Annotated in this window: 435 protein-coding genes, 6 tRNA genes, 1 other RNA gene, 4 pseudogenes, 4 riboswitches and 8 other annotated features (1 of these 458 only partly in view); of the genes and pseudogenes, 101 read left to right on the top strand and 345 right to left on the bottom strand. The window is 37.4% G+C overall.

Features of this window, described 5'->3' with window-relative positions:
* Together ACOZBY_RS07290 and ACOZBY_RS07285 are read left to right on the top strand one after the other, a co-directional pair.
* Nucleotides 1-669: the end of a TrkH family potassium uptake protein gene (locus ACOZBY_RS07290; RefSeq protein WP_036164226.1), read on the top strand. 669 nt of this gene lie to the left of the window's left edge; only the last 669 of its 1,338 coding nucleotides appear in the window; its start codon lies off the left edge, out of view; it ends in the stop codon at nucleotides 667-669.
* 26 nt (nucleotides 670-695) lie between these two features.
* Nucleotides 696-1,352, top strand: coding sequence for a potassium channel family protein (locus tag ACOZBY_RS07285; protein WP_012295261.1), 657 nt, complete (start codon nucleotides 696-698; stop codon nucleotides 1,350-1,352).
* Between the two features lie 48 nt (nucleotides 1,353-1,400).
* Here the strand turns inward: ACOZBY_RS07285 and ACOZBY_RS07280 are convergent, their stop codons facing one another.
* The 4 genes from ACOZBY_RS07280 to deoC form a co-directional block, all read right to left on the bottom strand.
* Nucleotides 1,401-1,970: a manganese catalase family protein gene (locus ACOZBY_RS07280; RefSeq protein WP_031417041.1), complete on the bottom strand. Its 570-nt coding sequence runs from the start codon at nucleotides 1,968-1,970 to the stop codon at nucleotides 1,401-1,403.
* A 24-nt stretch (nucleotides 1,971-1,994) separates the two neighbouring features.
* Nucleotides 1,995-2,258, bottom strand: a complete 264-nt coding sequence (locus ACOZBY_RS07275) for a spore coat protein CotJB (protein ID WP_144787431.1) — start codon at nucleotides 2,256-2,258, stop codon at nucleotides 1,995-1,997.
* Nucleotides 2,255-2,479 carry a spore coat associated protein CotJA gene (locus tag ACOZBY_RS07270; RefSeq protein ID WP_200990544.1) on the bottom strand — a complete coding sequence of 75 codons (225 nt, stop codon included), beginning with the start codon at nucleotides 2,477-2,479 and terminating at the stop codon, nucleotides 2,255-2,257. Before ACOZBY_RS07270 ends, ACOZBY_RS07275 begins: the two co-directional genes overlap by 4 nt.
* Before the next feature lie 126 nt (nucleotides 2,480-2,605).
* Nucleotides 2,606-3,277: a deoxyribose-phosphate aldolase gene (gene deoC / locus ACOZBY_RS07265; RefSeq protein WP_012295263.1), complete on the bottom strand. Its 672-nt coding sequence runs from the start codon at nucleotides 3,275-3,277 to the stop codon at nucleotides 2,606-2,608.
* Between the two features lie 382 nt (nucleotides 3,278-3,659).
* Here deoC and mtaB point away from each other — a divergent pair, with 382 nt between their 5' ends.
* Nucleotides 3,660-5,009 (top strand): tRNA (N(6)-L-threonylcarbamoyladenosine(37)-C(2))-methylthiotransferase MtaB, encoded by a 1,350-nt coding sequence (mtaB, locus tag ACOZBY_RS07260; RefSeq protein ID WP_031417045.1) that lies wholly within the window; start codon nucleotides 3,660-3,662, stop codon nucleotides 5,007-5,009.
* 81 nt (nucleotides 5,010-5,090) lie between these two features.
* On the opposite strand, the gene ACOZBY_RS07255 is transcribed toward mtaB, so the two are convergent.
* The 13 genes from ACOZBY_RS07255 to ACOZBY_RS07195 all read right to left on the bottom strand — a co-directional run bounded on the left by ACOZBY_RS07255 (nucleotide 5,091) and on the right by ACOZBY_RS07195 (nucleotide 20,304).
* The gene (locus ACOZBY_RS07255) at nucleotides 5,091-5,858 is read right to left on the bottom strand and encodes a CsxC family protein (RefSeq protein ID WP_012295322.1); all 768 of its coding nucleotides are present in this window, start codon (nucleotides 5,856-5,858) and stop codon (nucleotides 5,091-5,093) included.
* A gap of 121 nt (nucleotides 5,859-5,979) precedes the next feature.
* Nucleotides 5,980-7,371, bottom strand: coding sequence for a BC_2427 family protein (locus tag ACOZBY_RS07250; RefSeq protein WP_422761891.1), 1,392 nt, complete (start codon nucleotides 7,369-7,371; stop codon nucleotides 5,980-5,982).
* 265 nt (nucleotides 7,372-7,636) lie between these two features.
* Nucleotides 7,637-8,437 (bottom strand): CsxC family protein, encoded by an 801-nt coding sequence (locus tag ACOZBY_RS07245; RefSeq protein WP_012295324.1) that lies wholly within the window; start codon nucleotides 8,435-8,437, stop codon nucleotides 7,637-7,639.
* Nucleotides 8,438-8,689: 252 nt separating this feature from the next.
* Nucleotides 8,690-9,427 (bottom strand): 16S rRNA (uracil(1498)-N(3))-methyltransferase, encoded by a 738-nt coding sequence (locus ACOZBY_RS07240; protein WP_012295325.1) that lies wholly within the window; start codon nucleotides 9,425-9,427, stop codon nucleotides 8,690-8,692.
* Nucleotides 9,428-9,507: 80 nt separating this feature from the next.
* Nucleotides 9,508-10,449, bottom strand: a complete 942-nt coding sequence (prmA, locus tag ACOZBY_RS07235; RefSeq protein ID WP_031417048.1) for a 50S ribosomal protein L11 methyltransferase — start codon at nucleotides 10,447-10,449, stop codon at nucleotides 9,508-9,510.
* Nucleotides 10,450-10,470: 21 nt separating this feature from the next.
* Entirely contained in the window at nucleotides 10,471-11,589 is a 1,119-nt protein-coding gene (dnaJ, locus tag ACOZBY_RS07230; RefSeq protein ID WP_012295326.1) for a molecular chaperone DnaJ, read from the bottom strand.
* Nucleotides 11,590-11,824: 235 nt separating this feature from the next.
* Complete coding sequence (gene dnaK, locus ACOZBY_RS07225; RefSeq protein ID WP_012295327.1) at nucleotides 11,825-13,660, bottom strand: molecular chaperone DnaK; 1,836 nt, start codon at nucleotides 13,658-13,660, stop codon at nucleotides 11,825-11,827.
* 75 nt (nucleotides 13,661-13,735) lie between these two features.
* Nucleotides 13,736-14,308 carry a nucleotide exchange factor GrpE gene (gene grpE, locus ACOZBY_RS07220; RefSeq protein ID WP_031417049.1) on the bottom strand — a complete coding sequence of 191 codons (573 nt, stop codon included), beginning with the start codon at nucleotides 14,306-14,308 and terminating at the stop codon, nucleotides 13,736-13,738.
* A 17-nt stretch (nucleotides 14,309-14,325) separates the two neighbouring features.
* Nucleotides 14,326-15,354: a heat-inducible transcriptional repressor HrcA gene (hrcA, locus tag ACOZBY_RS07215; protein WP_031417050.1), complete on the bottom strand. Its 1,029-nt coding sequence runs from the start codon at nucleotides 15,352-15,354 to the stop codon at nucleotides 14,326-14,328.
* An 89-nt stretch (nucleotides 15,355-15,443) separates the two neighbouring features.
* A complete protein-coding gene (hemW, locus tag ACOZBY_RS07210) occupies nucleotides 15,444-16,589 on the bottom strand; it encodes a radical SAM family heme chaperone HemW (protein ID WP_012295330.1) in 1,146 nt (381 codons plus the stop codon).
* 300 nt (nucleotides 16,590-16,889) lie between these two features.
* Nucleotides 16,890-18,086, bottom strand: a complete 1,197-nt coding sequence (gene chrA, locus ACOZBY_RS07205; RefSeq protein WP_422761886.1) for a chromate efflux transporter — start codon at nucleotides 18,084-18,086, stop codon at nucleotides 16,890-16,892.
* A gap of 52 nt (nucleotides 18,087-18,138) precedes the next feature.
* The gene (locus tag ACOZBY_RS07200) at nucleotides 18,139-18,999 is read right to left on the bottom strand and encodes a DUF4179 domain-containing protein (RefSeq protein ID WP_231112962.1); all 861 of its coding nucleotides are present in this window, start codon (nucleotides 18,997-18,999) and stop codon (nucleotides 18,139-18,141) included.
* Nucleotides 19,000-19,101: 102 nt separating this feature from the next.
* Nucleotides 19,102-20,304, bottom strand: coding sequence for a DHH family phosphoesterase (locus tag ACOZBY_RS07195; RefSeq protein WP_012295333.1), 1,203 nt, complete (start codon nucleotides 20,302-20,304; stop codon nucleotides 19,102-19,104).
* A 127-nt stretch (nucleotides 20,305-20,431) separates the two neighbouring features.
* Between ACOZBY_RS07195 and ACOZBY_RS07190 the strand changes: the two genes are divergently transcribed.
* The 3 genes from ACOZBY_RS07190 to ACOZBY_RS07180 all read left to right on the top strand — a co-directional run bounded on the left by ACOZBY_RS07190 (nucleotide 20,432) and on the right by ACOZBY_RS07180 (nucleotide 24,815).
* Entirely contained in the window at nucleotides 20,432-21,139 is a 708-nt protein-coding gene (locus ACOZBY_RS07190; protein WP_036217169.1) for a polysaccharide deacetylase family protein, read from the top strand.
* A 351-nt stretch (nucleotides 21,140-21,490) separates the two neighbouring features.
* Nucleotides 21,491-23,134 (top strand): pyridoxal phosphate-dependent decarboxylase family protein, encoded by a 1,644-nt coding sequence (locus ACOZBY_RS07185; RefSeq protein WP_422762177.1) that lies wholly within the window; start codon nucleotides 21,491-21,493, stop codon nucleotides 23,132-23,134.
* Nucleotides 23,118-24,815, top strand: a complete 1,698-nt coding sequence (locus tag ACOZBY_RS07180) for a methyl-accepting chemotaxis protein (protein ID WP_422761883.1) — start codon at nucleotides 23,118-23,120, stop codon at nucleotides 24,813-24,815. The genes ACOZBY_RS07185 and ACOZBY_RS07180 overlap by 17 nt, the downstream gene beginning before the upstream one ends.
* Before the next feature lie 80 nt (nucleotides 24,816-24,895).
* On the opposite strand, the gene ACOZBY_RS07175 is transcribed toward ACOZBY_RS07180, so the two are convergent.
* From ACOZBY_RS07175 to ACOZBY_RS07160, 4 genes are all read right to left on the bottom strand, one after another.
* Nucleotides 24,896-25,324 (bottom strand): GatB/YqeY domain-containing protein, encoded by a 429-nt coding sequence (locus tag ACOZBY_RS07175; RefSeq protein ID WP_031417061.1) that lies wholly within the window; start codon nucleotides 25,322-25,324, stop codon nucleotides 24,896-24,898.
* A gap of 414 nt (nucleotides 25,325-25,738) precedes the next feature.
* Nucleotides 25,739-26,728: a zinc-dependent alcohol dehydrogenase family protein gene (locus ACOZBY_RS07170; protein ID WP_031417062.1), complete on the bottom strand. Its 990-nt coding sequence runs from the start codon at nucleotides 26,726-26,728 to the stop codon at nucleotides 25,739-25,741.
* A 198-nt stretch (nucleotides 26,729-26,926) separates the two neighbouring features.
* Nucleotides 26,927-27,610: a VOC family protein gene (locus tag ACOZBY_RS07165; protein WP_289449602.1), complete on the bottom strand. Its 684-nt coding sequence runs from the start codon at nucleotides 27,608-27,610 to the stop codon at nucleotides 26,927-26,929.
* A gap of 295 nt (nucleotides 27,611-27,905) precedes the next feature.
* On the bottom strand, nucleotides 27,906-28,670 hold the full coding sequence (locus ACOZBY_RS07160) for an SMI1/KNR4 family protein (RefSeq protein ID WP_012295340.1): 765 nt from the start codon (nucleotides 28,668-28,670) through the stop codon (nucleotides 27,906-27,908).
* Between the two features lie 220 nt (nucleotides 28,671-28,890).
* Here ACOZBY_RS07160 and ACOZBY_RS07155 point away from each other — a divergent pair, with 220 nt between their 5' ends.
* From ACOZBY_RS07155 to ACOZBY_RS07140, 4 genes are all read left to right on the top strand, one after another.
* Entirely contained in the window at nucleotides 28,891-29,445 is a 555-nt protein-coding gene (locus ACOZBY_RS07155) for a GNAT family N-acetyltransferase (RefSeq protein ID WP_031417065.1), read from the top strand.
* 3 nt (nucleotides 29,446-29,448) lie between these two features.
* Nucleotides 29,449-29,901 carry a GNAT family N-acetyltransferase gene (locus tag ACOZBY_RS07150; RefSeq protein WP_036164254.1) on the top strand — a complete coding sequence of 151 codons (453 nt, stop codon included), beginning with the start codon at nucleotides 29,449-29,451 and terminating at the stop codon, nucleotides 29,899-29,901.
* Nucleotides 29,902-30,130: 229 nt separating this feature from the next.
* A complete protein-coding gene (locus ACOZBY_RS07145; RefSeq protein ID WP_255250367.1) occupies nucleotides 30,131-30,265 on the top strand; it encodes a hypothetical protein in 135 nt (44 codons plus the stop codon).
* A gap of 598 nt (nucleotides 30,266-30,863) precedes the next feature.
* The gene (locus ACOZBY_RS07140; RefSeq protein ID WP_012295344.1) at nucleotides 30,864-31,049 is read left to right on the top strand and encodes a hypothetical protein; all 186 of its coding nucleotides are present in this window, start codon (nucleotides 30,864-30,866) and stop codon (nucleotides 31,047-31,049) included.
* A 423-nt stretch (nucleotides 31,050-31,472) separates the two neighbouring features.
* On the opposite strand, the gene ACOZBY_RS07135 is transcribed toward ACOZBY_RS07140, so the two are convergent.
* Nucleotides 31,473-31,661: a hypothetical protein gene (locus tag ACOZBY_RS07135; protein ID WP_012295345.1), complete on the bottom strand. Its 189-nt coding sequence runs from the start codon at nucleotides 31,659-31,661 to the stop codon at nucleotides 31,473-31,475.
* A 694-nt stretch (nucleotides 31,662-32,355) separates the two neighbouring features.
* Here ACOZBY_RS07135 and ACOZBY_RS07130 point away from each other — a divergent pair.
* A complete protein-coding gene (locus ACOZBY_RS07130) occupies nucleotides 32,356-33,393 on the top strand; it encodes an Ig-like domain-containing protein (RefSeq protein ID WP_422761879.1) in 1,038 nt (345 codons plus the stop codon).
* A gap of 793 nt (nucleotides 33,394-34,186) precedes the next feature.
* Here ACOZBY_RS07130 and ACOZBY_RS07125 read toward each other — a convergent pair.
* Nucleotides 34,187-34,597, bottom strand: a complete 411-nt coding sequence (locus ACOZBY_RS07125) for a hypothetical protein (protein ID WP_422761877.1) — start codon at nucleotides 34,595-34,597, stop codon at nucleotides 34,187-34,189.
* Between the two features lie 536 nt (nucleotides 34,598-35,133).
* On the opposite strand from ACOZBY_RS07125, the gene ACOZBY_RS07120 reads away from it, so the two are divergent.
* Entirely contained in the window at nucleotides 35,134-35,463 is a 330-nt protein-coding gene (locus ACOZBY_RS07120) for a hypothetical protein (protein WP_031417072.1), read from the top strand.
* A 568-nt stretch (nucleotides 35,464-36,031) separates the two neighbouring features.
* Here the strand turns inward: ACOZBY_RS07120 and ACOZBY_RS07115 are convergent.
* Together ACOZBY_RS07115 and ACOZBY_RS07110 are read right to left on the bottom strand one after the other, a co-directional pair.
* The gene (locus ACOZBY_RS07115) at nucleotides 36,032-36,343 is read right to left on the bottom strand and encodes a DUF2834 domain-containing protein (protein ID WP_031417073.1); all 312 of its coding nucleotides are present in this window, start codon (nucleotides 36,341-36,343) and stop codon (nucleotides 36,032-36,034) included.
* A gap of 270 nt (nucleotides 36,344-36,613) precedes the next feature.
* On the bottom strand, nucleotides 36,614-36,796 hold the full coding sequence (locus tag ACOZBY_RS07110) for a helix-turn-helix domain-containing protein (protein WP_324611252.1): 183 nt from the start codon (nucleotides 36,794-36,796) through the stop codon (nucleotides 36,614-36,616).
* A gap of 102 nt (nucleotides 36,797-36,898) precedes the next feature.
* On the opposite strand from ACOZBY_RS07110, the gene ACOZBY_RS07105 reads away from it, so the two are divergent.
* Together ACOZBY_RS07105 and ACOZBY_RS07100 are read left to right on the top strand one after the other, a co-directional pair.
* Nucleotides 36,899-37,063 carry a hypothetical protein gene (locus tag ACOZBY_RS07105; RefSeq protein WP_012295353.1) on the top strand — a complete coding sequence of 55 codons (165 nt, stop codon included), beginning with the start codon at nucleotides 36,899-36,901 and terminating at the stop codon, nucleotides 37,061-37,063.
* Between the two features lie 45 nt (nucleotides 37,064-37,108).
* Nucleotides 37,109-37,786, top strand: a complete 678-nt coding sequence (locus ACOZBY_RS07100) for a hypothetical protein (protein WP_197149905.1) — start codon at nucleotides 37,109-37,111, stop codon at nucleotides 37,784-37,786.
* Between the two features lie 539 nt (nucleotides 37,787-38,325).
* Here ACOZBY_RS07100 and ACOZBY_RS07095 read toward each other — a convergent pair.
* A complete protein-coding gene (locus ACOZBY_RS07095; RefSeq protein WP_031416922.1) occupies nucleotides 38,326-38,859 on the bottom strand; it encodes a hypothetical protein in 534 nt (177 codons plus the stop codon).
* A 594-nt stretch (nucleotides 38,860-39,453) separates the two neighbouring features.
* Between ACOZBY_RS07095 and ACOZBY_RS07090 the strand changes: the two genes are divergently transcribed.
* Nucleotides 39,454-40,059, top strand: a complete 606-nt coding sequence (locus ACOZBY_RS07090; protein WP_422761874.1) for a hypothetical protein — start codon at nucleotides 39,454-39,456, stop codon at nucleotides 40,057-40,059.
* A 50-nt stretch (nucleotides 40,060-40,109) separates the two neighbouring features.
* On the opposite strand, the gene ACOZBY_RS07085 is transcribed toward ACOZBY_RS07090, so the two are convergent.
* Complete coding sequence (locus tag ACOZBY_RS07085) at nucleotides 40,110-40,385, bottom strand: hypothetical protein (protein WP_422761872.1); 276 nt, start codon at nucleotides 40,383-40,385, stop codon at nucleotides 40,110-40,112.
* Between the two features lie 242 nt (nucleotides 40,386-40,627).
* Between ACOZBY_RS07085 and ACOZBY_RS07080 the strand changes: the two genes are divergently transcribed.
* Together ACOZBY_RS07080 and ACOZBY_RS07075 are read left to right on the top strand one after the other, a co-directional pair.
* A complete protein-coding gene (locus ACOZBY_RS07080) occupies nucleotides 40,628-40,897 on the top strand; it encodes a hypothetical protein (protein ID WP_422761870.1) in 270 nt (89 codons plus the stop codon).
* A complete protein-coding gene (locus tag ACOZBY_RS07075) occupies nucleotides 40,815-41,129 on the top strand; it encodes a tyrosine-type recombinase/integrase (RefSeq protein WP_422761868.1) in 315 nt (104 codons plus the stop codon). The genes ACOZBY_RS07080 and ACOZBY_RS07075 overlap by 83 nt, the downstream gene beginning before the upstream one ends.
* Before the next feature lie 83 nt (nucleotides 41,130-41,212).
* Here the strand turns inward: ACOZBY_RS07075 and lepA are convergent, their stop codons facing one another.
* The 4 genes from lepA to gpr all read right to left on the bottom strand — a co-directional run bounded on the left by lepA (nucleotide 41,213) and on the right by gpr (nucleotide 47,541).
* Nucleotides 41,213-43,039, bottom strand: a complete 1,827-nt coding sequence (gene lepA, locus ACOZBY_RS07070; RefSeq protein ID WP_031419709.1) for a translation elongation factor 4 — start codon at nucleotides 43,037-43,039, stop codon at nucleotides 41,213-41,215.
* A gap of 258 nt (nucleotides 43,040-43,297) precedes the next feature.
* On the bottom strand, nucleotides 43,298-45,181 hold the full coding sequence (locus tag ACOZBY_RS07065) for an acyltransferase family protein (RefSeq protein WP_031419710.1): 1,884 nt from the start codon (nucleotides 45,179-45,181) through the stop codon (nucleotides 43,298-43,300).
* A gap of 414 nt (nucleotides 45,182-45,595) precedes the next feature.
* A complete protein-coding gene (gene spoIIP / locus ACOZBY_RS07060) occupies nucleotides 45,596-46,438 on the bottom strand; it encodes a stage II sporulation protein P (RefSeq protein ID WP_012295363.1) in 843 nt (280 codons plus the stop codon).
* A gap of 86 nt (nucleotides 46,439-46,524) precedes the next feature.
* Nucleotides 46,525-47,541 (bottom strand): GPR endopeptidase, encoded by a 1,017-nt coding sequence (gene gpr, locus ACOZBY_RS07055; protein ID WP_012295364.1) that lies wholly within the window; start codon nucleotides 47,539-47,541, stop codon nucleotides 46,525-46,527.
* Between the two features lie 163 nt (nucleotides 47,542-47,704).
* On the opposite strand from gpr, the gene rpsT reads away from it, so the two are divergent.
* Nucleotides 47,705-47,953 (top strand): 30S ribosomal protein S20, encoded by a 249-nt coding sequence (gene rpsT / locus ACOZBY_RS07050; RefSeq protein ID WP_012295365.1) that lies wholly within the window; start codon nucleotides 47,705-47,707, stop codon nucleotides 47,951-47,953.
* Between the two features lie 203 nt (nucleotides 47,954-48,156).
* On the opposite strand, the pseudogene ACOZBY_RS07045 reads toward rpsT, so the two are convergent.
* Both ACOZBY_RS07045 and holA read right to left on the bottom strand, forming a co-directional pair.
* A pseudogene (locus ACOZBY_RS07045) lies at nucleotides 48,157-48,594 on the bottom strand (transposase); the annotation flags it as partial.
* 308 nt (nucleotides 48,595-48,902) lie between these two features.
* Nucleotides 48,903-49,913: a DNA polymerase III subunit delta gene (gene holA, locus ACOZBY_RS07040; protein WP_031419221.1), complete on the bottom strand. Its 1,011-nt coding sequence runs from the start codon at nucleotides 49,911-49,913 to the stop codon at nucleotides 48,903-48,905.
* Nucleotides 49,914-50,188: 275 nt separating this feature from the next.
* On the opposite strand from holA, the gene ACOZBY_RS07035 reads away from it, so the two are divergent.
* Nucleotides 50,189-50,326 (top strand): YqzM family protein, encoded by a 138-nt coding sequence (locus ACOZBY_RS07035; RefSeq protein ID WP_004226902.1) that lies wholly within the window; start codon nucleotides 50,189-50,191, stop codon nucleotides 50,324-50,326.
* A gap of 32 nt (nucleotides 50,327-50,358) precedes the next feature.
* Here ACOZBY_RS07035 and ACOZBY_RS07030 read toward each other — a convergent pair whose 3' ends face one another.
* The 12 genes from ACOZBY_RS07030 to ACOZBY_RS06975 all read right to left on the bottom strand — a co-directional run bounded on the left by ACOZBY_RS07030 (nucleotide 50,359) and on the right by ACOZBY_RS06975 (nucleotide 59,996).
* Nucleotides 50,359-52,515, bottom strand: a complete 2,157-nt coding sequence (locus ACOZBY_RS07030) for a DNA internalization-related competence protein ComEC/Rec2 (protein ID WP_422761864.1) — start codon at nucleotides 52,513-52,515, stop codon at nucleotides 50,359-50,361.
* A 134-nt stretch (nucleotides 52,516-52,649) separates the two neighbouring features.
* Entirely contained in the window at nucleotides 52,650-53,219 is a 570-nt protein-coding gene (locus tag ACOZBY_RS07025) for a ComE operon protein 2 (RefSeq protein WP_012295370.1), read from the bottom strand.
* Between the two features lie 107 nt (nucleotides 53,220-53,326).
* Nucleotides 53,327-53,962 carry a helix-hairpin-helix domain-containing protein gene (locus tag ACOZBY_RS07020; RefSeq protein ID WP_422761862.1) on the bottom strand — a complete coding sequence of 212 codons (636 nt, stop codon included), beginning with the start codon at nucleotides 53,960-53,962 and terminating at the stop codon, nucleotides 53,327-53,329.
* Between the two features lie 195 nt (nucleotides 53,963-54,157).
* A complete protein-coding gene (locus tag ACOZBY_RS07015; RefSeq protein WP_031419225.1) occupies nucleotides 54,158-54,898 on the bottom strand; it encodes a class I SAM-dependent DNA methyltransferase in 741 nt (246 codons plus the stop codon).
* Nucleotides 54,899-55,243: a ribosome silencing factor gene (rsfS, locus tag ACOZBY_RS07010; RefSeq protein WP_008180916.1), complete on the bottom strand. Its 345-nt coding sequence runs from the start codon at nucleotides 55,241-55,243 to the stop codon at nucleotides 54,899-54,901. It abuts the gene before it with no gap.
* A complete protein-coding gene (gene yqeK / locus ACOZBY_RS07005) occupies nucleotides 55,240-55,812 on the bottom strand; it encodes a bis(5'-nucleosyl)-tetraphosphatase (symmetrical) YqeK (RefSeq protein WP_031419226.1) in 573 nt (190 codons plus the stop codon). Before yqeK ends, rsfS begins: the two co-directional genes overlap by 4 nt.
* Nucleotides 55,781-56,371 carry a nicotinate-nucleotide adenylyltransferase gene (locus tag ACOZBY_RS07000; protein ID WP_012295375.1) on the bottom strand — a complete coding sequence of 197 codons (591 nt, stop codon included), beginning with the start codon at nucleotides 56,369-56,371 and terminating at the stop codon, nucleotides 55,781-55,783. The genes yqeK and ACOZBY_RS07000 overlap by 32 nt, the downstream gene beginning before the upstream one ends.
* A 9-nt stretch (nucleotides 56,372-56,380) precedes the next feature.
* On the bottom strand, nucleotides 56,381-56,683 hold the full coding sequence (gene yhbY, locus ACOZBY_RS06995) for a ribosome assembly RNA-binding protein YhbY (RefSeq protein ID WP_008180921.1): 303 nt from the start codon (nucleotides 56,681-56,683) through the stop codon (nucleotides 56,381-56,383).
* A 5-nt stretch (nucleotides 56,684-56,688) separates the two neighbouring features.
* A complete protein-coding gene (aroE, locus tag ACOZBY_RS06990; RefSeq protein WP_012295376.1) occupies nucleotides 56,689-57,519 on the bottom strand; it encodes a shikimate dehydrogenase in 831 nt (276 codons plus the stop codon).
* A 36-nt stretch (nucleotides 57,520-57,555) separates the two neighbouring features.
* Entirely contained in the window at nucleotides 57,556-58,659 is a 1,104-nt protein-coding gene (gene yqeH / locus ACOZBY_RS06985) for a ribosome biogenesis GTPase YqeH (RefSeq protein WP_012295377.1), read from the bottom strand.
* Nucleotides 58,656-59,177, bottom strand: a complete 522-nt coding sequence (locus ACOZBY_RS06980; protein WP_008180927.1) for a YqeG family HAD IIIA-type phosphatase — start codon at nucleotides 59,175-59,177, stop codon at nucleotides 58,656-58,658. Before ACOZBY_RS06980 ends, yqeH begins: the two co-directional genes overlap by 4 nt.
* Nucleotides 59,178-59,213: 36 nt before the next feature.
* Entirely contained in the window at nucleotides 59,214-59,996 is a 783-nt protein-coding gene (locus ACOZBY_RS06975) for a phosphatidylserine decarboxylase (RefSeq protein ID WP_031419229.1), read from the bottom strand.
* 135 nt (nucleotides 59,997-60,131) lie between these two features.
* Between ACOZBY_RS06975 and pssA the strand changes: the two genes are divergently transcribed.
* Both pssA and sigK read left to right on the top strand, forming a co-directional pair.
* Nucleotides 60,132-60,632 carry a CDP-diacylglycerol--serine O-phosphatidyltransferase gene (pssA, locus tag ACOZBY_RS06970; protein ID WP_051563351.1) on the top strand — a complete coding sequence of 167 codons (501 nt, stop codon included), beginning with the start codon at nucleotides 60,132-60,134 and terminating at the stop codon, nucleotides 60,630-60,632.
* Between the two features lie 86 nt (nucleotides 60,633-60,718).
* On the top strand, nucleotides 60,719-61,426 hold the full coding sequence (gene sigK / locus ACOZBY_RS06965; protein WP_008180932.1) for an RNA polymerase sporulation sigma factor SigK: 708 nt from the start codon (nucleotides 60,719-60,721) through the stop codon (nucleotides 61,424-61,426).
* A 328-nt stretch (nucleotides 61,427-61,754) separates the two neighbouring features.
* On the opposite strand, the gene mtnN is transcribed toward sigK, so the two are convergent.
* The 16 genes from mtnN to ACOZBY_RS06885 form a co-directional block, all read right to left on the bottom strand.
* Nucleotides 61,755-62,447 (bottom strand): 5'-methylthioadenosine/S-adenosylhomocysteine nucleosidase, encoded by a 693-nt coding sequence (mtnN, locus tag ACOZBY_RS06960; RefSeq protein ID WP_012295382.1) that lies wholly within the window; start codon nucleotides 62,445-62,447, stop codon nucleotides 61,755-61,757.
* A gap of 59 nt (nucleotides 62,448-62,506) precedes the next feature.
* Complete coding sequence (locus ACOZBY_RS06955) at nucleotides 62,507-63,166, bottom strand: YrrS family protein (RefSeq protein WP_197149847.1); 660 nt, start codon at nucleotides 63,164-63,166, stop codon at nucleotides 62,507-62,509.
* Nucleotides 63,167-63,320: 154 nt separating this feature from the next.
* Entirely contained in the window at nucleotides 63,321-63,809 is a 489-nt protein-coding gene (greA, locus tag ACOZBY_RS06950) for a transcription elongation factor GreA (RefSeq protein ID WP_031419233.1), read from the bottom strand.
* Nucleotides 63,810-63,984: 175 nt separating this feature from the next.
* Nucleotides 63,985-64,623 (bottom strand): uridine kinase, encoded by a 639-nt coding sequence (udk, locus tag ACOZBY_RS06945; protein WP_008180943.1) that lies wholly within the window; start codon nucleotides 64,621-64,623, stop codon nucleotides 63,985-63,987.
* On the bottom strand, nucleotides 64,623-65,903 hold the full coding sequence (locus ACOZBY_RS06940; protein WP_012295386.1) for a peptidase U32 family protein: 1,281 nt from the start codon (nucleotides 65,901-65,903) through the stop codon (nucleotides 64,623-64,625). The genes udk and ACOZBY_RS06940 overlap by 1 nt, the downstream gene beginning before the upstream one ends.
* A gap of 15 nt (nucleotides 65,904-65,918) precedes the next feature.
* Nucleotides 65,919-66,851, bottom strand: a complete 933-nt coding sequence (locus ACOZBY_RS06935) for a peptidase U32 family protein (RefSeq protein WP_036162215.1) — start codon at nucleotides 66,849-66,851, stop codon at nucleotides 65,919-65,921.
* 5 nt (nucleotides 66,852-66,856) lie between these two features.
* Nucleotides 66,857-67,489, bottom strand: a complete 633-nt coding sequence (locus ACOZBY_RS06930) for an O-methyltransferase (protein ID WP_031419237.1) — start codon at nucleotides 67,487-67,489, stop codon at nucleotides 66,857-66,859.
* A gap of 284 nt (nucleotides 67,490-67,773) precedes the next feature.
* On the bottom strand, nucleotides 67,774-68,901 hold the full coding sequence (gene mltG / locus ACOZBY_RS06925; protein ID WP_031419239.1) for an endolytic transglycosylase MltG: 1,128 nt from the start codon (nucleotides 68,899-68,901) through the stop codon (nucleotides 67,774-67,776).
* Nucleotides 68,902-69,202: 301 nt separating this feature from the next.
* Entirely contained in the window at nucleotides 69,203-69,730 is a 528-nt protein-coding gene (locus ACOZBY_RS06920; protein ID WP_031419240.1) for a DUF1292 domain-containing protein, read from the bottom strand.
* Between the two features lie 162 nt (nucleotides 69,731-69,892).
* A complete protein-coding gene (locus ACOZBY_RS06915) occupies nucleotides 69,893-70,201 on the bottom strand; it encodes a DUF1292 domain-containing protein (protein ID WP_012295391.1) in 309 nt (102 codons plus the stop codon).
* Between the two features lie 18 nt (nucleotides 70,202-70,219).
* A complete protein-coding gene (gene ruvX / locus ACOZBY_RS06910; RefSeq protein ID WP_031419242.1) occupies nucleotides 70,220-70,636 on the bottom strand; it encodes a Holliday junction resolvase RuvX in 417 nt (138 codons plus the stop codon).
* A 2-nt stretch (nucleotides 70,637-70,638) separates the two neighbouring features.
* On the bottom strand, nucleotides 70,639-70,905 hold the full coding sequence (locus tag ACOZBY_RS06905; protein WP_004226839.1) for an IreB family regulatory phosphoprotein: 267 nt from the start codon (nucleotides 70,903-70,905) through the stop codon (nucleotides 70,639-70,641).
* Between the two features lie 88 nt (nucleotides 70,906-70,993).
* On the bottom strand, nucleotides 70,994-73,654 hold the full coding sequence (gene alaS, locus ACOZBY_RS06900) for an alanine--tRNA ligase (protein ID WP_031419244.1): 2,661 nt from the start codon (nucleotides 73,652-73,654) through the stop codon (nucleotides 70,994-70,996).
* Nucleotides 73,655-73,800: 146 nt separating this feature from the next.
* Nucleotides 73,801-74,016: a binding site (T-box leader), on the bottom strand.
* Between the two features lie 68 nt (nucleotides 74,017-74,084).
* Nucleotides 74,085-75,050 (bottom strand): magnesium/cobalt transporter CorA, encoded by a 966-nt coding sequence (gene corA, locus ACOZBY_RS06895; protein WP_012295396.1) that lies wholly within the window; start codon nucleotides 75,048-75,050, stop codon nucleotides 74,085-74,087.
* Between the two features lie 244 nt (nucleotides 75,051-75,294).
* Nucleotides 75,295-75,459: riboswitch (M-box (ykoK) riboswitch) on the bottom strand.
* Nucleotides 75,460-75,516: 57 nt separating this feature from the next.
* The gene (hpaB, locus tag ACOZBY_RS06890) at nucleotides 75,517-76,950 is read right to left on the bottom strand and encodes a 4-hydroxyphenylacetate 3-monooxygenase, oxygenase component (protein WP_197225081.1); all 1,434 of its coding nucleotides are present in this window, start codon (nucleotides 76,948-76,950) and stop codon (nucleotides 75,517-75,519) included.
* Between the two features lie 122 nt (nucleotides 76,951-77,072).
* Nucleotides 77,073-79,505: an ATP-dependent RecD-like DNA helicase gene (locus ACOZBY_RS06885; protein ID WP_200990556.1), complete on the bottom strand. Its 2,433-nt coding sequence runs from the start codon at nucleotides 79,503-79,505 to the stop codon at nucleotides 77,073-77,075.
* 189 nt (nucleotides 79,506-79,694) lie between these two features.
* Here ACOZBY_RS06885 and hisA point away from each other — a divergent pair, with 189 nt between their 5' ends.
* The 3 genes from hisA (at nucleotide 79,695) to ACOZBY_RS06870 (ending at nucleotide 81,750) form a co-directional block, all read left to right on the top strand.
* Entirely contained in the window at nucleotides 79,695-80,474 is a 780-nt protein-coding gene (gene hisA, locus ACOZBY_RS06880; protein WP_012295399.1) for a phosphoribosylformimino-5-aminoimidazole carboxamide ribotide isomerase, read from the top strand.
* Nucleotides 80,458-80,745: a hypothetical protein gene (locus tag ACOZBY_RS06875; RefSeq protein WP_012295400.1), complete on the top strand. Its 288-nt coding sequence runs from the start codon at nucleotides 80,458-80,460 to the stop codon at nucleotides 80,743-80,745. The genes hisA and ACOZBY_RS06875 overlap by 17 nt, the downstream gene beginning before the upstream one ends.
* 267 nt (nucleotides 80,746-81,012) lie before the next feature.
* Nucleotides 81,013-81,750, top strand: a complete 738-nt coding sequence (locus ACOZBY_RS06870; RefSeq protein ID WP_012295401.1) for a GTP pyrophosphokinase — start codon at nucleotides 81,013-81,015, stop codon at nucleotides 81,748-81,750.
* Nucleotides 81,751-81,846: 96 nt separating this feature from the next.
* Here the strand turns inward: ACOZBY_RS06870 and ACOZBY_RS06865 are convergent, their stop codons facing one another.
* The 5 genes from ACOZBY_RS06865 to cymR all read right to left on the bottom strand — a co-directional run bounded on the left by ACOZBY_RS06865 (nucleotide 81,847) and on the right by cymR (nucleotide 87,132).
* Entirely contained in the window at nucleotides 81,847-83,289 is a 1,443-nt protein-coding gene (locus ACOZBY_RS06865; protein ID WP_031419250.1) for an MDR family MFS transporter, read from the bottom strand.
* Between the two features lie 193 nt (nucleotides 83,290-83,482).
* Complete coding sequence (locus ACOZBY_RS06860; protein WP_012295403.1) at nucleotides 83,483-84,142, bottom strand: tetratricopeptide repeat protein; 660 nt, start codon at nucleotides 84,140-84,142, stop codon at nucleotides 83,483-83,485.
* Nucleotides 84,143-84,216: 74 nt separating this feature from the next.
* Nucleotides 84,217-85,341: a tRNA 2-thiouridine(34) synthase MnmA gene (gene mnmA / locus ACOZBY_RS06855; RefSeq protein WP_422761852.1), complete on the bottom strand. Its 1,125-nt coding sequence runs from the start codon at nucleotides 85,339-85,341 to the stop codon at nucleotides 84,217-84,219.
* 75 nt (nucleotides 85,342-85,416) lie between these two features.
* Complete coding sequence (locus ACOZBY_RS06850; RefSeq protein WP_036217236.1) at nucleotides 85,417-86,565, bottom strand: cysteine desulfurase family protein; 1,149 nt, start codon at nucleotides 86,563-86,565, stop codon at nucleotides 85,417-85,419.
* Between the two features lie 147 nt (nucleotides 86,566-86,712).
* Nucleotides 86,713-87,132, bottom strand: a complete 420-nt coding sequence (gene cymR, locus ACOZBY_RS06845) for a cysteine metabolism transcriptional regulator CymR (protein WP_008181126.1) — start codon at nucleotides 87,130-87,132, stop codon at nucleotides 86,713-86,715.
* 205 nt (nucleotides 87,133-87,337) lie between these two features.
* Here cymR and ACOZBY_RS06840 point away from each other — a divergent pair, with 205 nt between their 5' ends.
* Entirely contained in the window at nucleotides 87,338-88,627 is a 1,290-nt protein-coding gene (locus ACOZBY_RS06840) for a replication-associated recombination protein A (RefSeq protein ID WP_031419254.1), read from the top strand.
* Nucleotides 88,628-88,829: 202 nt separating this feature from the next.
* On the opposite strand, the gene ACOZBY_RS06835 is transcribed toward ACOZBY_RS06840, so the two are convergent.
* The 16 genes from ACOZBY_RS06835 to hisS all read right to left on the bottom strand — a co-directional run bounded on the left by ACOZBY_RS06835 (nucleotide 88,830) and on the right by hisS (nucleotide 103,283).
* Complete coding sequence (locus ACOZBY_RS06835; RefSeq protein WP_012295406.1) at nucleotides 88,830-89,348, bottom strand: hypothetical protein; 519 nt, start codon at nucleotides 89,346-89,348, stop codon at nucleotides 88,830-88,832.
* Nucleotides 89,349-89,560: 212 nt separating this feature from the next.
* A complete protein-coding gene (locus ACOZBY_RS06830) occupies nucleotides 89,561-89,947 on the bottom strand; it encodes a hypothetical protein (RefSeq protein WP_031419255.1) in 387 nt (128 codons plus the stop codon).
* Between the two features lie 127 nt (nucleotides 89,948-90,074).
* On the bottom strand, nucleotides 90,075-90,836 hold the full coding sequence (locus tag ACOZBY_RS06825) for a tRNA threonylcarbamoyladenosine dehydratase (protein WP_031419256.1): 762 nt from the start codon (nucleotides 90,834-90,836) through the stop codon (nucleotides 90,075-90,077).
* Between the two features lie 137 nt (nucleotides 90,837-90,973).
* The gene (locus ACOZBY_RS06820) at nucleotides 90,974-92,005 is read right to left on the bottom strand and encodes an N-acetylglucosamine kinase (protein ID WP_227256820.1); all 1,032 of its coding nucleotides are present in this window, start codon (nucleotides 92,003-92,005) and stop codon (nucleotides 90,974-90,976) included.
* Between the two features lie 18 nt (nucleotides 92,006-92,023).
* Nucleotides 92,024-93,106, bottom strand: a complete 1,083-nt coding sequence (locus ACOZBY_RS06815) for a DUF871 domain-containing protein (protein WP_031419258.1) — start codon at nucleotides 93,104-93,106, stop codon at nucleotides 92,024-92,026.
* A gap of 24 nt (nucleotides 93,107-93,130) precedes the next feature.
* Nucleotides 93,131-94,459, bottom strand: coding sequence for a PTS sugar transporter subunit IIC (locus ACOZBY_RS06810; protein WP_012295411.1), 1,329 nt, complete (start codon nucleotides 94,457-94,459; stop codon nucleotides 93,131-93,133).
* 46 nt (nucleotides 94,460-94,505) lie between these two features.
* Nucleotides 94,506-94,826, bottom strand: a complete 321-nt coding sequence (locus ACOZBY_RS06805) for a PTS lactose/cellobiose transporter subunit IIA (RefSeq protein ID WP_197149840.1) — start codon at nucleotides 94,824-94,826, stop codon at nucleotides 94,506-94,508.
* A gap of 16 nt (nucleotides 94,827-94,842) precedes the next feature.
* Nucleotides 94,843-95,154 (bottom strand): PTS sugar transporter subunit IIB, encoded by a 312-nt coding sequence (locus ACOZBY_RS06800; protein WP_031419261.1) that lies wholly within the window; start codon nucleotides 95,152-95,154, stop codon nucleotides 94,843-94,845.
* A gap of 227 nt (nucleotides 95,155-95,381) precedes the next feature.
* Nucleotides 95,382-96,557, bottom strand: coding sequence for a GNAT family N-acetyltransferase (locus tag ACOZBY_RS06795; RefSeq protein WP_012295414.1), 1,176 nt, complete (start codon nucleotides 96,555-96,557; stop codon nucleotides 95,382-95,384).
* A gap of 108 nt (nucleotides 96,558-96,665) precedes the next feature.
* Entirely contained in the window at nucleotides 96,666-96,935 is a 270-nt protein-coding gene (locus tag ACOZBY_RS06790; protein WP_012295415.1) for an HPr family phosphocarrier protein, read from the bottom strand.
* A gap of 17 nt (nucleotides 96,936-96,952) precedes the next feature.
* Entirely contained in the window at nucleotides 96,953-97,672 is a 720-nt protein-coding gene (locus ACOZBY_RS06785; protein ID WP_031419266.1) for a sugar isomerase domain-containing protein, read from the bottom strand.
* Between the two features lie 4 nt (nucleotides 97,673-97,676).
* The gene (locus ACOZBY_RS06780) at nucleotides 97,677-98,399 is read right to left on the bottom strand and encodes a GntR family transcriptional regulator (protein WP_031419268.1); all 723 of its coding nucleotides are present in this window, start codon (nucleotides 98,397-98,399) and stop codon (nucleotides 97,677-97,679) included.
* 26 nt (nucleotides 98,400-98,425) lie between these two features.
* Nucleotides 98,426-99,586: an N-acetylglucosamine-6-phosphate deacetylase gene (nagA, locus tag ACOZBY_RS06775; protein WP_031419270.1), complete on the bottom strand. Its 1,161-nt coding sequence runs from the start codon at nucleotides 99,584-99,586 to the stop codon at nucleotides 98,426-98,428.
* A 259-nt stretch (nucleotides 99,587-99,845) separates the two neighbouring features.
* Nucleotides 99,846-100,045, bottom strand: a non-coding RNA gene (gene ssrS / locus ACOZBY_RS06770) — 6S RNA.
* 138 nt (nucleotides 100,046-100,183) lie between these two features.
* Nucleotides 100,184-101,953 (bottom strand): aspartate--tRNA ligase, encoded by a 1,770-nt coding sequence (gene aspS / locus ACOZBY_RS06765; RefSeq protein ID WP_012295418.1) that lies wholly within the window; start codon nucleotides 101,951-101,953, stop codon nucleotides 100,184-100,186.
* A gap of 61 nt (nucleotides 101,954-102,014) precedes the next feature.
* Complete coding sequence (gene hisS, locus ACOZBY_RS06760; protein ID WP_012295419.1) at nucleotides 102,015-103,283, bottom strand: histidine--tRNA ligase; 1,269 nt, start codon at nucleotides 103,281-103,283, stop codon at nucleotides 102,015-102,017.
* A 213-nt stretch (nucleotides 103,284-103,496) separates the two neighbouring features.
* Nucleotides 103,497-103,739 (bottom strand) — a binding site (T-box leader).
* Nucleotides 103,740-103,903: 164 nt separating this feature from the next.
* Between hisS and ACOZBY_RS06755 the strand changes: the two genes are divergently transcribed.
* A complete protein-coding gene (locus tag ACOZBY_RS06755; protein WP_198694876.1) occupies nucleotides 103,904-105,484 on the top strand; it encodes an SH3 domain-containing protein in 1,581 nt (526 codons plus the stop codon).
* A gap of 45 nt (nucleotides 105,485-105,529) precedes the next feature.
* On the opposite strand, the gene ACOZBY_RS06750 is transcribed toward ACOZBY_RS06755, so the two are convergent.
* The 8 genes from ACOZBY_RS06750 to ACOZBY_RS06715 form a co-directional block, all read right to left on the bottom strand.
* The gene (locus ACOZBY_RS06750) at nucleotides 105,530-106,936 is read right to left on the bottom strand and encodes a YfcC family protein (RefSeq protein WP_012295421.1); all 1,407 of its coding nucleotides are present in this window, start codon (nucleotides 106,934-106,936) and stop codon (nucleotides 105,530-105,532) included.
* A gap of 143 nt (nucleotides 106,937-107,079) precedes the next feature.
* A complete protein-coding gene (locus ACOZBY_RS06745; protein WP_257216245.1) occupies nucleotides 107,080-108,387 on the bottom strand; it encodes a MarR family transcriptional regulator in 1,308 nt (435 codons plus the stop codon).
* A 105-nt stretch (nucleotides 108,388-108,492) separates the two neighbouring features.
* Nucleotides 108,493-108,708 (bottom strand): DUF2642 domain-containing protein, encoded by a 216-nt coding sequence (locus ACOZBY_RS06740; protein ID WP_036162229.1) that lies wholly within the window; start codon nucleotides 108,706-108,708, stop codon nucleotides 108,493-108,495.
* Between the two features lie 71 nt (nucleotides 108,709-108,779).
* The gene (gene dtd / locus ACOZBY_RS06735) at nucleotides 108,780-109,220 is read right to left on the bottom strand and encodes a D-aminoacyl-tRNA deacylase (RefSeq protein WP_012295424.1); all 441 of its coding nucleotides are present in this window, start codon (nucleotides 109,218-109,220) and stop codon (nucleotides 108,780-108,782) included.
* A 27-nt stretch (nucleotides 109,221-109,247) separates the two neighbouring features.
* Nucleotides 109,248-111,443: a RelA/SpoT family protein gene (locus ACOZBY_RS06730; protein WP_012295425.1), complete on the bottom strand. Its 2,196-nt coding sequence runs from the start codon at nucleotides 111,441-111,443 to the stop codon at nucleotides 109,248-109,250.
* 205 nt (nucleotides 111,444-111,648) lie between these two features.
* Nucleotides 111,649-112,563 (bottom strand): pseudouridine-5'-phosphate glycosidase, encoded by a 915-nt coding sequence (locus tag ACOZBY_RS06725; protein ID WP_012295426.1) that lies wholly within the window; start codon nucleotides 112,561-112,563, stop codon nucleotides 111,649-111,651.
* 1 nt (nucleotide 112,564) lies between these two features.
* Nucleotides 112,565-113,659, bottom strand: a complete 1,095-nt coding sequence (locus tag ACOZBY_RS06720) for a carbohydrate kinase (protein WP_012295427.1) — start codon at nucleotides 113,657-113,659, stop codon at nucleotides 112,565-112,567.
* A gap of 98 nt (nucleotides 113,660-113,757) precedes the next feature.
* The gene (locus ACOZBY_RS06715) at nucleotides 113,758-115,017 is read right to left on the bottom strand and encodes an MFS transporter (protein WP_031419276.1); all 1,260 of its coding nucleotides are present in this window, start codon (nucleotides 115,015-115,017) and stop codon (nucleotides 113,758-113,760) included.
* 194 nt (nucleotides 115,018-115,211) lie between these two features.
* Here ACOZBY_RS06715 and ACOZBY_RS06710 point away from each other — a divergent pair, with 194 nt between their 5' ends.
* Nucleotides 115,212-115,670, top strand: a complete 459-nt coding sequence (locus tag ACOZBY_RS06710) for a MarR family winged helix-turn-helix transcriptional regulator (RefSeq protein WP_031419277.1) — start codon at nucleotides 115,212-115,214, stop codon at nucleotides 115,668-115,670.
* Between the two features lie 36 nt (nucleotides 115,671-115,706).
* Here the strand turns inward: ACOZBY_RS06710 and ACOZBY_RS06705 are convergent, their stop codons facing one another.
* The 8 genes from ACOZBY_RS06705 to ACOZBY_RS06670 form a co-directional block, all read right to left on the bottom strand.
* A complete protein-coding gene (locus ACOZBY_RS06705) occupies nucleotides 115,707-116,219 on the bottom strand; it encodes an adenine phosphoribosyltransferase (RefSeq protein WP_012295430.1) in 513 nt (170 codons plus the stop codon).
* A gap of 30 nt (nucleotides 116,220-116,249) precedes the next feature.
* On the bottom strand, nucleotides 116,250-118,571 hold the full coding sequence (recJ, locus tag ACOZBY_RS06700) for a single-stranded-DNA-specific exonuclease RecJ (protein WP_422761843.1): 2,322 nt from the start codon (nucleotides 118,569-118,571) through the stop codon (nucleotides 116,250-116,252).
* A 186-nt stretch (nucleotides 118,572-118,757) separates the two neighbouring features.
* Nucleotides 118,758-119,552 (bottom strand): tryptophan synthase subunit alpha, encoded by a 795-nt coding sequence (trpA, locus tag ACOZBY_RS06695; protein WP_036162232.1) that lies wholly within the window; start codon nucleotides 119,550-119,552, stop codon nucleotides 118,758-118,760.
* Nucleotides 119,549-120,760, bottom strand: a complete 1,212-nt coding sequence (trpB, locus tag ACOZBY_RS06690; protein WP_031419280.1) for a tryptophan synthase subunit beta — start codon at nucleotides 120,758-120,760, stop codon at nucleotides 119,549-119,551. Before trpB ends, trpA begins: the two co-directional genes overlap by 4 nt.
* The gene (locus tag ACOZBY_RS06685; RefSeq protein ID WP_031419281.1) at nucleotides 120,760-121,374 is read right to left on the bottom strand and encodes a phosphoribosylanthranilate isomerase; all 615 of its coding nucleotides are present in this window, start codon (nucleotides 121,372-121,374) and stop codon (nucleotides 120,760-120,762) included. The genes trpB and ACOZBY_RS06685 overlap by 1 nt, the downstream gene beginning before the upstream one ends.
* The gene (trpC, locus tag ACOZBY_RS06680; protein ID WP_036217248.1) at nucleotides 121,371-122,162 is read right to left on the bottom strand and encodes an indole-3-glycerol phosphate synthase TrpC; all 792 of its coding nucleotides are present in this window, start codon (nucleotides 122,160-122,162) and stop codon (nucleotides 121,371-121,373) included. The genes ACOZBY_RS06685 and trpC overlap by 4 nt, the downstream gene beginning before the upstream one ends.
* Nucleotides 122,159-123,190: an anthranilate phosphoribosyltransferase gene (gene trpD, locus ACOZBY_RS06675; protein ID WP_422761841.1), complete on the bottom strand. Its 1,032-nt coding sequence runs from the start codon at nucleotides 123,188-123,190 to the stop codon at nucleotides 122,159-122,161. The genes trpC and trpD overlap by 4 nt, the downstream gene beginning before the upstream one ends.
* The gene (locus ACOZBY_RS06670; protein WP_036164355.1) at nucleotides 123,187-124,557 is read right to left on the bottom strand and encodes a chorismate-binding protein; all 1,371 of its coding nucleotides are present in this window, start codon (nucleotides 124,555-124,557) and stop codon (nucleotides 123,187-123,189) included. The genes trpD and ACOZBY_RS06670 overlap by 4 nt, the downstream gene beginning before the upstream one ends.
* A 114-nt stretch (nucleotides 124,558-124,671) precedes the next feature.
* Nucleotides 124,672-124,936: a binding site (T-box leader), on the bottom strand.
* A 319-nt stretch (nucleotides 124,937-125,255) separates the two neighbouring features.
* On the opposite strand from ACOZBY_RS06670, the gene ACOZBY_RS06665 reads away from it, so the two are divergent.
* The gene (locus ACOZBY_RS06665) at nucleotides 125,256-126,944 is read left to right on the top strand and encodes a methyl-accepting chemotaxis protein (RefSeq protein ID WP_031419284.1); all 1,689 of its coding nucleotides are present in this window, start codon (nucleotides 125,256-125,258) and stop codon (nucleotides 126,942-126,944) included.
* Nucleotides 126,945-127,042: 98 nt separating this feature from the next.
* On the opposite strand, the gene secDF is transcribed toward ACOZBY_RS06665, so the two are convergent.
* Entirely contained in the window at nucleotides 127,043-129,310 is a 2,268-nt protein-coding gene (gene secDF, locus ACOZBY_RS06660) for a protein translocase subunit SecDF (protein WP_422761839.1), read from the bottom strand.
* A gap of 346 nt (nucleotides 129,311-129,656) precedes the next feature.
* Complete coding sequence (locus ACOZBY_RS06655) at nucleotides 129,657-129,965, bottom strand: post-transcriptional regulator (RefSeq protein ID WP_031419286.1); 309 nt, start codon at nucleotides 129,963-129,965, stop codon at nucleotides 129,657-129,659.
* A gap of 93 nt (nucleotides 129,966-130,058) precedes the next feature.
* Here ACOZBY_RS06655 and ACOZBY_RS06650 point away from each other — a divergent pair, with 93 nt between their 5' ends.
* Complete coding sequence (locus ACOZBY_RS06650) at nucleotides 130,059-131,576, top strand: putative polysaccharide biosynthesis protein (protein WP_031419287.1); 1,518 nt, start codon at nucleotides 130,059-130,061, stop codon at nucleotides 131,574-131,576.
* On the opposite strand, the gene ACOZBY_RS06645 is transcribed toward ACOZBY_RS06650, so the two are convergent.
* Nucleotides 131,573-132,208 carry a DUF421 domain-containing protein gene (locus ACOZBY_RS06645; protein ID WP_031419288.1) on the bottom strand — a complete coding sequence of 212 codons (636 nt, stop codon included), beginning with the start codon at nucleotides 132,206-132,208 and terminating at the stop codon, nucleotides 131,573-131,575. The genes ACOZBY_RS06650 and ACOZBY_RS06645 overlap by 4 nt on opposite strands.
* A 157-nt stretch (nucleotides 132,209-132,365) precedes the next feature.
* On the opposite strand from ACOZBY_RS06645, the gene ACOZBY_RS06640 reads away from it, so the two are divergent.
* On the top strand, nucleotides 132,366-133,205 hold the full coding sequence (locus tag ACOZBY_RS06640) for a polysaccharide deacetylase family protein (protein WP_422761837.1): 840 nt from the start codon (nucleotides 132,366-132,368) through the stop codon (nucleotides 133,203-133,205).
* An 89-nt stretch (nucleotides 133,206-133,294) separates the two neighbouring features.
* On the opposite strand, the gene yajC is transcribed toward ACOZBY_RS06640, so the two are convergent.
* The 7 genes from yajC to ACOZBY_RS06605 all read right to left on the bottom strand — a co-directional run bounded on the left by yajC (nucleotide 133,295) and on the right by ACOZBY_RS06605 (nucleotide 139,690).
* The gene (gene yajC / locus ACOZBY_RS06635) at nucleotides 133,295-133,558 is read right to left on the bottom strand and encodes a preprotein translocase subunit YajC (protein WP_012295447.1); all 264 of its coding nucleotides are present in this window, start codon (nucleotides 133,556-133,558) and stop codon (nucleotides 133,295-133,297) included.
* Between the two features lie 263 nt (nucleotides 133,559-133,821).
* A complete protein-coding gene (gene tgt / locus ACOZBY_RS06630; protein ID WP_012295448.1) occupies nucleotides 133,822-134,967 on the bottom strand; it encodes a tRNA guanosine(34) transglycosylase Tgt in 1,146 nt (381 codons plus the stop codon).
* 56 nt (nucleotides 134,968-135,023) lie between these two features.
* The gene (queA, locus tag ACOZBY_RS06625; protein ID WP_031419290.1) at nucleotides 135,024-136,064 is read right to left on the bottom strand and encodes a tRNA preQ1(34) S-adenosylmethionine ribosyltransferase-isomerase QueA; all 1,041 of its coding nucleotides are present in this window, start codon (nucleotides 136,062-136,064) and stop codon (nucleotides 135,024-135,026) included.
* 17 nt (nucleotides 136,065-136,081) lie between these two features.
* The gene (gene ruvB, locus ACOZBY_RS06620; protein WP_031419291.1) at nucleotides 136,082-137,086 is read right to left on the bottom strand and encodes a Holliday junction branch migration DNA helicase RuvB; all 1,005 of its coding nucleotides are present in this window, start codon (nucleotides 137,084-137,086) and stop codon (nucleotides 136,082-136,084) included.
* 17 nt (nucleotides 137,087-137,103) lie between these two features.
* Nucleotides 137,104-137,724 carry a Holliday junction branch migration protein RuvA gene (gene ruvA / locus ACOZBY_RS06615; protein WP_012295451.1) on the bottom strand — a complete coding sequence of 207 codons (621 nt, stop codon included), beginning with the start codon at nucleotides 137,722-137,724 and terminating at the stop codon, nucleotides 137,104-137,106.
* A 111-nt stretch (nucleotides 137,725-137,835) separates the two neighbouring features.
* A complete protein-coding gene (locus ACOZBY_RS06610) occupies nucleotides 137,836-138,669 on the bottom strand; it encodes a phosphotransferase (RefSeq protein WP_080695223.1) in 834 nt (277 codons plus the stop codon).
* 34 nt (nucleotides 138,670-138,703) lie between these two features.
* Nucleotides 138,704-139,690 carry a LysM peptidoglycan-binding domain-containing protein gene (locus ACOZBY_RS06605; protein ID WP_422761833.1) on the bottom strand — a complete coding sequence of 329 codons (987 nt, stop codon included), beginning with the start codon at nucleotides 139,688-139,690 and terminating at the stop codon, nucleotides 138,704-138,706.
* Between the two features lie 141 nt (nucleotides 139,691-139,831).
* Between ACOZBY_RS06605 and ACOZBY_RS06600 the strand changes: the two genes are divergently transcribed.
* Nucleotides 139,832-140,365, top strand: a complete 534-nt coding sequence (locus ACOZBY_RS06600) for a transcription repressor NadR (RefSeq protein WP_012295454.1) — start codon at nucleotides 139,832-139,834, stop codon at nucleotides 140,363-140,365.
* Between the two features lie 77 nt (nucleotides 140,366-140,442).
* Here the strand turns inward: ACOZBY_RS06600 and ACOZBY_RS06595 are convergent, their stop codons facing one another.
* The 39 genes from ACOZBY_RS06595 to ACOZBY_RS06405 all read right to left on the bottom strand — a co-directional run bounded on the left by ACOZBY_RS06595 (nucleotide 140,443) and on the right by ACOZBY_RS06405 (nucleotide 182,368).
* Complete coding sequence (locus tag ACOZBY_RS06595) at nucleotides 140,443-140,835, bottom strand: thiol-disulfide oxidoreductase DCC family protein (RefSeq protein ID WP_012295455.1); 393 nt, start codon at nucleotides 140,833-140,835, stop codon at nucleotides 140,443-140,445.
* A gap of 21 nt (nucleotides 140,836-140,856) precedes the next feature.
* Entirely contained in the window at nucleotides 140,857-141,735 is an 879-nt protein-coding gene (pheA, locus tag ACOZBY_RS06590; RefSeq protein ID WP_099805926.1) for a prephenate dehydratase, read from the bottom strand.
* Nucleotides 141,736-141,916: 181 nt separating this feature from the next.
* A complete protein-coding gene (locus ACOZBY_RS06585) occupies nucleotides 141,917-142,372 on the bottom strand; it encodes an ACT domain-containing protein (protein ID WP_004226679.1) in 456 nt (151 codons plus the stop codon).
* A gap of 24 nt (nucleotides 142,373-142,396) precedes the next feature.
* Nucleotides 142,397-143,686: a GTPase ObgE gene (gene obgE, locus ACOZBY_RS06580; protein ID WP_036162247.1), complete on the bottom strand. Its 1,290-nt coding sequence runs from the start codon at nucleotides 143,684-143,686 to the stop codon at nucleotides 142,397-142,399.
* A gap of 5 nt (nucleotides 143,687-143,691) precedes the next feature.
* On the bottom strand, nucleotides 143,692-144,219 hold the full coding sequence (locus tag ACOZBY_RS06575) for a Spo0B domain-containing protein (protein ID WP_031419294.1): 528 nt from the start codon (nucleotides 144,217-144,219) through the stop codon (nucleotides 143,692-143,694).
* Between the two features lie 342 nt (nucleotides 144,220-144,561).
* The gene (gene rpmA / locus ACOZBY_RS06570; protein ID WP_004226673.1) at nucleotides 144,562-144,861 is read right to left on the bottom strand and encodes a 50S ribosomal protein L27; all 300 of its coding nucleotides are present in this window, start codon (nucleotides 144,859-144,861) and stop codon (nucleotides 144,562-144,564) included.
* On the bottom strand, nucleotides 144,858-145,214 hold the full coding sequence (locus ACOZBY_RS06565) for a ribosomal-processing cysteine protease Prp (protein ID WP_031419295.1): 357 nt from the start codon (nucleotides 145,212-145,214) through the stop codon (nucleotides 144,858-144,860). The genes rpmA and ACOZBY_RS06565 overlap by 4 nt, the downstream gene beginning before the upstream one ends.
* A gap of 16 nt (nucleotides 145,215-145,230) precedes the next feature.
* Complete coding sequence (rplU, locus tag ACOZBY_RS06560; protein WP_012295462.1) at nucleotides 145,231-145,539, bottom strand: 50S ribosomal protein L21; 309 nt, start codon at nucleotides 145,537-145,539, stop codon at nucleotides 145,231-145,233.
* A 14-nt stretch (nucleotides 145,540-145,553) separates the two neighbouring features.
* Nucleotides 145,554-145,635, bottom strand: a sequence feature (ribosomal protein L21 leader region).
* Nucleotides 145,636-145,680: 45 nt separating this feature from the next.
* A complete protein-coding gene (locus ACOZBY_RS06555; RefSeq protein WP_031419296.1) occupies nucleotides 145,681-146,292 on the bottom strand; it encodes a stage IV sporulation protein FB in 612 nt (203 codons plus the stop codon).
* Entirely contained in the window at nucleotides 146,282-146,836 is a 555-nt protein-coding gene (locus ACOZBY_RS06550; RefSeq protein WP_422761828.1) for a peptidoglycan DD-metalloendopeptidase family protein, read from the bottom strand. Before ACOZBY_RS06550 ends, ACOZBY_RS06555 begins: the two co-directional genes overlap by 11 nt.
* Before the next feature lie 88 nt (nucleotides 146,837-146,924).
* Nucleotides 146,925-147,722 carry a septum site-determining protein MinD gene (gene minD, locus ACOZBY_RS06545; RefSeq protein ID WP_012295465.1) on the bottom strand — a complete coding sequence of 266 codons (798 nt, stop codon included), beginning with the start codon at nucleotides 147,720-147,722 and terminating at the stop codon, nucleotides 146,925-146,927.
* Nucleotide 147,723: 1 nt separating this feature from the next.
* Nucleotides 147,724-148,392, bottom strand: a complete 669-nt coding sequence (gene minC, locus ACOZBY_RS06540; protein WP_012295466.1) for a septum site-determining protein MinC — start codon at nucleotides 148,390-148,392, stop codon at nucleotides 147,724-147,726.
* Between the two features lie 27 nt (nucleotides 148,393-148,419).
* Nucleotides 148,420-148,944 carry a rod shape-determining protein MreD gene (mreD, locus tag ACOZBY_RS06535; RefSeq protein ID WP_004226656.1) on the bottom strand — a complete coding sequence of 175 codons (525 nt, stop codon included), beginning with the start codon at nucleotides 148,942-148,944 and terminating at the stop codon, nucleotides 148,420-148,422.
* Nucleotides 148,944-149,858 carry a rod shape-determining protein MreC gene (mreC, locus tag ACOZBY_RS06530; protein ID WP_031419298.1) on the bottom strand — a complete coding sequence of 305 codons (915 nt, stop codon included), beginning with the start codon at nucleotides 149,856-149,858 and terminating at the stop codon, nucleotides 148,944-148,946. Before mreC ends, mreD begins: the two co-directional genes overlap by 1 nt.
* 13 nt (nucleotides 149,859-149,871) lie before the next feature.
* The gene (locus ACOZBY_RS06525) at nucleotides 149,872-150,891 is read right to left on the bottom strand and encodes a rod shape-determining protein (RefSeq protein ID WP_012295469.1); all 1,020 of its coding nucleotides are present in this window, start codon (nucleotides 150,889-150,891) and stop codon (nucleotides 149,872-149,874) included.
* A gap of 591 nt (nucleotides 150,892-151,482) precedes the next feature.
* Entirely contained in the window at nucleotides 151,483-152,154 is a 672-nt protein-coding gene (gene radC, locus ACOZBY_RS06520; protein WP_012295470.1) for a RadC family protein, read from the bottom strand.
* 33 nt (nucleotides 152,155-152,187) lie between these two features.
* Entirely contained in the window at nucleotides 152,188-152,781 is a 594-nt protein-coding gene (locus tag ACOZBY_RS06515) for a Maf family protein (protein WP_012295471.1), read from the bottom strand.
* A 97-nt stretch (nucleotides 152,782-152,878) separates the two neighbouring features.
* On the bottom strand, nucleotides 152,879-153,523 hold the full coding sequence (locus tag ACOZBY_RS06510; RefSeq protein WP_422761825.1) for a hypothetical protein: 645 nt from the start codon (nucleotides 153,521-153,523) through the stop codon (nucleotides 152,879-152,881).
* 179 nt (nucleotides 153,524-153,702) lie between these two features.
* Complete coding sequence (locus ACOZBY_RS06505) at nucleotides 153,703-154,953, bottom strand: bifunctional folylpolyglutamate synthase/dihydrofolate synthase (RefSeq protein WP_422761823.1); 1,251 nt, start codon at nucleotides 154,951-154,953, stop codon at nucleotides 153,703-153,705.
* On the bottom strand, nucleotides 154,950-156,230 hold the full coding sequence (locus tag ACOZBY_RS06500) for a bifunctional folylpolyglutamate synthase/dihydrofolate synthase (RefSeq protein WP_080717373.1): 1,281 nt from the start codon (nucleotides 156,228-156,230) through the stop codon (nucleotides 154,950-154,952). The genes ACOZBY_RS06505 and ACOZBY_RS06500 overlap by 4 nt, the downstream gene beginning before the upstream one ends.
* 137 nt (nucleotides 156,231-156,367) lie before the next feature.
* Nucleotides 156,368-156,766: a hypothetical protein gene (locus tag ACOZBY_RS06495; protein ID WP_031419303.1), complete on the bottom strand. Its 399-nt coding sequence runs from the start codon at nucleotides 156,764-156,766 to the stop codon at nucleotides 156,368-156,370.
* Between the two features lie 251 nt (nucleotides 156,767-157,017).
* The gene (locus tag ACOZBY_RS06490; protein ID WP_012295476.1) at nucleotides 157,018-159,663 is read right to left on the bottom strand and encodes a valine--tRNA ligase; all 2,646 of its coding nucleotides are present in this window, start codon (nucleotides 159,661-159,663) and stop codon (nucleotides 157,018-157,020) included.
* 72 nt (nucleotides 159,664-159,735) lie between these two features.
* Nucleotides 159,736-159,993, bottom strand: a binding site (T-box leader).
* A gap of 273 nt (nucleotides 159,994-160,266) precedes the next feature.
* On the bottom strand, nucleotides 160,267-160,947 hold the full coding sequence (locus ACOZBY_RS06485) for a valyl-tRNA synthetase (protein ID WP_289449641.1): 681 nt from the start codon (nucleotides 160,945-160,947) through the stop codon (nucleotides 160,267-160,269).
* A gap of 174 nt (nucleotides 160,948-161,121) precedes the next feature.
* Nucleotides 161,122-161,568: a CoxG family protein gene (locus ACOZBY_RS06480; protein WP_012295478.1), complete on the bottom strand. Its 447-nt coding sequence runs from the start codon at nucleotides 161,566-161,568 to the stop codon at nucleotides 161,122-161,124.
* Between the two features lie 241 nt (nucleotides 161,569-161,809).
* Nucleotides 161,810-163,102: a glutamate-1-semialdehyde 2,1-aminomutase gene (gene hemL / locus ACOZBY_RS06475; protein WP_031419306.1), complete on the bottom strand. Its 1,293-nt coding sequence runs from the start codon at nucleotides 163,100-163,102 to the stop codon at nucleotides 161,810-161,812.
* A complete protein-coding gene (gene hemB / locus ACOZBY_RS06470; RefSeq protein ID WP_012295480.1) occupies nucleotides 163,103-164,083 on the bottom strand; it encodes a porphobilinogen synthase in 981 nt (326 codons plus the stop codon).
* Entirely contained in the window at nucleotides 164,080-164,841 is a 762-nt protein-coding gene (locus ACOZBY_RS06465; protein ID WP_012295481.1) for a uroporphyrinogen-III synthase, read from the bottom strand. The genes hemB and ACOZBY_RS06465 overlap by 4 nt, the downstream gene beginning before the upstream one ends.
* Entirely contained in the window at nucleotides 164,831-165,763 is a 933-nt protein-coding gene (hemC, locus tag ACOZBY_RS06460) for a hydroxymethylbilane synthase (RefSeq protein ID WP_012295482.1), read from the bottom strand. The genes ACOZBY_RS06465 and hemC overlap by 11 nt, the downstream gene beginning before the upstream one ends.
* 18 nt (nucleotides 165,764-165,781) lie before the next feature.
* Nucleotides 165,782-166,609 carry a cytochrome C assembly family protein gene (locus ACOZBY_RS06455; RefSeq protein ID WP_031419310.1) on the bottom strand — a complete coding sequence of 276 codons (828 nt, stop codon included), beginning with the start codon at nucleotides 166,607-166,609 and terminating at the stop codon, nucleotides 165,782-165,784.
* A 173-nt stretch (nucleotides 166,610-166,782) separates the two neighbouring features.
* Nucleotides 166,783-168,147: a glutamyl-tRNA reductase gene (gene hemA, locus ACOZBY_RS06450; protein WP_012295484.1), complete on the bottom strand. Its 1,365-nt coding sequence runs from the start codon at nucleotides 168,145-168,147 to the stop codon at nucleotides 166,783-166,785.
* Nucleotides 168,148-168,343: 196 nt separating this feature from the next.
* Nucleotides 168,344-171,265, bottom strand: coding sequence for an S-layer homology domain-containing protein (locus tag ACOZBY_RS06445; RefSeq protein ID WP_012295485.1), 2,922 nt, complete (start codon nucleotides 171,263-171,265; stop codon nucleotides 168,344-168,346).
* A gap of 18 nt (nucleotides 171,266-171,283) precedes the next feature.
* Nucleotides 171,284-172,732: an S-layer homology domain-containing protein gene (locus tag ACOZBY_RS06440; protein WP_422761818.1), complete on the bottom strand. Its 1,449-nt coding sequence runs from the start codon at nucleotides 172,730-172,732 to the stop codon at nucleotides 171,284-171,286.
* A gap of 205 nt (nucleotides 172,733-172,937) precedes the next feature.
* A complete protein-coding gene (locus ACOZBY_RS06435) occupies nucleotides 172,938-174,596 on the bottom strand; it encodes a hypothetical protein (RefSeq protein WP_036217267.1) in 1,659 nt (552 codons plus the stop codon).
* Nucleotides 174,597-174,741: 145 nt separating this feature from the next.
* Nucleotides 174,742-174,915 carry a YjfB family protein gene (locus tag ACOZBY_RS06430; protein WP_012295488.1) on the bottom strand — a complete coding sequence of 58 codons (174 nt, stop codon included), beginning with the start codon at nucleotides 174,913-174,915 and terminating at the stop codon, nucleotides 174,742-174,744.
* 135 nt (nucleotides 174,916-175,050) lie between these two features.
* Complete coding sequence (gene yihA, locus ACOZBY_RS06425) at nucleotides 175,051-175,632, bottom strand: ribosome biogenesis GTP-binding protein YihA/YsxC (RefSeq protein WP_031419314.1); 582 nt, start codon at nucleotides 175,630-175,632, stop codon at nucleotides 175,051-175,053.
* A gap of 4 nt (nucleotides 175,633-175,636) precedes the next feature.
* Complete coding sequence (lon, locus tag ACOZBY_RS06420; RefSeq protein WP_031419316.1) at nucleotides 175,637-177,961, bottom strand: endopeptidase La; 2,325 nt, start codon at nucleotides 177,959-177,961, stop codon at nucleotides 175,637-175,639.
* 229 nt (nucleotides 177,962-178,190) lie between these two features.
* Nucleotides 178,191-179,462: an ATP-dependent protease ATP-binding subunit ClpX gene (gene clpX / locus ACOZBY_RS06415; protein WP_008180649.1), complete on the bottom strand. Its 1,272-nt coding sequence runs from the start codon at nucleotides 179,460-179,462 to the stop codon at nucleotides 178,191-178,193.
* A gap of 513 nt (nucleotides 179,463-179,975) precedes the next feature.
* Nucleotides 179,976-181,265 carry a trigger factor gene (gene tig / locus ACOZBY_RS06410; RefSeq protein ID WP_012295491.1) on the bottom strand — a complete coding sequence of 430 codons (1,290 nt, stop codon included), beginning with the start codon at nucleotides 181,263-181,265 and terminating at the stop codon, nucleotides 179,976-179,978.
* Nucleotides 181,266-181,384: 119 nt separating this feature from the next.
* Nucleotides 181,385-182,368, bottom strand: a complete 984-nt coding sequence (locus ACOZBY_RS06405; protein WP_031419319.1) for a DUF3196 family protein — start codon at nucleotides 182,366-182,368, stop codon at nucleotides 181,385-181,387.
* Between the two features lie 213 nt (nucleotides 182,369-182,581).
* Here ACOZBY_RS06405 and ACOZBY_RS06400 point away from each other — a divergent pair, with 213 nt between their 5' ends.
* The 7 genes from ACOZBY_RS06400 (at nucleotide 182,582) to ACOZBY_RS06370 (ending at nucleotide 189,848) form a co-directional block, all read left to right on the top strand.
* The gene (locus ACOZBY_RS06400) at nucleotides 182,582-183,046 is read left to right on the top strand and encodes a hypothetical protein (RefSeq protein WP_012295493.1); all 465 of its coding nucleotides are present in this window, start codon (nucleotides 182,582-182,584) and stop codon (nucleotides 183,044-183,046) included.
* Nucleotides 183,047-183,283: 237 nt separating this feature from the next.
* Entirely contained in the window at nucleotides 183,284-184,126 is an 843-nt protein-coding gene (locus ACOZBY_RS06395) for a DUF2785 domain-containing protein (RefSeq protein WP_036164365.1), read from the top strand.
* A gap of 818 nt (nucleotides 184,127-184,944) precedes the next feature.
* Nucleotides 184,945-185,850: a cytochrome aa3 quinol oxidase subunit II gene (gene qoxA, locus ACOZBY_RS06390; RefSeq protein ID WP_012295495.1), complete on the top strand. Its 906-nt coding sequence runs from the start codon at nucleotides 184,945-184,947 to the stop codon at nucleotides 185,848-185,850.
* Between the two features lie 59 nt (nucleotides 185,851-185,909).
* Entirely contained in the window at nucleotides 185,910-187,853 is a 1,944-nt protein-coding gene (gene qoxB, locus ACOZBY_RS06385) for a cytochrome aa3 quinol oxidase subunit I (RefSeq protein ID WP_031419321.1), read from the top strand.
* 1 nt (nucleotide 187,854) lies between these two features.
* Complete coding sequence (qoxC, locus tag ACOZBY_RS06380; RefSeq protein ID WP_012295498.1) at nucleotides 187,855-188,454, top strand: cytochrome aa3 quinol oxidase subunit III; 600 nt, start codon at nucleotides 187,855-187,857, stop codon at nucleotides 188,452-188,454.
* Nucleotides 188,454-188,735, top strand: coding sequence for a cytochrome aa3 quinol oxidase subunit IV (gene qoxD, locus ACOZBY_RS06375; RefSeq protein WP_012295499.1), 282 nt, complete (start codon nucleotides 188,454-188,456; stop codon nucleotides 188,733-188,735). The genes qoxC and qoxD overlap by 1 nt, the downstream gene beginning before the upstream one ends.
* 255 nt (nucleotides 188,736-188,990) lie before the next feature.
* Nucleotides 188,991-189,848, top strand: coding sequence for a DUF6612 family protein (locus ACOZBY_RS06370; protein WP_031419322.1), 858 nt, complete (start codon nucleotides 188,991-188,993; stop codon nucleotides 189,846-189,848).
* A gap of 82 nt (nucleotides 189,849-189,930) precedes the next feature.
* Here ACOZBY_RS06370 and ACOZBY_RS06365 read toward each other — a convergent pair whose 3' ends face one another.
* From ACOZBY_RS06365 to ACOZBY_RS06335, 7 genes are all read right to left on the bottom strand, one after another.
* Nucleotides 189,931-190,350: a universal stress protein gene (locus tag ACOZBY_RS06365; protein ID WP_012295501.1), complete on the bottom strand. Its 420-nt coding sequence runs from the start codon at nucleotides 190,348-190,350 to the stop codon at nucleotides 189,931-189,933.
* Between the two features lie 50 nt (nucleotides 190,351-190,400).
* Nucleotides 190,401-191,468 (bottom strand): PQQ-dependent sugar dehydrogenase, encoded by a 1,068-nt coding sequence (locus ACOZBY_RS06360; RefSeq protein ID WP_036162264.1) that lies wholly within the window; start codon nucleotides 191,466-191,468, stop codon nucleotides 190,401-190,403.
* A gap of 63 nt (nucleotides 191,469-191,531) precedes the next feature.
* Nucleotides 191,532-191,696, bottom strand: coding sequence for a hypothetical protein (locus tag ACOZBY_RS06355; protein WP_012295503.1), 165 nt, complete (start codon nucleotides 191,694-191,696; stop codon nucleotides 191,532-191,534).
* Between the two features lie 152 nt (nucleotides 191,697-191,848).
* Complete coding sequence (locus ACOZBY_RS06350) at nucleotides 191,849-192,265, bottom strand: YugN family protein (RefSeq protein ID WP_031419325.1); 417 nt, start codon at nucleotides 192,263-192,265, stop codon at nucleotides 191,849-191,851.
* Between the two features lie 225 nt (nucleotides 192,266-192,490).
* Complete coding sequence (locus ACOZBY_RS06345) at nucleotides 192,491-193,681, bottom strand: Ger(x)C family spore germination protein (protein ID WP_012295505.1); 1,191 nt, start codon at nucleotides 193,679-193,681, stop codon at nucleotides 192,491-192,493.
* Nucleotides 193,678-194,775 (bottom strand): spore germination protein, encoded by a 1,098-nt coding sequence (locus tag ACOZBY_RS06340; protein ID WP_198694863.1) that lies wholly within the window; start codon nucleotides 194,773-194,775, stop codon nucleotides 193,678-193,680. The genes ACOZBY_RS06345 and ACOZBY_RS06340 overlap by 4 nt, the downstream gene beginning before the upstream one ends.
* On the bottom strand, nucleotides 194,753-196,423 hold the full coding sequence (locus ACOZBY_RS06335; RefSeq protein ID WP_420029649.1) for a spore germination protein: 1,671 nt from the start codon (nucleotides 196,421-196,423) through the stop codon (nucleotides 194,753-194,755). Before ACOZBY_RS06335 ends, ACOZBY_RS06340 begins: the two co-directional genes overlap by 23 nt.
* Before the next feature lie 314 nt (nucleotides 196,424-196,737).
* Here ACOZBY_RS06335 and ACOZBY_RS06330 point away from each other — a divergent pair, with 314 nt between their 5' ends.
* The 4 genes from ACOZBY_RS06330 (at nucleotide 196,738) to ACOZBY_RS06315 (ending at nucleotide 201,282) form a co-directional block, all read left to right on the top strand.
* The gene (locus tag ACOZBY_RS06330; protein ID WP_012295508.1) at nucleotides 196,738-197,745 is read left to right on the top strand and encodes a nucleoid-associated protein; all 1,008 of its coding nucleotides are present in this window, start codon (nucleotides 196,738-196,740) and stop codon (nucleotides 197,743-197,745) included.
* Nucleotides 197,746-198,027: 282 nt separating this feature from the next.
* On the top strand, nucleotides 198,028-199,149 hold the full coding sequence (locus tag ACOZBY_RS06325; protein WP_012295509.1) for a hypothetical protein: 1,122 nt from the start codon (nucleotides 198,028-198,030) through the stop codon (nucleotides 199,147-199,149).
* Between the two features lie 169 nt (nucleotides 199,150-199,318).
* Nucleotides 199,319-200,815 carry a serine hydrolase domain-containing protein gene (locus ACOZBY_RS06320; protein WP_031419330.1) on the top strand — a complete coding sequence of 499 codons (1,497 nt, stop codon included), beginning with the start codon at nucleotides 199,319-199,321 and terminating at the stop codon, nucleotides 200,813-200,815.
* Between the two features lie 275 nt (nucleotides 200,816-201,090).
* On the top strand, nucleotides 201,091-201,282 hold the full coding sequence (locus ACOZBY_RS06315; RefSeq protein WP_031419331.1) for a hypothetical protein: 192 nt from the start codon (nucleotides 201,091-201,093) through the stop codon (nucleotides 201,280-201,282).
* A 45-nt stretch (nucleotides 201,283-201,327) separates the two neighbouring features.
* On the opposite strand, the gene ACOZBY_RS06310 is transcribed toward ACOZBY_RS06315, so the two are convergent.
* Nucleotides 201,328-201,645: a hypothetical protein gene (locus tag ACOZBY_RS06310; protein ID WP_012295511.1), complete on the bottom strand. Its 318-nt coding sequence runs from the start codon at nucleotides 201,643-201,645 to the stop codon at nucleotides 201,328-201,330.
* A 68-nt stretch (nucleotides 201,646-201,713) separates the two neighbouring features.
* The gene (locus tag ACOZBY_RS06305) at nucleotides 201,714-202,142 is read right to left on the bottom strand and encodes an NUDIX hydrolase (protein ID WP_197225100.1); all 429 of its coding nucleotides are present in this window, start codon (nucleotides 202,140-202,142) and stop codon (nucleotides 201,714-201,716) included.
* A 190-nt stretch (nucleotides 202,143-202,332) separates the two neighbouring features.
* On the opposite strand from ACOZBY_RS06305, the gene ACOZBY_RS06300 reads away from it, so the two are divergent.
* On the top strand, nucleotides 202,333-202,797 hold the full coding sequence (locus tag ACOZBY_RS06300; protein WP_012295513.1) for a DinB family protein: 465 nt from the start codon (nucleotides 202,333-202,335) through the stop codon (nucleotides 202,795-202,797).
* Nucleotides 202,798-202,953: 156 nt separating this feature from the next.
* Here the strand turns inward: ACOZBY_RS06300 and ACOZBY_RS06295 are convergent, their stop codons facing one another.
* The 19 genes from ACOZBY_RS06295 to ACOZBY_RS06205 form a co-directional block, all read right to left on the bottom strand.
* Nucleotides 202,954-203,469 carry a DinB family protein gene (locus tag ACOZBY_RS06295; protein WP_422761809.1) on the bottom strand — a complete coding sequence of 172 codons (516 nt, stop codon included), beginning with the start codon at nucleotides 203,467-203,469 and terminating at the stop codon, nucleotides 202,954-202,956.
* A 320-nt stretch (nucleotides 203,470-203,789) separates the two neighbouring features.
* Nucleotides 203,790-205,742 (bottom strand): LTA synthase family protein, encoded by a 1,953-nt coding sequence (locus ACOZBY_RS06290; protein ID WP_031419336.1) that lies wholly within the window; start codon nucleotides 205,740-205,742, stop codon nucleotides 203,790-203,792.
* 336 nt (nucleotides 205,743-206,078) lie between these two features.
* Nucleotides 206,079-206,822, bottom strand: a complete 744-nt coding sequence (locus ACOZBY_RS06285; RefSeq protein WP_281487003.1) for a LytR/AlgR family response regulator transcription factor — start codon at nucleotides 206,820-206,822, stop codon at nucleotides 206,079-206,081.
* 9 nt (nucleotides 206,823-206,831) lie between these two features.
* Entirely contained in the window at nucleotides 206,832-208,133 is a 1,302-nt protein-coding gene (locus ACOZBY_RS06280) for a sensor histidine kinase (RefSeq protein WP_036162271.1), read from the bottom strand.
* 109 nt (nucleotides 208,134-208,242) lie between these two features.
* Nucleotides 208,243-208,374, bottom strand: coding sequence for a cyclic lactone autoinducer peptide (locus ACOZBY_RS06275; RefSeq protein ID WP_012295518.1), 132 nt, complete (start codon nucleotides 208,372-208,374; stop codon nucleotides 208,243-208,245).
* Nucleotides 208,375-208,389: 15 nt separating this feature from the next.
* Nucleotides 208,390-208,980: an accessory gene regulator AgrB gene (locus ACOZBY_RS06270; RefSeq protein ID WP_012295519.1), complete on the bottom strand. Its 591-nt coding sequence runs from the start codon at nucleotides 208,978-208,980 to the stop codon at nucleotides 208,390-208,392.
* 157 nt (nucleotides 208,981-209,137) lie between these two features.
* Nucleotides 209,138-209,980, bottom strand: coding sequence for an ABC transporter permease (locus ACOZBY_RS06265; protein ID WP_422761806.1), 843 nt, complete (start codon nucleotides 209,978-209,980; stop codon nucleotides 209,138-209,140).
* 19 nt (nucleotides 209,981-209,999) lie between these two features.
* Nucleotides 210,000-210,731 carry a SagB/ThcOx family dehydrogenase gene (locus ACOZBY_RS06260; protein ID WP_227256817.1) on the bottom strand — a complete coding sequence of 244 codons (732 nt, stop codon included), beginning with the start codon at nucleotides 210,729-210,731 and terminating at the stop codon, nucleotides 210,000-210,002.
* Between the two features lie 24 nt (nucleotides 210,732-210,755).
* Nucleotides 210,756-211,589, bottom strand: coding sequence for a thiopeptide-type bacteriocin biosynthesis protein (locus ACOZBY_RS06255; protein ID WP_207889337.1), 834 nt, complete (start codon nucleotides 211,587-211,589; stop codon nucleotides 210,756-210,758).
* Nucleotides 211,590-211,600: 11 nt separating this feature from the next.
* Nucleotides 211,601-212,767, bottom strand: coding sequence for a hypothetical protein (locus ACOZBY_RS06250; protein ID WP_200990578.1), 1,167 nt, complete (start codon nucleotides 212,765-212,767; stop codon nucleotides 211,601-211,603).
* Nucleotides 212,768-212,787: 20 nt separating this feature from the next.
* Nucleotides 212,788-214,461, bottom strand: coding sequence for a YcaO-like family protein (locus ACOZBY_RS06245; protein ID WP_012295524.1), 1,674 nt, complete (start codon nucleotides 214,459-214,461; stop codon nucleotides 212,788-212,790).
* A complete protein-coding gene (locus ACOZBY_RS06240; protein ID WP_207890090.1) occupies nucleotides 214,461-215,885 on the bottom strand; it encodes a hypothetical protein in 1,425 nt (474 codons plus the stop codon). The genes ACOZBY_RS06245 and ACOZBY_RS06240 overlap by 1 nt, the downstream gene beginning before the upstream one ends.
* A 5-nt stretch (nucleotides 215,886-215,890) precedes the next feature.
* A complete protein-coding gene (locus ACOZBY_RS06235) occupies nucleotides 215,891-216,631 on the bottom strand; it encodes an ABC transporter permease (RefSeq protein ID WP_012295526.1) in 741 nt (246 codons plus the stop codon).
* A 12-nt stretch (nucleotides 216,632-216,643) separates the two neighbouring features.
* Complete coding sequence (locus ACOZBY_RS06230) at nucleotides 216,644-217,369, bottom strand: ABC transporter ATP-binding protein (protein ID WP_012295527.1); 726 nt, start codon at nucleotides 217,367-217,369, stop codon at nucleotides 216,644-216,646.
* Between the two features lie 11 nt (nucleotides 217,370-217,380).
* Nucleotides 217,381-219,858 carry a lanthionine biosynthesis protein gene (locus ACOZBY_RS06225; RefSeq protein WP_422761802.1) on the bottom strand — a complete coding sequence of 826 codons (2,478 nt, stop codon included), beginning with the start codon at nucleotides 219,856-219,858 and terminating at the stop codon, nucleotides 217,381-217,383.
* Entirely contained in the window at nucleotides 219,827-220,639 is an 813-nt protein-coding gene (locus ACOZBY_RS06220; RefSeq protein WP_422761800.1) for a hypothetical protein, read from the bottom strand. The genes ACOZBY_RS06225 and ACOZBY_RS06220 overlap by 32 nt, the downstream gene beginning before the upstream one ends.
* A gap of 348 nt (nucleotides 220,640-220,987) precedes the next feature.
* Complete coding sequence (locus ACOZBY_RS06215; RefSeq protein ID WP_012295530.1) at nucleotides 220,988-221,161, bottom strand: thiazolylpeptide-type bacteriocin; 174 nt, start codon at nucleotides 221,159-221,161, stop codon at nucleotides 220,988-220,990.
* A 77-nt stretch (nucleotides 221,162-221,238) separates the two neighbouring features.
* Entirely contained in the window at nucleotides 221,239-221,412 is a 174-nt protein-coding gene (locus tag ACOZBY_RS06210; RefSeq protein WP_012295531.1) for a thiazolylpeptide-type bacteriocin, read from the bottom strand.
* 72 nt (nucleotides 221,413-221,484) lie between these two features.
* Nucleotides 221,485-221,643, bottom strand: coding sequence for a thiazolylpeptide-type bacteriocin (locus ACOZBY_RS06205; protein ID WP_080695225.1), 159 nt, complete (start codon nucleotides 221,641-221,643; stop codon nucleotides 221,485-221,487).
* Nucleotides 221,644-222,836: 1,193 nt separating this feature from the next.
* Between ACOZBY_RS06205 and ACOZBY_RS06200 the strand changes: the two genes are divergently transcribed.
* Both ACOZBY_RS06200 and ACOZBY_RS06195 read left to right on the top strand, forming a co-directional pair.
* A complete protein-coding gene (locus ACOZBY_RS06200) occupies nucleotides 222,837-223,316 on the top strand; it encodes a hypothetical protein (RefSeq protein WP_422761797.1) in 480 nt (159 codons plus the stop codon).
* 17 nt (nucleotides 223,317-223,333) lie between these two features.
* Complete coding sequence (locus ACOZBY_RS06195; RefSeq protein ID WP_422761795.1) at nucleotides 223,334-224,404, top strand: hypothetical protein; 1,071 nt, start codon at nucleotides 223,334-223,336, stop codon at nucleotides 224,402-224,404.
* Between the two features lie 90 nt (nucleotides 224,405-224,494).
* Here the strand turns inward: ACOZBY_RS06195 and ACOZBY_RS06190 are convergent, their stop codons facing one another.
* From ACOZBY_RS06190 to ACOZBY_RS06175, 4 genes are all read right to left on the bottom strand, one after another.
* Nucleotides 224,495-225,088 carry a hypothetical protein gene (locus ACOZBY_RS06190; protein WP_422761794.1) on the bottom strand — a complete coding sequence of 198 codons (594 nt, stop codon included), beginning with the start codon at nucleotides 225,086-225,088 and terminating at the stop codon, nucleotides 224,495-224,497.
* Nucleotides 225,089-225,122: 34 nt separating this feature from the next.
* Nucleotides 225,123-225,737, bottom strand: a complete 615-nt coding sequence (locus ACOZBY_RS06185; RefSeq protein ID WP_031419351.1) for a hypothetical protein — start codon at nucleotides 225,735-225,737, stop codon at nucleotides 225,123-225,125.
* Between the two features lie 314 nt (nucleotides 225,738-226,051).
* Nucleotides 226,052-226,738, bottom strand: a complete 687-nt coding sequence (locus ACOZBY_RS06180; protein ID WP_012295540.1) for a DUF421 domain-containing protein — start codon at nucleotides 226,736-226,738, stop codon at nucleotides 226,052-226,054.
* A gap of 307 nt (nucleotides 226,739-227,045) precedes the next feature.
* On the bottom strand, nucleotides 227,046-227,444 hold the full coding sequence (locus tag ACOZBY_RS06175) for a hypothetical protein (RefSeq protein WP_281486996.1): 399 nt from the start codon (nucleotides 227,442-227,444) through the stop codon (nucleotides 227,046-227,048).
* Nucleotides 227,445-228,638: 1,194 nt separating this feature from the next.
* Between ACOZBY_RS06175 and ACOZBY_RS06170 the strand changes: the two genes are divergently transcribed.
* Nucleotides 228,639-229,100: a hypothetical protein gene (locus tag ACOZBY_RS06170; protein ID WP_422761793.1), complete on the top strand. Its 462-nt coding sequence runs from the start codon at nucleotides 228,639-228,641 to the stop codon at nucleotides 229,098-229,100.
* A gap of 38 nt (nucleotides 229,101-229,138) precedes the next feature.
* On the opposite strand, the gene ACOZBY_RS06165 is transcribed toward ACOZBY_RS06170, so the two are convergent.
* Both ACOZBY_RS06165 and ACOZBY_RS06160 read right to left on the bottom strand, forming a co-directional pair.
* A complete protein-coding gene (locus tag ACOZBY_RS06165) occupies nucleotides 229,139-229,609 on the bottom strand; it encodes a hypothetical protein (RefSeq protein ID WP_422761791.1) in 471 nt (156 codons plus the stop codon).
* Nucleotides 229,610-229,988: 379 nt separating this feature from the next.
* Nucleotides 229,989-230,291, bottom strand: a complete 303-nt coding sequence (locus ACOZBY_RS06160) for a hypothetical protein (RefSeq protein WP_422761789.1) — start codon at nucleotides 230,289-230,291, stop codon at nucleotides 229,989-229,991.
* Nucleotides 230,292-230,301: 10 nt separating this feature from the next.
* Here ACOZBY_RS06160 and ACOZBY_RS06155 point away from each other — a divergent pair, with 10 nt between their 5' ends.
* Nucleotides 230,302-230,511 (top strand): tyrosine-type recombinase/integrase, encoded by a 210-nt coding sequence (locus tag ACOZBY_RS06155; RefSeq protein ID WP_422761788.1) that lies wholly within the window; start codon nucleotides 230,302-230,304, stop codon nucleotides 230,509-230,511.
* Nucleotides 230,512-230,681: 170 nt separating this feature from the next.
* Here ACOZBY_RS06155 and ACOZBY_RS06150 read toward each other — a convergent pair.
* Nucleotides 230,682-230,755, bottom strand: a tRNA-Arg gene (locus ACOZBY_RS06150).
* 223 nt (nucleotides 230,756-230,978) lie between these two features.
* Here ACOZBY_RS06150 and ACOZBY_RS06145 point away from each other — a divergent pair.
* Together ACOZBY_RS06145 and ACOZBY_RS06140 are read left to right on the top strand one after the other, a co-directional pair.
* Nucleotides 230,979-231,725 carry an SDR family NAD(P)-dependent oxidoreductase gene (locus ACOZBY_RS06145; protein WP_036164420.1) on the top strand — a complete coding sequence of 249 codons (747 nt, stop codon included), beginning with the start codon at nucleotides 230,979-230,981 and terminating at the stop codon, nucleotides 231,723-231,725.
* Nucleotides 231,726-231,799: 74 nt separating this feature from the next.
* Nucleotides 231,800-232,468: a hypothetical protein gene (locus ACOZBY_RS06140; protein ID WP_227256901.1), complete on the top strand. Its 669-nt coding sequence runs from the start codon at nucleotides 231,800-231,802 to the stop codon at nucleotides 232,466-232,468.
* A 24-nt stretch (nucleotides 232,469-232,492) separates the two neighbouring features.
* On the opposite strand, the gene ACOZBY_RS06135 is transcribed toward ACOZBY_RS06140, so the two are convergent.
* The 13 genes from ACOZBY_RS06135 to ACOZBY_RS06075 form a co-directional block, all read right to left on the bottom strand.
* Complete coding sequence (locus ACOZBY_RS06135; protein WP_422761785.1) at nucleotides 232,493-233,155, bottom strand: YqjF family protein; 663 nt, start codon at nucleotides 233,153-233,155, stop codon at nucleotides 232,493-232,495.
* 59 nt (nucleotides 233,156-233,214) lie between these two features.
* Complete coding sequence (locus ACOZBY_RS06130; protein ID WP_080695228.1) at nucleotides 233,215-233,379, bottom strand: DUF2639 domain-containing protein; 165 nt, start codon at nucleotides 233,377-233,379, stop codon at nucleotides 233,215-233,217.
* Between the two features lie 109 nt (nucleotides 233,380-233,488).
* Nucleotides 233,489-234,949 (bottom strand): protein adenylyltransferase SelO, encoded by a 1,461-nt coding sequence (locus tag ACOZBY_RS06125; RefSeq protein ID WP_198695926.1) that lies wholly within the window; start codon nucleotides 234,947-234,949, stop codon nucleotides 233,489-233,491.
* A gap of 124 nt (nucleotides 234,950-235,073) precedes the next feature.
* Nucleotides 235,074-235,577 carry a metallophosphoesterase gene (locus ACOZBY_RS06120; protein WP_012295555.1) on the bottom strand — a complete coding sequence of 168 codons (504 nt, stop codon included), beginning with the start codon at nucleotides 235,575-235,577 and terminating at the stop codon, nucleotides 235,074-235,076.
* Between the two features lie 12 nt (nucleotides 235,578-235,589).
* Nucleotides 235,590-236,183 carry an XTP/dITP diphosphatase gene (locus tag ACOZBY_RS06115; RefSeq protein WP_012295556.1) on the bottom strand — a complete coding sequence of 198 codons (594 nt, stop codon included), beginning with the start codon at nucleotides 236,181-236,183 and terminating at the stop codon, nucleotides 235,590-235,592.
* Between the two features lies 1 nt (nucleotide 236,184).
* Entirely contained in the window at nucleotides 236,185-236,931 is a 747-nt protein-coding gene (gene rph / locus ACOZBY_RS06110) for a ribonuclease PH (protein ID WP_031419371.1), read from the bottom strand.
* Nucleotides 236,932-237,062: 131 nt separating this feature from the next.
* Nucleotides 237,063-237,860, bottom strand: coding sequence for a glutamate racemase (gene racE / locus ACOZBY_RS06105; protein ID WP_012295558.1), 798 nt, complete (start codon nucleotides 237,858-237,860; stop codon nucleotides 237,063-237,065).
* A gap of 10 nt (nucleotides 237,861-237,870) precedes the next feature.
* Nucleotides 237,871-238,323, bottom strand: coding sequence for a MarR family winged helix-turn-helix transcriptional regulator (locus ACOZBY_RS06100; protein WP_025114538.1), 453 nt, complete (start codon nucleotides 238,321-238,323; stop codon nucleotides 237,871-237,873).
* Nucleotides 238,324-238,397: 74 nt separating this feature from the next.
* On the bottom strand, nucleotides 238,398-238,619 hold the full coding sequence (locus ACOZBY_RS06095) for a helix-turn-helix domain-containing protein (RefSeq protein ID WP_004226437.1): 222 nt from the start codon (nucleotides 238,617-238,619) through the stop codon (nucleotides 238,398-238,400).
* Between the two features lie 187 nt (nucleotides 238,620-238,806).
* Nucleotides 238,807-239,271, bottom strand: coding sequence for an acyl-CoA thioesterase (locus ACOZBY_RS06090; protein ID WP_031419375.1), 465 nt, complete (start codon nucleotides 239,269-239,271; stop codon nucleotides 238,807-238,809).
* A gap of 252 nt (nucleotides 239,272-239,523) precedes the next feature.
* On the bottom strand, nucleotides 239,524-240,303 hold the full coding sequence (sdhB, locus tag ACOZBY_RS06085) for a succinate dehydrogenase iron-sulfur subunit (RefSeq protein WP_012295561.1): 780 nt from the start codon (nucleotides 240,301-240,303) through the stop codon (nucleotides 239,524-239,526).
* A gap of 5 nt (nucleotides 240,304-240,308) precedes the next feature.
* Nucleotides 240,309-242,063 carry a succinate dehydrogenase flavoprotein subunit gene (sdhA, locus tag ACOZBY_RS06080; RefSeq protein ID WP_012295562.1) on the bottom strand — a complete coding sequence of 585 codons (1,755 nt, stop codon included), beginning with the start codon at nucleotides 242,061-242,063 and terminating at the stop codon, nucleotides 240,309-240,311.
* 67 nt (nucleotides 242,064-242,130) lie between these two features.
* Nucleotides 242,131-242,739, bottom strand: a complete 609-nt coding sequence (locus ACOZBY_RS06075) for a succinate dehydrogenase cytochrome b558 subunit (protein WP_031419376.1) — start codon at nucleotides 242,737-242,739, stop codon at nucleotides 242,131-242,133.
* A gap of 272 nt (nucleotides 242,740-243,011) precedes the next feature.
* Here ACOZBY_RS06075 and ACOZBY_RS06070 point away from each other — a divergent pair, with 272 nt between their 5' ends.
* Nucleotides 243,012-243,446: a YslB family protein gene (locus ACOZBY_RS06070; RefSeq protein ID WP_012295564.1), complete on the top strand. Its 435-nt coding sequence runs from the start codon at nucleotides 243,012-243,014 to the stop codon at nucleotides 243,444-243,446.
* Nucleotides 243,447-243,536: 90 nt separating this feature from the next.
* On the opposite strand, the gene ACOZBY_RS06065 is transcribed toward ACOZBY_RS06070, so the two are convergent.
* From ACOZBY_RS06065 to zapA, 14 genes are all read right to left on the bottom strand, one after another.
* Entirely contained in the window at nucleotides 243,537-244,763 is a 1,227-nt protein-coding gene (locus ACOZBY_RS06065) for an aspartate kinase (RefSeq protein WP_197149672.1), read from the bottom strand.
* A 131-nt stretch (nucleotides 244,764-244,894) separates the two neighbouring features.
* Nucleotides 244,895-245,073, bottom strand: a riboswitch (Lysine riboswitch).
* A 95-nt stretch (nucleotides 245,074-245,168) separates the two neighbouring features.
* Nucleotides 245,169-246,959 (bottom strand): excinuclease ABC subunit UvrC, encoded by a 1,791-nt coding sequence (gene uvrC, locus ACOZBY_RS06060; protein ID WP_012295566.1) that lies wholly within the window; start codon nucleotides 246,957-246,959, stop codon nucleotides 245,169-245,171.
* Nucleotides 246,960-247,077: 118 nt separating this feature from the next.
* On the bottom strand, nucleotides 247,078-247,389 hold the full coding sequence (trxA, locus tag ACOZBY_RS06055) for a thioredoxin (protein ID WP_008179170.1): 312 nt from the start codon (nucleotides 247,387-247,389) through the stop codon (nucleotides 247,078-247,080).
* Nucleotides 247,390-247,508: 119 nt separating this feature from the next.
* A complete protein-coding gene (locus ACOZBY_RS06050; RefSeq protein WP_036217373.1) occupies nucleotides 247,509-248,825 on the bottom strand; it encodes an amino acid permease in 1,317 nt (438 codons plus the stop codon).
* 95 nt (nucleotides 248,826-248,920) lie between these two features.
* Nucleotides 248,921-249,153, bottom strand: a binding site (T-box leader).
* 150 nt (nucleotides 249,154-249,303) lie between these two features.
* Entirely contained in the window at nucleotides 249,304-250,281 is a 978-nt protein-coding gene (locus ACOZBY_RS06045) for an electron transfer flavoprotein subunit alpha/FixB family protein (protein WP_031419381.1), read from the bottom strand.
* A gap of 37 nt (nucleotides 250,282-250,318) precedes the next feature.
* The gene (locus ACOZBY_RS06040; RefSeq protein WP_012295569.1) at nucleotides 250,319-251,092 is read right to left on the bottom strand and encodes an electron transfer flavoprotein subunit beta/FixA family protein; all 774 of its coding nucleotides are present in this window, start codon (nucleotides 251,090-251,092) and stop codon (nucleotides 250,319-250,321) included.
* A 116-nt stretch (nucleotides 251,093-251,208) separates the two neighbouring features.
* Nucleotides 251,209-251,982 (bottom strand): enoyl-CoA hydratase, encoded by a 774-nt coding sequence (locus ACOZBY_RS06035; protein ID WP_036162289.1) that lies wholly within the window; start codon nucleotides 251,980-251,982, stop codon nucleotides 251,209-251,211.
* Between the two features lie 14 nt (nucleotides 251,983-251,996).
* Complete coding sequence (locus ACOZBY_RS06030) at nucleotides 251,997-252,578, bottom strand: TetR/AcrR family transcriptional regulator (protein WP_025114529.1); 582 nt, start codon at nucleotides 252,576-252,578, stop codon at nucleotides 251,997-251,999.
* A gap of 148 nt (nucleotides 252,579-252,726) precedes the next feature.
* On the bottom strand, nucleotides 252,727-254,421 hold the full coding sequence (locus ACOZBY_RS06025; protein WP_031419385.1) for an AMP-binding protein: 1,695 nt from the start codon (nucleotides 254,419-254,421) through the stop codon (nucleotides 252,727-252,729).
* A 428-nt stretch (nucleotides 254,422-254,849) separates the two neighbouring features.
* Entirely contained in the window at nucleotides 254,850-255,263 is a 414-nt protein-coding gene (locus tag ACOZBY_RS06020) for a DUF350 domain-containing protein (protein WP_008179180.1), read from the bottom strand.
* A 22-nt stretch (nucleotides 255,264-255,285) separates the two neighbouring features.
* Nucleotides 255,286-257,652 (bottom strand): endonuclease MutS2, encoded by a 2,367-nt coding sequence (locus ACOZBY_RS06015; protein ID WP_422761777.1) that lies wholly within the window; start codon nucleotides 257,650-257,652, stop codon nucleotides 255,286-255,288.
* 18 nt (nucleotides 257,653-257,670) lie between these two features.
* A complete protein-coding gene (gene polX / locus ACOZBY_RS06010; RefSeq protein ID WP_031419386.1) occupies nucleotides 257,671-259,380 on the bottom strand; it encodes a DNA polymerase/3'-5' exonuclease PolX in 1,710 nt (569 codons plus the stop codon).
* Nucleotides 259,381-259,439: 59 nt separating this feature from the next.
* A complete protein-coding gene (locus ACOZBY_RS06005; protein WP_012295574.1) occupies nucleotides 259,440-259,979 on the bottom strand; it encodes a CvpA family protein in 540 nt (179 codons plus the stop codon).
* A gap of 5 nt (nucleotides 259,980-259,984) precedes the next feature.
* A complete protein-coding gene (gene zapA / locus ACOZBY_RS06000) occupies nucleotides 259,985-260,245 on the bottom strand; it encodes a cell division protein ZapA (RefSeq protein WP_012295575.1) in 261 nt (86 codons plus the stop codon).
* Between the two features lie 135 nt (nucleotides 260,246-260,380).
* Between zapA and rnhC the strand changes: the two genes are divergently transcribed.
* From rnhC to ACOZBY_RS05985, 3 genes and pseudogenes are all read left to right on the top strand, one after another.
* The gene (gene rnhC, locus ACOZBY_RS05995; RefSeq protein ID WP_031419388.1) at nucleotides 260,381-261,307 is read left to right on the top strand and encodes a ribonuclease HIII; all 927 of its coding nucleotides are present in this window, start codon (nucleotides 260,381-260,383) and stop codon (nucleotides 261,305-261,307) included.
* 273 nt (nucleotides 261,308-261,580) lie between these two features.
* Nucleotides 261,581-261,712: a hypothetical protein gene (locus ACOZBY_RS05990; RefSeq protein ID WP_422761774.1), complete on the top strand. Its 132-nt coding sequence runs from the start codon at nucleotides 261,581-261,583 to the stop codon at nucleotides 261,710-261,712.
* Nucleotides 261,713-262,354, top strand: a pseudogene (locus ACOZBY_RS05985) (transposase); the annotation flags it as partial. It abuts the gene before it with no gap.
* Between the two features lie 159 nt (nucleotides 262,355-262,513).
* On the opposite strand, the gene pheT reads toward ACOZBY_RS05985, so the two are convergent.
* The 3 genes from pheT to ACOZBY_RS05970 form a co-directional block, all read right to left on the bottom strand.
* Nucleotides 262,514-264,931: a phenylalanine--tRNA ligase subunit beta gene (pheT, locus tag ACOZBY_RS05980; RefSeq protein WP_036217381.1), complete on the bottom strand. Its 2,418-nt coding sequence runs from the start codon at nucleotides 264,929-264,931 to the stop codon at nucleotides 262,514-262,516.
* Between the two features lie 12 nt (nucleotides 264,932-264,943).
* Nucleotides 264,944-265,981: a phenylalanine--tRNA ligase subunit alpha gene (pheS, locus tag ACOZBY_RS05975; protein WP_422761772.1), complete on the bottom strand. Its 1,038-nt coding sequence runs from the start codon at nucleotides 265,979-265,981 to the stop codon at nucleotides 264,944-264,946.
* 392 nt (nucleotides 265,982-266,373) lie between these two features.
* The gene (locus ACOZBY_RS05970) at nucleotides 266,374-267,138 is read right to left on the bottom strand and encodes a TrmH family RNA methyltransferase (RefSeq protein WP_031416406.1); all 765 of its coding nucleotides are present in this window, start codon (nucleotides 267,136-267,138) and stop codon (nucleotides 266,374-266,376) included.
* Nucleotides 267,139-267,331: 193 nt separating this feature from the next.
* On the opposite strand from ACOZBY_RS05970, the gene ACOZBY_RS05965 reads away from it, so the two are divergent.
* The gene (locus ACOZBY_RS05965; RefSeq protein ID WP_031416407.1) at nucleotides 267,332-267,727 is read left to right on the top strand and encodes a (deoxy)nucleoside triphosphate pyrophosphohydrolase; all 396 of its coding nucleotides are present in this window, start codon (nucleotides 267,332-267,334) and stop codon (nucleotides 267,725-267,727) included.
* A 7-nt stretch (nucleotides 267,728-267,734) separates the two neighbouring features.
* Here ACOZBY_RS05965 and ACOZBY_RS05960 read toward each other — a convergent pair whose 3' ends face one another.
* From ACOZBY_RS05960 to ACOZBY_RS05950, 3 genes are all read right to left on the bottom strand, one after another.
* A complete protein-coding gene (locus tag ACOZBY_RS05960; RefSeq protein WP_422761770.1) occupies nucleotides 267,735-268,712 on the bottom strand; it encodes a sensor domain-containing diguanylate cyclase in 978 nt (325 codons plus the stop codon).
* Nucleotides 268,696-269,529, bottom strand: a complete 834-nt coding sequence (locus ACOZBY_RS05955; protein ID WP_012295583.1) for an alpha/beta fold hydrolase — start codon at nucleotides 269,527-269,529, stop codon at nucleotides 268,696-268,698. The genes ACOZBY_RS05960 and ACOZBY_RS05955 overlap by 17 nt, the downstream gene beginning before the upstream one ends.
* Before the next feature lie 148 nt (nucleotides 269,530-269,677).
* On the bottom strand, nucleotides 269,678-271,027 hold the full coding sequence (locus tag ACOZBY_RS05950) for an FAD-binding oxidoreductase (RefSeq protein WP_036164443.1): 1,350 nt from the start codon (nucleotides 271,025-271,027) through the stop codon (nucleotides 269,678-269,680).
* A gap of 165 nt (nucleotides 271,028-271,192) precedes the next feature.
* Between ACOZBY_RS05950 and ACOZBY_RS05945 the strand changes: the two genes are divergently transcribed.
* The 3 genes from ACOZBY_RS05945 to ACOZBY_RS05935 all read left to right on the top strand — a co-directional run bounded on the left by ACOZBY_RS05945 (nucleotide 271,193) and on the right by ACOZBY_RS05935 (nucleotide 273,094).
* On the top strand, nucleotides 271,193-272,602 hold the full coding sequence (locus tag ACOZBY_RS05945) for a LysM peptidoglycan-binding domain-containing protein (protein ID WP_012295585.1): 1,410 nt from the start codon (nucleotides 271,193-271,195) through the stop codon (nucleotides 272,600-272,602).
* Nucleotides 272,603-272,722: 120 nt separating this feature from the next.
* Nucleotides 272,723-272,890, top strand: coding sequence for a YfhD family protein (locus ACOZBY_RS05940; RefSeq protein ID WP_139015345.1), 168 nt, complete (start codon nucleotides 272,723-272,725; stop codon nucleotides 272,888-272,890).
* Nucleotides 272,891-272,902: 12 nt separating this feature from the next.
* A complete protein-coding gene (locus ACOZBY_RS05935) occupies nucleotides 272,903-273,094 on the top strand; it encodes an H-type small acid-soluble spore protein (RefSeq protein WP_012295586.1) in 192 nt (63 codons plus the stop codon).
* A gap of 45 nt (nucleotides 273,095-273,139) precedes the next feature.
* Here ACOZBY_RS05935 and ACOZBY_RS05930 read toward each other — a convergent pair whose 3' ends face one another.
* Both ACOZBY_RS05930 and ACOZBY_RS05925 read right to left on the bottom strand, forming a co-directional pair.
* Nucleotides 273,140-275,290 (bottom strand): bifunctional diguanylate cyclase/phosphodiesterase, encoded by a 2,151-nt coding sequence (locus ACOZBY_RS05930; protein WP_227256899.1) that lies wholly within the window; start codon nucleotides 275,288-275,290, stop codon nucleotides 273,140-273,142.
* 187 nt (nucleotides 275,291-275,477) lie between these two features.
* On the bottom strand, nucleotides 275,478-276,020 hold the full coding sequence (locus ACOZBY_RS05925) for an RNA polymerase sigma factor (protein ID WP_036217389.1): 543 nt from the start codon (nucleotides 276,018-276,020) through the stop codon (nucleotides 275,478-275,480).
* A gap of 236 nt (nucleotides 276,021-276,256) precedes the next feature.
* Here ACOZBY_RS05925 and sspI point away from each other — a divergent pair, with 236 nt between their 5' ends.
* The gene (sspI, locus tag ACOZBY_RS05920; protein WP_008179231.1) at nucleotides 276,257-276,466 is read left to right on the top strand and encodes a small acid-soluble spore protein SspI; all 210 of its coding nucleotides are present in this window, start codon (nucleotides 276,257-276,259) and stop codon (nucleotides 276,464-276,466) included.
* A gap of 78 nt (nucleotides 276,467-276,544) precedes the next feature.
* On the top strand, nucleotides 276,545-277,924 hold the full coding sequence (locus ACOZBY_RS05915) for an FAD-binding oxidoreductase (protein WP_422761765.1): 1,380 nt from the start codon (nucleotides 276,545-276,547) through the stop codon (nucleotides 277,922-277,924).
* Between the two features lie 41 nt (nucleotides 277,925-277,965).
* Here the strand turns inward: ACOZBY_RS05915 and ACOZBY_RS05910 are convergent, their stop codons facing one another.
* The 12 genes from ACOZBY_RS05910 to ACOZBY_RS05855 all read right to left on the bottom strand — a co-directional run bounded on the left by ACOZBY_RS05910 (nucleotide 277,966) and on the right by ACOZBY_RS05855 (nucleotide 289,532).
* Nucleotides 277,966-278,478, bottom strand: coding sequence for a GNAT family N-acetyltransferase (locus ACOZBY_RS05910; RefSeq protein ID WP_422761763.1), 513 nt, complete (start codon nucleotides 278,476-278,478; stop codon nucleotides 277,966-277,968).
* Nucleotides 278,479-278,495: 17 nt separating this feature from the next.
* Complete coding sequence (locus ACOZBY_RS05905; RefSeq protein ID WP_036217391.1) at nucleotides 278,496-279,203, bottom strand: amino acid ABC transporter permease; 708 nt, start codon at nucleotides 279,201-279,203, stop codon at nucleotides 278,496-278,498.
* Between the two features lie 11 nt (nucleotides 279,204-279,214).
* Entirely contained in the window at nucleotides 279,215-279,919 is a 705-nt protein-coding gene (locus tag ACOZBY_RS05900; protein ID WP_031416417.1) for an amino acid ABC transporter permease, read from the bottom strand.
* 24 nt (nucleotides 279,920-279,943) lie between these two features.
* A complete protein-coding gene (locus ACOZBY_RS05895; protein ID WP_422761761.1) occupies nucleotides 279,944-280,762 on the bottom strand; it encodes a transporter substrate-binding domain-containing protein in 819 nt (272 codons plus the stop codon).
* A gap of 19 nt (nucleotides 280,763-280,781) precedes the next feature.
* Nucleotides 280,782-281,060, bottom strand: a complete 279-nt coding sequence (locus tag ACOZBY_RS05890) for a glutaredoxin family protein (protein WP_012295594.1) — start codon at nucleotides 281,058-281,060, stop codon at nucleotides 280,782-280,784.
* A 12-nt stretch (nucleotides 281,061-281,072) separates the two neighbouring features.
* A complete protein-coding gene (locus ACOZBY_RS05885) occupies nucleotides 281,073-282,086 on the bottom strand; it encodes an LLM class flavin-dependent oxidoreductase (RefSeq protein ID WP_012295595.1) in 1,014 nt (337 codons plus the stop codon).
* Between the two features lie 46 nt (nucleotides 282,087-282,132).
* A complete protein-coding gene (locus ACOZBY_RS05880) occupies nucleotides 282,133-283,461 on the bottom strand; it encodes an LLM class flavin-dependent oxidoreductase (protein ID WP_012295596.1) in 1,329 nt (442 codons plus the stop codon).
* Nucleotides 283,462-283,646: 185 nt separating this feature from the next.
* Entirely contained in the window at nucleotides 283,647-284,543 is an 897-nt protein-coding gene (locus tag ACOZBY_RS05875; protein WP_099805824.1) for a LysR family transcriptional regulator, read from the bottom strand.
* A 307-nt stretch (nucleotides 284,544-284,850) separates the two neighbouring features.
* The gene (argF, locus tag ACOZBY_RS05870) at nucleotides 284,851-285,816 is read right to left on the bottom strand and encodes an ornithine carbamoyltransferase (RefSeq protein ID WP_422761757.1); all 966 of its coding nucleotides are present in this window, start codon (nucleotides 285,814-285,816) and stop codon (nucleotides 284,851-284,853) included.
* A gap of 295 nt (nucleotides 285,817-286,111) precedes the next feature.
* Complete coding sequence (locus tag ACOZBY_RS05865) at nucleotides 286,112-287,632, bottom strand: thiol-activated cytolysin family protein (protein ID WP_012295599.1); 1,521 nt, start codon at nucleotides 287,630-287,632, stop codon at nucleotides 286,112-286,114.
* A gap of 228 nt (nucleotides 287,633-287,860) precedes the next feature.
* A complete protein-coding gene (locus tag ACOZBY_RS05860) occupies nucleotides 287,861-288,949 on the bottom strand; it encodes a M42 family metallopeptidase (RefSeq protein ID WP_008179256.1) in 1,089 nt (362 codons plus the stop codon).
* A gap of 97 nt (nucleotides 288,950-289,046) precedes the next feature.
* Nucleotides 289,047-289,532 (bottom strand): dUTP diphosphatase, encoded by a 486-nt coding sequence (locus ACOZBY_RS05855; protein WP_031416425.1) that lies wholly within the window; start codon nucleotides 289,530-289,532, stop codon nucleotides 289,047-289,049.
* A 105-nt stretch (nucleotides 289,533-289,637) separates the two neighbouring features.
* Between ACOZBY_RS05855 and ACOZBY_RS05850 the strand changes: the two genes are divergently transcribed.
* Entirely contained in the window at nucleotides 289,638-290,030 is a 393-nt protein-coding gene (locus tag ACOZBY_RS05850; protein ID WP_008179260.1) for a hypothetical protein, read from the top strand.
* A gap of 29 nt (nucleotides 290,031-290,059) precedes the next feature.
* Here the strand turns inward: ACOZBY_RS05850 and ACOZBY_RS05845 are convergent, their stop codons facing one another.
* From ACOZBY_RS05845 to citZ, 23 genes are all read right to left on the bottom strand, one after another.
* The gene (locus tag ACOZBY_RS05845) at nucleotides 290,060-290,323 is read right to left on the bottom strand and encodes a DUF1294 domain-containing protein (protein ID WP_012295601.1); all 264 of its coding nucleotides are present in this window, start codon (nucleotides 290,321-290,323) and stop codon (nucleotides 290,060-290,062) included.
* A 134-nt stretch (nucleotides 290,324-290,457) separates the two neighbouring features.
* Complete coding sequence (gene rplT, locus ACOZBY_RS05840) at nucleotides 290,458-290,817, bottom strand: 50S ribosomal protein L20 (RefSeq protein WP_004226314.1); 360 nt, start codon at nucleotides 290,815-290,817, stop codon at nucleotides 290,458-290,460.
* Between the two features lie 55 nt (nucleotides 290,818-290,872).
* On the bottom strand, nucleotides 290,873-291,073 hold the full coding sequence (rpmI, locus tag ACOZBY_RS05835; protein ID WP_004226312.1) for a 50S ribosomal protein L35: 201 nt from the start codon (nucleotides 291,071-291,073) through the stop codon (nucleotides 290,873-290,875).
* A 31-nt stretch (nucleotides 291,074-291,104) separates the two neighbouring features.
* Entirely contained in the window at nucleotides 291,105-291,608 is a 504-nt protein-coding gene (gene infC / locus ACOZBY_RS05830) for a translation initiation factor IF-3 (protein ID WP_012295602.1), read from the bottom strand.
* A gap of 413 nt (nucleotides 291,609-292,021) precedes the next feature.
* The gene (gene thrS, locus ACOZBY_RS05825; RefSeq protein ID WP_036164459.1) at nucleotides 292,022-293,953 is read right to left on the bottom strand and encodes a threonine--tRNA ligase; all 1,932 of its coding nucleotides are present in this window, start codon (nucleotides 293,951-293,953) and stop codon (nucleotides 292,022-292,024) included.
* A gap of 425 nt (nucleotides 293,954-294,378) precedes the next feature.
* Nucleotides 294,379-295,308, bottom strand: coding sequence for a primosomal protein DnaI (gene dnaI, locus ACOZBY_RS05820; RefSeq protein ID WP_257216206.1), 930 nt, complete (start codon nucleotides 295,306-295,308; stop codon nucleotides 294,379-294,381).
* Between the two features lie 27 nt (nucleotides 295,309-295,335).
* Entirely contained in the window at nucleotides 295,336-296,700 is a 1,365-nt protein-coding gene (locus tag ACOZBY_RS05815; protein WP_036162294.1) for a replication initiation and membrane attachment family protein, read from the bottom strand.
* A gap of 16 nt (nucleotides 296,701-296,716) precedes the next feature.
* Nucleotides 296,717-297,187 (bottom strand): transcriptional regulator NrdR, encoded by a 471-nt coding sequence (gene nrdR / locus ACOZBY_RS05810; RefSeq protein WP_008176873.1) that lies wholly within the window; start codon nucleotides 297,185-297,187, stop codon nucleotides 296,717-296,719.
* A gap of 185 nt (nucleotides 297,188-297,372) precedes the next feature.
* Nucleotides 297,373-298,395: a glyceraldehyde-3-phosphate dehydrogenase gene (locus ACOZBY_RS05805; RefSeq protein ID WP_008176871.1), complete on the bottom strand. Its 1,023-nt coding sequence runs from the start codon at nucleotides 298,393-298,395 to the stop codon at nucleotides 297,373-297,375.
* A 204-nt stretch (nucleotides 298,396-298,599) separates the two neighbouring features.
* Nucleotides 298,600-299,193 carry a dephospho-CoA kinase gene (coaE, locus tag ACOZBY_RS05800; protein ID WP_031418638.1) on the bottom strand — a complete coding sequence of 198 codons (594 nt, stop codon included), beginning with the start codon at nucleotides 299,191-299,193 and terminating at the stop codon, nucleotides 298,600-298,602.
* Between the two features lie 13 nt (nucleotides 299,194-299,206).
* Nucleotides 299,207-300,079: a bifunctional DNA-formamidopyrimidine glycosylase/DNA-(apurinic or apyrimidinic site) lyase gene (gene mutM, locus ACOZBY_RS05795; RefSeq protein WP_012295608.1), complete on the bottom strand. Its 873-nt coding sequence runs from the start codon at nucleotides 300,077-300,079 to the stop codon at nucleotides 299,207-299,209.
* Nucleotides 300,080-300,091: 12 nt separating this feature from the next.
* A complete protein-coding gene (gene polA, locus ACOZBY_RS05790) occupies nucleotides 300,092-302,719 on the bottom strand; it encodes a DNA polymerase I (RefSeq protein ID WP_422761752.1) in 2,628 nt (875 codons plus the stop codon).
* A gap of 379 nt (nucleotides 302,720-303,098) precedes the next feature.
* Entirely contained in the window at nucleotides 303,099-303,515 is a 417-nt protein-coding gene (locus ACOZBY_RS05785; protein WP_031418637.1) for a hypothetical protein, read from the bottom strand.
* Nucleotides 303,516-303,699: 184 nt separating this feature from the next.
* Nucleotides 303,700-304,710 carry a protease modulator HflC gene (hflC, locus tag ACOZBY_RS05780; RefSeq protein ID WP_422761750.1) on the bottom strand — a complete coding sequence of 337 codons (1,011 nt, stop codon included), beginning with the start codon at nucleotides 304,708-304,710 and terminating at the stop codon, nucleotides 303,700-303,702.
* A complete protein-coding gene (gene hflK / locus ACOZBY_RS05775) occupies nucleotides 304,710-305,672 on the bottom strand; it encodes an FtsH protease activity modulator HflK (RefSeq protein WP_031418636.1) in 963 nt (320 codons plus the stop codon). The genes hflC and hflK overlap by 1 nt, the downstream gene beginning before the upstream one ends.
* A gap of 99 nt (nucleotides 305,673-305,771) precedes the next feature.
* Complete coding sequence (locus ACOZBY_RS05770; protein WP_036217401.1) at nucleotides 305,772-306,485, bottom strand: LrgB family protein; 714 nt, start codon at nucleotides 306,483-306,485, stop codon at nucleotides 305,772-305,774.
* A complete protein-coding gene (locus tag ACOZBY_RS05765; RefSeq protein ID WP_036162295.1) occupies nucleotides 306,482-306,850 on the bottom strand; it encodes a CidA/LrgA family holin-like protein in 369 nt (122 codons plus the stop codon). The genes ACOZBY_RS05770 and ACOZBY_RS05765 overlap by 4 nt, the downstream gene beginning before the upstream one ends.
* A gap of 376 nt (nucleotides 306,851-307,226) precedes the next feature.
* Entirely contained in the window at nucleotides 307,227-308,759 is a 1,533-nt protein-coding gene (pnpS, locus tag ACOZBY_RS05760; protein WP_031418633.1) for a two-component system histidine kinase PnpS, read from the bottom strand.
* Nucleotides 308,756-309,472, bottom strand: a complete 717-nt coding sequence (locus tag ACOZBY_RS05755) for a response regulator transcription factor (RefSeq protein ID WP_012295616.1) — start codon at nucleotides 309,470-309,472, stop codon at nucleotides 308,756-308,758. The genes pnpS and ACOZBY_RS05755 overlap by 4 nt, the downstream gene beginning before the upstream one ends.
* 53 nt (nucleotides 309,473-309,525) lie before the next feature.
* Nucleotides 309,526-309,966: a MaoC/PaaZ C-terminal domain-containing protein gene (locus ACOZBY_RS05750; RefSeq protein WP_008176852.1), complete on the bottom strand. Its 441-nt coding sequence runs from the start codon at nucleotides 309,964-309,966 to the stop codon at nucleotides 309,526-309,528.
* Nucleotides 309,967-310,250: 284 nt separating this feature from the next.
* Nucleotides 310,251-311,189 (bottom strand): malate dehydrogenase, encoded by a 939-nt coding sequence (mdh, locus tag ACOZBY_RS05745; RefSeq protein WP_281486941.1) that lies wholly within the window; start codon nucleotides 311,187-311,189, stop codon nucleotides 310,251-310,253.
* A 183-nt stretch (nucleotides 311,190-311,372) separates the two neighbouring features.
* Entirely contained in the window at nucleotides 311,373-312,635 is a 1,263-nt protein-coding gene (icd, locus tag ACOZBY_RS05740; protein WP_031418629.1) for an NADP-dependent isocitrate dehydrogenase, read from the bottom strand.
* Between the two features lie 79 nt (nucleotides 312,636-312,714).
* Nucleotides 312,715-313,830, bottom strand: coding sequence for a citrate synthase (citZ, locus tag ACOZBY_RS05735; protein ID WP_025114482.1), 1,116 nt, complete (start codon nucleotides 313,828-313,830; stop codon nucleotides 312,715-312,717).
* A gap of 238 nt (nucleotides 313,831-314,068) precedes the next feature.
* Here citZ and ACOZBY_RS05730 point away from each other — a divergent pair, with 238 nt between their 5' ends.
* Nucleotides 314,069-315,034 carry an AI-2E family transporter gene (locus tag ACOZBY_RS05730; protein ID WP_036162296.1) on the top strand — a complete coding sequence of 322 codons (966 nt, stop codon included), beginning with the start codon at nucleotides 314,069-314,071 and terminating at the stop codon, nucleotides 315,032-315,034.
* Here the strand turns inward: ACOZBY_RS05730 and ACOZBY_RS05725 are convergent.
* From ACOZBY_RS05725 to ACOZBY_RS05690, 8 genes are all read right to left on the bottom strand, one after another.
* Nucleotides 315,018-315,407 (bottom strand): FxsA family protein, encoded by a 390-nt coding sequence (locus ACOZBY_RS05725; RefSeq protein ID WP_281486940.1) that lies wholly within the window; start codon nucleotides 315,405-315,407, stop codon nucleotides 315,018-315,020. The genes ACOZBY_RS05730 and ACOZBY_RS05725 overlap by 17 nt on opposite strands.
* Nucleotides 315,408-315,633: 226 nt before the next feature.
* Nucleotides 315,634-317,394 carry a pyruvate kinase gene (gene pyk, locus ACOZBY_RS05720; RefSeq protein WP_031418626.1) on the bottom strand — a complete coding sequence of 587 codons (1,761 nt, stop codon included), beginning with the start codon at nucleotides 317,392-317,394 and terminating at the stop codon, nucleotides 315,634-315,636.
* A gap of 26 nt (nucleotides 317,395-317,420) precedes the next feature.
* On the bottom strand, nucleotides 317,421-318,380 hold the full coding sequence (pfkA, locus tag ACOZBY_RS05715) for a 6-phosphofructokinase (protein ID WP_031418625.1): 960 nt from the start codon (nucleotides 318,378-318,380) through the stop codon (nucleotides 317,421-317,423).
* A gap of 311 nt (nucleotides 318,381-318,691) precedes the next feature.
* On the bottom strand, nucleotides 318,692-319,648 hold the full coding sequence (locus ACOZBY_RS05710) for an acetyl-CoA carboxylase carboxyltransferase subunit alpha (RefSeq protein ID WP_012295624.1): 957 nt from the start codon (nucleotides 319,646-319,648) through the stop codon (nucleotides 318,692-318,694).
* Nucleotides 319,641-320,498, bottom strand: coding sequence for an acetyl-CoA carboxylase, carboxyltransferase subunit beta (gene accD, locus ACOZBY_RS05705; protein ID WP_012295625.1), 858 nt, complete (start codon nucleotides 320,496-320,498; stop codon nucleotides 319,641-319,643). The genes ACOZBY_RS05710 and accD overlap by 8 nt, the downstream gene beginning before the upstream one ends.
* 24 nt (nucleotides 320,499-320,522) lie before the next feature.
* Entirely contained in the window at nucleotides 320,523-321,164 is a 642-nt protein-coding gene (locus ACOZBY_RS05700; RefSeq protein WP_012295626.1) for a FadR/GntR family transcriptional regulator, read from the bottom strand.
* Nucleotides 321,165-321,296: 132 nt separating this feature from the next.
* Nucleotides 321,297-324,380 (bottom strand): DNA polymerase III subunit alpha, encoded by a 3,084-nt coding sequence (gene dnaE / locus ACOZBY_RS05695; RefSeq protein WP_281486939.1) that lies wholly within the window; start codon nucleotides 324,378-324,380, stop codon nucleotides 321,297-321,299.
* A gap of 21 nt (nucleotides 324,381-324,401) precedes the next feature.
* Nucleotides 324,402-325,346 carry a DHH family phosphoesterase gene (locus ACOZBY_RS05690; RefSeq protein WP_031418623.1) on the bottom strand — a complete coding sequence of 315 codons (945 nt, stop codon included), beginning with the start codon at nucleotides 325,344-325,346 and terminating at the stop codon, nucleotides 324,402-324,404.
* Nucleotides 325,347-325,436: 90 nt separating this feature from the next.
* Between ACOZBY_RS05690 and ACOZBY_RS05685 the strand changes: the two genes are divergently transcribed.
* Nucleotides 325,437-325,742 (top strand): YtpI family protein, encoded by a 306-nt coding sequence (locus ACOZBY_RS05685; protein WP_031418622.1) that lies wholly within the window; start codon nucleotides 325,437-325,439, stop codon nucleotides 325,740-325,742.
* 52 nt (nucleotides 325,743-325,794) lie between these two features.
* Here the strand turns inward: ACOZBY_RS05685 and ACOZBY_RS05680 are convergent, their stop codons facing one another.
* A complete protein-coding gene (locus ACOZBY_RS05680; protein WP_031418621.1) occupies nucleotides 325,795-327,102 on the bottom strand; it encodes a DRTGG domain-containing protein in 1,308 nt (435 codons plus the stop codon).
* A 152-nt stretch (nucleotides 327,103-327,254) separates the two neighbouring features.
* On the bottom strand, nucleotides 327,255-327,938 hold the full coding sequence (locus ACOZBY_RS05675) for a metal-dependent hydrolase (protein ID WP_281486938.1): 684 nt from the start codon (nucleotides 327,936-327,938) through the stop codon (nucleotides 327,255-327,257).
* A 231-nt stretch (nucleotides 327,939-328,169) separates the two neighbouring features.
* Between ACOZBY_RS05675 and ACOZBY_RS05670 the strand changes: the two genes are divergently transcribed.
* Nucleotides 328,170-329,258: a M24 family metallopeptidase gene (locus ACOZBY_RS05670; protein WP_012295632.1), complete on the top strand. Its 1,089-nt coding sequence runs from the start codon at nucleotides 328,170-328,172 to the stop codon at nucleotides 329,256-329,258.
* 173 nt (nucleotides 329,259-329,431) lie between these two features.
* Here ACOZBY_RS05670 and ald read toward each other — a convergent pair whose 3' ends face one another.
* On the bottom strand, nucleotides 329,432-330,547 hold the full coding sequence (gene ald / locus ACOZBY_RS05665; RefSeq protein ID WP_031418618.1) for an alanine dehydrogenase: 1,116 nt from the start codon (nucleotides 330,545-330,547) through the stop codon (nucleotides 329,432-329,434).
* Nucleotides 330,548-330,947: 400 nt separating this feature from the next.
* Here ald and ACOZBY_RS05660 point away from each other — a divergent pair, with 400 nt between their 5' ends.
* Complete coding sequence (locus tag ACOZBY_RS05660; RefSeq protein ID WP_008176818.1) at nucleotides 330,948-331,397, top strand: universal stress protein; 450 nt, start codon at nucleotides 330,948-330,950, stop codon at nucleotides 331,395-331,397.
* 58 nt (nucleotides 331,398-331,455) lie between these two features.
* Here the strand turns inward: ACOZBY_RS05660 and ACOZBY_RS05655 are convergent, their stop codons facing one another.
* From ACOZBY_RS05655 to mbcS, 5 genes are all read right to left on the bottom strand, one after another.
* The gene (locus ACOZBY_RS05655) at nucleotides 331,456-332,385 is read right to left on the bottom strand and encodes a class I SAM-dependent methyltransferase (protein WP_012295634.1); all 930 of its coding nucleotides are present in this window, start codon (nucleotides 332,383-332,385) and stop codon (nucleotides 331,456-331,458) included.
* An 89-nt stretch (nucleotides 332,386-332,474) separates the two neighbouring features.
* Complete coding sequence (gene tpx, locus ACOZBY_RS05650) at nucleotides 332,475-332,978, bottom strand: thiol peroxidase (RefSeq protein ID WP_012295635.1); 504 nt, start codon at nucleotides 332,976-332,978, stop codon at nucleotides 332,475-332,477.
* Nucleotides 332,979-333,115: 137 nt separating this feature from the next.
* The gene (locus tag ACOZBY_RS05645; protein ID WP_012295636.1) at nucleotides 333,116-333,742 is read right to left on the bottom strand and encodes an RDD family protein; all 627 of its coding nucleotides are present in this window, start codon (nucleotides 333,740-333,742) and stop codon (nucleotides 333,116-333,118) included.
* Nucleotides 333,743-333,754: 12 nt separating this feature from the next.
* On the bottom strand, nucleotides 333,755-334,768 hold the full coding sequence (gene sppA, locus ACOZBY_RS05640) for a signal peptide peptidase SppA (RefSeq protein ID WP_012295637.1): 1,014 nt from the start codon (nucleotides 334,766-334,768) through the stop codon (nucleotides 333,755-333,757).
* 183 nt (nucleotides 334,769-334,951) lie between these two features.
* A complete protein-coding gene (mbcS, locus tag ACOZBY_RS05635) occupies nucleotides 334,952-336,535 on the bottom strand; it encodes an acyl-CoA synthetase MbcS (RefSeq protein ID WP_036164489.1) in 1,584 nt (527 codons plus the stop codon).
* A gap of 187 nt (nucleotides 336,536-336,722) precedes the next feature.
* A riboswitch (TPP riboswitch) is annotated at nucleotides 336,723-336,821 on the top strand.
* Nucleotides 336,822-336,906: 85 nt separating this feature from the next.
* On the opposite strand from mbcS, the gene thiM reads away from it, so the two are divergent.
* Genes thiM through thiE form a run of 3 tightly spaced genes read left to right on the top strand, consistent with a single transcriptional unit; the run spans nucleotide 336,907 to nucleotide 339,117 of the window.
* Nucleotides 336,907-337,674 (top strand): hydroxyethylthiazole kinase, encoded by a 768-nt coding sequence (gene thiM, locus ACOZBY_RS05630; protein WP_031418614.1) that lies wholly within the window; start codon nucleotides 336,907-336,909, stop codon nucleotides 337,672-337,674.
* Nucleotides 337,662-338,486 carry a bifunctional hydroxymethylpyrimidine kinase/phosphomethylpyrimidine kinase gene (gene thiD, locus ACOZBY_RS05625; RefSeq protein WP_031418613.1) on the top strand — a complete coding sequence of 275 codons (825 nt, stop codon included), beginning with the start codon at nucleotides 337,662-337,664 and terminating at the stop codon, nucleotides 338,484-338,486. The genes thiM and thiD overlap by 13 nt, the downstream gene beginning before the upstream one ends.
* Nucleotides 338,476-339,117, top strand: a complete 642-nt coding sequence (gene thiE, locus ACOZBY_RS05620) for a thiamine phosphate synthase (RefSeq protein ID WP_036164492.1) — start codon at nucleotides 338,476-338,478, stop codon at nucleotides 339,115-339,117. The genes thiD and thiE overlap by 11 nt, the downstream gene beginning before the upstream one ends.
* Before the next feature lie 70 nt (nucleotides 339,118-339,187).
* Here thiE and ACOZBY_RS05615 read toward each other — a convergent pair whose 3' ends face one another.
* The 5 genes from ACOZBY_RS05615 to ezrA form a co-directional block, all read right to left on the bottom strand.
* On the bottom strand, nucleotides 339,188-339,406 hold the full coding sequence (locus ACOZBY_RS05615) for an alpha/beta-type small acid-soluble spore protein (protein ID WP_012295642.1): 219 nt from the start codon (nucleotides 339,404-339,406) through the stop codon (nucleotides 339,188-339,190).
* Between the two features lie 152 nt (nucleotides 339,407-339,558).
* Entirely contained in the window at nucleotides 339,559-340,773 is a 1,215-nt protein-coding gene (gene thiI / locus ACOZBY_RS05610) for a tRNA uracil 4-sulfurtransferase ThiI (protein ID WP_281486937.1), read from the bottom strand.
* A complete protein-coding gene (locus ACOZBY_RS05605; RefSeq protein WP_012295644.1) occupies nucleotides 340,773-341,927 on the bottom strand; it encodes a cysteine desulfurase family protein in 1,155 nt (384 codons plus the stop codon). The genes thiI and ACOZBY_RS05605 overlap by 1 nt, the downstream gene beginning before the upstream one ends.
* Before the next feature lie 116 nt (nucleotides 341,928-342,043).
* Complete coding sequence (locus ACOZBY_RS05600) at nucleotides 342,044-342,511, bottom strand: GNAT family N-acetyltransferase (protein ID WP_012295645.1); 468 nt, start codon at nucleotides 342,509-342,511, stop codon at nucleotides 342,044-342,046.
* An 83-nt stretch (nucleotides 342,512-342,594) separates the two neighbouring features.
* Nucleotides 342,595-344,298: a septation ring formation regulator EzrA gene (gene ezrA / locus ACOZBY_RS05595; protein ID WP_012295646.1), complete on the bottom strand. Its 1,704-nt coding sequence runs from the start codon at nucleotides 344,296-344,298 to the stop codon at nucleotides 342,595-342,597.
* Between the two features lie 162 nt (nucleotides 344,299-344,460).
* Here ezrA and hisJ point away from each other — a divergent pair, with 162 nt between their 5' ends.
* Both hisJ and ACOZBY_RS05585 read left to right on the top strand, forming a co-directional pair.
* On the top strand, nucleotides 344,461-345,255 hold the full coding sequence (gene hisJ / locus ACOZBY_RS05590) for a histidinol-phosphatase HisJ (RefSeq protein WP_012295647.1): 795 nt from the start codon (nucleotides 344,461-344,463) through the stop codon (nucleotides 345,253-345,255).
* A 24-nt stretch (nucleotides 345,256-345,279) separates the two neighbouring features.
* Nucleotides 345,280-345,759, top strand: a complete 480-nt coding sequence (locus ACOZBY_RS05585) for a GAF domain-containing protein (protein WP_012295648.1) — start codon at nucleotides 345,280-345,282, stop codon at nucleotides 345,757-345,759.
* A gap of 82 nt (nucleotides 345,760-345,841) precedes the next feature.
* On the opposite strand, the gene ACOZBY_RS05580 is transcribed toward ACOZBY_RS05585, so the two are convergent.
* Nucleotides 345,842-347,722, bottom strand: coding sequence for a sensor domain-containing diguanylate cyclase (locus ACOZBY_RS05580; protein WP_031418603.1), 1,881 nt, complete (start codon nucleotides 347,720-347,722; stop codon nucleotides 345,842-345,844).
* A 468-nt stretch (nucleotides 347,723-348,190) separates the two neighbouring features.
* On the opposite strand from ACOZBY_RS05580, the gene rpsD reads away from it, so the two are divergent.
* Nucleotides 348,191-348,793 (top strand): 30S ribosomal protein S4, encoded by a 603-nt coding sequence (gene rpsD, locus ACOZBY_RS05575; RefSeq protein ID WP_008176787.1) that lies wholly within the window; start codon nucleotides 348,191-348,193, stop codon nucleotides 348,791-348,793.
* A gap of 384 nt (nucleotides 348,794-349,177) precedes the next feature.
* On the opposite strand, the gene ACOZBY_RS05570 is transcribed toward rpsD, so the two are convergent.
* The 5 genes from ACOZBY_RS05570 to ACOZBY_RS05550 all read right to left on the bottom strand — a co-directional run bounded on the left by ACOZBY_RS05570 (nucleotide 349,178) and on the right by ACOZBY_RS05550 (nucleotide 355,051).
* A complete protein-coding gene (locus ACOZBY_RS05570) occupies nucleotides 349,178-349,606 on the bottom strand; it encodes a hypothetical protein (protein ID WP_031418602.1) in 429 nt (142 codons plus the stop codon).
* A 1,078-nt stretch (nucleotides 349,607-350,684) separates the two neighbouring features.
* Nucleotides 350,685-352,367, bottom strand: coding sequence for a methyl-accepting chemotaxis protein (locus ACOZBY_RS05565; RefSeq protein ID WP_422761734.1), 1,683 nt, complete (start codon nucleotides 352,365-352,367; stop codon nucleotides 350,685-350,687).
* A gap of 38 nt (nucleotides 352,368-352,405) precedes the next feature.
* Nucleotides 352,406-353,578 carry an ATP-grasp domain-containing protein gene (locus ACOZBY_RS05560; RefSeq protein ID WP_036162311.1) on the bottom strand — a complete coding sequence of 391 codons (1,173 nt, stop codon included), beginning with the start codon at nucleotides 353,576-353,578 and terminating at the stop codon, nucleotides 352,406-352,408.
* Between the two features lie 463 nt (nucleotides 353,579-354,041).
* The gene (locus tag ACOZBY_RS05555) at nucleotides 354,042-354,221 is read right to left on the bottom strand and encodes a hypothetical protein (RefSeq protein ID WP_036162313.1); all 180 of its coding nucleotides are present in this window, start codon (nucleotides 354,219-354,221) and stop codon (nucleotides 354,042-354,044) included.
* 107 nt (nucleotides 354,222-354,328) lie between these two features.
* Nucleotides 354,329-355,051 carry an SDR family oxidoreductase gene (locus ACOZBY_RS05550; RefSeq protein WP_012295674.1) on the bottom strand — a complete coding sequence of 241 codons (723 nt, stop codon included), beginning with the start codon at nucleotides 355,049-355,051 and terminating at the stop codon, nucleotides 354,329-354,331.
* A gap of 125 nt (nucleotides 355,052-355,176) precedes the next feature.
* On the opposite strand from ACOZBY_RS05550, the gene ACOZBY_RS05545 reads away from it, so the two are divergent.
* Nucleotides 355,177-355,533: a winged helix-turn-helix transcriptional regulator gene (locus ACOZBY_RS05545; protein WP_012295675.1), complete on the top strand. Its 357-nt coding sequence runs from the start codon at nucleotides 355,177-355,179 to the stop codon at nucleotides 355,531-355,533.
* A gap of 506 nt (nucleotides 355,534-356,039) precedes the next feature.
* Here the strand turns inward: ACOZBY_RS05545 and ACOZBY_RS05540 are convergent.
* Nucleotides 356,040-356,302 (bottom strand): annotated as a pseudogene (locus tag ACOZBY_RS05540) (ATP-binding cassette domain-containing protein); the annotation flags it as partial.
* A 747-nt stretch (nucleotides 356,303-357,049) separates the two neighbouring features.
* On the opposite strand from ACOZBY_RS05540, the gene ACOZBY_RS05535 reads away from it, so the two are divergent.
* Both ACOZBY_RS05535 and ACOZBY_RS05530 read left to right on the top strand, forming a co-directional pair.
* Entirely contained in the window at nucleotides 357,050-358,258 is a 1,209-nt protein-coding gene (locus ACOZBY_RS05535) for an iron-containing alcohol dehydrogenase (RefSeq protein ID WP_422761730.1), read from the top strand.
* Between the two features lie 140 nt (nucleotides 358,259-358,398).
* Nucleotides 358,399-359,202 (top strand): cobalamin-binding protein, encoded by an 804-nt coding sequence (locus ACOZBY_RS05530; RefSeq protein WP_422761728.1) that lies wholly within the window; start codon nucleotides 358,399-358,401, stop codon nucleotides 359,200-359,202.
* Between the two features lie 52 nt (nucleotides 359,203-359,254).
* On the opposite strand, the gene tyrS is transcribed toward ACOZBY_RS05530, so the two are convergent.
* Nucleotides 359,255-360,523 carry a tyrosine--tRNA ligase gene (gene tyrS, locus ACOZBY_RS05525; protein WP_036162315.1) on the bottom strand — a complete coding sequence of 423 codons (1,269 nt, stop codon included), beginning with the start codon at nucleotides 360,521-360,523 and terminating at the stop codon, nucleotides 359,255-359,257.
* Between the two features lie 85 nt (nucleotides 360,524-360,608).
* Nucleotides 360,609-360,817: a binding site (T-box leader), on the bottom strand.
* Nucleotides 360,818-360,919: 102 nt separating this feature from the next.
* Here tyrS and ACOZBY_RS05520 point away from each other — a divergent pair.
* Together ACOZBY_RS05520 and ACOZBY_RS05515 are read left to right on the top strand one after the other, a co-directional pair.
* Nucleotides 360,920-363,976, top strand: a complete 3,057-nt coding sequence (locus ACOZBY_RS05520; RefSeq protein ID WP_012295681.1) for a transglycosylase domain-containing protein — start codon at nucleotides 360,920-360,922, stop codon at nucleotides 363,974-363,976.
* Between the two features lie 112 nt (nucleotides 363,977-364,088).
* Nucleotides 364,089-364,970 carry an NAD-dependent epimerase/dehydratase family protein gene (locus tag ACOZBY_RS05515; protein ID WP_422761726.1) on the top strand — a complete coding sequence of 294 codons (882 nt, stop codon included), beginning with the start codon at nucleotides 364,089-364,091 and terminating at the stop codon, nucleotides 364,968-364,970.
* Nucleotides 364,971-365,019: 49 nt separating this feature from the next.
* Here ACOZBY_RS05515 and ACOZBY_RS05510 read toward each other — a convergent pair whose 3' ends face one another.
* The 5 genes from ACOZBY_RS05510 to acsA form a co-directional block, all read right to left on the bottom strand.
* Nucleotides 365,020-366,150, bottom strand: a complete 1,131-nt coding sequence (locus ACOZBY_RS05510) for an acetylornithine transaminase (RefSeq protein WP_012295683.1) — start codon at nucleotides 366,148-366,150, stop codon at nucleotides 365,020-365,022.
* Between the two features lie 73 nt (nucleotides 366,151-366,223).
* Entirely contained in the window at nucleotides 366,224-367,009 is a 786-nt protein-coding gene (argB, locus tag ACOZBY_RS05505) for an acetylglutamate kinase (protein WP_031418595.1), read from the bottom strand.
* A complete protein-coding gene (argJ, locus tag ACOZBY_RS05500) occupies nucleotides 366,972-368,204 on the bottom strand; it encodes a bifunctional ornithine acetyltransferase/N-acetylglutamate synthase (RefSeq protein ID WP_422761723.1) in 1,233 nt (410 codons plus the stop codon). The genes argB and argJ overlap by 38 nt, the downstream gene beginning before the upstream one ends.
* Before the next feature lie 44 nt (nucleotides 368,205-368,248).
* Nucleotides 368,249-369,283: an N-acetyl-gamma-glutamyl-phosphate reductase gene (gene argC / locus ACOZBY_RS05495; protein WP_422761722.1), complete on the bottom strand. Its 1,035-nt coding sequence runs from the start codon at nucleotides 369,281-369,283 to the stop codon at nucleotides 368,249-368,251.
* 234 nt (nucleotides 369,284-369,517) lie between these two features.
* Nucleotides 369,518-371,245 (bottom strand): acetate--CoA ligase, encoded by a 1,728-nt coding sequence (acsA, locus tag ACOZBY_RS05490; RefSeq protein WP_418936743.1) that lies wholly within the window; start codon nucleotides 371,243-371,245, stop codon nucleotides 369,518-369,520.
* Nucleotides 371,246-371,575: 330 nt separating this feature from the next.
* On the opposite strand from acsA, the gene ACOZBY_RS05485 reads away from it, so the two are divergent.
* Genes ACOZBY_RS05485 through ACOZBY_RS05475 form a run of 3 tightly spaced genes read left to right on the top strand, consistent with a single transcriptional unit; the run spans nucleotide 371,576 to nucleotide 374,040 of the window.
* On the top strand, nucleotides 371,576-372,208 hold the full coding sequence (locus tag ACOZBY_RS05485) for a GNAT family N-acetyltransferase (RefSeq protein WP_031418591.1): 633 nt from the start codon (nucleotides 371,576-371,578) through the stop codon (nucleotides 372,206-372,208).
* A gap of 24 nt (nucleotides 372,209-372,232) precedes the next feature.
* Nucleotides 372,233-372,880, top strand: coding sequence for an acetoin utilization AcuB family protein (locus tag ACOZBY_RS05480; protein ID WP_012295689.1), 648 nt, complete (start codon nucleotides 372,233-372,235; stop codon nucleotides 372,878-372,880).
* Nucleotides 372,880-374,040 (top strand): acetoin utilization protein AcuC, encoded by a 1,161-nt coding sequence (locus tag ACOZBY_RS05475; RefSeq protein WP_012295690.1) that lies wholly within the window; start codon nucleotides 372,880-372,882, stop codon nucleotides 374,038-374,040. Before ACOZBY_RS05480 ends, ACOZBY_RS05475 begins: the two co-directional genes overlap by 1 nt.
* 146 nt (nucleotides 374,041-374,186) lie before the next feature.
* On the opposite strand, the gene ccpA is transcribed toward ACOZBY_RS05475, so the two are convergent.
* Entirely contained in the window at nucleotides 374,187-375,191 is a 1,005-nt protein-coding gene (gene ccpA / locus ACOZBY_RS05470; protein WP_012295691.1) for a catabolite control protein A, read from the bottom strand.
* A gap of 174 nt (nucleotides 375,192-375,365) precedes the next feature.
* Complete coding sequence (locus ACOZBY_RS05465; protein WP_031418590.1) at nucleotides 375,366-376,451, bottom strand: bifunctional 3-deoxy-7-phosphoheptulonate synthase/chorismate mutase; 1,086 nt, start codon at nucleotides 376,449-376,451, stop codon at nucleotides 375,366-375,368.
* Nucleotides 376,452-376,625: 174 nt separating this feature from the next.
* On the opposite strand from ACOZBY_RS05465, the gene ACOZBY_RS05460 reads away from it, so the two are divergent.
* Nucleotides 376,626-378,779, top strand: a complete 2,154-nt coding sequence (locus ACOZBY_RS05460; RefSeq protein ID WP_012295693.1) for a cell division FtsA domain-containing protein — start codon at nucleotides 376,626-376,628, stop codon at nucleotides 378,777-378,779.
* Nucleotides 378,780-378,831: 52 nt separating this feature from the next.
* On the opposite strand, the gene ACOZBY_RS05455 is transcribed toward ACOZBY_RS05460, so the two are convergent.
* From ACOZBY_RS05455 to ACOZBY_RS05415, 9 genes are all read right to left on the bottom strand, one after another.
* Entirely contained in the window at nucleotides 378,832-379,323 is a 492-nt protein-coding gene (locus ACOZBY_RS05455) for a YtxH domain-containing protein (RefSeq protein WP_012295694.1), read from the bottom strand.
* Between the two features lie 137 nt (nucleotides 379,324-379,460).
* On the bottom strand, nucleotides 379,461-379,958 hold the full coding sequence (locus ACOZBY_RS05450; protein ID WP_031418589.1) for a DUF948 domain-containing protein: 498 nt from the start codon (nucleotides 379,956-379,958) through the stop codon (nucleotides 379,461-379,463).
* Nucleotides 379,959-380,066: 108 nt separating this feature from the next.
* Nucleotides 380,067-381,380, bottom strand: a complete 1,314-nt coding sequence (gene murC / locus ACOZBY_RS05445) for a UDP-N-acetylmuramate--L-alanine ligase (RefSeq protein WP_031418588.1) — start codon at nucleotides 381,378-381,380, stop codon at nucleotides 380,067-380,069.
* A gap of 229 nt (nucleotides 381,381-381,609) precedes the next feature.
* Entirely contained in the window at nucleotides 381,610-384,738 is a 3,129-nt protein-coding gene (locus ACOZBY_RS05440; protein WP_422761717.1) for a DNA translocase FtsK, read from the bottom strand.
* A 263-nt stretch (nucleotides 384,739-385,001) separates the two neighbouring features.
* Nucleotides 385,002-385,616 carry a YtpR family tRNA-binding protein gene (gene ytpR, locus ACOZBY_RS05435; protein WP_012295698.1) on the bottom strand — a complete coding sequence of 205 codons (615 nt, stop codon included), beginning with the start codon at nucleotides 385,614-385,616 and terminating at the stop codon, nucleotides 385,002-385,004.
* Complete coding sequence (locus ACOZBY_RS05430; protein WP_012295699.1) at nucleotides 385,613-386,437, bottom strand: DUF1444 domain-containing protein; 825 nt, start codon at nucleotides 386,435-386,437, stop codon at nucleotides 385,613-385,615. Before ACOZBY_RS05430 ends, ytpR begins: the two co-directional genes overlap by 4 nt.
* Nucleotides 386,438-386,509: 72 nt before the next feature.
* Nucleotides 386,510-387,028, bottom strand: coding sequence for a hypothetical protein (locus ACOZBY_RS05425; RefSeq protein WP_036164672.1), 519 nt, complete (start codon nucleotides 387,026-387,028; stop codon nucleotides 386,510-386,512).
* Nucleotides 387,029-387,128: 100 nt separating this feature from the next.
* Nucleotides 387,129-387,650, bottom strand: coding sequence for a DUF84 family protein (locus ACOZBY_RS05420; RefSeq protein WP_012295702.1), 522 nt, complete (start codon nucleotides 387,648-387,650; stop codon nucleotides 387,129-387,131).
* Nucleotides 387,651-387,709: 59 nt separating this feature from the next.
* Complete coding sequence (locus ACOZBY_RS05415; RefSeq protein WP_012295703.1) at nucleotides 387,710-388,786, bottom strand: M42 family metallopeptidase; 1,077 nt, start codon at nucleotides 388,784-388,786, stop codon at nucleotides 387,710-387,712.
* Between the two features lie 164 nt (nucleotides 388,787-388,950).
* On the opposite strand from ACOZBY_RS05415, the gene ACOZBY_RS05410 reads away from it, so the two are divergent.
* Nucleotides 388,951-389,265, top strand: a complete 315-nt coding sequence (locus tag ACOZBY_RS05410) for a hypothetical protein (RefSeq protein ID WP_008176726.1) — start codon at nucleotides 388,951-388,953, stop codon at nucleotides 389,263-389,265.
* Nucleotides 389,266-389,322: 57 nt separating this feature from the next.
* Here the strand turns inward: ACOZBY_RS05410 and ACOZBY_RS05405 are convergent, their stop codons facing one another.
* From ACOZBY_RS05405 to pepV, 7 genes are all read right to left on the bottom strand, one after another.
* The gene (locus tag ACOZBY_RS05405; protein WP_012295704.1) at nucleotides 389,323-390,549 is read right to left on the bottom strand and encodes a hypothetical protein; all 1,227 of its coding nucleotides are present in this window, start codon (nucleotides 390,547-390,549) and stop codon (nucleotides 389,323-389,325) included.
* Nucleotides 390,550-390,666: 117 nt separating this feature from the next.
* On the bottom strand, nucleotides 390,667-391,530 hold the full coding sequence (locus ACOZBY_RS05400; RefSeq protein WP_031418585.1) for a YtnP family quorum-quenching lactonase: 864 nt from the start codon (nucleotides 391,528-391,530) through the stop codon (nucleotides 390,667-390,669).
* 11 nt (nucleotides 391,531-391,541) lie between these two features.
* A complete protein-coding gene (trmB, locus tag ACOZBY_RS05395) occupies nucleotides 391,542-392,192 on the bottom strand; it encodes a tRNA (guanosine(46)-N7)-methyltransferase TrmB (RefSeq protein WP_012295706.1) in 651 nt (216 codons plus the stop codon).
* A gap of 96 nt (nucleotides 392,193-392,288) precedes the next feature.
* Nucleotides 392,289-393,227 (bottom strand): diacylglycerol/lipid kinase family protein, encoded by a 939-nt coding sequence (locus ACOZBY_RS05390; RefSeq protein WP_422761713.1) that lies wholly within the window; start codon nucleotides 393,225-393,227, stop codon nucleotides 392,289-392,291.
* Nucleotides 393,228-393,229: 2 nt separating this feature from the next.
* Nucleotides 393,230-394,231, bottom strand: a complete 1,002-nt coding sequence (locus ACOZBY_RS05385) for a nuclease-related domain-containing protein (protein ID WP_012295708.1) — start codon at nucleotides 394,229-394,231, stop codon at nucleotides 393,230-393,232.
* 230 nt (nucleotides 394,232-394,461) lie between these two features.
* Nucleotides 394,462-395,316 carry a D-amino-acid transaminase gene (gene dat, locus ACOZBY_RS05380; RefSeq protein WP_012295709.1) on the bottom strand — a complete coding sequence of 285 codons (855 nt, stop codon included), beginning with the start codon at nucleotides 395,314-395,316 and terminating at the stop codon, nucleotides 394,462-394,464.
* 27 nt (nucleotides 395,317-395,343) lie between these two features.
* The gene (pepV, locus tag ACOZBY_RS05375) at nucleotides 395,344-396,750 is read right to left on the bottom strand and encodes a dipeptidase PepV (protein WP_422761710.1); all 1,407 of its coding nucleotides are present in this window, start codon (nucleotides 396,748-396,750) and stop codon (nucleotides 395,344-395,346) included.
* A gap of 356 nt (nucleotides 396,751-397,106) precedes the next feature.
* Here pepV and ACOZBY_RS05370 point away from each other — a divergent pair, with 356 nt between their 5' ends.
* Together ACOZBY_RS05370 and ACOZBY_RS05365 are read left to right on the top strand one after the other, a co-directional pair.
* Nucleotides 397,107-397,328 carry a DeoR family transcriptional regulator gene (locus ACOZBY_RS05370; RefSeq protein WP_004226074.1) on the top strand — a complete coding sequence of 74 codons (222 nt, stop codon included), beginning with the start codon at nucleotides 397,107-397,109 and terminating at the stop codon, nucleotides 397,326-397,328.
* Nucleotides 397,329-397,640: 312 nt separating this feature from the next.
* Nucleotides 397,641-398,810 (top strand): MDR family MFS transporter, encoded by a 1,170-nt coding sequence (locus ACOZBY_RS05365; RefSeq protein ID WP_422761707.1) that lies wholly within the window; start codon nucleotides 397,641-397,643, stop codon nucleotides 398,808-398,810.
* Nucleotides 398,811-398,868: 58 nt separating this feature from the next.
* On the opposite strand, the gene ACOZBY_RS05360 is transcribed toward ACOZBY_RS05365, so the two are convergent.
* From ACOZBY_RS05360 to asnB, 4 genes are all read right to left on the bottom strand, one after another.
* Nucleotides 398,869-400,386, bottom strand: coding sequence for a GGDEF domain-containing protein (locus ACOZBY_RS05360; RefSeq protein ID WP_422761705.1), 1,518 nt, complete (start codon nucleotides 400,384-400,386; stop codon nucleotides 398,869-398,871).
* A 164-nt stretch (nucleotides 400,387-400,550) separates the two neighbouring features.
* Complete coding sequence (locus ACOZBY_RS05355) at nucleotides 400,551-401,264, bottom strand: pseudouridine synthase (RefSeq protein WP_422761703.1); 714 nt, start codon at nucleotides 401,262-401,264, stop codon at nucleotides 400,551-400,553.
* Nucleotides 401,265-401,274: 10 nt separating this feature from the next.
* Entirely contained in the window at nucleotides 401,275-402,888 is a 1,614-nt protein-coding gene (locus ACOZBY_RS05350) for a putative polysaccharide biosynthesis protein (RefSeq protein ID WP_422762172.1), read from the bottom strand.
* A gap of 269 nt (nucleotides 402,889-403,157) precedes the next feature.
* Entirely contained in the window at nucleotides 403,158-405,005 is a 1,848-nt protein-coding gene (asnB, locus tag ACOZBY_RS05345; protein WP_012295715.1) for an asparagine synthase (glutamine-hydrolyzing), read from the bottom strand.
* A gap of 286 nt (nucleotides 405,006-405,291) precedes the next feature.
* Here asnB and ACOZBY_RS05340 point away from each other — a divergent pair, with 286 nt between their 5' ends.
* Nucleotides 405,292-406,545, top strand: coding sequence for an NAD(P)/FAD-dependent oxidoreductase (locus ACOZBY_RS05340; protein ID WP_012295716.1), 1,254 nt, complete (start codon nucleotides 405,292-405,294; stop codon nucleotides 406,543-406,545).
* 40 nt (nucleotides 406,546-406,585) lie between these two features.
* Here the strand turns inward: ACOZBY_RS05340 and ACOZBY_RS05335 are convergent, their stop codons facing one another.
* The 3 genes from ACOZBY_RS05335 to ACOZBY_RS05325 all read right to left on the bottom strand — a co-directional run bounded on the left by ACOZBY_RS05335 (nucleotide 406,586) and on the right by ACOZBY_RS05325 (nucleotide 410,483).
* Nucleotides 406,586-407,278, bottom strand: a complete 693-nt coding sequence (locus ACOZBY_RS05335; RefSeq protein WP_012295717.1) for an AIM24 family protein — start codon at nucleotides 407,276-407,278, stop codon at nucleotides 406,586-406,588.
* A 268-nt stretch (nucleotides 407,279-407,546) separates the two neighbouring features.
* The gene (locus tag ACOZBY_RS05330) at nucleotides 407,547-408,815 is read right to left on the bottom strand and encodes an L-lactate MFS transporter (protein ID WP_422761700.1); all 1,269 of its coding nucleotides are present in this window, start codon (nucleotides 408,813-408,815) and stop codon (nucleotides 407,547-407,549) included.
* Nucleotides 408,816-409,577: 762 nt separating this feature from the next.
* The gene (locus ACOZBY_RS05325) at nucleotides 409,578-410,483 is read right to left on the bottom strand and encodes a DMT family transporter (protein WP_036162327.1); all 906 of its coding nucleotides are present in this window, start codon (nucleotides 410,481-410,483) and stop codon (nucleotides 409,578-409,580) included.
* A gap of 45 nt (nucleotides 410,484-410,528) precedes the next feature.
* Here ACOZBY_RS05325 and ACOZBY_RS05320 point away from each other — a divergent pair, with 45 nt between their 5' ends.
* From ACOZBY_RS05320 to ACOZBY_RS05310, 3 genes are all read left to right on the top strand, one after another.
* A complete protein-coding gene (locus ACOZBY_RS05320) occupies nucleotides 410,529-410,831 on the top strand; it encodes a helix-turn-helix domain-containing protein (protein ID WP_422762170.1) in 303 nt (100 codons plus the stop codon).
* 4 nt (nucleotides 410,832-410,835) lie between these two features.
* The gene (locus ACOZBY_RS05315; protein WP_422761697.1) at nucleotides 410,836-412,092 is read left to right on the top strand and encodes a permease; all 1,257 of its coding nucleotides are present in this window, start codon (nucleotides 410,836-410,838) and stop codon (nucleotides 412,090-412,092) included.
* Between the two features lie 654 nt (nucleotides 412,093-412,746).
* Complete coding sequence (locus ACOZBY_RS05310; protein WP_031416438.1) at nucleotides 412,747-413,928, top strand: NupC/NupG family nucleoside CNT transporter; 1,182 nt, start codon at nucleotides 412,747-412,749, stop codon at nucleotides 413,926-413,928.
* A 144-nt stretch (nucleotides 413,929-414,072) separates the two neighbouring features.
* Here the strand turns inward: ACOZBY_RS05310 and leuS are convergent, their stop codons facing one another.
* The 4 genes from leuS to ACOZBY_RS05290 form a co-directional block, all read right to left on the bottom strand.
* Nucleotides 414,073-416,490 (bottom strand): leucine--tRNA ligase, encoded by a 2,418-nt coding sequence (gene leuS, locus ACOZBY_RS05305; RefSeq protein ID WP_012295731.1) that lies wholly within the window; start codon nucleotides 416,488-416,490, stop codon nucleotides 414,073-414,075.
* 85 nt (nucleotides 416,491-416,575) lie between these two features.
* Nucleotides 416,576-416,786, bottom strand: a binding site (T-box leader).
* 65 nt (nucleotides 416,787-416,851) lie between these two features.
* Nucleotides 416,852-418,594: a SulP family inorganic anion transporter gene (locus ACOZBY_RS05300; RefSeq protein ID WP_422761694.1), complete on the bottom strand. Its 1,743-nt coding sequence runs from the start codon at nucleotides 418,592-418,594 to the stop codon at nucleotides 416,852-416,854.
* Between the two features lie 57 nt (nucleotides 418,595-418,651).
* Nucleotides 418,652-418,999, bottom strand: a complete 348-nt coding sequence (locus ACOZBY_RS05295; protein ID WP_012295733.1) for an ArsR/SmtB family transcription factor — start codon at nucleotides 418,997-418,999, stop codon at nucleotides 418,652-418,654.
* 146 nt (nucleotides 419,000-419,145) lie between these two features.
* The gene (locus ACOZBY_RS05290; RefSeq protein WP_036162335.1) at nucleotides 419,146-420,324 is read right to left on the bottom strand and encodes an MDR family MFS transporter; all 1,179 of its coding nucleotides are present in this window, start codon (nucleotides 420,322-420,324) and stop codon (nucleotides 419,146-419,148) included.
* Nucleotides 420,325-420,550: 226 nt separating this feature from the next.
* Here ACOZBY_RS05290 and ACOZBY_RS05285 point away from each other — a divergent pair, with 226 nt between their 5' ends.
* Nucleotides 420,551-421,507: a TIGR01212 family radical SAM protein gene (locus ACOZBY_RS05285; RefSeq protein WP_031416441.1), complete on the top strand. Its 957-nt coding sequence runs from the start codon at nucleotides 420,551-420,553 to the stop codon at nucleotides 421,505-421,507.
* On the top strand, nucleotides 421,504-422,082 hold the full coding sequence (locus ACOZBY_RS05280; RefSeq protein ID WP_012295735.1) for a tRNA (mnm(5)s(2)U34)-methyltransferase: 579 nt from the start codon (nucleotides 421,504-421,506) through the stop codon (nucleotides 422,080-422,082). Before ACOZBY_RS05285 ends, ACOZBY_RS05280 begins: the two co-directional genes overlap by 4 nt.
* A 59-nt stretch (nucleotides 422,083-422,141) precedes the next feature.
* On the opposite strand, the gene ACOZBY_RS05275 is transcribed toward ACOZBY_RS05280, so the two are convergent.
* Nucleotides 422,142-423,650, bottom strand: coding sequence for an alanine/glycine:cation symporter family protein (locus ACOZBY_RS05275; protein ID WP_036162337.1), 1,509 nt, complete (start codon nucleotides 423,648-423,650; stop codon nucleotides 422,142-422,144).
* Nucleotides 423,651-423,776: 126 nt separating this feature from the next.
* Nucleotides 423,777-424,583, bottom strand: coding sequence for an alpha/beta hydrolase (locus tag ACOZBY_RS05270; RefSeq protein WP_012295737.1), 807 nt, complete (start codon nucleotides 424,581-424,583; stop codon nucleotides 423,777-423,779).
* 134 nt (nucleotides 424,584-424,717) lie between these two features.
* On the opposite strand from ACOZBY_RS05270, the gene ACOZBY_RS05265 reads away from it, so the two are divergent.
* Nucleotides 424,718-425,230 (top strand): gamma carbonic anhydrase family protein, encoded by a 513-nt coding sequence (locus ACOZBY_RS05265; RefSeq protein ID WP_012295738.1) that lies wholly within the window; start codon nucleotides 424,718-424,720, stop codon nucleotides 425,228-425,230.
* Nucleotides 425,231-425,405: 175 nt separating this feature from the next.
* On the opposite strand, the gene metK is transcribed toward ACOZBY_RS05265, so the two are convergent.
* On the bottom strand, nucleotides 425,406-426,602 hold the full coding sequence (gene metK, locus ACOZBY_RS05260; protein WP_012295739.1) for a methionine adenosyltransferase: 1,197 nt from the start codon (nucleotides 426,600-426,602) through the stop codon (nucleotides 425,406-425,408).
* Nucleotides 426,603-426,886: 284 nt separating this feature from the next.
* A riboswitch (SAM riboswitch) is annotated at nucleotides 426,887-427,005 on the bottom strand.
* Nucleotides 427,006-427,396: 391 nt separating this feature from the next.
* Here metK and pckA point away from each other — a divergent pair.
* Both pckA and ACOZBY_RS05250 read left to right on the top strand, forming a co-directional pair.
* Nucleotides 427,397-428,983 carry a phosphoenolpyruvate carboxykinase (ATP) gene (gene pckA, locus ACOZBY_RS05255; protein WP_012295740.1) on the top strand — a complete coding sequence of 529 codons (1,587 nt, stop codon included), beginning with the start codon at nucleotides 427,397-427,399 and terminating at the stop codon, nucleotides 428,981-428,983.
* 84 nt (nucleotides 428,984-429,067) lie between these two features.
* Complete coding sequence (locus ACOZBY_RS05250) at nucleotides 429,068-430,024, top strand: alpha/beta hydrolase (protein WP_012295741.1); 957 nt, start codon at nucleotides 429,068-429,070, stop codon at nucleotides 430,022-430,024.
* An 80-nt stretch (nucleotides 430,025-430,104) separates the two neighbouring features.
* On the opposite strand, the gene ACOZBY_RS05245 is transcribed toward ACOZBY_RS05250, so the two are convergent.
* The 10 genes from ACOZBY_RS05245 to ACOZBY_RS05200 form a co-directional block, all read right to left on the bottom strand.
* Nucleotides 430,105-430,881 (bottom strand): alpha/beta hydrolase family protein, encoded by a 777-nt coding sequence (locus tag ACOZBY_RS05245; protein WP_012295742.1) that lies wholly within the window; start codon nucleotides 430,879-430,881, stop codon nucleotides 430,105-430,107.
* Nucleotides 430,871-431,332, bottom strand: coding sequence for an NUDIX domain-containing protein (locus ACOZBY_RS05240; RefSeq protein WP_031416444.1), 462 nt, complete (start codon nucleotides 431,330-431,332; stop codon nucleotides 430,871-430,873). The genes ACOZBY_RS05245 and ACOZBY_RS05240 overlap by 11 nt, the downstream gene beginning before the upstream one ends.
* 241 nt (nucleotides 431,333-431,573) lie before the next feature.
* Nucleotides 431,574-432,497 carry an aminopeptidase gene (locus tag ACOZBY_RS05235; protein WP_012295744.1) on the bottom strand — a complete coding sequence of 308 codons (924 nt, stop codon included), beginning with the start codon at nucleotides 432,495-432,497 and terminating at the stop codon, nucleotides 431,574-431,576.
* 11 nt (nucleotides 432,498-432,508) lie between these two features.
* The gene (locus ACOZBY_RS05230) at nucleotides 432,509-433,270 is read right to left on the bottom strand and encodes an IclR family transcriptional regulator (protein WP_031416445.1); all 762 of its coding nucleotides are present in this window, start codon (nucleotides 433,268-433,270) and stop codon (nucleotides 432,509-432,511) included.
* Nucleotides 433,271-433,404: 134 nt separating this feature from the next.
* Nucleotides 433,405-434,673: a M20 family metallopeptidase gene (locus ACOZBY_RS05225; protein ID WP_012295746.1), complete on the bottom strand. Its 1,269-nt coding sequence runs from the start codon at nucleotides 434,671-434,673 to the stop codon at nucleotides 433,405-433,407.
* The gene (locus ACOZBY_RS05220) at nucleotides 434,666-435,619 is read right to left on the bottom strand and encodes a DUF1177 domain-containing protein (RefSeq protein ID WP_036162340.1); all 954 of its coding nucleotides are present in this window, start codon (nucleotides 435,617-435,619) and stop codon (nucleotides 434,666-434,668) included. The genes ACOZBY_RS05225 and ACOZBY_RS05220 overlap by 8 nt, the downstream gene beginning before the upstream one ends.
* A gap of 61 nt (nucleotides 435,620-435,680) precedes the next feature.
* Nucleotides 435,681-436,688, bottom strand: coding sequence for an ABC transporter ATP-binding protein (locus tag ACOZBY_RS05215; RefSeq protein ID WP_031416447.1), 1,008 nt, complete (start codon nucleotides 436,686-436,688; stop codon nucleotides 435,681-435,683).
* Complete coding sequence (locus ACOZBY_RS05210; RefSeq protein WP_422761686.1) at nucleotides 436,672-437,694, bottom strand: ABC transporter ATP-binding protein; 1,023 nt, start codon at nucleotides 437,692-437,694, stop codon at nucleotides 436,672-436,674. The genes ACOZBY_RS05215 and ACOZBY_RS05210 overlap by 17 nt, the downstream gene beginning before the upstream one ends.
* A 17-nt stretch (nucleotides 437,695-437,711) precedes the next feature.
* Complete coding sequence (locus ACOZBY_RS05205) at nucleotides 437,712-438,578, bottom strand: ABC transporter permease (RefSeq protein ID WP_036164701.1); 867 nt, start codon at nucleotides 438,576-438,578, stop codon at nucleotides 437,712-437,714.
* Nucleotides 438,579-438,580: 2 nt separating this feature from the next.
* Nucleotides 438,581-439,543, bottom strand: coding sequence for an ABC transporter permease (locus ACOZBY_RS05200; protein WP_099805801.1), 963 nt, complete (start codon nucleotides 439,541-439,543; stop codon nucleotides 438,581-438,583).
* Between the two features lie 218 nt (nucleotides 439,544-439,761).
* On the opposite strand from ACOZBY_RS05200, the gene ACOZBY_RS05195 reads away from it, so the two are divergent.
* The 4 genes from ACOZBY_RS05195 to ACOZBY_RS05180 all read left to right on the top strand — a co-directional run bounded on the left by ACOZBY_RS05195 (nucleotide 439,762) and on the right by ACOZBY_RS05180 (nucleotide 444,313).
* The gene (locus tag ACOZBY_RS05195) at nucleotides 439,762-441,363 is read left to right on the top strand and encodes an ABC transporter substrate-binding protein (RefSeq protein WP_036164704.1); all 1,602 of its coding nucleotides are present in this window, start codon (nucleotides 439,762-439,764) and stop codon (nucleotides 441,361-441,363) included.
* Nucleotides 441,364-441,426: 63 nt separating this feature from the next.
* The gene (locus ACOZBY_RS05190; RefSeq protein WP_031416451.1) at nucleotides 441,427-442,497 is read left to right on the top strand and encodes an amidohydrolase family protein; all 1,071 of its coding nucleotides are present in this window, start codon (nucleotides 441,427-441,429) and stop codon (nucleotides 442,495-442,497) included.
* Entirely contained in the window at nucleotides 442,494-443,669 is a 1,176-nt protein-coding gene (locus tag ACOZBY_RS05185) for an amidohydrolase (RefSeq protein WP_422761684.1), read from the top strand. The genes ACOZBY_RS05190 and ACOZBY_RS05185 overlap by 4 nt, the downstream gene beginning before the upstream one ends.
* Entirely contained in the window at nucleotides 443,642-444,313 is a 672-nt protein-coding gene (locus tag ACOZBY_RS05180; protein ID WP_422761682.1) for an AroM family protein, read from the top strand. The genes ACOZBY_RS05185 and ACOZBY_RS05180 overlap by 28 nt, the downstream gene beginning before the upstream one ends.
* Nucleotides 444,314-444,393: 80 nt before the next feature.
* On the opposite strand, the gene ACOZBY_RS05175 is transcribed toward ACOZBY_RS05180, so the two are convergent.
* Complete coding sequence (locus ACOZBY_RS05175) at nucleotides 444,394-444,711, bottom strand: hypothetical protein (protein WP_012295756.1); 318 nt, start codon at nucleotides 444,709-444,711, stop codon at nucleotides 444,394-444,396.
* Between the two features lie 134 nt (nucleotides 444,712-444,845).
* Here ACOZBY_RS05175 and ytzI point away from each other — a divergent pair, with 134 nt between their 5' ends.
* The 4 genes from ytzI to ACOZBY_RS05155 all read left to right on the top strand — a co-directional run bounded on the left by ytzI (nucleotide 444,846) and on the right by ACOZBY_RS05155 (nucleotide 446,572).
* Nucleotides 444,846-444,995, top strand: coding sequence for a YtzI protein (gene ytzI, locus ACOZBY_RS05170; protein ID WP_012295757.1), 150 nt, complete (start codon nucleotides 444,846-444,848; stop codon nucleotides 444,993-444,995).
* A 51-nt stretch (nucleotides 444,996-445,046) separates the two neighbouring features.
* Entirely contained in the window at nucleotides 445,047-445,208 is a 162-nt protein-coding gene (locus ACOZBY_RS05165; RefSeq protein ID WP_171821096.1) for a hypothetical protein, read from the top strand.
* The gene (yidD, locus tag ACOZBY_RS05160; RefSeq protein WP_008180348.1) at nucleotides 445,205-445,438 is read left to right on the top strand and encodes a membrane protein insertion efficiency factor YidD; all 234 of its coding nucleotides are present in this window, start codon (nucleotides 445,205-445,207) and stop codon (nucleotides 445,436-445,438) included. The genes ACOZBY_RS05165 and yidD overlap by 4 nt, the downstream gene beginning before the upstream one ends.
* A gap of 108 nt (nucleotides 445,439-445,546) precedes the next feature.
* Nucleotides 445,547-446,572: a metal ABC transporter solute-binding protein, Zn/Mn family gene (locus ACOZBY_RS05155; protein ID WP_031416453.1), complete on the top strand. Its 1,026-nt coding sequence runs from the start codon at nucleotides 445,547-445,549 to the stop codon at nucleotides 446,570-446,572.
* On the opposite strand, the gene ACOZBY_RS05150 is transcribed toward ACOZBY_RS05155, so the two are convergent.
* From ACOZBY_RS05150 to ACOZBY_RS05125, 6 genes are all read right to left on the bottom strand, one after another.
* Nucleotides 446,517-447,740 carry a transglutaminase domain-containing protein gene (locus tag ACOZBY_RS05150; RefSeq protein WP_051563301.1) on the bottom strand — a complete coding sequence of 408 codons (1,224 nt, stop codon included), beginning with the start codon at nucleotides 447,738-447,740 and terminating at the stop codon, nucleotides 446,517-446,519. The genes ACOZBY_RS05155 and ACOZBY_RS05150 overlap by 56 nt on opposite strands.
* Nucleotides 447,741-447,881: 141 nt before the next feature.
* The gene (locus ACOZBY_RS05145) at nucleotides 447,882-449,306 is read right to left on the bottom strand and encodes an o-succinylbenzoate--CoA ligase (protein ID WP_099805796.1); all 1,425 of its coding nucleotides are present in this window, start codon (nucleotides 449,304-449,306) and stop codon (nucleotides 447,882-447,884) included.
* A 161-nt stretch (nucleotides 449,307-449,467) separates the two neighbouring features.
* The gene (gene menB, locus ACOZBY_RS05140) at nucleotides 449,468-450,286 is read right to left on the bottom strand and encodes a 1,4-dihydroxy-2-naphthoyl-CoA synthase (RefSeq protein WP_008180343.1); all 819 of its coding nucleotides are present in this window, start codon (nucleotides 450,284-450,286) and stop codon (nucleotides 449,468-449,470) included.
* A gap of 63 nt (nucleotides 450,287-450,349) precedes the next feature.
* A complete protein-coding gene (gene menH, locus ACOZBY_RS05135; RefSeq protein ID WP_012295763.1) occupies nucleotides 450,350-451,159 on the bottom strand; it encodes a 2-succinyl-6-hydroxy-2,4-cyclohexadiene-1-carboxylate synthase in 810 nt (269 codons plus the stop codon).
* Entirely contained in the window at nucleotides 451,156-452,871 is a 1,716-nt protein-coding gene (gene menD, locus ACOZBY_RS05130; protein ID WP_012295764.1) for a 2-succinyl-5-enolpyruvyl-6-hydroxy-3-cyclohexene-1-carboxylic-acid synthase, read from the bottom strand. Before menD ends, menH begins: the two co-directional genes overlap by 4 nt.
* Nucleotides 452,864-454,249 carry an isochorismate synthase gene (locus ACOZBY_RS05125; protein ID WP_031416459.1) on the bottom strand — a complete coding sequence of 462 codons (1,386 nt, stop codon included), beginning with the start codon at nucleotides 454,247-454,249 and terminating at the stop codon, nucleotides 452,864-452,866. The genes menD and ACOZBY_RS05125 overlap by 8 nt, the downstream gene beginning before the upstream one ends.
* Before the next feature lie 248 nt (nucleotides 454,250-454,497).
* On the opposite strand from ACOZBY_RS05125, the gene ACOZBY_RS05120 reads away from it, so the two are divergent.
* Entirely contained in the window at nucleotides 454,498-455,415 is a 918-nt protein-coding gene (locus ACOZBY_RS05120) for a 1,4-dihydroxy-2-naphthoate polyprenyltransferase (RefSeq protein ID WP_012295768.1), read from the top strand.
* 14 nt (nucleotides 455,416-455,429) lie between these two features.
* On the opposite strand, the gene ACOZBY_RS05115 is transcribed toward ACOZBY_RS05120, so the two are convergent.
* The 3 genes from ACOZBY_RS05115 to ACOZBY_RS05105 all read right to left on the bottom strand — a co-directional run bounded on the left by ACOZBY_RS05115 (nucleotide 455,430) and on the right by ACOZBY_RS05105 (nucleotide 457,704).
* Nucleotides 455,430-456,359 (bottom strand): dipeptidase, encoded by a 930-nt coding sequence (locus tag ACOZBY_RS05115; RefSeq protein WP_031416461.1) that lies wholly within the window; start codon nucleotides 456,357-456,359, stop codon nucleotides 455,430-455,432.
* 45 nt (nucleotides 456,360-456,404) lie between these two features.
* Nucleotides 456,405-456,857, bottom strand: coding sequence for a TraR/DksA C4-type zinc finger protein (locus ACOZBY_RS05110; RefSeq protein ID WP_012295770.1), 453 nt, complete (start codon nucleotides 456,855-456,857; stop codon nucleotides 456,405-456,407).
* Between the two features lie 85 nt (nucleotides 456,858-456,942).
* The gene (locus ACOZBY_RS05105) at nucleotides 456,943-457,704 is read right to left on the bottom strand and encodes a MerR family transcriptional regulator (protein WP_099805795.1); all 762 of its coding nucleotides are present in this window, start codon (nucleotides 457,702-457,704) and stop codon (nucleotides 456,943-456,945) included.
* A gap of 179 nt (nucleotides 457,705-457,883) precedes the next feature.
* On the opposite strand from ACOZBY_RS05105, the gene ACOZBY_RS05100 reads away from it, so the two are divergent.
* Entirely contained in the window at nucleotides 457,884-459,197 is a 1,314-nt protein-coding gene (locus tag ACOZBY_RS05100; protein ID WP_422761675.1) for a trypsin-like peptidase domain-containing protein, read from the top strand.
* A 64-nt stretch (nucleotides 459,198-459,261) separates the two neighbouring features.
* Here the strand turns inward: ACOZBY_RS05100 and ACOZBY_RS05095 are convergent, their stop codons facing one another.
* The 7 genes and pseudogenes from ACOZBY_RS05095 to ACOZBY_RS05065 form a co-directional block, all read right to left on the bottom strand.
* A complete protein-coding gene (locus tag ACOZBY_RS05095; RefSeq protein WP_012295773.1) occupies nucleotides 459,262-460,470 on the bottom strand; it encodes a diaminopropionate ammonia-lyase in 1,209 nt (402 codons plus the stop codon).
* Nucleotides 460,471-460,599: 129 nt separating this feature from the next.
* Nucleotides 460,600-460,868 (bottom strand): annotated as a pseudogene (locus ACOZBY_RS05090) (iron siderophore-binding protein); the annotation flags it as partial.
* 53 nt (nucleotides 460,869-460,921) lie between these two features.
* A tRNA-Glu gene (locus tag ACOZBY_RS05085) sits at nucleotides 460,922-460,993 on the bottom strand.
* A 2-nt stretch (nucleotides 460,994-460,995) separates the two neighbouring features.
* Nucleotides 460,996-461,086 (bottom strand) — tRNA-Ser (locus tag ACOZBY_RS05080).
* A gap of 8 nt (nucleotides 461,087-461,094) precedes the next feature.
* A tRNA-Asn gene (locus ACOZBY_RS05075) sits at nucleotides 461,095-461,171 on the bottom strand.
* 4 nt (nucleotides 461,172-461,175) lie between these two features.
* Nucleotides 461,176-461,252 (bottom strand) — tRNA-Ile (locus ACOZBY_RS05070).
* Nucleotide 461,253: 1 nt separating this feature from the next.
* Nucleotides 461,254-461,327, bottom strand: a tRNA-Gly gene (locus ACOZBY_RS05065).
* Nucleotides 461,328-461,373 lie beyond the last annotated feature (46 nt).

Below are 461,373 nucleotides of genomic sequence, written 5' to 3'. Positions count from 1 at the left end.
GTTCATACAAAAATTGTTTTAGCGTCTACAATTATTTTAACGGTAAGCGCTACAATTTTGATATTTTTGTTTGAATTTGGAAATGATAAAACACTTGGTCCTTTAACTGAATGGGGCAAAGTATTGGGTTCTTTTTACCAAGCTGTTACACCAAGAACAGCAGGTTCCAATACACTGGCTATCGGTGACTTAACACATTCTACATTATTTTTAATAATTCTCTTAATGTTTATTGGAGCTGGATCTGGTTCCACTGCAGGTGGTATAAAAATAACAACTTTCGCAGTATTAGTTGCTACAATGTGGTCACAAATCCGTGGAAAAGAAGATGTTGTTTTATTTAAACGTAGAATTGTCACTGAGACTATCTTAAAGGCTTTGACTGTCACAATGTGTGGCGTACTTATCGTTGTTGTGGTGACAATCATTCTTAGCATTACTGAACAACGTCATAGTTTCATGATGTATTTATTTGAAGCAACCTCTGCATTTGGTACTGTCGGTCTTTCGATGGGGTTGACACCTGAGTTATCCCCTACTGGTAGAATTCTCATTATTTTAACGATGTTTGCTGGAAGACTAGGTCCATTAACCATTGCTTTCGCTATTACAAAACGACGAAAAACAGAAGCCTTTCGACATCCTAAAGGTAATATTATGATTGGATAACAAAATTAGAGGAGTGTGCTATAGCTATGGCTATTAAACAATATGCAGTTATTGGCCTAGGAAGATTCGGAACAAGCGTTGCCCGCAGGCTCCACGAAGCTGGACAGGAAATTTTAGGAATTGATATTAACGAAGAAAGAGTGGAGGATGCAGAACCCTATGTTACCCACGCTGTAGTAGCTGATACAACTGAAGAAAAAGCTTTAACCTCTATTGGTATAGGAAATTTTGATTGCGTTATAGTGGCTATAGGTAACGATATGCAGTCAAGTATTTTAACGGTATCTCTATTAAAAGAACTAGGGATAAAAAAAATTATTGCTAAGGCCCTTGGTAAAAGACATGGGCAGGTTTTGGATAAAGTAGGTGCTGATTGGATTATTTATCCCGAGCGAGATATGGGAGAGCGCGTGGCAAATCAGCTATTGTCTCCGAATATGCTGAATTATATCGAATTGTCTAAGGAATATAGTATAGAAGAAATTATGATCCCTTCAAAAATGGCTGGGCAAAATCTGCGAGATTTAGATTTGCGTGCGAAATATAACGTTAGTGTTATTGCCATTGTTCGAGTAGGAGACATCATTATTTCCCCTTCCCCTGAGCAAAACTTAGAACAGGAAGATATTTTAGTGATGATTGGTCATCGAAAAGATCTCGCTTTTTTTTCAAACATACAATAACAAAAAAAGGCTGTTTCAAGACCCCTTGATACAGCCAGCCACTTTTTCTTAGAAAATCTTCTGTTGATCCCTATCATCTTTTAAAATTTCTACTGCCTCTCTAAAACGTTGAGAATGGACAATTTCACGTTCACGTAAAAACTTCAAACTGTCATTTAAATCGGTATCATCAGATAAATCAATAATCCATTGATAGGTGGCACGTGCCTTTTCCTCAGCCGCAATATCTTCATATAAATCTGCTATTGGGTCCCCTTTTGCTTGAATATAAGTTGCTGTAAATGGCACACCAGAAGCATTTTGATAGAATAAAGCTCTGTCATGATTTACATAATGGTCCCCTAATCCCGCTTCTTTTAGCATTTCTGGCGTAGCATCTTTTGTAAGCTTGTAAATCATCGTAGCAATCATTTCTAAATGGGAAAACTCTTCAGTCGCTATATCTGTTAATAATCCAACCACTTTATCAGGAATCGTATAGCGTTGATTCATATAACGAAGGGCTGCTGCTAATTCCCCGTCAGCTCCTCCATATTGCTCAATTAAAAACTTAGCAAGCATAGGGTTACAAGTACTAACCTTTACCGGGTATTGAAGTTTTTTTTCATAATACCACAAGAATAAATTCCTCCTAATGATTTGTTATACTTGCCACGGCCATGGGGTATCAACCCAATTAAAAGGATAATCTGAATAACTTCGTCCAAAATTCATTAATGGACCAAACTTTTGTTCAAAATTTACTTTGAGCTTCATACTTTTTTCGGTGTTTTCATTAAATTGTTGAATAGCAGTATAGTCATGTGGATGTGTGTCTAAATAGAGATTTAACTCAACGATGACGAAATCAATTGCCTGTATTTCTTCAAGTAAGGTATAAAATTCGGGCGGCATCTTTTTAGTCATGCTTTCTCCCTCCTTTTCATCAGAAATGGATAGGGGCTAAATAATTGTGGCCATAGTGTTCCCGCCCTAAGTGCCTCTCTAGGGGTTTGGAATTGGGGGAGTCCAGGTGGTTGAAAGCCCATATATAATTGTGGTGGCGTAGCATAATACTTTACTTCGATGGGCTTGCAGGGATCAAAGGGACTAATATAGGGCTTCCAATACTTATACTGCGTAAACATGACATCCTCCTTTCTATATTCAAAATCATCAGTGGAGTATATGTGATGGTAGTAGGCATTATTCTACATGCAAAAAAGCCACTAGCTTCTTACAGAGCTAGTAGCTTAATATCCATAAAGAAATTATTAATAATTAGAATCTGCTATTAAACCATTCATGATGGCTACGCCAGAGCTTGCACCAATACGAGTTGCTCCTGCTTCCACCATGCTTTTCATATCCTCTAAGCTACGAACACCGCCTGAGGCTTTAACACCAAGTTCAGGACCTACTGTTTTACGCATTAGGGCAATATCTGCTGCCGTTGCGCCACCAGTTGAAAAACCAGTAGATGTTTTTACATAATCAGCACCAGCTGCCACAGCAAGCTCACATGCTTTTACTTTTTCTTCATCTGTTAATAAACATGATTCAATGATGACTTTTACAAGTGCGCTGCCTTTAGCTGCTTGTACAACTGCAGCGATGTCAGCTTGTACAAGGTCATAATTTTTATCTTTCAATGCGCCAATATTAATGACCATATCTACCTCATTTGCACCGTTCGCAATTGCATCTTTTACTTCAAATGCTTTCACAGCTGGTGTATTGGCACCAAGAGGGAATCCAATTACCGTACAAACTAACACGTCTGATCCTTGTAATAATTCACTACTGTGTTTCACCCAAGTCGGATTTACACATACAGAGGCAAAATTAAATTGCTTCGCTTCTGCACATAGTTTTTCAATTTGTTCTTTTGTTGCCTCAGCCTTTAATAATGTATGATCGATCATACGCGCAAAATTTTGTTCCATTTTTTAACGCTCCTTCTTCAATCAAGATGTACGTACCTCTTCGAATCATACCATTTTTTCACGTTGTCGTCTAATTTCTTTCTATTTAAAAGAATGTTGGTGTTGTCCTTATGAATGTAGCTTTTAATTATTAGCTATAATGAGGGTCCGTTCAAGTAATAGTATCCTTGAACAACTTTTACATAAGTATAGTTTACCCCCTAGTGAAACAATTAGTCCTGTAAAAAAAGAGGACAAAAACAAGCATAAAAAAATCTTTAAAGTATTGATTTTAAAAGGTTTATGTTATCATAAATCACGTATCTAAAATAAGTACACTACAAAATAATTTAAAATGAGAAGAAACACAAGGTAATGTGAAGTTGAAAGGATGATATAAATTATGAGTAACGAGCGATCAAAAATCGTGAGTTTCCATACTCTAGGTTGTAAAGTGAACCACTACGAAACAGAAGCCATTTGGCAACTATTTAAAGATGAAGGCTATGATCGCACTGAATTTGATCAGCAGGCGGATGTTTATGTCATTAATACATGTACAGTTACTAACACTGGGGATAAGAAGTCACGTCAGGTGATTCGTCGAGCAATCCGCCAAAACCCAGATGCAGTTATATGTGTAACAGGCTGCTATGCACAAACTTCGCCAGCAGAAATTATGGCTATTCCTGGAGTCGATATTGTTGTTGGTACGCAGGACCGTACAAAATTACTTGGTTATATTGACCAATATCGTGCTGAGCGTCAGCCAATAAATGCTGTACGTAATATTATGAAAAATCGTGTGTATGAGGAGTTAGATGTACCTGCATTTACAGACCGCACTCGTGCTTCCTTAAAAATACAAGAGGGTTGTAATAACTTCTGTACGTTTTGTATTATTCCGTGGGCACGTGGCTTAATGCGTTCTCGCGATCCACAAGAAGTATTACATCAAGCACAGCAATTAGTAGATGCAGGCTATCTTGAAATAGTCCTGACAGGTATTCATACTGGTGGCTATGGACAAGATTTAAAAGATTATAACCTTGCCCAATTATTACGGGATTTAGAAGCCAATGTTACAGGATTAAAGCGTCTCCGTATTTCGTCCATTGAAGCTAGCCAATTGACTGATGAAGTCATTGACGTATTACGTGAATCTAAAATTGTCGTAAATCACTTACACATTCCTATTCAATCTGGATCGGATACTGTGTTAAAACGTATGCGTCGTAAATATACTATGGAATTTTTCGGCGAACGTTTAACAAAATTACATGAGGCTTTACCTGATTTAGCTGTCACGTCTGATGTAATTGTCGGTTTCCCTGGTGAGACTGAAGAAGAATTTATGGATACGTACAACTTTATTCGTGATCATAAATTCTCCGAATTACATGTTTTCCCATTTTCTCCACGTACAGGAACTCCTGCTGCACGTATGGAAGATCAAATTGATGAAGACATTAAAAATGAGCGTGTACACCGACTCATCTCACTAAATGATCAGCTAGCTAAAGAGTATGCTTCTCGCTTTGAAGATCAGGTGTTAGAAGTTATTCCCGAAGAATTTGTTCATGATGGTAGTGAAGAGGAAGGCCTTTTAACGGGCTATACAGATAATTACTTAAAAGTAGTGTTTGAGGGTCCTGAAAGTCTCATCGGACAGCTTGTAAAGGTGAAAATTACACAAGCAGGCTACCCACATTCACAAGGACAATTTGTACGTGTTTTAGAGACAGTTAAATAATGAACAATAAATGGGTTGCCTGGAATATGGGCAACCCCTTTTATTGGTTTATTTGTCTTTATCATTTTTAACTAGCAATGATCAAGGGCTAGTAGGAGGTGTGAGTCCGAATAGTACTGGTGTTATAACACTACTTCCTACGCCTAAACGGATTTGTTGAACTTGCAATACTTTCACAGTTAATTCTAATACAATTTTTTCACGCAATGTGCTAAACGTACATTCTGGCGCAGCCATAATTGGTGAAAAATCAAGCTCAAAGAAGTTCGCTGCTACTAATTCCCCAAATGGTTGTTCATTGTATTTCACAAGATTTTGGAAGAAAGCCTTATCTAGACGAGCATCCATTTGAGTAGCTTCATTCAGGAAATTCGCTTCTGCAAACTCAGAAATTCCTAAAATGGGTGTTGAGCCTCCAATTATTTGTGGGAAAGTAAGATCTGTAAAACCAGAAAATGGAACGTCAGCAATTCTATCTCGAAGTGCTCCATTACAAGCTGATGAAGCATATTCGATATTTTTACGAATATGTCCTGCTACAAATAATTTAGCTCTTGTTACTCTAAAGAAGTCTGTACCATCAATACGCGCAAAGCTAACTGGTACTAGCTTCACTTGATTTAGGAATACATTTTTTTTCACTCTTTTGATTTCAGTTGCTGCCGGAGTAAGTGTAATATCTGACTCTACAACGATTTGCAATGTTGGTTCTGCCAGCACAACTGGAACTTTTATAGTGGGTGCCAAAACCGGTGTAGTAATGACTGGTGTAATTTCATTTGTTAATGGTATTTGCTCCGTTGATGCCACAGGACAAGGTAGATTTTGATTTTCAAATTGTTCACTCAAAAAATTTCCTCTTTTCATTTTTAGTATTAGAGAGCTCTCCTATCGCTAGAATATGTAGCAATTAAATCTATACATAGACGTATATATTAGAAAACGAACTTTTATACTGAATGAAATTCATTTATTGTCCAGAGTACAGACTGTCATATAGAACCCGAATTTTTTGTACTTGTATCATATGAATCGTTAAATCTAATACTATATTTTGACATAATTGATTGGCATAAGTTGTTGAGGCATTTTGTGTATCAAAAGCTGTATATTCAATACTCTGCTGTATATAGCCTTCTATCAATAATTTTCCATTTTTTGCTGTACATGTTCCATTTCCAAATGATTGGGATAAACGAATAGGTATAAATCTACAATTGGTGAGTACTACTTCATTCGAGATCTCTTTCACCCCTACAATCCCTTTTTCAAATGCCATAATCTCTTCTAGACATATTTCAATTTTATATTCCCCAACTATAACAGGTACTCGAATATGTATTAAATCAGATTCGTATGAGGTGGCTTCCCCTTTTTTAATTGATGGTGAATGATGTAAGGGAGTGACCACTGATTGAAAGGATTGATGCTGCCCATTATTTTTATCATTCTTATCAGTTTGCATGATTGAAATCAATTGATTGATGTCTGAACGAACTAAACGACATTCAGGATGTTCAGGGTAATCTGTTGTCGTTTGGAAAAGCTTTGTTTCAAGCTGTGGAGTTAAGGGATCTTTTACGTTTAGAAATTCAAATGTAGTATTTTGAACATGTTCGCCATAAATAGGAGCATGGAGAAAATCATGAATTTCTACATACGTAGAAAACAAGCATTTTTGGGTGATGGAGTATATCTCCCCATCCAACGATTTAGAAGTAGGATTGTTTTTCTCCGAATTCCCTGTCCCCTCAAAATGCCATTTATGTTCAACTGTGGATTCAACATCTGAGTGAATTGCTAAATCTTGTTTTTCCACTTGGGATTCATCACGGTCAGAAGGAAATTCATCAATGTCCTCAACCATCGTTTCTGTAGGTTCGGATACAATCTCTGTTACAATCGATTCCTCCACAGTCCCCTCTTTCATGTCTGGGGAGGGTTCGATTTCTCCCTCAATGGTTGAAATGGATAGGTCTTCATTGGCATCTGATAGGTCTGTTAAAGCTATTTCCTTATCAAGGTGCTGTTCACTATTTTGAAATTCCTCTTTAGGTATTGCTAAGTCTAGATCGGATAGTACATGGTCCTCCAAAGAATTCTCATTGCTACAAAGCTGGAGCTTGTTATCTACCTCAACAAACGTTTCTACGGAACTAGGTATGTCCTGATTGGAGGCTACAGGATCTGGTGATTCCTCTCCAAGCCTAATCTCATCTTTTATATCCCTAAGCAGCGTATTGCTTTCTTCTTGATTAGCTGGAGATTCATCATCTATTGTTTGATACGCCCAATCAGAGTATTTATTTAGCTTAGTGGATACTTCTCTCATTTCTCTAAAGTTAATCCATGGAGTATTCATTTATTCACTCCTAAACAATATTAAGTACATTTACAACACAATGAACAACGTTATTAATGTAAAGATTACCATTCTCATTACAATTTATAGTATGCTTGATTTTCCCTTTTGTCACAGTATCCTCGGGGTCATATGTTTATGGCTTTATTCCTTTTTTAGATGTAAAAAGGCAGTTAAAAGTTCGAGTACATCCGAACTTTCAACTGCCAGCTAAAATAATGAATTTTTATTAGTGCCCTGTTATGACTCTATTCAATATTTGAGATTAACAAAATTCTGAAGGAGGCGTAGGATTAACTATTGGTGAAGCTGGTGGTGTAAGTCCTGGAAGAACAGGCGTTACTACGCTACTTCCAGCTCCCAAACGAATTTGTTGAACTTGTAATACTTTCACAGTTAATTCTAATACGATTTTTTCACGTAATGTGCTGAAAGTACCTTCTGGCGCTGCCATAATTGGTGAAAAATCAAGCTCAAAGAAGTTCGCTGCTACTAATTCCCCAAATGGTTGTTCATTGTATTTCACAAGATTTTGGAAGAAAGCCTTATCTAGACGAGCATCCATTTGAGTAGCTTCATTCAGGAAGTTCGCTTCCGCAAACTCGGAAATTCCTAAAATGGGTGTTGAGCCTCCAATCGTTTGTGGGAAAGTAAGATCTGTAAATCCTGAAAACGGAACATCTGCAATTCTATCTCGAAGTGCCCCATTACATGCTGCTGCAGCATATTCGATATTTTTACGAATATGTCCTGCTACAAATAATTTAGCTCTTGTTACTCTAAAGAAGTCTGTGCCAGCAATTCGTGCAAAGCTAACTGGTACTAGCTTCACTTGATTTAGAAAGACATGTTTTTTGACTCTTTTGATTTCAGTTGCTGCCGGAGTAAGTGTAATATCTGACTCTACAACGATTTGTAAAGTTGGCTCTGCCAGTACAACTGGAATTTTAATAGTTGGCGCTGTTACTGGAGTAGCAACCAGTGGCGTAAAATCATTCGTCAATGGAATTTGTTCTGTTGATGTTACTGGACAAGGTTGAATCTGACTATCAAATTGTTCACTCAAAAAAATTACCTCTTTTCAATTTATAGTTTTAGTGAGCTCTCCTATCGCTAGAATATGTAGCAATAAAAACTATATATGGACATTGAACTTGTTCTCTTACATATTTTATTTGGAATTTTTGAGCCTAAATTTTTTTATGAATTTGATTCCACTCCTTTTACCGTAGTGGGAAACCCATAAAAAAACCACCTAAATTAATATTAGGTGGCCTTCTTATTGCTCCTCATGAAAGAATTTATTTATGACTCAGTATTATTCAAATTCATATGAGATGGCAGACAACGCATACAGTGGTGCTGTTTCTGCTCGTAAAATTCTTGGTCCTAAAGACATGGTTTGAGCACCTGCTTGTAACAAGGCCTCTGCCTCTTTACGAGAAATGCCACCCTCTGGACCAAATATAATAAGGATTGATGTTAATTTTTTCTCATGCACAAGTTTAAGCTTGTCCGCAAATCTGGTGCGTTTCTCAGCCTTTGCATCCTCTTCGTCTGCAATAAAAACGGCATCAAATTGGTCTATATCTTGTAACAATTGTTTAAATGTAACAGGTTCATACACCGCTGGAATATGTGTACGATGGGCTTGTTCAGCCGCCTCTTTTGCAATTTTTTGCAATCTTTCTTGCTTTTTAGCCCCTTTTTTCTTGTCCCATTTCACAATTGAGCGTTCGGCTTCGAATGGCAGTAAGGCAAACATACCAAGCTCTGTCGCTTTTTGTGTAATCAGCTCTAGCTTATCACCCTTTGGTAAGCCACAAGCTACTGTTATTTGAATAGGTAGCTCAGAAGAAGGGATTGTTTCGCCCGTAGCGTCAATCGCTACCTCATCACCTTCAAAGCCTGTAATCTTACAAATATGAGCAATATTTTGTGCAACAACAATGATCTGATCGCCTTGTTTCATGCGCATCACACGTTCAATATGCCGTGCATCTTCTCCGCTAATACGTGCATTCTCTATGGCTGTTTCAATAAAATAACGTTGCATGCTCCACAGTCCTTTCTAGCAAGAAATAAAGCACCAAATCACCAGCACATGGCTTACGATTTGGCGCTTCCTCCGTCAAGTTATAGTGGACGACGGGCAATGATCGCTACCCAATCTTCCATTAATAATACTTCTTCAATCATAAAGCCTGAAGCCTCAAGAGCTACTTTAACATCATCGCGTTTGGCACCGATAATGCCTGAAGTGACATATAATCCACCTGGTTTCACAATGGTAAATGCATCGTCAGTGAAGGACATAATAATTTCTGCCAAAATATTTGCGACAACCACATCTGCTGGTTCTTTAACAGTGTCTAATAAATTTCCATGGAAAACAGCTACTTTGTCTTCTACTTTATTTAAGGCAACATTTTCTTGTGCTGAGCGAACTGCTACCTCATCTAAATCAAGGGCATGCACATTTTTAGCCCCAAGTAATGCCGCTCCAATAGACAATACGCCGGACCCTGTTCCAATATCAACAACTGTATCCCCTTCTTTAATGACCTTTTCAAGTCCTTGTAGACACATGACTGTAGTTGGGTGTGTTCCTGTACCAAATGCCATCCCTGGATCTAATTCTATAATTAATTCATCTGTAGAAACAGGCGTATATTGCTCCCATGTAGGGACAATGGTAAAGCGTTCAGAAATTTTAACTGGATGGTAGTATTGCTTCCATGCAGTTGCCCAATCCTCTTCGTTGACCTCAACAATGGATACTACATTTTCACCGATATCAATGTTAAAGTTCGTTAGATTCGTAATAGCTGCTTTAATCTCCTCGACCGTTTCATTTAAGAAACTAGACTCTGATAAATAAGCTTTAACAATGACGCCATCCTTCGGGAAATCCTCTTCATTTAGTGCATAAATTTCACCATATTGATCTTCACGGGGCTTCGCAAACTCTGCAGAATCTTCAATAACAACACCACTTGCTCCTGCTTCATGCAAAATATTCGAAATTGCTTCTACCGCTTCATTTTTTGTATGAATGGATAATTCTGACCACTTCACGTAGCTCTTCAGCTCCTCTAATTATTCACCTTGGAATTTTTTCTTAATTTTATCGAATAGTGAACTTCCTTGCTCTTCAGGGATATCGCCACTAATTTCTGCAAATTCTCGTAATAATTGCTTTTGTTTTTCCGTTAACTTCTCTGGTGTCATCACCTTCACGGTAACATACTGGTTGCCCATGCCATAGCCATGAACATTTTTTACACCTTTGTCTTTTAATCGGAATTGAGCTCCTGACTGTGTTCCGGCTGGAATGCGTAGTTTTACTTTACCGTGAACAGTTGGTACTTCAATTTCATCTCCAAGTGCAGCTTGCGGGAATGTCAATTTCAACTCGAAATAAATATCATCCCCATCACGTTCGAAATCATTATGACCTTGAACACGGAACATAATATATAAATCCCCTGCTGGTCCACCGTTTATACCTGGCTCACCTTGACCAGATACACGAATTTGTTGACCATCATCGACACCAGCTGGAATTGACACTTTAATTTTTTTGCGTTTTTGAACTTTTCCTTCTCCACGACAAGTTGAACATTTTTCTTTAATGATCTTCCCTGTACCATGACAAGTTGTACAAGAACGACGGTTCATCATACGACCAAATGGTGTATCCACTGCTTGGTTGATTTGGCCAGCGCCATTACATGTCGAACATGTTTCAGGTTGCGTACCAGGCTTTGCTCCTGAGCCATGACAAGTCTCGCAAGTTTCATCTTTAGGAATTTCAATTTCTGTTTCTTTCCCAAAAATAGCTTCTTCAAATTTAATATTCATGCGATATTGCAGGTCGTCACCTTTGCGTGGCGCATTTGGGTCCTGACGACGTCCACCTCCGCCAAAGAATGAACTGAAAATATCCTCGAAGCCGCCAAAGCCGCCGCCTCCAAAGCCACCACCAAAGCCAGCATTTGGGTCCTCATGACCAAATTGGTCGTAGCGTGCTTTTTTCTGATCATCACTTAATACTTCATATGCTTCAGCGATTTCTTTGAATTTTTCATCTGCACCCGGCTCTTTATTAAGGTCAGGGTGATATTGCTTTGATAATTTACGGTATGCTTTTTTGATTTCATCTTTTGTTGCCGATTTTGTTAGGCCAAGCACCTCGTAATAATCGCGTTTCTCCATGATTCACACTCCGCTCTGTTTGCATAAAATCTATTGTAACATGCAGTCGATAAAACTGCCTTATTTTTTCGAGTAATCGCTCTATAAATTTGAGGTTTTTACTACTTCCTAGCAGTGTTAACGTATGCAAGTATTCCTTAATTGGTACCTTTACTAGTTCCATAACCTTACTTCATGACAAAAGCCAAAGCCGCAAGCGGTCTTTGGCTTTTTCACTTTACTGTGCTTTTAATTCTTATTTATCGTCTTTTACTTCTTCGAAATCAGCGTCTACAACACCATCATCTTTTTTACCAGCACCAGCGTCTGCTTCTCCGCCTTGTGCTGCTTGAGCAGCTGCTGCCGCTTGTTCATAAACTTTCATAACTAATGGCTGTAAAACACCTTCTAATTTTTCTTTAGCTGCTTTAATGCCTTCTAATTCGCCAGCTTCAAGTGCCTTTTTCAATTCATCACGAGCATCTTCTACAGATTTTTTCTCATCTTCTGTAATTTGTTCACCTAGGTCAGTAATTGTTTTATCCACTTGGAATACTAATTGGTCAGCTTCGTTGCGAAGATCTGCCTCTTCTTTACGTTTAGCATCTGCATCAGCATTAGCCTCTGCGTCTTTTACCATACGTTCAATTTCTGCCTCTGATAAACCTGAATCAGATTGAATTACAATTGTTTGTTCTTTGTTTGTACCTAGGTCTTTCGCTTTTACCGATACGATACCATTTTTATCAATATCGAAAGTTACTTCGATTTGAGGTACACCACGTGGTGCTGGTGGAATATCAGCTAATTGGAAGCGACCTAATGTTTTGTTGTCTGCCGCCATTGAGCGTTCACCTTGTAGTACGTGAATATCTACTGCTGGTTGGTTGTCTGCCGCTGTAGAGAATACTTGTGATTTAGAAGTTGGGATTGTCGTGTTACGGTCAATTAATTTTGTGAACACGCCACCCATTGTTTCAATACCAAGTGAAAGTGGTGTTACGTCAAGTAATACAACGTCTTTCACATCACCTGTTAATACGCCACCTTGTACTGCAGCACCCATTGCTACAACCTCGTCTGGGTTTACACCACGGTGAGGTTCTTTGTTAGTTTCTTTACGTACTGCTTCTTGTACTGCAGGAATACGAGTAGAACCACCAACTAAAATAACTTGATCAATTTCAGAAGTTGAAAGACCTGCATCAGATAATGCTTGTCGTACTGGACCAACTGTACGATTTACTAATGGTAATGTAATTTCATCAAATTTTGCACGAGTTAAAGAGATTTCTAAGTGTAAAGGACCTGCTTCACCAGCAGTAATGAACGGTAAAGAGATTTGAGTGGATGTTACACCAGATAAATCTTTTTTCGCTTTTTCAGCAGCATCTTTTAAACGTTGCATCGCCATTTTATCTTTTGATAAATCAATGCCATTTTCTTTTTTGAATTCTGCTACTAGATATTCGATAATCGCGTCATCGAAATCATCCCCACCTAGTTTGTTATCACCAGCTGTTGCTAATACTTCAAAGACACCATCACCTAACTCAAGGATCGATACGTCAAACGTACCACCACCAAGGTCAAATACTAACACTTTTTGATCTTGATCTTGTTTATCTAAGCCATAAGCTAGCGCTGCAGCCGTTGGTTCATTGATGATACGCTCTACTTCTAGACCAGCGATTTTACCAGCATCTTTTGTTGCTTGGCGCTGTGCATCGTTAAAGTAAGCAGGAACTGTAATTACTGCTTTCGTCACTTTTTCACCTAGGTAATCTTCTGCATAACCCTTTAAATATTGAAGAATCATAGCTGATACTTCTTGTGGAGTGTAATCTTTGTCTTCCACCGTCACTTTTTCAGCTGTACCCATTTTTGATTTAATAGAAATGATTGTGTTTGGGTTTGTTACTGATTGACGTTTTGCTACTTCACCAACTTGACGTTCGCCATTTTTAAATGCAACAACAGATGGTGTAGTACGATTACCTTCTGGATTTGGAATTACTTTTGGTTCGCCACCTTCAAGTACAGAAACGCAAGAGTTTGTTGTTCCTAAGTCAATACCAATAATTTTGCTCATTAAAATTTCCTCCTATTAATTCGACGCACGGGATGCGTTTTTTCACTAATTTTAATTGACTAAATAGTGCTAAGACTATTCGTTCACAGATACCATTGTTGGGCGTAACACACGATCTTTTAAGATATATCCTTTTTGTAGCTCGCGTAAGACTACACCCGTTTCTTTTTCACTATCCTGTTCCTGCATAACAGCTTGGTGGATATTTGGATCAAATTGCTCGCCTTCTGCTTTTATCACTTGCAGGCCTTCTTTTTCTGTAGCTTCTAGCAATGAGCGATACACCATTTCAATTCCTTTAATAATAGATGCAGTTTCTTCAGAAGTTGTCTCCACCTGTAATGCACGCTCAAAATTATCAAGGACTGGCAATAAATCAGATAATAAGCTTTGCGCTCGGTACTTTTCAGCAGCCTCACGATCTAGTTGTTGACGACGACGCATATTATCGAAATCTGCACGTAGGCGTAAATGTCGGTTTTCCTCGTCATCTAGCTTTGCTTGTAATTCAGCAAGTTTCGCCTCATATTGCTCTTCCACTGATAATTCAATTTCCTCTTGAACCTCTGAACGTTCTACTTCCTCTGTTGCCGTTTCTGCTTGTACATCCTCTTGTACTAAATCTTTGTTTTCAGTTGTTTCCGTCACTTGAATCCTCCTCATTATCATTCACTACGATTCTTCGTAAATGCTTGTGTTAAGTCCAAGCGTATTACGTCTAATAATGCCACCACACGCTTATAATCCATGCGTGTTGGACCAATAATAGCAATGGCCCCCTGTTGATCATCACCAATAGAATAAGTAGTGGTAATGACACTGCAATTTTCCATTTCTAGCTGTTTATTTTCTGAGCCTATTCGAATATGAATTCCTGATTCATTTGGATGGAATAGTGACTGCACTTGGCTGGTCGTTTCCATTAAGTCCAATATCATACGGACTTTATTTAAATCATGAAACTCAGGTTGGTTAAACATATTCGTTTTACCACCATAGAAAATTTTACTTTCTGAATTATGCATTGTCGCTGTTACGAGTGCGTGGATAAAATCATCCGCTGATTGTACATGTTGCTGTAATACTGCCAACACTTCAGCTTCAAGGCTTTTATGGAGCTCTTCTAATGACACACCTATTAAGCGATCATTCAAGATATTGACCATTTTTTCTAAATCCGAAGCGGTAAAATCAGGTGGTAAATTAAATAAGCGATTTTCAACATGTCCATTATTCGTCACGATAATCGCTACTGCTGTATCACTAGACAGTGGTACAATCGAAAATCTTTTGACACGATGTCTTTGAACATCAGGCCCTAATAGTATGGAAGTATAAGATGTCAGCTCTGATAGAATATTGGCTGACTTTCGGATAATATGCTCTACTTCTACAAGTCGATCATTGAAAATCGATTGGATCTGTTGAATGTCTCTCGAATTAATACCTTGAGGACTCAACAAATGATCTACATAAAATCTGTAACCCTTTTCCGAAGGCACTCGACCAGAGGAAGTGTGTGTTTTTTCTAAATAGCCTAATTCCTCTAAATCCGCCATTTCATTTCGAATTGTGGCTGGACTAAATGTAATCCCTTGTTTTTTGGAGATTTGGCGAGAACCTACCGGCTGTGCAGATAAAATAAAGTCATCTATAATTACTTGCAAAATCTGTAACTGCCGATTTGTTAGCATGATTATCACCTCTGTTAGCACTCAACCAAGAGGAGTGCTAATACTATTATTAAATTATCAAATCCCACAATTTATGTCAACGATATCGCTCATTCTTCTAGCAAAAATTGTTGAAATACTTCATTCCCCACAAAACGTCCTTTTCTTGTGAGTCGAACACCTATATCATCATGTTCTAAAAGTCCTTTTGATACTAGCTCTTTCAGAACAGAATCATAATGAGCTACGATTGGTGTTTTCAACTTTTCTTCATATATTCTGTGCTTAACTCCATCTGTTTTACGCAGTCCTAAAAACATTTGTTCTTCTCTTTTTTCAGCCTGCGATACCTCATGCTCATGGACAATTGGAAGCTCCCCCGCCAAAACAGTTTCCATATATTTTTTTAATGGTCCATGATTGGAGTAGCGTACACCTGCTAGATATCCATGAGCACCAGCACCAAAGCCAGCATATTCGTCATTATCCCAGTAAATCTTGTTATGTTCTGAATGATAACCAGGCTTCGCAAAATTACTAATTTCGTATTGTTGGAGACCATGCAATTCCATTTGCTGCATTAAAACATCGTACATATCTGCTTCTAAATCTTCTGTTGGTAAAAGGAGCTTTCCTTTTGCGTACTGATTATAAAAAATCGTTTTTGGCTCCACAATAAGGGAATACGCAGAAAAATGAGGCAAATCAAGGACCAATGCTTTTTCTAATGAGTCCTTCCATTGGGCCATCGTTTGTCCTGGCAATCCATACATTAAATCAATACTAATATTTTGGAAGCCGATTTTTTTAGCTAAAGCTGTTGTTTTATACACATGCTCATTACTATGTGTGCGTCCGATTTTTTGTAACAGTTCTTGATTGAAGGATTGCACGCCCATGCTTAGTCGGTTGACACCGCCATCAAACAAAACTTGCAATTTCTCCGCAGACAATTCATCTGGATTAGCCTCTGATGTAAATTCTGTCACACTATTCATTGGAATATACGTATGAATTAATGTTAGAAGTTTGTCCAATTGCTGTGGTGATAATGCTGTGGGTGTTCCCCCACCTAAGAAAATTGTTTCGATATGACGAAAGCCTTCGGGATTTTTTTGCGTTGCAAGCGCCATTTCCTTTCCAAGAGCTTCTATATATTCATCCACTGGTTGATTTTTAAAGTAAAATTTATTGAAATCACAATAATTACAGATTTGATGACAGAAAGGAATATGAATGTAAACACCTCGTGCCATAGCTATCCCTTCTTTCTCGTTAAGTCTTTTCCATTTCTACATTATAACGAATCAATAGAAGGAACGCTATGAAACCATCTAGTGGGTTTACACAAATATTTTCCCCCATTATTTTTTTACAAACTAAAAACTAGTAGCCAAAGATATTCCTCTAGCCTACTAGTGAACAAATGATTCTATGATGTTATAAAAATACCTACAGTAACAAGTGCTGCTTTAATGGAGAAATGCGAAAAAGAAGCAAAAAAATTAGCTAATTTCCTACGTAAAGCATGAATCGAGCACTAGAAAAAATGTAATTCATGAATAACAAACGATTCCGACTACTATGCCTAAAAGCACCAATAAATAAGGTTGCATTTTCCATCGAATTAAACCCCATAAAAAGACCGCGACAAAGATAATATCTAAACCGTTTTGAATAGTCTGTGTCACAATCGGATGGATAAAGGCGGCGGTCAAAATACCAACAACTGCCGCATTGGCTCCTGCCATTGCCCCCTTCAGTCGGGTATGGCGACTTAAGCTGAACCAAAAAGGGAGGGCGCCTATTACTAACAAAAATGCCGGCAGAAAAATTGCCAAAGTGGCTATCATTGCTCCTGGTACACCTGCAATAGCCATGCCGATATAAGCTGCAAATGTAAATAAAGGCCCTGGAACTGCCTGTGTCATACCGTAGCCTGCTAAAAAGTCTGCTGTACTCATTTGTCCACTTTGAACAAACTGTGTCTCTAATAAAGGTAAGACCACATGGCCCCCACCAAATACCAATGCACCTGCTAGATAAAACTTCTCAAACATTGTTATCCATTCATCATTCCATAAAGCACTTATCATCGGTAAGCCAAAGAGCAGTATTAAAAAAAAGCTTAATAAAACAATACCCGTGGATTTAGAAATAGGTACTTGAATCACTAAAGGGGCATCTTCATTACTTTTTTTTATTTGTTGAAAACCGATACAAGCAGCTAGTACTATCGCTGCTATTTGTGCCAACGGATGGATCCATACTAGCACGATGATGAGCGCCATTATAGCCATTAACCAATGTAATTTTGTTGACAGTAATTTTTTGCTCATATCAAATATTGCATTTGCCACAATCGCAACAGCCACTAACTTCAAGCCATGAATCCAATCCATTTTTATTTCTGTATACATGGAAAAATAGGCAAATACCATCAATAACAACACAGAAGGTAGCGTAAAGCCCAAAAAGGAGAGTACACTTCCTAATAAACCACCCCTTAATAAGCCAATTCCCATACCTACCTGACTAGATGCAGGTCCTGGTAAAAATTGACTCAATATGACAAGCTGGCTATAATCCTGGGCTGATAGCCATTTACGCTTTTGCACATATTCTTGTTGAAAATAACCTAAATGAGCTGTTGGTCCCCCAAACGAGGTACAGCCTAATTTTAATGAAACATAAAAAATCTCCCATAGCGTTCGCAAACTCTCCACTACTTTCCATAGCTTTTTATCCATCATACATGGAAAATAGATTTTTTCAGATTAAGAGTTTGTAAATTTTCATTCATTGCTAATCTTTTTTTATTTTAATGGTGGTATCAAGTTTACTGCCATCCTTATCGACAGGGGTTAACGTATAATTTTTCTCAGATAAGTATAGTCCATCCACACGGCTTCCCCATTTTGTTCCTTCTTTATTTAAAGGATAGGGTGTTTCAAAAGTCCATGATTGCCCTCCTTTAGATTGAATTTTAAAGTGTAAAGCATCGTTGACAATACTCTTCTCCGTAGAAAAATAAATTGTAGTTGAGATAGGTGTGGAAACAACACGATCAATCATTAATTCCTGCTGATCAATATGTTTTACTTTTTTTTCGATTGAAAAAATGTGTCGATCTTCTTGTAATTGCTCTTGTGATGCCTCTACTTGAAATTCCCACGGCTTTTCAATGCGTGTTTCTACATTCCAATCTTTATAACGAATGTCCAATTCCACATGTTCATCTGTCGGGAAATCATCCATTTTGATGCTATTGTAGATGGTATAAACATTTGCAGATTTGGCAATAGACTGCCCTCCATTACGAACCATATAATCCTTACCATTCACAAGTATTTGAGGAAAGAAAAACACCTGATGATCTGGCTTAAACTCTTTGGTTGGTTTGAAGGTTGCATTCAGTAAAATTTGATTGTCATCCATGATTACTTCATTTAATGTTAAACGCCCTAAACTATTGTTAGCTGTTTCCCCTACCTCTGTTTTATAAGCTTCAAAATCCACCCCCCTATCCCGCAGCCAATACAGCAAAGAGGAACTACTAACTACTAAGACTAATAAGAATACAACAACAATTCTCCACTTTTTGCGTCCTCGATTTTCCTTATTTAAATCTACAACTCGAAAGATATCATCGGACAACAAGTACACCTCTTTTTTTTAAATAGTTATGTTTTATTGTAGTTAGTAAAGAGTCATTATATAACCTGAATAGAAAGCATAGTTGGACAAATTCAATATGTATAAAAGGAATCATTCAATCCCTTTTTTTAGTTGACGCACCTTATTTACTTCTTCCATTAAATAGTCCACGAATAGATCATCTCTTACTAGCCAAGCCTGGTAAAATCGCTTTACATACCATTCGGCATCCTCAAAGCTCCTATAGGTTTGCTCAAGTCGATTTTTATTTATTTCAATGATCCAATTCATTTCATTATTTGAATAAAGAAGAAAGAATTCATCATGGCGATTTTTATAGAGGGTTCCAAAGGTGGCGCCCTTAAGGTTATAGCGATTTCTTTTTGCGTCCTCAGGAATTGGCTCTAGGTGGAATGTTTCTAACACAAATTGCTTATATGCCTCCACTGTTAATGAGCACCCTGCTGCTTTTTGATGCCCTCCTCCACCAAACAAGGTTGCGATGGAAGCCACATTAATATGATCATGTATCGTACGGAAGGAAACTCTTTTACTTCCCATATTAATCATTGCAATATAATCAAGATGTATATTTTCTTTTCCTAATTCATTGCCAAGCTCAGAATGATAGGATTCTGCATAAACCACTCCACCATAGAAGTCACCTAAATTAGTTTGTATAAGCTCACGTTTTTTTCGGCGAATATAACGTTCTATTTTCTCCTCTTCCATGCTTAAAATTTTCTTTTCGAATTCATCAAAGTCGAAATGAGACTGACTTTTTAAACGATCCAGCATTTTTTCTTCGAATTCCTCTATAGACACTAAAAAAAAGAGTGCATTCAATCGTTGAGCCTGATAATTTCCATTCTTTTCCCATTCCCATGTATCATATTGTCTCACTAACTCAACAAACTCTGTAAGAACATCTGTTTTTTCTAACAGTCCATGCATGACAAGATATTGATAAAATAATGATGTGGCAGACGTTAAAAGACCATGCTCATCTTCCATTATAACCTTACCCCACTCGTACTGATTGAGGTGGAGGGCTGTTTGATGATGGTCTAAAAGCTGCACGTTCCCAGTAGCCTGAAAGTAATCATCAATTCTTTTTTCGTTCCCCTCATTCGGAGAAAGATCTGTAATAAATAAAAAAGTTTTTGACTGTTCATGGTCCAAAAAGAACTCAATCTCGCGGTCAAGTGCCGTAACAGAGTTATACCGTATTTTCACCTGATCGCTAAACGCTAGCTTAGCTAGAATCCCACAACCTACACCATCTAAATCGTTATGTGATAGTAATTTATACATATCTTCACCTCCGATATAGTATGGTTACTTTTTTGTTATTCAAACAAAAAATGTCATTGAAAAAGAATACGTGATGACATACATTTACTTCAGATACACAAATTCATATTAGAAGGAGATATTTTTCATGGAACGTAAGCTCGTCTATTGTGGAATTGTCACTTTAATAATACTCACTTTAGCATTTTCCTCCTATAAACTAATGAACGCCCGCAATTATCAATTATTTGGAAACCTAACCTCTCATGTTGAAACAAACAACAAAGTTGTTGCGTTGACTTTTGATGATGGACCCACAAAAAATTCGGATGCTATTTTATCGTTACTAGACGAGTATCAAGTGAAAGCAACTTTTTTTCTAATCGGAAAGGATATAGAGGATCAGCCTGAGGAGGCAAGAAAAATTGCTGAGGCAGGTCATCAAATTGGTAATCATACGTATTCACACAAACGTATGGTATTGAAAAGTCCTTCCTTTATCAAACATGAAATCGAAAAAACCGATGATTTAATTGCTGATATTGGCTATACGAAATCAATCGTAGTAAGACCTCCATACGGCAAAAAACTAATTGGACTTCCCTATTACTTAAATAAACACCAGCGAGAGACGATTACATGGAACTTAGAACCTGATACGTTTTTCACTCAGGCTGATGAAAAAGTGAGGTATGTAAAGGAAAACATCCAACCGGGTTCCATTATTTTAATGCATCCTATGTATGATGCTACAGATAATGAATTACAGGCCATAAAGGAGATTTTACAGACATTGAAGGATGAGGGTTATACATTTGTAACAATTGATGAACTTTTAACCATCAAAAACGATTAATAAAAAAACACTAAGGAATCTGTGCCTACTATAGGACAGATTCCTTAGTCAATATTAGCCATGAAGCAGCAATATTATGGACATCTACTATAATATTAACATTATAGCATTTTATATTATTTACTCTCCTACCATTCCACCTTCACAAATTTTACACAGCCTATATTCCCTTATTACAAAGTTAAACAACAAAATTCCTCAATGTTGGATTTTTCAGAAATGTTAATATATATTTTTTCAGTAAAATATAATCACCATCTCTGCTAAAATATGCTATTATACTTTTAGTATAAGGACCTATTTTCACTTAATTGAAAATAGAGGAAATATGAACTACGAAGGATGATGATGATGCAAAATATCCAACAATTATTCCAGAGCGAAGATGGAAATGTTCAACAAAGAGAGAATTTTTTATCCTTATTAGAGAAAATTGTTTCTTCATTAGATAAGTTAAAGGATCCAAATAAAACTACACTAGGTCCAATGAAAGACCGCTCTGCTAATTTTTATCAAGAGCTGATGCAGGATCATCAAGTGCCAACTACTGGTGTTGGGCTCGATCAAGTGGTAGAAGAATTAACACAATTAATGCAAGGGCATCCTTATCATACGCGTAACTTTGTCACTAATGTTTTACCTATGGCCAGCATTCCTGGCGTATTAGGTCAGTTTACAAATGCCCTTCTGAATGGCAATAACTTATGGGACGTTTATGGACCGGCTGCCGCTGAATGCGAAGTAAAAGTAGTGGCCATGATGTCTAAATTAGTAGGCTATGATTACACGAAAAGCTTTGGCTATACTACATGGGGCGGTCAAGGGGCTGTTTTCAGCGGATTACGTCTAGCTATTGCAAAGCAATTCCCACACGCTAAAGAAGATGGTATTCCTAATAATTTATATTGCTTTGCTTCAGAAAACGCACATTATAGTCTTTTAAAATCTATTGAAGCAGTAGGTATTGGTAGTAAACATTTAGTACGCGTAAAAGCAGGCAAAGATCACGCAATGGATGTGGAAGACTTACGCGCACGTATGACTCAGGTCATTGAAAAAGGCGGTATTCCTGTCTATGTCGTAGCAACAACAGGTGCAACAGATCAATTTGGCATTGATGATGTAAAGGCGGTAAAAGAAGTCACAACTAGCCTTGAGCAAAAGTACAATCTACAACCAGTACATATTCACGCGGACTCAGCTTTAGGTGGTTTTTATGCATTCTTCAATGATTATGATTTCAAGAAAAACCCGCTACAATTTGAAGAGGATGTTTTACAAGGTCTGTCACAGATCCATGAACGTATGCAGCATCTAGCAATTGCCGATAGCCTATGCTTTGATTTCCAAAAGCTTGGACAAACACCTTATTTAACAAGCTTATTCTTAATTAAAGACGGTAAAAGCTTACAGCTATTAGATATAGAGGACTTTGATACACCATATGTTGGTAATCGTGGCTACGGCTCCTATCATACAGGTTACACGTTAGAATGTTCTCGCATGGGTAGCTCTATTGCCATTTTGGCTGCTTTGCAGGCATTTGGGAAGGAAGGCTATCAACAAATACTAGCCAATTATGTACGCGTGAATTTAGCATTCCGTTCACAGTTAGCTGCAAAAATACCAAGCCTACAGGTTGTCAATGAAATGAATATTGGGCCAGTCACTGCCTTCCGTTTATACCCAGATGGTTTGAGCTGGCAAGCAGAACAAGCTGGTCACTATTCACAAGATCAAATTGAACGTATTAATGCTATCAATGCTTCTTTATTTGAGATTATCGGAGAAGGTCGAGACGAAGTATTTTTTGGTGATACAACTCGAGTTTGCACAGTACGTACAAATGATACAACACAACATGTCCCAGTGGCTGCGGCAAAGTTCTTCTCCATTTCACCCTATACAGAAATTGAGCATATCCCTAATATGATTCAGTTCTTACAGAAAAAGCTTCAAGTATTGGAGGCGTCTCAAATTGCGTATCGTCAATAAATTTAAGAGTTCTTTACTCTATAAATATATTGCTAGCTTTACTATTCCGATAGCAATTATTTCATTAATATTTAGTATTGTATTGTTTGCTGTTTCGTATCGTATTATCGACAATTTTGTTATTAAACAATTTGAATCGACATTAGAAATAACATCGAGCACTATATTTGAAGATATCGAGGAAAATGATGTAAAGGCTGCGGATAATGGTAGTCCTGATAAATATAAAAAATTATTAGATCAATTGAACGCAACAGTTAAAAAATACGATATTGAAAATGCCTATGTGCTTTCTAATGCAAATGGTAAAGAGCATATCGTCGCTTTAAGTGATACTGACAATCATCAACAAGATTATGAATTTAGTGAAGAAATGCGTGAAGCTATAAACACAGGAACGATCCAAACTAGTGATATTTATAAAGATGAGTATGGTATCCATAAATCCATATTTATTCCATTTAAAGATACAGATATTATTTTTGGTTTAGATATGGACGCATCCTTCATTTCTAAACTTCAAGCAGAAACACTTTGGATTTGTATTATTATGACGGTTATTTTTGTGATTTTAGGTATCATTGTTGCTTACTTTATTAGCGTAGGCATTACGAAGCCAATCAAAAAAATGACGCAATATGTAGGACAAGTTGCACAGGGAGAATTAGCGGTTGAACCTCTTAAAATAAAGGGTTCCAATGAAATTGCTCAACTTTCATCAGGCATTGAAAATATGACAGAGGATTTACGCATTTTGATTCAGCAAATTGCTCAAAATGCTGAGCAAGTGGCAGCCATGTCTGAGGAATTAACGGCAAGCTCTGAACAAACAAGTGCATCCATACAGCAAATTACTTCTTCTATGCAAGAAGTTGCAGCCGGTTCAGAAAAACAAACCCATTCAATTGAGGAAGTCGAGAGTCATATTACATCTATCTCGGGCAAAATGTCTGAAGTTGTGACAAGCGTTACGGATGTGACGGAAAAGGCATTTGATGCGTCAGCGATTTCAGAAAAAGGCAATACGACCATTAAAGATGCCACTGAAAAAATGGCCGTTACCTCTCAAGCTATTCAAGAATCCGCAACAGTTGTGGAGCGCTTAAGCACATACACAAATGAGATTGGAGATATTGTAACATTAATTACACAGATTACGGATCAAACCAATTTACTTGCTTTAAATGCTTCGATTGAGGCAGCTCGTGCAGGCGAACATGGGAAGGGCTTTGCAGTTGTTGCAGAGGAAGTACGTAAACTAGCAGATCAATCATTAGATGCAACAAATAGTATTCGTACACGCATTGAAACGATTAAAGAGGAATCTGCGCAAGCCGTGAAATCAATGGCGATTAGCAGTAGCAATCTCGCGGAAAGCTCCACAACCTTCAATGCCTCAGGCGAAGCATTTGCTGATATTTACGCCCACATCACAGACCTGACGAAGGAAATGGATCATGTGAATAATATTATGTCCAATATCAACGAAGGAGTTAGCAGTATTGCTGTTTCTGTTGAACAAGTGGGAGTCGTAGCTGTCCAATCATCAGGCAATATTCAAAATGTGGCAGCTGCTTCCGAGGAGCAATCTGCAAGTATTGAAGAAATTACTGCATCCTCAAATAACCTAGCTGAAATGGCACAGGAACTTCGCCATATCATCCAGAAATTTAAATTATAAATAAACAAAACCGCTGTGCTCAAAAAGGCATAGCGGTTTTTTTAGAGGACAAAAAAATCTCCTACCAAGATGGTAGAAGATTAAGCAATAATACTTTTTACAACTTTTGAAATCACTGCACCCTCAGCTTGACCAGAAAGTAATGGTTTAGCAATTTTCATAGCTTCTCCCATATTCATTCCTTTTTCAACACCAGCGGCTACTAATTTTTCAGCAATCTCTTCTTCCGATAGTTGCTTTGGTAAGAAAGATTTCAAAAGTACTAATTTAGCTTCCTCTTTCTCGATTAAATCTGCTCGCTCAGCTTTTTGAGCACCCTCTAAAGCCTGATTTGTTTGTTTGACCTCTCGATTTACAATGGCCATTTCTTCATCTGCAGTTAAAGGCTCTCCTTTTTCTTTTTCAGCCAAATCTAAAGCTGATTTTAATAGAGATAATACACCCTTTGCTAAAATATCTTTTTCTTTCATTGCCGTTTTTAATTGTTCAAATACCTCAGTTTTTAACAATGTTCTCACTCCTTTAAACCTTTATAGTCCACAAAATTATACCATAAAACCAGCCTGAACACTTTAATCAAATAACTTTACTTACTAATGGAGCATTCCTTTTAATTTCCCTAATAAGATTTGCAGATTCGTACAATAAAGACAAAAAGAGCATGGACTTTGCATCTGCTTCTCTCAACCGATTTATAACCTCTTTCAGTTTGTTCCCCTTTTCTAAATACAGCACTTCTGGTTATTAACTTTATATGACGGAACAAAAAGTGTTTCTTCAAAAAACAATTCTTGATTCATTCATTTTTAAATAGGATATTTTTGTATCGAGCCATTTCCTTGCATAATAAATCCTCACCAATAAAAAACACACTAACAAAATTAGCTTAACATGCTGCTGTTTGTTAATGTGTTCTTCTTTTATTAAGTTGTTAAAAAAACCTTTCCTTTATTAATATGGGCAGATTCAACAGCATCTATGGCCTTGTGAATGTCCAATAATGGAAAGCAGGTATTTACGCTCATCATTGCTAATACCCCATTATGTACGAGGTTTATCAGCCGTTGCATGAATTGTTGCCATTTCTCTGGGGTCGACTGATGTTGCCAGTGGCGTAAATGAAACATCCTAGCCTGAACCTTTGCTTCATTCACAATGGTTGCCCAATTTACCTGTACTCCTGATAAAAGACCAATGGCTAAAAAATTCCCACCAGGTTTCACACAAAATGCAAGTTGATTGCCAGCGTCTCCTCCTATGGAATCGATGGCAGCATCCGCACCTTTTCCATTCGTTAATGCCATCACGGTCTCATAAAGTGGCATATGAGACGTATCAATGACATAGTTGGCGCCAAGTTGCTGTAAGGCATTTGTATGCAGACCATTTCTTGTAACCGCAATTAATTGGAAACCTAATACTTTCGCGAATTGCGCATAAAGATGTCCAATAGCAGAGCCACAAGCGTTCACTAATAAAACATCACTTGATCGTAATTTTAAAACCTCTGTACAAGTTACAAGTGCTGTAAGGGGATTAATATACATTTGTGCCGCAGTAAAATTATCCATCTCAGTAGGAATAGCTACAGCAAACGCAGCTTGTGTTTTCACCATTTCTTGCCAAGTTCCCTCTCCACGTAAAGGCAGCACTCGCTGACCAAGAAGCTTGGGTGTAACAAGCGGTCCGACAGCCTCTACTATTCCAACACCCTCATAGCCAGGAACAGTTGGTAAAGTGATTCGATGAGCATATTTTCCCCATATTGGTATTAGATCAGAAGGATTGATCGGCCTTGCTAGCATACGCACAAGAATTTCCTGTTGAGTAGGAAGTGTAATGGTTTTATTTTCAACTCGTATTACCTCTTTAGGATTTCCATAGTCATATATTTTAAGAGATTTTACTTTCACTATTACTAGCTCCTTTATGGATTATCTATTAAACAGCGTCATTCCAGTGGCTCGTTCGTCACATTCTTTTCCTGCTGACAATGATTTAACTGAAAATCCGAGTGCACCATCACATCACTGATCACATACAAATAATAACCCGCCCTAGCTATCAGAATGAACATACAATTTATACATATTTAATCAAAATTCAAGGTACTATAATTTGACGACAGTTAGATGACCTATTTCATCCATTATTAATTGGAGAGTGTCATTTATTTCTATACATATGGGGCTGACCTGCGCAATCTTATCTGAAAAATACCACAGACGAGCACTAGGTCCTACTAAAATATTGGCTCCATCTTCATAGTTGCCTAGAAAATTCAGGGAATCTTGTTGAATATTTTTGTTATTAATAGACTTTATACCATATTCATTTAACTCTCCTGCTACTGCTAAAATATCATCTGTTGTTAAATTAATTTCACCAATATGTAACACTTGATCGATTGAAAAAGTCGTTGTATTGAGCTTTGGATTCACTTCCTGTCTAGAAATAAACTCCACTATATTGCCCTCAGGATCATAAAAATAACATGAATAGGCTTTTAAAAATTGAAAATAAACTTCATCCTGACCTTCCGAAAAAAGTAGGCCGACTCGTTCATTCGCCCAATCCTTTGCTTGTTGAAATAAATTACTTGGAATGTTTAAAGCAAAATGATATTGTTTTTGTATTTGAGAAGAGACCTTCTCGAAAGTCATCTCACTCTCCCCAACAGCTATTGTAAAATAATCCTCTGTACCTTTGACCAATGCAAATCCCATTTGCTCACAATAAAATTGCTGCATTTTTTGTACATCATGAACAACTAGTTTAACCCTCGAAATTTTCATAAAATCCACCCCTTGCGTTTTAGTTAACCCTACTATACTAGTCAGACAAGGCGTTTACTTCGTACAAAAGAATGAAGTTTTATCTAGATAACTTACAAACCACTTCTGCCAGTAGGCTGAGAAAAAAACAAAAACTCTACATTCTCCTGCGAATCATTTCGTATCTGGTGTGGCTGATTCGCTGAAATTTCAATCCCTTCCTGTTTCGATTAATTCAGCTATTGCTTTATTTACTTTCATCGTTACTCATCCTTTCAGGTATATCATAAGAAATTTAATGAATTTGCTGAATTTCTCATGTTAAAAATTCTGCTAAGCTTATTTTCTTTTTTTGATAATCTGCGCTAATCGCTTGTAGTTCTTTTTCTAATTGAAGCACCCCCGCTTCCACACCCCTATAAATTAATATCGGCGTCTGTTCTAAAGACTTTCTGGCTATTGAATAATCACAGGACATTATTTTTTTAAGTAGTAATAAAGTTTTAAGCTTATCCTTCCCATTGCCGGTAATATACACTTCATAGTAATTGTAAGAATGCTCCTCCAGCTGCTCCTCCTCTAAATGCGATGGTACTAGAACACTCTGAAGAAACGCTACGAGATGATCATAGGCCATTTCAAAATCCCACCTTCCTGCACCATGATAGGCGGTAAAAATAGCCGTATCTCCTCTCGATAAATCTATACAATATGGATCTCCCTCATCCGTAGCAATGACTAAATAATGTTGGGGCCAATCTGAAATGACTTCTTCTGTGACAGGATTATAATTGTACCCATCCTGTCCTCGCACTAAATCCGTAGCCCCAAAAATTTGTAGGTTTAAATAGTCACCTGTATTCCATGTAATTCCTTCCACCACATAATGTTTCAAAAAGTAAATATATTCTTCAGGTAATTGCCAATGGCTCTCCAACAATCGACTACTCTCATCTTCTATTGGATCGTGAAAAACCATTGGGTATACAGCGTAAAATGAAGGATCTTGTTTTTGAATCTCTGCAATAAAACTACGCATGTTCTCTATTACTTCATCTATGTCCCTAAGTACTTCTTTCATTTGTAGTTCCCTCCTTACTGCTTTGCATTTTATCATACCCTATCATTACCCAATGCAGGAGAACATGTTATAATTTTAAAGTGCACAGCCATAATTATTTCATAAATTCGTCTGTAATCTTAAAACTTTTATCCAAGCCGTAACTACATTTAGTGGCTATAACTTGCCACTGATTGATAAGACTAGATTTTGATTAAAACATAAAAAGGGGAATTCTTTTTTGAGAAAAATATTCATCAGACGCCCTGAGCAAACAGATACTCCTGCGTTACACCAATTCTTTTTACATGTTATTCAGGATACTTTTGCTAAAGAAGGACTTGCAGAGCTGGTGGACGATCAACAACATGAATGGGCGACGAAAAAACAATACTTAGCTGCTGACTTTGACAGTCAGGGCCAAAAAAGGTTTTTCTGGCTGGCTGAGGATGCAGATACAAAAGAAATTGTGGGCACCATCGAGTATGGGGAGTCCAATGAATTCATTCAAAAAATGATAAAGGAAGACCTGTCGAATTGTCCCGAAATTGGGACTGTTTATGTTCATCCAAGCTACCAAGGTCGTGGGATTGGAACGATGCTAGTAAACAAAATGCTAACAACGTTAGAAATGAAAAACGTCCCTAGCTTTTGTTTAGACAGTGGCTATAAACAAGCACAACTGGTTTGGCAGAAAAAATTTGGACAGCCAAACTATGTTCTTGAACATTTTTGGGGAACAAATAATCACCATATGATTTGGAAACGCAATTTACCATTTCAACTAAAGGAGTAAAAGATGTCCTTACAAATTACACAACAATTAGATGCAAAAAATAAATCTTATGTTAATCACATGCTTTATGAATATAATGTAGAACACTTTCCAAAAGACCTACAAGGGCGCTATAAGGAAATTAATTTATTCCTAACAGACCAAGACAATCAAATTTTTGGTGGTATATTAGGGGAAGTTTGCTGGAACTGGTTAGAAATACACACGTTAATGGTCGATGAAAAATTTCGTGGTCAAGGATATGGTTCTAAACTGTTAGCAGCCATTGAGCAAATTGCATTACAGAATAAATGCGATTTCATTAAGGTTGACACCTTAAGCTTTCAAGCATTAACTTTTTATGAAAATCATGATTATGAAATTTTTGGGACCCTCGATCAAGTAGGAAGAGACTTTAAGCATTATTATTTAAAAAAGACTTTACAATATGATATGGATGATGCAAGCCGTGATTAAATCTTTGATGATGAGTGAAGCTCTAAATCATTGCCTTCCATCTATGTGAGCAGTCCTAAATATTTGTTATACATCTAGATGAATGTTAGTATTGTTTATACAGATTTAGTTTTAAATAGTGAGATAGTTAAAAATATGTAAGATTTTAATAGCTTCAACAGTAACGTTGAGGCTTTTCTCTTTCGCAATTTGTAAGTGCCTATACTTATTATGTTTGGAGGGAAATGAAATGTTAAAATTCATTGATGATTTAGCCGGTGCGATTTTCGATGTATTTATGCTATTTTGTTATTTCTTGGCAGGCGTAATAATTGTAGGGGTCCCTATCTTTTTATTGGCTAAATTTTTCCTATTGTTTCAATAAATATTTCACGCGAAAAAAATGCTAAAAGGAATCACCCATTTTATGGTGATTCCTTTTTTGTTTTGTTATAGAGCAAGCCATCCACCAGATCTATATGAAGTTCATATTACTAGAATTATTAAACTTCTACACATACACAAAAACAACAAAATAAACTAAAACTACAGGAATTGCGTAAGAGGAAATACCTATTAAACTCCATTTCCCTTCATCAAGAGACCAAAGAAAAATAAATAAAGTAATCATAGTAATCCCAAAAGCGCTCATGATAATATTTAATAATCCAATATTCCCCATCCCCTTTGTTCTACTTTTCATTAAACCTAGTATATTCCTCATACAGTTAGGCCATGCTAACTGCCTCCATCATATTTTATTTACAAATAATTTCTATTTTTATAACCAAAAGTATTTATCCTTCACGACAAACTGCCTATCAAGATACAGCCTTTAATGATACTCACTATGTTCGAAGTAAGTTTTTAAGTGTGTAACAAATAATTGCTAAATATGTTTTAAAAAGCTGTTGAAAAAATTTGAAATAAACGAGGGATATTTAATTGGAATACGTTAAATAATATTTGGAGGAGGTGACAAAATGAAAAGAGATAAAAAAGATACAGAATTCGCAACAGATGAGCCAACAAAACAAACATTTTCTACTGGTGCAGAACCAGGCAACATGAAAGAATCTACTAGGGGTAAAGGATATACTGAGCCCCCTCACCCGGATAAAGAAGACCTTATTATTAATGAGAAAAAAGGAAAGTCCACTTCATTATAATCTAAGACTATTTAACGTTTTACCTATTCAGACCGCTCATTCAAAGTGGTCTTTTTTCACATTCGTATAGAGCTTTACTAATCAGATAAAGGAACCTATTCATTAATGCTAAAGATTAATGACGGCAACAACTGATACACTTTTGAAAACAAAGAATAAGGCATAGCAAGCTGCCGCAACAGAATCGCTATGCCCATTTTACTGATAAAATGCTTAAAAATGTTACAAACACCTTTGACATATTCCCATATGATATAAAAGAATGGCTAAAATTTTTTAGTGATATACGTTCCTAACAGATATAAAAGCACTTAATTAATATGAGTGCTTTTAATTTATTCATGGATATTTTTATTTATTAAATGGTGGGAATATATAAACAGAAAGCCCCCCCATATCGGAGCGGCCTTTCTTATGTATCCTCTAAAATAATAGAGATATCGATAAAAGAACTGAAAATGTAAAGCCGATACTCCATAACGAACCTAGTATTTTTTGATTTTTAATATCTCTATCTTTTTTTAGTTTTTCCATTAACTGAACTAAATTGATAAACCATAGTAAAGAAAATAACAACGGTAAAAAATAATAATAGAAAAATAAATCAGCCATTTCAAATCTCCCCTTACAAATCCTGCTCTGTTAGTTTAATAACCTGATAACACTCTACCTTGGTTACCCTGAAAGTAAAAACCACATAGCTCATAAAATCAACCAAATTACTGCTATACCTATTAATAAACGTTTCCTACTCCCCCTATCAAGTCATTCTTCTTCTAATCTGTTTTGTTTAGTTTTATTATACCTCTTTTTACATTCATATGGATATTATTGACTATTTAGCATTCCCATCAATATTCTAAATTTCTTGGTGAACTACTCATAGATTGTATCCTCCATGTCAAAAAAGATGTGAAAGCAAGGAATGAGGCAGCATAAGAAATTAATGCAAAATACAGATCGTAGGATGAATATTCAACAGAAAGCTTTATTACTAGACTATATGCACCTTCAAATTCACCTCTTAATTTTAAATGCAAATCTATTAATCCCATTATTGATTTCATCTAAAATCGCGTGTTCACACACATGCAAAGGGGCTATTTTTAATACAAATGAATGGCGATATGAAAGAGCCGAATTTGGGAAGTTTAAAATTCAAAAATTAGTCACTCAAACAAATGGCTTTTTTATTATCAAAAATAAACGATTTTTATTATGGTAAATAAGTCTTTTATTGTTTAAAGTTGTTTTCGTAGGTTTTTTTTAGAAAATCCTATATATAATTATAAAGGAGGATACATAAGTGAGTAAGTTATTGAAAAAAGGTTTTATTTATCTAGCATTTATGTTAGTAGCACTGGTTAGTATAAGTATTGAGAATGCATATGCAGCAGAAGTTGTAGATTATGAAGAAGGGGTAACTAATTTAAATAATACACCTGAAAATAGTGCGGTAATCGGAGATCAGTTACTTAAACCTGAAAAAGGATGGAAGCGATATGATGATTCAAACCCATTAATAAATTATACAAACATGTATCGATTTGCGCACGATGATTTGTACAAAAAAAGTCGAGTACAAGGTTATGATAAAGATATGAGTTTAACCTTCTATTTTGTGGGAACTAAATTTATGTTATTAGATTACATTGCTTATAATAGGGCGGATTTCACAGTGACTATTGACGGTGTTTCTGAAGCAGCTTCGGCAAAAGGTTATGGTATAAAAAGTCAGTCTATATACTATAAAAAAGTAGATTTACCTTATGGTAAACACAAAGTAGAGATAAACATAACAAATAATGTAAACAACGATACTTTTGCTCTAGATGCTATTGATGTGGATGGATTTTTAATATCAGAAAATGATGTTCCGAATATTGATTCCATAGCTTTAGACAAAAATAATCTAGAATTACTTGAAGGTAGCCAAGATAAGCTAATAGCAACAACTACATCTGATACTGCAAAAGTAATCTGGTCATCAAGTGATGAATCAATTGCTACAGTAGATCAGGATGGTAATGTCACGGCCCTTCACGAAGGTGAAGCAATAATTACTGCCAAAATTGAAGGTACTGATATTGCAGCCACAAGTACAGTAATTGTTAAGAAACCAAACAATGAATTTTCAAATGCTATTTTAAGCATTACATTAGTAAACGGTATAACAAAAGAATATGATGTTACAAATACCGTTTTAAACAACTACTTAAATTGGTTTGATAGTGCAAAAGGAACTTCAACATTTAAATTTTCTAAATCAATATCTCCTTATAAAAAAGTAACAGAATATATTGTACATGATAAAATTGCTTCATTTGAAATAAGAGAATATTAAACAAAAAATGACCAGGTACTCACTATCAATTGAGCGCCTGGTCTTTATTTTGGTAACTGATTAATAATTTTTCTACCTAGCTATATGATCTTTTGCCAAAAGCATTTTTGAATTGTAATAATCTTGCCTGATGGCATTTAATAACTTATCAAGGATTGGTAAATAAACTTTACTTATTTTCAAATTTTCAATTACTGAGAAATTACGTCGCATTGATTGAACTGCCATTTCTAGAATTCATTGTAAGCGTGACTTAGAATCATTTGAGATTTCTTCACAAACTTGTCTTTTTAAAACCTAATTAATTATTACTACTTATATGCTTATTTATTTTTTCTTCTATCAATGATAATCCATTTTAAGATTACAATTATTAGTATTAAAAGTGGCATTCCCTGGACGATAAGAAATCCTGTCCAAAAATCATTCATAGTACTGGTCGGTGAAGCTGTTGCCATTCCACCTATAAAGAAAGCCAATGGGGTTGCGATTACATTCAATCCCAAACTAATCATAACAAATGTTAATTTTTTACTTTTAATATTAGGTAATCCAGCCACCAAAATAAAAATATTGCAACTACCAAAATCAAAACACCATAAACAGTCAAAACCTCTACCTCCTAACTAAACCCATTCCACTTTCCCGGAAAGATGAAGATATACTTATCTTCTATTATTTAAAAAACCCATATCGTTGTTCAACTAAACTACCCCATTAGTTGCATAGCAACCATCTTTTCGAAAACAGCCAATATTAAAAAGCCACACCTTGTTAGATGTGACTTATAGTTTTATTTAACTGTAATTCCAGCTTCAGATAGGTAACTATCAAAATTAAAGCCTATTTCATTTAAAAGTATATTCACGATTTTCCCAATGGAATACTGTTCACTAGTAATCGTCATATCTTTTCTATCCGGAAACGGAATGTAGCTTCTCCCTCCATCTACAGAAGCTGTGAAGAATGGTTCGATCATGTCTCCATTGTAGTTTAAGAAGAAAATTTGTTTTGTTGCTTTTTTATCAGAGTAATTAGTCACCCACGATTCGTAAAACTCTTCGTTAAAGCTTTCCTCACGTCTATCTGCTGTAATGGAAATACTGATGTCATTTAAGTAAATATATTTACCGAACTCATCATCATAGAGCCAATTCTGCGGTCTAGAGTTTACTATTATTGATTTGAATTCTTCAAAGCTCATAATCCAATACCTCATTTCCGAATAATATATCCTATATTATAGTTTAAAAGGGATAGATTGTCATAAAAAAAGACTATCAATTTAGTAGTCTCAATTGTTTGTTTCCGACATACACGTACTAGCAAACGTGTATTAATTAGATTTTAAGTCATTTATTTTATGTGCTCACTCACGTTCAGCAGCCTCAATAATTTCTTCTAATTGAGCTCCATGGCTTTCTGAAGTTAATTTTACTTTTGTTAAATCCCCCTCCACCCAACGTTTCAATTTTTTTACTACGTTCTAAATTAAATTCGATGTCTGCAATTTCATCCTCTAATTTTTGATAGTTTTCTAACCACTCATAATGCATAGTCAGCACCTACCTTTTTTACTGAAATTTTATTTATTTCTCTTATTTACATGGCAGATATGAATTTACCACCATTAACAACCTAATAATTTACATAGAAATATTTTCTAATTATTGAAATTAAATGTCAATTATGTTAAAACTAAAACTACTAGGGGATATTACTAGAATGGAGGAAAAAATAATGTTAAAAAAGATTAAAAGTAATATTGGTATTAGTTTACTAACAGCTTTACTTCTTGCTTTATTCATCTATCCATCAGGTAACGCTTCGGCTGCAGAACTTACAATTCACAACCCTATTCCAACTATAGATCAATTTGCTTCTAACCCAAGTTCTTATTATGTCACAGTTAATAAAACGTTTAGTTCATTTCCGCCAGGAACTATTTATCATAGTGAGATGAGAGGTAGTTTCCTATATGGAGGAGACTTAAGTTTATTTAATTATGCTAAAGAGGGCGAATTTAATGTCTATTATGCTGTATACAAAGGTTATATTTACGCTAAATAATTTAGCTTAATAAAATCCTAATCCCCTAGTGTTTTTAACTGAGAAACTTTTCGCATTATCATCTTAAATTAAATTTCCAATCCACTAATGCCACTATTGCACTTACCACAGATTTTACATGTTCACTATGGTTAGAACGCCCTCTCTTTGGTGGGAAACCCCACCAATTTGATATAAAATCAATTGTTTAAAACCCCTATAAAGGCTGTCATACCAATATTACTTCGTATCATCCATCTTCAGTACACCCATGAATGCCTCTTGAAGTATGGCAGTATTAAAATACGTTTTTTTATATCTTTTCATATCCGACAAACCTTTATTTTTCAAGGGTTTGTCGGTTTCTTTATACCATATTATATTTTTCTTTATCTCCTAATGTGTCACGTTTACTCTCTGAACACGGTGGCATGGAGGTGGCAAAAAACATCAAGACCACCCATCACGGAGTGGTCTTTTATGGTTTATTCAACTAAAGCCTTCGTTTGCCATCCATGTAACGCAAAATCAACACTACACCACATAATATGTAAGATTTTTACGTTCTTTCATTGAAGTTTAACAACACTTATTTCTTTATGTATGGATGTCTGAAAAACAAAAATAACGGTAATGCCAATGATAAACCAACTGTAAACAAAGTTAATAGACATATCCACTTTTCTTTAATGTTATACTTTCTTGACTCATTGAACATAAAGATTATAAAAACAAAGCATGAAATAAAAAAGTCAACAGCGAAGAAGGTCGATATTGAGTTTATAAATAATAAATCTATTAATAACCCTAAATCAAATCCGTTTTCGTTCAAAAATTTCACTAAAAAATAATACGGAAATACTGTGCCAATAATCGCAAATAACAGGTACACTTTTCTCATTTAAAATAAACTCTCCTCTCTATGATTTTTACAAATATTATACCTCATAAAAAATTATTTTGAACAAATATTTCCATTTATCCTTCAAGCCATTTCCCTAAATTACTTGGTCTACTGCTTATCGATTATGGGAGGCTATCACGTTCCTTTAACCAGTATAGAAAGGTACTGGACGTTCTTTATATGGGGTTTCTTCTATATAAGACGATTTATTTAACTTTCTATTAGAAAGCTCTACATCCATTCTATACGCCCCTACAAATACGGCTTTTAATGTACTGTACTAGTAACTGTCAGAACGCCTCGATAAACAGCTTTTGTGCTGATTTCCAATGAGGTAGCTATAGTACTCGCTTTCAAGTGGCATACACCTGTGTGTTCTAAGCTGTGTGATGCAAGTTTAAATACGATAGCTCGTTCTGATTCTGTTAAGTTGTAATAGTGACTAGCCATGTGGTCTTCGACACTCTTATTGATCAACTAGTAAATGTTTTCAACATTAATGATATGTACGAATTATTTAAGATTATGGATGACGAAAAAGAGGAAATCTAAATGAATAAATTAGAGCAAACAACCAAGGATTTGTTAGGAGCCGGTTATTCGATAGAAGAAATTAAAACAGCTTTTGAGGAACTCATTGAACAGGCAAACAAACCAACTCTGATTACAGGACAGATAACTAAAAAAGGTTGTCTGTTTTTTTGTATGTACTTTTAGTACATAATTTCCTAAAATGGAAATATAGAGAGGGGTTATTTACTAATGAAACAACTAGTATTTAGTACAGTGTTAGTTTTAAGTTTAGGTTTAGCTGCATGTGGTGAAGAAAAACAAGATAGTGAAATAGTAGGAGCCTATAGTCGTGAAATTACATCAGAAGAAAAAGAATATATTCAATTAGTAATGAATGACGATTTCGATACTTTAATTACTAAAACAGAAGAAAAAGCAAACGAAGTACAACAAGACTATAACAATCTTGCATTAGCATATGAAAAATTCAATGGTATAGATGAAGACCTACCGAGTGTATTCACAACAGCGACTCAACTAAAATACGTTTACGTAGTTGAGAGACTTGAGGAGATAAAATATATACCAGATGAGATTAAAGAAAAAGTTAATGAATTAAAAATTGTAGCAAAGGATAAAGAGGAAGAGTGGAGTGAGAAAATAGAAGAAAATAAAGCAATACGCAAAGCAGAATATGAAAAAAGTGTAGCTGAGTCTAATCTTAAATCTAAAATTAATGAGAGAACTATGTATCCTAAAGCAGTTTATATTGGAATGACAAAAGAAGAAGTTTTGGCAGAAGGATGGGGCAGACCAATAGATATTAACAAAACAACTACTACATATGGTGTAAGTGAGCAATGGATTTATTATGATTATAAATATTTGTATTTTGAAGATGGAATTTTAACTACTATTCAAGAGTAATATATAGGAGGCTAGGACAAAAGGTTTAGTCAATGAAAATTGTTTGAAGGGCAAGCGATTATTACAGCTATAATAGAAAACACAGATTTTCAAGAAGCTATATCTCCTTATAAAAAGTAACAGAATATATTGTAAATGATAAAATTGCCTTTAGGTTTTTTTATATCTTTTCATATCCGACAAACCTTTATTTTTCAATGGTTTGTCGGTTTCTTTATACCATATTATATTTTTCTTTATCTCCTAATGTGTCACGTTTACTCTCTGAACACGGTGGCATGGAGGTGGCAAAAAACATCAAGACCACCCATCACGGAGTGGTCTTTTATTAATATAAATTACGCCTTTAACCTTGCTAGTAACAATCAAGTATATAAGGAGGTAACGATTATTAGCTATTTTTCCTAAAAAAAGAGAAATCGAATACAATCGATTTCCCCTTTTCTTATCAAGAATGCTTTTTATAAATTGCTCAATAGCAATCAACATAGAAATTATTTGTATTCACTTTCAACGAAGTTGCAACCATATCGGTGAAATTATTCAATATATCCAGAAAACGTATTTGGTCCAGTAAATTCAATGTAATAGTTAGAAGACTTATCCAATGTCAAATTAATAGTAGTATCTTTACCTAATGCTAGTTCGTATGATTCTACCGTGTTATCGAAAACAAGGTCCTTACGTTTTACTTTAAATTTCAATGAATATTGATGATCATTATTTCTTACATAAATTTTAACTGAACTTTTCCCAGTTAATAAATAATCTGTGTATAAAGTAGAACTGTTAGAGCTTCCGTTAAAAGAATATCTACCCTTTTTAGAAAGATTCCAAGTAGAAGTTGGCTTTGAAGTACCATAAGGTACAATTTGATTTGGTTCACCTACGCCTGGTCCTATATCATTTACACCTACATTTTCTTGTGTTTCATAGACTACTTCATTCTTAAATTCATTAGAATCTAGTGCCTGCGATTCTAATTCAGCAGCGCTTGCATTAACGCTAAACCCGCTACCTACAACAGCCGTAGCTAAAGCTAGTGAAGATAATTTAGTGAAAATTTTACTCATAAAATCGCTCCTTATTATTGTAAATATTAGAAATTGTATTTCCCAATTATTATCATAACATACTAAATCAGAATATGGATAATTATTTACATTTTAACCTAAAATTACCTAATCTAAATAACCTAACTACAAATAAAGTCCTACAAATGAAACACTTAAAATATACGTTAGGTATTGTTCAGAAACTCTAAAACGGTTAATTATTCCTGCCGCTCCATGTATTCAAAATGAGTCAATCTCCTTTTTGTTCTTGAAAATTCAGGTCAGTTAAATTTCAACCACTGACAATCTGTCCATAGTTGGAATACGATGACTTAGTTATATAGATGCCGTCAATATGACGGTACCTGCAATTTACAAGTACCTACATATTGTGTTCAGGTATCCCCTTTTCCGTGGGTACTGAATAAATTACCATTCAAGCCAGTTCTCTAACGATGGTTCACCTTGCACTATTGATTGTGGGAGGCTATCACGCTCATTAGCCGTTATTATTTCGATTACCATGTTTAGGTTTAATATCAGTAAATGTGGTTTAGCCTTTGTTCCCCTTCCATTTACTACATAGGATAAAGACAAAAAGGAGATAATCCTATGAATTACTGTGGATGTAATAATGAATCATCGACATTTAAATGCAATAGGCTCGGAACATTTACAGCTAATGATGTAAACTGTATAAACCCTCCCATTCCTGCTGATAGCTCAATAATTCCTTTTTCCTCTGGAATCTCACTATCTAGAATTACCGATAAATTTGGGAATAGAGAGGTAAGCTTGTTAGGGTTCGGGACCGCAACTCTCTTAATGTTGATGAAAAATAATACAATTGATTTAACTAACCTTTTCAATGAAGCCTTCCCAGTTCCATGTGATGGTAAAATCACAGCGATTTCAGCGTCATTTTTTCCATTTGATGAGTTTATTTTTGAAGGCTCTATTACGATTCGAGCGCAAATTTTCCTTGCACCTAAAGGTAGTAATATTTTTACTGGCACAAGTGCTAGCGTTGATTTAGCTCCACCTATAACAGATCCTTTTCCATTTGGACAAATAGCTTTTGCTTCAGCTAATATCCCACCGGTACCAGTAACTGTAGATGACCGTTTATTAATGGTATTTTATATTTCGTCGGCAACAGATACTTTTGGAATTGCTGATATTCTTGGCAAAGCAAGTGCAGCAATTAATATTGTTTAAACACAAATCCCCTTTCCTCTAACCAATAACAGAAAGGTACAGGACGTTCTTTAGATGGAGTTTCTTCTATAGATAACCATTTTACTTAATCGCTCTACAGCCCTACTATAAGCTCGCACAAATTCCGCTCTTAATGTACTTGCTACTGTTAAAGTACCCTCTTTAATATCCATAGCAATTTTAAATAGCACGTTTTTAGCTTTTACAAATTCCTTTGCACTTTGAACATGAGTACCTAATACAACCTTGTGCAATTCATCTATTAAATTATCTGCTAATGGTAGTGAGTTCAGGAAATCAAATAGCGTTCTCTGATACTCATTCATGTACTCTTTTTTCTTTTCAGCTTGCAAAGCTAATTCATTGCTAAGACTCTAATAATTAAAAATGCCCGCTGTTTGATTAGCGAGCACTAGTAGTAATGAGATTTATGACATCTAAAATTGCTTATGTTGAAGGCGTAATTTCCAGTTGATTTCTATATTTATAATTTCATATAGGATTTCATTGTGGAGTTCGAGTCGGGGAAATATGTGGACTTGAATGGAAGTATATAAACTTCGATGAAATGACAGTAGCAATTGAACAGCAATTCATTAATAAAAAGATTACAGATGAAAATGGAATTGAATACTTTAAATGGGTTGTTGCTACTCCAAAATCTAAAACTGGATATCGTACTATTCCAGTTGGCAGAATTTTAATGGAGATATTAAAGAAAGCCAAAAAGAAACAAATTGAAAATCGATTAAAGTATGGAGAATTTTATCTTCAAGACCCTGATCATGATTTTGTTTGTAAAAAGAAAACGGAGAACATTACACCCCTGCTGTTATAAAGTATCAAACAAGAGCTTTAATCAGAAAAAGTTAGGTATCGATTTCAATGATCATTCTTTACGACATACCCATGCAACGATGTTAATTGAAAGTGGACAACCAATAAAAACTGTTCAAAAAAGATTAGGACACAGCAGATCAGCAATTACTGAGGTCTGCTATGTCCATTTAACACAGAAGATGGCAAGAGATGCTGCCGATATATTTGATTCCATCGCTGAGGATTTATAAATTACTGGCAATTCGGTGGCAATCTCCACCCAACTGATACAAAATTTTTTGATTAAACCCCTATAAACGCTGTTACATCAACCTTACTTCGTATCATCCATCTTCAGTACAGCCATGAATGCCTCTTGAGGGACCTCGACTGACCCTACTTGTTTCATACGTTTTTTACCTTCTTTTTGTTTATCAAGAAGCTTTCGTTTACGTGAGATATCCCCACCGTAACATTTTGCTAACACGTTTTTACGGATAGCTTTAATAGTTGAACGTGCCACAATTTTTTGTCCAACTGCTGCTTGAATTGGAACTTCAAATTGTTGACGTGGGATTAATTCTTTTAATTTTTCAACGATAATTTTACCACGATCATAGGCAAAGTCACGGTGTACGATAAAGCTTAGTGCATCGACTTGCTCACCATTTAGTAAAATATCCATTTTCACTAATTTTGATTGCTGGTAACCGATTAATTCATAGTCAAATGATGCATAGCCTTTTGTATTTGATTTCAAATAATCAAAGAAATCATATACGATTTCGGATAAAGGCATTTCATAAATAATACTTACACGAGTAGTATCAATATAATCCATTGTCATGAAATTACCACGCTTCATTTGACAAAGCTCCATGACCGCTCCTACATAATCATTTGGTACCATAATTGTAGCTTTTACATATGGCTCCTCTACTCGATCAATTTTTTGTGGATCTGGCATAAAGGAAGGATTATCTACTTTGATGGAAGAACCATCTGTCATATGAACTTCGTAAATTACCGAAGGCGCTGTTGTAATTAGGTCAATATTGAATTCACGCTCAATTCGCTCCTGTATAATCTCCATATGTAGTAATCCTAAGAATCCACAACGGAAACCAAAACCAAGTGCTTGAGATGTCTCAGGCTCATACTGGAGAGCCGAGTCATTTAACTCTAATTTTTCTAAAGCCTCACGTAAATCATTGTATTTGGCTGTATCAATTGGATATAAACCACAGTAAACCATTGGGTTTAAGCGGCGGTAACCTGCTAGCGGCTCAGTAGCAGGACGATTTGCAAAGGTTACTGTATCCCCTACGCGTGTGTCCCCTACATTTTTAATAGATGCTGTTAAATAGCCTACATCCCCAACTGTTAATTCAGTTTGTGGCACAACTTTTGGTGTATGTACCCCAACTTCTATCACTTCGAATTCCGCTCCTGTTGCCATCATGCGAATTTTATCTCCAGGCTTTACAGTCCCGTTGATAACACGAATGGAGATGATAACGCCTTTATAGGCATCATAAATTGAGTCAAAGATTAAGGCTTGTAGAGGTGCATCTGGATCACCAGTTGGTGCTGGTACCTTTTCAACGATTTGCTCTAAAATATCCTCAATCCCAATTCCTGCTTTAGCAGAAGCTAATACTGCTTCAGATGCATCTAACCCGATTACATCCTCAACCTCTTGACGTACGCGTTCAGGATCTGCTGCTGGTAAATCAATTTTATTAATAACGGGTAAAATTTCTAGATCATTATCAAGAGCTAAATAAACATTTGCAAGTGTTTGCGCTTCAATACCTTGTGCAGCATCCACAACTAAAATGGCGCCCTCACAAGCAGCTAAACTACGGGAAACCTCATATGTGAAATCGACATGTCCTGGTGTGTCGATTAAATGAAATGTATATACTTCACCGTTTTTCGCTTCGTACTTTAATTGAACTGCATTTAATTTAATCGTAATGCCTCGCTCACGCTCTAAATCCATTGAGTCGAGGAGCTGTGCTTTCATTTCACGGGATGTTAATGATTTTGTTTGCTCTAAAATACGGTCAGCAAGCGTTGATTTCCCGTGGTCAATATGTGCAATAATAGAGAAATTTCGTATATTCTCTTGTCGTTTTAAACGTGCTTCTCGGTTCATCTTTTCCACTCCTAATTAAACTATAATGAATTATACTATGAACGCTATGCAAAGTACAACAGCAACTAGACTAGAAAGCCTATAATATCAATACTTTCAATGTTTACGCCTGTTATTAAATTTCATAGTTTTAAGTATATAAATACAGTAGGATTGGACGCCTCATAAAGTATGGATGAAAAAATTTATTTTATTCTACAAAATAAAAAAAGTCAGTTACACAGACCGAAGCTGTATGTACCGACTTTTTTCATTAGTTTAATTGTTGATAGATTGCTGAATAAGATTTGTTAAAACTTCTACACCTTTTTTCTCTAAATGAACACCGTCTGGAGCGAAGTATTCTGGATGATTAAGCGCTTCCGCATGCCAGTCAATTAGTGTAATATTTTCATGTTCCTCTGCCTTTTCAAGTAAAGCTGCATTCACTTTCCCTTCCCATGGACGAGGCACACGTGTATTCACTAAATAAATATCAGCATTGGCAAATGCAGCGAGAAGTGTATCTATTTGGTCATTGGTAAAATAGCCATTTGTCCCCAATTGGATAATTATCGCATTATTAGTTTGGTTAAAACTCGCATAATTTGGTGCTAGTTTAACAGCTTGTGAAACTTGACGACCTATCTTTCCATCAATTGTGATGTTTGGAAAAACCTTATGTAAGCTCGTTGCTATATCGATCATAACGGAATCACCAATTGCTAGTATGTTTTGATAAGTATCATCTTTCTCGGGCACAGCATTTGTTTCGTTTTCTTCTGGCTTTGGTGTTTCTATATTTGGCACTTCAACTACTTCTTCCTTACTAGGCGAAGGATTGTCAGTCGTCTTGTCTGGTTGCTTTATTTGATTAGCAGTAGGTTCATCACCATTAATTTTAACGGCAGTTGGATATGAATCCTTAGAAGTTTGCTGGCCTTCTCCCACGACCCCTGTAATCCCTGTGAAAAATACAAGAAGGAAAAGTGGAACGATGACAGTAGATACTTTTCTTAAAAATGTCAGGCTTTCCCATTTCTTTTTATTGAATACGAAATAGTTCCGATAATATGCCCAGAACCCATCTTTTCGGATTGGCATCTCAATGAAGCGATAGGAACATTCTGCAATTATCACAATCAGTATTATCTGAAGCACTATTCGCCAATAGGAGGGGTTTCCAATCTCATGTATAGGTGTGCCTAATACCATGACTGGGTAATGCCAAAGATAAATTCCGTAGGATCGTGAGCCAATCCAACATAGAGGTTTCCACGCAAGTATTCTTCCTAAGATACTAACGGGATGACAAATACAAGCAATTAATACGGCTGCATTCAAGCAAAACAGGAACATTCCGCCTCTATAAAGGAATGTTTGAAATTCATCCACATACATAATGCAGACAAGAAAAATAGTAAACGTAATAAAGCTAATAGCATTTAATTTGTTCATATGGCTTGTTGATAATTTTTGTGATGATAGTCTTTTCATTGGCCAAACAAGCGCTAACCAGCAGCCAATTAATAATTCAAAACAGCGCGTGTCCGTTCCATAGTAAACCCGACTTGGATCGGCACCTGGCTGGTAAAGTATCGCCATTAATAAGGCCGAGCAAATTGCCCCAATAAAAACAACCTTTGCTAATTTACTTTGCTTTTTTACAACATACAGCCCTATCATTAAAAGCAATGGCCAAATCACATAGAATTGTTCTTCAATGGCTAATGACCATAAATTTTTTATGGGTGATGGAGAACCGAAACTATCAAAATAAGAGAGTTTATGAAAGATGAACCACCAATTACTTGAATAGAAAATAGAAGACAGCGCATCTCCACGTAATGTATGAAGGAGCTCTTTATGAAAGAGCATTGCCCAAACAAATGATGTAATAATCATAACGTAGGCAGCCGGTAGTAACCGTCTAAATCGTCCAATCCAAAATTTCTTTAGACTGACTGTTAATTGGTTGCCCTTTAAAGGTAAAATGGTAGAGGTGATTAAATAGCCTGATAGTACAAAAAAGATATCAACTCCTAAAAAGCCACCTCTAGCCCAACTGAAGTTAAAATGATAAGCAATAACTGCTAATACGGCTAATGCTCGAATCCCGTCTAGTCCAGGAATGTAACGATGATTTAATGACTTGCCTGACATACTATTCCTTCCTTCAATAATCTATAAAACCTATTGTCAAGTAATAAGAAACCTTGATTGAAAACCATCCCCTCTCAAATGATTAGTTTGTTCACTTATATGTTTGACGTTTGAGAAACGATAAAAGTTTTAGAGAAATAGGGAGTGTCATTACTTTTCTAGTCTCTTATAAAATTCATTCTCTACATATGTATTTTCAAAAAGGCATTACCATAAATGGAAGATACTACAAAAGCTATTTTACCCTGTTACCATATGCCTTCATTCATTATAAAATCGTGAGCCAACTTGAAAATTATAAGGCAAGAATGGAGCAATGGAAAGCCCAATAATTAGATTTTTTTCTGGAAATTTTTATTATTAGAGAATATCAAAAAGTGAGCCAATATGAGACTCACTTTTTGAATAATATGTTTATTTTTTTGAATCATTAACAAATGCCTTTGATATGGCTTTCCCGATTACCGCAATCGTTCTATTTACCTCATCTTCTGTATTGCCAATCCCACCGATTTCAATAATCATCATTTGCTTTGCTAAATCTTGATTATATCTTCCATCGACACCATCTCCACTTTTGGAAATAACACCTTTTGATATTTTCGGAACGATGGCATTCAATGTCGATGATAAACTTTCTGCATAGGCTGTGTTCCAGCGATAATTAGGATGCTCTGCCCCAACAACGATAGCAATTTTCGCATAGTTTTCCCCATTATATGAGATCGTTGTAAGATCATGTTTTAAGGAATCACGATGTAAATCTAGTATTAAATCATAATTATTGGTTTCTAAATGTTTACTAAGAAAAGGTCTTATTACATCATAGGATTGATGATAGCCCTTTCCCTGTGCTTGTAATTCCTTCATCGTATCTACATCAAGAACATCAGTCTTTAAACCATTTACATTAAAATGATTCACAATCTTATCCTTCAAACTCATAATGTTAACCGTTTCATGAGAAGTCGCTACCTTACCACTCACAGCTTTCACCATCGGTTCATATGCTTCATGGGTATGCGTAAATAATACTAACACCTTAAACGGATCTAAATCTGGTTCGGGCTCTTTCGTTTGTTCAAGTACATTCTGTTCTTCTAAATTAGTAGCGGCAAACACGACTTGTTTATCTTCAGGTTGTTTAATCGGAGTCGATGCTTGCTTGTTGAACGGAAGTTGCCCAGCAATGACAGGTAATACGAAAAAAAACAATAATATACCAAATGACCATTGTAGTTTTTTTAGCAAAGTCACACCCTCCTCCCCATATCGTATGGAGGGGGGGTGTCATTTAGAACGTAAAAATTTTTCTCGATTTATGCATATAGCTAGCTTATTTTTTATAAATCGCTTGCCCAGTTCATCAGCATTGAAGCAACTAAATTGGCGTAGCGATCTATCCAGTAGTCCGCTTCTTTAGGCGTTACCATCAATTGTCTATGTGAGGCTGCAAAGGTTTCTTCAAACAATTGTTGACGCTCTTCTCTTGTCCATGTCGCCCATTCACCGAAAATTGGTTCAACTAAGGACATGTCAAGCTCCTTGTCTATATTTGGCTGCCATGAGGATAAGGATAGCTTCGATGAAGGATTACTACGTTCAGCTACACGAGCCGCTATTGATCGCAGCATGACTTCTACCGCATCAGCAATTAATACAGGCGCATCTACCACTGTCGGTATACCAATGGCTGTTACAGGGATACCAAGCATTTCGTAGGAAATTTCTTGCCTTTGATTCCCTACACCTGACCCTGGATGTATGCCTGTATTCGTTAATTGAATGGTTTTACAAAGTCGATTACTAGCTCTTGTAGCAAGGGCATCCACGACAATGACTAATTTTGGCTTGAGTCGCTCTGCAATAGCAGCTACAAACTCTCCTGTTTCATAGCCCGTTTGTCCAGTAACGCCTGGGGCATACATAACAAACTTATCATCAATGACATCTAAACTATGCAAATGATCAATCAGATACGGACCAATCGCATCAGGTGTAATAGTACGATTGCCCAACCCAATTATTAAAATTTTGTCGTTCTCTTGCCAGGAGAGCGATTCATGCAATTTTTTAAAATTCACAAGCAATTCTTGCTCCAGCTGTTCAAATCCGTCCTGATCTTCTAATGTCAGTGTCGGAACAGAAAGTGTAATATATTGGCCTTCTTTTTTGCCAATTTGTTTCTCACCTTCTCTATCTACTAGCACATCCGTAATTTTCACGCGACCGGCTGTTCGATCTTCAATTTGAACGCCACTCGATTGTTTAAGCTTTTCTTTTTGCTCTTTCGTCTGATGGACAACTACCTCTTCAGATTCATCGATTAAATCTGTTCGATACCAGTTTAAATTTTGCATACAAATCACCTCAAGCAGTAGTTTGTTCAAACTGTCAAGTAAATATTCTTTGCATTTATCTATTGCAATTTAGCCTAGCGTTTGTTAAAATGATTTTTGTTGTATTAACACAAGAAATCAATGAGAAGATATCATCTCGTACCTAATTTAGGAGGTGAAATATATGCCAAACATTAAATCTGCGATTAAACGCGTAAAAGTTAACGAAAAAGCAAACATTGCTAATTCTCAAGCGAAATCTGCTATGCGTACTACAGTGAAAAAAGCTGAAAACGCTGTTGCTGAAAATGCTGAAAACAAACAAGAACTTTTACAAGCAGCTTTCAAATCTTTAGATAAAGCAGCTTCAAAAGGACTTATCCACAAAAACGCGGCGGCTCGTAAAAAGTCTCGCCTTGCTAAAAAAGCGTAATTGTTTAAAGGATCAGATGCTCTATTAAGAGTAGCTGATCTTTTTAATTTTTATAGAAATACAAAAGCTGTCGAGAAGTTCATTCTCGATGGCTTTTGTCATTTTTCTTTCTCTTTCATATTCATTATTTGGTATATCATTGCTGTATTCAACATCCTCTTCGAGCATAGATGCTCTTTTAAGCTGTCTGCCATGTCCAAGTAGCTAGTTTCTTTAACATGCGTGGAATCGATAAATAAATGGTCTGCATGGAGGAGTCCTTGATGCATAATCTCTTTTAAAATACGATAGCATATCTGCTCAAATATATCGGTGTCTTGAAAGCGACGGACATAATTTTTACTGAAGGTAGAGAAATGCGGGACTTCTGTATGGAAGCCAAATCCTAAAAACCAACGATACGCCATATTCGTTTCAATTTCTTTGATGGTTTGACGCATGGACCGAATACCAAAAACGTACTGAATAAACGTCATTTTAAAGAGAACAACAGGATCAATACTAGGACGCCCATTAGGTGAATAGAGATGTTCGACTAAAGGATAGATAAATGAAAAATCAATAGCAGTCTCTAGTTTTCGCACTAAATGATTGTTGGGAACTAATTGATCACGTTCATTGGTTTGATTCTTCGTCATCATCGTTTATCACCTCAAAAATTTACTTTTCAACACCCTATATAGAAAAAGTAAGTACTTTATGTAGAAGTTGATGGGAACGAAGGGCGGCGACTCCTGCGGGAAAAGCGGGAAAAGCGGGAAAGTCGAGATCCTGGACTGAGCGAGGCGAGGGAAGCAGCTCGACCCCGCCCGCGGAAAGCGTCCGCCCGTAATGAAAATCAACGACTTTACTTTATTTCATTGTAAAAGAAAAAAGACTGTAGGCAAATCTCTCAAATTTTTTGAGTTTGTCTACAGTCTGAGCTGTCCTATAACGGACAGCTTTTGTGTTAAAGTTGACGAAGTAAAAAAAGCTCCAAATATCGTTCTCGATTGCCACCTGTGGATTTCAACTGTAAATCCACCTCTGCTAGTTGATATAATGCTCTCAATAAGCTTTCTTCTGATGGACGATTACGTTGCTCAGTCATTAATTTGACACGATACGGATGAATTTTTAAGTTTTTGGCGATTTGCTGCGGATGGTACCCTTTCTTCAACAAATAAAAAACATTCGACATCGTACGAACATTGGATGCAAGTAGTCCAACAAGCATAATAGGCTCTTGCTTTTGTCGCAATAAATCATGATAAATCGACAAAGCGCTGACCGAATCATTGGCCAAATAGGCGTTGAGCATTTTAAAGGCATCCTGCTCCAATGTTTTTGCCACTAAATCCTCCACTAGCGATACCGTAATTTCTCCACCTTCACCAAGATAAAGGGTAAGCTTGTCTATTTCCATTTGTAATTGAAGCATGTTCGCCCCAACCATCGTCACAAGAAGTTCGATAGCATCCTGTGTGATGCTATTGCCCTGTCCCTTAACAATACTTTGGATCCAAACGGCTAAATCCTGCTCTTTAGGTGTTGCTGCTTCGATAAGTAATGCATGCTCTTTCATCATTTTTGTCACTTTTTTACGCTCATCTAGCTTTTCATAAGGAGCAATAAAAACGGTTACGGAAAAATCAGAAGGATTGGACAACCATGCCTCAAGTCGCTTCACATCATGGTCGATCTTTTCTTTTCCTTTCTCAGCTGCCTTTAAAAACGAAGCATTTTTGGCAATAATAAGCTTTTGTTCAGAGAAAAAGGGAATGGTATCTGCTTCATCCATAACAGCGTCCACAGGCACTTCATCTAAATCAAATGTGTTCATTTCCAGCTCTTCTTCTGGCCCCATTGCTTCTTTTATACGCTTAATGGTTTCATCTATAAAATAGCTTTCTTCACCAACAAGTAGATATACTGGTGCTAGCTCACCTTTTTTTATTGTTTTCCAAACCGTTGAAATCATAATTTTCCCTCCATCTAGCAATACTATAAGTATACATGATTTTGTCTGGATTGAGCAGGCTCCAACCTCGATAGATGCCATGCTTATATGGCATTCATTTGGTAGGTCAATCCAAGATTTAATTTCTGTCGAGCAATATCCAAGCCATTTTAGTTGTCCTGTAGTGAGTTTGACCGAAATGTGTCGATTCCTTGCCAGACGGGGAATTCTCCTTTTGGATATAGCTTTTATGTACATGTTGTCTTATAATAAATAACAGAATTGGAGGGATAACAATGAATCCATTTGAAGGAAAAAACATACAATGTCGACGTAACGATGCAATCGATTCAGGTGTTGGTTTCGGTGTATCATTTGGCGTTTTCACACTAATGTTTATTATCGCGACAATAGTAGAGTTCGTATCACAGTAATCAGACTAAAATACGAAGGAAAAAGACCTTGCTCATTGGACAAGGTCTTTTTCTTTTGCTTTAACTGTCAAACGATTGCCCTGAATACGTATTTCGATCGTGCCATCCACCCCTGTTGTCCAAGTAGCTAAATTCCGATTGGCAAATCGCTCAACTACCTCTTCATGTGGATGACCATAACGATTTTGAAGCCCAGCACTAAAAACGGTGAATTGGGGTCGTACGAGCTCTACAAATGATTCGATACTAGATGTTTTACTGCCATGATGACCAGCCTTCAGAAGGGTTAGATTAGCTATTAGAGGTCCATAATACATCATTAGCTGTTGTTCGCCATATTTCTCTAAATCACCTGTAAATAGCGCTTTAAATGCCTTCTGTTGCATGTATAAAACAAGCGAGTCATCATTGCCTTCATAATGGGTATCCTGCGGCCATAAATAATAAAAGCTTGACTCACCCTTCTGCCATATAGTGCCCTTCATCTTTTCTTTTATAGGGACGTTATGTTTTTGGGCTTCCCTTAGTAAGTCCCTCATAATAGGCTGTTTCAACGATCCAGGTGTCACGTGAATTTCTTTCATCCCAATCTCCTGTAAAATTTCCTCAGCGCCTTCTACATGATCCGCGTCCGCATGCGTAACAATAAAAATATCGATGGTTCGTATTCCCTTCCCTTTTAGAAACGGAACCACAATTTGTTTCCCCACCTCATAGTCTTTATTTGCCTTCTTCCATTGCTCTTGTTCAAAGCGCAACAGTCCACCCGCATCAATGACGTATACAGCCTCCCTAAATGGCAATTCAATCACAGTGCAATCACCCTGTCCTACATTTAAAAACGTTATCTTTGTGTCGCTATAAAGCATTGGGGAAAGATGAATACAGATGGCCGGGAAGAGTAAAACCAAAATCGCATTCTTAAATCGTTTTGTTTCTAAGAAATAGAAACACGTGAGAACGCTTAGCATTGCTAAACAACAAAGCCAAACGGATGGTTTACCTGGGGACCATAATTGAAATGGTAGAGCTTGTATTAGATATATTACATTCGTTAGCCCATTTCGCAGAGGCTCGTAGCCTGCAAATAACAGGTTGGCTAATGGTAAGGAAATATAGGTTAGAGCTAAGGCCACAATATTAAAAGGTAAAATAACGAATGAAAACAAAGGAACGAAGATAATATTGACAAAAAACGAGGAAATGGAAAGTTCATAGAAATGATGAAGTAATAAAGGATAGACAAGTAGCTGACAGACGAATGTGACGAAAAAAGAACGGGATAACCAGTTGCTCGTCTGTGTAAAAATATAACTAGAATAAACAAGACTAGCCGCTGCTAAATAAGACAGTTGGAAACCAATTTGAAAGATTACTCCCGGTTCAAGTAAAACAAAGCCTGCAAAGCTAATAGCAAGTGCATCATCGATTGACAGCGTCCATTTCAAATAACGAAGCAACATCATTAATTCCACTACTGAAACGGCTCGCCATACAGATGGTGCCCCCCCTGCAATGACTCCGTAGATAGGGAGTAAGATGACCAAGGCAATAGTAGCCATCTCTTTGCGAATACCTATGCGTAGTAGACCTTCAATAAATAACCACGACACCAGTGCTACATGTAGACCAGAGATCGCAAATAAATGAGTGATCCCTAGCTTTTGATAGGCTCGTTGTAGCTCATTATCCATTTGATCCTGCTCTCCAATGAGAAGGGCTTGAGCCTCCGCTACTAATGGGTGGGGAAATGTCATTTCTATATGCTGTTTCATTTGTTGTCTTAGCTTAGCGAGAAATATGATGGGGGAATTGCGCTTCTCTATAAAGGTCCAACTAGTGATTTCAACAATACCGGTTGCTCCCTTACTCGTTAAATAATTGGACATGGAAAAGGCGTAATCATGGGCTGATGGAGAAGGGCTCACAAGCTCACCTTTCGCAAGATACGTCATTCCTGCCATAGATGTATGTTCATAATTAATTTTTTCTTGTTCAGAGGAAAATGTATACACTACATATAACTTTTGACCGTTTGTAGTTGTAGCAAAACCACGGAGCTTTTGACCGCTTATTTTATAATCGTTTGACCAAGTTAAAGGGAAAGAGGATGGTAGTGGGGAAGGTTGAACCAGTTGAATTGTAGCAAAAAATATATACGATAATAAGCCAATCGTTAATACTATCATTGCTAAGAACCGTGACTCACCCTTTACGATGAGCCACAGAGCTAAAAGAAGTACTAATAGGAGTAGCCAAGCCGACTTGTGAGCTGCTAAGGAAGCGACAAGTACAGCAAGCGCTAGAAAAATCCATTTTTGCCTTAAAGCTTTATACCGAATAGTGCACTCACCTTCTGTTCATACGGAAGCAATTTTTCGGATGGCAGTCCGTTCTCGCGAAGCTCATGAAGCATCTCTGTATATAAGGCTAGCTTTTCATCTCGTAGAAAATCGATTTTTCGTTCATCAAATGGTACATGAACGACTGTCACGCCTGCTTTTTCAAATAATTCCTGAGCATATGGATTATTTTTATAGTCAGTTGCATAATAAACTCGCTCAATGCCTGCTTGAATAATAGATTTGGTACAAGGGAGACATGGGAAGTGTGTCACGTATAAATCAGCACCTTTTGTTGGTGTACCGTATTTAGCACACTGTAGTAAAGCATTCATTTCAGCATGCACTGTACGGACACAATGGTTGTCCACCACATAGCAGCCATTTTCGATACAATGCTCATCACCAGTAATAGACCCATTATAGCCCCCTGCTATGATCCTCTTATCACGAACAACAGTTGCTCCTACTGCTAGTCTTGTACAAGTACTACGCAATGCGAGTAAATGGCTTTGTGCCATAAAAAATTGATCCCAAGTAATTCGCTCCATATGACTACCTCCAAAATTTTGCCTTACAAGTTTTCGATCTTGTTGCTTTTCTACTATAGTGTAGCTCTTTTGGAAAAGCGGCGTCAATATCTCATAAGCTATTAGCTTTACTTAACGGTAATAGAATCCTTTATTTTTTCAAATGTTTTATCACCTATACCATTAATATTTCTTACATCATCAATGGTTTGAAAGCGTCCTTTTTCCTCCCGATAACTAAGAATACTATGAGCTTTTGAAGGGCCGATTCCTGGTAATGTTGCAAGAGTCTCCGCATCAGCGGTATTGACATTAATCTTCTGACTCTTATTCTGGCTTTCCAAAGGTAACATAAGTAGATTACTAGATATATCTTCAAGCTGTTCTCCCTTGATGGGAATATAAATCACCATTTCATCCTGAACTTTTTGCGCATGATTAACAAGTTGCGTATCCGCATTCTCAATATAACCACCTGCAAGCTGAATAGCATCGAAAATACGCTTGTCTGGTTGAAGCTCATAAACGCCCGGATACATAACAGCACCCTTTATATCAACAAATACCTGCTGTTGAACCGCTTCCTCAGCAGTAGATTCCATGGGAATCGTTTCTTCAATAGGTTGGATGGTTTCGATGAGCTCTTCTTGGGGTCGTGAAGAGTCAGAACTCGATAAAGAGAAGTAAAAAAATAGTCCACTGATTATTAGTAGGCCGGGGATTAGCATACTCTTTTTGTACTTTTGCCATAAAGATTGCAACATAGTACCATCCTTTCAATGCAAAAGGTCATCATATGGAGGTACATTCATCATACACTAACATCCATAGATTGCAAACCTGAAAGCGGGAACGAAAAGCTCCCAAGTAATCGGTTAATTTGACTGCACTATTTATCCACCATTCCGCGGCCTCAAAAAAATCCACACTGCCAATCAGCAGTGTGGTGCTTGCCATATTTATTTTACCGCACGGATAAAAATGCGTTCACTTTCATATTCTGGTGCTTCGTTTGTAAAATCTGCTGTTACTACCACATCACTAAAGCCGATAGCGCGAAGCCAATTCATATATTGTTCGATAGGATACGTACGTTGAATATGCTCCTCATCAAACCGTTCATATAAATCACTCTTTGTATCACGCACATAAAAGGTCATTTGATGAATAATGGAATGCTCGAATTCTCCTGGCTCTGTATGCCATACATAACTAATATCACCATTGTCATACGTAAATGGACCATCCAAAAAGATTTCCGTCATTTTAAATAGTGAATGGACATCAAAAAAAAGTTGGCCTCCATCACGTAATGCATGATAAATCCGTTCTAATGTTGTAAAGACTGCTTGCTCCTCTACAACATAATTCAGAGAATCTATGGCAATTGTGACCACATCTACTGCCTCAAAGCCATCTAGTTCGTCCATGGACATACAATAAAACGGAGCCTCGTATCCTGCACCAGTAAAACGTTCAGTCGCAATGGAAAGCATTTCTTCTGATAAATCAACACCGCTGACTTTGTAGCCAGCCTGTGCAAATAACAAGCTAAGTACACCTGTGCCACACCCAATATCTAATAGTTTTTTGTATTGGTTGCTAGGTGCATGCTGTACAATCCAATCTACATAAAGATTGTAAGGAATATCCGTTTGTAACTCATCATAGACATGTGCGAAGCGTTCGTAACTACTCACTTAGGCCTCTGGCATGTCTAATTGTGGTGCATCGCCCCATAGACGCTCTAAATTATAATAAGCACGCTCATCTTTATGGAATACGTGTGCTACTACATCTCCTAAGTCTACTAGAACCCAACGAGCACCATCAAAACCTTCGACACGGCGAATTTCATAGCCATCTTTTTCAGCTACATCCTGCAATTCGCGTGCAATGGCTTGCACCTGACGATCTGAGTTACCATGTGCAATGATAAAGTAATCTGCTAAAAGGGAAATTCCTTGCATATTTAAAACGACAATATCCTCACCATGTTTGTCGTCAATCGCTTTGTAAGCTGCTTGTAATAAAGTTGAAGTCATCCTTCACTATCCTCTCTGTTCATCATATCGTTATAACATTCTATTGATAACGGATAAATAGGCTGCTTTGTGTCGATTAAAAATGCCAATGTATGACGGACACATGCACTCATGGCCTTATCCAAATTTTTTTGCGCTTTTTTGCGCAGACGTTCCACACCATCAAATTGACGATTCGGTTCAATCATATCTGCGACAAAAATGATTTTTTCTAAACGACTCATATTAGGTCGCCCTGTTGTATGAAAACGAATAGCATTCAATAGCTCATCATCTTTGATCCCGAATTCACTTTCTGCAATATATGCACCGACTGGGCCATGAAGTAGTTCACTGCCCCAGCCAATGAGTCGTGCATCTAACTTTTCCGTTCTGACGATGTTCTCCATCCACTCTATATCTGCATATTTTGCTATATCATGAAGGATTGCAGCTATTTCAGCCTTTTTCTCATCCTCGCCGTACTTTCGTGCTAGATTGATGGCCGTTTCCATAACACCGATTGTATGAATATAACGTTTTTCCGGCATTCTGGGCTTAATCGCCGCTAAATACTGTTCGCGTTCCATAAAGACCTTCCTCTCGTATGAACGTCTCTACCGCTTCTGGTAGTAAAAGTGTCACCGTTCCTCCAGTCGCCAGGCGTTCACGAATCAGTGTGGACGATAAATCGATTTGAGGCACCTCCACCATGCATATAGGGTACTCTGTAATGGCTGCTGTTCCTGGACGTTTCACACCAACAAATTGGACAAGTTCTACTAGGTCATCTATACAATGCCATGTATGTAGCGAATCAATCATATCGCCACCGATGATAAAGTAAAATTTGACAGTAGGTTCCTTCCTACATAATGCAGAAAGTGTCTCATAGGAATAGGATACGCCACCCTTGTCTACCTCATACGACTCCACTGAAAAATAAGGAAACGGGCGAATGGCACGCTTCACCATTTCAAGTCGTTCCACATTACTAGCATCAAATCGTGCATGCTTATGTGGTGGTATGGCATTCGGCATAAAGCGTATTTCATCGAGTTGCAATGCATGAAATACCTCATTCGCCATTAATAAATGCCCCATATGAGGAGGATTAAACGTGCCTCCAAGTAAACCGACCCTTTTCATCGTCTCACCTTATTTCGTTGCTTTTGGTAATACAATCTTTTTTTGATTGCGTGATTCTTTATATAAAACAACTGTCAGGCCGATTAATTGGACAAGCTCTGCATGTGCACCTTTTGCAAGTGCCTCTGCCACTTCATGTTTGTCCTCCTCACAATTATCTAAAATACGGACTTTAATTAGTTCACGTACTTCTAATGCCTCACGAATTTGTTTAGTCATTTCATCATTTACGCCACCTTTTCCCACTTGGAATATTGGTGATAAATGGTGTGCTTCAGCACGTAAAAAACGTTTTTGTTTACCTGTTAACATAAAAATTAGTTTCCTCCTAATTGCGCATTTAGCTGCACAATCATTGAATTTGTATTTGGATAGTCGCCTAACCAGTGCTCAAAAGCAATGGCTCCTTGATGCACAAACATCCCTAAGCCTGTCACAATTGTTGCCCCTTTTTCTTCAGCCGCTTGTAAAAAAGGCGTCATTAATGGATTATACACAATATCCGCAACAATTGCTCCTTTGGCAAGACGATTTAAGGAAAATGGCATTGAAAAATTGCCTGTAGCAAGGCCTGCCGAAGTCATTTGCACTATAATGCTGAAATGAGCTAATGTTTCTTCCGCTTCCTTTAATGAAATTGCACGGCCAATCCCCATTTCATCCACAATTGCTTGGGCATTGGCTACGGTACGATTGGTCATGGTCAAATCACTGTAGCCTTGCTGCTGCATGGCAAAGGCTATACCTCGGGCAGCGCCACCTGCGCCAACAAGTAACACAGGCTTGTCTTTATGAGACGAACCTACTGCTTCTTCTAGTGAACGCACAAAGCCAACACCATCTGTATTATAGCCTATCAGCTTTCCTTCTGTAGTTCGTACTACTGTGTTCACTGCTCCCATTTTTTGCGCCAACTCATCTAGCTCATCTAAATAGGGAATGATTGCTGTTTTATGAGGAATTGTTACATTCCAGCCACTTGCCCCTAAAGTTTTTAAGCCAGCAACTGCTGCTCCCAATTGCTCAGAAGACACATGTAGCGGAATATATGTTGCCTCTACGGACATTTCCTCAAACCAAGCATTGTGCATGGCTGGTGATTTTGAATGTTCAATTGGATCACCAATAACTGCAAACCACTTCTTCATTTCCTAGTCCCTCTTCTCTTCTCCATCCTTCACCCTCTATATAAGTGATGGACGTATCGAAACTTGTACACCTTTAGGCGCGTATGCTGCTACTACGACATTGGCATGCTGTACAGTAATCCAGCCTAGTCCAGAAAATACAACATCAGTTTTAGCTTCTTTAATGGAGAACTCATGACGAACTAAAGGCGGAAGTTGGTCAATAAACTCCGCAGTTGGCGGTGCCAAAAGGTCTCCCTTATGTTCTGTATACAGCGTATCTGCCTTCTCAAGCTTAGTTCGGTGAATTGGTAAGTCATTTGCCACATGGATTGTAAAGGCAGAACGGTCCCCTTGAATAAAATCAAATCTTGCCAATGCCCCAATAAACAAGGTTTGTCCCGCATTTTGTTGGTAGACCTTCGGCTTGATTTCTTTTTTTGGCATAATATATTTTAATTCACTTGAATCAATATGATGGGCCATTTGGTGATGATTAATAATACCAGGCGTATCAAATAATGCACTTCCATCATCCAAAGGAATTTCAATCATATCTAAAGTAGTACCTGGGAAATGGGATGTAGTAATAACTTCACCTTCCCCTGTTGCCTGCTTAATAATGCGGTTGATGAATGTGGATTTTCCGACATTGGTACAGCCCACCACATAGACATTTTGTCCTTGGCGATATTCATCAATGGCTTCCATTGCTTCAGCCATTCCCTTACCTTTATGTGCACTTACTAACAACACATCAACAGGCTGAAGTCCCAACGCTTTTGCTTCACGTTTTAACCAATTAATAACTTTTTTCGGTTTCACCGATTTCGGTAATAAATCAGCTTTATTAGCTATCAACAGCACAGGATTCTTCCCTACAAAACGGTGTAGGCCAGGTAGCCAGCTTCCATTAAAATCAAAAATATCAACAATTTTCACGATTAAGCCTTGCTGTGTACCAAGGCCATTTAAAATACGTAAAAAGTCGTCATCTGTTAATGACACTGGTTGAATTTCATTGTAATTTTTCAAACGGAAGCAACGTTGGCAAATGACCACATCCTTTTCTAGTGATGATGGGGGTGCATACCCAACTGCTGTTTTATCTTCTGTTTGAATTGTTGTACCACAGCCAATACAATTTGGCATTTCAATCATTCTTGTTCCTCCCAAGTTATAATTCCTTTTCGTTTCAAATCATTAAACACTCGACGTTCAATGAATCGATTCAATTTTGTTACTAACCCATCAGATTGTGCGACAGGTTTGACTAGCACGGTATGCAAGCCTAAGCGATTCGCACCCATTACATCTGTAAGGAGCTGATCCCCTACCATTACTACTTCATTAGGGCGTAAGCCTAATTGAATAAGGGCATTATAAAAAGCATTTCGCAATGGTTTTTTTGCCTTATGAATGTATGGAATACCTAAAGGCTCTGCGAAACGTTTAACACGTGCCTCCTTGTTATTCGACGCAATAATAACACGAATACCGGATTCCTTCATGATGCGCAGCCAAATGATTAGTTCTTCTGTTGCATCCTCACGATCCCATTCCACAAGGGTATTATCTAGATCGGTAATGATCCCTCTTATCCCTAATTCTTGAAGTTTTTCAGGTGTAATTTCGAAAATATTCGTCACAAATTCGTTTGGTAATAAAAAATTATACAAAATAGCGACCCCTAATCTTAACGTATTATTCGACCATTATAGCATATTTGCAAAGGCTTCACCCATTCGAATTGGGTTGCCCTGTACAACATTTTCCGTAAACTCAATCGCATCCTTTTCAAACAGCATTACCACTGTCGAACCAAAGGAGAAATAGCCAACTTCCTGCCCTTTATACCAGTTTATTGTCCTGTTTGTGAGCACTATTGAATTTACGAAGGTCGCCCCCACTTTTATAAACGCCACTTGCTGATTATGGGCTGTTTTCAACTCTGTTACTAAACGGTAATTGTGGGAAATTGGCTTTTTACCGTATGTAAGGCCTATTTGATTCACAGGATAAGATTTCTGACCAAGCGTATACTGTCTTAGTACTTCTCCATCAATTGGACTGTGAATACGATGATAATCAGCAGGGCTTAAATAAAAAACAATAAAATGGCCGTCTGCATAGTTGGCAGCTCGCTCCGAATTACCAAGTAAATCTTCTAGTGCATAGGGCTTACCCTTTACAAGAAATGTCATATCCCATTCAATTCTTCCAAAGGATTCTACCTTGGCATCTACAGGACTTACATACACCATCGGATTTTTTTCAATCGGGCGTGCATCTTGTAAAAGCTCTCTTGTAAAAAAATCGTGTAAACTTGCAAATTGTTGTTGTTTTTTTGAAACTTCTTCAAGGTTTATATCGTATAACTTCATGTAGCTTGGAATTATACGTTTACTCCACTTGGCTTTCGCAATAGCTTGCAAAAGGTGAGAGGACTGCTTACCATTCGTTAGTTCTATCAAGCGTTGATATAGTTTTTCTTTCATCAGTAAAACCCCTATCCATTAATTTAGACTGTCAATTTTTTCGCATTCGAAGTATAATGGTACAATATCTTAAGTGCAAAGGAGTGATCCCCCTTGTTTTTTTATCACAAGTTGGTGGATACCACGGTTAAGAAAATGAAATCGCACGCAGCTAACTTCATTACAATTAGTAATATGTCCTTTGGAGGCGCGGCTATTATGGCCACTTTACATGAATACTATAGCTATAGTGTCTTGTTTATCTTTATTGCAGCTCTTCTTGATCGCTATGATGGTAAGGTAGCTAGAGCACTCGGACAAGTGTCTGAGTTAGGTAAACAATTAGATTCTATGAGTGATATTATATCATTTGGCGTGGCGCCTGCATTATTAATGTACGAAGTTGTTCTAGTTGATTTTGGTTTTGCCGGCATGATGATGGCCGTCCTGTTTATCGTTTGTGGTGCGATGCGATTAGCCCGCTTTAATATTAGTGAAGCAAATGGCTATTTCACAGGTTTACCTATTACAGCTGCTGGTACGTTCTTAACTTTAACGTATTTTGTAGCCACTACGTTCCATCCGGCCTTTTATCTTTTCCTTTTCCCAATTTTAGCTTTACTCATGATTAGTACATTTACGTTAAAAAAAGTGTAACAGCACAATTGCTGTTGCACTTTTTTCATTTCCCACAGCTTTGAAACATATACTGTCGAAAAATGGGGAAAGGATGAAATCATTCAATGAGCGGAATTTTTACATCAATGTTGCAGTTATGGCTTGAGATCCCAGCGTTACTTGGCTACTTAAAGGGGCAAACATTCCATAAACCCTTTTCAAAAGAAGAGGAAGCTGCTTGTATTGAACGATTTTTAGGTGGCGATGAGCAAGCACGCCTGGACCTAATAGAACGCAATATGAGGCTCGTCGCGCACGTCGTAAAAAAATTCCATCCAAAACATGAACAACTTGATGATTATATTTCCATTGGGACAATCGGGCTAATGAAGGCGGTAGAAAGCTATACCCCGGACAAAAAAACAAGACTTGCCACATATGCAGCTCGATGTATTGAAAATGAAATTTTAATGCATCTACGCACACAGAAAAAAGTGCAGAAAGACGTTTCCTTATTTGAGCCGATCGGAACAGATAAAGATGGCAATGCGCTTCAAATTCGAGATTTACTCCAATGTGATGAAGAAAGTGCAACCGAGAAAATCGAACATAAAGAACATGTGGCACAGCTATATCATTATTTGCATATGCTTGATGAACGCGAACTAGAAATTGTGACGCTTCGCTATGGATTAAATCAACAAGATGCCCTTACGCAAAAGGAAATTGCAGCTCGGCTAAATATTTCTCGAAGCTATGTATCTCGGATTGAAAAACGGGCACTCATTAAACTCTATCAATTATACAAACGAGACCAAAAGTCAATTGAGTAATATATTGTAAAATGTTCACTAGAAAAATTCAATGCATGTTTGCCGGAGAATGTGCCGATTCTATGGCATAAAAAAGTTCCTTTGCGACATAGCTAATGTCGCAAAGGAACTTTTTAAACTCTATGAATGTGCTGATTCTGAAAGTTCTGCCGTAATCAATGTACCTATTAAAGTAGTGATAATCACTACACCTACTGTTAATACGAGCATCATGAATGCCTCCCATTCTATTATGAAGAGATTTATTACAGCTAGTGTAGCATTTATACCATTCATTCACTGTGATTTTTCTCACATAAGCAATAACACATTTTGACCGTTTTGTGTATTAAAGTGAGGCAATTGCTTTTAAGACAACTTGTGTCGAATGTTTTGCAGCAACTGGTAAAAACTCATCAAAGCTAATATTCGACTCTTTTCCTGCTATATCTGATAAAGCACGAATTACTACAAAAGGTGTGGCAAATTGATAACAAACTTGTGCAACCGCAGCCGCTTCCATTTCTACCGCCTTCATTTGAGGGAAATGATGACGAACAGCTTCTACACGCTCAGGATCATTCATAAATGCATCCCCAGAGCAAATTAAACCAATCCCATATTGATGCTCTCCAACTGCCTTAACAGCTTCCTCAGCTACTTTCATTAATCGTTCATCTGATTTATAAGCTGCTGGCATACCAGCCATTTGTCCAATTTCATAACCAAAAATTGTGACATCCACATCATGGTGACGAACTTCATCGGAAATGACTACAGCTCCCACCTCAAGGGCTTCATCATAACCACCAGCAGAGCCTGTATTAATAACAACATCCGGCTTAAACTCATGCAAAAGAATGGTAGTGGACATAGCTGCATTGACTTTACCAATACCACTTTTTAATAACACAACTTCCTTGCCTTCATAGGTTCCTGTTGTATATTCACTGCCTGCTATTGTTGTACGTTGTGCATTGTTTAAAGATGCTCGTAGTAATTCTACTTCCTCTTCCATTGCCCCAATTACTGCAATTTTCATGTAATGTTACTTCCCTTCTTTATCAACTCTATTAAAAATAATCAAAAGTGTGATTTTCGTCAATAGGCGCCTTCTAAAGTATTCAGCTGCTCAAGCTTTACAGGTAACCATCCTTCATTGTCCACCCATTCCATACTTACACGGTACATCTGTGATTTATCTTTTGTTGACACTGTGGCTATTGAAGAATTAGGACCACCATTATTTTGCATACGCCAAATAATCATATTGTCTTGGTCGATACCCGTTACACCAGAAACAGTTGCTACCTTTTCAGACCAGTCTACTGATGAAGAATCGTAGGAAGACACATGTTGGCCTGTTTGAGTAGTAGCTGTTGGCTGCCAATTTTTATTTGTTATAACTTTCTCTACGTTTGGATTATCTGAAGTGGATTCTTCTGGTGTACCTTGATCCTGCTGCATTTCTTCAGGCTCTGATACATCCTCTTCCTCTGAAGCTTTATCTTCCTCTACAGCCAAATCCTTTTCATCCTCTTTCACAGGCTCTTTATCTACTTCTTTGTTGTCGTCTTTTTCCTCTTGAGCTGGTTCATCTTTCACTGTTTGTTCTGCATCATCTTGCCATTTAAACACATAAGTTGCTGTGATAATAATTAGTACAACCACTACACCAATTAAAACATTCAATAGTTTATCTAGCTTTTTATTACGAGATGGCTGCAAATGACGACTACTACGAGTTTGTCGTTCACTCATATTTCCTCCCCCTCTCTAGCAAATATTCTATCAAGTTCGGCAGTACTTGCAAAATAATTATACTCATTAATTTACTTCGTGGCACTTCAGCTCGAAAAATAAAAGCAGCTAGCCTCTCTAAATTAGAAAGACCAACTGCTTGTCCACTTACATTTTATTTAATTGAAACAATCTTAACTTTCATTTCACCACCAGGAGTTTGAACGGCTACTTCTTCGCCTTCAGCACGGCCAAGTAAGCCCTTGGCAATTGGTGATTCGTTGGAAATACGGAATTCCATTGGATCTGCTTCAGCCGAACCTACAATTGTATAAGATTCTTCTTCAGTTGATGGTTTCCCATTAATAATTTCTACAAATGTAACCGTTTTCCCAAGTGATACAACGCTGTTATCAGTTTCATCCTCAGAAATAATCACTGCATTACGGATCATTGATTTTAAAGTTGAAATACGCCCTTCTAAAAAGGCTTGTTCTTCTTTTGCTGAATCGTATTCAGCGTTCTCAGAAAGATCACCAAAATCACGAGCTATTTTTATACGTTCCACGATTTCTTTACGTGTTTCTGTTTCTAATTTCACTAATTCTTCTTCTAATTTACGTTTTCCCTCAGCTGTCATAGGGTACTGTTTTTCATTTGCCAAAGTCCTTCACTCCTTGTTTCTTCAATATAAAAACATAAAACTCGATTAAATGCTTGCAAGGTGCATTTAATCGAATTTTATTATTTTTAAACGTTTTTCAAATACGCTTTGACCTAATAGTATGCATGCCTTTTTAAAATATGCATGTAAATATTGTCAATACCACTCTATCTTATTACAATACGTTGTCGGTTTCAAGAATAGTTTTAATTTTCGTTACCATTAAATCGATGGCAACCTCATTATCCCCACCTTCAGGAATAATGATATCAGCATAACGTTTTGTAGGTTCAATGAATAAATTATGCATTGGTCGAACCGCTGATAAGTACTGATCAATGACTGAATCTGTAGTACGTCCACGTTCTTTAATATCACGCATGATACGACGAATGATTCGTAAATCAGAATCGGTATCTACAAATAATTTAATATCCATTAAATCACGTAAATCAGCATCCTCTAGCACGAGAATCCCTTCTAGAATAATAACATCTACCGGTTCAACATGGATTACTTCTGCTGCTCTAGTATGCTGCACGTAATCATAAACCGGTTTTTCGATTGGTTGACGTACTAAAAGTTTTTTTATGTGCTGTATTAATAAATCATTATCGAATGCTAACGGATGATCATAGTTTGTTCCTAATCGCTCTTCAAATGTTAAATGACTTTGATCTTTATAATAAAAGTCTTGTTCAATCACAACAACTGAATGCTCTCGGAAAACATCATAGATGGCGCGCGTCACACTCGTTTTTCCTGAGCATGAGCCACCTGCTATACCGATAACAACAGGACGCTTCACTTCCATTAGTTATTCTCCTTTCGCATCATGTTATGCGGCATTAATGGTGTGTCACATTTAAATTTAACAATTTGTAATGGATGACGTGCTGCATCTAGGCTATTGCCATCTTCATCCCAAATTTCTCCCATTGTCAGACGGAAATTCTCAATTTCTGGGCCAAAGAACTCTACTTCGTCACCAGGTTTAAAATAATTTCGTTGCTGCATAGTGACCATTTTTGTTTCTGGATCATGTTCTAAAATTAAACCAGCAAATTCAAATGTAGTTTTTCGGCCATGTATACCAAACATTTGCTCCTCTGAGCCAGGTGCATCATGGAAGAATGCTTCAGCCGTATCACGGTTTGCACATTTATCTAGCTCCTCTAGCCATTCACGTTTAATTTTAAAATTATCTGGATCTGCGCAATAAGCATCGATAACTTTGCGGTATACGGATACAACTGTTGCTACATAGTGAATCGATTTCATACGACCTTCCACTTTTAAAGAATCAATACCGAGCTCGATCATATGTGGAATCGCTTCAATTAACTTCAAATCTTTTGGGCTCATAGCAAAAGGTGCATGAGTATCATCAAACAGTGCTTTTTCTTCCCCATCTTCTAATTCATATAAATCGTAATCCCAACGACAAGATTGGCAACAACCACCACGGTTAGAGTCACGAGCAGTCATATGGTTAGATAATACGCAACGGCCCGAATAAGCAATACACATAGCGCCATGAACAAAGGCCTCGATTTCAATATCGACTTTTTCCTTCATCAATTTCATTTCTTCTCCGCCTACTTCACGTGCTAACACAACACGATGTAAGCCTTCTTCCTTCCAGTACTGCACTGCCTTCCAGTTGGACAATGACTGCTGTGTAGAAAGGTGAATTTCAAGCTTAGGAGCCGCTGTGCGGCATGTTTCAATAATTAGTGGATCTGCTACGATGATACCTGTAACACCTGCCGACTCAATATCTTTTAAATATCGCTCCAAGCCTTCCATATTTTCATTATGTGCAAATATATTTGTTGTTACATAAATTTTCGCACCATATCGATTAGCAAACTCTACACCCTCACGCATTTCTTCAATAGAGAAATTATCTGCATTGGAACGTAGACCAAACTCTTGTCCACCAATAAATACAGCATCTGCACCGTAATGCACAGCTACTTTTAATTTTTCTAAGCTACCCGCTGGGGCAAGTAGCTCTGGTTTTTTTGTAATGACACGTTTACCGTCGACAATGTCACGGATTTTGTCATTTTGTTCTAACGCTAATGCCATGTTATTGCCCCCCTCTTAGTAAACCGTTTCCTTGAAGATAAAGCCTGTATCTAATGGTCTAATGGCTGGTTGAATATCTTCAATTTTTGCTAATAATTCATCTTTTATGTCATCATATGCTTCTTCGGATTCGTCAAAATATGCATCGATGGCCTTGCGATAGGCCTCCGTCACAGTTACGACATACTCTGGGGTTTGTAGCACACCCTCAATTTTTAGGGCATCGATGCCGCCTTCGAATAATTCGCCAAGCTCATCAATAACACACATGTCATTAGGACTAAAAATATGCGTACCGTTTACATCTTCATAAATTGGATATTTATTATTGCGCTCATCATCATGTAGGAACATGTTTCGATTATCTTTACGATTTTCAATTTCCATCACTTTATCTTGATATAAGAAATAATGGCCAAGTAGCGGGCGTTTTGATTGGAACATACATGTCATACCATGTACTTGTACTTCAATTTCTAATTCCGCACTTTCTTTAATTTCTAATACCTCATCAAGAGAAAGCTCACGTGCTAACACTGCACGAGTCGCACCGCGTTTTCCCCAGTAATTAGCCGTAAACCAGTTTGTTGCAGTCGTCTCCGGATTCCAATGCAATGGAATCGTTACGCCTTGCTCACGACGAATAATTAATACTGCTGGGTCGCCATAAATTAAACGATCCACACCAATACGTTGCATGTCTTTTAAATAGTCGGCAAGTGCCTCCAGCTTTTCATTATGGAAAAGGGCATTCACTGCAACATAAACTTTTTTACCAGCTGCGTGAATGAGCTTCGTTGCCTCTTCCACTTCATCTACTGAGAATTCTCCTGCTAGACGTAGACCAAATTGTTGTTCACCAATAACAAAAGCATCTGCTCCAGCTTCTAAAAGTGCTTTAATATGTTCTAATGATTGTGGTGTCACAAGCAATTCTGGTTTTTTCATAGTAGTCACCTCTTCAAACATAGTAATAAACCGTCACCTACTGGTAAAAAAGCACTGGTATAATCCGGGTGCTGCATTATCCATTCTGTGAAGTTTTTTAAATTGCGGATCATTGTACGTTTACGACGTGGAACATCCTTCAAATCTAAATCTGACAAGCCATGCATATACATATTGTCGATATACAAGACTCCACCTGATTTCACGAGGGGAGCGTACTTTTCAAAGAAGCGCTGATATTGTCCCTTTGCGGCATCGATAAATACTGCATCAAACTCTGTGTCAATGGCCTTATCGTCTACCTCTAAAGCGTCGCCTTCAATGACCCTAATTCGATTAGATACGGTTGACCGTTCAATATAGGCCTTTGCTTTTGTCACACGCTCTATATCGCGTTCAATCGTAACGATCTGGACATTTGGCAAAGCTTCTGCCATCCGAATAGCAGAATATCCAATTGCCGTGCCAATTTCTAAAATTTTTTGCGGATTTTGAATGCGCAACAATTGATTTAATGCATCAATACCTGCAAGCTGCATAATCGGTACATGATTCTCCTCCGCATATGCTTCCATTTCTAAAAGCAATTCATTACGTGGCTGTATAAATGATTGTATATATGCATCTGATAATTCCATTGTTCCACCCTCAATTAAATGGCAACGTGCATGTAGACGTTGTCCGTACTTCATCATTTATCAACAAAAAGAAAAAGACCAAACGTGATGTCTTGGTACTTTGCCATACAAAAATGAGCAATTGTTTTTTACATGCTCAAAACAATTGCCACCACGTATATTTGTCCCGAATAACGGATTGATCAAAAATCACACTTTATAATAGCATGAAAATAGAAGGAAAGCTATTTTTCTTTCCTTCTACTTTCTATGTTTGTTCTATGCAATTTTCTCTTCACATACGTCTATTCTTCTTTTTGTAAATATTTCGCTATTTTCTGTAAATGTTCATCATATGTTTTCGAGAAGTGGTTGACACCCTCTTTATCTGCTAAGAAATAGAAATAATCTGTTTGACTAGGGTTCAATGTCGCCTCAATAGAAGTCTTTCCAGCACCTGCAATTGGGCCTGGTGGTAAACCTTTATTTTTGTAAGTATTATAGGCATTATCTACTTCTAAGTCTTCATACAGCACACGATCTTTATGATCGCCAAGTGCATATAAAACAGTTGGGTCTGTTTGTAGTGGCATCCCTTCATCAATACGATTATAGAAGACACTTGCTATTGTTTCTCGATCTGTTTGAGCCGTAGCTTCTTCTTCTAATAATGAGGCAAATGTTAACAGCTGGTGAACGGACATTTGTTTTTCCACTAAAACATCACTATAATTTTTCACCACTTTGTTCATAGCCGCGATCATCTCTTCAACAATTGCTTCTAGAGATGGCTTTTCCTCATAGTACGAGTAAGTAGCTGGATATAAATAGCCTTCTAAATCATAGCGAATATTTTCAGCTAACACTGCATCTGTTACTAGTTCAGGATAGTTAGCCATCATTTGTTGAACAAATGTGTCACTCGTTACTAAATCCATAAATTCTTTTTGTGAATATGGCGTTTTCTTTTCAATCACTTTCCCAATTTGCTCAATGGTTAAGCCTTCGGGGATCGTCATCGTAAAGACAGGTTTTCGGTATACCTTCCCTGTTTTTAAGCTTTCGATGAGTTCATCAAATGTCATTGCTTGCGTTAAATCGTAATTACCTGCTTGGAATTGAGATTCGTTTTTAAATTTTGCATAGTATTTAAAAACACGCGCATCTTTAATAACACCTTTTTTCTCTAATAATGTTGAAATTGAACTCAAGCTAGAGCCGATTGGTACTTCTACTGCAATTGTTTTTGTCGCATCAGGATCCAATGGTTTTAAAGCACCTTTAACATAATTGTACCCAAATAAACCGACAATCCCTATTACGAGGACAAAAACAATTGCCACAATAGCAACGATTTTTCTCACGATTTTTACCTCTGATTTTTTTTCCTGCATTTTTGAAAACATTTCTTGTTTTTTAGTACCGTTATTCACGGGTTCCCCCCCTATCACTATCCAATATCATACTAGAAATCAACTATCACGACAAACAGAAATCGACAATTCAGGAGAATTTGCATATATAAAAAATCAACCAGCTATTTTTGCTGGCTGATTGGCTCGCTAAAAATTTTTACGCTTCAGTATCTTCCTATCGTTTGTTTCTAATTCGCTAGTATCTTATAGGCTTTTGGATCGCATAAATATAAACATTTTGCAATAATAACAGACTGTAATAGTTCCTTCTCTATCTAAAACAAAAAAACTCCGAGTGGCCCCTAACCACTCAGAGTTCTTACAGTTCGTTTAATATATCTTCAACGTACACCCATTCCTCATCTGTTTCAATGGGTAATAATTCTTCGATAGAACCGTCATTGCCAGCCAGGTATTGAGATGCGAAAATTTCACGTTCATCCATTGGTTCATCTGTCGCAGGCACATATAATACATACGATTTACCAAATTGCTCAGATGTAAAAGTATGAATAACCTCACAAACTTGATCCGTTCCATCTTCATTTATCACGGTAATAAGCTGTGGTTCTTCTTCAAATTCATCTAGGAGTGTTAATACCACCTCATTAATCATTTCCCATTCTGCATCCGTTTTGACAGGCTGGAGATTTGTCATCTCGCCATTGTTATCGTCATAATCGAAAGTCATGGCTGAAAGATCGCCTGGAATTTCTTCACCATTAGCATCTAGCATGGAGAATAGCACATAGGATTTATCCGCTGCATCAAATGTAAAGACTACATGACAATGTTGTTCCTTCCCATTTTCATCGATCATCATAAATTCTTGCGTTTCCTCATTCATTCGAATTGCTCCTTCTGACAGTTTTTTGTTATTTACCAAAAAGTTCCTTTAACCACTGTATAATCATTTTTCTAGAAATTTGTTGCCTCTATAAATACTTTCAATAAAAAAGGAACAAGGACTGCAAGCTGCGATCCTTGTTCCAAGCTTTAAGAAAGAAGATTAGTCTTCGTATTCATCTTCTAAAGCGTTTAATACGTCTTCTACCATATCCCATTCTGCTTCAGTTTCGATAGGTGTTAGTTCCCCATCTTCACCGTTATCAGATGGTACGAATGAAGAAACGAAAATTTCAACTGAGCCATCTTCATCTTCTTCTGCGCCTACCATTGAGTAAAATACGTATGATTTTCCAAACTCTGGAGATTCATGTACGTGAATCACTTCACAAAGCTGTTCATTTCCGTTTTCATCAATCACTGTAATGTGTTGAACGTGTAATTCTTCTTCATGGTTATGCTCGTTTGCCATGTATAGTCACCTCATCAATTAATTTTTGCTATCCAAATAGCCTTGTAAAATCATCACAGCTGCCATTTTATCAATGACTTGCTTGCGCTTTTTGCGACTCACATCTGCTTCGATTAGCATACGTTCTGCTGCCATCGTTGTTAAACGTTCATCCCATAATGTAACCGGTAGTGAGAACGTTTCTTCCAATAACTTTTTATAGTTTTCAGAAGCCTCTCCACGCGGTCCAACCGTATTATTCATGTTTTTCGGAAATCCTACAACAAATTGTGTTATTGCATATTCCTTTACTAGCTCAGCGATACGGTCAATGCCGAACTCGCCGTTAGCCTCATCAATTTTTACGGTTTCAATACCTTGGGCAGTCCAACCGAGTGCATCACTGACAGCCACTCCAACGGTTTTCGACCCAACGTCTAATCCCATAATTCTCATTTCTAGTCCTCGTTATTCTTTTTGATATAAAATTTAACAAGCTCTTCTAGAATTTCGTCACGCTCAAGCTTGCGAATTAAATTACGAGCATCCTGATGGCGAGGAATATACGCCGGATCACCAGAAAGTAAGTAACCAACAATCTGATTGATAGGGTTATATCCCTTTTCCTCTAACGAAGAATGAACTTTCAACATTACCTGCTTGACTTCCTGTTCCATTGATTCTTCTGGAAAATTAAATTTCATCGTTTGATCAAATGAACTCATGACCAGCACCTCGCTTTCAGAAATAAGGAGATGTGCGAACAAGCTCATCTCCAATTTCTCTTTATTATAACATGTTTTGGTGAATTAATTAAATGGATTTAACATAATCATACACAGAAAGTAGTGCTTCATCAAGTTTTGAAGCATCCTTTGCTCCTGCCATTGCCATATCTGGGCGACCGCCACCTTTACCACCACAAGCTTCTGCCACCATTTTCACGATATTTCCAGCATGGTAATTGCCACCAACTAATTCTTTTGATACCCCTGCACATAGCATCACTTTATCACCATCCACGGCTCCTAGGACGATGACAGCCTTTGGCATTTTTGCCTTTAAATCATCCATCATCTGACGCAGTTGGTTATTGTCTTTTGCTTCTACTTTTGTAGAAAGAACTGTGACATCTCCAATTGTTTGTGCTGCATCTACAATTGCCCCAGCTTGAGCATTGGCAATTTTTTGAGATAATGCTTCATTGTCACGTTGTAATTCTTTGTAGTCACCCTGTAATGCTTGTACTTTTGTTACGATATCTTTAGGATTTGCTTTTAACAATGCTGCTGCATCATTTAAAAGTGCTTCTTCTTCTTTTACGACTTCATAAGCCACTTTACCTGTAACAGCTTCAATACGACGAGTACCCGCACCAATTCCGCCTTCTGAAACAATTTTAAAGAAACCTATTTCAGAAGAGCGTTTTACATGGATACCACCACATAGCTCGATGGAATAGTCTCCGATTGAAACAACACGGACAACGTCGCCATATTTTTCGCCGAATAATGCCATAGCACCCTTTGCTTTCGCTTGATCGATGGCCATTTCTTCAATAACGACCTCTATATCATCCCACACTTTTTCATTTACAATACGTTCAATTTGCTGTAATTCCTCTTTAGTCACTTGACCAAAGTGAGAGAAGTCAAAGCGTAAACGATCAGGACCTACATATGATCCTGCTTGGTTGACATGATCACCTAATACATCTTTTAACGCACGCTGCATAATATGTGTCGCTGTATGGTTTTTAATAATTAGATTGCGATCATCACGATGAACGATTGCTTGGACAGCATCTTCCACATGCATTTCACCAGATTCAACAATTACTGTGTGGAGCGGTTGACCATTTGGTGCTTTTTGAACATCCTTTACCACAGCAGTGAAGCTATCATTAGAAATGATACCGCTATCGGCAATTTGACCACCCATTTCAGCATAGAATGGTGTTTTAGCTAAAATAACTAAAGCTTCTTGGCCTTCAGATGCTACTTTTTCTACTTGACCATTCACAATCATTGCAGCAATTTCAGTATTGGCTACTAATGTATCAAAGCCAACAAATTCGCTGGCAACTGTTAAGTTTGCTAATACTTCATTTTGTACTTGCATAGAGTCAACATCTTGACGAGCCGCACGCGCACGTTCACGTTGTTCCTCCATTGCTGTTTCGAAGCCTTCATGATCGACTTTCATTCCTACTTCTTCTGCATATTCTTCCGTTAACTCGATTGGGAAACCGTAAGTATCATATAAACGGAAAGCATCTGCTCCTGGGATAAAATCATGACCAGCGGCTTTTTGTGATTCTGCCACTTCATTAAAGATTGCAAGACCACCATCTAATGTTTCATGGAAACGAATTTCTTCATTCTTAATCACGCGTTGGATAAATTCACATTTTTCCGTTACCTCTGGATAGAAGTCTTCCATAATTTTACCCACTGTTGGGACCAGTTCAAACATAAATGGTTTCTCAATGCCAATTTGTTTTGCATAACGTACAGCACGACGAAGTAAGCGACGTAATACATAGCCACGCCCTTCGTTTGAAGGAAGTGCGCCGTCACCAATAGCAAACGCTACAGTACGAATGTGGTCTGCAATAACTTTAAATGGCGTATTAATATCTTCTTCTGAGCCAAAAATTTCATTTAAATCCACTTCACTTGGTCGTTTGTATTTACGGTTGGCAAATTCCTCAATTTTTTCAATGATAGGCATAAATAAATCCGTATCAAAATTTGTTGGTACATTTTGAACAACTGAGACAATACGCTCCAGCCCCATACCAGTATCAATATTTTGCTTTGGTAGTGGTGTATACGTCCCATCAGGATTATGGTTGAATTGAGAGAACACTAGGTTCCAAATTTCTAAATAACGCTCATTTTCCCCACCTGGGTACATTTCTGGGTCATTTTCGTCTGAGCCGTATTCTACGCCCCGGTCATAGAAAATCTCTGAGTTTGGACCAGATGGACCTTCACCAATATCCCAAAAGTTCCCTTCTAAACGAATTAAACGTTCTTCAGGAATACCAATTTCTTGATGCCAAACATCATATGCTTCCTGATCTTCAGGATGGATTGTGATTGATAGTAATTCAGGATCAAAGCCCATCCACTTTTTATCCGTTAAAAATTCCCAAGCATAGTGAATAGCTTCTTTTTTAAAGTAATCACCAATAGAGAAGTTCCCTAACATTTCAAAAAAAGTATGGTGACGCGCTGTTTTCCCTACGTTTTCAATATCGTTGGTACGAATTGATTTTTGTGCATTTGTAATTCGAGGGTTGTCAGGAATAACACGACCGTCAAAATACGGTTTAAGTGTAGCAACACCTGAATTAATCCAAAGTAGGGATGGATCATTGATTGGCACTAGAGGTGCAGAAGGTTCATGGTGATGCCCCTTTTCTTTAAAAAATTCCAAATACATTTGACGAATATCTACTGCTTTCATTGGATAAATTCCTCCTAGTTTATATTGTAAAATCACGATATGAATCAAACCTTGATGACCCATCTATTCCCTGCCAGCAACATTTGGCATCAACCACTATAAATGGGTTTCTTTTACTAAATGAAAATAAAAAAGCCCTCATCCCAAAAAGGGACGAGGACTTATCAGCTGTCTCGCGGTACCACCCTAGTTGTAAGTAAAAGCTCTTACTTACCTCTTTAGCACTTGTAACGTCAGTGAACGGCAGGGATTAACTGCACTCCGGAGTAGCTTTCGGCATTTGCACTGTGAGGATTTTTCCAGCCTAGAAATCCCTTTCTACTACACGTGCAATTACGTACTTTTTCCATCATCGTGTTTACTTTTTCTAACGAAAATTATAAGAAAAATATATTCACCTGTCAATTAGCACTCGTATGACTAATTATAACTAGGCAATCATTTTTCTGAAGTATGCCCACATTCCCCATGTAAATAACACTAAAAAGGCACTTAGTGCAATTGTTGTAATAGGTGAATCCTGATAAGGTAAAGGTACATTCATGCCAAAGAAGCTAGTAATAACAGTTAACGGTAGCATAATTGTGGAAATAACGGTTAACAGGTTCAGCTTTTCAATAGACTTGCCGCTAATAATGGAGTAATACGTATCTAGCGTGCTGTTGACTAAATCTCTATACGTTTCAGTGGAGTCGACAATCCGTTCAAGATGATCATTTAAATCCTTATAGAAGGGGATATTTTCCTCTTGTACATCAAATTTCCATTGACCATTAATGGTAGAAAAAATTCTTCGCTGTGGCATGATGGCCTGACGAATTAAAATAATTGTTCGTTTTAATGAAAGGAATTCCTCTGTTACTACTTTCGGTTGATAATCATAAACCTCTTGTTCTAGCTCATCAATCCGTGCTCGAATTCGTTCTAATACAGGGAAATACTCATCTGTTATTCCATCAATGATGGTATGCAATAAAAAGTCAGTGCCTTTTTCCAAATATTTAGGACTATTTAAACAAACTTTTTCTATCTGGCCTAGCCATTGTAATTTTTGTTTATGGACTGTAACAATATAATTTGGTCCCATAAAAATATTCAACTCGACCGTTGAAATTTCATTGTTACTTTTTTCATTATAGATAGGTGCATGGAAAACGAAAAATTTATAATCCCCATAACTATCCATTTTTGGGCGTGAGCCTTCATGTAAGCAATCTTCCACTGCTAGTGGATGAAAGCCAAATACATCTGCTATATTATTTAATTCATTATGACTATACGCATATAAATCTACCCATAGTAAATCCTCGCTATGAATGGGAAGTCGTAAATCATTCATATTGAAATCGTGTTGAACTGTTTTGCTATTGTGATTGAAATAGTGAATTTTAATCATGATACTTCACCTCGTGTTTTATTATAAAAAGTAACAAAAGGTCATCTTTTCAAACCTTCTGTCTGTGCCGGCGATAAGAAACGACGGCTGTCTCCATAAATGCTGACTACCTACCCCATGCTTACTCGGTTCAGGACTACTATCCATTTCTCATCACCTTCCTTTCATAACAAAAACACGCCTTCTACGAATGAAGGCGTGTTGAATACACATATCAAAAAATAGCAAAAAAACTTTGCCTATTTGTTACCTTCAAACGTTGAGTTTTAGCACTATGCGGCATAGGAAATTGCCCAGCTACGTTAAAAAACACCTTATTTCGATGATTTCTGTTGACCCATTGGCGTCTCTCGACATTTTTGGGTAGTAGCGTATCTCCACATAGGAGCCTCACCTAACGAAGGGAGTCTTATTTTTTTGTTCCTGTAAATAATAACGGATAGTTTCATAACTGTCAAACTTTCTATCAATCATTTTTCAAAAAGTCTTCTACTCTTTTCACTAAATGATCGCGTTTATACGATTGATAGAGTAGGCTTGACAGACGAACAGGATCTCCAAAGAAAAATCGTTCATATAGTGTTTGCCTTGTGCCGAAATTACTCATCGTTAAATCCCAAGCTAAACGGAACTTTTTAACTCGTTCTTCCCCTTTGTCTTGAAATGATTGCAGATAATGATCAAGATCCCCATCATCTGTGGCAAAAGCTTTTTCACTCGGTATGGACATTAATCCACTTGCTCCCAATAGCTGGATGATATCTGTAAAGGTAGGATATACTTTCGGGAAAATATGAATAGCAACCTGTAATGTCGATAGGTCTGGTCGTATAAAGCCGAAGGAATCCCTTTGTGCCTCAATTTCTGATTTTAATTGCAGTGCTTTCATCGTTTCTAATGCTACGATGACATCTACCACTTTTTGATGGACATGTTGGTAATCCCCAATATTTATGGTATCTACAATCGTTTGTACAATCCCTAGGATAAATTCTGTTTTAGCAATTTGACGTGATAGCACATGATGCAAAGTATACGATTGGAAGCCACTAACATTCATAAATTGATTGGCTACTTCAACATTTTCGTAATAAAATACCCGCTCCCACGGAACCACTACATCATCAAAAACAACAATCGCATCCATTTCTTCAAAACGTGCACTTAAAGGATGATCAAACCTAGAATCTCCTCCGACAAAAGATTGCCGACATAAAAACTTTAAGCCCTTTGTGTTACTCGGTATAGAAAAGCCAAAACCTTTTCCTTCATCAAAGCCATTTGTGGATAGAACAAGAAGTTCATCCGTTATTCCTCCCTGAGTGGCTAGTAACCTAGCTCCTTTAATGACTAAGCCTTCGCCCGTTTTTGCAACAATTTTGGCAGCTATTGTTACTTCTTCATCCTCATAGTAATAACGTTTACGGTTTACTTGTGGCTCTATAAACGTATGTGTCATGGAAATATCATTCTCACGGGCATATTCATAAAACTTCTGCAAATGGTCTGGAAAACAATTTGGCTTATCTTTCAAAAAGTTCGATGCTGATGCCAAAGCCATCAATGTCGTATTCATGTAGTCAGGACTTCTTCCCATCAAACCGTTTGTTTGTAAAGCCCATTCTCTTGCGGCCATACGTCTTTTTACGAGATCCTCGGGACTCAATACTTGAAGGAAAGACATGCCGACTCTCTGTTTGCTAGTTGGCGATTCATATGTCATTTTTTCAAGGTATGATTCTTGATGCTGTAAATCAAAAAGCTTTGCCTGACTTTGCATGATTCCCTTAAATGCAGGATGTTCTGACACCTTGCCCGTCACCACTTCCCCATCAATTGAAATATACGTGTTTAAAGCATCGATACGTTCAATATACTGCTGTCCTGTCATTATTGGCATGTTGTCACTCCTAAACATTTCCTATGTTTTTGTACTTATGTAGTATATGAAATGTCCAAATATTAGGTGACGACAGCACAGTAGAAAAACCCGATTAGCGAGAATCTAATCGGGTACAATCTTTACATCTCCAAAAAATCATAGGGGGAGACATCATCCATCCCAATCATTGGATGAATATAAGGAGCTGTTTCAACTGTTAATTTATGGTCCTCGATAGCTATTTCTTGCACAGCCTCTTGTTTTACTGGAACTGCCTCAACCTCAACCATTACTTCGTCGACATCCATTGGATTTAATCGAGCACGCAACGAAGTAAAACGCTGTAAATCATCTGTCCGCTGCAAGCCATCTGCTAGAACGGCTGGTTCCCCACATAAAATTAAAAAGTTTTTCGCTCTTGTAATACCTGTGTATAAAAGATTCCGCCGCAGCATTTTCGAATACCCTTTGACAACAGGCATAATGACGGTTTGAAACTCTGAACCTTGAGATTTATGAATGGAGCAGCAATAAGCAAGTGTCAATTGATTGAGGTCACTGCGTTGATAGGTCACTTCAATGCCATCAAAGGATACAATTAGTAAATCTTGTTTTTCTACTGTCTCCTTTGCCTTAATAATACTAATGACCTCTCCCATATCCCCATTAAAAACATTACTTTCAGGCTGATTGACTAGCTGCAGAACTTTATCCTTTATCCGATACGTTACGTCCCCAAAGACAAGTTCCTTTCGTGTCCCTGTATCATTAGGATTAATAAGCTCTTGAATCATCTTATTTAAATTATCAATGCCAGCGGGACCTTTATACATCGGTGCTAACACCTGAATATTACGAATTTCTTGCCCTTTAGCAACGGCACTTTTTACTACCTGTGTCACAACATTTCCAATCTGATCGACGGAAGATTTAATAAACGAGCGATCAGTAGTTTTCGATGTTAAATCTTGCGGGATGGTTCCTTTTTTTATTTGATGGGCTAATTCAATAATGGTAGAACCCTCTGCTTGTCGGTAAACATCTGTCAATTCCACCGTTGGGAGTTGCTTGGATGCTAATAAATCCTTTAATACCTGTCCTGGTCCTACAGGCGGTAATTGGTCCTGGTCCCCTACAAAGACAACCTGTACATCCTCATGTAAAGCTTTTAATAACTGATGAGCAAGCCAAGTATCCACCATGGACATTTCATCTACAATAATAAGCTTACCTGTTACCTCCCGTTCAGTCTCTTCTTCTTTTTCTTGACCTGTAAAGCCGAGTAAACGATGAATGGTCATAGCTGGTAGTTCAGTCGATTCAGCTAAGCGCTTGGCAGCTCGCCCAGTGGGTGCACAAAGGATAATGGGAAAAGGCTCCTCTTTTTGAGCATATTCTTTTGGATTCAATGATAAACCATGAAGCTTCGCATACACTTCAACAACCCCACGTACAACAGTCGTTTTACCCGTACCAGGTCCACCTGTTAAAATCATTACAGCTGAATTTAAAGCCTGTTCAATAGCATTTGCTTGTGTTTCAGCATATGTCACCTGGAGTAGTTCCTCAGTTTCACCAATCGCTTTACGAATCTCATCTTTGCTAAAATGTTCAGTCTTGCTATTTCGTTCAACAAGCGTCAATATTTTGGAGGCAATTCCTACCTCAGAAAAATAAAGTGAAGGCAAATATAACCTTGTTTCTTCTCCGCAAACTTTTCCATCTTCCCGTAGCTCAATACATGCTTTTGAGATGTCTTCAAACGGAATTTCCTGACGTTGACTTTGTTCAAGCATTTCCTTTACAAGTGGTAGTACATGCTCCGCGTCTAAATATACATGCCCGTCAGATAATGCAGCCGTATTTAAAATATGTAAAATCGCTGCTTTGACACGATCAGGATGTTTACCGGTAATCCCTAGCTTTGCACCAAGCTCATCTGCTCGAAAGAACCCAACACCTTCCACATCTTCTATCAAGCGATATGGATTTTCTGTTAGTAATTCAACAGCCTCCGTTCGATAGGTTTGATAGATCTTCATTCCCAGCTGTGGACCAAAGCCCCATTCATTCAACTGTATCATTACCCGTTCTAAACCAAGGTTTTGCTCAATCGTCCGATGAATCACTTCTTTTTTTTCAGATGATAAACGTGGAACAGCATCCAGTGCACTCGGATCTTCTAAAATAAGGCGTAATGCATTAGCACCCAGTTTTTCAACAATGGTTTCAGCTGTTTTTCTCCCAATTCCCACAAATAGGTCACTGGATAAATAATGAATAATTCCTTGTTCAGTAGCGGGTACCTCTTTTGTAAATGTCTCGATTTGAAATTGTGCCCCATATTTAGGATGCTGTTTTAATATACCTGTAAAGCGGTATTGCTCATCCATTTGTAACGGTGGAAAATAGCCAACAACAATAATTTCTTTATCTTCATATTGTAAGTTTGTCTCTTGAATTTTCACTCGAATAATGGAATACATATTTTGAGTGTTATGAAAAATAGAGACGATCGGACGTCCGAGAATAAAAAATTTATTGAGTTCAAATAAATCGAGATGATCTGTCATGTTCGGTCCGCCCTTTCTAATTGTTTTCAATCTTTTTATTTTACCATAGACATCTCAAAATATCGTTGATAAAAATATTTCCCATTCATTATTTTTACATTATTTCGACAAATGATAATTCTCTGCTTTTATCCATATTTCCATGCTATGATAAATAAGAATTAATGGCACGGAAGGATCGTGAAGTTCTTGGAATTTAGACCCTGCATCGATTTACATGAAGGCAAAGTAAAACAAATTGTTGGAAGTACTTTAGGTTATACCAATCAAACAGTCGTTGAGAATTTTATTTCTAGTTATGATTCTAGCTACTATGCACAAATGTTTGCACAGGATCACTTAACAGGTGGACACGTCATCATGCTTGGTCAGGGAAATGAAGATGCTGCTCTAGCTGCTTTAGCTGCATTTCCACAAGGGTTACAAGTTGGTGGTGGCATTACTGCTGCAAATGCCCAAAAATATATTGATGCTGGTGCCTCACACGTGATTGTCACTTCCTATATCTTCCATGATGGAAGGCTGGATTTAGAACGTTTACAACATTTAAACAAATTAATCGGTAAAGAGCATCTTGTCATTGATCTCAGCTGCAAAATGCGAGATGGTAAGTGGTATGTCGTAACTGATAAATGGACAAGATTTAGTCACTTCGAAGTCAATGCTGAAACTATTCAAGCTATCGAGAATTATTGTGATGAACTGTTAATTCACGCAGTCGATGTGGAAGGAAAAAAAGGGGGGATGCAGGAAAGATTAGTACGAGATCTTGCTGCCTGGACCTCGATTCCAACCACTTATGCAGGTGGCATTCGTTCAATAAAAGACTTAGAAAAATTTAACCAATTAGCCAATGGAAAGCTTCATATCACAATTGGGAGTGCCCTCTCTCTTTTTGGAGGAGAGCTACCCTATACAGATGTAGTGAAATATTGTAAAAGGGCGGGATCATGTGAATCTCATTTATAAAGATTATATTTTTCCATTTCAAGAAACAAATTTAGAGCGTATCATTGATGGCAAATATTTCAAAGTAAATAAAAAGGATCATTCTCTTGCTATCCATGTTCAACTAGATAATGAACAAATGCTGCTTGAGTTTTCAAAATCATTAAAGGCAACTTGTGGTCTCCTACGCGATCAAGAAACAGAGCCTTATATAGGGACATATATTGATCTACAAATATTTGTGGATGAGTTTAATAAACGGTATAACTTAAATGCTGAAATTATTAGTTAACACAAAGGGAGAGTTTTCTCCCCTTTGTTTGTAACACCTCACCTTTCCTTCACCTTTATCAATTCATTTTAGCCTTTTTGAAACCTTTTACCTCTTATGTAAGTTATATATGAGGTAGAAATGTTTTATCCTTATGAAAAACTATCTAACATTTAAACCTCACCAATAATTGGCTGCTATTTTATTGAGATGAATGACAATTCTACATAGAATAAGAAGTAGAACATAAAAAAGTGGACACATCATAGAGGAAAGGATTATTAAAATATGAAAACCGAACTCGAAGTAAGCTCTTTAAAATCATTTCAAACTGAGTTAACACGCTTCTTTTTAGCCTATAAATTTGCTTTACAGGAAGTGGAAACGAAAATTAATATTTTGCAAGAAGAATTTAAGCTTATTCATGAATATAATCCCATCGAACATATCTCCACACGAGTAAAATCACCGAAAAGTATTTTAACAAAGATGTTAAAAAAGGAACTTCCTCCAACGATGGAAGACGTACGCGAAAACATTCGTGATATTGCAGGTGCTCGTATTACTTGTTCATTTGTCGAAGATATTTATAAAGTCAGTGCCATGTTGCAGGCACAGCACGACATTGAGGTTGTAGAGGTGAAGGATTATATTGCTAGTCCTAAAGACAATGGCTATCAAAGCTTACACCTTATTATAAAAATCCCTATTTTCATGTCAGACCATATGGAGAAGGTATATACAGAAATACAAATCAGGACCATTGCGATGGACTTCTGGGCCAGTTTGGAACATAAAATTTATTATAAATATAATAAAGAAGTACCAGAGCATATTCGTATTGAATTAAAAGAAGCCGCACTACAAGCTGCAGAGCTAGATCGAAAAATGGAGCGGTTAAATAAGGAGATCAATATATTAAAGGAAAATGAGGCCGAGCCCACTTTATTAGATAGTACGCCTATATCGCAGCTAGCTAAATATTTTGCGCAACTTCCCAACCTTAATAATATTAATAATAATTAAACACATTCAGATTTTATTGAACAAAAAAATCCACCTATCTTCTAGCATAGACTACAAACGTGTCTGCCTGAAAGTGAAGTGGATTTTCGTTCATTTTTAAGCCTTGTCTTTTAATTTCGTCACAATAAAGAAAGATAAAATAAGAGCACAAATGGCAAAAACTAAGGTTGTTATATATACATAGCTTACACCATTAGCAATGGTTCCCTTTAAAAAGCTTATTTCTTCTAAACTAAAGCCACCTTTTGCAAATTCACCATTTAGCTGAATTTCCCCTTTACCTAATGAGGCCATTTTCTCATTTGTCGCAAGGTTAAAGATCATCCCAAATAGGGCTGCACCAACCGCTTGACTAAATGTATTGGTGAAGGAATTGAGGCCAATTGAAATACCCAGTTGCTTAGGATGAGCGACCTTTTGAATAGAAATCATTAACATCGGCATGATAAAGCCCATACCAAGCCCGATTAATGAAGAGCCAAGATATACACTTATATCACTAGAGCCTGAAGATAATCTAGCAAGCATAATGGTTCCTATAACTAATAAAATCGTCCCCATTTGGATAATTCGTTTATTTGTTAAACGTCCGATTAAATAGCCTGCTGCAATAGAATTCATCGTCCAAAAAATAGACATGGGTGTTAGAAGAAGACCAGCTTGTGTGGCATTTTTACCAAGAACACTTTGCGCATATATCGGAATATAGACTGTCACACCAATAACGATCGACATAGTACTTAACGTTAGTGAATTAATCACCATAAGGCGACCATTTTTAAACAATGTTAACGGAATAATCGGCTCCTCTGCACGTAGCTCCACCCATACAAACACGCCTAAAAATATAGCTGCAACAGCATACATGATGAGCGATTGATTCGATAACCACGCTTGTGTTTTACTATTTTCGATAATTACATATAATAACGAAACCATTCCGATCGTAAATAGGCCAGCACCTAAATAATCAATTTTCCGCTTCACTGCCTCTAGCTGTTCTTTATAGTGTTTAACAATTAGATAAATAGAAGCTAACCCAAATGGTACATTAATGAAAAATATAAAGTGCCATGATACTTGGTCAACAATAAAACCTCCAAATAGTGGACCAACCACGCCTGATACGCCCCATACCATGCTTAAATAGCTTTGTCCTTTAGCACGTGCCTTTTCAGTCGTAAATAGCTCACCAACCATTGTTAATGTAATTGGTAAAATTGAGCCTGCACCTATCCCTTGGATTGCACGAAAGACAATTAATTGTTCCATTGATTGTGCTAACCCACATAACATGGAACCCATTAAAAATATAATGATTCCCGTAATAATCATCCGTTTGCGCCCAAATAAATCAGCTAGCTTACCAAAAATAATCGCAGCGATAGCAGATGCTAATAAGTAAGCGGAATAAATCCAGCTTATTAAGTCTACGCCTAATAAATCTGCCGTTATACTTGGAATAGCTGTACTAACAATCGTCCCTTCAATTGCCGCAAGCGCTGTTACAAGTAATAGTGCTATAAATACTTTATTCATCGTGTCATCCATTCCTTTCCTGCATGACATACACTAACAAATTTAACCTTAAAATAAAAGAGGATGGGATACATTTTACAAAAAATATTGAGTAATCATAAGAATTTGATCCACATTCTTTCTATCAACACCCCACTATAAACTACATAAAAAAGCAGCAAGTTCATCCAATCACACTTGCTGCTTTTATCTATTAGTTAAATCGCTGAGCAATCATATCATAAATATAACGTGCTTGATCGTATTCCGGCTGTAAGGTAAAGGCCTGTTTTAAATGATACATGGCATCTTCTGTTTGCTCTGTAGACACTGCATACAATACCCCTAAATTATAGTGAGCATCTGCATTATTCCAGTCCTGTTCAATTAAAAGATCCAGTTCCTTCTTTCCTTGCTCAAACATTTCTAGTGCGCATAGCACGATTGCATAGGCTAAACGTATCTGTGTGTCTTCGGGAGCAATTTCCACGGCTCTTTGTAAATAAGGCAATGCTAATTTTGAATTTTCCATACGCTCAAAGCATTTCCCCATCATATAATACACATCTGCGCCTTCAATATGATGCTTAAGTGCTTGTTCATAAAGTTTTACAGCCTCTGCATAGCGTTCTGCATTATAATAGAGGTTTGCTAAGCCATAATAAGCTGTAGCCGCTGTCTCATCCACGGTAATAGCCTTTTGGAAAAAACGCTCTGCACGTTCTGTATCCTCTAAGACTGCTAATAAATTGCCAAAGTTTACATAACCAATAGCATTTTCAGGTTCCGCTTCTATCGCCTTTGTAAATAGTTGTGCAGCCTCTTCATAACGTTTATCTTGAAACGCTTGAATGCCCTGTTCATTATAATTCATTATTTGTCCACCTCTATGTAGCGAAAGACTGCTTCCATGAAGCCACATGGCAATAAAAGCAGTCTTAGCGCAAGTTATCCAACATATGTTAGTTTTTCATTACTTTTAAAGACTTCATCAATTGTTCCGCCGCCAATACATTCTTCTCCATCATAAAGAACCACCGCTTGTCCTGGAGTGATAGCACGAACAGGCTCTGCAAATGTAATATGAGTACGGCCATCTGCTAATAGTTCAACTTCTACTGGTGTATCAGTTTGACGATAGCGGAATTTCGCTGTACAAGAAAATTTCCCAGGCAATTTTTTTGTCGAAGTATAGTTCATTTTTACAGCAGATAATGAAGTAGAATATAGATGCTCATTGTCAAAACCCTGTCCAACAAGAAGAACATTACGCTCTAAATCTTTCCCTAACACAAACCAAGGTTCACCGTCTCCACCAATACCAAGACCATGTCGTTGCCCAAGTGTATAATACATTAAACCGTCATGTTTTCCCATGACAACGCCATCCATCGTCTCCATATTACCAGGTTGGGCTGGTAAAAATTGACTTAAAAATTCTTTAAAATTACGTTCTCCTATGAAACAAATCCCCGTTGAATCTTTTTTCTTCGCTGTTGCCAATCCTGCTTCTTCAGCAATTTTACGCACTTCTTTTTTCTCAATATCGCCAATTGGGAACATTACATGGGCCAATTGCTCCTGTGATAGTTGATTTAAAAAGTATGTTTGATCTTTATTATTATCCACACCACGTAACATTTTTACTTCTCCGTCACCACTACGATCGATACGTGCATAGTGACCTGTCGCTAAATAATCAGCGCCCAGGCTCATCGCATGCTCTAAAAATGCTTTAAATTTAATTTCTTTGTTGCACATGACATCTGGATTTGGTGTACGTCCTGCTTTATATTCTTCTAAAAAATATGTGAAAACTTTATCCCAGTACTGTTTCTCAAAATTTACAGCATAATAGGGAATGCCGATTTGATTACATACTTTTATGACATCATCATAATCTTCTGTTGCTGTACAAACACCATTTTCGTCAGTATCATCCCAGTTTTTCATAAAGATCCCGATTACTTCGTAACCTTGTTGTTTTAACAAGTACGCAGCCACCGACGAATCTACCCCACCAGACATGCCGACAACAACGCGAATTTGAGAGGGGTCACGTGCTTCTTTCATTGTGGTCACCTTTTCTTTTATCTATTTACAGTTAATGCTTCATCAATTGTAGAAACCTAACATGTTCTTCACAAATTATCTTTTTGCTAGTCTTTTCACTATTTGTGCTGTTTTTTCAGCTGCGTCACGTATATCTTTTTCTGTTAAATCCTGACCAAAGCTAAATCGTATAGAGTTTCGTAATTCCTCTGTACCTTGTCCAAACATGGCTACTAACACATGTGATGGATCAATCGACCCAGCGGTACATGCAGAACCACTAGATACACAGATTCCTGCCATATCAAGATTTACTAAAAATGATTCTACTTCCATGCCCTCAAAGCTAATATTTAAAACATGTGGCAATGACTGCTCTTCATCACCATTAATATGGAACGCTAAATTTTCCTGTGAAAATACATCAAGCATAATTTGCTTAAAGTGATTGTATAGTGAACGCTTTTCTTCACGCAACTGATTTGCAACTTGCACAGCTGTCGCAAAGCCAATAATTGCTGGTATATTTTCAGTTCCTGCACGACGTTTTTTCTCTTGTGCACCACCTAAGGCATAATTAGCTAAAGGTGTTCCAGCCTTTTGGAAAAGGAACCCAATTCCTTTAGGCCCATTAATTTTATGAGCTGATACACTCAATAAATCTACCTTTAATTGACCCACATCAATTTGTTCTAAACCATATGCCTGAACTGCATCTGTATGGAAAGTAGCTTGATGCCCTTGCAGTAGCTCACCAATTTCAGCAATAGGCTGAATCGTACCGACTTCATTATTCCCATACATAATTGTTACTAAAATCGTATCATCACGAAGTGCTTTTTGGACGTCCTCAACAGCTACACGTCCTGTCTTATCCACAGGTAAATAAGTCACATCAAAGCCGTCTCGTTCAAGTTTTTCACATGTATGTAACACTGCATGATGCTCTACTTGTGTTGTAATGATGTGCTTTCCCTCTTTAGCTCGTGCATAGACAGTGCCCAGAATTGCCGTATTATCCGCTTCAGTACCACCACTTGTAAAGATTATTTCTCCCGCCTGAGCACCGATAGATTTGGCTAATATGTCGCGAGCATCATCAAGAAATTTGCGCGCTTCTCGACCTGCCCCATGGATACTGGATGCGTTGCCAAATACCTGTTGCATGGCAGTCGTCATCGCTTCTATAACTTGGCCATTCATCGGTGATGTGGCCGCATGATCGAGATAGATATATGAATTCATGTTGAAAACTCCTTTTTAATAAAAAACGCTGGAACCCTCATTTATCATAAGTTTATGAAAAACATTCCGTGTGCACAAACAGTTTCACCATTTATGTTTCAACTCAACTATGATACGTATGGGAAGCAGCGCTTTAGCTTAAACATTTTAAATATAGAACATATAGCCTTCCGCTACATTTTCTTCTGTGTATTGTGCTAAATCTTCAATTGTTGTTGTATCTAACACATTTTTTACTGCGTCACGAATGCGCAACCATAACTCTCGTTGTGGTGCTTCCTCGTTTTCAATGCCCTCTACTGGTTGAATTGGCCCCTCTAGTACACTAATAACATGGGCTGCAGAAATTTCGCTCGGTGGATTTGCTAGCATATAACCACCATAAGCGCCACGTACACTTTTTACTAAGCCTGAATTACGAAGCGGTGACACTAATTGCTCTAAATACGCCTCTGAAAGCTCCTTTTCGGCAGCAATTTTACGTAAAGGAATAGGACCCTCTCCGTAATGCTTTGCTAATTCAATCATAATCGTAAGCCCATAACGGCCCTTTGTTGAAATTTTCATTTTATCACCCTCAATTAGTCTAGTCAAAATTACTACCAACAGTATATCATAATCTCCTCTTGATGAACTCGGAAATACACCTAGAAGGATATGATATACTAAATAATGCGATTCAACATTATTCAGTGATCCACTATCCGCACTGTATTTTAGTGCAAATAAATGGATGAATGTAAAATGACACCGACTGAAAGGGGGATTTATATTGCACAATGAACCACTTGCTTTTCGAATGCGCCCTTTAACACTTGATGAAATTGTAGGTCATCAGGACTTTATTGGTCCAAACACAGCTCTATATAAAATGATTCAAAATGAACATGTCCCTTCCATGTTGCTTTACGGAGAACCTGGCATAGGCAAAACCTCGATTGCAAATGCAATTGCTGGAAGCTCTCAGCTCCCTTTCTTCGCACTTAACGCGACACGAGCTGGTAAAAAAGATGTGGAAGATATTGTCCAGGAAGCTAGAATCTCAGGGAAAGTTCTACTTTTTTTAGATGAAATTCATCGCTTCAATAAATTACAACAAGACACTTTGCTACCGCATGTTGAAAACGGCTCGATTGTGTTAATCGGTGCAACAACAGAAAATCCTTACCACGATGTCAATCCAGCTATTCGTTCTCGCTGTGGTGAGATATATCAACTAAAACGATTAACCAAGGAAAATCTAATGGAGCTTGTAGAAAAAGCACTTGCAGATGAAAAGCGGGGCTTAGGTAAATATCATTTTATCTTAACAGATTCACAAATTGAGCGTATTGCAGAAGCAGCTAATGGAGATGCACGAAAGGCATTGACTTTGCTAGAATCTATTTATTATGCAAGTGATGAAGTGGAAGGGCAAACGATTGCAGCCGATCATATTATTGATCACCTGATTAGCCGAATTGGTGTTTATGGTGATAAAAAGGGCTCCCATTTTTATAATCTACTTTCTGCCTTGCAGAAGTCTGTCCGTGGCAGTGATACCAATGCTGCACTATATTATTTAGCACATTTATTAGAAACTGGTGATTTAGTGGCTGTCAGCAGACGATTGCTTGTCATGGCGTATGAAGATATTGGCCTTGCTAATCCTGAGGTAGGTCCTCATATGCTAGCCGCAGTTCAGGCAGCAGAACGTCTTGGATTACCAGAGGCACGTATCCCACTTGCAAGTGCCGTTATTGAGATGTGTTTAGCATCAAAATCTAATTCAGCTATTCTGGCAATCGATGAAGCGATAAAGGCGATTCATGATGGCAAAACGGGGGGTATCCCTCATCATTTGCGTGATGCCCATTATGCAGGGGCAAAAGATTTAGGTCATGTTGGGTATCAGTATCCTCATAACACACCCATCGGAACATTCGGTGGCTGGGTAGACCAACAATACTTACCCGATGAGCTTGTTGGCACCGAGTTTTATAAACCTGTTGTTGCAGGTGAGGAAAAACGCATGGCTAGTATCTACGAAAAGCTTAAATCTTTTCATCAAAATAAAAAATAGTTTTCCAGAGCAAAGTCCTTCCTTCTATCTTTAGAAGCGACTTTGCTTTTTTAAATACAAAAAAAAGAACCCACGAAACTTGAATGGGCAAATACATCCATTTTTCAACACGTACCGTTGTTGAAAACTAGAAATAATTACAAAAGTTCACGTAGATTCTTATCTATAGTCTATTTTCAGAAAATAGACTTTCTTTAATTGTCTAGATATTCAATTCATGATCAACAAATAATTTAAACTGTTGTAGACATTTCTTTACATCACCCTTTTGTACGAGCACTTCATTACGCAAAGTAGTCACTTTTTCTTTATCCTCTACTACTTCAGCCATGAGGGTAAAAATATCTGTCAATAATTGCTCATTTTCCTCTTGATCGATGCTAGGCAAAGAAGAGGCCGCAATATGTAATAACTTCTCCACTTTATTAGGCGTCTTTTGTAAAGCATTAGATGAATAGAACGTTGAAGCAGCTAAAAAATAGCATAGCTTGGCACTACAGTCGATAAACAAATGCCAATACGTATTTGCACTAGGGATTTCCCCTGACCGATTATCGATATATTCCTTATAAAAAGTTGTCACTTGTGTATATAAAGGATTCAATTCTCGCATCGCTTTCGGATAATTATCAGATGTGTCTAAGTAATCAAATACAATGGCATTCATTTTCTCTTGAAGCTTGACAATATCTAAATGATCTCGAATAATTTGAATTTCCATTTTCCCACTCTCCCATTTGTCATTTGTTGATTTCGCACTTCATGGCTATTTTTGATTAGCTCAAAGCATCCCAAACAAACTGATCGATTATCTATTGGAATTATTCAAATTATAGCAATAAACCAATTAGAGTAGTGGGGACATGAAAAAAATAAGACAATTTCGTGAATTAATAGCATTTTATGCACATAAGAAGAACTATTTTGGTAAAATTATACCCTTTGTACATATTCATCAAATAGCGCTTGTTCCATTGTTCGATCAACAATTTCCACAATACTTCCCTGGACATATTTTTTAATACGTTTATTCGGGATATAAAAATAAGCATTGTTTTTAATTAACCATTCACTCAATGTTAGGTCACTACCTGCTTGTTCATTCGTTAATATTTTCTTATGCCGTAAAATATCGGCCATTTTATAAAATCCATCTGACAATTCATAGGCAGATACATCAAAATTAAAAATGGGGCTTACAACCTGTCCGATATCATAAATATGTATCGTTTGCTTCTCTTCATCTATAGCCAACTCGACAGTGCTTATTTCATCGAATAGATTTAAACCTCTATACTCCATTTGATAAATTTTTTCCATCTGTATATGCCTCCTTTTTATAACGATCTTATTGTAACATAGAAAAAGTAGCCCCTTTAAAAATAATAAAGGCGGCTACTTCTACGAAAATGATTCATTATGCTGTTTTTTGAAATCTTATAGGGTATTAACCTTGTACGCGTGTGATTTTCACATCTTTTAAGATCGTATTAACAACCCAACTTGCTGCAATTAAACCTGCAACTGATGGCACGAAGGCATTGGAAGAAGGTGGCATCTTCGCTTTACGAATTGCAGCATCCGGCTTCCCTACATGTTCAACCACATCTGGACGTACGACAATCGGACTTTCATCCGAAAATACAACTGTCACACCCTTATGGATTCCTTCTTTACGTAACTTTGTGCGTATAATTTTTGCTAGTGGGTCTGTATGTGTTTTTGAAATATCTGCAATTTGGAAGCGAGTAGGGTCCATCTTATTCGCAGCACCCATACTAGAAATAATAGGAATATTACGCTTTAAGCATTCTTTCATAATATGAATTTTATACATGACTGTATCACTTGCATCGATTACATAATCAATGCCTTGTGCGAAAAATTTTTCATACGTTTCTTCCGTATAAAACATATGCATATCAATGACTTCACATTCGGGATTAATATCTGCAATGCGCTCTTTCATAATAGCTGATTTAGATTGTCCAACTGTAGATAGATACGCTACTAATTGTCTATTCACATTGGTAATATCTACATTATCCTTATCGACTAATATAATTCGGCCGATACCACTTCGTGCACATGCTTCAGCAGCAAATGATCCAACGCCACCTACACCAAGAATAGCAACCGTTGTATTTTTTAATTTTTCGAGACCCTCTGTTCCTATAGCGAGCTCGTTACGTGAAAATTGATGTAACATCCTGACACTCTCCATCTATGAAATTTTATTAGTAAACCTAGTTATATACTAAGATAAAATCAAAACCTATATTACATTTTATCATGTTATACATCAAGTGAAAATTAGAAAGAAAAAAATAGAGCAATTGAATCGATTCAATTGCTCTGTACTTCATTATACATATTTTTTTGAAAGGTCTCTATAAAAGAATTACTATACTGGACATTTATTTGTTGAAGGGCGGCAATGACAGCTCCTCCTATTGGGGGTAATGCAGGGGTCTTAAAGCGGAACGGTAATGTCTGCTCCATTGCCATTGCTTGAAGCCTTGGAACAAAGTAATTTTCATTCGTAAATACGCCTCCACATAGGACGACAGGCACTTCTTCTTGCCCCCACGCCATCCGTAAATAGCATGCTTTAATTGCCTTAAAATAGTTTTGACAGGCTTCCTCAATGATTCTCTTGGCTACTAGATCACCATCATCAGCCGCTGCAACAATATAGGCACTCAATGGCGCGATGACTGTGCGCGGATGCTCCTCTCCATAAACACAGGCAATTAATTGTGGTACATCATCTACTGAGAAATGCTTCATTACAGCTTCTGTCAATATAGTACGAGGAGCCCTGCCATCATAGCTTTGTAGAACAGCCTTTAGTAATTGGACACCTAAATCATAGCCACTTCCTTCATCATCAAACAGATATCCCCAACCGCCTACTCGGTGATAATGCTGCTGCTTATCATATCCCATTGTGATAGCGCCTGTCCCCGCGATTTGAACAATTCCTGCCTTTCCCAGTGTACCCGCATAAAGAGCGATTAACGCATCATTGTCTACCTTAATGGTCGCGGAGTCACACACATATTGCCGTAATATAGATTCCACCATGCTCTCAGCTTGAAGCTCCATGACACCCGCCATACCCGCAAAGCAGCTCGTCACCTCTGCTACTATTTGAGGATTTTGTTGCTGTAAACTTTGCATGATTGAATGAATGGTTGCCTCGAAATATGGTTGGTCCATAGCTGTGGGGTTACTGCGAGTTGTGTCTATTTGGGCAAAGCATTGACCTTTTTCATCACAAATAATCGCTGTCGTTTTGGTGCCTCCACCATCAATGGCTAAAACATACATATCACCATTTCCTTTCGCATAAAGAAAAAGAGATTGATAGCTCAATCCCTTCCTCTCTTATTTTCATTTCGTAAAACCAAATGACGACCATGGTTGAATGTGCGCTAGTAAAAATTGTTCTTCTTCGACAACACTTGCGACAACATTACTTGACCCAGCATTTGGAATTTCCTTTAGTACGATTTGTAGCTCACCTTTATATCGAACATCCAAATTATTATCGATTGTGACATCACCCATCTTTAATGGTCGTGTATTATGCACAGGAAAGTCACCATTTTTGTATTTCACGCGAGATTGTGTGCTGCGAATCACATACTCAGATACATCGCCTCGATTAAAATGCTGTTCCTTATAAAGAATTGTTTCCTCTAATATACTCGTATCTGCTGACTGAACAAGCTTTAATTCAAGCTTCTGGCGGTTTAATTGTCCTAAAGCTCGTATTTCTTCCTCCGATGCATACATATTGCCAATGATGCAATCATCAATTAACCCTGTATGCCATAAATCTTTTGCCTGCACCGTAATGGGAAGGTGACGGTGCTCCTCTAATGTTGGTAAACCTTGTTCTGTTACTTCCCATGGTCCAAACTTACCATGCTGAGAGGAAATCATGGCAGCTGTCCGAATATTATTTGCTTTAAACTGTTGAGAGGTTTGTAAAAAATGCTGACGAGATAAACCTGTAAATTGTCTCGGATAAAAATTATGACAGCCGATAATATTTTCTTTATTCGGGCGGTACGATAAAATATTGTCTACATATTTCGTACCATTACTTATATTTAATTCAATTTTTAGATTACTGGCATCAAGTGACATGAATGCTTCTTCCTGACCTGAGAAACCCATGTCTAAACGCAAAGCAGCTAAATGATAATGCTCTTTCAAATACCCTATATCTTTATAGCTTAAATTTAGCTCTTGAAAAACGGCTGGCGCTATATCTGCAGAAATGTCAAAGCCCAATTGCTGTGCAAATTGATTTATTTGTTGTAATTTCTGTCGTTCTTCTTCCTGCCTTAATGACATCAAACATGTAAAAATACGATCGAAACCATTGTCATGAGCAAGCTGAACATAACGCTTCATTTCGTCTAGTGTACTATGCTGTGGATATAGCGAAATACCTAATCTCTTCACTTCAAACCCTCCGTTAGTAAACGCTTATACTTCTACCTTTTGGCCTTCCGTTTGGGCTACAGGTGATTGTTCACCCTGTGCCGCTGAAGCAGCTTTTTGTTCGTTTTGCTTTGCCATGCGATTTGCCATAGAAAGGAATGGCAAGTAAATGCATATAGCTACTACAATTAAAACGATACTTAATACGGCTCCACGCCAAGATTGTGTTACTAGGAAACCATTAATAATCGGTGGTGTCGTCCATGGAACCGCAATGGTTGCCGCAGGCACAAACCCCCATTTTGTTGCGAAGAATGCAATCGTCACATTGACCATTGGTGTCAAAATAAATGGTACAAATAAGATTGGATTTAATACAATTGGTAAACCAAATAATAATGGTTCATTAATATTAAATAATCCAGGAGCAGCTGATAGCTTTCCTACTGTATTATATTGTTTGTTTTTACGAGCAATAATGAAGATGGCAATAATTAAGGCAATCGTTGTGCCTGATCCACCCATATTAATAAATGCATCGAAGAACGGTTTATTAATAATATACGGTGCTACCTTACCAGCAGAAATAGCTGCAACGTTGGCATCAATTGCTTGTAGGTTAATGGATTGCATAAATGGCTCGATAATATTCGCGCCATGTATACCAAATGACCATAAAAACGTAGGAATGAAAGCTAAAATAAGACCAGCTACCCATGTATTTGTTAAGCCCATAAAAGGCTCTTGAATTGACGAATAAAACGATCCAATAATATCTGGTACATCAAAGCCAGCCGAAATAATTGTCCGAACTAATGCAAATAATCCGATCGTAATAATTGCAGGCAGTAATGCAGCAAAAGATTTGGATACAGCCGATGGTACACCTGCAGGCATTTTAATCAGTAGTTTAGGGTTACCCGATAATCGTGAGAACAGCTCTGCGGAAATTAGAGCCGTTATAAGGGCAACAAATATTCCTCCCGTACCTGTCGTTAATCCTGTTAAACCACCTTCCCCAAACGTTCCAAACGTCATATAACTGGCAAGACCGATAACCCCTCCGGATAGTGCATCCTTGTCATAGCTTTTTGTCAAATGGTAGGCAACAGAGAAGGCTAATAATAGTGAGATGATTCCAAATGTTGCGCCCCAGACATTACCTCCAAACTGTGTCCATGTCTCATGTTTCCAAATGGCATCGAGTGCATTTTGATAAAATTTGATAGGCAAATTGTTAATAAGTACAGCCAGTGATCCTACAATCGTCAAAGGCATGATCGTAATAAATCCATCACGAATGGCAACTAAATGACGCTGATTCCCAACCTTAGCAGCAACCGGTACAAATTTTTCTTCTAAAAAACGGAACATTCTCATACACTCCCTTTGCTTTTTATTGTGACATCAAAATTTGATGTTACTCCCCTTTGATTCGTTCATATAATTCAATCATTTCCTGTGCTAAATCCCGAAATGTAATAGCGTTCATTAAATGATCCTGCGCATGAATTAATAACATCGATACTTCGACTTTTTCTCCCCTTGCCTCTTGTGATAATAAACCTGTTTGAGAATGGTGCGCCTCAATCAATGCCTCATTCGCTAATTTAATCTTTTCCTTTGCTTCGTCTATCTGTCCCTTTTTTGCCAGTTGTAGAGCTTCCATGCATTCACTTTTTGTATGACCACTATGAACAATAAGCCCCATAATGGATTCCATTAATGCTTTTTCTTCCATCCCCTTCGAGTCTCCTTTAACCTATTAATTGTAATGCTTGCTGCAAGACTTTTTCTCCATTCATCATGCCGTAATCTGCCATATTAATGACATCGATTGGGAAATCCATGCCCTTGAATTTTGTTTCATACGAGCCCTTTAAATAGCGTACTTGAGGACCTAATAACAGCACATCAGCTTTTTTAGTCGCCAGTACTTTTTCAACTTCCCCTTCTGCAATTGCATAAATATCTGCCTCAATATTTTGCTCTTGTGCAGCTTTTTGCATCTTTGATACTAATAAACTAGTACTCATACCGGCTACACACACTAACATAATATTTTTCATTCGTAACACTCCTTTTTTCATTTTCCAATCGTGTAATCGCTTACTTAATTTGAGAATAGCACCTATTGGTATATACCACAATATGTTTTTTACAGTAATTTTCTACTTTTAGAACTATTTACAAAATTGGGCTATTGTTCTTGTATAGAAAAATAAACGATTCTACTTATCTGGTATAGTCCACAAAAGAATTCAAAAAAATTTTAATATTCCTGACTATTCATTCCTTAAAAATATTCATAAAATGCTGGTTTTTCGGTAGATAATGCCCACTGCCAATGCTGAATAATCTTCTTATCTATAGGTTGATTTGCATACATAACAGCTTCTTTTACTGACAGATAGCCCACCATCATTGCTGAAAAAAGATTAATTGGTAATGTTAACATATGCATGTCAATGATCGAATTTGTCTTAATTATTGAGACATGACCACTTTTATTTATTTCATAGATTTGTTCATTCCACTGACAAAACTTATCTTCAATACGGACATACAACGTTTCATGAATATCCTTCCAAGGATATTGCTGCATAAATGCATAAACATCGACTACTCTGACCATTACATCCTGTTTAACTTCCTTTTTAAATTGTGGCTCTTCGAAATAAAAGCCAAATGGCATATGGTTGGAAGTAACCCCTTTAATACTACTAACACTCGCTGCATGAGATGTTATGTAACGCCACATTGCTTGCTCTGCTGAATAATTTGCTACAATAAAATCCTGAATTTCAAACGTATTATGCTGAATCGTATATCGGATATATCCCTCTACATAATCCTCGTTTAAATAGGCAGCAAAATGACTATCTGGGCTCCTTCTTTCAATTCTTTTCCACCATGCATCATCTCGGATCATACCACCATTTTGAGAGATAGCCATTGCCTGTTGAAAATCCTTGATCCTCTCGAAAAGCTCGGAGTCTGGCCATTCAAAGCTCATCCGTTTAATGACATCTAATTGCCTTCCCAATGAAGGAAACATTGATTGTGGTATTGTGTAATATAACTTCTCGAAGAACAGCTCCCATCCGAAATGACGGTAGAAGGATACAGAGAAAGGGGCTAATACAGAAATGGTCTGCCCATTCTCACGCATATTTCGTAGGGCTTCTATCATCAGTCTTTTTATAATTCCCTGCTGACGATACTCCGGATATGTAGCGACAAACCCTATGCCCCCCATTTTGTAGCTGATACCGTGCACGGTCATATTAAGTGGTAGGATTAATAGCTGCCCCACCACCTTTTTGGCATCATAGGCACCTAGTGTTGTACTATGCTCGATCCAATAATGAAAATCCTCTCTACGTGGCCCTATATATTTATTTGGAAAACAATAATCCCGTAATTGATGAATCTGCTCATAATCATTCGGTGAAATGATACGAATGTCCAAAAAACCACCCCTTTAAAAACTGAATATTCTTATAATTCAATAGCTACAATCTGTTAAATGAGATTCATCTGCAGTGGCTTGAAAAGAAACCACTGCTTGCTTGAATCCTTAAAGCTCTTCTCCTATTTCCTTCGACACCATAATGTCTGTTATTGTTTGAAATAATTTTTCAACGTCTGAACCATCTGCTGAAATTTCCACTACACTTCCTGGTTTAACCCCAAGTGACATGACGCCCATAATAGACTTTAAATTTACTGCCTTCTCTTGAAAAGTTAAGGTAATGTCACTTTCGAATGGTGTAACCGCAGTGACAAGTAATGCAGCGGGCCTTGCATGTATTCCTTCTGGTGTCGTAATTTTATACATTTTCTTCATTCACAACGCCTCCATTTTCATGTGAAATCTATCCGATCTTGATAATTGGCAATCATTATCTCATTATGTGACCAATCGGAGTCTACATTATTGCTAACAAAAATGGGCAGCTCGGTTGAAGTCTTTGCAATTTCTTCAATAACTTCGCTGAATAAAGCATTCAATAGCAGCGAACCGATAACTGTCGATGCAGGTGCATATTGCATGTTTTGTGCATGTAGAACACCATCGCCAATAGGTATATGAGTATTAATAACGTGATCTACCACTTCTTCCAGTCGTAGCCCACTGTGATGACGTGTAGCCTGCTCTCTATATTCAAGTGATTGGAGAGAGAGGACTAATACGTTAGCATTTTTGGCTAATAGAGCAGCATCAATCGGTGCTGAATTTCTTCCAGAAGTTGAAATCACAATGCAAATATCATTTTCACGAAAGTCAAATTGCTTTTTATGTTGTTCAATAATTGCTGGGTCCTTTTCATTAATTGAAGAGGCTATGGCACCTGCATGTAATGCTAGAGGCTCAATAAAAATCGGACGAACAGGTACTAAACCTCCCGCACGGTAAAAGGCCTCCTGTGCTAATAGCTGTGAATGACCACAACCAAATAATTGGATAATCCCACCTTTTTGAAGGCGTTGCACAATAATTTGTGCTGCTTCTTTTATACAAGCAGACTCCTTCTCCTTCACAACGTGGATCAGCTTTTCAATTTCAGTAAAATATGCATCCATATAATCACCTTTTAATTTCACTTATAAATTTGTAGCGATCAGCACGATACGTACTACGTACAAGCTCAAACGGTCGACCGTCAGATAAATAACTCGTACGTTTAATAATTAAAACAGGTGCTGTTTGATTAATCTGCAAAAACTTACCATCCTCTTTAGACACAATAGCTGCTTCCATTTGTTGAACGGCATTACCAATTTTTTGATGGAACTTCGCCTCAATTAATGCATAGAGAGAGCCCATTATTTGCTTCTCATCTAACTCCGGATATACTTTCACAGGTATATATGTTTTTTCAATCGCCATTGGTTGTGAATCGGCATTTCTTATTCGTACGACATAAAATACTTCTTCTCCTGGCTCCATCATTAAATCCCTTGCGATATCCACTGGTGGTATGATTTTTTCAAATCGTAACACTTTACTACTTGGTTCCATCCCTCTTGCTCGCATATCCTCAGTAAAACTTGTTAAGCCTTTTAACGGCTGCTCCAATTTTGGATTGGCAACATAGGTACCTCTTCCTTTTTCACGATATAACAAACCGCTATTCACTAGATTAGTAATGGACTGACGAACAGTCATTCTACTAACATCAAATTGTGCAGAAAGCTCTCGTTCTGAAGGTATTGTCTCACCAATTTTGTACTCTTCTAAATAAATTCGTTGTTTAATAATCTCTTCTATTTGTATATAGATAGGTATATGAGAATTTTTCTCTAACAATTCTTGCACCATCCTTATCGCCTCATTTATGATTTCTCAAATACAACTTTACCTCGACAAATAGTTTTTTGCACATTTAATTTTCGATCAAGCAATACAAAATCTGCATCAAAACCTTCTTTAATTCGTCCTTTTTTGGACAACCCTAACTGCTCAGCAGCATTCGTAGAGGACATGGCAACTATTTCTTGAAGTGAACAATTTGTAACAGCCTTCATATTTTTTACTGCCTGCTCCATCGTTAAAATACTCCCAGCCAATGCTCCGTTTGCTAAATGAGCACCTTTTTCGCTCACGAACACGGTTTGCCCGCCTAAATCATATTCGCCATATATTAACCCTTTCGCACGCATTGCATCTGTAATAAGTATAATGCCCTTTGCACCCTTCATACGATATGCTAACATCACTGATTGAGGATGACTATGCACAAAATCGACAATAAGTTCAACCTTAATTTTGTCGTCTAGTAATGCTCCTCCCACAACACCAGGGTCACGATGGTGAAAGGGTCGCATTTGATTATATAAATGAGTGACCTGATTTACACCCAAAGCTACTGCCTTTTGGACTTCCTCTATTGAAGCATCAGAGTGACCAATTGATGGAATGACATGAAAGTTCATTAGTGCTTCAAGAAATGTAAAGCCGCCCTCTATTTCTGGTGCCATCGTGATTTGTCTTATTTGATAGTTACTAATGTTTTGCCAATGAGCAAATTGCTCAATCGTAGGACTAATCATGTAAGCTACTGGCTGAGCACCAGCACGTATTTTCGAAACAAATGGACCCTCCACATGTATGCCCAATAAATTGGCTTCCCCTACATTACGATGGAATTTTGCTACATTCATTAAAGCGCTTTCAATTTTACCAATGGATTGTGTCATCGTTGTGGCAAGAAAACTTGTAACACCTTCTTGCACTAAAGAACGAGCTATGGCATGTAAGGACTGTTGAGTAGCATCCATCGTATCATGACCAGCTGAACCATGAATATGCATATCAATAAAACCTGGGAGCAGAAGCCAATCCTTAGCTGTACCATCTATATATTGAGCGGCTTCCATTTTAAAGTTGCGGCCAATTTGGGCAATTTCACCATCCTGAATATAGATATCACCCTCAAATGGTCTTCCCTCAGGATTAATCATTGTGACATGGGAGATTAATAGCGTATCCTTCAAAATTTCACCTCCAGCTAAATATTAAAAGCTCTGAGAAATTTTCAACATCCTCTTCAAGGTATAGTTGTCTATACCAATTATATGCCGATTTACCAAAAATATAAAGCTGTTTTTTCTATTTTCTAAATTTTTCATACATTATATTTAATTCTTTGAAATCACTCTGAAAAAAACTAATACGCCTGCATGGTAGGTATATATTCATTTTCACATAAAAAAGGAGCTTTTTTATCAGCCCCTTTTCAACCCTATGTATAGGACGAATCCCAATTGTGCCGTAATGCCAAGAAACATTCGTTTTGAACCCGCAATTTGCAGGGGGGTGCCCGCTTTGCAGCTTTAAACGTCCCGCTCCGCTAGGGGCATGTTTGCGACTACAAAATGAAGGCTCCCGATTCGTTAGTGTTCGGTCAAAACTTTGAAGTAGAATTAGCAGTTAGACAAACACATCAGGATTCGTATTACAGTTATCATAGCATTACTTTTCTGATAATTCAAACGATTACATCTAATAATCTATGATTTCTTGAAAAACGCAAAAAATACCTAGATTCCCAACATTTTTTGCTAGGAAATCCAGGTATTTCGTATTATTAATTATTTTCTAAATGGTTTAATCGCCAAACTCAACTCGCTTAGTTGCTCAGGAGATACTTCGCTTGGTGCCTCTGTCATTAAGCAGCTTGCACTTGCTGTTTTTGGGAATGCAATTGTATCACGTAAATTGTGACGGCCTGCTAAAAGCATCACAAAGCGATCAAGACCAAATGCAAGTCCAGCATGTGGTGGCACGCCATATTCAAATGCTTCTAATAAGAAACCAAATTGAGCTTGAGCTTCTTCTTCTGAGAAACCAAGTAATTCAAACATTTTTTCTTGTAGGTCACGTTCGTAAATACGTAGTGAACCACCACCAAGCTCATAGCCGTTTAATACGATATCATATGCCTGTGCACGAACAGCTGATGGATCTGTATCCATTAACGGAATATCCTCGTCAAACGGACGTGTAAATGGATGGTGAGCCGCATAATAACGACCGTCCTCCTCAGAGTATTCAAATAATGGCCAGTCTGTAATCCATAGGAATGCAAATTGTGATTCATCGATTAAATCTAAGTCTTGACCTAATTTCGTACGAAGTGCCCCTAAAGAAGCTGCTACAACAGATGCTTTATCCGCAACGAATACTAGAATATCGCCAACTTCCGCACCCATTCGTTCGATTAATGCTGCCGCTAACGCCTCATCGAAGAATTTTGCGATTGGACCATTTAAGCCTTCCTCTGTTACCTTTAACCAAGCAAGACCTTTTGCGCCGTAAATACCTACGAACTTAGTTAGTTCATCCATATCTTTACGGGAATATTTGTCAGCTGCACCTTTAATATTGATACTTTTTACTTGTTTTCCTTGTGCCACTGTATCAGCAAACACCTTGAAACCACAGCCTTCAAAAACATCATTTAAAGCCACTAATTCTAATCCAAAACGTACATCTGGTTTATCAGAACCATAGCGATCCATGGCTTCTTGGTACTTCATGCGTTGGAATGGTGCAGGGATATCAATCCCTTTCACTTCTTTCATCACTGCTTGGATTAATCGCTCGTTCATTTCTAAAACTTCCTCTTGTGTTAAGAAGCTTGTTTCAATGTCCACCTGTGTAAACTCAGGTTGACGGTCAGCACGTAAGTCCTCATCTCGGAAGCAACGTGCAATTTGGAAATACTTCTCAAAGCCAGCAACCATTAATAATTGTTTAAATAGCTGTGGAGATTGCGGTAACGCATAAAATTCGCCTTCATGGACACGGGATGGCACTAAATAGTCACGAGCACCCTCTGGCGTTGATTTTGTTAAAATTGGAGTTTCGACCTCTAGGAAACCTTCGTTTTGCAAGAAGTTACGGATTGTACGTGTAACATCAGAACGCATTTTGAAAGTATCAAACATAACTGGACGACGAAGGTCAAGATAACGGTATTTTAAACGTAAATCTTCTGATACGTCTGTACGATCTTCAATTTGGAATGGTGTAGTTTTTGCTGTATTAATGACGACTAATCGCGTGGCTTCCACTTCGATTTTACCATTTGGGACATTCGGGTTGATTTGGTCCTCTGTACGTAGGATAACTGTCCCTTCTATTTCAATTACATACTCACTACGCACTTTATCCGCTAATGCATGCGCTTCTGCAACGTCTGGACTAAAGACAACTTGTGTAATACCTGTACGGTCACGTAAATCAATGAAAATTAATCCACCAAGGTCACGACGACGCTGTACCCATCCTTTTAATACGACTTTTTCGCCTTGTAACGTTTCTGAAAGCTCGTTACTAGCATGTGTTCTAGTAGCCATTGTTAAATTCCTCCAAAATAATTTCGATTATGTAGCATTCAACGAGAAATGCCATCTTTGTTTAGGATTGTTGTGATAAATAATTGACTAACTCTGAAAATGCAACCTTGTGCTGCTCACCAGATTCCATATGTTTCACAGCAGCCGCTTGCTCTTCAAGCTCTGTTTCACCAAGGACAATTGTATACTTTGCCCCTAGACGGTCAGCTGATTTCATTTGGGCTTTCATTTTACGATCTAAATAATCCATCTCTGTTGCAAGGCCCTTTGCACGGAAAGTACTAGTTAACTCTACCGCCTTTTGCTTTGCATCCTCACCCATGGCAATAATATAAACGTCTAATCCAGAAGCCGTATCTAATTCAACACCTTCTGCTTCAAGTGCTAATAACAAACGTTCAATACTTAAAGCGAAACCAATACCAGGTACATCTGGACCGCCTATTTCTTGTACCAGACCATTGTATCGTCCACCACCACAAAGTGTTGTAATAGCTCCAAAGCCAGATGCCGTTGACATAATTTCGAATGTCGTATGGTTGTAATAATCCAGTCCTCTTACAAGATTTGGATCAACCACATACGTAATGCCGAGAGTATCTAAATATGATTTCACTTGAGCAAAATAAGCAGCCGATTCCTCTGTAAGGAACTCTGTTAATGCAGGAGCTGTTTTCATTAATGGGTGCTCACGATCCACCTTACAATCTAAAATTCGCAATGGGTTTTTTTGTAAACGATTTTGGCAATCTGAGCAAAACTCATGAATATGTGGCTCAAAATGCTGTAATAAAGCTGTACGGTGCGTATCACGTGTTTCTTTATCACCCAGTGAATTGATCACTAATTTTAAATCCTTTAAGCCAGCTGATTCATAGACATCCATTGCAAGAGCAATGACTTCTGCATCAATTGCAGGATCTGCTGAACCAATTGCCTCTACACCAAATTGAACAAATTGGCGATAGCGACCAGCTTGTTGACGCTCATAGCGGAACATAGGTCCTAAATATGACAGCTTAACAGGTTGATCGGGAGCACCAAACATTTTATGTTCAACATATGCACGTACAACACCAGCTGTATTTTCAGGACGTAGTGTTAATGAACGACCTCCACGATCCTCAAATGTATACATTTCTTTTTGGACAACATCCGTTGTTTCCCCTACACCACGTGCAAATAAATCAGTCTGCTCGAAAATCGGTGTACGTATTTCGTTGTAGCGATAAACACGACAAATATCACGAATAATTGCTTCAACCTTCTGCCACTTTTCAGATTGGCCTGGCAAAATATCTTGTGTCCCTCTTGGCACTTTAAAACTCATGTAATTCCCTCCTATATTGATTGCCTATGATTTAGCCATTTTCTCGCCAAGTTTAGACGAGATTACGCCACATTTAAGACATTTTTATCGAGACTAAGCTGGTTTACCTCATGCAGAGCGAGTAGCGGACATTCTCATACTGAGCACAAACCGGTTCATAAAAAGCATTCCATGTTTTTGGACAACACAAAAAGCTCCCGTCACCTTGCCTATGCAAGGGACGAGAGCTGTATAAGCTTCCGCGGTTCCACCCTAGTTGACACAAAATTTTACATGTGTCCTCCTCGTAATCGGATAACGGCCGATTCCGTTTTTTCCTACTAGGCACTGCCTTTCAGAAAAAAGCCTCTCAAGTGTTATTCACGTCATACATTTTTGTAGGAAAGATTGCAGCCTAAGTCTTTCCCTCTCTGTTCCAATAGAGGTACACGCTACTTGCTTGGTCATAAGCGATTAATCATTTTTCGATTACCCTTTATGTTAGTCACTAGCTAACCTAATGTCAACTATTTTTGTATTTTTCATCAGACAGTAACGAAAATATTAAATTCCATTACCTTTTTACCACGAATTATTATACAAAAGCATGGTAAAATAGCACAAGGAATAGGAGGAATCTGATGAGGACAAAAATTTTACATAGTATTATCATCTTCGTACTAATAGTAACAATTGCGATTCCAAATAAGAACTTTATTCAAAATGCTTCCGCTGATACTAGTGATTTAAAAGTAGCAGGTACGATTCTTCATTTACGTGAGGGTCCTGGATTGTCTTATCCAATTATTACAACTTTAGAAGAAGGTGATCCTTTAACTTCAATTGATCGTGAAGGTGATTGGATACAAGTAAAAGCAGGTAGCTATGAAGGCTGGGTAGCATCCTGGCTAACTGCCTCTACAAGCACTCAAAAAACCATTGATAAAACTGTTATTTCACAGGTTGACCGTTTAAATATTCGCACTGATCCAGATATTTCTTCAGCTGTTCTTGGACAGCTTTCTACGGGTAACCAAGCTAACCTTATAGAGGAAAATAATGAATGGGCAAAAATTGATTGGAATGGACAATCCGGTTGGGTCTCTAAGGATTATGTGACGATTAACGACAGGCCTAAAAAAGAAACCAAGCCAAAAGAGGATTCTGTAGAGGTTTCTACAACAACTACTCCTGTTAATAAAGATACAACCTTTACTATTTTGGTGGATGCACTGAATGTTCGTAAAAAACCTGACTTGAATGCCAAAAAAATTGGCACAGTTACTAAAGGACAGGCTTATAAAGTCCTTGCGCATGAGCACAATTGGGTACAAATTCAGTACAATGATAAAAAAGCTGGATGGGTCTATAGTTTTTACGGTACTTTTTCAAATAAAGTAAAGAGTACATCTAAATCGTCCTCTTCAAAAGATTTAGAATCCGTTACCATTATTTATAATGGGACAAACTTGCGAACTGATGCGTCAACTGCAGCTGAAGTTATCGAACGAGTAGATGCTGGTAAAACCTATCCAATCGTCGGCGTAAAAAATGATTTTTACGAAATTCAATTAGACAAAGAAACAGCGTTTGTTGCGAATTGGGTTGTCACAACGAGCTCCAATAAAACTTCCATCCCACAAAAGGATCCACAAGAACCTCGTAAAAAAGGAACATTAAATGGATTAACCATTGTTGTAGATGCTGGACATGGGGGCAATGACCATGGGACAACAGGTCAACGAGGAACAGAAGAAAAAGGAATTACTTTGAAAACAGCCACTCTCCTTGCTTCTAAGCTAAGTGCAGCAGGTGCCAATGTTGTTATGACAAGAGAGTCGGACGAATATGTGGCATTACGAAAGCGAGTCTCGATTGCCCATCAGTATGAGGCAGACGCCTTTATTAGTCTTCATTATGATGCAACAGATGATAGTTCTATTAACGGCTTCACGTCTTATTATATGAATAGTAATCAAAAAGGGCTTGCAGAGGCAATACACGATGGACTTTCGAGTAAAATTGATTTGAGAGATCGTGGAACCCAACAAGGCAACTACTTAGTGCTACGTGAAAATCGACAAAAGGCCGTGCTTATTGAATTAGGTTACTTAAGTAATGCTAGTGAAGAGCGTTCCATCACCACGGCTAAATTCCGTGAGCAGGCTACTCTTGGAATATATCAAGGCATCTTAAATTACTTTAATGCGAATGAAGAATAATACAAAAAGCTGTGGAATGATCTTTTCCACAGCTTTTTTCATATTTTAAGAAATACCTAATGCTACTGCAGCTATTAATGCTAAACATGCAATTATTGCCCAGCCAAGTATCATCTTCCAAATGAATTTAATCCACTTTTCATATGGAATACCTGCTACAGCTAAATAGGCCATTAACGCAGATGAAGTAGGAATAATTGAGTTTGTTAATGAATCTCCATACTGGAAAGCTAAGACTGCAACTTGTCGTTCTAATCCTAATAAATCAGTAATCGGAATCATGATTGGCATAGTGGCTGCCGCCTGTCCACTACCAGATGAAATAAATAAATTCAAAAGGGCCTGAATAAACAACATACCGATTGCACTAATAGCATGCGGTAAATGCCCGATTGTCTCGGATGCTGCATAAACAATCGTATCAATGATTTTCCCTTGCTCTAAAACGACTGTAATAGCACGTGCAAAGCCTACAATAAGAGCACCAAACGTTACTGCCTTTGCCCCATCAATAAAGGAGTCGAAAATAGTGCCAGGCTTTAAACCGCCAATTAGTCCTGCAATTAAGCCCATAATTAAAAATGAAGCCGTTAATTGTGTTAAAAACCAATCCCAATTAAACACACCATAAATATTAAATCCAATGCCACATGCCATGACAATAAATACTAGCTTATGTTTCCCTGTTAATGAAGGAATGTCGATTTTAGACACATTAGACTTTGCCTGTTGTTCAATCTCATAAATCACACTTGCTTGAGGATTCTTTTTTACCTTAAAAGCATAGCGAGATACATAGAAAATAGCAAAACTTAATACAAAAATATAGACAACTGCACGGAAACCAATCCCCGAGAATAAAGGAACGTCTGCTAATGACTGCGCAACACCAACCGTAAAGGGATTAAGCATTCCACCAAAAAATCCACTGGCTGCTCCTAGTGTAATCATGGCAGTTCCTGTTACCGCATCAAAGCCCATAGCACGAGCAATTGCTACGCCAATCGGTACGAAAATAATCGTTTCTTCTGCCATCCCCATTGTAAAACCACCAACAGAGAATAGAATCATAGATAATGGAATTAATAGCTTCTCTCTACCCTCTAATGCTTTTACACCTTTATAAACACCAGCCTCGATAGCACCTGTCGAACGAATAATACCAAATACACCACTAACTAAGAAAATATAGAAGATAATTTGGGCACCTTTTTCAAGTCCCATCGGTATAGCTGTAAACATTTCAAAAATAGAGACTGGATTACTGTCAATATGATGATAGCTCCCATCCACCACAAGCATACGTCCTTCTGGATCTTCTACTCGGTCAAACTCACCTGCTGGAATAATATAGCTTGCAATACCTGCTAGAAAAATAATAGCAAAAATAATCGTATATGTATGAGGTACTTTCAGCCAACTCTTCTTTTTTACACGCTGTTCATTTTCCAAAATATCACCAACCTATTGATAGACTTTGACATTAGCAAACTCTGTCAAAAATCCCCCCTCACCCATTTGTCGCTATATGTCGTTAATTGAAAATAAATATACATTAGTTCAAATTTATTGTAAAGTGTTAATTTTCTATTATTTCAGATTTCCCATTTTGTCGTTGCCTTATAGAGCTTTCTTGGACGCCCTTTATGATAAGGGTGCTCCTCCCCTGCAAATGTAAAATAGTTCTGTTCCATTAAACGATTAATTATCCGTTCAGCAGATCTACGTGACAGATTCATATAGTCTGCTAATTCAGCAGCGGAAAATGGGCGATTATTTGTTACCAACATGAATTGCTTCATAACATTAATATTTTTAGCACTCATTTTCACTTTTTCTGCAATCTCTAAAATATTTTTATTATTAGTACTTAAAGCTACGTTATTATTATTTTCAAATAATGGTCCATGTAATCGATTATGTTCATCCACCAAGCACATTACTGTAGAGGTCTCGCTATATTTGGTTGTAAAAAACAAAGCCTGGGATGAATGCGCTTCTGCCTCATGCAGCGAATAACCATAGCCCACTCCCACTCTGAAAAAAGTGGCAAATTGCTCTTCAAGCTGTTCCTTTAGGGAGCATAAATACGAAGGTTCAAGTTTTTCAATTACCCCTCTAGTTGAAATAATTAAATAAGGCTCGTGCTGTGCTGGCATTACCTTTGCCTGTAACCGATCGCTTAATGTTTCTAAAGTACTTAGAAATACAGGATGCAGGTGAGATAAATTTTCTTGGCTATGAATAGAGACAACAGCAATTTGCGAGGACGCCAATAATTGATGATGATACGCGTCTAGGGCTCTTGTAATGGCTGCTGTAAACGTTTGTTTACTTTCAACCATATACTTCGCAGGTATTCCTAATTGCTGTAGCTCTATAAAAACAGCGTGAAGGCTAGTAAGAGCTAATCTAGTCTTTCCAGCTTCATATAACTCCTTATGATAATGGACATAATCAGCCATACTCAAATCTGCTATTTTTTCCGGTTTTTCATGGACCCATGCATAATCTTTTACATACACACCTGTAGATGCAATACCTGCCTGCTTCATCACTTGATAAAAGCTATCCTTTTTAGGCAAATCTATCGACAATTCGCTCAGTTCTATTCGTTCATGATGGTGTAGAGATAATAACGAAAGGGCTAATGACAATTCATCAAAAGGGAGATATGTCGCCTGTATAGAATACGCCTTTATTTTTTCATAGCAGTAGTAATAGGGAATAGAGCCAGCAAATAATACCATATCCGATTGCGATGCCGCTGTGTCCATCAAGTCCACACACTGTTCAGGGTGCGTGTATGGAAAATGAATAAATTGTACTTGAGGAAATGCTGTAAAATGCTCCTTTATATTATTCCAAAAAAACAAAGAACCTAAAATCGCTATTGTTTGCATAATTTTCAACCTCTCTAATAAATCGAATTTTCTAATAATTAAACTCATTCATTATAACGTAAATAAATAAAAAAGAACCTTCCATCAACGAAGGTTCACACATACTCATTTTGTTGTTGTTTCCAATGTAACCCATACAATTTCCTCCAACTGTATGAAGAAAGGTGTACGACTAATCTCTAAAATAATATGGTCAGGTAATATGGATAATAAAATACCTGTTTGAATATTTTTTTCTGTTTGCACTACAATAGCCTGACCAATCATCATTTTAAGAGTTTCGTATAAATATGGATTGGATATACTTCCTGTCTGCGCCATGTACTTGACACTCCCTCCTATAAAACTAACCATACTCTTTAGTATATGAAGGAATTATAGGAAATGTACCATTATTTTGACTCTAGAAGTATTGTCACTGGACCATCATTAATGAGAGCAACATCCATCATTGCACCAAAAATGCCTGTCTCCACATGTAAACCGTGTTCACGTAATGCTTGGTTAAAAGCTTCCCACAGCGGTTCTGCTACTTCTGGTCTTGCAGCACTTGTGAAACTTGGACGATTTCCCTTTTTTGCATCCCCATATAACGTAAATTGCGAGACGGATAAAATAGCGCCACCCTGCTCTAAAATAGAATGATTCATTTTTCCATCAGCATCTTCCCAAAGGCGTAAATTGGCTACTTTTTTTGCTAAGTAAGCGACATCTTCCTGAGTATCTTCATGTGTAATACCAACTAGAAGAACGTAGCCACTATCAATGGCTCCTGTGACAGTTCCGTCAACTGTAACAGAAGCTGCTTTACTACGCTGTAATACTACCTTCATTTCAATAACCCCAATTCTAACTGTTGCTTAATTGATAACTCGTTGTACCGAATAAATATCAGGTGTTTGTTTAATTCGCTCTACTACCTTATGCAAATGCGAAATATTTGAAATAGAGATTGTTAAATGAATCGTGGCCATTTTATCACGATCAGCCCGGCCACTTACCGCTAAAATATTAGTTTTAGTTTCACTAACAATTTGCATAATCTCATTTAGAATACCAGGTCGATCAAAAGCAGAAACCTCAATATCTACTGGGTATTCCTTTTTCTCAGGGATAACACCATGCTCCCACTCGACCTCTATTAAACGCTCCTGCTCATCCTCAATTTGAATATTAGGACAGTCGGCACGATGCACTGATACGCCACGACCTTTTGTAATAAAGCCAACAATATCATCTCCTGGAACAGGCGTACAGCAGCGTGAAAGTCGAATGAGCATATTATCAATACCCTTAACAATGACACCTGATTCCGTACGTTTTTGGGGAATCGGATTTTTCATTTTTTGTTCGATTTTTTCTAAGGCTTCTTCCTGTTCACGCTCTTTTCGGCGTTTTTCAGCTAAACGATTAACAACCTGTTGTGCCGTTATGCCGCTTACACCAACAGCAGCATATAAGTCCTCTTCATTTGTATAATTAAACTTATCACATACTCGTTTGAGATTTTCTGCAGACATTGTTTCCTTTAAATCGAAATCCTGCGAACGGATTTCTTTTTCAATCATCTCTTTACCTTTGACAATGTTCTCCTCACGCAAGTGTCGTTTAAAAAATTGCTTAATTTTATTTTTTGCCTGTGAGGATTGTGCTATCTTCAGCCAATCTCTGCTTGGCCCAAAGGATTGTTTAGATGTAAGTATTTCAATGATGTCTCCCGTTTTCAGCGGTGTATCAAGCGGTACCATTTTGCCATTAATTTTTGCTCCTATTGTACGATTCCCAACCTCAGAATGGACACGATAGGCGAAATCGATTGGCACTGAACCAGCAGGTAATTCAATGACGTCACCTTCAGGTGTAAAGACATAAACCATATCAGAAAACAGATCAAATTTTAAGGATTCCATGAACTCTTCAGCGTTGGAAGACTCATTTTGAAATTCTAATATTTCACGGAACCATGTTAATTTTTGATCAACATTTTGTTTTTGATGGTCAGCCTTTTTCCCCTCTTTATACGCCCAGTGTGCCGCAATCCCGTACTCAGCAATCTTATGCATTTCCTTCGTACGAATCTGTACCTCTAACGGATCCCCATATGGACCAATAACGGTTGTGTGTAATGATTGATATAGGTTTTGTTTTGGCATAGCAATATAATCTTTAAAACGACCTGGCATTGGCTTCCACAGCGTATGCACAATCCCTAATACGGCATAGCAATCTTTAATACTATCGACCAATACACGAATGGCTAATAAATCATAAATTTCATTAAATTGTTTTTTTTGTAGCACCATTTTTCGATAAATACTGTAAATATGCTTTGGACGTCCATATACATCTGCATCAATTTCAACTTCATTCAGCTGTGATTTCATCTCAGCCATGACATTGTCCAAATATGCTTCACGCTCATCTCGCTTTTTCTTCATCAAACTGACAATACGATAATATTGCTGTGGGTTTAAATAGCGAAGAGCTGTATCTTCAAGCTCCCATTTAACAGTCGATATTCCAAGACGATGTGCAAGCGGTGCAAAAATTTCTAATGTTTCTTTCGAAATACGTCTTTGCTTTTCGGCAGGCAAATGCTTTAGCGTACGCATATTGTGAAGACGGTCTGCTAGCTTTATTAAAATGACACGGATGTCCTGCGCCATGGCTACAAACATTTTTCGATGATTTTCTGCTTGCTGCGCCTCTTTTGATAAATATTTAATTTTCCCTAATTTTGTAACTCCGTCCACAAGTACCGCTACTTCTTCGCCAAATTCCCGTACCAAATCATCCCGCGTAAAATCTGTATCTTCGACAACATCATGTAAAAAACCTGCCGCTACAGTTTCTGGGTCCATTTGTAATTCAGCTAGAATACCCGCTACTTGTACTGGGTGAATAATATACGGTTCACCAGAGCTACGGAATTGCTCAATATGGGCATCCCTTGCTAATTCATATGCTTTTTTCACGAATGCGACATTTTCATCATTCATGTAGGATTTGACTAACTCAAAAACGTCCTCAGGAGTCAAAATTTGCTCTTTCGCCATAACATGTCCACCTTGCTCGTCAAATTTTTCAGATTAGATATAAACTTAATTGTATAAAATTTTGTAGCCCATTGTAAAGAGACTGTGTCATTTAGTTTAGTTAATCTCGTGAACAGTATTAAAAATGGAAAATATATTCTCCTTTTTAATGAAAAAGACCCTTTGCGACATGATGTCACAAAGAGTCTTTGTTTCGACAAGGGAATTAGTGTAATTGATTGAAAGCTACAGCAATTTTTGCGCCCACTACTGCATTGTTTTTCACTAATGCAATATTCGCATCAAGGCTTTTACCTTCTGTTAATTCTTTTACTTTACCTAGTAGGAATGGTGTCACGTTTTTACCTTGAATACCATTCTCTTCAGCTTCAACTAAAGCTTTTTCAATTATATTCGTAATAAATCCATGCTCTAAAGCTTCTGCTTCAGGGATTGGGTTAGCAATAACTGCTCCTCCTTTTAAACCTAATTGCCATTTTGCACTTAGCATTTCGGCAATTTCTTCTGGTGTATCAAGCTGGAAGTTTACATCAAAACCACTTTGACGTGTGTAGAATGCTGGTAATTCATCTGTACCATAGCCAACTACAGGTACACCTTTTGTTTCGAGGTATTCTAATGTAAGGCCGATATCTAAAATAGATTTTGCACCAGCACAAATGACAGCAACATTTGTTTGAGCTAATTCTTCTAAGTCAGCAGAGACATCCATTGTCGTTTCAGCCCCACGGTGAACACCGCCAATACCACCTGTGACAAAGATCTCAATGCCTGCTAGCTCTGCACAGATCATTGTAGCTGCAACTGTTGTCGCTCCAAGTTTTTTTGTCGCAAGTAGGTAGCCAAGGTCACGACGTGAAGCTTTAGCAACACCTTGTGCGTTCCCAAACATTTCAAGCTCTTCATCTGATAAACCAATTTTAATTTTCCCATCAATTAACGCAATTGTTGCAGGTACGGCACCATTATCACGAATAATTTGCTCAACTTCACGGGCAGTTTGTACGTTTTGTGGGTATGGCATACCGTGTGAAATAATTGTTGATTCTAAAGCTACGATTGGTAAACCCTTTGCTTGTCCTGCTTTTACTTCTTCTGATAATACGATGAATTCTTTCATATTATAATTCCTCCATTTCACTTTTTAACAAATCTACAGATAATTCAGGTCTCACTGTATACGGAGATGCTAAGGTATTTTTTGCATTAGTTAACCCTGCATCAAGACATGTCGCAAAATCTTGTCCAGTCAGCCAGCCATGAATAACTGCACTGACAAAGGCATCACCCGCGCCTGTCACATCTTCAATCTTTTCAATTACTTTGGCAGCAAAATGACTAGGCGCAATTGTTGTCGAAGCAGCATATACGCCCTTACTGCCAGCCGTGATAATTACATGCTCAGCACCTAATTGTAGAAGCTGTTGTAATGCTTTTTCATAATGACTCACGTTTTCAATTGTATGTCCTACAATTGTTTCTGCTTCATCCGTGTTACAGATAAACCATGTTACGCCTTGTAATGTTTCAGGTAGTCGATTCATTTTAGGCGAGGATACTGGCACAATGACCAGTGGTATTTCGCGAGCAATAGCTACTTGCTGGATATAAGCCACTGTTTCTTTCGGACAATTTAAGTCCAAAATAAAGCAGCCAGCGTTCACAAGCATCGTTTCATGCTTTTTTAACAAGTTAGGCAATAATAAGTCATATACTTCCATATTGGCTACAGCTAGTGCTAGCTCGCCTTGCTCATCCATAATGGCCGTATAGGAACCCGTTGAAGCTTCTGGTATCTGCTCCACATAACGTAGATTCATAAAGGATTCTGAAGCATCTTGGATCACTTGCCAATCCGCATCCTTACCAGCTGTTGTGAGCAACGTCACTTGATGATTTAATCGGCCTAAGTTTTCAGCAATGTTTCGACCGACACCACCTACACTAAAGGAAGAACTAGCAGGGTTAGATGTTCCAAATTGAACATTGCCCTTCACGTGGAATTTTCGGTCTAAGTTAGCTCCACCGATACAAATAATTTCATTTGCCTCGGGTAAAATATAAGCTCGACCTACTATTTTTCCTTCCTTCGTTAAACTAGACACTAAATTAGCAAGCACGGGACGAGATAAATTCATGGCATCCGCCATCTCTTGCTGAGACATAAACGGATTTTGGCGAATTAAAGCAAGCACCGCCTGTTCTCTTTCATTCATAGCATCACCTTTTATTATATTTGTTTATATTATAAACTTTTGTTTGGTTTTTGTCAAAAAAAAGTTGAACCCATCGTAAGGAGGTTCAACTTTCATGATTAGTTCGTTTGTGCTTGCTGAGACGTTTGCTTTTTAACCATGATAACGAATAAGCCAGCTAATGTACAAAACATCCCTGCAAGAAAAAAAGCCCATGTATAAGAATTGAAAAATTTATAAATCAAACCGCCACCATAAGCAGCGACTGCTGCTCCAGCTTGATGAGAGGCGAATATCCATCCATAAATAATACTACTCTTCTGCACACCAAAAATTTGTCGTGTAATACTAATGGTTGGCGGCACTGTAGCAATCCAATCCAGGCCATAAAATATAGTAAAAATAGTCAATAAAACAAAGGAGCCCTGTGCCAAAGCATATGGAAGTAACAGTAAAGAAGCTCCCCTTAACAAGTAATACCAAAATAATAACCAACGATTATCGAAACGATCTGATAGCCAGCCAGATGCAGTGGTACCTAGTAAATTAAACACTCCCATAAAAGAAAGGAGGGACGCAGCGGTTACTAATGGAATACCAAAGCTAATACAATAAGAGACAAAATGAGTACCAATTAATCCACTTGTTGAAAGACCACAAATGAAAAAACTCCCTGCTAGCAGCCAAAAGGTTTTGACCTTAACCGCTTCTAATAAGCCATTGAAGGCAATACTAATTGGATTTTTCTTTAGTTGCACATGCTGTTTATCAAATATCTCCTCTTGTCCATAGGGTGTTAATCCTAAATCCTGAGGTTTATTTTTTATAAAAATAGCAATCATGATTAGCATCACTATACTCAGAAGAAGAATGAAGCCGATTGCCCACCTCCAGGAATAGTGATCAATGATAATCGCAAGTACAGGCAATAAAATAAGTTGGCCTGTGGCAGTACTAGCGGTCAAAATTCCTACTGCTAACCCTCTTCTTTTAACAAACCAATGATTAGCAACATAAGGGCTAAGCACCGTTAAAAAGAGACTTGCGCCCAGACCAATAATGCCACCCCAAATTATGATTAATTGCCATGATTGATTCATGAAAAATGTTAAAATCATGCCTAACACTAATGTAGACATGGCACTTATCATCATCTTTTTTAAACCAATAACGTCAAGTAAAGCTGCCATGAATGGGCCAGAGATACCATATAAAAATAAACTAACGGCAAATGCTAGAGCAATCGTCGATCGATCCCATTGAAATTCCTTTTCTAAAGAATCAATAAACACGCCAGATGATGACATCGTAATCCCAGCAACGATAATCGAGAAAAACGTGACTACTAAAATAAACCAACTGTAATGAATCCGCTTCATCATTCCACCTACTCTTCTTGTCAAAGTCACTCTAAAAAGCATGTATATACATGTTTTAGAGTATATTCGTTCATTTATATGTATATACATGTATGATGATAGTAACCATTCCATTAGATAGCTGTCAATACGTATTTTTTAGCTCTTAGGTGTATACTTAAAATTAGTAGAATTCCCTCAAAGGAGTACTGACCATGAAAAACCAACAGAATACTATCGATTACACACAAATATGTGTTTGTGCAAACCTTCGAAAAAAAACAAGGGTCGTGACACAGTTATATGATAAATTACTGCAGCCTACCGGTTTAAAAGTGACTCAATATTCTATGCTGGCACACATCGACCTTCAACAAGCCGTTTCCATTAGTCGTTTAGGTGAAATTTTATTGCTCGACCAAACGACCGTGACACGGAATATCAATCTATTAAAGCAATATGGCTACGTCGAGTTAAAGCGCGATCCACAGGACGCACGCACTAAAAATATTATGCTCACTGAAAAAGGGTTAGAAAAGCTGCATGAGGCTGCACCCATTTGGCAAACGATTCAAGATAAAATCATTGATGATATTGGCGTAGAAAAATATGCTGATTTCTTCGATACTTTGCGAACAATGCAGAAGATCATTCAGTCCTATGAGGAACAATAAAAAAAGCGCCGTTGTTGTGGCGCTTTTTTAACATTTTTAATATTGAATAAGGGTTTTAATATTTAAGTCGCCAAGCTTTTCGCGACCATTTAATTCTAAAAGTTCAATTAAGAAGGCACAACCTACTACCTGACCACCTAATTGTTCCACTAGACGAACAGTGGCTTCTACTGTACCGCCAGTTGCTAGTAAATCATCACAGATTAATACTTTTTGACCAGGCTTAATCGCATCATTATGCATCGTTAATGTATCTTTTCCATATTCAAGACCATAGTCTGCACTAATAACTTTGCGTGGTAACTTACCTGGTTTACGCACAGGGGCAAAGCCGATTTCAAGGGCATAGGCAACTGGGCATCCAATAATAAAACCACGTGCTTCAGGACCCACTACAATTTCTGCGCCTAATTCTTTTGCATATTCTACAATTTGATCTGTTGCATATTTGTATGCTGGTCCATGATCCATAATTGTAGTAATATCTCTGAATGTAATACCCTCTTTCGGCCAGTTTTCAACCGTTGTAACGTATTGCTTTAAATCCATTTTATTGCTCCTCCTACGAAACGTATTCGTCTAGTCATGTATTCGTTCATCAAACCATTGTTTTAATTCTATATAAGGAGCATAGACGAGCATTTGCTCCATTTCAATCTGTTCTGAACGTTGTTTGTACGACGGTGCCTCGGTCAATGCTTGTTTTGGAGCATCCTCGTTGACAGTCGTCAGTCCACTCTCCATTTTAACAAAATCAAGCTCAAAAAACACCTGTGTCATAAATTTTAATGTTTCTAATGGCCAGCCAGTATGCTTAGCTATGTCTGCTATATGCATATCAAGTGGAAATGCTGGTCGATTTTTCAGGAATTTATAATACCATGCAAATTGCTCACGGGTAGGTAAAACATTAAAGTATTGTGAATCTGGCATATAAAAGTGTGCATAGATGCGTGAAGGGGCCGTCTTCTGTAAAACCTCTTCTAGCCTTTGAATAGTTTCAGGCAAATCTAACAGGACAATATATTCACTTTGTCCGATGTTTGAAAGAGTAGGATCAGCTACTATTATAGGAACATCAATTAACGATTGATAATAGGTCATTGTTGCTGGACGAAAGGCAATAAATGTCGCCTCTTCCTTTGGCACTGTATTGAGCCAGCGAGCCGTTTGACGAATACCACGAATATCAAAAAGCTGCCATTCAGTGGTTTGAACATCTTCAATCATAAATTGAGCTTTTTTACGCCCCTGCCACTCGTTTATTTGCAAATCACCAATAAAGGACACTTTTATGCCATAGGTTAATTCATCGTGTAAGTGGCCCTTATGGAAACCGACACTATCTAATTTGTCACAGCCATTCGTTAATTCCATTTTTATATGGTTCTCAGCCGCTCCAATTTTTCGCATGGAGGATATTTCAACATCCTCAAGCACATAAACGGGCTTCGGAAAATCGGTGCCATACGGGCCAAGTGATGCTATTTCCTCAATAGCATCTGCAGAAATTTCATCTAGGCTTAGAGGAATATCAATGTGAACCACAGGAGTTAAATGCTCTTCTGTTAAACATGCTCTTGCCTGTGTATCCAAGCGTGACCGTAGTTCATCCACATGCTCAATTGATAAAGTCATACCTGCTGCCATCGGATGCCCTCCAAAGTGAGGTAAAATATCACGATTTTTGGCCAATTCATTATATAAATGGAAGCCATCAATGCTTCGTGCAGAGCCTTTTGCTGTACCTTTATCAGGGTCAAGTGAAAGGACAATCGTTGGACGATAGTATTGTTCAACAAGACGTGAAGCAACAATTCCTACAACCCCTGCATTCCAGCCTTCTCCTGCTACAACAAGGACTAAAGAATCGCTAATTTTCTTCTCTGATTCAATTAGAGCAATGGCTTCCTCGGTAATATTTTTAACAATATCCTTACGCTCGGTATTGGAGGCATTTAGCTGTTTGGCCAATGCTGTTGCCTTTACACTATCCTCAGCCATTAATAATTCGACTCCAGGCGATGCTTCACCAAGTCGACCCACTGCATTTAAGCGAGGACCAAAATAAAAGCCTATCGTTTCTTCACTAATTTTTGCTTGTTCTGTGCTCGCAATATCACACATGGCTTGTACCCACGGACTAAGAGAACGACGCATTTCTTCTATGCCTCGTTTAACGAGATAACGATTTTCATCCACTAATGGTACTAAATCAGCCACCGTTCCAATTGCAACATATTCTATTAAATGAGTTGGTAGTTCTCCGTATAGAGCATGTGCAAGCTTAAAAGCTACACCTACACCGGCAAGCTCTCCAAAAGGATAATGTCCTTCAGGTAAACGTGGGTGTAAAATAATATCAGCCGGTGGCAGTTCCTCCCCTGGTTCATGGTGATCAGTCACAATAACATCCAGACCAAGTTCCTTTGCTACACGAATAGGTTCAATCCCTGAAATCCCATTATCCACTGTGATAATTAACTGCACACCCTCTTCATAGGCTTCCCGAAAAAGAGCCTCGTGTGGCCCATAGCCATGAATAAAGCGGTTCGGTATTTTAAACGATACATTAGCACCAAGATCCAGTAGGACATTTAACATAACAGTCGTACTTGTCACACCATCCGCATCATAGTCGCCATAGACTAAAATTTTCTCTCCATTATCTAGAGCCTGCTCAATTCGTGCCACTGCTTCTGCCATACCGTGCATAAGAAATGGGTCATGAACATTCGCTTCTGTCATATTTAATAAGCTTTCTGCATCAGCAGTTGTTTCACAGCCTCGCGCTGCTAAAATTTTTGCTGCAATCGCAGAAAGTTGTAAGTCATTTTGTAATGCTTGTACAAGTTCTACGTCTGGGCGTTCCACTTGCCATCTTTTTTTCGATAGAATCATCTTCTCACTTCCTTACGAAAGTTATTATACCGAAATTCTAGACGATACGCACTATCCGTTAGATTGATAGTTTTATCCATCGGTTTAAGAAGGCTATCCGACTGGTTTTGCTCGCTATCTTTCACTTTCTCACTGCTATTCGCCACTCTCCTCTCGCTATCCGTCACACAGCAAAAAAAGCCCACTCTAGTAAAGAGTAGACTTTTCATAAACGTTTTTTGAAGCAGCTATTAATGCTTCTACTGTTGCCATCTTGCCTTCATGTAAGGCCGTCACAATGGCACTCCCAACGATGACCCCATCCCCCAACATTCCCATACTTTTCACTTGCTCGGGTGTTGAAATGCCAAATCCCGCTAGTACTGGGATTGGACTTGCCTGACGTAAGTGGGCAAAATGTTGTTCTAAATTAGTAGCAAAATTAGAGCGTTCCCCTGTAATTCCATTTACAGTCACTGCATAAACAAATCCTTGGCTTGCAGCAGCAATTCGAGCAATACGCTCAGGAGGACTTGTTAATGATACAAGCTGGACCACATCAATGCTATAGGGATTTAAGGCCTCTCGTAAAATTCCGCTTTCCTCTAATGGCACATCTGGCACGATAATTCCTTTGACTCCTCCAGCAATACAAGCTTGAGCAAAGGCCTCCAAGCCATATGCTATTACTGGATTAAAATACGTCATTATAACTAAAGGGACTGTTATTTCCTCTCTAAATGAAGCAAGAGTTTGTAATACTTTCCTCAACGTTACACCTGCTGCCAATGCACGTTCTCCAGCCCGCTCAATTGTTGGACCATCTGCAACAGGGTCTGTAAAGGGAATACCTACTTCAACAGCTGTTACGCCAAGCTGCTGTAGTTTTAAAATCGTTGGCTTGATAGTTTCTAGCCCTCCATCGCCTGCCATAATATACGGGATAAAAGCCTTATGTCCTTCAATCTTTGTCTGGGCAATCGCCTGTTGTAAAGTCGTCATTTCATATCCCCTCCTAGTGCTGCACGAACTGTGTGTACATCTTTATCCCCTCGGCCAGATAAGCACACCACAATAATGCTGTCACTCTGCATTGTTTTGGCAAGCTTTGCAGTATAAGCAATTGCATGGGAGCTTTCAAGCGCGGGAAGTATGCCCTCTGTTCTACTTAATAATTGTAATCCTTCTAACGCTTCAGCATCTGTAATGGCGTTAAATTGAGCTCGACCAATATCGTGTAAATAACAATGTTCTGGCCCTTTTCCCGGATAGTCTAACCCCGCTGAAATAGAGTGCGCTTCTTGAACAAAGCCATTTGCATCTTGTAGTAAATACATGTAAGCGCCATGTAATACCCCTAATTGTCCACCTGCAATAGCCGCTGCATGCCGCCCAGTTTCAAGACCACTCCCTGCTGCCTCTACACCATATAAGGCAACCGATTCGTCGTCAACGAATGGATGAAACATACCAATTGCATTACTGCCACCACCAATACAAGCGACAACTGCATCTGGTAAACGACCTTCCTTTTGCAAAATTTGCGTTCTTGTCTCAACCCCGATAATCCGCTGAAAATCACGAACAATTTTTGGAAATGGATGTGGGCCTAAGGCAGAGCCTAAAATATAATGCGTATCCTCCACATTTGTCACCCAATAGCGCAAAGCAGCATTTACAGCGTCCTTTAAAGTTTTTGACCCACTTTCTACCGACTGAACCTTCGTGCCAAGTAGTTCCATACGGAAAACATTTAACTGCTGCCGTTTAATATCTTCTGCACCCATAAAAACAACACATTCAAGATTTAATAAGGCGCATGCGGTAGCCGTTGCTACACCATGTTGCCCAGCTCCTGTCTCTGCAACAATCTTCTTTTTTCCCATTCGTTTGGCAAGAAGTGCCTGGCCAATCGCGTTATTAATTTTATGAGCACCTGTATGATTTAAGTCTTCACGCTTTAGATAGATTTTAGCTCCACCAAGCTTCTTTGTAAGATTTTCTGCGAAATAAAGCGGGGTTTCACGTCCCACATAGTCCTGCAAATAGTAGGATAGCTCTTCTGTAAACGAGGAATCTTCTAAAGCTTCCTCGTAGGCATTCTCTAATTCTAGCAAGGCAGTCATTAATGTTTCAGGTACGAACCGCCCTCCAAATTGACCGAACCGCCCTGCCTTTGTTGGTACACTATTAGCTATCGAAATGGTCATTATTTATCCCCCCTCTTTACTACTTGTAAAAATGTCCTTATTTTTTTATGATCCTTAATGCCATCTGTTTCTACACCACTTGATACATCCACCATGTATGGGTCTACAGCTGTGATGGCTTCTTCAACATTATCCGCCTTCAGTCCACCAGCTAGTATTAATCTTTCTCGTGGAATGCCCACCTCATCGAGTAGAGTCCAGTCAAAAGTTTGACCACTTCCACCCTTAAAAGTAGTTCCAGGAGCATCGAATAAATAATAGTCCACCTGAAAATTAGCAGCAGCTTGCACATCCTCTTTTGTCCTGATAGACAATGCTTTAATAGCTGGATAACCTTGTTCTAAAATAAATGTTGCTGTTTCCTCTCCGTGGTATTGCACGTAATCTAAAGGCACTCGCTCAACCGCTTCCTGTAATTCAGCAGCAGTTGGATTGACAAAGACACCAATTTTCAAAACACCTTGTGGTACTTGCTTTGCTAATAGCCGTGCCTGTTCAATGGATACACGACGTTTACTTGGTGCAAAAACAAAGCCCACAGCATCTGCACCAGCTTGAATTGCTGTTTGGATATGTTCTAATTCTTGTAAACCACAAATTTTAACTTTTGTCATACTGAAGTCTCCTCGGTTTGAACTTGTAAACGCCTGAGTGCTAGCCCTGCATCTCCGCTCCGCATTAATGCTTCTCCAACAAGAACGCCACTAGCGCCCATAGCCGCCACTTGTTTCGCATCGTCCTGGGACCAAATGCCACTTTCGCTAATTAAAATGTGTCCCTCATCAAACGGAAAAACTTTTGCAATCTCCTTTGTGCGCTGCAAATTGACCTTAAAAGTACGTAAATCTCGATTATTAACGCCGATCAATTTCGCATCTACTGCAAGTGCACGTTCTAGCTCCTCTCTATCATGCACTTCCACTAAAACCTCTAAGCCTAAGCTCGTTGCATAGCTATATAAATCATCTAAAGCTTCATCCGTTAATGCTGCCACGATCAATAAAATAATAGATGCACCTGCTGCCTTAGCAAATCGAATTTGCACTCGATCCACCATAAAATCTTTACAAAGAAGTGGCGTATCCACAGCACGAGCAACTGCGGCTAAATCTTCAAAGGAGCCTTTAAAAAATTCCTTGTCCGTTAATACAGAAATAGCTGCTGCTCCTGCCTGGGCATAAACTTGTGCTTGTGCAACTGGGTCTGCCCCGCCAGCAATTAACCCTTTGGAAGGCGAAGCACGTTTCATTTCAGCAATCACCTGCAATGTGTTTGCTTGCCGTAATGATTGAAATAACGAAGGGCGTTGCTTTTCTGAAAAATTTGCTAAAGGATCGGGCTGCTCTAATAATGCTCCTACCTCTATCCTCTTTTGCTGAAGTATTTTTTGAAGAATATTCATTGTCCGACCTCCACTTCTTTTAATTGCTCACTATAAGCTACAACCGTTTCCAATTTTTGTAGTGCTCGCCCACTACCAATACTGTCTTTCGCCATAGCCACTCCTTCTTTAATCGTTTCTGCCTGACCATGAGCGAATAATCCGATGCCGGCATTTATCAATACCGTATCTAAGTAGGCACTTTGCTCCCCAGCCAGTAAATTTTTCATAATCACCGCATTTTCATCAGCATTGCCACCTCGAATGGCCTCTAATGGTGCCGAGCGAAGACCGACATCCTCTGCGGTTAATGAGAATGGAATCAAATCCCCTTTATCTAGTAAAACCAATGTATTTTGCCCTGCTAAGGAAGCCTCGTCGAGCCCTTGAGGACCTGATACTACAATGGCACGTTCACGTCCTAGCATTTGTAGAACAGAAGCATATTCCATGACAAATTGGGGCCGATTAATGCCTGTGAATTGTGTTGAAAGGGCTACAGGATTTGTTAAAGGACCAACTAGATTGAAGATGGTTGGTCTACCAATTGAACGTCGCACTTCCCCAATCCTCCTTAGTTTGGGATGAACATTCGGTGCATACAAAAAAGAAACTCCTTCCTTTTCCAATAGCTCTACAGTTTGTGGAATTGTCATCTCTGTATGAATGCCTAATGCCTCTAAAACGTCCGAACTGCCAGAGGAGGACGAAATTTTACGATTTCCATGCTTGGCAATTTTAACACCAGCTCCAGCTAGTACGAATGCAGAGGCAGTGCTGATATTAAATGTATGAAGGCCATCTCCACCAGTTCCACAATTATCCATATAACGTCCTTCTTTTACTGGGACATTACTGGCAAATGACCGCATAATTGTTGCTAAGGCCGCTACCTCATGAGCAGTCTCCCCCTTTATAGATAGGGCTGTTAAAAAGCTTGCGATTTCATCTTTAGGTGTGTCATCCTGAAATAGCCATTGCGCCACCTCTAGCATTTCTTCATACATCAAATGCTGCCCTTGTAACACTTTCCGCTGTAAATGTTTCATTTATTTTGCCCTCCATTATTCGCCAATAACTGTAAATATGCACGTTCTTCCTCTTCCAACTGTTGTAAAACTTTTAATACGTCCGTATATTTTGTCACCGCAATAGTGGATTGCATATGCATCATTGTTTGTTTCACCACAATGGATTGCCCTGTTAAAGCAAAATCCAAATGCCCATTAAAACCGATGAAACCGAGAGCTCCACCAAATATACCCGCAGTATGATGCCATTTTTCCAAATAATAGGTTGCCTGTTCTTTAGGTATCCCTGTAGTTGAATATGGTGGTAGCATTGCTGCTAATACATCAAGGGCATGTAGCATCGGCAAAAGTCGACCCTCTATCCTTGAAGTCATGTGTATAGCTTGCTTCGATCTCTCAATGTGCATAGCATCGATTACTTGAACAGAATCCCGAAAACAAACAGACTGTAACTCTTGCTGCACTGCACTCACAAGGACGGCATGTGATTTTCTAATTTTTAGATGGTTGTATAGTTTACGCTCATTAATTAGGTCATCGCTTTTCGTTTTCCCCCGTGGGTATGTGCCCTCTGTTGGAGTTGCAATCACTCGGTCTCCTTTCACTCGTATTAGACTTTCAGGAGAAGTTCCTAAAACCATATAATCTTCAAACTCTACATAATACATATAGGCAGCTGACTTTTTTTTACGAAGCTGTCTATATAACGAAAAAGCATCTCCCTGAAAGTTTGCAACATGGCGCTTCGGTAATATAACTCTTGTTATTTCCCCATTCAAATTACGTTGAATATTTTGTAGAGCTATTGAAAATTGATCCTGTGTAGAAGTATCAAGTGATTGATACATGTAAGTTGCTTCTTCACTTACATGCCCTTCTAATATCTGTTGTGCTAATTTCTCCAAATCAGGCTCTTGTTTTTCCACATCTATATTTGTATGAATCAATGTCACCTCATCAGTTACATGATCAAAAATAATAATTGTTTCATAGACATGAAAATGAGCTTCTGGGAGATCCTTTCCATCTGTTCGTAGCATCGATGTTGGTCCATGACCTATATAACCAATGGCCCCTCCAGAGAACGGAAAATCAGTTGTATTGGAAATACGGGGCATGAGTCTTTTCAATAGGGCAAAGAGCTCTCCTTTATGGACAGAGGTTTTTCCAGTTTGATAGGAATACTCCTGAATTTCTTGCCCCATCCCCTTATACGTTTTTCTTGGATTAGCACCAATAAAAGAAAACCTTCCCGCTCCCTCATGTTGGGCTGAACTTTCAAGCAAAAATTTATGCTTACCCTGTAAACGTCTAAAAATTAAAATCGGTGTTAAAGAATCGCCGTTGATGGTTTTCATTTTTGTTCTTGAACTCGTTGTTTGCATAGCTTTTAATCTCCTTTTCCAAAGATTCCTTTTGCTAATGTCTAGACGAATGAAGAAAAATGTACTGTTGAATGAAAATAAAAAAATCCCCTGCAAAAAGGATTATTCCTAATTGCAGAGGACGATCATGACCGCGTTGCCACCTCATATTAGAGCATATTGCTCTCACTTTAATGCCTGCTCCTGTACGGTCCATTGCTAATCATATTGATTGCAAGGCCTCTATACGTTCAAGCATTCCCTATAACGTGGGGATTCACGTTCGCTTTTTAAAAGCGACTCTCATAAGTCCATTCACATAAGCTACAAATCAGTTCTCACCAGCCACTGACTCTCTATATTGCACACCTATGCTACTACTCTTATTCAACAATTTCTCAGCTATTCTCATCTACACTCAGCTCATCTGTTCTTAGGTTGACCACGCTCCCGTAGCCTTCTACCTTGACCGAACAAAAAGTTAGCCTTAATTTTATGCTAAATAAATATAATTGTCAATCAATTTTGAAGAATCAAGTGGATAACATGGATTTCAGAAGCCTTTTACATAGGTATATAAACCTTTTTAAATTCCATAAAAAGTAAATAATACTTCTCCTGTTGAAAATTTTCTGAGTATTGACCTTGTAAAAATATCAAGCTATAGTAATTTCAGAACATTTATTTTTTCCATATAACAAAAGAAGGTAGGAACGTCTATGTCCGTTCGTAAAAAACTAAATCTGGGCTTCATTTCATTAACATGTTTACTCTTCATTTCTAGTATTGTGAGCTTTCTGCAATTCAAAGCTACGCAAAATGATCTAGAAGAAGTACTGCAGCACCGTATTGTACAAATGCAATTAACAGTGAAAATTCAGCAAGAACTCGCATCACAAGGTTTATTTTTACGTTCCTATATTTTAAATCCAAAGGATGAAACCGCTAAAGCAAACTTAGCGCGCTATGAAAAGCGTTTACCAGAATCGGTGAATGAGCTTTCTACCCTTGTTCGTTCAGACTACACAAAAAATATTATGCAGCAAATCACAGCATTACAAAAAGATTTACTTACTCATTCCGAAAAGGCAGTCCAAGCCTTCAATAATGGAAATGTCGATTTAGCCCTCTCTTACATAAATAATGATGTGACAAAAGATAATAAAGAACTCTTCCAATTAACGAAGGAAATGTTAGATTATCATAATGAGCAGCTACAAAAGGTTGATGCTGAAGTTAATCAAACGGTTGCAAGAGCAATTATTATTTCCATCACGCTTCTATTGGCTAGTGCCGTTATTGGCGTTTACTTTATGTATTTTGTTAAAAAATCGATTGTTCAGCCATTGCATCTTGCAATTGGAGCGGCTGATACTTTAGCACAAGGAGATTTATCGATTGATGAGCTTACTCACCAATCAAATGATGAAATTGGTACACTAGCCGTGGCAGTCAATACTTTAAAGCAAAATCTAACTGGATTAATGTCAAATATTCAAGATAGCGCCTCCCACCTATCAGCTGTCTCTGAAGAGCTGTCTGCTAGCACAGAGGAAGTGACGGCAACTTCTGATGATATTGCCCAACGTATTCAAGAAAATTCAACACATATCGTTTCATCTGCAAGTGCTTCACAGCAAAGTGCTGTGGCAATGGATGAAACAGCATCCGGTGTTCAACGCATTGCAGAGGCGACACAAAGCCTTCATGCCAATGCAGAAAGTATGACCCAGCTCGCGCGAACAGGAGGAACAACCATTTCCACAGCGAAAGAGCAGATGTCTATCATTTCTGTGGCTACCTCTGAAATTGCTACATTGACAGATAAACTAAGTAAACAATCAGAAGAAATCGGACAAATTACAGCCGTCATCACGGCCATTTCAGAGCAAACAAATTTGCTGGCCTTAAATGCGGCAATTGAAGCGGCAAGAGCTGGGGAGCACGGTAAGGGCTTTGCGGTAGTAGCGGATGAAGTACGTAAACTTGCTGAGGAATCTAATCAGTCTGCCAATCAAATCGTTGCCATTACAAAAGAAATTCTGACAGATACACGCAATGTTGCAGCCGCTGTCGATAATGGTCTAGCTTCTGTAAAAGACGGCGTAAACAAAATTCATGAGGCAGGAGATGCTTTCTACTCCATCACATCAGCAGTGACAGCATTTACGGAGCAAATTGAGGAAATCTCTGCCACATCTGAAGAAATTTCCGCCAGTGCTGAGCAGGTTGCTGCCTCTGTCACGGAAATAGCAAGCGTTTCAAATCAATCAGCCAGCAATTCACAAATAATTGCAGAGTCTGTTGATGAACAAGTTGCGACTATGCAGCAAGTGAATGCGGTCGCTGAAGAATTAAGTCAACATGCTCAGCAGCTACAGACATTGCTTCAGCAATTTAAATTATAACCTATAAAAATCTGCTGCTTTTTAGAAAGCCAGCAGATTTTTTTGCATCATAAAAGCAGGGTATAGAAAACAATTCGTTTTCTATACCCTGCCCATAATTATACAACAGGTTCGTCTGTACCCCATTGTTTTTTCTCTTTTTTGTGTAGCTGCCCATCTGATTTTTTCATTTCACGAATTTTTAATGAATACCAGATTTGAGCTGCGATACAGATGGAAGAATACATACCTGTAATTAGACCAATCAATAACGCAATTGAGAAGTTTTGAATAGATGGTGCGCCAAAAATTAATAAAGCTATAACAACAATAATAACTGTTAAGACGGTATTAACAGAACGTCCCATTGTTTGACGGAGCGACTTATTCACAATATCCGCCAATAATTCACGGTCATTAATGGTATCATATCGATCTAAGTTTTCACGCATACGGTCAAAGGTAACAATCGTATCATTGATGGAGTAACCAACAATGGTTAAAACTGCCGCAATAAAAGTAATATCCACCTCTAAGCGCATAAAGCTAAAGACAGCAACGATTAAGAATACATCGTGTAATAATGACACAATTGCTCCAATACCCATACGCCATTCAAAGCGAATTGCTACATAAATGATAATCCCAAGTGCTGCAAGTGACAATGCTTTAATGGCATTTTTCACAAGCTCCTTACCAACTGTTGGCGATACCGTACTTACAGTAGGCTTATGACCATATTTATCGGTTGTTTCCTTTTGGAATTTTAAAATATCTGCTTGTGATAAATCAGATTTATAACGAACAATTGCAGATGTGCTCTTTTCTCCTGAAAGGACAATATCCTCCGAAGGGAAACCGATACTATCAACGAATTTTGCCACTTCTTCTTGTGTTAACGTTTGTTCTGCTTCAATTTGAATACGTGTACCACTAGAGAAATCGATACCAAGGTTTAGTCGGAAAATACCTATAACCACTAAACCAGCCACTAAAATGGCTAAAGAGAATGTATAAAATTTCTTACGATTGTGAACAAAATCGAAACGATCAAATTTCGTTGTTAAATCTAATGTACCAATGTTTTCATCCAAGCTATGTTGTTTTGATTTAGCAATACCATACCATGCTGGATTATTGAAATAGCCACTGTTAACAAGGAACCCTAATAGAACACGGGAACCCCAAACTGCTGTTAAGAAGCTCAATAGAATACTTATAATTAATGTAGTTGCGAAACCTTTTACAGAGCTTGTCCCGAAGTAAAATAGAATGCCCGCTGCTAATAGCGTTGTCAACTGTGCATCCACAATAGCCGATAAAGATTGTTTAGAACCAATTTGGAATGCCTGCTTAGCAGAATACCCTACTCGAAGCTCTTCACGTATACGTTCTGCCGCTAAAATGTTAGCGTCTACAGCCATCCCTATACCAAGTACAATGGCGGCAATACCTGGAAGCGTTAATACCGCATTAATCCAATCAAATACAACCAATACTAAGAATGTGAATACAACAAGTGTAATGATGGAAATAACCCCTGGTAGACGATAGTAAAATAACATAAATAAGAAAATAATTACTACGCCGACAATACCTGCAAAAATGGTACTTTTCAGTGCCTCATCACCAAACTGAGCACCAACAGAAGTTGAGTAAATTTCATCAAGCTTAACAGGTAGTGCCCCTGCATTTAAAATTCCTGATAAATTTTTTGTTTCATCAACAGAGAAACTACCACTTATCATAACGTCTGTAGTATTTAATGTTTGGCTAACTGTTGCTGCTGATGCATAGCGTGGCTTCGCTTTTTGTGACTCCGCTTTATAAGAGTCTACACCCTCTTCAAAGTCTAACCATACAACTAATAAATTTTGTCCTGCAGGTTTCGCAGCAATTTTACTTGTTACATCAGCAAATTTTCCCGCATCTTTTAATTTTAATGATACGATTGGGCGATTTTGTTGGTCAAAGGAAGCACTAGCCCCATTTTCTTTTAAATCATTCCCATCTAATAATAAATTATCATCCACATCACGGAATGTTAAATTTGCAGAAGTAGATAGTAGCTTACGTGCCGATTCCTGATCTTCAACACCAGCTAATTGCACACGAATACGGTTTTCTCCCTCTACCTGAATGCTTGGCTCACTAACACCAATGGCATTGACACGGTTACCAAGGGCTGTTGCCGTAGCTGCAACAACTTCCGGTGTGATTTTTTGTCCTGCCTTTAATTCATTTACCTCATAAAGCACCTCAAACCCGCCCTGTAAGTCAAGACCAAGCTTAATGTCCTTTAAGACGCCGTTTACAGTCGTACCAATTCCAGCTGCCAGAAGCACTAGAATTAATAGGAATGCAACTATACGACTTTTTAGTTTCATCGAAAATCCTCCTCGAAATGGTGTAAGGGTTGTCCTTACACGCCAAACAAGTAACTAGCAATACCTTTTGAAACGATTAATCCTCCTTTTCCTTAGAATCATGTTACCTGTGTTTCAAAAAGGTTGCCTCACTTAGTTCATTCGTTCATAACGCGCAAGTTTATCTTTGTATTATTAGGTACTAACCTTCCTAATGCAAGTACAATCGCATAGAAGATTTATGTAAGTAAACAGTTATTCAAAATAAAAAAAGCGCAACACACTTATTATGAAACAGGTTGCGCTTGGTGTCAATTCAACACATGTAGGTTTCTTTGAATTATTACAAGATTTGACACATCGTAATTTACGTTTTGACTGGACCAAGCAGTAATTGTAATTCTTCTGTATTCAATTCTTCAAACCAATTGTCACTTTGTAAAAACTCTACTTGATTGAATGAGACAATATCAGATGGTGATACCGAGAATATGGTAGCAATCACCTCATATAAGCGAAGTTGTTCTACTTTCTTTTTACGCCATTTTTTTTCAACACAGTACCGCCAAAGCTCTTCAGCCGTTATAGCATCATATCGAAAATACTTGAACTCTGCTATCTTACTATCAATGGCAGGACGAATTTTTTCAAACAGTTGCTCATATTGCATACTCATTTTGAATCATCTCCAATCAAAGTCGTAACGTAAGACATGCTTGCATACAAATAGTGTAAATGAATTTTTGCGGCTTGAGAAGGGACGGATGGCATGAGTTCTTTTGTACGAGGTACATTATTTTTAATGTTTGTCATTTTCTTATCTAAACTTTTTGGCTTCTTTTATAGAATGCAATTTATGCGAATTGCTGGTGAGGAGGCAGTCGGTATTTATATGACCGTCTATCCAGCATTTATTTTCTTCATCTCACTCATTCAACTTGGACTACCTATTGCTGTAGCTAAAATTGTGGCAGAATTACTAGCTAAAAATAAACGCGAAAGCATATTTGGCGTCATGCGTACTGCGATTCTTTGGTCGTTTATTGGTATGATCGTTTTTATGCCCCTTGTTGCACTCACTATACCATATATTTCTACAACGCTCTTACATAATGAACATACAACTTTCACTTTATGGATTGCTCTCTTTGCCGTACCAGTATCAGTAGGATCTGGTTTATTACGTGCTTATTTACAAGGTATCGCTAAAATTACACCTACCGCATGGTCACAAATGATTGAACAAGTTGTTCGGATTAGCTTTATTACACTAATGCTTCCATACGTGGCTAATTATAATAATGCCGCTGTGACAGCTGCTGCCGCCATGGGTATTACGCTTGCTGCAGAGGTAGTAGCATTCCTTTATTTATGGCTGCATTATATAGTTTCAAAAAAGAAATTAATTGCGCGCAAAACAAAAATCGAAGGTTATCCTTCATCGCCCATGCTACGTATAGCTCTGCCTTCCGCAGGCAGCAAGCTTTTTGGTTCTTTCACTTGGTTTTTAGAACCAATTATCTTTCTAAAAGCTTTAACAGTAGCAGGCTTAACAGCATCAGCAGCTACCATTCTATACGGTGTCATCTCAGGTGTTTTGGTGCCACTACTACTATTTCCTGCTTTTGTGTCAACCGCTTTATCGATTGTCCTTATTCCGGCTGTTAGTGATGCCGTTGCTAGACAGCACATCCCTTTGTTACAGGAACGAATTTCGGTTTCCCTAAGATTATCTTCTTTAGTGGGCTGTTTTGCCGCTACATATTTCTTTGTACATGGTGATGAATTGGCTATGAAGCTTTTCCATTTAGAAGAAAATCGTGGTTACGTAAAAATTTTAGCACCCATTTTTTATTTTTATTATATTCAAAGCCCTCTGCACTCCATCCTTCAGGCGATTGGCGAAGCTCGGGCAGCGATGATGAACTCCATCTATGGGGGCCTAGGGAAATTATTTGTTATGTTTGTACTTGCCTCTCAGCCCGGTATTCAAGAAAAAGGAGCTGTGGTAGCTATTGGTTTTGGCGTATTGATGACCTCTTTCTTGCATATAGCAACTGTTAGACAACGGAAAAATTTACGAGCAGGCTTTAGAATGTTTGTCGTACCTTATAGTTGCTTTATTGTCGTTTGTATCGCCCAGTACTTCCTAATGCCCTTACTATCACTACCATTTATTTTAAATAGCTTTGTCACATTATTTTTACTATTTACGAGTTTATTATTTACAAATCAATTACGTATAACAGATTTCCGCTATATCCGTAAATTAGCAAAGAAAGTTTAGTTTTCCTTTAATTGAATATACAGTCGCTCGTCTTCCCAAATACAAAAAAATACTTTTTCACTATCTGTAATATTATTTTTAGCTAATTCACTCTTTAACCATTCCACGTCTTTATGCATGGTTAATAAATGTCTCTCTTGAATCTCTCCATCAATAATCAAAGGATAAACGAATGCTTTTTCATCTTTTTTGTAAACGGAAAGGTTTCCCGAAGGTTCTAAATAGGCAAATGCAACATCGGTGACAGAGGCGATACCATTTTCTCGTAATTGCTGACATAAATCATCTAAATTATAACGGTGTTTACGCATTACACTCTCTAAAATCACACCGTCTTTCACTAGTAACGCTGGATCACCATCAACTAAGTCGCGTATACCTTTGAACTTCAACGATAAATAAGCACTTAATATTTGTATAAAGAGCAAAATAATAATGGGTAAAATGGCATTAAAAAGAGGATTCTTATAATCATCTAACGCAAAAGCAGCCACTTCTGCAATTAATACAAAAACCACTAAATCAATGACAGATAGCTCACCCAATTCTCGTTTACCCATTAAACGAAAGACAATGATGATAAACACATATAAAAAACAGGTTCTAAAAATGATGTGGAAATATTCTTCCATCAATAACACCCCCATAATATCAAGGTGACCTTATTTTTGTTTTTTATACAGAAGAATGATTGGATATTGCTAAAAATACAAGGAATAGTCCGTAGTTGTTCGTACAAAATATAAAGAACGAAACAGTTAAGACTATAAACAGCAAAAAGGTGAGAAAATGATAAGGAAAATAATTGCTTTCGTTGTTGTTTATATTGTTCTGTTTACTCATCCATTTCTTACTTATGGATACCAAGAACAGAATATACCCGTTCTTATGTACCACCATTTAGCGGAAAATATAAACAATAATACAGTTATTTCACCCAATAATTTTGAGAAACAAATGAGGTCCCTTAAGGAAGAAGGTTATCATGCGATTTCTGTCAAAGAATTACACGATTACTTGACTAACCAAAGCAAATTACCCGCGAAGCCTATATTAATTACTTTCGATGATGGCTATCTCAGCAATTACGAAATGGCGTATCCGATTTTGAAAAAATATGACATACATGCTGAAATTTTTGTTATTGCAAGCCGAATAGTCGATACAAGTAAAGATTTTGCCTATCCACATGAAATTGCCAAGATGAACTGGGATCAATTAAAAGAAATGCAAGATTATATAACGATTCAAAGCCATACTTGGGACTCCCATTATAAATTACCTTCAAAATTCGGCAGACTGAATGGGGCTATTTACGGTCCAAGCTATTTGAATGGACAATTAGAGAGCCAGCAGCAGTACGAGGCTAGAGTCAGAAATGATTTTATTCACTCCCGAAAAATAATTAAAGAAAAATTAGGCTACGAGCCCATCGCCATTAGCTATCCATACGGTATTCAATCTGCTGCCACCATTAAAATTGCACAGGAGGCTGGTTTTAAGATGGGCTTTGTTATTCAGAATAAAAATGTTAAAAAGGGCGATGGATTATTCACATTAAGTAGAATTATTGTAAATGGCAATGATTCAGGTCCCGACTTAATTCATAAAATAAATACAATGAAATAGTGACAGGAGGAATATACCCCTCCCTTGCGCTTCAGCGCACAAGAAAAGGCTTACAATATAGCTATTGTAAGCCTTTTTCTTTATAATGTTTAAATGTCTTTCTCAACTCGTCCGATTGCTTGACGGTCAAATTTTACACGTACATTATCAGCGATTTTTAATGTTACTGCTGTGTCCTCAATTGCATCAATGACACCATGCAGGCCACCGATTGTAATGACTTTATCTCCACGTTGCAAACTACCTTGCATATTTTGTGTTTCCTGCTGTCTTTTTTTAGCTGGACGGATTAAGATAAACCACATAGCAACGAACATTAATAATATCGGTGCTAAGCCTAATAATTGATCCATATTACTTCTTGCCCCCTTTCCAAATCTCACTTTTTTAGTATAGACTATTCCACCATTAAAAAGCGATGGACAAGCCCAAAAATTTTCTCATTTACTAATATTTTTTCTATGATTGACAATATTTTGCTAGAAATATTCACTTTTTACAAAGTTTTGAATGATTTTGCCATACTATGGCAAGTAATGTAGGACATTAGAGGTTTTCTAATGTCCCTTTTTATGAAAAAACTCGTTCACTTTATTATCCTTAGAAAAGTAATTAATTAAAAGTTTTTCGCATTTGGTCCATTAAAGCCATATTTCTCGAAAAATTCTTCTCGGAAATCACCTAAGCGATCTTGACGAATTGCCTCACGCACTTGTTCCATTAGCTTTAACAGGAAGTGTAAGTTATGATAAGACGTTAAACGAATACCGAACGTTTCTTCTGTGCGAATCAGGTGACGAATATAAGCACGTGAATAGTTTTTACATGTATAGCAATCACAGTTCGGATCAATCGGCCCAAAGTCACGAGCATATTTTGCATTCTTTACGACTAAACGACCTTCTGATGTCATCAGTGTACCATTACGAGCAATACGTGTTGGTAGAACACAGTCGAACATATCAACACCACGAATAGCTCCATCGATTAATGAATCTGGTGAACCCACTCCCATTAAATATCGAGGTTTATTTGCTGGCATTAACGGTGTTGTGAACTCAAGAACACGGTTCATGATATCTTTTGGTTCACCAACAGATAGTCCTCCTATCGCGTAGCCTGGGAAATCTAACTCCACTAATGCTTCTGCAGAACGACGGCGTAGATCCTCATACTCACCACCTTGAATAATTCCGAATAACCCTTGTTCTTCTGGACGACTATGGGCTTCTTTGCAGCGTTTTGCCCAACGTGTTGTACGGTCTACCGATTGCAACATATATTCATGTGTTGCAGGATACGGTGGACATTCGTCGAAAGCCATCATGATATCCGAGCCTAAGTCATTTTGAATTTCCATCGCTTTTTCTGGACTTAGGAATAATTTATCCCCATTAAGATGGTTACGGAAATGTACGCCTTCCTCTTCAATTTTGCGGAACTGGCTTAGGGAGAATACTTGGAAACCACCTGAATCTGTTAAAATGGGTCTATCCCAATTCATAAATTTATGCAGTCCGCCTGCTTCCTTAACGATATCATTGCCTGGACGAAGCCATAAATGATACGTGTTGGATAAGATAATACCAGCATTCATTTCTTTTAATTCCTCTGGTGACATTGTTTTAACTGTTGCTTGTGTTCCAACAGGCATAAATGCTGGTGTTTCAAAAGAGCCGTGTGGTGTATGCACAATGCCAAGACGTGCTCCTGTTTGTTTACATGTATGAAGTAATTCATAGCGAATAGCTGGTTGTGTCATAAAAATAAAAATCCTCTCTGATCTGAAGTAAAAACAGTACTCCGATTTTTTCTTTTTTATTCTTTTGGTCGAATAAACATAGCATCACCAAAACTAAAGAAGCGATATTTTTCTTCTACAGCTTGCTGATAAGCACTTAAAATAGTTTCACGAGTGGCTAGCGTACTCACTAGCATAACAAGGGTTGACTTTGGTAAATGGAAGTTTGTAATTAAACCATCTACCACGGTAAAAGTATAGCCTGGATAGATGAAAATAGACGTCCAACCTTGCTCTGCTCGTACCTCACCATCATATTTAGAGCCAATTGTCTCCAATGTACGTGTAGAGGTAGTCCCAACAGCTATTATCTTCCCGCCATTACGCTTTACACGATTAATCGTGTCTGCTGCTTCTTCTGTCACACTATAAAATTCTGCGTGCATTTCATGGTTTTCAATAGAATCTACACTAACTGGACGGAATGTTCCAAGTCCTACATGAAGTGTAATAAAGACAACCTCTACCCCTTTTGCCTTTACTTGTTCTAATAATTCTTCTGTAAAATGGAGCCCGGCCGTTGGAGCAGCAGCTGACCCACGCTCTTTCGCATAGACCGTTTGATAGCGATCTTTGTCTTCTAATTTTTCTCGTATATAAGGCGGTAATGGCATTTCACCAAGCTGCTCTAGTATTTCAAAAAAGATTCCATCATAATGAAATTCAAATGTTCGTCCACCATGGTCAAGCTCACCTGTACAAGTAGCTGTTAACAATCCATCTCCAAATGTAATAACTGTCCCTACTTTTACACGTTTTGCTGGTTTTACAAGTGTTTCCCACTCATCTGTACCTGGCAATTGCTTTAATAATAGTACCTCTATATGGGCACCTGTCTCCTCTTTTACACCCATTAAGCGAGCAGGTAAGACTCTTGTATCGTTTAACACAAGGCAGTCTCCAGTACGTAACTCCTCTAAGACATGAGCAAAATGGTGATGCTCTACTTCATTTGAGCCAGGTGTTACGACCATTAATCGACTAGCTGTCCGATCTACTAAAGGTGTTTGAGCAATAAGCTCCTCTGGTAATTCAAAATCAAAATCTTCTACACGCATGAAAAAAACTTCCTTCTTTATGTTTGTTGGGGATACTCATATCCAAAATGTTCGTAGGCTAAATGTGTCGCTACTCTTCCTCGTGGTGTACGTTGAATAAGCCCAATTTGCATGAGATAGGGTTCATATACATCTTCTATAGTCACCCGTTCCTCACCAATCGATGCTGCAAGCGTATCTAAGCCCACAGGACCTCCTCGAAAGCGCTCAATCATGTTAGTGACAAGTTTATGATCAATGTGATCAAGCCCTCTTGGATCGACTTGTAACAGCTCTAGCGCTTGCTTTGCAAGGCCCTCCGTTATCATACCATCTCCAAGCACTTGTGCATAATCTCGTACTCGTTTCAATAAGCGATTGGCAATTCGAGGTGTACCACGAGAGCGTTTCGCCATTTCCATTGCTGCTATTTGCTCAATTTCTACCTCAAATAAATGAGCACTGCGAGCAACTATTTCAGCAAGGGAAATATCATCATAGTACTCTAAGCGTAATAAAACACCAAAGCGATCTCTTAGAGGTGCTGATAAGGCACCAGCTCTGGTTGTAGCACCTACAAGGGTAAAGGGAGGTAAATCAAGGCGTACAGAACGTGCTTCAGGACCTTTTCCCACAACAATATCTAAACAGAAGTCCTCCATTGCTGGATATAACACTTCTTCAATGGCACGAGGTAATCGATGAATCTCATCAATAAATAAAACATCACCAGGCTCTAGTGAACTTAAAATCGCTGCTAAATCTCCTGGACGTTCAATTGCAGGACCACTTGTCATGCGTACATTGACACTCATCTCATTTGCAATAACAACAGCTAATGTTGTTTTACCAAGCCCTGGTGGCCCATATAACAGCACATGATCTAAACTTTCCTGCCGAAGTTTTGCTGCCTCAATGAAAATTTGTAAATTTTCCTTTACTTTATGTTGCCCTATGTATTGGGCTAACCTTTGCGGGCGTAAAGATAATTCAAATTGTTCATCATAGCCACTTGCCTCACTAGCCATCATACGTTCAGACATGCCTCTTCCCTCCTTCCTTATTTTAATTTTAATAATAGTTGTAACGCTTGTTTCATATAGGCATCTGTCGTTTCCAGCTTGTCGTTATCCTCAAGCAGTGGGCGAATTTTTTCGAGCTCCTTTTCAGAGTAACCAAGTGCCGCTAAAGCAAGTATTGCTTCTTCTAATTCGTGTTTATAAGGATGAACGCCAAACAATGGCAGCTCATCTTCTGTACTCGGCAGTTCGATTGTCTCTAATAAAGAGCCTAGCTTGCCTTTTAAATCTAATATCATCTGACGAGCAGTTTTTTTACCTACTCCTGGGAACTTCACTAAAAACGTTTCATCTTCCCGTTCAATCGCACTTATAACCTGCTGTGGGTTGCCAGTCGCTAAGATAGCCAGCGCTCCCTTAGGACCTATTCCAGATACTAAAATTAACTTTCGAAAAAGCTCGCGCTGATCTAGATTTGGGAAACCATAAAGCACTTGTGCATCCTCTCGTACATGCAAATGAACATAAATTTGTTGCTCCATGGCTGATGTTCGAAATGCAAACGGATTGGGCGTATTCAATTGCCAGCCAATACCCTTTTGTTCTAGCACAATATATTCTGGTGTAATACGAGTAATTAGTCCTTTTAAATAATCATACATCTATATTCCCTCACAATCATCGTCTTCGATTATAGCATATAGCGAACGAATGCTCGACAGAAAGTCCTGTTCAAAACGCTGTTCAAGACAAAAATGACCGCCAAATGACGGTCATTTCTTCACAAATCTATCAATATCGTACCACAGTTTTGGCCAATAGGTGAGGGCTCGTTTAGTAAATGGTACTAAATAATCTAAAAATACTAGTTGCTGATCAAGGGGTAAATCCACAGCGAAAAGCCATTCCCTTAATAGTTCATTCGGATATTTTAAACGATGAAGCTTTCTTTTATCAAGCCGTTTCAGTTCTGGTAACTCCGCAAAGACTTTGGCTAAATCATAATCAACTGCAGGTAGCACCCGATGCAACCATAAAATATACTCGTCATCCGCTTCTCCAAGATGTGCCAAATCAAAATCAATTAAACGCAATTGTCCATCCGTGCACCATAAAAAATTATGATGCACGACATCCCCGTGCAATAGTGTAATTTCTTTTTCGGCTACATCTTCCAGCGCAATTAACTGCAGCGATTTATCACTATAATGCAATATTTGATCGATCTCTTCTTTTGTTAAGAAAGCCCGAAACTCATTTCTTCTGCTTTTAAAACGCATATGACGCATTTGCCATTTTAAAAGTTGTGAATAGGTATGCAAGCCAGGCAAGCGTTGCCAAGCAACTTTTTTATATGTGTCATGTAAAGCTATTAGTAGTTGAAGAGATTCCCTGCGATCCTTTTTATGAGCAAAATTGGCACCATGGCTACCTTCTTGCCATTCTTGCACAATTAGCTGCTCATCGTCACTTTGGACTAATGGTAGGATAAGATTAGGTTCAATTCGACCTAGCTGGCGATGAATTGTTCTTACCTTCTCTGCAATTTCTAGTTGTTTTGCTCGTTTGACAAAGTAAGTATTCGATCGATACCTATATTTCCAAATATTTGATTTTACCTCTTCGACAATATACGCTTTTTCACCATCGATAAGGCGTCATCCCGCCTGGGAAATAATGCGGTGACATCCAAGGTCCTACTGATGACGGGCATGGCGGTGGACAATGCGTTGGGCATGGTGGTGGTGGACAATGACACGGATCCATTTGCCATGCAGGCATTGGCATCTGCATTGGTTGTGATTGACAGCCACATGATTGTGCTTCACAGCCACATGATTTGCCCATGTTCATGTCAGGCATCATATTAAATTGTGGCTGCATTTGTTGATTAGGCGTGTGGAAAAATGGTGATGTAGACTCTAAGAAGTCTTCCATCTCGCCCATTTTATTTTCTGGCATCTCAAAGGACATCGGCTGCTGCGGCATCATATACTGCTCGGCCTGTGGCTGCATTGGCATTGGCCACCACATTTGATGATAAATTGGTTGATGGCAGCTTGAGCAATGTGGTACTGGATGTGGCATGATATGCATTGGTGGTGCTGGTTGTGGTACTGGATGTGGCATTGGCTTCGCTACTGGTGGTGGTGGTGGCGGTGGCGGCGCTGGCTGTATTTGTACTGGTGGTGGTGTTGTGACTGTTTGCTCTACTTGTGGCATGACTACCTGTTGGTGCCAATTCATTTCTACAGGCTGTGGAACCCACATCGGTTGTTGTGGCATCTGCATTGGCATTGGCATTGGTATAGGTATTGGAATCATTTGTGGCTCAGGCATTGGCATTGGAGCAGGTGGTACAATTGGTGGTGGCGGTGGCATTGGTCTCTGTACCTCTTTTTTCGGAACTTCCTTAGGTGTCTCCTTATGCATTTGTGATTCCTTTTTTGGCATTGCTTTATGTGGCTCTTTGTTTATTTTTTCAGGCAAAATAATTTCCATGCCCGGGACAATATAATCTGGGTTGGCAAGATGGACATTGAGCCGCTTCAAATCTTCAAACGAAATGCCGTACTCTTTCGCAATCTTCCACAATGTGTCTCCCTTTTGAACAATATGAATACGCAATTTTTTCCTCCCTTCCTCTCTACGTATCATATGTTCAATGTTTCATTTGGATACAAAAATTTCAACAAGTTAGAAATGCTTCATGGTACACTAACCTATAGGGAATACTGTTTCCATTATTACGGGCAGAGGTGATCTCTTATGAAAAAAATGTTAGGCGAGGAACGCCGACTGCAACTATTAGCGCAATTAAAAAAAAGTAAAACACCTATAACAGGGACAGACTTAGCTAAATTCGCCAATGTTTCTAGGCAAGTTATCGTCAATGATATGACTTTATTAAAGGCAAGAAACGAACCCATTATCGCTACGAGTCAGGGTTATCTTTATATGCATCAGGAACAATTACAGCAAACTGTTGAACGCACATTTCCATGCATACACACATCTGAACAAACAGAGGACGAGCTAATGACGATTGTAGATTGTGGTGGCACAGTCAAAAATGTTATGGTTGAACATCCTATTTATGGTGAGTTAACTGCCTCAATCATGGTGTCAAACCGTCATGAGGTAACACAATTTATCGAACGGGTTAATGCCACTCAGGCTAATTACTTATCTGCACTAACGGGTGGCATTCATCTTCATGTCATTACAGCCCCCTCTGTTGAAGTATTAACGTTAATTGAACAAGCCTTACAAAAAAAGGGCTATTTGGTAACAGACCAATAAAATAAAAAAGCACAGTATTTGCTCATACTGTGCTTCAATGTGTGTTTCGAGTATTCCTCTCCCTTTACCCCAACCTATTAGGAAAGAAATCGTTGTCTTTGTGAAGGTGTAGGTAATAGACATTCCTTTTTTGTACCAAATAAACGATAGCGGTGCTTAGCAAACCTTCTATACAACGCATTGCGAATAATTGGAGGCACTAGGATGAAAAGATAATAACAAAGCCAAATCTTCTCCAAATTTCTGCATATTTTTAAGGCTGCTGTCGATTCAACATATGCTTTCCCATTTTCAATGAGGATTACACTATCTATATTCTCAGATATTTTGAACTGTCGGAGCAATGTTTGCCCGACATCACTTTGTAACGAAGCAAATTGAAAATAGCCTGCTTGATCATGTTTGATAATAAATTGAACGCTGCTATCACAAAAGTTACAAATACCATCAAATAAAATAATCCCACGCATTCTATTTCCCCCTTATAGCTATTATGCTTCGTCAGACGTAAGATACGTAAAGTATGTACCGAGTGACTTTACTTTGCAACCTAGTGCAGCTAGTTCTTCCATTGCACCGCGCATCATCGGTACTTTTTCATCCGCTAACACATCTATCATGAAGAAATAATCCCCTAGTCCTGTTTTCAATGGACGCGATTCAATTTTACTTAAATTCAGTTGACGCCATGCAAAGACAGATAGCACTTGATGCAATGCCCCTGAACGGTCAGTCGGCAATGTAATCATTAAAGTTGTTTTCGCTTGCCCATTTGAAAGTTCTTGTGGCAATCGTTGGTTTTGCTTAGACAGAACAAAGAAACGAGTATGGTTAAAATGGAAATCATGGATATTGGACTCTACTATTTCAAGGCCATATTTTTCTGCGGCAGCTGCATTTCCAACCGCTGCTATACATTGTTCTGGGTTTTCAGATACGTATTTTGCGGCAGCTGCTGTTGAAGTTGTTTGTTGTAGTGGTACATGACTGAAACGATAAAATAAATATTTATGGCATTGTGCTAGAGCATGTGGATGGGAATAGACCCCTTCAATGGACTGCCAATTATCTTTTTGTGCTTTATTGACCATTAAATGCTGCTGTATTTTCAGTAATAATTCACCTGTTACATATAGTGATGCTTCATGGAATAAATAATCAAGTGTAAGCGTAACTGAACCTTCTAAGGCATTTTCTAATGGTACAACGGCTAGATCTACCTTTCCCTCTGCTACTGCCTCAATACATTCAGGAATCGTTGCACAGGGTACAAGCCACTCATTTGGAAAAGTAGCCTTTGTTGCTAAGTATGTAAATGATGCTTCCGGTCCTAAATATGCGATTCGATTTCTCCATTGTTGCTTTGTCATTGCAAAAACCTCCTTTATGGAATAAGGAGCAGTCCCTAGCGATGATGTATCACTGAGGGACAGCTCCTTATTTGAGCTTTGGTATCGTATTATTACTCCAGTGCTTCAAGAGCATATGGATTATTAAACACGATAATTGTCATTTTTGTCAAAAATTAAAGGATCGAACACCTTACTATGATTATAAAGCACCAGAACTAATGACTTCCGCTGACTCAACAAAATCTAACCGTTTTAATTGCTGGATTAGGTCATCAAGATCACATGTCATACTTGTTACATCTAGTGATAATGTAACATTGGCACGTCCCTGAATAGGGATTGTTTGATGAATCGTCAATACGTTACAATGTGTAATTGTCACAGTTTCTAGAAGCTTAGCAAGTGTTCCTTTTCTATCTTGAAGCTGTAAAAAGACTGTTAAAATGCGTTCCTGCACGATTGAATGAAAAGGAAAAACCGCATCACGATATTTGTAAAACGCACTTCGCGATAAATCCACCTGCTTTACCGCATCCCAAATGGAAGATACTGAACCACTTGATAATAAGTGTTTCGCCTCCAAAGTTTTTTGCATTGCATCCGTTAAAACATCCTCACGAACTAAATAATATCGCTGATTCGCAACATTCTTCATACGCTTCCCCCTAAAACTCATGTCTTAATCGACAAATTCAAATTCAAACTCTTGTAGGCGAACTGTATCGCCATCCTGTGCTCCACGTTCACGTAGAGCCTCGTCCACACCCATTGCACGCAATTGACGAGCAAAACGACGTATTCCATCTTCACGGCTAAAGTCCGTCATTTTAAATAAACGTTCAATGGCATAGCCACTAATAATAAATGTACCATCATCGTCACGAGTGATTTCAAAATCTTCACCTTTTGCCTCATGCTTGTACATAACCGTTGCGTCTGATTGTTCCTCTACTTCATCATACAGTGGGAATTCAGGCGTTACTTCTAATAGATCCGCAATAGCAAACAATAGCTCTTTTAATCCTTGACGAGAAACAGCAGAAATTGGGAAAATCTGAACGTCTTCCCCTACCTTTTGGCGGAATGCTGTTAAGTTTTCCTCTGCATCTGGCATATCCATTTTATTGGCTACAATAATTTGTGGACGCTCTGTTAACCGAAGATTATATTGTTTTAGTTCTTCATTGATTGTTAAATAATCCTCATATGGATCGCGACCTTCCATTCCTGACATATCAATCACATGGACAATAACGCGTGTACGTTCAATATGTCGTAAAAATTGGTGGCCTAATCCTACCCCTTCATGAGCTCCCTCAATTAGCCCTGGTAAATCTGCCATCGCAAAGCTTCGGTGATCATCTGTTTCAATCATGCCTAAGTTCGGTACAATTGTCGTGAAATGATACGCACCAATTTTTGGCTTAGCAGCAGAAACAACAGATAAAAGTGTTGATTTACCAACACTTGGGAAACCAACTAATCCTACATCTGCTAAAACTTTTAACTCTAATATAACATTTAATTCTTGTCCTGGCTCACCTTTTTCAGAAAGTTCTGGCGCTGGGTTGGCAGGTGTTGCAAAGCGAGAATTTCCACGTCCACCTCGCCCTGCTTTCGCAATAACGGCTCTTTGCCCATGCTCGACTAAGTCAGCAATAACAGCATTTGTTTCTTCATTCATAACCACTGTACCTGGTGGAACTTTAACAATTAAATCTTCCGCATTTTTACCGTGCATGCCTTTACTCATACCATGCTCGCCACGCGGTGCTTTAAAATGGCGTTTATAGCGGAAATCCATTAACGTACGTAAGCCTTCCTCTACTTCAAATACGACATTCCCGCCATGTCCACCATCTCCACCAGCTGGACCACCATTCGGTACATATTTTTCTCGGCGAAAGGCAACCATGCCATCTCCGCCGTCTCCACCTTTAACATAAATCTTTACGTGATCGACAAACATTTAGTTCACTCCCTATTTGCACTCAAGACATATTGCCAGCGTGTATTTGTCTGCTCAATTGTTTGAATGTCGAATTGTTTCAAACCTTTTTCGGTGAATGCATCAGCACTCCATAACCCATTTAGCGTGAATGTCACGGCAAATGTATGATCGTCAACACGTACATCAAGCGTTAGGATCTGCTCTGTAAATGGATCTAATGTATCATAAACATGCATAACTGTTTTGTTTAAGTAATCTACAACTTCCTGATCAATCTCATTGGTCACAGGCTTTTTTATCTCGCCGTTTATTTTCCAAGTGAAGGAAGGGAAACGCCATCCTGCTGTTTGGAGCCATTCAATTGTTTGTGGTAATTGTAGTCGATTGAGGATAGAAAACACTCTTAACTGTTCTGAAAAATGCTGAATAAGTTCCTTTGATTCATCAACTCTACCTAAATCTAAATTCATGCGAATCAATTGCAGTTGATTCACAAAATCATGATTTGCAAAACGTAATACTTCACTAATGGTTAGTGATTGATTGTTCATCCCATTCACTCCAATAAAGTTATCTTTACTAGTATAACAAGTTTTGCTGTATTTTTCCCTTAATTCTTTATTCAATTATCCCTGAGCATATTTGAATAAAGAATCAGTTTGCTTTGGACCAACAAGATGTTGATTAGTCCTTGCCTCAAGGCATGGCTACCATAGACAGAATTCCTTTATTTCGATGGTTTTAACTCTACTGAAATAAAATGAAAACCGTCATCACCTTGAGCTATTGATCCACGTTTAATTCTACAGTCGTCTGTTGAAAGAGGCTGAAATTTAGCCAAAAAAAGGACTGCAATAAATGCAGTCCTCCGCTTTATGATATCTTATAAAAGATTAAGCTTCTTGTGGTGCTGGGTATACAGATACTTGTTTGCGATCGCGACCTAAACGTTCGAATTTAACAACGCCGTCAACTTTAGCAAATAGTGTATCGTCACCACCACGACCTACGTTTGTACCTGGGTAAATTTTTGTACCGCGTTGACGGTAAAGAATTGAACCACCAGTTACGAATTGGCCATCAGCACGTTTAGCACCAAGTCGTTTAGACTCAGAGTCACGTCCGTTTTTAGTAGAACCTACCCCTTTTTTCGATGCAAAAAGTTGAAGGTCTAATGCTAATAATAATTTCATCGAGTTCCACCTCCTACTTGGTTGTAGTTGATTTGGATGTATTGTCCGTAATTCTGCACCATAGAATACACTTGGGCAGTCATTACTTGAACAATTAACTGTAGTTTTGCATCTACTTCAGGCTCTAAATCTGTTGGAAGATCCACCTTAAGATAGCCTCCACCTTCAGCAGCTTGTTCGACTTCTGGTTGAATTTGTAATAATGCATAAATAGCATTTACCGTACCAATGGCAATGGTAGATGCTCCTGCACATACTAAATCTTTCCCAGATTCATCGTACCCAGCATGTCCTGAAAATTCGAATGCTGACACATGTCTATTTTCATCATGATGAATCGTAACTTGTATCATTCGCTACACCTCACTATTAAGCGTTGATTGCTTCAACAACTAATTTTGTGTAAGGTTGACGGTGACCTTGTTTACGACGGTAGTTCTTTTTAGCTTTCAATTTGAAAACAACGATTTTTTTCGCACGGCCTTCTTTAACAACTTTCGCTGTTACAGTAGCACCATCTACGAATGGAGCACCAACTTTAACGTTTTCGCCACCTACGAATAAAACTTTATCAAAAGTTACAACCTCGTCAGCTTCTACGCCTAATTTTTCAACGTAGATTTCTTGACCAGCTTCTACTTTGATTTGTTTACCACCAGTTTCAATAATTGCGTACATTTTACTGCACCTCCTCTTAAACTCAGACTCGCCTGTTTTATAAAGGTGATCTTATAGTAAGATACTTATACCTTCCCAGAGCGGTTGTAGTAGCACGGGTGCTACAAACAATAACATTAAAATATTACCACACGGCTTTTTTTAAGTCAATCTATTCATAACATATTTTTCAAAAGCTATACGATATTTTCGGTAACGCCATTCTTTTAAAACTTGTAGCCAAATGAATAAACAAATAATTGCTAAAAAAATAGATTGCGGTAGGAAATTTAAAGTTATCAGAAATAATGTAGTGGCCACTATGAAGGACAGCCAATAATACACTTCCACCACTTGAGCTTTTGGAAAATTTAAGAATAACCACGCTAACAATATCCTACCACCATCTAATGGTAGGATGGGGATCATATTCACTAATAATAGCACAAGTTGAACACTAATAAGCTTACCTGCAATTAGTTCAGGCATAAAAAAAGCGAGGCCAATCCCCAAGATAGTAGCGATTGGTCCTCCTAATGCAATCCATAGGAGTGACGATGCTTGCACAACCGCTGGATTTTCAAATTGTATTTCCCCCCCGTAAGGTGTAATAACACATGATTTCACTCTTACGCCGCACAGTAAAGCTACTAATAAATGACCTGCTTCATGCCACAATAGCGAGAAAAAAATAATAGCGTAATAAGCAAGTTGTCCACTAAAAATCATGACAAATACGAGAGGAATACAAAGAAGATGTAATTTAATCTTCATTAGTCTCCATCGTTTCCAACCATTGTACAATTTGCTCTAAATCGTAATGGCTATCTCCCTTTTCAATGGAAAGATAAAGTTGCCCAGCTTCTTTCATACCAATCAAATCATTTGCCTGTATAGATGTATACGGAAGCTGTGCTAAGCTATCTAGCATGCCATAAGAGACGGTTGTACCATCATCATAACTAATGGTCATAGTCTTACCAGTATATTTGGTATGACCTGTGAACACGACTAAACCATTCTGTCCGGCATAAACTGGTAAACCAACATCGTACTGCAATAAATATCCCTCTTTAAAAACCTGGGCATTAGCAAATGTTAAAAGATCTACTTGCCCGACATCACTAGATACTGTAATGGTTTCATTTTCTTTGTCGAACCAACTTTGCCCTAGCTCACTTAAGTACGTTAAATCTGCCGAGGTTGTTACCATTTTTCGAATAGGAGTATCAACTACACCCTGATCTTCTAAACGAATTACAAGCATAGTTGCTGCCACAAGTAGTATCGTGATAAACCATTTCCATTTTTTAAACAAGCCCTCATCCTTTTTTCCACACTATATGTGATTGCATGTCCAAACATGCAAAAAACCTTCTCGCACAATTGCACGAAAAGGTTTTAATTTATCTTGAAAATAATGATTTAAGTTTTGAAAACATACCTCTTTGCTCATCTTGAATAGCCATTAATGGAACCGATTCGCCCAGAATACGACGTGCAATATTTCGATAGCCCAAAGATGCTTTATTAGCAGGGTCCATTACGATTGGTTCTCCTTTATTGGAAGATGAAATAACACCTTCACTATCAACAATAATTCCTAATAAATCGATAGACAAATGGGTTGTAATTTCATTAACATCCAAAGTGTCACCGCTCTTCATCATATGTTGTCGAATACGATTGATGATGAGCTTAGGAGCAGTTATGTCTTCCTGTTCTAATAAACCAATAATTCGATCTGCATCTCGAACAGCAGAAATTTCAGGTGTTGTGACAACAATCGCATGATCTGCACCTGCTACGGCATTTCTATAGCCTTGTTCAATACCTGCCGGACAATCTATTAATACATAATCATAGTCCCTTTTTAATTCCTCTACTAAGCTCTTCATTTGCTCAGGGGTAACAGCATTTTTATCTGTCGTTTGAGCAGCAGGTAATAAAAATAGTTTATCATCCACGCGCTTATCTTTAATCAATGCTTGATGTATTTTACAGCGCCCTTCTACTACATCTACTAGGTCATAAATAATACGATTTTCTAGGCCTAAAATAACATCTAAATTACGCAGGCCAATATCTGTATCAACTAAACATACTTTTTTACCTTGTAGAGCCAATGCAGTCCCAAGGTTAGCCGATGTCGTTGTTTTTCCGACACCACCTTTACCCGAAGTTATGACGATCGCTTCTCCCACACTAGCTTCCTCCCTTAGACACATTTAACAATGGTCGAATATTTTTTAAGGCGTGAATTTGATCGTACGTAATGCGTCCATCGTAACCAATAAATGCACAAGTCATTTCTGCTTGATTAATTTCTTTCACATGCTCATCTGACATTGCTTCCACTTGATCAGCAATCATAATATGCGTAGCTTCAAATTGAGAGGCAGCAATGATTGCTTCCTTATTGCCCTGTACACCAGCATGCACGATTCCTTTTAGTTTACCTAAGACATACACATTGCCACCAGCTTCAACCCGACCGTTTGGATTGACATTTCCTACAATGATAATGTCCCCAGACGAACGTAGAATCTGCCCTGATCTGACCACACCTAAATATGTATCTTGTTGACTTTCAATCATTTTCTGGTTGCTTTCATGGACAGTCAGTACTTCGCTTTGTACACTCGCTACAATGAGTTGCTCTGTTTCTTGCACAATATGGATAAGCTCATCGATCTGTTCATCAGTACAGTATCGATAGCCTAAGTATAATTGTACATCTACTTTACCATCGATACCGCCTTCTAACACTTTTTTCTTTAATTCTTCTACTAAATCGCTATAAGCACATTGGTCGTCAAGACGCAGTACAAATCCGTCCTTCGTTCCCTTCATATTAACTAATTGTTTTTTCATGAATGCCTCACCTCACGTTGTTCTTTGTTAAGAAACCTCACGTGCTCTCTGTAAGACACGCGCATTAATTAGATACTTGAAGGCCCAACCAAGAATCATTAAAAATAAAGCATTTGCAATGATTGTTGGCAGTAGTCGTGAACGTAAGAAATCTGCTAAAGGTATTGCTGTAAAATCGATCAAGAAGAAAAATTGATAGAGTATAAATTCTAAAATGGCTACTAACACAACTGAAATAGTTGTTGTTACGACTAAGTGCTGATGTATAACTTTCACGATAGACCCTGCTAAAAAACATATAAGTGGATATAGAACTGAATATAATCCAATAATATCAATGTAAAACACATCATACAAGACACCAAAAAAAAGTCCATACATTACCGCGCGTTGACGGCTGTAATAGATGGAGATAAAAATGAGATATAAGATTAAAAAACGCGGTACTAGAAAATACACTTCCCCCTTAATTTCAATTGGAGAAAGCATCGCAAACTCTGGTTCTAGCAAGAATAGTAAAACCGCCACAGAAGGAATGAGAAAACGAACCATCATTCCGCCTCCTCTTCATTCGTATCTTGCGGGTTTGTTAAATCTTCGTTCGTTGAGCTACCATCTGAACCATCAATAACTGTAGATGTACGCTTAGCAATAACAACATGCTCTAAAATCGAAAAATCAGCAGATGGTCTGACATACGCCATTTTTGTTAAGCCGTGATCATCTGTACTAACCTCTGTAATTTCTCCGATAGGGACACCTTTAGGGAAAATACCTCCGAGTCCTGAAGAAACTACCTGCTCGCCTTCTTTAACCTTAAAACTAGAATCGATTCGCTTCATAATGAGTTCATTACGTTCTTCATCAAAGCCCTCGATTAAACCGTATGCTTCTTTTTCACCTAACACCATTGCAGAAACACGATAGTTAGGATTATTTGTATTTAAAAGCTCTACCTCAGAAGTGAAAGGCGTCACTAGTGTAATTTTCCCAACTAGCCCCTTCGCCGTCATAACTGCCATGTTTTTTTGAACTCCATGAGAAGATCCTTTGTCTAAAATGATTTTCTCTTCCCATTGGTCAGGATTTCTAGCAATCACTGTTGCTTGAATAGGATTATACGCCTTTAAGCTCTCACTTTTATCCAAAAGCTCACGAAGCTTTTTATTCTCTGATTTTAAATCCGTAGCCTCAGCTTGTACAACTGCAAAATCTTCTAAGCGTGCTTTTAAACGTTTATTTTCTTCGTACGTGTTTAAGAGGGAGTCAATACTATTAAAAATACCATTAACATAATTCGCCGGCTTCGCAACAAGCGATTGTGCGACGCCGACAGTATCTTTAATAATTTGCTCTGGTAAAGTAGCATTCGTCCGATCACGTAATGAGAAGCTAATCAATGCCACAAGAAAAACCATGCCTACGAGCAGCAAAATTACTTTCTTATTGAAAAAAAAATGTGGCATTGCCTAAACCTCCTTACCCTTTAACCTGTTGTTGACGAATTAAGTCCATATGATCTAAAGCTTTACCCGTACCAATTGCTACACAGTCTAAAGGATCTTCTGCGATAAATACTGGCATATTTGTTTCTTTACTAATCACTTTATCTAAGTTTGTTAATAGTGCGCCACCGCCAGTTAATACGATACCGCGCTCCATCACGTCCGCAGATAATTCGGGAGGTGTCTGTTCTAATGTTTTTCGAACGCCATCAATAATTGATGCAACTGCTTCGCGTAATGACTCAGAAATTTCTTGTGAAGAGATTTCAATTGTTTTTGGTAAACCTGTTAGAAGGTCACGACCTCTAATTTCCATCTTCTCTTCTGGTCCTTCAGCTAATGCCGTACCAATTTCCATTTTTACCGCTTCTGCAGTACGTTCACCAATTGTTAAATTATACGTTTTACGGATATATGAAATGATAGATTGATCCATTGCGTCCCCACCAACACGTACGGACTCACTTGTTACAATACCGCCTAGTGAAATAACAGCTACTTCTGTTGTACCACCGCCGATGTCAACTACCATTGACCCTGTTGGATCCCATACTGGTAAATTTGATCCGATTGCCGCTGCAAATGGCTCTTCGATTGTGAAAGCCTCTTTTGCGCCCGCTTGTCGAGCTGCATCAATAACCGCACGTTGTTCCACTGAAGTAATACCATAAGGCACACAAATCATAACATTTGGTTTTTTCCAATTGCCGCCAGAATTTTTAGAGGCTTCTCTTAAATAATACTGAATCATTGCTGTCGTAATATCGAAATCAGCGATAACGCCATCTTTCATTGGGCGAATTGCTACGATTGAGCCAGGTGTACGACCAATCATATTTTTAGCATCATTACCAACGGCAACGATATCTCCCGTTTTCGTATTTTTTGCTACTACTGAAGGTTCGCGTAAAACGATTCCCTTTCCTTTAATAAACACTAATGTATTCGCTGTGCCGAGGTCAATCCCGACATCTTTGCTTCCTAGTCCAAACAAATTGTGTACTCCCTTTCTATTTAAGCCATACTTTCATTGACATCCATTATCTTTGACAGTCATGTATAGGAATTTGAATTGTATAAAAATACAATTGACTCCTCCTCAAAACCCATAACACTCCGCCAAAGTTTTTATCTTCATCAGTTAGTGTTTCACACCTTGAAAAAACTACACACTTATTTAGCTCACCATCATTTTCGATGGGAGTCTTTCCTGAATCAAGATAAAATTCATACCCTTCATTATAACGGAAAAGCGCAAGAATTTGTAGTGTCACATACTTTATCTCGCAGAAAAGATACTATTTTAATTCCCTCTTAAACTAAAAATAGTACGTATAGATTAGCATATAATTTTTATTCTCATAAGACAATGTGTATCAAGCTACCAATTTTTGTGAAGATAATATCAGTTTCTAGAATACATTAACGATTTGAATCGAAAAAGGTTCGCCATTAAACCACAAAAAAATACAAAAATTTTAGGAAAATGCCTCTATTGTCATAGCGATAAGATATTCAAATTTGATTGTAAAGCTCTCCTAAGACATCTAATCAAACTAAAAAACTCTGCAAATTTCTTGCAGAGTTAAAAATACCCTTTTTCCTTCAAACTAATGAATTGGTGATCGCCGATAATTACATGATCAATTAATTCAATCCCCATAATATAACCAGCCTCTTCAATTCGCTTTGTGACCTCAATGTCCTCCTCACTTGGAGTTGGTACTCCACTAGGATGATTATGCGCACAAATAATTGAAGCAGCAGATCGCTTCACTGCTTCTCGAAAAATTTCCCGTGGGTGCACGATAGAGGCATTTAAGCTGCCAATGAAAATCGTTTGTCTGTGAATGATTTGGTTTTTGATATTTAAAAAAAGAACAACAAAATGTTCCTGATTAAGGGAAGTCATGTCAGGCATTAAATAAGCAGCCGCATCTTGTGGAGAACGAATTGTAAATTTTTCATCATTTTGTTTTTGAGCGAGTCGTCGACCAAGTTCAATGGCGGCTAATAATTGAATAGCCTTTACCTCACCGATTCCTTTAATAGCTACCATTTCCTCAATGGTAGCATGTTTTAAATAATGGAGACGTTCGAAAACAGTTAATACTCTATTCGCGAGGACAAGAACGGATTCTTCTTTTGTGCCAGTCCTCAATAAAATAGCAATTAGCTCTTGATTGGATAGACTTTCTGCCCCTTGTCGCATTAGTCTTTCACGCGGGCGATCTTCCAAATGAACATCACGTAACATCAAAGTAGGTAAAGCTTTATCTAGCAAAAATGCTCACTCCTTCGCATATTGGACTATTTGTAGGTTGACCAATTGCGAAAACAACGCTGCAAGTGGTAAACCTACAACATTGTTATAATCTCCTTCAATTCGTTTCACTAAAAGTGTGCCTAACGTCTGAATACCATAGCCTCCTGCTTTATCGAAAGGATCTCCAGAATCGACATAGGCTTCAATCAATACCTTCGATAGAGGATGAAAAACAACTGTGGTTTCTTCCACAAAGAGGTTTTCCTTCCCATTAGGTTCAATAATAGCGACCGCTGTCATCACGACGTGTTTACGGTCTGATAAACGTAATAAATGAGCAATAGCTTCCTCACGAGATTTTGGTTTATGTAGCAGCTCATCATTGTCGACAACAATTGTATCAGCACCAATGATTGTTGCATTGGATACTTTTTTCGCTACATCTCGTGTTTTTAAGAGGGCTACTCCTTTTACATATTCCTGCATGGAACTTGCTTGTACACTTGTTTCTTCAACTTCACTTGTCATGACCTCAAACGGAAGTGCTAACATTTCTAACAATTCCTTTCTTCTTGGTGAAGCAGAGGCAAGTATAAGCTTGTGGTTTGTTTTTAACATGATCCGACCATCCTTCCTTATCCTTATGATACAGAAGAATGTTCGATTTGAAAATTTTCTAAAAATCAAGATAATAATGATTTACTATCTTTTACTTTTAAAATTTCACTTGGAGACAAGTATTTTTCGCCTGATAATGAGCAAAAACTTGCAAACGGATGACGCTGACATCGTTAGAAATAGTAGAGGCAGCCGCTCCAATTGATTGCCAATCCTCAGGTAAAGTTGAATCCTTCCCGTTTTCCTTAAAATTTAATTTTGTAGCTTTTTTGTCTGCTAATGCTGTTGGCAGTTCTACAAGGGTTGGCTCTTTACAGCTTTCACCACTAACACTAAATGCTTTTTTAAAGGTTGCGGGGTCCTGTAAAAATTTAAGCTGACTTTCTTCATTTACCATGCTTGTCCAAACATAAAACTTACCATCAACCTCAATAATGGCGCTCTCTTTTAATGCAGGATACTCTGCAACAAATGCACTTGCACTCTCATAGTTAGAATATACGCCTGCTTGACTAGCATAAAACATAGGTGCATTAGATGTACTGGTTGTCTCACCGGCAGTTGGAATGGTTTCTGATTGAGATTGATTAGTTGCCACATCACTACCCTTATTCTTTATCGGTAACTGGGTACTGGCTTGTAAAACACCTAAAAAAATGGCTACACCTAACAAACCCACAAATCCACCAATAATCATTGCCCGAAATATTTGTTTTTTCACCACATGACTTACAATTTTCATCCATCTATCACCTCATCCTTCCACCTATCCGTACACGTTTCAATAAAACGAGATTTCAATATATAAAAGTATATGTAGAATTAGTGGTGTAAATGCGAATTTAATGAGATTTGATTCATAACAAAAGCGGCATACATTCATAAAAAAACTAGGACTTCCTATTAGGAGCCCTAGTCATTTCATACTTTTAAGCTATTTCGTACTGCCGTTAATAAATATAATGAGCCAGATACAACCGTTCTTCGATTGCTGTCTGATTGTACCTGTAAAAATTGCACATAATCCACTAAGATATTTTTAGATGTTGCTTTGGAAAGACCCAGCAAATTTTGCGCAGCCATCGCTCTTGGATTATCAAAATCAACAAAATAAAATTCATCACTAACTTGCTCTAACAGTCGAAGAATTTGTTGAACATCTTTGTCTGCTAGTATGCCCACAACAAATGTGATTTGCTCTCCTGGAAACTCATTTTTTATCGTTTCTACTAATGTTTCAGCACTGGCTGGGTTATGCGCCCCATCGACAATAACAAATGGTATGATTTCTTCAAAACGGCCTAAAATAGCCGCTTTTTTCACAGCCTCTCGAACTGCTGTTTTTTTCACAGGCACATTAAAAAATGCTGCCACTTCAAGGAATGCTGAGATAGCAAGTGCCATATTATTGGCCTGATGAGGCCCTTTCATTGAACGTGTTAGATGGGAGAATTGGACATTTCGTCCGTCATTTAAATAACATTCTCCTTCAGTCGATGAGGATATTGAAAAATGTTGACCTATTTCATATACGTTGGCTTTTTTCTGAGCAGCCTCTGCATAAACAACACGCTTGGCATCTTCTGGCAAATTACCGATAATGACAGGGCGATTTTGTTTAATAATACCTGCTTTATGGCGCGCAATACTGTCAATTGTATTGCCCAAAAATTGGGTGTGCTCTAAAGCTATACTTGGGATAATGGAGACGATGGGTATGACCACATTCGTACTATCCAATAATCCCCCCATACCCGCTTCAATCAATGAAAGATCAACATCATTATTCACAAAATATAAAAATGCTGCCACAGTCAAAAGTTCAAAATCTGTTAGTTTCCCACTTAAACCGGCTGCATGCATTTGTCGAAAAACGGCATCCATATCAGCTTCGGTAATAGGTTGACCATCTATTTGAATTTGGTCGTGCACATCGACTATACAAGGTGACATAAATTTACCCACTCGTAATGTATGTTCTTTGGCGAGAGCCTCAAGAAAGGTTAATGTGGAGCCCTTCCCATTTGTGCCTGCCAAGTGTACAACATGTAAGGCTTGCTGAGGGTTTCCAACTAATAGCAAAGCCTCCTCCATCGCCACAAGACCAGGTTTTATGACATCATCACTGTGGACAGCCCACTTCTCTTTATAGTGATTGAATCCCGGTATCATCGTCCTTCCTCCTGTAGCCACTGGCGAACATTCGCTATGAAATATAAAGAACCGGTAATCACAACAACATCCTCTTCAGCTCTTTCACGTAGTACAGTTTGTACAGATTCCATCCAATCCTCATGGTACGATTTATTGGCATTCGTTGATAATATGGATAAATCTTTAGCAGGCATTGCATTGGGTAGGTTAATTTGTGTAAAAGTAATTGACGTTGCAACATCATCCATTAGTGCAATACTATTTGCGTGATCCTTATCTGCTAATGCTGCATACACAAAACGATAATGGCTTTTTGGAAATACATTTTTAAGTGTTTGGATAAGTGCAGCAGTCCCCTCTGAATTATGGGCACCATCTAAAACAATTTTTTGTGGCCATTGTTCGAAGCGACCAGCCCAATGTGCATATAGAAGTCCATGCCGAATGGATTGGTCTGACAGGGTAATGGCTCCCTCTTCCCGTAATGCGAGGATTGCTGTAATGGCAAGGCTTGCATTATTGATTTGATGGGGACCAGCCATTTTTAAAGCTATATCAGTCATTACAATATTACTCTTTTCATACGTGAATTGCTGAACGTCTGTACCTTGTAAAATATCTGAAACAGTAAAATCTTGTCCTAAAATGAAGCATTGAGCCTGTTGTGCATCTGCTGTTTGTTTTATAACAGCTAATGCTTCTTCATTGCTAACCCCTATAACAACCGGAACACCCTTTTTTATGATGCCAGCCTTTTCAGAGGCAACCTTGGCAAATGTATCACCTAAAAAGGCAGTATGCTCAAGTGAAATTGTCGTAATAATTGCTAGTAGTGGCGACACGACATTGGTTGCATCTAAACGCCCTCCAAGCCCCGTTTCAATAAGCGCTATATCAATTCCCTGATCGGCAAAAAATTGAAACATTACTAGTGTTACTACTTCAAAAAAGCTTGGAAAATCTCCATTATACTGTTCTTCTATAATCTTAGCTAGTTTATTGAAATAGTATAAAAATTGTTCATCAGTTATCGGCTCACCATTAATGGTCATCCTTTCATTAACTCGCTCTAAATGTGGGGAAGTAAATGCCCCTACTTGGTACCCAGCGTGTTGTAGCATTTCTCTAAGGGCATTCACTGTAGAACCCTTTCCATTCGAACCGGCCACATGAATCACGCGTAGTTTATTGTGAGGATTCTCTAAATGTGCTAGTACTTCTTTCATTAGTACAAGCGGTGCACGTTTATGGTCAACGGCTTTTAGGGTAAAAATAAATTCCGTACATTCGTTCATTGTGTTAAACAAAAGAAACACTCCCTCTTACTGCAATATCTCTATTTTAGTACAAGTAACATTTAATAACATAGATTAATGACAAAAAAATAGAAAAAACACACAGCTAGCTACTGCGTGTTTGATAAGTAATTCTGTTAATGTACTTGGTGAGTCCCTAGCAGAGCACCCATATTGTCCAAAATAATTCTTGCATCATTGTTTAATAAAGGTATAACATCAGGACGTTGTACTAATTCAAAAGAATTTTTTAATGTTCTTTTTAACATTGAAATATCAAAATTCGAGCAATACTCATTTATTCTATTGATGATTAACATATCTGCCCGTGATAGTTTTGTACACTCCTGTTGAGTTTGCCTATTTGCTAATACATGTTTAATAAGCACACGCGCACTGGTATTTAATAAACGATAATTTTTCGCTTCTGATAATTTTACTAGATTTGTTTCAATTAATACCCTTGCACTAACAAAATCTAAGTCATCACATGCTTTATTGACTTTCGTAATATAGGTTGTCATATTACCTGTCATTTTCACATCTCCATTCATACCTCAAACCCGCAAAAAAACGTTCAATTGCCATAGCTATTTCATTACAGATCATTTTTCTCGATTACACAACATCATATTAGGCTTTGTTTCCTACTACATTAATAAACACCCTCACCTATTAGACTAATTATTCTAAATAGTACTATATATTTTTACCCATTTCAACGCATAACTTTTGCTCCATATAAAAAAAGCAATGGATGACTTTATTGTCATCCATTGCTCAACTATTACATATTTTTTAGTTCTTCTAAACGTTTTAATACAACCGCGTGCTTACTTTCATAATCTGCTAATTTTTCACGTTCAACATTTACTAATGCCTCAGGTGCTTTCGATACGAACTTTTCATTTGATAGCTTACCTGTCACTAACTTTACTTCTTTCGCCCATTTCTCTAACTCTTTTTCAAGACGAGCGATTTCTTCCTCTAAATTAATTAGCCCAACAAGTGGTAGGAAAACTTGGGCACCTGTAATAACTGCTGTCATCGATTGACCTGGTGCCTCTAAACCTTCACCAATTGTTAACGTATCTGGATTACAGAATTTCTCTAAATAAGCTTTATTCGCTTCAAGTACTGCCACTGTTGCAGCATCTTTCGCAGAGATAAACAACGGCACTTTTTTGCTCATTGGCGTGTTTACTTCCGCACGAATATTACGAACTGAACGTATAATATCCATTAGGAGCTTCATATTATCTGATTCGTCAGCAAAATGAAGATCCGTGCGTACTGTTGGCCATGCAGCTACTGTAATTGATTCTCCATCATGTGGTAAGTGTTGCCAAATTTCTTCTGTAATGAATGGCATAAATGGATGTAATAGACGCATCGTTTGATCGAGTACGTACGCTAAAATAGAACGAGTTGTCTTTTTAGCAGCTTCATCCTCACCATAAAGTGGTAACTTCGCCATTTCAATATACCAAGAACAGAAATCATCCCAAATGAAATTGTAAAGCTCACGACCAACTTCACCAAACTCATAGCGCTCTGCCAGAGATGTTACACGTTCAATTGTTTCATTTAAGCGTGTTAAAATCCATTTGTCAGCAACTGATTTTTCACCTGTTAAATCAATTTCATCATATGTCATTCCATCCATATTCATAAGTGCAAAACGGGATGCATTCCAAATCTTATTCGAAAAATTCCATACAGCCTCTACTTTCTCAGTAGTATAGCGTAAGTCTTGACCAGGTGATGAACCTGTTGCTAAGAAGTAGCGTAATGAGTCTGCACCATACTGCTCAATAACATCCATTGGATCTACACCATTGCCAAGTGACTTACTCATTTTTCGCCCTTCACCATCACGTACTAATCCGTGAATTAATACATCCTTGAATGGGCGTTGTTCTGTAAATTCAAGACCTTGGAAAATCATTCGAGATACCCAGAAGAAAATAATATCATAGCCTGTTACGAGTGTATTTGTTGGGTAATAACGTTTATATTCTTCATTTGCCTCGTCTGGCCAGCCCATTGTAGAAAACGGCCATAGTGCTGAAGAGAACCATGTATCTAGTACATCTTCATCCTGTGTCCAATTTTCTGCATCAACAGGTGCTTCTTTTCCTACGTAAATTTCACCTGTTTCATTATGGTACCAAGCTGGGATTTGATGGCCCCACCATAATTGACGAGAAATACACCAATCACGAATATTTTCCATCCAGCGAGAATAAGTGTTTTCAAAACGAGCTGGAACAAAGTTTACTTTACCTTCTTGGTCTTTTTGAAGCTCTAATGAAGAGTCTGCAAGTGGTTGCATTTTAACGAACCATTGTGCTGAAAGATATGGCTCTACAACAGCACCAGAGCGTTCAGAATGCCCTACTGAATGCATATGTTCTTCGATGCGTATTAACACGCCTGCTTCTTGTAAATCAGCAACAATTTGTTTACGGCATTCAAAACGGTCCATACCGTTGTATTTGCCAGCAAGTTCGTTCATTGTGCCATCTTCATTCATCACAAGGATACGCTCAAGGTTGTGACGATTACCAACTTCAAAGTCATTTGGATCATGTGCAGGTGTCATTTTTACAACCCCTGTTCCAAATTCCATATCAACATAGTCATCAGCTACAATCGGAATTTCGCGACCTACAATCGGTAAGATAACTGTTTTACCAATTAAATGCTGATAACGTTCATCTTTCGGGTGAACAGCTACTCCAGAGTCGCCAAGCATTGTCTCAGGACGTGTTGTCGCAACCTCTACATATCCTGAACCATCAGCCAAAGGATATTTCATATGATAGAAGGCACCCTGCACATCCTGGTAAATAACCTCAATATCAGACAATGCCGTTTTAGCAGCCGGATCCCAGTTAATAATGCGTTCACCACGATAGATTAAGCCTTTTTCATATAATTGAACAAATACTGTGTTAACTGCCTCTGAAAGACCTTTATCAAGTGTGAAACGCTCACGTGTGTAGTCTAATCCAAGGCCAAGCTTTGCCCATTGATCACGAATATGTCCAGCATATTCTTCTTTCCATTCCCATGTCTTCTCGAGGAATTTTTCACGTCCTAAATCATAACGTGTAATATTATCCTCACGTAGCTTTGCTTCTACTTTTGCCTGTGTAGCAATACCGGCATGGTCCATACCTGGTAACCAAAGTGCATCATATCCTTGCATACGCTTCATACGAATGAGGATGTCTTGTAAAGTCGTATCCCATGCATGACCAAGGTGTAATTTACCTGTTACGTTCGGTGGTGGAATAACAATTGAATAAGGTTTTTTCCCGCTTTCTGGCTGCGCCTCAAAAAATTTCCCTTGTAGCCACCATTCATAGCGACCGGCTTCAATGGACTGTGGGTCATATTTAGTTGGCATTGAAATGTTTTCTGTCATATTGACTCCTCCTAATGTTTGAAGACTATTGATAAAGCAATCACTTTACCAAATAAAAAAACTCCTCTCGTCTAAAAGGACGAAGGAGTTTTAGTTCGCGGTACCACCTTTAATTCCAGCAGCGGTTAAGAAAATGATCATCGAATACATTTCTCAGCCTTATCTACTGGCTCTTAATTCGGTAACGGTGTTTAACCGGCTTTAACTACTGTTAGTTCACTAAAGCTGCTCAAGGGCTACCTTCAATTAAGTACAAATAGAAACTTCTCAGCTACCGTTTCCTCTCTGAAAATGTAAGCATAATTTACTCTTCCCTATCATAGCATCTGTATTTAATTTTCCTTATTGTACCGCAAAAACGTGTAATTTTTCAAGTGATTTAGTCATCTTTTAATAAGAGTAAAGTAAATAGAAAAGGAAGTGAATTTTCAAATGCGTCGACGCAAGTATAACCCCTGGCTTTTACCACCTTGGATAAGGCAAGTTCGTTTTTACTGTAGAACGATTATCGTGCCGATTTGTTGTTTTCAGTTTATTCGTGTCATTATTGTTCCAACATCCGGTGATTTAATTTTCTTATTACTCTTGCTACTTCTCAGCTATTTACTTTTGAAAGACATCATTTGATACACGAACTTTAAGCGGTGTATATTCTTCTGTTAGATCCCAAATCATAGAAGGCACTTCATGCCAAGAGCTGGACTCACGTACAACAATATGACTTGAGGATTCTCTCAAAATTGTTTTTTGGTCAACTGTTGTAGTCTTCTCTTGTTGTGAAGCCGCTACTACTGCGGTAGTTTGTTTTTTCACTTGCGTGCTTTCTTCCAGCACAGCAAGTGTCTCTTCATGTTCAAAGGCACTGGCAGTAAAGGGCTGATTTTCGATCACATGGTCATTTTCAACAACTGGCTCATATTCGTTAAAAACGCTTGTGACTGTCCACTCGAGCTGACATTTCTGATTCGTCAAGCTCGGTCGAATATCTTTGACCATTATATCCTTCAGGTCTGATTCTTTTGGTAAATCGACATGTAATGGCACGGCATACTCAAAATAACCTGTATCTCCTTGGACATCTAGGGCATCAATTGAAATTAAATCCTCATCGCCTGTAAAAGCTTGCATATTTTGAAAATCGAAGCGTACATGTGCGGTGATATGATATATGCCTATTAGTCGAAGTGAATCCTCTAACTGCATTGCTTGCCACTGTGGCTTAATTTGCACTGCCGCTATTTCTGTTGGGCAACCGTACCCAGGAAAACAAAATGTTTCGCTCATGTTCCATGTTTTGTGTTCGATAATAATCCCTCCCTTTGCATCATATGTCTTATAAGGGGATAGTATGCTAGAAAGCTTCCTATTGAACAGTATAAAAAAGAGGCAATTAGTATAAAAATGGCATGCTAGAACATTACTTCTAGCATGCCATTTTTATGAATGTACTAACATCCGTTAAACATGTACTAATTTAATTTTATTCGCTACACGATCTGTTAATATTTGTGTTGCCTTTGGTACAATCGGCTTGAAAATCGGGTTTAAAACAGGGCCAGCTAACCCACCAGCAATCACTTCTAAGAAGCCTGTCATTTTTGTATTTTCAGCATCGATGCTTTCTGCAAGGAAATAGCCATTTCCTGTAAAATTATCAGAAAGACCTTTTAGTTCAAATGTTACTTTAGATGGGGCTACCCACTCCAAAATAATAATTTCTACTTCTACTGTTTTTTTCAGAACTCCAACATTTCCTTTAAAAGTCCATGTTGAATGTTTGTCATCAATCATTTCATGTGCGTTATAACCTGGGACAAGCTTTGCCCATTTCTCCATATCACTGACGAAATCCCATACATGTTCAATTCCTACGGGTACTTCGACTGTATGTGTGCCTGTTGCCATATTAATTCACTACTTTCTTTTATGAATAGCTATATTATAAACGATATCGTCCACATTTTGGCTATGCTGAAAGATATAATTTTGACAAAAGCAGGTCCTTCATCCAGTATAGATGATTGTCCCTGGTAGTTAATATATGCTATATTTTCTCTTTTGTTCTTTTATTGCTCAAGTACTACAATGACTTCTAACTTATATAAAAAGGGCATGCTAGAAAAAATCTAGCATGCCCTATAAAATTTTACTTAGCCAATTGAGCAAACACTTTATGGAATGCAGCTACTGTTTTAGCAATATGTTCTTCCGTATGAGCTGTCGAAATAAATAACCCTTCAAACTGAGATGGTGGTAGGAAAATTCCTTCCTCAGCCATCAATCGGAAGTATTCAGCAAATAAAGCTAAATCCGATGATTTTGCAGTTGCAAAATCAATTACCTCTTCATTCGTAAAGAAGAAGCCAATCATTGAACCCGCACGATTAACAGTGTGAGGAATATTGTATTTCGTCGCCGCTTCGCGGAAACCAGCCTCTAACTGATCGCCTAGTTGTTTAAAGTATTCATAAGTACTGCGATCTAAACGTGATAACGTTTCATAGCCTGCTGTCATAGCTAATGGATTTCCTGAAAGTGTACCTGCTTGATAAATTGGACCGGCTGGTGCTACTTGCTCCATAATTTCTTTTGTACCGGCAAAGGCTCCTACAGGAAGGCCGCCGCCAATTACTTTCCCTAACGTCGTTATATCAGGTGTAACTCCAAAATAACCTTGTGCACAACCATAATCGACACGGAAGCCCGTCATAACCTCATCAAAGATTAATAACGAACCATGTGTAGATGTTAATTCGCGTAAACCTTCTAAGAAACCTGATTGTGGTGGTACAACACCCATATTCCCTGCAACTGGCTCTACAATAACTGCTGCTAACTCGGCACCAAATTTTTCAAAAACAGCTTTAGCGCCTTCTAAATCATTATAGGCTACCGTTAACGTATTACGAGCAACATCTGCTGGTACTCCAGGGCTATCAGGAAGACCTAATGTGGCAACTCCAGATCCTGCTTTAATTAATAATGAATCACCATGACCATGATACGATCCTTCAAATTTTAAAATCTTATCACGACCTGTAACACCACGTGCTACACGTAATGCAGACATCGTAGCTTCTGTCCCTGAAGAAACAAAGCGAATCATTTCCATGCCTGGTAATCGATCTAATACTAATTGAGCTAATCGATTTTCTGTATAGGTTGGTGCACCAAAGGAAGAGCCTTTTGCCGCAGTTTCAGCAATTGCTTTGACAACCTCTGGATGAGTATGTCCTAAAATGAGTGGTCCCCAAGATAATACATAATCGATATATTCATTACCATCAATATCTTTAATAATAGCCCCATGGCCAGATTCCATAAAAATAGGGTCCATATTTACTGATTTGAATGCACGTACAGGGCTGTTAACACCTCCTGGCATTAACTGAACAGCTTCAGCATAGGCTTGTTTTGATTTTTCGTAAGAGCGTGTCATTTATTTCTCCTCCAACCAACGTGCAACATCTTTTGCATGATACGTAATAATTAAATCAGAGCCTGCACGTTTCATACCTAATAATGTTTCAAGCACAACTTTTTTCTCTTCAATCCAACCATTAATAGCAGCTGCTTTAATCATCGCATACTCACCTGAAACATTATACGCTACTAGTGGTAATGGATAATTATTTTTCATATCTCGGATAATATCTAAATAACTTAGGGCAGGCTTAACAATTAAGAAATCCGCCCCCTCTTCAATATCAGATTCTGCCTCACGGAATGCCTCTAATCGATTTGATGGGTCCATTTGATATGATTTACGATCACCAAATTGTGGTGCACCATCCGCCGCGTCACGGAATGGGCCATAGTAACTTGACGCATATTTCACCGCGTATGACATGATTGGAATATGTTCAAAGCCGGCTTCATCAAGCCCAGCACGAATCGCCGCAACAAAACCATCCATCATATTAGACGGAGCAATTATATCTGCGCCTGCCTTTACTTGTGATACTGCAGTGCGAGCTAAAACATCTAATGAAGGGTCATTTAAAATTTGATCGCCTTCAATTAGGCCGCAATGACCGTGATCCGTAAACTCACATAAGCATGTATCCGCAATGACCAAAAGCTCAGGGTGACGCGTTTTAATTAAGCGAGTCGCTTCTTGGACAATACCATGATCATGGAATGCACCAGTTCCAACAGCATCTTTTTCAGCTGGTAAACCAAATAAAATGACAGCTGGGATTCCTAATGCAACAACCTCATCAATTTCTGCTTCTAGTTTATCTAATGAAAATTGAAAAACACCAGGCATAGACTGTACTTCATTTTTAATATTTTCGCCCTCTATTACAAAAATAGGATAAATCAGGTCCTCTTTATGTAAGTATGTTTCTTTTACCATTGATCGCATCGTTGCATTGGCACGCAAACGACGATGTCTTTGAAATTGTAGTTTTGTCATGATTTGTCCCCTACTTTCATTAATTCTTCGATGACTGCTTGCATTGTATATACACTCGGCATAATATCCACAGTTGCACCGTATTGTTCAAGAGCCGCTTCCGTAATATGACCGATGGCTGCAACCCTTGTAGCCTGCCATCCAACATGTACCGCTACACTTTTTGCATATACATCTACAGCTGAAGGACTAGCAAAAATCACTGTGACGTCCTCATTGTGCTGAATGCAATTAATAATAGCTAACGTTTGATCTTGTCGTTCTATGGTTTCATAAACTGTCCATTCTTTTAAATTAAAGGGCAGTCCATCCTTCAACGTACTTTTCGCCTTTTCTCCACGAATAAACAGACAACTTGGATGGTCACCAGCTATATTTGGAAATTCCTTGACGAAAATATCAGCACTAAATACGGAAGGCATAAAGCTCACTTGAAATCCTAGATTTTCTAACGCTGTAGTTGTTTTAGTGCCAATGGAAGCAATTTTTGCGCGAAAATTTTTGGCACTTATTTGATGCCGTCCCATTTTATTAGCAAAGGCATCAACAGCATTTTGACTCGTAAAGATAACCCAGTCAAATTGAAGCGCACTATTCATTAGTTTTGCATCATTGTTGTCCATACGTTCGCATGTTTCAATTAATGGGGCAATTACTGCATGGCCACCTAAAGCTGCAATATCATCTACAATAGCTGTTGTTTTAGATGTACCTGTTAAAAGTACCGTTTTACCTCTTAAAGGTAAATCATTTTGCATCTTGCTCTGCCTTCACACGTTGAATTAAATCGAAGGCTCCTTGCTTCGTTAAAATAGTAGCGAGCTCTTCCCCTATTTTTTGTGCGTCCGAACCAACTACTGTTTCTTTATATACAACTGATGCATCAGGTGCAGCAACAAGGCCTGTTAAAGTAATTTCTTCCCCATTTGATGTGGCATAGCCAGCGATTGGTACTTGGCACCCGCCATCCATAGCCGCCAAGAATGCTCGTTCTGCATGTGCCTCTTGCCATGTTAATTGGTCTGTTAATTTAGCTAACTCGTCTAGTAGCTCGGTATCATCTTCACGGCATTCAATACCAAGAGAACCTTGTGCTACGGCTGGCAGGCAATCCTCCACTGATAAAAATTCAGTGACAACATCTTCACTCCAACCAAGTCGTTTTAAACCGGCTGCTGCTAAAATAATCGCGTCATATTCTTCGGTCTCAAGCTTAGCTAAACGTGTATCAACGTTCCCTCTAATCCATTTAATTTCAAGGTCAGGACGTACTGTTAGTAGCTGCGCACTACGACGTAAAGAACTTGTCCCGACTACAGCTCCTGCAGGTAGTTCAGAAAATTTAACATGTCCCTTCGAAATAAATGCGTCACGTGCATCTTCACGTGGAGGAATACAGCCAATTACTAAACCTTCCGGCAATACAGCAGGCATATCTTTCATAGAATGGACAGCAAAATCAATCTCTTTTTCGTAAAGGGCTTGTTCAATTTCTTTAACGAACAATCCTTTTCCGCCTACCTTTGAAAGCTGTACATCTAAAATCTGATCACCTTTTGTCACAATTTCTTTTACTTCAAATTCAAATGGAGCACCAGCAGCCTTTAATTCATTAATGAACCAATTTGTTTGCGTTAGTGCTAGCTTACTTCTCCTAGAACCTACAATAATTTTTCTCAACAGTCTCCAACCTTTCCTCTAATACCATAAATGGAATCGCGATAAACTACTTCCTAAGAAGAAATTCACAACAACTAATAGATAGGCATAAATATGTACCCATGCATAAGTTGTACCTGTCAGCTTGCTTTTGCGATTCACATATAAGATAAAGCAATACAAAATTAAAATAATGAAGGACCCTATGATTTTTGCATCGAAAATCGAAAGACTTTCTAATGTTAATAATGCCCATTCAAACCCTAATATTAAACTTATAAATAGCATTGGGATCCCAATAAAGAATGATACATTCATCCAGTTGCTCGTTTGCTGTAAAGATGGCAGTCTTGTCCATAGATGCGACCACTTTTTCTTCTTCAATAAACGATATAAAACTAGATATAATATGGCAAACACAAATGTTAAAGTGAATGCTGCATATGACAAAATTGCAAATGATATATGAATAAAAAGCATTTCCGAAATTAAAGTATCTCCGACAGTCCCAGTAGGACGTTTAGGCATAAACGTAAATATACTAGCGAACAAAAATCCTAATATATTTATAATAAATACCGGCAAGTCTACTCTTGCAATACAGTGCAGGATAATGGATAACGTCACAAGTAACCAGGAATAAAAGAGGATCCCCTCAGACAAAGATAAGATCGGAAAGCGTTTTGTTTCCACAAACGTTAAAATAATAATGGCACCTTGAATCATCCATACAAATGAAACAAGCCAGAAAGCAATGCGCCTTGCTCGTACTTGCTTATAAAAATAATCAGTAAAGTAAAAAACTAGACTGATTGCATACAAGACGATCATCACCTCATAAAGCCTTGTCATGGTCAAATCCGCCAATAGACATCCCTTCTTTGTAGTGAAATTGTAATGCTGAAATAAGAAAACAAAAAACGTTTTCGTATCCTAAGTTTACCATACAGATACGAAAACGCCTCATGTAATATCAGTAGAGAATCCAATTGCATAAAACCACTTCGTACAGCTTCAGTGTACAAAACGCAATAGATAATTTAGAAAGAATACTTTGGTTCAGCAGAAGTTTGAGTTGCCTGTGCGCGTTCTTTACGCTCAAGCTCTTGCTTCGTCATCTCTTGAACTTCAGCTTCCACAGCTTCTTCTATACCAAAAATTTGTTGGAATAAACGTAACTGTTCATTTGCTTTTGGAGAATTGGCCATTTCTTTAGCCTGTAAGATTGGCTCTTTTAATAATTGATTAATAATTGATTTTGTATGTTTACTTAAAATTTTACGTTCACGTTCCGTTAAATCTGGCATTTTGTTCTCGATACTAGTCATCGTCTCTTCTTGAATACGATTTGCTTTTTTACGTAATGCAGAAATCACAGGTACGACACCAAGTGTTGACACCCAGTCTTTAAATTGAATCACTTCATGCCCAATCATATCCGTAATATCAGCAGCAGCACGTTCGCGCTCAGCTAAATTGGCTTCGACAATTCCTTGTAAATCATCAATATCATACAAGAACACATTTGGTAAATCGCCAACACGTGGATCGATATCACGAGGAACAGCTATATCTACCATAAATAACGGTTTTCCTTTACGCAAACGTTCGACAAATTGCATGAGCTCATAATCAATGACATAATCTGTTGCACCAGTCGATGTAATTAAAATATCTGCTTCTAATAAGGAACATTGTAATTCCTTCATAGATTTAGCTTGACCATGGAATTTTGCGGCTAAGCTTTCCGCTTTTTCAAACGTACGATTAATCACGGTTACTTTTCCTACTCCACTGCCGTAGAGATTTTCAATCGCAAGCTCCCCCATTTTCCCTGCGCCTAGAATAGCTACATGCTTACGTTGTAAAGAGCCAAAAATTTTCTTTGCTAATTCTACTGCTGCATAAGAAACGGATACCGCATTCTCGCCGATAGCTGTCTCATTATGTGCTCGCTTTGCAAATGTTACCGCTTGTTTAAATAGTTGATTGTAAACCGTCCCTGTCGTGCCAATCTCTTGTCCACTTAAAAAGCTTTTTTTTACTTGCCCTAAAATTTGTGTTTCACCTAGAACCATTGAATCGATCCCAGCTGTCACTTTAAATAAATGTTCGACTGCCTCATCCTCTTCACGAATTGTTAAATACGAAGAAAATGTCTCCACAGGCAAGTCAAACCAATCTGCTAAAAATTGTTTCACAAAATGACGTCCAGTATGCAATTGATCCACAACAGCATAAATTTCTGTACGATTACATGTCGAAACAATAACGTTTTCTAATATACTTTTCTGCTTTTGCAGCGCTTCCATTGCCTGAGGTAGTTCACTCTCAATGAATGATAACTTCTCTCTTATTTCAACAGGCGCTGTTTTATAATTCAAGCCTACTACGATGGTATGCATGAATAACACCTCACACGTTCTAATTCACAAATCTCATTATAGCACAGTTCGACAATAGTTCATCTATAATTTGTGAACATGTCATGAAGAACCGCATTCCGTTACCTACATTAGAATTATTATAAACTAAGTGTAACAAATTATACGTTTTGTTTCAAATTAAAAAACTGCCCCTAGATGGCGGCAGTTTTTTCCATTAATTTGTGATGGAAACAGTTTTCATTGAAATAATATTTCCATCTTTATCGTATGCGATTAAGTCAATCTCATTGCTAACTTTAAAGTCCTGCATAGTTTGTACTGTTTTCGTTAACATAAACACATGATCACTACGTTTTAGCAACTCGAATTGTACATCTCCACTAATTGATTTGTAACGTACATTAATCTTCGCAACGTTTGGACAATTACCATCAATACGAGCGCTCATTGTGAGATAGCCTTTTCGTAATGACACATTGGCTTCTTCAAATAAATCATCAGGATTGATACAGCTTGATGCTGGAGTTTTACATAAAATAGCATCAATCAACTTTTGGAACACCTGATGCAATTGTAAATTATCAAGCGCATGATAATAAGCTCCGCCTGTTTCTGTAGACAGTTGCATTAACGTAGCATCATTTATTTGTGATTTCTTGCCCATACTCACGGTATATATTTTTACACCTTGCTTTTTCGCATCATTAATAGCTTTTATCATTTTTGATTTGCTTGTTTTCCCATCAGATACAACCACAATAGCCTTAGCTGTTTTTGTATCGTTTGAGAATTTCGTTAATGCAATATCAATACCTGCAAAAATATCTGTAGCACCTTTATCTTTAGATGCTTTATAGAGGTCCTTCTTCAATACCGCATCTGTTGTACCCTCACCAAGAATTGTTGCCTTTGTGTTGGTTTCGATAACAATGTTATTTTTCGCCTTCAATTGATTGATGAATTCAATCATTTTCTTACCACGATAATTCGTTGGATCAACAGCCTTCATAGAAGAAGAATAATCCACTACATAAGCCATTTCTGTTGCTAATGAGCATGAATTTTTACTGAAGTTCGGATTAGTGAAAATATCTTTGGTCACTGTTTTATCTTTTAAACCCTTCAAAATCGTTGCATAGCGAGGGTCTATTGGATTGACAAGGGTTGCTTCTACTTTGGATTTCCCATAAATAATGGAATCAAAGTATGCAACAGCCGTACCTGGACTACCTGTATTGTTTAATGGATCTGAAGTATTCGTAATAAATGAAGCTGTTTTTTCTACTCCATCAAACTTAATTTTCACTGTTCCTTGATAATCCGTAACAGGTTCTCCACCAGGACGAACTAAAGTCACCATGACTTTTGTATATCGATCCTTGCCAGATGGTCTAGAAGCAGCATCTGCACTTTCTTTCAATGCCTCTACTCGTTTTTTATAGGCCTCTACTTGTCCTAGTAGCTTCCCGCCTTGATATTTTAATAGTACCGTACGATCATAGTTACTTAAGTTTGTAAAGATAGAATAAATTTTCATGACACTATCATAATGTTCTAGTGTCAATTTTTTTTCTTCTGGCATATGGTTCATAAGCTGGATGATGGCTCCAACTGGGTTAATGTTCTCTACCTGAGAGGCGATAGCATCATCAATACCTTGAACACGATAAATCGGACGACCATCTTCAGAAATCATATACATAATTTCTGTTTTAGCTGGGGATGTTACAGAGTTATCCAAACGACGATTTAAAAGTTCCTCAAATAGATAAACAGAAATATTGTAGTTTTCAAATTGTAAAATAGCATTTTCATAGCCTAGGGCTGGATATCTAGAATCTGAGCCTCCGTAACGTAAATAGACATTTTGTACATTACCTAAAGCGTCTGTTACATTAGTTTGCTGCCCAATACTAAATAGCTTTTTATCCCCATCATACTTCAATGGAACTGGTGCGTACACATCAATTAAGTTTTGTGTGAAGAACTCTGGCAATTTCTCATATGGGACATATGGTGGTGTCACATTGCCATTATCATCATCTGTATTTGTAGGATCATATACTTGGTAATCAATACGCAATTCTGGTTGTGGTGAATAACGCACCTCTGCTTTTAATTTTTGCCCAACAAGACACTTCATTGCTGGATCAGTGTTATTAACTAATTCAAAGGAAATAATGTCACGAGCAGATTTCATTAATTTTGGTGCTACAACAATAGCTGACACAGTTGAACCATCAGATTGGACAGTTCTAACTGCTTCACCGGAAGTATCGATAATCGTACCGTAATTTGAAGTCACACGGAATGTATAGGATTTATCATCCGCAATAGGATCACCATTACAAGCCTTTAACGATACCGTCACAAGTGTTGAATCCACTTCATTCGCAATTAAATCAGGTTTTTCCACCACAATACTTTGCAATGCATTATTTACATACTCGGGTCCAGTAAAATCATTGGAATTATCCTTTGGTTCTTCAAAATCAGCACTATTGGAGCCCATAAACCCTGGTGGTAACGTAATGCTATCATTATCACGGCCAGCCGCACTACGTGTTAATCCTTGTACTGCAAAGTTACCATTTTGAACTGCTCTGTATAAGAATGTTGCGACATCACCACGCGTTAATTTTGTTGATGGATTAAAGCTTGCAAATGTCTTTTTGCCTGAACTACTTGTAGATAAATTATTTGAATATAAATATTGAACTGCCTGTGGTTCATCTAAATCCACACCTTTAAAAGCAGCATATATTCGTGCAAATTGACCCCGAGTAATCGCTTTTGATCGATTAGCATTTACGTGCGTTCCATTAAACGGTAAATAAAAGTCACTATAAAAGTTATAAGCCACACTATCGATATAAGATAATGCGTAGTTGCGGTCTAGCTTAGCAAACATAAGGACAAGCTCTCGATCTGTCACTTGCTCATTTGGTAAAAAGTTATTGGCATTGTTCAAAGACATCAATTCATTGTCAACAGCCCAAGAAATGGCTTTATAGTTGCTACTATTTGTCGGAACATCTCTAATTGTTGTTGCTGCTTGTGTAACAACAGGTGTTGCTGTCATCAAGAGAAGCATGAAGCACAGCATAGTAAGCCATGCTTTTTTTATATATGTCATGGTAGTTCAGCCCTTTCTTTAGTTAAAGAACAATATGTCATCACGATAGTTTTGTTTTAAGTCGTCCTCCAAATATTTCAGGAATCGTTCTAGGACAACGGAAGCTTCTGCACGAGATAGCGGCTTATTTGGATTAAAACGTCCGGCAGAATCGCCAATCATCAATCCAAGCTCATTGGCGATATAGATACCATCTCTTGCATAGTTCGGAATTTGATTGTCATCAGTAAATTTCGTTAAATAGCCAGGATTCGGCGCTCTATTTTCTAGTCCTAAGGCACGAACAAAGATAGTAGCAGCCTGTGCTCTTGTGATAGCACCATTAGGCATGAAATAATCGGCAGAAACCCCTTTAATGATTCCTTTATTTAAGGCTGATTCAATATAGGAATAGTCTTTAGTCGATCGTTTTAAATCCTTAAAGACACTTGCAGTAGGAGCCTTTCTTGATTTCTTCTCTTCAAACACGCGTAAGTCAACTGCTTTACCAATAGCTGTAGTAAAATCAATACGTTTCATTGGCGTTTTAGGTGAGAAGAAATTGCTTGAATCCGAATAAATACCTAGAGAATAAAGTTTTTCAATTGCTTCTTTCGCATAATGGTTTGTTAAATCCCGGAATTTAGGAATAATAAGGCGTTCAATAGTTGGCATATATTCTGTATCTAAATCTAGTGTGCCTTTTTGTCCTGAAGCTAAATTATAAGTGTATTCCGATATAACATCCTTTTCACTGACAACAGCATATCCACCTTCGAAGCTGCCTAAAGTACCTAGATTCTCCTCGTAATTCAAGACACGTGATTTACTTGTAGATACACGATTTTTCACATGGCTTGTCTTACCATCACTAAATGTATAAACAGACTCTGAAATTTGTGTTTCAGTTGCACCCCAAAAGTTTTCATAGCCTGCATGTCTGCTATCAGTTTCAATTGTAATCGTGTTTTTAACCGCATTTTTCCCTTTGCCAGTTTCATAAGCATAGGTCTTTCTCGAAATTACATTTCCCGAGTAATAATCAGAAGCTGCGCGATTATCTGTAACAGTTCCTTGGGAAAATTGATAATCGACTAAAGAATAAGTAATCGATCCGATAGTAATTTTTTCAGTATATTTCTTAACCTCTCCATTAGAAGTTTTCTGACCAATACTTGCATAATCCACAACATCTGACTCATAGGCAATGTTTCTTGTTAATGTAGCGCCATTGTTGCCAGTTAACTTCATACTATACGTTTCAGTTAGTTTGCCCTTGGATTCTTTTTGTGAAATTTTAATATCTTTGCTTGTTCCTTTAAAAATAACAGGTGACCCTGAAAGAAATATCGCTTCCTCATATGTATATTCATTTTTCACGGCACCCGTTGTTTCTAATGAAGCAGCAGAAGCACTGAATGGCGTAATCGAATTAATGACAAAAATAGCCAGAACGACTAACACTAATTTTGACCAATGTTTTTGCATGCGTTTATCCTCTCTTTCACTGTACATAAAGTGAATCATGATGCTAGCTTTAAACTCTAAAACAAAAATCTGCTTATCCTTCGAAAGTATTGACAATTTTAGCCTATAAGCCTAAGCGAAGAATTCTTTTTAATCAGGAATACATCGCCTTTTTTGCTAATACTGTTCGCATTAGACTCGCAGATTTTTTAATTTGTTATTTACATTAATCTACTAAAATAAAATGTCCCTTCACAAAGCGATCCGATAATACAACTAAACGATCCGATGGCTGTAAATCAGAGGCCTGAATCACTTTGCCTGCTTTTATCAGTGTCGCTTGGTCAATATTCATATTAATCATCTCACCTGCTTCATACCAACGGCCATTTTGCCATTGACTAACACTCTTAACATTAATGACAGCAGGGTACGTTGATTTCACAGATTGCAACTTCCCTGTAAGCATTAATGGTGCAACAGGCTTCGCATTATCTAAAATATGAAGTGCTTGTACATGGCCATCCTTCACATAGAAGTAACCATAATGGCCCTCGGATAAATAAAGTTCAATATCAGGCATAACACTATAGGTTCTATTTCCGTCATCAACTTTTGCCTTTGTTGAATTACTTACAGAAAGTACAGTACGATCCGTTTTCTTGAAAACATTGGATTCAATTTTCATAGCATCATCAATTTCAATCAGATATCCATCAGCTTGAGATAATCGTCCATAATATAATTCATGACCAGCTAAGTTTGGTGACATAAAGCTATCACTCGTCACTTGCACTACCTGTGCATAATGATCACGGGCAGCACCATCTGCAATCACAAATGCAGTACCATAAGCCATAAGCCCCGTTGGTTCAATTAAACGTCCATTACGAATTAAAATAGTTCCGTTATGGAAATACATTGAACCCGCTGTTTTAAGCTTTAACAGTTTGTAATCTGTATCCACAGATAGCATTGGTTCATAATAAGTGCGCTCATTGTTTTTTAATACTACAATTTTCTCTATAACTTCTTTTCCAAATTGTTTTACAGTCGCGTAGTATGCTTCACTACCAATATAATTTTTAAGTTGACCCTTCTCTACTTTAGTATTTCCAACATATATTGGCACCTTGGAAGTAAAAGGCATCGTTGAAAGGTCTGTAGTAATTTTAGAGCCAAACTGCCAGTTAACAAAAGCATGTTGATTTTTGACAGTTAATTTATTGGCATTAGGGTTTACCGCTTGTATTTCGCCTTTATATAGGTTTTCTACTAGAGTACCCGTTTCACTTATCGCTATTTTAGTAACGATAGAAGTATTTTTATTCTTCAAGCTCAATTTAATTCGATCTCCAACATACAGTGCACTGATATCTGTTGCTGATGAGCTTTTTTGATAAACGGTTTCTTTATTTATATAATAGATAGATTCTGCACCAACATCTGGTTTTACCATAATAAATAATCCATTAGGATCAATACTCGTTACAACACCAGCAATTGTTGTACTGTTGCCTCCAGTCGATGGAACATTCGTTTCTGTTGGTAAATTTGATTTCCCTCGTAGTTCCACCACACTTCTTAAAGAAATGTCAGCTTCCACTTCCATACCCAGTTTAAAACCTTCTATAGTTGTGGACGTATTATTAATAAATAATCGAGTGTTCTTATTGATATTGTAGGTTACAGTACGCCCTCGATCATTTTGCAATGTCACTTTACTAAGCTGCTTTTCAATCGTGCCATCTGGTTTTGTATATTCTGAATATGTTACATCGACAAAGGTACCAGTCACTAGTTGGGCTGCCTTAGCTGTTTGGTTAAAGGAAAAAACTAGAACCATTAGTAACATAATCGATAGTATGTATGAATACTTTTTCAAAACTGCTGCCTCCTTGCTAAAATTTAGTCATGAATAGTATATCGTATTATTGGTAGTTTTTCTCATTCATAAAGTTACAATTTCTATCGCTACCCGTTAATTTTTAAAAGTAGAGGTAGCTTTCAATTAAAGCTACCTTTCCTGCTCAGACCTGAACATCAATTGTATGTCCAGCTGTCGGATGTGGAGCATCTAACATTTCAACTAATTGTTCTGTGTTTTGCTGTTGCATCTCCATCGCTTGTTTTGTTACAGCTAAAGATACATTTTGCATAAGTGTTGCTTGATTCATTGCCATCGATAAAGCTGCTATATCCATACAGTCCACCTCCTATCTACCTTATCGGTCAAATATTTAATTTCTCAAGTATATTCTCCAACTTTCTCTCCATACCTTATACAAAAATAAAAAGCATCTACAGTCCTAATCAATAGAACCAATAGATGCTTTTTTTTACATTCTATTTTCGATAGTTCGCCAAGCCTCTTCAAAACCAAGGCCTGATTCTGAAGAAAAGACAATAAGTGGATCATTTTTTTCCATCTCCAATGTCTCTTTGACAATTTTTTTATGCTTATCCCATTTACCTTTTGGAATTTTATCTGCCTTTGTTGCAATCACAATGCAAGGAATATTATAATGCTTTAAAAAATCATACATCATGCGATCATCTGCCGTTGGAGGATGACGCAAATCAACAATTTGTACAACTGCTTTTAATTCTTGGCGCCCTGTAAAGTAACGCTCAATCATTTTTCCCCACGCTTCACGCTCTGATTTCGAAACCTTAGCATAACCATAACCTGGAACGTCTACAAAAAATAATTGTTCTTCGATTTTATAGAAGTTAAGTGTTTGTGTCTTACCTGGTTTTGACGAAATACGCGCTAAAGCTTTACGTCCGATCATTCGATTAATGAAGGAAGATTTCCCTACATTTGAACGACCAGCTAATGCAAATTCTGGCAGTCCATCTTCTGGATATTGGTCTGGTCTTACCGCACTAATGACCATTTCGACATTATGGACTTTCATTTTTCTAAATACCTCCGTCCAGTGCATAGGCTAATACTTCATCTGCCGATGACACTAGTTTAAATGTAAGTTGCTCACGGACACTGTCAGGAATATCTTCTATATCGCGTTCATTATCCTTTGGACAAATAATAGTCGTTAATCCTGCACGATGAGCACTTAATGTTTTTTCTTTCAAACCACCTATAGGTAGTACTCGACCACGTAATGTGATCTCGCCTGTCATCCCTACTTCCCTGCGAATCGGTCGGTTAAGAATTGCAGAGACAATGGCTGTTGCCATTGTAATACCTGCAGATGGTCCATCTTTAGGGACAGCACCTTCTGGAACATGAATATGAATATCATGTGTATCAAAGTATTCTGGATCTACTTGAAGCTGCTCCATTTTTGTTCGAACATAGGATAAAGCAGTTTGAGCTGATTCCTTCATGACATCTCCCAGCTTACCTGTTAGTTGCAATTTGCCTTTTCCAGGGGTTAAGGATACTTCAATTTGTAACGTGTCGCCACCAACTGTTGTGTAAGCAAGACCAGTTGCAACCCCTACTTGATTTTCCTTTTCAGCCTGTCCATAACGGAAACGGTGTTTACCAAGCAATTCTTGTAAGGATTTTGAGCTAACCGTCACTCGTTTTTTCTCACCAGAGACAATTATTTTGGCAATTTTACGACATAGCGTAGCAATTTGACGTTCTAAACCACGTACCCCAGCCTCACGTGTATAATAACGTATTATATCAATTACTGCTTCATCTTTAATAACAACTTGTGTCTTTTTCAAACCGTGTTCTTTCAATTGCTTAGGAATTAAATGATTATTTGTAATTTGCGCTTTTTCAATTTCTGTATAGCCCGCTATAGAAATTACTTCCATACGATCTAACAATGGCCCTGGAATACTACTTAAATCATTGGCAGTGGCAATAAATAGGACATTAGATAAATCATATGTTTCCTCGATATAGTGATCACTAAATGTATTGTTTTGCGCAGGGTCTAAAACTTCTAGCATTGCTGCTGCAGGATCTCCTCTGAAGTCATTAGACATTTTATCAATTTCATCTAATAAAAATACCGGGTTAATGGTACCAGCCTTTTTCATTCCTTGGATAATACGACCTGGCATAGCGCCGACATACGTACGACGGTGCCCACGAATTTCAGATTCATCACGAACCCCACCTAATGAAATACGAATAAATTTACGATCTAAGCTTTCCGCGATGGAGCGAGCTAATGAAGTTTTCCCCACCCCTGGTGGTCCCGCTAAGCAAAGTATTGGGCCACGAAGTGAATTTTTCAACTGACGTACAGCTAAATATTCAAGAACCCTTTCTTTAACTTTTTCTAAGCCAGCATGATCACGATTCAAAATGTTCTCAGCATGATCGATACTCATACGATCCTCAGTTGCATTTGTCCAAGGTAATGAAATGAGCCAATCGATGTAATTTCGGATAACGCCACTCTCGGCACTAGCACTTGGAATTTTTTCATATCTATCTAATTCTTTTAGTGCCACTTCTTTTGTCGACTCTGGCATCCCAGACTCATCAATGGATTTTCGTAATTCGGCTACTTCACCCGTTTTTCCTTCACGATCGCCAAGCTCTGTTTGGATAGCCTTCATCTGTTCACGTAAATAGTACTCTTTTTGCGTGCGCTCCATCGATTGCTTTACTTTTGAATTAATCTTCTTTTCCAGATCGAGTACTTCTTGCTCATCATGCAAACGAATAATTAAGTGATCTAGTCGTTTTTTTACATTTAGCATTTCCAATACTTCTTGCTTATCTGCAATTTTAAAAGGCAAATGTGATGCAATAATATCTGCTAAACGTCCAGGTTCCTCAATATCTGCAACAGTGTTGATGGTTTCGGCTGTTATTTTATTAGATGATTTGGCATATTTTTCAAAATACGTTAAGAGTGTACGCATTAAAGCTTGCGTTTCCACATCCTTATCCAACAAATCCTCTTTTACATCAATATCAACCAATGTATAATTTTCTAGCGCATGATAGTTTTTCCAAGAAGCACGCGCAACTCCTTCAACTAAAATTCGCAACGTACCATTTGGTAATTTTAACATTTGTTTGACATAAGCCATTGTACCAATCGCATATAAATCTTGTTCTTCTGGCTGTTCATCGTGCATTTCCTTTTGTGTTACCAATAAAATCATCTGGTCCTCTAACATTGCCTGTTCTAGCGCCGCTACAGAACGATTTCTACCCACATCAATATGTAACACCATCGATGGGAATACTAAAAGTCCACGTAAAGGTAATAATGGTACATTTGTTGTTTTTTGTATAGTTACCATGCGGGTATTCACCTCCGTCAAAATTTTCATGTTCAATTCCCGCGCTACTAGTATGTGTTTAAAAAACTGATTCACACTAGTTATTGAAACGAGCCAAAAATTTCTACAAGTCAGTTGGCCAATATGTAAGAATGAATAAAAAGCTGACTGTCGATATGTGCGAACATTGCACAATCGAAGTCAGCTAATTACTCTTTATCTCATAACGGTAGACAGCCAATTCTATACGCTATGCTGAAGTTTTTGTGTCGCTACCTTCATCGAGTTCAGTGCCATCTTCAAGAAGCAATTTCGGTTTTTCTTTATCCGTAATTGTTTTTGCAGTAATGATACATTTTTTTACGTCTTCACGTGAAGGCAGTTCGTACATTACATCAAGCATCGTTGACTCAATTATTGAACGAAGACCACGTGCACCTGTTTTACGCTCGATTGCTTCCTTCGCAATTTCCGCAAGCGCACCTTCATCAAACTCAAGCTCAACACCGTCTAGTTCAAGCATTTTCTGATATTGCTTAGCTAGTGCATTTTTAGGCTCCGTCAAAATTTGTACAAGTGCAGCTTCATTTAATTGCTCTAGGCTAGCTAGTACTGGTAATCGACCAATGAACTCTGGTATTAGACCAAATTTCAGTAAATCCTCAGGAATCAGCTTAGACATGATAGAACCTTCATCTACGTCCACTATATTCGGATCTGATCCAAATCCAATTATTTTTTCACCTTGGCGACGTTTAATGATGGATTCAATACCATCGAATGCTCCACCTACAATGAATAGAATATTGGTTGTATCGATTTGTAAAAACTCTTGATGAGGATGTTTTCGGCCACCTTGTGGTGGAACACTTGCAACAGTTCCTTCTAAAATTTTAAGAAGTGCTTGTTGAACACCTTCGCCAGAAACATCACGTGTAATGGATGGGTTTTCTGACTTACGTGCAACTTTATCAATTTCATCAATATAGATAATACCTTTTTCAGCGCGTTCGATATCATAATCTGCTGATTGGATTAGCTTTAATAAAATATTTTCAACGTCCTCACCAACATATCCTGCTTCAGTTAATGAAGTAGCATCCGCGATGGCGAATGGAACATTTAATATACGTGCTAACGTTTGAGCTAATAAAGTTTTACCGCTACCAGTTGGGCCGATTAACACAATGTTCGATTTTGCCAATTCTACATCATCAATTTTACTGTTTGTATTGATGCGTTTATAGTGATTATAAACCGCAACTGCTAATGCTTTTTTAGCACGCTCTTGTCCAATTACATACTCATCTAAAATCGTTAGAATCTCTTTTGGTTTTGGAATATCTTGAAATTCGATTTCCTCTTCTACACCTAGTTCCTCAACAACGATTTCTGAACAAAGCTCAATACACTCATCACAAATATACACACCAGGACCTGCTACTAATTTACGTACTTGTTCTTGTGGTTTTCCACAGAATGAGCATTTTAAATTGCCTTTTTCATCATTAAATTTGAACAATATGTTTCACCCCTATTCAAGCAACAATCTTACAAGATTATTGAACCTTTATCAAATAAATTGTCTGCATCATTTACGCCTTCGCATTCATGCAAGTAGATTATAACGTCATGTTGTTTACTTCCTTCGCCGTCTGCAGCATATTTTTCAGGAACCCATTTGCGTAACCTTTCGTTACCTAAGGTCTCGGTTCTTCACTACTGACACATAAGATTCAAGCTGTCATCAACTACTGATTTCTCGATCAGCTACATAGCTTTTTATTTATAAATCTACTACATTCATCTACAAAGGCTTTGTTCATTCGAAGATATGTTGATTGTTAATGTCCTTATGATCTTACAGAATGAAGTTAAATGAGCATCGTGTAAAAATAAAAACAATACTATGTATGTGAAGTGTAAAGTGAGTCGTACTAAACTTTAAGGGGACTGATTTTTAGTTGATGTGATAAAACAAGGCACGGTTTAATGCCGTACCTTGTTTTTTTTAGCTATCTAATTACATAAAATCTTATTCAGTAATTTTAGCGTTTTCTACTAAAAACTCAACTGTTTTTTGGATTTTGATGTCGTTTTCAAGTACTGCCGTACCACCTAAAGCACCTGTGATTTGCTCTTTAGTCATGTTGAATTGAGCAGCCATTTTTTCTAATTCTGCTTCAATATCAGCTTCAGTTGCTTCAATTTTTTCAGCTTCAGCAATCGCTTCTAGTGTTAAAGATACACGTACACGGCTTTCTGCTTCTTCTTTCATTTGACCACGTAAATCTTCTTCTGATTGACCAGAGAATTGGTAGTATAAATCTAAGTTCATACCTTGTGTTTGTAGACGTTGGCCAAACTCTTGTAACATACGATCAGTTTCAGAGTTAATCATACCTGCTGGTACTTCAAACTCAGCATTTTCAGAAGCTTTTTCTACTAGCTCATCACGAAGAGCTGCATCAGATTCAGCTACCTTTTGTGCTGCAGTTTGTTCTTTAATTTTAGCGCGTAAAGCTTCTACGCTTTCCACTTCTGAATCTAATTCTTTTGCGAATTCATCATTTAATTCAGGAAGAACTTTTGTTTTAACTTCTTTCACTGTTACTTTGAAAGTAGCTTCTTTACCTGCTAATTCAGCCGCATGGTATTCTTCTGGGAATGTAACAACTACATCTTTAGATTCGCCAGCTTTCACACCAGTTAATTGCTCTTCAAAACCAGGAATGAAAGAACCTGAACCGATTTCTAGTGGGTAGTCTTCACCTTTACCACCTTCAAAAGCTTCGTCACCTACGAAACCTTCGAAATCAATTACTGCTGTATCGCCTTCAACGATTGCTTCATCTTCTTTAATTTCTAGTTCAGCTTTACGAGCTAATTGCTCTTGAATTTGAGCATCTACTTCTTCATCAGTTACTTCAACTGGAAGCTTAGCTACTTCTAGACCTTTGTAGTCACCTAGTTTTGGTTCTGGTTTAACTGTTACTTGTGCAGTGAATGAGAAATCTTGACCATGTACAAAGTTTTCTGTACCTGCGATTTCTGGGTAATCAACTGGCATAATTCCAGCTTCATCGATTGCCTTTGCATAAGAATCAGGAACGATAATTTCTAATGCATCTTGGTATAAAGATTCGATACCAAAACGTTGTTCGAACATTTTACGAGGCATTTTACCTTTACGGAAACCTGGTACATTAATTTGTTTTACAACTTTTTTGAACGCTTGGTCCATTGCTGCATCTACTTCTGCAGCTGGTACTTCAATTGTAAGAGTACCGATATTACCTTCTTGTTTTTCCCATTTTGCTGACATGTATAAATACCTCCAAATAAATAATCAAGTTTAGGATGTTAGACAATTCATTCGTAACTACGATTTTGACAACCATTTTAGTATAACATAGATGTGTATAGTTTCAACTTTTTTCATGCCTAATGTAGTTCTGTTAGCTTTTCTAACATTTGTAAAAAGTCTACGATTTCATCATCCATTTCTTTCACATTTCCTAGCATTGATGATACAAAATCTATATAACTATAGGCTACATCCTCTGCCACAAAAGGATGCCATTCAAAGGGAAATGTGACAATAGCATGTTTCGCCATTAAATATTGTACCATTTCTAACGTCGTTGGGTCTTGTGCCAACTTATCTTCAATTATATTTTTTATTTCACCATATTGTGGTAATTGATTAGGTAACGATAGTTGTGCTGGGTTTATCGTTTTTGAATGCCCTAATTTCGAAACCATAATATCCATTGAAACTTCCTGTTCAACTAATAAGATTAAAGCCAAGCTCTGGACAAAAGGATGAACGGTCGAACTTTCAATAATTTCTTGCAATGCCGTTTTTAATTGCCTTACATTGGTATCCATCAGACGATGTAATTTTATAGATTGCTCATTGGCTGTTAGTGCACTGAATTTTTCTAGTTCATATTCCTGCTCCTCAATAAACTGTTGCACATTTTCTTTTTTTTCAAGATTTTTAGATACTTCTCTATTAAGGTTTTTTAATCGTTCAAATTTCTCCACTTGATCACTTGGCAGTACGCTTTCCTCAAGGAGGGTTGTGATTAACGTCTCTACTTGATGGTATTCCTTCAGCTGCATACAAATTGTAATGTACAATTCCATGACTTCCACATACATGGTTGTCCCCATGGCAAAAAGCTGTTCACAAACACCTTTCGCTTTGTCATAATCCTTTAACTCGTATAGAGCAAAGGCATAAGCACTAAGTGCAAATTCATCACCCGTTTCATATATAAAGGCCTTTTCAAAACTTGCAATAGCTTTCTCATATTGATAATTTTCTGCAAACATATGCCCTTCACGTATTAATGTTTGGACAGCTCCTGGAAAAACAACAATATTGTCATGTTTAATGACATGACGCTTACGTTTTGTCATTCCCCTCACCTCCTCCGTTCTATTTTTCTTTTCAATTATTTACTAAAAATATCCACAAGTTTCTTATTTTTTACAAAAATAATTGTTTTTACATTCATATTTTGTAATAAAATGTATTATAATTACATTAGTCGAAAATCTATTACAACTTGCAGACTTTCTACACGGTTGTCTGCATCCAGAAAATCAAGTTCTTAACAAGGAGTGGAATACATGCAATTACTAGATACAATCACAGAATTTGACCATTGTATCTCACCTGCATTCGAGGCATTATCGATTAAAGTCATTTCATTTTCTACAGCGGACGGACCTACTCAAGATAGTCCGATTGAATTTGAATTTTTAACACGTACAAAAATTGATGTTTACACGCAAGAGGCTAGCACTTATCTTTTACGTATTCTTGGAACAATCCCCGGTTCTATTGCAATTGGACATCAAAATGAAACTCTTTCTATAATTCCTCAAAAAGTAAATATTGAATGTAATGACAAACTGTTACATGTTGACAAAAAAGATATGCATCAAATTTTACAACATCCTGAGCCGAATCGTCATTACAGTGAATGGCTTATTGATGCTATAAAAAATACCAATATTCTCGTTGAGCTGAAGACAAACCAACACTCACTGATTGAGTGGCCAATCGGTATAAAGTCAGCCGCCATAATATAGGTAGAGATAGACATACTTCATCGGTATGTCTTTTTTTGTTACTCCTATTTAAGCATTTCCATTTTGTTGCGTTTCTATCATAACAACTTTCTATAGCTTCTGGAAATAATATTATAGCAACTCTCAACATTAAAGTATTTGTATACTTACCGTCCATCAGGATTGCAAATTGGTCGATTTGCTTAAAAAAAGAGCTATAATAATAGAACAATCCTTATGATGGAGGCACATTTAAATATGAATTTAAAAGAAACACTACAATCTTTTTCTACCATGACACTGCATGAACGTCAGGCAATGATGAAGGACAAAGGAGAATGGCTCTTACAGGAAATGATGATTCATATTGGCTCAACTGATGCTGAATTGCGCGATCATTTAATTTATCGTACGTTTATTAATTTACTGAGTGATAATTTATTAAGCACACAACAATTACAATTTTTATTTGAAACAGCAACTAGTGATAACTCCTTATATTTACATATCGGAGAAGCGCCAACAGACAGTGTCTTTACTAGGTCATTCTCTGCATTGCTTATTGCAGGTTTGCTTGCAAAGGATGCCGAGATGCTTGTTTTAAAGGACGATGAGTTGCAACCGTTTTTTAAAAAAATTGGACGTTATCTATTATTAGAGCAAGATACAAGAGGTTACGTACAGAATAAAGGATGGGCACATAGTATTTCACATGGAGCTGATTTAGCCGCCATGACCATTAAACACCCAAAATTCGATTTGCAATATGCTCCGTCCATTTTACATGCACTAAAGCTTGCCACTTGGAAAGGTACAGTCTATGTTAACGATGAAGAAGAGCGATTAATTAACATCGTAGATGCTTTATTACAACAAAATTACTCGGAGGAAGCTTTGATTGAATTTGTTGAACAAGCCTTTGACAAATTTGAAATGCATTTAATGACTCAAGGTTATAACGAAAGCTTTTTTAGTGGGCGTACTTGTACATTAAACTTCATGAAGACATTATATTTTTCTTTAAAAATGAATAATAAAGCCCCTCTATTACAAAATACAATTTATGGACAAGTAGCCAAATGGCTAAAGCTTGGTGACTGACTAAAAAATGCTGATTCAATACGTTTCTTTCTCAAAAACATGAAAAATTTCTACCATACTAGCAAACTAAGACTTTTCTTAGTTTGCTTTTTGTTTTTCAAACAGAATATGGATATGTAAATTTATGTATAATCAAGAAAACTATTTGTTATATTAACATAATTAATAACACTCCCCATTTATTCCCTTTTCAATCATTCCTTTCATTGATAGTTCATCCTAATGTTTCCATACAAAGACTCTTTAGCTACTCCTTTTATATAAAAAAGGCAAATAAAAAACATTATTATGCCCGATGAGATACTGATTTTATTACAAAACAGCGTCCAAAATGTGAAATGCAATTTTTCATAAAAAAAACTATTTACTTAGTTAAACATGAAGAATCCAGTGTTTTCAACGTTTCCACAGTGTTTAATGAACAAAACCTTAAAATACCAATACTAAAATAACGATTTTTGTTCAAAAAATGTTCAAATTCAATGTATCTTTACTATCTTTTTCATAACAAAATTATGTTTTTTCTTAAAAACAGGGCGTATAATCCAATGTGCAAACAACGACAAGATGTGACAATCGTTATAGACATGTACGTATGTGAAACGATTGCACAAATCATTGATTTTGCTAACGCTTGCATTAGACCAATCAACTTCAAGATTTATGTTTCATATTGAACCATGCCATTGTAAATTCTTAAGTTGTTGATTGGTACGCCAAGATAAAAGAGGTGACCTCAGTATCCACTATTTATAAATGTGAACTGACAAAAAACACATGAATTTTATGAATAGCCGTTCTATAGAAAGGAGTCAAACATGAAGAAAAAATTAAGTTTAATGTTTGTAGCATTGGGTGCTCTTGCACTTCTTTCTGGATGTGAGCCATTAACAGTGTTCAATCCTAAAGGGCCAAATGCCGAAACATTATCAAACACAATTATTTTATCCATTATTACAATGGCCTTTATATTACTAGTCGTGTATGTGCTTTTAGCCTTTATGCTAACTAAATATCGTGCATCTAAAACAGCTGCTGATTATGAGCCACCTCATGAAGAGGGTAGCCATCTTCTAGAAATCACATGGACAGTAATTCCAATTATTATTGTTGCATTCTTGGCCGTTGTAACTGTAAGAACAACATCTACTGTAGAGGCTCAGCCAGCAGGATATGACGATAAAGAACCTTTAGTAATTTATGCTTCATCATCAAACTGGAAATGGCATTTTAGTTACCCTGAAGAAGGTGTTGAAACAGTTAACTATGTCAACATTCCAGTGGATCGTCCAATTGAGTTTAAATTATACTCATTTGGTCCGATCACAAGTTTCTGGATTCCTCAATTAGCAGGTCAAAAATATGCCATGAGTGATATGTTAACAACCATTCACCTTGCTGCAGATGAGGTGGGTTCATTCATGGGACGTAACTCTAACTTCAATGGACGCGGATTTGCAGAAATGGAATTTGAAGCACAATCTATGACACAAGAAGACTTCGACAAATGGGTAGCTGATGTTAAAGCAAAAGAAAAACCATTAACAGAAGAAAAATTTGATGAGCTTTTAAAGGCTGAGCATGTTGGTCGCCAAAGCTTCTCATCTACACACTTAGAATTCAGCCCTGCCCCAATGGAACATGGTAAAAACATGAAAATGGGTGACATGGATCATGGTGACATGTCTGAAGAAGATATGAATAATGAACATTCAGGTCATTAATTTACATTTAACTTGAACGAGTAGAATATTAATTTTTAATTTTGAAAGGAGCGCATCCAATGAGTATGGAAGAATTATTCCATCCAATGCAAGAACCGATGATTTTAGCGGCAGCTATTAGTATCGTAGTTGGAGCAGTCGTTATCGTAGCTGGCCTTACTTATTTCAAAAAATGGGGCTATTTCTACAAAAACTGGCTATCAACTGTTGACCATAAAAAAATCGGGATTATGTATATCGCTGTAGCATTATTAATGCTATTCCGCGGTGGTATCGATGCACTGTTAATGCGTGCACAAACAGCAGTTCCGGATAACGGACTTCTTGATGCACAACATTATAATGAGATTTTTACAACACACGGTTTATTAATGATTTTATTTATGGCTATGCCATTTGTTATTGGTTTAATGAACATTGTCATCCCCCTTCAAATCGGTGCACGTGACGTTGCTTTCCCACGTCTAAATGCTGTCAGCTTTTGGTTATTTGCAGCAGGTGCGGGTTTATTAAACTTATCATTCATTATCGGTGGTTCGCCAGATGCTGGTTGGACAGCCTACTTCCCACTTGCAAGTACGGATTTTAGTCCGACTGTAGGGAATAACTATTATTCTTTAGCACTTCAATTATCAGGTATTGGTACATTGATGACAGGTGTTAACTTCATCACGACCATTATTAAAATGCGTGCACCTGGTATGAAATTAATGAAAATGCCAATGTTTACGTGGTCGATTTTAATTACAAACGTAATTATTGTATTCGCATTCCCAGTATTAACTGTAGCGCTTGCTCTTATGATGTTAGACCGTCAATTCGGTACAAAATTCTTTGCTATGCAAGACGGCGGTATGGATATGCTTTGGGCCAACCTATTCTGGGTTTGGGGACATCCTGAAGTTTATATCGTTATTCTACCTGCTTTCGGTATTTTCTCAGAAATCATTGCAACATTTGCACGTAAAAACTTGTATGGTTATAAATCAATGGTTATGAGTATGGTTGTCATTTCTTTACTATCATTCTTAGTTTGGGCTCACCACTTCTATACAATGGGTCACGGGGTAATGGTAAACAGCGTATTCTCTATTACGACAATGGCAATCGCCGTTCCTACTGGTGTTAAAATATTTAACTGGCTACTGACGATGAGGCACGGGAAAATTCAATTTACAACACCGATGCTTTATGCACTTGGCTTTATTCCAATCTTCACAATTGGTGGGGTTACAGGGGTAATGTTAGCGATGGCAAGTGCTGACTATCAATATCATAATACGATGTTCCTAGTTGCCCACTTCCACTACGTTTTAATTCCAGGTACAGTATTCGGTGTACTTGCAGGTTATCACTACTGGTGGCCAAAAATGTTCGGTTTCCGTTTAAATGAAAAATTAGGGAAAACTGCGTTCTGGTTTATTGCAATCAGCTTCAATGTAACATTCTTCCCATTATTCATTTTAGGTTTAGATGGCTATGCTCGTCGTATGTACACTTACTCAGAATCAACAGGCTATGGACCATTGAACATGTTATCATTCGTTGGTGCTTTAGGACTTGCAGTCGGCTTTGCGTTGATCGTTTATAATATCTACTACAGCTGGAAACATATGCCTCGCAATGAAAAGGCAGATGTATGGGATGGTCGTACACTTGAATGGGCTACTCATTCTCCAGTACCAGAATACAACTTTGCAGTAGTTCCAACTGTTACTCGCTTAGATGAGTTCTGGTTCGCGAAAAAAGAAGGTCGCGATATTACAGCAGGTAAAATTGAAAAAATTCACATGCCAAATAATACAGGCACACCATTCTGGATGAGTGGATTCTTCTTCCTTGCAGCATTCTTCGCTGTATTTAATCTATGGGTTCCAGCCATCATTAGTATGCTTGGTGTATTTGGCTTCATGATCCATCGTTCTTTCGAAAAAGACCATGGTCGTTATATTTCAGTTGAGGAAGTTATGGCAACTGAGAAAAGCTTGAGAGGTGATAAATAATATGAAAATCGATTCTTCACTTCCATTAGAATATAGTACAGAGGAAAATCGCCTAAAAATCTTTGGTTTCTGGATATTCCTTGGCGCCGAGATCGTGTTATTTGCCACATTGTTTACTGTGTATTTCACACTTCACACACGGACAGGTAATGGCCCGAATGGTGCCGAAATCTTTGAGTTAACACCAGTACTATGGGAAACATTCTTATTATTAACAAGTAGTTTCACCATTGGTCTGGGTGTTCATGCAATGCGTATTGGTCGTAAAAAGGCAATGATGACTTTCTTCATCATTACCCTTTTACTTGGACTAGGTTTCTTAGCTATTGAGATTGATGAGTTCATCACTTATGTACATGAAGGTGCGACAATTCAAACAAGCGCATTCTTGTCATCATTAATGACTTTACTTGGAACACACGGTGCCCACGTAACATTTGGTTTCTTCTGGGGACTAGCTATCATTATCCAAGTAGCTAAACGTGGTTTAAATCCACAAACAGCGAACAAAGCGTTTATCTTCTCATTGTACTGGCATTTCCTAGACGTTGTTTGGATTTTCATCTTCAGCTTCGTCTATTTGAAAGGACTGATTAGCTGATGAAGGAATTATTCCCAAAACAACATGTCATGGGCTTCGGCTTCTCACTATTACTGACACTTGTCGCTTTAGCCGTTGTAACCTTTGATATGAGTTATAAAATGGCATTCGCTATTTTACTTGTCACTGCCCTTGCACAAGCAACTGTACAATTAGTGTTATTTATGCACATCGGTGAATCTGAAGATAAGAAAACGTTATATACAACGATTTTATATTCAGTATTTGTAGGTGTTGTAACAATCATTGGTACATTGTTCGCCATGATCTGGGGTTACTAAGTAATTAATTTCATTTAGATATTTTCGAGCTTGTTGAAGAAAAGCTCCTCTAAAAGCTGTCACGGCCTTTCGCATTATTCGATTGGTCAGTGACAGCTTTTTTAATAATTTTCATGCTTGTCACTGGTCGTTGTTGCAAGATTATTGTTTTATTACTAAGGAATTAGATTCATTTTATAAAATAACGAAACTTTTCCTTTTCTTGGGCGTATACTAGTAGATAGTGTTTTTTACCAAGAATAGGAGATGAAAGTAATGAAGAAGATTTTTAAAGTATTAGCAGTTGGAACACTAGCATTAACGCTTGCTGCTTGTAATTCAAGTGCCACACCTACGAAAGACACAACCGAAAAAAGCAAACTCACTTTAGAACAAGTGTATGACAAAGCAGTGGATCGCCAGGCTGATATTAAAAGTGCTAGTGCTAATATGGACATGACACAGGTAACAAAGGTTGGAGCTGGCGAAGAGGCTATGGAATTCTCTATCAACTCTAAAATGGAAATGGACATTATCGTTGATCCACTTGCTATGCATTTATCAGGCTCAATGTCAATGCCAGATATGATGAGTGAAGGCCAAGAAACAACGGACATGCCTATTGAAATGTATATGAAAAAAGACGCTGGCCTTTTCATGAAAGATGTGACTACAGACAGTTGGTTAAAACTTCCTGATGAGAATTTTGATGCTATTTTAGATCAAACGGCTGCTTCTGCTGATGCAAAGGAACAGTTAGAACAACTTAAAAAGTTCATCAAAGATTTTACATTTGAACAAACTGATAAAGAATACGTCCTTACATTAGAAGCAAAAGGTGATAAATTTAAAGAGCTAATTGATTCTGAGATTAATAAATCAATGCAGGATATGGGATTAGAAGAAAACCCTATGGATCAACTAACAATTGAAAAAATCAACTATGTGCTACACATCGATAAAAAGACTTTCGATACAAACAAAATGGATATGAATTTTGATTTGAAAATGGCAGTAGAAGGTGATGAATTGTTAATGAATACAAAATCAGTCGTTACTTATACTGATTTCAATCACCTTAAAACAATTGATATTCCTCAAAACATAGTAGATAACGCACAAACAATCGAATAAAAAACAAACCTGCTTGTATATAGATGACAAGCAGGTTTGTTGTGTTATTATCCATATAAATATGACGAAGATTTCCGTAAAATTATCGAACGATTAATACATCACAATGAGCATGACGTACTACTTTTTCTGCTACAGACCCTAGCATCATTTTTTCCATTCGATTTAACCCTGTTGCTCCACATACAATCAAATCAACATTCGTAAGCTGTGTCAAAATCCCCTTTGGCGAACCCGTTTCTACAACTGACTCTACGCTTTGAACACCGGTCTGAACCACTTGCTCTTCCAAGCTTGCCATTTTGCTCTTGTTTTCTTTCTTCAATTCCTCTGCATATTTTAAATCATAGGCTGACACCGCACCAAAAGATTTTGTATCAATCACATTCACTAGTTGCAAAGTAGCATTGTGTTGCATCGCTAATTGACTCGCTCTTTCTAAAGCCTTCAATGATTGTTCTGAGAAATCAATTGCTACTGCGATTTTTAGATAATTAGCCATATTAGTCCTCTCCCTTCAACATGGCATTCCATGTTTTCACAAATATTATATCATAACGGTGTTCTGTATAGTTTATCGTCATCGGGTTGTGGATTGCCACGTCCATCCGTATTATTGCTGATAAAGTACAAATAGCTATCATCCATAAAGACATCTCGTATTCTTCCGAAATCTGATAATAGTACATCTTGTTTATGCTTGCTCATATCAAATGTTAGCACCGCTGTCCCCCTTAGTGCCGCAACATATAATCGATCATTCACTACGGTTATGCCAGAGGGTGCCCACGTTTTTGATGGGCCTGAAGTAAATAGAGGTGTAACCATTCGTTGCTGTTTGTCTGTTCCCTCCATGAGCGGCCAACCATAATTCTTCCCTTTTTCAATCACGTTGATTTCGTCATTTGCTGCATTGCCATGTTCGCTTGCGTACATCGTACCATCCGTTGCCCATGCTAATCCCTGCGGATTTCGATGCCCATAGCTATACACATAAGAACGAGGAAAGGGATTATCATTCGGTATGGAACCATCCAAATTGAGACGTAAAATTTTTCCTTCCAACGCATCTAAATCCTGTGCTAAAGATGGCTGGGTTGCATCGCCCACAGTAACATACAATTTGCTATCGGGACCTATTTTTAAACGTCCACCATGATGATATGTACCACTCTGTATTCGATCAATTAGGAGATCCGTTTCCTGCCACTTATTATCGATTAACGTTAATGTCACAACCCGATTAAATTGCGCTGATTCCTCTTCATACGTATAGTACGCATAAGCAATATATGTTGTTGTAAAATCAGGAGCTAACACAAATCCTAGGAGACCTGCTTCTGGAGCTGACGACAAATCCTTCTTTAATAAAACCTGTTGTCTTTCAACTACATCTTCCGTAATCTTCACAATATTCCCTGGTCTTTCTGCTACATATAACGCTGTATCACTCTTTTCAATAGACCATGGTGTATGTAATTGCTCTGCTATTACTTCAACGTTTGGAGTGACTTTTAAGGGTTCCTCTTGTATGACCTTCCGTTCATCCTTCCCCTCTGTAGATGTACAGCCCAAACATAGAAAAATGACTAGCAGTAAAATCGGAATCATTCGCCTCATTTTGTTTCCTCCTTTTCTGTCATAAAAATAATACTATTTTTTGAAATAGAAAAAGACGTCGCCCTAGACGTCTCTTTTACTTACTTTTATACTTTCGAACATAATTATTTCACCAAATGTTTTTGTGTGCTCTAGCACTTTAAGATAAGCTTCTTTTCGATGGATGAGTCGTTCTTGTCGTAATTTTAGATAGGAATAATAAAAGTCATCTATAGCTATTTTATCCATAAACTCACCTCTTATAGTAGTTGTCTGCTACCACTATTATAAGGTTGGTAAATTCTTACGACAATTCTATTTTCTATTTTTGATTATAAGTTCCCAAAAATGGAAGGATAAAAGACATAAGAACGCTCGAAAGAATATACATATTTATCTAATTAGTTGATAAAAAAAGGCAGTACTTTTTCTTCTACAACTTGTTCACCCGCCTGAATCCATCTACTTTTATCATGAATATGCCCATCCTTATCAAGCGGTGTCTGGAACTGGCTAGCTCCTGTAGCATCCAGTAGAGAACCTTCATCATAATCTAAACCAACGTTAGCAACATGTTTAATGACAAACGGCTTTTGAAATCGAATTTGGGCATCTTCATTGTCTAATTCCCCTGCTGTTACGATAAAGGGCACGCGTAAATATATTGTTTCGCCGCCGCCTCTCCATAGTACCGCGTCGAAGCTCCCTTTATGATACTCCCAATTCCCACCAATTGTAAAACCGCGATGAATAATATGATCTCGCAAATAACCATAGCCTATCTCTTTTCCAACTATTTTTGAATCAAACTGTAGCATGTTGAAACCTCCTCCTTTCTCTTGATAAAAGTCTATCCTAAAAAGAGGAATTACAAACTATTTAAAGGAACTCAGATTGTTCAATTTAAAACATATTTAGCGGCTTCTACATATTCTGTAACAGCTTTGCGGCAGTTGGCACCAGTCTTTCAAAGACATTATTGAATATTATAATCCTCCCTATAATTCCAATATATAGAAATAAATAAAAAGGTGATTAATACGTTAATCACCTGACGTTCCATAATCCTTGATGGTTATGGAAACTTCACATTTTATAGCTGCTTCACTAAATATTTTATCCCAATCCTTTTTTATCTTTTCCCACTCTTTTGGATACTTTATTCTTAATTTATTGCCGAATCCTGCAACATCTGTTTGATATTCCTGTTGCAGCTTTTCCGACGTTTTCATCACTAATCGTTGAATTTCTTCCTCAATTGTTTTCTCTGCTTTTTTTAAAAATTTATTATTAAATGCTTTGTCTGACAGTACCCAATGTTCAGCAATTCTTCCTTCCGATTGAATGTTCACTGTAAATGAAATACGATCACCATCTATTTTTGGTATGATTTTACTTTTCATAGACATTATTTCATAAACGATAGGTGAATCCGATTCTTTATCAAACCCCTTTACTAACCCCCCTTCCCCTTTCCCCGTGATCCATGCAATGCCCCCTAAGTCGTTTTCATCCAGAAAGCCTCGAAGTTTTTTAGTTTTCCCATCAATGACAGCAGCACCTACAAATTTTACTTCTCCATCTTCTGAAACGACGTTTTGTAATAAAAAGCTTGAATCAGAATATAATTTCCCCTCTAATTTTGCAATGGTCATAGGTGGCAAAATTTTGGTTGTTCTTTCATTCCCCTCCATCATCTCTACCAATTGAAAGGCAGGAATTTTCGTTGGTTCATTTGTTTCAAGTGTCTCACTTGCCCGCCCCTGAGCAATAAGAAGCAATCCGCTTGGCCGTATCTCCAGCTCTCTTAGAAAAAAGTCCAACAGCTGTTGCAGGTTAATGGTGCTGGCAAGTTCTTCGCCAATAATGGTAACCTTGGAATGCTCCGCGAATGAATGTTTGTCAGACTTTAATAGCATATTTCTTAATGTAGGCAAAACAACATCCCCTGTTTCAGAAACATTTTTATATGCCTTTTCTCGTAATGTTCCATCTTTCATTCCTGTAACAGTTGTCTCAGAAGTGACCATTTGATTCGTAACGGTGAGTAACGTTCTATTAGCATATTTAGCCTCTTTTTGTTCCTCAGTGGTAGCCTCTTCTGTTGCTAAATCTAATGAGGTACCAACAATCAATCCTAAATCCTCAATCTCTTTACTACTCCAGCAACCAGTAAGTAGGAGAGATACAATCATTACTAGAGAAATACGTAAAAATGGATAGAGTTTCTTCATGTTTTATCGCCCTTCAATTTTGATATAAGGAGTAAGGTTACGGGTAGTGCACCAAATAAAAATAAAGCAGCATGACCGATCTTATCGCCAAATTTAAAAAGGTCATTTATATTTTTGGGTGTCATCGCGATAATATAAATAATCGGTAATAATCCATATAGAAAAGGGTGCATACTTTTTTTAAAAAGCTGAGCTAACCCTAGAGCGGCAGCATAATAGGTAATGGTAAAGGTGGCGAAAATTTGCATAATCCATATAACAAGTAAAAATGATTCAAAGCGCTCGAAAATTAATCCTGGAATTTCAAAACTCCGCATGAGTTCGATTGTTGGCCATGTTCTTGTCATGACCCCTTCGATGGAAAGAGCGCCAATCACCATTACGACAGTAATAACATAAAAAAGTAATGGAATCGCTATACCCACTAAGACGACTTTGACTGCTTTCTTTTTATCAGATGGGTACATAAATGCCACTAAGAGCAACATAATCTCAGGACCTAGAAATGCTAATGTCGCCGTTTTTATTCCTTTCAGCATCGGAACGACTCCCAGCCCTAAAACTGGTCGAAGATTATCGATTTCAAAGATTCCTAAGCTTAAAAAAGCGACAAGTAAGAAAATCACAAAGGTAATGGGAAATATAATTTCGAATAAACGACCGATCGAATTAATTCCACCACTCACCAAATAGAGCCCCACCCATAAGAAAGGTAGAATAATAGCCCATGTGGGTGTTCCCTCCAATAAAAAGAGGGAGGTTACTTCAGCCATTATTCGAACCTCAAAAGCAGAAATCGTAAAGAAATAAGTAATGACAAGTGCACTAATCAACCATCCTAGCCATTTTCCAACAATATCTTGATTGTATTGATAAAATGTCTTGTCTGGATATTGTTGACTTAGCTTGACGATAATCACTCCAGCAATCATGGCGATAAGACCACCTAAAAAAACACTAATCCAAACATCTGGCGTTTTTACCTTCTCTACCGAGGCACGAGGCAAGGTGAGGATGCCAGTTGCAAGAATATAATTAATAATAATGACCATTGTTTGGGACGTCGTAATGTTATCTTTTGGACTGGTAATCATGGCTACTGCTTTCCTTTCCTCGTATTTCCCCTTTACGAACAGAATCTTTTGGCTGTAATAATTTTGGTCGGCGTTTCATCATCATTAATGGCATACGTACCATAAAATCTTTCCAATCCCCTGCTCTATATGGGACAGTCGGACTAACATAAGGAACACCAAAACTCTTCAGCTTTACTAAATGACTGCCCAGGAAAAGGAAAAATAGAATGACCCCGTAAAGACCAAATATGGCAGCAAAAAACATAGCAACAAATCGTAGCATTCGTAATGTAATCCCTGCGTTATATTGAGGGATAGCAAAGGACGAAATAGCGGTTAAAGCAACGACGATAACCATAATCGGACTTACAATTCCAGCCTGTACAGCTGCTTCTCCAATAACAAGACCCCCGACGATACCCATTGTGGGACCGATCGGCTTTGGCAAACGAAGTCCAGCTTCTCGTAAAATTTCGATGGCTACCTCCATAATAAGCGCCTCGATTAACGCTGGAAATGGAACTCCTTCCCTTGTGGACATCATGGACAGTGCTAGCTTAGTTGGGATTAATCCCTGATGGAACGACACAAAAGCAATATACATGGATGGACCAAAAAGTGTTATCGCAGCAGCCAAGTATCGTAGAAGCCGAATGAGCGAACTTGCAAACCAGCGTTCATAATAATCTTCCGGAGATTGTAGTAGCATATTAATTGTAACTGGTACAATTAAAGCAAATGGTGTGCCATCTAATATAATGGCAACCCGCCCCTCCATTAATGCCCCATATACTCGATCAGGACGCTCCGTGTTCTGCACTTGTGTAAAAGGGCTCAGAAAATTATCTTCAATTAACTGCTCTATATAGCCCGATTCTAATAGGTTATCAAGGTCGATTGTTTGTATCCGATTTTTTACTTCATCCACCAACTCCGGATCCACTATCTCATCCATATAGGCAATGACTAACTCTTTTTTTACCCTCTTCCCCACTTTCATCTGAATGATAGATAATTGCTGATTTTCACCTTGCTGTCTTAGAAGAGCTGTATTGTCACTTAATCTTTCTGTAAAGCCTACCCTTGGCCCTCTAACAACCGCTTCTGAAATAGGCTCCTCTATATTACGCGTCTTGCCATTTATCGTACAAAGTAATAAAGCATTAGGCATACCATCTACAAATAAAGCTGTATAACCTATTAATACCTTACTTACTATTCCTTGCATCGTTGATTCTTCTAGTACATCCCCGATAGGTATATTATTTTTCATGAGGTTCTGCATGTTGCCGTTTTCTGTTAAAGCAGTGGCGGATGTGTCCGAAAAACGCTCCATCATCGAAGTCAAAATATGCTCTTCGATTTGCCCTTTATCTGCTAGACCTTCAAGATAAACAATAGCCGCACGAATATGAGTATTTCCTATGTGAAATTCTCTAAAGTGGGCATCCCAATTATGCCCAAGTTCTTGTTTTATTCGTTCAAAATCTTTGATAAAATCACCCGTTAGCGAGGCAACTGTTTCTTGGCTAGATGGCTGATCTACTTCCTTTTGATTCGTGTATTCTTTCATGTCGATCTTGCCATTATTCTTTTTTTCAAGTATTAAACCATTAAATAATTTGAAAATCAAAAATGGAATAACGAATGCTAAAAAACCCTGCATAAAAACTTGCCATTGTGGTATATAGGATATTACCCTTTCCCACATGATGATCACCCTCTTTACCAATCCACAAGGAATTAATTACTACATATTTTTATCTAAGCAGTCCTATTTTAAACTTCTAAACATCAACATCCTCCCATGACAAAAAATCAGCCTCAATATGCCTGAGTGCTGACATTGGGGTATATTTTTTGTTTTCTAATCCATTAATTTCCAAGTCCTTACATCCCGTTTTATTATTTCTAATCATTGAAATTTAGAAAATAAGATATGGTATACTAGCTACTATGAAAAATTAGAAGGTGAAATAAATGTTAGAAGTTAATGAAAGTAAATTAGCTCACTATAGTATCCATTTTTTGAGCGAGACGACACTAATTTTAGGAGAAGAGGATTATATACAGCCAGAGCTCATGCTAGAAGCAGCCTTTACACAGCTTGCATTTAGTAAAGTAGAGCTTGAGCAGCAATATGAATTTTTCCATGAAACAGATATTGCGCTTAATGAAGTTTTTACCTATTCAAAAAAAATATTCGAACAGGACAGTAGCTTTCTTGAACAATCTCAAAATATGGCGAAGCACTTACACAGTGTATCCCAGCACCCAAATATTAAAAGCGGAGAGCTATTTATTGGCTTGTTTGAAAATTGCTTTCTATTAAATGAAGTTAAAAAGGTCATTGCCATTGTCAAAATTGATGAAAAAGAGATGTTTTTAGATGTCAAAAATGACAATAATAAGATGATCATTCATGGTGTTGATGGCATAAACGTGAAAAAAATTAATAATATGGCCATCATTGTAGATATGGGGGAAGAGAAACCCCCTGTTGTTTTTATAAAAACGAAGCGAAAAGAGGATATCGTATACTGGCAGGAACGATTTTTAAACATTAAAGCAGCCGATGAACATTATCACAATACAGATTTAGCGCTAAATGAATGCAAAAAGTATATTTTAAAAGAAGAGAATTATTCGAACACAGAGAAGCTAGGCTTTTTAAATAAAACATTGGACTACTTTAGAAACGAAGATGAGTTTCAAGTGGACCATTACATCGAAACCGTATTTGATCAAGCGGATGCTACCCAAAAAGATATCCTCGTCAATGCAGTCAAACCTTATGAAACAGTTATTTCTGATAGTGCACTAGAAAAAGCTGAAAAAAAATACAAACGTAAAATAAAGCTTGATTCCAATATTGAAATTCAAGTCAATATTCAGCATATCGATCAAATAGACGAACTGATTGAAGTTGGCTATGATGAGGCAACAAATCGAAAATTTTATAAGATTTATTTCCAGGATGAAATATAAAGGAGGCTCACTTAAAAATGCCTCAAATTATTGACCAAAACCATCGAAAAGTTCACGCTCGATGGTTTTTATCTTTTTAGAGTGCTACAGCTCGACCGCTGTAGTGAAAATCAACGCTTTTATTTTTTTGTAAAAGAGACATTCCCATTTTAGGAGTTGCTCTTTTGTCTTAAAAAAAACACTCTTTCTTTTCAAATTTTTCTTAAAAAGATAAAACTTTTTTGTTTGGTAAAACGTCTAATAATTGGTAACAGAAGTTAACCTAAAGGAGAATGAATAAAGATGAAAAAACCGTTTAAGAAAACATGGATTTTAGCTTCCGCATTAACACTAGGAATGGCCGTAATGACCCCGCTTCAAGCTGGTGCAACTTCAGTAGATACAACTAAACAAGTCACTATACAAGTAGAACAAAAAATAAAAGGTACTATTAAGTACTTTGATGGCGATGGCATCTCAATTAAAGGGTCTGACGGCAAAAATTATTTTATTGGCTTACACAAATTCTCTGACAAGCAAATCGAAAAATTGAAGCTAGTGGAAGGACAGGAAATCGCTGTTGAAGGAAGCATTGTAGAAGATTATTCAGATTTCTATACTTTTGATGTGTATAAAAAAAGCTTACCTAAAGAAGTCACAAAAGAAGAGTTAGTTCAATTAGAAAAACTCTTTACTGACATGAAAAAAGCAGAAAAAGAAGAGAATTATGAAGAAATGGATCGAGTTTATCAGGCCATGAATAACATTACAAGACCTTATGAATTAGCAAATTGGCAGCCTGAGCCTTTTGAAGATTTTATTAACGAAGCTGCATTTTCTGAGCAAAACATAGTCATCAAAAAACAAGATAAAGAACAGCTTAAAGCACTTTATAATGACTGGGTAAAATTCACTAAAGAAGATAAAACAGATGAGGCAGGAGAAAAAATAGATAAAATCTTTACTATTTTAGAGCCATACTTCCAAGAGCTATATCCTCCACTAACTTTTGAACAATATATGGCTGATATGGACTTAGACATAACAAAAGAGGATCTCGTAAAGCTTAAGGCGTTCTATGAGGAAGCTCAAAAAGCAGATAAAGATAAAAACGAAGAGCTCTCAATCAAGTTATGGGATCAATTCTATGAAATAATTAATTCATATTACAAACCTGTTTCCTTTGAAGAATATATGTCAGACATCGAATTTGACATTAGCGAATCGGATTACACAAAATTAAAACAGCTCTATGAGGAAGCAAATGCCTTAGATCAAAAAGGTGAAGATGAAAAGGCTGCTGCCCAATGGGAAGCCTTCTATCAAATTTTAGATCCCTATTATTCGGCAAATAGAGACATTCTAATCTCAGCATCGAAGTTAATCATTCACGGTAACGATTTACTTCCAGAACAAACAAAATAATGTTTTTGGGGCTCTCCTATTCACTATAAGGAGTAGCCCTTTTCTAGTACATGACAAAATTGTCATGTACTCCATTGAATAGTCATGTGAATCGATGGTTTGACCATAATTTGCTTGTTATAGTAATCGTTGTTGAAACAAGTAATTTATAAGTTAAGGAGAAATGAGCATGACACAATTTATTAAAAAAACTGTGATGATGACTGTAATGCTAGTATGTTGTACAATGCTACCAGAATTTGCGCATGCAGCATCTGATGACAAAATTCGTAACATTGAACTCTTTATTGAGGAGCAACAAGCCATTAGTAAAATCCCCGGCCTTTCTGTCACTATTGTCGATAAGGGGGTAACCGTATATCAAAAGGGATTTGGGTATGCAAATATAAAAACAAAAACACCCGTCACTTCAGATACTCTTTTTGAGCTAGGCTCCACATCTAAAGCCTTTACAGGCCTTGCCATTCTTCAATTGGAAAAACAAGGGTTACTAAAGCGTTCGGATGATATTCAAACGTATATCCCATGGTTAACATTGACCTATAATGGAAAAAAGGAAATCATAACAATTCAGCAGTTACTGTCGCATACAAGTGGAATTCCTTCTAATTCAATTGTTCAAATTCCAGAAAGCACAGCCAAAAACGCCCTTGAATTAACGGTCAAAACATTACTAGATCAAACATTAAATAGAAAACCAGGAAGTTCTTTTGAGTATGCAACTATTAATTATGATGTGTTAGGACTAATCATAGAGCAAGTAACTAAGCTGCCCTATGATCAATATGTCAAACAGAAGATTTTACAACCTATTGGTATGTATCAATCGTTTGTAGGAATTCATCAAGTAGCATTCCCTCATATGGCTTCTGGTTATAAAATAGGACTTATGAGAGAGTTACCTTTTACACCACCTATTTACCGTGGAAATATCCCTGCTGGCTATATTATCAGTAACGCAAATGATATCGCAAAATGGTTGAAATTACAGTTAGGCAATAGTGAAATTTATTCAATTGATGCTACAACCATTAAAGAATCACATAACCCTGACCAAACGGTAGAACCTTTTGATACAAATACTTATTATGCTACCGGTTGGGCAGTGGTTGAAAAAGAAAACAAGCCATACATTTACCATGCTGGAGAAAATCCAACCTTTACATCGTATTTCATCATGCAGCCCGATGAGCAAATAGGGGTAGCCATCTTAGCCAATATGAATACAAGCTCGACAACTGCTATTGGACAAGGGATTATGGATTTGTGGGAAGGTAAAACAACAACTCCTCTACATACTAACAGCTATCAAAAGTTGGATAAAATCGCCACGATTATAAGTATCATTATTATAGGAATCAGTCTAATCTTTTGCTATTTTGTAATCAAAATGACCTCAAGCATTTATAAAAAACAACGCCAATTGACAAAGCTTGCTTCCAAGAGAATACTATTATTAACTCTCCATTCAATGCTTGTTGCCAGCATGTTAATCGCAATTTTTCTGGCACCAGAAGTTTTACTTGGCGGTTTAAATTGGGCATTTATTAAGGTGTGGGCACCGACCTCTATATCGGTATTATTGTATAGCACTATATGGGCTTGTATTCTATATTTAACATGGGGGATTATACTCATTATGACAAAAAGGAAAGCGCTAGATTAATTGTCTATGGAATGTTTTAGTATGTAGATAATCAGGATGCCCGACTCTTTTTAAGATGAATTTAATAGGATTTTCTACATAGGCCACTCTAAACGAGAACAAGTTTTAACTCAACTTCCTTTTATAGCTTATTCATATAGCCAGTTACTCGAATAGTGAGTAACTGGCTATGACACTTGTGAATACAAAGGCAAACGTTCCAAAAATGAAACTAAATCAAAGCTAGCACGTAAATTTATTTAAATTCGACTATTTTTAGAAAACGAGGTTGTTTGATGAAGGAATGGTGGCAAAGTAAGAAAAGAAAAACGACAAAAAGGAAAGTAAATAATAATTACTCCCTATTTGAATTATTACTTGATGTGCTTTTTTGGTTACCAGAGCTCTTTCTAGTCCCATTCAGATTAGTATTTTGGTTGCTTAGAGGTATAGGTAGATTAATTGCAGATGTATTTGAATATCCGTGAATTCCTTACCCTGTAAAATTAATGTTGAACATTCAAAGTGTTTCGTTATTTCCCCCATGGCTGTTCACCATATCTTTTAAGCTTCACGATTTCACCATCATTATTGACCAAACGATTATATACATAATTAATTTTATATTCATTGTACTTTTCTAATTGTATTTTTTCGTAAAACTTCTTTGATAAAGTCAACTCTCGGTCATCAATTAACAAATAGTATTGACCATTTTTTTCCATAATGTTTTGTTCGTCAAGAAGATAGGTGCTTTCAACTTGTACATTATTAAGAGAATAAACACCTGCTACAAATAAGGCTACAAAAGCAAATAAGACGAACATCACAAAAAGTCTTGTTTTACTCATATCCTCACCTCACTAAACTTAGCCATCATAAGATCATTACATTAGATTTTACAAGTCATTATGTATAGCTAGAGCAATTCAAATAATCCATTTGGAACTAATACTAATTTATTATTTGAGAAGTCACTAATGGGCTTCCAAAGCAATTTGAAGCGTGTGCCATTATCTTCTTCCCCAAAAAAAGAAGCATTTTCATAAAAGGACATTTCAATAAAATCTGCTTCATAAACAAACACTACTTCATGTCCATTATCACCATGATATGTAAATATATTTTCAATTGTACCTACATGCTTTAGGTTAGTAATACTCGCCTCGATTTCCTCCAATATTTCTCGCCTTATTGCCTTTGAACTCGTCTCACCATATTCAATTTTCCCACCAATTGGTCGATAATAAAATGTCTCCTTTACTTCATCAAAGCCTTCAGAAACAAGTATTGCATCTTCTTTCCTAAATATACAAATAGCTTTTGCTATAATTTGCTCTTTCTTCATCTGATTCCTCCAATCCCATTTCAAGCTGTGCGACAGGTGCATTTTTTATTATATCAATGCGCTCACGATAATAAAGAATGTTTTGTACAAATTTAGCTCGTATTTACATATTTCATCTGGCACAATTTCCTTGCCATTCATTAAAATGATAAACTAGTAAGAAGCATGATAGGAAGGAGATGGAATGTGAATGATGGATGCTAAGACCATTTTATTGGACCAACTTCTAGCAAATGCAAATGATCGTAGCTGGTATATTTCATTTCATGAGGCAGTTGAAGGACTATCTGAGGAAGAAGCATTTTGGAAACCCGATAATACCAGTCATAGTATTGCTGAAATTGTCCAACATCTCATTTATTGGAATGAAACTTGGCAAATCAGATACATTGAAAATCATGTTCAAGCTAGTCCACAAGTCCAAAGCAATCATGATACTTTTCTATTGAGAGATAAGGTGACTTTTTTGGAGCTAAAGGATAAATTATTAAAAACGCTACTTCAGTGGCAGGAGCTTCTTGAGGAGGAGCAACTTCTATCTGTTGTAAATGGTTACCCAGTGAAGGCGGAATGGTGGGCTATCATTTCCAATGCCACAACACATAATGCCTACCATATTGGACAATTAGCATATATTCGTAAGATGAAAAGATAGACATTTGATGGATGATTTTGGCCTAAGCCATTCTGTAAAAAAGTTCGAAACTCTATAAAAACCTCACCCAAATGAGCGAGGTTCGTCTGCTTTTCTTTGTTAGAAATTCATCCATTCAAAGATTATCTTGAAATTGTCACTCAACTGAGTGACTTTTTATTTTGAGTCTGCTTGGAGTGCATCTACTGAATCCACAAATGCTGAAGAAAGACCTCGTCTAATTAGGTTTGCAGAAACTGGCTTTCTCCCAATTTCCCTAGACCAAATTGATAATTGTCCTATATGGTGAATTTCATGTGCAATGGTATGACGAATGATTTCACCCCATGTATGCGTTTCAATTGTTCCATCCTCTAATGGAAGATGAAGTAAACGCTCTTCCATACTAGCATCCCATTTGTTTACAAAACTTTCTACTTCTAAATGAAATTCAGCTGTTAATTTTCGAACTTTCTCAAGGCTTTTATAGTCATCAAAATTCTCCTGAAAATCCTCTTTACCTTGTAAAACGCGTATCCAACTCCACTCTACATCCACTATATGGAAGAGTGTATGTAGTATATTTCCCATACCACCTGTTCGATTTTCTAAAAGTTCTTCTACACTCAACTCTTCACACCAACGGAACCAATCTTCTCTTACCATCCAATTATATTTAAACAATAATTGCAAAATAATCCCCCTCTAAAAAAAAATATAATAGCCCTCTACTACTTCTTCCTTTATGGATAGTTTCCCTCCATTTTCTCAGAATTTTTTTAGGTTATTACTGCTGATACTCGTTAGTTTCATTAAAATTGCAGCCCCCTTTCTGCAAAAAAAAGCCTTACAACCGTAATGGCTATAAGGTTTAACTGATATAGTTTGCTTAGTGTTGAATCACCAAACATAAAAAAACAGGTCAAGCTAACGGTAAGATATCATTAGAGTACTTTATATACTCTCCTAGATACCTTACTCATTTTCTTAACCTGCCTAGCAAAGGATAACTATTAATGCGATTCTACATCGTCTTCTTTGGAGTAATTAAATTGGGAAGGATCAACTGGCGTATAGCCTGTTGGCTTATAAAATCTCAATAAGTCACCATTCACGACTTTATCAGATAGTTGCAATTTAAGATCTACTTCATTCTTAATTGTTCTCGCAGACTCTAATTGACTATCATCTAGTGGTAAACCTGTTTCATTATCATAAAATTTTTCATTGATTGAATAGATTTTAGGGCTGACAAAATCGCCATTTCTAAAAGGCACAATTTCATGATGCTCTTCTGACAATAGGTCAGAGCCAAATTGAACAAATTGTTGCGAATCAATTCCAAGTAAATGTAATAGCGTTGGAAGGAGGTCTGTTTGCCCACCATACGTATGGTTAGCTCCACCCTCCATACCTGGAACATGTATGAATAATGGAACGCGTTGTAAATTAGCACTTTCATATGGTGTAATATCTTTTCCAATTACTTGGCTCATTGCAGCGTTATGATTATCTGAAATACCATAATGGTCGCCATAAAGAACAATCATCGAATGATCGTATAAACCAGATTCTTTTAATTGTTGGAAAACTTGTTTGATTGCTTCATCTGCATAACGAGCAGTTTGGAAATAATTATCAACACTTGCATCTCCAGTATTTGCTTTATCGATTGTTACTAGGTCTTGATTCATTTTATATGGATAGTGATTCCCAACCGTAATTAATTTTGTATAAAACGGTTGTGGTAAAGAACTTAAAAGACTTTGCGATTGTTCAAAGAACGGTTTATCCAATAACCCATATTCAGCCATGTCACCTGAAGTGCCCGTATTATAATAACTAGCATCATAGAATTTATCAAAGCCAAAGGATTTATAAATCACATTTCTGTTCCAGAAGCTTCCGTTATTACCATGGAATACAGCCGATGTATAACCATAATCTTTTAAAATGCTAGGAGCTGCCTGGTACGTATTTTGTGCTTTTGTAATATAAGCAGAACCTTGTGGTAGCCCAAATAAAGAGTTTTCTAGCATAAATTCTGCATCGGATGTTTTACCCTGCCCAGTTTGATGGAAAAAATTATCAAAATACAATGTATTTTGATCTTTTGCTAATGAATTTAAAAATGGTGTAACTTCTTCACCGTTTAATTTATAGTCGATAAGAAAGTTCTGGAATGATTCTAAATGTAAATAAATAACGTTCATTCCTTTTGCTTTACCAAAATAGTTTGCATTTGGCTTTGCATAGTTAGATTTAGTATAGTTAATCACTTCTGTAATATCACTACTATCCGCCAAAGCTCTTTGTGAGGATGCTTTCATCGTTTCGACTGAATCATAAATCGTATAGTTATACATCCCTAAATATTTCACAATATAGTTTCTATCAAAACCTCTTGTTAATAGCTGCGGACGATTAGCCTCAGCTAGCCCTAAATTAAGGATTGAAATAGCTAAAGCACATGTAATGACCGTCATCGCTTTTTTATATCCAAAGCGTGTAGTATCTTTTTGAATTCTTTTTGAGAAGCGTAGATAAAACATTACGAATACATCTACAAAGAATAAGATATCATATGGTTTTAATAAAGAAAGAACACTACCACCTAAATCACCAAAGTTCTGCGTTTGAGAAAGTGTAGGTAATGTAATGAAATCACTAAAAAATCGGTAATAAACAATATTAGCATACAAAAGGATTGACATCAGCATGTACACTACAACGAGTGATGTATATTTTCGTTTTCCTCTAAAGATAAATGAAAATCCTAGAAATAGCATTGCTGAGCCTAGTGGATTTAATAGTAAAAGAAATTGTTGAATAACTCCTTCTACGCCTAAGTCAAATTGTGTTTGTTGCGAGATATATGTTTTAATCCATAACATTAAAACAGCTACTACATATATTCCAAAAAAGTTGTTCAATAGGTCGTCTTTTTTACTTATTAGATTTCTCATTTCTTGCACCTACCTTTTACTTATTGAATTGAATCTTGATGTATATTAACTTAGAGATTATAAGTATTAACGTTGCATTTAAAATAATGTTAGGTCACGATAGCTTTTTTCGCGACCAATGTATAGTACTCCCCATTTAGACTTATGTCAAGTTGTTAGGTATCACAATAGACAATTCGTATAATCATTACTAATTAACACAAATGTTGTCATAAAAATATCCAGTAAATGTTAGTTTTTTTAACTATCATTTACCGGATATTTTAAATAATAACTGTATCTTTTTTAATTTCTTTAAGTTCATCTATTTTACATTAAGAGAGGGCCAAACAACCTTTATTCGAAAACATTGATTTCTAATTTTTTCTGTACAGCCTTTATCATTCGTGCTGACCCATAACAAATTTCTCCATTTTTCATTAATATTTCTTTCCTCTTAAAATCCACTTCCTGAATATTGTCGATATTAACTACAAAAGAATTATGGCAACGTATGAAACCTTCATACTCTTTTTCTACGTCTTTCAGTTTCCCATAAAACTCCACTTGACGATTATCCAAATGTAAAACAACTTTATGTAATGGAGAGGACTCAAAAAACATAATTTCATCAAAGTTAACACTAATAATTTTATCAGCAATTCTTTGAACGAATTTTTTATTGGATGCCTTGTTCGTCACTTGCCTTCTTTCATTCGTCACCTTCAAACAGCTTATAATTTTACTCTGTATAGAATCAACATCATCCTTAATAATAAAATCCATCGCTGCTACTTTATAAATGAAATTTAAATAAGTAAGCTCTGAGTGTGTTGTGATAAAAACAATATCACCTATAGGATCAATTTTTCTGATTTCTGCGCCAAGTGTGATACCATTCATCTCATGATTTAGGTCGATATCAAGAAAATATAAACCAGATCGTTGACTCTCATTAATATAGTGTAATATCTCTTCTGGATCTGCGGTTGTTAGTACCAGCTGCATATCCATATTTTCAATCATTATATAATTTGACACATATCTGGCTATTCTTTCTCTTTGTTCCTTTTGATCTTCGCAGATAAAAACATCAATCATCTCAATCCCTCACTTTAAAATTACAATTTCCTGTTTAAAAAAACCATCCTCTATTACTGTATCCAACTGTGTCATATTTTCTTGATCAACCATCTTCTTCAGACTGTTCAGCCCCAATCCGCGATTTTCTCCTTTTGTCGAGAAACCTTCTTCGAAATATTGAAAAAGCTTATGACCGGTATCTCTAAACGTATTCCAAACTACAAAGGACACGGATTGTTCGAGCTCTACAAACCCCACTCGTATCATACCCTTCTCTATCTCTTCTGCTGCTTCAATGGCATTGTCTAAAATAATTCCAATACAGCGACACAACAGTACACTATCCATATTCAAATAATGTATTTCGTTAGGGCATTCAAAAACCACATCTATCCCCTTTTCTTGTGCTGTAATCAGTTTGGAGGAAACCAAACCTTTTACTTCTGGAATTTTAATTTCAGACAAACCCCTCATTTTAAAATCATTATCACGAATCTCTTGACTGACACGCATAATATTGTCATTAAAATAGCTTTCTAAAGCATCCATATCACGATTATTAATATATTCGGACATAGAAGATAGGATATTGATGTAATCATGGCGAAAAGTTCGCATTTCATAATAGTTTTTTTCTAGCTGTTCCGTGTACATTTGTATACTGTTCAGCTCAATTTCCTTCTCCCTCATCTCTAACTGCTTTCTGAAGGTGTATACTAGGAACGACAAGCTAACAGCAAAAATGACGAAATAGATAAATAAGTATAGCGTATTCATCAATACTAGCGTTTTTTGATTTCCTGTTAATCGTACATAAACAATCATTGTAAAATAAATTGTATACGTAAAAAGACCCAAGAAAGCTAAAATACGTTTTGTAATCCTATCTTCTGCATCCTTTTCAAAAATTCTAAAAGTGATTTTTTTCCAAAACTTTATAAATATAATACCAATGATGAGGGTAATAAATTGATGAAGTAATACCGCTGAAAAAATGAGTTCGTTTGTTTCTGAGGAGATTGTATCAATATCTAAAACTTTTCCCAAAATGAAAGTAGTTATATGATCAATGAGGATCATACCAATCATTATTGTTGATGCGTAGTACAGTGCAGGTATCCACTTTAGATATGTATACTTAAACATACCAAGAACAAACGCAAATATTAAGAGCGAACCAAAAATATCCAGGTATGGATATAGCCAACCCATTATTAGACTAAACAATATGACTGCAAAAATAGTTTCCTTTCGAAAAAAAGGTTTACCTATGACAAAAGCTACTAAAATACACTGAATGGCAACTTGAACAATAGCTAATAGAATCACTCACTAATCCTCATCTCTCTTTAGTCATCTATTATGAATATTATACTATAGATAATGGAATTAGCAAAATTTAGAATTTTTAGTGAAAATCTATCATTTCACACATAAATTACTTCTTCAATTCTTCTGGAATTGTTGGTTCAAAGGAATACAATACACAGAAATTATGAACACTCAACCCTCCTACTACAACAAACAGCTTTGTTAGACCTTCTGCAAACATATGTTGGATTTTTTTCATTTTCTTCTTCCTCCCTTATTTTTTCAATAATTTATATGTCAACGGAAGAATACAAAATACAGCTAGTAGACTTCCAAAAAATACTTGATTGATTACTATTTCTGAGCTTGTACTAATCATTACTGCTACACAAATCGAATAGCCAATAATGGCTCTATTTCTCAGTTTTACTCTCAACGCTTTATCATTAACACGGTTCTTTTCTGTATCTTGAGGGGCATATTTATAAAGACAGATATATACAGCTAGAATGCCAATCCAGAAAATCGATTCTGAAATTGAAATATCTCGTATGATGATCGGTAGTATTCCAAAAAGGAAAATGCTTATCAACGTGCAGGTACTGCTTTTTTTAGCATGAATACCTCTAGCATAGAGCCGTACTAATAAATAAGCACTGTGAAAGATAAATGTTAGCCAAACTGAATGAAGTAGAAATGCAGTTAAATAAACAGGAATGGCCTTCCCGAGATTAATGAGGCAGACTTCAATACCCAATTTACACTTCAGTTCTTGAATTCTGGTTAAATCTTGTCTTGCTTTTAATTTCCTAACCATATATTCTGCCAACACGTCTTCCCTAAATCCTTTTAGCAGTATTTCCATTTTTCCCCCTCCTTGTTTGTCTTTACAATAAAAGTATAGCTTTGTTATCTAGCATTTTTTCAAATGTTTAGTAACTTACTACTCTGATTACTTATATGCAAAAAAAAAAGAGGAAAATACACAGTTACGAGTATTTTCCTTACAATCATGAAATTTATCATACGACAAACTCTACAAAATATTTGGGATAAAGCGTAACCGCTTCACTGTATCCTTGAAGATTCATACGATTGATACAGACTTTGTTTCTTGTTGGGAAAAATTCATTTTGCCGCATTTTATTATACAAATTAAATAACTGAATAAATAGAATTCTTTCTAGGAAGAAACATATCAATAACTCTTCATGATGCATTATGGCTGCATTCTGCTCGCCTTCTATTGAAAATTTTGGGATTTCGAACTTTGTTGTATTAATTAATGGACCAATCTCCAAACTTTTTTCCTGACAACTCAATGCCAGTACATACTTTGAAAAAGACTCCACTGGATTCATTTCTGCGATTTTCTTTTGTGTTCCAATTAGGAGATCAATATTGTCCTGAGGCTTATCATCATAGACAGTTTGTACAAACGGCGATTTTTCCAGAAACTCTTGAACATTTGGGAATTTATCTTCTAACATGACTTGAATGTTAAAGATTTTCCCTGTATCAATAATTTTTTCTGCAAAAATCAAGTATTCAACAATTGCTTCCGTGGAAATGAAATAAGGTGTAAAAAATTCTGTATAGCTCCTAACTAGATTCAAAAGATCTCTGGATTTTTGTTTTTCATAGGAGATAAACAATGTAGGGTCCTTTTCCAAAAGCTGTTTTCCAAGCTTATTCTCCGAAGAGTCTGTTGTTTCATCTATTCCATGATAGATAATCTCTTTTAATTTATTAAACTCAATATCTTTGACTTTAAAGGCCATGACTGTTTCTAATGTTATACAATCCTGAATCATAAAGAAATCGTTCATTTTTTTTACTTGATATTTTAATTTTAAGCAATACATATTCTACCTCAGCTCCTTTCTATCCTATCAGAAATGCATACAAGGATGTTTGATGATCACTCAAAAGTTTTGATAGCTCAATATCATAAAAACCACCCAGGGGAACACTTTCCAATCCAAGGTAATTCGCTACTAATTGGATATTTTGTCCAATATGTCCAGCCTCCTGTTGAACTAGTTTATAGGAGATATCTGTATACTTTCCAGAGATTCCAGACATATCACAGCTCAAAGCAACAGCAAACTGAGCGGTATTAGCCAAATACTTTTGGATAAACGCTTTACTAATTTCATCCCACGACACGTACTGTTTAACTAATAGCTTTTGAGTATCACTATTCAGTAGCATAATATTTCCCTGCTCTATCAAATCCATGTCAACCAATTGCTCATTGAATAAAAAATAAATGTTAACATAGTACTGTGCCCCCCCAGAAGGGTATGTACGATTTTCTTTTTCACCACCAATCATAGCCAATTGAGTAAATTGCGCCATTAACTTTTTATTGACTTTGACATTCGCTTTGAATGGTTCCCTTGCCGTATATCTTGTCCCTAAAATTTTTTCAAATATATTATTTTCGTCTATCGTATACTCTAAATCTATTAACGGATAATGTCCATTTGCCTGTAATTCCCTCGGTCTATGAGCATATACTTGAGTATTGGTAAATTCAGGTTCATTGATTGACATCATATGATAATCCATGAATTTTTTCTCTATATTCCGCTCACCTTTAAAATTCCACAAATTAATGTCCTCCTTTTTAAGAAATCATCCAGCTTTAAGAAAAGCATCTGAAAAAATGAATTCATATTCCGGAGATACTCCTAATCGATTATTCAACATATGGAGATGAGAAATGACAATATAAAAGGCGTACTTTGGCTCCATTGTTGTTTGACATAACTTTATTTGAGCAAGCAAAGATTTGAACACCTTAAGATATGGTTGATAGAATTCAATTGCAAGCTCGCCATTTTTCAATTGATCAATTCTGTTGTTAATCACTTTGAATATATGCTCCGGGGTCTTATTCTGAGAAAATTGCGTCCATATTTCACGATATGCATGAAACATTGTCTCATGCTTCTCGATATACCCTAATTCTTGAGCAATTTTTGTACAGTTGTACATGAGATCAATCGCTAACACATAACGCTGAGTTCGATTAAGGTTTTGAATTATTTGTCCAGCAAATTTTGACGAGTGGACAAATAGTTCTTCGGATAGCGCCATTGCTGTCTCTCCCCCATAACGGTTTAGCTCTGGTACATACTCAATCGTCTGAATTGAAAAATTCGGATATGGAGCAGTTGGTACAATACCTTCTGTCTGAACAATCGCCTCATCATAGGAAATAGCTTGAAATGAATGGCTCTTATGTTTTTGGTGAAAGCTCTCTAATATTTGCTCCAAATCTTTATCAACTTTCTCTGCTATATCTTGTGCAGTTTGGTATCTCAAACGGATGTGGGGACCACCATCCCAATAACGAATGAAAAAATATCGAACCTTTTCTCTATCTAAAAATGGCAACAAATACTCTTTTAAAAACTCTTCAATTAACACATAATCATGAATGAATAAATGTTTAGATATCCACATAAGGCTCTCCTTTATTTTAAAAATATACTGTGACTTGTATTCCAGCTCTTAAAAAGATTTAATGAGTAGCCAAGCTGTACATTGTTCTCTAAATTGAATTTCTCTTTTATTATTTTGTCATTGTAATTTTTAATCCCTCGAGCAGCCATTCCATACTTCGCAGCAATAATAGATAAATGTTGTGCAAAATGACCAATCCTTAAAAATATGTCATCATAATCTTGTCTTGTTTTCTCAAAGGTAAAAAATATCCAATAATACATGCCTTCCAAATTAGTGAAATCTTGATATTCTTGCAACATCTTCTTATACATAAGTTTTTCTTTCGGTTGAATAAATTCACATGTTTCTCCAATCCGATAAAATCCACTTTTGAGATCAGCAATATTATCTATAAAGGTCCACAAACCTATTTCAGGATAGTCCTGTGCTGCTACTAGGAATTCCTTTAGGAATTGATGATGTGTAGTAGCTAACATTAACTTTTTTACTACTGAATCGCCTTTAATATTTTGCTCCGATACTCTTCTCCTGAAAAATTCGGTTTCCGGTTGCTCTTTTATATCTACTGTACTCAAATGATATTCTTGGTCTAAAGCTATTTCCAGTACAAGCGGAATTGTTACAAAATCACGAGCCTTTTCAAGTGAAGCTGTTGTTAGTTTTCGGTGACGAATTCGATGGCCCTTTAAAACATAGTCAAGATTATAAAGATAATGACCCGTATTCAATAAACCTAGCATCAAAGAAAATTCACCATAGAATTTTTGGAGCTGACGATTGTCATTTACGATTACTAGATAATCTCTTTCAGCATTCAACCCTTTAAAATACTCTTGGTTATATACATAAATTTTGTCTGTTAATGCTTTGTATACAAACATATGCGTTTTATGAACGAATACCAATTTGAGACTATCTATATTTCTAGCCTTTGGAGAAAAAGAATGGAAATAGTATTTGCTGAAAAAATCTATCCGCTGAATCATTTCTAAATAATAATAGAGATCGTAAATAATGGAACTCCAGCCATCACTTTTACCAAGCTCCTTCAAAAATTTCATGTCAATCACATCTAAATGATTTTTAAATAGCGGTTCATCATCCACTTGTGCAACAGACAATGTTTGCTTATAACGATTCTCTCCGAATCGATCTAAATATTGTTGATCAATCATCCTTATTCCCTCCCGTTCAATTATGGAAATGGATGTGGTGTTTTCTCTATCCAGTTTTTATCTAGCTTCCCTTTCTTCTTATATTGAATAGCCTTTTCAATTCGCTGACTGACAACTCGTCTATTTTGATGCCCAAAAGTCATTGTCAGCATGCCAGGCACTACATATTTCACATTAACAAATCCTGCAGAAAATAAATTCGGGTTTTCCATCGTAGCCCGATACGCTTTACCAGAAATATCGACCAATTGCTTCTCAAGCGTTCGAACAACCTCGGAAAATTTCCCTTGATATGCTGTATATCCTGTTTCCAATTGCTCATAGGAAGACACCATCTCTGTATTTAATGCAAACGAAAATGCATACTTCATCTCCTTATTTGAGTAAAGCAGCAAGTGGTCTTCCAACTTGTGAACCGATTGAGGATTCATCAATAATTGTCTCTTTCTTGTCTGATAATCCTCGTTATTAAATACATTTGTAAATACAGTAATCGCTGTTGTAGCTTCAATTAATGCTCGTTCTATTGACTCTTCCAAATCAAAGGAAGCTGCCGCAGCTGTGTAAAAGGCCATTTCATTTTCCCTAGGCTCCTTTTTTTCTAATAGGACCCAGATAGTTGGAATTTTCACTTCCATAGATATATCAAACAAATGTACACGAATATTTTTTTGCTTTAGGGATTCCAAATAAGCTTGGATTTTTTTAGAATGAATGCTTGATTCATCAATTCTGACAGGTGGAATTTGTCCATACCAAGTAGCTAAAAAGGCATCTCGTTCTATCAGTTCTAGCATCGCATGAAGGCTAGCTTCTGCTTCTGTTGAACCGAGAGCACTGCCATTAGAACTTTCATAAATAAATCTTTTTTCGTCAGAAACAACATGAGAGTTATAATAAATTAGCTGCTCGGGAATTAAAACATCTTTTTCACTATGCAATGCCCAAACTTTCTCATAATTCAGTGGCTGATCTTCTGAATAATTTTCTGGATTGCCATAATTGCATTGCGCCATTACTTCACTTAGCGTTAGGTCGATCACTTCTGAATCCTTTTCTCGCATTGACCTTTTTTGCTTTTTATAAGGAAACGCTGTAGCATAGCGCTCTAACGATTCCAAAATAGAAATATATTTTGACTTCTCATACGTCCCTGTCCGACCATAGGAAAGCATTGAAATCCCCTTGTACAATACTTCTGTCTGAACCATTGGTGTACCATAAGAATCTCCAGAACGAGCCAATGCATTCACGATCGACGATGGATGCGCATAGATTAGTTTTTTGTTTCTTTCAATCTTCTCTCTTACCTGTTCAAAGCTCAATTGCCGATTATCCTTTGCATCGAACATCGTATCCAATTCCTGAAGTTTATGTGGAGCAGTATCTTCATTACAGTGACAATCTCCTCGCTTGAAAGTTGCTTTCGCTTGAATTTCCAATGTATCTCGATTTATTTCATAGAGGTACGGTTCATTACTTGTTTGAAGCTTTTGCAAGAGAGTAGCAATTATTTCTGCTTCTAAGTGGCTAGGCTCATCTTCTTGCCAACCAAAATATTGTTGGTAGCTTTTCAGTTCTTTTGTTCGCTCCTTAAAGCAGTTTAGGCAAAAGAATGAATCATTCTTGGATGAATGTACAAAAATATACTTTTGGTTTGTAATAATCGTAGCAACGTTTGTTAGTATGGTCATCACTCCACCTCCAAAAGTTCATATTCAAAACCATGATCATTGAGAATTTTCCCCACAGTTGTCTGCTGTCCACTTACTAGATTTTGTTGATGAGATATGTCCCAATTGAAAGAGCTGCCTTCTTTTAAGTGGAGCTCATTTACGTCTATGGATTGGAAGAATGATTCTTTAATGGATACATCATTCATATGCATACTAATCCAAGTCAGTAAAACTGTTATCAACTGGGCTGCTGTTCTTACGGGTAGCTGAAAAATGAATGCTTCTGAATTATGATTTACAGCATACAAGTAATACCCCCCACTAATACATGCCTGAAGGTAGAAATGAGTAGATAGCTTTTCTTGATTCATTAAATTAATAATAAGCTCTGATTCTTCCAGCTCATTCAGATATAATCTGGACAGTTTCCCTGCTTTATTATGTTGGGTACTATAAATAACTTTTTCCTGTTGCTTCAATAGAAGATCTTTTGAATAGCTATTTTTTAATATTTCGATAAATGCTGCCTCTGAGAGAAACTGTGCGAGTCTTTCATAAGAAATATCTGCAAAGTAATAATTTTCTTTGTCTTCTGTTTGCACGGTAATAATCTGCAACGGTGATTGGTTGTAAGTAAAATACTCTTTATTTTTATTAAAAGATACTATCTTTGAATCATATTTTTTCACAAAATTTTCAAGTGAATTATAATTCTTGATAGCATCTTGAGGCGCTCGTCCTGAAATTTGATAATCCACCTTTTTAATTCCGTCAAACGCCAATTTCCTCTCAACTTCCATAAGAGAATTAATATTGAATACCGGGGCACTTTCCGCAACAATAGATATAATGACGCCATAATAAAGGAAGCCTGCAAGAAGTTTCTCTGAAATATCCTCAGCGGATACGGACTCAAAATTTGTATGCTTTCTTGTGGTAATCCATATTCTCTCTTCTTTTTTCCCAATATAATAATTTACAACGGTTTTCCCGTCTGCAAAAACTTCTATATTCTCAACTTCTACAATTTCATGTTGAATATGATTTTCTGCCAATAATTCACTGAGACAAATTGCACCAAAATAGGATGTGGGAATTTTTACATAAATTTTCTCAATGTCTCTCAAACCTTTTTCTACTGATAGACATTGCTCTTCTACCCATGGTAAATAGAGGCTGCTTTTGTGAAGATCATAGACCTTCGGATCAATTAAATAAAAAACATGTTTTTTTATAAGAAATTGAATAAGTTTTGTGTAGCGGCTAAACTCTTCAAAAAGTGCTGTTTCTTCACTTCCCTGATAGGCATTACTAATCAAGGAAGTGATATCTTCATATTCTGAAACACTTAGTTTTAATTTTATTAGTTCGTTTGGCCCATATATAAATAAGTCTGGTTCATTATAATGATAACGAATATTTCTTCGAGCCTTTATTAGCATATTACTCACTCCTTCTTATTGTTGAACTTAATGACAACTAATGAAATAATCAGAAGAGCTGACGTGTACCCGATTGAAATCAACATATCTTGATTGAATTCAAATGTCTCATTCCAAATTGAAATATAAATATTATTTAAATGATAGAACGGATTCACATAAGATACATACTTTACAAAATTCGGGAGACTCTCCACTGGAACAGAGAAGCCACCAGTGAACATAACAATTTGGAATAACACAATAGACAAAATAAGTGCTGTTTTAACTTCCTTAAAGTTTGAATAAATTGCGTGAGAATAAACCAGCATCACCGCATTAATGAGTAATAAGCTTAAATATGAAACCAAGAAATTAACAATGGAAAGCTGCAAATCATAAACAAGTAAGCCGATTAAAGTTATTAAGAAAAATCCTGCAGTAGCAATAATGAATGACTTAGCAATGCTGGACATGAGAAGAATTTTATCAGTGATGGGCGTAATGAAAAGTCTTTTTTCAATTCCAGCTGCACGATTCATTACCTGATCAAAACCAAAGGCAAAAAATACGACTGAAAAACTAATCAGGACAATAAACGAAGGTGTATACATTTGAACATAGTTCATCCCTCCGCTATAGGTTGCATTACTAAACATTTGTCCCATTAAAATATATGTGACAGGCGGTACAACAACCGTGAAGACTAAATAAAATAACTCTCTAAAGAACATTTTTAAGTCATATTTAATTTGTGTTAATAACATATTTACTCCCCCTTATTTGGCAATTTTATCAAGATAGAAGCTATTAATAGATTTATGACCGGATTTTAGTATATTTTCTGGCGTATCAAATACTTCGGTTACACCGTCATTAATGAAAAGAACTTTATCACAATAGAGTTCGATTTCGTCCATATAATGCGTCGATAAAATCACTGTACTATCATTTTTTTTAATATATCCTGTGATGCTTTCCCATAATATATTTCGCATATGAGGATCCAGGCCAGTAGTCGGTTCATCCAAAATAATCAAACGCGGTTTAGAAGAAAAAGCAATTGCTAGGCTAACCTTTTGCTTCCAGCCCCCAGATAAATTATCAAAGAATGTATTGAGATGCTCCTGCAATTCAAACTCTTCAATAATTTCATTCAGATCTACTTTGCTACCATAATAGGATCTAAAAAGATCTAGTAATTCTTTTACTTTTAATTTTTTATAAAACTGTGTAGGTTGCAGAACCGCGGATATATTGCTTTTAATTTTTCCGAGCTGGGCTTGATCAATTTCCTTTAAATTATTACCAAAGACAACAACCTTCCCATCATTGAAGTCCTTAATGGTCATTAAAATTTCTAAGAATGTCGATTTCCCAGCACCATTTTTTCCAATAACACCAATAATTTCACCTTTTTCAGCAATAAAATCTATTCCTTTCAGAACAGCTTTTTTTCCATAGTTCTTTGTTAGTTTTTCTACCTTTACATTAAAATTCTGCATTGTTCACCCTCCTAATTGTCAATCGTATATTCCACAACATATTCCCTAAGGTCATTCTTAAATTCAGGTAACACCTCTTCGATAAAGAACGTAGGATCTTGACTTTCTTCATTGGTAATTTCATTCATAAAATGTTTGAATAGTATTGGTACTGTAATATCAATAAACAATGGTTTCATCGCAGAAATTTCTTCACCCATACGATATTTCTTTAAAAAGAAAGTTTCAGGTAAATGCCGATCTTTAAAATAGTTATTAATGCATGAATATAGCTCTACTTCATCTGCGGCTTCTTTACTGATACGCTTTAAATCTTCGTGTTTGATAGTCCATTTCTTTCTGTACATCACAATATTTTCAAAAATAATTCTTGGCATATCACTTCTTTTTTTCAAAAAGTAATTTATATCAAAGTTGATTCTTCCGCTTTGAAACAAAAGTAGCAATACAGATAAAACTCCCGGGAGAAACACTGGAACTAATGATGATTTATAGGCTACTCTCGCTTCATTCTTCTGATGGTCAAGCACTATCAATTTTTTCTTTTTCTCATCATATTTAACCGAAAAATCTGATATATGAGGATGCCCAACATCATGGAATCTCTGATATCCAAATTCCAGATTTAATTTTTGACTATAATTTCTATCATGAATGCCGCCATTAAATCCAAACAGCTCTGTTACTTCGTAATAATTTTTGTCATAATAATTTTTCCCTATATATTCTTGATACTGTGTATCTCTATTTAAGTCCTCGAAGAAGTCTTTAAATCTAGATAAAAATTTCTCCTGACCATCATAAATATCGTTTAAAATTACTTTCTCCTGAAAAAGCTGATAAAAAAAGGTCATACTAAATTCATTGCCGTATTTAATATATTTAGGAATTTTTTTAGAAAAAGGTTGTATTAGTTCCTGAAAGTCAATTTCTCCAGCTTGATTTTCATCTAAGTATTGAGAAAAGAATGCCTTAAATTCATCTCTAAGATCATCCAAAATCTTTACTTCAGATGCAATCGCTTCATCATATCGGTAATCCATGTCCTGGAAATAAGGGAAGAAGTATCTCAATTTTTCGAAGAATACATTGTTTAATAAATTGCTGTCAGACAAACTGATTTCCGAATGGCCATATAATTTTTTATATAGCGCTGCCACTTCGTATTGCACACGAATATTCACATCAAATAACAGTAAAAATGCCGTAATTTCTTCAAAAAAACGATTAGAAAACTTATTTTCAATATCTTTGAGACTGCTCTTATTGCTCTGAGCATCAAACAAGATATCTTCATATAGAATTTCCGTACCAAAATTCGGAATGGTTTCACTCAAACTTTTAATCATATCCTCAATCTTTCTCCAAAGAACTAACCGCCCATTTGTATCTGCCTGCTCAAACTCCTTTTGCATTTCATTCATTAATTGAAGCTGGCGTGATAGCTCTTCGCAAATACCATGTTCGTTTAAAAAGGAAATCATTTCTTTTACAAGATTTCTTTTAGCATTTACTGAAATTTTTTGTACTACTATTTTTGTGGAAACAAGTTTTTTAAATACATCCAACTCATGCCCCGAATAAAGTTCTTTTTCCCTTAGAAATTGAGCAAATTCTTTATAAAATATAGTTTGCCCTTGTTTTTTCTTTAGAAATTGAATTACTTCTTCCGCAATCCCCATTTCAACCAGCTTATCTCTTGTTTCATATATTTTCTTAGATTGTGGAACATTCTCTTGCGTGACAAAGAAAATCTTAGAATTCCTTTGCCCAAATTTAGAAACATGGACAGGGATTTTTTCTAATGATTCCTCGTCGGTACGAATAGCTTCCAAAAATATTCTAAAAAGTAGAGCATGATTTAATTCGATGTTTGCCTTCTTTTTTATTAAAAATCGATTACCAGAAGAGCCCGTTTGGGTAAGGTAAGAAAACGGACTAGTTTTCATAGAGCTGCGCATTAATAAGTTGATAATAAAATTGTCCAACTTTTTTTCTTTTTTATTATGTGTTTGTACCGGTTTGGATAAATACTTTTCAATGTTCTTATAAATAGTTTGATTAAAAAATAAAACGGTCTTTTGCAGTTGTTCATCCGCTATTTCTCTTTGAAGAATCTCCCTCGATTTCAATACGGCTTCCTCATAACGTCGATGCAGTGCTTCTTGATACAACTCTAATTGATCTAAAAGGTCTACTAGTTGCTTCAACAAAATTGGCCCTGAGTATTTTCTTAAACGAATGCTACGTAAATTATGAACATCCCGTTTCAGATTCAATAGCTTAGGATCCTTTTGTAGAGAGAACTCTTCTTCAATTTGACTGACTACAATTTCTTTCTCTCTTTCAATTTGTTCATGAACATTGTCAATCTCGTCTTTAGCAGACTGAATTTCCTTCGCTTTTTCTCGCATTTCAAAGTACCAATAATCAGAGGTATTGGTTCCTCGATAAATACTAAATGGATTTTGAGTAACTGTTATAGTCAAGTCCTAACTCCTCCCTCCAAGTCATCCCTTTTTTACTTTCCACTACTCTGTAAGCCATATAAATATACTTTTGCTTCTTCAAGGCACTTATATTAAAGTAAGGTAATAGTAAATACAGCAGATTGACTGTAAATCTATAGGCCGTTGCTTCAGGTTTTTCCATAAAGTTATTTTTCTTTGAATAGGCAACAAAATTCCTATGAAAATCATTTTTAAAATTTTTTTCTAATTCCTCTATAGTACGAGCCAATTCAGCTTTATAATGATCGTCTAATAATTCGTCCACCTGACTTAAACAACATCCATAAAACTCTGAAAAATATTTATACCATCTATTAATTAGCTGAGAATGTGCTTTCTCTGCAATTTCAAAACCTAATTGCCTTTCTACATAAAGTGTCTCAAATAAATTTTCGTTGTAGGGTTTCTCTTGCTTGGCAGAAAGCTCAAAGAAGCCATGAACATGCGAGACAAATGAAAAGTAACCTTTATTATTATTTTTTTCATGATAGACATCTGAAATTCTTGAAAAAATAAGTGGAAACAGCTCATCTAGCTTAATATTCTGCGCTTCTATATATTTTCTAGTATCCAGTAGCAATTGGTAATGTCTGAATCGTTCGTTCATAAATAAATTAGTTAATCGTTCATTATGAAATTGCAAAAAATAAGGATGTATGTCTATTTCTCCGTGTTCTCGAATTGCACGTTCACTTTTCTTATTTTCCAAATTAGAAATCAATAGGGAACTTTGTTCATATTTTTTCTTCACTTGATCCATATAGGATTTATCCAATGGTCTCTCTTCGATTAGCTGGTGCACTCTCTTTTTCAGAGTTTTATATTCAGATTGCGATATTTTATTTTTTGTAACTAACTGAATATGAGGTCCACCCTCCCACCCCTTTGACACAAAATATTGATTTGTATTCCACATATCATCAATAAGTAATAGCAATGATTGTTCTAATGAACTGTCATAGTTATAAATACAGGTTTGATACATTGCAACACACCCTTATGTATTTTTTTTACCCTGTTGGATTCTCCAAATACAACTCTTAGATAGAAGATAATCGGGCGGTTGTCACAATAGTTTGTTTCAACCGCTCCATTATTTTTCAAGTCATTAACAAGAACCACAGCATGACGTTGAGCCACATGTTGATGATGCTGAACAGCTTGTCGAGCCACTGCTTGCTGTTGTTTCCGGAATTGCTGACACCTCGTCTAAATCTAGTAATTCCACTTCTAAATCGAATTCATTTGTATTTACTTCCTGAGTATGCATCTCTTTTTTCATCCTTAGTTCCTCCCATAAATAGTAATTAGTTGTTTATACTATTTTCGAAACCGACTCTACATCTTCCAAACAATTTATTAACAAGAACCACAGCATGATGTTGAACCGCATGTTGATGATGCTGAACAACTTGTTGAGCCACTGCTAGCTGTAGTTTCTGGGATCGCTGACACTTCATCCAAATCTAATAATTCTACTTCTAAATCAAATTCTTTTGCATTTACTGTTTGAGTATTCATCTCTTTTTTCATCTTTAGTTCCTCCTATAAATAGTGATTATTTGGCTACTACAATAAAAACTTACACCAATTCCTCTAAATGATTTAACAAGAACCGCAGCATGATGTTGAGCCACATGTCGATGATGCCGAACAGCTTGTCGAGCCACTGCTTGCTGTTGTTTCTGGAATCGCTGACACTTCATCCAAATCTAATAATTCTACTTCTAAATCGAATTCATTTGCATTCCGTTCTTTTTCCATTTTTCTTTTCTCCTTTCATTTATTTACATACACACTATAACTCGAGAAATCTACAGTTATTCATTCTTTTCATACAAACCGCTCCTCTATACTTAGGTGTCCTAGTTAACTAAAATAGGTGTTCTAATTTCCATCTTAACTGTCAATAAAATGGGGTGTATCTGCTGATTCATACCAACGTAAACCTGATTGTTTTTTATAAAAAAAAACCGCTTAAGCACTATTCTTAAGCGGGTCTTTTTCATTTAATTAAGGGATGAACGGGACAATCGTGTAATGTTAGAATAAGTAAAAATAAAAATTCAACAATAAGATTATCTTGACTCAACATTGACATTTATTTATTTTTGTAAGTAATACAAATCCCTTAACAACACGAAAAGAAATTGGCATAAAGAGTAATTTTTAGAGATGCAAATCTTTTAAATTCACTTTCTACCCTAAAATAACTTAACCTTACATTGGAGGAATATATACTGAAAATAAATACTTTAGAAAATTTACAGGGAAGGCATGATGTTTTTGAATTTATGCAAGGTCCTTTTAAAAATAAACATTGGCATGATACTTCTATTTATCTAACAACAGAAGCCTTTGATTTTTTACATTTATTTATAGAAGATGTATTACCTGCTTTCAATTACTTTGGTCCCAACTGCGTTAATCAAGAACAATGGAATCAAATCGCTTTCAATGCATGTTCACTAAATAATACAGCGGATATCCAATTCTTACGACTTTTCAATAAAATTGATTATTGGGTGAATGAAAATTTCAAGGAGCACAATTGTTTCTCAATTTGTGGACCATAAAAATTTTTTTAAAATGAATTTAACTATTCGTCAACATAAAAGGATCAGCCTCACTATTAATTGAGTAGCTGATCTTTTTGTTGTTCATTAGCCAATACTTTATATGTTGTTAGTTTGTGTAACTATATATAAAATACTTAGCAATTATCACGGGCTCCTATTAATCCACTTAGATAAACTGACCGCCCCATCTTATCTCCAGACTGCCATTGCTAAAACCTCCGTAACTCCTGCCAATCTTCAGGTTAGGTGTATAAATAAATTTACATTATTATATTAACTTTACTTATATTACCATATACATTATTATTCATTTAGGCTTTATAGTTTTAAAAGTTTGTAGGTTTTACAGATTAGGTTTTATAAGTGAAAGGTCAAAGTGTGAAAAAAGAAAGGATGATTCGTATGAAAAAGAAAAAATTTATAAGCAAGATGACCCCTATCATGGTGGTTTCTGGAATTATTTTTTCAAGCATTTCTGCCTTTGCCACAGAATTGCCAGAATCAATTACTATGGATGGGAAAGTGTTGGTAATGGATAAGTCCGCTGGCGGTGGAAGTGATAGTGCGTCACGAGACAACAACACTATGAGTATCTCTAGAAATTCTTATAAAGTTACAGGTAGTGATGTTCGGTTGTATGTGGATTCTTCACATGGGCATGGCGGTGACCATTTTGCATCTGGCTGGGTAGATGCCACTGCGCCACAATTTACTGCACGTGCAGAAGTTTGGTCCAATGGTCGACTTAACACTACTGGTAATAACCATTTGAATAGTGGGATTAGAGCCAATGCAACTTCTTATCTAGCTACAGGCCTTGTTCCAAATGCGACACCTCGTATTTTCTATAATTGGTAATGAAGAGAAAAAACTTATTGCTACGCTTGATAAGACCTATTTATACAATTGTCGGAATTCTATTCCTCGTCGTTTTAACTGCCTGTAGCGCAACAGATGATGTAAGTATAGCAGATGTACAACAACCTCAAACCAACACAGTTGAACCAGAAAAATCACAAACGACGACACCTAAGCCAGAGTCATTTGATGATTACGAGGATTATATTGATTACGTCTCCGATATACCTGAATTTGAACCGTACTATAAAACCGTTTTTGCTTTTGAAGAACTTTCAGATGGCATCAAATCTGTGCCAATTGAAGAAGTAAAGGCTATGTATAACGAAATAAAAACAGCTTTTGATTATATTCTTGTGAATGAATACCCCTTAGTTTATAGAGGACATTATGAAGGCGAAACAAGTTTTGTGGAAGGATATGAAGAGTATCAAGCCGCTGGCAACGATAAAATTATTTCAAACCCATTGAATGTTGTTTCACTTGATCAGGAAGGTAATGAAGTGTTGACAACCCCATTAAAAACAATTTTATTAGGTGAAGGCACTTTTAATCACTTCGATAATAGTATTGAAGAAGGCAGAAACCTTCTAAAGTCTGATTTTTCGCTTGAGGCACCCAACAAACCTATCAGTGTTGTGTTGGGGAATGCGTATAAGGATATTTATAAAATTGGCGAAATATTTTCCTTGGAATTAATTTCTGAAGTAATGGATTTTCAAGTCGTTGGTTTTTATCATTCAGGTGTTGGTTTTTCAATGAACTTTGGTGCCCTACAAGATGTGAACTTGGATCACACCATCGTTATGCCTCATTTTATACCTCATTACAAACCTGCTGGAGAAGCAGCTGTTTTTCAACATGCTTACCATATCGGTGAATTGCTATCAGGCTATATCCGTATTCCAGAGTCGGTCGAGAAAATAAACGAAGACACCTATGCTTATACAATGGACAAAATGGAAAAAATGGCGGAAAGGCATGATATTTCCGGTCTTATAAAATGCCATATTGGCCAGTGGGATTTGTTTGGTAAGGGGAAATTACTACTAATAATTTCAACAGATAGTGCTCCTCGCTTTGAATAGTTTGGTTGTAGTAAACCTTGTTCTACTAAAAGTGAGGAGTACTTTTACTCTCTTGGCTATTGAAATAAAAAAGAACAGTATAATTTCTATTTACCTAATTATTTGTTCATACTTTTTCCCTTTTACTGTAATGATTGCTTTTAATGGTTTCCCATCCTTCTCCACTTGTTCTGGTACAGAAGCTATAAAATGTAGAGTACCCGTTTTCAAAGGCTCGATCGATGTAATATTGGTAAACGTGAAATCCGCTCCACCTCGATCTTCTATTGTTGAGAAAGTTGTATATTCATATTTTCCATCATAAATAATTTTCACATTTAAAAATTCATCAGATGATTGACCTGTTGTTAGTAAACTTTTTACCGAAATAATAGTATCTAAGTACACTTCACCCTCCTCTTCATTTTTGTAATATGTATACATAGAATTTGGATTTGGGGGTGAAATTTGTTTACCGAAAACATTGTTGTTAATAGTGATTTCTGCGTAATTATCAACTATCAATGCGTTTCCTTTAGTAATCGTCAGAACTTCCTCTACCTCTGTTTCATTTTCAGATACTTCTTCTTCTGCATTTTTTCCAACAGATTCTTTTGGATTACTATCTGAATTGTTATTTTTATCGCTTTGACCACAAGCCACCAATAACATAGACACCCATAATAATAATGCTAATTTTTTCATGAAAACCCCTCCTATATTATAGGTGCTCTTCAACTTACTTATTGTTATTTTCATTTAAGGAATCTGGATAAACCATCGTGTCAAATATCTCTCCATTTGTTTCATCTTTTAAATTTACTGTGACTTTATAATCTTCAATGTCTGCACCGTTAAATAGCTGGTAGTACATGCCTGCTAAAGCTAGTCCAAAAGATGCAATTGCATCGAAACTACCTTCAAACTTTTCTTTATTTACTGTCAGTGTAAACTCAGAAAAAGATTTATTATAAGTTACATCATTTATGGAAACAAAATCTTCGCTTGTTTTAAGTTCTTCTACACTTTTTACAATTCTTTCTTTTAATTCCTTCATCATCTTTTTGTGCTCAGATTTAGACATTTTATAAGTTAAAGATCCGTCTTCATTCTTAATAACTTCCTTAATGCCACTATTTTTCGCCTCAGAAATAATAGAATCTATGTCTTGCCCCTTGTATAATGTAGCTGGTATTGTGACTTCAACATTTATAAGACCTTTATCAACTTTTAATGGTTCTTCGGATGCTTTATCAGCACCATCTGTTTTCTTCCCACTATCATCATCCTGATTACAAGCTATTAACAAAATACTTAATAGCAATGTAAGTGGTAAAATAAGAAATTTTTTCATTTTTTTCAATCTCCCTTCTCCACAAATATACATGGATAATGAAGGAATATCTATTACTATTTTCATATTTCTACATATTTTGCGCTTTACAATAAAAAACACCCGTTCCGAAATGGAGGAAGCTGTATCTATATGGCTAAGTAATTATTAGCAGGTTTCTTATATGGAATGGACGAAGATTGAGAAGGAATTCCTAACCCTTCGATCCATGCAGCATTAAAATACTTCAGCGTTTAGGTATCATTAACAAACAGCAATAAAAACAAAAAAGTGACCAGATACTCATTTTTAATTGAGCGCCTGGTTACTTTTGTTTAGAATTTTTGTATAAATAAACTTCCATCAGATTGAATTTCAGCATAAAACACTTCTTTGACCTCTTTTATATTTGCCCTGCTTAATTCGTTTTCTAACCAATCTCTACTTTTACCAACCTCCAATAAATTTTTCGGTAATAATTTTCCATCAGCAATTATTTCAATAGGTAAATAAGTCGGCGGCGAAGGATATATTTGTAAGTCGCTTTTTTGTGTTCCTTGATATTCAGGTTTTTTGAGAATACTAAGTCTACCATTTGGTTCTAGAATGGCGAAATCTATTTCTGCTATTGAAAAGATTTGATATTGCCTAATCAACATCGTCAGGTCATCGATATTAACACCTGTTCTTTTTAATGCTTTTCTGTCTATCTTTCCATGTTTTATAATAATGGTAGGTTGACCATCAAAGATCACTCTAATTTTTCCAGACTTAAGACTTATATAACTGACTATTATAGTAAGTGAACACCAAATTACTAGGCTGAGTAAATCCTTTGTGTAATCTTTTGTACTAAGAACAACCATATTTGCAGCCATTGATCCTATTGTTATTCCTGTTACATAGTTAAAAAAAGTTAAATGACTTAATTGTTTTTTTCCTAAAAGACGTGTAAGAGCTAGAAGGACAAAAAAAGTAATAACTGTTTCACTCGCTATCTGTAAGTAGCTTACATCGTTCATTGTTTCACCCCTGTCTATAATAGAATGGTCAAGTATTTAAGAAATTACACAAATAGCCTAGGCTCAACAAAGATAAAATGGCAAAGGAATTAACAAGGAAAGTTTTTTAGAATATGGTCTAAGGGTAATCGTATTGCCTCCTAGTAGTGATATCTAACACGAATATTCCTCCCGCCTATTTTTTATAAGAATCAAAACTTTTAAGTTTTGGCACTGTATAAATAAAAAAAGACCACCTCGTATGAGATGGATACATCATTCTAGCTATTCAATTAAAGCACCACGTTTGTTGAACAAGTTATTTTGTTTACCCTTCAACAATTGCAAGATATTTTTTGATTTCTCCTTTAGATTCAACAATTAAAATCTCTCCTCGTTCTTTGGTGGAAAAAATCTTTGTACCAACAGGAAGTTTATTCGACATCCCATCTCTAAAAACTGTATTAGCATCATTTTTTGTTTTTATTTCACCGATTTGAACATCTTTTGTTAAAGACAATTCTTCAACCCAATCAATATTAGCTTTGTAGATAACTCCATCATACTGAAAAATATCAGCATCAGAATCTAATGTTAAAACTTCTTCGGCATCTATCCTGTCAATTGATACGGTTGTAGTTCCCCCTTGAATATTGCATCCTGTAATCATGAATAAAGCTAATGCGATCAAACCATAGAATAATTTTTTTATTTTCAAACCACCCACCTCTTTTATATAGACACCAATTGTCTACCAAAAGTTACATATTCAACTACATGTGGATTCGACTAAAAAGAATCTCAAAAAAAATTACATTAAAATGTAAATAAAAAACTACACTTATTACAACTAATAAGTGTAGTTTGAACTTAACAGTGTTCTGTTTGGGCAATTGTGAGAAATGTAGATTCAAGAATTTTTATAATTTTATCAAATTATTAAATTAATGGTATATTGTTGTAGAAGTTATATACCCTTTATATGTGCTGTATTCATAAAAAGTTACGTCTAATTTATAGTTTTTGTATACTAGTGGTCAGTTTTAGTCTGGTTGCCAATATCTTCTTCAATACAATATATAGTTTTCTTCTCGTTGTTTGTCGTTGTAGCTATTAGTGCTGTAGCAATTGTGGCTAGAATTCCTATAACAACAGAAGTAGTAATACTTGTTAAATTAAAAGAACCGGGATTTGTATACTCATAAATCCATGAGACACCTACACCACCACCTTGATTATTGGAAACAGTCGATAGGACAGTAAATTGACTTTCAGATGATCAATATAAAAATGCCCAGGCTCAAATTTTTATTGAGTACCTGGGCTTTGATTCAAAATGAATGGCTAGTGTAGATTTTTAATTATGAGAGTAAGTCTAAAGAGCGTGCTTGAAAAAACAATTTCCAAAACATGCTCTTATATACGTAGAAGTTTGAAACCCAAACTAAAACAAGCGAAGGAGGTTAGCCCCCCCTTCCCTATAATCTTATCACATCCATTAAATTGAAAAATATCGGATATGTGGCTGCGTTAGCATTTGCTTTGTATATCTTAACTGACATGGTTAACTGGAATGAACCAAAGTTTTTTGATTACTCAATGATAGTCATTTATTCATTATGCTTAGTTTTAATCATTGTTAACATCGTTGTATACTTTAAAAAGAAAAGATGCAGCTAAGGAGCTTCAACCGAAGTATAAACCGTATGACGAATAAACAAAAAGAACCAGGTACTCACTTTCAATTGAGCGCCTGGTTGATTATTTTAATGTTAAAAGCAATGATGAGTATTCTTTATTTTAAACCAATAACCCTTTCATTTGGAAATAATAGTATTTATGTTATATTAGATTGTAGTTATGTTTTTTCTATATCTATAAAGTAATTTTCAAAAATTTTTAAACATGAGGTGATTGTTAGATGACAAGAGAAGTTTTTCATATTGATAAAAGAATTGGATTGGGTTTTGATTCTCACAAAGATATGGAAGAATGGTCTGAGGAAGAATGGGATGCATTCCATAAATACACAGAGAGCCCTGAAGCAGGACAAATATTATTGTTAGATGATGAAGGTTTATTTTTAAAGGTGAATAAAATAAGTCCTAGTATTAAAAGTAATAAAATGAGAATAGAATTCGAAATTGAAAATAAAAATGAGAAAGATAAACTAATTATATTAAAAGAATGGATAATTAATAAAGAGTCAATCGAATTATTCGACAATCTTCCTATACAAATAAAAAGTAGAGAACGCAAAAATGACTATATATACTGGGCAAAGAATGTTGAGATTGGAAAAGGGTTTGAACTTTTTTTCGAAATAAAAGACTTTGAAAGATCAAAGTTAGAAAGAGAATTACACTTTATAATTTTGTGGTAAAAGACCAGGAATCATATCCTGGTCTTTTATAATACATATTACTTATATGGGTACATAGTGATTACGGCGTTTCGTGTCTGACCATCCACTTTCTTTTTTGCAAAAATTACTGTGATATATTGGTCAAGGTAAATATCATAACCATCTGCTCTATATTTACCATTACCTACAGATGTTATATTATCTTGCTTATAAATCTTACCTGCTAAATCTGCCATTTCTTGTTCAACTAAATGTCTTGCAAATTGCGATTTCATTTCACCGTCAACGCTCACCTTACCTTTGCCTGGTGAGTCCATATGATAGTAACTTATATGGCACGCTCCATACTTTTTATTCCCTTCTTCTACTACAATGTTCTTATCTTTGTCATAATGGTTTCCACTGAAAAAGTCACAATAGTCCATAACAACTGCTGCATCAGCTGTTTGAGTTTTTGAAGTTAATCCAATAGAAAGTAATAAGGTAAATGCTATCAAAATTGATATTTTTTTAATTAACTTGTTCATATAATTCTCCTATTTTTCTCTATAGCTATAGTTACTTGTATTTCCCTCGGGTACCACTAGCCTACCATTGGAAACTTTTCTACTTCAATAGTCGAATCACGCCACTTTTTGGCGTGAATTTTACATTCCCTTTACATTAAACGCCACAATACGCCATGTTCACCGTCAAAATTTGGCGGTATTTATGTAATAAAGTGATTCCAAAGTAACATTTCTTTTAATTTTGTCGGGTTTTGTTTGACATTCTTATTAAGAAAATAATTTATCATTTTTTTACAAAACATTAACAATAATTACTATTATTTTCATTGTAAATAATTAGAATCTATGTTTATAAATTAAATAGCCCATTACCAATTAAGGTAACAGGCATCTGCTGTTAAGCGCTACGTTGTGCAATGATAATCTTCAATCCCTCAAAATCACCACTAGTAATAGTTCCATTATCGAATTTCTCCAACCATGATTCATTAATCAATCCTTTATCGACTGCTTGTTGAATATAATCATGTACTGCAGCTTTTGCGGTTGTACTTGTGAATTTCATCGTATCATCATCCTTTTCTGTATGTTGTTCTGATTCATTTGGTTTCATTGCTTCCTCTATGCGTTTCAGGAAGAACTGTTTTAACAGCTTTGCAAAGTATTGAACAGCGTTTTTTTCTGCAACTCCATAACGCACACCACCACTTTTGCTGTCATTAGAAATCGAATATATCTCAATTCATGGTTTACGACACACGCATGCCAGTGCCTTAATCTATAAAGGAGCTAATATTCATTCTGTTTCTAAACGTTTAGGACATTCAGATATTCAAACAACCCTTGATCACTATTCGCATGTATTAAAGGAAATGGAAGAACGGGATGAAGAAATAGCGATTAATGTTTATTCATCTTAATTTCTTTGTTCACCATGTTTACATTTTGTTTACCTAATTTATTTTTTATATGTGATTCAATGCGATTCTTAAAAATATCAATATAAACAAAAAACGCTCAAAACCCAGTGTTCGTAAGGTTTCAAGCGCTTTTCAATTTGGTTAAAAATTAACCATTGATTTGTTATTGACGTCCCAGGAGGGATTCGAACCCCCGACCGACGGCTTAGAAGGCCGTTGCTCTATCCTGCTGAGCTACTGAGACATGATGTCGTTTCTTATGTATTCCATAGGAAGGACAATATTTATTATATGTATTTTATGGCGTAATGTCAACAATAATTTTACTATGTAGGCAAGGTTTCCCTCATCTATGTTTTATCATATGTTTTCGCCATATAGATTATACCACGTCTTTGCCTTATCGATAGCAAGAACATAAAAATTTTTGTTAGAATATTGGCTAGAAATCAATAGGAGGTATATAGATGTTTAAGGATTCTGTTGTAGTTGTTACTGGTGGTGCACAAGGGATTGGTAAGGGGATTGTGCTAGCATATGCACGACAGGGTGCGAATGTGGTGATTGCTGATATCAATAAGGGCTTAGGTGAGCAATTAGAGAGAGAGTTGCTCGAGCAGGGCTTCTCTGTCATCTTTGTTCATACGGATGTGGCGAAGGAACAGGATATTGTTTCATTAATGAAACGAGCAGTCGAACAGTATGGGTCGATTCATATATTAATTAATAATGCTGGAAAGTTACAACATACATCTCCTTATGATATTACGTTGGAGGCATGGAATGATCTTTTGCAAACGAATTTAACGAGTGCCTTTTTCTGTGCAAGAGAGGCTGCGAAGGTGATGAGGCACAATGTCAAAGGTGGCTCGATTGTATCTCTAGCGTCTACACGGGCTGAGATGTCTGAGCCTTTTACTGAAGCCTATGCTGCTACAAAAGGAGGGATTGTGGCATTAACTCATGCTTTAGCACGATCGTTTGGTCCTGATCAGATCACTGTAAATTGTATTTCGCCCGGGTGGATTGAGACTGGCAATTATGAGGAGCTTCGTCCGATAGATCATGCGCAGCATTTGTCAGGGAGAGTGGGTGTACCGGAGGATATTGCTCAAGCATGTCTCTATTTAACAAATCCGCTGAATGATTTCGTTACAGGTATTAATTTAACGGTCGACGGTGGGATGACAAAGAAAATGATGTACGAGGATTAATGTCATACCTTCCCTTTGCCTTCATTGCTTTCATACATAGAGCTGCTTAGGAGTATGCTAATGTAGGAGAACAAATGAAAAGGAGCGAGGTTTTGTACCCTTATTCAAGTAGGTTTTCATTAAGCCAGTTGTACCAATCACCCTCTACACAATATACAGCACCGATTCGTCATTTTTTACGTTCAACTGATCATCGACACTGCATTAGTAAAACTGAGGCAGATTATATGGCGATGAATCAATTACTATGGATGGAGCATGTGAATTGGACACGGATGACGATTATTAGCATCGTTTTCAATTTGCCAGATTTACCTTTTGTGCAGCAGCGTTTGTTAAGAAATGCGACTGATTTGGGCAATTGCCTTCGCCCTTTTTATGGCGACTCTATAGCAGATCGTTATGCGGCTTTAATTAAAGAGCATCTTGTTATTGCTGCTCAGTTAGTGACTGCTGCGACTAAAGGGGATACTGCCACGGCTGAGGCAAAAGAGAGAGATTGGTATCGTAATGCAGACGATATTGCACAATTTTTGCATACGATTAATCCATACTTAAGTATGGAGGCCGTACAAAAGATGTTTTATATGCATTTGTCTTTAACAAAAAACGAAGCTGTGACCATGATTCAAAAAAATTATCAAGCCGACGTGGACATATTTGATGAAATAGAGGCAGAGGCGCTTGCCATGTCAGATATGATAGCGGGCGCTATCGTCATGCAATTTTGTTATCTCTTTTAATGCTCTCACTTACAATATTTTTTATCATTCAATCACTGGAAGAAAAATCTTTGTCTCCTTTTTCTTTGCATAATGCGCAATGGGTTGAATTCCCTGAAAGGTTCCCTTCATAAAAGAAGCTAACGTATTACTTTGAATTTTCACATCAGCCCGTTGTAAATCCCACGGTGTATGTTGAATATCAATACGAAATAATGTATGGTTCCATTTTGCCCATGAATGATAACGTTCGACTAGCCATTGATCAAAATTAGTTTGAGTGTTATCCCCTATTGTATAGGACACCCTTAATCTTTCGTCCAACGTTTTGTAATAGCTGGTATAGGTATTGTCATTGTTCCTTTGCGTTCCTATAATTTTTGAGTATCGATATGGTAAACTGCCCAATGCTGTTATTTTTGAGAAGATAAAATTGGTCACATCTAAATGAAAAAAATAGATGCCTTTCTTGCCCTCATACTCAATATATGTTCGTACGTTCAATTGTAAGGAGGTATTCAAGCCCGGAATAGGTGGCAGAAATCGCAAGCGATGCCCATGCACTTTAAAAAGAACCGCACTCACCCAGGCATCATGTGCAAATAAATCTAGCTCTACTTCTGGAGGTAAATGCTTTTCTAATTCTAGGGGTGATACCGGCCAATGTAAAAATAGTACATCCTGCCATGTCTGTGCTATCATCCACATAGTAAAACTCCTTTCTACCCTCATTTTTTCCTAGAAAGGAGTTATTCAAACCATAAAGGCTATTTTTGTTCCTGCTCTGTCGTTTCTATTTCTACATAGCGATAATATAGATTTCGTAATTCAGATTCTTTAAATAAACCTAAATGACTTTTAAGTTGTGGATGTACTAGAATGCCATATGCTCGTAACTCTTTTACAAACCAACCTTTTGAATATTTGTGCATCGAATCCATTCCCCTTTACCTTTATTCATACATAGGGTATGCGCCTGGTTTGGGTATGGTGTCATGGCATAATAAAAAAACGAGAGGAGCATTCCCTCTCGTTGTCTTCTTATGTGCCGCAAAAAGTACGGTATGGTTGACTAGACGTCTCTGGTAATGAAGCATATTCCTGTTGTTCATTTGTGTGGGCAAAGGGCTGGGACAGGGCTGTTACTAATTTATTCATCACACTAAAGTCTTCCCTCTCTACAGCCGCTTCCAATGCCTCCTCTACCCTATGATTACGTGCAATAACAGCAGGATTATGCTGGCGCATCAATTGTTGGGACATGTCTTTTGTTTGTGGCTGTCTCGCTAATCGTGCGAGCCATTTTTGATGCCACTCTTTAAATGCTGAAGTCCGCCATAATGAGGTTTTGTCGATATGGTCAAAACTTAGGGCGATAAACGTATTTGTATAGTCTGCTTTGTCTTGTTGCATAAGCTGCAGAAGTTCTTCTATAAGCTTCATATCGTCTTGCTCTTCATCAAATAATCCTAATTTTGCTCGCATTCCTTTTAGCCAGTTTTGAACGTACAACTGAGGGTATTGTTCTAGGGCAGCTTGAGCAAGTTCAATGGCCTGCTCTTGATTTTCATGAATTAAAGGAAGTAACGCCTCTGCCAACCGTGTTAAGTTCCAGCCCCCCATGCTTGGCTGGTTACCATATGCATAACGTCCTTGTCGGTCAATGGAACTGAACACGGTTGCTGGGTCGTAGGCATCCATAAACGCACATGGTCCATAATCAATGGTTTCCCCACTGATGGTCATGTTATCTGTGTTCATGACCCCATGAATAAAGCCCACTAACTGCCACTTTGCTATAAGGGATGCTTGTTTTTTTATGACTTCCTGTAGTAAATAAAGATAGGGATTTGTGTTCCCAAGATAATTGGGGAAATGTCGTTCTAATGTATAATCTGCTAAGGTCTGGAGCTCCTCGTCTGTTCCCCATTGTGCAGCATATTGAAAGGTCCCTACCCGTAAATGACTGCTGGCAATTCTCGTAAGGATAGCACCAGGTAGGTCAGTTTCACGGATAATCGTTTCACCTGTGCTCACTACCGCTAAACTTCGAGAAGTAGGAATCCCCAACCCAAACATCGCTTCACTAATAATGTACTCCCTAAGCATAGGTCCCAATGCGGCTCTTCCATCCCCACCACGGGAATAAGGTGTTCTTCCAGATCCTTTTAACGCGATATCCATGCGTTCGTTTGAGGGTGTTATTTGTTCACCATATAAAAGGGCCCTTCCATCGCCTAACATATTAAAATGCCCAAACTGGTGACCTGCATACGCTTGCGCAATAGGATTACTACCACTAGGTGCTTTATTACCCGCTAATACAGCTATGCCCTCTTCTCTTTTTAAAGCTTGACTATTTAATCCCAATGACGCAACAACCGTTTCATTTAACAGGACTAATTTAGGTGAAGGAACGGGGTTTAATGTCATTTCGGAATAAAAAATACTTGGTAATTGTACATAACTATTGTCTAGATTCCAGCCAATTGTCTTTTCCATATTTTCTCCTTTGTTACCTTTTCCATTTATTTTTTCTATTTCAACATCATTCATTCCTAGTCAATTTTACCATCCAACCTAAAAATCCGCTTACTTTAAGAGTAAGGCGGATTTTTAGGTCGTATTAATTTCGTTGGAAAGTATGACGTGACATACACTGCTGATCATCCGTCCAAAATTCCACTGTAAAAGTCGAATCTTCTATTTTTAGCATAGCAAAGCTTTTTTCTTTGCGACCCCGAGGCTTTAGTAGGCTTCCTGGATTGATAAATAAAATATTATCCAACATTTCAGCACCGAGAATATGAGAGTGCCCAAAACAAACAATTTGGGCATTCAATTCTTTTGCACGATAGGCTAATGACAACATGGAACTTTTTACATTAAATAAATGGCCATGAGTCACCAAAATTTTTACATCCTCGATCGTAAAAAATTCTTCCTCAGGAAAAGCTTCCTCCCGATCACAGTTCCCTCGTACTTTTTTCATTCCCTTTAATGCATCATGCACATAAGGAAGCTCACTATCTCCACAATGTATCCGAACATCTATTTCAGGATAAAAATTTCTGACCTTGTCGATCACATGACTGTCTCCATGTGTATCGCTCATGATTAGTATTTCCATGTATACCACCTCTTATTTCATAAGATTCGGCAATTGCTCCTTCAGCTTACGAATAGCATTACCTCGGTGAGAAATGGCGCCCTTTTCTTCTGGCGTAAGCTCAGCCATCATACGATTTAGACTTGGGACAAAGAAAATGGGATCATAGCCAAACCCATTCGTGCCACGTTTTTCATGTGCAATGACGCCCTCGCATGTGCCAAATACTGTTGTCGTGTTAAAATCTGGACCTGCAATGGCAATACAGCAGCAGAATCGAGCTGTACGTTTGTCATCTTCAACACCTTGTAGATTTTCTAACAGCTTCACCATATTAGCCTCATCATCATGATCACCAGCGTAACGCGCAGAGTAGACCCCTGGCTCACCATTTAATGCATCCACTGCTAAACCACTATCGTCAGCAATAACAATGGTGCCAAGATTTTTCGCTAAGGCTTCTGCCTTTAAAATTGCATTTTCTTCAAATGTTGTACCTGTTTCCTCTATTTCCATATCTGGTGCTACTTCAAACATTGTGACAACTTCATAACCCAGTGGGCCAAATAATGCTTCGAAATCTTTTGCTTTCCCTTTATTTTTGGTTGCAATGACTACCTGTTTCATATTATTTCCCTCCGACCATGTTTGCTTGTTCAGCAAGCGCTGTTTTTTGGAGCTCAACTAATTGCTGGATGCCTTTTTCACCTAAAGCTAATAATTCATTCAATTCTTCCCGAGAGAATGTTGCTTCCTCGCCAGTACCTTGTAATTCTACAAAGCGACCTGCACCTGTCATAACAATATTCATATCAACAGCAGCAGCCACATCTTCTACATAATTTAAATCTAAAACGGCACCTTGCTCTTCTACAATCCCTACACTAGTTGCGGCTAAAAAATCTGTTACAGGGAACTTAACGAACGGCTTTTCCTCTGCAAATTTAGCAATTGCCTGTGTCATTGCTACAAATGCTCCCGTAATGGAGGCTGTACGAGTGCCACCATCTGCTTGAATCACATCACAATCGATCCATACTGTACGCTCTCCTAGTGCCTCTAAATCGACCACAGCACGTAATGCACGCCCAATTAATCGTTGAATTTCCATCGTCCGTCCATTAACCTTCCCACGAGATGATTCACGTGGTGTACGTTGAGCGGTTGCACGAGGTAGCATCGAATATTCTGCTGTGATCCAGCCTTTCCCTTGCCCACGTAAAAAGCCAGGAACCTTATCTTCAATTGTTGCTGTACAAATTACTTTTGTATTTCCTACTTGAATTAAAACCGAGCCTTCTGGGTGTATTAGGTATTCACTATCCATTTTTACAGATCGCAGTTCATCTGCCATTCTTCCATCAAATCTTGTCATATTTATTGTTCCTCCTAAAAACTTTCGCGCCCTCATCTTAACATAATTTATTTCTTCAAAAAAGTACTCAACGTTTATGTAAAATGCTGAAAACGGCAAAAATCAGCCTAGCCCATTGCTAAGCTGATTTTTTATTTTAATGTAATGCGTCTTATGTCGAGAGTACCTTGCTCCAACCAATTTTCAGCGATTGAACGGAAAATTGGAACAGAACCAGTTGCAAAAAATTTATGAGCAGGCACTGTATTTGCATTTGCTAAAGTGCCATTATAAGCTAGCATTTCTTGAGCATCCTTTGCTGTTTCCTCCGCAGAAGATAAAACATTCACTTCTTCTCCTACGACAGCTTCAATTTGTTTTTGTAAAATAGGGTAATGTGTACACCCTAAAATAACCGTGTCAAATTGTTGATTTTTCAACGGCTTTAAGCCTTCTGCTATTAACTTCGTTGCAAATTCACCTTTATATTCGCCACTTTCTACAAGTGGAACGAAGGTTGGACAGGCTAGTGGAATAATATGTGTTGACGTATTAAGTGACAGTAAGGCCTCTTCATATGCACCACTTTTTATTGTTCCTTCTGTTGCAAGCACAACGACTTCATGTCGCTTCGTTTTCTTTACAGCTGCACGTGCGCCAGCATTTATAACGCCTAGTACCGGAAAAGGCATATTTCTTTGTAAACTTTCGAGTGCTACTGCAGTCGCTGTATTACAAGCAATAACGAGCATCTTAATATTCATTTTTTCTAGCGCTTTCGCCATTTGCCAAGTGAAGTTCCGTACTTCCTGACGGCTTCTTGGACCATATGGACATCTTGCTGTATCGCCAATATAATAAATCGTTTCGTTTGGCAATCGCTTTATAATTTCTTTTGCTACGGTTAACCCGCCTACTCCTGAATCAATAACGCCTATCGGGGCATTCATACTTTCCGCCTCAATCCTGTTTCATGTGTACATGTAGTTTTTCTAGGTAGCTTGATAATTGCGCGACTTCTTGCTCATTAAAACCAACAAGCATCTCTTGCAAATATTGCTGTCTTTTTTCTATAACCTCTTGAATAATACGTTCGCCCTTTTCGAGAAGATGAACAACAACGACACGGCGGTCATTTTCATCACGCATACGCTTGACTAATTCATTTTTCTCCATCCGGTCCACTAAATCTGTTGTCGTGCTAAAAGCTAAATATAAACGGTTTGATAATTCGCCAATTGTAATATCACCAAGCTCTTCTAACCACTGTAACGCAACAAATTGTGGCGGCGTAATCGCATAGTCGGAAACAATTTCTCTTCCCTTTTGCTTCACGATGGCCGCTATATAGCGTAATTCCTTTTCAACCGTTGCAACGGTTTCAGGTGAGTGTTTTGTTACTTCATCCGACATATAACTATTTCACTCCTAAAGATACGTTGAATAGTTCTATTTTGTCGTTTTTTTCACGAAATAGCAAGTGTCCATTAGTCTAATTTAAATTCTTCTAAGCGTAACAGCTCAATTAACGCCTGAGATCGATTCGTTACACCTAGCTTTTGAATTGTATTGGAAATGTGATTTCGCACTGTTTTTTCACTAATACCAAGCTGCTCTGCAATATCTCTCGTTGTTTTTTCAGCTAATAAAAGCGCAAATATTTCACGTTCTCGGTTTGTCAATAGAGAACGATGATGAGAGCCATTCATTCAGTTACACCCTCCTCCCCCGCACGTATTGTAACTTATGTTAAGGGGCTTGAAGCGGTGACGGCTATTTGCATGATTATTACATGTTTCCTTAAAAATTTCGGAAATTGCTTCGACATTTTCAACAATTTTATGTAAAACAATATTCCTACTATGTTCATAATTTTTTATGTTGTAACGTAACTCACTAATTGGGTATAATTCCCAAATCAATCAAGTGCGCTCTTTCTTCTTTAGAAATCGGTACACTCTTGCCTGTTCGAGGGTCCATTTGCACAATTGTCCCACGACCTGTGAAGCAAACTTCGTCCTTTTGATTTTTTGCTAGATAATGAAGGTCCATTGATGAACTTCCAACTTTCGCTACCTTTGTATAAATTCTTAGTAGGTCATCAAAGAAAACCTGCTTTACATAATCACATTGTAAATCAGCTACAATCGGTATACTCCTCACATTCTCATCAGCTACTGATGGCATTAAAATACCTATATGTCGAAAATAATCAATTCTCGCCTGTTCAAAATAAGTAAAGCTTACAGTATTGTTCATATGCCCATACATATCTGTTTCTGAGAATCGTACACGTGCCTCACTATAAAAGGAAAACCCCTTTTCCCACTCTTGTAAATTTCCAATATAGCTTGCTTTCATAATAACGCCATCCCCTATCATTTATTTACCATCCTTTTCAGTCAGTTTAGACTGTCAATCAGCAATGAATACTTATTCATTATATAAGAAAACACTATATTATCATAGGAAAAACCGAATTCCCCTTATTTTATTACTAAAATCCCTTTTTCTTTAAATAGTATGGTTTTTTCTTGAAACATGTTAACTATGTTTATATCACTATAAAAAACTCCCTCACACTAAGTGTAAGGGAGTTCAGCTTGTCCGATATTAATCTACGTAGTGGTCAGAACCGAAGAAGTTACGGAACATTTGCACTGTAGTAGCACGGTTTAATGAAGCGATTGATGTTGTTAAAGGAATACCTTTTGGACATGCAGCAACACAGTTTTGAGAGTTACCACAGTTCGCTAGGCCACCATCGCCCATAATAGCATTTAAACGTTCGTCTTTAATCATTGCACCAGTTGGGTGAGTGTTGAAAAGACGTACTTGTGATAATGGAGCTGGCCCGATGAATGAAGCTTTTTCAGACACGTTTGGACATGCTTCCATACATACACCACAAGTCATACATTTAGATAATTCATAAGCCCATTGACGTTTACCTTCTGGCATACGAGGACCTTCACCTAAATCATACGTACCATCGATTGGTACCCATGCTTTCACTTTTTTAAGCGCGTTGAACATACGTTCACGGTCAACCTGTAAGTCACGAATAACAGGGAATGTTTTCATTGGCTCCAATTTAATAGGCTCAGTCAATTGGTCAACAAGTGTTGAACATGATTGACGTGGACGGCCATTAATAACCATTGAACATGCACCACAAACTTCTTCTAAACAGTTCATATCCCATGAAACTGGTGATGTATTTTCACCATTTTCAGTAACAGGATTTTTTTGAATTTCCATTAAAATAGAAATTACGTTCATACCATGACGGTAAGGCACTTGGAATTTTTGCCAGTAGCTATTGCCGCCCTGTGTATCTTGACGTAAGATTTCTACTTTAACCATTCTTCCAGTATTAGCTGCGATTTGCATAACTTTTAGTCTCCTTTCGCAGAGTAGTCGCGTTTACGTGGTGGGATTAAAGAAACGTCGACTTCTTGGTACGTGATGATTGGATTACCAGTAGTTGGGTCAAACTTCGCCATTGTTGTTTTCAAGAATTGCTCGTCATCACGATTAGGGAAATCAGGTTTATAGTGCGCACCACGAGATTCATTACGTAATAATGCGCCTTTTGTCATTACTTTCGCAAGCACTAACATATTTTTAAGCTGACGTGTAAAGTGTGCGCCTTGATTACTCCATTTTTGCGTATCGTTAATGTTGATGTTGTTCCAACGCTCAGTAAGGTCATCAAGTTTTTTCAATGTATCTTCAAGCTGATCATTGTAACGTACTACAGTCATTGTAGCAGTCATCATTTCACCAAGCTCTTTATGCAGTAAGTAAGCGTTTTCTGTGCCTTCCATTTTCATGATAGCATCCCATTTCGCTTGTTCTTCTGTTACGCGAGCATCGTAAATCTCTTGTGGAATATCTTCTGCATGCTTTTTAAGATGTTTTACATAATCTACTGCGTTTGGTCCTGCAACCATACCGCCATAGATAGCAGATAATAATGAGTTCGCACCAAGACGGTTGGCACCGTGTTGAGAGTAATCACACTCACCTGCTGCAAATAGACCAGGAATTTCAGTCATTTGGTTGTAGTCAACCCATAATCCACCCATTGAATAGTGAACTGCTGGGAAAATCTTCATAGGTAATTTACGTGGGTCATCTCCTACGAATTTTTCGTAGATTTCAATGATACCACCAAGTTTAACGTCTAACTCATGTGGATCTTTATGTGAAAGATCTAGGTATACCATGTTTTCGCCATTGATACCAAGTTTTTGGTTTACACAAACGTCGAAAATTTCACGTGTTGCAATATCACGTGGTACTAAGTTACCATAAGCTGGGTATTTCTCTTCTAAGAAGTACCAAGGTTTACCGTCTTTATAAGTCCAAATACGACCACCTTCACCACGAGCTGATTCTGACATTAGACGGTTTTTGTCATCTCCAGGAATCGCTGTTGGGTGAATTTGGATGAACTCACCATTCGCATATGAAGCACCTTGTTGGTAAACGATAGAAGCAGCAGAACCTGTGTTAATAACAGAGTTTGTTGTTTTACCGAAAATAATACCAGGGCCACCAGTCGCCATAATAACAGCGTCTGCACGGAATGATTTAATTTCTTCTGTACGCATATCTTGCGCTACGATACCACGGCACACGCCGTCTTCATCGATAATAACACCAAGGAATTCCCAGTGCTCATATTTATTTACTAAACCAGCTACTTCATGAGAACGAACTTGCTCATCAAGCGCATATAGTAATTGTTGACCAGTTGTTGCACCAGAGAAAGCTGTACGGTGCATTAAAGTACCACCAAAACGACGGAAATCTAATAATCCTTCTGGTGTACGGTTGAACATAACACCCATACGGTCCATTAAATGGATAATCCCAGGGGCTGCATCACACATACCCTTAACTGGTGGTTGGTTCGCTAAGAAGTCACCACCATATACTGTATCATCAAAGTGGATCCATGGAGAATCCCCTTCACCTTTAGTATTTACCGCACCATTAATTCCGCCCTGCGCACAAACAGAGTGTGAGCGTTTTACAGGAACTAATGAGAATAAATCAACTTCAGTACCAACTTCAGCTGCTTTAATCGTTGCCATCAGACCGGCAAGACCACCGCCGACAACAATTATTTTGCTTTTCGCCATGATTATTTCTCACTCCTCTTAAAAAATTGCATTGATTGCATTTGCTCTATCGTAGCTTTCTATGGAATTATACAAAAGCTAAAATAGCAGCAATACCAACTACACTTAGAATTACGAAAATGATGTTTGTTACGTAAGTAGCAATCTTTTGAGCCTGTGGAGATTGTGTAATACCCCAGCTTACTAGGAATGCCCATAAACCGTTAGATAAGTGGAAAGTTGCTGATAAAATACCAACAATGTAGAATCCAAGCATGAATGGATTAGCAACGATATTCGCCATCATGTCGTAATCAACGTGTGTGCCAAGTGCTTTTTGAATACGAGTTTGGAAAATATGCCATGCAATGAAAATCACTAGGAATACACCTGTGAAACGTTGTAATGAGAACATCCAGTTACGGTATGTGCTGAAACGTCCTGTGTTTGGTGTAGCAGTGAATGCAATGAACACTCCATAAAATGCATGGAACATCAATGGAATATAGATGACAATCCATTCAACTAGGATAAGGAATGGAATCTTCTCCATTACTGCGGTAGCATCGTTATAACTATCTGCCCCGCCTGTTGCTGTAAAGTTAATGAACAGGTGCATCGTTAAAAACAGACCTACTGGAATGATCCCAAGTAGAGAATGTAAGCGACGCCATAAAAACTCTCGATCTTTCGACAAGACTGTTACCCCCCTTAGTACTTAAAATAGCACAACAAAAGAAGTCATCATTTTGTAAATGATACTTCATTGACTGTGTATTTCATCATGGTACAATATTATGACATGTTTATTGTACTCTCAAGAGCTACGAGCGTCAAGGCAACTCGAAGTTTTTCATAGAGCTTATTAAAGAACTAATCTAGTGCATAATGCGTCGTTTTTTCTCGAAAAATCTACCATTACTTTATTAACGTTAAATTTTAAGAAAATTCTAAGAAAGAAGGATAACAATGTTAAACACTCCATCTCCTACAATCTCTTCCTTTGGTTATGAGATCATTCGCGATCATATTCTATCTTCTATACTCGGTAAACATGAGAATGATGTCCTTTATTGGGCAGGCAAAGAGCTTGCGCGTAAGTTTCCATGTAAAAGTCAAGACGAACTTATCGCATTTTTCGCAGATGCCTGTTGGGGTACATTAGAGCTAATGAAAGAATCGAAAGACGGACGCATTTTCCAGTTGACAAACGACCCTGAAATATTACAAATCAAACAACGTAGCTTTAGACTTGAGGCAGGATTTATAGCTGAACAAATTCAGCTAGCTAAAGGCTATTTAACAGAATGCTATGATGAAAAACGTGAAAAGCAACATTACGTTATGTTTACAGTCAAATGGGACGTAAAGGAACGGATCATGCATACGATCCCAACAGAGTAACAAAAAAGGATTGTCTCCCCAATCAATAAACGGGATGACAATCCTTCCTTTTATTTCGGACAATGACAGAAAATGCTGTTTCTTCTATTATTATATGTAAAGAGCCTGCTCTAAATTAAATTCATCATGTAATGCATTTGCCGCACGAATCATTTCATCCTGCGGAACTACAACAGACACTTTAATTTCCGAGGTGCTGACCATCTTCACAGGGATATTTTCACGACGTAACCGGTCGAACATACGGGCAGCGACACCGGGATTAGAAACCATACCAGAGCCAACAATAGAAACTTTTGCTAATCCAATTTCGAAATCAGCAAAGCTAAAGCCAAGCGATACTTTACTGTCCTCTAAAACACGTAATGCTTCCGCAAATTCTTCTTTCAAAATTGAAAAGGACACAGTTGGTTTTAATCCATCAATAATGGCTTGAACAATAATATCCACGTTGATGCGATTTTCAGCAAGAGTTGAAAATATATCCGCTAATGAAGCACCCGAATATGCATCATAGCCAATTGTTAAACGAATAACATCTGATTCAAAGGCAACACCACGAACTATTAAATTTTTCTCCATCTCTACTTCCTCCTTCAATAAAGTACCTACTGACTCCACTAAACTAGAGCGTATGATAACTGGTATTTGAAACTTTTTAGCTAACTCAACTGCACGTGGATGTATGACATGTGATCCTAAATGAGCTATCTCTAACATTTCATCATAGGAAATTTCCTGTAGTTTTTGTGCCTGTACAACAAAGCGTGGATCTGCTGTATACACACCGTCAACATTCGTGTATATGTCTGTCCGCTCGGCATCTAATGCAACAGCAAGTGCGACGGCTGTCGTTTCGGTCCCACCTTTCCCAAGCGTTGTTATATTGTGGTCATTGTCAATGCCTTGATCTCCAGCAATAACGACGATTTGTTCTTGCATTAAATGTTCTTCGATACGACTAACATCGATATGATCTATCCGTGCATGACTATACATATGATCCGTGTAAATACCAGCCTGCCAGCCTGTTAATGACACCGCATTATAGCCAGCTTCTTGTAACGCAATGGCAAAGACTGAGCTTGATAGCTGAGAGCATGAAGACACAACTGCATCTAATTCACGTTTTGACACATCATCTGTGAAATGAAGTACGCTCATTTTCACGTCTTGTATCGTTTGTCTCATTGCAGCTACTACTACTACCACATCGAAACCTCTATCTTTTTCAGCAATCGCTTTTCGTACAGCCTCTTGAATTTGTTCGGGTGATGCTAGTGCAGCCCCTCCAAATTTCATCACTATTCTAGACATTTCTTTTGTTCTCCTTTCCAGTCTGGTAATTCACCTAATATAAGGTGTAAAACAGCCTCTAGAAAACTAAAAGGCAGCCTTCACAAAACGTGAAAGCTGCCTCTAACATGTACAATAAATGAAACTTGCGCATGTGTGATAGCTCTCCGAAACTTGTAGAATCGACAGTCTTACATTTCTTAAATGCAAAACCAGTACAACAGTGGAAACAACATTACTGTACTTCGGCAAGCTCCCCTTTCACGCAATGTCTTAGGATTTGTTCATCCTCTATTGCGCTACTTTTGAATCTTGCACCTCTATCATCACCTTAAAAGTGAATGTATTAAATTTATGTTCGCCCTCATTAAAACAAGTGGGCTGTTAACATTGGACAACAATGTTATTTATAACCTTAGCATATGTCTATTCCTTTGACAATGACTCCTGCTGAAAATAGGCATAAATATGACTTGCTAAATTAGCTGGCATCCCGGCTTCCTGTAAAGCCAGCTCACTAGCCTCACGTATTTTCTTAACGGACCCAAAGTGTTTAAGTAGCTGCTGTTTTCGTTTTGGACCGACACCCTCAATTTGATCCAGCACAGATTGGATAGCATGCTTTTCATGCTGTTGACGTAAAAAGGTAATCGCAAAACGGTGGACTTCATCTTGAATTCGTTGTAATAAATAAAAACCGTCACTTGTACGTTTTAAGGCAATGACCTCGGGCGGATCACCAAACAATAGTTGCGATGTATTATGCTTGTCATCCTTTGCTAAACCAGCAATAGGTATAACAAGTCCTAGCTCATCCTCTAATACTTCTCGTGCTACTTCCATTTGACCTTTACCACCATCTATTAGCACTAAATCTGGTAGTGGAAGACCTTCCTTCAAAACACGAATATAGCGCCGGCGAATGACCTCTTGCATAGCACCATAATCATCATGCTTAGCTGCTGTCCGAGTTTTATATTTGCGATATTCCTTTTTGGCAGGCTTGCCATCAATGAAAACAACCATTGCAGATACTGCGTCCGTTCCATGCATATGACTATTATCAAAAGCTTCAATTCGTAATGGTGTCGTTATACCCATTGCATCGCCTAGTGCCTCACATGCACCAATAGTACGTTCTTCCTGCCGTTCGATAAGCTGGAATTTAGCGGCAACTGCAATTTCAGCATTTTTCGTCGCTAAATCCACCAACTCCTTCTTTTGACCTCTTTTTGGTGTAAGAACTTTAATGCCTAATAATTCCGTTAAAATCGCACCATCAATTGCTTGTGGAATAAAGACTTCTTTTGGCTTAATATGTTCTGGTTTTTCATAAAACCGTCCTACAAAGGTTAGGAACTCTTCCTCTGGATCTTGATAGATGGGGAAAATAGAAACATCCCGTTCGATCAGCTTCCCTTGGCGAACGAAGAAAACCTGTACACACATCCATCCTTTTTCCACAGCATAGCCAAAGACATCGCGGTTGGTCGTATCACTTGATACTATTTTTTGCTTTTGCATAACCGTATCTATATGAGCAATTTGATCACGAAACTCCTTAGCTCGTTCAAACTCCAAGTTTTCAGCAGCCGCAAGCATTTTTACTTCAAGCTCCTTTTTGACTGCCTCAACTCCACCGTTAAGAAACTTCGTCATATCCTCAATCATTTCCTGATAAACGTGACCTTCAATTTCTTTCACACATGGTGCTATACATTGGCCCATATGATAATACAAACAAACTTTTGAAGGTAGTTGCACACATTTTCGTAGTGGATATAAGCGATCCAACAGCTTCTTTGTTTCACTTGCCGCATAGGCATTAGGATACGGTCCAAAATATTTAGCTTTGTCCTTTTTTACTTTACGTGTCGTAATTAGACGAGGATGTTTTTCATTCGTAATTTTTAAATACGGATACGTCTTATCATCGGTCAACATGACATTGTATTTTGGGTCATGCAGTTTAATGAGATTCAGCTCTAAAATAAGTGCTTCTATATTTGATGATGTCACGATATACTCAAAATCTTCTATTTCGCTTACAAGTCTTTGCGTTTTACCTTCATGTGTTCCTGTAAAGTATGAACGGACACGATTTTTCAGTACCTTCGCTTTCCCGACATATATAATGGTCCCCTGTCGATCCTTCATCAAATAGCAGCCAGGCTGATCTGGTAGAATATCCAGTTTACGCTTGATTAAATCGTTCATTACCTACCTGCCTCCTACTTAAAATTCCCCTCAATAAATCATTTTATCTTTCTATAGTATATAACGAAAAAAAGCCGAACACATCAATTGATGGTCCGGCTTTTGTGAACTTCATTCATTACGCATGTTTTGCGATAAATGCTTCTAAAGCTTCTTTTGGTTGGAAGCCTACAGTTTTGTCAACTAATTCTCCATCTTTAAATAATAATAATGATGGGATTGACATGATTTGATACTCAGCTGCAGTACCTTGGTTATTATCTACGTCAACTTTTACAATTTTAGCCGCGCTACCTGCAGCATCCATTTCCTCAAGAACTGGCCCGATCATTTTACAAGGTCCGCACCAAGCAGCCCAAAAGTCCACTAATACTAACCCTTCTTTAATATCACTTTGGAACGTAGCATCTGTTGCATGTACAATTGCCATTTGAAATCCTCCTTAAACTTACTATGATTGTAGTATAGCATGGATAAATTCACTTGAGCGAACAATCTGCCTGTAATGTATTTTTTATGAAAATCCTTGTCGAAAATTAAACGTACCGATTAATTTTGTTGATAACGGCCTTTCCATAAATAAGTTAACGTAATAAAAATGTAGATGGCTAATGTAATACCCGTCACGATTATTGAAGTGGTAAAAATAATACCAATTAAGATCGTACTCAGTGCAATAATCGCAATCCATGTAGTATAAGGGTACCATTTCACTTCATACACACTTGAGTTTGCTGATTGTTTTTTTCTTGATTTCAGATGAGCTATGGCAATAATTAACCAAATAAATAGCACAGTATATCCAAGTGATCCCATCAGAAAATCAAATGTCTTGCTTCCAGCATATAACGAAACGATGACACCTAAATATAACGCTAATGTACACATCAAAATCGCATATACGGGAACATTTCTTTTGGATAATTGAGCAAAAATTTTAGGAACACGCCCGTCTACTGCTTGTGTATAAAGTACACGTGACGAACCATAAAGGCCCGAATTCATAGAAGAAATAATAGCAAGTAACACTACAGCATTCATTATATGATCCGCACCAGGAATTCCGATCATTTTAAATACCATTACAAATGGACTTTCTGGTACTCCATTCACTTCATTCCAAGGAATCAAACTAACGATAATAAAGAATGGCAGTAAATAGAAAGTAACAATACGTACTAATGTACTGCGCACAGCTTTTGGTACTACCTTTTCAGGATTTTTTGTTTCAGCTAATGTAATCCCAATGATTTCAGTTCCACCATAGGAATAGATCACCACAAGCATAGCTGCAATTAATCCCATTGATCCATTTGGGAAAAAACCGCCGTGCGAGGTTAAGTTAGAAAAACCTACAGCACTATGTTGACCAAATGAGACAAGCAATAAAATGAGTCCTGCAATAATAAATACAATAATAACCGTAATTTTAATCAATGCTAGCCAGTATTCCGTTTCAGCAAAAATCTTCACGGATAACAGATTAATAGCTGTCACTAGCACCGAAACAGATAACGCCAATATCCAAATTGGGTATTCAGGCAACCAATATTGTATAAAAATAGCGGCGACAACAGATTCTGCTGCAATATTTAATACCCACATCTTCCAATAAATCCAGTCTAAAAAATAAGCAGGATATTTGCCTAAAACGGATTCGACTAAATCTCTAAACGTTCTTGCTTCCTTATTGCGGACTGCCATTTCTGCGAGACCTTGCATAACAAATAATAAAATAATGCCCCCTAATAAATAGGCTATAAGCACCGATGGACCTGCCATATCAATGGCTGCACTACTTCCTTTAAATAATCCTGCGCCAATGGCACCACCTAATGCCATCATCGTAATGTGACGCGAGGTCATTGTTCTTTTTAATTGTTGTTGATTGTTCTTTTCCACTTTCTTACCTCCTAAAAATCAAAAAAGGCATACCGTCTGTTCCTTCATCATCAAATGAAAGAAGAGACGATATGCCATAAGCAAACCGCGGTACCACTCTAATTGGTTCTTTATGAACCCAACTTAAAACCTTGTAACGAAGGTCAATCGTCAAACAAATAGAATAATCCGACAATTCTATTTATCTTACCACTCCTAGGCAAGTTCAAAGTCTTATTGGTCTGCGTTGCACCAACCCGCAGCTCTCTTTACCGAATAATGAGCTTTTACTACTCCTAATCTTTGCGTTTAAAAACATTATTTGAATATTTAATGATTATTCAACACTATAATCGTATCTGTTAATTATGTCAATATTTTATTTTGCAATAATTTTCAAATAGCAGCTACTTTCTTAGAAAATTAAAAAAGCAGGAAGGATCATCCCTCCCTGCAATAACGTTTATGCATTCACTTTTAGAGCCTTAAATTCCTCAATTAATAACGGAACTACTTCAAATAAATCTCCAACAATTCCATAGTCTGCTACTTTGAAAATATTTGCTTCAGGATCTTTATTAATAGCAACAATTACTTTAGAATTTGACATTCCTGCTAAATGCTGAATTGCCCCTGAAATACCAGCTGCAATATAAAGGTCTGGAGTTACAACCTTACCAGTTTGACCAATTTGAAGTGAATAGTCACAATACTCAGCATCACATGCACCACGAGATGCTCCAACCGCACCGCCTAATAAGTCAGCAAGCTCTTTCAGTGGCTCAAATCCTTCTTCAGATTTCACACCGCGACCACCAGCAACAACAACTTTTGCCTCTGATAAGTCAACACCTTCTGAAGATTTACGAACAACCTCTTTAATAATTGTGCGAAGGTTTGTAATTTCTACAGTTACTGCCGAAACATCTCCTGTTTTACCATCAACTTTTTCTAAAGGTGCAATGTTATTTGGACGAATAGATACTAATACGATACCGTCTTTTACCTTCACCTTTTCAAAAGCTTTACCAGAGTAGATTGGTCGAATGAATACAACATCATCGCCTGCGCCTTCAATTGTAGTAACATCAGATACAAGACCTGCCTGTAATTTACTTGCGATTTTTGGCGATAAATCTTTTCCATTTGCCGTATGGCCAAAGACAATGCCAGCTGGCTTTTCTTGCTCAATAATAGCTAGTAGTGCTTGGCTATAGCCATCAGATGTATATTGTTTTAAATGTGGGTGTTCCACCGTTACAACACGATCAGCACCATACTCAAATAATGGACCTGTTAAATTTGCTACAGCATCCCCTAAAAGTACCCCTACAACCTCGCCACCATCAGCAATTTGTTTTGCAGCTGCAATTGCTTCGAAAGAAACATTACGTAAGCTTCCTTCACGAACTTCACTTAATACTAATACTTTTTTTGACATAGCATATTCCCTCCGTTACCCTTTAAGATTCGATTTTTTAAACTACTTTTGCTTCCGTATGAAGTAGATTTACCAGTTCTTTTACTTGTACAGAAAGGTCGCCTTCAAGCACACGGCCTGCTGCTTTTTGAGCTGGTAAGAAGATATCAATCGTTTCAATCTTCACTTCTACATCGTCTTCATCGATATCTAAATCATCTAACTCAAGTTCTGCAAGCGGTTTCTTCTTCGCTTTCATAATACCTGGTAGGGATGGATAACGTGGCTCATTTAAACCTTGTTGAGCTGTTACTAACAGTGGTAAAGAAGTTTCAATTACTTCTGAATCCCCTTCTATATCACGAACAATTTTCGCAGAAGTTCCATCAATTTCAAGTTTTGTAATCGTTGTTACATAATTAATATCTAGTAAGTCTGCAACACGTGGACCCACTTGACCTGAACCACCATCAATCGCAACATTTCCTGTTAAAATTAAATCAGCATCTTTATCTTTTAAGTATTCTGCTAATAAATAAGCAGCAGCATTTTGGTCTAATTCGTCTAAATCATCTTCCGTATTGATGAGCACTGCCTCATCTGCGCCCATTGCTAAAGCTGTACGTAATTGCTTCTCAGCATCCTCGCCGCCAATTGTCACTACTGTCACTTTTCCACCTGCAGCGTCACGCACTTGGATTGCTTCTTCGATGGCATATTCATCGTAAGGGTTAATGATGAATTCTGCGCCGTCCTCTTGGATTTTACCACCCGACACAACGATTTTTTCTTCTGTATCAAACGTACGTTTAATTAATGCAAAAATATTCATATATCCATACCTCCTGGAACGTTTTATAATTCTAAGTAAACTTATAAATATTATATATATTTAGTTTCAATAACATCGATAACATACTTGTTTGTTGCTATCGACATATGGGAAAATTATTTGCCAGTAAACATAGGCTCACGCTTTTCAATGAATGCTTGAATTCCTTCTTTTGCATCTTCTGTGACGAACACTGTACCAAAGGATTTTGCTTCCGCATCAATACCTTCATAAAATGAAGCATGCTTTGCATATTGCAATGTTTGAATAGCTGCCTTCAAAGCAATTGGACTCTTCTTTGCAATATTCTTTGCAATTTTTAGCGTTTCCTCTAAAAGTGTCTCTTCTGAGAATGCACGGTTTGCTAAGCCCCATTGCACAGCTTCTGTACCAGAAATCGGTTCGCTCGTAAACATCATTTCAGCAGCCTTTGCTACACCAACATAACGTGGTAATCGCTGTGTACCGCCAAAGCCAGGAATAAGACCTAATTGTAACTCTGGTAAACCTAGTTTCGCTGATTCCGTAACAAAGCGCATATGACAGCTCATTGCTAGCTCAAGCCCACCGCCTAATGCTGCACCATGAATAGCTGCGATAACTGGCTTAGGGAACGATTCCACACGCTCAAATACTTGCTGTCCATTGCTAGCTAGCTTCGTGAACTCTTCTCCAGATTCTACCCCATTAAATTCTTTAATATCTGCACCTGCAGAGAAGAAACGGCCTTCACCATGAAGTACAAGGACTCTTACAGCATCATCATGTTCTACAGCATCTAGCACAGAATTTACTTCTGCAATAATACCGCGTGATAACGCATTTGCTGGCGGACGTGCAATTGTAATATTTGCTACCCCATCTTCCACTTTCCAACTTAGAAATTCCATTTCTCCACATCCTTTTAACCTTTTATGGCGTTCAGGATTAATGCCTGAACCTTCGGAACCTGTTCCATCAAATCATATCGATAGTCATTCATAACCCACGACGTAATAGTTTCATCGATTGTTCCAAAAACCATTTGACGTGCCAAGCGTACATCCATCGTTTGATTGAACTCACCTGAAAGCATACCTTCGATTAAAATTTGATCAAGTAAATGTAAATACTCACGTAATACCGAATTAATTTTTAGTCGTAAGTCTTTGTTTGATTGGCGAAGCTCTAATTGCGTGACGGTTGCTAGGTATCGATCTGTCGCTAGAACATTAAAATGATTTTCAATCATTCGGGAAAGTTTGTCTTTAGACGTATTCCCATTTTCTATTATATCTTGTAATGACTCTACAAAAACAGCCATTTTTTCATTAAAGACAGAAATTAATATATCTTCTTTATTTTTAAAATATAAATAGATAGTTCCATCGGCCACCCCAGCCTGTTTGGCGATTTTCGATACTTGCGCTTGGTGATACCCATTCTCCGCAATAACGATGACAGCTGCATCAATAATTTGCTTATATTTTGGCTTATCTCGTTTCACTTTTATATCACCACCTAAAAAACATGCGCACGTCAACATAATCACGTATGACGTGAGAACCTAAAAAAATATGAAAATATGAATGGTCATTCATTCATATTTTCATATTATATTTTACACCATTGCTTGTCAATACTTTAACACGTATTTATTTCGCTTCTTTATTCGCCATTTTCGTTTTTTCTTCTTCCACTAATGTACGACGCAAAATTTTACCTACGGCTGTTTTTGGCAACTCCTGTTTAAATTCATAATACCGTGGAACTTTAAATGCCGCTAGATGCTGACGGCAATATTTATTTAATTCGTCTTCTGTAATCGAATACCCTTCTTTTAAAACAATATAAGCTTTTACCGTTTCTCCTCGATAAGGGTCAGGTATACCTGCTACAACGCATTCTTGGATTTCCTCTCGTTCGTATAGCACTTCCTCAACCTCTCGAGGATAGATGTTAAAGCCTCCAGCAATGATCAAATCTTTTTTACGATCCACTACATAGAAAAAGCCTTGCTCATCCATATAGCCAAGATCTCCTGTTAAAAACCAGTCATCTGCAAATGTAGCGGCAGTATCCTCTGGACGATTCCAATAGCCCTTCATCACTTGTGGCCCTTTTACTGCAATTTCACCAACTTCTCCAACTGGCAATTCTTCAGTATCCCCTGTCCGCAGAATAACTGCTTCTGTATTAGGCCAAGGTAATCCAATCGAGCCAATCACCCGCTTGCCCCAAATGGGAGTAGCATGTGTCACTGGCGATGTTTCAGTTAATCCATAACCTTCTACTAATTTTCCACCTGTGACCTCTTCAAATTTCTCTTGCACTTCAATTGGCAAAGAAGCTGAACCACTTAGGCAGGCCTTTATAGATGATAAGTCATAATTAGCAATGTCTGGATGATTTAATAAACCAATGTATAGGGTTGGCGCACCAGGGAAAAGGGTCGGCTTTTGCTTATCGATTGTCTTTAATGCTGTTTCCGCATCAAATTTCGGTAAAAGCACCATTTTATTTTGAGTGAAAACTGATAAAAGCATAACCGTTGTCATACCATAGACGTGGAAGAATGGTAGGATACCCATAATAACCTCTTCACCGTGTACACATTTATACATCCATGCATCACACATTGTCGTATTGGCTATTAAATTTTTATGGGTAAGCATGACTCCTTTCGGGAATCCGGTTGTACCACCTGTGTATTGAAGTAATGCTAGGTCTTCTTCAAAATCAAAAGGAATATGATCCATTACCTTGATTGGTGCAGAGCGCATTATTTCTGAAAACAAATGATTTTGTCCACTATGTTCAACCTTGACACTAAAGCCATATTGCTTTTTTTGAATAAATGGATAGACTAAATTTTTTGGGAATGGTAAATAGTCTTTGATGGCTGTCACAATGACATTTTCTAGGGCAGTGTCTTTGATAATTTTCATAACTCTTGGGTACAAAATATCCATCACAAGTATAACTTTTGCACCCGAATCTGCCATTTGATATTGAAGCTCACGTTCAGTATAAAGTGGATTTGTTTGTACGACAACAGCACCCGCATACATGGCACCGTAGTAAGCGATTACACTTTGAGGCGAGTTAGGTAACATAATGGCCACCCGGTCTCCCTTTTCCACACCTAATGATTGTAAATAGTTTGCGAATCTTAAAGCAGATTCATATAGTTCGGTGTACGTCAAATCCTTCCCCATAAAATGAATCGCTATTTTTGATGGATTCTTTTTATAGGCGCGTGTCAAAAACTCTTGCACTGGAATTTCCTCAAACGTTAAAGACGATGGTACTTCTTCAGGATAATTTGCTAGCCATGGTTTTGCTGTCATACGTCCTCTCCCCTTTGTCCCAAACTTTGTCAATTCTTAATTTTATTATAATGAAAAAGAAATGCACTTTCAAACAGAAAATAGAAAATAAACGTATTTTCGATTAATTATTATGCATTTAACAACATTATTATGACTTATTCTATATAGTATTTGTGCGGTTAGATACGATGAACACTCATTCATTCTCAAGTCTTTCAGATTAAAAATAACCTACGTATTTCTATATTTGAAAAATATTTTTTCTCTCAAGTCTTTCGTAAATTTAGTTGAGGCTACCTGCAATAAGCTAGCTCAATAAAAAACGCACCCTTTAAAAGGATGCGTTCAAATGTTTAAATAGTCATCATATAATAGACGCCCACTGCCAAAAATGCGATACAGACAATGATTAGTACCTTTGCTAATTTTTCCATGTCATGACACTCCTATGCAATACTTGCCCCAATTACAAACGATAGACCAACTGAAATGGTAAAGGAAATGAAACCAACTGAGCGATTATCATTGGCAATCTCTTGATCAACATTAAAACGAGGTGTCATAAATTCAAATAAGAAATAGGCAACAATTAACAGCGTAAAACCAAAAAGACCCCAGCCAATCATTTCACTTAATGTACTATGACGAGCAATGGAAAAACGAAAAATATTACAAATTCCTAGTATTTTTCCGCCTGTTGCAAGTGCCACAGCTACATTACCTTTTTTAATTTCTTCCCAATTTTTATACTTCGTCACGACTTCGAACAATGCCATCGACACGACTAAACATAACACAACAACACTAAAGTATCCTGCCGTTTCGATAATTGGATATCGCCAAAAGCCAGAATTCAGCATCTTTCTCCGTCCCCTTTATAGCTTATTTCAATTCAACAACTGTGACGCCTAAGCCCCCTTCGCCGGCTTCACCAAAACGGAAGGATTTCACACGCTTATTGTTTTTCAAATAGCTTTGAATACCTTGGCGTAAAGCCCCAGTACCAACACCATGGATAATAGATACACGACCATAATTCGCGAGTAAAGCATCATCAATATACTTTTCTGTCCTTAAAATTGCATCTTCATAGCGCTCTCCACGCAAATCCAATTCTAATTTCACATGGCCATTTCGATTTTTTACACCAGCTGTTCGTACAATAGGCTCTTTTTCAGGTTTAATATACTCCAAATCACTATCAGAGATTTTCATTTTTAAAATCCCCATTTGGACAACCCATTCAGTATTCGAAACTTTTTCTAACAAAGTACCTCTTTGACCATAGCTTAACACCTTTACCTCATCCCCGACAACTAAGTTTTGTGCACGGGCTTTTACTTGTGCAGCTTTTTTTAGTACTTTATTATTTTCAAGCGGTGTTGCTTCTTCCAAACGTTTACGTGCTTCAATCAGTTCGTGCTCTTTAACAACTTGGTCGGCATTTTTACGCATTTCTCTCAGCTCAGCAATAATACCTTCCGCTTCACGTTTCGCTTCTTCTACAATTTTACGAGCTTTTTCTTTAGCTTTCTTATCAAGTGCCTCTTTACGCTCTTCATAGGCTTGCAATTTATCTTGTAGCTCTTTACGTAAGCTCTCTGACTCTAACAATAATGCATGGGAACGCTCTGCATCATCCTCCGATTGACGACGTGTTTCCTCTAATGAAGCAATCATCGATTCAACCTCATGTCGATCTGTTCCTGTAAAGCCTTTAGCACGCTCAATAATGGACTCTGGGAGACCAAGGCGACTGGATATTTCAAATGCATTTGAACGTCCAGGAACACCAATTAATAAACGATAGGTAGGACTCAATGTTTCAATATCAAATTCTACACTGGCATTGGCAACACCAGGTCGATTATAACCGTATGCTTTGAGTTCAGGATAGTGAGTTGTAGCCATCACACGAGCATCACGACCATGCACCTCATCTAAAATAGAAATGGCTAAAGCTGCCCCTTCTTGTGGGTCCGTCCCTGCTCCTAACTCATCAAATAGAACAAGTGACTCATGATCAAATTTTTGTAAGATGTCGACAATATTGACCATATGAGATGAGAATGTGGAAAGCGATTGCTCTATAGATTGCTCATCTCCAATATCAGCAAACAATTGTTTAAACACAGCAAGCTGAGATCCATCCAATGCTGGTACCGGTAACCCTGCTTGAGCCATTAATGTACACAAGCCAACTGTTTTTAAAGTGACCGTTTTACCACCTGTATTTGGACCCGTAATGACTATTGCTGTTATGTCTTTCCCAAACTCAATATCGTTTGGCACAGCTATATCTATTGGTAACAGAGGGTGGCGTGCACGAACAAGGCGGATATAGCCGTCCTGATTCATTTTAGGCATTGTACACTTATTGGCTTGGCCATACTTGCCTTTAGCTAAAATGACATCGATATCCCCTAATACCTTTACTAAGTTAAATAAATCTGGTGCTACATCTTGCACCATTGCACTTAAAGCTAGTAAAATTCTTTCAACCTCAGCCTGTTCTTTCATTTTCAAACGATGAATTTCATTATTCGCTTGGACGATAGAATCTGGCTCAATGAATAATGTTTGTCCAGAAGAGGATTGGTCATGGACGATTCCACCGTAATGATGACGATATTCTTGCTTGACAGGAATGACAAAGCGATCATTCCGAATTGTAACAAGTGTATCAGATAGCATTTTCGATGCATTACTGCCACGGATTAAGCTCTCCAATTTAGAACGCACCTTGGCTTCTTCCGAGCGTAAGGATTGGCGAATAGTTCGTAAAGTTGTACTAGCCGAATCTAAAACGGCTCCGTTATCATCAATACAGTTATTAATTTCATGCTGTAATCCCGTTAATACAGGCATTGTTTCCTTTTTAGCGATGAAATGTGGAATCTCAATTACTTCATCGGCTTCTAAATCCTCGATAAAATTGCGGAGAATTCTACTAGCTCGAATTGTACTAGAAATTTCCATTAGCTCTATCGCTGCTAACATGCCCCCTATTTGTGCTCTTCTTGCAGATGGTCGAACATCAAATATCCCACCCATCGGTACATTACCTTTTACACGTAAAATGGATAAACCCTCATCCATTTCTTCTAATAGTTGTACTACTTTATCATAATCAGTCTGTGGTACAAGCTCCTCGATGGCTGATTTCCCAATTGAAGAAGTACAATAGGTAGCCACTTGTTGCCGTACTTTATCGTATTCTAGTGTTTTCAATGCGCGTTCTGCAATCACTGAGAACACCTCCTCAACCTATTTATTTCGTCGTATGAACGCTTCAAATTGATCACGCGTCCATGTATTCACAATCAAATCTTTTGGTATCCATGCTCTATTGGCATAGCGAACTCCAATATCCATAAAACGTAAATGTGTCGAATCATGGGCATCCGTATTAATTGCTATTGGTACACCTGCTGCTAAAGCCATTTCTAAATGTTCAACACATAAATCAAGACGGTAAGGGTTGGCATTTAACTCTAAAATTTTACCATATTCCTTCGCCCAGGCAATTAACTGTTTCATATTAGGATTATAGCCATCACGATCTTCAATAATTCGCCCTGTAGGATGGGCAATCATATGGACATAAGGATTTTGCATAGCTGTCAGTAGGCGTGCCATAATTTTTTCCTGTGATTGTGTAAAACTTGAATGGATAGAAGCAATCACAAAATCTAATTCCCGCAATACTTGATCATCAAAATCTAAGGTTCCATCCGGTAAAATATCCATTTCTGTACCTGTAAATAAATGAAATTCTGGGTGAGCTTCATTAAAAGCTTCAATTTCCACTCGCTGTTTTTTTAAACGCTCTGGTGTTAAACCATTTGCGACTTTTAGAAATTGAGAATGATCCGTAATAACGCCATATTGATAGCCATGTGCTAGTAATGCCTTGCCCATTTCTGCAACAGAATATGCACCATCCGACCACGTCGTATGCATATGCAAATCAGCCTTAATATCCTCAAGTCGAACTAATTTTTGTATTTCCTCTGTTTTGTCAAACTCCTTTGTCCCTGAACGTAAGCTAGGTGGAATCCAAGGTAAATCAAAATGAGCAAAAAATGCCGCTTCATCTTGAAATGTTAGAACCGTACCATCTTCCTGCTCTACACCATATTCACTAATTTTTTCTCCTCGCGCTTTTGCAAGTTGGCGCATGCGTACATTATGGTCCTTAGAGCCGGTAAAATGATGCAAGGCAGTTGCATATTCCTTGTCCTTCACTAAGCGAAAATCAACGCTGACTGGCTCATCTAAATCCAAAATCACCGAGATTTTTGTATCTCCTGCTGCAACAACCTCTTGAATGGCTAATGTATTTATTAAATTTTCACGGACTACCTCAACCGCTTCTGTTACAACAATAAAATCAATATCTTTACTAGTCTCCACTGCCCGCCGGAAACTTCCAGCTACTGAAAAACGTTCCACTTCCTCCATACTATCTAGAAGGGCCTCTATTTGTAAAACCACAGGCTCTAGCTGCCAAATGGGTAAACGCTCAGAACGATTAGCTAAATTGGCAAGCTCCTTTAAAATTTTCTCTTCTGTTTTGGCAGCAAAGCCGGCTAATTCACGAACCTTGCCTGCTTCACAAGCCTCCTTTAAGCTTTCCGCTGAATCGATGCCTAGCTCTTGGTGAAGCTTGGCTATCTTTTTTCCACCTAAACCTGGCAACTTTAACAATGGCAATAATCCTTTAGGTACAATCTCTTCTAGGTCTTTTAGCAAACTCGATTCACCCGTTACCATCAAATCCTCAATAACAGCAGCCGTCCCCTTGCCAATACCTTTAAGTTTGGTTACATCATCCATTTCACTTAATGAACGCTCGTCTCCTTCAAGTGCTGCGGCTGCTTTTCGAAAAGCAGATACCTTGAATGGATTTTCACCTTGCAATTCCATGTACAGAGCAATTTTTTCGAGTGTACGAATAATGGTTTTTTTATTCACCAATAATTCCTCCTATCGTAAAAACACTTCTCTCAAAACAGAGAGAAGTGCATAGTTGACTATTGCATATAAATATACCACCAGTTTTGGAACATCTTTGTAATGACCGGTGTATGCTCTAAAATAAGACCACTTAACAATGACTTCGACATTAAATTTTGTATGCTATCAATCGGTAGTAAAGCGCATACGTATAGCAAAATAAACATAATTAAATAGTTTTCAATCATGCCGAACAGCGCTCCTAGCCAACGATTTACTGTGTTCAGTACAGGTAAATAAGCGATAAAGTCAAAAATCGATGCCACAATTTGCAATGTTATTTTTACGGCGAAGAAAATAACCGCAAAAGCAATTACACGATAGAATGTGCGGTCTAAATCTAGACTGTCTATCACGACACCAAGACTACCTGTATCAGTAACTCCTGGATATGGAACCCAAAATACAAATTTTTGTGCTAATGGCTTATAATAAATATACGCAACAATTAGGGCTACTATAAAGCTGACAATGTGCATCATTTGTACAATAAAACCACGTTTTGCACCGACACCAATTCCAGCTAACAGTACCACTAATATGATTAAATCTAACATTCTCTTCAACCCTTTAATTTTTTCAATTCTTCTTCCAGTTGCTCCAGCCGCTCTTTTAATAGTAAATTATCATGTACTGTATTTACTGCTGTCAGAACAGCAAGTTTTGTGCTATCAAGTGAGGGATTATGTACGTTCATCTCGCGCATACGGTCATCAACAATCGAAGCAACAAGTCGCATATGGCCAATGGATTCCAAGCCGACCATTTTATATGTATGACCATATATTTCCACAGAAATTTTATTCTTTTCTTGTTTTTCCATAGTCGCACCCTCCTATAAATTCGATACTCGCAAGATTTTTTTCGCTTGCTAGCACCATCACACAAAAAAGCTATTTATTATCATACCATGAAAGGTATAAAATTGTGAACAATGAGGACAGAAAGGATCGATTAAATGTCAAATATTGTGCTTTCCATTTCAACAAATATTCAAAAAGAGGTGATGGCATACTATGCAGCCAACTATATTGAACGTAAGGCTGCTGGTGTAATCTTCGCCGCAAAACTACCAGATACCTCCATAACAATGTATAAATCAGGAAAATTAATGTTTCAAGGTGGTGGCGCTGAGCGTGAAGCTGCCCGCTGGGGGACAATTGAAAAAACACCGAATTCGAAATCAGCTATTATTGGGGCAAAGGGGGATACACTACCAGACCAATTTGCATCGATGTCCGTATTAGGCTCAGATGAAACAGGCACAGGGGATTATTTTGGCCCCATGACAGTAGCTGCCGTGTATGTACCTTCATCCAAAATTGAACTAATCAATGAGCTTGGTGTCAAAGACTCAAAAATGTTATCGGATGATTATATGCGGAAAATTGCTCCTGATTTACGAGCAGCCTGCGTTCATAGTGTTCTCATCTTACGCAATGAAAAATATAACAGCCTACAAGCAAAAGGCTATTCCCAAGGGAAAATGAAAGCCATGATGCACAACAAGGCACTGCACAACACCCTGGCAAAAATGGCTCCCGAAACACCTGAATGTATCTTAATTGATCAGTTTGCAGAACGGGGTGTTTATTACAATTACTTAAAAAACGAACGAGAAATTGTACAGGAAAGCGTGTACTTTTCTACTAAAGCTGAGCAATTGCATGTAGCCGTGGCCACAGCATCCATTCTAGCTCGTGCTGCGTTTTTAAAGGAAATGGATCGTCTAAGTGATATAGCGGGTCTAGAGTTAATGAAAGGGGCCTCAAACAAGGTAGATGTGCAAGCTGCACGTATTTGGCGTAAACAAGGCGAAGAATTTCTACGCTCCATTACAAAATGGCATTTTGCTAATACAGAAAAAGCGAGAAAGATGATTTAAAAAACTACTATATATAAATTAGCCACTAAAAAAGATTGTCTATATGACAGTCTTTTTTCTTTTACAATGAAATAAAGTAAAGCCGTTGATTTCCACTACGGGCGGATGCTTTCCGCGGGCGGGGTCGAGCTGCTTCCCTCGCTTCGCTCAGTCCAGGATCTCGACTTTCCCGCTTTTCCCGCAGGAGTCGCTGCCCTTCGTTCCCATCAACTTCTACATAAAGTACTCCATCTACATAGGGTGTTGAAAAGTAAATTTTTGAGGTGATAAACGATGATGACGAAGAATCCATCCAATGAACGAGAACAATTAGAAATGTTAACGATTGATCCATTAGTTCCCAACAATCATTTAGTGCGAAAACTAGAGGCTGCTATTGATTTTTCATTTATCTATCCTTTATAAGGCTTTGTCTTAGGTGCCATTGTGACTCTGGAAAATGTGCACGATAGCCATGTATTGTAGCCACTTGTGGAAAGGGTCATTCAAAACGTTCAAAAACCATTAGCTGTTGCGGCAGACGCAGCCTATAAAACACCAGCGATTACGAACTTTTTGTTAGAGAATCAAATGTTGCCTGTTCTTCCATATACACGCCCTAAAACGAAAGATGGATTCTTCCGAAAGCATGAGTATATATATGACGAGCACTATAATTGTTATCTTTGCCCACAAGGGCAGATATTGAAGTATGCGACAACGACGAAGGAAGGATATCGCCAATATAAATCGAATCCTTTGATTTGTGCGAAGTGTCCATGCCTTTCCCAATGTACAGAAAGTAAGCATCATCAAAAACTCATTCAACGTCATATTTGGGCGTCGTATGTGGAGGAAGCTGAACATTTACGCCATTCCTATGACATCAAACAAATTTATGCCAAGCGCAAAGAAACGATTGAGCGTGTCTTTGCGGATGCAAAAGAAAAGCATGGTAAGCGATGGACAACCTTAAGATGTCTAAAAAAATGGTCCATGCAGGCGATGCTTACTTTTGCTGCCATGAATTTAAAGAAACTAGCTATTTGGACGTGGCAGACAGCTTAAGAGAGCATCTATGCTCGAAGAGAATGTTGGATAGCAATGATTTACTAAATATTGAAAATAAAAGAGAAAGAAAAATGACAAAAGTCATCGAGAGTAAACTTCTCGATGACTTTTGACTAAGTTTAAGACCATCTAAAACGACAGTCTTTATTATAAATTTTAGCGTACCTCTGTACCGTCGATTGTAGCAATTGCTTTTAGTACTTTATTGTGTGCAGCTACTACTTCTTCATCTGTTAACGTACGTTCTGGGTCGAAGTATGTGAGTGAGAATGCTACAGATTTTTTCCCTTGCTCCATTTTCTCACCTTCGTAAACGTCAAATACACGGATATCCTTCAATAATTTCACGCCGGCTTCATTAATAGCTTTAACGACTTCACCTGCAGTTGTTATACGGTCCATAATGAGCGCAATATCACGAGACATTGCAGGGAAACGAGGTACTGGTGTATAAGCAAGTGGCGCTTCTTGATTTGTTGCATTTAATAGAGCAACGAGATTCATTTCCATGATATAAGTATCTTTTACACCCCATGCTTTTTCCTCTGCAGGATGTAGTCCACCTATGATCCCAACTTGCTCGCCATCTAATAATATGCTAGCTGTACGACCTGGATGTAATCCATCAATTTGTGCTTTTTCAAATGAAATACGATTTCCTAGACCAAGCTTGCCAATGACACCCTCGATAACACCTTTTAAGACGAAGAAATCTACAGCCTTTTTCTCACCTTGCCATGCGTGATCTAGCCATTTCCCTGTAAGGACTGCTGCTAGATGCTCTTCTTCGAAAGGCTGTCCTTCCTCCGATTGACCAAGAAATACTGAGCCAATTTCATATAGTGCTACACTGTCTGCTTGGCGGGCAACATTATAGGCTGCTGCTTCGATTAAGTGTGGAACTAGGCTTTGTCGTAGTGTAGAGCGATCTTCGCTCATAGGCATTAGTAAACGAGTTACTGGCTCGGCTTTCAATGCAAATCGTTGTGACAGCGCATCAGATGTTAATGAATACGTCACAGCTTGATACAGACCAGCCCCCTCCATATAGCTACGAACAACACGACGATTAGCTTGATAAGATGTCAAACTACCTACTTGTGTTGCACCTTCTGGTAATGTCATTGGAATCTCATCATAGCCATAAAGTCGAGCAATTTCCTCTACGATATCCTCTTCGATTTTAATATCCTGACGACGTGTTGGTGCATCAATAATTAATAAACCATTTGCAGCTTCTACTCCGAATTTTAGGCGCTCTAAAATAGAAAGCATATCCTCTAATGCGATCTTCATGCCTAAACGTTCGTTAATAAAATCTGGTGAAACGACAACACGTGCTGGTGTTTTGTCTAACTCGTCTACTATACATGTTCCTTCCAATACTTCACCACCAGCTAATGCAGCAAGTAATGTTGCAGCACGTTCGGCAGCAGGTAAAACACGGTTAGGGTCCACCCCTTTTTCAAAGCGAGCAGATGCATCTGATCGAAGGCCAAGATGACGAGATGTTTGACGCACTGTTAAGCCATCGAAATAAGCTGATTCAATGACAACAGTCGTTGTAGAATCCGTTACCTCAGAATTAGCACCACCCATTACACCAGCTATAGCAACTGGCTCTTTGCCATTCGTAATAACTAAATCTGACGCTCTTAATGTACGTTCTTGATCATCCAAAGTTGTGATTTTCTCACCATCTGTCGCTTTACGAACAACGATTTCACCCGTTGCTAGGCTATCATAGTCGAAGGCATGAAGTGGTTGACCATATTCCATTAACACATAATTCGTCACATCCACTACGTTATTATGCGGGCGCACACCTGCTGCCATCAAACGATTTTGAAGCCACATTGGAGACTCACCAATTTTGACATTTTTCACAACTTTTGCGACGTACATTGGATTTGCTTGCATATCTTCCACGCGAAGCTTTAGTAAATCCTCTGCTTTTTCATTGGCAGCTTGATAAGCGATATTTGGATACTTTACTTCCTCTGACAGGATAGCACCCACCTCATACGCTACACCCAGCATTGAAAGTGCATCTGAGCGATTTGGTGTTAAACCAAGCTCTAGCACCGTATCGCGTAAGCCTAGAATGGCTAGCGCGTCAGTTCCTACTTCCGCATCCTCCGGAAGCACGTAAATGCCCTCAGAATAGGCTTTAGGAACAAGCTTTCCTTCAATACCAAGCTCTTGTAATGAACAGATCATGCCATTTGATTCATGTCCTCGGAGTTTGGCCTTTTTAATTTTAATACCGCCTGGCAAATGGGCACCTGGGCGAGCCACAATTACTTTTTGACCAGCATCTACATTGGGAGCACCACAAATAATTTGTTGAGGCTCTTCTTCTCCAACATCAACTTGACAAATATTTAATTTATCGGCTTCTGGATGTTTATCCTTTGATACAACATATCCGACTACAACTTTATCCATTGCATTCGCACGATCAATGACTGCGTCTACTTCAATCCCTGAGCGTGTAATTTTTTCTGCTAATAGCTCAGGTGCTAAGTCCTGTGTATTGACATATTCTTTTAACCATTCTAATGATACTAACATATTTTATCCCCCTTACGCCTCTGTTCGCTCGAATTGTGATAAGAAACGAGTGTCACTTGTATAGAAATGTCGAATATCGTCGACACCATATTTCAACATGGCAATACGCTCTGCACCAATACCAAATGCGAAACCAGAAACTTTCTTCGGATCATAGCCAGCCATTTCTAAGACGTTTGGATGAACCATACCTGCTCCTAGTATCTCAATCCAGCCAGTGCTCTTACATACGTTACATCCTGCACCACCGCATTTAAAGCATGAGATATCCATTTCAACAGATGGTTCTGTGAATGGGAAGAAGCTCGGACGAAGTCGAATTTCACGTTCAGCACCAAACATTTTTTTTGCTAAGGTATCTAAAGTTCCTTTTAAATCACTCATACGAATATTTTCCCCAATTACTAAACCTTCAATTTGCATAAATTGATGTGAGTGAGTGGCATCATCATTATCACGACGGAATACTTTTCCTGGACAGATGATACGAATAGATTCACCTTTTTTAGCTTCCATAGTACGAGCCTGTACAGGTGATGTATGGGTACGTAATAATATTTCCTCGGAAATATAGAACGAGTCTTGCATGTCACGAGCAGGATGACCCTTTGGTAAATTTAATGCTTCAAAGTTATAGTAGTCCTTCTCTACTTCAGGACCCTCTGCAATTTCATAGCCCATGCCAATAAATAAATCTTCAATTTCTTCAATAACACGTGTCAATGGATGACGATTCCCGACTTTTATTGCACGTCCAGGTAAAGTAACATCAATCGACTCACTTGCTAATTTTTCAGCAATAGCCGCTTCTTCAAGTACAGCAACCTTTGACTCTAATACTGCCGTTACGTTTTCACGAACATTATTCACTAAAGCACCCATTTTTGGTCGCTCTTCAGCTGATAATTTACCCATACCTTTTAATAAATCAGTAATAGGCCCTTTTTTCCCTAAATATGCAACACGTACTTCATTTAATTCTTTTAGACTTGCTGCCGCTTCAATTTTAGCAAGTGCTTCTTGCTCTAATTGCTTTAATTGCTCTTCCATGTTAAAACCTCCCTAGAAAATTAACGCCTGTTTTTAGGCATAAAAAAAACTCGCCCCTAAAAAAGGGACGAGGACATATTCGCGGTACCACCCTAGTTATTGCAAGGCCCAATATCCTTACAATCACTTCATTGACATAACGACTTGATAAAGCCGGCTTACCTTTACAGCATTAGGCTGGTCCCGGTAGCTGCTCACGGGCTGAATTCAAAATTGCATCGGTACGGCGTTGGCTCTCAATCTCCGGCCACACGCTCCCTGTCGTCCATTCACAATTTTTACTACTTCCCGGTCATAGCATTTCATATTTAAACTTACATTTTAGAGTTAATTATACAATAATAAACTGTTGCAAATCAAGGGACAACTAGCAACAAGCATGAATCACTTAATTATCTCACAAAACCATATAGAACTATACCGGTTGCAACAGCTACGTTTAGTGATTCTGCCTGACCCAAAATAGGAATGATTATATTTTGGTCTGTCATTGCTAAAAGCTGTGGCTGAATACCACTTCCTTCATTCCCCATTATAATCGCAAATGCACCAGTATGATGAATGTCGCTATAAGGCACCGCGTCTTCATCCAATGCCGTACCAAATACAGGTACTCCTTGATCCTGTAAAAAGTCGACACATTCTGTTAATTCTTCACGTACTACAGGGATGTGGAAATGTGAGCCTTGTGCAGCTCGTAATGTTTTAGGATTGTAGATATCGGCACAACCCTTCCCTAAAATAACAGCGTCTAACCCAACAGCATCAGCTGTACGTATCATTGTCCCAATATTACCTGGATCTTGAACAGCATCGATCAATAGCACTTTACGCCAAGATGTCTTCGCTTCCTCCTCTAAAACAGGCTGTTTACAAATAGCAAAAACACCTTGTGACGTTTCTGTTTCAGCAAATTCCTTCGCTACTACTGACGTCACCTCTACAATAGCGATTCCATCAATTGGCCATAGCATCGGTAAATCTACACCTTCACGCACAATAATCTGTAGGACTTGCTCCTTATGTTTTAATGCTTCTTCTATGAGGTGAAAGCCTTCGACTATGAATTCACCTGATCGTTCCCGCTCTTTTCTTGTTGTCGCCAATTTTTTCCAATATTTCACTAACGCATTTTGCGTAGATTCGATTCTCTTCATTGCTACCTATTACCGCCTTTTTCCTATATATTGACCATTATTATACCTTAGGAAATACCAAATTTCATAGCTATGTGAGAAAACTGTTATTTTTCTAAGACAAGTATAATTTTAGTACAGCTCTAATAAATCCATTATGCTATAATCATACATATTTCTCAGTAATTTTACAGTATCAAAAAAGGGGATGCGGATGAAAAAAACAATCCATGTAGTTGGTGCCATAATTGAAAATGATCGACAAGAAATTTTTTGTGCTTTAAGAAATACCCATATGGTGCTCGCTAATTATTGGGAATTCCCTGGTGGTAAAATTGAATCCGGCGAAACTCCTCAGCAAGCACTTTATCGAGAAATCCTTGAAGAATTCAACTGCATCATTCAAGTTGGTGATCCAGTAACGCAAACTCTTTATGAATATGAACCATTTTTCGTTCACCTAGAAACTTATCTAGCCACTATTGTCGAAGGTACTCCACAAATATTGGAACACGCTGAAGCAAAATGGGTTCCTCGTCAGCAATTGCTTGAGCTTTCTTTCGCTCCTGCAGATTTACCTTCCATTCAAAAATTATTAGCGGAACAATAAAACACATTTACTTCATATCATAAAAATGGGTCACTTGGTTACGACCATTTTTTTTCGATGCATACAAGGCATCATCCGCATTCTTTAGCAAGGTCGTACCAGTATCTTTAGATGTGACGGTTGCCAAACCAATACTTATGGTCACTTGACCAGCTGGCCAATGATCTAACGCAACGGTTTTTCTTATTTGCTCCCCTATCTCTTTTGCTGCGGCAATCTCGGTTTCCGGTAAAATCATAACAAATTCCTCACCACCATAACGAACGACGGTATCTTCTTTACGCGCTCGTTGTGTTAATAGCTGTGCCAATTGAGCAAGAACATCGTCACCTACTTGATGTCCAAACGTATCATTAACCTTTTTAAAGTGGTCAATATCAAGAATGCATAGAGAGAAAGGCTTAGCTGATTCATAATAACTATTGAGCTGTTGTTCAAGTTTTTCTTGGAAGAATCTCCTATTTTTTAAACCCGTCAGTTTGTCTGTCTCCGATAATTCAACTAAGGAAGCATTCACGGTTAATAATTTTGCCTGTTGTTGTTCGATTTCTACATATATTTGCTCCAAATTGGCTAACGCCTGTTCTTTTTCTTGGTAGGCTGCCTCTAGTAGCTTCTTAGCTGAACGTAACTCTTGTTCATAATCAATACGCTTTTGCATTTTGACTAAAATACAATCAATTCGCTCTACCGTATCTTCCGTATACAATCTAGCATTCATTAGAAATGGTATGGCCATACCTTCCTTATGTTTGAGATGAATAAACAATTCCTCTACTTGCTGTTCTAAATTTATCGCCGGATAAAAATAGGAGTGAAAAATTAATTTATTAGGAGTAGATAGAAGTATTTCTAAATGTTGTTGTAGCAAATCCACCTGTTCAAAGCCTATCCATTTTAGTAAGGTGTGATTGACCTCGGCAATCAATCCTTCGTGAGTGATGGAAAGAAAACCACAGGGCGCATCATTAAGTCGTTGTTCCATTTACAATAATCCTTTCATTATCTTCTCTACAAAAATCCATAATACACTGAATGGTTTCATTTGGGTGACTAATGTGAGGGTAATGTCCTTTCGCTTCCATTAAGCTAAAAGTACTGTCTTTAATATGTTTATGTAAATAATCTCCTACACTTATGGGCACAATACTGTCCTCGGAGCATTGTATAATTAAAACAGGGACTGTTACCTGTGATAATTCATTTCGATGATCCGATAAAAATGTTACCTCGGCAAATTCTCTCGCAATGACAGGATCTGCAGATTTAAATGTTTGTTTGAGTTCATCCGTTAATGCTGGATTTTCAGGATTGCTCATTGCGATAGGGGCCATATAACTTGCCCAACCCGCAAAGTTCATTTCCATCATCTCTAATAATTCCGAAATATCACTACGCTCAAATCCACCAATATATTCACCATCATTTAAATAACATGGAGAAGGACCAATCATAATTAATTTTTTAAAGTATTCCGGTCTTTTGATGGATGCAAGTAATCCAATCATGGAACTAATAGAATGTCCTACAAAAACACTTTGCTGTAATTTTAAAGATTCAATAATATCCAATAAATCTTGCATGTAGCCTTCCAAATTTTTATATTTCTCTGATATATAGGCATTTTTATCTGATCTTCCAGAGCCGACATAATCGAATAAGATAATTTTATATTTGTCCATAAATGCAGGCGTAATATAACGCCACATGTTTTGATCACAGCCAAAACCATGTCCAAAAATAATCGGTTGATCTCCTTGTCCAACTATTTTTACATGATTACGAACAACAATATTTTCCATCCAACTAACTCCTTTTAGAAATATATGTAATAGTTTTATTGTGAACTTTGGTACGGTAATTATCAAGATTAATTTCCACTTGTAGATTGGACATACTTTGATCATTAAAAAGAGCAGCAATGCGTCCGCATACTGCTCATCATATTGTCTATAACCATTTTCTAATTGGCGGAATACTTTGCGGAAAGTGAAAAACATTAAATGGATCATATTTTGTTTTCACTTCTCTCAGCCTTCTAAAATTACGACCATAATAGGCTGTTGGCCAATCCTGAATAAATCGATCTGGGAAATTGACATAATCACCAGTGGTATATGGAGATAAAGCTCTTCGTATGTTCTCCACCCATTCGATATTTTTCTTTTCTTCAGCTGGCTTTTTCCAAGAAGTATTGTATTCTTGAGCCATTATTGCATTTCGGTAATAATAGGCTGTGCGAGTTGGCGAAATTTCACTGACTGCTCCTCTTAAGGATTGTTGCCAAATTGTCGTATTTGGATTAGGGGCAAGCGTTAAAAAATCCTTCATTCTTTTAATGGCCTCAAAAGGAAGTGGTCTCTCTATAAAGGAACCTGATCTTTTATAGAGAACTGGTTGATTACCACTCGGTAGATCAAAAAATTCTACAGCCTTGATATAGGGTACTTCCTTTATCCATATATTTGTTGGTGAACCTGCCTTCCTTAGAGGTCGAAGAAGTTTTTTTAACTCAGCTGTAGGACCCACAAATTCCCCTTGTGCTACAACCTCTCCAACTTCCTTAGTCTTTAACTCAATTTGCGATGTCAAACGCTTATCGGTAAAGGGAGCCCATTTTTGCCAAGTATTAAAAGCAAGCTCAAAATCGTCCCATCCCCATGTGATAGAAAAGAGCGAAACTTCACTGATAGCATGAAGCTTGAATGTTAATGAAGTAACAATCCCAAAATTACCGCCGCCGCCACCACAACTTGCCCAAAAGAGGTCATTATGATTTTGCCTATTTGCTTGGATGATTCTAGCCCCATCCTGTCCACTTGCCGTCACTATCTCTACTTCGAGGAGATTATCACAAGTTAGCCCAAAAGGTCGTGACAGCATGCCAATCCCCCCACCAAGAGTTAAGCCAACTACACCAACGCTACTTTCTGTGCCAGCAGGTATCGTTACACCATTTTCCCATAATTCTCTGTACACCTTTCCTAAATTGGCTCCAGCATCGATTTTGACCGACATATCTTGCAAATTAATAGCCATGTGATTCATATCACTTATATCAATGACAAGTCCTTTATTTAATATCGAATAATTTTCATAGCTATGGCGGCCACTGCGAACCCTGAAAGGTTCATTGTTTTCTCTTGCCCATCTCAAGGCATTCACCACATCTTTTGTTCTTTGACAAAATACAATTATTCTCGGATATTTTGGATTACTTAAATTATTATTCGTCCTGGCTTGTTCATAATTCGGATCTTCAGGAGTAACGATTCTGCCTGTAAGTTTCGCTTTTTTCACCTCAAACCCCTTTCCTATCATACCTAACTTATGTCATATCCTATGCTAGGTATCATAGGGAAAGAATTTGAAGTTTTAAGCATTTTACTTTTCTCTTATAAAAATACTCATTTCTTCATTTGAATCATATGATGCAGTAATGAACTATCATGTAGGAGGTGTTCTATGATTATTCATGTAGTAAGTGCTGGGGAAACGCTATGGCATATTGCCAATCGTTATGGGGTATCTGTGCAATCTATTACCTTATTAAATGCGTTAGCCACACCAGATCAATTAGCCATCGGACAATCACTTGTTATACCGTCACCCTATACCACCTATACCGTTAAAAGCGGAGATACATTATGGGCAATTGCACAGCAATTTGGCGTTCCGCTAGAAGCCATCATTGCAGACAATCATCTAACTAACCCTGATATGTTAACCCCTGGCACTAAATTAATTATTCCACCAATCATTCATATTGTGGAGCCTGGAGAAACTTTATGGCAAATAGCTCAAGAGTATGAGACGACCATCCAAGCAATTGTTGCTGTAAATCATATAAACAACCCTAATATGATTTATGTCGGCGCTCAGTTAATCATCCCTAGAAAATTACCCCTCATTGAAGTAAATGCTTATTCTTACCAACCATCTGAGGAAGCGATTGATTCCATTAATGCCGTTGGTCATCTACTTACTTATTTTAGTCCTTTTGCATATATGATGAAGGAAGACGGTACACTACAGCCTATAAACGACGAAAAAATGATAGCAGCTGCACAGGCTAAAAACATCATTCCTATGCTAACGCTCACTAATTTTACTTCTACAGAGGGTGGCTCTAATTTAGCACATGTTGTCTTGTCCAATGAAGATTTACGTGTCAAGGTGATGAATAATGTTTTGCAGGTAATGCAAGAGAAGGGCTATCAAGTTTTGAATATTGATTTTGAAAATGTTTTACCAGCAGATCGAGAAAATTACAATGCGTTTATACAATTAGCTGCGGATACGCTTCATCCAATGGGCTATCTCGTGTCAACTGCACTCGCACCTAAAACAAGTGCAACGCAAGCTGGAACGTTATATGAAGCACACGATTACGCGGCGCACGGTCGAATAGCAGATTTTGTGGTTTTGATGACCTATGAATGGGGGTATCGCTTTGGTTCTCCTCAAGCGATTTCCCCTATTAATGAGATGAGAAGAGTTGTGGAATATGCACTGACAGAAATACCAGCAAATAAAATTTTATTAGGCTTTGAGCTATATGCTCGTGATTGGCTATTACCCCATGTCAAAGGCCAAGAAGCCGAAACTTTTAGTCCACAGCAGGCTCTTAATCGAGCCATTGAATATGGCGCTACTATCCAATTTGACCAAACAGCACAATCCCCATTCTATCGTTATGTCGATGAACAAGGGAGAAATCACGAGGTATGGTTTGAAGATGCAAGAAGTGCCCAAGCTAAATTTGACTTAGTCAAACAATATAACCTTCGAGGAATTAGTTATTGGGCTTTAGGTTTCCCATTTCCACAAAATTGGGTACTTTTAAATGAAAATTTTTCTATAATAAAACCTTAGCTTTTTCTTATTGTGTACTCAACTAATAAAGATATGCTACATTTTCCCGATTTTTTCCCATGATAAAAAGCTCATTTCAAAGCCATATTAAGATATATCAATTTGAAAGGAGCAACTCACATGGGAAGAGACAATAAACAAGGTCAAAGTAACAATAAAGGTTCATTACCTCAAACACCAAAAAATCAGAAGATCGCCCCTAATAAGGTTAGCGAGGAATTTTCTCAAGAGTTCATGGAGCTGATTAATTCAGTAACCCAAAATCAGCACAATAAGAAGAAAAAATAAGGGGGGCTTCTGTTGGATTATCAACGTGCACATGAAATTGTCGCCTCACCGTTAGAATATGAAGTGAGCTATAATGGTGTATCCGTTTGGATTGATAAACTCCATGATGATGAGAAAACAGCGACTGTTCACCTACGACGCTCTTTAGAGGAGCGTTCTGAAGTAGATATATCCGAACTGAAGGAAGAATATCTCGTTCACTAGAAAAGAAAGAACCTGCTTCATCACTAAGCAGGTTCTTTGCATTGCTTACACACTATAATTTTCTTTATATTGAAGCTGCATCAAGACGTCATTTACATGGTGGTGCAAATCATGAAAGGTTTCCGAAATTTGCTGAGGTGAAATCGGTTTACTAAATAAGTAACCTTGAATATAATCACATCCACCTTCCATCAGAAACGAAAGCTGTTCAACCTCTTCAATCCCCTCCGCCACAACCTTCAAGCGTAAATGCTTGGCCATCGAAATAATCATCGATACAAGTGCTTCATCATTTGGATTATGTGGAACATTTCTAATAAAAGTGCGGTCAATTTTTAGACAATCTATTGGAAAATCCTTTAAATAGGATAAAGATGAATATCCTGTTCCAAAATCATCTACTGCTATTTGAATGCCAAGCGCCTTTAATTCATGCAGTAGCTGTGTCATTTGATCAATATTCATTGTCATACTTTCTGTAATTTCTAATTGTAGATAATGAGCATCCAATTTTGAACGTTGTAATATTCCAGCCACCATTTCAACTAAATCCTGTTGAAATAATTGTCCAAGTGAAAGATTAACAGCTACTTTGATTGGAGGTAACCCTTGTTCCTCCCATTGTTTCGCTTGCTGACAGGCTGTTTCTAATATCCATTTTCCAAGAGGAATAATAAGACCACATTCTTCAGCAATCGGAATAAATAATTCAGGTGACACAAACCCCCGACTTGGATGTCGCCAGCGTACTAATGCTTCAACAGATTCAATCGCACCACTCTTTAAATTTACCTGTGGTTGATAATCTAAATAAAATTCATTATTGGCTAATGCATTATGTAAATCTTGCTCAAGCAATATACGATCTGCAATTCCTTTAGACATGTATGGCTTATAAAAAAGAAATCTTTGAGGTATTTGTCTAGACTCTCGCATGGCTAGTTGGGCATGCATCAATAGCTCTTCCCCCGACCACTTTTCCTCTTGTAGGGCAATTCCCATATTCAAATTGCCATTTAACGAAAATAATTGTACCTGTAAAGGTTTTTTCATGGCACTTTTTAGATTTAAGCAAAATTGTAATAGCTCCTCAACAGTCTTTACATGGTGAATGTAAATGACAAATTGGCCCTCTTGTAGTTTGGTCGCAAAATAGTGCGGTGGTAAAATCGTTTGAATACGGTCTGCCACTAACTTCATCATTTTATTAGAATGACTGATTCCTATGGAAGAACGAATGGCTGCAAACCGATCAATTTCTATCGCAATGATTGCCTTTTGAAGTTCGTTTTCATGTAATTTTTCCTTTAATGTTTTAAGTAATAAATGCTCATTTGGCAATAGTGTAATATCATCATGATAGGCTTGAAATTGAAGCTCCCGTTGTGATTGTTCAAGATCTTTTTTGATTTTCAACAGTTGTTGAAACGGCTTTTCAACCGATGTATAATAAATTGCCTTTAAGAAAAAGTAAAATGCTAAAAATTGATAAATAAGGGCGGAGAAATCCCAAATAGCATGTGTATCTTGGCTTATTATAAAAAGCGTATCACTTACAATAAGCGATATAGCCGCACTGATGAGCCACATGGAACGCTTTGGCATTTTCTTAAAAAACCTACTAATAATATTTATTGTGATCAGTTGAAGAACAATAGAAAATAGGTGTACCATATTATCAATAGGATCTATCCATTGTACTGGCAAAAATTTTGGTGAAATAAATACTAGGAGAATACTTGCTATAACAAAAAGTAGAGAACCGCTATAACTAAGGATTCTATACTTTATTGTTAATTGTTTTTTAGGATATAAAATAATGAATAAAAAACCAAGTGATAAGTAAAAACGTATTAAGATATGTAAAGTGCCATCTATATAGTCCCATTTAATATAATGGTTATGGCTAAAAAATAAACTTACTAATTCAAGTAATGCTAAAATAAAAAACACATTTCCTATGTATAAAGTCTGATTGGATAGTAAGTGAGAAAATACTAAATAGGATTGTATGGCTATTGCCATTGTAAACACAATAATCAATACTTGTATAATCAATTTTAAATTTGTATAAATTTCACCTTGAAAAACATCATATACTTGATTGCTAAAAATTAATAATGGTATGACCAGTAGTAATGGTAATACCATGTACCAAACCTCTTTTTTATCGATCTGATTAAACCATTTGCCCAACACAAACCCTCCATACTACTATGTAAAATCACTAGGTATTTTTAACTACTGAAACTGAATAATTTATGTAAAATTGTATTTTTCTTTGACTACTTACAAATCATAACACTTTTATCGTAATTTGTATGCAGTCAAGAGAAGCATGCTAATATTCATTTTGTTACAATATTAGCATACTTTTGATATATTATTGCTTTTTTTCCACTCTAGAATCCTTATTTCTTAACTTCTTAATGATTCTTTCCCTTCTTTTTTTACTGGCTGCTACGGAAAAACCTAGTATATTAGCGATGTCTTGATCACTGCGATCTTCTACATAATATAAATATAAGATGCTTCTTTCTACCTGTTTTAACTGTCCTATCAAATTCTCTAGAAAGTTGGAACTTTGTGGATGGTTATATTCCTCTCGCTCGAACTCACTACGAAGATAATCAAGTGTTTCATCATCAACTGTTGCTATTTTCTCTAAATAGTTTTTTTCCTTTATTAATTCATTTAATATTTCTCCTTTTATGTTGGAATAAATATAACCAGATAATTGTCCTTTTGCTGGATCTGCTTTTAACCATGCCCTCCAAACAGCAATAGTCGCTACTTGGCGATAATAATCATAATCTTTATAAATTCTAAAGCTTGTAAGAATAGAACTAATCATCGGTTGCACACTTTCCAATATTTCTTCAAATGATTGGGTAGTTGTGGGCTTTCGATTGTTATGGATAGTCATTTGTCTCTTCCTGTCAACTATGCACAGTCTGATATTCCTAGGTGATGTTATCTTAAAATGGATATATATATAAATCGAATGTTCACTTTTATCATTTAATCGCTCAATATGATTCAAATTACTAGCAGTATTCATCATAATTACACCTTGTTTTTGTAAATTTGAACTATTTTCTTTGGTATTTCGTACATATTAAAACGATACTTGGACAAATTACTATTAAGGAGGCGAAATAGATGAATTTTCAAATTAGAGATGCGATTACAGCCAATGTACACGGTCAATCTGCAGCAGAAATTAAAGATATTGTTGAAGATGCCATTAGCCGTGGAGAAGAGCATTTACTCCCAGGACTTGGGGTATTTTTTGAAAAATGGTGGAAGCAATCAAGCTCTACTGAACAAGAAGCATTCGTTCAAAAGTTAGAAAAAGCATTTGCAAACTGATTTTTTATAAGCAATGCATTCCCTTTCCAATAAATGCATGATAATGTTTTACTTATCAGAAAATTTGGAGGGATTGGAATGACTGTTGTAGTAGAATTTATTGTCAATCAACTCAAACAGGTATTATTAGAAGAGCAAGTGTCAACAAACGAAACGGTACGACAGCTACATGGTAAGGATGAATCCCATCATGCGATGAGCTTACCTGATATCGTTGTTTTTCCACGTTCCACCGCTGATGTCAGTGCCATCTTAAAAGTCGCGCATGCACAACGTGTTCCGGTTGTACCATTCGGTGTTGGCTCAAGTCTAGAAGGAAATGCAATTCCCATTGCAAATGGTATTTCAATCGATTTCTCTGAAATGAATGCTATTTTAGAAGTTAGACCTGAAGACCTTCTTGTAAAAGTACAGCCAGGCGTCACACGTTCACAATTGAATAAAGAATTAAAAAAGCATGGGCTACAATTTACAGTGGACCCGGGTGCTGATGCCACACTAGGTGGTATGGCAGCTACTAATGCTAGTGGCACTACTGCTGTTCGCTACGGTGTTATGCGCGATCAAGTTCGTGATTTAGAGGTAGTATTGGCAGATGGCTCTGTGATTCATACTGGAAATTTAGCAGCGAAGTCCTCTTCTGGCTATCATTTAAACGGTTTATTCGTTGGCTCAGAAGGTACGCTTGGTTGCTTTACTGAGCTTACACTGAAAGTATATGGAATACCTGAATTTGTGACCGCAGGACGGGCTGTTTTTAATACAGTGGGCGATGCTGTCAGTTCCGTCACTGCATTATTACAAACAGGAATAATGGTTGGTCGGGTGGAGTTAGTTGATGAAGCCTCCATTCAACAAGTCAATACTTATCATGACATATCCTTTAACGAAAAGCCGACACTATTTTTAGAGTTCCAGGGAAATGAGGCAGGTATGCATGCAGATATAGCATGCGCCACAGAAATTTTTAAGGATTTTCATTGCCTATCTGTTGAATTTGAACAGGATAATGCTGGACGTAATAAACTTTGGGAAGCACGCCATTCATTGGCCTATGCCTATATGCATGCTCATCCTGGTAAAAAGCTTATGTCAACAGATGTTTGTGTTCCTATTTCCATGCTTGCCGAAACCATTTTATATGCAAGGGAGCAGCTAAATAATGTGGGACTAGTAGGAGGAATTGTCGGGCATGTAGGAGACGGTAACTTTCATGCGCTATTAATGTTAAACCCCGATGATGCGGAGGAGCAGACAAAAGCCGATCGCTTCAACGAGCAAATTGTTCAATATGCTCTGCTTCGAGGTGGCACATGTACAGGAGAACATGGTGTTGGCATTGGTAAGATGAAATATCAAGCTACTGAACATGGTACCTCTCTTGCAGTGATGAAAAGTATTAAGATAGCACTTGACCCCCTTAACATAATGAATCCCGGGAAAGTCTTCTCCCTATAACCATAAACAAACCGCCGATTCCAACAATCAGCGGTTTTTATTTATAAATCATAGCGGAAGCTCTTTACTAATATATCTCCCTTATAAAATTCCTTTGACTCGTCTCTTACAAAACCTAAAGATAAATAAAGATTAATAGCAGCCTGCATAATATCTCCTGAATGCAAGTATAGTGCCTGATCCTGTCTCTTTCTTGCAAAGGCAAAGCTTTCATGCAATAATTTCTTAGCAACTCCCTGCCCTCTTCCTTTTGGATGAACCCCCAATAAACGAACGATGGTCGATTGTATATTAAGCTCTGGCAGCCCATATGCTTTCTCTGCATCGGTAAATAATTGCAGTCCCCCTAAAATCTCATCCCCTCTCCTTGCTATTAGAATAGTTTCGGCGTTTGGATTGCCAACGGATGCTCGAATATCATTTAAATAGGACGCCCATTGCTCTGGTTCCTTATAATCCTTTTCATATTGCCCATAGCTTTCTACTAAAACCTTACGATAATCTGCATACTCTTCCTCTTGTAAATGTTCAATAACAATTTCCGCTGTTGTCATATATTTTCCCCTTTCAACTAAAGCCCACTTTTACTATAGGCCATTACTCTTTTTTCAATACGATGTGAGATCGATTCTGTAATAATCGAAATCCCCCAATAAATGATACCAACCGCAATGAAAGCCTCTAAAAATTTCAAGTTCACAGAAGCAACAATGTTCGCCACTCCTGTCAATTCTTTGATGGACAGAAAAAAAGCTAATGATGTGGCATGTAAAAAACCAATAAAGACATTAGTAAAGTTAGGAATTGACTTACCAAATGCTTGTGGTAAAACATAACGTCGCATTGCTTGTGTAAATGTTAAACCTATTGCATATGCCGCTTCTAATTGCCCTTTGGGGACACTTAAAATACCAGAGCGAATAATTTCCGATGCATATGCCCCTGCACTGAATGTGAGTGCAAGTATTACAAAAAATAATATAGGAATTGAACTGGATTGAAATGATAAGTGAAAAGTATTTACCACACCATCCACTAGCATGGGTAATCCAAAATAAACAAGCATGATATGCATAATAATAGGTGTGCCTCTGAAAAAGGAAACATAAAAATTTAAGAAGGGCGTCAAAAATCTTATTTGTTTTATCCGTACAAAGGCTACCATAATTCCAATTACAATACCCAAAAAAACTGGGGTAAATGTCATGAATAGTGTTAGCGGTATTACTTTACTAATTTCTCGTAAAGCCTCCATCACAAATACAATATCAATGGTCATAGCACATCCCCCTAATAAGTTTCAACTTCTTTTGGCATATAGCGATTGAAATAACGTTCATTGAATTTGAATATTTTTTCAAGAATTATGACAATCGCAAAGTAAACGATCGATAATGCCACATATATTTCAAAAGCCCGTGTTGTGGACGCAATTAAAGTCTCTCCGCGCCCAACCATATCCATTACACCTATAGAAAAAGCGAGTGAGGTATCTTTTAATGAACTAATCATGGTGTTCGCTATATTTGGAAAAGCAACGCGGATTGCTTGAGGGAAAACAATTCGCAAAAAGGCTTGAGGCCCGTTTAAGCCCACGGAAAAGGCTGCTTCTATTTGCCCACGATCAACAGTTAATATGGCTGCACGAAATATTTCAGCAAAGGCTGCCGCATTGCTCAGTGTATACGTAATAATGACAAAATACATAGCATCCAATCGAGTAACATCAATATGAATGAGCTTTAGGAGTGCTGGTACTCCATAAAACACTAAAAACAATTGCACTAAGATTGGTGTGCCACGAATAAATGAAATATAAATTGTAATAATTTGCTTTAATAGCGCTACGTTTAAAAGCTTTGGTATTGCTAGCATAATTCCTAGCACTATACCAAAAATTATGGAGAACACTAGTATTTCTGCAGTTACTGGTAAATACTGAAGCAATGTTGGAAGTACTTTCGCAATGAGTACAAAATCAAGATTATTATCCATGCCTCTTTCTTCCTTCCTTGATTGTTAGAAGTCTACTGTATAATCATCACCTAACCATTTTTTACTTAGTTTGCTAATAACCCCCTCTTTCTTCAGCTCAACAATAGCCTCATCTAAACGCTCTTGTAACTTCACCTCATCCTTATTTAATAAGAAATAAACCTTCGAATTTAATAATGCATCCCCAACAACCTTTTGCTGTGCTTCATTGCTTTCGTTATAGTATTTCACGGCAAAGGGTGTCGTAATAATGGCATCAATACGGCCACTTGCTAGTTGATTATTGACATCGACTGAACCTGAAGAATACACGATATTCGCGCCTAAATGATGGTCCTTATTATATTTTTCAAGAAAGACAGCGGAGTTACTTGTTGGCGAAACACTTACGTTTTTCCCTTTCAAATCTTCAATAGATTGGATCTCATTATTTTTTTCATTTACTGTCACCTTTAATGGGAAAACATTATACGGTTCTTTATTAAATAAAAACTTTTCCTCTCGTTCACTATTAACTTCCATTTGATGGGCGATGAAATCTATTTTTCTTGTTTCTAAACTTAGTAATAAATTTGAAAATTCCATTGTTTTCAAGTCAAATTCATACTCAGGTAACTTTTCATCAATTGCTCGAACTAGCTCCACATCATAGCCGGTTAAGTTGCCTTTTTCATCGATAAAACAAATATTTGGAAACTGTGTACCTGTACCAACGATAATTTTTTGGACATCTTCTCCTCCTTGCGCTGTTTTTTGTTCATTCGAAGCTCCGTCCGATTTTTCTACACATGCTGTTAAAAGCGCCGTCAGCAAAAGTAGCATATAAAATAATATTTTTTTCATATAATTCCCTCTCCTTCTTCTATGTTTGTGAGGGTAAGCTCACGGCAAGTGCATTCTTTACGTGTTCTAAACCAATTTCTGTTATGGCTCTATAGACACCACTTTCTCTCGAGCCAATTTCTACAATGGGCACGTAACGAACACCATATTTTAAGTCAAGAATATCTCTAAATGAATCATGATTTGTTACATCTACCGTTTTATAAGGAAGGTGCTGTTCTTGTAAATACGCTTTTATATCATCGCAATAGCTGCATCCCTGCTTTGACCAAACAATTATATCTCTAGTCACACTCATTATTTTTCCTCCTTATCTTACTGTTACTTGTTGCTGCAACTTTAAATGAATAGGACTTAAAAGTTCAAAGGAGCGTTGCCGTTCAAATTCCTTTCGTACAGGCGTGTGCAAAATGAACTCATCTATTTGGTATTGAACGTGAAAATGATCAAGTAGATTTTTAATTTCTTCTGGTGATCCATAAACAATATCCGCATCATATTGTTTGACCGTATATTCCTCTCCAGACTCCTGCCCAAATTTTTCTGCTAGCTCTACGGATTGTAGAGTCAACGTCCTACCGCTTGCTAAATGAACTTTTGTAATTTTTTGGTCTTCTATCAGTCCCTTTGCTTCTTTATTTGTAGGTGCTGCAACAGCTGCGATTGAGACCACAAAGTGGCCTTTAGGATGATGTTCACGATAAATACTAGACGCCTGTGCTAGTAATTCATTGTCACTATTAATAAATCGTGCAAAGACGAATGCAATACCAAGTCTTCCAGCAAGTTCTGCACTTTGTGGACTTGCCCCTAATAAGAATAGTGCCGGACTTACTTTTGGGATAGGTGTGGCTTGCACACCATGAAGATCATGATCCGTAGGTACATTTTGTTCAATTAATTGCTGTAAAAATGTGAGTCTCTTTTCAAAATCCTCGCCTTGATTGAGCGTGCCATATTGTAAGGCTTTTGTAGAAAGCGGTAAACCACCTGGTGCCTTCCCAACACCTAAATCAACACGCCCCGGCTCTAAGGATGAAAGGACATGAAAATTTTCAGCTACTTTGTATGGACTGTAATGCTGGAGCATGACTCCTCCAGAACCAATACGAATAGATGCGGTTTTTGCAAGTAAATAGGACACTAATACTTCGGGAGATGACCCTGCTAGTGCATCCGAATGATGATGTTCCGATACCCAAAAACGAGAGTAGCCTAACTGCTCTGCATTCTGTGCCAATGCGACAGTTTTTTGTAATGTTTGCTCATTTGTAGCTCCATCCATAATTGGACTTTGATCTAATATGCCTAATGTATAACTCATACACAGCCTCCTTAATTTCACTTATTCAAATAAATTTACTAGGTTTTTAAACAGACTGTTTGATATACCTACTTTTCTTAAATGGCAATCCTAAATTTCCACGCAATGTATCAGCTTCATAGTCTTCTCGATAAAGCCCTCTAGCTTGTAATATCGGTACTACTTTATCAACAAAATCCTCTAAGGCACCTGGTACCGTTACACCGATTATGAAGCCATCTGCTGCCTCCTGCTCAAACCATTCCTGTACAAGATCAGCCACTTGCTCTGCCGTCCCAAAAAATGCCGTTTTCGGAGTCGCCTCACGTAAAGCAACTTGACGTAATGTAAGCCCCTCCTGCTTAGCATAGCGTTTAATATAATCAGTCGTACTTCTAAAGCTATTTGACCCAATTTCTCCCAGCTCTGGAAACGGCGCATTCACATCATACTGTGTAAAATCATGATGATCGAAGTAACGACCAAGATAAGCCAAAGCACGGTCAATGGAAACTAATTCAACGATTTCCTGATACTTTGCCTCTGCCTCCTCTACTGTATCGCCAATGATTGGAGAAATACCCGGAAAAATCTTTACTTCATCTGGATTTCGCTTAAATGCTGCAACCTCAGTCTTTACTCTTTTATAAAACTTTTGTGATTCTTCTATAGATGTCCCATGTGTAAAAATGGCATCTGCATCCTTAGCAGCCAATCGAATCCCAGCATCAGATGCACCCGCTTGGAATATAACTGGCTGGCCTTGCCTTGTTCGCCCAATATTTAGTGGACCTTGGACTGAAAAATACTGCCCTTTATGATGTAACGTGTGTAATTTTTCTGGATCAAAAAATTGGTCATTTTCGACATCTGCAATAAATGCATCATCTTCCCAGGAGTCCCATAATCCTTTAACAACCTCTAAATATTCTTCGGCGATTTGATAACGTTCTGCATGACTAGGATGTTGATCTATTGTTTTATTGTAGTTCAAAGCTGTACTTTCTAAAGGAGTAGTTACCACATTCCAGCCTGCACGCCCTGCACTAATATGATCTAAAGAGGCAAATTGACGTGCCACTGTGAATGGTTCGCTATAGGATGTCGATACCGTTCCAACTAGCCCTATATTATTGGTTGCTAATGCTAATGCCGATAATATCGTAATAGGCTCAAAACGATTTAAAAAATGAGGAATCGATTTTTCATTAATAAATAAGCCGTCCGCAATAAAAGCAACATCAAATTTCCCTTCCTCTGCTTTTTGAGCCTGCTGAATATAAAAAGGCAAGTTGACACTTTGATTGCTCGCTACCTTTGGATGACGCCAGCTTGAAATATTACCACCTACTCCGTGAATAATTGCTCCCAAACGAATTTTGTCTTGTCTAGCCATATCAATTCCTCCTTATTTTTATTTTTTACTAAACATAGTGGTTAAGTATGTTTTCGAGTTAAAAAAATATTTATTTACGATCATTCATAAATAAATTTGGATTGAGAATGATATTACAGTTCATTCAGACAATATGCAATAGGTTAAGTAATAGAAAAAATTTATCGGCTACATAAAAAATTTTATCACTCCATCATTTGTCCCCTTTCAAAATCCTTCGCTGTATGACAAATTGTCTCCCAAAAATCTGAAATCAATGTATCTTTATTTTTATAAGTTAGGAATATATGTTGATTCATATCCAGTAAATGCTTCACATCTACCTCAACAAATTCGCCGCTTTCAAGCTCATTTTTGACACAAAGCTGTGGTAAAAAGCTAATATAGTTTTTTGTGCGAATGAAGGCCTTAGCGATTTCTAAATGATCTGTTCGAACCTCTATATTGGCTGCTACACCCTCTACCTCGAACATTTTATGCACATAATTCCAATCAAACGCTCCACACTCAAAAAACACCATTTTCTGTTGTGCCAATTCTTTCGCCTCGATGCATTCATATTGTGGTAAAGGATGTTCACAATGCTTCACAAGTTTCACTGCATTTTTTAATAATAACTCGTTGAATATTCCTTCTCTGTGCACATACTGAATGAAAGCTACATGTATTTGGTGACTCTCCAATTTTTCTAATAGCATAGCTGTTGAGCCTGTCACCAATTGAAAACGCAAATTAGGAAATTGTTCTTTCCATTTAGGTAACGCATCCGCTAAAAAATACTGAGCTGTTACGCCATTTGCACCAATACATACATCGTCTGTTTCCTGTGTATTTTCCAATTGCTTCTTTCCTTGCTGAAATGTTTGCACGATTTGAGTGGCGAAAGGTAAGAAATCTTTGCCTTTATCTGATAAGGTTACACTTCGTCCCTCTCGATAAAATAATTCAACCCCTAGCTCCCTCTCCAATGATTTGATACGTGCAGTCACCGTCGGTTGAGAAAGAAACAAAGCGTTGGCTGCCTTATGCGTACTCTTGTAATGGACAACATATAAAAAAGCCTCTATATGGTCTATATTCATGTGAGTTCCATCCCTTCACTCCTTATTTAAATCTATTATATAAATAATTTTTTATATTCTCTATACTTTATAGGAAAACTTAGTTTTTAGTCCTCTATCACTCCATACAAAAGAAAAAAGTAACCCAGCGTCTCCCAGGTTACTTGACTATGTAGCGATGTAGCCATCCATCTTGACAACAAGCATCGCGCGTGGTGATCATCCCTCTGTCTGTCAGCCACTTGTAGGTTATTCATATGGGCACCCTCTGTTGCGCATATAAACTCTATTTATTGTACTTTTCAACTCGAAAAGTATAGTTCAAATCTTACGCTAGAATTGATGCAAGAACTGCTTTCTGTGCATGAAGTCTGTTCTCAGCTTGCTCAAAAATGTAAGAATTAGGGCCATCAATAACAGATGTTGCCACTTCTTCCTCACGATGTGCTGGCAAGCAATGCAGGAACATGTAGTTCGGTTTCGCATATGCTACAAGCTCATCATTGATTTGGTAATCTGCAAAATCTTGCAAACGTTTTGCTGCTTCTTCCTCTTGGCCCATCGAAGTCCAAACATCTGCATAAACAACATCTGCCTGTAATACAGCTTCCACAGGGTCATGTGTCACCATAATTGTACTGCCATTTGCCGCGGCAAGTGCTTGTGCGTTAGCGATCACTTCCGCATCACATTCATAGCCTGCTGGTGTCGCCACAGCTACATTCATCCCAACATGTGCTGAAGCCACTATTAAAGAATGTGCTACATTGTTGCCATCTCCTACATAGGCAATTTTAAGTCCCTTTAAAAAACCTTTGTTTTCTGCAATTGTTTCTAAGTCCGCTAAAGCTTGGCATGGATGATAAATATCTGTTAATCCATTGATGACGGGAATAGCCGCATGCTCTGCTAGTTCCTTCACCATTGCGTGGGAATTTGCTCGGATCATAATCCCATCCAAATAGCCTGATAAGACATGTGCTGTATCGTAAATGGATTCACCACGGCCTATTTGTAAGTCACGTGCATGCATAAACATACTTTTTCCACCTAGCTGATTCATACCAACTTCAAAGGAAATACGAGTACGCGTTGAATGTTTTTCAAAGATCATACCAAGTGTTTTGCCTTCTAGTAACCTTGGACATTTCCCCTCTTTGGTAATCATTTTAAGCTGAGTTGCTAATTCAATAAGTTCTTTAACTTCTTGACTTGTATAGTCAAGCAACGTTAATAGGTCTTTTCCTTTTAAACTAGAAACTAACTTTAGCTGTACTTCTTCGAGTAATTTCATGGCCTTCGCTCCTTGTTTCATTGCTGTTGAAATCAGTATATCATGCATAAATATAAAATCAACTGAATTTTTATAATTTTTTTCAATAAATATTAAATGTGACAAAGATTCGTCGTATTGAATATTTATGCATAATAACATTTTTTAAGATTGAATCCTTTGTAGTTTAATTATAGAAAGGGGTATGAATAAAGAAGGAACATGGGGGCAGTTATTGAAAGAACTTGAAAACGTAAAAACCTCCTAACAATAATTTGTTAGGAGGTAAAAATTCTTTATCTTTATATACGGCTACTTACTCGATACTACCTGTTGGGTATAATGTAGTTCCTCCAATGGAGACTTTGATTTCATTAGACAATGGAACATTATATTCATCAATAACCGTTCTCCACCATTCCCAAGCAAGACCTGTACATTCTCTTGCATAAATTCTTATATTTTTCGAATTAGCCGGAAGCGGTATGACTGTAGAAAAATGAGCTGTTTTGTCTCTCCAGTTTCCATCCCACGTTTTATGAGTTAATACTTCATTTCCATTCTCATCATAGGAAAATTCGTCCCATGCTATTTCAAATTGAGCAACGTATGCACCATAATGATCAAGGATGATCTTGCCTTTAGAATATTCTGTAGCTGTCGTCTCAATATAATCTGTATTATTATGAACAGCAGCAATTGAATGATCCTTTAAGAAAACACTTGTATAGGAAATTGGATAAGCTGGATTTTTAAGACTAAATTCTCCATTATCTTTAATGACTTCTCTAATATCATTAAAGTCCTTTGAGACAATTTGATTATGCTTTTGTGAATCTCCGCCTAATACTACAGCCGTAAAGGAACTTTCCTCAAAAATATCCTTGTATTGTGCACTAGTTTCTACATTCGTGTTAACATTCTTCAGTAATGCTTTAAATGCTGCTTGTACATCCTTACTCTTAGAGCTTGTTTCTAATTTCACATAAATTGTTCTACCATAAGCTACATTCGACACCATTACAGGAGGAGCATCATTGCTTACCCCTTTACGAGTTAGCTCTGCAAAATCAACACTATCATCGAAAAGATCTGATGGATTGTTAGGCAGTTCTGCACTTACCGTATAAAAAATTTGTTTATATGCGGCAACCATCACTTTTTTCTCTCCATTCGCAATCGCATTAAAGTCAATTCCCAGTGAATTGTCGAGAACTTGGGCGTTTACATTCAAAGCGCTTGCTATTTGAGATTTGCTATAAACCATTGATTCTGAATATTGTAGTCTTGCAGGTAAAGTATGTGTAGAGGAATATTTCTCGCTCCAAGTAGATACTAACTCATCCACGGCTCCAGATACATTACCATATGTTGGATTATCAACAGTCAAAGTATTTTCTCTTTTCATACCAGGTAAATCAATGCTAATATTTAGGGGTTTTCTTTTAGCCACCAATAAGTTGGGTTGATTGTCTACAAAAGCTTGGTTGGCAAGTTGTAGGGCTCCTGGATATGTACGATTCGCCATCGAATCAATAATTGATATATCCACTGGTGAAGTTGTCAGTGATTTCTTATTGCGCTCCACCACTATAAATTTATCATTGGAGTTAAGCCCTTCTTTTGGAACAAAGCTATCAACTCTGTCACCATTCACTGCTAGTACTTCCCTGTTGTTGTAGTTCAAGTTTGCTATACCCGTATCAATGTCAGATTTGCTTTTTACACTAGAACTATTAGTATCAAGTGTTTCAGCAAATGAAATACTTGGATAATTTAGAATGCATAAACTAATAGATAAACATAATATAAACTTGATTGTTTTTTTAATTCCCAAATAAATCCACTCCTTTTATAGGAAATTATACCATATAAAAATAATTTTCAAATATAGTATTTTCGTTTCATTTTTTATTGTGCAAATAATATGTACTTATGATTATTATGATAACTATTATGTTAATTTTGTGCGATATGTCTACTATCTTTTTTCATTAACAAAAAAGCCTTCTAACATTTTAGTTAGAAGGCAAAACTACTGTTTATCTATTTACTCTCCATTCAATCAGTCGAATGTAATTTTATTGACTGCATCACGGTCTAATTTTTTAATGACTTCAACCATTAATTTAACAGCGTTGTCATAATCATCACGATGTAGGATACCTGCATGTGAATGGATATAACGTGTCGCAATACCGATGGATAATGCTGGTACGCCATTTGCTGTTACATGGATGGAGCCAGCATCTGTACCGCCGCCAGCCATTGCCTCAAATTGGTATGGAATATTGTTTTCGTCTGCTACGTCTAATACGAATTCACGTAAGCCACGGTGTGAAACCATAGATGCATCATACACAACGATTTGAGGACCTGCACCCATTTTACTCGTTGATTCTTTAGCTGTTACTCCTGGAGTATCTCCTGCTACACCCACATCAACGGCAAATCCAATATCCGGTTGGATTTTATGTGTAGCTGTTTTAGCACCACGAAGTCCAACTTCTTCTTGCACATTTCCTACAGAGTAAAGAATATTAGGGTGTTTTTCATTTTGTAAAGCTTTCATTACATCAATAGCAATGGCACAACCAATACGATTATCCCAAGCTTTGGCCAATAAATATTTTTCATTTTTCATAACATTAAACTCGAAATATGGTGTTACCATATCGCCAGGACGTACGCCCCATTCAAGCACTTCATCTTTAGAAGCTGCACCAATATCAATAAACATATCTTTAATGTCTACTACTTTATTGCGGACATCAGCAGGTAAAATATGAGGTGGCTTTGAACCGATAACCCCTATTACTTCATCACCTTTACGTGTTGTAATTGTCACGCGCTGTGCCAGCATAACTTGGCTCCACCAGCCACCTACTGTTTGGAACTTGATAAAGCCTTTGTCATCAATTTGTGTAACCATGAAACCTACTTCATCTAAATGTCCTGCCACGACGATTTTAGGTCCGTTTTCATCGCCTACTTTTTTAGCGATTACACTACCTAGGTTATCTGTTTCTACAGTATCTGCATACGGTGCAATATATTTTTTCATGACCTCACGCGGTGCACGTTCATTACCTGCAATACCATTTGCATCTGTTAAATCTTTAAACATTTGTAATGTTGGATCTAGTTGTGTCATTCTTTTGCCTCCTACTTCTTATATCTATTTTATTATACTTCGTTTACCGAAATATTCCTAGCTTAATCGTCTGAAAATTGGTGTATTTCTTAATTATTTAATATCCTGTACGCTGACGATTATAATTTTCTTGGTTTTTTTCAATATATGCATGAACTACATCTTCGAAAGTAAAACCAAGATTGTATGCAAGTAAACCATAGCATTGCCAAATTGCTAGATATCGATCCTCTGTCGGTTGCTCGATAAAAGCTAAAATAGCACTTTGTGTCTCTATAAATGTTGCTGTTAAATGTCTCTGTTCTTCTATCACAGGCCATTTTTCGATGGTTGTATAGTTCTTTAATAAGCCTAAGGAAAGGATAAAATGAATAGAATCCACATATTCTTCTAGAATGACTTCTCGTGCTGAAGGCCCTTTTGTACTCCAAAATTTAAAGCAGCGCGTTTCATTGGCTAGCTCAGCTAGCTCTACCAATAATGCTAGTCCTTTTTCTTGAAATACATCTTGCTGAATATTTTGAGTTTGCTCAATGAAATCATCCAGCTCTTTTTGCATCATAAACAATTGTTGTATATTCATTTTTTTCTCCTAAATTTCTAAAAAATATTTAAATAAAAGTGAAACTATTTGACCTCCCCAATCGTATAGGAAAGAATAACCTTTCTTCAAGGGGGAAATTTAAACATGTTGCCGTTACTAATTCGACTTGCTGTAATAGCGCTTATTATTTATGTATTTTATAAAGCGATTCGTTATATAACTGATCCTAAACGCAAACTTGACGAAGCCTATGAAAAAGGCCAATATTACTTTTATGATGACGTTAAAAATGTCCGGAAAAATTTCTTTATTTCCTATAAGGGTGCTCTTTTTGAAGGCGAAAAATACTTAGGTACAACAGAGGATGCCTTCGAGGTTGTCACTATTTTTGTCGGCGCACGTGATACTGCAACATTGCAGGGCTTTACAAAAGGCGACTTTGAATATTTACAGCAAGAAATACTATTGAATTATCCAAGTGCGAAAATCAATTGGAAGCAGCCCATTGAACAGCTTATGCGTAACACATCCTCTTGATGAGGATGTGTGTTTTAAAATGTTTTTATTTATATCCAAAGCTGTACGATAATAAAAATTTGGATGGCTGCCAGTAGAGGAAATCCAAAGGCAAAACTATTATGGCGTGTTTTGTGACGGAATAAATACATGCCAAGCACTCCACCTACTGCCCCTCCTACGATGGCTAGTGTGAACAAAGTACGCTCTGCAATACGCCATTCATGCTTTTTAGCACGCGATTTGTCCATCCCCATTAAAATGAGCAACACAATCGATATAATACTCATATAAGCTAATACTGCTTGTCCCATTTTCTACTCCTTTATCAAAAAAACGTATATGATTAATCTAACACAAAAAAGACTGATGGAAAAATCCATCAGTCTTTTTCTTCACCTATCGCATTCGCTTTCGGTGCAGAAATAATATTTAACTGAGTCAAATATTATTTAGCTACTGCTTTTTTAGCAGCGTCTGCTAATTGAGTGAATGCAGCAGCATCAGTTACAGCAAGGTCAGCTAACATTTTACGGTTAACTTCGATACCAGCAACTTTTAAACCGTGCATTAAACGGCTGTAAGAAAGACCGTTCATACGAGCAGCTGCGTTGATACGAGTGATCCATAATTTACGGAAATCACGTTTTTTCTGACGACGGTCACGGTATGCATATTGACCTGACTTCATTACTGCTTGGTTAGCAACTTTATATAATGTATGTTTTGAACCATAGTAACCTTTAGCTAATTTTAATACTTTTTTACGACGTTTGCGCGTCACTGTTCCGCCTTTTACGCGTGGCATATGAATTACCTCCTGCTTTTCATTAAAAAATGAATGTTAGTATTTTTGTAGTCAATTATTTCATGTAAACAAGTAAAGATTTGATGCGTTTGAAGTCACCAGATGAAACGATGTTTGCTTTACGTAAGTGACGTTTTTGTTTCGTAGATTTGTTTGCGAATAAGTGGCTTCCATAAGCACGGTCATATTTTAATTTACCTGAACCCGTTTTTTTGAAACGTTTCGCAGCTCCACGGTGAGTTTTCATTTTTGGCATGTCGAATTCCTCCTAAACTGTTCGTCTAATATTATTTCTCGTTCTTTGGTTGAAGAACTAAGAACATGCTTCGGCCTTCCATCTTCGGTTTTTGTTCTACCGTTGATACTTCAGCACAAGCTTCAGCAAAACGATCTAACACACGTTGACCAATATCTTTGTGTGTAATCGCACGACCTTTGAAACGTAGGCTACATTTTACTTTATCGCCTTTTTCAAGGAATTTAATCGCATTACGTAGCTTCGTTTGGAAATCATGTTCATCGATTGTCGGGCTCAGACGAACCTCTTTCATTACGATGACTTTTTGATTTTTACGAATTTCACGGTCTTTCTTTTGCTGTTCAAACTTAAATTTACCATAGTCCATGATACGAGCGACTGGCGGCTTGGCTTGAGGGGCCACAAGGACAAGATCCAAGTTTACACGAGCGGCGATTTCTAGCGCTTCATTACGTGTCTTTACACCAAGCTGGTCACCATTGTGATCGATTAATCGAAGTTCACGTGCGCGAATGCCTTCGTTTACATACATGTCTTTGCTAATAGTAATCCACCTCCAAGTAGTTGTCGCGAATACATGGTTTGGGCAAAGCCTTGCCCGGTTGAACGGTACATCCTCTTGTCATGTCCATAAAAAAAGGACGGACATTTTGAAGATGTCCGCCCGCTATATGTGCATGCGCAAGTCTACGCAAAACAATTCAACGTGTCATACCTGTTCACAGCCTTTAAAGCGTTGTATCAGGTGAGAAGCGGGCAGCCTCTACTTCAACCACAAACTTTGTATTCATTAACCTTAATTATATTAGCATGTATATGATAAGCTGTCAAATACTAATTTTCTTATCATTTCTAGATTGACCTACTATTAAATAATTTATACAACAGCAAGATTCATTTTATACAAAAAACCTCACTTATGCAAGTGAGGTTTTTTAAGAAAGATTATTTTGTAATTTCTGCTTTTATAGCTGCTAGGAAATTCTCAAAGCTAATTGTTTCGGAATCTTTTGAGCCATAGCGACGAACATTAACACCATTAGCTTCAACTTCTTTATCACCAATGACAAGCATATACGGAATCTTTTTCATTTGTGCTTCACGAATTTTATAGCCTAATTTCTCTTCACGATCATCCATTTCCACACGTAAGCCCGCTGCTGTTAATTGCTCTTCGATTTGTTTTGCATAATCGAAGTGTGCTTCATTCGATACTGGAATGACTTCTACTTGGACAGGAGCTAACCAAGTTGGGAATGCACCTTTATATTCTTCAATTAAGAAGGCAACGAAACGCTCCATTGTTGATACAACGCCACGGTGAATAACGACTGGACGATGTGGTTTGCCATCCTCCCCAACGTAGCTTAGGTCGAAACGTTCTGGTAATAAGAAGTCTAGCTGAACTGTTGATAAAGTTTCTTCTTTACCAATCGCTGTTTTTACTTGCACATCCAGTTTAGGACCATAGAATGCTGCTTCACCCTCAGCCTCGAAGTAATCTAAGCCAAGCTCATCCATTGCTTCTTTTAACATACTTTGTGCTTTTTCCCACATAGCATCATCATTAAAGTATTTTTCAGTATCAGCAGGGTCGCGATATGATAAACGGAATGAATAATCATTTAAATCGAAATCTTTATACACCTCTAAGATTAACTGCACGACTTTTTGGAATTCTGCTTTAATTTGGTCTGGACGAACAAAGATATGTGCATCATTTAAAGTCATCCCACGTACGCGCTGCAGGCCAGAAACTGCTCCCGACATTTCATAGCGGTGCATTGTTCCAAGCTCAGCAATACGTAATGGTAAGCTACGATAAGAATGCATGCTATTTTTGTAAACCATCATATGGTGAGGACAGTTCATTGGACGCATAATTAATGTCTCGTTGTCCATTTCCATTGGTGGGAAAATAGAATCTTGGTAATGATCCCAGTGACCTGAAGTTTGATAAAGCTCTTTTGAACCTAATACAGGTGTATAAACATGCTTATATCCAAGAGACAATTCTTTATCGACAATATAACGCTCAATAACACGACGAATTGTTGCACCATTTGGTAACCAAAGTGGTAAACCTTGGCCGACCTTTTGAGAAGTTGTAAATAGCTCTAATTCCTTCCCGATTTTACGGTGATCACGTTCTTTTGCTTCTTCTAGCATTTGTAGGTGATGTTTTAATTCTTCTTTTTTGAAGAACGCTGTACCATAAATACGTTGTAGCATTTTGTTATCAGAGTTCCCTCTCCAATAGGCACCTGCTAATGATAGCAGCTTGAATTCGCGAAGTTTACCAGTAGATGGTACGTGAATACCACGGCAAAGATCGAAAAATTCCCCTTGATAATAAATGGACACTTGCTCATCTGCAGGGATTGCCTCTAGTAATTCTAATTTATATTCATCGCCAATTTCTTCATACATTGCTTGTGCTTCCGCACGACTTACATTTTTACGTTCTACCTCTAGATTTTCAGCAATAATTTTTTTCATTTCCTTTTCAATTGCTGGTAAATCCTCGGCAGTGATGGGTGTAGGAGAATCAATATCGTAGTAGAATCCTCCATCAATGACAGGACCAATACCAAGCTTTACATCTGGGAATAAACGTTTAATTGCCTGTGCTGTTAAATGAGCTGTTGAGTGACGTAAAATCTCAAGTGCTTCTTCATCATCTTGTGTAATAATGGCAATTGTAGCATCTTCTTCGATTGGTGTTTTTAAATCAACCAATACATCATTAATTTTACCTGCATAAGCTTTTTTTCGTAAGCCAGGGCTGATTGATAAGGCTACGTCATCTGTTGATGTACCTTTTACAAATTCTTTTACTGCGCCATCTGGGAAAGTTAATTTAATCATTTCTGACATATTCTTTGCACTCCTTTGTTAAGTTGAATACATAATGATTGATTGTAGACTAATAAAGTGATTCAGCTGCCAATATGAGCGCTCTCCACAATTGGACTAAGCGAAGTCTCCACATCTAAAATAATAAAAAAAGCCCCGTCCCTCACAAAAGGGACGAAGCGTATGCTCGTGGTTCCACCCTTCTTCCTTCCGACTTATCAAGTCAGACGAAGCTCAAGGCTAGCTAACGGGCTAGGGACCGGCGAAAGATTATCCCTTTCGCTGCTCAGCAGGTAGTAAATGATGCGTTCAAACTAGGAAGCTTTCAGCCGTTGACTTCCCTCTCTAGAAGCTGATACACAAAATTCATGTCCTCATCAATGCATATTGATATTTAGTATATGAGTCAGTATACGCTCGATTGTCGAAAAATGCAACTACCAATGTTACATCCTACGGTTATTGCCACGCATTTCAATTGGCTCTGTCAAGGCTTTAATACGCTCCATTATACGGCCTGCCTTAACAACCTCAATATCACCTTTTTGTGATTGAGCTAAATGGTGCTCTAATTCTCCATAATTAAAATTTGATGTAATAAACGTTGGCAATTGTTCCGCCATACGATAATGGAAAATAGTCCCTAAAATTTCATCCCGTGTCCAGGCGGTCATTGTTTCTGCACCTAAATCATCGAGCATTAAAACAGGTGCCTTTTTAATATAATCTATTTTTTCATTCAATGTATTATCGCCAATAGCATTTTTCATTTCCCGTAAAAATTCTGGCACGAAGACAACCACTGAACGTATTTTAATAGACGCTAGCTCATTGGCGATTGCACCAAGCACAAAAGACTTCCCCACGCCGAATTTACCGTATAAGTAAAAACCCTTTGATGGTAAATGACCTGATTCTTTTGTCGCTTTTACAAATTGTGCTGCTTTTTGGGCAATCATCACCCGAGACTCATCATCGATACTTAAATCTTGAATAGTTGCTTGAAGCACATCTTTTGGCATATGCATACTTGCAATCATATTCGCGACATCCCGACGCTCTTCTTCCCTGATCTTTTGCTCACAGCGTACATAATCAATTTCAACTGTATTCCGAACTACCCTTAGAGTAGGGAGGAAGCCTTTTAAATAGTTTGTACAATGTTCTGTGTTATCACAACCACAACATTCCGTAGATTGACTAATAAATTCATGCAGCTTAGGTAAATTTCGTTCGATATTATCATAGCTTAATTCATCTGCATGACGTGCAAGAAATTCCTGTACTCGGGGATTATCTAAAATTTCACGTCGCATAGCTTCATAGCGTTCTTGAAACGAGGGTACATTAATAGCTCGTTTTAATGGTCCATTTATTGGTTCGATTGTTGTTCACCTTCTTTACTATTCACTTTTCCCTAGCATTTCTAATATTTTTTGACGTTCTTTTTCAAAATCTATCGTGCTAGAAGTACTTTCCTCTTGTTTCTCATCACGTTTATAAAACCACTCAGGGACTTTTTCTTCTCGTTGATGTCCTGAACGTCCCTTAACACGCTGACTCGTTTTAGTGGTCGTTTGAGGTTTATTTTTCCAAGTTGTATATTTATCATGCTCTTGGCGTGCAAGTTCCATTGCTTCTTTAGCGGTTTGAATATTTTTACGAACCCAATGATCCGCAATCGTTTCCACATATTTTTTAGGTAACTTCATATCCGTTGTTAACATAACATACTCTAGCAAAGCATTGACTACCCCAACCGGCATGCCATGCTGTACAATCAAACTTTCCGCAAGTTGTACAGAGGTTTGCAAAGGTTCTTTTCCATTATTAATGTCACGTAACACTTGAATAGGAGCTGTAGTCTCTAAATAGTGCTGTAGCTCCTGATCCTTCGTTTTTTGTCCCGTTTCTTCTAATGGCAACTGTTCGCTAACTCTCGCTATTTTGGGCGGCTCTTTTGACACAGTTAACTTATAGAAATCAGCAGCTGCCTTGCGTAAGCGCTCTTGAGAAATTCCTAAATCATCGTCTAAAGCAAGAATCACCACTTTTTGCATATCGAGCGCTGTTAAATGATATAAAAATGCTAGCTTTGCGATAGCCTCACGAACTTCTAATGTCAGTAAACTAGACGGTACCAATTGCTCGGATAACCCTGCTTGTAACAAATCGAAGTCAAATTGCTCCAAATAAAAAGGATACACCCTTTGTTGTTTATCCTTACGATTCGTATCCACTTGTAAATCTGATGGAATATTGGAATGAACGGGCTTATAGACATCTATAAAGGCACGAGATACATCCTTTAACTCCGCGTCCCTTACAGGGGATATAAAACGTTGACGCAAATTACGATATGCCTGCTCTCCAATTTTGCTAAATAAAAACATCGACAACAACGGGTCTTTCATAAAGCTTTCTGCATCTAATGGACGCTGTAGCTCATATAAAAAACTCCGCTCACCAGCATTTTCTTTTTTCCATGTACGTAGTAAACCAATCGCTTCAAGGGCTATTCGTGCCTCAAACACTTTACCAATGGGCAGACCAAGCACATTCATTAAATAATAATGTGTCATTTGCTGCTTTGGTATCTGCTCTGCTTCAGCCCATAAAGTTAAGTATAGGCTGATGGGGTCTGAGCCCGTTAACGGTTGATAGAATAATGTTACTAATTGACGCTCTTGAGTAGAAAATGCATGAGGTAGACGAATGTCAAAAGGATCGCCAGGCTGCAATTCCTTATATAAATGAATCAACGTCATTCATCCTCTCTATTTTCTATGATTTCTGCTCCGTTTGACGTTGAATAATATCTTTAATCTCCTCGATAAAGACATTGATATCTTTAAACTGTCGGTAGACCGATGCAAAACGGACATACGCCACCTCATCAATTTTGGCTAAGCGATCCATGACCAATTCACCGACATCTTCTGAGCGTACCTCCGAATTTCCAATACGACGAAGATCTTTTTCAATTGATAGGACAAGTTGCTCCAGTATATCAAGCGCAACTGGGCGTTTCTCACAGGCACGAATAAGGCCACGAAGTACCTTTTCACGGCTAAATTCCTCTCGTGAACCTTCTTTTTTCACTACAACTAATGGGGTCTCTTCAATTTTTTCAAACGTTGTAAAACGGAAGCCACATGACTCACATTCACGACGTCTACGAATTTCTTTGTTATCATCTACTGGCCTCGAATCCACAACACGCGTTCCGTTAAATTGGCAAGATGGACATCTCATATAATTACTCTCCTGGTTTACAACAATTTAATATTTCTATTATAACAAATTTCCTACATATAAGAAAAGTGCATTCACGTAGTGAGCTCATGATAAACCTAAAGCACCTAAAGTACAAGGAAAGTTTTTTAAAAAAAGCACATTGAAACCCGTTAGATTTCAATGTGCTCAAGATAAAAATATTATTATGCGTTAACTGTTTCTAATGCATTAGCTACTTTTTTCACTAGGTCCACAACACGCGCAGAGTAACCCCATTCATTGTCATACCAAGCAAGTACTTTCACTTTACGGTTACCTAATACCATTGTGGAAAGCCCATCAACTGTTGATGAGTAAGTCGTTGTGTTGTAATCAGAAGATACTAGTGGTTCAACTGAGAAATTTAAAATACCTTTCATTGGACCTTCTGTTGCAGCTTTTACAAAAGCTGCATTAACAGCATCAACTGTTACATCTGTATTTAAATCTACTACAAGGTCCACTAAAGAAACATTTGGTGTTGGAACGCGAAGTGCCATACCATGAATTTTACCTTCTAATTCAGGTAGAACTAATTTTAATGCTTTGGCAGCACCTGTAGATGTAGGAATAATTGATTGTGCGCACCCACGTGCACGACGTAAATCTTTATGTGGATTATCTAAGTTCTTTTGATCGTTTGTATAAGCATGAACAGTTGTCATCAAACCATTTTCAATACCAAATGTATCATTTAATACTTTTGCTACTGGTGCTAAGCAGTTTGTTGTACAAGAAGCGTTTGAAATTACATCATGTTTAGCAATATCAAGTTTGTCATCATTAACACCTAAAACAATTGTTACATCTTCGTTTTTACCAGGTGCTGTTAAGATAACTTTTTTCGCGCCAGCCTCTAAGTGCATTGCTGCTTTGTCACGTTCATTAAATTTACCTGTAGCTTCTATAACGATATCAACACCCATTGTAGCCCAAGGTAATTTTAATGGGTCGCGTTCGCTAATAATTTGAACTCGTTTGCCATTTACAACTAAAGCATCGCCTGCTGGTTCTACTGTACCTTCAAATGTTCCGTGATTTGTGTCATACTTAATCAAATGTGCTAACGTTTCTGCTGGATAGCTAGCGTTAATAGCAACAATATTTAAATTTTCTTGTACGATCGCTTGGCGGAAAACCATACGTCCGATACGTCCGAAACCATTAATAGCAATTGATACTGTCATTTAAAAATCCTCCTGTGAGTACATACTCAGATTAATTATATACTTTATGGTGATTAGTATAACACAATTTTAAAAAAGATGAACATTATATACTCATATTATTAAAGTTCTTATTTTCTGAAAAATTATCTCTTATTATGGCATTCACCCATAAAAAAATGTGTAGCAAGATGTACTTGCTACACATTTTTAGTCTGAAGCCATTTAAATTACACCCCAGAAAGCTAGAATTTTCTTTAATTGTTCCTCTGTATTTTCCAGATTCTCATTATTATAAATGACTGCATGAGCTCCCTTTTCTTTCACAGACATAGGCAACTGTGAATGCATGCGCGCCAAGGCATCCTCTTTTGTTAAATGATTGCGTTCCATTAAACGTCGAAGCTGAACCTCTTCACTTACCGACACTACAATGATACGCTCTACAAAATGCTGAAGCTTACTTTCAAATAACAGGGGAATATCCATGACAACATGTTCATGACCGCCCTCTAAATAGGCATCCCGTTGACGTAGCATTTCCTTTCTAATCGCCGGATGCATAATATCATTTAAAATTTTTCGTTTGGCTGGCTCATGAAAAATAATATTTCCAAGCATTGTCCGATTCAAATTGCCATCCTCTAGTAAAATATCTTGGCCGAAGTTTTCTGCAATAAATGCCAATGTCTCCGTTCCTGGTTCGACAACATCTCGCGCTACAATGTCTGCATCCACAATCGGTAATCCTAGTTCGAGCATCATTTTTGCTACTGTACTTTTTCCGCTTGCAATACTTCCTGTAAGTCCGATAATCATTGTTAAATCCCCTTTAATGTTGACAATTTGGGCAAAAAGACGACGTCCGCCCACCAATCGTCATTTGACTTGTTGCTGTTTCACAGGCGGGGCATATTTTTTTCCCATACATTTTCAAACGATTCTGCATGCTCCCAGCTTCCCCATTAATATTTCGATAATCAGAGATAGTTGAACCACCTGCTTCAATACTTTGACGTAAAACAGCAACGATCTCCTCAAATAATGCTCGTTTGCGCTTCTCACTTATGCGGTTCATTTTTCGTGCAGGATGAATTTTCTGAGCGAATAGCGCCTCCGTTGCATAAATATTGCCACAACCCGAAATGACTTGACCATCCATAATCACTTCTTTTACGGCCTTATTCGCATATTTCGGTAATGTAGATTTTGTTATAAAAAATTCACACGCTAATTCATCAAAGGGCTCTGGTGCCATTTTTGTTAATGGTATATGATCTTCAATTTTTGCCAAAAATCGTAGTTCACCAAAACGTCGTATATCTGAATAAATTAAGTAACCACCATCAGCCATCTTAAATGTTGCATGTATATGCTTTTGGAATTTGGCTTCATTGATGTCTTCTGGTGAATTTACAACAAACCATGCACCTGTCATTCCTAAGTGACTAACAAGAACATAAGGAACCTCATCTTTCAATAAATGAAAGAAAATATATTTCGCACGTCGTTCAATTTTTGTAATCGTCATTTCAGACAATGTTAATTCAAATGCATCAGGCTCCGCTTGTTTAACAATACATTGTTTCCCCTCACTAAAAGAAAAGTGTACCCTTTCAGATAGCTGAACATGTTGAATTGTACGTCCTTCAACCTTTGGCTTCAATGCCTGGACGACACCTTCTACCTCTGGTAACTCAGGCATTTGAACCCCTCCTTATTTTGCTTCATACCATGTCGAACCATGGTTAAAATCTACTTTTAGCGGTACGGAAAGCTCAATCGCATTTTCCATTACCTCTGGTACAATTTTTTCTAACATCGCAATCTCTTCCTTAGGTGCTTCAAAGATTAATTCATCATGCACTTGTAAGAGTAGCTTTGCCTGCATATTTTCCTTTTTTAGTCGAGCATCCATATCAATCATTGCTTTTTTAATAATATCCGCAGCACTTCCCTGAATCGGGGTATTCATAGCCGTACGCTCAGCAAAACTTCTTAAATTAAAGTTCGAGCTTGTGATATCTGGTAAATACCGACGTCTATTTAAAATCGTTGTGACATAGCCATTGAACTTCGCATTTTGCACAATATCATCCATATACTGTTTGACGCCTGGGAAACTAGCGAAATATTTCTCAATAAAAGTTGCCGCTTCCTTACGGGTAATATCTAGATTTTGTGATAGACCATAATCACTGATTCCATAAACAATCCCAAAGTTCACAGCCTTTGCTGCACGACGCATATTACTATCAACTTCTTCTTCGGATACATGGAATACATCCATCGCTGTTCGTGTATGAACATCCATCCCTTCACGGAAGGCCTCTACAAGGTTTTTATCTTCCGACATATGAGCGAGTACACGTAATTCGATTTGCGAATAATCCGCAGAAAACAGGATCCAATCCTCTTTTGAAGGGACAAATGCTTGACGGATTTTACGTCCCTCCTCTAAACGGATAGGGATGTTTTGTAAATTTGGATCTGTCGAGCTTAGTCGTCCTGTAGCGGTTAGAGCTTGTTGGAAACGAGTATGCACCTTGCTATCCTTTTCATGTATTTCCTTTAGCAACCCTTCAATATAAGTAGATTGTAATTTACCAAGCTGACGATATAACAGAATATATTCAATAATGGCATGCTCTGATTTTAACTTTTCTAATACATCAGCAGCCGTCGAATAGCCCGTCTTCGTTTTTTTAATAACAGGTAAGCCCAATTTATCGAATAAAATAACACCTAATTGTTTTGGTGAATTAATATTGAAGGTTTCTCCTGCCTCCGCATAAATTTCTTGTTCAAGTACGACAAGCTTATCGTTAAGCTCTTGTCCCATTTTTTCTAGCGTGGCACGGTTAACAGTAATGCCTTCACTTTCCATCTCACCTAAAATGGCTGCCAGAGGCAATTCCAACTCTTTATAAAGGTCAAATTGTTCATTTTCTTTTAATAATGCCTCTAGCTTCGGCTGTAATGACCATACAGCATAGGCTTTTCGGCTAACATGCTGAGCAAGCTTATCTATTTCAGGTACAGCACGTTTGGCTCCCTTTCCATAGACCGTTTCATCTGCTTGTACATCATAATACCCAAGCTCTCTTGCAAGAGTGGCAACATCATCTCCACTAAGTCCGGGATTATTAATATACGAAGCAAGCACTAAATCAAAATCAACGCCAGCTAATTGAATACCTGCTCGTTTTAATGCCGCTTTAGACGCTTTGGAATCAGACATATATTTTATTATTGATGAATCCTCTAACCAGCGACGTAGTATATCTGATTTTGCCGCAATCTCAAAAGGAATGTATTGAGTCTTTGTTCCATCAGATAATGCCATCCCTAGTAGCGCACAAGTGTGGTAATGTTCATTCTCTAGCTCCACATGCACAGCCATCACATCTTGTAAGTCTTCTTGGCGTACTTCTTGAACTTGTTCAAAATCAAAAGGTGTTTGCTCTTGCTCTTGCACAGTAAAATCACTTTTCTCGAGCAGTGATTTAAAGCCCAGCTCACGCCATACATTCATTAATTCTTCTTCATTTGGTCCGTTGTAAGCGAGATCAGTTAGTGAAATGGTAATTGGTGCATCTGTATAAATCGTTGCCAGTTTCTTACTCATAATAGCCTGCTCTTCATTGGCTACCAGCTTTTCTTTCATTTTAGAAGCTTTCAATGTATCCATCGCCTCATAAAGTGCCTCAACGGAGCCATGCTCTTTTAATAGTTTGACGGCAGTCTTTTCACCAACACCTGGCACACCAGGAATATTATCTGAAGAATCACCCATTAAGCCTTTCATATCAATAATCTGTAGCGGCGTTAAACCGTACTTTTCTGCAATAAAGGCCGGAGTATTTCTCTCAATTTCTGTAATCCCCTTTTTCGTTATATAAACTGTTACTTGCTCCGTCGCAAGCTGTGTTAAATCACGGTCACCAGAAACGATAATCACATCCATATCCTGTGATGAAGCTTCTTTCGCCAGCGTCCCGATAATATCATCCGCTTCATATAAATCTTGCTCGTATTGTTTTATTCCATAAGCATCAATTAGCTTTCGTATATAAGGGAATTGCTCCGATAATTCTGGTGGAGTCTTTTGTCGTCCACCTTTATATTCTGTAAAGGTTTCATGACGGAAAGTTGTTTTTCCTGCATCAAAAGCCACTAAAATTTTCGTTGGTTGTTCTTCCTCTAATATTCTTTGTAGCATTGTTGTAAAGCCGTATACAGCATTTGTATGAATACCACTATCATTCGTCAACAATGGCAACGCAAAAAACGCGCGATATGCTAAACTATTACCGTCCAATAATAGTAATTTTTCTTTTGTCATAATATGATCCTCCTGCGTTGTCTTCTACTTCCTTCTACTTTATCATAACAATACATTTCAAGTAAAAAAAAGCAGACGGTCATCCCCTTGGATATTCGCTACTTTCGAGTCGCTATCCGTCATTCTCTTGGTTTTACCCGTCACTTTTAAAATCCTATCCATTACTTCTGGATTTCAATCTATAGCGACAAGCCAATCAGTGAAATTTTACTGATCATACAAAATAGAATGCGTTCAGTTATCGACCTTCTCTGAACAGTAAATAAAGTTAATTATTTCCATATTAACAGGGTAGATGATTCTACGTATTCAATGCAAAAAACGTAAAAAACTTTCATTCGTGGAGAAAACTCCTGTGAATGAAAGTTCTATAATGGATTTATTGATTAGCTGTTCGATAAAAAATTTCTTCATATATAATCGTTAAGATAAATGCATTCATAAAGGCAAATACTAAAAATAATGGCATTCCACCCAGCTGTGGCTGTGTTAACTCTTTACTAAATACCATCACAGCACTAATTTGTGCTAAAAAGAAAATAAAGCCAATACCGACTTGCCATATAGGACGCTTGACCTTCCGTTTTTCATACCAAAACAACTTTTTAAACAGATTTCTTACATCATTCGCAATAATAATACTCACTAAAAAGATACTGACAAAAAATACAGGTATATGATAAACACTCTTTGTCATCCATGCAAAATCAGATAGGCGGAAAAAAAGAGTCAATAACGACGCTATACTACAAGCAATTCCTACATTTTGGAGCCATGTGCTAATTCTTAATTTCACAACTATTACCCCCAACAGTTCTTTTTTAAACATTATTATTCTATCAAATTATAGGCGGTTGGGGAATAGAAATTTGTAAGTTTCTATTATTTTCACAATATAACAATCCAATTGTATGGATACTTATAATTTTCATATTTTAAAAAAGTCGCCCTCCTAATAGGAGAGACGACTTTACTATCTATTATTTTAAATAACCAGATAAAATTTTCGCATAAGGTGATGACGCTGGCAAAATAATGACCGTATCCTCTCCAACCGTTTTCTTATAGGATTCTAGCGTGCGGTATAGGGAGTAAAATTCAGGATCTTGAGAAAATGATTTATTGTATATTTTTGCAGCTTCTGCTTCTCCCTCAGCTTGAATAATGGATGCCTCCTTATTCGCTGTAGCTAACATTGCCTGCACCTGTTGATCAGTTTGCGCTTCGATACGTCGTTTATCTGCATCCCCCTCAGAAAGATATAATTGAGCCGTTGATTCACGCTCTGAAATCATACGGGTAAATACAGATTGTTCATTTTCAGCGGGTAAGTCTGTACGACGAATACGTACATCCACTACTTCTACGCCATATTTGTCGTTTTGTAACAATTCATTAACTCGCTCTGTTACACGATCGTTGATGCTTCCTCGTGAGGAATTTTCATCATTAATAATTTCATCGTATCGTAGTTGCCCTAGCTCTGTTCTAATTACTGAGTAAATAAACTCCTCCATTCGAGTCTCTGCCTTACTAAGTGTACCTGCATTCGATATTAAAGCTTTTGGATCCGTAATACGCCAAACAGCATAGTTATCGATGATAATTCGTTTCTTATCCTTTGTATTAATTTCTTCTTCTGAAATATTATAGGTCATCTGATTTTTTGGTAATCGTGTAACACTTTGAATAAAAGGAATTTTCATTTTTAAGCCTGGATTTCGTTCAAATTTTACTACCTCTCCAAACTGGCGAACAACGGCATACTCAGATTCCTTTACAATATAAACATTAGCAAAGATAGTAAGGGCTGCCGCAAAGACAATTGTTAATGTAATGGCAAGAGACAGATATTTTTTAGGATTGAGCGTGCCTTTTTTCTCCATTTTCACGACATTGTCTCCCGAGTTACCGTCTGTTGGAGCCTTTTTTTTACTTTTTCCTGATAAAAAATTGAGGAATTTGTCAAGGTCCTTATTTTTTTGGTCCATTAATTCCCACTCCCTTCTTTTTTATCTGTTTGTGGCTGCTGAGGCTGTAATGGCTGTAGCGGTAAGTACTTCATTGTACTACCATCATCATTCATAATATATATTTGCGCCTTCGGTAAAACATTTTCAAGTGTCTCTAAAATTAATCGTTCTCGTGTAATTTGTTGATTCCCCTTATATTGCTCATACATCTTATTAAAGACAGCTACATCACCTTGAGCTTGCTCAATACGGGCTGTTTTTGCACCTTGTGCCTTGGAAATAATAGCATCTTTTTCACCCTCAGCTTCACTTTTACGCTGATTCATATACTTTTGTGCCTCATTCGTTTTTGTATTCTTTGTTTCACGTGCATCTGTTACTGCTGTAAAGGCAGCTCGCACTTCCTTGTTCGGTAATTCAACATCTTGCAACTTCACACCTAATACGCCAATACCAATATCATATTTTTCGATTAAGGACACTAGTAAATCGCGTGTTTTTGCTTCAATTTCAGCCTTCCCATCTGTTAATGCTGCATCAATTGTAGAGCTACCAATAATTGAACGAATGGCGCTTGATGTGGCGCTATGTAAAATTTCTTCGGGGCTTTGCGCGTTAAATAAAAATTTACGAGGATCAGTAATTTTCCATTGTACAACAAGGTCAGTTAATACAATATATTCATCGCCTGTAATCATCTTTGTCTCAGCATCATAGGCCTCTAGCTCTCCTGCCTTATTTTGCTTATAGCCAAACTGTAAACTGAACGTTTCTTTCGATAAAATTTCAACTGATTGAACTGGCCAAGGTAATTTAAAATGTAGTCCTGGGTTTGTAACCATTTCATCGGCACGACCAAATGTAATGACAACCGCTTGTTCTGATTCATCTACAGTGTACCAAGATGTAAATACGGTAATAAGTGCAATAACTCCAAAAATCCCAAGTCCAACCATCATTAGTGTCCTTTTCACACTCATGTCTATTCCTCCCTTTTATTATTTACTTATGTTTACGGGAAAGTCTTATAAAAAGTTTCAAAATATAGTGAATTTAGCATAAAAAAATCCTGCTACCTTTTATGGTAACAGGATATTAATAACTAGATGTTCAAAGACTGGGAAAATGGTTGTGGTTAATACAATGCTAATTAAAGCAGCCACAATCATTGCTAAGCTGGCAAATGTTCCTTCTAGTTCACCAAATTCAAAAGCTCTTGATGTACCTGCCCCATGTGCGCCCATTCCTAACATTAAGCCTCTAGACGATGGGTTGTGGAATCGACATATTTTAATAACGATAGGTGCTAATAGGCTTCCTAAAATGCCTGTCGTCATAACAAAGACAGCTGTTAGAGTAGGGGAGCCCCCAATCATATTTGAAATGTCCATTGCAATAGGTGTTGTCACTGAACGTGGCACTAAACTATGCACAAGCTCATTGTTTAACCCTACTACTATGGCCATAATAAAAGATGAAATAATAGCAACTGTTGAACCAACCGCAATACTTATAAATATTTCGAAGGCATGTTTTTTTAATAAATTGATGTTTTTATAGATAGGAACCGCAAAAGCAACTGTTGCTGGTCCTAGTAAATTTGTTAAAACACTGGCTCCTGCATTATAAGATTTATATGGTATACCTGTTAGTAATAATAAGATAATAATGACAATTGGCGTCACCAGCATCGGTGTCAGCCATTCTTTTTTATATTTCTTATAAATCATTTTACAAATATAAAAAAGAATAATTGTTCCAAGTAAGCTAATACCGGCTATCCCAAAACTCATACCGTATCACCCTTCTTTCGATGTTCTAGCCATTGTGCCGTATAGCCCGTTACAAACATCACAATAATCGCGCTTCCAACAATGACCAATACAACCTTCATGCCTTGGACACCGAATAATGCATCATAATCGATGACACCAATAGCAGATGGGATGAAGAAGAGTAAAAGTTCACTTAGTAATAATGCTGCCCCTAGCTCAATCCATTCAAGCTTGATAATATGAAACTGTAAAAGTAAAAATAATAGAACGAGTCCTATTATGCTCCCTGGAATCGGCAAGTGAAGTAGGCGTGCAATACTATTTCCAATCAATAAAAGGAAATAAAGAAAGCCAATTTGCACGATACTTTTGACGATTTTCATGGTCATCCTTCTCTCATTTTTTTCTCTGCTTCAACAGTCAGAAAACACGATTCAAATGAAAAGAAGTTATGCTTTCACTGACTGTTCAAGCTGTAATTTGACAAACAATCTACAATGGATTGATGTTAAACTTTTATGCTACTATACTTTACACCTATTTACCCTCTCTGTAAAACAGAAAAAAGAATCTAGTGCCTAATCATTAGACAATAGATTCTCCTGTAGTGAAAAATAAAGCAGTTATTAAAAAATCCCCCAACACAAAGATAGTGAGTGATTTTTTAGGTTATAGTCTTAACAATCATATAAGGGGGTTTCTACTGACAAGTATAGTCCCCAAATATGAATGTAACATTTTGTTCATGTAAAGGATTTGTTAATTTTTCGGAATCATCACAATCATTGTTGTCCCTACTCCAACTTCACTTTCTACTTGAATACGTCCATGATGTGCCTCAACAAGATGCTTTACAATCGCTAAGCCTAGACCTGTGCCGCCTGAATTTCTGCTTCTCGCGCGATCAACACGATAAAAGCGCTCAAACACGCGGGCAATTTCATGCTTTTCAATGCCGATTCCTTGATCTTCAATTTCAATAATGCCATATGTTTCATTTTCCTTTAAACGAATAGACACCGTTGTATTTTCTGGGGAATAGGTGATCGCATTGGTAATTAAATTCGTCACTATTTGAATAATACGATTGGCATCTCCCATTACTTGTACGTCACCGTCAATATCCACTTGAAAGCTCATATTTTTTTCATCTAAGCGTGGCGCTGTTAGCTCTGCTCCACGAATCAGCACATCCTGCAAGCCCATTGGCATAATGTTAACCGTGAAGCCATGCTGCTCAATCTTAGAAAGCTCTAATAAATCCTGAATGAGCATTTGAAGACGATTACTTTCTTTATAAATAATTTCTAAGAAAGATATTAACATTTTTTCGTCTTTATAGGCTCCATCCAATAAAGTTTCGGAAAAACCTTTAATAGAGGTAATCGGCGTTCGCAATTCATGAGATACATTGGCAACAAAGTCTTTGCGAATTTGCTCTAAACGGACAAGCTCCGTTATATCATGCATAACGATAACAACGCCTAGCCATCGTCCATGGTCCCCTATTACAGGTGCTCCATATACTTCTTTATTATATAGCTCCTGCTTTATCTCCATTTTAATCTGCTGTCGATAAGGCATCTCTGTAAGAAATACGTGATCGATAAACTGCTCTAATGATTTGGGTAAACCAATTGTCCGGAAGACCTTTCCCTGAACTTCATCAATCTGCATACCAAATCGCTCTAAAAAAACGCGATTTACGATTGAAATATTGCCTTCACGCCCAATCATCATGAGAGAGCTGCCCATATTTTCGATTAACGTTTTCAGCCTCTCTTCTTCTACTTCACGGACAGTCGTAATATCCTGTAAATTACGAGCTAAAATATTAATCGAATGACTTAATGGTATCATGCGTTCATATTCATTTTCCTGTGCACGTGCACGATAGTTCCCCTTTGCAAGTTCAAGAGCCGTTTCCGTAACATTATCGATTGGTGCTGTAAAATTTCGAATCATATAGCGACTGACAATTCCGATTAAAATCAGTGTGATAGTGAAGAGAATTGCCAATATGATATAGAGCCTCGCCCGCACAAAGGTCAAAGAATCCTCTTGATCCAAGCTCAGTGGTGCAATTAATGCTTCTTGATCTTCCTGTGAAAGTTGAATCTTGCGTTCATCTATTATTTGAGTCATTAATGCTTGTTTATGAGTATTTGCTTCCTCATTGTGTTGCTTAATATAAACAGGAAAAAGCTGACCTATAACAATCATTAGGACAGCTAGTATCGTTCCAAGTAAAAACATGAATGTCAAAAATAAGCGGTTGCTCATTGATTTCATGACGTTTTCGGCTCCTCAAATTTATAGCCCAGCCCTCTAATTGTTTTAATAAACATTGGCTTACGACTATTTTCCTCTATTTTATCGCGAAGGTGGCTAATATGAACATCCACAATTCGAGTATCGCCAGCAAAATCGTATTTCCATACAGCGCTTAATAGCTGATCACGTGTTAATACACGATTTTTATTTTCTAGTAAGTAAATGAGTAATTCAAATTCCTTTGGTGTAAACTCCAATGCTTCATCTTGTAAAAAGACTTCAAAGCGCTCTGGAAATACACGCAATTGCCCAAACTCAAACATTTTCTCTTGAGGCTCATCTTTCTCATCTGATACAACATTTTGTGTAAAACGTCTTAAAACAGCCTTAACTCGTGCTAATACTTCCCGTGGACTAAAGGGTTTAGTCATATAATCATCTGCACCTAATTCTAGACCAAGTACTTTATCAAATTCATCATCTTTTGCTGTTAACATAATAATGGGCGTATTCATACGCTGCTGACGTATTTGTTTGCATACTTCCATACCATCTAGTTTTGGTAGCATCAAATCTAACAGGATTAAATTAGGCTGTATGTCAATTGCTTTTTCCAGACCTTCTTGTCCATCCGCAGCTGTTTCCACTAAATAGCCAGCCTGTTCTAAATTATATTTCAATAATGTTGCGATTGAAAATTCATCTTCAATAACTAATATCGTTTTTGTCATAATATAATGCCTCCGTTAGTGATTTGAAACCCCCATTTCAAATCTCAAGACGTCTATAATGCAAGTGGTGGTGTCACCAACAACATACCTTCAATCACAAGCTGCTTTTGCTCATTATAAGAGTGAACAGACACAGTAATCGTATTTTCGTATTTATTAACTGCTGTTACCTCTAAAAGCGTATCAAACAATTCATAATGATAGAGAGGACCTAAATATTTTAAATGTTGCTCAATAATTCGTGCACCTGGTCCAGGAATATACTTTGACACAGCTGATGTAATAATACCATTTAACATGATGGTCGGGACAATCGGTTTTTCAAAAGGTGTCATCGCCGCATAATCATGTTGAATGTATAGTGGATTACTATCATTCGTGAGCCCCAAATACAACAACAGATCCCTATCCTCAATCTTTTCAGTGATATGGATCTTTTCGCCAACTGTAATTTCATCAATTGTCAGACCAAGTTTACTATTTTTTTGAAGCAAAGATACGCCAACCCCTTTTCTATCATACTACATTCATAGTATCAATTTTATGCCAAAAGTACAACGAAAAGCCGAAGTACCCTAAGTCTCACAACACGTATACATAAAAAAACGAGCAGGAGTTACCTACTCGTTTTCTTAATCCAGCAAATACTCATGTACCACTGTTGAACTTCAGATACACAGACACTGCTATATATTTTTTCAATAGCTGAAATAAAGAGAGATCGATATGCTCCCCTAAAGTTTCTGACGGACAGCACCTTGAGTCGGACATTATTAACCTAAACTAGAATTTTCATCACGCTGCGTACTGCATCTGCCGATTGGTCTAAAGCTTCTTTTTCTTTGTCTGTTAACTCAAGCTCAAAGATTTTTTCAATACCATTTTCGCCAAGTAATGTAGGAACACCCAGATATAAATCGCTATAGCCATATTCACCTTCTAAATAAGCAATAGATGGAAGAATACGCTTCTGATCTTTTATAATAGCTTCTGCCATTTCAATCAATGCTGCAGCAGGTGCATAGTACGCTGAACCGTTACCAAGTAAGTTAACGATTTCAGCACCACCATTACGTGTGCGATCTACAATTGCTTCTAGACGTTCAGAAGAGATTAATGATTCTAATGGAATACCACCTGCAAACGAATAACGTGTTAAAGGCACCATCGTATCTCCATGACCACCTAATACAAAACCAGTAATGTCTTTCACTGACACATTCAACTCTTCTGCGACAAATGCACAGAAACGCGCCGTATCAAGAACACCGGATTGTCCGATCACACGATTTTTTGGGAAACCAGTTTCTTTATAGACTGTATAGGTCATGGCATCCACTGGATTGGTAAGTACGATAATTGTGGCATTTGGTGAATGTTTGGCAATCTCTTTGGACACCGTTTTCATGACGCCTTGGTTGATTTGTACAAGATCATCACGACTCATACCTGGTTTACGGGCTACTCCAGCTGTAATAATGACTACGTCAGAATCCGCTGTATCCGCATAATCGGAAGTACCTTTTACATACGCATCATACCCTTGTATAGGCGCTGCTTCCCACATATCTAAAGCTTTTCCCTTTGTAGGATTTTCTGCTTGAGGGATATCTACTAATACAACGTCACCAAGTTCTTTCTGAGCTGCTAAGAACGCTGCTGTAGCACCTGTAAATCCTCCACCGATTACTGATAATTTTTTACGTTTCAGAGACATTTGAATACGCTCCTTTAAAATGGGGTTATATATTTTAAAAGAGGGAGGAGAAATACATCTCACTCCCTCGATTAAACAAGTTCATCGTAAATATTTTATTTAACGAAAATTCACTTTTACCCTAATTATATCGGCATTTATAAGCACACTTTTACGTGAAAATTTCTATATCAGAATAGAAAATTATAAGTTTTTGATTAACTCATTAGCGAATTCTGAACATTTCACTTCTGTAGCGCCATCCATTAAACGAGCAAAGTCATAAGTTACAACTTTAGAAGAAATTGTTTGCTCAACAGATTTAGTGATCATGTCAGCAGCCTCTTGCCATCCTAAGTGTTCAAGCATTAATACACCTGAAAGTAATACTGAAGATGGGTTTACTTTATCTAAACCAGCATATTTTGGAGCTGTACCGTGAGTAGCTTCGAAGATCGCATGTCCAGTTACATAGTTAATGTTAGCTCCTGGAGCGATACCGATACCACCAACTTGTGCAGCAAGTGCATCAGAAATATAGTCACCATTTAAGTTCATTGTAGCTACTACATCGAACTCAGTTGGACGAGTTAAGATTTGTTGTAAGAAGATATCTGCGATAGAATCTTTTACTAAGATTTTACCTGCTGCTAAAGCATCAGATTGTGCTTTGTTTGCTGCTTCTTCACCTTGTTCAGCTTTGATTGCATCGTATTGATTCCAAGTGAAAGTTTGATCAGCAAATTCTTTTTCTGCTAATTCATAACCCCATTTTTTGAATCCACCTTCAGTGAATTTCATGATGTTACCTTTATGAACTAAAGTAACAGATGGGCGTTTATGTTTAATTGCATATTCAATAGCAGAACGTACTAAACGCTCAGTACCTTCTTTAGATACAGGTTTTACACCGATACCAGAAGTTTCTGGGAAGCGGATTTGATTTACACCAAATTCAGATTGTAGGAAGTTGATGATTTTTTGAGCTTGTTCTGAACCAGATTCGAATTCAATACCAGCGTAGATGTCTTCTGTGTTTTCGCGGAAGATAACCATATCAACGTCTTCTGGGCGTTTAACTGGAGAAGGCACTCCATCAAAGTGACGTACTGGGCGTAAGCATACATATAAGTCAAGTTGTTGACGTAATGCTACGTTAAGAGAGCGGATACCACCACCGATTGGTGTAGTAAGAGGACCTTTGATTGCAATTAAGTATTCATTAATTTTGTCTAAAGTTTCTTGTGGTAACCATTCACCAGTTTGGTTAAATGCTTTTTCACCAGCTAAAACTTCTAACCATTCAATTTTCTTTTCACCGTTATAAGCTTTTTCTACTGCTGCGTCGATTACGCGTGATGCTGCTGCCCAGATATCTGGACCAATTCCATCACCTTCGATGAAAGGAATTACTGGATTATTTGGTACATTAAGTACGCCATTTTCAACTACAATTTTGTTTGACATTCTGTTGCCTCCTAAATTCATAATCATAGGACTGTGTTAGTGATAACACAGTCCCAAACATTCTAGCATATTTTCCAAATTAGCGCTCGCTGATTGGAACATATTTTTGCATGCCTGGTCCAACATACTCAGCACGTGGACGGATTAGGCGGTTATTTGCATATTGCTCAAGGATGTGTGCCACCCAACCTGAAGTACGTGATACTGCGAAAATTGGTGTGAACAGGTCATGATCAATACCTAAAGAATCATACACTGACGCAGAGAAGAAATCTACGTTAGCTGGTAATTTCTTTTGTTCTACGATCATGTCATGGATTTTAACTGACATTTCATAAAGCTCTGGTTTACCAGTTAGTTCAGTTAATTTTTTAGACATTACGCGTAAATGTGGTGCACGAGGGTCGCCTTTGCGATATACACGGTGACCGAAGCCCATGATTTTTTCTTTGTTGTCTAATTTATTTTGAATGTAAGATTCAACATTTTCAAGTGAGCCAATTTCAGTTAACATTTTCATAACTTGCTCATTTGCTCCACCATGAAGTGGCCCTTTTAACGCGCCGATTGCCGCAGTTACCCCTGAATAAACATCTGATAATGTAGCTACACATACACGTGCAGTGAATGTAGATGCATTTAACTCATGGTCAGCATGCAATACTAATGCTTTGTCGAAAGCTTCAATTTCAATATCTGCTGGCTCTTCGCCTTTAAGCATGTATAAGAAGTTTGCCGCATATCCTAGTTCAGGTTTTGGTGAAACTGGTTCTAAACCTTTACGAACACGCGCAAATGCAGTCACTACTGTAGCAATTTTAGCTTGAAGACGAATTGCTTTACGGTAGTTTGCTTCTGGGTCCATAACATCCGCTTCTTCATCGAATACACCAAGTAAAGATACTGCAGTACGTAGTGCAGCCATTGGATGTACAGTTGAAAGTGGGTATGTTTTGAATTGGTCGACAATCGCTTGCGGAATTGACATATTGTCTGCCAATTGTTGTTTTAATTCAGCTAGCTCGTCCGCTTTTGGTAAACGAGTATGCCATAACAAGTAAATTACCTCTTCAAATGACGCATTTTGTGCTAAATCATCAATGTTGTAACCAACATATGTAAGTGTGTCATCGATAATTGAACTGATTTTAGATTCCGCTGCTACGATACCTTCTAAACCTTTAGTTGCTGACATAAATTATCGCTCCCTCATATTTATATTTTGTTGTAAATGCGTTTTTTTCTTGCATTTACGGATTTTGCTCATATGAACCATTAAGTAAATCGCTTACATTGCTATTATAATCATTTTTGACAGCTTTGTGAATGAAAATCCTCCAAATAAAGAAAAAGACGTCCGAACGACTATATATATGCCCTAAAGAGTTTTTTTTGTATTTTTTGACATTATGATTTGAGGTGATTTTGTTAAAATGAGGAATTTAAAGTATTTTTCATACGAAAGAACCACAAGTATTTTACTGTTTATCTTTTATTTAGTCATACTTTGGTTCGTGCTGCCAGTTTCACTCGCGATTTTTTTATCATTTTCGACGTATCCTATCATAAATTTTTTGCATAAATATTGTAGGATCGCCTATTGGATAGCAGCAATAATTGTGGAGGTATTGATTTTAACTTGTATTTTTTTGCTTGTTGTCATATCCATCAACAGTGTAATTGTCATCTTTCCGGAGATTCGTAATACATTACAAAACTTCCCACTTTTCAGTGAATATGAATCGATGTTTATACAAGTTTTAAAGGAGAAATCACTTTCTATATTTGATTCGATCATTATATATACAGCTGATCTTTTCCAATTATTAATGAAACATGTCATTGAGGTATTCATTTTCTTGGTAGCTTATTATTTCGCTTTACTTGAAACACGTAAATCACGCTATTGGTTTTTTCAATATGTGCCAAAGAAATATCGTCATGAGTGGCAATCACATTTTGCGAAAATCATGCAACTTTTTCATTATTTTATATTTGTGGAATTTCAATTATTTACAATTACCTTACTTATTCTTTGTGGAGGCTTTATGATCCTTCAGTTTGAACAAGCTATTATTAAAGCTTTTATTGTCGCTTTTGCAGATGTACTGCCATTTTTCGGTATTGGTGTATTTCTTGTACCGATGAGTATTTATTTTTATTTCAATGGTAATACATTTTTATGTGTAGCCATTTTACTGTTGTATTTATTTGTACAATTAACAAGGCAGCTAGCTGACTCCATGCTTTGGTCCAACACGCTTCAATTACGTACATTCCATACATTTTTCATCAGCGCCGCCTCTATTCTATTATTTGGCTTTTATGGAATATTACTTAGCCCTATCTTTTTATTTTTAGCAGTTAAGCTAAAAGAAAACTCTATCTTTGAACGATAATAAATTGACCTTTTTTCATTTTTTTACGCATCCAATAATAGACAACTGGTTGGAACATTTTTCGTGAAAAAGGCAGGAGCAGTAGTAAGCCAGTAATATCTGTAATAAACCCTGGTAATGCTAAAAGTAGCCCACCACTAAAAGTTAATAATGTATCTACCAACGCAGATCCCGGAGCCTCTCCACGTGCTAATGTATTTTTTACACTTTGGACAGAATTCATACCTTTATTTTTCATTACATAAATCCCAAGTACACTAGTGACAATAATGAGTAATAATGTACTTAAAACACCAATGTTTTGTCCAATAACTATTAATAACGCCAATTCGGCTAATGCGTAGACAATGAAACCAAGAAAAATTTTTCGCATATTTTTCTCCTTTCTACTTGAAAAGGTATACCTTATATACGTTATTATAGCCCATTTAGTTTCATAAAAAAATGAATGCCTCTCATCAAATAATACCAAATCACTTTTGTTTATTAATGGAGATATAATAAGAAGCTTTCCATATAGCACTTAATATAGTTAATTTGTACAACCCTTATTAAAAAGCTCTAGTACAACAAATCACACTAGAGCTTTTTGTTTATTATTAAAGAACGCTAGCATGTCCTTTATAGATAACGCCTGTTTCAGCATCCATCGTAATTTCTTGACCATGGCGTAATAATGTTGTTGCTTCTTTTACACCAACAATTACAGGGATACCAAGACTTAGTCCAACTACTGCAGCATGACTCGTTAGTCCACCTTCTTCAGTAATTAGCCCTATACAATTTTCTATTGCTGGCATCATTTCACGGTCTGAACCCACTGTTACAAGAATACTTCCTTCTGTATCATAAGCAAGTGCTTCAGCTGCATTTTTAGCGATTACCGTTTTACCTACAACGGATGCCTTGCCAATTCCTTGACCACGAGCAAGTAAATCGCCAATAATGTGTACTTTCATTAGGTTTGTTGTTCCTGCTTCTCCAACAGGCACACCTGCTGTAATTACAACAGCATCACCATGTGTGACGAAACCATGCTTCAAGCTTTCATCCACAGCTAATTCTAAAATCTCATCTGTTGTTGTAACACGTTGGCAAACAATTGGATGCACACCCCATACTAAAGTTAATGTTTGGGCTGTATTTGTTGAGCCTGTTACTGCAACAATTGGTACACCAGGTCGATATTTGGCAATCATTCTAGCTGTATTACCACTTTCTGTTGGTGCTAATACGGCTTTAACACCTAAATTAATGGATGTATACGCGACTGCTTGTGAAATAGCTTCTGTCATATTGGCTTCTTTTTCACGACTACGTGTAGAAACAATCGATTTATAATCTAACGAATTTTCAGTACGTTGAGCAATTTTATTCATGGTTTGTACTGACTCCACTGGATATAGACCTGCAGCAGTTTCTCCTGACAACATAATCGCATCTGTACCATCAATGATTGCATTCGCTACATCACTTGCTTCTGCACGTGTTGGACGTGGGTTACGTTGCATTGAATCCAACATTTGAGTGGCCGTAATAACGGGTTTCCCTACTTGATTACATTTTAAAATTAATTTCTTTTGTACAAGTGGTACTTCTTCTGCTGGAATTTCAACACCAAGATCTCCACGTGCTACCATTAATCCATCAGACACAAGGATAATCTCATCTATATTATCGACACCCTCTTGGTTTTCAATTTTAGGAATGATTTGGATATGCCCACCGCCATTTTGCTCAAGCAACTCACGAATTTCTAGTACATCTTTTGCGCGACGAACGAATGAGGCAGCAATGAAGTCAACGCCTTGCTCAATACCAAATAAAATATCCTGTGCATCCTTTTCTGTAATACCTGGAAGCTGTACAGATACACCTGGTACGTTAACACCCTTTTTATTTTTTAATACACCAGCATTTTCTACAATCGTATGAATTAAACCTTTTTCAACATCTGTAGCTAATACACGTAATTGAATAAGACCATCATCAAGTAAAATAATGGAGTTTTGTTCAACATCTTCTACTAATTGCTCATACGTAACAGAGAAGCTTGTCTCCGTGCCTTCCACTTCAGTCATTGAAATATCAATCACTTGACCAGCTGTTAAATGAAGCTCACCATTTTTCATGTTATGCGTACGAATTTCAGGACCTTTTGTGTCTAATAAAATTCCTACTGGTTTATTTAACTTTTGTGCCACTTCACGAATTAAATGAATTCGCCCCGCATGCTCTTCATGAGAGCCATGTGAAAAATTCAAGCGGGCTACATTCATACCTGCTTCAATTAATTTTTCTAATGTTTCTGATGACTCACTTGCAGGTCCAATTGTACATACGATTTTTGTTTTTCTCATTTTTTGCCCACTCCGTTTATAACAAATTATATTGATAGTTCTTTCATAAGCGTGTATAGACTTACATCTGCCTCATGATTCTTTTCAAAGGCCTCAGGCATATCATAATCAATAACTTGATGATTGCGAATACCTACTGCTCGGCCATACTTGCCTTCCATTAGTAACTCCACTGCATGTGCGCCAAACTGACTTGCCAATACGCGATCACGTGCAGTTGGTGAACCGCCACGCTGAATATGACCTAACACCGAAACTCTAGTTTCTTTTCCAGTCTTTTCTTTTATCAGCTTAGCTAGTTCATTTCCAGACATAACACCTTCTGCCACAATAATAATACTATGCTTCTTCCCACGTGCTGCACCACGATCTAAGCGTGCCACAATATCATCTAAATCATAATCCTCTTCTGGAATTAAAACTGTTTCAGCACCCGCAGCAAGCCCTGCCCATAAAGCAATATCCCCTGCATCACGACCCATAACCTCAACTATGAAGGAATTTTCATGTGAAGTAGCTGTGTCTCGGATTTTATCGATGGATTCTACTACTGTATTGAGTGCCGTATCAAAGCCTATCGTATATTCCGTCCCTGGAACATCATTATCGATAGTCCCTGGTACACCTACAGCAGGGAAGCCTTTTTTCACTAGATCCATAGCCCCTCTATAAGAACCATCACCACCAATGACAACAAGACCTTCTATTCCGGCAGCTCGTAAGTTTTCAATTCCTTGTTGTTGCACGGCATCTTCTTTAAATTCTGGACATCTGGCAGAATTTAAATGGGTACCACCACGCTGAATAATACCACCAACTGAGCCTAGATCAAGTTCTTCTAAATAACCTTTTACTAAGCCCTCATAACCATGTTTAATTCCGACAACATCAATTCCATGGAATGCTGCCTTACGAACAACCGCTCGAATAGCTGCGTTCATTCCAGGCGCATCTCCACCACTAGTTAATACAGCAATTTTTTTCATTGTCGAACCTCCTGCAGTTACTATTATTATTCACATTAACATGAAAAAACAAACTATGTAAGGGTTCTGATGATACAAAAACATAACTTTTACATAAAAAATGAAAAGAATGCGCTTTCACACACTCTTTCCATCCAAAAACATCCTAAATCTAACATTTTTTCAAGAAGTCTGACGTTCAGATTGCGTACCTAGCTTCTTTATTTTTTATAGCTTTTTAATAGGTTAAGAAACAATTTTTGTCTCTTAACGAGCAAATTCATATCCCCATAATTGTTGATGCTATCAAAAGAAAGCCTTAAAAAATGGTTTTATACTTCTGTATATTGTCCGATTTTTTTGAACTTTTCATAACGATCGTTAATTAATTGTTCTCCATTTAGAGAATTTAATGCATGAAGTGTAGTGCTAATGCATTCTTTAATATAAAGTGCCTGTTTTGCTACATTGCGATGCGCACCACCAATAATCTCAGGGATGATACCATCTATAACACCAAGCTCTTTTAAATCCGGTGCTGTTATTCGCATTGCTTCAGCCGCTTGCTTAGCAAGGCTACCATCACGCCATAAAATCGACGCTGCTCCTTCTGGAGAAATAACGGAATATGTTGAGTTTTCAAGCATAAAGACACGGTTTGCTACACCTAATGCTAAGGCACCGCCACTTCCTCCTTCTCCAATCACAATACTGATGACTGGAACTGTTAAGCCTGCCATTTCAACAAGGTTTCTAGCAATTGCTTCACTTTGCCCTCGTTCTTCTGCAGCTTTACCTGGATAAGCACCTTTTGTATCGATAAAACAAATAATTGGCCGTTTGAATTTTTCTGCTTGCTTCATCAAACGTAAGGCTTTACGATACCCTTCTGGGTGAGGCATACCAAAATTACGTCGTATATTTTCTTTTGTAGATTTCCCACGTTGGTGTCCGATTATTGTTACAGGTTGCCCTTCAAAAATACCAATTCCACCAAGGATTGCAGCATCATCACCAAAAGTACGATCTCCATGCAACTCAATAAAATTCTCACATATCGCTTCAATATATTGTAAAGTAGTAGGTCTTTCTGGATGTCTTGCTACTTGCACACGATCCCACGGCTTCATATTCGCATAAATAGATTGCTCTAATTGTGATAACCGTGTTTCTAATTTCTCAATCTCACCTGTCATATCTACATCTGCTTCAGTAGCAATTGTTTTTAATTCATCAATTTTTTCTCGTAGTTGGATAACTGGTTCTTCAAAAGCTAAATTTTTAGACATGTTGCACGCCGCCTTTCGTATGCATTTTTACAAGTAATGAAACTTGTTTACGTAAATCTTTGCGAGGGAAAATGGCATCCAATTGGCCATGCTCTAATAAAAATTCGGCTGTTTGGAAATCATTCGGTAGTTTTTCTCTTACAGTTTCTTCAATGACACGACGACCAGCAAAGCCAATCAATGCTTGTGGTTCTGCAATATTTATATCACCTACAGAGGCAAAGCTTGCTGAAACCCCACCAGTTGTAGGATGCGTTAAAATAGAAATAAACAATAAGCCTTGATCACTATGACGCTTTAAAGCAACACTTGTTTTTGCCATTTGCATTAAAGATAGTACACCTTCTTGCATACGTGCACCACCACTAGCCGTAAAGATAATAAAAGGCACACCTAATTCAGTTGCTTTTTCTACTGCACGAGTAATTTTTTCGCCCACAACTGAACCCATGGAACCCATACGGAAGTGAGAATCCATAATGGCCACAACAATTTCCTCTCCGTCTAATGTACCAACACCCGTTAGCACAGCTTCATTCAAGCCCGTTTTTTCTTGGTCAGCTGAAATTTTCTCCACATATGCTGGGAAGTTTAATGGATTGCTTGTTTGTAAATGGTCATCCATCGAAACAAATGAACCTTCATCCAAGAAGTAGTCTACACGTTCTTGTGCAGTCATTTTGAAATGATGACTACATTTCGTACACACTTTATGATTTTTTTCTAGTTCTTTCGTTAATTGAATATGGCGGCATTCAGGACATTTTGTCATTAATCCTTCTGGAAATGCTTTTTCCTGTCCATCCTCTTTCTTTTTTCGGTTACCACTAAATAAGCTACGTATTGCCATGTTTGACTCCCCCTTTGTTGTTGTCTAAGTGCTTTGTACAGTACTCATCCACTGCTCATAAGCTTTTAGTGCTTCTTTTTCGTACCCTAGCTGCATCGATTTCAACATGGTTTGAATGATTATTTTTTCATCTTCTGTTGAGTTTCGATTTAAACGGTCGCCATCGTAAGCTGCCAACTGAAACCAGATTTTTAATGATAAACGATTGCCTGTTGTGATTAGAAGTTCTCGCAATATATCACGACAATTAATCATACCTTCTAATTCTAGTTTCACAAAAAAACTATCCCACACAGGTAGTGTGCGAAGAATCTCTGTACAACTTATTACGCGAATAGCTTCCTTTTCATGAATTTGTCGCGTAAATTCGACATCTTTTTTCGATTTTTCATCTTCTAATATAAACATCGACAGTATTTCTACAAGCTGATGCTTATGTGTGGAAGCAAGAAAAGTACCACCACCATGCCTCGTTTCAATAAGACCTAGTAATTCTAGACTTCGCAATGCCTCTCTGACAGAGGATCGCCCGACACCTAGACGCTCCGATAAGACTCGTTCGGAGGGAAGCTTTTCACCTGCTTGTATTTTTTCCATTTTAATGAGTTGACGTAGTTGTTGGACGATTTCTAAAAACACTTTTTTTTGTTCGGTTTTTTTATCCATACGACTAACTCCCCTTATCAGAAAAGTGGTCTGACCACTTTTTAACGTTGACTCTAGCTTACAGAATAACTGTTAAAAAGTAAAGAAAAAACTGCATAAAATTCAATGCAGTTTCTTAATTCTTGTTTCATTTCATATCTTTTTCGTCGCTTGCGCATGTTTTACTTTAATTTGTGGTTTTCCAAAACGTCTTTCTAGATTCCCTTCTACAACCAGAATTTCATCTTCTACTAACAAATCTTGAACGAATTGAAAAACTTGTGGAAATAATGTAGCAGAAACAGATCCATGCTCATCCTGTAACTGGACAAAGGCCATCTGCTCCCCTTTTTTGGTACGAATTTTTTTTACTTCTTCCATGACACCAATCATTTTCACATACGTACCATCTCGCATTTGCTTTAATTCACGACTTGTACAATTCACATCAGCCCAATATGGTCTTTCTTGCGTAACCGGATGGGCAGAAATGTAAAAGCCTAAACTTTCCTTCTCATGTATCAATTTTTCCTTTTGTGGCATATCATCAACTTGCATATATTTTGGCTTTCCAAAGTTAAATTCTGTAGCAGTTGATATATCAATATCCTCATTTGGCCGTAGTAGTTCAGCGTGTTTTAAGGCAGCATCTATTGTCATGATTAGTACTGCACGGTCCTTTTCTAGATAATCTAGGGCTCCAGCATAAATTAATGATTCTATTACTTTCGGTTTAAAATGCTGTGCACTTAATGCCACAGCTAAATCAAAAAGGTTATATAATGCCGGAGGGTTCGTTTGGCGCAATGTATTGATACTTTCAATAAAAGTATGAGGGACGCCTTTAATCCCTGCTAAACTATAACGGATCCCCTCCTGCTCAACCGTAAAATATTTTGTACTGTCCTTTAATGAAGGTGGATAAAACGGGATACCTTTGTCTTTGGCCTCTTGTACTAGCTGTTGAATTTTATCTACATTTCCCGTTGCATTAGATAATAATGCAGCATAAAAGCTTTGAGGGAAATGTGCCTTTAAATAAGCCATTTGATAAGAAATAATACTATAAGCTACAGCATGACTTTTAGGAAATCCGTAATCAGCAAAGCGGACAATTAATTCATACACCTCTGTCGCCACATGCTGATCATAGCCTTGTTTTAATGCCCCTTGTACAAAGGTAACCTGTTGCTCCTCCAGGACTTGACGATTTTTTTTGCTAACGGCACGGCGAAGTAAATCTGCTTGACCCATTGAAAATCCTGCTAGCACAGAGGCAATCTTGATAATCTGCTCTTGATAGACAATAACACCAAAAGTCTCTTGTAGAATTGGCTCTAACACAGGGTGAGGCATAACCACTAATTCTTTACCGGCTTTTCGTCTAGCATAGACAGGTATAAATTCCATTGGACCCGGACGATAAAGTGCGTTCACAGCCACAATATCTAAAAATTGTGTAGGATGAATGTCTCGTAATGCTTGTTTCATTCCTTCCGATTCTAATTGGAAAATACCTGATGTATCACCACTTTGCAATAATTGAAAAGTTTTTTCATCATGCATAGGAATTCGTTCAAAATCAATCCAAGGTCCACCCGCTTTATAAATGGACCAACGAATTTGCTCTAAAATAGTTAGATTGCGTAAACCTAAAAAATCCATTTTGACAAGTCCGCTCGCCTCTACATCACCCATCGGCCATTGTGTGCAATATATGCCTTCATGTCCATCCTCAATAGGGACTGTATTGACTAAGGAGGAAGGAGCAATAACGATGCCTGCCGCATGGGTAGAGGAATTTCTAGGTAGACCTTCTAATTTTTGCGCTACTTCGAACCAACGCTGATGCTGGTGATCCTCAGAGAGCCACCCCTGTAAATCATATGATTCTTCTAAAGCCTTTTGCAATGTAATCCCCGGTTTATTCGGAATCATTTTTGAAATTTTCTCTAATACCTCTGCACCAAAACCAAATACTCTTGCGACATCTCGAGCCACTGCTTTGGCAGACAATGTACCGAATGTAATGATTTGGGCGACATTGCCTTTACCATATTTTTGTGCAACGTACTGAATCACTTGATGTCGTTTACTATCGACAAAATCAATATCAATATCAGGTAAGGATATCCGTTCAGGGTTTAAAAATCGTTCAAATAATAAACCATAGGCGAGTGGATCTACTTGCGTAATAGCTAGACTATAGGCAACTAGTGACCCAGCGGAGGAACCACGACCTGGTCCAGTTAAAATGCGATTGTCTTTGGCAAAGCGCATAAAATCAGCTACAACTAAAAAATAATCAGCGAAGCCCATTGAACATATTATTTCAAGCTCATATTGTAGTCTTTCTCGGTAACCATACGGAATGTCCAGCTGGTTAAATCGTTCCTCTAATCCAGAAAATGCTTCTTTAACAAGTAAACTCTCAGCTGTTTCACCTACTGGCACAGGAAATTTAGGCATTTGTACAGACATTTCAGGAATGATAGCACGACAGCTAGCAAGCATTTGTCCACAGGTCTCAAGCCATTCTGGTCGATCAGTAAACCAACTTTGCCACTCTTGTGCTGTTGGTGCAAAATAACCCTGTAATTTAGCTGTTAGCATCGTATCTCCAAGCTTGTCTCCCGTATCGATTGCTCTTGCTACTTCGTATGCAAAATGATCTTCAGGTCGTAAAAAATAACAGCTCTGAACAGCTACAAGTGGAATCCTCTGTCCCTCACACCACTCTACAAGCTCATTCTCATTAGCTAGCGCCACCCCTCCAGGTCTGGTAATTCCCATATAAAAGTGATGCTGAAAGAGATGAGCTAAGGCAGATACTACTCCATGCCAATCTTTTAATTCGGCTAAATCATCGGATGAAAGCAATGCCAAGCAGCCTGCTGCATAGCCCTCTAGCCATTTCCAAGGTAGCACTCCGTCTTCCCTAATTGAAGCCGCACTGCTAATTTTCAATAACTGTTGATAGCCCTCCTGAGACTGTGCATACAGTACAAGAGGAAGCGTTGTGTCATGCCATTGCACATTAACAGAAAGCCCCATGACGGCATGTATTTTTGCTTGCTGCATGGCTTTACAAAAAGGCAAAAGCCCGTACAATTTCGTATTTACGATTGCACAGGCCTGCGTCTTTTGTTCTAGTAAAAAAGGAATCAATTGCTCAAGCCGAATTGTGCTTTTCAATAAATCCGCGCTCGTATGCATCTTTGTGTATACATGTGTCAAATGAATCCCTTCCTTTTCTTTTTAATGATACGCTTTACAAATCTCTTGTAATCTTGTGATGACGTTATCTGCTTCTTTCCATGAATAAGCCGTAGCTCCAGAAGCCAGCGGATGTCCACCACCATTAAACTCTTTTGCTAATGTATTAATAATAGGACCCTTCGAACGTAAACGTACACGAATTTGATCTACCTCTTCAATGAATACAACCCACGAGCAAATCCCCTTAACACTACCTAGGCAACCTACTAGCAGTGATGCTTCTGACGGTACAATATCATGTTCTGCTAATAATTCTTTTGTTAGCTTCACATGAGCTGCTCCATATTCATCCATTTTAAAGTTTTGATAAATATAACCTTGTAAATTAAGCAGTTTTTGCTCCATTTCATACATACCATCAAAAATTTGATTTCGATCAAAATCATATGTAATCAGGTCTGCAGCCACTTTAAATGTTTTAGCCGTAGTACTTGGGAATTGGAATCTACCTGTATCTCCTACAATTCCAGCAAATAATAATCGTGCAGCAGTATCAGACATTTGCCAGTTAGCCACTTCCTTACCTTCCTCATACAGTTCGTAAATCATTTCACTGCAAGAACTTGCTGTCGTATCGACCCATAAAAGGTCACCATAGGCATCATCATTAGGGTGATGATCAATTTTAATAATCATTTTCCCCTTAGTATAGCGTGGATCGTCAACACGTTCGGTATTGGCCGTGTCAGTCACAATTACTAAAGCATGGTCATAAACATCATCAGCTACTTGATCAGGCTGTGCCATAAATGTTAAGGAAGTATCATGCTCACCTACAGCAAAAACCTTTTTATCTGGATAATTTGTTAAAATCAATTCTTTTAATCCTTGTTGTGAGCCATAAGCATCTGGATCTGGTCGTACATGACGATGAATAATGATTGTTTCATAGGCAGCAATTGTGTCGATGATTTGTCTTTTCACAATAAATTCCTCCAAAATGATAGTAAGAACCGTTAGCATTTTTCCAGAATTATCGTTACAATAATGTCTAGTTATGCTAGGAGGTTTACTATGCTCAATTTAATATTTGTGTTTGCGATAATTATATCTTTTGTCTTTTATTTTTATTTTAAAACAAAACAGTTCCGTTCATCATTACCAATCGCTAAAAATTGGTATAAAAGTAAGGCGAATATCGGCTTCGGTTCCTTCCTACTGTTTTTCGGATTTAATCAAGCCTATTTATTCCCTAGCTTATATACATTTGTAATTGTAGCAATTCTTGTCGTGCTAGGCATCTTTGTCGTAGTAGAAAATACGAAAAAAGCGCGTCATTATGGTCAATTTGTTGAAGAAGAATTCCGCATTAATCGATAATATGTAACAAAGGGATGACCAAGCAATTGCGCTAGGCCATCCCTTTTAATACTTAACGTTCTAAAAGCTGGAACATCATCATTGCCTTACCAACAAGTATTTGTTGATTATACACTTCAAAATCCATTTTCACAAACTTACGACTCATGTCTAAAATTCGTGGCTTGACTGTAAGTGTACTTTCCATCTGTACCGGTTTAATAAAATAAATGGTCATATTCTCAGCTACTGCATCCCCTCGTTTGCGACGCTTTAATGCAAATGAACCCACTTCAGCAAGTAGAGTGGTGAAAGCACCGTAAGAAATTGCCCCGTATTGATTTGTCATTTGAGGTGTAACTTTAAATTCCACGACCAGCTCATCATCACCAAGTACCTTCATCTCATTTTTCACTAAATCATCTATAGTTTCACCATGCTGTGGCTGCCTTTGAGCTAGCTGCAATGCTTTAAGCACGTCCTGACGACTAATGACACCCTGTAAAATGTTGTCGTCATCTACGATAGGTAACAGATCAATCCCTTCCCAAATCATACGATGCCCAGCTGAAGCAACACTCATTTTCATGGAACCAGCAATTGGATTCTTCGTCATAACCTTTTCAACTAACTCATTTTCTTCTCGACCAATAACGTCTTTTACAGTAATCATTCCGACAAGTTTATTTTGATGAGTGACAACTGGAAATGCACCATGTGTGGTGCGTTCATTTAACTTCTGGAAATGACGGATGGTCTCATCATTTTTTAACGCTGCTGTGTCAGTCATTGGAACATAAATATCTTCAATAAATAAAATATCCTTTTTGATGAGCTGATCATAAATAGCTCGGTTAATCATCGTTGCTACAGTAAACGTATCATAGCTAGTTGAAATTATAGGTAAATCTAATGAATCAGCCAGTTGTTTATTGGCATCTGTTGTATCAAAACCCCCTGTAATTAAAACAGCAGCACCTGCTCGAAGTGCATTTTCATGGGCTTTAAAACGATTCCCTACAATCAATAAGCTACCCGCATCTGTATACCGCATCATATCTTCTAATTGCATTGCCCCTATAACAAATTTCGTTAACGTTTTATGTAGACCTGATTTTCCACCTAAAACTTGACCATCTACGATGTTGACAATTTCTGCAAAAGTTAAACGTTCAATGTTTTCTTTCTTTTTCTTTTCAATACGAATTGTTCCAACACGTTCAATTGAACTTACTAAGCGACGGTTTTCTGCTTCTTTTATAGCACGATATGCAGTCCCTTCACTCACTTGCATTTCTTTCGCAATTTGACGTACTGAAATTTTATCGCCCACAGGTAGTGACTCGATGTATTGTAAAATTTTCTCATGTTTTGTAGACAAAATATCACCTATTTCCTAAGCTTCAATTCTGCTCTTAGTGTACCATATTTTTTATAAAAATATTTAATATAAAGTGATCAAATTGTTTAAAAAACCCCATCATTCCAACTACCAGCGTGGTGTCAATTCATATAGTACAGCATAATCAACGATTAGAAACAGTTTACTTTCTCACCAGCTTTTAAAATTTGAACCTCTGAGTTTTGTACTAAATCAGCAAAAATCTGTGGATCTTGCTCGATAGGTGGGAATGTATTGTAATGAATAGGTACAACTATTTTAGGCTGTAAGAATGAAACTGCGCATGCAGCGTCTTCTGGACCCATTGTAAAATTATCACCAATTGGTAGGAATGCTATATCTATTGGATGTCGCTCCCCAATTAATTTCATATCACTAAATAGAGCTGTGTCACCTGCATGATAAATCGTTAGCCCTTCAACAAATAGTAATATCCCAGCTGGCATTCCCATATAAATAATTTCTTTTGTATCTGTTACATAAGAAGAGCCATGGAAAGCCTGCGTAAACTTTACCTTCCCAAAATCGAATTCCTTAGCCCCTCCAATATGCATTGGGTGTGTTTTAACTCCTTGCCAGGAAATCCAATTGGCTAATTCATTTGGAGCAATGACTAGCGCATCTTTTTTCTTCGCTAGTTCTATGGTGTCTCCAACATGATCATTATGACCATGTGTTAATAAAATAATATCTGGTGCTTCTTCAACAACCTTTAAATCTGTTTGTCCATTACCGTTAATAAAAGGATCAATTAAAATTGTTTTCCCATTTGTTTGAATTTTGACAATTGAATGTCCATGATAGCTTATTTCCATCTTAATGTCCTCCTCGTTTATAAATGACAACCCCTCCATTTTAATTCGCTACCCATGCGCTTTTTTCCTTTTTTTGATATGCTTGTACAGAGAATAATCGTATCACTCTCTAACAATTTTATACTTTGTTAGATCACAATTATTCAGTGAGAAAAAGGAACAGCCCTTTTCTTTAGAAAGTCGAAGGTTCCTCATTAAAATTTTCCATGTACTAAAAAGGAGGACATATTTATGTCAAAGGTTGAAGAAATCCAAAGTTATTTACAGCAAAATCACATTGATGCAGCATTTATCACTACACCTGACAATGTTTTTTACGTTTCAGGCTTTAAAAGTAATCCACATGAGAGATTACTAGGTGTCATGATTTTTAAAGATGCTGAACCTTTTCTAATTTGTCCGCAAATGGAGATTCCAGATGCAAAAGCGGCTGGTTGGTCTTATGAGGTTATTGGTCACCAAGATACTGACAATTCGATGGAAGTGCTTGCACAAGCCATTACATCACGTGAAATTCAACCAACTACGTTTGCCATTGAAAAAGCACAGCTCATTGTGGAACGCTTAGAGGCACTACAGCAATCCTTCCCACAAGCAAATTTTGTACGTTTAGACGAAAAAATTAATGCAATGCGCGTAATTAAGGATGAAAGTGAATTAGACAAATTACGCAAAGCTGCGGAGTTAGCTGATTATGCTATTGAAATCGGTTGCAAGGAAATTGCTGAAGGTAAAACAGAAATGGAAATTTTAACAGCCATTGAAAATGCTATTCAAGATAAAGGCTGTAAAATGTCCTTTGAAACAATGGTACTAAGTGGACCAAAAACAGCCTCTCCTCATGGTCATCCAGGCGCACGTAAAATAGAAAAAGGGGATATGGTGCTATTTGACCTTGGTGTCATTTATGATGGCTATTGCTCTGATATTACGCGTACAGTTGCCTTTGGTGAGCCAAGTGAAGCACAAAAAGAAATATATCACGCTGTGTTAGCGGCCAACCAAAATGCTGTTTCAGCTGTGAAGCCTGGTGTTCGTGCCATGGACTTAGATAAAATTGCACGCGATACGATTACAGAAGCAGGTTTCGGAGAGTATTTCACACATCGTCTTGGACATGGTCTCGGCATCTCTGTACATGAATTCCCATCCGTTACAGGAACAAATGATATGACAATGGAAGAAGGCATGGTCTTTACGATTGAGCCTGGTATTTATAAATCAGATGTAACAGGTGTACGTATTGAGGATGATGTTGTTGTAACAAAAGATGGTGTGGAAGTACTAACAAAATTCCCGAAAGATTTAATCATTCTATAATATAAAAAAGGAAGCATCGAATTTGTCTTCCTACAGACTGTAGACAAACACAAAATTTTTGAGAGCTTGCCTATAAAAGCGTCGTTGATCTTTACTTGGGAAATGTTTGTAAGAAAAATAACAAAATCCTTCGAGAGTGAATTTCTCGAAGGATTTTTCATTTTTACAGGAAATTATTGAATAAGCTCATCCACATTGACATATGGAATTCCTTGTGAATCTGCTACAGCTTTATATACTAGTTGTCCATCTAATGTATTCACACCTTTTTTTAGTGCAGCATTGTCTAGGCAAGCTTGTTTATAGCCTTTATTTGCAATTTGAAGTGCGTAAGGAATTGTATTATTTGTTAAAGCAATTGTTGATGTACGTGGTACAGCTCCCGGCATATTCGCAACTGCATAATGGACAACGCCGTGTTTTACGTAAGTTGGATCATCATGTGTTGTGACACGATCTGAAGAAGCAAAAATACCACCTTGGTCAATAGCGATATCCACTACTACAGAGCCAGCTTGCATTGATTGAATCATTTCTTCAGACACAAGCTTCGGTGCTTTTGCGCCTGGAATTAACACGGCACCAATTACTAAATCGGAAGTTTTCACAGATTCTGCAATATTATAAGGATTAGAAATCAAAGTTTGAACATCACGGCCAAACATATCTTCTAATTGGCGTAAACGCTCAGGACTTAAATCGATAACTGTTACGTCTGCTCCCATGCCAACAGCGATTTTCGCAGCGTTCGTTCCCGCGATACCACCACCGATGACTGTCACTTTACCGCGTTGCACACCTGATACACCGCCAAGTAAAATCCCTTTACCAGCATGATTTCTCTCTAAGAACTGTGCACCAATTTGTGTAGCCATTTTACCTGCTACTTCACTCATTGGTGTTAATAACGGTAGTGAACCATTTGCTAATTGAACGGTTTCGTAGGCAATCCCTACAACTTTTTTATTTAAAAGTGCCTGAGTCAATTCAACCTCTGGCGCTAAGTGTAAGTAAGTAAATAGGATTTGACCTTCATAAAAGTAATTATACTCAGAAGCTACAGGCTCTTTCACCTTCATAATCATCTCTTGTGACCAAGCTTCCTTAGCAGTATTCACAATATGAGCACCAGCTGCAATATAATCAGCATCCGTAAAGCTTGATCCTAAGCCTGCTCCAGTTTCAATGTACACCTCATGGCCTGCATGTGTTAAAGTAACAACTCCTGCTGGTGTCATCGCTACACGATTTTCATTGTTTTTAATTTCCTTTGGAATACCAATTTTCATAGTTCCCTATCCCCTTCCATTACGTAAAAATCAGCATCATTTATGTAATTAAAAATAGATGCACCCCTTGCAATTCCATATTACCAAACAAATAAAAAAAAAGCTTTAATTAAAGTAAATACAAATAAAATTTCTAACATTTCCAAAATACAAAATATTTAAACGGTAATTCCAGCTAATAAATTACTATATTTAAAAAATAAAAAGGAAGCTTATAGCAATAGGAACTAGCCATTCCGAAAGCCAAAAATACGTTTGCACGCTGCAAATAGTGGGAATGAAGTAATTATATTTTCTTCATGAAATGCCTTCACTTTTTCATAATTTTTCTTCCGGAAAGTATTTCCTTTAGAAAATCATTTGGTATAATCAACATATACAAATCAGGGAGGTTTTTCAAATGGCTAATCATTATAAAAGCATTGTGGTTGCAGTAGACGGTTCTAAGGAAGCTGAATACGCCTTTCGTAAATCAATTGACGTGGCGAAGCGTAATGAAGGTTCGGTATTAAATTTAGTAAATGTTATTGATACACGTTCATTCGCTGCAATCGAAGCATACGACCGTTCTATTGCAGAACGTGCACAAGCATTCTCTGAAGAACTATTAAATGGTTACAAAAAGCAAGCTGAAGATGAAGGTATCGCAAACGTTAACCTAATCATCGAATATGGTTCTCCAAAAAATATTATTACTAAAGAGCTTTCTAAAATCGTAGACGCAGATCTAATCATTTGTGGTGCCACAGGTCTAAATGCAGTAGAACGTTTCCTAATTGGTTCAGTATCTGAAGCAATTGTACGTTCAGCTAATTGTGACGTTCTTGTAATCCGCACACCTGAAAACTAATCAGCAATACATAAAAAGGTATCCTACAGTAGGATACCTTTTTGAATTCTATGAGCAATTATTTGCCTTCTTTCCACATTTTCACTTTTTCAAAGAATAAGGCAAGTGCTTGTTTATTTTGCATATTTGGTACCTTTGCTAAAAGCACTTCTTTAGGTGATTGACATTCCTTCGATTGCTTTTGCAAAATGACAATGCTCTTTTCTAATGATTTATTAGCAAACATGGAATCAGGTAGCTGAATAATTGCTTGAATCCAAGCGTGCTTTTGAATGTACTTGTGAAGTTGCTTAGACTGCTCTGAATCAAACAGATGTGATGGCGCAAGGAAAAATAAGTAGCCACCTTCCTTTGTATAATTCATAGATTGCTCCATAAATAAATGGTGGGCATAGCTCATTCCCTCTGACGAGCACAATTCATACTCAAGGGCAATTTCTTCATTTGGATAATAACCAACAGGTAAATCACAAACAACTGCATCAACTGGATTTGCTAGTAAATCTTGCAAGGCATCCTGTCGATATAAAGAAATTGGCTGCTCTGTTAAATCAGCTGTAGCTGCCGCTAAACGTATAAGTAGCTCATCTACTTCTACACCTGTAGCCTCGACTTTTCCATCTAATAAATTCATAACTGTTAGCAATAAATTTCCCGTACCTACTGCTGGATCCATAATCGATATTTTTTCTTGCTCAAGACGTTCAGCAAAGATTTGCTCAACAAAATAGCCCACTAATAACCCTAACGTATCAGGTGTCATTTGATGGTTTGGTTGAGAGCTTTTACGCATTCCTTTTAGAATGGCAATTTGTATAGCCTTGCGAATATCCTCTTTCGTTGCATCTTTTTGTGAGAAATCAACCTCGCCATCAAGCCATGCCTCTAGCCCATCTAGCAACCCCTCTAACAAAGTTGTATTGTGCTCTTTTTCGATTTTTTCAGCATGCTCATTTAACATACCAAATAATTTCTCGATATTTTCCATAGATAACTTCCTTTCAAGCAGAAAAGAGCCGTGACAAACACTCGTCACAGCCCCTTTGTCTAGTATTATCTTAGCCTAAAAGCAGGCCATTATGCTAGTGCTTTGACAGCTGCAATAGCCGCTTCATAGTTTGGATGATCTGTTGCCTCAGGTACATACTCAACATATGTTACTTTATTGTTTTCATCCACAACAAACACAGCACGTGTCAGAAGACGTAATTCTTGAATATACACGCCATAAGCCTCACCAAATGAAAGGTCGCGGTGATCAGAAACCGTTTGAACCGCATCAATACCTGCTGCCCCACACCAACGTTTTTGAGCGAATGGAAGATCTACAGATACTGTGTAAATCACTACATTATCACCTAAGTTAGCTGCTTCTTCATTGAAACGACGTGTTTGAGCATCACATACACCAGTATCTAATGATGGTACAACACTAAATAAACGAATTTTCCCCTCTGAATCTTTTAATGTTACAGGTGAAAGGTCATTCGCTAATACTGTAAAAGCTGGTGCTAAATCGCCCACCTTTACTTCATTACCTACTAGTGTCACTGGACCATTTTTAAATGTTACTTGTGCCATATAAACGCCTCCTAATCATCATATGTACATAATATTACTAAATGAAGGGAATTAATTGCAACTAAGATAGCTTACTTTATTCAAAGTGTTAGCTAGCAATAGAAAAGACTGTCTCATCGTTTGAGACAGTCTCTTGTTTATTGTTCATTTTTTTCTTCTAGTTTTTCTAGCTCAGGTTTTCCCTCTTGTTCAATAGAAGCTATCTTTTCATCTTTTTTCTCTATAGAAAGTGGCACTAAATTCTTTTCAATATAGACTTTCTCATGCACCACTGTTGTATCGGCGAAATAGTCATGCAGCCCTTGATTGTCTGGTAAAATAACTACCAAAATATAAAGAGGCATCACAATATTATTAATAATACGCCCAATCCATTCACGGAATAATACATCTGACCAAGTAAGGTTACCATGCTTTAATGAAATGACACGTAATCCAAATACCATCTTCCCTAGCGTTTGACCAAAGAATTTTGTCATAAGGACAAAATAACTATAATAAAGAACCGCTGAAATAATGGAGATTGGAGCATACCAAACTGATTCTGATAAGGACCAATCCATTAAATAAAAGATAGGATTAAAGAGTATTCCAACTACAGCAGACACAATAAACCCATCCAATAAAAATGCCCACAATCGAATCCAAAAGCCTGCTGTTTTTAATGTGTAGTTTTTTTGCCTTGCTAAATCTTCCGTACCATTGTTAAAAAAGTTATTTTCCATTGAGGGTGAACCTTGCATAACAACTTCATTGTTTGTCATTGAACTCCCTCCTTAGTATTCCCCGTATAAATACATCATTTTAGGTGCATTGTAATCTGTCATAATTTTCATTAGCATTTTTTCCTCTGCTGAAGGACCGAACATGGAGCCAATTTTCATCCCAACATATGATTGCCATCCGCCCATATCATAAGCATATTCAAATAATACAGCATCTTCTAGTCCAAAATCGGCGCGTAAGGCTGCAATGGCAGCTTCTTCGTCGCCAATTTCATCGACTAAACCAGCTTCAAGTGCTTTTGTACCACCAAGAATACGGCCATCCGCCACTTTCTTCACATCGGCTTCTGACATATTACGTCCTTGTTCAACGATATCCACAAATTCTTCATATGTTTCATTGATCATATCCTGCATCATTGCACGTTCCTCTGGTGTCACATCACGCATTGGACTTAGCATATCCTTATGCTCACCAGATTTAAACGTTTCGAATTTGACACCGACTTTTTCAGCCAATGCTTGATAATTAATAGATTGCATGATAACACCAATTGAGCCTGTTATTGTATCACGATGTGCAAATATTTTGTCTGCTGGAGCTGAAATATAATAACCACCAGATGCTGCCATTGAATCCATTGATACATAAATTGGAATTTGTCTTTCTTCTTTAATTTTTAACAGCTTTTTATAAATTTCAGCAGATTCTTTTACCCCTCCACCAGGAGAGTTAACACTTAAAACAATTCCTTCAATCGTATCATCGTACAAAATACTATCCAATTGTTCTAGGAAAAATTGATGATCATATGCAACAGGCTGCCATAGTGAACTTGAGCCAATATCTTGGATCGTGCCATCCACCTTTAAATAGGCAATCCTTTTATCAAAATTATCCCCTTCGATTACATTTTCATATACATCTAAGTTATTTCCTGCCATTAAACTATCAAAATTACCTAGGAAATCTGCTTTAAATAGCGCAAAAATGGTATTAATCCCCAATGAAAACAGTAAAAGAACACCTGCTACTATTAATGCAACCCACCTTTTAACATTCATCTCTTTCCGCCTCCTTATGACGTAATACGTATGACTTGCTCATTAGTTTCATTTTTTTGCAATAATATGCAATTAGTTTTATTCTATTTATTTCCTCATAATACCTTACCTAAAATTACAAAAAAAATCAAAGTTCATTTCTTTGATGAACTCTGATTTTCGACATTATTTCCTAGGAAATGATTATTGTATACATTTTTTTATTTCTTGTTGCCTTAATTCGACACGTCTAATTTTACCAGATGCAGTTTTGGGTAACTCTGTAACAAATTCAATAGCACGTGGATATTTATAAGGTGCTGTTAATGATTTCACATGATTTTGAAGGGTTTGAATAAGCCCTTGATCACCATTAACACCATACTGCAGGATAATAAATGCTTTAACGATGTTCCCGCGAACTCTATCAGGGCTTGCAATGACAGCAACCTCTTTCACAGTCGGATGCTTCATCAACGCATCCTCCACTTCAAAGGGTCCAATTGTGTAACCTGAGGAAATAATGACATCATCCCCGCGTCCTTCAAACCAAAAGTAGCCGTCCGCATCTTTATAAGCTCGATCCCCTGTTATATACCAATCACCACGAAATTGTAAATTTGTACGTTCTGGATCATTTAAATATCTTTTAAAGAGTGCAGGTGTTTCTCGATGAACGGCAATATCACCTACTTCTCCTATAGCTACTGGCTCACCAAAATCGTCTATAATTTCAACGGTGTTGCCAGGGGTAGGCTTCCCCATCGAACCAACTCTTGCCTCCATACCTACCATAGTCCCTACCAGTAAGGTATTTTCTGTTTGACCATAACCATCTCGCACCTGTAGATGAAAAGTATCCGCGAATTTTTTTATAACTTCACTGTTCAAGGGCTCACCTGCTGAAACAGCTTGTCGAATTGAACTGATATCATACTCCTGTAAATTGTCAAGTGCTGCCATAAAACGATATTCAGTCGGTGTACAACATAAGATATTCATTTTAAATTTTTCAAGCAATGTTAAATAGGTTGCCGCATCAAACTTTCCTTTATAGACAAAAGCAGTGGCACCACTGCCTAAAATGGCGAGAAACGGGCTCCAAATCCATTTTTGCCATCCTGGTGCTGCGGTTGCCCATACAATATCATTTTCTTGTACTCCTAGCCAATGAGGAGCTGTTGTCCGTAAATGTGCATAGCCCCAGCTATGCGTATGCACTGCAGCTTTCGGATTTCCTGTTGTGCCACTTGTATAAGCTAAAAATGCATGGTCTGTACTTTTTGTTGGTGTAGAACTTATGTAAGTTGTTGGTTGCTTTCGCATTATGTCTAACAATGGCTGCCATGGCTCATGAGCATTTCCAATAACAAATAGCTGCACCTCTTGTAAATTTTCTACTTGATCAAATTGCTGAATGTAAGGCTCAAAGGCCACAATTGCTTTAGCATCGGCATGATGAATACGATACTCAATATCTTTTGTTCTTAGCATTTCAGAGCTTGGAATGATTGTTAAACCCGCTTTTAATGCAGCAATATAGACAATGTATGCTTCTACTGAGCGTGGTACCATCACTAAAATGACATCACCTTTAGTTAATCCATTTTTTGTAAAGACATGTGCCGCCTGATTCGCTCTTTCAAGTAAATGTGCGTAGGTGATAAATTGTACATCAGAATGCTCTTCATAAATTATCAATGCATTTTTAGTTGAATCCTTAGCATATTTTTCAAATTCATCAGTTATGTTATACCATTCTGGTGCTACTAATTCTTGTCTTTTCATGGCAAATGCCCCCTTTTGATAAGACACATTATACTCCTTTCTTAGAATTTTCAATGGTTTACACTTGATTTGAGTAAAGTCATGACAACTATCATACTTACCTATATGGCATCAGTCACGTTTTGTTGATAGGAAAACTTGCTATTGAATACATATGAAAAGTATGGTACATTTTGGTCAACTAAAAGCAAGATTGCAGGGGGACTCATAAAGAGTTGAGAAGGTAAAACCTGACCCTTTGAACCTGTTAGTTAATACTGACGTAGGGAGCAATGAACATCTTTTTTTCAGATGAAAGGCTCTTTTTCGTGCATTTTTACACAAAAGAGCCTTTTTTGCGTGCTTACGTCCACCCATGAAGGAGGACTAAAATGATTTTTCAAACGATTCGTCAACAACAACCGCTTATACACTGTATAACTAATTATGTTGTGGCTAATTTCCAAGCAAATGGCTTATTGGCATTAGGTGCCTCTCCTGTCATGGCTGATGACAGCCATGAGGTAGAAGAAATGGTCGCCATTGCAGAAGCTCTTTTAATCAATATTGGTACACTGAATGATCGAACAAAGGAAGCGATGCTGTTAGCAGGAAAAAAGGCAAATACCCTTAGTATTCCTGTTATATTAGATCCAGTTGGCGCAGGTGCCACAGTTTATCGCAAGGAAACCGTACACCTATTACTTACAGACATACAATTTGCGGTCATACGCTGTAACAAGGGAGAACTTGCGGCATTAGTGAATGTGGAATGGCAACAAAAAGGTGTTGATAGTGGTGATGGATTTATTGACATAGAAACAGAAGCAACATTATTGGCTCAACGCTACAACTGTATAGTCATTGTTACAGGCGAACATGATTTTATGACAGACGGTGTGCAGAGCCAATGGATAACTGGTGGAAATTCACAAATGACAGAAGTCACTGGTACAGGCTGTTTACTTAGTGCTATATGTGGAGCCGCCTACTGTTCAGGAGAAGATCCATACAGTCAATTAGTGGAAACCCTCACTTACTACAAAAAAGCAGCTGAGCTAGCATCAGCCTTTACAGAGGATATCGGGGATATTCAAATTGCTTTGCTAAATGCCCTTCATCGTCTTTCAAAGGAGGGTGAGGCTTCATGCATATTGTAACGACAATTGCAGGCTCAGATAGTGGTGGTGGCGCTGGTATTCAGGCTGATTTAAAAACATTCCAGGAATTAGGGGTTTTCGGTACCTCAGTTATTACAGCTTTAACTGCTCAAAACACACGAGGTGTAACAGGGGTTTTCCCAATTGAAGTTAATTTTGTTGAAAAACAATTTCATGCATTACTAGAAGATTTTTCGATTGCTGCGATTAAAACGGGGATGCTTTATTCCTCGGATATTATTCAGACAATCGCACACATTTTACAGGATTTAAAAATCCCACTAATTGTTGATCCAGTTATGATTGCAAAAGGTGGAGAAAACTTATTGCAGCAAGAGGCTATTGAAGCCATGCGCATTTCTTTACTACCACTTGCTACAATTGTGACACCTAATATACCAGAAGCAGAGGCACTTACTGGAAGAAAAATAAATCAATTCTCTGATATGGAGGAGGTCGCTCAATGCTTTTTCCAACTAGGTGTTCACTGTGTCATCATTAAAGGTGGGCATCTCCCCAATTCGTTATATGCGATTGATTATGTATTTATAAAAAATGACAAATATTTTTCCATGCAGTCTCCTCGTATTCCAACGAAAAACACACATGGTACAGGTTGTACATTTTCAGCAGCTCTCACTGCTTTTATTGCTCAAGGTTTGACAATTGAAAAAGCTGTTATTGAAGCTAAAAAATTTATACAATTAGCTATTATGCATGATTTAGCCATTGGTAATGGTCATGGCCCTACAAATCATTTTGCTTATCGGCTGCATAATGGTGCCTGCGAGGTGAAGTTAGTTGAAACGTGAGGATTTACAGCTTTATTTTATTATGGGTACAAGCAATGTTTCCCATCAAGAGCCGTTAGTTGTTCTCGAAAAAGCGCTGAGGGCTGGCATAACCATGTTTCAATTACGTGAAAAAGGTCCTTACGCATTAACAGGACTAGCTTATGAGCAATTTGCCCGCCAGTGTCAACAATTATGTCAACATTACCATGTGCCGTTTATTGTTAACGATGACGTGGATCTAGCAGTACGACTTGGTGCTGATGGTGTCCATATTGGACAAGATGATGAACAGATTGCCATTGCACGGAAAAAAATGGCGAACCGGATTCTTGGCGTTTCCGTACATTCGCAGGAGGAACTACAAATAGCTATTGATCATCATGCTGATTATGTAGGTATCGGCCCTATTTTTGCCACAACATCTAAAAGTGATGCACAGCCACCATGTGGCACCAATTTTTTACAGAAGGCTTCCAAATTACAGCCTAACTTACCTATCGTGGCTATAGGTGGTATAAATGGGATAAATGCTGATATTGTTTTTCAAGCTGGTGCTGATGGAGTTGCTGTTATCTCTGCTCTCTGTGAAAGTGAGGATATTGAACAAACAGTATCCATATTTAAGTCTTTAAATCGCATAAAAAGATGATCTTTAAACAAACTAAAACCAGTGCCTTTTACGGTCACTGGTTTTAAGTTTATAAATGCTTATTTAGCATTTATTGGTTGTTGTTTGGCATACCCTTTAATTGAGATTCTGCCATTTGTACAAGACGTTTAGTGATTTCACCACCAACGGAACCGTTAGCACGAGCTGAAGCGTCAGCCCCTAATTGAACACCAAATTCTTGTGCAATTTCGTATTTCATTTGATCAAGTGCTTGTTGTACACCAGGTACTGCAAGCTGGTTTGAACTGCGGTTGTTGTTTGAAGCCATGTTTCTCACCTCCTTGTGAATATAGAATGTGCGTTATTAGATTTTTAATACAAAAAAAATAAAGGTAAATTGTACCTCTATTGGCATATGCCGAACTATACAAAAAAAACCGTCTCAAATAGGCTATTTGAGACGGTTTTTGAACTTTTGATTTATAAAAGATCAGCAAACTTATCTTGCTGTTGCTCTTCTTCTTTCTTAGGGAAAATATAGACCTCACGATTTTTGACAGCACGTGCTATAAGTTCATCAAAATCAGAAAAGCTTTCGTAATGCTCAACCTTTTCGAGCTTAGGCTTTGTTTTAGGACTAGCAGGCGTAAAGATTGTACAGCAGTCCTCGAAAGGCTGAATAGATGTTTCATAGGTGCCAATTTGTTCAGCTAACTCAATGATTTCTAATTTATCTGATGAAATTAATGGTCGTAAAATAGGCGTATTCGTTACTGCATTTATAGCCGTTAAGCTTTCAAGTGTTTGACTCGCTACTTGTCCAAGGCTTTCTCCCGTGACAATCGCAAGAGCTCCGATTTCCTCACGTACTTGATCAGCAACCTTTAACATCATACGACGAGTTGTTGTCATTGATACATTAGATGGTACTTTATCTTTAATCAATACTTGTATTTCAGTAAAAGGAATAACGTGCAAACGAATATTAGCACCAAATTTCGTTAACTCATTTGCAAGCACTTTTACTTTTTCTAATGAATTTTGGCTTGTATAGGGTGGACTAAAAAAGTGAATAGCTTCTAAACGGACTCCGCGTTTCATCATTAAATAACCTGCAACAGGACTATCAATACCACCTGAAAGCATTAACAATGACTTCCCATTTGATCCTACAGGCATTCCTCCTGCACCTGGAATGACTTGCGCCATCATATAGGTTGCATCATGACGGACTTCTACACGTAACTCGATATCTGGTTGCTTCACTTTCACCGATAAATTGTTAAATTGAGGTAAAACATATCCACCAATTTCCCGCTGAATCGCATGTGATTCTAACGGGAAGGTTTTATCAGTACGTTTCACTTCCACTTTAAACGTATATGGCTGGTCTTTAAATGTTTCCATTATCGTAATCGCAAGTTTTTTCATACTTTCCATATCTTTTTCACACGCTGCAACAGGGCTAAATGATTGGATACCAAAAATTTTAGGCAAACCTGTTACAAGTGTTTGCATTTGTGCGTCATTCTCTATTGCAATAAACATTCGATCACGTTCGGTACGAATATGAAGATGTCCTAAATCTGCAAAAGCATGGCGGATATTCTCACGTAAACGGCGGATAAAATCCATCTTATTGCGACCTTTTGTAGAAAGTTCACCATATCGAATTAAAATTTCTTTCCAAATCATTACTTTATTTCTCCTTTAAGCTCTAGCATTACTTCTGCTAATACTTGTTTAAACTTTTTAATATCTTCGGCTGTGTTATGTGCACCAAAACTAATACGGATGACACCTTTTTTATAATGCTCATCTAGATGCAATGCTTCGACAACATGACTTGTTTTAGTTTGCTTCGAAGAACAAGCACTGGATGTTGATACAATCACACCTCGTTTTTGCATCGCATTAATGATGACTTCTCCTTTTAAATCGCGAACACTGAAAGATATAATATGTGACGCTCCCTGTGGAGTCGACAAAATATGAATAGCCTCTCCATATTCATTTAGCTGTGCAAGAATTTCATCATGCCATTGACGGTATTTTTTTGCATGGTCATGCATGGTTTCAACCGCAATACGAGCTGCCTTAGATAAAGCCACAGCTTGTGGAACAGCTACAGTCCCACTACGCAATCCAAATTCTTGGCCACCTCCAAGTGCATAGGGCTGCCATCTTATCGCTTTACGAAATGCTAATACGCCAGAGCCTTTAAAGCCATGAATTTTATGGCCAGAGATCGAAATACAATCCGGTCCCTCTTCACCCTTAAAGGATACAGCTAATTTCCCGAAGCTTTGTACAGCATCCACATGTAAGGCTGCACGACTCATTTCATGGATTAATTTAGCTGCTTCATCAATCGGTTGGATAGCACCCATCTCATTGTTTACATGCATCATACTTACTAAAATTGTATCTTTACGTATTTTTGCACGAAGTTCATCCAATGAAATAATACCACGATGATCAACCTTTAAATATTCCACTTCAAAGCCCTCTGTTGCGAGCTGTTTCACAGTCTCTAAAACAGAAGGATGCTCAATTTCAGTTGTTAAAATATGCTTTCCTATATGTGTATTGCTACGCGCTATTCCAAAAATAGCCGCATTATTCGATTCCGTACCACCTGAAGTAAATAGCACATTTTTTGCTTCTGTTTGCAAAATATCTGCTACTTGCTCACGTGCCCGCATTAATAAATCATTTGCTTCAACACCCATAGCATGGATGGATGCAGGATTGGCATAATACTGCTCATTTACAACCATAAACGCCTGAAGAACTTCTTTTAATGGTTTAGTTGTGGCACTATTATCTAAATAAATTGTATCATTCATTATTTTTCACACACTTTCAAAACGTTGATGTAACGGTATTTATCATAACGCAATCTTTAGCGATTGACCACTAACTTTAACGATAATTCATATTTTAATCTCAAGAGTGATGGAACTCACAATTTTTTTAACATCGTAATAAATTCCGTTGGCGTACTAAATTCGAGCTCTTTCACAAATCCTAATTTTTCATATAGGAATATAGCTCGCTTATTGAATAGGGCGACTGTTAAACGGAGCGGCTGAGGATATTCTTCCTCCATATTCTTGATGATAAATGAAAAGAACTTTGTGCCAAAACCTTTTCCTGTTAGCGTTGGTTTCATGCCAATACCAATATCTATATAATCTTCTGAATAAGCATTATAATCATGTCCTTTTGGCACTTGCGCAGCTGACCCCGTGCAATAAAAACCGATTAAGTCCTCTTGCTCATTAATTATGGCAAAGTAAGGATTATCAAGAAACTCCCGCAAGGATTCCTCGGATAATTCATTATTATAAAAATCATAGGGCTCTTCATATTGCCAACATACAATTTCCTGAGCATACTTTTCATTCATTTTTCGAATGAACAATCCCATCCGTCTCACACCCTTATCCAAATTTAAAAAGAAAGCTGTCTAAAAAGTAATTTCTAAACTTTTTAGACAGCATAAATGTAGTTTTAATTGTTAGTCATAGTCTGCTCTGCTACCATTTCTTGAATACGTTTTAATGCACCTGGCTCCATTTCTTCCACAGCTGTCCCTGCTTCCTCTAATGCTTTGGAATAACGGAATTGATGGAATGCTTCCTCCGCCTCTTTTAAACGCGCATTTAATGTTGGATTGGATGCACGATGACGATTACCATACTGAATAATACGTTCTATGAGCATTACATTCTCTATTAACTCATGAGCTTTTGCTCTAACATCCTCTACACAAAGTGTTGCAGCATTTAAATTATTATGAACCGTTCCCATATTAAGTGGAACTTCCTGCAGACTTTGCATAACTACATATATATGCTCTGCCGCTTCATCAAGTCGTGCGTCCATCTCCTCTGGGACTCCTGGAATATTCGCCTTATTTAGGAGACGATCTGTATCTTGTAATATTTTCTTTAAGTTTTCAACTTGAGCGCGGGCCTTGTTTTCATCAATACGAAGTTTCTTCATTGTATTAGACAAATGACCTTGCTCTTCATGAATTCGTTCAAGCTCTTCACTTATTTCAATTAATTCTTCTTGTAAGCTTGAATACGCAGACTTTTCTTCTTTGACACGCATGGCTAATAAATCGTAACGACGTTGCAGTGCTTCCAATTGCTTTAATGCTGCTTTTGGAATTTCAGCATCCTTTTCATTTAAGTGATAGCTTTGTTGTACATAGGTTGCCTCATCACTCACTGATTTTGTAGACGTAATAACATTTGTAATTGAGCTTAATAAACGATCACAATTTTGATCCACATAATTTTTGGCAATAACCTCTTTTTCCAGTAAATCATAAAAATGATCGATTTCTTCATTGATTTCTGTTACACGAGGTTTAACCACCATTAAATTTAGCTCTGCTAGGTCATTTTTTAACTTAGCAAATTCTTTTTCATAATTATTTAATGCCTCTGCTAATTCTAAATGCTGCAGATAGTAGGATTGGTCTTCCATTTCACGTTGACCATTACGCAATTCTTGAACGGCTCCCGGCAGCTTAACTTGTAATTCCGTCAAAATTGTTGGGACATCATTAATATATTCGAATGTCTGCTGGGATTCTTGATTTAAGCTAATCACAATTTCTCTCGCCTGCAAGTAATTACCTTCATTCGTCAGAACATCGAATTTTTCAAACTGCTCAACAAATTCCTCTAGCTTTTTCTCCAGTGCAGGTAATGCTACACCAAAGGAATGCTGGTGTGCTAGCAATGTTTTTCTTGCAGAACGGTAATATTCCTTTAACTGTTCAATTTCAATTCTATTTTTTTCTTCGCTGCCAATTAATTCATTTAATTCCTCTAAAATTTTATCTTTATCTTGGTCACATTTTTTGATATAGTCTTCGATTTCACGTTCAATTAATGTCGCTTTTTTAAAACGAAGTCGATTAATTTGATCTTCTGCATCAAATAAAAGTGAATCGATTTTAGTCATATGTACATCGATGACTTCATCCCAAATATTGCGCCATCGTTCAAACATTTCTTCCGTTTCACCGTTCATGTTCAAAGATTTTACTTTTGAAATTTCTTCATTTATAGGTTTATGTTGTATTTGTAATTTTTCATTTTCAAGTTTTGCAATAATTGCAACATGTTTTCTTCGCATCATAAATCCTACTATGGCTAAAATTAATAGTAGGATAATCGGAATGATGATATACTCCATCGTAAGCCTCCTATTCTACAATAAACGAATTGGCTAGTTGTATTTATTATATACTATGTTTTCGCCTTTTGTACTAAAATTTAAGTGATTTTCAGAAAACTGTATTTTTCCTATTGTAAAATATTAAGATAGCAGTCTATAGATCTAAAGGAGTGGTACATTTTGAAACGTGATGGGCATATACATAGTCCTTATTGTCCACATGGCAGTTCGGACACGTTCATTCAATATATTGAAAAAGCAATTTCTCATAATTTCACAGATATAACGTTTACAGAACACGCCCCATTACCAGCAGGGTTTATTGATCCTACCCCACTCCAAGATAGTGGGATGAAACCCGAGTATCTCATGCCATACATTGAAGAATTACAGTGCCTGCAAAAACAATATGCAAAAGACATTCGAATTCGTATCGGATTAGAAGTTGATTATATCAAAGGTTTTGAACAAGAAACTCGTCATTTTCTTGATACATATGGACATTTTTTAGATGATGCCATCTTGTCAGTCCATTTTTTACAGTGGCAGGACACCTTTGAATGTATCGACTTCTCTCCTAAATGCTTTATTGATTTCTCTAAGAAAGTTGGCTCTATTGAACAGGTGTATCATTTATATTATGATACAGTCCTACACTCTATAAAAGCAGACCTTGGTTCTTATAAGCCAAAAAGGATTGGGCACCCATCACTGATTCATAAATTTCAGCTAGCTCATCATGAGAAAATTAATGACGACACTCGACTTTATCAAGTTTTGGACAGTATGAAGCAAAATGGCTATGAATTAGATGTAAATAGTGCTGGTATAAGTAAACCATTTTGTCAGGAGCCCTATCCACCATTTGCCTTTATCAATTATTGTCAGGCGATTGAATTACCTTATGTATTTGGTTCCGATGCCCATAGTGTGACTGATTTACATCAACATTATAATGTTATATTACCGATCTAAATAACTTTTAAACGAGGTGCTTGTATGTTTACACAAATTAATTATGAAGGATCCATTGCTGACCAGTATCTTACACTATCTAAGCAATTAGATGCACTACTAACTGGTGAAAAGGATCAGATTGCAAATTTAAGCAATGCTTCTGCACTCCTCCATCAATTTTTAACAAATATTAACTGGGTGGGGTTCTATCTCTTACAGGAAAATGAGCTTGTACTCGGTCCATTTCAAGGTCTGCCTGCCTGTGTTAGAATACCAATTGGCCGTGGGGTTTGCGGAACAGCTGTGGCAACAAAAGAAACGATTGTTGTCAAAGATGTTCACGAATTCCCAGGACATATTGCGTGCGATGCTGCCTCCCAATCTGAAATTGTCATACCATTAATGAAACAAGGTGAGGTCATGGGTGTACTTGATATCGATAGCCCTACTGTGAATCGCTTCTCCAAGGAAGATCAAGCTGGTTTAGAGCATTTTGTTCAAACACTACTACTTCATATATAAGATGTTAAAAAATTGCCCTGAAATGCATTGTCATTTCAGGGCAATTTATTTTATAGAACCATTTACAAGAACTCCATCCATATTATTGGTTTTGAAAAGAACCATCATGGATGCAAAAACGATTTTTACCACTATTTTTTGCTTCATATAGAGCGGTATCAGCATGTAAGAAAACAGATTGGAATGCTGGTCGGTCTTGATCATTCCATGTAATGAGTCCTGCTGAAATTGTTACTTGAGGATCGGTGGCACTTGGAATTACTTCAACGATGGCTGATGCTAATTCCAAAGCTTCTTTTTCACTAATGTTAGGTACATATATGGACATCTCTTCACCGCCCCATCTTGCACAAATTCCTCGACTACCTATTGTTTCCTTCAACTGAACGGCAATCTGCATCAGTATTTTATCACCTACTTGATGACCATACGTGTCATTTATGCGTTTAAAATTATCAATATCAATGAGCAAAAACATACCTGATTGATCATATTCAAGAGACTTTTCTACAAAATGATCAAGGTAACTACGTGCATATAGTTTCGTTAAATGATCCAAATCGACCATTTCCTGAAGCTGTGTTCGTAAAATAGAGTTTGCAATTGCTAAAGATGAGTGGTGGATTAAAGACTGCATTAATTTAAAGCTATCAAACGAAAAGAAATACGGCTCTTTATGTAAAACGATACTAAAGCCATTGATCTTTTCTTCCATTAGAATGGGGATGGCCATTATGGAACGATATTCAATTTGTTTAGAGGTTAATCGACTAAAATCAGCTATAAACAGCGGATCATTAGTTTGAGTAAAATGTTGTTCAACATGCTTAATATAGGTTTGACCCTCTTCAGAACTAAATAGCGAAGTACTTGCCCCCGCTACTTCAAAGGTGTCATCTTTTTTAAAGGCGAAGCAAACTTCCATTGGTTGAAAGGATTTCAGTAACTGCTTTTGCAGGAAAAGTAACATTTCATGAATGTCAATCCTCATATTTAAACGATGTGATGTTTCATTGATAAGTTGTAAGTCACTGACGAGGCGATGCGACTGATGATATAGCTTTGCATTTTCTAGTGCATTTCCTGACGCCTGCGCAAGCATCCGTACAAAATCTTTTTCAGTCGTTGAAAAAAGGTAAGTAGTTGGAGCACTCACTTGTAATATGCCATAAATAGCTTGCCTTCCTTTAATAGGGGCATTTAATAAACGGCAATTTAAATCACTCGCAAGTTCTGTTGTTAACTCTCCTGATACAAAAGCCTCAATAGTGGTAGGTCTTTCCGATAAATAATCAAAAAGCTTAATATCGATGGTCGTGTGTCGGTCTTGATCATTCGATAATATAAGCTCTACATTAAATTCAGGGAAGTTATCCCTTATATTTTTCAATACATTTTCCAAAATTAAATCAATATCCATTGTTGAATGAAATAAATCAGTCATGTTATATAGTTTTCTATATTGGTCTTCATTTATTTTTACATCTAAATTATCTTTCATCATTTGAAGAACCTGAGAAAGTATTTCTATACATTTTTCGCCGTAATCTGAGGTCATAAAGTCTGTCCAAGACTCTGTTGCCTCCACAAGTAATACACCAATGGGATTATTGCCCTCTGCTTGGAAAAGCACCATATCTGTCATCATTGAATAGGCCTGTCTTGCCTTTAATATATAAGGAATTTTCACTACTTTTTGTTGATAAAAACTAGCTTCGATCATCAGCCATGACACAGCATTTAGCTTTGTTTCAATCGTTAATGAAGCCATCTCCTCAATAGGTATTAAAGAATTACCTTCAAAACTAAGAAAAGCTACATTATCAATTTCCAAGTGTTTCTTAAGACACTGTTTTAATGAATAAAAATACCCATTAAAACTAGCTTGTTCTTCATTAGAACTCACCCAAAAGCTCAAAACATCAGATTTTATATATTTTAGCGTTTGTAAATGGTCTGTCATGAAATCACCTTTTCTATATAACGTCCAAATCAATTACTATTAACTTATAATATATTATACATAATTTGTGTCATTTTGACTATGTAAATTCTCCCTTACTTTTACATTTTAGATTTTACAGCGCATCTTTAACTATTTCTAACACATCAGGAATGGACAGTGAGAATTTTCTACTATATACCTGTAATAAAATTTTAAATACTATTAATTGACGTACATGTCCTAAGCAGTTACAATGGAGGTTGTGTAAAATGAACGCAGCAGTGGTATAAGCTTATATTGTATTTTATTCCTCTATTTTCTTCTGTACAACTAATTAGATAGTCAACTTTTAAAAATAGATGGTGTATTGTGTAACCTAACGGCTGCATAGGCGAAAATACATGAAAATAAAATGCGTGTAAGAATGGGTACTACTGGTTTTTGTTTTACAACAAAAAAACCAAATTTAAAGGAGGAGACAACAATATGTCTCGTTATACAGGTCCATCTTGGAAATTATCACGTCGTCTTGGTATCTCACTAAGCGGTACAGGTAAAGAAATCGAAAAACGTCCTTACGCACCAGGACAACACGGTCCAAACCAACGTAAAAAATTATCAGAATACGGTTTACAACTTCAAGAGAAGCAAAAACTTCGTCACATGTACGGCATGAACGAACGTCAATTCCGTACATTGTTTAACCGCGCTGGTAAAATGAAAGGTGTACACGGTGAAAACTTCATGATCCTTCTTGAAACTCGCCTTGACAACTTAGTTTACCGTTTAGGTTTAGCTCGTACTCGTCGTGGAGCTCGTCAATTAGTAAACCACGGTCACATCTTAGTAGATGGCAAACGCGTTGATATCCCATCATTCAGCGTAAAACCAGGTCAAACGATTTCTCTTCGCGAAAAATCTCAAAACCTTGCTGTTGTTGGAGAAGCAATCGAAGTAAACAACTTCGTACCTGACTACTTAACTTTTGACGCTGACAAAAAAGAAGGTACATTCACTCGCCTTCCAGAGCGTTCTGAGTTATCAGCTGAAATCAACGAATCATTCATCGTAGAGTACTACTCTCGTTAATTTTTTAACGATAGAAATCTTCGGATTCTTAAACCCCGTAGCCTTGGTATACCAAGTGTTTACGGGGTTTTTGTTTTGTATTTTACTTTGGATAATTAGCGTTTTTTACTGGGGGTTTAGGGGAGCGAATGAGGGAACGTCACTTTAATTTATTTCAAAAAAATCAACGGACAGATGTACATTTATCTTCATTCCGAAGCACAAAACGAGCTACACAGGCTTACAGAGAAAAAAACAGAGATAAAACAAGGGAACATTCAGCGAAGAGTTCAGCTAAGAGTTACATTAATAAGTACTGTGATTTAGATGACTTGGCTGAATTAAAAAGTGAATAAATTAATAAAAACCAGGTACTCACTTTCAATTGAGCGCCTGGTCTTTGCTTTAAATCCTAATCAAATTCTTTTTTATCTGTAATGCAAATTCTTCAATAGATTTTCTATCTTGATAAATTGTAATACCAATACCGGAACGAGTAGCTCTATGAGAGTTATATTCTCCTGCATCAATCCAAAATTGGAATTGATAAATCTGTTCATCAATTAGGTCACTATTATTCGCTAAAATAGCAAATGAAAAAGAAGGATCCGTTGAGTCCCATACTTCTGCTTCCAATAATTCGTCCCAATTATTTAATATCAGCGTATGCAGCATTATAAGGTCACTTCGTAAAACCAAAAACTTAAAATCTAAATGATGTTCACCACAATTAAGTTTAATCAAAATATTACTGGAAACAGTATCACTCTCTATATTAACAACTTCTAAACTTGTCTTTGATGCATCAAATGATCTATCGTATAAGGTTGCCATAATTAAATCTTACCATCCCCAGTTACTATTAATAAATTTCTTAGCGATTTCCCCACTATCAGGTTTGTAAACCGTTGCAACCTCTTTTGAATTCCCTATAAAAACTACATTAATATTTTGATTTTTATCCTAAATAGCTCTAGCACGTGTATGTTTATCCATGAATTTTCTTCCATTTACAATTACATCAGCAACTTGTTTGGAAGAAAGTTGACGTGCGTTAGCCTGTATAACTGCGTGTGAAGAAAATTTCACTGTTGCTTTTGGAATTTATTTTACAACTAGTTTAACACATGTAACTGCAACGAACCATACAATCGGAGCGATCCTTGGAGCAACAATAAACTGTTCAGATTCCAGTGAATTCATTAAAGGAGTTCGTGCAGTGTTAAAAAGTATAGAGTGTGGCGTTCTGAAATTCTATTAGAAGATGGTGAACAGCTTAAAGAAAACGGTTATGTATTTATTTCTTCACAAACAAAAGAGCCGTATGCAGATAACAGTCTAAATAATGAAATCCCTCGGCCACGAAAAGATTGAAACGACTATTATTTATATGGAGAAGGTGTTTGATTAACTACTTTTCAATAATTAGGATAAAAGATAATAATTGCTCCTACTTCTACATCTACGAAGGGATTCAGGCAGTCCATCGTAGTATATTACACACCAATGTTATTATTATTAATTCTTCTAATACCTGTTTGACCGGGGTTCCTGCTAATCTCTTCTCAATTGCCTTCATTTTTACTTCTATTGGATAACTTACTTTTGTTCCCATAGAAAAAACACCTCCGTTGATTGTTTGGTTATCCTTATACCCATATCTCAACAAAAGGTGTTTATATATATCATTTTTATAGGTCAGTGGGTCTTCATAGTAGCTTTTTACCGTATTGGTGATAATGCTTTTTGCTCTAGAATATTTGTAAAATCTAAGACCTCTGAAATAATCTTCATATAAGAATCTACTAATAAGACAAAGACATCGTCTTCACAACTTCCAATTCACTGACTTCTCCATCAGAACATACATTCCTGGTTGTAATTTCAAGAAATCCTTTTAACTTTGCTAGGATTACTTAATTTTAAAATGTGCAATTTGACCTTTTAAGTTTTCAACCATCTCGTTTAATTGATTAGCTGTTCCTAGCATTTCTTCCATAAAAGCAGATTGCTCTTGCATAGTTGAAGCAATATTTTGGGTACCTGCTGATGTTTGCTCCAATGATTGCACAGTTGTCTCAGTAGTCCCTAATACTTGTTCAGAGCTTGCTGATATTTGTTCTACTGTTGAAGCAATTGATTGCGTTCGCATACTAATGTTTGAAATTAGAGATGAGATTTTTTGAAAAGTATCTCCAGCCAATCTTATTGCGATAGTCTCATGATTAATTTCATCTACTACTCTCGTAATAGCTTCAACCGATTCATTAGAATTGTTTTGCATTTCAGAGATTAATTTAGTTATGTCATTAGCAGATTGGGCAGATTGTTCTGCTAAATGTCTTATTTCATCTGCGACAACAGCAAATCCTTTTCCGTATTCACCTGCACGAGCAGCCTCAATAGCTGCATTTAATGCTAGTAAATTAATTTGATCTGAAATACTTGTAATAACATTTGTAATTTGTCCTACTTCTTTAGAACGTCGATGCATTTGTTCTGTCATTTGCATAGAGGCTTTTGAAAGCTCGTTAATTGAATCAATTCCTTGTACGGATTGTTGAATGACATGATTACCTTGATTGGATTCTTCAGATGTTCTAATAGATTCATCAGAAACGTTTGTAGTAGATTCTGTGATTTCTACTATCCCCTCTGATATTTCTCTAATCGCAATTTGATTTTGAATAGCCCCAGTTGTTACCATTTCACTACTTACTGAAACTTCCTGAATTGCTGCTGATACCTGATTGGCCATTTCTGTCACTTGCTCTATACTTTGCGTCAATTCTTTAGACCCGCTTGCTACATAGTCTGCTGTTGAGGATACATGACCTATAACTTCTTTTAGCTGCACTTGCATACTATTAAAACTTGATGCAAGCTGACCAATTTCATCATTACTTGTATTTTTAATTTCCTGTGTTAAATCACCAGCAGCAATTACTTTAGTATAATCAACAAGTTCATTTAACGGTTTAGAAATTCTTTTAGCAGTGAAATATGCTAGTATACCACTTACCACAATAAATATAAGTGCTAATAACACACATACCTTTATTAATAAATTCTCCAGATCAACTATAAAATCTGCATCTTCATCTAACCCTAAGACAGAATCTGTTCCTGGAACTTGTAAAAATGTAGACTTATGAGCGCCGTAATCATCTATATAAATATCACTTGTAACCATTTTAGTTGTATCTAGCGCTGCTTTTTGTTCATCTGTAAACGCTAGTGGTGATAAATACTTATCGTCATTACCTAAAAATAAAATGACTTCTTTATTATCTACTTTACTCATAATATACACATTTTCTAATTCATACTCTTTTTGAAAGTCATTTCCTCTGGACAACAGTTCTTGATATGCACTTTTGTTTGTTTTAGCACTATTGATTAATTCTTTATCAAATAACTCTTCAAAGTCCTCCATTTTCATTGTTAAGCTCTCTTCAAACTGAGGAATAATATATCCATCGATTAAACGCTCAGCTACAATAAATATGGCAAAACTAAAAATTGTGCTTATAACAATAATAGGCATTAATACGTTTAATAATATTTTCTTTCTAATGGTCATACCTTTAAACATCGTTAACGCTCCTAACTGTAATATAAAGTTAACTATTATTAAACAAATACCAATTCATTTAACGTAATATATTGATTCAGATCTAAATTCAATAACCTAGTATTTTCTTTTAAATCTGGTGATTTATGGAATATTACAGCAAAAGTAGAGCTTTCATTCACTTTCATCCGTCGATATTCTAAAATTTCTTCAAAATTTAGTTTAAACGCTTCATGATTAATAGACACAACTTTCTTACAATCAATAGATGCATCTATTTCAGCACAACAAAAACTATAAATTGAATCATCCATTTGATTAATTATATTTTCCCAATCAGGCTTTTGTTGTTTAAAAAAGTACTCGCATGCGTTGACACCATATGCATAAACGCCAAGTTCATTTGTACCGATACCAGCAAATCTAAGTGGGTTTACTTCAATAGGAACTATCTGTCCGAGATTATCGATGCGAATTTCAATATGTATAGGGACAAGCTTTAATGCGAAGAGCGATGAAATAGTTTTTAAAAATTGTTGAATGTTGTTGAGGGACTCATTTATTACTTGCTTACTCGTATAGTAAATTCTATCGCTCATGTCCTTCTCATGCCTAAACATTCTTTTAAAAATATTTAGGATAACAGGCTCGCCTTCTTCTGTAAAATATACGTCAACAGCGTATTCATCACCTTCAATTAATTTCTCAATTATAAAGGATTGATTATTAATAACTTCGATTGGATACTCTGCACTTGTAACTTCCATTTCAAACTTAAGTTGTTCAATAGTTTCTTTATATTCTTCTACCTTATCAATACGATGTACTCCTACACTTGAATATCCTATAACAGGCTTAACAATAATAGGGAAAGGTAGTGAACCAGGATCTAATTCATCTAATTCTTTTAGAGATACTTCTGTGAAAAAGAAATCTTTAAAATGACTACTTAATGTTTTCCTGAAAGTAACTTTATTTTTCAAAATATCTGTAACAATTGTTAAGTAGTGATTAGGTGCATATTTAGATAAAATATTAAGTCCATTTTCAGAGTTAAAGAGAATTTGATAATTCTTCTTCTCTAATTCAATCAACAAATCGTCTACCTTTTTTAAACTTATAGTAGATTCATTTGGTATAAAAACTTCATTTAATTTGATAACTGGAATTTTATTCTTACTAACTGTGTGCGCTAATAAATCAGAAACATAAGGTCTATCTAGTATTATCAACTTTTACACTCCTATCTGTATATTTTTCTAAATATCCATAGCCTAAAATAATTATTAAAAGTATGTTAGAATAACTATCATCTATATTAATATAAAATACCTATAATATCCATAGTTTCGCATTTTATTATTTAGGTAATTTTACATCGTAATTGATAAAAAGGATATCTAACTACTAACAAGTATATTTACCTATATAATATAACTCTTATACTGTTAATCTTTTTTAATATTGGAGCATTCATTTTAGTACTCAACGTTGACACTTCCGCTATGGCCACTGTGTTTGTCATAATTATTAAGTGTAAATAATTCCATAATTTACCTACATGGAAATAAACTCCGTTAATTGATCAATCACTCAAAAATTTCTGCTCATTGCGTCCATTTCGTTAAAGAAACGGATGTTTTTTCAAGAGCCAAAAAAGAAAAAGAGCAGCTAGTGCTACTCCTTCGATAAATCTCACATTCGCTTTAAAATTTCCCTTCGTAATAAAGAAATATAGTCTTGTTCTTCAGGCGACTTAAAGTAAATACAGTTATAATAAATATACTCTTCAAACAATTCTATATCGACCATTTCAATTGGATTTTTCCATTCCAGATCTCCCAATAATGTTTGTTGCACCATTTTTTCACTCACACTATCAGCCCCGTTTTTTTCGCAAGAATACATAATTACTCACGCTAATATACCAGTATATAACATCAGTATAATAAAAGAGAGCGGTCTATATTATTCTCTTCATTTTATGCTTGTTGTTTTGTTGGTGCTAATACGATTTCTCTAATATTTACACTTTGAGGCTGATTAAATACAAAATAAATTGTTTCTGCTACTGTACTTGGATTTAAACCACCATGAATTGATTCCTTCCATTCTATGTAGTTCTCTTTAATTTGTTCATCAGATGTGTGTGATAGTAACTCGGTCTCAACCACACCTGGTGCAATTGTTATCACACGTACGTTATGCTTTGAAACCTCTTCACGAACATTTTCACTCATTGAATGAACTGCGAATTTCGTCCCCACATATGCCGCATGATCAGCAAATGTTTTCTTTCCAGCAATAGAACTTACATTAATAATAGTTCCTGTTTGACGTTCAATCATAGAAGGCAATACTGCTTGCATTCCATTTAACATACCTAACACATTTACATCATACATTTCTTTCCATTCAAGAGGATTTTGTTTAGCGATATCGCCCAATAACATACGTCCAGCATTATTTACGATTGCTTCAACTGGTCCAAATTTGTCTTCAGCTGCCATAAGAGCTTTATCTAAAGCCTCTCTATCTGTTACATCCACACTTGCTTTAATTACATTATCTCCTGTAAATTGATCTAACAAATGTGCACGACGTGCTATAACTAAAACGTTATACCCATTTTGTATAAACTTCTTTGCTGTTGCTTCACCAATACCTGATGAAGCACCTGTAATTGCAATATATCCTGTTTTCATTCTGATTGTCACTCCTTCTTTGATTTCTAAGTAAAATCAGTTTACAATTAAATCTACTTAAGATAAAGTAGGCACCTCTTTGTCCCTTAGTAACCTTAAGGTACTTAATAAAGGAGAGCAATGAATTGGATAAGAAAAAATATTTAAATGAGTTTGATGCTACAATGCAAATTATTCAAGGAAAATGGAAAATAATGATTTTATATGAACTATACGAAAACCCTCTCAAACGATTTGGAGAGCTTCAAAGATATATTGAGGATATTTCACATAAAACACTATCCAGACAATTAAGAGAACTTGAAATGGATGGATTAATAGTAAAAAATGTATATCCAGAAGTTCCTCCTCGTGTAGAATATTCCATAACTAAAAAAGGATTGTCCCTTATTCCTTTACTCGATATGATTTGTGAATGGGGAATTACTCATGTAAAGAAGGAACATTTAGAACGTGTGTTATGTGGGTTGGAGGAGAATTAAATAAACAACCAATTACTTGTTCATTGAAGAATATGTTGTTTTATTCTCAAGAGTATCATTTTCTAGAAATTGCATTTTGATAAATAGATTTTTTTATTTAACTAATGCTTAATGATTTCCCTTTATTGCTACAGAGATCCTTAAATTCAAAGAAAAGGGAATTAGTTGAGAGAAGTAAAGCCCTTATCACGTTAGATTTAAGTTAGAGAAGGATGGAAATCAACGTGTTATTATTGACAGAAAGTTGATAGTATTCTCGGTCAGAGAAATGCTGTTTTAATGTTTCCACTTGTTTAAGAGGTCGTTTTATCACCTTCAAGACACATGAGTTTTTAAACACTTTATAAAAAACTTTTTAGCCTCAGTTTGACTACCAAAACCCGCCCCCTTATTAAACAAAGACGAAGAAGGTACTGTGAAGCTCTAATTTCTCAGTACCCTAAATTGTTAAATGATATTTTCACACTATGTTCAAACAAAGTTAGGACAATCTTTTACCCCTTTTTTTAAAGATAGCAAGGATTTCCCATTTGTTCGATTCTTCCATTTTTTAATTGCACGATAAAATCAGCGATAGCATAGGCATCCTCTTCATCGTGTGTAACAAAATAGATGTAATATTTGCGCGCTTTAAAATGTCACGTAAATCTTTTCTAATTTTTACTTGAAGCTCGGTATCTAAGTTACTAAAAGGCTCGTCTAACAGTAGTAAACGAGGTTTAGGGGCAAGTGCCCTAGCAATTGCAATACATTGCTGTTGACCGTCACTCTAAGAGAGAATTGGATTCTTTATTATTTGTCATCAATGACTATCTTGGATTAAAAGAGCAGTTGAAAGGACTATAACTTAAGTTGAATAATGCTCTTTTATTGAACAAATTTTTAAAAATAATTTTTAACGAAATTGAAAAACCTCCATTTCAATCAATTTCTTGGTTGCGCTATTCAACAAATTAGCCATTTAAAAAATTTAAACTATCTGAAGATGAGGGCATTAACGAAATAAGCTTCTTTTCTTATATATCCCTTGGGTTCTCAGGGCGTAGAGATTGGTATGAGGGTTATTCTAGAAATACACCGTCCGTATATTCAGAATTTCTTAATATTATTATAATCAACAATCATAACTCCCTCTCACTTATGAAAATTTTATATACTTTAAAATAATAATTACATCGCTTCAAAATAACATAACCACTATCTTAATATTAAAAAACAAATATCAGTTATTTACTATTCTTAGACCCCTTCAAATAGAACCATTCCCAAAAAAATATATTTTATTTTTATAGTAAAACATTTTATAAAACATATTACAATCAGCATTCTTATACCTTTCACATTTTTAAAGAACATTTTAACAAGCTAACTTTTTTGTAAAATAATAACAAGGATAAAGCGAGCAATTTTAATAAAAATACGAGTTGAACTTTAATAAAAAATAGAATACGATGAATTCCGAAAGGTGGTTCACCATCATTCAAGCAATAATAATTTTTAAAAAGGGGTTGGAAGTATGTCAGACGTTCTAAAGCAATTTGTTATGCCGAAAAAAAACTTATTTGGACCTGGAGCAATTCAAGAAGTTGGTAAACACTTAAATGATTTAGAAGTGAAGAAGACATTAATCGTAACAGATGAGGGCTTACACAAATTAGGTCTCTCTGAACAAATTGCAAACATCATTACAGCTGCTGGAATTGATGTAGCAATTTTCCCTAAAGCAGAACCAAATCCAACAGATCAAAATATTGAAGATGGCATAGCAGCTTACCATGCTGAAAGCTGTGATTCAATCGTTTCTCTTGGAGGAGGGAGCGCTCATGATGCAGCAAAAGGTATCGGACTTATTGCTTCGAATGGTGGACGCATTCAAGATTATGAAGGCGTTGATAAATCACAAAATCCACTTGTGCCATTAATTGCTATTAATACAACGGCTGGTACTGCTAGTGAAATGACTCGTTTCACGATTATTACAGATACAGCACGTAAAGTAAAAATGGCCATTGTTGATAAACATGTGACTCCGTTACTTTCGATTAATGATCCCGAACTGATGATTGGGTTACCTCCTGCTCTAACAGCTGCTACTGGTGTTGATGCATTGACACATGCTATTGAATCATTTGTTTCGACAAATGCAACACCAATTACAGACGCTTGTGCTGAGAAGGTACTTCAACTAATTCCTGAATTTTTACCACGTGCCTATGCAAATGGAGCTGATTTAGAAGCACGTGAACAAATGGTATATGCACAATTTTTAGCTGGTATGGCTTTTAATAATGCTTCACTAGGCTATGTCCATGCGATTGCTCATCAGTTAGGTGGCTATTATAATCTACCTCATGGCGTATGTAATGCCATTTTATTACCACATGTTTGCCGCTTCAATGTAACAGCACGTACTGAGCGTTTTGCTCGCATTGCTGAATTATTAGGTGAAAATGTGACAGGATTAAGTAAGCGTGATGCTGCTGAAAAAGCTATTTCAGCTATTGAAAAGCTATCAAAGGATTTAAATATTCCTAGTGGCTTCCGCGAACTAGGTGCAAAAGATGAGGATATTGAAATTTTAGCAAAAAATGCGATGTTAGATGTTTGCGCTGAGACAAATCCTCGTAAAGCAACACTAGATGATATTAAACAAATTATTACAAATGCAATGGGCCCTATCGTGAAAAAAGAGGAATCGCTTGAAGCTGTTGCTGCTCTTTCATAATTAATAAAAAAACAAAAGGTGGAGATAAACCAAGTTTTTCTCCACCTTTTTTCTATGCTCAAAGATGAAAATGATGTAAACACATTGTTTAGAATGGAAACTCTCGCTATACTTTTCTTAAAAAGAATAGGAGATAACAAATGCGTTTAATCTCGATATGTCCAAGCAATACAGAGCTTGTAGCCTATTTAGGACTGACAGACCAGCTTGTTGGAGTAGATGATTTCTCCGATTGGCCATCAAGCGTTAAAGATTTGCCACAGCTTGGACCAGATTTATCTATTAATATGAACGATTTAGAGGCATTACACCCCGATCTTGTTCTTGCTTCTTTAAGTGTGCCTGGAATGGAAAAAAACATCGAGGAATTGCAAAGAAGAAATATCCCTCATATTGTTTTTAATGCGAACTCGTTAGAGGAAATTGCACAAGATCTCCTTTCACTCGGGAGAGCTTGCCATGTAGAAGAACGTGCTAAAATAATCGCAGAAGAATATTTGCAATCCATTGACAAAATGCGTATAGTTGCTAACTCCCTCACGAAGAAACCTACTCTATACTGGGAATGGTGGCCAAACCCAATTTTTACACCAGGAAAAATAAATTGGCTAACAGAAATTAGTGCTATTGCAGGCGGAGTCAATTTATTTCACGATGTAGAACTAGCCAGTGTTCAAACTGATTGGGCAGATGTTGTTAAACGAAAGCCCGACTATATCATGATGGCTTGGGTAGGTGTAGCTTTTGAGCGTATACAGCCGGCCAACTTATTAAAGCGTCCCCATGCAAGTGAGCTACATGCTGTGAAAATGGAACAGCTTCATGTAATGGAGGAATGGCTTTATTGTCGGCCTTCTCCCCGTCTTATTGAAGGGGCTATAAAACTGGCAAAAATACTGCACCCTAAGCAATATGAACACATAAAATCGCCAAGTTTTCTATAATAAAAAAACAACATCCCCTTTATGATCGGGGATGTTGTTTAAATTAAAATCATTATACAAACTTTACCATATGATATTTTTTCTTACCGCGACGAACAATGCTAAAGGCATCCTCTAGACGATCCTTTGCATCGACTACATATTCTAAATCCGTCACTTTTTCACCATTGACACTAATTGCACCATTCGAAACGTCCTCACGTGCCTGACGTTTCGATGATGAGATACCAGCTTCTACAAGAAGGTCCACAATATTTTTATCTTCTTTTGCCATTTCAATAGAAGGAACATCTTTAAAGGCATCCTTCATTTCTTCAGCCGAAAGTGCTTTTAAATCGCCTGAAAATAAAGCTGCTGTAATGCGAATAGCTTGCTCTAACGCCGCTTGACCATGAATTAATCGTGTCATTTCCTCAGCAAGTGATTTTTGAGCCTTACGTAAATGTGGCTCTTCTTCTACAGAAACAGCTAATGATTCAATCTCTTCACGAGTAAGGAAAGTGAATATTTTCAAGTATTTGATGACATCTGCATCAGCAGCATTGATCCAAAATTGATAGAATTCATATGGAGATGTTTTCTTACCATCTAACCAAACAGCACCACCAGCTGTTTTACCAAATTTCGTACCATCTGCTTTCGTTACTAATGGAATCGTAATCCCAAAGGCTTTAGTTTCTTCTTCATGTGTCTTACGAATAACCTCTAAACCTGTTGTAATATTACCCCATTGGTCAGAGCCACCTACTTGAATACGACAATTGTAGTGGTTGTATAAATGATTGTAATCAATCCCTTGAATTAATGTATAAGCAAACTCTGTGAAAGATATCCCCGTGTCAAGACGAGAAGCAATTGTATCTTTTGCCAACATGTAGTTAACATTAATTAATTTCCCATAATCACGTAAAAATTCAATCGTATTTATATTGCCAATCCAGTCACGATTGTTCACAAGCTGAGCGCCATTACCATCTTCAGCAAAGTCAAAAATTCGTTCTAGTTGACCGCGAATCCCTTGAACATTTTTATCGATTTGCTCCACAGTTTGTAATTGACGCTCTTCTGAACGACCTGATGGATCTCCAATCATGCCTGTAGCCCCACCCACAAGTAAAATTGGACGGTGACCAGCTTTTTGGAAGCGACGTAATGTTAAAAGCGGGACAATATGCCCGATATGCATAGAATCTGCTGTTGGATCAACACCACAGTATAAAGAGACGGACTGTTCTTCTAATAGTTTTGCCATACCATCAGCATCGGTTTGTTGGTATAGCAGCCCACGCCATTCTAAATCTTGTAATAATTCGTTTGTCATGATGATTCCTCCTAATTGATTGAAATTCGCTACGTGCATGGACAAGTTCATGAAATAAAAAAATCCCTACACGCAAACAATTGCATGCAGGGACGTTAAATTGTAAATTAACGCGGTACCACCCGGCTTGAAGATGTCATCCACCTTCCACTTCATTCAACCGCCTTTATCGCAGGCGCGCACGTCTAAGCTCCAAGCACGTAATTCGTCTCTACATTATGACCAGTTTTCACCAACCACTGGCTCTCTAAACAGGGAATATAGAAACTACTCCAAACTCTTCATCACTAGAAAACTATAAACATTATTCTATACGAATCTATTTCAAAGTCAATAACTATGTTCGAGCTAAAACAATATGTGCTATAATAAACAAGATTTTAGGAGGTCGATACATTGAAGGATTGGATTGAAAAAATCAATGCAAAGATCGATACATTAATTGAACAAAAATGGATGAAGAAATTACGTATTTCAGGTAGCGTTACCTGGAACTTATTTTTACTATTTTTAGTCTTTGCATTGGTTGGCACTGTATTTGTCGGTTCAGTAGGAGCTGGTTATTTCGCTTCTCTTGTAAAAGAAGAGCCTTTACGCTCAAAAGATGAATTGCGAGATCAAATTTTTAGCTATGAAGAAACAAGTGAAATTTATTTTGCCAACGATATTTATATCGGAAAATTACGGACAGATTTAGATCGCCGCGAAACTTCACTAAAAAATGTTGCACCAGATGTTATTAATGCAGTACTGGCAACAGAAGATGAGTATTTCCGTGAACATAACGGCATTGTACCAAAAGCGGTTGTACGAGGCTTATTACAAGATGTTACGAATTCTGCTACACAGACAGGTGGCTCTACCCTTACGCAACAACTTATTAAAAACCAAGTATTAACCAATGAAGTTTCCTATGAACGTAAAGCAAAAGAAATTTTACTTGCTATGCGTTTAGAGCATTTTATGACAAAGGAAGAAATATTAGAGGCTTATTTAAATATTATTCCATACGGTCGTAACTCTTCAGGGCGAAATATTGCAGGCGTAGAAACAGCCGCAGAAGGAATCTTTGGTGTCAAAGCTAAGGATTTATCACTTGCGCAAGCAGCTTACATCGCTGGTATTCCTCAGGCGCCATTTGCTTACACACCTTTTACAAATACGGGTGAACTGAAAAGTGAGGAAGCTTTAAAACCAGGTATTGATCGTATGAAAACAGTTCTTTATCGTATGAAAGAAGCTGGTTATATTGACGATGCTCAATATAAAGAAACACTGAATTATGATATTGCTGCTGACTTCCGTGGTCCAGAAATGCGAGCGGAGGATCGTTATCCATGGCTTACATATGAGCTTGAGAGCCGCGCAAAAGATATTATTGCAGAAAAACTCGCAGAAGATGACGGTATTGACCCAGAGCGATTAAAAACAGAAAAAAAATTAAAAGATAAATATAAAATCTTAGCAGATCGAGATGTTCGCTCAAAAGGTTATCGTATTTATTCAACCATTAACAAAGATATGTATGATGCCATGCAAAAAGCTGCTAAGGACTTCCAATATTACGGCCACACATATACTGGTAAAGGGAAAGACCCTGTAACCGGTGAGGAAGTTGATATCGAAATGCCCGTACAAGTGGGCAGTATTTTAATGGAGAATACGACAGGTCGCATTTTAAGTTTTGTAGGTGGTCGAGACTTTAATACAACTCAAGTTAACCATGCAACACAAGCTTATCGTTCAAATGGTTCTACGATGAAACCATTACTTGTATACGCACCTGCTATTGAGTATGGCGTAATTGGTGCAGGTAGCCCACTCGTTGACGTAAAATTCTCAATTGGTTCATGGAGCCCAAGTAACTATATTACTAGTGATGAGCGAGGACTTATTCCGGCGCGTGAAGCTTTAGCAGATTCTCAAAACATATCAGCGTTACGTTTATATAATGATATTATTAACAAACGACCAGCTGATCTATTAGTAAAAATGGGATTCACAAAATTACACCCCGATGATTTCACTAACCTTGCAACCGGTATCGGTGCTTTAAGTGAGGGGACTACTGTAGAAGAGAATACGAATGCCTTTGCTACTTTTGCAAATGGTGGTCAATTCATTGATGCTTATATGATTGATCGAATTGAAGATCAAGAAGGAAATATTATTTACAAACACGAAGTAGAACCCGTCCAAGTATTTAGTCCAGAAACATCTTATATTGTGACAGATATGCTACGTGACGTATTAACAAAAGGAACAGGAACTCTTGCTCGTAATACATTAAAATTCTCTTCTGATTTCGCTGCTAAAACAGGGACTTCTCAAGAGTATAAAGATGTTTGGTTAGTTGGCTATAACCCTAATGTATCTCTAGGTGTTTGGATGGGTTACGACCAACCTCGTACGTTGTACGCATTTAATAATACGTACCTACAGCCAAGTGTTCGTGTCAATAAATTATGGGGTACTTTAATGAATTCCGTTTACGATGTGGCTCCTGAGTTTATTGACCCACCAACAAGCTTTAAGGCACCTAAAAATGTGGTGACCGCTTCATTCTGCGGAATTTCTGGAATGGCACCTTCTGCTGCCTGTGCAGATGCAGGTTTAGTTCGTTCAGACTTATTTAATGCGAAAGTATTTTTACCTTCACAACCAGATGATAGCTTAGCTGCTTCAAGTGTTGTAACGATTAAAGGAAAAACTTATAATGCATTACCTAGTACACCAGCTGAATTTGTCAAATCAGGTGGCGCAGGTATTAATCAGGCGTTTATTAAACGTATGTTAGGCCGTCTTGGCGGTAACCCAGCAAGTTTATTACCGAAAAATTCAACTTTAACCAATTCATCTGTTTCGGCCGTTGATTTCCCTGCGGATGGAAGTGCACCTGCAGCAGTAACAGCATCCGTAAATGGCTCAACTTTATCTTGGACAGAGTCATCAAACGATGTAGTTGGCTATCGGATTTACAATGTTACAAACGGTGCCAACACATTAGTAACTTCTGTTCTTGAATCTACACAAAGTATAACGGTCGCTAGTGGACAGGCCTATGTTGTAGTGGCTGTAGATATTACTGGCTTAGTGTCACCACATTCTAATGTAGCCTCTACTGGTGGTAGTGAAAATGAACCTGATCCAGAGGATAATGGTCAAGAAACAATTCCACCTACAACACCGCCTACAAATGGCAATGGGTCTGGTAATAATGGTAACGGTTCTAACAATGGGAATGGATCTGGTGGCAATGGCAACGGCTCTAACAACGGGAATGGATCTGGTGGCAACGGCAACGGCTCCAACAACGGGAATGAATCTGGTGGCAATGGCAACGGCTCCAACAATGGGGATGGATCTGGTGGTAACGGATCAGGTCAACCTGAAGATGGCTCAAATGGAGGAGACAACGGCAATACAACTCCCCCTGAAACATCAAGGCGATAATCAGTTTCATTTTCTGTGTCAAACAGGCTTACTACAATTCACTTTTGATTTGTAGTAAGTCTATTTTTTTGTCATTATTAAGAAGACTACTATTTTGAAGGAGAGGAAAAATATGAACATTTTAGTTTTAGGGGGCACACGTTTTTTCGGAAAAAAATTAGTGGAACTTTGCATTGAGAATGGACATGTTGTAACGATTTTAACACGCGGTCAAAGCGGCAATCCTTTTGGAACAGCTGTCAAACAATTAATTGTTAATCGGGATGATCGTGACGCATTAGAAAATGCTCTCGCCCATACAACGTGGGATATTGTTTATGATAATATATGCTACTCTCCTAACGAGGCACATACCATTTGTGAGCTTTTAAAAGGGAAAACGAAAAAACTTGTCTTTACTTCAACTCTTTCAACCTATGAAGTTGATGGCAAGATGAAAAAGGAAGAAGATTTCGATCCTTATCATTATCAAATTCTCATGGGGGATCGAAATGAATTTTCCTACGGAGAAGGAAAAAGACAGGCAGAGGCTGTATTGTTTAAAGAGGCTTCATTCCCAGTTGTTGCTGTACGTTTCCCAATTGTCATGGGTGAACATGATTACACACGTCGTTTGCATTTTCATGTTGAACGTATTTTACACGATCAGCCAATCTCCTTACCGAATATCGATGCGCAGATGAGCTATATTACAGATGAGGAAGCAGCTAATTTCTTATATTTTGCAGGCATGACACCTATAGAAGGACCATACAATGCTACAGCATCTGGTGCCATGTCATTGAAGGAACTCCTTGCGTTAATTGAAGAAAAGAGTGGGAAGCGCGCAAAAATTTCACTTGTTGGTGGCGATGAAGAATCACAATCACCATATGGTGTACCTGCTGACTGGTATATGACAAATGCGAAAGCAGAGAAAGCAGGATTTACATTTAGTCAACTTCATGATTGGTTGCCAAAACTAGTAAATACATTAGTAAAACAGCTTCAATAAAAAAGAAAGACAAAGAGTCTGCTAAATAAGCAGATTCTTTGTCAGTAAATTAATATAATATGGTCTTTAAAATGGCTACTGCTTCGTCTATCTCTTTCTTCGTTACAGTTAGTGGCGGCAATAGTCGAATAACATTTGGCCCTGCCCCTACTAATAAGAGACCCTTCTCTTCTGCAGCAGCAATATACGCGGCTACTTCTGTTTCACCACAGCCAATTCCAAGCATTAATCCCTTACCCTGAATGGTATAATTAGAAGGTAAATGCGCTTTTAGTTGTGCGACAAAATAGGCTGACTGTTCTTGTACTTGCTGTAAGAATGCTGGCTCAAATACATGACTTAAGACGGCCTGAGCTACATTCATTGCAAGTGGGTTTCCCCCAAATGTAGTGCCGTGTGTACCCGGACTAAAGGTTGCATAAAGCTCGGCAGTTCCTAGCATTGCCCCTACCGGAAAGCCACCACCTAAGCCTTTTGCTAATGTCACTATATGTGGCTTTAACACCGTTTGCTCAAACGCATAGCGTGTTCCTGTTCTTCCAATTCCAGTCTGTACTTCGTCAATAATGAGTAATATTCCCTTGTCCTCACATGCTTTTGCAATCGCGGTAGCGAATTCTAACGATACACAATTAACGCCACCTTCTCCTTGAATCATTTCCAGCATAATGGCTGCTACAGAGTCATCAATAGTAGCTTCTAGTGCGGCAGCGTCATTGAATGGTAAAATCGTAAATTTTTCAACGAGTGGTCCAAAGCCGTTATGTATTTTGCCTTGACCTGTTGCAGACATTGCTCCGAATGTGCGACCATGGAATGATTTTTCGAAAGTAATCATATGGTTTTTCCCTGTATGCTTTCGTGCTAACTTAATGGCCGCTTCATTTGCCTCCGCTCCACTATTACAGAAAAAAGCATGTGCAAAATGCGTATGAGCGATTAATTTTTTAGCCACGGTTTCCTGACCAGGGATATCAAAAAGGTTCGATATATGCCACAGCTTTTCACTTTGCTCTTGTAGTGCCTGCACAATGGCTGGATGCGCATGCCCCAGACTTGCTACTGCAATACCACTAGTAAAATCTAAATATTGTTTTCCTGTAGAATCCTCTACAACGGTGCCCTGCCCTTTGACAATTTGCGCACGACGTTTACCGTAGTTCCCGAATAACGCACTCATGTTATCATCTCCGCTATTATTTGAAATGGTCTTCTTTCAACATCTATACTTTTCATAAGCTCTTATTAGAACACTAGGTAGCATGAAGTTTATCGGAAGTGACAATCGTAGTGCCAATCAATGTCTCTCCCACAATTTGCACGGAAGGTATACCTGCACGTAAACAATCGATCGCTCCTTGTACTTTCGGAATCATCCCTCCATATAGATGCCCTTGTTCTATCCATTGATTAATGAGAGTGGGTGTTGCCATTGTTTGATATTCATCATAGACTCGAATACCACTTACATCTGTAACGAGTAATAAGCTATCTGCCCCTAAGGCTAATGCTATTTCACTTGCGACTGTATCGCCGTTAATGTTTAAAGCCTGACCTGCTTCACTTACTCCAACACAAGCAATAACGGGTACAATTCCCACTGACAATAAAGCTTCAAGTAAGGCTGTATGGATGGCTTTTACTGCTCCTACATAACCATAAACATCTTTATCTAAATAATCTGCCACCATTAATTGACCATCATAACCGTTTAGCCCAATGGCCTCGACGCCAGCACTTGTTAAGTCATGAACTAAAGCAGGGTTAACCTGCCCAATTAGAGTGGATTGGACAACATTCATAGCTGCCTCATTTGTCACACGTATACCATTTAATGTATGCGATTCTATGCCTCGAGCAGCTAATTCACGATTAATAGCTGGGCCCCCGCCATGAGTAATAATAAGCTCCACACCGCTATCTTGAAGCTTTTTAAAATGATAAAAAAAATCTTTATTTAAGCCCTCCAGTGTACTACCACCGAGCTTAATCACCATTCGTTTACGAGCGGTATGATGCGTTGATTTGGACGTAGTCATACGTTAAGTCACATCCCCAAGCATGCCCCTTACCTTCACCCATACCAAGAGACACATATATTTTCACTTCATGCATTTTTAAAATTTGTATTAATTCATCCTCTGAGAAAGGAATTGGTTCGCCGTTTTCTACCATTGTAGCGCCTCCAATTTGAATCGTAATTTTATCTGGGTCTACAGTGGCACCACTATACCCTACTGCTGCAATAATTCGTCCCCAGTTCGCATCACAGCCAAAAACAGCAGTCTTTACAAGTGGCGAGCCTACGACGGTCTTGGCGATTTTTCGTGCCTCTTCATCTGCAACTGCGCCAACAACTTCCACTTCAATGAGCTTAGTTGCCCCTTCTCCATCCTTGGCAATCATTTTTGCTAAATCTTCGGCTACCGTTTTCAATGTGTAATAGAAATTTAACCAATCTGGATGATCAGGTGTTAACGTCTTATTTCCTGCGAAGCCGTTCGCCAATACAACAACTGTGTCGTTTGTAGATGTATCCCCATCTACGGTAATGGCATTAAACGTGAGATTGGTAATATCGGATAATGCATTTTGTAATACATCAGATTCTATTTGGGCATCTGTCGTAATAAAGCCCAACATGGTTGCCATATTTGGTTCAATCATGCCTGAACCCTTCGCAACACCAGCGATAATGATTTCCTTGCCATCTACCGTTGTACTATAGCTTGTGTTCTTCATAACTGTATCTGTTGTTAAGATTGCCTGCGCAAAGTCAATAGCACTTTCTAAATGGTCCTTCGGTTCTAGCTGTTGAATACCATTTACTACTGGCTCCAGCTTCATCATTTCGCCAATGACGCCCGTTGAACAAACTCCCACCAATTCAGGCGCAATCCCTAATTTTTCAGCCACTTGCGCCTGCATTGTTTGGGCATCCTTAACGCCTTGCTTCCCTGTACAAGCATTGGCATTGCCCGAATTCACGATTATCGCCTGCATTTTTTTTGTTGTGTAAACAACTTCCTTTGTTACTTTTAACGGGGCTGCCTGCACAGCATTTGTTGTAAAAACACCAGCAACACTAGCTGGTACCTCACTTACTAAAATGGCTAAATCTTTCTTCTTATGTTTTAAGCCACAATGTAACCCAGCTGCCTTAAAGCCTTTTGGTGAAACGATATTTTTACTTGATAACTTTTTCATTACATTTATTGATGTAGTAACTGTCATCCATAATTCCTCCTTATTTTTCATCAAACTAAACATAAAAACTGTTAAATAAAGAACGGTACGACATCAAGACCTGTCGTTTGTGGTAGGTCAAATTGTACATTCATATTTTGGATAGCTTGCCCTGCAGCCCCTTTGACTAGATTGTCAATCACACTTACAATCGTGGCACGATTTGTACGAGAATCTACTTTCACCAAAATATCGCAATAATTGGACCCCTTAACACGATTAGTTCCTAAGCTAGTAGCATCTGTAACCATTCGAACAAATGGATGCTTTTCATACGTCTCCTGCAAGCAACCAACCAACTGAGCCTCTGTAACGCCTGCCATTACTGGCGCATAGGATGTCGCTAAAATCCCTCTTGTCATAGGTACTAAATGAGTATTGAAAGTAATGTTTGTTTCAGTATGAGCAAATACGGATAATGCCTGTTCTATTTCTGGTATATGTTGATGTGTATTTACTTTATAGATAGAGAAGTTCTCATTCGCCTCGCTAAAATGAGTAGTTTGTGACGGCTTATTACCAGCTCCTGAGATGCCACTTTTCGCATCAATTACTAAAAAGCTCGGATCAATTAATCGTTCCTTCACTAGCGGTAGTAATGATAATAACACCGCTGTTGGGTAACAACCTGGGTTAGCAATAAGAGTAGCCTGTCGAATATGCTCTGAATTCCATTCAGTTAAACCATAAACACTTTGCTGAACCGTATCAAATGGTGCTGCTTGTTTGCCATACCACGCTTCATAGCTTGCAAGATTTTTTAACCGGTAATCACCAGACAAATCTATAAATTTCGGACCCGTGTTAACCATTGATGGTAATAACTTACTTGTTACGCCAGATGGTGTACTTGTAAAAACTACATCAAATTCCGCTAAAGTATCTTCCTCTATTTTCTGTAATGGCCTATCAATAATCGTCATAAGATGACCAAATTTTGAAGAAAAAAGAACTCCTTCCTCTGAAGAAGTAAATAACGCTAGCTGCTCTACAGCTGGATGATTATGTAAAAACCGAATAAGCTCTAGTCCACCATAACCTGTTGCTCCTACAATTCCTACTTTCAATGCACTCACCTCTGAAATAAGTTAAAAATAGTATACGTCTGCATAAATATTAAGTCAACTGAATTTTTATTTAATTCTATATTTTTTACGCATTTAAATACTTCTCGTTAATACAGCTCTTAAGCATTGTAAATGCAGAAAAAAGAAGGTAAGCATTCACTCGATTGATGAAAGAATGCTTGCCTTCTTTTTATGCATATGTTGTATAAATATCAATTGATGTTCTTTACTTTATCAGTCTTCCATCGTCGATAGGTCACCCGTAGGTAAATTTAACTCCCATGCCTTCAATACACGACGCATAATCTTACCACTGCGTGTTTTTGGTAGTTTTTCCTTAAAATCAATTTCACGTGGTGCTGCATGAGCCGATAACCCTTTTTTAACAAAATCTCTTATATCCTCAATTAATCGTTCGGAAGGTTCTACTCCTTCTCGTAAGGATACAAAGGCTTTGATGATTTCCCCTCGTACTGGGTCTGGTTTTCCAATGACTCCTGCTTCAACAATATCTGGATGCTCCAATAGCTTGCTTTCCACTTCGAATGGTCCCACACGCTCTCCGGCCGTCATAATGACATCATCCACTCGACCTTGGAACCAAAAGTATCCGTCATCATCCATATAGGCAGAATCTCCAGATACATACCATTTCCCTTTTAAGAAATAAGATTCATAGCGCTCTGGATTGCCCCAAATTTGACGCATCATAGCTGGCCACCCCCGTTGAATAGCTAAATTCCCCATTGTAAACGGTGGTACTTCGTTGCCAGCATCATCTACAATCGTCGCATGAATACCTGGAAGTGGTTTTCCCATTGAGCCTGGCTTAATATCCATCGAAGGATAATTACAAATCATATGCGCTCCTGTTTCTGTCATCCACCATGTATCATGGATTCGATGACCTAATTCTTCTACTCCCCAGCGAATCACTTCGGGGTTCAATGGTTCACCGACAGATAGCACATGACGCAAAGATGATAGATCATAGCTTTCAAGCAAGCCACTCCCTGCCCCCATCAGCATACGGAATGCAGTTGGTGCACTATACCATACCGTAACACCATAATCTTCAATGGCTTGATACCATGCCTGCGGTGAGAATCTTCCCCCAACAATCACCATTGTTACCCCATTTAACCATGGACCAAAAATACCATAGGCTGTTCCTGTCACCCATCCTGGATCAGCAGTACACCAATAAATATCATCTTCACGTAAATCAAGAACCCATTGCGTAGATTGGTATTGTTGAAGCATTGCATAATGAACATGTAGCACTCCTTTTGGCGCACCAGTTGATCCAGAAGTATAGTGAAGAATCATCCCATCTTCCTGATCTACCCACTCTATATCAAATTGAGCTGAAGCCCTTTTTAATCGTTGATTAAAGTCTAGAATTTGTGATGTTTCTTCAATATCTTCACCTATTAAAAGGACATGCTCTAGGTGAGGTAATTTAGCTATAGGTACACGTTCAAGTAACGCCGGTGTCGTAACCAATACTTTTGCCTCACTATCTGCTAGCCGATCATACACAGCACCTTCCATAAAAGCTTCAAATAATGGTCCAACAATAACACCCATTTTCAACGCACCTAATAATGAAAAATAGAGCTCAGGCGACCGTGGCATAAAAATAAATAAACGATCACCTTTTTGTAGATTAGTAGCTGTTTTAAGAACGTTAGCAGCCTTGTTTGTTAACCTTTTCATTTCATTAAATGAATACGCCTCTTTCCGTTTACCATCATTAAAATAAAGAGCAACTTTATTTTTACGATGTGTTTCAGTATGGCGATCGATTGCCTCATACGCCATATTCACTAAACCTGTCTCGTACCAACTAAATGCTTTTTCTGTATCAGCCCAATTATGAGACTTTGCCACTTCTTCATAATTCATTAACTGGTGCTGACCAGCTAAAGCCGTTAACTTCTCCTTCATTTTCATCCCCATGAAACTACCCCTTTCTTTACGTTTGCTTCAAACTGTTCATTTGCTATTTTCAACAATCCCCTCTGCTGAAATAATAAATTTACGTTCTAAGCAACATATTTACCTAGCTTTTGTTATATAACAGTTTACTGCATCAGAAATGTCCTAACTCTTAATTACGCTACTTTTATCTGTTAAATAACAGAAGCGATATATTATATTTTACACGAATCCAAGGAGATTGTCTTAATATTTTCACTTTTCCAAAAATACAGGTATATTTTGCAAAAATAAGCGTTTTTACGCACGAAATCAGCTATAATGGAATTATTAAACTCAGGTGGTGTCATTATGGAACATAAAAAAACTTTTTTTTCTGTCAAAAGGGAAACTAAGCATGGTACTGTGTATGTGGAAGGACCTGTGCCTCCAGAAAAATTAGCTACATATTCTTTCCATGAAGGCTTGGTTGCCTTTAGACCTCCAAAACAGCAACAACAAGCTATTATTGAAATTGCGGGGCTTCCTGAAGGACGTATAGTTATTATTCGAAACGAAGATATTATTGTAGGCTATGTGACCTATCTTTATCCTGATCCACTTGAACGATGGGCAGAGGATCGAATTGATGACATGATTGAATTAGGTGCCATTGAAGTGATTCCTGACTATCGCGGAACAGGTTCAGGAAAGGCATTACTAGCCGTTTCATTTATGGGTGATGAAATGGAGGATTATCTGGTGATAACTACCGAATATTATTGGCATTGGGATTTAAAGGGGACCGGCTTAAATGTTTGGGACTACCGCAAAATGATGGAGAAGATGATGAGCTCTGTCGGATTTGAATATTTTGCTACGGATGATCCAGAAATCACATCACACCCAGCTAATTGTTTAATGGCGCGCGAAGGTAAGCGCGTGCCTCCTGAGACCATCGAAAGATTTGATAGACTTCGTTTTAGAAATCGTTTCATGTATTAAAACCAATGCAAAGGGGATACGTATATGATCGTAGAAGAAATTATGAATGAAGAACCTTACACATTAGCTCCTACCAATACCGTGTTGGAGGCACTAAAGCTAATGCGTGACAAAAAAGTTCGCCATTTACCTGTTATAGATGAGGAACGTCACGTTATAGGAGTGATTACAGAACGAGACATTAAAGAAGTTTTGCCCTCCTCTTTACAAGATGAACCTAATTCTCCTGTTTTTCATGCAAAAGTAGAAGAAATAATGGTCAAAGATCCGCTTGTTGGTCATCCACTTGATTTTGTTGAAGAAGTCGCTCTTACCTTCTATGAATCTAAAGTAGGGTGTTTACCTATTGTCTCTGGAGGGAAATTAGTAGGAATTGTTACTACAACGGATTTACTCTATACATATATAGAGCTGACCGGCGGAACGGAACCTGGCTCAAAAATTGAAATTCGAGTAGCTGACACGCCAGGTGTTTTATTTGAAATAACAAAGATATTTCATCATCATCATGCCAATGTCCAAAGCGTCTTAGTTTATCCTGATTCTGAAAATACGCAAAATAAAATTTTAAGCGTCCGAGTAAAAACACTGAATCCTTTAGCTATGATTCAAGACCTTCGCAAAGAAGGCTTTGATGTACTATGGCCTAATTTGCCAGGTGTTTCGTTATAATGAAAAAGGCTGTATTCATTTACTCGCCAGAACAACTCGGATATAAATTTTCAGATTCACATCCTTTTAATCATAAACGCTTGACGCTAACGATGGATTTACTAAAAAATATAGATGGACTTGATGATGTAGACATTATTCCCGCTCGTGTTGCAACAGAAGAGGAGCTACTGCTTGCCCATGACCCTAAGTATATTGATATTGTGAAGAGGGCAGGTCATGGTGAATTATCGGTAGCCCAATGTGAAAGCTATGGTATCGGCACTGAAGACACACCGATTTTTGAAAATATGCATGAAGCAAGTGCCCAACTAGTCGGTGGGACGTTAACTGCCGTTGATTATGTAATGGAAGGTAAAGCTGAGCATGCTCTCAATCTTGGAGGAGGGCTACATCACGGTTTTCGTGGTCGCGCATCAGGATTTTGTATTTACAATGATAGTACGGTTGCGATTCGATATTTACAGGAAAAATATAATGCCCGTGTACTATATGTTGATACAGACGCACATCATGGGGACGGAGTACAATGGAGCTTTTACGAGGACCCAAATGTTTGTACATTGTCTATTCACGAAACAGGACGCTATCTATTTCCTGGAACTGGAAATATTACCGAAAGAGGCAACGGACAAGGATATGGTACCTCCTTTAATTTCCCTATGGATGCTTTTACAGAGGATGAAAGTTTCCTAGAAATCTATGAACAATCCATGAGAGAGGTTTTCGAATATTTCAAGCCAGATGTTGTACTCACACAAAATGGAGCAGATGCCCATTTTTTTGATCCTTTGACACACCTTCATGGCACAATGAATATATATCGTGAAATCCCAAAGCTCGCACATCAATTAGCCCATGAATATTGCGATGGTAAGTGGATTGCAGTGGGTGGAGGAGGCTATGATATATGGCGAGTAGTTCCACGTGCTTGGTCCCTACTTTGGTTAGAAATGACTGACCAAGCTTTACCAACTGGACCTCTCCCACAGGCATGGCTTGACCAATGGCAACCCGAAGCTCCCGTACCTTTTATTCCAACTTGGGAGGACCCAATTCCTCTGTATGAGCCCATTCCAAGGAAGGCAGAAATAGAGGAAAAAAATGCTCAAATGTTAGCAAAAGCACTACACCTTATTCGAAATGAAAAACGAGATTAGCACTTTTCCTCACGATTTTCGTGGGGTTTTTTCATTGGTTTGCAGCCAGATCTCCCTGCTTTGGTCATTTTATCATGCCTCTTTCCCGCTCCATTTTAAATTAAAAAACACGCAAATCCTTGATAAGATTTACGTGTTCCTACTTATTATTTACTTTTAACAGATTGTCGATGTTCAATACGATGTGGTAAAATCACTGCCTCATCCTCGACAGGCTCCTTACTCATCAATTTAGTAAGTAAGCGCATAGCAACAGCACCAATGTCGTACAGGGGTAATGCAACACTTGTTAGTTGTGGACGAACCATTCGTGCTAGCTTAGAATTCTCAAAGCTAATTACTTCGATATCCTCTGGAACATTTTTACCAGCATCTTGTGCACCATGAATTAAACCAATTGCCAATTCATCACTACCCGCAAAATAGGCTGTAGGTGGCTGTTCAAGCACTGATAAAATCTCCCAAGCTTCTAAGCCCATGTCATAGCTTGATTCTTCAGCAGCAATTAATGCTTCATCTATTGGCAAGCCAGCATCCTGTAATGCTTTCTTATAGGCTGCTAGCTTGAATTTTCCGTTAATTGTATACGAAAGTGGACCTGTTACGAAGCCAATGCGCGTATGTCCATTTTGAATGAGTAAAGATATCGCTTCATAAGCCGCTTGGAAATAGTCTATATTGACCGTAGCTATTGTTTGCGATTCATCTACAGAGCCTGCTAGTACAATCGGGACTGGTGAATGATCCATTGTTTGTTGCATCTTTTCTGTTACTTCATCACTCATCATCACAATACCATCTACTTGTTTCCCAAGCATAGTATCAAGTAACTGTAACTCTTTATCTTCATGTTGATCTGAGTTGGCTAAAATAATATTATAACGGTACATTGTGGCTATATCCTCTACACCACGAGCCAGCTCTGCATAAACATTGTTTGCAATATCTGGGATAATCACGCCAACTGTTGTTGTTTTCTTACTTGCTAATCCACGCGCTACTGCGTTTGGACGGTATTCCAATCGTTCAATTACTTCTAGTACTTTTTTTCGTGTTGCTGGTTTTACGTTTTGATTGCCATTGACTACACGAGAGACGGTTGCCATAGAAACATTTGCTTCTCTTGCAACATCATAAATTGTAACAGTCATCGTACGTGCCTCCCTTTTTTCCTATTATAGCCTTATCATACGATAATTTTCATATTACTTTCAAGAAGAACTACGTAAAAACCAAGTACTAATAGTCCTATTCTAGACATTATTTTGTCACGATATAACAAACACCGCCTGCTAAAGTAAGCAAGCGGTGTGTGCTGTTAACAATTAAGCATGAATTTCATGATTTTTCATGAATTTTTGTAGTGTTTCATAGAATGCATCGAATGTTGGTATGTCCATTTGTTGTTGTGAATCAGAAAGTGCTACAGATGGATCTGGATGTACTTCTGCCATGACACCATCAGCACCGATTGCAATGGCTGCTTTGGCACATGGTAACAATAAATCACGACGACCTGTTGAGTGTGTTACATCTACGAATACTGGCAAATGCGTTTCTTGTTTTAACACTGGTACAGCAGAAATATCTAACGTATTACGAGTTGCTTTTTCATAAGTACGAATACCACGTTCACAAAGGATAATATTTTCATTTCCTTTAGACATAATGTATTCTGCTGCATGGATGAACTCATCAATTGTTGCAGCTAAACCTCGTTTTAGTAGGACTGGTTTATTAGTTGCACCTGCTGCTTTTAATAATTCAAAGTTTTGCATATTTCGTGCCCCGATTTGAATCACATCAATATAATCTAAGGCTTCCTCTAAATGACCTGGTGTCACAATTTCTGTAATCACACCTAAACCATATTCCTCAGACACACGTTTTAAGATTTTTAAGCCTTCTAATCCAAGACCTTGGAAGTCGTATGGAGAAGTACGTGGCTTATAGGCACCACCACGGATTAGCTTTTCACCTTTTGCTTTAATAGAAGCCGCTACTGCAGCTACTTGTTCATAAGATTCAACAGCACAAGGACCAAATACGAAAGATGGCTTCCCTTGACCAATTAACTCACCATTGATATTAATAACTGTATCTTCGGATTTTTTCTTACGAGATACAAGTAATTCTTTCTTTTTATCAGCTTCAAGCTGCTTTAAAGCTGTTTTAAAGATTTGTTTAAATATATAGTCTACCGTCATTTGGTTTAATGGACCTTGGTTGTGTTCTTTAATAAGATCAAGCATGTGTCTTTCACGCAGTGGATCATAGCGATTTACACCTTGTTTTTCTTTAATTTTACCGATTTCATCAACTACAGCTGCACGTTCGTTAATAAGACGAAGAATTTCTAAGTTTAATTCGTCGATTTGGCTACGTAAGCTTTCTAAATCTTTTTGGCTCATGCTTTCTTGCTCCTCTCCTCATGACAGACACTTTCAGAACTCTGAAATGTATGTTACATTTTTAGATAATAGCAATATTATAATCAATGTTGTTCAGAATGTCACGCATTTTTAATTTAGCGCTTCAACTCGCTAAATTGAAATTGAGATATAACGCGAAAGGAAGCGATTACATTGAGTTCTAAATTATTTGCACTTGATATTGGTACACGCTCAGTGGTCGGGATTATTCTTCAAGAAGAAAATGACCATTTTCACGTGGAAGATATAGTAGTGAAAGAGCATAAAGAACGTGCCATGGTAGATGGTCAAATACATAATGTCATGTATGTGGCAGAATTAATTAATACAATTAAATACGAACTTGAAGAGAAACATGGTCCTCTTACGAAAGTAAGTGTTGCGGCAGCGGGCCGATCCTTGAAAACTGAACAAGCTAGCGTAACGATTAATATACGTAATCGTCCTATTTTTACAGAAGAAGATATAAGCCGCTTAGAGCTCCAAGCAGTTCAACAAGCCCAACAACAACTTTTACAACATAAAGAAGATGCTAAAATAAGCCACTATTACTGCGTAGGCTACTCAGTTCTCTACTATCGCTTGGATGGTGAAGAAATTGGCAGCCTCTTAGATCAACAAGGGGATGAGGCACAAATTGAAGTCATTGCCACTTTCCTACCTCGTGTGGTAGTCGAATCACTAATTGCCGCTTTAAAACGAGCTGATTTAGAGATGGAAGCTTTGACATTAGAACCTATCGCAGCTATAAATGTCCTTATTCCTTCAACTATGCGTCGCTTAAATGTGGCTCTAGTCGATATAGGCGCAGGTACTTCTGATATTGCCATTACTGATAAAAGTACTGTTGTGGCCTATGGTATGGTTCCAACAGCAGGCGATGAAATAACAGAAGCTTTAAGTGACCATTATTTACTAGACTTCCCTGTTGCCGAAATAGCAAAACGTCAGCTCCAAACAGCAGAAGAAATATTGATTCAAGATATTCTTGGTTTTGATCAGTATTACCCAAAGACTGAAGTTTTATTAGCCATTGAACCTGCCGTCAAGCAGCTTGCCAAGTCCATTGGCGAAGAAATTTTACGACTCAATAACCGAGTGGCTCCAAAGGCTGTTATGCTTGTTGGAGGAGGTAGCTTAACACCTAACCTAACAACAGAACTTGGTCTAGTCCTAGATTTACCAGCAAACCGTATAGCTGTTAGAGGCATTGATGCTATTCAAAACCTGACGAAGGAAGAGCATATTAAAGCATCACCAGAGTTAGTTACGCCAATCGGTATTGCCATTGCAGCGAAAAAAATGCCCATCCAATATATGAGTTTAACTGTCAATAATCAGGTGGTCCGTCTTTTTGAGCTGAAAGAAATGACAGTTGCCGATGCTTTTTTAGCGGCCAATATCCGTGCTAAACAATTGTATGGAAAACCTGGCCACGGTTTATCTATTAGTGTCAATGGACAAGATATATTCATTCCTGGTGGTCATGGGCAGCCGGCTGAAATAGTAGTAAACGGACAACAGGCATCAACGAAAACATTGATTAAAACAGGCGATGCCATTCAGCTAGTGGAGGGACAAGATGGACAGCCAGCCACAGTAACGGTGAGAGATCTTATTGATAATGCTGCAATCAAGACCATTACTATCCAAAATACAAAATATGTAATTGAACCGAAAATTACAGTCAATCACTCTCCTGCATCCATTGATACTGTTTTAAATGATCGTGATAGCGTCGTTTTTGATATAGCGGAAACCATTGAGGAAATTTTCAAAGTTACAAATAATTGGGATTTATTAAAGCAATTTGAGTCTTATACCATTCATGTCGATGGACAGCCATTATTTTTACCTGAGTTTTCTTCTCCATTAATGATAAATGGAAAAACGGCAAAATTGAGCTATGCAGTGCAGGATGGCGATGTGATTAACTTTCAGCAGCAATCATTGCCAACTGTTCAGCGAATTGCGGACCAAATGAATCTTTTGCTGGAAGATAAAATGATCATTCATTTCCAAAATGAAGTAGTGGAGCTTTCCAAAACAGTACATGAAGCACTGGTCAATCAAATGATTGTATCTCCTCTTTCAACTGTACCGAATGGAGCCACTGTAATTTTTACAGAAAAAGATCGTAGTCCTTGGATCTATCAAGATGTATTTCGCTTTTCTAATTGGCAGCTCCCAAGCACATTCAAAGGAAACTTCACCATTTTAAGAAACGGTCAGCCTGCAAGTTTTGATACGGAAATTTTCGGTGGCGATCGACTTGAAATACTATTAGCCGAAACCCCTATCGTTTAAAAAAGGGATACGTTACACGACGATCATGTAACGTATCCCTTTTCGTTATGCATTATGCACGTACTTCTTCATTTGACTCTTTTGTTTCGTCTTTTTTCTCTTCTGCTTTGACTTCCTCGTTAGGAATAAAATCCTCTAGTGGTTCCTCGCCCTCAAAGGAAACCGTACCATCGTCAAAAACAGCAGGGGCCTTTGCCGTTTTTAAAGTTTTTACTTTCTCCACTAATTGTGTAGATTGTTCTTGAATTTGTTTAGAAAGTTGTACTGTTTTATCTTTTGCAGTTGTCGAGAAGTCTGCACTCTTATCTTTTAAATGAACAGCTTGTACAGCCACATCACTACGTAAATCTTTTCCTGATTTTGGAGCTAATAGTAGACCTGCTGCAGCACCTACAATTCCACCTACTAATGCGCCAATCACAAAATCTTTCATGTTTACACGCTCCTCTTCATAAATCGAGTCTTGCGGATGATAAAGCTGAGGCAATGAACTTTCAAGCTGTTTTTCCTTTACTTCATTAAAATTTGGCTTTTGTGTTGTCATGCAACAATTCCTCCCCATCATATTATCAATTTTGTCTGGACAGGTTGTCCATCTACTTTTTACAGAGGCATGTTCAATTTATGTCCAAGACTTTATTTTTATTCAGACAGTATCAAATACTTACTGAATAATTTTCACTATTTACGACCCCATTTTCTTTTTGGCTTTTCTACTTGTACCGTTTCAAAGCCATACACATCCTCAGATACAGATTCTTGCTCTATGATTTTGCGCTTTTTCCATTTATCAGCAATACCCATTGCAACATTGCTCCACTGTACTACTTGCGCAATTTTTTCTTCATTTTGTTCTACGCTTTTTGAAACAGAAGAAGTAATTTGCTGTACAGAATTATTTAAACCATTGACAGAATCACCAATACCTTTAACAGCTTGAACCACTGAATTTAACTGTTCAGATTTATGTTGAATATCCTCTGCTAAGCTATTTGTTTTGGTTAATAAAGAAGTCGTTTCACGTGTGACCCCTTCCATTTGTCCTTCAATACCTGATAATGTCCCAGATAAACTGCTTAAGATGGACTTGAGCGAGAATAATGTCATTCCTACACTCACACATAAAATTAAAAACCCGATTGCAGCGATAATGGCTGCAATATACAAAATCACTTCCATAAGTTGACCTCCTGCTAGTAAATTCTCTTTACTATTACTTTCCCTATCTTCGACAAAAAAAACGGAATTCCTGCTCAAATTTTAAAAAAACAGCTTAACCCCTACGGACTAAGCTGTTTCATCGTTTTTAAGCACGGCTTCAAAAGCATCTTGGAATTTATGAACATCTCCAGCACCCATAAATAAGAATACTGCACCTTGATGTTTTGTTAGTATATCAATTCCTTCAGTGGTAATCACTGCACTGCCCTCGATTAATGACGCCAAATCTTGAATAGAAAGTGCGCCTTGCGTTTCTCTTGCAGAGCCAAAAATATCACATAAATAGGCTGTATCTGCAAGGCTTAGACTATCTGCGAAATCTTGTAAAAAAGCTTGTGTACGTGTAAATGTATGTGGTTGGAATATAGCAACTAGCTCACGATCTGGGAACTTTTGTCGCGCTGATTGAATGGTAGCACGAATTTCCGTTGGATGATGGGCATAGTCATCTATTAATACATTATCCCCTATATCTGTTTCGGTAAAACGTCTTTTTACACCTTTATATGTGTGCAAACGATCTTGAATAATGTCAGGTGAAATTCCTTCATATTCACATAGAGTAATGACCGCTAATGTATTTAAAATCGCATGATCCCCAAATAATGGAATAAAGAAAGTGCTATAAAATTCATTGCGAACGAAAACATCAAATTTTGTACCTTCTGTCGTTTTTTCAACATTACGAGCTTCGAAATCATTCTCTGAACCAAATCCATAATAAACAACTGGTACTTTTGCTTGGATACGCTGAAGTTGTTCATCATCACCACATGCAATAATAGCTTTTTTTACTTGTAAAGCTAATGATTGAAAAGCAGAATAGACATCCTCTATATTTGCAAAGTAGTCTGGGTGATCAAAATCAATATTTGTCATTACCGCATAGTCAGGATTATATGCTAAGAAATGGCGTCGGTATTCACATGCCTCCATCACGAAGAAGTCAGCATTTGCATGACCAGCACCAGTACCATCACCGATTAAATAAGAAGTTGGTTTGTAACCACCTACCACATGTGCCATTAAACCTGTAGTTGAAGTTTTACCGTGGGCACCTGTTATGGCAATGGAAATATAGTTACCGATATATTCTCCTAAAAATTTATGGTAACGAATAATCTCTACTCCGATTTCTCGGGCACGAATTAATTCTGGATGATCATCAGGAAAAGCATTACCTGCAATTACAGTCATGCCTTCTTTAATATTATCTGCATTAAATGTAAAAATTGGAATATTACGTTCACGTAACGGCTGCTCCGTGAAGAAATATTTATCGACATCTGAGCCCTGTACTTGTTCACCAGCATCAAATAAGATTTGTGCAAGTGAACTCATGCCAGAACCTTTAATGCCTGTGAAATGAAAAACTGTCATTAATTAAACCCCCCGGGAATTTCAATATCCCATCTATCATCTATTAGGTGTATCGTATTATTTCACGAATGATTAGGTATTAATACCTTCACAAGTATTAAAAAATACGTACTATTCAACACATCTTGTCTATTATAGCACTTTTTATGCATAAGGATAGATGTGTAACTTTTCTAAAAAAACTAATTTCGACGTAAATTAGTTAATGTAGACGAAATCAAGGCAATTCTTATTCAAACATAGTAATTAAATCTTCTTCTGTAATGAAACTTTCACGCGGCTTACTACCTCTTGCCTCTGAGATAAAGCCATGTGATTCCAACATATCAATTAAACGAGCAGCACGATTATAGCCAATATGATATTTTCTTTGAATCAATGACGTAGAAGCTCCACCCTGTTCAAAAACAAAACGACAAACATCTTCAAATAAATCATCCTGTTCTGCGGATACCTCTGTTTTCTTCAATAGTTCCTCTTGATCAAAAATATAATCAGGCTCTCCTTGTTCACGAACATGCTCGATAATTGCTTCAATTTCATCATCTGTAACAAATGTTCCCTGGAGACGTACTGGTGCAGACATACCGTTACCTAAATATAGCATATCGCCTCGTCCAAGTAACCTTTCTGCTCCCTGCCCATCCAAAATTGTACGAGAATCAATTTGTGAAGATACTGCAAAGGCAATACGTGTAGGAATATTGGATTTAATTAATCCTGTAATAACGTCTACAGATGGTCTTTGTGTTGCAACAATTAAATGAATTCCACATGCACGTGCCTTTTGAGCAATACGGCAAATTGCCTCCTCTACATCTGCTGGAGACATCATCATTAAATCGGCCAACTCGTCAATAACAATTAAAATATATGGCAATTTCAGGCTATGTTCATTATTTTTATCTGCAATTGCATTATAACGCGTAATATCCCTTGCACCTGCATGCGCAAACAGTTGATATCGACGTTCCATCTCCTCTACAGCCCATTTAAGTGCTGCTGTTGCAGCCTTCACATCTGTGATTACAGGGCTTACTAAGTGTGGGATATGATTAAATGGCGCCAGTTCTACCATTTTAGGATCGATCAACATTAGTTTTAGTTCATGTGGTGCAGCTTTATATAATAAACTAACCAAAATAGAATTAATACAAACGGATTTACCCGAGCCTGTCGCACCAGCAATTAAACCGTGGGGCATTTTTCGTAAATCTAGTGTAACAGGCTTACCTGTTAGATCAAGACCTAAAGCTGCCTCTAACGGCGAATCTGATTCAAGGAAGGATGCGCTATTCGTCACTTCAGATAATCGTACAGCTCTTGATACTCGGTTTGGAATCTCAATACCAATCGAACTTTTCCCAGGGATCGGTGCTTGAATACGAATATCCTTTGCTGCTAAAGCAAGCTTTAAATCATCTGCTAAATTTCTAATCTTGCTTACTTTCGTACCGTGACTCACAGTAATTTCAAATTGAGTAACTGCAGGTCCCTGCATAATCGATTCAATTTGAGCAGAAACCTGGAAATAAGAAAGTGCTTCCACCAATGTATCACCCTGCTGCTCCATCCAATCTGTATCCTGTGTTTTTTCCTCTGGTGGCTCTAAATATTCGTCAGTAGGCTTTTGATAAACATGAACAGGTTTTGTTTTTTCCTCAACTGGTAGCTCCTGTTCTGCTTCTAAAACCTGTTGTTGGTTTTCCACAGGTTTAACTGGAGAATCCTCTACAATTTCAGGAAGAACTTCAGTAACTGAAATGACCTCTGCTTCTAGCTCTGTTGTTGCAGCAACTTCATCAGCATTAATTCTTTCAATTTCTATTGCATCATTCTCGGATACACTAGTCAAAGTTGTTACAGGAGCCATCGTAATAACCGCTACTGGACTTTCTGATTTAGTTTCTGTGTTAAAATCTCTGTCTTCTTCGTGTCGATGGCATTCAACATCTTCTTGACTACAAAAAGCAGATTGTGAATCACTTTCTTCCTCCAGCTGTGGTTCAACTAGCTGTATAGCATTTGAATCTATGCTCTCAGAAGGCGAGTGTTCCTCTTCTTTAGCTTCCGCCCCATCAATCAGCACATCTTCTACCGCTTCCGGATTACTTTCCACACGAATAGGTTGGACCATTTTCATTTGCTGTTGAATTCGCCATTTTTCTTTATCTGTTTTTAGCATTAGCACATTGAAAGGAATGCGACTTTTTTCTTCTTTTGGGATAGCATCTGATGATGATTGTTCATCAAGCTTCACCGGATGGTCCTCTTCATTACTCGGAGGCTGTACAACCGTTACCTCTCCAATATGAATGGTAGAATTTTCAATTTGGACTTGTTCCACAATCAATTCTTTAACATGAATCTCAGACTGATCTGCTGAAAGCTGTTGTATGGTTTGATCTTGCTTAGCAGCTTCCTTCACTTGATCTTCAAATGCCATGGCAAAAGGTGTGGTTTGTGGTACCACGATATCCGTGGGCGCACTGTCTGGTACATCCTTTTCTTCATCCAATACATCATCATCAAATGTAATAGGTTCAACAATCGGTTCATGGATTTCATGTTCGAATTCAACACGATGAGCTGTACTAGGCGGCTCTTTTTCTTCTAGTATATTTTCATTAGCCTCATTTGTTGTCGCTTCTTTTAATGGCTGATGAATTGTCAATAAATCAGAGGTCATCCTAGTTGTTTCTTGTGACTCATGTTCTTCTTTTCTTTTATCCAATAATTCATTAATAGGACTTGGTTTCGCAAACCCATAGACGGGTGAAGGTACGTCCGTTGGGATAAAGCGTTTACGATTTTCAAGAAAATCGCTATCTACTTTTTGAACTTTTTGTTCTTTCCACTCGAGTTTATCTTTTGGTACAGATGTAGTCTGAGGTATGATTGACTCTTCTCGATCTTGTGCATCTCGAAAAACTAAACTCGCTCTTGAACGATGTTCGTGTTGGACTGGTTGACTTTTCATTGTTGATTTTCTACCAGTGCGTTTTGAACGATTCGCTAACAAATCTCGAATCCCTGTAACATCTACATCGTAAACACTTGAATCAACGATATGTTGATTTAAATGCTTGGGTAAAGATAAATCCTCAATTTGCCCATAATAATCATCATTTTCTACCTGATCAAACATTTCTTTTTGGCGCGTTTGTGACACGACGCCTTCCTCATCATCGTCAATCAATGGGAAACGGAAAGTTTTTTGCTTAGTCATGGGTTGTTCTTGCTGCATATGTAGCTGTTCTGTTTGTTCCTCTTCGTAGTCCTCATAAAATTCTTCATACTCGTACTCATATTCATCTTTATTTAAAATTTTATTTATTTGTTTTTTAAACCAATTCACTTCATTTCACTCATTTCTCTTACACTTCATTTTTAGCATTGTCTAATTTTCTTCAAATCAAAATAGCTCAATGTCTATATCAAAAGCATACCATAAAAACGATCGCGAAACTTGCATTTAGAGGCTCATTCTACACAAAAAAATCGTTATGTTACTAGCATATTAGTAACATAACGATTTAGGGATTTTCACCTTGACCCATTGGATAATATCATGATAAAAAACTAAACTTTTAATAACTTTATTATCAAAAGATGTATTTATTATTTACCTGATGATTCAAATGCACTACCAACGATAGCATCCTCAGGCAAAACTAAGATTCCTTTTTCAGAAGGAGCATTCGGAATTGCTAGCTCACGTGCTGAACAAAGCATGCCAAATGAATCCACGCCTCTTAAATTCCCTTCTTTTATAAGCATTCCTGAAGGCATGACCGCACCAATTTTTGCAACAACCACCTTTTGTCCCGCCTCTACATTTGGTGCGCCACAAACAATTTGTAAAGTTTCATCTCCAACGTTTACAGAACAGATACTTAATTTATCAGCATTTGGATGCTTTTCTTTCGTTTCTACAAAACCTATGACAAACTTCGGAGAAAAGTCAACATCTAGGCTAATGCTAGCACCGTTCTTTTCGATTGCTGCAGCTAATTGTTCAACTAACACTGGTGTTACCTCAACTAATCCTTTTGCATCTGTTTGTATATATTGGCTCGCGTTAAATAAATTAAATGCTTTAATTTCACCAGTTTGAGCTTCTTTTAATATAGCAATATCCCCAGCACGTTCTACTGCTGTGTTCACGATAGACTCCGTTGCTAGTTGAACTAGTAATACATCTCCTACATGCTCTTTGTTGTAAAATACATTCATTGTTTTTCTTGCTCCTTTTTCACTCTGTTTTTTGCTAAGATAAAGATCGGTTCTAATTCCCCATCTTCATAAATAAAAGATAACGACGTGATCGGTACTGTACCGACTGCAAAGAAATGCATAGTCATCTGCGCTAATACATCATACCCTGTTTCATTCCGAATATCACCTATAATCAGCACATCTTGATGAGGCACAGACAATGTCATATCCCCCTCTATCTGAGTCCGCATATCTTTTAGAAAGCTCTCATTTAAAATTCGACTGGCATCATAGCCATCATTCATATTAACAAAATAAAAGATATTATCGGCGACCTCATCCTTTTTATAGGAAGTTGGTAATTGTTTTACTGAAAAACGTGCCATTTCACGAATTTGCTCTACACTTAATTGTAAAGCTTCTAGCATAGATTCATCGATAAAACGATAGGTTTTGCCTAAATCAAGCGCATAAAAGATGCGTGTTTCCGCTGTATGATCTGTTGTAATAAACGCATGGCCCTCTTTCGATGCTTGAGGATATGATGTGGCACGTATAACAGGATAAATTTGTGTAGTCATTTGAAAACCCTGTTCTTTTTCTTGTTCCATCGCATTAAAAGTTTGTGTAATCGTATACACAACTTCATCAATAGCTGCCTCTTGTTTATCATTGTATTTTGCTAAAATCCCAGGTAGTGAAAGCTCCATACCTTTTTCAATCGTTTTATGATTCAATCTTAATTTTTCGTGCTTTTTATCGAAATGAAAATCGTATTTCTCTGCGTTTAATCGTTTTTTTAAAAGCTCTACAAGTTGCTCTGATTTCAATTGCTTCATTCTTTCTCACATCCTGTCTTCAAAATGAAACGGTTCACATGTTTGTGAACCGTTTTGTTCAATCTTGTTTATTTACTTTATCTTAACCGAATGAACTATTTTCGTCATCTCTCGTAAATTATCTTCTATATGCTTTGCCTGAGAAATCGTGGTCATTTTCACGCCACCACTACTCACAATGAGCTCCATTTCATTCTCATCATCTGTTTTTAGTACCGCTGTAAAGCCAAAACGACCATCCTTATCATAAGTGGTTTCCTGAATGATTTTATCAGCTTCATTTTCTTTTAAAAGTTGATAATAAAGTTTACTATTTGGTGCCTCTCTATCGTTAATGAAAAGGATATAGCTTTCTTTTCCTTTTGAAATAACAATATTGTAAGCATCTGAACTATCTTCAACTTTAAAATTTGAAGGTAGGTAAAAATTAATATCTCCAATTTCCTCGGTATGTTCTTCAGGCTCTTCTGCAAAAACCGTTTCTGTGAATTGAAGCCCGTTGGCAATTTGCTCATCGATCGATTGATTGCAGCCAGAAAGCATCAGAAGTAACAGCGTCAGGCCAATAGCTTTTAGCCATTTATATGACATGTCTCTCTTCCTTTCTCTTTCACTACTAACTTTTTTCTATTTTAAAAAAATTATTAGGAAGATGCAACCTCTCCGCATACGCACCACTAATTCCATTTAACTATTTTTCGGGAAATGTGAACAAATATTGACCAACCAATAGTGATACAATATGCTCAAACATCATTTGTCGACTGACTAAACCTTGAGTGAAAATCCCTACTGCTCCAGCCCCCTGTCGAATATCTCTGCGCTGTGTATATTGCTCCATGAGTGGGCCAAGCTCTCCACCAGCTCTAATTTCCTGGGCAATTTCTTTTGGTAAAATAATTTGTGCACCTGCCGCTGTAAACGTTGTCCCATCAGAGACTGTTAATGCACCCCAATTACATACATACATCTCGCCTTCGATTTCAGTGACACCGCCTTCCAAGCCAAAGGATAATGATGCATCTGTTTTTAGCATGGCATTTTTGGCGCGGTTGATGGCACCTAATCTCGTTTCCTCATTCGACATAGGTTGATCTGACACTTCTGAAGCAGCTTTCACATATGTAAAGATTGTATCCACAAAATAATTTTGAGCAATAGCTTCAACTGCTTCAGTTTTCGCTTTATTAGTTGTTCCAATTGCTATTTTCATCAAACCCCTACTTTCTTTCCATAGAAAAAGATGCCTTTTACAGGCATCTTTCCAACTACTTATACATTAGCGCGAATAGACTCTAAAGTCGAACGATCTGCTTTTTTCACTAATTCAACAATTAATGCTTTAGCAGCAGCATAATCATCAATGTGAATGATAGACGCAGATGTGTGAATATAACGTGAGCAAACACCAATTACTGCACTTGGTACACCATCGTTCGCTGTATGTACTCGCCCAGCGTCAGTTCCACCCTGTGATACAAAGTATTGGTATGGAATATGGTTGGACTCGGCCGTATCTAAAATAAACTCTCTCATTCCACGATGTGTCACCATTGTACGGTCTAGAATACGAAGTAATGTTCCTTTACCAAGCTGTCCAAATTGATCTTTTTTACCTGAAGTATCATTTGCAGGTGATGCATCTAATGCAAAGAATAAATCTGGTTTAATCATGTTTGCTGACACTTGAGCACCACGTAAACCAACCTCTTCCATTACATTTGCGCCTGAATATAAATGAGATCCGAGCTTATCATTTTTGACTTCTTTCATTAATTCAATTGCTAAACCACAGCCATAACGGTTATCCCAAGCTTTGGCCATAATTTTTTTCGGATTGGCCATAGGTGTAAATGGACAAACAGGAATAATGGATTGTCCTGGACGAACCCCCATTGCTACCGCATCTTCCTTGTTGTCAGCGCCAATATCGATTAACATATTTTTTATATCCATGGGCTTAGAGCGCTCTGCATCCGTTAATAAATGCGGTGGAATAGATGCAATCACACCAGGGATAGCTCCATTTTTCGTATAGACTTCTACACGTTGTGCAAGCATAACCTGGCTCCACCAGCCACCTAACGTCTGGAAGCGGATCATGCCGTTATCAGTAATAGAAGTAACCATAAATGCTACTTCATCCATATGACCTGCAACTAAAATTTTTGGAGCATCCGCAACTTCACTATGCTTTACCCCAAAAATCCCCCCTAAATTGTCTTGAACGATTTCATCTGAATACTTTTCCAACTCAGATCGCATGAACGCGCGAACAGCGTGCTCATTACCAGGAGCACCTGGTAACTCTGTTAATGTTTTAAATAATTGCAATGTTTCCTCATTCATGTTGACTCTCTCCCCACGAAGTAGAATATTCTTCCTCGCCTATTGTAACATATTTATTTCCGAATTCGAAATATTGATACATTTCCTAAAACTGTTATCGTGTGAACGTGCATTCACTCTATAGGCTATGCTAAAATATAGGTACAGAAAAAGGAGGAAGATGTATGAAATTACGTGATTTTTTAATTGGTGTTGCAACTGGCTTAGCTGCCGCAGTCATTATTAAAGAAGCTAGTGAAAAAGTTTCTCCGTTCGTACCTGCAGGACAAGTACTTGAAAACATAAAAAAAGAATTTAAAAAGGATGCACCGATTGATGGTTCCTGGATTTTTATGAAAACAGAAGATTATACAAATGGTATCATTACTATTCCTGTCTATCGTGGAGGAATCTCACGTATGCATGAAGGTGACATGCAAACATTTGAATTTGCCGCTGATGCACGCTCAGGCGTTGTAGTTGAATTAACAGAGGTTTAGCGCTAAAAAAGAAGCAAAAGAAGCCATCTCCTTTTCAATTGAGATGGCTTCTCTTTATTATTCTGATAAACCTTTATTATTAAAGTATTTTTTATATTTACGATAGTAATTTAAGTTATTGAGTGTTAGCTTCACCCAACGCTTTGTATTCATATCTTCATTATAGTAAAGGGAGTTTGTGTATTTACCCTCGCTAATTAATTTTTTTGCCTCTAATTTAAGCTTTTCGTTCGATGCATATTTGAACAATACACCTTTTGGAATAATCATCCATAGATGTTTATCCTCCACATAAGTAACTTCTTGCTTAATGTTTAACATATGATCATCAGCAACATACTTCATTAAGTTATGGCCACTTGCCGTTACATAATAGCTGGAACGTCCATTACGTAAATTAATTTCAAACAGCTTGTACTGTTTATCACGAATATCGTATTTCATATCGAAATTGGCAAAGCCTGTATAGCCGATGTCCTCTAAGAAGAAACGTACTTGGTCCATTAATTCTTTATCGTATGTTGTTACGATAGCTGCATAACTGCCGATTCCTTCAGGTGAATGCTCTTCTAGAATAGGATTTCCTAGACACATTAGCTTCACTTTCCCGTCTTTGCCCACATAAGCATTAAGCACACGCATATAAGAATCATCACCAGGGATAAATTCTTGAATAATCATTGTATCTTGATAGCTTGAGCTATAAATCGCTTTTAAAATAGCTGTTTTTTCTGCCTCGTCATGCGCAACAAAAACTTTTTTCTTCCCTGGGAATTTACATGCCCAATATTCCACCGAATTTGACGCCTTTAAAATAATTGGATACTCGAATGGAGGTGTAAAATTTTCATAATTATCTGCTGTTACAGTCGTTGTCCCTGGATATTTAAAATCGTATTTATCACACATCTTGTAGAAATTCTCTTTAAGTAAAATTTCATCCATTAAAGATTCATCGATGTAAGGCACTGTGAAATGCTCCTGCAGCGCTGGCTTATTTTTAATAATAAGCTTAGCATAATCGTCACCACACGCTAAGAGCAATAGCTTTTGATCAGCATATTGTTTTGCAACTTGTGCAAGCGCAGGTGCAAATACATCCTGCTCATTTAAACGGTCGATTTCTTGAAACTCCAGGATATGGCTATCTTGTGTTGCTGTTAAATGAGAACGTCCTAAGACAAGTGGTTTAATTCCATATGCTTCATAAAATGCACGGGCCATCCCATATGCATTCATATCTGACCCTAGTAAAACTGGTAAAAATGGTTGTTCAGCTGCCATGTTTATTTCAACTCTCTTTTATATTTTAGTTTCGTGTTTAGTGTATCATATTTTCCATCATCTTCACGAACAAAAAAGCGAGGTATCGACATTTTCATGTCAACTACCTCGTCATTGTTAGAATGTAATAACAGCTTGTCTACTACGTTCGAGCTTAGCCTTGATTTCTTTCCCCGTTTCATCCCATTTAATCATACGATAATAGGCATCATGGTAGAAAATAAAGCCATAGTTATTGGCAAGAGCTTCTTTCATAAGACGTTCTTTCGCAAAAACACTAGTCATTGGATAGTCATCATAAGCTAAAACCCATAATGGATTTTGATGAGCATGTGTAGGCATAATGTCTGCCATATGCAAAAGTACTTCACCTTGTTGAGTAAGTTTGATTACAGCATGACCTTCACTATGACCACCTGTATGAATCATTTCAATTCCTGGAGCTACTTCCAACGTACCTTCATAGGTTTCAACTAAGTGCTGTACAGGCTCCCAATTTTCTTTCCAGTACGTATTTTTGGAGCGAATATTTGGGTTACGCATCTCGTCCCATTCAATTTTTGTTACGAAAATTTTAGCGTTTGGGAAAGTAGGCACAAGCACATCATCTTGCCACTGAGTTAAACCACCAGCATGATCAAAATGTAAATGTGTCATTAGCACCGCATGGATATCTGCTGTCGTTAAACCAAGCTCTTGTAAACTATCCGCTAACGAAGATTCTTCTGTTACACCAAAGTTTCTTAGCTGTTTTTCATTTAATTTGTTAAAGCCAACACCCGTATCAATAAGATAGTTTCTGCCCTCATATTGAACAAGAATTGGTTCCGTTGGTAATTCAATTTGATTTTTTTCGTTGACTGGATATTTGCGCGACCAAAGTGGTTTTGGGACAACTCCAAACATCGCACCACCATCTAGACACGTAACACCCCCGTTAAGCCATGATAATGACATATTGTGAAACTGTAACTGATCCATCCATATTCCCCCTACAATTTAGTGATAAATTGCGACTCTAAGCGGTAAATCGGCTGTCCTTTCGCAGAGAATTTCTGCTCATATTCAGTCATCACATTATCCTCTGGCATGTTTGCATGTAGGTCGAGTGATACATACTTTAATAACATACCATATTCAGATATACTGATTAACGAAAATTCAAACAAACCACGGTTATCCGTTTTAAAATGGATTTCCCCATTATCCACCAAAATCGACTCATATAATTTCAAAAAATCCCCATGCGTCAAACGTCTTTTGGCATGACGTGTTTTTGGCCAAGGATCTGAGAAATTCAAATACACACGTGCTACATCATTTTTATTAAAGAATTTATTTAAATCCGCGCCATTTACTTTAAGTAAACGTAAATTCGCTGGAGATTTTGCTTCTAGAACTTTCTCTAATGCACAAACGATTACACTATCATAAAGTTCGATCCCAATATAATTAATATCTGGATTTTGCAAAGCCATTCCCGTAACAAACTGTCCCTTCCCAGTACCAACTTCAATATGAATGGGGTTGTTATTTCCGAAAACAACCTGCCAATTTCCTTTAAAGTCTTCAGGATTCGGAACGATTACCTCTGGATGATTTGTAATCATTTCCTCTGCCCAAGGCTTGTTTCTTAATCTCACTGTTGTTCCTCATTTCTTTCTTATAAAATTATTGATTTTTTATAGTATAACGTATTCCTCTTACATTCGCATAAAATTATTGCGCAATGATATTATTTAAGAACTCTTTGTCGTAATGTTCCATGCCTTCTGTTGCACTGTACAGTGGATGGTAGTACCCTGATGGACACGTCCGCTATAATTACCATCCATATGACAATCAACCTTGTGATCATCATTCACGATAATATCGAAATGTTGTCCTTGTAAAAATGTGATTTCTTTAAACTTCGTATGCCTTTCAAAAAAAACAGTAACAAAAATAAGTAATAATTTTAGACGAGAAATATCATGGACAATTGTAATGTCCATTCGGCCATCATCTGCTTTTGCGGCTGGTGATATTTTCATACCTCCGCCGAAATAAGGCTGATTGCACATGGCGACAAACCATGCTCGTTGGAATTGCCACTCTTGATGATCAGAACGTATGGTGACGTTAAAACATTTAAAGCTAAATAAGCCTCTAATGACAGCAACAGCATACGATAGCTTACCCAATCCTAATTTATTGAGGTAAAATTTAAGGCGAGATGTATTAATCGATTTTGTGACATATGCATCAAAACCAATGCCAGCATTATTGACAAAGAATTCATCCCAGCTATCGCTGAGCTGAATGTTCCCTGCATCTATTTGTGTAAATGCCATGGTAGAAGCCATTACATAGTCCTCGATTTGCTGAGCATTGTAAAATGTAGGAAACGAGCGAGCAAAATCATTACCAGAGCCAGCACGAACCACACCCAGTACTAACAATTCATTATGTAGAACAGCACTAAACACCTCATGGATGGTACCATCTCCACCAACAACTATAAGTAACTTTCGATTCAGCTGTTGTAATACCCATTGTTTGGCAATCTCTCGTCCATGTCCTTCATATTCCGTAAAAGTCACTTGATAGTCTATCGTTAGGTGCTTTTGAAGTTGAGTCCAAACTTTCTTCCCTTTTCCGTTCCCGGCAGCTTCATTGACAATAAATAGAATCTGCATACTTAGTCCTCTGTTGTTTGTGATGCTTGCTGCCAAATATCTCGATTAAACGAAGTGGTTTGTACAGTATTTAAAATTGTTTGAGCCGCACGTATTTGCATATGCTTCATTGGAGAAGAAACCTTTCGCAAATGCTCCATCCATTCTCCGTAATTACGGCGATCAACAAAACGAACCCCATACGGTGAACCCGGATAATCAAAATAACCATTCCGCGTTAGTACAACTTTACGAATGGGCATATCTATGTTTTCTTCTTTAAATAATTGGGATAGTACCGACTCCATACGTGCTAAGTTTATCGTTGGATTCAAAACTTTTAAGTCCTTTGTTCCTACTTTTTTCATCCAAAAGCGATCACTGCCACCAACATATACAGCTTGATTTTCTGCTTCTAAAACGGTAATACAAATACACTCCGTCGGAGACATTAATACGACATCAAGCTCAATCGGTGCTTTTCTGATTTGTAGGATAGGATAATAAAACAACAAAAAATTATCTGGTAATGTTTGTAATAAAGTACGTAGTAACGAATCACGCATGAAGCGAGGATCTACATATGATTTTTCACGTAATGTTGAGCTAGCCCATTTCATTTGGAAATGGAAGAATTGATCAATAAACATACGCTTCAGTTCATGGATGGATTGTGGAGCATACACAATCTTAGGTTCAAATGTTAGTGTTGTTTCTTCTTCTGGAATAGTATCCTCACTACTTATGAGTTCGTTTGATATTTCGATATCTTCAACATCTTCTGTTTCTTTTTGTCGTCCAGTAAATATTTTTTTTATGAAGGAAAATCGCTCTTTTTCCTCTAAAGTATCCGCTTCTGTCTCATTATCAATATGTTGCCATTCGCTTATATCTTCGCCCAATTCCCATTGACGCTTAATACGGTCCCATTGGCTTTTCTTCAAGCGTACAAATTGTGTAGGATATCTTGCTAAGTCAATTTGATAGCGAGAAATATAATCTTGTATTTTTACTAATTGTGCCATGTAAAGGTCACTCCATTCTTACTTACCATCTCTTTAGTTCTCTTTTTTCTCGATCCCTTTTGTAAAAAAGAGTCTATGCATTCTTATGTATTCATTACATCGACATTTGCTCTACAAATTTCAATCTGTAAGATTATTCTACTATCCTTTTTATTTTACATGACGAGACCCAACATTACACCCATAAATAAAGAGAACTATCCATACAGATAGTTCTCTACAAGGTTCTTTTATTTGGTATTCATTGAAAGTGGTAATTTCGCTTCAAATGATTGCTGTAATTGACGAGTCCATTCACCGGGAACTCCAGCCCCAATTTGATTGCCGTCCACATCAATGACTGGCGTAACCTCAGAAGATACAGACGACACAATGATTTCATCCATTGTTAGTAAATCAGCTTTCGTCATTGGCTCTTCGATTACTGGTAAATTAATTTCTTCCGCACATTTTAAAATGACTTGACGTGTAATACCATTTAAGATGAAATTATTAGCTGGATGTGTATAAAGTTTTCCATCTTTAATTCCGTAAACATTAGCTGAAGAGCATTCTGTCACGATATCTCCGCGATGTAAGATCGCTTCATAACAACCTTTCTCCGCAGCTTCTTGTTTTGCTAATACTGCACCAAGCAAGTTTAAAGATTTAATGTCACAACGCAACCAACGAATATCCTCAACAAAAGTGGCTTTAACACCTTTTTCAAAGTTTTCATATGCACGTTCACCCGCTTTTACATTTCCAGTTAATACAGCAGGAATACTTGCATCCGGGAAAACGTGATTACGTGAATTAGCCCCACGAGTGATTTGAAAATAAACATGTCCTGTTTCTAGATTATTCTTTTCAATTAGCTCATGTAGTAACTTGTGTAAAACATCTTTTGTATAAGGGATAACAAGGCGAATTTTTTCGGCGCTCGCATAGAAACGATCAATGTGCTCTTGTGCTGTAAACATATTTCCGTTATAAACTTTAATTACTTCATAAATACCGTCACCAAACTGATAACCTCTGTCTTCTGGTGAGATTGCAATAGATCCTTCTTCAACAATTTGATCATTCCATAATGAATATGCCATTTTCCGTTCATCCTTTTCGTCTTTATGTTATTTTTTTCCCGCAAGCTCAACAATTGCTTCCGCATAAATAGCCGCTGCTTTTACAAGATTTTCAATCACTACAAACTCATCCGCCCGATGCGCCACATCCTGCTCCCCAGGGAATAGCATGCCAAAGGCCACGCCTTTTTTCAGCACACGTGCATACGTCCCACCACCTGTAGATAATAACGGTGTTTCTGTATCTCCTGATTGACGTCTATAAATAGCCGCTAATGTTTGGATAAATGGATCATCTGCACTGACATAATGGGGCTTGGAGTCGTCTTGAATATCTAATGAAAATCCTCTTTTTACAACTAAACGTTGAGCCTCCGTAATTTTTTCATCGAATGGATAGGACACAGAATAGCGCATACTAATCACTAAACTGCCACCTTTACTGACATCATAGCTAACAATGCCTGGATTTAATGTTGTCTGACCAGACATCGCATCCTCGAATTGCAACTCAAGCTGATGGCCATAATGATCCTGATAAAAAACATCTGCGATAAAGTCGACAAATTGCTTACTTGACTCAGTCGTCAACTCTTGTTGTAAAAACGCAGCAAGATAAACAGCTGCATTGATTCCTTTTTCTGGTTCCATTGCATGGGCTGCTTTACCTTTGATAGTTATTATATAGCGAGAGTCCTCCATTAATAAAGAGCCATCTAGCTGATTTTTGCTTAAGAATGTTTGAAAATTCTGTTCGAATTCCGCTGAGGCATGCTGAATTGAGGCTTCTGCCAAATCTGGTACCATATTTGGACGCTTTCCTGCATTAAATAATAGTAGTTGTTCTTTCGTTGCATCACCTACTTTATTTTGAGAGAACACAAGCTCTGCAATGCCTTTCTCAGCATTAATGAGCGGGAAATCTGCATCGGGGGCAAAACCGATTGACGGCATTTCCTCCTGTTTGAAATAGTGGTCGACACAGCGGAACCCTGTTTCTTCATCTGTACCAATAATCATTCGCACTCTTTTATCTAATTGAATACCTGCATCCTTGACAAGCTTCATGGCCATCCATGCCGCAACTGTAGGGCCTTTATCATCAATTGCACCACGTGCATACAGCCTACCATCAGCTACAGTACCGCTAAATGGCGGGTATGTCCAATCAGCTTCATCTCCAACTGGAACAACATCAACATGACATAAAATACCTAATAATTCTTCACCTGTACCCATTTCTATATGTCCAGCATAGTTATCAACATTTTTCGTTAGTAACCCTTCTTTTTGGCCTTTCGCAAGTAACCATTCAAGCGCTTGAAGTGGACCTTTACCAAAAGGTACCTCAGTAGTTTTCGTATCCTCATCAAGAACACTATTAATTTGCACAAGCTCCTGTAACTCTTGTACTAATTCATCTTGCCTTTCTTTTGCAGCCTGTAACCAATCCATACCATGTACCTCCTTCAAGTAGTAACATTATTCTACACCTTACAACATATATGACAATCCTCTTTCTGACAACTATTTTCAGTAACTTCTACTGACACTACCACATATAGCATGTTTTTCACGTATTCCCACAAAATACAGTGAAAATTTTATGTTTCTATTGTAAATTTCTCTTGCATTCACTAGAAAATCATGTAGTTTTTCTATATAATGAAGTTATCAGAATAATTGTTCTGACATAAAAATTAGAAAAGGGGATGTCTAAGGCAGCTACTTAATAGCCTAAGTGCACTCCGCACATATTGTCGTCCGCTAGTCTTTGCCAAGAGAATTAAGATGAAGGAGTGGTTCATTTAATGAAACCAACTACTGATCGAATGCTTAATCGTATTAAAGACGTGTACATGTTTATTTTAGACAAAGGAACCGTGTCTACACAGGATTTAGTCGAAGAGTTTAGTATCACTCCTCGCACCGTTCAAAGAGATTTGAACGTGTTAGCCTTTAACGATTTGGTGACGAGTCCAAGTCGAGGCAGATGGACAACGACGAAGAAAAAAGTAAAATTGACGTCTTAGTTTTACGTAGAATGCGTAAAGCATTGTGTATGGAAAAGAATGACCTTTCGTCGGGGTCATTCTTTTTTTGTTGTTAGAAGATTATTAGATAATTTTTATTGTATTGAATCGGCAGGGAAATAAGCTAACAAATTGAACGGTCTTCTACGTAGTAGCTCTGTCTCATTTTTCTCTTTTAAATGAAGTGTAGCTCGTTCAGTCATTTAGTTTATTTCACTGACGTGTATCTCTAGAGATTATTTTGACTATTTACAGTTGCTTAACAATCCGTTAAACTCGAAACATTCTAAATTGTTGAGAGGAGGGCTTTATATGAAACTGTCAAATTTGTTTCATCCATTAGTTTGGATTATTTTAGGTGGAACAGTTTTCACACGGATTGCAAGCTTTATGGCAATGCCTTTTTTAGCTATTTATTTACATAATGAAATTGAAGCCACTCCTTTACAAATTGGATTGACAATTGGTATTGCACCCCTTATTTCCACTGTTGGCGGGTTTTTCGGTGGATATTTAACGGATCGTTTTGGAAGGAAAAGTGTCATTCTAATAACGATTATAGTGTGGAGCCTCGTATTCTTTGGCTTTGCCACTGTCCATACGGTTTGGTTATTTATTCTATTCAACGCCTTGAATGGTCTTTGTCGCTCATTTTTTGAACCTTCCACTCAGGCATTAATGATTGATTTTACACCTGCTGATAAACGGAAAAGACTTTTTTCATTACGTTACACGGCCATTAATATTGCCGCAGTCATTGGTCCAATAATAGGCGTCTATATCTCTCAGTTAGCAAGTCCAAGTATACCTTTTATGCTAACAGGTATTATGTATATAATTTACGCCGTATTTTTATTTTTCGTGTTAAATCGTTATCAAATGCAACAACAAAAAGCTATAACTCAAACAAAAATATTGCATACCTTCACAATCCTTTTAACAAATCGTGTGTTACTTAGCTTTATTTTTGGAGCAATCCTTATCAATATTGGCTACTCTCAATTTGATTCGACATTACCACAAGTTATTGAATTAACCGTTGAAAATGGGACAAAATTGTATTCCCTATTGATTTCACTCAATGCAGCGGTCGTCTTATTATTACAATTGCCTATTAGTATTGTGTCTGAACGATTTTCATCCTCCGCCACTCTATTAGTCGGTATTCTGTTTTTTGCTATCGGACTATTTATGTTTGGGTTCTCTAGCAACTATACACTCTATATCATCGCGATGATTATTTTTACAATTGGCGAAATCTTTGCCTTCCCTACAATGAATGTCATGATTGATGAAATTGCGCCTGACACCCAAAAAGCGACCTACCTTGGCGCTGCACAATTTAAAAATTTAGGGGGCTTTATCGGACCCATTATTGGAGGTTGGCTATTAACGCACTATATGGGTGCCATGTTTGCAATTATTGCCATTCTTGTATTATGTAGCTGTATCTTTTATCGATCTAAAACATCAACACATTAAAAAACGCTCCATATCTATAAAATAGCTCACCTTGCTATCTATAGTATGGGGCGTTTTTTTAAATCTTGGTATCTTCGACCTCTGCCACTTCGACAAAGCTAGAATATTGGTCTTTACCAGCATTTTTCGATTGATAGAGTGCTCGATCTGCTCGTTCAAATAAGCTCATTTCTGAATCTTCGGGATGATGATAGATAGCCCCCCCCATACTCACTGATAGAACGGACCATTTTTGAATGGCATGATCTTCCAATTTGAGAGTCCTTATTTGCGTCAAGATAGCATCTGCTACCTGCTGCATATGATGCTCTGTTGTATCGTACAAAACCATGGCAAATTCATCGCCACCAAATCTTACGACAAATCCGTCTTTTTTCACTACTTTTTTTAGGATTTTGGCTGTTCCAATTAGGATCTGATCGCCTTCCGCATGGCCAAATTGATCATTTACTTGTTTAAAATTATCCAAATCGATTAACAATAGTCCAGGTCTATTTAATTTTCGTTTCTTTAGTAAGCTATCCATTTTTCGAATATAGGTCGCTCGATTATAGACACCTGTTAACGGATCAAAAGTGGCGAGATGGATTGTTTTAGAGAGTATTTTATTGATAACTAACAGCATGACAAAGGCAGTTACTAAAGCAATGGTTAATAAAACCCAAAACTGTTTTGTGTTTTTTTGAAGCGCTTCCATTTTTGTGAAATTAGCATACTTCACATAAACAATTCTGTGGGAAGACTCCCCTCTGACCGTCTCTGCTTCATATGGTAAAAAAAGATGCGTTTCCATATAACCCTGATTAAATGCTTCTTGATACTCGACAGGCTGCATCTTCTTCCTTGCTAGCTCAAAATATTTCTGAAACTGTTCGGTTTGTTCTTGAACGGTTATCCGCTTCGATTTTGAATCATTAAAGAAAACCCCACCAGCACTAATCGTTTGCACTTCTACTAAATCAACATATTTCGCTACCAAATATTCTGAAGTTTTTTCAAAGTTAAAGGTTTGAAAGACTGGGTTTTTCAATAAGTCTATACTTAGTTCAAGTAGATATTTCTTATCATGTGTCGCAAGGTAGGCAAATTTTCGGTATTCTCCTGTCGTTGTGGAAATGTCTATTCCGTCTGTGAAAAATTCTCCACTCGCACGCCGTTCATCCAATAAGGCGGAAAAACGTTGACAGCACTTAGAAAAATTGAAACCTATATCTTTATCAAATGTTGTGTATAACACTGTATTAGTCTGATCTAATATGTATATATCCATATCATGTTTATTTTTCAATTGTTGTAAATCCCATGTAGCAACATTAGGGTTCTCACGATAATAGTTTTTTAAAGCTCTAAGTTCCTGCTCCATTTCGTCTGACATATTTGCATCAAAATATAAGTGCGCATTATCTACAGCTCGCATATCTGTAAGAATATGATTTTCTATTAACACTCTATTTCTGGCTACTTGTTCTTCTATATCGTCAGCTAATATTTGCCTATTTACATACGAAATCACAGCAACAAGTATGACTGCAAAAGCTATTAAAGATAGTAATAATTTAATTCGCAGGTTCTTCATTTATTGGCCCGCCCTCTACTTATTTTCACCATCATTTTTTGGAAATATCTTAGAGAATGATACGTTTCTTCACTATATTAAGATAACACATTACATATTATACAGTTACGGTTATAAGGCTGTATATAAAAATCCCCGATGCTAAGTCAGCACCGAGGAACATGTTAAGGGTTATTTTGTAAGCAGTCTAATTCTTCTACAGTTAGCTCACGATATTCACCTAGCTCCAGTTGATCGTCTAACTTTAGATTCCCCATAGATATACGTTTTAAATAGGTTACGCGTTTCCCTACAGCCTCGAACATTCGCTTCACCTGATGAAACTTGCCCTCCTGAATGGTTAACTCAATCTCAGATTGTGGTGCAGATTTGAGAATGACAAGCTTTCCAGGCTTTGTCATATACCCGTCATCTAGCTCCAAACCATTCGCAAACTTCTCTACGTCCTCTTCCGTTACAACACCTTCAATATGTGCGTAATAAACCTTTGGCACATGTTTTTTAGGAGACAATAAATTATGAGCTAATATGCCATCATTCGTTAATACCAGTAAGCCTTCTGTATCTTTATCGAGTCGGCCAACCGGAAAAGGTTGAAAATGCTGGTCTACTGGCTCCAGTAAGTCAATAACTGTTTCATCTCTTAAATCTTCTGTTGCAGAAATAACACCTGGTGGTTTATTCATCATAAAATAGACAAACTCCGTATAAATGACACGCTCTCCATAGACGGATACATTTTGCTGTTCTGGATCTACATGCATGGCAGCATCCTTGACAGAAGCACCGTCTACTGTGACAGCTTTTTGCTTTAATAGCTGCTTAACTTCCTTGCGCGAGCCATACCCCATATTTGCAAGTAATTTATCTAAACGCATCTTACCACTCCTATTTCATTCCCAGCTTGCTCATAATACGAGTCAACCGTTCACCTAATAGCTTCTGTGCTAAACCTATACGAAGTGACAAGAAGCCGTAGACAGCCACTCCAGCAACTGCACAAATAACTGAGAACAGTAATGCAGAGAATTTACTATCGACAGGACCCATTAGTAATTCTAGTAGCTTATGCACAATCAACACACTGATTGCCATTGCCATCGTCAATAATGCAATTAACAGGACTCGCCGAACGACCATTTCTGATCGATAATTTAATGTTTTACGTAGCACAAGTATATTAATAAGAATTGATACACTATACCCGATAGCAGTTGCTACAATTGCACCATCTGCCTCCAACAAACGAATTAATGGGATATTTAACGCTAGCTTAACGAAAATACCTGATAATAAGCTGAAAACAATCCATTTTTGAAAATCAATTCCCTGTAATAGGGCTGCTGTGACTTGGAATAACGCAAATAAAATGGCCACAGGTGCATAATGGGCTAAAATCATCGCACCCATTTCACTTTCGGAATAAAGCATAAAGTAAATCTCATTTGCTAACAGAGAAATACCAACCACTGCTGGCAATGTAATGAAGATTAAAATTTGATAGGTTTTATCCATCGCATGACGCAAGGATAAATATTCACCCTGTGTGTAATATTTTGTAATGGTTGGGACAAGTGCCATCGAAAAACCTGTTGCTAGCATGACAGGAATGATAACTACCTTATGTGTCATAAAGTTAATCATCGATAAATAGGTATCTGTCACCTCAGCCAAGCCAATAGATGTCATGGCCCCGTTAAAAGTAAGCATATCGACTAATTGGAATAGTGGATTGGCTACACCTACAAACACCATTGGTATGGAGTAGGTAATAACTTCTTTATAAATATTGGACATTGGCAGCTGTGTAGAGGTTACACTTTGACTGCGTAGTAAGTTAAATTCAGGCTGATATTTTTTCCAATAATAATATAGAACACCTAAGCCACCAATTGCTCCGATAAAGGCTGCAAATACGGCAAAGGAAATGGCTGTCTCAGGTTTACCTTTGAACACAACAACCACGATAAAGGAACCACCTAGTAACACGACAATTCGCACAATTTGCTCCACTAATTGTGATACAGCGGTAGGCTCCATTTTGTCATAGCCTTGGAAGAAACCTCGCCAAAGACTCATAAATGGTACAACGATTAAGGCAAAACTAACCCATCTTATAACCGATGCAATCTGATCTACTGTAAAAACTTGTTCTTCACTCTTAATAACCAATCCCGCAATAGGCGTAGCAAGGAAGAAGAGTGCAATAAATGCTGCAAAACCGGTCATCATCATAATGATTATGCCCGATTTCATCAGTTTACGACCTGATTGATAGTCCCCCATTGCATTGTATTTAGAAACAAATTTAGAGACGGCAATGGGCGCACCTGAAATGGCAATTGCCAGCATAATAGAATAAGGGATGTATGCATACTGATAGAGCGCGATATTTTTCTCTCCAACAATTGCATAAAACGGGAAAATATAAATTAATCCGAGCACCTTCGATAAAAACATCCCCAATGTTAATATCGCAGTACCTTTCATTAAATTGGACATCATACCCATCCATTCATTGTAAAATCAATATTATAGAAATACTCAAAAGCTGACCTATAAATCTTTTTATTATTTTTTGAAGTAACAACATACAAGCGCTATAGCATGTATGTTTCATAAGTAAACCAACTGTAATCTTAACATATTTATAGGAAATGAGACGCATAAAAACAACAAAAAGTTCATTTAAAAGTATACTTGATGAAAAAAGACCTGAAAATAATCGGTGAGGATTACAAAAACCCCACCGATTAAAGCTCATTTCATTATTACATGTCCACAAAGAACTTTTTATACCATACTAGGAATACATAGGCTGTCCAAATATAACGGCCACGGTTTGCTTTTCCTTCATAGTGTTCATCTAGATAGCCAACCAATTGTTTTGTATCAAAGAATTCATTGGCAAAGTCAGTTGTAAACATTTCTTTTACCATATTGTAGTATTTCTCTTCACGCAACCAGTGGCGAATTGGCACTGGGAAGCCTAACTTTGGACGTTTTGCCCATTCTTCTGGTAATTCTTGATGTGCAGCTTGGCGTAGAACATATTTTGTATCAATGTCGTTGACACGATATTGAGATGGAATATTTTTAGCTAATTCCATAACTTCTTTATCTAAGAATGGTACACGTAATTCAATCGAATGCGCCATACTCATCTTGTCAGCTTTTAATAAAATATCTCCTGGCATCCAAAGATTTAAATCTAAGTATTGCATTTTCGTCACATCATCTTCGCCTGGTACTTCGTCATAAATACGTTTTGTAATCGATTTTACAGATGGTGCATTTTTATAGTCAGGCTTTAAAACATTAATCGCATCTACTTCATCCCAAACTACTGCTTCTCCTATAAAGCGTTCTTCTACCGTTTGACCACCTTTAATGAGGAAGTTAGTATATTGGCTTTTAGGTAGAGCTTCTGCTATTCCCCGTAACGTTTTACGAACACCCCATGGAAGTTTTTCATATTTTTGCATTCTTCCTGAGTTTTGATACCAAGAGTAGCCACCAAAAATTTCATCCGCTCCTTCACCTGATAGGACAACTGTTACATCTTTAGAGGCTAGCTCTGAAAGGAAGTACAGTGGTACAGAAGAAGGATTCGATTGCGGCTCATCCATATGCCATTGGATTTTCGGAAGAGCTTCAAAGCACTCGTCTGCTGTAATATATTTACGTTCATTTTGAATATTTAGTGTATCCGATAAATCTTTTGCGAGGTTCGTTTCATTAAACATATCTTCATAATCAGCAAACCCAACTGAGAATGATTTATCGGGACGCAATAATGAAGTAATATAACTTGAGTCAATACCCCCCGATAAGAAAGAACCAACTTTTACATCACTGATTTTATGTGCCTCTACTGATTCTTTAACAGTTGTACGAATTTCTTCAATGTATTTTTCAATGGAAGCTTCTTTTGCATGGAATTTTTTATCCCAATATTGCACAATTTGCTTTTTGCCATTTTGAATAAGCATATAGTGTGCTGGTGGTAATTTAAAGACCCCTTTAAAGAAGGTCTCATCCATCGAAGAATATTGGAATGTTAAATAAGGACGTAATGCCTTTTTATTTAATTCTTTAATAAATGAAGGATGTGGTAAAAATGATTTAATTTCAGAACCAAAAATAAACGTACCGTCTGTTGTATGTTCAGAGTAATACAATGGTTTAATGCCAAAGCCATCACGAGCAATGAATTGTAAATCATTCTTTTTATCCCAAATACAGAAAGCAAACATACCACGTAGCTTTTTCACAAAATCTACACCGTATTCTACATAACCATAAATAATAACTTCACTATCTGATTGCGTTTTAAAGGTATGTCCTTTTTCAATCAGATCTGCACGTAGCTCTTGGAAATTAAAAATTTCTCCATTAAATACAAGCACAATATTGCCGTCTTCACTATATAGTGGTTGATTCGCTACATCCGATAAATCAATAATACTTAATCGTCTGAATCCTAACGTTACTGTATCGTCACTATGAATACCACCACTATCTGGCCCGCGGTGAATAATTGTATTCATCATATTTTCAATTGTTTGATGATGATCAATCACATTTGTTCCATTAATATAACCTATAAATCCGCACATTCTATTTTCACCTCATAATTTAGTGCATAACCTTTACCATAATAGCATGAAAAGACATTCATTTCATGCTGACAATGCTAATAAAGGAAACTTTCATCGATATAATTGTATAATAAAATTTATTGTGTTTCATTCTACTATAAAATCCCCTTCTACACGAGGGAAGGGATAAAGAATTATAAAACACTTTGCTAATATTTTCAATGTCAAAGAAGCCCCTCCTCTATATAGACTTCATGTATAATAGGAAAGATTCCTAAATTGAAAAGAAAGTGAGTTTCTAACTATGTATGATGTAATCGTGATCGGTGGTGGCCCATCTGGTTTAATGGCGGCGATTGCTGCTGGAGAGCGGAAAAAGAAAGTTTTATTGTTAGAAAAAGGTGCAAAACTTGGCAAAAAATTAGCCATTTCTGGCGGCGGGCGCTGTAATGTGACCAATCGTTTGCCTGTTGAAGAAATAGTAAAACATATACCTGGTAATGGCCGTTTCCTTTATAGTCCTTTTACCGTTTATAATAATGAAGATATTATCGCATTTTTTGAAGGGCTTGGTGTGTCTTTAAAAGAAGAGGATCATGGTAGAATGTTTCCGGTATCTAACCGAGCACAAGATGTTGTCGATGCGCTAATTCGTCAGCTTCAACGTTTACATGTTGAAGTTCGTTTACACACAGCCGTTAACAAGCTTGTTATGGATGAAGAAAAAATTTTGGGTGTGCGCCTTGCAGATGGCTCAGAAATTCGTAGCCAAGCCGTCATTGTGGCCGTTGGTGGCAAGGCTGTCCCACAAACAGGCTCTACAGGTGATGGCTATCCATGGGCAGAACGGGCTGGCCATACAATCACAACATTATTCCCAACAGAAGTCCCTGTCATATCGAAAGAGGACTTTATTTTATCACGTGAACTACAGGGTCTTGCATTGCGTGATGTTGCTGTCTCTGTGCTAAATAAAAAAGGTAAGGTACTCGTTACCCATCAAATGGATATGCTCTTTACGCACTTTGGCTTAAGCGGTCCTGCCGTTTTACGCTGTAGCCAATTCGTTGTGAAAGAATTAATGAAAACAGGCTACGAGCCCGTGACAATGCGTATACAAACATTAACTAATTATAATGAAGAAACATGTCTCCAATATTTAAATAAGTTGATTAAAGAAGATCCGAAAAAGGCTGTGAAAAATGCTTGGAAAGGTATTGCTCCTGAACGTTGGCTATTATTTTTATGTGAACGGGCCAATATCGATGTACAATTAACGGGGGCTGAATTATCCCAAGATAAAATTCGTCACCTAGCGCGTTTACTCGTTAACTTCACATTGACGGTAAGTGGCACACAATCACTTGATAAAGCATTTGTTACGGGCGGTGGTGTCTCCGTAAAAGAAATTGAACCAAAAACAATGGCTTCAAAGAGAAAAGAAGGATTATTCTTCTGTGGTGAAATTCTAGATATTCACGGCTATACAGGGGGATATAATATTACCTCAGCCTTAGTAACAGGACGCATTGCAGGTATGCACGCTGCATTAAAATAATAGAAGAAAAGCGTGTCCGGACAAAACGGACACGCTTTTTTTAGCTTTCACTAGACATATATACTTCCTCAAATGGTTGGATAATGACAAAGCCCTCACCCGAAAACGCCATCTGGATTGATTCGCCACTCCCACGACCGATAAATGTACGGAAGCTGATATCTGTTTTAAACTCAGGTGTTAAATTACCTGACCACGCAACCGTAGCATGTGGATCAGTATATACCGTTTCGCCAGGTTTTACTAATAAGGTTAATGGTTCGAAATGTGTTGTAATCGCTACTTTTCCTGTACCTTGTAACGTTACATTAAATAAGCCACCTGACATGATGCCAGCCATTTTTCGCATTAAACGTATATCCCAGTTGATGCTAGGCTCAAATGCGAGCAGATCATTACCATTAACGCAGAGACTGTCATTTTTCAAATCGAAGACGGTTACTTTCTTGCCTTGATCTGCTAAATAAAGTCTACCCTTCCCGCTCGCTTTCATCAATTGTGTACCTTCACCTGTTAAAGCCTTCTTAAACATCTTACCAAGTCCGTGCTCCAACACGCGCTCACGTTCGAATTTAATGTCTCCTGTATAGGAAATCATTGCGCCCATTTTGGACCATACTTCACCGTTTAAATTTACCTCTAATACACGCTCAGTTTCCAATTCAAAATAATCATTTTCTAGATCATCCTGCTGTGTTTTTTGAACAAATTCATCTAAAGAAAATTTCCCCATAGTAAATCCCTCCCTAAATACTTTATATACGATTACCCTTGAGAAAAGATTCAAATTTTAGCTGTTTATCCCTTATCTCCTCTTTCGTTACAAATTTTCTCTTTTAATAAAGAAATCTTTTTATTTCCAGTAATGGTATTGACATCAGAAATGCACTGTTATACATTAAATAAGTAATTGAATATTGTTATATAACAACAAAAGCAAAAAAATAACTATATAAGTGCCACGTGCGAAATGACACCTATACAGTTATCCCAAAAATATATTATTGAGTAGCGGAAACGTCTCCAACATTTTGTGCCGCTTTTAAAGCTGTTTGTTTACGTACATCTGCACGTAATGTTAATGAAATGATTAATGAAGCAGCGATTAAACCTGCAAATACATAGAATACAGGAATATAGCTTCCATAAGCATTTTTAATTGTGCTTACTAACAACGGTCCGAAAATACCACCCAATGACCAAGTTGTTAATAAATACCCATGAATAACACCCAGTTGCTTTGTTCCAAATAAATCACTTGCAAAAGCAGGTAAATTTGAGAACCCTCCACCATAGCAACTAACTACTAAGAAAATAAGTGCTTGGAAAATAATTACGTTTGTTGTATGTGGTAAAACGATAAATGTGATTAGCTGTGCTGTAAAGAAAATAACAAAAACATTTGAACGCCCAATATAATCAGACACAGCCGCCCAGATTAAACGACCACCACCATTAAATAACCCCATGATTCCTACCATCGCTGCTGCTCCTGCGACTGATAGCCCAACAATTTCCTGCGCCATTGGTGAGGCAACAGATATCATCATAATTCCTGCTGTAACATTAACTAAATGCATAGACCATAGCATCCAGAAATGCTTTGTTTTGACAGCCTCACGTGCTGACATAACTGCTAAATCTTTCTTTACTACTCCTTTGCCGTTATCGGCTGCTGCCTTCATATTAGCTGGCATATAACCAGGCTTAGGCGGCGCTATATATGAAGCCCCTAAAATCATTAACGTGAAATAACTTGCACCTAAAATAAAGTATGTTGTAGAGATGCCAACTGCCTCCATTAAGTTGGCTGCCACCGGTGCAGTAATCAGGGCACCAGATCCAAACCCAAGTACGGCCATCCCTGTTGCTAGACCTCGTCGATCTGGGAACCATTTTACAAGCGTTGATACTGGCGCAATATAACCAATCCCCATACCTAATCCACTTAGTACACCATATGTTAACCAGTACAACACGACAGAATCCATTGAAATCGCTACACCTGCACCAGCTTGTCCTGCTCCAAATAAGACAGCTGCTACCATCGCCGATTTACGTGGTCCCATTTTCTCTACTAAACTACCAAATAATGCAGCTGAAAACCCAGCAAGCCCCATCATAATGGTAAAGGCAACCGTTACCTTTGTTTCACTCCATCCCATTTCTGTGACAATCGGTAGCTTGTATACACTGTATGCATAGGCTCCACCGATTGAAAGGTGAATAGCGATTGCAGATAATGCAATTAACCATCTATTTTTATTCATAAATTCTCATTTCTCCCCTCTTTTGCTACCTGTGAAAATTCTATGAACGTCCATGTAAAACAATTTACCACTTAGAATTATTCAAATGCAAGATGTTTTTCTAAAAAATATTATTTCTCCAAAAAGTATTTTGTTTTCCCATTAGTGTATTTCATCACATAACCCTTACAGTCTCTAAGCAGAACAGCGTTTATCCTACAAAAAACATTACACCATTTAGCTATTATTACTTTTCTACTCTATTTTATAAATAACTATTAATTATATTAAGATAATTATTTTTGTGCATATTTTCACATTCACTAGATGTATACGTCTCTTTTCACCATTTCTAACAGTACCTCTCTATCACTTAAAACGAAGCAGACGCTAAAGATATAATGTAGAAATTTTTAGAATAAGAGAGAAATTTACAATAGAAACGAACAAAATTTTCATCATTAAAAATAACCTTAAAAATATAATAACGACTGTTTTTTTACTTATATTTGTAAAATGATATTTTTATAACAATACATGGAATGTATAATTTTTAAATCACTTTCAATATCTCTACATTTTTATTATTCAAATATATATTTTTTCAACTTAAAGTTGAACACTCAACACTCTGTAACAGAATCATTCGCTTCTATCAGGTGACAAACATGCCAGAACAAGACCCTTTTTTAAGACATATTATTTTTTCAAAAAAACAATATATACAGAAAAAAACAGCATGCTAGAAACATTTCCAACATACTGTACGGAAAAAAAGATTGTTTAAGTTATTTTTCTTTTCATAAAAAGTAAAGTTCTTATTTCCTTATAGTAAATACATAGTAGAATTCCTAGTAAAATCAATAAGGAGCCGTATATTTGGACACTTGTAGGAAATTGCTTTAAAAAAATTGCACTTAATAGCATTGCGATAGCTGGCTCAAAATTCAATAATAGCGAAGCATTCGTTGAGCCAATCTCCTTCATTTTTTGATTCCATAATAAATTACTAATCCCATGAATAATAACCGCTGATAAAATGAGTAGAATCCAATAAGGGTATGCTACTTGCCAATTTGTTTGTGTCCACATTGTAAACGAAAATGGTACAAGCACTAGCAAACCGATTAAGTTTGTATAGAAGGTGATGGACTGAGCTGACAATTTCAGACTGAGATGATTCACAATAATAAGGAATAAGGCAAAGCTTAGCATCGTTATTAAACTTAGCACCTCCCCCTTCCCTATAGAAATGGTGATGAGGGCTCCCTTAGTAATGATGAGGCCAACTCCTACGAACGAAATGATTGCACCTAACCAAAATATACCGTTTCGTGATTCCTGATACATCATTTTATTAAGCAAAGACGTGACAATCGGTGCGCAGGCTAAAATTAAAGCCGCGGTAATAGGAGAGGTATGCTGAAGACTTGCGTAAAAGCTAAAGTGATTGATGGAAACACCTAGTATCCCTGCAATGATTAGTAATAGGAGGTCATTGCGTGTTAATCTTGTACGAATAATAGCCTTCCAACTAATGCAGCCTAAAAATAGGACAATGACAATTAATCTAAAAATGGCAACCATGATCGGAGACCAATGTTCAATTAAAATAGAGCCAATAATAAAGTTACTGGCCCAAAAAAATACACAGCTAAATAAAATCATATAGATTGTTAGTTGCTTCATATTTATCACACCTGTATATAAGAGACCTGTAAACAGCTTTCCTATATTCATGAAAACTATCATGAAAAACTGAGTTTAAATATTATTGCCGAAAAAATCCATTTGAATCCTAGTTATTTAAGCCGTAAGTTTTTGGAGGAGCAATCCATCGGCATTAATGAATATATTAATAATTATCGCCTAGAGATGGCCGTGAAGAAAATAGGTGAAAATCTGGATGCTAGTATGTCAGCAATTGCTGAGAGCTGTGGTTTTAATAGCCAGCACTATTTTAGTGTAGCTTTTAAGAAAAAATATAATCAATCACCTCGTCAATACAAAACATCTAAAACGAGTAAAGGTAATTGAAGGTATGTTAAAAAAATTTTCATTGCTTGTACCATTTGCTAGTTTAAGCACAGCAGCAGGTGTCATCATACTTTTAGCTAGATGGATTAATGGTAATTTATTATTGTCCTCTCCTTCTGCCCTTATTTCTTATGGCTTTATGGCGGGCATTTGTTATACATTCGCAACAGCTATATCTTTTATGGTACTGGGTTCATTATTAAAAAAGAGTGATTACACACAAAATCAGCATACACAAAGCTTTTTACTCTTTACGATACAAAAAAAATTGAGTGGAATGAATTTAAAAGTCATACGATTTTTTTACCTTCTGACAGGCATCGAACTCTGGTTAATTCAATTAATAAGTATTAGTGTGCTCTCAGAAATTATGTTAACGATACCGGTCCCCATAACACTATTTTTATTTTTGATGGGGATGTTACTGCTGGACCGCATTATGTCTGTGAAAAGTATATTGTGGCTAGAGATTTTATTTATTATCTCTCTATTTTCTTTACTTATTTTTATACCCATTTATTATTTTATCCAAAATGGGGCTAGCACCGTTTATGAAGGTATTCGCTTATATCACCCTTATTTATTTTACTTTAAAAATAGCGAAATCCTGCTGTTCTATGTCATCATTCAACTAGCCGTCTTAGGACAAGTTCTTTTTGATAAATCAACATGGTATTTAATCGCTTTTATTAAACCTAAAAAGGTACGTCGTAGCCTATTTTCATCAGGTGTGATTTTAGCTTTATTAACGCTATCCTTTACAGCTATTTTAATGATTGCTTTATATAGTGGCTCATTTGGTCAGTTCCAAGTTCTAATTTTTACGTTTTTATATGAAGTACAGCCAGGGTTTTTGACATTTGCTTTCCTTGTTATTGCACTGTTGGCCGTTGTTACAACCCTCCTTGTAGATTTGCGAGCAACCAAACGATTTTTTGTGAAGAAAAGACCCTACTACTTTTATTTAATAGGTCTACTAGGCATCTTATTTACCTTTTTCTTATCTGTAGATTTAACGATTTTAGGAGTTATTTATTCTTTCGCATTTCTACATATTACCATGCTACCATTTATGTTCATTCTTTTATTTACAAATCGTCATATCCATAAATATACCTGGCTTGTCATACTGTTATCCATCATTATAGGAATCGGTGTTGGTTTAATCTTCAATGCTCTTTACGGATTAGCAACTAGCATGATGATTTCTAGTATTTATCTATTAATGCTTCAGACTGAAACGGAAGATAAAAACGCCTGAACTCCCAAAATAGCGGGTTCAGGCATTTGTTTTACATTTATATACGTCTTTTAAAGAGAATCTTTGCTCGATGTAATCCCAGTTGACATAGTAGGTGAAATCTATATTTTGAACAATTTCTGTAGCTAATCGTTCAGTCCTTTACATACTCGTAAATAATTTTCTTTATGCTCCTCTTCCTCTAAATGCTTCCACCCTAACACCTCCTTATTGGTGGTTCCCTTAAAAGAAATATCATTTCAAAGTATACTTTTAATTCAAACGATGGACATAATATTTCAAAAACATCACACAATAAAATGGGAATCGACGTTTGTAGGAGATTCCCACTATTAAATTTATGTTAACAACTTTAAGCAAGACAAAGTTTTGTATTCATCCATTCAGGGAAATCATCATTTAAGAAAGTCTAAAAAAAATATGATTTAGTTGTTTTGATACTGGATTTTTCCTTCTTGTATGCCGAGTCGCATACTTTTTTTCTTTTAGCTCTTGAATAGCTAGTTAAAAAACTGTTATAGTGAGATTGTTTGTCTGACGTCTGACAAATTAAAATCTTTGGCTGCTCTGAAATTTTTTAGAAAAACATAATGAGCGAAAGAGCATTTGTTGTCTTGGAATCAAACGCCCTAAATTATACTTATGGAGGAATTTATGAAATACTTAATATCCCTTTGTGGATTGTTACTTGTTTTTGGCTTAGCTCTGTTAATGAGTAAAAACAAAAAAGAAATAAAATATAAATATATATTGATTATGTTAATCATCCAATTTATATTAGCAGCTTTACTATTAAATACAACGTTTGGTTATGTACTAATTAAAGGAATAACAAATGTATTTGATCATTTATTATCCTACGCAAATACAGGTATATCATTTGTTTTTGGTGGTATAGCGAATGAAGGAGAATCCCCATTCTTCTTAGGTGTCTTATTACCAATTGTTTTTATATCTGTGTTAATTGGGATTTTACAGCATTTCAAAATCCTTCCTTTCCTTATGAGATGGATCGGCTATTTTTTAAGTAAAGTAAGTGGCATGGGAAAATTAGAGTCCTATAATGCTGTTGCTTCGGCAATGGTAGGTCAATCTGAGGTTTTCATTACAGTTAAAAAACAACTAGACAAGGTTACTCCTCAGCGTATGTATACATTATGTGCATCAGCGATGTCGACCGTCTCTATGTCAGTTGTTGGCGCGTATATGACAATGATTGAGCCTAAGTATGTCGTAACGGCGATTGTTTTAAACTTATTTGGTGGTTTTATAATTGTTTCCATCATTAATCCTTATACTGTCAAAGAAGAGGAAGATATATTAACCATTGAAGACGAACAAAAGCAAGCTTTCTTCCAAATGCTTGGTGAATATATTATGGATGGCTTTAAGGTAGCCATCATTGTTGGAGCGATGCTTATCGGTTTCGTAGCATTAATGGATTTAATCAATTCATTGTTTGATATGATTATCGGTGTTTCTTTCCAAGAAATATTAGGCTATATTTTTGCACCAATAGCTTTCTTAATGGGTATCCCATGGGCAGACGCTGTTTCAGCTGGAGGAATAATGGCCACTAAATTAGTAACGAATGAATTTGTTGCTATGATCAACCTTGGCGATGTCTCAGAGTCCATGAGTGAACGTACACTAGGCATTATTTCGGTATTCCTTGTATCCTTTGCCAACTTTTCATCCATTGGTATTATTTCAGGAGCAGTTAAAGGGTTAAATGAAAGACAAGGAAATGTTGTTGCACGATTTGGCTTAAAATTGCTTTACGGAGCGACACTTGTAAGTATTTTAACGGCAATAATTGTTGGCTTGATTATTTAAGTTGAAAGTCATTTTGTTATTTAAACTGCACCTACATCTATCTGTTGGTGCAGTTTTTTATAACATTAGGACTTTCTCTAACATAAAAAATGTACATCACTAAAATTTAATTTAGTCATGTACATCTTTATTAGTTATATCAATTTATTTAACGACAATATTGACAAGTTTGCCTGGAATAACGATGACTTTTACTAAGTCCTTTCCTGCCATATATTCTTGTACTTTTTCATCAGCAAGTGCTACTTTTTCAATGTCTTCTTTTGAAGCATCTTTAGCTACGACAATTTTTGCACGAACTTTACCAGCAACCTGCACTGCTACTTCTACTTCATCATCTACAAGTTTCGACTCATCATATGTTGGCCATTGCTCATAAGAAAGTGTTCCTTCATGACCTAATAAGTTCCATAGCTCTTCTGCGATATGCGGCGCAATTGGTGCTAGCATTTTAACAAAGCCTTCCGCATAAGCTGTTGGGATGACTTCAGCTTTATAACAATCATTGATAAATACCATCATTTGTGAAATAGCCGTGTTAAAGCGGATACCTTCATAATCCTCTGTCACTTTTTTCACTGTTTGATGATATGATTTTTCTAGTGTTTTATCGTCAGACACTTGAATTTTCGCTGAGATCGTTCCATCCTCTTCATTGACAAGTAGACGCCAAATACGGTCTAAGAAGCGACGTGCCCCATCTAAACCATTTGTAGACCAAGCTACAGAAGCCTCAAGTGGTCCCATAAACATTTCATATAGACGCAATGTATCTGAACCATGTGACTCAATGATTTCATCTGGATTCACGACATTGCCCTTAGATTTAGACATTTTTTCATTACCTTCACCAAGAATCATACCTTGGTTAAATAATTTTTGGAAAGGCTCTTTCGTGTGAACAACACCTAAATCATATAGAACTTTATGCCAGAAGCGAGCGTATAGTAAATGTAGTACAGCGTGCTCAGCCCCACCAATATAAATATCAACTGGTAGCCATCGTTTTAGCAATTCTGGATCTGCAATTGCTTCTGTATTAGTAGGATCGATATAGCGTAGGAAGTACCAGCTAGAACCTGCCCATTGCGGCATTGTATTTGTTTCACGACGGCCTTTTTTACCTGTCGCTGGATCTACAACGTTTACCCATTCAGCAATATTTGCTAATGGTGACTCACCAGTACCCGATGGACGAATATTATCTGTTTTCGGAAGCATTAATGGTAGCTCCTCTTCTGGAACAGGAGTGATGGTACCATCTTCCCAATGAATCATTGGAATCGGTTCACCCCAGTAACGTTGACGAGAGAATAACCAGTCACGTAGACGATAGGAAATTTTCTTCTCTCCTACGCCTTTTTCCTCTAACCATTCAATTGCTTTAGCAATACCCTCTACTTTATTTAAGCCATTTAGGAAATCAGAGTTAATATGTTGCCCATCACCTGTAAACGCTTCTTTACTGATGTCCCCACCTTCAAGTACAGGAACAATGTCTAAGCTAAATGCTGATGCAAATTCATAGTCTCGTTCATCATGTGCAGGAACTGCCATAATAGCACCTGTTCCATAAGACACTAACACATAGTCTGCAATCCAAATCGGTACTTTTTTACCGTTAATCGGATTTACTGCATAGGCACCTGTAAATACGCCTGTTTTTTCTTTCGCTAAATCTGTACGCTCAAGATCAGATTTCATTTTAACCTTTTCTAAATAATCCTCGACTGCTTGGCGTTGTTCAACTGTAGTAATTTGTTCTACTAATTTATGTTCAGGTGCAAGCACGCAATATGTAGCACCAAATAATGTATCAGGACGTGTTGTAAATACCGTGAAGTTTTCATCTGTGCCATCAATACCAAATGTTACTTCTGCACCTTCCGAACGACCAATCCAGTTACGCTGCATATCTTTAATAGACTCTGGCCAATCAACTTCCTCTAAGTCATCAATTAAACGATCTGCATATGCAGTAATTTTAAGCATCCATTGCTTCATTGGTCGACGTTCTACTGGATGCCCACCACGCTCTGATTTGCCATCAATTACTTCTTCATTCGCCAATACCGTACCAAGTGCTGGACACCAGTTAACAGCTACTTCATCCACATAAGCTAAACCTTTTTTATATAGCTGAATAAAAATCCATTGTGTCCATTTATAATACGCTGGATCAGTCGTGTTAATTTCACGATCCCAATCATAACTAAAGCCTAGCTCTTGAATTTGGCGTTTAAAGGTCGCAATATTTTTCGCTGTAAATTCTGCGGGATCATTTCCTGTATCAAGTGCATATTGCTCCGCTGGTAAACCAAATGCATCCCAGCCCATTGGATGTAATACATTGTAGCCTTGCATACGTTTAAAGCGAGATAGAATATCTGTCGCCGTATATCCTTCTGGATGTCCTACGTGCAAGCCTGCGCCAGATGGATATGGGAACATATCTAGTGCAAAGAATTTAGGCTTTTCTGTTTCATTTTCAGTTTTAAATGTTTTGTTATCAGCCCAATATTGCTGCCACTTTTTTTCAATTTGTTGATGATTAAAACTCATTTTTTTTCCTCCTTCAATGAATCTGCTGTTCTCCGTTAGAATTGACAAAATATTTAAAAAATAAAAAAACTCGCCCCTTCCTTATAGAAGGGACGAGAGAATTAGCACTCCCGCGGTACCACCCAAATTAGTGATTACACTCGGCTTAAGCTTCCTTAACGCGGAAGAAACGACACGCGCTATTTCACGCGGGCAGACTCAGTAGGCGAGTTCGATTTGCTTTCCTACTAGCTCTCACCAGCCGCTAGCTCTCTAAAAAGAACCACAAATCTACTATTCCTCATCACAGTCTTTACATGATATTGCATTTATTCTAATGGAAAGTATTGAAAAGCACAAGCCTTTGTTTACAGGTTACCCATTACTGAACAATTAAATCCTTTTTTTCCTCAGATTTTGATAAATCTTTGCATTCATGAAAAGCAAAATGCTGACATCCGATACATTGAGTTCTGTCCAAATAGTTGAGGGCTCTTGAAATCGCTTCTCCTGTATGCTGATAAAAATGATGCGCTCCTATTTTAGCGTAAAGACCATTTTGCTGAAGGGCAACCTTTAGGTCATCCTGCACCCCTGTTACCAAAATATTACCTCCCTGTGCTGTAAAGTTGTCTATAATATTGCTAAAATATGCTTCCCCTGTAGAGTCCATAAAGGGCACTTTCCCCATGCGTAATATCAAAACTCTTGGTAGCTGTTGTAAGGTGCCTTCAATCATTTGTTCAAATCTTTGTGCTGCACCAAAGAACAGCGGACCTTCGATGGTATACATGCTTATTTGTGGACAATCATGCTGTTGATGAACGACATGAGGCTGTACCTTCTCACTTTTATTCGAATGATCTGGCAGTACCTTTGTCACAACAAGCTTTTCACTCATTCGTTTCGCAAATAATAGCACGGCTAACACAAGCCCCACTTCAACAGCTAATGTAAGGCTAGTAAATACGGTTAATAAAAAGGTAATTAATAAAACAAGCGAATCTCCAGATTTCAACTTTATAATATGAGAAAAATGCTTCCGTTCACTCATATTCCAAGCAACTACCATTAATACTGGTGCCATACTTGCTAAAGGTATATGTGAAGCATATGGCGCTAATAACAATAATGTAAGTAATACAAACACACCATGGATGATACCAGACATTGGGGATACTGCCCCAGTTTTAATATTAGTTGCTGTACGAGCAATCGCACCTGTCGCGGGTATTCCTCCAAACATAGGCGTTACGATATTGGCAATTCCTTGTCCGATTAGCTCTCGATTACTATTATGCTTGCTATTAGTCATTCCATCTGCCACGACTGCAGATAACAAAGACTCTATACCTCCAAGCATTGCGATGACAAATGCTGGTCCAATGAGCTGCTGTAGACGCTCAAATGTCATAGTAGGTAGTGCAAAATTGGGTAATGTATTAGGTATTTGACCATAGGCTGTGGCAATCGTAGCCACTTGTCCTGAAAAAAAGAAAGTCGCCACAAGAGTGGAGACAACAATCCCTACCAATGCCCCGGGAACCTTTGGAAAAAATTTAGGTGTCATTATTATGGTGATTAAACAAATGACTGCCGTTAAAATACTGTAAATATTAGTAGTACCAATTTGCTTTCCTATCTCTTGAATATTCGCTATAAAATACTCATGTCTTGTCATATTGCTTAAACCTAAAAAATTGGCAATTTGACCTGTAAAAATAATCACCGCTATACCCGCTGTAAAACCGATGGTTACAGGGCGAGGGATAAATTTGATTAAAGTCCCTAGCTTAAAAATACCCATTAAGCAAAGCAATACCCCTGCCATTAAACCAGCCAGTAATAAATCCTCATAACCATACGTTAGGACAATTCCTAAAAGAATTGGCACAAAAGCTCCTGTGGGCCCTCCAATTTGATATTTTGATCCACCAAAAATTGAAATCAGAATACCTGCAATACAAGCCGTATAAATGCCATATTCGGGCTTTACTCCTGATGCAATAGCAAAGGACATAGCAAGTGGAATAGCAACAATTCCAACAATGATTCCAGACAATAAATCCTTTTTAGCATGATGGACTGAATACCCTTCAAAACGTCCTGTAAACAGCGACTTCATAGATAAATCTTCCCTTCCCAATAATAAGCAAAGCATAACTTTTCCACATTATGGAGGTTACTTATTTTCTTCGTCACTATCATTACTCGTCATTTCCTCTAATCTTGAAATGGTATGAACTAAATGGTTATTAAAAATATCCTTGGCCACGCCAAGTAATTCACCAATCATTGGATCGCTTAAAGAATAGTAAACCTTTTTGCCTTCTTTCACTCCATAAACAATATTTTTAGCTCGTAATACACTTAGCTGCTGAGAAACGGCGGAGCCCTCTTTCTCTAAGCAATCTTGAATCTCATTAACACTCCTCTGACCATCTACAAGAAGTTCCAATATTCTTATACGTAATGGATGTGCTAACGCTTTAAAAAAATCTGCCTTAAACTGCTGCAATCCTTCTTCCATTAAATAAATCCCTCCATACAACTACATATTCAAATATTTGAATATGTATGATTGTACGCCTCAATCGATAATTTTTCAATATCTACTATTTAAAAAAGAGCAAACCAAGTGTGGAATACTTGATTTGCTCTTTACATTTTTCACTATTAATCTACTACTATGTTGTTCTTCTTTAGAGGATAATCATAAATAAGACATGGTATAATCGCGAACAGTACAATTACTACTAATGTTAAAACGAGAGGAATCATGCCAAATTGATCCACCATAATTCCACCGAATAAAGGACCAATCATACGTCCACCGGTCGCAGCACTGTTGATAATTCCCTGATAGAATCCTTGTCGGCCTTTTGGCGCAAGTTGATTAGCAATAGTTGGTAATGCTGGTGTATAAAACATTTCTCCAAAAGTTAAGACAAGCATGGCTGCACCAAACATTTTAAAATCACTCGCAAAGGCGATAATACCAAAGGATATAGCGATTAAGATGACACCAAAAACCAACTGTCGTTTTAACTGATGTTCCCAACGTTTTACAAGCGGCGCAATGAGCGGCTGCCCTATAACAATTAGCAGACCATTTATCGTCCATAGTAAACTATATTGCTTTAATCCTAAACCTAAATCTTGCGTATAAGATGAAATCGTTGCACTCCATTGCGAATAGGCTAACCAACATAAAACGGAGGACGAACTAATGATTAATAAGGCATAGAATGGTGCCTTGTTAATAATTCGCTTACTTTCACCGACCACATTCTTTGGTGCAATACTCCCTACCTCTAAACGTTTAAATGTAAGTAAAGCAATGAAAAAGAATACTATATACATCCCTAAATTGACCTTAAACACATAGTCAAATTGATAATCGGCCACCACACCTGCAAGTGCAGGACCTACAGCAACACCGACATTTTGAGCCAAATAAATGGCATTAAAGGCCTTTCGTCCACCCTCTGGCCAGGCAGCTCCGGCCAATGCGAACATGCTAGGAAAAACAATCCCCCCACTAAAGCCTAGTATTGTTAAAAACCATACATAATGTGGCCAACCGTGCCAAAGCGTTAAACCAATTAATGAAGCAATTGTTAAAAGGATTCCAAGCATGATGGCTTTATAGCCACCAATTCTATCAAATAGGTAACCACCTAATAGATTACCTAAAACACCTGCAGCAGAATTCAGCATCAGCACAAAGCCAGCCATCGCTAAGGATTTCCCTAAATAATCATGCATATATATGGCATTTAAAGGCCATAAAAATGAGTTACCTGTTGTGTTCACAAGCATTCCGATAATTAAAAACCAAACACGTTTTGGCATTTGATGACCTCCATTATTTCGCTTCTCTAAATAGCTAGTTTATGCTGAAATACTTAAAAGTACAAGGAAAATAAATTTACCCTTTTTACATTTTATTAAATACTATAAATAGCTATAATTTACTAGATACAATTAAAAGTTAGAGTAGCATCTTGCAGGATAAACCCTTACCCCATGACGGAACGAGGTGCTCATGATAAAATAAGGCGTTAGAGGAGTGAAATAAATGACAGAAATAAATTTTCCTTTTCCTTCAGAAGGGAAAAGATACTATACATGGAACCGCTATTTACGCGATCAATTTGGTCACAAAGTATTTAAAGTAGCATTAGATGCTGGCTTTGATTGTCCAAACCGTGATGGTACGGTTGCCTTTGGTGGCTGTACATTTTGCAGTGCAGCAGGCTCTGGTGACTTCGCAGGTAATAAAGTTGATCCGATCGATGTTCAATTTGCTGAAATTCGAGACAAAATGCATCAAAAATGGAAAGATGGCAAGTATATGGCCTATTTTCAAGCCTATACAAATACACATGCCCCGCTCCCTGTTTTAAAGGAAAAATTCGAAGCTGCTTTGGCGCAGGAAGGTGTTATAGGCCTTTCTATCGCTACTCGCCCTGATTGTTTACCAGATGATGTTGTAGAATATTTAGCAGAATTAAACGAACGTACGTATTTATGGATTGAGCTTGGTCTTCAAACTGTTCATGAAAAAACAGCAAATCTTATTAATCGTGCGCATGATTATGCAACCTATGTGGAGGGCGTTGAAAAGCTTCGGAAGCATGGTATTCGTGTTTGCTCACATATTATAAATGGTCTACCGCTTGAAGATTATGACATGATGATGGAAACAGCTCGTGCAGTGGCCAAGCTAGATGTTCAAGGTATTAAAATCCACTTACTTCATTTATTAAAAGGGACCCCAATGGTGAAGCAATATGAAAAAGGGATGCTTGAGTTTTTAGATCAGGATGTTTATACAAAACTAGTCGCTGATCAGCTAGAAATTTTACCACCTGATATGGTCATTCATCGCATTACAGGTGATGGACCTATAGATTTAATGATTGGCCCAATGTGGAGCGTTAATAAATGGGAAGTATTAAATGGCATCGATGCCGAATTGGAGCGTCGTGGTAGTTGGCAAGGGAAATTTTATAAAGCTGAGGTTGGAAAATGAAACTACAACGAGTTTTACAATATGCTCAGCAGCTACTAAAAGATAGTGTGGAGGAAGGAGATACGGTTGTTGATGCCACTGCTGGAAATGGCCACGATACGCTATTTTTAGCACAGCTAGTCGGGGATGAAGGGCAAGTTTATGCCTTTGATGTTCAAAAAAAAGCAGTGGATGCAACGCTACATCGTCTACTAGATCAAAGTTTGGAGCATCGGGCTCTTGTGTTAAATAAAGGGCATGAAGAAGTAGCCAATTTTATACACAAGCCAGTAGCTGCAGCCATCTTTAATCTCGGCTATTTGCCTGGTAGCAATCATGATATTATTACCAAGCCTACTACAACCATACAAGCTATTGAAGACTTACTTAAGCTTTTAAAAGTTGGCGGTCTAATCATTCTTGTTATTTATCACGGCCACCCTGGGGGCAAAGAAGAGCGAGATACCGTGACTGACTATGTCAGCCAGCTTCCACAAAAATATGTACATGTTTTAAAATACGAATTTCTCAATCAGCAAAATGATCCTCCATTCATCATTGCGTTAGAAAAGATGAAGGATTATCCTACTTTATAGACAATTTAAAAGGCTAACTAATAGTATAGTTGTAACTATTAGTTAGCCTTTCTCTTTACCTATTTATTTTTACGTTCTTCATTATAGTCAACCCAGAAATCTGCACCTTTAATGCCTAGTTTACGAGGATCAAAGACAGGGTCTTTTCCTTCTTTTTTCTGTTTCTCGTAATCTTTTAATGCAACAATGGCTGGTTTCATAATAATTAAAATAGCTAGCACGTTAATCCATACCATTAAACCAAGGCCAACATCCCCCATAGCCCAAGCCAGTTCAGACGTACGAACCGTGCCATAGAATGCTGCGACTAAAATAGCGATTTTCGCAATCCAAATGAAAACCTTTTCGGTACTACCTCTAAATAAATAAGCGACATTTGTTTCGGCGATATAGTAGTAAGCCATAATCGTAGTAAAGGCAAAGAAGAATAGTGCGATAGCTACGAATGGTGCGCCAAATCCAGGTAAGGATGATTCTACTGCATATTGCGTATAGGCAGCACCTTCCTTAATACTTTTAGCAAATGTCATTTGCTCGTCACCCGTTAAGCCACCTTTATTGAATTCCCCAACGTGAATAAATGAATCTGTTCCTTCAACTGCCTTTTCATCTTGTACATTATACATACCTGTAAATAAAATCATAAAGGCTGTAGCTGAACAAATTAATAATGTATCAATGTATACAGACGCTGCTTGGACAATCCCTTGTTTAGCAGGGTGAGATACTTCTGCTGCAGCAGCAGGGTGCGCACCAGTCCCTTGACCAGCCTCGTTTGAATAGATTCCTCGTTTCACACCCCAAGCAATCGCGGAGCCAATAATACCTCCAAATATTTCTTGTGCTCCAAATGCACTTGAGAAAATTAAAGCAAAGACAGATGGTACCTCTGAAATATTCATAGCGATAATAATAATAGCCATAATAATGTAAGCTAATGCCATGAACGGTACAATAATTTGTGCGGCGTTGGCAATCGATTTAACGCCTCCAATAATGATGGCACCGAGTAAAACAACAATAATTAGTCCTGTAATCCAAGTTTCAATACCGAAGGCATTTTCAACAGCTCCTGCAATGGCATTAGATTGCACACCTGGCATAAGTATAAGCATAGCAATTAAAGCAGCTACAGCGAAAATCACTGCAAACCATTTTTGACCCATTCCTTTTTCTATGTAATAGGCCGGTCCACCACGGTATTCAGTATCCTTCTCTTCTTTATAGATTTGCGCTAAAGTAGACTCTACATATGCGGTTGCCGCACCAATGAAAGCAATTGCCCACATCCAAAAGACAGCACCAGGTCCCCCCATCCCAATAGCTGTTGCAGTACCGGCGATATTCCCTGTACCTACACGACCCGATAGAGCGATAGACATTGCTTGGAAGGAGGAAATCCCCTTTTCTGATTTCTCCCCTTTAAACATTAGCACGAACATATCTTTAATATGCCTTACTTGCAGGAACCTTGTAATGACTGAGAAAAAAAGCCCAATCAATAAAATACCATAAATAAACCAAGGTCCCCATAATATGTCATTCATTTTACCAACAACTACATCCATCTTACCCCTCCAATTTGAATTACCTTACTTTAAGTCACTATATTATTACACTTTTCAGAAAATTACAATATTATATTCAAGTAACAATAATTAAGTAAGTATCCTACTATTTAGAAGGGATCGAAACTATTTTATTATATATCCAATTCGTCTAAGAGCATTATTGATAAAATCTCGAATGTACATAAAAATCTCTTCACGCTCTACTTCATGAAATAAATTGTGATAACAATTTGCCCATTCTTTAAATTGAAATTCCGTTAACTCTTGTTGATGAAGCCAATTACGCATTTGTCGAGTTTCCGTAATTTTATCTTTTTCAGCTGTCATAATTAACATAGGCATATTAGGAAATTCGTCCTTAGGTAGCATAACTAAATTTCTCATCATCTGCTGAAGCTCACGATACCATTTCACCGAAACTACAGACATAAATGGTATATCATCCTTCATTTCTTCTCTACCCTCTACGCTACGCGTCAATTTTTCAAATGTCAGGTCATGTGTCAATTTTACATTTGCTGTTAATGCACTCAGGCTTGTTAAAGCATTTGATAATTTACCTGGTAATAGCTTCAATTGCAGCCATGGTGATGTCAAAATAATACCTGCACACTCATACTTTTTCTTTTGCATTGTATGAAGAACTAAAGTAGCGCCTAGTCCATGTCCTATTACAAAGGTTGGTAAATTATATGAAAATGCATTCTCAATCAAATTTCTTGTATATTTATTGTACAATTTGAAGTCCTCATCATGGACACGGGCAAATCTTGCATTGACACCATGATTCGGTAAATCTCCCATGACTATGTGGAAGCCTTCCAATCTTAATTTTTCTATCAGCCATGCATACCAACGGTGGTTTTCATAAGCACCATGAAGAATAGCAATCACAGCCTTTGCTTGTCCATCAGCTTCCCATTTCCACATTTACATAGTCCTCCTAAAAAATAATTACACTTTGATTATATCGAAATAACAGCTCATTTTAATTTTATATTTCCTTAAAGTTGCGTATTTGATACGATAATACTATATCTACAAAAAGAAAAGAGGCGATTCTCATGATTTATCCATTCAAAGATAAAACACCAACGATCGATCCATCTGTTTTTATTGCCGATTACGCAACCATTACTGGAGACGTAACTATTGGAGCTGAAACAACTATTTGGTTCAATACCGTGATCCGCGGCGATGTTTCCCCAACAATAATAGGTAAACGAGTAAGTATACAAGATCTTTGCTGCTTACATCAAAGTCCTAAGTTTCCACTCATTATTGAAGATGAGGTCACAGTAGGACACCAAGTAACTTTACATAGCTGTACCATTCGAAAAAAAGCCTTAATCGGAATGGGCTCCATTATTTTAGACGGTGCGGAGATTGGAGAGGGTGCATTTATTGGAGCCGGAAGTTTAGTGCCTCCTGGTAAAGTCATTCCTCCAAATAGCTTAGCATTAGGACGTCCAGCCAAAGTTGTACGAGAATTAAATGCTGAGGATAAAGAGGATATGGAACGTATCGTACGTGAATACGCTGAAAAGGGTCAGTATTATAAATCTCTACAAAAATAAAAACCTACAAAGAAATTGTACCTTCATAAAAAATTCCTCGCTTTCCATGACATTATTTGTTCAAGGAATAAGGGCGAGGTATTTTTGCAAAAAAACAAAAGGGGCAGAAAAGCCCCTTTTGTTCATAATACATTAGAATAATTTCCTAAAGACTTCAGCACTTTAGCACAATAGTTTACAGCTGTGCTTTTATGCGTAATGCGTCAGCTTTATCAGTTTGTTCCCATGGGACGTTTACATCTGTACGACCAAAGTGTCCATAAGCTGCAGTTTGTTTATAAATTGGACGACGAAGATCAAGCATTTTAATGATACCTGCTGGGCGTAAATCAAATAGCTCACGAACCCATTCTACAATTTTGCTTTCCGTCACTTTTCCTGTACCAAATGTATCTACAGCAATGGAAACAGGCTGTGCAACGCCAATTGCATAAGCCAACTGTACTTCAGCGCGTTCTGCTAAACCAGCTGCTACAATATTTTTAGCTACATAACGTGCCGCATAGGCAGCTGAACGGTCTACTTTTGTTGCATCCTTACCTGAGAATGCACCACCACCATGTCGTGCATAACCACCGTATGTATCAACAATGATTTTACGGCCCGTTAAACCAGCATCTCCTTTTGGTCCGCCAATTACGAAACGGCCAGTTGGATTGATAAAGTATTTTGTGTTTGTATCTAATAATTCGCTTGGCACTACAGGAGCAATCACGAATTGTTTTAGATCGGCCTGAATTTGTTCAAGTGTTGCTTCTTCATCATGCTGAGTTGAAATAACAATTGTATCGACACGAACAGGTACGTTATTGTCATCATACTCAATTGTTACTTGTGTTTTACCATCTGGGCGTAAATAAGCTAACTCCCCAGATTTACGAACTTCTGTTAAACGACGTGCTAATTTATGAGCTAAGCTAATTGGTAATGGCATTAACTCAGGTGTTTCATTACATGCATAGCCAAACATTAAGCCTTGGTCTCCTGCACCAATCGCTTCAATATCTGCATCTGTCATAGAACCCTCACGGGCCTCTAAAGCTTGGTCAACGCCTTGGGCAATATCTGGAGATTGCTCACCAATTGCTACAAGTACTGCTAAGTTTTCAGCATCAAAGCCATATTTACCACGTGTGTATCCAATTTCCGCCACAGTATCACGTACAATGCCTTTAATATCTACATAAGTAGAAGTAGTGATTTCTCCTGCTACTAATACTAATCCTGTTGTTACAGTTGTCTCGCACGCTACACGTGCATTTGGATCTTCTGCTAAAATAGCATCTAAAATGGCATCCGAAATCTGGTCACAGATTTTATCTGGATGCCCTTCTGTTACACTTTCTGATGTAAACAGTCGACGGTTTGTCATTTAGTTTTCCTCCTATTACTCTTACAAAAAGTATTTGTACGGTACTCATTACCCATGTCAAGTCCGCTCCTAAGGATTGAACTCTCTCAAGCCGCTGTTGTTGTCATTTCACTTTACGAGAAAAAATAACTGCTACTTAAAAACACGAGGATTTCGAAAGACCCGTCATTATAATAAGGAAAGAACTACATATACTTACCTTTACATTAATTTTTAACAATAAAAAAATCCTTTTCTCACGTTACTATACATGAGGAAAGGAATAATGACTTCGTTACCTTTCACTCTTATCGTTCAAGGGATTTTCCCTTGCATCAGGTTGGCACCAACGCATGTTGTGAAATAATACATGCAGGTTGCCGGGTTTCACAGGGCCTGACCCTCCACCAGCTCGGGATAAGAGTATCCGTTCAATTTTCATGTTACTGAAAAGGTCAATCGTTGTCAAATATTTTCTTATGTATTACTGTATAGAAAGGAAGAACAAAATTATCACCATAAAATTTTCATACTTGGGTGATGATGTAAATAGAAGAAATTTAATCCCTACAACATACCTAGCTTCTTGTGGTAACATATGTGTGGCTCAAATTTTAGACAATTTACTGTAGCATTGAATGTTTTCTACTCGAAAAACATTATTTTTTGTCAGTTTATTGAAAAGTAATAAAAACTCTAAAATAATTTCTTAATTAGTATAGATTATTTAACCCATTGTGTTATACTATTTTTGAAATTAAGAAAAAATCCCTCTAAACCAAGGGAATACTATAAAAAAGGATGGTATTTAATCGATGAATTCAGTAGAAATTGCAAACGAACTGAAGGAATTATTAAACGGCGGTAACATTAATGTTCAACTTTCAGTACCACAATTAGCAGAAAAAGCTACTTCTCGTGGTGAGGCAATGTTAACAGTAGATGGCGCAGTTCGTGCAGAAACTGGCAAATACACTGGTCGTTCACCTAAAGATAAATATACAGTAGAAGAAGAAAGCACAAAAGATCAAATTGACTGGGGTAAAGTCAATCAACCAATTTCCTCTGAAGTGTTCGATAATCTGTATGTAAAAGTAATAAAATATTTAAAAGAACGTGATGAATTATTCGTATTCAAAGGTTTTGCTGGTGCTGACAAAGATTCACAATTAAGCATCCAAGTGATTAATGAATACGCTTGGCACAACCTTTTCGCTCATCAATTATTTATCCGTCCGACTAAAGAAGAATTAGCTTCGCATGTTGCAGACTTCACTGTCATCTCAGCTCCTAACTTTAAAGCAGATCCTGCGGTTGACGGTACTGCTTCTGAAACATTCATCATTGTATCACTTGAAAAGAAAATTATCTTAATTGGTGGTACTGAATATGCTGGTGAAATGAAAAAATCTATTTTCGGAATTATGAACTACTTATTACCACAACAAGGAATCCTTTCTATGCACTGTTCAGCAAACGTTGGTGAAGCTGGCGATGTAGCATTATTCTTCGGTTTATCTGGTACTGGTAAAACGACATTATCCGCTGATCCAGACCGTAAGCTAATCGGTGACGATGAACATGGTTGGTCTGATAATGGAGTATTCAACATTGAGGGGGGTTGCTATGCAAAAACGATCAACCTTTCTGCTGAGAAAGAACCAGAAATCTACAATGCAATCCGCTTCGGTTCTGTTTTAGAAAACGTAGCTGTTGATCCAGAAACTCGTATTTGTGACTATGATGATGGCTCATTAACAGAAAATACACGTGTAGCTTATCCAATCCAATACATCGAAAATATTGTTGATCCATCTGTAGCAGGTCATCCAAAAACAATCATCTTCCTAACAGCTGATGCGTTTGGCGTATTACCTCCTATCAGCAAATTAACAAAAGAGCAAGCTATGTATCACTTCTTAAGTGGTTTCACTTCAAAACTTGCTGGAACTGAACGTGGTGTAACAGAGCCAGAACCAGTATTCTCTACTTGCTTCGGTTCTCCATTCCTTCCACTTCCTGCAACAGTGTATGCAGAAATGTTAGGTCAAAAAATTGATGAACATGGCGCACAAGTATACCTAGTGAACACTGGTTGGACTGGTGGCGAATATGGTACTGGTAGCCGTATGAAGCTTTCTTATACACGTACAATGGTACGTGCAGCTATCGATGGTAAATTAACAAATGTTGAAACGACACAAGATGCTGTCTTTGGCTTACACATCCCAACAGCAGTTGAAGGTGTACCTTCGCAAGTGTTAAATCCTCGTGAAGCATGGGCAGATAAAGCTGCATACGATGCTAAAGCTGCTGAACTTGCAGGCTTATTCAACGAAAACTTCAAGAAATTTGCAAACGTTTCGGAAGCCATTACTACACTTGGTGGTCCATTAAAATAACAACTAGAACAAGAAAAGGGAACGATATGATTCGTTCTCTTTTTCTTTCCCATACATAAACAGAAGCTAATATAGGAGATACATATGAAAAGAAAATACAAATTACTAGTAGCATTAATTACTATATTATTGGCATTAATTATTGGTGCTGGTTTTTTTGCAGGCAACTACTTTTATAATCTGGCATTAAATCCTGATACTGATAAAACAGCAGTTCTAGATGCCCCCCACAATCTAATCGATAGCAATTCAGATGAAGCTCGAGAGAAAGAGGCACGTGAGCAGTGGTTTAACAAGCATTCTGAGGAGAAGTCAATTCCATCCTTTGATTCCCTTAAGCTACATGCATACTCTATCCAAAACAGCCATCCCACAGACAAATGGGCAATTATCTTTCATGGCTATTCAAGTGATGGTACACAAATGACTAAGTATGCTAAACAATTTTATGATATGGGCTATCATGTACTCATTCCCGATGCAAGAGGACATGGTCAAAGTGAAGGTGATTATATCGGCATGGGGTGGCATGATCGTTTTGATGTAATTTCATGGATTGACGACATTGTAAATATGAATGAAGATGCTGAAATCGTTCTATTTGGGGTTTCGATGGGAGGAGCCACTGTCATGATGGCTTCAGGCGAGGATTTGCCCTCAAATGTAAAGGCAATTATTGAGGATTGCGGGTATTCTTCCGTATGGGATGAATTTTCCTATCAGTTACAAGCCATCTTTCACTTACCTTCTTTCCCAATTATGCAATTCTCTTCGGTCGTAACTAAACTAAAAGCAGGCTATACACTAGCAGAAGCTAGTGCTGTTGATCAAGTGGCAAAATCGAAAACCCCTATGCTGTTTATTCATGGAGACAACGATACTTTTGTTCCTTCGACCATGTTGGATGACGTATATGAAGCAGCAAATGTACCGAAACAAAAGTTAATGGTCGAAGGGGCTGGTCACGGTGGTGCGGAAAGCTTAGCAGGCGAGCTCTATTGGGAAACGATTCAACAATTCTTGGAAACTTATACAAAATAATTAAACGCCCCTTCCTTTAGAATACTATTCATCTCCAGATGATAGCTATGTAAAGGAAGGGGCATTAATTTTTTCATTTTCTAATGTTGCTTCATCCATTCACAAAGAGCACGAACGGTTTCACGATTTTTAGCTGGTGGGTATTGATGTGCATAATGAAGGTCATACCATGTTTCGTATGTTTTATGAGCATCCTCTAAAAAAAATGCCAGCTGTCTAGCATGCTCTATATCCACATTCTCATCCTGATAGCCATGAATAATTAACACTGGGGCTGTTATATGCTCAACTTCGAATAAAGGTGTACGAGCATCATAGGCTTCCGGTACACGGTTGGGTGTTCCTCCGATAACGCGCTTCATCATCCGTCGCATATCTGTACGTTCCCAGTAAGTGGCCGTTGCATCAGAGACTCCAGCCCATGTCACAACGGAAGTAATATCCCTTCGTAAAATAGCTGTCCATAGAGCCATGATACCTCCACGCGAAAAGCCAAAAACATGTATATTGTCGTTGCAAAATTGCTTCAGTACATCGACAGCATAAACAGCATCATAACGGTCTGCCCCTGCAAACTCATCCTTGCCTTCGCCACCTCTATTCCCACGATAATAAGGTGCAAAGACGATAAAACCTTGAGCGGCAAATTGGGCAATACGCGAGGGCCTTACCATGCCAATGCTTTGCATACCCCCTCTTAAATATAAAAAGCCATCATATGTACCTTCAGTCTTCGGCTCTGCTAAAAGTCCTTTTATTCGCAAGCCCTGTGATATATAAGTGATTTCTGTTAACCGTATTGCTGGATTGGGTGAAGGATATGCACGCTTTTCAACGATATCACCATTATTTGTCACGTCTTTTCAGCTCCTCCAGCATTTTCTCCATTCCCTCATCCTTCATATGAAAGCTTAAGTTTGGATGATGGGCAAATTCCTCATCAGTTAACCACAGCATACCGGATGTTTCTAAATCAAATTCAATGTCCTCCTGCCCAGCAAATTGTGCTGTAAAAACCGTTTTACAAAATAAGCTGTCGTCATGAACCGCATATTCTGCAAACCATTGAAGATTTTTCACACGGACACCCGTTTCTTCATACACTTCCCTTATGGCTGCATCCTCTAGCGTTTCACCTTTCTCCAGTTTGCCCCCTGGCACCTCGACACCACGTCTTTTATGAATAGTACATAGCCACTTATTTTGGTGCTTTAAAAAAACAAGGACGTGTTTGGGTTCTACGTCAAACTCACCTCTCGTAAAACTCAAATCTACGCGCAGGCCATGTAAATCTGTAAATGTTAACATATCTTCAACCTCACGTTCTTTCATGCTGAATAACAGAAGTTATTTTTTCATTGCCTACACTTATAGGCGTATTGAATTTATCATTTCTGCTTTGCTAGCCATGCATTTCCACTAGGTGCAAATCATTCAATTTCCTCTAGCTTATCTAATTTAACTATAGTGTAATCATACAGAAACAAGCAACTCTAAATATAGGTCAAGCAAGCAAAAAAGCGTGCTTCTTATGAAGTCACGCTTTTCATTACATTACTCGTTCACCATCGAAATAAACAATCGGATTTTTTACTACACAATCAATATGGACATCCGCTGCATTTGCTCCACCAAATGGCGTATTGCTACCAAATGCGATATGGATTGTCCCATAGACTTTTTCATCTTCCAGTACATTTCCACATAAAATGGCACTTTTATTAGCTCCAATGCCGAACTCTGCAATGATTCGACCATTCCCTTCCCCAAGTAACTCCAGCAATCGAGGACCATCCGGACCAATAGCTTCTATTAATCGTCCGTTTGAAATTTTCAATAATAATGGTTCCTTTAAGACACCAATATTAGCAATCGAACCATCCACTAAAATTTCCCCATTTGCAGATGTTTCTATCGGCGCAATATAGGATTCACCCGAGGGTATATTACCATGCTCTCCTGCTTGGCGAATAACGCCAGTTGAACGAATGCCTAAACGGTTTGCAATACTAAATATTAGCTCATGACCATCTTTGACAATTCGAGTTTCTGCCGCCATATCGAGCAGCTGGACATACTTTTCTACCATTTCCTCAATCTCTTGCGCATCCGCATGAAGCGCACCTTGTTCAAGCATTTCCCATGAAATACCGGGCATTGTCGCTACACGTCCACCTTTTTCACAGGCATTTTTGCATGCTACTGTATGTGTTAAGGAGTGAGCGGTCAAACAAAGTGAGACATCAGCATTTGCCATAAGCGATGAAACTGCTTGAATAGGCTCCTGCCCTGATTTTTCTAATAACGGCATAACCATAAACATTGTATTAGCTGTTATTGTTAGCCCAGCCTTATAAAAGATGGTTGCTAAGTCTTGCTTTTGAACATCTGTCAAAATTAAAAGCGTTTCTGACGATTGAACATTTAAATGATCTTTTAATACCTTCAGTGCAATATCATGTAAATGCTGCATAATAGTACTCCTTAATTAAAATTTAAATGATATCTACGAATGATTCCTTCTATTTCATTTCTAGCCTCTGTTAAAGGCCCTAAAAATTCTGGTACCCGTTGTTCTGTAAATCGGTAGATGGGACCAGAAACAGTAATAGAAGCTACGACCTTTTTGTCACTATTAAAAATAGGCATAGCAAGTGCCAATACATCGACGGAATATTCACTGTTACTTATCGCATAGCCACAACTACGAATTTTTTCAAGCTCTAATCGTATGTCATTTGCATTCGTCATCGTATTCGTTGTATAGGCAGTTAGTGGTTCATCAATAACCTTAGAAATTTGCTCTTCACTTAGGAAAGCAAGCATCGAACGGTAGGAAGCACCTACATAAAGCGGAGATCTACTTCCTCTTGAAACAGTAAATTTCACCTTATTCACAGGCTCTGCTTTTAATAAAGTTAAAGCTTCCAACCCATTCAAAACTGTAAATATAGCGGTTTCACCAGTAACATCCTTTAAGTTATCAAGAATAGGCATACATAGCTGATCTATGTTTAATGAATCATACATATTCATACCAATTTCCCATAATGCAATACCCAAGGAGTACTTTTTGGTTACAGGATCTTTTGTAATAAACCCATTATTCTCAAATGTTTCAAGAATGCGATATAAATTTGTATGATTCATATTCATCGCCATCGCTAACTCTCGACCACCCCACACCGGCTTTTCCTTTGTAAACATTTTTAAAACCTCAATTGATAAATTTAACGTCTTTAGCATATCTCTCATCCTTTTGATCTATTTATCTGTACAACCGGCTGTAAATCTCTCTCTTAAGGGGGAATTAATTGAAAGATTTAACAGCCATAAGCACCTGACATCACTTTAGCAAAAGTAAGAGAGTAGCTAATCTCTTACTTTTGATAGAGGAAATCAATAGCAGCAGTAATATATACTTTTGCACAGCGTACGATATCCTCAACACGCACTTTTTCATTATACCCGTGAATACTTGGTAAATAGGCTGGCCCATATTGTAAAACCGGAATATCATACTGTCTGAAATGTCGAGCATCACTGCTTGCCCATTGCATGACACCATAAGCTTCTAACCCTGTTACAAATGAAATATTTTCCACAATCGATTGGCAAACAGGATTTTCAGCTGGGGTATAATTGGCTACACTTTTGAAACCAAAACGTCTGATCGAATACTCAATGTCTAAGGCATCTAATTTATTCTTCAAGATTTCTGTTACTTCTTCTTGTGTAATACCGAATGGTAAGCGACAATCGACCTGTACCTTACAATAATCTGGGATAACGTTGGATTTCGTCCCCCCCTCAATTGTACCAATATTTACAGTAATTTTCTCTAGTACTTCTTGATATTTCAGGCGGTCTTTCTCCACTTCACGCATGTATTTTTTCGATACTTCTATTAGTGACTGTACTTCCTCAGGAATGACAATATTCATGTCCCATAGTGTGCGAATTTCTTGAATAGCACGGATTGCATCATTAATTGCATTACGACCTGCTAAAGGGGATAAGCTTCCATGTCCTGGTTCCCCATGCACCTCTAATTCAAACCAGAAGGACCCTTTTTGCCCTATTGTCGGATTTAATGGAGATGAAGGCTCTGCAATTAAACATCCATCGCCTTTTATTAAACCACGCTCCAACAACCAAGGAACACCATATTCTCCACCAGTTTCTTCATCAGGTACAATTGCTAATGTTAATTTTCCTGGCAATTCAATATTCAATTTCTTGAGTAATTTTGTTGCAAAAATAATACCTGCTAAACCCGCCTTCATATCGCTTGCACCACGACCAAGCATCCAACCATCCTTCACTTCTCCAGAGAAAGGATTAAAATCCCATTTAGATAAATCTCCAACAGGCACGACATCTGTATGCCCACAATAAATTAGTTCTTTGCCTTCATCCTTTCCAATAGAAGCTACTAAGTTAAACATTTTATCAGTAGCTTCATATTTTTGGTAAACAATGCCTACATCATTTAGATAGCGCTCGATAAAGGCTGTTATCTCAGTCGTATCTCCTGGGGGATTAACACTTGGAATTTGAATGAGTTTCGAACAAAAATCAATTAACTCTGCTTGATGATTTTCTACTTCATCTACTAATTTCATTTTTAGAGCATGTAAGTCATTCATGTGCTTGCACCTCATTTCCTTTAGTTTGTAAATGCTTCATGCTACCGTATAAATTCTTCATATGTGTAAACTGCTTTTCATCAAAGAACGAACATTTATGAGCACCATACGTTTTCGCTACTTCTAAGACAAATCGAACAACACTCTCTACGTCTGTAACATGTGTTGCACCTGTTGCACAGCCTGCCACAATAGATTCAGTTGTAATCGCTACACCTACAACGGGACTTGATGTTGCCACAGCGGGTTGTAAAATACTATTGATATGGAATAGGCCATTCCCATATGGGGTAATGTCTTGCATTGTCAATGGCAGTACAACAGGTGCAATACCGGCTGATTGCGTGTAGATTTGCAGCAAATCATCACTAATTTTTAATATGTAACCTTCTTTAACCGTCGGTGTAATGGCAAATCCTTTATGGTTACATACTTGATTACCTTTTGTTGTATCAATCGAAAGAATAGCATCCATTGATTCTTCCACTTCATTCTCGTTCATGACGCTAATATCGACGGGAGAATTCATAAATGGCACTGGCTCATGTGGTAAAGTGGGTGCAGTTGGACAAATATGAGTGGAGAAAATTACATCTCCCTCTAACTGGTCACCCTTTAATGCCATATCAATTGCTTTTGCTGCGCCGGCCATACAGGCTAGTGCACCATCTCCATCCGATACAAAGCCCGTCATTTCAGGGCGTGCCCCAATACCTCCTAAGCGACCGATGATACCTAATGTAGGTGCATGGCCACCTGAGGATTTTCCACTTTTTCCTTGCACTAGAACGCGGACAAAATCGGTTGATCCACTTTCACCTTTAATGGTTTTTACTACTACATCTGCTGTTGGATTAATAGTGTGTAAATATTCTTTAATCACCTCACCATTTACATACATACTATCCATTACCTCGTATAACTCCATAACATACTTCAATGACATAATTAGTCCGCTCCTTTTTCTATCTAAAAATTTTATTCATTACGATTCGTAAGCTACTCATCTATATTGTAGATTCTTCTTGCTGAATAGCTTTCCATAAATGGCATGATACTTGATGGGTTACTGACACCGTATCGAGTATGGGTTGCTCTTTTGCACATTTGTCTGTGGCAAAACGACAACGTTTATGGAAAGCACAGCCACTCGGAGGATTCACAGGACTAGGAACATCCCCTGTTAAAATAATTCTTTCCTTTGTATCAAAAGGATTTTCCTTAGGAATGGCCGATAACAAAGCCTGTGTATATGGGTGTTGAGGATTATCATAAATTTCCTTATATGTGCCCATTTCAACAATTTTGCCTAAATACATCACAGCAATGCGATCACACATATAATTTACAACATTGAGATCATGTGAAATAAAAATATAGGTTAAACCAAAATCCTTCTGTAAATCTTTTAATAGATTGATTACCTGTGCCTGTACAGATACATCTAAGGCGGATACAGGTTCATCACACACAACAATATCTGGTTGGAGAGCAAGCGCCCGTGCAATATTGATGCGCTGTCTTTGTCCACCTGAAAACTCATGGGGATAGCGCTTTGCATGATAAGCACTCAATCCTACTGTTTCAAGTAGTTCCATGACACGCTTTTTACGTGATGATTCATCGCCTATACCATGTATCACTAATGGTTCAGCAATTAAATATTCAATCGTTTTACGAGGATCTAATGATGCATAGGGATTTTGGAAAACCATTTGTATAGATTTTCGTGCAGAGCGGATATCCTTCGTATTTAAGCTTGCTAAATCGGTTCCCTTAAACTCAACAATGCCCTCGGTTGGTGATATTAACTGGTTGATTAAACGAGCAACCGTCGATTTCCCACAGCCTGATTCACCCACAATCCCAAGTGTTTCTCCTTTAAATAATTCAAAGCTTACCCCATCTACTGCTTTCACAAATTGGGTGGACTTTTTAAAAGGAATTGAGCTTTTAATAGGAAAATGCTTTTTTAAATTATTTACCTTTAAGATCAATTCATTGGGCTGTTGCATGAAAAACCCCCACCTTCCTTGCGACAATTTGACCTTTTGATTGCAAATGGCAGGCTACAAAATGATTGTCCTGGACTTCCACTAAATCGGGTATTGTACTACGGCATATATCCGTTGCTAATGGGCAGCGAGCTGCAAAATGACAACCACTATGCGGCATTGTTAAATCGGGTGGACTTCCTGGGATGGCCGGCAACCTTTGCTGTCCATGTGTCCCCATCGTAATCTGCGACTCTAATAATCCCCAAGTATAGGGGTGTAAAGGCTTTTCATAGAGCTGTCTTGTCGTAGTTGACTCCACAGTACGACCTGCATACATGACATTCACTTTGTCACAAAGCTCCCAAACTACACCTAAATCATGCGTAATCATAATAATGGCCGTATCATGTTCTAGCTGTAATTTTTTCATCAAATCAAGAATTTGAGCCTGCACAGTTACATCCAATGCTGTAGTTGGTTCATCAGCAATAAGTAACTGTGGATTACAAGCAAGCGCAATAGCAATCATGACACGTTGACGCATCCCACCTGAAAATTCATGAGGGTACATTTTCAAACGCTTTTCTGGCTCTGGAATACCAACCATTTTCAGCATATCAACAGCTTTTATTGCTGCATCCTTCTTGGATAAGCGTTCATGAGCTTGGATCACTTCTAAAATTTGATTGCCCACTGTTAAAACGGGATTCAAACTGGTAATAGGGTCTTGAAAAATCATCGACATTTCATTGCCTCGGACATTTCGCATTTCCTTTTCTGAAACCCCCATTAAATCGCGTCCATTAAAATGGATGGCTCCGTTCGATATTTTTCCTGGCGGAGAGGGAATCAAACGCATGAGAGCAGTGGCAGTAACACTTTTCCCTGATCCAGACTCGCCAACTATTCCTAGTGTTTCCTTCTTATTCAATTGTAAATTAACTCCATTAACAGCTTTCATTGTAGAGCCGCCACTTTTAAATTCTACTGTCAAGTTTTCTACATCTAGTAAACGTTCAGTCATGACGCCACCCCCTTTCATTAAACTTTCATTTTCGGATCTAATGCATCACGTAATCCATCCCCTAAAAGGTTTATTCCAAGGACTGTTAATAAAATACAGATACCTGAGAATGTCGCCATTTGAGGATTTAATACTAAAAAGTCTTTACCATCCTTTAAAATGCTCCCCCATGAAGCTGTTGGAGGTTGTACCCCTAACCCTAAAAAGCTAAGCGCAGCCTCCGAAATAATAGCTCCTGCTGTACTCATCGTTCCATAGACAATCAATGGAGCTAAACAGTTGGGTAGTATATGACTAAAAATAATTCGTGAATGTGTAGCCCCTAAGGAATGCGTCACCTCAATAAACTCTTCTTCTTTAACACTTAAAACCTGACCACGAACAAGCCTAGCAAACCCTGGGATATTGGCTATACCAATGGCGACAATAACATTGACAAGCCCTTGTCCTAATACCGTCATAAGTGTAATAGCTAATAAAATGAATGGAAAGGCGAAAAGGCCATCCATCGTACGCATAATAATAGAGTCACTACGACCCCCAAAATATCCCGCCACAAGACCAAGTAATGTACCAAACACAGCACCAAATAACACTGCTGCAATCCCAACAATCATAGATATTCGAGTTCCATAAACTAAACGACTAAACAAATCTCGACCATAGTTATCAGTTCCAAGCCAATGTCCTTCGGTATTCATGGGTAGAAATGATTTACCAACAGTCATTTCATTTGGTGGGTGGGTTGCAATTAACGGAGCGAAGATAGCAACAATGGCCATCAAGGATACAATCACTAACCCAATTGTTGCTAATTTATTTTTAAGCAACTTTCGCAACAATGTATTTCTTTTTCTAGTTTCATTGACAACTGCTTGAGTCATTGTTATTTCTTCCCTCCATTCGATTCAAGATTGACCTTTGGATTCACAACCTTATACAGCACATCAACAATCAAATTAATTAGTACAAAAATAAAGGCAATGAAAATAACTGTACCTTGTACAACGACAAAGTCACGTTTATCTATTGCATCTACAATCAGTCGACCCATCCCAGGCCAGCTAAAAATTGTTTCTGTTAAAACGGCACCACCTAGTAAATTAGAAATTTGCATACCTAGTACTGTTAAGATTGGCGTTAAAGCATTTTTAAAGGCATGCTTACCAATAACCAAATATTCTTTAATACCTTTAGAACGTGCTGTTTTAATATAATCTTGTGAAATGACCTCTAACATACTCGAACGTGTAATACGCGCGAATGTGGCCATCGGAATTGTTGCTAAAGCAAAGGCAGGCAAAATTAAATGCTTCAAATAAGGCCAGAAACCTTCACTCATATTCCCCATCCCAGTCGCAGGGAACCAGCCAAGATTGACACTAAAGAATAAAACAAGCATGATCCCCAACCAAAAAATTGGCATGGATACTCCTACTAGTGACACAAGCATGACAACATAATCAATTATTGTATTTTGTTTTCTAGCTGCCAATATACCTGCTGGGATTCCTATTACAACAGCTATTAATAAGGCTGCTAGTGCCAGTACAACTGTATTTGGGAATCTTTCGATAATAAGCCCCAAAACAGACTCGCTATAAGAATAGGAATAGCCCAAATTCAGCCGAGCTAAATCACCTACATATGATATAAATTGTGAAGGCATTGACTTATTCAACCCCAGCTCTTCCCTTAAATTCTCTATATCTTCCACACTAGCCTGGGGACCAAGCATGACAGAAGCTGGGTCACCTGGAATCATTCGCGTAATAATAAATACGATGATACCAACTACTAACAGTGTGGGAATAAGGTTTACTAACCTTCTTAAAATAAATGAACCCATCCTACAAAGACCTCCTTTTCATTATTAGAATCAGTGGTTCATATTGTGAATAACTAAATACTACACCTAGCGACAATTGTTTGTAAATATATTTTTTCTGAATTTTTTTAATTTTATATTTACTTCCTGTTTACAAATGTGCTACTTTTATTTCGAACCTACTATTTTTTTGAATCAACGGTTCATATTGTGAAACAAAATAAAGGAGGCTAGCACGGATGAAGAAAATAAACGTAAAAAAATCTTTCCTACTTTTCTTTTTAACTTTAATGATTGCTGTTTTAGCTGCTTGTGGTGGGAATACAGAAAAAAATAATTCATCAGATGGAAAAGATGGAGAAGTTACTTCTGGAGGCTCATTAAATGTTGGTCTTTCAGCGAATGCCAAAACGTTTGACCCAATCAAATATACTGGGGTTTATGAATCACAGGTTATGCGTCAAATGGGTGATACTTTAGTTGTTTATAACAAAGATCTGTCAGATATCATTCCATCTTTAGCAACGGAATGGAAAGTATCAGATGATATGTTAGTCTATACCTTCAAATTACGTGAAGGTGTAAAATTCCAAAAGGGGCAATACCAAGATGGTCGTGAGATGACAGCTGAAGACGTGAAATATTCATTAGAACGTTCCGCTAAAGAATCAGCTATGAATCGCCTTAGTGGTGTGACAGAGGTTAAGGTACTGTCTAATTATGAAGTAGAGATTCACTTAGCTACTCCTAATGCTGCCCTACTTGCTATGCTAACAGATGCTGGTAATATGATTATTCCAAAAGAAGAGATTGAGGGCTGGGGCGATAAATTTTCTGAGCATTTCGTCGGTACTGGTCCATTCCAGTTAACAGAATGGAAAAAAGACCAAGAAGTAAAACTGGTACGCCATGAAAATTACTGGGGAGACAAGCCACATCTCGACCATTTAACAATGAAATTTATCTCTGATCAAAATATGATGACCAATGCATTACGTTCAGGTGATATTGATATTGCGATGGACGTAAAAGGCCAAAACCGAGAAATTATCAATCAAGATAGTAATCTTGAGCTCTTAACAAATCCTGGATTATCCATTGTTTATCTGGATCTTAACAATAAGGTAGGTCCAACTGCCGATAAACGTGTACGTGAAGCCATTTATATGGCAACAAATGTTGAGGAAATCATTTCTGGTGTTAACCAATGGGGTGGCGGTGATGTCTCTTATTTACCATTACCTCCAGGCTCTTGGGGCTATGATAAATCCTTAGTCGATATGGTACCGAAATATAACCCTGAAGAAGCTAAAAAATTATTAGCAGATGCGGGCTATGCTGATGGCTTTAAAACTGAGATTTACGTATCAGAGGCGCGTGTCCCTTATGCAACGATTTTCCAAAGTCAGTTGAAGAAAAATTTAAATATAGATGTTGAAATTAAAGTACTGGAATGGGGTACTTACAGTGATACAGTTGCAAAAGGAAATGCTCCAATGAATATTGGTGGTTGGACTTGGTATCCAGATCCATATTTCTTCCTCTATCAATTATTCCACACAAATCAAATCGGAGCGTTGGGTAATGGTAAAGGCTACAGCAATCCAGAGGTTGATAAATTATTAGAGCGCGCTGTATCCGAAACAGTCGTACAAGAAGAGCGAGCAAAATTATACCAAGAGGCATTAAAACTTATACTAACGGATGTTCCTCGTATCGAATTAGAAGCAACTCAAACTGTTGCAGGCGTAAATAAAAATGTACATGGCTTTGAGGTTTCTGCTGATAACTCTGTTCAAATTGTGCATCCAAACGGCACAAACGTATCCATTTCAAAATAACTTAACTAGAAAAGTGGAGATTCTTGTCTCCGCTTTTCTCTTCATAAGGAGAGATTTGATCCGATGACTCGATACATCAATGGGCTTGTATTTAACTCTGACACTCGTAGCTTTGATAAACAGTCGTTCCAAGTGCAAGGGGAATATTTCAAACCAGCAACACATACTGCAGAAAATGAAATAAATTTAGATGGCTATTATATTACGCCTGGCCTAATCGATAGTTGTTCACAAATTGGTTTAGCTGAAATTGGGATTCGTTGGGAAGGTGATGATAGCTATGAATTTGATTCACACTTACAATATTCTGTTATTGATGGCATTTACCCGTTTGATGTAGCCTTTCAAAAGTCTGTCTCACATGGGGTTACAGCATCTCATATTGTTCCCTCCGCTAAAAGCTTAATTGGGGCCAAAACGGCAATCATTCATCATACACATACAACTGTAGATGATATGGTTATTGTAAAAGATGTCGCTTATTCCTTTTCTATTGGACACCAGGCAAAAAGTACATTTTTTGCTGAAAAGAGAAAGCCACTGACTCGCATGGGTATCGCTAAAATCTTAAGGGACACACTCCAACAAATTCAACAGCAGGAGCCCTCCATCCATAAGATTGTTGTGCGGGCGCATAAAGCTGTCGATATTGAACTAATTCATCGACTACAACAAGAATTTACTAACGATTTTGACTTTCATATTATTCATGGCACGGAAATTCCTCTTCTTAAGGAGACAGGTTTCCATACCGTTATTGCTGGCCCGACATTCCGTTATATTGAGCATAATGAGATGCTGGAGCTGTCACCAAAGCTTTATCCTCAGCTATTCACTCAAACAATACCATTTGTTTTTTGTACAGATCACCCTGTTAGTAGCACATCCCATCTAACATTAGAAGGGTGTTTAGCTGTTCGAGAAGGTATGTCCCGCTCGGATGTTCTCTATACATTAACAACAGGAGCTGCTAATTTCCTTGGCATTGACGATAAAATAGGGGCTATTCGTGATGGCCTTTATGCTGATTTTGTGATATGGGATAAGCATCCATTAAATTTAGATGCACAGGTTATCGCAACTTTTATTAAAGGGAAAAAAGTTTATGCAACGGAAGAAGGTATGTCAAAATGATAATTTATCATCATGCAACGTTTCTCACAGTTAATGAACAAAATGATGTTTTTGAACAGCTATGGGTTGAAGATGGACGCATTGTTTATGTAGGGCCAGCCAAAGATATCCCCCCTCATGCGCACTTAATCGATCTACAGGGAGCATATGTCACACCAGGATTAATAGATATCCATGCACATGTTGGAACATGGGCTGAAGTAACCGAAGATATTAATGATGCTAATGAATATAGCGAGCCTTTTACACCGCTTATGCATGCTTTAGACAGTGTTGATATTCGCCATTTCTCCTTCCAGCATGCACTTGCAGGTGGTGTGACAACTGTACAAACTGGTCCGGGAAGTGCCAATGTTATTGGTGGCATTTGGAGTATCCTGAAAACAGCGGGTCCTACCCTTGCTTCTCGCGTCTTAGTAGAACGAAGTGGATTAAAAGGGGCATTAGGGGAAAACCCAAAGAACGTCTTTGGTATTCAATATAAACGAAAGCCAATGACCCGTATGGCGATTGCTCAGCTACTACGTGATGGCTTCCAACGAGCTAGCCTGCTGAATGAACAGGAACAAGCTGAAAAAGTACAACAAAATTCTGAATTACGTCCATTTATTGAGGTACTCCGTGGTGAAATGCCGCTTCGTCTTCACTGCCATAGAGCAGATGATATAATGACCGCTATACGAATTGCCAAGGAATTTAATGTGAAGCTCCATTTAGAGCATTGTACAGAAGGCTATCTGATAGTTGATGCAGTAAAAAATAGTGGATACCATGCAACGCTTGGTCCCTATATGTTAACCCCATCTAAATATGAAACACGTCATTCTACACCAGCGATTGCTGCCATATTTAAAGAGCATAATATTCCTTTTGCTATCATGACGGATCATCCCTTTGTACCGATTCAGTACTTAAAGTATTGTGCCTCTGAAGCAATACGTTATGGATTAGATGAACAAACAGCCTTAAAAAGCATTACTATACATGCAGCTAAGATCGTACAGCTTGATCATCGAATTGGTAGTCTTGAGAAAGGTAAGGATGCTGATTTTGTTGTTTGGTCACACCCTATTTTTGAAACCGAAGCGAAGGTCCTACAAACTTATGTAAACGGAGAAAAATATTTCGAAGCGGAGGAAGCACCATGGAAAACTCAAAAATTGCCATTGTAACTATCGGTCAAGCCCCTCGCAAGGATATGGCGGAGAATATTCAGCAATTAAGACATGGGGGTCTACATGTTCATGAATTTGGTGTCCTTGATTCGCTTTCACCATCTGAAATCGCTGCCCTTTCTCCCTCACAGGAAGAAACTGATGTTTTAGTGACTCTCCTGGCAAATAGTCAGCAGGTACGGTTAAGTAAAGCGAAGCTCATGCCCTATATTCAGCAATGCCTTCATGATCTCCAAGACTTTACTTGGATTTTGCTAATGTGTACAGGCGATTTTGCCAATAAACTATCCGTTAAAAATCTTTTGCTTCCGGATAGAATGATGACTAACTTAGTGAAGGGTCTTCATACGGAATTAGCAATTGGTTTAATAGGTCCGGAGCCTGAGCAACAAATAACGGTTGCAGAAAAATGGCAAAAAGCTCATTTTGATGTGAACTACTCTGCAAGTTCACCCTACCGCTTTAATGCACATGATTTATTAGCAAAGGCACAGCAATTAGAATCCGATGGCGCTGATCTGCTCATTCTTGATTGTATGGGCTATTCCACACCTATGAAAAATATGATTAAACATCAGCTAAATATACCTGTAATCGTCCCACGTGAAGCTGTTTTTACTATATTAAAGGCAATATGTTAATACCCTCTACTGAGGTGATTGATTTTCACTGAGAGTGGCGACACTCAAAGTGAAAATCAACCTAAGCTGAAATTTCCCCGTTAGACACGCTTGTTAAAATAAGGTAACTGCTCTACAAACGCCTTGGTTTCCTCATCTCCATACTCATGAACTAGTGCATAAATTTTCATCAATCTTAAATCGATTTCATCATTTTCTCTATCTAAATGATATTGAATGTACGGTAACTGAGCACGCCATGCATTGGAGATCTCCAACAACTGCATTTGCTGAAAAATTTTCTCAAAAACATCTAATGCTTGTCGATCCACATTGAGTTCAAAATTCCAAGGTCCTGCATAAGGATTGGTATAATAGGTTCTATTGGCAAGTGAAAAATATACACGTTGACGATCCATCTTTACGATTCACTCCTTTTCCCATAGTATGGAGAGAAAGGTGTTGTTTTATTCCCTGGAATGTCAAACTTCCTTCACAATTAAAATGTCCATATAACTTATAATAAGTATGATGAACAAAGAACGGAGTGAGTATGATGAGTTTAACTACGCTCTTAATCGTCGCAATCATCATCGTTATTATTATCACTATTGCGACAGTTATCAGTGTCAACCGTGCCTATGCCTTTAAACATACCGTTGATGAAAAACCGAAACAAAGCTATCATCAAAAGGAAAACTAGTAGGTCATTCATGATTTATAAATTTTATTAATTGAATTTGGAGTGAAAGCAATGGGTGTGCCATTACCAATTATCGTTATGATTGCTATGATGATGTTAATGTTTGGTCTTTCTGTCATTTTCATTATCAAGAAAAAAAATCATATCTTTACGCAAACAATTGATGCAAAGCCAGAGCAAATTACATCGCAACAAGAGGAAGAACAACGATGAAGTATCCCTTTATTTGGCTCATTAAGTTTTACAGAAAATACATTTCACCTATGACGCCACCTACTTGTCGTTTTCATCCCACATGTTCTTCTTATGGCCTCGAAGCTTTTCAAAAGCATGGGGCGCTAAAAGGATTTATTTTAACCATCACACGTATATCCAAATGCCATCCATTTCATCCTGGTGGCTTTGATCCAGTGCCAGAAAAATGGCCTTCGAAAAAGAATTAATTTTCGGAGGTCATTTTTTCTTGTACTTTTTGAAGTTGTGCGTTATTATAATAACTGTTCTAAAAAATAAATCGTAATGGTTACTATTTAAGAAAGGGATTATATTATATGAAAAAAGTTTATGTATTATTGCTAGTCACAGTTCTTGCCCTGTTTACCGCTGCTTGCGGAGACCAATCATCAACTTCCCAAAAGTCTTCTAATGAGACGGATAAATTAACAATTTATACAACTGTTTATCCTTTAAGCTATTTTGCACAGCGTATTGGGGGTGACTTTGTGGATGTCTCTTCTATTTATCCGGCTGGTGCTAATGAACATACCTTTGAACCAACACAAAAGGATATGATGAAATTAGCAGATGCCAATATCTTTTTCTATATTGGCTTAGGGCTTGAGGGCTTTGTTGAAAATGCTAAAAAGACTTTAGCCAATGAAGATGTCACAATGGTGGCAACTGCTGATAAAGTTTCAGATGAAAAATTAGCTATTAGCACAGGCCATGTTCATGCTGAAGATGATCATCATGAACATGATCATGCTGCAACCGAGGAAGATCACGATCATGCAGAAGAAGAACATGGACATGACGACCATGAGCATGGCGATATCGATCCTCATGTTTGGCTATCTCCAACAATTAGTGAAGATTTAGCACTTGCTATTAAAAATGCATTAGTAGAAAAAATGCCTGCTCAAGAAGCTACTTTTACTCAAAATTACGAAGCATTGGTAAAAGAGTTACAGGATTTAGATCAGGAATTTAAAGTAATGGCTGATCAAGCACAAAATAAAACATTTTTTGTATCTCATGCAGCATTCGGCTATATTGCAGGTCAATATGGGCTAACACAAATACCTATTGCTGGCTTAAATTCTCAAAATGAACCTTCACAAAAAGAACTAACAATGATTGTTGATAAAGCCAATGAATTGCATATTCACCATATTTTATTTGAACAAAATGTTTCCTCTAAATTAGCAGAGGTTATTCAAAAAGAAGTCGGTGCGAAATCACTTGTATTGCATAATTTAAGTGTATTAACGACAGACGATGAAAAAAATAAAGAAACTTACTTCACATTGATGAAGAAAAATATTCAAACTTTAGATAAGGCTTTAAGCAATCAATAATTGAAAGAAGGAGGTGCCCCGAAAATGGATGGGACACCTCCTTTATTATGACGTATTTTTCTTGCGGCATTCGTTTTTCTGTTCGCTCAATAGACAAGAACCGCTTATTTGTTTTGGGCACATGGAAATCTTTTGAATGAGGCACTAGGAAAGCCACCATACTTTCTACTAAAATCGTTGCCCATTCATTAAAGTCAAACGGAACTATAGTGTTTGAATCATTTTGATTTTGTGAGACAAGTTTTGTAGGCATCTCCATGAATGGTTTGATAGCCAGCCTATTTTCACCCATTATAGACATCCCCTTATTTGGGTTGAAACCTTCATGCAAAGGGGTTGTTACACTTTGTCTTTTAGTTACTTCCTGCAAGTCTGAATAGTTTTCGCTTGTTGCAGCCGGGAAGCTTGCATAATCCCAGGTATGGTCCTGTGATAATTGCCGATCCGACACTAGGAAATATTGATAACGTACTTCCCCTTTCCGATCAGGTAACGGATCATCCCATGTCACATCGATGTGATACCAATTATGATCAACTTTCACTAATACCCAGGCATGAAGCTGTTCGCCCACTTTTCCAGGGACATATTGCACCTCAAAACCCAGCAATTCTAGCATTCGATAAAGCACTAATGCATATGCCTGGCAGACTCCCTTATTTTCCGTCAGTAGCGTGTAAGGGGAATATTGACTTCCTTCCGTTTCCTTGGAATATTCCGCAGTTAGAACAATAAAATCATGTGCAGCCTGTAATTTTTGTAGGTCACTTAATCCTTGCATAGGTGCAATAATATCCGTCAATGTTTGCTCGACAAATGCTTCTTCACTTGGTGAAAGATGATAGGTAAACGTAAAAGCAATCGCAATTTTATGGTTATAACCATCATACTTCCATTTAAAGCTAGAAATATTAGTATAAATATAAGAGTTTTGAATCGCACCTTTCGTAATGTCTGTTAGTTCATCTTTAATATCAGATATGTCACCAGTATAGTAAATAGAGAATTCCGTTGATAGCTGCATAACTTCTTTATTAATGAGAGATTGTAGTGTTTGAATTGAATGAGCAGTTGCTACATCATCTTTTTCATAGTTTGCAAAAACTTGCACATGACTCATTTGTAGAACAAATAATATAATGACAGCATTATATATATATTTCCTCATATGAGTCATTCTCCTTTACTAAATAGTTTATGCCTCTCTTTTTTTATTATGTTAATGAATGATTAATTTCATGCTAAAAGTTCAATAATTTACAAAATAAAAAGAAGCCTAGCGTTCAATGGGCTTCTTTTTACATTTATTTTATTGTAGTAATTTACGTCTAAGCAGCTTATTAGCTCCGTTTCGTGGAAGACTGTTTGTAATAATAATTTCTTTTGGCAATTTATATTTAGCCAGCTTTTGTCGACAGAAGGCTTGTAATTGTTCGACTGATGCTTGTTTATTTAACACAACAAAGGCAACTGGTACTTGTCCCCATTGCTTATCATCGGCACCACATACGCCCGCCTCCTTAACAGCTGGATGCATAAGCAGAACATTCTCTATTTCTGCGGGATATATATTTTCTCCACCAGAAATTATCAAATCTGCTCTGCGATCTATGACAAATAAATAGCCTTCTTCATCTAGATAACCAATATCTCCGGTATGCAACCAGCCATCTCGCGTGGCGCTTTTTTGTGCAAAACGGCCGATATATCCAGGTGTAACATGGGGCCCTCTAATGCAAATTTCTCCTTCTCCTTGTGCGTTTGGCTCTACAATTTTGATTTGATTAAAAAATAAAGGCTTCCCGGCAGAGCCAATTTTCCGTATCGCATCCTCACTTGCTAATGTAGCTGTTTGTGAGGAGGTTTCTGTCATACCATACGTTTGAGCTACAGCCAAGTTTAACGTATGTGCTCTCGCTAAGTAATCAGCTGGCACCGGTCCTCCACCAGCAAGCATTAATTTAAAACGCGAGGAAGCTTTAGCGTTGTGTTGCTCCAACGTATGTAAGATTCTTTCCAACGTCACAGCTACAACTGACATATGTGTTACTTCACCCTTCATAATATGATGCGTAATAGCGTCTACATCAAAATGATCATATAAATAGACTTGATTGCCATATAACAGCGAACGCACTAATATCGAAAATCCACTAATATGGAATAATGGTACAGCACAAAGCCAAACATCATCAGTCTGTAGACCAATATTTAAAACCGAGGCCGTTGCACTAGCCTGATGGTTGCCTACCGTTTGACGGACGCCCTTTGGAAAGCCTGTTGTCCCAGATGTATACATAATCGTTGTTGTTTGTTCCAAAGGCCATTCCTTTGTTATATCGAATGCACCTTCCTCAACCTTTTCAATCGCTGAAAATAAATAATGAGCCATATTTGCAGGCAACTTATTTACATCCTCATCTGCAATCAATACGGCAACTGCCTCAGAGTCCGCCATTTGGTAACTAAGTTCATCCTGTGACAACCTACGATTTAGCATAACCATCTCACATTGCAGATGCATACAAGCGTACATGGTAATTACAAGCTCAGGTTTACTTGGACCCATGATGGCAATCCGATCTCCCTGCTGTATACCTAGTCCTACTAATTGGCGGGCACGCTTGATAGATAAATCATTCAACTCTTGAAAAGTCCAACTTTGTTCTTTATAAGTTAATGCCTTACGTAACGGTGTTAAATAGGCTCGCTGTATAATCCAATTCGGATACATATTTGTCACTCCAATCACCCTACATCTTAACGCTTTACCTTATCGCTTGTCTATTCATGTTACATTTGCTTTTAAACGTTAGTATTTTGCTTCTATCCTCTTTCCCAGGCATACAAAAAAGCTCGTATCCAAAAAGATACGAGCCTTACACCCTAACTAAATCAAGGGAATCTTGGGAATTGGCCAAAGTCTGGTTGACGTTTTTCTTTGAAAGCGTCGCGACCTTCTTTTGCTTCATCTGTTGTGTAGTAAAGAAGAGTAGCGTCACCAGCCATTTGTTGAAGACCTGCTAAGCCATCTGTATCTGCGTTCATCGCTGCTTTTAAGAAGCGCAATGCAGTTGGTGACATTTGTAGCATTTCTTCACACCATTGAACAGTTTCATCTTCTAATTGGTCATAAGGAACCACTGTATTAACTAAGCCCATATCAAGTGCTTGCTGTGCATCGTATTGACGGCAAAGGTACCAAATTTCACGAGCTTTTTTATGTCCAATAATACGAGCAAGATAGCCTGAGCCGTAACCAGCATCAAATGAACCTACTTTTGGACCTGTTTGTCCAAAGCGAGCGTTGTCAGCAGCAATAGTTAAATCACAAACAACATGTAATACGTGTCCTCCACCAATTGCATAGCCTGCAACCATTGCCACGACAGGTTTTGGGATTACACGGATTAAACGTTGTAAATCAAGAACGTTTAGACGTGGGATTTCATCGTCTCCTACATAGCCACCATGTCCGCGAACTTTTTGATCTCCGCCTGAGCAGAAGGCATGTTCACCTTCACCTGTTAAAATAATTACACCGATATTTTTATCATCGCGTGCACGTGAAAATGCATCAATCATTTCCATAACCGTTTTTGGGCGGAATGCATTACGCACTTCTGGACGATTAATCGTAATTTTTGCGATTCCGTTATAGAACTCATACTTAATATCTTCATAAGTATGTAATGAAGTCCATTGACGTGTCATTGAATTGCCTCCTATATTGTAAATTCGTCTCGTTATTATCGAGGCGCTAACGTAAAAATAATATTACGTTATATACTCCTCTACTATTGTAGCAAACTCAGCGGGATTTTCCACATGAATTGCATGTCCAGCATCAATTACTGTCATATGCCTAACAGTTTTTAATAGCGCTTTCATTTCTAGTGCAATTTTACAAAATTTCTCATCTAATGAACCTGTAATTAGTAGCACAGGTATTTCAAGCTGGTCCAAGAGATGCCAATTGGAAGGTTGGGTTCCTGTTCCGATACCTTTTAAGCTCCCTGATAAACCTTCTTCCTTTTGTGAAAGTCTTTCAGCCCGAATGGCCTTTTGCACAGTTTCAGAAAGATGACGCTGTGATGCAAAAAGCGGTATATTCTCCCATGCATTCACAAAAGAGACTAATCCATTGGTGATGATTTTTTGTGCCAATATGTCATCTCGCTCCCTACGTTCACGTCGTTCCTCTACTGTTCGTAAACCAGGAGAAGCACTTTCTAAAATGAGCTTTTGAATCCGATTTGGAAACGTAATGGCATAAGATAATGCAATTCTTCCCCCCATTGAATAGCCCAGCAATGTAAATTTCTCAATATGGAGCTGACAAAACAGTTCCTCTAAGTCCTGTAATTGTTCCTCCATTGAAAAACGCTTAATTTGCTCTGGAGTAGCTGTTTGCCCATGCCCAATTAAATCTATGGCAATAACCCGGACATTCGGTAGTGCTTGTGCTAGATTGTGCCATGTAGCCGTACTCCCTGTAAATCCATGCAAAGCAACTAATGTATGGATACCGTTTTCATTCCATATATCCACATTGGTTTCAAGTCCTCGGATTACTAAGCTCGTCATGCTTTTAGCTCCGCGTTAATACGATTCCATAGCTCTCGATGAGCCTGAACGTTTTCCGCTCTATCTGTAAATATTTCAACTAAGCGTAAAGGACGTTTTTTGACTGATGAAAACTTCCCTGATAATTCAGCTATTGTATCTACACGTACATAATCCATATTATACATATGGGCAATATCTTGGAATTCAAGTGCAGTCGGTGTGCCAAACAGATCCTCATAATGAGCTTCTACTGTTGATTGTGGTAAATAAGAAAAAATTCCTCCACCATCATTATTCATTACAAGAATAGTTAAGTTACATTCTTGGTATCTAGTAGCAATCAGCCCATTTACATCATGTAGAAAAGCTAAATCACCAATCAATAAATAAGTTTCTCGGTCATTTCCTTGACTGAAGCCTAATGCTGTTGATACTACGCCATCAATCCCATTCGTTCCGCGATTCGCAAAGAAACGGATATCCTTTGGTGTTGCTAATAAAAATGTATCAATATCACGCACTGGCATACTACTGCTAACGAATATATCGCTACCATCAGGAATCATTTTCAGTAAACGACTGACCATCGCTCCCTCATCTTTTTCTATTTCCGAATACTGTTCAATATAGGTAGAAGCCAACTGATTAGCTTTTTGCCATTCGGCTAAGTATGATTCCTCAAATGCTGTGTTAGTAAGGGTTAGATGTGTTAACCATTGATCGATATTTGCATGAATAAAATGTGTAGATACGCCCGTAGCATCTCTAAACATAGGATCTTCATCAATAATTACATAAGCACTAGGCTGTGTTTTTGTAATAAATTGCATAATGAATTTTGAAACGGGCTGTGCCCCTATTCGTAAAACTGTATCTGGCTGAACAAGTGCCTTAAAATCCTCACTCTTCATAATGGCATCATAGGTAGTCACGAGATATGGTAAGCAATCCTCTGGTACAGCTGCACGCATATTTGACAAGCTTTCCACTATGACTGGCCATTTCAACTGACGCACAAATTCCCAGAGAAATGCTAGATCCGTACCAAGAGCTAATTCTCCAACAATCATAAAGCCTTTTCTAGTCGAATTTAAAATAGAGGAAAGTTCCTGCATAGCAGAGGTTGTAGGGATTAATTGTCCCATACTGCTATGTTTAAATGTCATGGTTGGCAATTCATCCTGTAAATCAATTAATAAAGGCTCTCGGAATGGAACATTCAAATGCACTGGCCCAAAAGGTGCACTTGTTGCAATTGCCACTGCCCGCGCTATATGACGTTCGATAAAAGGCAATGTGGGAGCAGCACCATCTGCTAATGGAAAATCAACACTCCATTTCACATGTGAACCATATAGATGAGGCTGATTAATGGTCTGTGGTGCGCCTACCTCACGTAATTCATGTGGTCGATCAGCCGTAATGATAATCAGTGGCACACGGGCATAGCTAGCCTCAACAATTGCTGGAAAGTAGTTTGCTGCCGCTGTACCAGACGTACATAAGAGGACAACAGGCTTAGCAGTAGCTTTCGCAAGCCCTAAAGCAAAGAAAGCAGCTGAGCGCTCATCTACTTGACGATACATTTTTATTTGTTTTGTAGAAGCGACGGCGTAGGCAAGAGGTGTTGAACGCGAGCCTGGGCTAACAACAACATTTTCTACTCCTACTTGTACTAATGACGCAACCATTTTATATACATAATCTGTTAAATTTTTTCGTTCACTCATGTAATTGTCCCCCTAGCGCACGAAGCATTGGACGGAATTTCACTAATGTTTCATCATATTCAGATTGTGGCTCTGAATCCGCTACAATACCACCACCAGCATATAAATAAGCTTTATCGTGAAGCAATGCCGCTGACCGTATCGCGACTGCAAATTCACCGTTTCCCTCTGCATCCAACCAGCCGATTGGCGCAGCATACAAGCCTCGATTCATCGGTTCATACTTACGTATAGCTGCCAACGCTTCCATACGTGGTACACCACCTAATGCTGGGGTGGGATGTAAAGTTTTAGTGAGTTGTAATATTGTAGCATCCTTATTTAGTTGTCCTTCAATAGGTGTATATAAATGCTGAATATCTCGTATTTTTAATAGACGAGGACTTTCAGGAAGGTTTATATCCACACAATTTTTTCGGAATGTGTCTGCTATCATATCGACAACATATTGGTGTTCTCCTCCGTTTTTTGGATCGTGTAACAAGCTTTGTCCATAAGCTTCATCTTCTTCTGCTGTTTTTCCTCGCTTAATTGAACCGGCAACACATGAAGAAAAGGCTCGACCATCCTCCACTTTTACAAGACGCTCAGGCGATGCTCCGAAGAACAAAAGATGTTCATGCTCTAAGCCGAACAAATAACTTTCTGGTTGTTCATGGATAATTTGTGATAACACTTGTGGAGCAGTTACTTGCTCTTTAAATTGCAGTGCAAGTGATCGTGCAATAACAACCTTATCCGCTTTCTTTTGCTTAATTAAAGCTGTCACTTGGTCTATAGAAGCTAAATAAGGCTCTTTATAAGGCTCAAAGTAGCTTGATATTTCAGGCTTTGAATACGTTTTCACTTCTTTAACCTGTGCTGCATGAACTAAATAATCTCGCTCTTTTCTTAATGCCTCAAACTGAGCCTCACCATCCTGATCCTGTGTCAGAAGATGAATACTCACATATGCCTTTTCATCCCGTATAACAAGCTGAAATGTTGCTAATGCAAAATAAGCCTCTGGAAAACCCGTCCATTCCCCAGCAACATTATTCTGTGGATCAAATGTAAAGCCCCCGAACAAAATAGGTTGGAGCTCACGTTGTCCTTTCAGACAATTTTTCGTTAAATTTTTCCATTCAGCTTCTACAGCATCAAAACGTTCATTTTTTTTATTATTTTGAATGGTATGGGCATGTCCTAGCCCAACTAAAGTCATTGTTTTTTCTCTATTTTGCCAATAAAATCGTTCACCTTTATAGCACTCTTCACCTGCTGTATAAAACGCTAATGCAGACAGGTGACTCACTTCCATTGTTTCCATATAAAAATGAAGGCTTTGGCCCAAAGAGTCCACTTCTACTTCTGTGGCTTGGTACCACTTCTGTTGCATGAAAATTACCTCCGTTGTTGCAATGTACATAATCAATGATGGCGAAATTACATCATTTTGGGGGCTGGCAACCGTGTCATTCGTACTGTTGCTATTCACCCTATTTTTATTTTCAGTTCATAAATGCATGTTCTATTGTATCACTTTTTTTCATTTTACAGTATGTAATAAGCTGTGAACCTACCCATTTTCTCAATCTTCGTTTAAAATAAGAAGAGTCGACAACATTTGAAGGAGAGAAAGACCTTATGACCAAAGTCATTGAAGCTGATAGGGGTATTAAAGTTTGGTGGCATTTAACACGTCCACATACTTTAACCGCTTCATTTGTTCCAGTATTCCTAGGAACAGCAATTGCACTAGCAATTGAAAAAGAAACAATTGATTTTGGACTATTTTTTGCTATGCTCATTGCAAGTATGCTTATTCAAGCAGCAACGAATATGTTCAATGAATATTATGATTACAAATTAGGATTAGATAACGAGCATTCTGTCGGAATTGGCGGTACGATTGTCCGTCATGGTGTACAACCAAAAACGATCATGATGATTGCGCTAAGCTTCTATGCTATTGCCATGCTACTTGGCATTTACATATGTGCCTCAACATCTTGGTGGCTAGCTGCTGTTGGACTAGTTTGTATGCTAATTGGTTTCTTATATACAGGTGGTCCATACCCAATAGCCTATTCACCTTTTGGCGAAATAGTTTCTGGGGCAGTAATGGGAATGGGAATCGTTTTGATTGCTTTCTATATTCAAACGCTTACAGTAACACTTGATGCCGTTTTACTTTCCGTTCCAAGTATGATTTTAGTTGGTGCTATTATGCTATCCAATAATATTCGTGATATTGTTGGCGATACAGAAGGTGGACGCAAAACACTGGCTATTTTAGTAGGACGTGATAATGCAATCTCCGTGCTATCAGGATTTTTTATTGTATCCTACCTATGGGTAATCGCCCTTGTTGCAATTGATGGCATTACTTTTTGGGCTTTGATTATTTTCTTAAGTATTCCTAAACCATTACGTGCCATTCAAATATTCAGAGATAAAAAAGAAGCCAAAGAAGTGATGCCTGCGATGAAATATACAGCGCAAACGAATACAATCTTCGGCTTCCTATTAGGAATTGGTTTATTAATTGATTATTTCTTTTAAAAAGTGCGGCAGCCTTAACGGGTTGCTGCTTTTTTTACATAGCGTTTGAAATTCTGACTAGCGATTCCTTGTACTTCTTCTGCTGAAAAGCGAGTTCGTAATGCCTCTAATAAATTTTGAGCCTCTCCCGCATGAGCTAATCCTTTTACGGTCACACCTATGCCATCAAAATCTGATCCTAACCCTATATGCTCCACACCTACTAAGTGGGCTAAATGCTCCACATGATCAACCAATTGTTCCAGCGTTGCATCTTGTTCACTAATAAAGAGTGGAAAATAAACAACATGGATATGCCCTCCATGTTTTACAAGAGCCTTCGCTTGTGCATCTGTTAAATTACGAGGATGATCACATAATGCTCGTGCATTACTATGACTAGCAATAATATGCTTCGCTAATGGCAACACATCCCAAAAACTTTGTTCGTTTAGATGGGAGACGTCAATTATTATATCACGGTCATTTAATACTTGAATGACTTCTTTACCAAATGGCTTCAATCCAAGACTTGCCTCTTGCTCAGCTCCATGGGCAACAGCATTTTCTTCATTCCACGTTAAACCTACTAATTTGACGCCTGCATCAAGTACAGCAGTTAGCTTTGTTAAATCTTCGCCAATAGCACCACAGCCTTCTAAGCTTAAGATAGCTCCTATTTCATGGGGAGCTAATAGCTCTAACTGTGCCCAATCTGTAATATGCACCATGCCCTCTGTTTGTAAAACATGAGTATGAAATGCTTCCATTTGACGTATGACTTCAAGAAATTGCTGATTTTGCGGGATTTCAGGGTCAATAAAGATGGCGAATACCTGTGCTTTTATTTGCCCTAATTGCAGTCTTTTATGATTGACATGCATACGTACATCCTCTGCAAAACTTGCCGCTTCAAGCGTTGTTAATTTCAACAGTGCATCACAATGTAAATCAATAATGTTCATCTTCTCACCTCTACAGCTATTATACTGCTTTGGTAAGGAAAATACTTACTGACTTTTGTCCTGTGGTGTATCAGAAGAGCCAAATTCTTCAAGCTCAATAAAATCATCCGATCTTGGTGTTGAAGAGAGCACATCCTCTTCCACTGGTCGTAAATTATCCTCTTTCTTTTCCGCATGTTCGACACATGTCAAAGCCTGCGGCATAGCCTCTAAACGTCCAATTGGAATCTCTTTACCACAGACAGCACATTTGCCATATGTTCCGTCTACCATTGCTTGAAGAGCTTCTTTTATTTCCTCTGCATTGTCACCACGATGCTCGTCAATAGCCATTTCTGTGAGCTGATCCGTTAAATCACTGGCATTATCAGCAGGATGATTATCATAATTAGATAGCTCTGTCGCTTGGGGACGCTCTGATTCATCTATTCGCTTTTCGATTTCTTGTAATTCTTGCTCTAATTGCCTTTTTAATTTTTTCATAACTTGTTGATCCAAAAAAATCTCCTCCTTATGCTTTCATTTTTTCCTAATTTATTATTTCTAAAACATCAGCATAAGGAAGGTTTATTTATTTATATTTTTATTTATTCGTATACGCTACGATTGCATCATGTAAATACTGCGCAGCTCCCACTACACTACGCTCGTCGTAATAAGCGGTGAACCGTTCATCCGCAATATACATTTGAGCGAGTCCTACATGTGCCTCTTTAGAATATTCTTTCCATGTAAAGCTCAGCCATCGTTTATGGAGCTCCGCAACTTCCATCGCAACTTCATTTGTTGCGTCTCCCACCCCTATTGCTTCTGTTAAACGCTCAAACATTTGCTGCTCCAATTGCTGCATTGCCTGAAACTGTTCCTCTGTCATATTCATAAGCTTAGCATTCGAAGCATCTACGGTTTTGTCTCCATATTTGGCACGGATTTCTTGACCATACTTATTTTCGTTATCCTCAACTAACTTTTCTTTAAATCCATTAAATTTTTCTTCATTTGACATAGGTTTTTCCCCCTCAATTGATAGTATCGTTTTTTCTACCGTCTGTAAGATCGTCTCAAGCTGTTCTTTTCGTTTAAGCAGAGCAGCTCTATGTGACTTTAGCGCCTTGAAATGTTGAAAATGAGGAGCTTGAATAATATCCTGAATAGTTGCTAGCTTCATATCCAACGCTCGGTAAAATAAAATCTGCTGTAGCAGATCAACTTCCGCTTGACCGTAAAATCGATAACCTGCCTCATTGGTTCTTGCTGGCTTCAGTAGTCCAATTTCATCGTAATAGCGCAGACTTCTCGTACTTACCCCAGACAATTGGGCAAGCTCTTGAATTGTATATTCCATGTTTTCACCTCCATTAATGCTACTGTAAACTTTGACGCAACGTTAAGGTCAATAGGCAAATTAAAATTATTTCCCCCTCCCTAAAATCATCCTCTCCATTCATACAATTCCATAACTACCTATAAATCTATAATTTTTAACCGATAAAAATAGTAAATATTTCACAGGAGGGTAATAGGATGAAATGTCCGAATTGTCAGCATGAAAATCTAAATGACAGTAAATTTTGCTTAGGTTGTGGTACTAAATTGACTAATTCATCATCAAAACAAGGTGTCCCAGCATGGGCCATTATTGTATTGTCCGTCTGTTTCATTGCAATTGGTGGGCTAGGCTATGCGTACTGGGACTTTTTCTCAAATAAAAATTCAGCCACTTACTCAGAAATAAACGGCAATCAGAATTTAGAGACACAGATACAACAAGTTTCCTCTGAGGAACTGACGAAAAAGCAAGAGGCTCATGCACAGCAGGTTGATCGCGTTACTCTTATAAAGGAAATTCAGCAAAAGGTATTCACCATCCTAACGAACAATGCGCAAGGTTCAGGCTTCCTCTATAAAAAAGGAGGGTATGTTATTACTAATGCGCATGTTGTGCAAGGTGCAGTCGAAGTAATGGTTCGTAACTCTGTGGGTCAAGAATCACCTGGTACTGTAGTCGGTATATCTAATCGTTATGATATAGCTTTAATACATGTTCCTAACTATCAAGACAAACCCCCATTAGGAATTGAAACAACAGAATCACCTATTGGCTTAGAGGTCATTGCTTTCGGAAGTCCACAAGGCTTTGAAAATTCAGCTTCCATTGGCTATATAACAGGTAATAAACGTGATATGAAACTTGAAAATTTTATATACAAACAAATATATCAGGTCGATGCTCAAATTGATAAAGGTAGTAGTGGGGGGCCATTGGTGGATGTTAATACAGGAAATGTAATTGGCATTAACTCACTACTTTACACAACCGAAACAAGTACACACTTCGCCTTCTCTATCCCTCTTTACAGTATGGTAGATCAATTTGATGGTTGGATTGCTCAGCCTCTTTCTGCAAATGAGGTTCTTTCTGTTGCTAATCTATACGAAAATAATCAACAACCTGTTAGTAAATCAGATATTACTAATGAAACGGACAATTTGTTAGCAGGTCAATTCGTACAAGCATTCCGCCTATACTATGAAATGGCTCTTAATGAGGGGGATTTTTATTGGATTGCCGATATGCTTGCGCCTAGTAGTTCTGCTTATAAAGAACTAGAAAAATATATTAATGAGATTGCGTATCAAGGCAACTACTTCTATTTTACAAACAATGAAGTACTTGATGTACAATATTCGAACGGCCAATACTATGTGGATATGAATGAAACCTTTGATTTCTATGATGCCCAAGGTAATTATCAATTTTACGATCGGTATAAGACGTATACTGTGATCACAGATGAATACGGTGCTTATAAAATTGCCACTATTAAAATTCACTAATATCATCTTTTTTTACAATGAAAGCCATCGAGAGTGAACTTCTCGATGGCTTTCGTCTAAATTACTATTGATATTTTCCATGCCACACTATTTGTCGATAATTTTCTTTATCCGTGTCACCCTCTGTATTAATTAATAATACTCTCGAAGCGCTATTTAACTGTAACGTATCTTTTAATTGTCTATAACGATTATTTGTCATGATTTCATAAAAACAACCAAATGGAGCTGCTCCCGATTCTCCTGCTACAATGCGTGTATCTGTGTTCAATGGATTACCAAGGATACGCATTCCTGTTGCTGCTACTTCTTCCCCGCAACTAATGCTTACTTTCGTATAGGCATTTAACAGTTGCCATGCCTGAGGATTCGGTTCGCCGCACGCAAGCCCTGCCATTATCGTTTGCATGTCGCCACCAACAGTTATAAATTCATTGGTTCCTGCTTTAAAGCTTTCATAATAACAATTAGCTACATGTGGCTCTACTAAAACAATAGTAATTTCATGCTCATAGTATTGTCTTAAAAAGGCAACGACTGCTGCTGCAAAAGACCCTACTCCGGCTTGTAAAAACACATGGGTTGGAGCTTGTTCTATCTCTTCAACAACCTCTTGTATTAGAGTTGTATAGCCCTGCATAATCCATAATGGGATTTCCTCATAGCCATCCCACATTGTATCCTGAATTAAAACCCAACCATGTTCTTTAGCAAGGTGTGAAGTATAACGAACCGTATCATCATAATTCATTGCCGTAATTTCAGCATGGGCTCCCTCATTTATAATGTTTTGTAATCGTTCCTTGGCGCTACCAGCAGGCATATAGATTCGTGCTTGAAAACCTAGCTCTCGAGCTGCCCAAGCTACCCCACGACCATGGTTCCCATCTGTTGTTGAAATAAAGGTTAACTCTCCCAACTGATCTTTTATTTTGGATGACTTTAATTGTTCAAATGAAAGATCTTCAATATCTTTATTGAGCAGATTGGCAACATATTGTGCGATAGCATAAACGCCTCCTAGTACTTTAAAGGCATTCAAACCAAATCGAAACGATTCATCTTTTATCCAGATTTTTTCTACATCTAAATAAGAAGCTAATGATGCTAAATGATGGAGTGGTGTCTTTTCAAACTTCTCATATGTACGTTGGAATTGACTAACTTTCTTTACTTGTTCAAGTGTAAAATTCGAAAGTAAGGCTGTTATTTGTCCGTCATTATCTTGGCCTACATCATGTTGATTAGGAATCCATTTTAATTTTTCTCTCATATCTCTCCCCCTCTCTCCACATCTTAGTCTATCTCTCTAAAAAATACAAAATGCTCTTACTATCTAACGTAGGAAATAAAAAAACTATACACTCACCTTATTTCCATGAATGTATAGCTTATCCATTAATTATTTCGCAAAGATTTCTTCTACTTGATCTAGCATAATAGCAGCAGCTAAAATTCCTCCAGCTGTACTCCAAATGACATCATCTACTTTATGTGCATTGCCTTTTTGTACAGCAGAAAGGTTTTTCCAAAGAGGATCTCTGTCCACTCTTGTTCAGTTGCTAATGCTGAATCATCACCTATTGGCATGTATGTGAAGAAGAAAATAACATTCCCATCCATTTGGGGGATTACTTCTTTCCCTACCTCTACTGCTAAGTTTTCTAGCTTTTCAGTTCATAAAAAAAGTGCAGTAGATGTAAATTCATCTACTGCACTTAGTATGACCCGTACGGGATTCGAACCCGTGTTACCGCCGTGAAAGGGCGGTGTCTTAACCACTTGACCAACGGGCCGATGGCGGAGAAGGAGGGATTTGAACCCTCGCGCCGGTTACCCGACCTACACCCTTAGCAGGGGCGCCTCTTCAGCCTCTTGAGTACTTCCCCATAAAAAATGGCTCCGAAGGCAGGACTCGAACCTGCGACAACCTGATTAACAGTCAGGTGCTACTACCAACTGAGCTACTTCGGAATATTGGTGGGCCTAAATGGACTCGAACCATCGACCTCACGCTTATCAGGCGTGCGCTCTAACCAGCTGAGCTATAGGCCCTTGGAGCGGGTGATGGGAATCGAACCCACGACATCAGCTTGGAAGGCTGAGGTTTTACCATTAAACTACACCCGCATAAATGGTGGGTCAGGACGGAATCGAACCGCCGACACTTAGAGCT

This window comes from Lysinibacillus sp. NPDC056220, assembly GCF_049315265.1.
Classification (GTDB): Bacteria; Bacillota; Bacilli; order Bacillales_A; family Planococcaceae; genus Lysinibacillus; species Lysinibacillus pinottii.
Note: the sequence above shows the minus strand (reverse complement) of the source record. Positions and strands in the feature narration are given on the sequence as shown.

Excerpts from the sequence above, each read along its gene's own strand:
- ACOZBY_RS07285 (WP_012295261.1), top strand. The coding sequence starts at position 696 with ATGGCTATTAAACAATATGCAGTTATTGGCCTAGGAAGATTCGGAACA.
- ACOZBY_RS07275 (WP_144787431.1), bottom strand. The coding sequence starts at position 2,258 with ATGACTAAAAAGATGCCGCCCGAATTTTATACCTTACTTGAAGAAATA.
- ACOZBY_RS07270 (WP_200990544.1), bottom strand. The coding sequence starts at position 2,479 with ATGTTTACGCAGTATAAGTATTGGAAGCCCTATATTAGTCCCTTTGAT.
- deoC (WP_012295263.1), bottom strand. The coding sequence starts at position 3,277 with ATGGAACAAAATTTTGCGCGTATGATCGATCATACATTATTAAAGGCT.
- mtaB (WP_031417045.1), top strand. The coding sequence starts at position 3,660 with ATGAGTAACGAGCGATCAAAAATCGTGAGTTTCCATACTCTAGGTTGT.
- ACOZBY_RS07250 (WP_422761891.1), bottom strand. The coding sequence starts at position 7,371 with ATGAATACTCCATGGATTAACTTTAGAGAAATGAGAGAAGTATCCACT.
- ACOZBY_RS07240 (WP_012295325.1), bottom strand. The coding sequence starts at position 9,427 with ATGCAACGTTATTTTATTGAAACAGCCATAGAGAATGCACGTATTAGC.
- dnaJ (WP_012295326.1), bottom strand. The coding sequence starts at position 11,589 with ATGGAGAAACGCGATTATTACGAGGTGCTTGGCCTAACAAAATCGGCA.
- dnaK (WP_012295327.1), bottom strand. The coding sequence starts at position 13,660 with ATGAGCAAAATTATTGGTATTGACTTAGGAACAACAAACTCTTGCGTT.
- hrcA (WP_031417050.1), bottom strand. The coding sequence starts at position 15,354 with ATGCTAACAAATCGGCAGTTACAGATTTTGCAAGTAATTATAGATGAC.
- hemW (WP_012295330.1), bottom strand. The coding sequence starts at position 16,589 with ATGGCACGAGGTGTTTACATTCATATTCCTTTCTGTCATCAAATCTGT.
- chrA (WP_422761886.1), bottom strand. The coding sequence starts at position 18,086 with ATGATGGATAAAAAGCTATGGAAAGTAGTGGAGAGTTTGCGAACGCTA.
- ACOZBY_RS07195 (WP_012295333.1), bottom strand. The coding sequence starts at position 20,304 with ATGTATAAATTACTATCACATAACGATTTAGATGGTGTAGGTTGTGGG.
- ACOZBY_RS07190 (WP_036217169.1), top strand. The coding sequence starts at position 20,432 with ATGGAACGTAAGCTCGTCTATTGTGGAATTGTCACTTTAATAATACTC.
- ACOZBY_RS07185 (WP_422762177.1), top strand. The coding sequence starts at position 21,491 with ATGCAAAATATCCAACAATTATTCCAGAGCGAAGATGGAAATGTTCAA.
- ACOZBY_RS07165 (WP_289449602.1), bottom strand. The coding sequence starts at position 27,610 with ATGAAAATTTCGAGGGTTAAACTAGTTGTTCATGATGTACAAAAAATG.
- ACOZBY_RS07160 (WP_012295340.1), bottom strand. The coding sequence starts at position 28,670 with ATGAAAGAAGTACTTAGGGACATAGATGAAGTAATAGAGAACATGCGT.
- ACOZBY_RS07150 (WP_036164254.1), top strand. The coding sequence starts at position 29,449 with ATGTCCTTACAAATTACACAACAATTAGATGCAAAAAATAAATCTTAT.
- ACOZBY_RS07145 (WP_255250367.1), top strand. The coding sequence starts at position 30,131 with ATGTTAAAATTCATTGATGATTTAGCCGGTGCGATTTTCGATGTATTT.
- ACOZBY_RS07140 (WP_012295344.1), top strand. The coding sequence starts at position 30,864 with ATGAAAAGAGATAAAAAAGATACAGAATTCGCAACAGATGAGCCAACA.
- ACOZBY_RS07135 (WP_012295345.1), bottom strand. The coding sequence starts at position 31,661 with ATGGCTGATTTATTTTTCTATTATTATTTTTTACCGTTGTTATTTTCT.
- ACOZBY_RS07125 (WP_422761877.1), bottom strand. The coding sequence starts at position 34,597 with ATGAGCTTTGAAGAATTCAAATCAATAATAGTAAACTCTAGACCGCAG.
- ACOZBY_RS07120 (WP_031417072.1), top strand. The coding sequence starts at position 35,134 with ATGTTAAAAAAGATTAAAAGTAATATTGGTATTAGTTTACTAACAGCT.
- ACOZBY_RS07115 (WP_031417073.1), bottom strand. The coding sequence starts at position 36,343 with ATGAGAAAAGTGTACCTGTTATTTGCGATTATTGGCACAGTATTTCCG.
- ACOZBY_RS07110 (WP_324611252.1), bottom strand. The coding sequence starts at position 36,796 with ATGGCTAGTCACTATTACAACTTAACAGAATCAGAACGAGCTATCGTA.
- ACOZBY_RS07105 (WP_012295353.1), top strand. The coding sequence starts at position 36,899 with ATGAATAAATTAGAGCAAACAACCAAGGATTTGTTAGGAGCCGGTTAT.
- ACOZBY_RS07100 (WP_197149905.1), top strand. The coding sequence starts at position 37,109 with ATGAAACAACTAGTATTTAGTACAGTGTTAGTTTTAAGTTTAGGTTTA.
- ACOZBY_RS07095 (WP_031416922.1), bottom strand. The coding sequence starts at position 38,859 with ATGAGTAAAATTTTCACTAAATTATCTTCACTAGCTTTAGCTACGGCT.
- ACOZBY_RS07090 (WP_422761874.1), top strand. The coding sequence starts at position 39,454 with ATGAATTACTGTGGATGTAATAATGAATCATCGACATTTAAATGCAAT.
- ACOZBY_RS07085 (WP_422761872.1), bottom strand. The coding sequence starts at position 40,385 with ATGAATGAGTATCAGAGAACGCTATTTGATTTCCTGAACTCACTACCA.
- ACOZBY_RS07080 (WP_422761870.1), top strand. The coding sequence starts at position 40,628 with ATGACAGTAGCAATTGAACAGCAATTCATTAATAAAAAGATTACAGAT.
- ACOZBY_RS07075 (WP_422761868.1), top strand. The coding sequence starts at position 40,815 with ATGGAGAATTTTATCTTCAAGACCCTGATCATGATTTTGTTTGTAAAA.
- lepA (WP_031419709.1), bottom strand. The coding sequence starts at position 43,039 with ATGAACCGAGAAGCACGTTTAAAACGACAAGAGAATATACGAAATTTC.
- ACOZBY_RS07065 (WP_031419710.1), bottom strand. The coding sequence starts at position 45,181 with ATGTCAGGCAAGTCATTAAATCATCGTTACATTCCTGGACTAGACGGG.
- gpr (WP_012295364.1), bottom strand. The coding sequence starts at position 47,541 with ATGCAAAATTTAAACTGGTATCGAACAGATTTAATCGATGAATCTGAA.
- rpsT (WP_012295365.1), top strand. The coding sequence starts at position 47,705 with ATGCCAAACATTAAATCTGCGATTAAACGCGTAAAAGTTAACGAAAAA.
- holA (WP_031419221.1), bottom strand. The coding sequence starts at position 49,913 with ATGATTTCAACGGTTTGGAAAACAATAAAAAAAGGTGAGCTAGCACCA.
- ACOZBY_RS07035 (WP_004226902.1), top strand. The coding sequence starts at position 50,189 with ATGAATCCATTTGAAGGAAAAAACATACAATGTCGACGTAACGATGCA.
- ACOZBY_RS07030 (WP_422761864.1), bottom strand. The coding sequence starts at position 52,515 with ATGATAGTATTAACGATTGGCTTATTATCGTATATATTTTTTGCTACA.
- ACOZBY_RS07025 (WP_012295370.1), bottom strand. The coding sequence starts at position 53,219 with ATGGAGCGAATTACTTGGGATCAATTTTTTATGGCACAAAGCCATTTA.
- ACOZBY_RS07020 (WP_422761862.1), bottom strand. The coding sequence starts at position 53,962 with ATGTTGCAATCTTTATGGCAAAAGTACAAAAAGAGTATGCTAATCCCC.
- rsfS (WP_008180916.1), bottom strand. The coding sequence starts at position 55,243 with ATGACTTCAACTTTATTACAAGCAGCTTACAAAGCGATTGACGACAAA.
- yqeK (WP_031419226.1), bottom strand. The coding sequence starts at position 55,812 with ATGGAACGCGAACAGTATTTAGCGGCGATTAAGCCCAGAATGCCGGAA.
- ACOZBY_RS07000 (WP_012295375.1), bottom strand. The coding sequence starts at position 56,371 with ATGAAAAGGGTCGGTTTACTTGGAGGCACGTTTAATCCTCCTCATATG.
- yhbY (WP_008180921.1), bottom strand. The coding sequence starts at position 56,683 with ATGTTAACAGGTAAACAAAAACGTTTTTTACGTGCTGAAGCACACCAT.
- aroE (WP_012295376.1), bottom strand. The coding sequence starts at position 57,519 with ATGAAGAAGTGGTTTGCAGTTATTGGTGATCCAATTGAACATTCAAAA.
- yqeH (WP_012295377.1), bottom strand. The coding sequence starts at position 58,659 with ATGATTGAAATGCCAAATTGTATTGGCTGTGGTACAACAATTCAAACA.
- ACOZBY_RS06975 (WP_031419229.1), bottom strand. The coding sequence starts at position 59,996 with ATGAAAGAAAAACTATATCAACGCTTGATAGAACTAACGAATGGTAAG.
- pssA (WP_051563351.1), top strand. The coding sequence starts at position 60,132 with ATGAAATCGCACGCAGCTAACTTCATTACAATTAGTAATATGTCCTTT.
- sigK (WP_008180932.1), top strand. The coding sequence starts at position 60,719 with ATGAGCGGAATTTTTACATCAATGTTGCAGTTATGGCTTGAGATCCCA.
- mtnN (WP_012295382.1), bottom strand. The coding sequence starts at position 62,447 with ATGAAAATTGCAGTAATTGGGGCAATGGAAGAGGAAGTAGAATTACTA.
- ACOZBY_RS06955 (WP_197149847.1), bottom strand. The coding sequence starts at position 63,166 with ATGAGTGAACGACAAACTCGTAGTAGTCGTCATTTGCAGCCATCTCGT.
- udk (WP_008180943.1), bottom strand. The coding sequence starts at position 64,623 with ATGGAAGTGAAGCGTCCTGTTGTTATCGGTATAGCAGGTGGCTCATGC.
- ACOZBY_RS06940 (WP_012295386.1), bottom strand. The coding sequence starts at position 65,903 with ATGGCATTAGCGTTAGAACAAAATGACAAAATCCGTGACATTGTCGAC.
- ACOZBY_RS06935 (WP_036162215.1), bottom strand. The coding sequence starts at position 66,851 with ATGAAAAAACCAGAATTGCTTGTGACACCACAATCATTAGAACATATT.
- ACOZBY_RS06930 (WP_031419237.1), bottom strand. The coding sequence starts at position 67,489 with ATGGAATTATCAGATGCATATATACAATCATTTATACAGCCACGTAAT.
- ACOZBY_RS06920 (WP_031419240.1), bottom strand. The coding sequence starts at position 69,730 with ATGAATGAGGAAACGCAAGAATTTATGATGATCGATGAAAATGGGAAG.
- ACOZBY_RS06915 (WP_012295391.1), bottom strand. The coding sequence starts at position 70,201 with ATGGCAAACGAGCATAACCATGAAGAAGAATTACACGTTCAACACATT.
- ruvX (WP_031419242.1), bottom strand. The coding sequence starts at position 70,636 with ATGAGAATTATGGGATTAGACGTTGGGTCGAAAACCGTTGGAGTGGCT.
- ACOZBY_RS06905 (WP_004226839.1), bottom strand. The coding sequence starts at position 70,905 with ATGAGTTCATTTGATCAAACGATGAAATTTAATTTTCCAGAAGAATCA.
- alaS (WP_031419244.1), bottom strand. The coding sequence starts at position 73,654 with ATGAAAGCAGTAGATATTCGTCAAATGTATTTGGAATTTTTTAAAGAA.
- corA (WP_012295396.1), bottom strand. The coding sequence starts at position 75,050 with ATGATTAAAATTCACTATTTCAATCACAATAGCAAAACAGTTCAACAC.
- hpaB (WP_197225081.1), bottom strand. The coding sequence starts at position 76,950 with ATGCCAATAATGACAGGACAGCAGTATATTGAACGTATCGATGCTTTA.
- ACOZBY_RS06885 (WP_200990556.1), bottom strand. The coding sequence starts at position 79,505 with ATGACAGATCATCTCGATTTATTTGAACTCAATAAATTTTTTATTCTC.
- ACOZBY_RS06870 (WP_012295401.1), top strand. The coding sequence starts at position 81,013 with ATGAAAACCGAACTCGAAGTAAGCTCTTTAAAATCATTTCAAACTGAG.
- ACOZBY_RS06865 (WP_031419250.1), bottom strand. The coding sequence starts at position 83,289 with ATGAATAAAGTATTTATAGCACTATTACTTGTAACAGCGCTTGCGGCA.
- ACOZBY_RS06860 (WP_012295403.1), bottom strand. The coding sequence starts at position 84,142 with ATGAATTATAATGAACAGGGCATTCAAGCGTTTCAAGATAAACGTTAT.
- mnmA (WP_422761852.1), bottom strand. The coding sequence starts at position 85,341 with ATGAAAGAAGCACGTGACCCCTCTCAAATTCGCGTTGTTGTCGGCATG.
- ACOZBY_RS06850 (WP_036217236.1), bottom strand. The coding sequence starts at position 86,565 with ATGAATTCATATATCTATCTCGATCATGCGGCCACATCACCGATGAAT.
- cymR (WP_008181126.1), bottom strand. The coding sequence starts at position 87,132 with ATGAAAATTTCAACAAAGGGCCGTTATGGGCTTACGATTATGATTGAA.
- ACOZBY_RS06835 (WP_012295406.1), bottom strand. The coding sequence starts at position 89,348 with ATGGAAATTCAAATTATTCGAGATCATTTAGATATTGTCAAGCTTCAA.
- ACOZBY_RS06830 (WP_031419255.1), bottom strand. The coding sequence starts at position 89,947 with ATGGAAAAAATTTATCAAATGGAGTATAGAGGTTTAAATCTATTCGAT.
- ACOZBY_RS06825 (WP_031419256.1), bottom strand. The coding sequence starts at position 90,836 with ATGTTACATCAATTTTCACGTAACGAGCTCGCTATAGGAACAGAGGGT.
- ACOZBY_RS06810 (WP_012295411.1), bottom strand. The coding sequence starts at position 94,459 with ATGTTCCGTTTTTTAGAAGAAAAATTTGTACCGGTTGCTGCTAAGGTT.
- ACOZBY_RS06805 (WP_197149840.1), bottom strand. The coding sequence starts at position 94,826 with ATGGAAGAAAAAGCATTAATGGAATCCATTATGGGGCTTATTGTTCAT.
- ACOZBY_RS06800 (WP_031419261.1), bottom strand. The coding sequence starts at position 95,154 with ATGAAAAATATTATGTTAGTGTGTGTAGCCGGTATGAGTACTAGTTTA.
- ACOZBY_RS06790 (WP_012295415.1), bottom strand. The coding sequence starts at position 96,935 with ATGAAGAAAATGTATAAAATTACGACACCAGAAGGAATACATGCAAGG.
- ACOZBY_RS06785 (WP_031419266.1), bottom strand. The coding sequence starts at position 97,672 with ATGGATGCATATTTTACTGAAATTGAAAAGCTGATCCACGTTGTGAAG.
- aspS (WP_012295418.1), bottom strand. The coding sequence starts at position 101,953 with ATGGCTACTAGAACACATGCTAGTAACGAGCTTTCAGAAACGTTACAA.
- hisS (WP_012295419.1), bottom strand. The coding sequence starts at position 103,283 with ATGAGTTTTAAAGTGCCAAGAGGGACACAAGATATTTTGCCAGGCCAA.
- ACOZBY_RS06755 (WP_198694876.1), top strand. The coding sequence starts at position 103,904 with ATGAGGACAAAAATTTTACATAGTATTATCATCTTCGTACTAATAGTA.
- ACOZBY_RS06745 (WP_257216245.1), bottom strand. The coding sequence starts at position 108,387 with ATGCAAACAATAGCGATTTTAGGTTCTTTGTTTTTTTGGAATAATATA.
- ACOZBY_RS06740 (WP_036162229.1), bottom strand. The coding sequence starts at position 108,708 with ATGGCGCAGACAGGAAGTATATCCAATCCATATTTATACGAAACTCTT.
- dtd (WP_012295424.1), bottom strand. The coding sequence starts at position 109,220 with ATGAAGGTAGTATTACAGCGTAGTAAAGCAGCTTCTGTTACAGTTGAC.
- ACOZBY_RS06730 (WP_012295425.1), bottom strand. The coding sequence starts at position 111,443 with ATGGCGAAAGAGCAAATTTTGACTCCTGAGGACGTTTTTGAGTTAGTC.
- ACOZBY_RS06725 (WP_012295426.1), bottom strand. The coding sequence starts at position 112,563 with ATGAAAGAATTCATCGTATTATCAGAAGAAGTAAAAGCAGGACAAGCA.
- ACOZBY_RS06720 (WP_012295427.1), bottom strand. The coding sequence starts at position 113,659 with ATGAATGAAAGAGAACAGGCGGTGCTTGCTTTAATTCGCCAAAATCCG.
- ACOZBY_RS06715 (WP_031419276.1), bottom strand. The coding sequence starts at position 115,017 with ATGAAGCGGATTCATTACAGTTGGTTTATTTTAGTAGTCACGTTTTTC.
- ACOZBY_RS06710 (WP_031419277.1), top strand. The coding sequence starts at position 115,212 with ATGAAAAACCAACAGAATACTATCGATTACACACAAATATGTGTTTGT.
- ACOZBY_RS06705 (WP_012295430.1), bottom strand. The coding sequence starts at position 116,219 with ATGGATTTAAAGCAATACGTTACAACGGTTGAAAACTGGCCGAAAGAG.
- recJ (WP_422761843.1), bottom strand. The coding sequence starts at position 118,571 with ATGATTCTATCGAAAAAAAGATGGCAAGTGGAACGCCCAGACGTAGAA.
- trpA (WP_036162232.1), bottom strand. The coding sequence starts at position 119,552 with ATGACGACTTTACAACAGGCGATTGCCCAGACAAAGATTGAAGGACAT.
- trpB (WP_031419280.1), bottom strand. The coding sequence starts at position 120,760 with ATGACCATTTCGATAGCTAATAGTGTACCAACAAAGGCAGGGCGGTTC.
- ACOZBY_RS06685 (WP_031419281.1), bottom strand. The coding sequence starts at position 121,374 with ATGACAAAAGTTAAAATTTGTGGTTTACAAGAATTAGAACATATCCAA.
- trpC (WP_036217248.1), bottom strand. The coding sequence starts at position 122,162 with ATGAATATTCTTCAAAAAATACTTCAGCAAAAGAGGATAGAGGTAGGA.
- trpD (WP_422761841.1), bottom strand. The coding sequence starts at position 123,190 with ATGAAACATTTACAGCGGAAAGTGTTACAAGGGCAGCATTTGATGTAT.
- ACOZBY_RS06670 (WP_036164355.1), bottom strand. The coding sequence starts at position 124,557 with ATGCAAACAACGAGTTCAAGAACAAAAATGAAAACCATCAACGGCGAT.
- ACOZBY_RS06665 (WP_031419284.1), top strand. The coding sequence starts at position 125,256 with ATGTCCGTTCGTAAAAAACTAAATCTGGGCTTCATTTCATTAACATGT.
- secDF (WP_422761839.1), bottom strand. The coding sequence starts at position 129,310 with ATGAAACTAAAAAGTCGTATAGTTGCATTCCTATTAATTCTAGTGCTT.
- ACOZBY_RS06655 (WP_031419286.1), bottom strand. The coding sequence starts at position 129,965 with ATGAGTATGCAATATGAGCAACTGTTTGAAAAAATTCGTCCTGCCATT.
- ACOZBY_RS06650 (WP_031419287.1), top strand. The coding sequence starts at position 130,059 with ATGAGTTCTTTTGTACGAGGTACATTATTTTTAATGTTTGTCATTTTC.
- ACOZBY_RS06645 (WP_031419288.1), bottom strand. The coding sequence starts at position 132,208 with ATGGAAGAATATTTCCACATCATTTTTAGAACCTGTTTTTTATATGTG.
- ACOZBY_RS06640 (WP_422761837.1), top strand. The coding sequence starts at position 132,366 with ATGATAAGGAAAATAATTGCTTTCGTTGTTGTTTATATTGTTCTGTTT.
- yajC (WP_012295447.1), bottom strand. The coding sequence starts at position 133,558 with ATGGATCAATTATTAGGCTTAGCACCGATATTATTAATGTTCGTTGCT.
- tgt (WP_012295448.1), bottom strand. The coding sequence starts at position 134,967 with ATGACACAACCAGCTATTCGCTATGAATTACTTCATACATGTAAACAA.
- queA (WP_031419290.1), bottom strand. The coding sequence starts at position 136,064 with ATGCGTGTAGAAGATTTTGATTTTGAATTACCAGAGGAGCTTATTGCT.
- ruvB (WP_031419291.1), bottom strand. The coding sequence starts at position 137,086 with ATGTCTGAACGTATGATGGCTAGTGAGGCAAGTGGCTATGATGAACAA.
- ruvA (WP_012295451.1), bottom strand. The coding sequence starts at position 137,724 with ATGTATGATTATTTAAAAGGACTAATTACTCGTATTACACCAGAATAT.
- ACOZBY_RS06600 (WP_012295454.1), top strand. The coding sequence starts at position 139,832 with ATGAAAAAAATGTTAGGCGAGGAACGCCGACTGCAACTATTAGCGCAA.
- ACOZBY_RS06595 (WP_012295455.1), bottom strand. The coding sequence starts at position 140,835 with ATGCGTGGGATTATTTTATTTGATGGTATTTGTAACTTTTGTGATAGC.
- pheA (WP_099805926.1), bottom strand. The coding sequence starts at position 141,735 with ATGACAAAGCAACAATGGAGAAATCGAATCGCATATTTAGGACCGGAA.
- ACOZBY_RS06585 (WP_004226679.1), bottom strand. The coding sequence starts at position 142,372 with ATGAAGAATGTTGCGAATCAGCGATATTATTTAGTTCGTGAGGATGTT.
- obgE (WP_036162247.1), bottom strand. The coding sequence starts at position 143,686 with ATGTTTGTCGATCACGTAAAGATTTATGTTAAAGGTGGAGACGGCGGA.
- ACOZBY_RS06575 (WP_031419294.1), bottom strand. The coding sequence starts at position 144,219 with ATGAACAATCAATCACTAACCATTAGTGAAGTATTACGTTTTGCAAAT.
- rpmA (WP_004226673.1), bottom strand. The coding sequence starts at position 144,861 with ATGAAATTATTATTAGCATTAGACCTTCAACTTTTTGCATCGAAAAAA.
- ACOZBY_RS06565 (WP_031419295.1), bottom strand. The coding sequence starts at position 145,214 with ATGATACAAGTTACGATTCATCATGATGAAAATAGACATGTGTCAGCA.
- rplU (WP_012295462.1), bottom strand. The coding sequence starts at position 145,539 with ATGTACGCAATTATTGAAACTGGTGGTAAACAAATCAAAGTAGAAGCT.
- ACOZBY_RS06555 (WP_031419296.1), bottom strand. The coding sequence starts at position 146,292 with ATGAAGATTAAATTACATCTTCTTTGTATTCCTCTCGTATTTGTCATG.
- minC (WP_012295466.1), bottom strand. The coding sequence starts at position 148,392 with ATGAAAAAACAATTAGTTAATATGAAGGGAACGAAGGACGGATTTGTA.
- mreD (WP_004226656.1), bottom strand. The coding sequence starts at position 148,944 with ATGGTTCGTTTTCTCATTCCTTCTGTGGCGGTTTTACTATTCTTGCTA.
- mreC (WP_031419298.1), bottom strand. The coding sequence starts at position 149,858 with ATGCCACATTTTTTTTTCAATAAGAAAGTAATTTTGCTGCTCGTAGGC.
- radC (WP_012295470.1), bottom strand. The coding sequence starts at position 152,154 with ATGTTACGTGATGTTCATTTGGAAGATCGCCCGCGTGAAAGACTAATG.
- ACOZBY_RS06515 (WP_012295471.1), bottom strand. The coding sequence starts at position 152,781 with ATGTTAAAAACAAACCACAAGCTTATACTTGCCTCTGCTTCACCAAGA.
- ACOZBY_RS06510 (WP_422761825.1), bottom strand. The coding sequence starts at position 153,523 with ATGAAAATTGTAAGTCATGTGGTGAAAAAACAAATATTTCGGGCAATG.
- ACOZBY_RS06505 (WP_422761823.1), bottom strand. The coding sequence starts at position 154,953 with ATGATACCGGGATTCAATCACTATAAAGAGAAGTGGGCTGTCCACAGT.
- ACOZBY_RS06500 (WP_080717373.1), bottom strand. The coding sequence starts at position 156,230 with ATGAACGAATGTACGGAATTTATTTTTACCCTAAAAGCCGTTGACCAT.
- ACOZBY_RS06495 (WP_031419303.1), bottom strand. The coding sequence starts at position 156,766 with ATGACAGGTAATATGACAACCTATATTACGAAAGTCAATAAAGCATGT.
- ACOZBY_RS06490 (WP_012295476.1), bottom strand. The coding sequence starts at position 159,663 with ATGACAGAAAACATTTCAATGCCAACTAAATATGACCCACAGTCCATT.
- ACOZBY_RS06485 (WP_289449641.1), bottom strand. The coding sequence starts at position 160,947 with ATGAGCGAAACATTTTGTTTTCCTGGGTACGGTTGCCCAACAGAAATA.
- ACOZBY_RS06480 (WP_012295478.1), bottom strand. The coding sequence starts at position 161,568 with ATGGCAACAGGCACACATACAGTCGAAGTACCCGTAGGAATTGAACAT.
- hemL (WP_031419306.1), bottom strand. The coding sequence starts at position 163,102 with ATGACACGCTCTTACGAAAAATCAAAACAAGCCTATGCTGAAGCTGTT.
- hemB (WP_012295480.1), bottom strand. The coding sequence starts at position 164,083 with ATGACAAAACTACAATTTCAAAGACATCGTCGTTTGCGTGCCAATGCA.
- ACOZBY_RS06465 (WP_012295481.1), bottom strand. The coding sequence starts at position 164,841 with ATGCAAAATGATTTACCTTTAAGAGGTAAAACGGTACTTTTAACAGGT.
- hemA (WP_012295484.1), bottom strand. The coding sequence starts at position 168,147 with ATGCATACCATCGTAGTAGGCTTGAATTATAAAACAGCGCCTGTTGAA.
- ACOZBY_RS06445 (WP_012295485.1), bottom strand. The coding sequence starts at position 171,265 with ATGACATATATAAAAAAAGCATGGCTTACTATGCTGTGCTTCATGCTT.
- ACOZBY_RS06440 (WP_422761818.1), bottom strand. The coding sequence starts at position 172,732 with ATGCAAAAACATTGGTCAAAATTAGTGTTAGTCGTTCTGGCTATTTTT.
- ACOZBY_RS06430 (WP_012295488.1), bottom strand. The coding sequence starts at position 174,915 with ATGGATATAGCAGCTTTATCGATGGCAATGAATCAAGCAACACTTATG.
- yihA (WP_031419314.1), bottom strand. The coding sequence starts at position 175,632 with ATGAAAGTCCATAATGTCGAAATGGTCATTAGTGCGGTAAGACCAGAC.
- lon (WP_031419316.1), bottom strand. The coding sequence starts at position 177,961 with ATGGTAACTATACAAAAAACAACAAATGTACCATTATTACCTTTACGT.
- tig (WP_012295491.1), bottom strand. The coding sequence starts at position 181,265 with ATGTCAGCAAAATGGGAAAAACAAGAAGGTAATATCGGTACTCTTACA.
- ACOZBY_RS06405 (WP_031419319.1), bottom strand. The coding sequence starts at position 182,368 with ATGACAAAACGTAAGCGTCATGTCATTAAACATGACAATATTGTTGTT.
- ACOZBY_RS06400 (WP_012295493.1), top strand. The coding sequence starts at position 182,582 with ATGCAATTACTAGATACAATCACAGAATTTGACCATTGTATCTCACCT.
- ACOZBY_RS06395 (WP_036164365.1), top strand. The coding sequence starts at position 183,284 with ATGAATTTAAAAGAAACACTACAATCTTTTTCTACCATGACACTGCAT.
- qoxA (WP_012295495.1), top strand. The coding sequence starts at position 184,945 with ATGAAGAAAAAATTAAGTTTAATGTTTGTAGCATTGGGTGCTCTTGCA.
- qoxB (WP_031419321.1), top strand. The coding sequence starts at position 185,910 with ATGAGTATGGAAGAATTATTCCATCCAATGCAAGAACCGATGATTTTA.
- qoxC (WP_012295498.1), top strand. The coding sequence starts at position 187,855 with ATGAAAATCGATTCTTCACTTCCATTAGAATATAGTACAGAGGAAAAT.
- qoxD (WP_012295499.1), top strand. The coding sequence starts at position 188,454 with ATGAAGGAATTATTCCCAAAACAACATGTCATGGGCTTCGGCTTCTCA.
- ACOZBY_RS06370 (WP_031419322.1), top strand. The coding sequence starts at position 188,991 with ATGAAGAAGATTTTTAAAGTATTAGCAGTTGGAACACTAGCATTAACG.
- ACOZBY_RS06365 (WP_012295501.1), bottom strand. The coding sequence starts at position 190,350 with ATGGCTAATTATCTAAAAATCGCAGTAGCAATTGATTTCTCAGAACAA.
- ACOZBY_RS06360 (WP_036162264.1), bottom strand. The coding sequence starts at position 191,468 with ATGAGGCGAATGATTCCGATTTTACTGCTAGTCATTTTTCTATGTTTG.
- ACOZBY_RS06355 (WP_012295503.1), bottom strand. The coding sequence starts at position 191,696 with ATGGATAAAATAGCTATAGATGACTTTTATTATTCCTATCTAAAATTA.
- ACOZBY_RS06350 (WP_031419325.1), bottom strand. The coding sequence starts at position 192,265 with ATGCTACAGTTTGATTCAAAAATAGTTGGAAAAGAGATAGGCTATGGT.
- ACOZBY_RS06345 (WP_012295505.1), bottom strand. The coding sequence starts at position 193,681 with ATGAAGAAACTCTATCCATTTTTACGTATTTCTCTAGTAATGATTGTA.
- ACOZBY_RS06340 (WP_198694863.1), bottom strand. The coding sequence starts at position 194,775 with ATGATTACCAGTCCAAAAGATAACATTACGACGTCCCAAACAATGGTC.
- ACOZBY_RS06335 (WP_420029649.1), bottom strand. The coding sequence starts at position 196,423 with ATGCAGGGTTTTTTAGCATTCGTTATTCCATTTTTGATTTTCAAATTA.
- ACOZBY_RS06330 (WP_012295508.1), top strand. The coding sequence starts at position 196,738 with ATGTTAGAAGTTAATGAAAGTAAATTAGCTCACTATAGTATCCATTTT.
- ACOZBY_RS06325 (WP_012295509.1), top strand. The coding sequence starts at position 198,028 with ATGAAAAAACCGTTTAAGAAAACATGGATTTTAGCTTCCGCATTAACA.
- ACOZBY_RS06320 (WP_031419330.1), top strand. The coding sequence starts at position 199,319 with ATGACACAATTTATTAAAAAAACTGTGATGATGACTGTAATGCTAGTA.
- ACOZBY_RS06315 (WP_031419331.1), top strand. The coding sequence starts at position 201,091 with ATGAAGGAATGGTGGCAAAGTAAGAAAAGAAAAACGACAAAAAGGAAA.
- ACOZBY_RS06310 (WP_012295511.1), bottom strand. The coding sequence starts at position 201,645 with ATGAGTAAAACAAGACTTTTTGTGATGTTCGTCTTATTTGCTTTTGTA.
- ACOZBY_RS06305 (WP_197225100.1), bottom strand. The coding sequence starts at position 202,142 with ATGAAGAAAGAGCAAATTATAGCAAAAGCTATTTGTATATTTAGGAAA.
- ACOZBY_RS06300 (WP_012295513.1), top strand. The coding sequence starts at position 202,333 with ATGATGGATGCTAAGACCATTTTATTGGACCAACTTCTAGCAAATGCA.
- ACOZBY_RS06290 (WP_031419336.1), bottom strand. The coding sequence starts at position 205,742 with ATGAGAAATCTAATAAGTAAAAAAGACGACCTATTGAACAACTTTTTT.
- ACOZBY_RS06285 (WP_281487003.1), bottom strand. The coding sequence starts at position 206,822 with ATGATTGATGTTTTTATCTGCGAAGATCAAAAGGAACAAAGAGAAAGA.
- ACOZBY_RS06275 (WP_012295518.1), bottom strand. The coding sequence starts at position 208,374 with ATGAAAAAAATCCAACATATGTTTGCAGAAGGTCTAACAAAGCTGTTT.
- ACOZBY_RS06270 (WP_012295519.1), bottom strand. The coding sequence starts at position 208,980 with ATGGAAATACTGCTAAAAGGATTTAGGGAAGACGTGTTGGCAGAATAT.
- ACOZBY_RS06265 (WP_422761806.1), bottom strand. The coding sequence starts at position 209,980 with ATGTATTGCTTAAAATTAAAATATCAAGTAAAAAAAATGAACGATTTC.
- ACOZBY_RS06255 (WP_207889337.1), bottom strand. The coding sequence starts at position 211,589 with ATGTGGATATCTAAACATTTATTCATTCATGATTATGTGTTAATTGAA.
- ACOZBY_RS06250 (WP_200990578.1), bottom strand. The coding sequence starts at position 212,767 with ATGATTGATCAACAATATTTAGATCGATTCGGAGAGAATCGTTATAAG.
- ACOZBY_RS06245 (WP_012295524.1), bottom strand. The coding sequence starts at position 214,461 with ATGACCATACTAACAAACGTTGCTACGATTATTACAAACCAAAAGTAT.
- ACOZBY_RS06240 (WP_207890090.1), bottom strand. The coding sequence starts at position 215,885 with ATGCTAATAAAGGCTCGAAGAAATATTCGTTATCATTATAATGAACCA.
- ACOZBY_RS06235 (WP_012295526.1), bottom strand. The coding sequence starts at position 216,631 with ATGTTATTAACACAAATTAAATATGACTTAAAAATGTTCTTTAGAGAG.
- ACOZBY_RS06230 (WP_012295527.1), bottom strand. The coding sequence starts at position 217,369 with ATGCAGAATTTTAATGTAAAGGTAGAAAAACTAACAAAGAACTATGGA.
- ACOZBY_RS06220 (WP_422761800.1), bottom strand. The coding sequence starts at position 220,639 with ATGGATCAAGTGAAGAAAAAATATGAACAAAGTTCCCTATTGATTTCT.
- ACOZBY_RS06215 (WP_012295530.1), bottom strand. The coding sequence starts at position 221,161 with ATGAAAAAAGAGATGCATACTCAGGAAGTAAATACAAATGAATTCGAT.
- ACOZBY_RS06210 (WP_012295531.1), bottom strand. The coding sequence starts at position 221,412 with ATGAAAAAAGAGATGAATACTCAAACAGTAAATGCAAAAGAATTTGAT.
- ACOZBY_RS06205 (WP_080695225.1), bottom strand. The coding sequence starts at position 221,643 with ATGGAAAAAGAACGGAATGCAAATGAATTCGATTTAGAAGTAGAATTA.
- ACOZBY_RS06190 (WP_422761794.1), bottom strand. The coding sequence starts at position 225,088 with ATGAAAAAATTAGCATTATTATTATGGGTGTCTATGTTATTGGTGGCT.
- ACOZBY_RS06185 (WP_031419351.1), bottom strand. The coding sequence starts at position 225,737 with ATGAAAAAATTTCTTATTTTACCACTTACATTGCTATTAAGTATTTTG.
- ACOZBY_RS06180 (WP_012295540.1), bottom strand. The coding sequence starts at position 226,738 with ATGAACGATGTAAGCTACTTACAGATAGCGAGTGAAACAGTTATTACT.
- ACOZBY_RS06170 (WP_422761793.1), top strand. The coding sequence starts at position 228,639 with ATGACAAGAGAAGTTTTTCATATTGATAAAAGAATTGGATTGGGTTTT.
- ACOZBY_RS06165 (WP_422761791.1), bottom strand. The coding sequence starts at position 229,609 with ATGAACAAGTTAATTAAAAAAATATCAATTTTGATAGCATTTACCTTA.
- ACOZBY_RS06145 (WP_036164420.1), top strand. The coding sequence starts at position 230,979 with ATGTTTAAGGATTCTGTTGTAGTTGTTACTGGTGGTGCACAAGGGATT.
- ACOZBY_RS06140 (WP_227256901.1), top strand. The coding sequence starts at position 231,800 with ATGAAAAGGAGCGAGGTTTTGTACCCTTATTCAAGTAGGTTTTCATTA.
- ACOZBY_RS06135 (WP_422761785.1), bottom strand. The coding sequence starts at position 233,155 with ATGTGGATGATAGCACAGACATGGCAGGATGTACTATTTTTACATTGG.
- ACOZBY_RS06130 (WP_080695228.1), bottom strand. The coding sequence starts at position 233,379 with ATGCACAAATATTCAAAAGGTTGGTTTGTAAAAGAGTTACGAGCATAT.
- ACOZBY_RS06125 (WP_198695926.1), bottom strand. The coding sequence starts at position 234,949 with ATGGAAAAGACAATTGGCTGGAATCTAGACAATAGTTATGTACAATTA.
- ACOZBY_RS06120 (WP_012295555.1), bottom strand. The coding sequence starts at position 235,577 with ATGGAAATACTAATCATGAGCGATACACATGGAGACAGTCATGTGATC.
- ACOZBY_RS06115 (WP_012295556.1), bottom strand. The coding sequence starts at position 236,183 with ATGAAACAGGTAGTCATTGCAACCAAAAATAAAGGGAAAGCAAAAGAT.
- rph (WP_031419371.1), bottom strand. The coding sequence starts at position 236,931 with ATGACAAGATTTGATGGAAGAATGGCAGATGAACTGCGATCTGTAAAA.
- racE (WP_012295558.1), bottom strand. The coding sequence starts at position 237,860 with ATGAATGCCCCGATAGGCGTTATTGATTCAGGAGTAGGCGGGTTAACC.
- ACOZBY_RS06100 (WP_025114538.1), bottom strand. The coding sequence starts at position 238,323 with ATGTCGGATGAAGTAACAAAACACTCACCTGAAACCGTTGCAACGGTT.
- ACOZBY_RS06095 (WP_004226437.1), bottom strand. The coding sequence starts at position 238,619 with ATGAATGGCTCTCATCATCGTTCTCTATTGACAAACCGAGAACGTGAA.
- ACOZBY_RS06090 (WP_031419375.1), bottom strand. The coding sequence starts at position 239,271 with ATGAAAGCAAGCTATATTGGAAATTTACAAGAGTGGGAAAAGGGGTTT.
- sdhB (WP_012295561.1), bottom strand. The coding sequence starts at position 240,303 with ATGCAAATCGCAGCTAATACTGGAAGAATGGTTAAAGTAGAAATCTTA.
- sdhA (WP_012295562.1), bottom strand. The coding sequence starts at position 242,063 with ATGGCGAAAAGCAAAATAATTGTTGTCGGCGGTGGTCTTGCCGGTCTG.
- ACOZBY_RS06070 (WP_012295564.1), top strand. The coding sequence starts at position 243,012 with ATGTTAAACACTCCATCTCCTACAATCTCTTCCTTTGGTTATGAGATC.
- ACOZBY_RS06065 (WP_197149672.1), bottom strand. The coding sequence starts at position 244,763 with ATGTCTAGAATAGTGATGAAATTTGGAGGGGCTGCACTAGCATCACCC.
- uvrC (WP_012295566.1), bottom strand. The coding sequence starts at position 246,959 with ATGAACGATTTAATCAAGCGTAAACTGGATATTCTACCAGATCAGCCT.
- trxA (WP_008179170.1), bottom strand. The coding sequence starts at position 247,389 with ATGGCAATTGTACATGCAACAGATGCTACGTTCCAAAGTGATATTAAA.
- ACOZBY_RS06050 (WP_036217373.1), bottom strand. The coding sequence starts at position 248,825 with ATGACCTCGCGTCACATTACGATGATGGCATTAGGTGGTGCCATTGGC.
- ACOZBY_RS06045 (WP_031419381.1), bottom strand. The coding sequence starts at position 250,281 with ATGTCAAAAAAAGTATTAGTATTAAGTGAAGTTCGTGAAGGAAGCTTA.
- ACOZBY_RS06040 (WP_012295569.1), bottom strand. The coding sequence starts at position 251,092 with ATGAATATTTTTGCATTAATTAAACGTACGTTTGATACAGAAGAAAAA.
- ACOZBY_RS06035 (WP_036162289.1), bottom strand. The coding sequence starts at position 251,982 with ATGGAATTTCTAAGTTGGAAAGTGGAAGATGGGGTAGCAAATATTACA.
- ACOZBY_RS06025 (WP_031419385.1), bottom strand. The coding sequence starts at position 254,421 with ATGACAGCAAAACCATGGCTAGCAAATTATCCTGAAGAAGTACCATCG.
- ACOZBY_RS06020 (WP_008179180.1), bottom strand. The coding sequence starts at position 255,263 with ATGCTGAATTCTGGCTTTTGGCGATATCCAATTATCGAAACGGCAGGA.
- ACOZBY_RS06005 (WP_012295574.1), bottom strand. The coding sequence starts at position 259,979 with ATGTTAGATTTAATCATATTAGTGGTACTGTTAGCTGGAATTGGTGTC.
- zapA (WP_012295575.1), bottom strand. The coding sequence starts at position 260,245 with ATGGAAAAACAAGAAAAGAATAAAATTTCTGTGGAAATATATGGTCAT.
- rnhC (WP_031419388.1), top strand. The coding sequence starts at position 260,381 with ATGTCAAATATTGTGCTTTCCATTTCAACAAATATTCAAAAAGAGGTG.
- ACOZBY_RS05990 (WP_422761774.1), top strand. The coding sequence starts at position 261,581 with ATGATGACGAAGAATCCATCCAATGAACGAGAACAATTAGAAATGTTA.
- pheT (WP_036217381.1), bottom strand. The coding sequence starts at position 264,931 with ATGTTAGTATCATTAGAATGGTTAAAAGAATATGTCAATACACAGGAC.
- pheS (WP_422761772.1), bottom strand. The coding sequence starts at position 265,981 with ATGGAAGAGCAATTAAAGCAATTAGAGCAAGAAGCACTTGCTAAAATT.
- ACOZBY_RS05970 (WP_031416406.1), bottom strand. The coding sequence starts at position 267,138 with ATGAAGAGAATCGAATCTACGCAAAATGCGTTAGTGAAATATTGGAAA.
- ACOZBY_RS05965 (WP_031416407.1), top strand. The coding sequence starts at position 267,332 with ATGAAAAAAACAATCCATGTAGTTGGTGCCATAATTGAAAATGATCGA.
- ACOZBY_RS05960 (WP_422761770.1), bottom strand. The coding sequence starts at position 268,712 with ATGGAACAACGACTTAATGATGCGCCCTGTGGTTTTCTTTCCATCACT.
- ACOZBY_RS05955 (WP_012295583.1), bottom strand. The coding sequence starts at position 269,529 with ATGGAAAATATTGTTGTTCGTAATCATGTAAAAATAGTTGGACAAGGA.
- ACOZBY_RS05945 (WP_012295585.1), top strand. The coding sequence starts at position 271,193 with ATGATTATTCATGTAGTAAGTGCTGGGGAAACGCTATGGCATATTGCC.
- ACOZBY_RS05940 (WP_139015345.1), top strand. The coding sequence starts at position 272,723 with ATGGGAAGAGACAATAAACAAGGTCAAAGTAACAATAAAGGTTCATTA.
- ACOZBY_RS05925 (WP_036217389.1), bottom strand. The coding sequence starts at position 276,020 with ATGACTATCCATAACAATCGAAAGCCCACAACTACCCAATCATTTGAA.
- sspI (WP_008179231.1), top strand. The coding sequence starts at position 276,257 with ATGAATTTTCAAATTAGAGATGCGATTACAGCCAATGTACACGGTCAA.
- ACOZBY_RS05915 (WP_422761765.1), top strand. The coding sequence starts at position 276,545 with ATGACTGTTGTAGTAGAATTTATTGTCAATCAACTCAAACAGGTATTA.
- ACOZBY_RS05910 (WP_422761763.1), bottom strand. The coding sequence starts at position 278,478 with ATGACAACAGCGGAAATTGTTATTGAACATTTACAAGAGGAAGAGTAT.
- ACOZBY_RS05905 (WP_036217391.1), bottom strand. The coding sequence starts at position 279,203 with ATGACCATTGATATTGTATTTGTGATGGAGGCTTTACGAGAAATTAGT.
- ACOZBY_RS05900 (WP_031416417.1), bottom strand. The coding sequence starts at position 279,919 with ATGGATAATAATCTTGATTTTGTACTCATTGCGAAAGTACTTCCAACA.
- ACOZBY_RS05895 (WP_422761761.1), bottom strand. The coding sequence starts at position 280,762 with ATGAAAAAAATATTATTTTATATGCTACTTTTGCTGACGGCGCTTTTA.
- ACOZBY_RS05890 (WP_012295594.1), bottom strand. The coding sequence starts at position 281,060 with ATGAGTGTGACTAGAGATATAATTGTTTGGTCAAAGCAGGGATGCAGC.
- ACOZBY_RS05885 (WP_012295595.1), bottom strand. The coding sequence starts at position 282,086 with ATGAGTTATACATTAGGCATATTAGATCAAAGTCCAATTATGGATGGA.
- ACOZBY_RS05880 (WP_012295596.1), bottom strand. The coding sequence starts at position 283,461 with ATGGCTAGACAAGACAAAATTCGTTTGGGAGCAATTATTCACGGAGTA.
- ACOZBY_RS05875 (WP_099805824.1), bottom strand. The coding sequence starts at position 284,543 with ATGAATATAGACCATATAGAGGCTTTTTTATATGTTGTCCATTACAAG.
- argF (WP_422761757.1), bottom strand. The coding sequence starts at position 285,816 with ATGAAATTACTCGAAGAAGTACAGCTAAAGTTAGTTTCTAGTTTAAAA.
- ACOZBY_RS05860 (WP_008179256.1), bottom strand. The coding sequence starts at position 288,949 with ATGACACAACTAGATCCAACATTACAAATGTTTAAAGATTTAACAGAT.
- ACOZBY_RS05855 (WP_031416425.1), bottom strand. The coding sequence starts at position 289,532 with ATGAATATACAACAATTGTTTATGATGCAAAAAGAGCTGGATGATTTC.
- ACOZBY_RS05850 (WP_008179260.1), top strand. The coding sequence starts at position 289,638 with ATGTTGCCGTTACTAATTCGACTTGCTGTAATAGCGCTTATTATTTAT.
- ACOZBY_RS05845 (WP_012295601.1), bottom strand. The coding sequence starts at position 290,323 with ATGGGACAAGCAGTATTAGCTTATATGAGTATTATATCGATTGTGTTG.
- rplT (WP_004226314.1), bottom strand. The coding sequence starts at position 290,817 with ATGCCACGCGTAAAAGGCGGAACAGTGACGCGCAAACGTCGTAAAAAA.
- rpmI (WP_004226312.1), bottom strand. The coding sequence starts at position 291,073 with ATGCCAAAAATGAAAACTCACCGTGGAGCTGCGAAACGTTTCAAAAAA.
- infC (WP_012295602.1), bottom strand. The coding sequence starts at position 291,608 with ATGTATGTAAACGAAGGCATTCGCGCACGTGAACTTCGATTAATCGAT.
- thrS (WP_036164459.1), bottom strand. The coding sequence starts at position 293,953 with ATGTCAGAAATGATTAAATTAACTTTCCCAGATGGCGCAGTAAAAGAA.
- ACOZBY_RS05815 (WP_036162294.1), bottom strand. The coding sequence starts at position 296,700 with ATGACGTTGATTCATTTATATAAGGAATTGCAGCCTGGCGATCCTTTT.
- nrdR (WP_008176873.1), bottom strand. The coding sequence starts at position 297,187 with ATGAGATGTCCATCTTGCCAATTTAACGGAACGCGTGTTGTGGATTCG.
- ACOZBY_RS05805 (WP_008176871.1), bottom strand. The coding sequence starts at position 298,395 with ATGACAGTATCAATTGCTATTAATGGTTTCGGACGTATCGGACGTATG.
- coaE (WP_031418638.1), bottom strand. The coding sequence starts at position 299,193 with ATGATTATCGGACTTACAGGAAGTATTGCAAGCGGAAAAAGTACAGTA.
- mutM (WP_012295608.1), bottom strand. The coding sequence starts at position 300,079 with ATGCCTGAGTTACCAGAGGTAGAAGGTGTCGTCCAGGCATTGAAGCCA.
- polA (WP_422761752.1), bottom strand. The coding sequence starts at position 302,719 with ATGACAAAAGAAAAATTACTATTATTGGACGGTAATAGTTTAGCATAT.
- hflC (WP_422761750.1), bottom strand. The coding sequence starts at position 304,710 with ATGGACCAAAAAAATAAGGACCTTGACAAATTCCTCAATTTTTTATCA.
- hflK (WP_031418636.1), bottom strand. The coding sequence starts at position 305,672 with ATGAGTGTGAAAAGGACACTAATGATGGTTGGACTTGGGATTTTTGGA.
- ACOZBY_RS05770 (WP_036217401.1), bottom strand. The coding sequence starts at position 306,485 with ATGAGTTTTGGGATAGCCGGTATTAGCTTACTTGGAACAATTATTCTT.
- ACOZBY_RS05765 (WP_036162295.1), bottom strand. The coding sequence starts at position 306,850 with ATGAAAATCGTCAAAAGTATCGTGCAAATTGGCTTTCTTTATTTCCTT.
- pnpS (WP_031418633.1), bottom strand. The coding sequence starts at position 308,759 with ATGAAATCAATGAGCAACCGCTTATTTTTGACATTCATGTTTTTACTT.
- ACOZBY_RS05755 (WP_012295616.1), bottom strand. The coding sequence starts at position 309,472 with ATGACAAAAACGATATTAGTTATTGAAGATGAATTTTCAATCGCAACA.
- mdh (WP_281486941.1), bottom strand. The coding sequence starts at position 311,189 with ATGTCTCTGAAACGTAAAAAATTATCAGTAATCGGTGGAGGATTTACA.
- icd (WP_031418629.1), bottom strand. The coding sequence starts at position 312,635 with ATGTCAAACAAAATTGTAGTTGAAAATGGCGTACTTAATGTACCAAAT.
- citZ (WP_025114482.1), bottom strand. The coding sequence starts at position 313,830 with ATGTCAGCAACTAAAGGTTTAGAAGGTATCGTAGCAGCGGAATCTAAA.
- ACOZBY_RS05730 (WP_036162296.1), top strand. The coding sequence starts at position 314,069 with ATGAGGAATTTAAAGTATTTTTCATACGAAAGAACCACAAGTATTTTA.
- ACOZBY_RS05725 (WP_281486940.1), bottom strand. The coding sequence starts at position 315,407 with ATGCGAAAAATTTTTCTTGGTTTCATTGTCTACGCATTAGCCGAATTG.
- pyk (WP_031418626.1), bottom strand. The coding sequence starts at position 317,394 with ATGAGAAAAACAAAAATCGTATGTACAATTGGACCTGCAAGTGAGTCA.
- pfkA (WP_031418625.1), bottom strand. The coding sequence starts at position 318,380 with ATGAAAAAAATTGCTGTATTAACTAGTGGTGGAGATGCGCCTGGAATG.
- ACOZBY_RS05710 (WP_012295624.1), bottom strand. The coding sequence starts at position 319,648 with ATGTCTAAAAATTTAGCTTTTGAAGAACCAGTTATCCAACTACGAGAA.
- accD (WP_012295625.1), bottom strand. The coding sequence starts at position 320,498 with ATGGCAATACGTAGCTTATTTAGTGGTAACCGAAAAAAGAAAGAGGAT.
- ACOZBY_RS05700 (WP_012295626.1), bottom strand. The coding sequence starts at position 321,164 with ATGGATAAAAAAACCGAACAAAAAAAAGTGTTTTTAGAAATCGTCCAA.
- ACOZBY_RS05685 (WP_031418622.1), top strand. The coding sequence starts at position 325,437 with ATGCTCAATTTAATATTTGTGTTTGCGATAATTATATCTTTTGTCTTT.
- ACOZBY_RS05675 (WP_281486938.1), bottom strand. The coding sequence starts at position 327,938 with ATGGAAATAAGCTATCATGGACATTCAATTGTCAAAATTCAAACAAAT.
- ACOZBY_RS05670 (WP_012295632.1), top strand. The coding sequence starts at position 328,170 with ATGTCAAAGGTTGAAGAAATCCAAAGTTATTTACAGCAAAATCACATT.
- ald (WP_031418618.1), bottom strand. The coding sequence starts at position 330,547 with ATGAAAATTGGTATTCCAAAGGAAATTAAAAACAATGAAAATCGTGTA.
- ACOZBY_RS05660 (WP_008176818.1), top strand. The coding sequence starts at position 330,948 with ATGGCTAATCATTATAAAAGCATTGTGGTTGCAGTAGACGGTTCTAAG.
- ACOZBY_RS05655 (WP_012295634.1), bottom strand. The coding sequence starts at position 332,385 with ATGGAAAATATCGAGAAATTATTTGGTATGTTAAATGAGCATGCTGAA.
- tpx (WP_012295635.1), bottom strand. The coding sequence starts at position 332,978 with ATGGCACAAGTAACATTTAAAAATGGTCCAGTGACACTAGTAGGTAAT.
- ACOZBY_RS05645 (WP_012295636.1), bottom strand. The coding sequence starts at position 333,742 with ATGACAAACAATGAAGTTGTTATGCAAGGTTCACCCTCAATGGAAAAT.
- sppA (WP_012295637.1), bottom strand. The coding sequence starts at position 334,768 with ATGAATGTTAAAAGGTGGGTTGCATTAATAGTAGCAGGTGTTCTTTTA.
- mbcS (WP_036164489.1), bottom strand. The coding sequence starts at position 336,535 with ATGAAAAGACAAGAATTAGTAGCACCAGAATGGTATAACATAACTGAT.
- thiM (WP_031418614.1), top strand. The coding sequence starts at position 336,907 with ATGATTTTTCAAACGATTCGTCAACAACAACCGCTTATACACTGTATA.
- thiD (WP_031418613.1), top strand. The coding sequence starts at position 337,662 with ATGCATATTGTAACGACAATTGCAGGCTCAGATAGTGGTGGTGGCGCT.
- ACOZBY_RS05615 (WP_012295642.1), bottom strand. The coding sequence starts at position 339,406 with ATGGCTTCAAACAACAACCGCAGTTCAAACCAGCTTGCAGTACCTGGT.
- thiI (WP_281486937.1), bottom strand. The coding sequence starts at position 340,773 with ATGATTTGGAAAGAAATTTTAATTCGATATGGTGAACTTTCTACAAAA.
- ACOZBY_RS05605 (WP_012295644.1), bottom strand. The coding sequence starts at position 341,927 with ATGAATGATACAATTTATTTAGATAATAGTGCCACAACTAAACCATTA.
- ACOZBY_RS05600 (WP_012295645.1), bottom strand. The coding sequence starts at position 342,511 with ATGGGATTGTTCATTCGAAAAATGAATGAAAAGTATGCTCAGGAAATT.
- ezrA (WP_012295646.1), bottom strand. The coding sequence starts at position 344,298 with ATGGAGTATATCATCATTCCGATTATCCTACTATTAATTTTAGCCATA.
- ACOZBY_RS05585 (WP_012295648.1), top strand. The coding sequence starts at position 345,280 with ATGTTTACACAAATTAATTATGAAGGATCCATTGCTGACCAGTATCTT.
- ACOZBY_RS05580 (WP_031418603.1), bottom strand. The coding sequence starts at position 347,722 with ATGACAGACCATTTACAAACGCTAAAATATATAAAATCTGATGTTTTG.
- rpsD (WP_008176787.1), top strand. The coding sequence starts at position 348,191 with ATGTCTCGTTATACAGGTCCATCTTGGAAATTATCACGTCGTCTTGGT.
- ACOZBY_RS05570 (WP_031418602.1), bottom strand. The coding sequence starts at position 349,606 with ATGGCAACCTTATACGATAGATCATTTGATGCATCAAAGACAAGTTTA.
- ACOZBY_RS05565 (WP_422761734.1), bottom strand. The coding sequence starts at position 352,367 with ATGTTTAAAGGTATGACCATTAGAAAGAAAATATTATTAAACGTATTA.
- ACOZBY_RS05550 (WP_012295674.1), bottom strand. The coding sequence starts at position 355,051 with ATGAAAACAGGATATATTGCAATTACAGGTGCTTCATCAGGTATTGGT.
- ACOZBY_RS05535 (WP_422761730.1), top strand. The coding sequence starts at position 357,050 with ATGTCAGACGTTCTAAAGCAATTTGTTATGCCGAAAAAAAACTTATTT.
- ACOZBY_RS05530 (WP_422761728.1), top strand. The coding sequence starts at position 358,399 with ATGCGTTTAATCTCGATATGTCCAAGCAATACAGAGCTTGTAGCCTAT.
- tyrS (WP_036162315.1), bottom strand. The coding sequence starts at position 360,523 with ATGACAAACGAATTATTACAAGATTTAGAATGGCGTGGGCTGCTATAC.
- ACOZBY_RS05515 (WP_422761726.1), top strand. The coding sequence starts at position 364,089 with ATGAACATTTTAGTTTTAGGGGGCACACGTTTTTTCGGAAAAAAATTA.
- ACOZBY_RS05510 (WP_012295683.1), bottom strand. The coding sequence starts at position 366,150 with ATGAGTGCGTTATTCGGGAACTACGGTAAACGTCGTGCGCAAATTGTC.
- argB (WP_031418595.1), bottom strand. The coding sequence starts at position 367,009 with ATGACTACGTCCAAATCAACGCATCATACCGCTCGTAAACGAATGGTG.
- argJ (WP_422761723.1), bottom strand. The coding sequence starts at position 368,204 with ATGACAGTTACTACATCAATAAATGTAATGAAAAAGTTATCAAGTAAA.
- acsA (WP_418936743.1), bottom strand. The coding sequence starts at position 371,245 with ATGGGGATGAAAATGAAGGAGAAGTTAACGGCTTTAGCTGGTCAGCAC.
- ACOZBY_RS05485 (WP_031418591.1), top strand. The coding sequence starts at position 371,576 with ATGGAACATAAAAAAACTTTTTTTTCTGTCAAAAGGGAAACTAAGCAT.
- ACOZBY_RS05480 (WP_012295689.1), top strand. The coding sequence starts at position 372,233 with ATGATCGTAGAAGAAATTATGAATGAAGAACCTTACACATTAGCTCCT.
- ACOZBY_RS05475 (WP_012295690.1), top strand. The coding sequence starts at position 372,880 with ATGAAAAAGGCTGTATTCATTTACTCGCCAGAACAACTCGGATATAAA.
- ccpA (WP_012295691.1), bottom strand. The coding sequence starts at position 375,191 with ATGACTGTTACAATTTATGATGTTGCAAGAGAAGCAAATGTTTCTATG.
- ACOZBY_RS05465 (WP_031418590.1), bottom strand. The coding sequence starts at position 376,451 with ATGAGCCAAAAAGATTTAGAAAGCTTACGTAGCCAAATCGACGAATTA.
- ACOZBY_RS05455 (WP_012295694.1), bottom strand. The coding sequence starts at position 379,323 with ATGACAACACAAAAGCCAAATTTTAATGAAGTAAAGGAAAAACAGCTT.
- ACOZBY_RS05450 (WP_031418589.1), bottom strand. The coding sequence starts at position 379,958 with ATGGAAGTGATTTTGTATATTGCAGCCATTATCGCTGCAATCGGGTTT.
- murC (WP_031418588.1), bottom strand. The coding sequence starts at position 381,380 with ATGACAGTTTTTCATTTCACAGGCATTAAAGGTTCTGGCATGAGTTCA.
- ytpR (WP_012295698.1), bottom strand. The coding sequence starts at position 385,616 with ATGAATGTATTTTACAACAAAGAGCATGTAGGAGATGTATTACTAGTT.
- ACOZBY_RS05430 (WP_012295699.1), bottom strand. The coding sequence starts at position 386,437 with ATGAAGCAATTGAAATCAGAGCAACTTGTAGAGCTTTTAAAAAAACGA.
- ACOZBY_RS05425 (WP_036164672.1), bottom strand. The coding sequence starts at position 387,028 with ATGTCATATAAATGGCTAAAAGCTATTGGCCTGACGCTGTTACTTCTG.
- ACOZBY_RS05420 (WP_012295702.1), bottom strand. The coding sequence starts at position 387,650 with ATGAAAATAGCAATTGGAACAACTAATAAAGCGAAAACTGAAGCAGTT.
- ACOZBY_RS05415 (WP_012295703.1), bottom strand. The coding sequence starts at position 388,786 with ATGAATGAGGAAACATTGCAATTATTTAAAACATTAACAGAGTTACCA.
- ACOZBY_RS05410 (WP_008176726.1), top strand. The coding sequence starts at position 388,951 with ATGAAATTACGTGATTTTTTAATTGGTGTTGCAACTGGCTTAGCTGCC.
- ACOZBY_RS05405 (WP_012295704.1), bottom strand. The coding sequence starts at position 390,549 with ATGGCAGCTGAACAACCATTTTTACCAGTTTTACTAGGGTCAGATATG.
- ACOZBY_RS05400 (WP_031418585.1), bottom strand. The coding sequence starts at position 391,530 with ATGGATCAGTTACAGTTTCACAATATGTCATTATCATGGCTTAACGGG.
- ACOZBY_RS05390 (WP_422761713.1), bottom strand. The coding sequence starts at position 393,227 with ATGCAGATTCTATTTATTGTCAATGAAGCTGCCGGGAACGGAAAAGGG.
- ACOZBY_RS05385 (WP_012295708.1), bottom strand. The coding sequence starts at position 394,231 with ATGGCACAATTAGTAAAAATACAAGATTATATTTCTCGCTATCAAATT.
- dat (WP_012295709.1), bottom strand. The coding sequence starts at position 395,316 with ATGGCATATTCATTATGGAATGATCAAATTGTTGAAGAAGGATCTATT.
- pepV (WP_422761710.1), bottom strand. The coding sequence starts at position 396,750 with ATGGATTGGTTACAGGCTGCAAAAGAAAGGCAAGATGAATTAGTACAA.
- ACOZBY_RS05370 (WP_004226074.1), top strand. The coding sequence starts at position 397,107 with ATGAAACCAACTACTGATCGAATGCTTAATCGTATTAAAGACGTGTAC.
- ACOZBY_RS05365 (WP_422761707.1), top strand. The coding sequence starts at position 397,641 with ATGAAACTGTCAAATTTGTTTCATCCATTAGTTTGGATTATTTTAGGT.
- ACOZBY_RS05360 (WP_422761705.1), bottom strand. The coding sequence starts at position 400,386 with ATGAAGAACCTGCGAATTAAATTATTACTATCTTTAATAGCTTTTGCA.
- ACOZBY_RS05355 (WP_422761703.1), bottom strand. The coding sequence starts at position 401,264 with ATGCGTTTAGATAAATTACTTGCAAATATGGGGTATGGCTCGCGCAAG.
- ACOZBY_RS05350 (WP_422762172.1), bottom strand. The coding sequence starts at position 402,888 with ATGTCCAATTTAATGAAAGGTACTGCGATATTAACATTGGGGATGTTT.
- asnB (WP_012295715.1), bottom strand. The coding sequence starts at position 405,005 with ATGTGCGGATTTATAGGTTATATTAATGGAACAAATGTGATTGATCAT.
- ACOZBY_RS05340 (WP_012295716.1), top strand. The coding sequence starts at position 405,292 with ATGTATGATGTAATCGTGATCGGTGGTGGCCCATCTGGTTTAATGGCG.
- ACOZBY_RS05335 (WP_012295717.1), bottom strand. The coding sequence starts at position 407,278 with ATGGGGAAATTTTCTTTAGATGAATTTGTTCAAAAAACACAGCAGGAT.
- ACOZBY_RS05330 (WP_422761700.1), bottom strand. The coding sequence starts at position 408,815 with ATGAATAAAAATAGATGGTTAATTGCATTATCTGCAATCGCTATTCAC.
- ACOZBY_RS05325 (WP_036162327.1), bottom strand. The coding sequence starts at position 410,483 with ATGAAGCAACTAACAATCTATATGATTTTATTTAGCTGTGTATTTTTT.
- ACOZBY_RS05315 (WP_422761697.1), top strand. The coding sequence starts at position 410,836 with ATGTTAAAAAAATTTTCATTGCTTGTACCATTTGCTAGTTTAAGCACA.
- ACOZBY_RS05310 (WP_031416438.1), top strand. The coding sequence starts at position 412,747 with ATGAAATACTTAATATCCCTTTGTGGATTGTTACTTGTTTTTGGCTTA.
- leuS (WP_012295731.1), bottom strand. The coding sequence starts at position 416,490 with ATGAGTTTTAATCATCAACAAATTGAAAAAAAGTGGCAGCAATATTGG.
- ACOZBY_RS05300 (WP_422761694.1), bottom strand. The coding sequence starts at position 418,594 with ATGAAGTCGCTGTTTACAGGACGTTTTGAAGGGTATTCAGTCCATCAT.
- ACOZBY_RS05295 (WP_012295733.1), bottom strand. The coding sequence starts at position 418,999 with ATGGAAGAAGGATTGCAGCAGTTTAAGGCAGATTTTTTTAAAGCGTTA.
- ACOZBY_RS05290 (WP_036162335.1), bottom strand. The coding sequence starts at position 420,324 with ATGCCAAAACGTGTTTGGTTTTTAATTATCGGAATGCTTGTGAACACA.
- ACOZBY_RS05285 (WP_031416441.1), top strand. The coding sequence starts at position 420,551 with ATGACAGAAATAAATTTTCCTTTTCCTTCAGAAGGGAAAAGATACTAT.
- ACOZBY_RS05280 (WP_012295735.1), top strand. The coding sequence starts at position 421,504 with ATGAAACTACAACGAGTTTTACAATATGCTCAGCAGCTACTAAAAGAT.
- ACOZBY_RS05275 (WP_036162337.1), bottom strand. The coding sequence starts at position 423,650 with ATGGATGTAGTTGTTGGTAAAATGAATGACATATTATGGGGACCTTGG.
- ACOZBY_RS05270 (WP_012295737.1), bottom strand. The coding sequence starts at position 424,583 with ATGTGGAAATGGGAAGCTGATGGACAAGCAAAGGCTGTGATTGCTATT.
- ACOZBY_RS05265 (WP_012295738.1), top strand. The coding sequence starts at position 424,718 with ATGATTTATCCATTCAAAGATAAAACACCAACGATCGATCCATCTGTT.
- metK (WP_012295739.1), bottom strand. The coding sequence starts at position 426,602 with ATGACAAACCGTCGACTGTTTACATCAGAAAGTGTAACAGAAGGGCAT.
- pckA (WP_012295740.1), top strand. The coding sequence starts at position 427,397 with ATGAATTCAGTAGAAATTGCAAACGAACTGAAGGAATTATTAAACGGC.
- ACOZBY_RS05250 (WP_012295741.1), top strand. The coding sequence starts at position 429,068 with ATGAAAAGAAAATACAAATTACTAGTAGCATTAATTACTATATTATTG.
- ACOZBY_RS05240 (WP_031416444.1), bottom strand. The coding sequence starts at position 431,332 with ATGTTAACATTTACAGATTTACATGGCCTGCGCGTAGATTTGAGTTTT.
- ACOZBY_RS05235 (WP_012295744.1), bottom strand. The coding sequence starts at position 432,497 with ATGCAGCATTTACATGATATTGCACTGAAGGTATTAAAAGATCATTTA.
- ACOZBY_RS05230 (WP_031416445.1), bottom strand. The coding sequence starts at position 433,270 with ATGCTAAAGACGTTAAATTTATCAATTGAGGTTTTAAAAATGTTTACA.
- ACOZBY_RS05225 (WP_012295746.1), bottom strand. The coding sequence starts at position 434,673 with ATGAATGACTTACATGCTCTAAAAATGAAATTAGTAGATGAAGTAGAA.
- ACOZBY_RS05220 (WP_036162340.1), bottom strand. The coding sequence starts at position 435,619 with ATGTCATTGAAGTATGTTATGGAGTTATACGAGGTAATGGATAGTATG.
- ACOZBY_RS05215 (WP_031416447.1), bottom strand. The coding sequence starts at position 436,688 with ATGCAACAGCCCAATGAATTGATCTTAAAGGTAAATAATTTAAAAAAG.
- ACOZBY_RS05210 (WP_422761686.1), bottom strand. The coding sequence starts at position 437,694 with ATGACTGAACGTTTACTAGATGTAGAAAACTTGACAGTAGAATTTAAA.
- ACOZBY_RS05205 (WP_036164701.1), bottom strand. The coding sequence starts at position 438,578 with ATGACTCAAGCAGTTGTCAATGAAACTAGAAAAAGAAATACATTGTTG.
- ACOZBY_RS05200 (WP_099805801.1), bottom strand. The coding sequence starts at position 439,543 with ATGGGTTCATTTATTTTAAGAAGGTTAGTAAACCTTATTCCCACACTG.
- ACOZBY_RS05195 (WP_036164704.1), top strand. The coding sequence starts at position 439,762 with ATGAAGAAAATAAACGTAAAAAAATCTTTCCTACTTTTCTTTTTAACT.
- ACOZBY_RS05190 (WP_031416451.1), top strand. The coding sequence starts at position 441,427 with ATGACTCGATACATCAATGGGCTTGTATTTAACTCTGACACTCGTAGC.
- ACOZBY_RS05185 (WP_422761684.1), top strand. The coding sequence starts at position 442,494 with ATGATAATTTATCATCATGCAACGTTTCTCACAGTTAATGAACAAAAT.
- ACOZBY_RS05180 (WP_422761682.1), top strand. The coding sequence starts at position 443,642 with ATGGAAAACTCAAAAATTGCCATTGTAACTATCGGTCAAGCCCCTCGC.
- ACOZBY_RS05175 (WP_012295756.1), bottom strand. The coding sequence starts at position 444,711 with ATGGATCGTCAACGTGTATATTTTTCACTTGCCAATAGAACCTATTAT.
- ytzI (WP_012295757.1), top strand. The coding sequence starts at position 444,846 with ATGATGAGTTTAACTACGCTCTTAATCGTCGCAATCATCATCGTTATT.
- ACOZBY_RS05165 (WP_171821096.1), top strand. The coding sequence starts at position 445,047 with ATGGGTGTGCCATTACCAATTATCGTTATGATTGCTATGATGATGTTA.
- yidD (WP_008180348.1), top strand. The coding sequence starts at position 445,205 with ATGAAGTATCCCTTTATTTGGCTCATTAAGTTTTACAGAAAATACATT.
- ACOZBY_RS05155 (WP_031416453.1), top strand. The coding sequence starts at position 445,547 with ATGAAAAAAGTTTATGTATTATTGCTAGTCACAGTTCTTGCCCTGTTT.
- ACOZBY_RS05150 (WP_051563301.1), bottom strand. The coding sequence starts at position 447,740 with ATGAGGAAATATATATATAATGCTGTCATTATATTATTTGTTCTACAA.
- ACOZBY_RS05145 (WP_099805796.1), bottom strand. The coding sequence starts at position 449,306 with ATGTATCCGAATTGGATTATACAGCGAGCCTATTTAACACCGTTACGT.
- menB (WP_008180343.1), bottom strand. The coding sequence starts at position 450,286 with ATGACACGTCAATGGACTTCATTACATACTTATGAAGATATTAAGTAT.
- menH (WP_012295763.1), bottom strand. The coding sequence starts at position 451,159 with ATGACGAGCTTAGTAATCCGAGGACTTGAAACCAATGTGGATATATGG.
- menD (WP_012295764.1), bottom strand. The coding sequence starts at position 452,871 with ATGAGTGAACGAAAAAATTTAACAGATTATGTATATAAAATGGTTGCG.
- ACOZBY_RS05125 (WP_031416459.1), bottom strand. The coding sequence starts at position 454,249 with ATGCAACAGAAGTGGTACCAAGCCACAGAAGTAGAAGTGGACTCTTTG.
- ACOZBY_RS05120 (WP_012295768.1), top strand. The coding sequence starts at position 454,498 with ATGACCAAAGTCATTGAAGCTGATAGGGGTATTAAAGTTTGGTGGCAT.
- ACOZBY_RS05115 (WP_031416461.1), bottom strand. The coding sequence starts at position 456,359 with ATGAACATTATTGATTTACATTGTGATGCACTGTTGAAATTAACAACG.
- ACOZBY_RS05105 (WP_099805795.1), bottom strand. The coding sequence starts at position 457,704 with ATGGAATATACAATTCAAGAGCTTGCCCAATTGTCTGGGGTAAGTACG.
- ACOZBY_RS05100 (WP_422761675.1), top strand. The coding sequence starts at position 457,884 with ATGAAATGTCCGAATTGTCAGCATGAAAATCTAAATGACAGTAAATTT.
- ACOZBY_RS05095 (WP_012295773.1), bottom strand. The coding sequence starts at position 460,470 with ATGAGAGAAAAATTAAAATGGATTCCTAATCAACATGATGTAGGCCAA.